The sequence below is a fragment of the Streptomyces lunaelactis genome, assembly GCF_003054555.1.
Classification (GTDB): domain Bacteria; phylum Actinomycetota; class Actinomycetes; order Streptomycetales; family Streptomycetaceae; genus Streptomyces; species Streptomyces lunaelactis.
Genome location: NZ_CP026304.1, coordinates 3,478,630 through 3,936,283, shown reverse-complemented (window position 1 = coordinate 3,936,283; position 457,654 = coordinate 3,478,630). Strand labels below are relative to the sequence as shown.

Here is a 457,654-nt window from a genome sequence, read left to right as displayed (position 1 = left end):
CCCGGGCTCCTTGGTCAGCACGAGCGGACCGCAGCCGCGGCCGAGCGCGCCGCCGCAGGGGAGCAGGGTGTACTCGTCCATGACCCACGGCAGTACGGCGTACGAGACCTTCAGCACGTCGAACTCGCCGCGCTCCGCCATGCCGTTGGTGATGTCGATGTCCGCGAAGGTCACATCGAGCGCGGGCGCGCCGGGCACCCTGCCGTGTGCCCAGGCGTCGAAGACGAACGTGTCGTTCGGGCACGGCGAGTACGCGATCTGCACGGTCACGGCGACTCCTCGAGGACTGGGGTGAGCAGCTGGAACGCGTACCGAAGCGAGTCCAGAGCCAGGCCGATGCGCCAGGCGGCACGGTCGCGCGGGCCGACGGCGTTGGAGATCGCGCGGATCTCGAGGACGGGGAGCGCGTGGGCGGCGGCTGCCTCGGCGACCCCGAAGCCCTCCATGGCCTCGGCGGCGGCGCGGGGGTGACGGGCGCTCAGCTCGGCGGCGCGGGCGGCGGTGCCGGTCACCGTCGAGACGGTGAGGACCGGCGCGTACAGAGAGTTGAGCGTCTTGGCGATGCGGGCGGCGAGCTCGCCCGGCGGCCGGTGGGTGGAGCGCCCGAAGCCCAGCTCGTCGACGGGGAGATAGCCGTCGGGGGTCTCGGCGCCGAGGTCGGCGGCGACGATCGCGTCGGCGACGACGACGGAGCCGATGGGGGCGTGGGGCCGGAAGCCGCCGCCGATCCCGGCGGAGACGACGAGGTCGTACGTGTCCAGGGCGAGCGCGGTGGCGGTGCCGGCCGCGGCGGCCGCGGGTCCGACTCCGGCCGCGAGCACGTCCACGACGGGGGTGTGCGCGGACGGGGGCCGGGGCGTCGCGCCGGGCGGCGGGATGGTGCGGGCGTGGCGGGCGAGCGTGTACCCGCCGGGCAGCGGGCGTGTGTCGCTGACGAGACCGGTGAGTCCGGCGGCGACGGCTTCCGCCTCCGCCGCCACCGCGGTCACCACCAGTACGCGCACGTCACAGCCTTCCGGCTCAGGAGGCCTTCTCGAACTGGAAGTGCCAGATGCCGATGACCTTCTTGCCCTTGGTCTCCATGATGCTCACGGCGGTCTTGCTGGTCGGCTCACCGGTCTGTGAGGAGAAGAAGGCGTTGCCGGGGATGGTCCGGTAGGAGTTCTTGTACGGCTCCTGCTCGACGGGCTGGCCGCCGAAGAGAAGCGTCCACCCGTTGTCCGCGATCTCCGGGTCGACGCCCATGCGGACCTTGTCGTCGAAGGCGACCTTGATGGTCTTGGCGGGCTTCTCGGTGAGGCAGCCCTGCAGCAGCGATTCCTTGATCGCCTTGCCGTCGTTGTAGCAGGCCGCCTCGGTGTGGACCGAGTCCGTCCCGACCGTCACGGTCGCGAGCGGTGTCGGCTTGTCGCAGGCGGAGAGTACGAGGAGCCCGGCGGAGACGGCACCGAGAGCGGCAGCGGCCCGGCGGCGCTTGCCCGAGAAGAACGCAACGGTCATGGCCCGAAGGCTATCGGGCGCGGGTGGCTCCGCCACGCGGGGGTCCTCCGCGCGTCGCGCCCCGGGGGGCTCCGCCGCCCCGGCCCACCGCGCCTCAATCGCCGGCGGGGCCGACAACGTCAGCGCCGCCGGCGATTGAGGACACGGCCGAAGGCCGTATCTCACGCCACCTTCGGCCGCGGCTTGCTGCCGTGGCGGGCCGCGCCCAGCAAGCCGCGGACCGACACCAGCGCGCCGAGGCCGACGATGCCCGCCGCCACCGACATACCCAGCGCACCGTTCAGCGGCAGTGCGATGCCGATCGCGCCGCCCGCCACCCACGCCATCTGGAGCAGCGTCTCCGAGCGCGCGAACGCCGACGTACGCACCTGCTCCGGCACGTCCCGCTGGATCAGCGCGTCCAGGGACAGCTTCGCCAGCGCCTGCGAGAAGCCCGCCACCGCACCCAGTACCGCCACCATGCCCGCGCCGAAGAACACCGCCGCGGTGATCGTCGCGGCCAGCACCAGACCCAGCACAGTCGCGATGATCAGTTCGGGGCCGCGGGCCCTGAGCCAGGAGCCGACCGCCGTGCCCAGCGCGTTGCCCACGCCCGCCGCGACGCCCACTATGCCGAGCGACACCGCCGGGCTCTGCCCGGCCAGCGGATGCTCGCGCAGCAGGAACGCCAGGAAGAAGATCAGGAAGCCGGAGAGCGCGCGGAAGGAGGCATTCGCCTGGAGCCCGTGCAGTACGGAGGGGCCGACCGTGCGTAGGCTCGGCTTCGTCTCGCCGTGCGTGAGCATGTGCGCCTTGCGCTCGCCCTTCGCCGAGTCGACCTTGGCCGGCATCGTGAACGCCCAGTACGCCCCCAGCAGGAACAGCGCGCACGCCCCGTACAGCGGCCACTCGGGCCCGACCCGCTGCAGCCCCACCCCGATCGGCGCCGCCACGCCCGTCGCCACCAGTCCCGCCAGGGTCACCCGGGAATTCGCCTTCACCAGGGAGAAGCCCGGTGGCAGCAGCCGCGGCACGACCGCGCTGCGCACCACCCCGTACGCCTTCGACGCGACGAGCACGCCCAGCGCCGCCGGGTACAGCTCGAGACCGCCCGTCGCCACCACGCCCGACATCGTCACCGCGAGCAGCGCACGCGCGAACATCGCGCCCGCCATCGCCGCGCGCCTGCCGTGCGGGATGCGGTCGAGCAGCGGGCCGATGACCGGGGCCAGCAGGGTGAAGGGCAGCATCGTGACGGCCAGATAGAGCGCGACCCGGCCGCGTGCCTCGTCCGTCGGTACGGAGAAGAAGACCGTGGACGCCAGCGCGACGGTGATCATGACATCGCCCGCGCCGTTCACTGCATGCAGCTCGATCAGCTTGCCCAGGCCCGACTCGCCCGCGCCGTGCGCGTGCGTCGCCTTGCGGATGCCGCGCGCCGTCCCGGTGAAGGGAAGATGCAGGGCGCGACCGATCGCCCGGCCTGCTCTTCCGAGCGGCCCGGCTCCCTCGGACGACCTCGCGGCTGCCACCCCGTCATAGTGCCCCAACCCCTGCCGAGGCGAACCGTGATGCGGGGTTGTTCGCCCCTTGTTGGGGCGGGCAGGTGGGCGAGGAGCGGCAGAGGGGGTAGCGTGCGTAGCGCGCCACCGGCGGTTGTTCTCGGCCGCGCGCCTGTTCGGCATCCCGCAGAATGGATGACGGTAGGTGTGCCCGAGACAGGTTGGTCCGGGCGCGGACGTCGATGCGGCCCTCCGGTCCGCTCCGCCTGCGCCTCGTCCCTCGGAATCGGCCGGCGCACCCGTGAGACGGCGTAGGAGAGAAGCGAGACCTGTGAGTGCTGCGACGACGCGAAGCCGAACCCCTGACCGCCTGTGCGCCGAGGCGGTAGACCTTGCCCGGGAGGCGGCCGAAGAGGCCGCTGCCCCTGGAGTGGTCGGCGAGCACGTGTCCCTTGTCTCGGAGGGTGACCGTGTAGTCACGCACTTCTTCGAGTGCAAGGAACCGGGCTACCGGGGCTGGCGCTGGGCGGTGACCGTGACGCGGGCCTCCCGCGCCAAGAACGTCACGCTCGACGAGACTGTCCTGTTGCCGGGAGCCGACGCCCTGCTGGCGCCCGAGTGGGTGCCCTGGAGCGAGCGGCTGCGGCCCGGCGACATGGGCCCCGGCGATCTGCTGCCCACCGAGGCCGAGGATCTGCGGCTGGAGCCCGGCTTCACCGGCGAGGATGTTCCCCCGCCGAATTCCGTGATCGCCGACGCCGCGCCGTCCCACGATCTCGCCGAGCGCGTGGAGGCCGAGGACGCGGAGCTCACCGACCGCAGGCCCGGCACGGATGCCACCATCGACAACGGCCGCGGGGCCATCGCGGCGCTCGCGGAGGAGCTCGGCATGCGCCGGGCCCGCGTGCTGTCCCGGTACGGGCTGCACATCGCCGCGGACCGCTGGGACGAGGCCTTCGGCGCCAAGACGCCGATGGCCCAGGCAGCTCCTGCCGCCTGTGTGACCTGCGGTTTCCTGGTTCCGATGGCGGGCTCCCTGCGGCAGGCCTTCGGCGTCTGCGCGAACGAGTTCTCGCCGGCTGACGGGCACGTGGTGTCCCTCACGTACGGCTGCGGCGGTCACTCCGAGGCGGCCGTGATGCCGAAGCCGCCGACGCCGGCGCCGCATGTATTCGACTCGATGGGCACGGACGAGTTCCCGCTGCGCCCCGCCCGCGACAGCGGTTCGGTCTCCTCCGAGCCGGACGGCGCCTCGGAGGATCTCGGCCACTCCTGACTCTTCCTCCCGCAGCTCCGGAGTTCCCGTGGCGTGCTGAGCGAGCCGTACGCGGTACCTTCGGCCGCACAGCAGTACGCGGGTCGACCGGAGAGAGCGGAGTCACAGCGTGGGCGTCAGGACGACCGAGTGGGCCGACCCGTTCGGGACGGCACGGCTGCGGCGCGGCGTGCTCGACGCGTGGGGGGCCAGTCCCGCCCGCTTCCGTGAGGACGCCAACGCCGAGGAGGATCTCGCCCTCGGCGGGTACCGCGACCGCCTCGTCGTCGAGCTCGCGCAGAACGCCGCGGACGCCGCGGCCCGCGCCGGGGTGCCCGGCCGGCTACGGCTGACCCTGCGGCCGGGCACGGGCGACGCCGCATCCAACAGCGGCTTCGCCGCGGGTCCCGTACTCGCCGCCGCGAACACCGGAGCGCCGCTGGACGCGACCGGCGTCGAATCCCTGAGCACCCTGCGCGCCTCGGCCAAACGCGAGGGCCACGAGGCCGCCGTCGGCCGCTTCGGCGTCGGCTTCGCCGCCGTACTCGCGGTGAGCGACGAGCCCGCCGTCATCGGGCGGCACGGAGGCGTGCGCTGGTCCCTCGCCGAGGCCAGGGGACTGGCCGGGGAGGCGGCCCAGGCGAGTCCCGGCCTCGGCGACGAGCTGCGCCGCCGCGACGGGCACGTACCGCTGCTGCGGCTGCCGCTGCCCGCCGAGGGAACGGCTCCCGAGGGGTACGACACCGTGGTCGTGCTGCCCCTGCGGGACGGGGCCGCGGTCGACCTGGTGGAGCGGCTGCTCGCCGGGATCGACGACGCGCTGCTCCTCGCACTGGCCGGACTGACCGAGATCGTCGTCGAAACCCCGGCCGGCGTACGGGTGTTGAGGCGCTCCACGCACGGTGCGTACGTCCACATCGAGGACAGCGAGCAGGGCGACCGGCGCTGGAGGGTCGTCAGCCACGGCGGCGGCATCGAGCCGGCGCTGCTCGCGGACCGTCCCGTCGAGGAGCGGCTGCGGCCGTACTGGACGGTCACCTGGGCGGTGCCCGTGGACGACGGGGGGGCGCCGGCCCGGCCGCGTACGGCCCCCGTGGTGCACGCGCCCACGCCCACCGACGAACCGCTCGGCGTGCCCGCGCTGCTGATCGCCTCGCTGCCCCTGGACACGACCCGCCGCCACCCGGCGCCGGGGCCGCTCACGGACTTCCTGGTGCGCAAGGCGGCGGACGCGTACGCGGAACTCCTCGGCAGCTGGCAGCCGGTGACCGTCGGCACCATCGACCTCGTGCCGGGTCCGCTGGGCAAGGGCGAGCTGGACGGGGTGCTGCGGGCGGCGATCCTGGAGCGGCTGCCGCGTGTCGCGTTCCTGGAGGCGGCGGCGCCGCGCGATGTGTCCGGCGAGGACACGGGTCTGCCGGACCGCGAGATCTCCGCGGGACTGCGGCCGATCGAGGCGGAGGTCCTGGAGGACGCGGGCGCCGAGACCGTCCGCGTACTGGCCGAGGTGCTGCCGAGCCTGCTGCCCGCGGGGCTCGAGCGCCGCGTGGAGCTGCGGACGCTCGGGGTCGCGCGGGTGCCGCTGACCGAGGCGATCGACCGGCTCGCCGGCCTTGAGCGCGAGCCCGGCTGGTGGCAGCGGCTGTACGACAGCCTCGCCGGGGTCGACCCGGACCGGCTGTCCGGACTTCCGGTGCCGCTCGCCGACGGGCGTACGACGATCGGGCCCCGCCAGACGCTGCTGCCGCTGGCCGAGACGCCGCCGCAGCTGGCCCGGCTCGGGCTGAAGGTGGTCCACCCCGACGCGGCTCATCCGCTGCTGGAGAAGCTGGGCGCGCTGCCGGCGACGCCGCGCGCCGTGCTGACGACGCCGCAGGTGCGGATGGCGGTGGCCGGTTCGCTGGACGCGGGCGAGGTCTGGGACGAGGACGCGGACACGCTGGACGCGGACGAGCTCGCCGAGACGGTGCTGGCGCTGGTACGGGACGCGGGCATCGAGCCCGGCGACGAACCGTGGCTGGGCGCGCTGGCGCTGCCGGACGACGAGGGCGAACTGGCGCCCGCCGGTGAGCTGGTGCTGCCGGGCAGCCCGTTCGCGTCCGTGATGCGCGAGGACGAACTGGCGCTCTGCGACGGCGACCTGGCCGAACGGTGGGGCGAGCAGCCGCTGGCCGCGTGCGGTGTGCTGGCGAACTTCGCGCTCGTACGGGCCACGGATGTGGTCCTCGACCCCGATGAACTGGAGCCCCGCGAGGGGGACTTCGCCGAGCCCGACGACGCTGGTCTGCTGGACGCGGTCGACGTGTGGTGCGAGGACGTGCTCGACCGGCTGCCACAGACGCCGGTGCCGCCGGTCGCGACGGAGATCGTCGCGGTACGGGATCTGGACCTGGTGGACGACGACTGCTGGCCGAAGGCGCTGGCCCTGCTGGCGCAGCCGCCGCTGCGGGATGCGCTGATCCAGCCCGTACGGATCCTGCTTCCGGACGGGACGACGGAGTCGGTGCGCCCGTACACGGCGTGGTGGCTGCGGGACCATCCGGTGCTGGACGGCCGGCGCCCGGCGGGCCTGCGGGCGGCGGGCGCGGACCCGCTGCTGGAGGGCCTGTACGAGTCGGTCGACACCACGGGCTTCGACGACGTCGAGGTCCTGCGTGCGCTCGGAGTCCGCACCTCGGTCCCGGCGCTGCTCGACGAGCCGGGCGGCGGGGCGGAGCTTCTCGGCCGCCTCTCCGATCCCGCCCGCTCCGTGTCCGGGACCCAACTCCACGCCCTGTACACGGCGTTGGCGTACCTCGACCCGCAGGAGGTCACACTGCCGGACGAGCTGCGGGCGGTGGTGGACGGTGAGGTCCAGGTGGTCGACGCGTCCGAAGCGGTCGTGGCCGATGCCCCCGACCTCCTCCCGCTGACCTCCGGCCTCCCGCTGCTGCCGGTGGCCCCGTCCCGGGCGGCGGAGCTGGCGGAGCTGTTCCAGGTACGCCGCCTGAGCGAGACGGTCCCGGCGGAGGTGACGACGTCGGGCGAGGAACACGAGGTCCCGGACTCGGTCCGCGTCCTGCTCGGCCCGGGCACGCCCGCGACGTACGTCGAGCACGAGGAGCTGGTGGCGGGAGGCGTCGAACTGGACTGGCGCCGCACCCCGGACGGCGTGCTCCACGCCTCGACCCTGGAGGGCGTGGCGGCGGGCCTGGCCTGGGCGGCGGGCCAGTGGCCGCGCCGCTTCGAGGTGGCGGCACTGCTGGAGGACCCGTCCCGCACGGAGGAACTGGCCCGGGACCGCTGGTTCGACGCGACGCCGTAGCCCCCGGGAGTCCGGCTGTCGGAGGGCGCCGCTACGATCGCGGCTCGACGACGGACAACCCGGGGAGTGGGCGTGCAGGCAACGAGCGCAGTGGAGTTGGCCTACCTGCCGACGACCGCGGACGCGGCGGGGGCGATCCGCGCGCGGATGCGGGCCACCCCGGCTGGGCGGCTGCAGAACGGGGTGCTCCTGGCCGGCGCGGTCGTTCTGCTGGGCGCGCTTGCGCTGAACTTCGCGGCGCCGGGGGAGCCCAGTCCCAGGTCGACGGTGGTCTGCCTCGCGGCGCTGGCCCTGATCGGCGGTATGTACGTGCTGGTTCCCACGCTTCAGGCGCGGCAGGTGCACCAGATGGTCGCCCCGCAGGGGGAGTTCCAGGCCGTCGTGGACGACGGCGGGGTGCGGGTCACCTCGCGTGACAGCGAGACGACGTACCGGTGGCCCATGCTCACCCGGTACACGGAGACGGACGCGCTGTTCGTCCTGATGACGCCCGACAAGTACGGCGTCGGCTTGGTCGTCCTCCCCAAGCGAGGCGCCGCGGAACCGGCCGACGTCGAGCGGTTGCGGGCCGTACTCGACCGGAACGCCACCCGGATCTGACCCAAGCGGCAGCCTGCCGTCATGGCCAGGTGCGCTCAAGTCGGTCATGCCGTAGCCGGAGCGCTCGTCCTGGTCATGCGCTCAGGTCGCGGTGCTGTCGCTGGTTTGGGGTTCGGGAACGGCGGCGTGGGTGCCGGAGGTCAGTGGTGAGATGGCCGCTTGTGTAGTGGCGGCGAATCCGCTGCGGGTCATCTCACCCCATACCGGTACCCCGCCGCGCAGGGCGGCCCACCAGCCTTGGAGGCGCCATAGGGCGGTCAGTTGGCGGTAGCCGAGGTTCTCGGCGACGGCGGCTGCGGTGACGCTCGCGAGGTCGGAGAGGTTTTTGTAGCGGTGCAGGCCGAGCTCGTCCAGGAGCAGGGCGAGGAGGGAGATGGCGATGGCGTAGCCGAAGGCGGCGAGCATGAAGAGGATGGCGAATTCGGGGGAGATGACACCGAAGGCGAAGCCGGCGATGACGATGAGCAGTCCGATGGTTTCCACGAGGGGTGCGATGAGTTCGAACAGGATGAAGTAGGGGATCGCGACGGTGCCGATGATGCCGTAGCGGGGCCGCATCATGCCGCGGTGTTGCCGCAGGGTTTCGTAGAGGCCGCGGTGCCAGCGGCGGCGCTGGCGGGCAAGAACCTTGCGAGTGTCGGGTACTTCGGTCCAGCACACCGGTTCGGGAATGAACACCACGCGGTAGGGCCGGCGAGTGTCGCGCATGAGGCGGTGAATACGCACGACGAGTTCGAAGTCTTCGCCGATCGAGTCGGGGTTCAGGCCTCCTGTTTCGACGAGGATGTCGCGCCGGTACAGTCCGAAGGCTCCGGAGATGATGAGCAGCCCGCCCATGCGGGCCCAGCCGGTGCGTCCCATGAGGAAGGCACGCAGGTACTCGACGACCTGGATCCGGGGCAGCCACTTCTTGGGGATGCGGGGTTCGAGGACGCGCCCGTGGCGGACGATGGAGTCGTTGACGGGCCGGATGACGCCGCCTGCGGCGACCACACGCAACGGGTCGTCGGCGAAGGGCTGGCAGATGACAAGCAGCGCGTCGGAGTCCAGCAGGGAATCGGCGTCGACCATGCAGATCAGCGGGTAGCGCGCCAGGTCGATGCCGACGTTCAGGGAGTCGGCTCGCCCGGAGTTCTCCTTGCGGACCACGACCAGCGATTCACCGCGGGTGCTGACATGGACAGAGGTGGGCGCGTTGCGTACGGGGATCTCTCTCGGCTGGACCCGAGTGGCTTGCACCAGGCCGAACGCCTCGCGGAGCCGGTCGAAGGTGCCGTCCTTGGAGCCGTCATCGACCACCACCACTTCATGGACCGGGTAGCGCAGGTCCAGCATTGCCCGGACGCTGTCGACAATGGTGGCTTCCTCGTTGTAGGCGGCAGCCACAATTGAAACCGGCCGGGTGAACGGGCTGACCGCCGAGTCCTCCGTCCCGGCGACGTCCCGACGGCGTGCGTAGTAGGGAATGGCCTTCGCGGCGAGCCCGATCAGTAGCAGGTAGGTGGAGTTCAGGACGAGGAAATAGCCGATGACCAGGTACTGGCTCCACTCCACGACAGCCAGCACGACCGTCCTCATGAGGTGGTCCTGCCGGCTGAACGGCGGAGGCTGAGCTGGGCGAGTGCCTCAGACGCATGCGCTTCTGCCGTCGGCTCATCGCGTACGAGCTGACGCAGTGTCTCTTCTCCCTGCGGGCCCAGGCGCAGCAGTGACTGGGCTGCGGCATGCGCGCTGCGGAAGTGCGGGCGGCCGACCGCACTGGCCAGCGAGACGATGGCACGCCGGTCACCGATGGCTCCCAGGGCCTCGGCTGCTGCGGCGGCCACCCGTGGTGAGGTGTCCGTGCTCAGCATGGTCAACAGCGGACCGACCGCCGAGTGCTCACCCATCTGGCCCAAAGCCTGCGCGGCGCTTGCTCGCACCACACCCTGGTCGTCCCTCAGCGCTTCCAGGAGCTGCGGCACTGCCGCCCGGTCTCCGATCAGGCTGAGCAGTTCCAGTGCCAGCGCGCGGATCTGTAGGTCATCACTGCGCGCCGCCTCCAGCAGTCCGGGCACTGCCGGGAAGGCGATCCGCAGCAGCGCATGGCTCACCAGCCCGGACGCCACCTGGCGGCGCCCGCTCAGATGCCCCAGCAGCGCCCTGGCGCCGGCTTCGTCGCCGAAGCGGCCCAGCGCTCGGACCGCCGCCGCACGCACGGTCGGGTCGGCATCATCCAGCAGGATCTCCAGCGCCTGGCGCGCTCGCGGGCCGACCACCGGATCCTCACGCAACGTCGGCCCGGTCAGGGCCAGCACCCCGGCCGCCCGAGCCCGCCGAACCCGGCCGCGCCGGCCCAGGTCCTCCAGCGCGCGGTCGACGAGCCCCCGCCGCACGAGAACCGCCGTCAGCGCCTCATGTGCCTCCCCTTGCATCTGGGACAGCAGGGACAGCACAGACGGCTCCACCATCCGCCAGGACCGCCGATCCAGCTGAACCAACTGCTCCAGCGCCTCGTCGTCCTCACCGACCGCCGAGGCCAGCACCAGCGGACGCAACTCCTTGACACGCTGGGACTGGAGACGATCCAGCCGGTTCCGCACCATGCGGCAGACGAGCAGAATCAGCACGCAGAACAGGATCAGCACCAAAGACGCGTACAAGGCCACCGTCACCGCGAACGCCATCGCCGGCCGCCCTACCCGACCAGCCGCGGCCCGAGACCTTGGAGGCCTTGGGCCGAGCCGTGGAAGGACACCATGAACCGCCGACCATGCCGCTCGGCTGCCGCTTGTTCGGCCAAGCCCCGCAGGGGCTGCGCGCACAGCGTGGTGGGGCCTTCCCTGGCCTTGACGTGCCACGCAAGAACCGACCCAGCGGCATCCGGCCCCGCACACATCTCGTACATGACCGGCTCCCGTATCGGCAATCGGCGTGCCCTCGTGATCCATGTAACCCCGCATGTGCCTGGACCGAGCTGCTGACCGGAGCCATTCGCATGACAGAACGGCGCCCGCGGCACCGGCTACGAGGCCACCGTCTCTCGAGGTAGGTCTCTGCTCGGGGCCGTCGTGCGGCACACCGGCCCACCGGCCCACCGGCCGCCGGGCAGGCAGAGACCTCGATCCTCAGGGCCAAGTCCGTTCGATGCGGTCCCGCCGTACGGCATACGCGGCGGGACCGCCCTTGTCGACGGCCCGGTACATCGCGCTGCGGTGTGCGTCGAGGCGTTCGACCATCTCGATGCTGCGGAGCTGCTGGGCCGTGCTCAGCATGCCGCGGGCCAGGCATCCGCGAGAGGCGCGGCAGCGTCGGCCTCGGGTGGGCAGTCTCGGCAGCGGCCAGGTTCGGCGGCGCGGAAGGCGCGTTCGCAGCCGCCGTCGCAGGTCTGCCAGGGCAGTACGGCGGGGGCCGTGGCCTGAGCGGGGAGGGGCGGGGGCAGTTCGCGGAGCCGATAGGCCAGGATGCGGTCCGGGCGCGCCCGCAGCGGGTTCGGGAGGCGGGCGGTGAGGTGGCTGGTGATCTCCTCGGGGCTGACGCCTTGCGCGAGCCACTGCGTGACGGCCGGGGCGAGTTGGTCGACCTCTCGGCGGGAGAGGAGCAGCCGGCGGTCGACGATGCGCAGCGAGGCCAGGATCACGAAGGCACGGGGATCCGGTTCCGTGGTGGCGGGAGGCGGCGAGGACTCCGCGTCTGCTGTGGTGTCCGGCGCACGACCCTCCTCGGGCTGTGGCTCGCGTTCGGGCTCCCGCGGAGACGGCTCGGACCGGCGAGGACGCGGTGGCGATGGCGGTAGCGGAGGCTCGGGCTGATCGCCAACCGGCACGTCGTAGAAGAACGTCCGGGTACGGAGCACGCCGCCCAGGCCGCGCTCGCGCCGTCGCTCCAGATAGCCGTCCGCCTCCAACTCCCTGAGCGCCCGGGAGATGAGGATCTCGCCCTCGGTGAAGTGCTCGCACAGCGCGTCGATGCGCACGGGAGCACCGTCCGGCAGCGACAGGATGTACGCCGCGACGCCGACCGTGACCGCGCTTCCGCGGCGCTGCGCAAGGGCGTTGGCGATCACGGTGAAGTCGGCGGTGAGCCGGGTGCGGACGTGGATCACGCCGGAGGTCGGTGCTCCGGCGGGGGCGCGCAGGGGCGCGTTAGACTGCGGTTCAGCCATCGGGAAGTGGATCTCTTCCTGATCGGTGAGGCCCTCGATCGGGATTGCAGTCCCGGCCGGGGGCCGTCATATGTCTGTGGTTGTTGCGGCGAACGTAACCGCCAACTTCCCGCCCCCGCAAGCCAGTCACCCTTCCGGGTGACGAGCGGGAGAGGAGGGAGGGCAGGTGGTTCTTTACCCCAGGTTCTTTGGGGGAGTTCGTGGCCCGCCGGACCCCCGCACACCAGGTTCCGGAGGCTCCGGGAGGCCCACGCCCGCACCGAATCCTGGTCGACTCAGGCTCGGTCGGCGGCCTTCAACTGGTCTATGAACGAGGCCCAGCAGGCTGCCGAGAGGAGCAGCGCGGAACGGTTCGGGGCCTTGCTGTCACGGACGGGCACGACGCCGGGGAATCCGTCCGCCACCTCCACGCAGTCGCCCCCCTCCTGATTGCTGTAGCTGCTGCTGCGCCACACGGCGCCGTTCAGATCGGGACGGGACATTCGCTGCACGGTAGTTGCCCTCCATCACGGACCGGATCATGTCGAGCGACATGAGCGGGGGCAGCGCAGCCGCCCGCAGCCGATCGTAGGTCAGGGCGAGGTCATTGACCTCGGGCGGATCCTCGACAAGCTGGCCGTAATGTGCGCCCTCCGTGTAGGCCACCCTTGTGTCGTCGGGCAGGGACAGCACGGTCAGGGAGCCGCCGAGCGCGTCATGCGCGCCCTGGTCGAAGGGCAGTACCTGCACGGTGATGTGACGCTCCTCCGCCGCCTCCAGCAGCCGCGCCAACTGCGTGCGCATCACGTCCGGTCCGCCGACCGGACGGTGGATCACCGACTCGTCGAGCACCACCCAGAGCTCCGGGCGGTCGGCAGCGTGCAGCCGTTTCTGCCGGGCGAGCCGCGCGGTCACGCGTTCCTCCAACTGCTCCTCGCCCGTCAGCGAGCGGCCGACGCTGAGGAGATCGCGTGCGTACGCCTCGGTCTGCAGAAGACCCGGCACGACATGCGCCGCGTACTGCCCGATGGACACGGCTCGCGCCGAGTGCGCCATGAACGCCCGCGACCAGTCCGGGAATGCCTCCCGGTAGACGTAGGGCCAGAGGTCGACCAGCAGGTTGTCCGCCCCGAGGGCCGCGTCGAGCGCCCGAGCCAGCTCCAGCGTCGGTTTCGCGCCCGACGAGCGCTCGATCTGCGTGATCCGGGTACTCACCACGTGCGTCCGGGCGCCCAGTTCCGCCTGGGTCAGCCCGGCGGCCGTACGGAGTCTGCGGACACGTGAGCCGAAGAGCGCGGCCATTGACTCCTCGGGCTGAATTCCTTTGGCCATGGGCTCACTTCTGTTCCTTACCGCTTGCGATGTAAGGCTTCGTCACCTTCCGAGCGTAGGCGCGCCGGACGATCCTTGAGTACGGAACGTCACGATCCGTACACGCTGCGGGTTGTGCGAAGGATCGACGGACTGGGATGGACGGCACGTGCTGAAGACCATGGCCATGTCGGGCGACGGCCCGGAGCGCGAGACGGAATCGGCCGTAAGGGTGCTGGGAGAGGAAGCGCACGACTCCGTGGCCGAAGGGCCCAAGTTCGCCGCGCAGTTCACCGCCTCGCCCCGAGGGGCGCGGTTCGCTCGGCGGCTCGCCGTGCGGCGCCTGGCCGAATGGGGGTATCCGCCCGCATCGGACGTCTCCTGCACCGTCGCCCTGCTGGTGGCGGAGCTCGCCGCCAACGCCGTGCGCCACGGCCGGGTCCGGGGGCGTGACTTCCACCTCCGTCTGACCTTCGAGGCGTCGGCGCGCCTGATCCGTATCGAGGTCGCGGACGCTTCTCCCGACCAGCCTCCAACCGGGCCCTCGGCGCCTTCCCCCGACGACGAATTGGGCCGCGGTCTGCTCCTTGTGGACGTGCTGGCCGCTCGCTGGGGTGCGACGCCCCGCGTCCCCATCGGCAAAACCGTATGGGCGGAGGTGGCGGTGGGGCTGCCGCTCGGAGCCTCTGCCGACCGTTGGCCGGGCCGGTCCGCGGAGTAGGGTGCCCGACCGTGATCGGGTTGGTCGTGCGCGCCCGGTGCACGTCGCGGGCGCATGATCAGAGAGCCGGATCCGGCGGCCCCACGATCGCCCGCAGCGCCGCAAGGTGCCCCTGGTAGGCATCCCGGCCTCGCCGGGTCAGGCGGAGCCACACGCGCTGCCGGGTGTCGCGGACGGCCTTGCGCTGCTCGACATAGCCGGCGTCCATCAGCACGGTGACGTGCTTGCTCAGCACGGAGGCGGAGACGTCGAGTTGCTTTTGGACCAGGCCGAACTCCGCTTCGCCCGCGGTGTCCAGCAGGGCGCAGATACGCAGCCGGTTCGGGGCGTGGATGGTGGCGTCGAAACCCTCCGGCAGGTCGTGGGTGTCGGCGCTCACGCGGTCTTCCGGTGCAGGCGGACGAAGGCGAGGTGGAAGCCGACGGACACAGCGGCACTGATCAGAGAGGCCACGATCAGCCACACCGGCCATCCCGTGACGCGGAACGCGACCGCTGCCCCCACCAGCAGCACGGGCAGGCCGGCCATGAGCGGCACGGTTGCCCGCTTCGGCAGCACGTCGAACCGCAGCGCCACCCCGGTCTTGTTGCGCCAGGCCTTGGCCGCGACGGCGAAGAGCGTCCCGTACGCCGCGGTGATCGCCAGCATGATGCCCGTCCATGCCAGGCGCGGCAGCAGCCAGTCCGAGTCGGCCATGACACCTCCGTAGGCGATCGGGAGCGCGGCAGCGTAGAGCGTGAGCGTGATGAAGAACCAGTTCGGCCACGGCGTGGCCGACAGTGCTGCGGCGGAGGCCCGGACGTGCTCGGTGTCGGCCAGGGCGGAGCGGGCCTGCTCTGGCGTCAGTCGTACCCCGTTAGTTTCCATATCGGAAAGAGTAGCCGCTAGTTTCCGATACGGAAAGAGACGAGTTTCCGATACGGCAAGCCATTGCGGATGGACACGGCTCGCGCCGAGTGCGCCGGCGGCTTCAGCCTTCGGCCCAGGCTGCTTCCTCCTCCCTCGTGGCGTCGTAGGCGCGACGGGCGGCGATGACCTGCGACAGGTGTGCGTCGGACCAGCCTGTGAGGGAACGGAAGACCGATGTCAGGGTGCGGCCCAGGTCACTGGTCTCGTATTCGACCCGCGGGGGGATCTCGGCGTGGTAGGTGCGGATGACCAGGCCGTCCCGTTCCAGCCGGCGCAGGCGCTGGGTGAGGACCTTGGGGGTGATGGTCGGCACCAGTCGTTGCAGCTCGTTGAAGCGCAGCCGCCCGTGGTGTTCGAGCACCCACAGGATCGGAGTGGTCCAGCGGCTGAACACCAGGTCGATCACCGGGTTGATCGGGCATGCCTGCTCTGCCGGCTCGGTCACGGCATCCTCCATTTACTCCCCCGGCCTGCTCCCCGGCCTCCACGGCACAGGCGCCAGGGCACTTTCCTCAAGGAAACCACTATACCCAGGAAAGTAGCCTGGTGGTGTGTTGAGAACAGCGCACCGGCATCCGCCGGACCGCTGGTGGACCGGACCGTTCCCCTGGCTCGAAGGTGAGCGGCCCCGACACACGAAGGAGGCCCACGATGACGTTCCCGACACTCCCCGCGCGTGAGGGCGACCGGCCCCGGACCGGGCCCGAGGTCCCGCACCTGCAGTTCACCCAGACCAGCCCGCCGCAGCTCAAGGAAGAGCTCCGGCAGTGGATGGCCACCGCGCTGCCCGGCATCGTCCCGGGCCGCAGCGAGATATCCGTCCCCAGCACCTGGGCGGTGTTCCTGAGCGACGTCGCCCCGGCCGAAGGCGCTCGCCTGTTCCTGCCCCGGGGGAACGCGGAGTTCGCGCACCTGCACGCCGACGGCAGCCTCCACCTGGCGCTGGACCCGGCCGACCACGCCGCGTTCCTGGCCTCCGGCTGGGGCGAGAAGCACCCGTACTACGACCGCGGCGTCAACGTCGTCATGTTCTACGCCCCCCGCGACCAGGCCGAACTTGAGGTGGCCAAGAAGGTCATCGCCGCCTCCTACCACTACGCGACCGGCCGCGCTCCGACCGTCACGACCGCTGCGGCCTGACCGTGGCACCTGCCCGGTAGGCAGCCTGCCGGCCGGCCTGCCGCATCCCTGCGGAGGAGTCCCATGCCCAAGATCAGTACAGGGCGAGCCCTGCTGACCCTGACCTCGCTCGCCACGATGAGCCTCGCGTACGTGGATCCAGCGTTGCGAGCTCACTGCGCCTGCCCACTAACGACAGAGTTACTAACACAGATGTTAGTAACGAGAGTGTTCACCAGAACGGGTGAATGATGCACCCTCTCGACCAGGGGGATCAGGCGCTGGTAGGTGTCGTGGTTCGGCATACGGTCTTTGCTTTCGTGGTGGCGGCGCGGTGGGCGCGTTCGATGGCCTGGCCCCAGTAGGTCCCGGCGACCATCAGCACTGCGCCAAGGGCGGCGAGGACGGTGAGCCGTTCGCCGCCGAGGCCGATGCCGATCACGACGGCCCAGACGGGTTCGGTGCCGAGGAGAAGGCTGGCCCGACTGGCAGAGGTGCGTTGTACTGCCCAGGTCTGGGCGAGGAAGGCGAACACGCTGCAGAACAGGGCGAGGTAGACGAGCTGGGCCCACGTCATGGCATCGGTGTGTATGAGGACCGGGAGATGGGCGACGGCCGGCACCAGGAACAGCGCCGAACCGACGACGGTCTGCACGGTTGTCAGGTGGAGCGGACGTAGGTCCCGGCCTGCGGTGAGCCGCCCGACGAGCACGACGTGCACCGCCCGCACCGCAGCTGCGGCGAGCATCAACAGCTCGCCGGCTCCCGGAGTGTGGAGGCCGCTGCCGGACATGAGCAGTCCGACAGCCAGTACGCACACACCCGCGGCGGCGAAGAACCGTGGCGGCAGCCCGCCTCGGCGGCCCGTACGGTCCAGCAGCGGGGTGAGCACAATGGTCAGGCTGATGATCAGGCCGGCGTTGGCCGCACTGGTGTGCGCAACACCGTATGTCTCCAACACCAGGACGGCCGCCTGCGTGACCCCCAGCAGCGACCCGAACCTGATCTCGTCACGGGTGTAGCGGCGGGGCTCCCGACGGGCGGCGACGAAGGCGACACAGGCGAGGGCGGAGATCAGGTACCGCGCGAACAGAATCGCCAGGACCGGCAAGGCCACGGTGGCTGTCTTCGCAGACAGATAGCTGGAACCCCAGACGATGGCGACGAGCAGCAGTACCAGGTCCGTACGGCGGGAATCGGGCATGGCCCCTACGCTGCGCCCCGCAGACACTGAAGCCAAGAACGAGTTTCTCAAGTGAATCTTTAGAATCCCTACACTGAAGACATGGATGAGCGACAGTTGCGGGTCCTGCGTGAACTCGGCGAGCTGGGAAGTGTCACCGCGGTCGCCCAGGCGCTTTTGGTGACGCCTTCGGCGATCTCGCAGCAGCTGCGGCTGTTGCAGCGTTCCATGCCCGTCCCGTTGACCGAACGCGATGGACGGCGCCTGGTACTCACTCCTGCAGGGCAGGCCCTGGCCGGCGCGGCGATCGAGGTGGAGGCCGCCCTGGCCCGAGCGCGACGCACCGTTGACGCGTTCGTCGACGAACCGGAGGGCAGTGTGTCGGTGGCGGCATTCCACAGTGCGGCCGCGGCGTTCCTGCCGCTCCTGCTACGCGGCCTCGCCGGGCCGGGGCGCCCGAAGCTCACTCTCGCCGACGAGGACGTCGCACAGGAAGACTTCCCGCGGCTGACCCGGGACTACGACCTGGTCCTGGCTCACCGCCTCGACCACGCTCCGCCATGGCCCCACACCGTGGCCGTCACCGCGTTGCTGCACGAACCGCTCGACGTCGCCATGCCGGAAGATCACCCACTGGCCGGCAAGCGGCGCCTCACCCCTCACGACGTCGCCGACCAGCCCTGGATCACCGTCCATGACGGCTTCCCGCTGATGGCCACCATCGAGGCCATCGCCGCTGCCGCGAACCGCAGGCTCGACATCCGTCACCGCATCAACGAATTCACGGTGGTCGCCGAGGTGGTCGCCGCCGGCGGGGGACTCGCACTGATGCCACGCTGGACCGCGCGCCCCCACCCCGCGGTGGTCCTCAGGCCGCTCAGCGGCGTCCACGCTCGACGTCATATCGACGCGCTCCATCGCCCGGAGCGCACCGCACGAAGAGCTGTCCGTACTGTCCTCACCCAGCTGCAGCGCGATGCCGCAACGATTCGGAGTGGCGGGCGGCGTCCCCAGGCCGGGGCGCCGACGTGAACCGTGAGACCGGCTGACGACACCTGAATCCGAAGACAGCGAGCAGCACGGTCTCACGTGCGCAAAGACGTCGGTGACGTCCCCGCAGCCCGAGCCCGAGGCGGCCGGCTACGCCGCGAACCTCCGGTCCACCCACCGCCATGCCACCTCCAGCAGTGCCGCCCCCGCCGCCGCGATGGCCACCGCTGCCCAGGGCATCGTCGTGCCCACCAGCTTCAGGGCGAAGAAGTCCTGGAGCCACGGCACGATCAGCACGATCAGGAACGCCCCGCCCATCGTCGCCACCAGGCAGACCCGCCACCACGTGTACGGGCGGGCGATGATCGCCAGGACCCACATCGAGACCAGGAACAGCGTCAGCGTCGCCGCGCTCGTTTCCGCGTCCAGCGCGCCCGGGCCGCTGTAGTGCGAGCGCGCCAGCAGGTACGTGGCGAACGTCGCCGCCGCCGCGATCACGCCCGCCGGGATCGCGTACCGCATCACCCGCCGGACGAAGTGCGGCCTCGCCCGCTCCTTGTTCGGCGCCAGCGCCAGGAAGAACGCCGGGACGCCGATGGTCAGCGTCGACAGCAGCGTCAAGTGGCGCGGCAGGAACGGGTACTCCACCTGACTGCACACCACCAGCACCGCCAGCAGCACCGAGTACACCGTCTTCGTCAGGAACAGCGTCGCCACCCGCGTGATGTTGCCGATGACCCGCCGGCCCTCCGCCACCACCGACGGCAGCGTCGCGAAGCTGTTGTTCAGCAGCACGATCTGCGCCACCGCCCGCGTCGCCTCCGAGCCCGAACCCATCGAGACGCCGATGTCCGCGTCCTTCAGGGCCAGGACATCGTTCACACCGTCCCCGGTCATCGCGACCGTATGACCCCGGGACTGCAGCGCCCCCACCATGTCCCGCTTCTGCTGCGGCGTCACCCGGCCGAAGACCGAGTTGGAGTCCAGCGCCTGCGCCATCTCCTCCTGCTCCGTGGGGAGTTGGCGCGCGTCCACCGTGTTCTGTGCGCCCGGCAGGCCGAGCTTGCCCGCCACCGCGCTCACCGAGACCGCGTTGTCGCCGGAGATGACCTTCGCGGCGACGTTCTGGTCGGCGAAGTACGCGAGCGTGTCCGAGGCGTCGGGCCGCAGCCGCTGCTCCAGTACGACCAGTGCCGTCGGCCGCGCTCCCGCGGCCACGTCCGTCGCGTCCAGGTCCCCCGCCGCCCGCGCCAGCAGCAGCACCCGCAGCCCCTGTTCATTGAGCTGCTCGATCTCGCCCAGCGTCGCGTCCCCCGCCCGGAGCAGCACATCGGGCGCGCCCAGCAGCCACGCGGAGCGGTTGCCGTCGCCCTCGCTGAAGGCCGCCCCGCTGTACTTGCGTGCCGACGAGAACGGCAGCGACTCCGTGCAGCGCCACTCCTCGCTGTCCGGATACGCGTCGATGATCGCCTGCAGCGACGCGTTCGGCCGCCGGTCGGACTCCCCGAGCGCGCCGAGCACCTTCCGTACGTACGTCTCGTCCGCGCCGTCCAGCGCCCGCAGCTCCGTGACGTCCATCCCGCCCTCGGTCAGCGTGCCCGTCTTGTCCAGGCAGACCACGTCCACGCGCGCGAGGCCCTCGATCGCGGGCAACTCCTGCACCAGGCACTGCTTGCGGCCGAGCCGGATGACGCCGATCGCGAAGGCGACCGACGTCAGCAGCACAAGCCCCTCGGGGATCATCGGGACGATGCCGCCGACGGTCCTGGCGACGGAGTCGTTGAAGTTGTTGTCCTTGACGACGAGCTGGCTGATGATGAGCCCGGTCGCGGTCGGGATCATCATCCAGGTCACGTACTTGAGGATCGTGCTGATACCGCTGCGCAGTTCGGAGTGGACGAGCGTGAAGCGGGAGGCCTCTTCGGCGAGCTGCGCCGCGTATGCCTCGCGCCCCACCTTCGTCGCCGTGAACGCCCCGCCGCCGGCGACCACGAACGACCCGGACATCACCGGGTCCCCGGGGTGCTTGACGACCGGGTCGGCCTCGCCCGTGAGCAGTGACTCGTCGATCTCCAGGCTGTCGGCCTCCGCGACCTCGCCGTCCACGACGACCTTGTCGCCCGGGCCGAGTTCGACGAGATCGCCCAGCACGATCTCGGAGGTGGAGATCTCCGCGGCCACGCCGTCCCGCCGTACCGTCGGTCTGGCCTCGCCGATGACCGCGAGGCCGTCGAGGGTCCTCTTGGCGCGCAGCTCCTGGATGATGCCGATGCCGGTGTTGGCGATGATCACAAAGCCGAACAGGCTGTCCTGGATCGGCGCGACGAGGAGCATGATCGCCCACAGCACGCCGATGATCGCGTTGAAGCGGGTGAAGACGTTCGCGCGGATGATCTCGGTCGTGGCGCGGGAGCTGCGTACGGGAACGTCGTTGACCTCGCCGCGGGCGACCCGTTCGGCGACCTCGGCCGTCGTCAGACCGCCCGTCCGGACGGCGACAGCGGACCGTGGTGGCTTCATCGGATGTACGGGGTCGAGCTCGGCGCCCGCGTCGATGCCGGGGCCGTCCGGCTCGGGGCCGTCCGTGTCGATCCTCGCCCGCTGAGTCATGGTTTCGACGGTACGGCCGGACCGGCCGGTTCACCCGGCGAGTGCACCGAAGATCAGACCCCGGGAGGAGGGGGATGGTACCTGGGCACTACGAGCGCGGTACGGGCTTACGTCCGGGCTCCTCCAGCGGCTCCCGCCCGGGTCACTCGCTGTCGTCGCTCGAAGGCGCGACGGCCTCTTGCGCCTCCGCCGCCTCTCGCGTCTCCGCCGCCTCCTGCTCCGCCGCCGTCGCCGCGCGCTTGAGCGCCCTGTCCCGTCCCCGCACGTACCAGATGCCGATCAGTCCGAGCCCGCCACCGGCCAGGCACGTCCATACCCACCACATCAGGTCGCGGTCGTCGAACCAGCTGTAGAAGGGGATCTGGACGAGGAAGAGGACGAACCAGAGGATCGTGCCGCCGGTGATGGTGGCGACAACGGGCCCCTCCAGGGGCTCGGGTGCCTCGTGCTTGGGGGTCCACTTCGCCATGCGCACAGTGTAGGGCGGCCCCCCGACCAGCCGTTCGGGGGCCGGTCGGCCCAAGGGTCTACGCGCGGAGATGGTGATCTCTCCCTTATGTGTTCATACTGAAACGGTTTGCCGATGGCCTGAATTATTCGTGCAAACATCCAAGCCCACCCCCCTGCGTACGACTGAGGTTCCGCATGTCCCCCACGGCCACCGTCTCGGTCGACGCGCAGCCGCCCTCTCCCGGGCAGCCGCACAACCGCCTGGACCGCTACTTCAAGATCTCCGAGCGCCGCTCCACGGTCGCCCGTGAGATCCGCGGCGGATTCGCCACCTTCTTCGCGATGGCGTACATCATCGTGCTCAACCCGATCATCCTCGGCAGTGCGAAGGACATGTACGGGCACCAGCTCGACGGCGGCCAGCTGGTCACCGCCACCGTGCTGACCGCGGCGTTCTCCACCCTCCTCATGGGGGTCATCGGCAATGTCCCGATCGCGCTCGCGGCCGGCCTCGGTGTGAACACCGTCGTCGCCCTCCAGCTCGCACCGCGGATGTCCTGGCCGGACGCGATGGGCATGGTGGTCCTGGCCGGCTTCGTCGTGATGCTGCTGGTCGCCACCGGTCTGCGCGAGCGCGTGCCGCGCAGCCTGCGCAAGGGCATCGCGATCGGAATCGGCCTCTTCATCATGCTGATCGGGCTGGTCGACGCCGGCTTCGTCTCCCGTATCCCGGACGTCGCCCAGACCACCGTCCCGATCCAGCTCGGCACCGGCGGTCACCTCGACGGCTGGCCGGTCCTGGTCTTCGCGCTCGGCGTGCTGCTCACGCTCGCGCTGATCATCCGCAAGGTGCCGGGCGCGATTCTGATCTCGATCGTCGCGATGACGGGCGTCGCGATGATCATCGACGCGGTGGCGACGGTCCCGTCCTGGGGTCTGACGACGCCCGAGTGGCCCGGCAACCCGGTCGCGTCCCCCGACTTCGGCCTGGTCGGCGAGGTCAGCCTGTTCGGCGGCTTCGGGAAGGTCGGCTACCTCACCGGCACCCTGTTCGTCTTCACCGTGCTGCTGTCCTGCTTCTTCGATGCGATGGGCACGATCCTCGGCGTCGGCGACGAGGCCAAGCTGATGGACAGGAACGGCAACTTCCCCGGCATCAACAAGGTCCTGTTCGTCGACGGTATCGCCGTGGCGTCCGGCGGTGCGACCTCGTCCTCCGCGACGACCTGCTTCGTGGAGTCCACCGCGGGCGTCGGCGAGGGCGCCCGTACCGGGCTCGCGTCCGTCGTGACGGGTGCGCTGTTCTCGGTGGCGCTGTTTCTCACGCCGCTCGCCACGATGGTCCCGTCCCAGGCGGCTACGCCCGCCCTGCTGGCGGTCGGCTTCCTGATCCTGGCCGGTTCGGTACGGGACATCGACTGGGACGACTTCACCGTCGCCGTGCCGGCGTTCCTGGCGATGGTGATGATGCCGTTCACCTACTCGATCACCAACGGCATCGGCATCGGCTTCATCGCCTTCAGCGTGCTGCGGCTGGCGGCCGGTCGGGGCCGCGAGGTGCCCATCGCCATGTATGTGGTGTCGGCGGTGTTCGTCTTCTACTACGCGATGCCCGCGCTGGGCCTCACGTAAGGCCGTAGAACTTCTCCGTCTCGTCGACGGCCGCGTTGAAGCGTTCGTCGAAGTCATCGCGGATGAGCGTCCGGACCACATAGTCCTGGACGCTCATTCCGCGTCTGGCGGCATGGTGCCTGAGCCGGTCGAGGAGCTCACCGTCTATGCGGAGGCTGAGCACAGTCGATCCCATGTCGGCCAGGGTCGCCGGACCGTCGCCGTGGGTGCGTCACTTTCCGGATCAGTCTCACTCATATGAGTGATGGATCTATCTGGGCAGTAACGCCCTGGTCTTTAGGCAGGGTAATGAGTTATGCTAACGAACATGCCTGACCTGTCCCATGGCGCGGACATCGACGTCGCCGCCGTGAACTCCCTGCGCTCGGCCGTCATGCGGCTGGGCCGACGCCTGAAGCATCAGCGCGTCGACGAATCGCTGAGCCCCACCGAGATGTCGGTACTCGGCACCCTCGCCCGTTGCGGCCACGCCACCCCCGGTGAGCTGGCCCGCAAGGAGCATGTCCAGCCGCCGTCCATGACCCGGATCGTCGCGCTGCTCGAGGCCAAGGGACTCGTCCGGCTCGAGCCGCACCCCGACGACCGCCGGCAGAAGGTGGTCAGCCAGACCGAGCAGGCCGAGTCCATGCTCGAGGAGAGCCGCCGCAAGCGGAACGCCTGGCTGGCCTCGCTCGCCGAGGGCCTGGACGATGACGACTGGGCCAAGCTGCGCGCAGCCGCCCCCGTCCTGGAGAAGCTCGCGCACCTGTAACCGGAGCACCGCTGAGGAGGCGAACCCCCATTGAGTACGGGATCCGGAGCACACTCCGCCCCCGCACCGACCGCCGACGACGACACCGCACACACGACAACCGGCAAGACGACAATGTTCAGCTCGCTGAAGATCCGTAACTACCGGCTCTTCGCGACGGGACAAGTGGTCTCCAACACCGGTACCTGGATGCAGCGCATCGCCCAGGACTGGCTCGTACTGACCCTGACCGGATCCGCGTCGGCCGTCGGTATCACCATCGCGCTGCAGTTCCTCCCCATGCTTCTCTTCGGCCTGTACGGCGGAGTGCTCGCCGACCGGCTGCCCAAGCGGCAGCTGCTTCTGGCCACCCAGATCGCGATGGGCCTCACCGGCCTGGCGCTCGCCGTGCTCACGCTCACCGGCCATGTCCAGGTGTGGCACGTCTACCTCACCGCCTTCGTCCTCGGCCTCGTCACGGTCGTCGACAACCCGGCACGCCAGTCCTTCGTCGCCGAGATGGTCGGCCCGGACCAGCTGGGCAACGCGGTCAGCCTCAACTCCGCCAACTTCCAGTCCGCGCGCCTCGTCGGCCCCGCCGTCGCCGGTGTGCTGATCACGGCCGTCGGCAGCGGCTTCGCCTTCCTGCTCAACGGTCTGTCCTTCATCGCGCCCATCGCGGGGCTGCTGCTGATGCGCAACAGCGAGCTGTACAAGATCGAGCGCGCGCCGCGCGGAAAGGGTCAGCTGCGGGAAGGGCTGAAGTACGTCGCGGGCCGGCCCGAGCTGATCTGGCCGATCGTCCTCGTCGGCTTCATCGGCACCTTCGGCTTCAACTTCCCGATCTGGCTCTCGGCCTTCGTCGACGACGTCTACCACTCGGGCGCGAGTACCTACGGCCTGCTCAACACCCTGATGGCGGCCGGTTCCCTGGCGGGCGCCCTGCTCGCCGCCCGGCGCGGCACCTCGCGGCTGCGGGTGCTGGTGGGCGCGGCCGTGCTCTTCGGCCTGCTGGAGATCGTGACCGCCTTCGCTCCACAGTTCTGGATCTTCGCGGTGCTGATGGTGCCGATCGGGGTGTTCGGCCTCACGGTCAACGTCACGGCCAACTCCATCCTGCAGATGGCGACCGAACCGGCCATGCGGGGCCGGGTGATGAGCCTGTTCATGATGGTGTTCGTCGGTGGTACGCCGCTGGGCGCGCCGCTCGTGGGCTGGATCACCGACACCTACGGACCGCGGATCGGCTTCGCGGCGGGCGGCGCGGTGGCGCTGGCCGCGGCGATCGGGGTCGGTGTGATGCTCGTCCGGGTGGGCGGGCTGCGGCTCAAGATCGACCTGCGGCCGGGGCGGCGGCATGTCGAGTTCGTACCGAGGGAGCAGCTGGCGACCGCGGCGTAGCCAGGGGTCCGGGTCGGAGCCCCGGGAACAAGCCCGCCGCAGGCGCCCCGCTATGCGCGAGACTCGGATCATGAGACTCTTCGCCGCCGTACTGCCACCCCCCACCGCCGTTGACGAACTCGGCCTCGCCGTCGAACGGTTGACGTCTCTCCCCGGCACGGACCGCCTGCGCTGGACCGGCCGGGACGGCTGGCACTTCACCCTCGCCTTCATGGGCGAGGTCGATGACGGCCTGCTGCCCGAGCTGCACGAGCGGCTCGGGCGGGCCGCCCGCAGGACCGTGCCCTTCGCGCTGCGCATCCACCGCGGCGGGCGGTTCGGACACCGGGCGCTGTGGGCCGGGGCCGCCGGCGGTCTGGAAGAGCTGCGCCTGCTCGCGGAACGCGCGGACGCGGCGGCGCGGCGGGCCGGGGTCACCATGGAGGAGCACCGCCGCTACCAGGCCCACCTGACGCTCGCCCGCAGTCGCGACGACGCCGACATGCGCCCGTTCGTCGAGGCGCTGGACGCCTTCGAGGGCACCCCTTGGGAGGTGGCCGAGCTCGCACTCGTACGCAGCAATCTGCCGGTCAGCGGGGTGGAGGGGGAGCAGCCGCGGTACGAGATCGTCGGCAGCTGGCCGCTGGGGCGCGGGACGGGGTGAACGGGAGGCGTGAATGGGAGGCGTGAACGGGACGGGGTGAAGGCGACTCGAACGCGCGCGTTAACCTCGTTGCGTGAACCCCAAGACCAGAAACCAGATCATGGCCGGCGTGCTTGTGCTGATGTTCGCCATCATCGCCGTGGCGTCGCTCGTCAGGTGATGGCCGGTATCCGGCCGGGCGACGGCGAAGACGGCCGCCGTCGCCCCGGCAGCGGCGACGATGAGTGATCCGCTGCTCGTACTACCAGGCGAAGGCCTCGGGGGACGGCCCCGGCCCCGGGAAGATCTCGTCCAGCGCGGACAGCACCTCGCCGCTCAGCTCCAGCTCGACGGCGCGCAGCGCGGACGCCAGCTGGTCGGCCGTACGCGGCCCGACGATGGGTCCGGTGACTCCGGGCCGGGTGAGCAGCCAGGCCAGCCCGGCCTCGCCGGGCTCCAGGCCGTGCTTGTCGAGCAGATCCTCGTACGCCTGGATCTGCGCGCGGGTCTCTGCGCCGGCGAGGGCTTCCGCAGCCCGCCCTGAAGCACGCCGTCCGCCTTCGGTCTCCTTCTTGATGACTCCGCCGAGCAGTCCGCCCTGCAGCGGCGACCAGGGGATGACTCCGAGGCCGTACTCCTGCGCGGCCGGGATGACCTCCATCTCGGCGCGCCGCTCGGCGAGGTTGTACAGGCACTGCTCGCTGACCAGGCCGTACGAGCCGAGACGGCGGGCGGCCTCATTGGCCTGCGCGATCTTCCAGCCGGCGAAGTTGCTGGACCCCGCGTAAAGGATCTTGCCCTGCTGGATCAGAACGTCGATCGCCTGCCAGATCTCCTCGACGGGTGTGTCCCGGTCGATGTGGTGGAACTGGTAGAGATCGATGTGGTCGGTCCCCAGGCGCTTGAGGCTCGCGTCGACGGCGCGGCGGATGTTGAGCGCGGAGAGCTTGTCGTGGTTGGGCCAGGCTTCGCCCTCGGCGCCCATGTTGGCGTAGAGCTTGGTGGCGAGGACGACCTTGTCACGCCGGTCGCCGCCCTTGGCGAACCAGTTGCCGATGATCTCCTCGGTGCGGCCCTTGTTCTCGCCCCAGCCGTAGACATTGGCGGTGTCGAAAAAGTTAATCCCCGCGCCGAGCGCGGTGTCCATGATGGTGTGGCTGTCGGCCTCGTCGGTAAGAGGCCCGAAGTTCATCGTCCCGAGGACGAGTCGGCTGACCTTGAGTCCGGTGCGTCCGAGCTGTGTGTACTTCATGGACACCAAGCCAAGCTGTTGGAGCGCGCTCGAAGCAAGGGCGGGATGGGGTCAGTCGCGGGGGAACTCGTCGGTGGTGAGGGTGAGGCCGACGGGGGTGGCGGTGAGGTCGATGTCGTCCCCGAAGTAGAGGGTGACTTCACCGTGGTACTTGTCGTCCTTCGGCAGGGTGTGGAGGTGCCACTCGCCGGTGTACGGATCAACGATCAGGTAGGCGGGGACGTCGGCGGTGGCGAAGGTGGCCTTCTTGGGGCCGTAGTCGTTGAGCGCGGTGCCCTTGGAGATCACCTCGGCGACGAATTCGATGTCCTCATAGCGCCAGCGTCCCTTGGCGTCCCTGACGGCACTGTCCGACATGGCCACGACGTCGCAAGCGAAGCCGTTCAGGTGTCCGGGAAAGTCGATCCGCACGTCGGATGCGGTCCGAGTCCTCGGGTACTTGGTGCGCAGCTGCTCGATGATGCCCAACGTGATCTCCCAGTGGGTCTGCCGTTGCGGCGACATGATGATGTTCCCCCCGACGATCTCGGTTTTGTATCCCTCGGGGATGGGCATCTTCTCGATCCACTCGAACATCATGTCCAGAGTGAGTTCGTTGCTCATGTCGGCCATGTCGATCCTGCCGCTCTCTACGACGGTCATCGTGGCGCTCCTCCCCACTGCCGCGTGGTTGCATGGAGTCGCCTCGTACAACGATACGCACGGTGACAACGGCACGCCGTGGCGAGAACTCGTCACGTCCCGCCGAACCACCCCGCCGCGTCGAGTCGCAAGCCATCGGCGGGGACGACCGTACGCAGGGACTCCTCGATCTCCCGCACGCGCCCCGCGCCGAGCGCACCCGCCCACTCCGCCCGCAGCTCGTCGAAGATCGCCGCCGAGCGGGCCAGGGCATCGATGCCGTGCGGTGTGAGGCGTACGAGCTTGCGGCGGGCGTCGGCGGGGTCGTCCGTGCGTTCCGCGTAGCCCAGGGCGACGAGCCGGTCGACCGTCTTGCCGGCCGCCTGCTTGGAGACCCCGAGCCGGCGCCCGACCTCGCTCGCGGTCGCGCCGCCCGCGCCGATCGCCTGCATCGCGAAGCCGTACGCGGGCCGGACATCCGGATGTCCCTGCTCCGCCAGCTCGGCATGGAGCCGGTCGATGAGGGAGCGGAACCCGGCGAAGAGGAGCAGGGGCAGCTCGTAACCAGGCGTGCCATCAAGTGCGTTGCGCTCTTCGACAACCTGGTTTACCTTTTTATCGTCAACCATGTTGTCGATTGTAGGAGACTCTCGCATGTTCACCGAACACACCCTGGAATCGGCCCCGGCCGCGTCGCGTCGCGCCATGGAGTCGACAGTCAGGCATGTGGGCCATCTGCCGCCGGCCGTCGCGAGGCTCGCCTCCTCGCCCCATCTGCTGAACGGCTTTCTCAAGCTCAGCGCGATGTTCGAGCAGGCGACTCTGGATCCGGTCGCCCGCGAGGTGGTCGTGATGACGGTCGCGACGCGCAATGAGTGCCATGTGTGCGTGGCGATGCACGCCGGCAAGCTGCGGGCCCTGGGTGCGCGGGAAGAGCTGATCGCCGCGCTGAGCGAGCGGAAGTCCCTGGATGACGTACGGCTCGAAGCGATACGGCAGTTCACGCTGGAGGTGTTGCGTACCGCCGGGGGCGTGGGCGACGAGGAGCTGCGCGGGTTCCTGGCACACGGTTACACCGAGCAGAACGCGCTGGAGGTGGTCATGGGCATCGGCACGTACACGATGTCGACGCTCGCGAACCGGCTCACCCGCGCGTAAGCCCCCTGACGGCACGTTGCAACCCGGCTGGATTTGGCCGTCGCGCGTCAGAATTCATGGAGGCGTCCCTTGTCTTCTTGAGGTGGACATGACGCAATGACTCTGTTGCTGACTGCCCATCAGTCCTCGGGGCACCCCACACCCGCCCCGGATACCGCGAGCCGCGGTCCGCGTGTGGTAGTTGGTGACCCCAACCCGTAACCCCCACATGAAGGCGGGACCCCCTCATGAAGCATGGCAAACTCTCCGTCGGCGCTGTCCTGTTGGGCGCGCTGGCCACAGGGACACTGGCCATGGCGCCCGTGGCGACCGCGGTCGAGCCGACGACGGCAACGTTGTCGTTCGACTGCGGATCGTTCGGCTCCGGCGAGGCGAGCCTCACGGCCACGCAGGACGGCACGGCGGCGACGATCACCCTTTCGACCTCGGCGATCACCGCCCCCATCCCCATCTCCGCGAACTCGGTCAACTCCACCCTCACCCTGACGAAGAACGGCACCGGCACGGCGACGTTCACCGGCAACTCCAACCCGGCGATCCCGGCGGGCAGCGCGGTCTCCACCGGCCTCCTCAACGGGACGGTCGCCGCGGGCGACAGCCTGGAGGCGAAGTCACTGACGGTCGTGGTCTTCGGCATCACCGCGACCTGCAACGCCACGTCCGCGCAGACTCCCGGCCCGTTCGTGTTCTGACGTACCGAGGGGGCGGCGGCAGGCCGGCTGCGGGAGGCCGCCGCTCCTGCCTCAACACCCCGCGATCGGGCACGTGTGTGGCTCACCGAGGTGATCCGGATGGCCGAGGCCACCGGAAGGGCGGGCGACGACCGATGAGTTTCTCCGTGATCCGCAGTCAGAGATCATGGTTGGGTGCACCGCAGCCACGAGCGTGGTCGAAGCGTGCACCGGCCGAACCCGCTGAGAACCAGACACGAGACACCGAGGAACCTGAGATGCGTACCCTGATCAGCACCGCTTTCATATCGCTCGACGGCGTCGTGGAGTCCCCGGGCGGCGAGCCCGGTTACCGGAACTCGGGGTGGACCTTCAAGGACGTCGAGTTCCTCCCCGAGGCATTCGACATCAAGGGCCAGGAGCAGAAGGAAGCCACCGCGATGCTGATGGGCCGGACCAGCTACGAGGCGTTCAGCCCGGTGTGGCCCGACATGGAGGACTTCGCCGACTACAAAGTGATGCCGAAGTACGTCGTTTCCACCACCCTCGGCGAGGACGACCTGGTGTCGAACTGGGGCGAGACGACGATCCTGCGCTCACTCGACGAGGTCGCCGCGCTGAAGGAGACCGAGGGCGGCCCGATCATCGTCCACGGCAGCGCCTCCCTGAACCAGGCCCTCTCGGACGCCGGCCTGATCGACCGCTACCACCTGCTCGTCTTCCCGCTGCTGCTCGGTGCGGGCAAGCGGCTCTTCAGCGCCACGGACAAGGATGCGCAGAAGCTGAAGCTCGTCGAGCACGAGGTCTACGCCAACGGCCTGCAGAAGAACGTATTCGACATCGTCCGCTGACAAGGCTCCCGCACTCGCCCCGGCGGCAGCCATGGTGCTGCCGCACCACGTCGTCCCGTCAGGCGTCCGCGTACACCCGGGTCGCGAACTCCGCGATCTGCGCGTCCGTGAGGTTCCTCGCGAGGTTGGCCTCCGTGATCATGCCGACGAGTTGGTGGCCGCCCTTCACGTCGATCACCGGCAGCCGCTTGATCTGGTGCTCCTCCATCGTCGCCAGGGCCTCGTCGGCACCCGCGTTCGCGTCGATCCAGTGGAGCCCGCCGGCGAGCGAGCCCGCCTGGACCGTCGCCGGGTCGACGCCCTCGGCGCAGCACAGGACGACGATGTCGCGGTCGGTGATCAGGCCGGTGAGCCGGTTGTTGTCGCCGCAGATGGGCATGCAGCCGACGTTCATGTCGCGCATCATCACCGCCGCATCGCGCAACGACTGGTGTGCGCCGACGCACTGTACGCCCGCGGTCATGATGTCGCCTGCTGTGAGTTGCTCGGTCTTGGCCATGGCTTACTCCCGCGTCCTGGGGACGGCCTCTTCACAGTCATCCTCCTCCGCGCGGTGCGCATCCGCACGAGGGGCCGCAGGGAATTGTGCGTCCGGTGCCGTGCGGTGCGGTGCGGTCGGTCCGGTCAGCGCCCCGGCTGGTACCGCCCGCCCAGCCCCCACGCCTGGTGCATCGCCCCCGCGAACGCCGCCGCCAGCTTGTGCTCCCCGGACGGGCCGGGGTGGGTGCCGTCGTACGTGTCCGCGCCGATGTCGTACGACTCCGGGCGGGACGCCAGCAGCACGGGCGACGATGCCTCGTCCAGGTCGGCGACCGACTTCGCCAGGAGTTCGTTGAAGCGGTCGCACTCCGCCGCGAAGGGCGCGTCCGACCGGGCCCGGATGTTCGGTATGACGGGCAGCAGGACCATCCGGACGCGCGGGTTGGCGGCGCGGGCCTCGGTCATGAACCGGCGGGCGTTCAGGGCGGTTTGGGTGCTGTCCGTGTAGAAGCCGAGGTCTATCAGGCCGAGCGAGACCAGCAGGATGTCGGCCCTCTCCGCGGCGACCGTCTCCCGGATGACCGGGGCCATGTGCAGCCAGCCCTCGCCCCAGCCGGCCAGGTGCCGTCGGGCGCTCGCGGGGAAGGCGGGGTCCGCGTACGCCGACGAGACCGGGGTGTTGGCCACCGTGTCGTACAGCTCGGTCCGCGGGCCGACGATCGTGTACGGGGCGCCGAAGGATGTGCCCAGGTGCTGCCACATCCGGTAGCGCCAGGTGTAGTCGCCGGCACGTCCGATGGTCATGGAGTCGCCGACGAACATAAAACGCATGGGCGCCATCATGGCCGATCAAGCCCCACACCTGCGATGTGAGGCTGGACACGGGCCGTGGCACGGGCCGTGGCACGCTGGGGGGCATGCGTTCGCTTCCGTACGTCACCGGGGCCGCTGCCGCCGTCGCGGCCGTGGTGCTCACCGCCGTCCCCGCCGCCGCCGAGGACTCCGACTCCGGGTTCACGATCAAGGACCCGCGCATCACGGAGTCCAGCGGGCTCGCCGCCAGCCGGGCGCACCCCGGGGTCTACTGGACGCACAACGACCAGGACGAGCCGCGTGTCTTCGCCGTCGATTCCAGGACCGGCGAGACTGTCGCCACGGTCACCCTGAGCGGGGTCGGCAAGCCCCGTGACATGGAGGCCATCTCCGTCGGGCCGGACGGGAACGTGTACGTCGGGGACATCGGCGACAACCTCAACGGCAGCTGGGACCACGTCTGGATCTACCGGTTCCCTGAGCCGAAGGCCCTGGGGAACATCACCGTCCGGGCGACGCAGTTCACGGTGAAGTACGCGGACGGGGCGCGCAACGCCGAGGCGTTGATGGTCGACCCCACGACCGGCCGGGTCTACATCGCGTCGAAGAACGAGGACGGCGGCGGGCTCTACGAGGGCCCCGCCACGCTCTCCGCCGCCAGGACCAATGTCTTCCGGCGGATAGGCGAGGTGCCGTGGGTGACCGACGGGGCCTTCTCGCCGGACGGGAAGGAGCTGGTGCTGCGCTCGTACTTCAGCGCGCGCGGGTATGAGTGGAAGGGCGGCAAGCTCGGGGCCGACCACCGGGTGAGCGCGCCGATTCAGGGGCAGGCCGAGTCGGTGACGTACACGCGGGACGGGAAAGCGCTGATGTTCGGCACGGAGGGGGAGCAGAGCGAGGTCGAGCGGGTCGCGCTCGGCAAGGACTCCGTGTCCGGTGGTGGAGAGCGCAAGTCGCCTTCCGGGACGGGGAGTTCGGCCGCCGGCGGAGGGAGCGACAAGAACACCTTCACCTACGGGCTGATCGGCCTCGCCTTCGCTACGGCACTCGTTCTCGGGGTGAAGCGCCTGCTGCGGCGCGACTGACCGCCCGGCCGGACGCCCTCGGCGGGGCGTGGCGCGTCACCCGGCCGTGCGCTGCTGTACGAGCACATCGAGGCCGTCGATCAGCCGGCGCAGCCCGAACCCGAAGTGGTCGAAGCCGGCGCCGAACGTGTCCTCGGACAGTGCGGCCATCAGCGGATACTCCCCGCTCTCCATGGCCTTCTCCAGGAACGGCTGCTGGCCTCCCCAGAACTCCTCGTCGCTCAGTCCGGTCTCCTGGACCGCCTCGACGGCCTGGATCTCCATCCGGGCGATGCCGGACACGAAGCTCTGCACGCTGATGATCACCGAGATCAGCTCGGGGTCGCTGAGTCCCATGCCCTGCAGACCGGAGAGTGCCAGTTCGAGGCCGCGCAGGGCGCTGGGGCCGAGCACCGTGCGGGCCTGGTTGACCTTGAGCAGCCAGGGGTGGGCGCGGTAGAGGTCGAGATGCCCGCGGGCCAGGGACTCCACGGCCGCTCGCCAGTCCCCGCCGGGCGCCGGCTTCTCGGCGTCGAGCGGCGCGCCCTGGACACGGTCCAGCATCAGGTCGAGGAGTTCGGCCTTGCCGGGGACGTACCGGTACAGGGACATCGTGCCGGTGCCGAGGTCGGTGGAGATGCGGCGCATCGAGACGGCGGCCAGGCCCTCGGCGTCCGCGACCTCGACGGCGGCCGTCACGATCCGGTCGAGGGTGAGGCCCGGCTTGGGCCCGCGGGACGGGCGGTCGCCCGTGCCCCAGAGAAGTTCCAGACTGCGGGAGACGTCGCCGCTGCCGCTCGTTTCGGTCGTCGTCATGGCGTCAGCCTAAGCTGCTGGACAGAAACTGGGTACGGTGTACTCTCCAATGAGTACACCGTACCCAGATAGCGTCGTACGCGGATACCTGGAGGGGCAGTGAGTGATCACGCGGTACTGGCTGAGGCGATCCAGAAGAGGTACGGGGAGAAGCGCGCCCTCGACCGCTTCGACCTCGCCGTGCGCAAGGGCACCGTCCACGGCCTGCTCGGGCCGAACGGTGCGGGGAAGACCACCGCGGTGCGGGTGCTCGCGACGCTGCTGCGGTTCGACGGCGGGCGGGCGGAGGTGGCCGGCATCGATGTGGCGCGCGACCCGCGTCGCGTACGCGGCAGGATCGGGCTCACCGGCCAGTACGCCGCGGTGGACGAGATCTTGACGGGACGTCAGAACCTCGAGATGTTCGGCCGGCTCTTCCATCTCGGCGGGAAGCGAGCAGCGCTGCGGGCCGGTGAACTGCTGGAGCAGTTCGACCTGGTGGACGCGGGGAACAAGGGCGTGGCCGAGTACAGCGGCGGCATGCGACGGCGCCTGGACCTCGCGGCGTCGATGATCCTCGCGCCGGACGTGCTGTTCCTGGACGAACCGACGACCGGTCTCGACCCGCGCGGGCGTGGCGAAGTGTGGGACGCCGTACGGGCGTTGGTGGCGGGCGGCACGACCGTACTGCTGACGACGCAGTACCTGGACGAGGCGGACAAGCTCGCCTCGCACATCACCGTCATCGACCGGGGGCGCGCCATCGCCGACGACACCCCGGACGGGCTGAAGAACAGAGTGGGCGGCGACCGGATCGAGGTCGTGGTCGGCGAGACGTCGGACCTGGCGGTGGCGGTCAAGACGGTCGCGCGGGTCGCGAAGGGCGAACCGGAGACGGTGGAGTCGGAACGCCGGGTGCACGCGGTGGTGACGGACCGGGTCGCCGCACTGACGGAGGTGGCGCGGACTCTGCAGGACGAGGGGATCGGGGTCGAGGACATCGGGCTGCGCAGGCCGAGCCTGGACGACGTGTTCCTGCGCCTGACCGGCCACCGTACGGAGACGACCGAGGAGAAGGCGGCATGAGCGCGGTCGAACTGAAGCCGGCGGGCGCTCCGGAGCGCCGGATCTACTGGACGGTGGTGGACTGCTGGAACGTGGTCCGCCGTGGCCTCACCCACTACCAGCGCCAACCGGTTTACATCGCCTGGCAGTTGGGCTTCCCGATCCTGTCGGTGCTGCTGTACGGCTATGTCTTCGGCGGCGCGATGAAGCAGCCGGGCGACGGCGACTACCGCGACTTCCTGATGCCGGGCATGTTCGTGATGACGATGGCCTTCGGCTTCATGAACACCGCGACCACCGTGGTCAACGACGCCACGAAGGGCGTCATCGACCGCTTCCGCTCCATGCCGATGGCGCCGTCCGCGGTGGTCGCCGGACGCGGGGTCAATGATCTGATCGTGGCCTGCGCGGAGCTGTCCATCCTGGCGGCCACGGCCTTCGCGATGGGCTGGCGCTCGGACGGCGGCGTACTGGGGACGCTCGCCGGCTTCGGGCTGCTGCTGCTCCTGCGGTTCTGCCTGATCTGGGTCGGCGTCTGGCTCGGCCTGCTGGTCCCGAGCCCGGAGGCGGCGGGCGGTCTGTACGCCGTGGTGTTCCCGTTCACCATGATCTCCAGCATCTTCGTGCCGCCGTCGTCGATGCCGGACTGGCTTGGCACGGTGGCCGCCTGGAACCCGATCTCATCGACGGCCGCGGCCACCCGCGAGCTCTTCGGCAACCCGGTGGCGGGCGACGGCAGCTGGATCCAGGAGCACGCGCTGCTGATGGCGGTGGTGTGGCCGCTGGTGATGACGGCGGTGTTCCTGCCGCTGGCGGTACGGCGCTTCCAGCGGCTGAGCCGCTAGGAGGGCGCGCGCCGGCACCCGGCGCATCACACTGGCGATGCTTCGCGGTTGCCTGCCTCTGGACGGGATGAGGCAGGCACGGCCTCTGATGATCACGACGTGTCGATTCCCTGATCACCACGACGGAAGACCGCGCCTGCCCGCTCATCACCGCTTATCCCCACCGGGCTGGGCCAACTAGCCGGTGCCGCATCGCCCTCGCCTGTCGACCCCATGGACTCCTGGCCCACCGGGCCGCCCTACCCGATCCACGCCGGGCCCTGGGCCGACGCCACCCGCTGGTTCGGCGGTCAGCCGTCGAAGTCGACGTACCACATGGAGGCGCACTGCAGGACACCGGAGACCCGCAGGCACGGCCGCACCGCGTGATAACGCCCCTGTACGACAGGCGTGGAGGTCCAGCCTGTGGCGCCGGAATGGTACGCCTGGCAGTAGTCGTAGCCCCCGTTCCCCGTCACCTGCGCGTTGGTACGCCAGCCGTGCCCATTGGTGTTCTCCGCAGCGGTCGGGGAGAACGCGTTGATCGAACGGTCGATTGAGACGTATGAACCGTTCGGAACATATGCCCTTGCGTAGGCGCCTGCCGATTGCTTCCCCGTGTAGAGATGCGTCTTGATATCCCGCAGAGTTACCGGGTAGTACGGCGCTCCGACCGCGGCGTACCAAGCCCATTCGGTTGGTGCAGCCACGCACTTCTCGGCTGCATGTGCTGACGTCGCTGTGGTCAGCATGGTCAACGGCAGTGTCATCAGCATCGCAAATGTCGCCGACAGGACACGCCCGCGTTTCAGTCGCATCTTCCCCCCAGTCGCTCGTGCGTTCGGACCTCTTGCCTGGTTTCCATGCGCTCTCCTTGTTCCTGTGCCGGCAGACGAAGAGCCAGTGGTGTCCTGGCCCCTTTCAGCGCGTTGGCCATGAATCGGCCAGGACGACGGTGTGAGCAGCGCAGGCGACTGGTCGAACCTCGCCCTCGAGCCGGCAGGGCTACCAGCATGTCTTGGAGCTTCTCCCCGTCACCGGTTCGCCCGGCGAGTAGATCTTCAACCACCGGGTGCCGAAGGACCAGAACGGCACGGGAAGTTGGCACGCCTGGAACGCCGTCCGCGCTCTGAGCTGGGAGAACCCGGGACGCTGGAACGCCTTGGCCAAGCGAAGGGGCTCGATGTGCGGCTCTGGGCCGCTGAAGGACGGGGGTTCCGTTGTGACTACTGGCGTTTGCCGACGGTGGGTACTATGCGCGAGGCCGCCCGGGGGACAACGCTGATCGGACCTGGTCGGAGTGGCAGGAGACCCGGGGGAGCGCATGGCTGAGGCATCGCATCAAAAGCAGCTCGGGGCCCTCCTCGAAGACCTCAAGCAGCGCAGCGGGCACAGCTACCAGCGGATCGGCCAGCGCGTCTGCGCGAGCAAGTCCACCGTGTATCGGTATTGCACCGGGCAGATCGTCCCGCCGGATTTCGCCACGATCGAGCGCATCGCGAAAGCGTGCAATGCCGACAGGGCCGATATGGCGGCGCTGCACCGGCTGTGGATGGCCGCATCCGACGTGCCGGATGAAATCCGTGAGGAACCCGAGCGGTCCGGCATCCGCACCGCTGTCGGCGCCGGCTCCCCGGCTGCCGACCCACCCCAGGACCTGTCGCCATCCGCCCCGGCCGGACCCGACGGCGGTCCGCGAAGACGCTCGCTTTCGTTCATTGTCGTTGCCTCGGTGGTGACCCTCCTGGTGGCCGTGACCGCGGCGAGCAGCGGCCCAGGCCTCCGCCGGACTTCGGCACGGCAGCCGGACCAGTGGATATCCGGCCCCGCCTGGGTCAGTTCCCCGGCCCGGATACCGTCCACCCTCTTCGGCGTCACCATCAACAGCACCACAGGCACGATGCCGTCGTTCCGGACCGGTGCTGTGCGCTTCTGGGACAGCGGCACCCGCTGGGCGGACATCGAGCCCCAGCGCGACGAGTTCGACTGGTCGGTGCTCGACCGGCTGGTCGGCGGGGCTGAACGGGCCGGCCTGCCCGCGTTGTTCGTCATGGGCGGCACACCGCAGTGGGCCAGTCCGAACGGCCCGGTCGGCCCGTATGCCGACGGCTCCCGTGCCGCTCCGCCCGACCGCCTCGCCGACTGGGACACCTTCGTGCGTGCCCTCGTCCACCGCTATCGGGGTCGTATCGAGGCGTACGAGTTGTGGGTGCTGGCAAACGATCCCCGGTTCTACAACGGCAGCGTGGAGACGCTGGTCGAGATGACCCGCAGAGCCAGCCGGACCATCCGGGCCGCCGACCCGAAGGCCACCGTCGTGTGTCCCGGCATGGGTCGCCTGTGGGAGCCGGACGCTCTCCACGTCCTTCAGCGCTTCGCGGAACTCGGCGGATACCGCTACTGCGATGTCGCAGGCATCAAGCTCTACCAGCGCACTGCCTCCGATCCTCCGGAGACCATGCTCGCGCTCACGCGCACCGTCGACCGCGTACTGCACCACGCCGGGGTCCATCCGCCGTTGTGGAGCACCGGAACCATGTACGAGATCCCCCTCCAGGCCCCTCTGGACCGCCGCCGCGCCGCCGACTACGCGGTGCGCTTCTACCTCGTGGGGCTGTACGCACGGAAGGTCAATCTCGAACGCATGTACTTCTACAACTGGGGCGGCACCAAGATCCCCATCGTGCTGCAAGCCGAAGGCGGCGCCCCGACACAGGCGGCGCTGGCGGTCGAGCAGCTGGAACGATGGCTCGCCCACGCCCGCATCCGCTCCTGCGGCCACGGCCTGGCCGTCAACCTCTCTGGCAACGTATGGGAATGCAAGTTCACCGTCACGGAGCCCCAACGCAGTTACGAGGCCACCATCCGCTGGACCGATTCCGGCACCGCCGTGACCACGGCTGAACCGGGCCTTGAGTTCGTGCACCGGCTCGACGGCACGATGACACCCGTGCAGCCCGGTGACATCGTCCAGATCACCGAGCAGCCGATCCTTCTCAAACAGCGCCCGCAGAGCAGTACCTCGTGACCCCGCCCCCACACGCCGCCTCTGCGCAGGGTTCCAGGCCCGGGGCGGGAGGTGTCCCGGATCCGGTGGGCCGGGCGCTGGCGACGGCCCAGCCGGCGGGCCTCTCAGCCGCGGCTGCTTGACCGGTTCCACCTCGAGGTCGTGCCCAGCCCGAGCGGCGTGACGCACCACCTGTTCTCCAACCCGGCGAACCTGACCGGTCAGAGCACTAGCGCCGCAGCAGCCCGCAGACGAAGTCCTCCTGGATGTTCCTGAGCTCGGCGACCAGCTCCGGCTTGTTGGACTTGTTCACCTGGGTGGTGATCGAGAAGGTCAGGGAGCGCTCCCCGTCCGGGGTCGCCGCCACCAGTTGCGTGTAGCCGGGGAAGTTGCCCGTGTGGCCGTACACCACACCGCATCGGGTCGTGTAGCGGAAGATCGCCAGACCGGCGGCGTTGACTCCGGGGCCGGCCGGCTCGGAGGCGCCGTCCACCCACTTCAGCTGCTGCTTCCTCGTCCGTCTGGAGATCAGCTCGCCGCTCGCGTAGCCGCGGATGAACGAGGTCATGTCCGCCGGGGTCGAGATGATGCCGCCGGACGCCCAGACCCCCGACGCGCTGAGCACCGTGCTGATGTCCTCCGGCGGGTTCGGCGGCGTGACGTCGTAGCCGTGCAGATAGGGCTCGGGGATGTCGAAGCCCTGCGGAAGGCTGGTGTTCCGCAGGCCCAGCGGACGGTAGACGATCTTCTTCAGCAGCTCCTCGTAGGGGCGGCCCGTCACCGCCTCGGCCATCAGGGCCACGGCGATGTTGTCGGAGTTCGAGTACTGGTACCGCGAGCCTGGGCTGAACAGCAGCGGGTCACCGGCGACGAAGTCGAGGAGGCGTCGGGAGTCGAAGAGGTGGTGCGGGTCCTGGCCCAGGATCTCGAGGAATTCCGGGGACGCGGTGAAGTCCGGCAGACCGCTGGTGTGCTGCAGCAGCTGCCGGAGCGTCACGGCGTGCCAGGCCGCGGGAAGTGCCGGTAGCAGCTCGCCGATGGTGTCGTCGAGGCCGAGCCGGCCGCGGTCGACCAGCCCCAGCGCGACGGCCCCGCTGTACGCCTTGGCCGTGCTCGCGATCCGCATATGGTCGGCCGGCCGCGGCGCGCGGTCGGTGCCGACCTCGGCGACCCCGGCCCGGTAGACCTCCGTGTGGTGCCCGCGCCGCAGCAGGGCGATGACTCCGGGTGGGCCGCCCGGTGTACGGACCAGTTCCTGCAGGAGCCTGTGCAGCTCACGGTCGTGGCCGCCGGGGGGCGGAGCCGCGGCCTGGGCGGGGGCGGAGATCAGCCCGGCGAGGGAGGCGACGGCCACCAGGGCGGCGGCGGGCAGCCGTAGCGGTCGTGAACGGGGAAGCAGGCGGGGAAGCAGGCGTGGCAGCACGGCGGGTGTCTCCTGACGGTGGGGGCGATTGCACACGACCCAGCATCAGGAGAGGGGGACAAGCCCGCCCGCGCGTTGGTCCATCCGGCAGACAGCGGCCTTCGGTACGAGACTGGAAGAGGGCCGGGAAGCAGGGGGACAGGGATCCAGGGACGGATCGGCGGACCAGCGCTGGAGGAACCATGACGGCAACCACGCGTGACGAGACTCCCGTCGCCCTCGAGGGCGACGGCGTGGAGCTGCGGGTGAAGGAAGTCGGGGGTGACATGACCGTCGCGTTCGCGCGACTCCCCAAGGGCACGGACATGTCACCGGCGGTGAAGGGCCTGCCCGGCGACATGTGCCAGTGCCCGCACTGGGGATACCTCTTCAGCGGGCGGCTGAAGATGCGGACAGCGTCGGGTGACGAGATCTATGAGGCGGGGCAGGCCTTCTACTGGCCGGCCGGTCACGTTCCGGAGGCGCTCGAGGACTGTGAGTACGTGGATTTCTCGCCGACCAAGGAGTTCAGCGAAGTGATCGACCACGTCAAGGCGCAGATGGGGTGATCGGTGCCAGAAAAACGGGCCCCGCAGCATCATGCTGCCGAGCCCGTCTCCGTGCCGCTGGGTACTACAGCTTCTCGATCACGTAGTCGACGCACGCCGTCAGCGCCTCGACGTCCGCCGGGTCGATCGCCGGGAACATCGCCACCCGCAGCTGGTTGCGGCCCAGCTTGCGGTACGGCTCGGTGTCCACGATGCCGTTCGCGCGCAGCGCCTTGGCGACCGCCGCCGCGTCGATCTCGTCCGCGAAGTCGATCGTGCCGATGACCTGCGAGCGCTTCGCCGGGTCGGTCACGAAGGGGGTCGCGTACTTTGACGCCTCGGCCCAGCCGTACAGGTTCCGCGACGACGTCGCCGTACGCCGGACCGACCAGTCCAGGCCGCCCTGGGTGTTCAGCCAGGTGAGCTGCTCGTTCAGGAGGAAGAGCGTGGCCAGCGCCGGGGTGTTGTACGTCTGGTTCTTCAGGGAGTTGTCGATCGCCGTCGGCAGGCTGAAGAACTCCGGGACGTGGCGGCCCGAGCCGTGGACACGGGCGGCGCGCTCGAGCGCGGCCGGGGAGAAGACAGCGATCCACAGGCCGCCGTCGGCGGCGAAGGACTTCTGCGGGGCGAAGTAGTAGACGTCCGTCTCGGCGATGTCGACCGGCAGGCCGCCCGCGCCGGAGGTGGCGTCGACCAGGACCAGCGAGCCCTCGTCCGCGCCCGCGACGCGCTTGACCGGGGTCGCGACACCGGTCGAGGTCTCGTTGTGCGTGAAGGCGTAGGCGTCGACGCCCGCCTCGGCCTCCGGGTCCGGGTGGGTGCCCGGGTCGGAGGTGATGACGGTCGGCTCGGCCAGCCACGGCGCGAGCTTCGCCGCCTTCGCGAACTTGGAGGAGAACTCGCCGAAGGACAGGTGCTGGGACTTGTTCTCGATCAGGCCGTGCGTCGCGATGTCCCAGAAGGCGGTGGAGCCGCCGTTGCCCAGGATCACCTCGTAGCCCTCGGGGAGCTGGAAGAGGTCGCGTACGCCGTCGCGCACCGCACCGACCAGGTTCTTCACCGGGGCCTGGCGGTGGGACGTACCCAGGAGTGAGGAGCCTGTCGCGGCCAGGGCGTCGAGCGCCTCCGTACGCACCTTGGAGGGGCCCGCGCCGAAACGGCCGTCGGCGGGCTTGATGTCAGCGGGAATCTGGATCTCAGCCACGTTCGCGAGCGTATCCGGTCCCGGGGCGGGGCGGATACGCGGTCCGGCGTCTGAGACAGGCGTCTCGGCCGGTGGAGCGGCCGGCCTGCGCCTCGGCCGGCCTGCGCCTCAGCCGTCGTGGCAGGGCTTGCCGTCCTTGTCGCATGCCTCCTCGCGTAAGGACAGGGCGTGCAGATGCTCGACCAGCGCGATGAGTACGAACTTGCTCGACGAGTGGTCCCGGGCGTCGAACTCCACCAGCGGCACCTCCGGCCCCAGCGCGAGCGCCTCGCGGATCCGGTCGTCGCTGTGGAACGGACCGCCGAAGTCGTTGACGGCGACGATGAAGGGCGTGCCGTGGTGTTCCAGCCGGTCGATCGCGTACCAGGCGTCGGCGAGCGAGCGGGTGTCGACGAGGACGACCGCGCCGAGCGTGCCGACGAGCAGGCGGTCCCACAGGAACCAGAAGCGGTCCTGGCCGGGGGCGCCGAAGACGTACAGGACGCTGCGTTCGTCGATCGTGATCCGGCCGAAGTCGAAGGCGACGGTCGTGGAGGCCTTGTGCTGGACGCGCGTGGTGCCGTCGAGGGTGTGGCCGGCGCGGCTCGTCACCTCCTCCGTGTGCAGCGGACGGATCTCGCTGACGGAGCGGACCATGGTCGTCTTGCCGGCTCCGAAGCCGCCCACGACAACGATCTTCAGGGTGTTGACGGTCGTGCCGGCGAGCGGGGGGTGGGGCTGCGCCGGGTGGACCGACCGCGTGACGCGGGTCATCGGTTTTCGTCGGTGCCGGTCATCGAGTGGTGCCTTCCGGGGGTGGCGGTGGCAGTAACTGGAGCCGCTTGTTCCTGATCAAGTGACCGTCACTATAGGAGGAGTTGCCGATCACATTGCGAAATTCTTGTGGGCTTTACCCAAGGGTGGTGTCGCGCAACGGCCGCACGTGGCACGTTCCCCACCGGTGTGACGAGAGTGACAGGGCCACCCACAGGGGCATCCTGAGACACATGGCTGAACAGCGACAGGTACGGCGGGGTGGCCGGGACCGGCGGGAGACGGGCGGACTGGCGCGCGCGCTGACCCGGGCGGTGCGCGGCGACGTCGACTTCACCGCGGCCGCGCGGGCGCTGATGACGATGGACGCGTCCAACTACCGGCGCGTGCCGGTCGGTGTGGTCGCACCGCGCGACGCCGAGGACGTGGCCGCGGCCCTGGAGGTGTGCCGGCGGTACGGGGTGCCCGTGGTGCCGCGCGGCGCCGGTACCTCCATCGCAGGTCAGGCGACGGGTATCGGGGTGGTGCTGGACTTCACCCGCCATCTGGACGCCGTGGTGGAGGTGGACGCGGAGGCGCGTACGGCGGTGGTGCAGCCGGGAGTCGTCCTCGACACGCTGCGGGACGCCGTACGGCCCCACGGGCTGACCTTCGGCCCCGACCCGTCCACACACAGCCGCTGCACGCTCGGCGGGATGATCGGCAACAACTCCTGCGGCGCGCACTCGGTGGCGTGGGGCACGACCGCCGACAACATCCATGGTCTGTCGGTGGTGACGTACGGGGGTACGGAACTGCGCCTCGGGCAGGGCTGGGAGGGCGCACCCGCCGGGCTGCGGGAGCTCGTCGACCGGAACCTGGCCCTGCTGCGGACCGGCTACCCAAAGGGGCTCCCGAGGCGGATCTCCGGCTACGCGCTGGACGCCCTGCTGCCCGAGAAGGGCGTCGATCTCGCCCGGGCGTTCTGCGGCAGCGAGGGCACGCTGGGCGTGCTGACCGAGGCGTCCGTACGGCTGGTGGAGGCGCCACGCGCGCGGGCGCTCGCCGTGCTCGGCTACGCGGACGAGAGCGCGGCGGCGGAAGCGGCCCCGGGCCTGCTGGCCTACCGGCCGCTGACCGTCGAGGGCATGGCCGAGGACCTGGTGCGCGATGTGCGGGGGCTGCCGCGCGGCGGAGCCTGGCTCTTCGTGGAGACGGGCGGCGACACGGCGGCCGAGGCACGGTCGCGGGCCGCCGAACTGGTGCGGGGCGCCGACGCGTTGGACGGCACGGTCGTCGACGACCCGGCGGGCATGCGCGCGCTGTGGCGGGTGCGCGAGGACGCGGCGGGGACGGCGACGCGAACGGCCGACGGCGGCGAGGCCTGGCCGGGCTGGGAGGACTGCGCGGTGCCGCCGGCCCGGCTGGGGGCGTATCTGCGGGACTTCCGCGCGCTGCTCGCCCAGCACGGTCTGCGCGGCACGCCGTACGGGCACTTCGGGGACGGCTGCATTCATGTCCGTATCGACTTCGACCTGATGAGCACGGAGGGGGTACGGGGCTTCCGGCGGTTCTCCGAGGAGGTGGCGGAGCTCGTCGTCTCGCACGGCGGCTCGCTGTCGGGGGAGCACGGTGACGGGCAGGCGCGGGCCGAGCTGCTGCCGAGGATGTACGGGGACGAACTGGTCGGCCTCTTCGGCCGGTTCAAGGACGTGTGGGACCCGGAGGGCGGCATGAACCCGGGGATGCTGGCCCGCCCGGACCGGCTCGACGCGAACCTCCGCTTCTCGGTCCTGCCGAAGGAGCCGGTGGAGGTCGCTTTCGGCTATCCGCACGACGGCGGCGACTTCGGGGTGGCGGTGCGCAGGTGTGTGGGGGTCGCCAAGTGCCGGGTGGCCGGGCCGAGTTCGGGACCGGACGTCATGTGTCCGTCGTTCCGGGCGACGGGCGAGGAGGCCCACTCCACCCGCGGACGGGCCCGGCTGCTGCACGAGATGCTCGCGGGCGAGGTCGTGACGGACGGCTGGCGCTCGGAGGAGGTGCGGGACGCGCTGGATCTGTGCCTGTCCTGCAAGGGGTGCCGGAGCGACTGCCCGGTGGGCGTCGACATGGCCACGTACAAGGCGGAGTTCCTGCACCACCACTACGCGGGCCGGCTGCGGCCGGCCTCGCACTATGTGATGGGCCGCCTGCCGGTGTGGCTGCGGGCCGCGGCGCCGTACGCACGCGTGGTCAACGCGCTGGCCCGGGTCCGCCCGCTGGCGGCGCTCGCGAAGCGGCTGGGCGGGATCGCCCCGGAGCGCGCTCTGCCCCTACTGGCACCGGTGACGTTCCGCCGCTGGCTGCAGGACCACATGCGCGACCGGACGGGCGTCCTCGCCGACAGCCGCACGGCGGTGCTGTGGCCGGACACCTTCACCGACCACCTGTCGCCGTCCGTGGGCCGCGCGGCCGTGCGGGTCATGGAGGCGGCGGGCATGGGCATCGTGCTGCCGCCGGGCCAGGTCTGCTGCGGCCTGACCTATGTCTCGACGGGCCAGCTGGACCGGGCGCGCGCGGTGCTGCGCCACACCCTGGACACGGTGGAGCCGCTGCTGGAACTGGGCGTCCCGGTCGTGGTCCTGGAGCCGAGCTGCGCGGCGGCGCTGAGGACGGACCTGCCGGAGCTGCTGACCGACGACCCGCGCGCGGCCCGGCTCGCGGCCTCGGTCCGCACCTTCGCCCAGGCGCTGGAGGAGTGCGCGCCGGACTGGGCCCCGCCGCGTCTGGACCGCCCCGTCGCGGGCCAGACGCACTGCCACCAGCACGCGGTCCTGGGCGACGAGGCGGACCGGCGCCTGCGCGAACGGGCGGGCCTGATCGGCGAGTTGAGCGGCGGCTGCTGCGGCCTGGCGGGGAATTTCGGCTTCGAGAAGGGCCACTACGGGGTGTCGGTCGCCTGCGCGGAGGACCAACTCCTGCCGGCGGTCCGGGCGGCGGGGGAGGGGGCGGAGGTGCTGGCGGACGGGTTCTCGTGCCGTACGCAACTGGAGCAGCTGGAGGGTCGCAGGGCGAGGCATCTGGCGGAGGCGCTGGCGGAGGGGCTGGACGGCTGACCGGATATGGGCCCGGACGAGGTTTGCCCGGGGGCCAGGTGATGGTGAAGAAATCATGTGAGGTGCGGAAGAACACCAGTGAGTTTAAGGCTCAGTTGCTAGGTTGCCGTGGAACTTTGCCGTCCACCAGACGGGCGTACCGGGACAGGCGGGCAACGGGGAAGGGATCCACCCATGGCGTGGGACGAATGGGAGCAGCTGAAGGCACAGGCGGCCGAGAAGGGCTCCACGGGAATGCGGCTCAATCAATTACCGGCGGACCCCGGGGGCGGCGGACAGGGTGTTTTCGTCGCCTACCAGGACGACTTGGGGGCCGTCGGCCACGAAGCTTTTATTCTGCATGACCACCTCAACAAGCAGGCGGACATCGCCGGCGCGGGCATGGACAAGCACGGCGCTGGATCCACCATGCAGGCCGCCGCGAGTCTCAAGAATCACAACTTCACCTTCGGCTCCGCTCTGGAGACAACCGTGACGGTGTGGGACAACCAGGTGAAGACGCTCCTGCAAGCCTGCGCGCACATCTCCAACCACCTGGATTACTCCAAGAAGATGCACGCCAACGACGACGCCCAGGTCGGAATATCGCTCCACCACCGCGATGGCTCAGCTGTGCCCGTGTCCGAGATCGACAAGTACTTCAAGTAGGGGGAAAGCGGTGGCCAGCCTCACCTTCATGGACGTGGCCCAGGTCGACCTCGGCAAGCTCAGCACGGCCGTCTCGGACTGGAAGAAGACCGTCGACAACCTGCAGAAACTTGCGAAGAGCGCAACTTCCGGGATGGTGGCGAAGTCGGAATCCGCCCGCTGGGCCGGGGAAAACGCGACCGTCACGCGAGAGTTCGTCAAGAAGACGGCAAAGCAGTTCGCCGACGCCCACGCGGAGGCCAAGAGTATCTGGACACTCCTTGACGACGCCCATGCGGAACTCGTCGCGATCCAGAAGAGCATGAAGACGGCAGTCGATGTGGATGCCCCGAACCTGGGTGTCCGGATCGAGGACATCGGCGGCGGAGCGGTCCGGTGGTACTTCCCACACATACGGGGGGACAGTGACGAACGCACACAAAAGCAGCTCGATGCCGCACAGGCGCTGGCCGACCGCATCACGGGCCTGATAGCTCATGCCGCGGAGATCGACGCCAACATGGCCCGGGCACTCGGCAGAACCAACAAGAACAACCCCAACGACTTCAGCAGCAACAACTACACATCGTTGGACGACGCCGAGAAGGACCGGGCGCTCGAACTGGCCAAGCTCGGCCCGAAGATGAATGACAAGCAGTTCGCCGAGTTCAACAGCATCATGAAGTACAACACGAAGGACCCCGAGTTCGCAGACGCGTTCTACAGGGGGCTGGGCGGACCCAAGCAAGCGCTGGAATTCTTCGGCCAGATGTCCATCGACAGCGCCCACGGGGACAACAAGGCGCGTCTGGAGTTGACGAAGGAACTCCAGCGCAACATGGGCCTCACGCTGGCGACCGCCACCGACCCGGATCACAACCCCGGGTACCTCAAGGACTGGGGTGGACAGTTCCGCAAGCTCGGAACCCAGCAGATTCCGCTCGAGAAGTACGGAATGGACTCACCTCCGTTCGGGTACCAGCTGCTCGGCGGAATCATGCGCTATGGAGACTATGACCCGAAGTTCCTGAACCCCATTGCTGAACATGTGATTCAACTTCAGCAGAAGGATCCGATCCTCTTCGCCCACTCGAAGAGCGAGTTCGGTACGAATCTGTACAACCCGTCGGGTAAGGACGGTGCCGGTTTCGACCCGGTTCCCGGCATGCTTGAGGCTCTTGGGCACAGTCCGGAAGCCGCAAAACAGTTCTTCACGGCGGAGCCCACGGCCTACAACGAGGACGGAACCGTCAAGGGCGGAGCCGCGGACCTCGGCAAGGTCAAGGACGAGGCCATCACCAACTACCTGGACTACTTCACCAACGATGACTACAAGGGATTCCCGGGCGACATCAACGGTCACTACAACCAGGACGCAATAGAAAAGGCCACGAACCACATGCCCGACGCGCTCGGGCACGCCCTGGAGGCGGCCACCCTCGGACACGCCTACGACGACCCGACGCCCAAGCTGGTCAGAGACGAAGACTCCGCCGCCATCATGAAGTCCGTTGTCGAGAAGTACGGTGACGCAGACCTGCTCAACCGCCAGGAAGCGCTGTCTGACAGCCTTGGCCGGATGGGAGCGGGCTATGTCGACGACATCAACTGGGCGTTGAACGACAACGATCCGACGAGCATGTTCGCGCCACAGCGCGACCCAGCAGACCACGCGGAATTCGGCCGGGACGGGGCGCGAAACTTCCTCAACGCGCTGGGCCAGCATCCAGATGCCTATGCGGAGCTCTCGAACGCCGAGAAGGTCTACACGACCAGCGTGCTCGAAGCCCAGGTCGGCGACAATGGAACGATCAACGAGGCCCATGCCCGAGAGGCCGTACGCGCCGGCGGCGAGGTGCAGGGCATGCTCGACGAGTCACGTGCCGACCGGGTCAAGGCCGACGGCCTGGCGAAGGATGAGGCTTACAACAAGGCACTGGAGAAGCGGGCGGGCTGGATCGGGTTCGGCGCGGGAGTCGGGGTCGCCGCCGGCGCCGCCTTCCTTCCGCCCGTCGCCGCTGCTGGCGTTGCCGCTACCTTGATTCCGATCGTCACGGATGCAGGAACAGGCGCTCTGGAGCAGCAACTCGGAAATGTGATTGGCGATTGGACCGAATCCAAACAGCAAAATAGTGGTGACGACGTCCTGAAGCAGCGGCTCGCCATTTATGACGCCGGTGAAGCCACGTCGGAAGCTCCGATGAGAGAGTTCATGAAACTCCATGGGATCGAGCGGGACGGTCGATTCGGCGGCGACTTGGAGGAAGCACTGAACAGCGGTTATGGCAAGGGGAGCAATCGCGCGGCCCACATGGCCCAATCCTGAATAGCAGACTCGGTTACGGGCTGAAAGTAGTTCACATGATATTCCCAGTGAGACAAGCTGGCGTGGTATTGCTTGCTCTGCTTGTTCCTCTTGTCCTTGTGGCGTGCGACGACGGCAAAGATGAGTCCGATCGCAGCAAGGATTCAGTGAGCTCCAAGCAGCTCTGCGATGGAGCCCTTTCGGGCGATGCCGGTCAAGCGATGGAAGCCGTCTCCGGAGCGAACGAGTTCTCGCAACTCTCTTCGGAGGATGGGGTGCAAGGCGTGGCCGAGAGCATCGCCGAGGAATATTCGAACCAGGGCGCAGCCACGGCGAAAGACCATAGTCTGTGCCAGGTCTACAGCTCCCAGTCCGGCGCAGGTTTCGACCTGGAGATAACCTATTCCCTGGCCGACGAGACGAGCGCGGCAGTTGGTGGCGAAGATCCGGATTTCGCGAAGTATGAAATTGGTCGAAAGGCCTTGGCCAAGGTCGACGAAGCCGTTTTGTACTACGAGTGCGCAAGTAATAAACTGCCGGGCAGTGATAGTTCCCCGGCGATCATTCGCGGTGAGCTCAAGCATCGTCATGAGCCGGAGGGAAATCCTCAGAAACTTCGTGAGAATAATTTGACGATTCTGCATTCGGCTTCCCTTTCACTCGCGAAGAATCTGGGTTGCGAGAAGAATGGGCAGCTCCTGGCCAAGCCTGCTTTCACGCCAGTGCCCTGAGCGCGCGGGAGTCTGACCGGCTGCTAGAGGGTGAGCTCCTCGATGTGCGGCGGGTCCTGGGTGAAGTCGCTGTACCGGATCCAGGCCGGCCGCACCCGTACGTGGGTGATGCCGGGCCATGCGAGCCGGTCCCGGCCGTCCGGGTACGCGGTGAAGTAGCACGCCCGGATGTGCTCTAGCTCGGAGCCGGTGGGGAAGTCGGCGACGCCCTCGATCTGCGCGGTGATCGCGTCGTCCCAGCCGACGACGAGCGCGACACGGGGGTCGGCGCGCAGGTTGCCGTACTTGCGGGTCGACTCGACGGTGTCGAACACGATCTCGAGCTCGTCACTGACGGCGAATCCGACAACGGCGGCCTGGGGCGCGCCGTCGGGGGTCACGGACGCCTGGACGGCGAGCCTGTACCGGCGGAGGAACTGGAGCAGCTCGTCGTGCTTCATGCGCTTTTCTCTACCACGACCCCCGCGACGGAACAGCCGGGCCACCCCGTGAGATGGCGAGCGGCTCGGAGCCGGCGCTGACCGGGCGGGCGAGGCGGGCGATAGCGTGAGCCGTATGGATGAGCTCGACGGGGTGGAGATCATCGCCTTCCCGGACGCCGAGGCGTTCGAGAGCTGGCTGGCCGTGCACTACACGCGCCACGAGGGTGTGTGGATCAAGATGGCCAAGAAGAAGTCCGGCATTCCGACGGTCACCGACGACCAGGTCGTCGACATCGGGCTGTGCTACGGCTGGATCTCCGGGCAACGGCGGTCTTTCGACGAGCAGTACTACCTGCAGAAGTACGTTCCGCGTCGGCCCAAGAGCCTGTGGTCGCAGGTGAATGTGGACAAGGTCGCGATGCTGACGGCGACGGGGCGGATGCGTGAACCGGGGCTGGCCGAGGTGCGCAGGGCACAGGCGGACGGGCGATGGGCGCGGGCCTACGAGTCGCAGAGGACGGCGACGCTGCCGCCCGACCTCGCGGCAACGCTCGATGCGAACCCTGAGGCCAAGAAGGCCTTCGAGGCGCTCGACAGGACCGGGCGCTACCTGATGATCCTGCCGTTGCTTCAGGCGCCCACGCCGGAGACCAGGAAGCTCCGGCTCGAGAAGGCCGTGCACATGCTGGTGAATGGTGAATGGTGAACGCCCGGGATAGGCGCGGTCACCGCGAGCCCCGGCGTTGACGGAGCACTCGGTCGCACCGGCTTCGGGGACGCCGCTGCCCCGCGTGGCTGACCGTCGGAGCACTTGTCGTCGACACCAATACGCGCCGCAACCCGAGCCCTGACGCACGGTGGGTCCTACTGGACGGCTCAGCTCTCGTAGCTGTCGAGGTAAGTCTCCAGCCAGCCACGGACGAAGAAAACACCCCGCTCGTCGTCCGGGACCGGTCTGCCGTTGACGTCCATGGACGGGGTGCCCCGGTTGCCCGCCGAGGCGTGGTACGACTTCTGGGCGGCGGTCACGAACGCCGCGTACTTCATCTCCTTGACCGACGAGTCGAAGGCCGGCCCACGCAGGCCCGGCACCTGCGAGGCCATCCGCAGCAGGAACTCGTCGTTGTACCCGTCCACAACCTCCTCCGGCTGGTTCGCGAAGAGTACGGCGTGGTACTGCGCGAATTTGCCCTGCGCCAAGGCTGCCCGCAGGGCGTTGGCGGCCTTCTTCGAACCGTTGCCGCCCACCCGGTCGTCGAGGAAGGAGGCGAGGACGTACTCGGTCCGCACCTCCCGCTTCAGCGTGAGGCCGCGCAGGTCCGTTGAGGAGCCCTGGAGCTCGAACTCCTCGCAGACGGGGCAGCGCATGTCCTCGTACAGCCGGACCACCATCGGGGCCTGGGGATCGCCGACGACGATCGTGGTCCCGTCCTCCGACAGCTTCTCCGGCAGCTCGTCGGCCGAAGTGTAGGCGGAGCGCGCCATGGTGGACCGCTGCGAGATCGGCTCCTTCGCCCGCGGGTTGGTGCACGCGCTCACCGACAGCCCCAGCATCGCGAGCGCGACCGGCACCAGCCAGGCACCTCGTCTCACCTGCATGAACATTTCGAACATCCCCTCCCCAGTGGATACGCGGCAGGACTCTACGCGGCGGCACCCTCTTGGACCGGGCCGGGGAGTGATTGGCTGTGTTCCGTTCATTCTCCGTAGCGGTCACCTCTGGGGGCAGCCCAGTTCGGGGGCGGTGCGATTCGGTGAGCACGTCACCAAGGCCATGGACAGGAACACGGGGTGTTCGAGGTAGAAGCCGAAGGACACGTCTCCACCCCAACCGAGCCGCTCAGACGTGGAGTTGACCAGGAGAGTCAGACGGTTGCCGTCACAGTCGGTTTGGGACGTGAAACGGTGTTCGTACTCGGCGAGGCGATCACCGAGCCAGGCCGCCGCCTCCTTCGGTTCCTGCCAGGTGCCCTGGACCGAGGACGCGGACTTCATCAGCCAGTGCGCCGTCTCCATCGGCGGCAGGTCGGAGGTGCGCGGGGTGCGGCGCAGGCCTTCCTTGTCGAATCGCTGCTTCGGGCCCGTCCACAGGTAGCCGTGATGGTGCAACTGGTACCCCGTTCAGGGTGGTTGGGCCCCGGCTCCTTGAGGGAAGGGGCCGGGGCCGGCTGTGGTGGCCGGCTAGGCCGACAGCCCGAACCGCTTCGGGGTGATCCCGGCGGCGTCCAGCTCGGCCGTGGTGAACCGCAGTGGCTCCGCGCCCGGTTGCTTGCTGTCACCCAGCGCCCAGGCGTCCTCGCCGATGCGGGCGAGGGTCACGCAGGATTCGCCGTCGGGGTGGGTGTTGCCGCCGCAGGCCTTGGCGAACGCGGCGCCGTCGATGGCGAGCGCGTAGAGGTCGGTTCTGTTCTGCATGGCTGTGCCTTCCAGGTCGTTCGGCGACCACAGGGCGTGGCCGTCCCTCCGCCCGTGCCGGGCGGAAGTCATGGGGGTGTGAAGGGTCCGTCTCAGGCGGAGTGGGGGAGCTTGGACACGACGGTGACGCCGGGGCCTTGGGCAATGACCGGGGCGTGGAGCAGCGACTGCAGGGTCGACCTAGGGTCGCCGATGGCGTCGGTCAGCCGCTCGCTCAGCAATTCGGCTTCCGAGGGAAGAAGGACCATTTCCGTGTCCGCCGTGTGCCGACCGTTCTTCGTCAGCCAGATGGGAATGCGGACGTTTCCATCGTCGTCTTTGTAGGCGGGGCGACTTGGAATGGGGTCCATTCGCCAGCCCTTGGCGTTGGGCTGCTCACGGGGAACCTTCTGGTTGGTCGGCATGCGTCCATTGTCCCGATGTATCGGCGACGTATCCAGACCGATTCCCGTTGCGGCATAAAAATCAGGCCCGGTGCAACTCGGCCCATTCAGAAAGCTGTTGGCGGGCCGCGTCCTGGAACAGGGCGTGTGCCTCGAACAGGCTGAAGACTTCCAGATGCTCCGCTATGTCACGGGAGTCTCGAAAGACCATGCGACCGGTGAAATTCTCAACCGTTGCCAGCCGGTCGTCATAGACCGTGAACGTGTTCATCGGGCCGAGAGGTATCCGGGTCCCGAGCGTGATCACGCCAATTCGGACGTTGGAGAGGCGTGACAGTGAAACCAGCCGGTCGATCTGCACGGCCATGGCCGAAGGCGGCACGATCGCCCAGTTCATGGCCTGCTCGGTGAGCAGGAACGTGAAGGACTTCGACGTGTCGTAGAGGACCGACTGCCGTTCCAGCTTGCGCGCCACTGTCGTCGAGACGTCACCAGGGAAGCCGCTCAGGCTCGCCCGTACGTACTCCGGGGTCGCCAGCAGGCCCGTCACCATAGCGGGCAGAAAATACCGGAGGGTCGTCGCCTCGGCCTCCAACGCGGCCAGCTCCGTCTGCCGCTTCTCCAGCCCCCTGCGCCGCGAAGAACGCTTGTCCTGCCACTGGGTGTTGGCGATCCTGGCCAGAGCCGTCACTTCAGTAATCAGCTCAGATGGAGCGCCGATTGCCCGGAGGATGCGCTCCACATCAACGAGGCTCGGGGTCCTCTTCCCCGTCTCGAACTTACTGATCTGCGACTGAGGCATGTTGCATCGCTTGGCGAGCCGGTCTCCGGTGAGACCGGCCGCCTTGCGTAGCTCTCTCAGTCGCTCGGCCAGGTCAGCCCTGGACTGACCCAGCTCATCAGGCTCGAACGTCACCCGTGTTCTTTCACGTACTCCGCAAACGATACCGACCCGGCCAGCGCAATGCGTTTCCATTCCTGGTAGGGCTCTATGTCGCCCTCGAACGTTTCGCGGTTGATCTGTGTCCCGTCCGGGCGAAAGTTCAGGTGGACCACACGAGCGTCGTCGAACATCCACCAGTCGGTGCCGCCGAGCGGCAACCCGTAGTCCTGGTTGGTGACGTCGAGAACGCGGATATCTTCACCCGCTTCAATGTTGCCCGGAATTCCCCACGCGAACTGGTAGCGCTGATAGTCGGTGAGGGGCTGCCGCACGATGCGTACGCGACCGATCCTCCGGCCCGAAGTCACATACGCGCGGACGCGCTCGTGCCAACGCGAATTGTGGTCACGGGGTTTGGCTTCCCCTCGCAAGAAGCGGGCAAGGCTCTTCGCTTCCTGCGGCATGGTGTACGTGGGCTGGGCCTCGAAGCGCCACGCGTCCTGCGTGAAGGAATCGAAAGCCTTGTTCCACTCGTCACCATCCAAGTGCATGGATAGCCTCCCTCAAGATGTGCTCCGGAATCTCCACGAGCCCTTCCCCGTCCGGGACCGCGAAGCCGTCATAGAGATCACCCTGGACAACGATGGATCCCCGTCCTTCGTGCCTGTACAGATTCGGGCAGTCGTCGTCGTCACAGTTCGGTCCGTTTTGCTTGCCGGTGAGCCTGGTCAGTTGCTCTCGTGGCATGGCGCCCCCTCTGCTTCGGCCCCTGGCGGGACCGCCTGAGATCGACGCTACGGAGCGTGTTTCCCCACGTCCATGCCGACTTGGGATTATTCCCGTTCCGGCATAGGTGATCTCGAAGAGGCAGCTGTCGCCACCTCCCGTGCCAGCGCCGCCAGTTGACCGATCGCCGGGTGCGCCGCCCCCGCCCGCCATGCCAACACGACCTGCGCCGCCGGTGCGTCCGACAGTGCGCGGTACGCGACCCCCGGGTGCGGGTGCATCGACTCCGTCGACGCCACCGAGACTCCCGTGCCGCGACCCGCCGCGATCGCCGTCAGCGATCAACGGCCCCGCCGTCAGGTCCGCGAGCGCCAGTGATGTGCGCGCCGCCGGGGGCCGTCCGCCGTGACCGCCGCGACCCGGGGTTCCGTGAAGAGCAGCTCGGTGACCAGGCCCGGCGTGGTCACCGGGCCGCGCAGTACCGCCGCGTCGACCTCGCCGCGGGTCAGGTCCGCCGTGCGGTCGTCGATCCGCAGGAGTTCCAGCGGGGTGTCCGCGTGTTCCTGCTGCCAGCGGCGGAGCAGGGGCGTGGTGTACGGCCCGAAGGCGGACCAGGCGTGGCTCAACCGCAGCGGCCACTGGCGCAGCCGACCCGCGTCGAGGGCCTCGTCGCGGCCCGGGTCACGCTGGCCTCCTCCGCGATGGCCGGGAAGCAGCGGAGATGGCGCAGCTCGATGCTCATGCGCGTGGAGCATAAGGGCAGCCCAATCGGCATTTCACGGATGACCCGGGGATCCGTAGCGTAGAGATGCATCGTGACGGGAAAGGGAGGTTTCCGGTGGACAGCCCGCGCACGCCTGTAGCTGCAGAGCCGGAGGCCGCCGCCGCCCTTGCCGGTGCGGAAAGCTCTGGTGCGGACAGCTCCGGTGCCGCGCCCCAGGGCCGCCGCACCCTCGGGCCGGTGGCCCTGGTCGTCGCCGGCGGTCTCTCCGTCCAGTTCGGTGCGGCCATCGCCGTACTGCTCATGCCGCGCACCGGACCCCTCGGCGTCGTCACCCTGCGGCTCGTCCTCGCCGCGGTCGTCCTGCTGATCGTCTGCCGGCCCAGGCTGCGCGGGCACTCGCGCGCCGACTGGGGCACCGTCGTCGCCTTCGGCACGGCGATGGCCGCCATGAACGTGCTCTTCTACCAGGCCGCGGACCGCATCCCCCTCGGCGCTGCCGTCACCTTCGAGGTCCTCGGCCCGCTCGCGCTGTCCGTGATCGTCTCGCGGCGGCCGGTGAACCTGGTCTGGGCGGGCCTCGCGCTCGGCGGCGTCCTGCTGCTCAGCGGCGGCGGCTTCGACCGGCTCGACCCGGTGGGCGCGGTGTTCGCAGTCTCCGCCGGTGCCATGTGGGCGGCTTACATCGTCTTCAGCGCCCGCACCGGGCGGCGGTTCCCGCAGGCCGACGGGCTCGCGCTGGCCATGGCGGTCGGGGCCGTGCTGAGCCTGCCGCTGGGCATCGCGGAGGCGGGCGGCAAGCTGCTCGTGCCCTCCACGATCGGTCTCGGGCTCGCGGTCGCGCTGATGTCGTCCGTCCTCCCGTACACCCTGGAACTGCTCGCCCTGCGCAGGCTGCCCGCGCCCACTTTCGCGGTGCTGATGAGCCTGGAGCCGGCGATCGCGGCCACGGCGGGCTTCCTCGTACTGCATCAAGCCCTCTCCATGATCGACGCGTTGGCGATCGCGCTGGTCATCGCGGCGAGCATGGGTGCGGTGCGGACCCAGGTGGCCAGAAAGTCGCCGTAAGTAAAGCAAGCATGCTTGCTTGTTTCTTCGGGCGCTGCCATGCTCCGGGACACACAACGTCGTGTCCTCAAGGGAGCGCACCGTGTCCGACCCCGCCGTCGTACTCGACGACCTGCGCAGCGAAAGCGATGAACTCGACCGGCTGGTCGGGGAGTTGGACGAGAAGGGGTGGGCGCGTGCGACCCCCGCGCCCGGCTGGACCGTCGCCCACCAGATCGCCCATCTGACCTGGACCGACGCTGCCGCGCTGCTCGCCGTCACCGACCCCGGGGCGTTCGCCGCCGAGGTCGAGAAAGCCCTCGCCGCACCGGACTCCTTCGTCGACGAGGGCGCGGAGACCGGTGCCGCACTGCCGCCCGCCGCACTGCTGACCCGCTGGCGCGACGGCCGCGAGCGGCTGCAGCGGGCCCTGAGGGAGACCCCGCCCGGCGCGCGTTTCCCCTGGTACGGGCCGCCCATGAGCGCCACCTCGATGGCCACCGCCCGGCTGATGGAGACCTGGGCCCACGGCCAGGACATCGCCGACGCGCTCGGCGCCGTACGCGAACCGACCGCACGGCTGCGGCATGTCGCCTTCATCGGGGTCCGGGCGCGCGACTTCGCCTACCAGGTGCACGGGCTGACACCGCCCGCCGAGCCGTTCCGCGTCGAGCTCACCGGGCCCGCCGGGGAGCTCTGGGCATACGGCCCCGAGGACGCCGGGCAGCGCGTCACCGGGCCCGCCCTCGACTTCTGCCTGCTCGTGACCCAGCGCGCGCACCGCGACGATCTCGCGGTACGGGCGGAGGGCGCCGACGCCGACCGGTGGCTGGAGATCGCGCAGGCCTTCGCCGGACCGGCGGGCGCGGGCCGCACACCCAAGGGGGCCTGATGACGCTCCGTATCGGCAACGCCTCCGGCTTCTACGGCGACCGCTTCGACGCCGTACGGGAGATGCTCACCGGCGGCCCCCTCGATGTCCTGACCGGCGACTATCTCGCCGAGCTGACCATGCTCATCCTCGGCCGGGACCGGCTGAAGGACCCCCGCCTCGGCTACGCCAAGACCTTCCTCAAGCAGCTGGAGGAGAGCCTCGGTCTCGCCCACGAGCGCGGCGTGAAGATCGTCGCCAACGCGGGCGGGCTCAACCCGGCGGGCCTCGCCGACGCCGTACGGGAACTCGCCGGCCGCGTCGGCGTCCCGGTCAAGGTCGCGCACGTCGAGGGCGACGACCTCGCCGCCCGCTTCCCGGGCGCCCTCAGCGCAAACGCCTACCTCGGCGGCGCCGGTATCGCCGAGTGCCTGCGCGCGGGCGCCGATGTCGTCGTCACCGGACGGGTCACCGACGCCGCGCTCGTCACCGGACCCGCGGCCGCGCACTTCGGCTGGGGACCCGAGGACCTCGACGCGCTCGCGGGCGGGGTCGTCGCCGGGCACATCCTCGAATGCGGCACCCAGGCGACCGGCGGCAACTACGCGTTCTTCAGCGGCCATGACGTACGCCGCCCCGGCTTCCCCCTCGCCGAGATCCACGCCGACGGCTCCTCCGTCATCACCAAGCACGACGGCACCGGCGGCCTCGTGGACGTCGGCACGGTCACCGCGCAGCTGCTGTACGAGACCGGGGGCGCGCGCTACGCCGGGCCGGAGGTCACCGCCCGCCTCGACACCGTACGGCTGACGCAGGACGGACCCGACCGGGTGCGGATCTCGGGCGTGCGCGGCGAGGCCCCGCCGCCCACCCTGAAGGTCGGGCTCAACCGGATGGGCGGCTGGCGCAACGAGGTCGTGTTCGTGCTCACCGGGCTCGACATCGAGGCCAAGGCCCGTCTGGTGCGGGACCAGTTGGAGGACGCCTTCGGCACGTCCCGTCCGGCGGAGGTGCGTTGGGAGCTGGCCCGTACCGAACGGCCGGACGGCGACACCGAGGAGCGGGCCAGCGCCTATCTGCGCCTGGTGGTGCGCGACAGCGACCCGGAGAAGGCCGGGCGTGCGGTGAGCGGGGCGGCGATCGAGCTGGCGCTCGGCAGCTACCCGGGCTTCCATGTGACGGCGCCGCCGGGGAAGGGCGCGCCGTACGGGGTCTTCGAGGCCGAGTACGTGGACGCCGTCGGGGTGGAGCATGTGGCCGTACTGCCCGACGGGCAGCGCGTCGTAGTGCCGGCTCCCGTACGTACGAAGGACATCGGGCACCTCGAGCCGGCGGGCGCGCTGCCCGACGAACTGCCCGCAGGGCCCCGCCGCGCCGCCCCGCTCGGCCTGGTCGCGGGCGCCCGCAGCGGCGACAAGGGCGGCGACGCCAACGTCGGGGTGTGGGCCAGGTCCGACGACGCCTGGCGCTGGCTTGCCCACGAACTGACGGTGCACCGCTTCCGGGCGCTGCTCCCGGAGACCGCCGGACTCACCGTCGTACGCCATGTCCTGCCGAATCTGCGCGCCCTGAACTTCGTCGTCGAGGGGATCCTCGGCGAAGGCGTCGCCGCGCAGGCGCGCTTCGACCCGCAGGCGAAGGCGCTGGGCGAGTGGCTGCGCTCGCGGTACGTCGACATCCCGGAGGTACTGCTGTGATTCCGGAGGTAATGCTGTGACCGTGCTCGGCTCCGCCCTCGACCCTGCGGGTCCTGACTACGCCGCCCACCGCGAGGCCATGCTCGGCAGACTCGCCGAGCTGGACACCGAGCACGCCAAGGCGCTCGCGGGCGGCGGCGAGAAGTACGTCGCCCGGCACCGGGGGCGCGGCAAGCTGCTGGCGCGCGAGCGTATCGAGCTGCTCCTCGACCCCGATACGCCGTTCCTGGAGCTGTCCCCGCTCGCCGCCTGGGGCAGTGACTACCCGGTCGGCGCGTCGATGGTCACCGGCATCGGGGTCGTTGAGGGCGTCGAGTGCCTGATCACGGCCAACGACCCCACCGTGCGCGGCGGGGCGTCCAACCCCTGGACGCTGAAGAAGGCCCTGCGCGCCAATGAGATCGCGTACGCCAACCGGCTGCCCTGCATCAGCCTCGTCGAGTCCGGCGGCGCGGATCTGCCGTCCCAGAAGGAGATCTTCATCCCCGGCGGGGCGCTCTTCCGGGACCTCACCCGGCTGTCGGCGGCCGGCATTCCAACGATCGCGGTCGTCTTCGGGAACTCGACGGCGGGCGGGGCGTACGTCCCCGGGATGTCCGACCACACCATCATGATCAAGGAGCGGTCGAAGGTCTTCCTGGGCGGACCGCCGCTGGTGAAGATGGCGACGGGGGAGGAGAGCGACGACGAGTCGCTCGGCGGCGCGGAGATGCACGCCCGTACGTCGGGTCTCGCCGACTACTTCGCGCTCGACGAGGCGGATGCGCTGAGGCAGGCGCGGCGGGTCGTCGCCCGCCTCAACTGGCGCAAGGCGCACGCCGATCCGGGCCCGGCCGTGCCGCCCACGTACGACGCGGAGGAGCTCCTCGGGATCGTGCCGGGGGATCTGCGGACCCCCTTCGATCCGCGCGAGGTCATCGCGCGGATCGTGGACGGCTCGGACTTCGACGAGTTCAAGCCGCTGTACGGGCCGAGCCTGGTGACGGGGTGGGCGTCGCTGCACGGCTATCCGGTGGGTGTGCTGGCCAACGCCCAGGGTGTGCTGTTCAGCGCGGAGTCGCAGAAGGCGGCGCAGTTCATCCAGCTGGCCAACCAGCGCGATGTGCCGCTGCTGTTCCTGCACAACACCACCGGCTACATGGTCGGCAAGGAGTACGAGCAGGGCGGCATCATCAAGCACGGCGCGATGATGATCAACGCCGTGTCGAATTCGAAGGTCCCGCATCTGTCGGTGCTGATGGGGGCGTCGTACGGCGCCGGGCACTACGGGATGAGCGGGCGGGCGTACGACCCGCGGTTCCTCTTCGCCTGGCCGAGCGCCAAGTCGGCGGTGATGGGGCCGCAGCAGCTGGCGGGCGTGCTGTCGATCGTGGCGCGGGCGTCGGCGATGGCGAAGGGGCTGCCGTACGACGACGAGGCGGACGCGGGGCTGCGGGCGATGGTGGAGCAGCAGATCGAGTCCGAGTCGCTGCCGATGTTCCTCTCGGGGCGGCTGTACGACGACGGGGTCATCGACCCGCGCGATACGCGGACGGTGCTGGGGCTCTGTCTGTCCGCGATCCACACGGCACCGGTCGAGGGCGCGCGCGGCGGCTTCGGCGTCTTCCGGATGTGAGGACCTGATGATTCAGTCTCTGCTTGTCGCCAACCGGGGCGAGATCGCCTGCCGGGTTTTCCGTACCTGCCGTGAGCTGGGCATCTCCACGGTCGCCGTCCACTCGGATGCGGACGCTTCGGCGCTTCACGTCCGGGAGGCGGACGCGGCGGTACGGCTGCCCGGGGCGGCGCCCGCGGACACGTATCTGCGGGGCGACCTGATCGTGAAGGCGGCGCTGGCGGCGGGGGCGGATGCGGTGCATCCGGGGTACGGGTTCCTGTCCGAGAACGCGGAGTTCGCACGGGCGGTGCTGGACGCGGGGCTGGTGTGGATCGGGCCCCCGCCGTCCGCCATCGAGGCGATGGCGTCCAAGACGCGCGCGAAGGAGCTGATGGGGCTTGCGCCCCTGGCCGAGGTGACCGAGGCGGATCTGCCGGTCCTGGTCAAGGCGGCGGCGGGGGGCGGCGGCCGGGGCATGCGCATCGTCCGTTCGCTGAGCGCCCTCGCGGGGGAGCTGGAGGCGGCCCGGTCCGAGGCGGCGTCCGCCTTCGGCGACGGCGAGGTGTTCCTGGAGCCGTACATCGAGCGCGGACGCCATGTCGAGGTCCAGGTCCTGGCGGACGCGCACGGCACGGTATGGGCGCTGGGGACGCGCGACTGCTCGCTGCAGCGCCGGCACCAGAAGGTCATCGAGGAGTCCCCGGCGCCGGGCCTTGCGCCGTCGCTGGTCGAGAACCTGCACGAGTCGGCCGTCTCGGCGGCGCGGGCGGTGGGCTACCGGGGAGCGGGGACGGTGGAGTTCCTGGTCTCCCCGGACGGCAGGGCGCACTTCCTGGAGATGAACACCCGCCTCCAGGTGGAACACCCCGTCACGGAAGCGGTGTTCGGCCTGGACCTGGTGGCGCTGCAACTGCGCGTGGCGGAGGGCGCTGCGCTCCCGGAGGCCGCGCCGCGGGCGAGCGGGCACGCCGTGGAGGCACGGCTGTACGCGGAGGACCCGTCGAAGGGGTGGACGCCGCAGACCGGGGTGCTGCACGCGCTGGAGGTCCCGGGAGCCGCGACCGGCCTGCGCGCGGACACCGGCTACGGCGCCCCATCGGTACGCGTGGACACCGCCCCGTATGTGCGCGTGGACACCGGGTACGGCGCCGGGGACTCCATCGGCGTGCACTACGACCCCATGATCGCCAAGGTCATCGCCTGGGCTCCCACCCGCCACGAAGCCGTGCGGCGGCTCGCGCATGCCCTGCGGCGGGCCCGCGTGCACGGGCCCGTCACCAATCGGGAGCTGCTCGTACGGTCCCTGGAGCACCCCGAGTTCACCGGCGCCCAGCTCGACACCGGGTTCTACGAGCGCAACCTCGACGCGCTCACGGTCCCCGGCGACGGCGAGCGGTACGCGGCCGTCGCCGCCGCCCTCGCCGATGCCGCCTCCCGCGGTGGGCGCTTCGGCGGGTGGCGCAATGTGGCATCGCAGCCCCAGCTCAAGGTCTACGGCGAGCACGAGGTCCGGTACCGGGCGGGCCGGGACGGGTACGTCGTCGAGGATGTGGCAGGGCTCCGCGTCGTCGACGTCGCGCCCGATCGCGTACGCCTCGAACTCGACGGCGTCGTACGGAACTTCGGCATCACCGCCCATGGCGATCAGGTGTACGTCGACAGCCCCCTCGGCACCTGCACGCTCACCGCCCGGCCCCGGTTCGCCGATCCCCAGGACAGGGCCCTGCCCGGGTCGCTGCTCGCGCCCATGCCCGGGACCGTCGTACGGGTCGGCGACGGGCTCGGCGAAGGCGTCCGGGTTACCCAGGGGCAGCCGCTCGTCTGGCTGGAGGCCATGAAGATGGAGCACCGCATCGTCTCGCCGGCCTCCGGCATCCTCACCGCGCTCCACGCCGTACCCGGCCGTCAGGTCGAGGTCGGCGCCCTGCTCGCCGTCGTACAGGAGGAGGACTCCGCGTCATGAACATCGAGAGCCACGAGCACACCGCCCTGCGCGCCGCCGTCGCCGCCCTCGGGCACCGGCACGGCCGCGGATACGTACGCGAAGAACTCTGGGCCGAGGCCGCCAAGCTCGGCTACCTCGGTGTCAACCTCCCCGAGGAGCACGGCGGCGGAGGCGGTGGCATGGCGGAACTCTCCATCGTTCTGGAGGAGTTGGGAGCAGCCGGCTGCCCGCTCCTCATGATGGTCGTCTCGCCCGCCATCTGCGGCACCGTCATCGCCCGCTTCGGCACGGACGGCCAGAAAGAGCAATGGCTCCCAGGGCTCGCCGACGGCACCCGCACCATGGCTTTCGGCATCACCGAGCCCGACGCCGGGTCGAACTCCCACCGCATCACCACCACCGCCCGCAGGACCGAGGACGGCTGGATCCTCAACGGGCGCAAGGTCTTCATCTCCGGCGTCGACATCGCCGACGCCACCCTCATCGTCGGGCGCACCGAGGACGCACGAAGCGGCAGGCTCAAGCCCTGCCTGTTCATCGTCCCCCGCGACGCCCCCGGCTTCCAGCGCTCGCAGATCGACATGGAACTCCATGCCCAGGAGAAGCAGTTCGAGCTCGTCCTCGACGACGTACGCCTCCCCGACGACGCCCTCGTCGGCGACGAGGACGCGGGTCTCCTCCAGCTCTTCGCAGGGCTCAACCCCGAGCGCATCATGACCGCCGCCTTCGCCATCGGCATGGGCAGGTACGCGCTCGCGAAGGCGGTCGGCTACGCGAAGACCCGCCAGGTCTGGAAAGACCCCATCGGCGCGCACCAGGCCATCGCCCACCCCCTCGCCCAGGCCCACATCGAGCTCGAACTCGCCCGCCTGATGATGCAGAAAGCAGCCGCCCTCTACGACGCCGGCGACGACACCGGCGCTGGTGAGGCCGCCAACATGGCCAAGTACGCCGCCGGTGAGGCCTGCGTCAGGGCCGTCGACCAGTCCGTCCACACCCTCGGCGGCAACGGCCTCACCCGCGAGTACGGCCTCGCGTCCCTGATCACCGCCGCCCGCGTCGCCCAGATCGCCCCGGTCAGCAGGGAGATGATCCTCAACTACGTATCCCACCAGTCCCTGGGTCTCCCCAAGTCGTACTGACACGGGAGACCCTGGCCGTCCACACACTGCGAGGGGGCCGACCATGCCTGGAACGGTGTTCTACAGCCAGTACGCGGATGTCCCGGCCGACAACCGGCCGATCCACGAGACCGTGCTCGGCCGTGCCGCCGAGTTCGGCGACACGATCGCCCTCGTCGACGGCGTGAACGGCACCACCGTCAGCTACGCCCAGCTCGACGCCTCCCACCGGCGCATCGCCGCCGGCCTCGCCGGCGCGGGCCTGCGCAAGGGCGACGTCCTCGCCCTGCACAGCCCCAACACCGTCGCCTACCCCGCCGTCTTCTACGGGGCGACCCGCGCCGGCGCCTCCGTCACCACCGTCCATCCGCTCTCCACCGCGGAGGAGTTCGCCAAGCAGCTCCGCGACTCCTCCGCCCGCTGGATCGTCACCGTCTCACCGCTCCTCGAGGCCGCCCGCAGGGCCGCCGGGCTCGTCTCCGGCATCGAGGAGATATTCGTCTGCGACCGCGCGGAGGGGCATGTCAGCATCCTCGACCTGCTCGGCTCGACCGCACCCGAGCCGGACATCGCCATCGACCCGTCCGAGGACATCGCCGCCCTGCCGTACTCCTCGGGCACCACCGGAGTACCCAAGGGCGTGATGCTCACCCACCGCTCCATCGCCACCAACCTCGCGCAGCTCGCCCCGGTGATCCCGATGGGCCCCGGCGACCGGATCCTCGCCGTGCTGCCGTTCTTCCACATCTACGGCCTCACCGCCCTGATGAACGCCCCGCTGAGTCACGGCGCCACCGTCGTCGTACTGCCCCGCTTCGAGCTCGACACCTTCCTCGCGGCGATCGAGAAACACCGCATCAACGGCCTCTACGTCGCCCCGCCGATCGTCCTCGCCCTCGCCAAGCACCCGGCCGTCGCCCAGTACGACCTGTCCTCGCTCGAGTACATCGTCAGCGCCGCCGCCCCGCTCGACGCCCGCCTGGGACAGGCATGTTCGGCCCGGCTCGGACTCCCGCCGGTGCGCCAGGCGTACGGCATGACGGAACTCTCGCCCGGCACCCACGTCGTGCCGCTCGCCGCGACGAACCCGCCGCCGGGAGCCGTGGGACAGCTCCTGCCGAACACCGAGATGCGGATCCTCTCCATCGACGACCCCGGCAAGGACGCCGGCATCGGCGAGGAGGGCGAGGTCGCGATCCGCGGCCCGCAGGTGATGAAGGGCTACCTCGGCCGCCCCGAAGCCACCGCCGACATGATCGACGCCGACGGCTGGGTGCACACCGGCGACATCGGGCGCGTCGACGCCGACGGCTGGCTGTTCGTCGTCGACCGGGTCAAGGAACTCATCAAGTACAAGGGCTTCCAGGTCGCCCCCGCCGAGCTGGAGGCGCTGCTGCTCACCCACGAAGGCATCGCGGACGCGGCGGTGATCGGGGTGTACGACGCGGACGGCAACGAGATCCCCAAGGCGTACGTCGTACGGCAGCAGGCCGCCGAGAATCTCACCGAGGACGAGATCCTCGCCTACGTCGCCGAACGCGTCGCGCCGTACAAGAAGGTCCGCCGTGTCGAGTTCATCGGCGGCGTGCCGCGCGCCGCCTCGGGGAAGATCCTCAGGCGTGAACTGAGGGACCGGGAAAAGGAGAACACGTGACGATTCTCGGCACGGCACACGAGCGCGGCATCACCACCCTGACGCTGGACTCGCCGGCGAACCGCAACGCCCTGTCGGCGCGGCTCGTCGGCGAGCTGGCCCAGGCGCTGACCGACTGCGCCAAGGACGACTCCGTACGGGCCGTCGTCCTCACCCACACCGGGTCGACCTTCAGCGCGGGCGCCGATCTGAAAGCCCCGCCCAATCCGTACACCTTCGTCGCACTGCTGCGGCAGATCGTCACGCTGCCCAAGCCCGTCGTGGCCCGCGTCACCGGCCATGTACGGGCCGGGGGCCTCGGGCTCCTCGGCGCCTGCGACATCGCGGCCGCGTCGAGCGCCTCCGACTTCGCCTTCACCGAGGTACGCATCGGGGTCGCGCCCGCCGTGATCTCGCTGCCGCTGCTGGAGCGCATGGACCCGCGAGCGGCCGAGCGCTACTACCTCACCGGGGAGCGCTTCGACGCGGCGGAGGCGGCCCGTATCGGACTGCTCACGCTCGCCGCCGACGATGTGGACGCCGCGCTCGGCCCCGTAATCGAGGGGCTGCGCAAGGCGTCCGCGCAGGGCCTGGCAGCATCGAAGGAGCTGCTCGCGGCCAGAGTGCTCGAGACGTTCGACCGGGACGCCGAAGACCTGGTCCAGCGCTCGGCCTCGCTCTTCGCGTCGCCGGAGGCACGCGAGGGCATGACGGCCTTCCTCGAACGACGGGACCCCGCATGGGTGTTGTGACCCCTCCGAAGCAGGACCGCAGCCGGGTCACCCGGCAGCGGCTCCTCGAGGCCGCGGTGGGCTGCCTCGCCGAACACGGCTGGGCGGGCTCGACCGTCTCGGCGGTCGCCGAGCGGGCCGGAGTCTCGCGGGGAGCGGCGCAGCACCACTTCCCGACCAGGGAGGACCTGTTCACGGCGGCGGTGGAGTACGTCGCGGAGGAGCGCTCACAGGCGCTGCGGGCCCTCCCGACCCAGGACCGTACGGCGGTCGTCGCGGCCCTCGTCGACCTCTACACCGGGCCGCTGTTCCGGGCGGCCCTGCATCTGTGGGTCGCCGCCTCCAACGAGGAGCAGCTCCGGTCCCGTGTCACGGAGCTGGAGGCCCGGGTAGGCCGCGAGACCCACCGCATCGCCGTCCAGCTGCTGAACGCGGACGAGTCACGCCCCGGCGTACGCGAAACGGTCCAGGGCCTGCTCGACATGGCCCGCGGCCTGGGCCTCGCCAACCTCCTCACGGACGACGCCGCGCGGAGGGACCGGGTGGTGGCGCAGTGGGGGGCGCTCGTCGAGGAGGCACTCGTCGAGGAGGCGCTGAAGGACCAGGGGCGGAAGGACCGACGGCCCAAGGACCTGGGGTGACCGTTTCGCCCGTTGTGGCGCGGGCCACTACCCTCCTGGCCGCCCCGCAGTATCCTGGGCCAATGCTTCTGCTTGTACGCCGCCGCCACGTGGACTACGTCCGCGTCACGAGCATGGGCTGTCGGCGCTCCGCCTGACGCCAGCCCCCCATCCCCACCCCACCGGCTCCGCCCCACCCAGGCGGCCCGTCGGCGGTACGCGTACCCGGCCATCGCCGGGAGCGGCGGCCGGGCCACACCCAGCGGACGTACCCATGTCGTACCTGCAGCTCCCCGTCATCGACCTCTCCGCAGCCGACCGCGGCCCCCAGGCCCGCGCGCTGCTCCACGCGCAGCTCCACAGCGCCGCCCACGACGTCGGCTTCTTCCAGCTCACCGGGCACGGCGTCAGCACGGCCGAGACCGCCGCACTCACCGGAGCCATGCAGGCCTTCTTCGCGCTCCCCGAGGCCGACAGGCTCGCCGTCTCCAACCTCAACTCGCCCCACTTCCGGGGCTACACACGCACCGGCGACGAACGCACCGGCGGCAGCCGAGACTGGCGCGACCAGCTCGACATCGGCGCCGAACGCCCCGCCCACGTCCCCGGCCCCGGCGAGCCCGAGTACTGGTGGCTCGAAGGCCCCAACCAGTGGCCGGACGCCCTCCCCGCTCTCAGAACCGCCGCACTCGGCTGGACCGACCGGCTCAGCGCCGTCGCGCACAAGCTGCTGCACGAGCTGCTCGCCGCCATCGGCGCGCCCCCGGACTTCTACGACGAGATCTTCGCCGACCGGCCCCATCTGCACCTCAAGCTGGTCCGCTACCCCGGCAGCGCGGGCGACGGCAGCGACCAGGGCGTCGGCGCCCACAAGGACTACGGCTTCCTCACCCTGCTCCACCAGGACCAGATAGGCGGCCTCCAGGTCCAGCGCGGCGACGGCCTCTTCCACGAGGTGCCGCCGATCCCCGGCGCCTTCGTCGTCAACCTCGGCGAGCTGCTCGAAGTCGCCACCAACGGCTATCTGCTGGCCACCAACCACCGTGTGGTCAGCCCGGCCGGGGCCACCGAGCGCTACTCCGTGCCGTTCTTCTACAACCCGCGCCTGGACGCCCGGATCGCCCCGCTGCCCTTCCCGCACGCGTCGGACGCGCCCGGCGTCACCGCCGACCCGGCCAACCCGCTCTTCGCCGAGTACGGCCGCAACGAGCTCAAGGGCTGGCTGCGGGCCCACCCCCAGGTGGCGGCCCGCCACCACAAGGGGCTGCTCGTCCCGGCGTGAGGGCGCACGGGTCGTCCCGGCGTGAGGGCGCAAGGGCCTGAGCGCAAGGGCCTGAGCGCACGCGAAACGGCGCCGCGCCCGTCGACCGGGAGCGGCGCCGTACCGCAGCCGTGGTTACGGGGCGAGGTCAGTCCGCGATGTCGTCGTAACCGCTGATCTCGCGCGGGTCCCGCGTCCCCGGCCCGACGTACCGCGCCGACGGCCGCACCAGCCGGCCCGTGCGCTTCTGCTCAAGGATGTGCGCCGACCAGCCCGCCGTACGGGCACAGGTGAACATCGACGTGAACATGTGCGCCGGAACCTCCGCGAAGTCCAGCATGATCGCCGCCCAGAACTCCACGTTCGTCGCCAGGACACGGTCCGGGCGGCGGTTGTGCAGCTCCTCCAGAGCCGCCTTCTCCAGCGCCTCCGCCACCTCGAAGCGCGGCGCGTCCAGCTCCTTCGCCGTACGCCGCAGCACGCGCGCCCGCGGGTCCTCGGCCCGGTAGACCCGGTGCCCGAAGCCCATCAGCCGCTCGCCCTTGTCCAGGGCGCGCTTCACATACGCCGTCGCGTCGCCGGTCCGCTCGATCTCCTCGATCATGCCGAGAACACGGGAGGGCGCACCGCCGTGCAGCGGCCCGGACATGGCACCGACCGCACCCGAGAGAGCCGCGGCGACATCCGCGCCCGTGGAGGCGATCACCCGTGCCGTGAACGTCGACGCGTTCATGCCGTGCTCGGCGGCCGACGTCCAGTACGCGTCCACAGCCTTGACGTGCCGCGGGTCCGGCTCCCCGCGCCAGCGGATCATGAAGCGCTCGACGACGGACGTCGCCTTGTCGATCTCCTGCTGCGGAACCATCGGCAGCCCCTGGCCGCGCGCCGACTGGGCCACGTACGACAGCGCCATCACCGCGGCCCGCGCAAGATCGTCACGAGCCCGCGCCTCATCGATGTCGAGCAGCGGCTTCAGACCCCACACCGGCGCGAGCATCGCAAGCGCCGACTGCACATCGACCCGGATGTCACCGGAGTGCACCGGGATCGGGAAAGGCTCGGCGGCCGGCAGACCGGGGTTGAAGGCGCCGTCGACGAGCAGGCCCCACACATTCCCGAAGGAGACATGGCCCACGAGATCCTCGATATCGACGCCCCGGTAGCGGAGCGAGCCGCCCTCCTTGTCCGGTTCGGCGATCTCCGTCTCGAACGCGACGACTCCCTCGAGTCCAGGTACGAAGTCGGACATCATGCGGCTCCTCAAGATGCGTACGACAGTGCGGGTCTCACCCCGGTGATGCCCCGTACGGCAGGTCGTCACCCAACCGCCGGGAAGGCAGGCACGATATCCCCTGCTGTAAGGAGGCCACAGTGGCCCGACCCAATATTTTGGCGGGTCCGGCTGATGCGGGGAAGCGTGACATCCGGCACAGTGCCCCATTTCGGCCGGGGACGGTTAAGGGCACTCAGTGCCGGGCAAACTCAGTCGCTGCGGCAGGATGGCCCCGTGACCGACAACGCCGCACCGAACTCGGATCTCACCGTCCCGACCCCTGAATCCGTTCATTCCGTCGCGTCGGACGATGCCGTGGATTCCGCTTCCCACGATCCCGCCGTGATGCGCGAGCAGTACCGCTCCACCGCGCTCCTGGAGACGGAACTGGCCCCCGCGCCCATGGACCAGTTCGCCCGCTGGTTCAAGGACGCCGCCTCCGGCGGACTGCACGAACCGAACGCCATGATCGTCTCCACGGCCACACCCGACGGCCGCCCCTCCTCGCGCACCGTGCTGCTGAAGCAGTACGACGGACGAGGCTTCGTCTTCTACACCAACTACACCTCCCGCAAGGGCCGGGAACTCGCGGCGAACCCGCACATCTCCCTGCTCTTCCCCTGGCACGGCCTGGCCCGCCAGGTCATCGTCACCGGCACGGCGTCGCGCATCGGCCGCGACGAGACAGCCGCGTACTTCCGCACCCGCCCGCACGGCTCCCAGCTCGGCGCCTGGGCCAGCGAACAGTCCTCGGTGATCGCCTCCCGCGAGGAACTGCTGGGCACGTACGAGAAGTTGGCGACCCGCTACCCCGAGGGCGAACAGGTCCCGGCGCCGCCGGAGTGGGGCGGCTTCCGGGTCGTGCCGGAAGAGATGGAGTTCTGGCAGGGCCACGAGAACCGGCTGCACGACCGGCTGCGGTATGTGCGTACGGAGGAGGGGTGGCGGGTCGAGCGCCTGTCACCCTGACGCGTTCACTGACGCGTTCACTGACGCGTTCACTGACGCGTTCACTGACGCGTTCACCGAAGCGTTCACTGACGCGACGAGCCGACCCTCGCGCAGCGCCGCAGCCACCGCCGCCGGAATATCGCTCACCGGAAACTGCACATGCCGGACCGTACGCTCCCGGTCCAGCACCAGAACCGCCCGCTTCAGCCGCAGCGCCTGCCCCGCCCGGAACGTCGGCAGCCGAAGCGCCGCCGACAGCCGCGCGTCCACGTCGGAGAGCAGCGGGAACGGGATGTCCTCCGCCCCGGCGAAGACCCGCTGCTCGTCGGGGCGCTGCGTACTGATGCCGCGCACCGCGACACCGGCCGCGGTGAAATCCCCGTAGGCGTCCCGGAACAGCCGGTTCTCCAAGGTGCAGCCGACCGTGCCCGGAATATCGGACCAGCCCTCCGGCAGCGGGCTCGGCCGCCCAGTGGCCGGATAGCAGAACAGCACCGTCGCAGAGGCCCGGCCGTCCACCGGATCAAGCTCACCACCGGTGTGCACGGGCAGCGACATCCGGGGCAACCGGCTCCCGGGCAGCCCGTGCACCCGGTGCGCCTCGGCACTGTGCTCGTCGGCGGACGCGGTGAGACTGCCGTCCCCGAGCAGCCAGCGATCGGCCCAGTCCTGCATCGACACCAGCACGGGCAGCAGTGCCCGCCCGGTCCCGGTCAGCCGGTACTCGTACCGCACCGGCCCCTGCTGGTACGGGACCTTCTCCAGGATTCGGCTCTCGACGAGGTGGTTCAGCCGCTCGGTGAGCACCTTCCGGGAGATGTCGAGCTCATGTTGCAGCTCGTCGAAACGGTGCCGGCCGCGGGCCGTCTCCCGCAGGAGAAGCAGACTCCACCAGTCACCGACGACGGCGGCGGCGTGCGCGATGGCACAGGCGGCGTCGCGCTCGGGCACTGCTCTGACCATGACCGGGCTCCTCCGTGAGTTCCCGATGGAAACTCTACGTGCGGTGGCCCCGGGAACGCAGAAACCCGCGGGCTCTGGTCCCTCCTTGCGGAGGGGCCGGCCGGACTTACCGGCGAGCCCGCGGGTCGGTGACTGCTTGGAATTTCGGCCGACGGTCAGTCGGCTGCACACAGAGTGCGACGACGGGCCGTCAGCCCGCAGTCACCTCACGAGTCCGAGAAGAAATCACTTCCGGAACACCTCCTTTCGCGTGTGCCCACACCTTAGGAAGCTGTCCGAGGCGCCACAACCCAATTTCCGGGAGGCAACGATTTTCGGGAACAGAGTGTGCTCTGCGTCACGTTCCAGTTGAATGATGTGACGTGCATCAGCATGCGTGGACACGTCCTGCAGGGGGTCCAGGATGAGTGCTTCCAGGAGCGAGACCACCAGTGCGCTCGGGCCTGACGAGCCGGAGCGGGAGAGCGCGGGCGGGCAGCCCGCGGCGGTGCCGGGGGCGGAGTTGCTTGCCGCGCTGCTCGACGGGATGGATGCCGCGCTCTGTGCCTTCGACGCGGAGGGCACCATCACCCACTGGAACCGCGAGGCCGAGCGGATTCTCGGCTGGTCGTCCGGGGAGGCCGTCGGGCGGCGCGGGTTTGCCGGGTGGGCGGTGCGGACCGCCGATGCCGAGGATGTGCAGGGGCGGCTGATGGCCGCGATGGATGCGCCGGGGCGGACCGTGCACGAGTTCGCGCTGCTGCGGAAGGACGGCGGGCGGGTGCTCGTACGGACCCAGTCGGCGCGGGTGCTGGGCGGTGACGGCAAGCCGGCGGGGGTGTACTGCGCGTTCAGCGAGGTGCATGCCCAGATCGATCTGGAGCGGTCGATCGCGCTGAGCGAGGCGCTGTTCGAGGACGCGTCCTGGGGAGTCGTACTGGTCGATGTGGATCTGCGGCCGACCGTCGTCAACGGCTATGCGGCGCGGGCGCTGGGTGCGGGTCGTACGTCGCCGCTCGGGCGGCCGCTGGGCGAGCTCGTCGTGCAGGGCGTGGAGGAGCTGGAGGGCGCGCTCCACCATGTGCTGGCGGAGGGGGCGCCGCGGGGGCTGGCGGAGTTGTGGGTGACGCTGAGCGCGGCCGAGGGGGAGCGGCGGCGGTGCTGGCGCAGTGGTTTTCTGCGGCTGGCCTCGCCGCTGACGGAGGAGCCGGTTCCGCTCGGGGTCGGGTGGCTGTTCCATGATGTGACGGAGTCGAAGCTGGCCGAGCAGGAGGCGGACCGGCTGCGCTTCCGGTCGAGTCAGCTGCACCGGGCCGGGCGGGCCGCCGCGGAGTGCGAGGACGCGATGGAGGCGGCGACGGCGTATCTGGACTTCGCGCTCGCGGGCTTCGCGGATCATGCGCTGCTCGATCTGGTGGAGCCGGACGGGGAGCGGCTGGTCCGCGCCGCGGCGACGCCTTCGGGCGCGCCGGGCCCGTGCTTGCCGGTGGCGGGCGCGGGTATACCGGTGCGCTATCCGAAGGGGCACCCGGCGCTCCAGGCGGCCGACCGCAATGGTTCGGTCCGCGCGAGTGCGCCTGCGTCGGCTGCCGCGTCGGCGACGGGTGACTGGGCGGCGGACCGCCAGTGGCCGCGGGACGCGGTGCATTCGCTGTGCACGGTGCTGCGGAGCCGGGGCCGGACGCTGGGGGTGGTGACGTTCCTGCGCGGGTCGAGCCGCCCGGCGTTCGAGCGGCCGGACGCGATGTACGCGGAGAGCGTGGCGGTCCTGACGGCGTCGGCGCTGGACCTGGCGGGCCTGACGGAGGGGTAACGACGGGGGCCGTTGCTGAGGCGCGGGCCTTTCCGAGGCGCTGCGAGCGGGGCCCGTGCGAGGGTTCCGCCCCCGGACCCCCGCGCCTCAATCGCCCCGTCAGCCGTCGAAGCGGTGGCGGGAGGTCTCGATGTGGCCGAGGTACCGGTGGGTCCAGTCGCACAGTCCGTCGATCGTCACCCGCAGGGCCTGGCCCGGCTCGGTGAGGACATACTCGACCCGCGGCGGCACGACGGGGTGCACCGTCCGCTCGACCAGGCCGTTGCGCTCCAGCATGCGCAGGTTCTGGGTGAGCATTTTGTGGCTGATGCCCTCGATCTCGTTCCGCAGCTCGCCGAAGCGCAGGGTGCGCTCCCCCAGAGCCTCAATGATCAGGAGCGCCCACTTGTTGGCGACGTCCGAGAAGATCTCCCGCGCCAGAGAGTCCGCGCGCCTCAGGTCCGCTTCGTCGGGCGAGCCCGTGAACTGCTTGGTCACCATCAGGTTCCCCAGTCACTGAAAAGTGCGTTCTTCCATGTCAGCGCTCACTCTCCTACGGTTTCCCAGTAACCACAAGAGACCAAGAGAACGTCTTGGTCCGGTGGCAGCGAGCCCAAAGCGCTCATGACAAGGAGGCAGGCAGCATGGCCATCACTCTGGTGAACCCCAGCGGATTGCCCAAGATCGATGTCTACCGGCAGGTGTCCATCGCGACGGGGACGAAACTGGTCTTCATCGCGGGGCAGGTCGCCTGGCATGCCGATGGGGTCACGGTCGGCGAAGGCGACCTCGCCGCTCAGGTCGAGCAGTGCTACGTCAACATCGCCACCGCCCTGGCCGAGGTCGGCGGCTCCTTCGACGACGTGGCGAAACTGACCGTCTACGTCGTCGACTGGACCCCCGACAAGATGCCCCAGCTCCTCGACGGGATCGCTCGGGCGTCCGCGAAGCTGGGGGTCACCCCGGTCCCGCCGGCCTCGCTGATCGGCGTGGCGACACTGGACGTACCTGACCATCTGGTGGAGATCGAAGCCACCGCAGTCCTCGATTGAGCAGATTCTCTACGGCCTAAGCGGTGTCCCCGGGGCCGCTTAGTGCCGGAAGAAGATCCGGTCCCCGTACTCGTTCATCACGCGCCCATTCCACTCGTGCCCGCCGTCCACGTTCCCCGACCGCAGCAGCGGCGGCTCGATGCCCCGCTCCACGAGCTGCTCCGCCGCCGCGGCCATCGTCGCCTGCATCAGGGCACTGGTGACGACGGTCGACGCGGGCGCGAAGGGCGCCTCGATGCCTTCGTGGGTGAGCTCCGCGTCGCCGATCGCGATCTTGGAGTCGAGGACGATGTCGCAGTGGTCCCTGAGGAAGGTGCCGGAGACGTGCCGGGCCTTGGTGCCCTCCGCGTACGCCACCGAGGTCACGCCGATGACCTTGAGGCCGAGCGCGCGGGCGTTCATCGCCATCTCGACGGGGAGCGCGTTGCGCCCGGAGAGGGAGATGATCACGAGGAGGTCGCCGGCCTTGGCCGGCGAGGAGTCGAGGACCGCGCCCGCGAGCCCGTCCACGCGCTCCAGCGCCGAGCCCAGCGTCGCGGGCATCACGTCGATACCCACCACGCCGGGCACGGCGAGCAGGTTCATCAGGGCGAGGCCGCCGGCCCGGTAGACGACGTCCTGGGCTGCGAGGGAGGAGTGACCGGCGCCGAACGCGAAGAGCCGGCCGTTCGCTGCGACGGTGTCGGCGATGGCGGCGCCGGCGGCGGCGATGTTCGCGGACTCCTCGTCCCGTACGCGCTGCAGCAGACCGATCGCAGCGTCGAAGAACTGACCGGCCAGCTTGCTCTCGCTCATCGCCGAGCCCTTTCCGGGAGGTACGCAGGGAAGGCATGGAACACAGCGGGAATACCCGTGCCGCGGATCACGTTGCGGTCTGGACCATTGCCCTGTCAATACGGCCCCACCGGTGGGCTCCCGTACGGGCCCTCGTACGTGCTTTCGTACGGGTTCGTCGACAGGCTTCCCTACGAGCTTCCCGACCGGCTTTCCCCGGCACGGCACGGTTGTCAGTGGGATGCGTCAGACTTGAGTCGGGGCCGCACCGCACGATTGCATCGAGGGGCACGTATGTCCGGACTGATTGACACGACGGAGATGTATCTCCGCACCATCCTCGAGCTCGAAGAGGAAGGTGTGGTGCCCATGCGCGCCCGAATCGCGGAGCGGCTCGACCAGAGCGGTCCGACGGTCAGCCAGACCGTGGCGCGGATGGAACGCGACGGCCTGGTGACGGTCGCGGGCGACCGCCACCTGGAGCTGACGGACGAGGGCAGGCGGCTGGCGACGCGCGTGATGCGCAAGCACCGGCTGGCCGAGTGCCTGCTCGTCGACGTGATCGGCCTGGAGTGGGAGCAGGTCCACGCGGAGGCGTGTCGCTGGGAGCACGTGATGAGCGAGGCGGTGGAGCGGCGGGTGCTCGAGCTGCTGCGCCACCCGACGGAGTCGCCGTACGGGAACCCGATTCCGGGCCTGGAGGAGCTGGGCGAGAAGGCGGAGGCCGACCCGTTCTTGGACGACAACATGGTCTCGCTGGCGGACCTGGACCCAGGTGTGGACGGCAAGACCGTCGTCGTACGGCGGATCGGCGAGCCGATCCAGACGGACGCCCAGCTGATGTACACGCTGCGGCGGGCGGGCGTGCAGCCCGGCTCGGTGGTGAGCGTGACGGAGTCCGCGGGCGGGGTGCTCGTGGGCAGCAGTGGTGAGGCGGCCGAGCTGGAGGCCGATGTGGCCTCGCATGTGTTCGTCGCCAAGCAGTAGCCGCGGTAGCCGCGGTGGCCATGGGGCTGTGCGGCCTCGCAGCGTTCTGAGCGCGCCTCCCGGGGCCGTTCCGGGCCGTTCCGGGTCCGCCGGATAACGCTTTCCGTCCGGAATGGCAGCGCCCGGGCGAATCGCGTGCCAGGCTGTGGCTGAGGCATATGACCCATGGCCGGGGTGGGGTCCATCCGGCGAAGCCAGGGGGAGGATCAGGGTATGCGCCCGTCGTACGCCCAGCGCGCACAGCACCGCGCCCAGCTGTACTGCCATGCCCCGTACGCCGCGCATGTCCGACCGCATGTCCGGCTGCATGTCCGACCGCATGTCGCGCGGCTCGTGCGCCCGCATGGCGCGCTGCTCGACCGGCCGCATGTCCCGTACTCACAGGAGGGCCCCGGCGCCCATGGGCGCCGGGGCCTGTCCTCCCCTGTGCTGACCCGGAGCCCCGAGCTCCCAGGGTCAATCCCCTCGGACCCTCATCCCCGAGCGGCCCGCCTCCCGCAGAAGATCTCCCCTCGGCCACGAGAGTCAATCCTTGAGCGTGGTCACTCGAACGAGGGGTGTTGCGCGCCAGACCCGCTCTTTCGAATAAAGGTTCGATAGTCTGGCGGGACTCGACAAGTTCGACCACCGGGGGAGAGAAGGGGGTGCCAGGTCAGATGGTGCGGCGCATCGACGTAACCGGAGCCCACGGCGTAAGCCTGGCTGCCTGGGAGTTTGCCGACCCCCCCAAGGGTCGTGGCGAGGCGGAGCACGCCCCGGGGGTCTTACTGCTCCACGGCCTGATGGGCCGTGCCGCGCACTGGGCATCCACGGCCCGCTGGCTGGCCGAGCGACACCGGGCGATCGCGCTCGACCAGCGGGGACACGGCCGCAGCGACAAGCCGGCGGAGGGCCCGTTCACCCGCGAGGCGTATGTCGCGGACGCCGAGGCCGCGATCGAACAGCTGAACCTCGCCCCGGTGACCCTGATCGGCCACTCGATGGGCGCCCTCACCGCCTGGCAGCTCGCGGCCAAGCGCCCCGATCTGGTCCGGGCCCTGATCATCTGCGATATGCGCGCATCGGCCCTGGGCGCGGCCTCCCAGCGCGAGTGGGGCGACTGGTTCCGCTCCTGGCCGCTGCCCTTCGCGACCCTGGCGGACGTCCGCAAGTGGTTCGGCGAGGACGACCCCTGGGTGGAGCGCCCGAGCCCGTCCCGCGGTGAGTTCTACACGGAGGTGATGGCGGAGAGCGCCGACGGCTGGCGCCCCGTCTTCTCCCGCCGCCAGATGCTCACTTCCCGCGAAACGTGGGTCCACGACGCCCACTGGGAGGAGCTGGCCCAAGTCCAGTGCCCAACTCTGGTGCTCCGCGGCCTTGACGGCGAACTGGGCCGCGCGGAGGCCCAGGAGATGGTGCGGGTGCTGCCGCGGGGCGAGTACGCGGAGGTGGCGGATGCCGGTCACTTGGTGCACTACGACCAGCCGGAGGGCTGGCGGACGGCGGTAGAGCCGTTCCTGGACGGTGTGCTGACGCCCTGAGGCGCCTGTGCCGGGGGTGCGTTGGTGCTCGGTGCTCGGTGCTCGGTGCTAGGGGCTGGGGGGATCGCCGTCAGCCGTGGCGGCAACGGCCGGGCGATCAGCGAGGCCGGGGCGACGTCGTGCGCGTCTGCGGCGGGGGTGAGCCACCGGCCTCGCGGAGGCGGGTCAGAAGGCGAAGACCGCGCCCTCGGCCAGGCTGCCCCGCATCTCGCATGCGTTGGGGTACGTGGCCGACCAGGTGACGTGCTTGCCCTGCCATACGCCGGTGGCGGTGATCACGACGGGGTTCCACTCGCGCGTGCACATCTTCTGCGACGTCGACTCGGTGAGCTCGGCGAACTCCCCGTCCACGGACCGCAGTTCCGTACACGCCGCCGCGGGCGTGGGGTGCGTGCCGTTGGCCCGCGGGGTGCAGTTCAGGGTGACGGCGCGCTCGACGGTCGCGGTCGCGGACTCCTCGCCCATGCCGACTGTGAGCACCAGGGCGGAGGGGGCGTACAGGGCGGCCGGCTGGGCGGGCTGCGCCTGTGCCACGCCCATGGCCGCGGTGCCGCTCAGGACGAGGGCAGCTACCGTGGCGGTCGCGGCGATCGTGTTGGGGATGTAACGCATGTGTGAAACTCCTTCGCTCAGGGGGTGATTGCGGTCGGGAGTCTTGCGTATGCGGACAGTGAGTGCACTTCGATCGCCTCTTTCCAGCCGCGTACGTTCGCGCGAGGGTGACCGAATGGTCGTTCGGGCAGCTCGGGGCGGGTGCGGCCTGGCGTCCACCATGTGGACGATCTTCGGTGGTGCAAGGTAAAACTATCGCCTGACCTGTACGGATGCCCGGACGGTTCCTAGCGTGCAAAGCCCGCTTCGACTGGAAAGCGTCGCTCGGTGAGGGGCCGCGGCGGTGGTGGTGCGGTCCGCAAGCGAGGAGGACCGTATACGGGTGCTAATCGCAACCGAGCGAACCGAGCGAACCGAGCGCACTGAGCGCACCGATGAACAGCGCGAACTGAGCGATCAGGGGTGTACGTTGCCCCGCCGTGCGGCACCCGCCCGTCAGCCGATCGGCTGACGGGTCTCCGTACGCACCTTCAGCGTCGCCTCCGCCGCCGCCTTCAGGTCGAAGGACTCCGGGTCCTGTTTCGCCGTCTTGACGCTGGTCATGGCCACCGCCGCGCTGGTGTTCCCGTCGGCCCAGGCGCACATGGGGAAGCTGTTCGTTTCCCCCGCCTGCTCCGACGTCACCACCTGGCAGCTCACGGTGACGTCCGAACCCGCCGGAGTGAAGTCCGCGGGCGGTACGGCGATCGTCGAGCCCTTCGCGTCCCCCGCGCCCTTCAGCATGCCGCTGCGGGCCTTCTCGGGGTCCTTGATACGGCCGTGCATGCCCGAGAGGATCAGCACGCCGCCGTCCGCCTCCGACAGGTACCGGGCCACGGTGCCCTTGGCGTCGCGGACGTTGGCCTTGCTCATCCCGTCCAGGTCGTCCTGCGTGCTGTCGGACAGGTCCTCTTCCAGCTTGTACTTTCCGTCGAGCAGCGTCGCCGGGGCGCTGAGCCGGTACTCGGCCGCCGGGAAACCTGTGCCGCGCTCCCCGGCCGGACGCACGACGTTGGTCACGAACCAGCCGACCGCCAGCAGTCCCGCGATGGACCCCATCACGATGAACACGTTCCGGACGGTGTGGTCCTTCTTCGGCGGCGGCATCGGCGGCCCGCCCCAGCCGTGCCCGGGACCACCCGGACCGGGGTACGGCTGCTGTCCCGGGTACGGCTGCTGTCCGAAACCCTGCTGCGGGTACGGGGGCTGAGCCCCGTACCCCTGCTGGGGATGCTGCGGGAACTGCGGCTGCGTGTAAGGGTTCGGAGGCGGTGTCGACATGGCCGTAACGCTACGTCACACGTGCGAAGCGCCTGACGGCCACGCCGCGTCTCACCCCTTGCTGACCGCCGCCAGGATCTCCGGCAGCCGGTTCGCCGTCTGCGGCGCCGCCATCCGTATCCCCGCCCACCCGATCAGCGTCCCGTACGCAGCTCCCACCGGCAGCAGCAGCCACAGCGCCGACTGGGAGTTGGAGGCATGCAGCCAGATCGTCAGGGCGATCACCGGCGCGCACAGCACCGCCGCCGAGATCATGCCGCCGAAGATCGAGATCCAGGCGAGCCCGACCTGCCCCGGGGCGACGTTCTTGTACGCGCTGTCCTGTGGGATCGAGTAGGGGAAGCGGGCCGAGGCCACCGCCCCCGTCGCCAGCATCGCGCCGAGCAGCGCGAAGGACAGGCCCAGCACCTCCGGGAGCGCCTGCCAGTCGCCCAGCAGGGCCGCGGTGAGGGCCACCACCACGGCCGTGTACGGGAGGGTGATCACCAGCAACGCCAGGGCGCGGGCGCGCAGTTCGATGTACGCGTCCCTCGTCGACGAGATCGTCAGCGCCACCATCCAGAAGGCCGAGGTGTCCTGGCCGAACTGGTTGTACATCTGGATGCCGAGCATCCCCGCCGCAAAGCACGCGAAGTAGATCGAGCCCGTCCCCTGAAGGGCGTTGAACAACGGCACGATCAGGCCGATCGCCAGCGCCGTCACCCACGCCGCCTTGGTCTTCGGGTCCCGCCACACGTAGCGCAGGCTGCGCTGCATGACCGTGCTCGTACGGCCCTCGGGCAGCAGCCGGTGCAGACCGGTCGCGGACTCCTTGCGCGTCGGCTCGGACGCCGCCGCCAGCGTCGAGCCGTCGGGGGACGTCATCAGTTTCGTCAGACTGCGCTGCCAGGAGCGGAGCAGGAGGATCAGCGCGAGTGCGGCCAGGGCGAGTTGGGTGAGCGCCGTCGCGTACGCGCCCTCGCTCGCCGAGTCCATCGCGCCGATCGCCGACGCCGGCGGCAGCCACCGTGCGATCCGCGCCGCCGGGTCGAGCGCCGAGAGGCCGCCCGCGTCGCCCAGGCGCTGGGCGCCGAAGTTGACGACCTGGATGCCGATCGCGATCACCAGACCGCTGAGGACCGCCAGGTCGCGGCCCTTGCGGGAGGTCAGCAGGCGGATGTTGGCCGCCGCGACCGCCCGCGCCAGCGCCACGCACACCAGCAGGGTGAGCGTGGCGCCGACGACGGAGACGACAACGGCGAAGGCCCCGTGGGCGAGCGCGAACGCCGAACCCACCGCCAGGCAGAGCGTGAACAGCGGTCCGATGCCCACCAGCGAGGACACCAGCAGCGCCGAGACCAGCGGCCTCGGGTGCAGCGGCAGCATCACCAGACGCGTCGGATCCAGCGTCTCGTCGCCGCTGGGGAAGAACAGCGGCATGAACGCCCAGCCGAGCGCCAGCACCGCCGTCAGCAGCACCACGACCGAGTCCGCGTGATCGTTGCCGCGCAGTGCGATCAGGCCGATGAGCTGGCCCGCCGCGAAGAGCAGCGTGACGACGATCGAGGCGATGTACGCGGCCCGGCGGCCGGACGACTGCCGCAGCCCGTTGCGCAGCAGCGACAGCTTGAGCCGGACGAAAATGGGGGTCAGGGTCCCCGTGTTCAGGGTGCTCGCGGTGCTCACCGGCTGCCGCCGCCGAGCCAGTCCAGCGACTCCCCGGTGTCCCGGCCGTTCGCGCCCACCAGCTCCAGGAACGCGTTCTGCAGCGACGGTGCGTCGCCCCGTACCTCCGCCAGCGGCCCCTGCGCGCGGATCCGGCCCGCCGCCATCACGGCCACCCAGTCGCACAGCGACTCCACCAGCTCCATCACATGGCTGGAGAAGACGACAGTCGCGCCCGATTCGGTGTACCGCTCGAGCACCCCGCGGATCGTCTGCGCGGACACCGGGTCGACACCCTCGAACGGCTCGTCCAGGAACAGCACTTCGGGGTTGTGCAGGAGCGCCGCCGCCAGCCCGATCTTCTTCCGCATGCCCGTCGAGTAGTCGACGACCAGCTTGTGCTGCGCACCCGCCAGGTCCAGCACGTCCAGGAGCTGCATGGCCCGCTTGTCGACCTCGTCGCCGGGCAGGCCCCGCAGCCGCCCGCTGTACGCGAGGAGCTCGCGGCCCGAGAGACGCTCGAAGAGGCGCAGCCCCTCGGGCAGTACGCCGATACGGGACTTGACCCCGACCGGGTCGCGCCACACGTCGTGGCCCGCCACCTCCACCCGGCCCTGGTCCGGGCGCAGCAGGCCGGTCGCCATCGACAGGGTTGTCGTCTTGCCGGCGCCGTTCGGGCCGACCAGGCCGATGAACTTGCCCGCGGGCAGCGTGAGATCGATGCCCGCGACCGCGATCTGCTCGCCGAACCGCTTCCACAAGCCCTCAACACGAACGGCGGGCGGCGCCGTTCGCGCTCCGCCCGCCTCGTCGGCTCCAAGTGCCCGGTCCGGCATGGTGCCCTGCCCTTCGGTGTCCCCGTAAACCCGCCTGTACGGGACCACCTTATGCAGGCCGCTCAGCCACGCCGGGTGCGCTCTGCGGCCGCTTCCCGACCGCATGCGTAGGCCAGCGGGCTGATCAGCTCGTCGGCGTCCGGCAGCCACCGGTTCGCGGGGGTCGGGCGGCGGGCCCACTGCACCGCGCCATGGCCGCCGATCCGGGTCGGCGGCGCCGCCACACAGTGGCCCTCGCCCCGCGCGATCAGATCGATCGCACTCGGCGTCCAGCCCAGTGTGCGGACCAGATCGGGGACCTTGAGCGCAGCTCCGGGCAGTACGAAGAACAGCATCCGGCGGTCGGGGGTGCAGGTCACCGGGCCGAGCGGGAGGTCCATCCGCTCCAGGCGCGCCAGCGCCAGGAAGCCGGCCGACTCCGGGACGTCGAGAGCGTCGAAGGTACGTCCCGTCGGCAACAGGATCGACGCCTTGGGCTGCTTGGACCACAGCCGGCGCGCGGCCACCCCGCTGCCGGTCGCCTGGTTCGCCCAGTCCGGCCTGGCCGGGTGGGCGCCGGGCGAGGCGCAGGCGGCGTCGCCGCACGAGCACCGTTCCTCGCCGTGCACCGCCTCCAGCCAGGTGCCGGGGAACACGTCCCAGTGCCGCTCTTCCGCGTACCGCACGGCATTGTCCAGCAGCTGCGCGCCTCGCTGCTGGGGGATGTGTACGGCTTCCGTGACTGCGATGGTCTCTTCCACGACACACTCAACTCCCGCCGTCACCTTGGGTTACGGGCCTCCTGCGGCGGGGCCTGGAGCATCGATCCTGCACACGGGGCGCATGGGTGCACGGGCGGGGGCGCGCATGAGGCCGCGCCGCGATGGGCGGGTAGCCACACGCAGGGGGCGTCACGCACGGGGGACGCGTCGCGATTCGGGAAGACGTCGATGCCGCTCGGAAATGCGCGTCAATGCTGCTGCGCCAATGCCACTACGTACGGCAAAAACCGACCAACACCGTCCAAGTCTGCATTCTCCGCATATCAGCCGGGCAGTGATCACTCCATGGATCACCACGGCCTCAGGGGGTTTTCATGGCAGCCAGGCCTCTCGTCGCCCGTCAGCCGAACGAACGGCTGCAGGCGCTCATCCAGGAAGCCGGGTGTTCCAACGCCGGACTCGCCCGTCGCGTCAACATGGTCGGTACGGAGCGCGGGTTGGACCTGCGCTACGACAAGACGTCGGTGGCGCGCTGGCTGCGCGGGCAGCAGCCGCGCGGGCGGGCCCCGGGAATCATCGCCGAGGCGCTGGGCCGCAAGCTCGGCCGTACGGTCACGATCGACGAGATCGGCATGGCGAACGGCAAGAATCTCGCCTCCGGGGTCGGCCTGCAGTTCTCGCCGACCGTGCTCGGCGCGATCGAGCAGGTCTGCGAGCTGTGGCGCAGCGACGTCGGCCGCCGCGACTTCCTGTCCGGCTCCACGGTCGCGGCCTCCGCGCTCGTCGAGCCGAGCCGCGACTGGCTGATCACGGGTGCGGACACCCAGGTCGCGCGTACGGCGGGGGCGCGGGTCGGCACCTCGGACGTCGAAGCGGTACGGGCGATGACGAGCGCGCTCACCGAGCTGGACCACCGCTTCGGCAGCGGCCACGTCCGGCCGGTCGTCGTGCACTACCTGAACAGCGTGGTCTCGGGGCTGCTCTCGGGCTCGTACCGCGAATCCGTCGGCCGCGAACTGTTCTCAGCGGTCGCGCGGCTGACCGAGCTCGCCGGGTACATGGCCATCGACACCGGCCAGCCGGGGCTCGCCCAGCGCTACTACATCCAGGCACTGCGCCTCGCCCAGGCGGCGGGGGACCGTGGGTACGGCGGGTATGTGCTGGCCGCCTCCATGAGTCATCTGGCCGCGCAGCTGGGGAACCCGCGGGAGATCGCGCAGCTGGCCCGGGCCGCGCAGGAAGGCGCCCGGGGGCGGGTCACACCGCGAGCCGAGGCGATGTTCTACGCCGCCGAGGCGCGCGGACACGCCCTGCTCGGGGACGCCCACACCTGCCACGAGGTGGCAGGCAAGGCGCTGGCCGCGCTCGAGCGGGCCGAGCCCTCGGCGGGGGACGACCCGGCCTGGATCGCCCACTTCGACCACGCGTATCTGGCGGACGAGCTGGCGCACTGCTACCGCGACCTGGGGCAGGCGGAGGCGGCGGCGCACCACGCGACGGACGCGCTGGACGGCCACCCGGAGTCGCGGGCCAGGCGGCGGGCGATCGGCCTTGTGCTGTTGGCCACGGCACAGGTCCAGCAGCGGGAGGTGGAGCAGGCCTGTCACACGGGCGCGCGCGCGGCGGAGCTGCTGGGGCGGCTGCGCTCGAGCCGGGGCGCGGAGTACCTTGACGACCTGCAGCAACGACTGGAGCCGTACGCCGAGGAGCCGGCGGTCCGTGAGTTCGGGGCGCGGCTGGAGATCCAGGCGGCGTGAGCGCGTGAGCGTGTGAACGCGTGGGGGCGTGGGGCTTTTGCGGGCTTTGGGCGGCCCCTCAACAGCGTCTTAGGTCCGCATCTTGTTACGGCCCCCACGCGTGTGTGCGGAGCGGCAGAGCCACCCGGTAGCGTGAACCGACGGTTCCGTAGGTCCACACGTAGGAGTCCCGGTGACGCAAAGCGGTCAGGGCGACGAGCAGCAGTTTCCTGCTGTGCGCCCCGCGCACGAAGGCGTCGTGCTGCCCGCCGACGGCAGTGAGCCCTGGATACCGGGCGCCACCGACGAACAGGTGGCTCCGGCGGGCGGACAGCCCTGGGGTGAGCCGTGGGGACCGCAGCAGGCGCCGGGGCCGTACGGACAGCAGCCAGGGCAGCCCGTACAGCAGCCAGGGCAGCACGGACAGCATGCTCAGGGCTACGGCGAGGTGCCGCAGGCCGGGCAGGGTGGCTACGGCGAGTTCTCGCAGGGCGGGCAGGCGGGCTACGGCCAGGCCCCGCAGGGTGGCTACGGAGACGTGTCGCAGGGCGGGTACGGAGAGGCCTCACAAGCCGGGCAGGGAGGCTACGGCGATGCCCCGCAGGCCGGGCAGGCGGGCTACGGCCAGGCCCCGCAGGCCGGGTACGGCGCGCATGCGCAGCCTATGCCTCCGCAGGGACCGGCTTCGCATGCCCTGCCCCCGCACGCACAGCCGCCCCAGGCTCTGCCCCCGCAGGGACAGCCTCCGCACGCCCTGCCCCCTCAGCCCATGCCGCACGCCCTGCCCCCGGCGGTACCCGGCTTCGGTGACTCCGACGCCACCCAGTTCATCCCGCCCGTCGCGGCCGGCGGGCCCGGGGTGCTGCCGCCCGAGACTCCCGCCGAGTCCACCCAGTTCCTCGGGACCGGTGCCGGGCAGGGACCGCTGCCCGGTGCCATGCCCGGCCCCGTCTCGGGGCCCGACGTCGAGGCCACGCAGTACATCGCGCCCGTACCGGCCGCACCCAGTGCCGCGCCCTTCGGGGTCCGGCCCGGGGCGCCCGGTGAACGGCAGCCGCCCGCCGAGTTCGACAGCCTCTTCCGTACGGACGGGCCCGCGGCCCAACCCGTGGACGCCACGGCGCAGTTGCCCCGCTTCGAGGCCCCGGTCGGTGAACGGCAGCCGCGTCGGCAGCCCCCGTACCAGCAACAGCAGCCTCAGTATCAGCAGCAACAGCAGTACCAGCAGCCGCAGTACGAGCCCCAGGCCCCCGAGCCCGAGCACGGTCGGCGCAAGTCCTCGCGCGTGCCGGTCATCGCCGCCGTCGTCGTCGGCTGCGCCGTCCTCGGCATAGGCATCAGCGCCGTGATGTTCACCAGCGGGGACAAGAAGGACGACCCCGGCACCGGCAAGAACGTCGCCGCGAGCTCCGAGGCCCCCAGCAACTCCCCCCAGGCCGCGGCCGACCCCGGCAAGGTGCAGGCCGAGGCGCTCGACAAGCTCCTCGCCGACAGCAACAACAGCCGCGCCAGCGTCATCAGCTCGGTGGAGAACATCAAGCAGTGCGAGAACCTGGACCAGGCGACCACCGATCTGCAGGCCGCCGCCGTGCAGCGGCGCGGTCTGGTGACCCGGCTCGAGGGCCTGACCGTCGACAAGCTGCCCGACCACGCCGCGCTGACCGCCTCCCTCACCAGGGCGTGGCAGGCGTCCGCCTCGGCCGACGACCACTACGCGGCCTGGGCGCAGCAGGTCAAGGGCAGGAAGGGCTGCAAGGACGGCAAGGCGCGCAACACCGGGCAGACCGGGTTGGCCAACCGGGCCAGCGGTGAGGCCACCAAGGCCAAGAAGGAAGCCTCCGGGCTGTGGAACACCATCGCCGGCACGTACGGGCTCACGGAGCGCCGCAGCGAGCAGCTGTAGTCGCGGGGTTCAGCGGGCGGGGCCGCGACGGCGGCCCCGCTGACCGGATCTGAGAGCTGACGCGAGTCGAGGGGGCGCTTCCGTCAGCCTTCGGACGCGGACTTCGACAGCGTCTTGCTGACGTCCACGAAGCCCGGCTTCTGGGCCACCAGCCGTCCGTCGCGAACCACTTGGAACGTCACGCCCCGGTTGACGATCCGCGGGAAGCCGGGCGCGCCGAGCATGTCGTCGTAGTCCCAGCGCAGCGTCGGCGTGAGGCCGCCGGTCGGCACCCGCACCCCGTCGTCGAGGGCCCGCGCGATCTTCGACGGCGTGATCTCATCCGTGTTGAGCGACTTGATGGCCGTCTTCAGCACGGTGTACCCGATCCAGGTGGTCTGTACGCCCGCGTCGGCCGAGTCGATCAGGTTGTCGCCGAAGGCGTGCGCACGGATCACCTTCTGCATCTCTCCCCAGCGCGGATCGGCCGCGTCCGGGTACCAGCCGGTGATGTACGCGCCCTCCAGCGGACCGTTGCGGCCGCCCGTGCGGTCGATGAGCGGCTGGCCGACGCTGCCCACGACGGAGGAGATCCGGATCTTCCGGTTGTCCTCGGGCAGTCGCCGGAAGGAGTCGACGAAGGTCTCGGTGCGGTCGCCGAGCGCGGCCGTGACACAGCCGGGACGGTCGTCCGACTCCGACTCCGAACCCGACGCTGTACCGGAGCCGGTCAGTCCGTCGGCCTTCTTGCGCGCCTGCTTGGCCTGCGCCGTGAAGTCGGTCGCGTCCTCCGCTGCCAGGATGTCCGTGGACTCGCGCCCGTTGCCCTGCGCCAGACCGGCGTTGAGGAGGCCGGGGAGTTCGTCGCCCGCCAGGGAGTTGGGCCGTACCAGCGAGACCTTGCCGCAGACGTCCGCGAGCTGCTGGCCGTTGCCGGCCAGGAGCGCCGCCTGCCCGCCGTTGACGGGGTAGGAGAGGTAGCTGCTGAACTCTTCCTCGGAAATGCCGTATCCGCCGATGAAGGGGATGCCCGCGGCCTCCAGCGGGGCCATGAAGGCGTCGCCGTGCTGGCTGTACGAGCCGACGACGGCGACCGCGCCCTCCTTGACCGCCCGCCGGGCGCAGGTGGCCGCTCCGCTGGGGGTGTTCTCCTCGTTGCAGGTGATGACCCGGAGCTCATGGCCGTCGAGGCCGCCGTTCGCCTTGGCCCAGCGGGCATAGGCCTTCGCCATGGCGGGCATACCGGGCATGTTCGTCGTACGGGTGTCAATCGGGGCGAACGTCATGACGGTGACGGGCTCCCTGGAGCCCCCCGTGCCCCCAGGGAACACGCCGCAGCCGGTGACCAGCGACGTTCCGGCCGCCGCGACAGCCGTGGACATACATACGGCGCGAACCCAACTGGTCCTTGAGGGGCGGGGGGAGGAGGAACGTCGCCAACCGGTCATGGTTATGCAGATTTCCGCCTCCCGGGTAACGGAGCAGTGTCCGTTGTTCAACGGGAAGTGACGGAGAAGTGAATTACGGGGGGCGGCGAAGCTGCCGGGGCGGGGAACGTACGATCGACGTCGTGCAGCAAGGTCAGGTCAACCCTTCCCGTCGCGGCAGTCGCTCCTCCACCATGGGCGGCATGCCGCTCAATGACATGCCTTGGTGGCGCTGGCGCAGCAATGTGCGCTCGGCGCTGCACATGCTTTCCGATCCCGTCTTCCACGAGGAGTGCTGGCTGGCCGGCCGCGAGGGGTACGGCGACGTCACCGACGCCGTGTACCGCCTGGTCGAGGACACCTGGCTGGACAACTGGTCCGCGGAGAAATACGTCGGGACGATCTTCCGCGACTCGGGCGAGGCCGCCCTCGTCGATGTCGCCGTCCTGCGCGTGCTGCGGATCATGCACCAGGTGGGCGCCGACGCTCCCGTCTCCGCCTATCTGGAACACCATGGCTGGCCGGAGGCCGTACGGGCCGCCCGCGAGGCACACGTACGGCTGGCGGACAGCGACGGCGAGGACCCGGACACCCCGCCGCGCTCGCTGGATGTTCTGCGCATCATGACCCGGACCGCCTGAGCCCGCCCAGGTCCCTCTGGGTCCCTCTGGGTCCGTCCGGGTCCGCCTGACGGACGAGGTCCGGCCGGGACCGGCGGATATGGCAGGCTACGAGGATGACCGACCAGTACGTCCTGACGCTCTCCTGCCCGGACAGACAGGGCATCGTGCACGCCGTGTCGAGTTATCTCTTCATCACCGGCTGCAACATCGAGGACAGTCAGCAGTTCGGGGACCGGGGCACGGGTCTGTTCTTCATGCGGGTCCACTTCTCGGCGGAGGCGCCGGTGACCGTGGAGAAGCTCCAGGCCGGCTTCGCCGCCGTCGGGGACGCCTTCCGGATGGACTGGCAGATCCACCTCGCCGACGAGCCGATGCGGATCATCCTGATGGTCAGCAAGTTCGGGCACTGCCTGAACGACCTGCTCTTCCGCTCCAGGACCGGCGCGCTGCCGGTCGAGATCGCGGCGGTCGTCTCCAACCACACGGACTTCGCCGAGCTCGTCGCCTCGTACGACATCCCCTTCCATCACATTCCGGTCACCAAGGACACGAAGGCCGCCGCCGAGGCGCAGGTGCTCGAGCTGGTGCGCACCGAGAATGTCGAGCTGGTGGTGCTCGCCCGCTATATGCAGGTGATCTCGGACGATCTGTGCAAGCAGCTGAGCGGCCGGATCATCAATATCCACCACTCCTTCCTGCCGAGCTTCAAGGGCGCGAAGCCGTACCACCAGGCGCACGACCGGGGCGTGAAGCTGATCGGCGCGACGGCGCACTATGTGACGGCCGACCTCGACGAGGGCCCGATCATCGAGCAGGAGGTCGAACGGGTCGGCCACGAGGTCACCCCCGAGCAGCTGGTCGCGGTCGGCCGCGATGTGGAGTGCCGGGCGCTGGCGCGCGCGGTGAAGTGGCATGCCGAGCACCGGATCCTGCTGAACGGCCGCCGCACCGTCGTCTTCGGCTAGACAGGGGCGCAGAGGTCCCGGGCTACAGCCTGCTCAGCGACGCCGCCGCGAACAGCACGTCCCGGATCGCCTCCCGGTCCCCGTCCTGGCCCGCCGCTGCCTCCTCCGGTGAGACATGGCCCGCCACCAGACGGCAGAACTCCACGCCGTCCAGCGCCACTTGAGCCACCGACCGGTCCGCCGAGCCGACCGCGGCCGGTGAGTCCAGGGCGATGTACCAGTTCCCGCCGCCCGAGCCCTCGACCTCCAGATGCAGTGACCGTCCAGGCGCGCCCGCCTGGACGAGATGTCTGGCGGGTCCGGCGAGGCCCGCGCGCCTGCGGTCCGCGAGCGCGGCGGGCAGCAGTCTGGCCGCCAGGTCGATCATCCGGTGCAGATGCGATCCGCTCGGCGGCTCGTACGGATAGTCCACCGCATTCGCGATGTCGCCCGCGTGCATCCAGCACTCGAAGGCGCGGTCCAGCATGGAGTCCCGCAGCGGAAGGGCGAAGTCGCCGTACGAAACGGACAGTTCGGCGACTCCGCGGCCCGCGAAGGAGACCGTACGGATCAGTGTGTGGCTCTGGTCGCGCCACGGCTCGCGGATCGTGCGGGTCGGCGGCAGGTCCGCCGTCCGCCAGAACGCCTCCGTGCGTTCCGTGGGCGCGCTCGGCGCGTCCGGCCCGAGGGGATCGTCCAGCCCGAGCGCGCTTGCGACCAGCCCGTCGACGCTCATCAGATGCCCCATGACGCCGGCGACGGTCGTTCTGCGGCTCACCTGCCGTTCGCCCTCGAACCACTTGAGACGTACCGGCGCATGCCACTCCGCGTCGCCGATGTCCCGCAGCAGTGCGTCGAGCCGCGCTGACTCGGCGTCGTACGGATTCGCCCAGGTGGGCACCGGGATACGGGCGGGCCTGCGGCCCAGGCAGTTCTCCAGCACCCGGAAGCGCAGCAGCGGGTCGAGGTCCAGATCACGGTCGGTGTGCAGCAGGGCGACGGCGTCGCGCAGCCGCAGGGCCTCTTCCGCACAGGGCGCGCAGTCGCCGAGGTGTGCCTCGACGGCCGCGGTCTCCTCGGTGGAGCAGGCGGACAGCGCCCAGGCGCCGAGCAGCGACTTCAGCACACTGTGGGACGGCGTCTCCCGATAGACCTCGGCACTGGCCGCGGGTTCGTCGGCCTTCGCGGGCGGCGGCGGAATCGGGACCGAGCCCGGGGCCGGGCCCCGGTGCGCGGCCGGATTCAGATCGTCCGCCGCCGAGCGCGGTCCAGGTATGCGCGGCACGCCCCGTACCTCGTCGTGGCCGTCGTGGCCGTCGTCGCCCCGGCCGCCGTCCAGCGGCCCGCTCACAGGGAACGTCCGTATCCGGGCGGGGAGGAGCCCTCCAGCGGGCGCGTATTGGCGGTGGACAGCAGCTGGAGCCCCAGCCGCAGCCGGCGCCTGGCCTCGTCCTCGGTGACGCCGAGGTCGGCGGCGGTCTGGCGGTAGTCCCTGCGCTGGAAGTACGCGAGCTCCAGCGCGGCCCGCAGGGGCGCGGGCATCGAGGTCACGATGTAGTCGGCGCGGGCGGCGACCGCCGCCCTGCGCACTTTCTGCTCCAGCTCCTCCGTGGTGCCCTCGCCGCCCAGGGCGAGCGCGGCGGCCTCGGTCTGGCGCAGCCGGTACACGGCCTGGCTGTTGGTGAGCCTGGCCACCCAGGAGCGCATGGAGCCCTGCTTGGGGTCGTACGCGTCGGGGTTCTCCCAGATGTAGCCGAAGACCTCGCGGGTGACCTGGTCGGCCGCCGCGTCGTCGTCGAGCACCCGGTGGGCGAGGCTGTGCACGAGCGCGGCGAACCTGTCGTACAGCTCCCCGAGCGCAGCGGCCTCTCCCCGCGCGAGCCGCTGCTGCATCTTGCGGTCCCGGCGCGGTGGTGTGTCCTTTGCCATACGGCCCCCAAGCTTGCCCCTGTGCCTGCCGCCTCTTCGAATGTAGTGCGCGCGGCCCCGGACGCACGCCCCTTTGCGGCAAGTGCGCCCCTCGGAGTGGCCGGGATGATAGGAGGCGGACCGCCCGGAGACGGCTGTGAGCATCGTGTTTCATGGGAGGGCGGCGGGGCAGTCGCGAAGGAACCACAGCTTCCGGATCTTCGCGGCCGCTTGTCGGCAGCCGCGTCCCCGGATCGGCAGGAGGAGAGGTCCGGTCGTGATGCTCAAGGTGGACGAGACCCGGCAGGGCGTGTGGACCGTGCTGCACGTCCGCGGCGAGCTGGACCTCGTGTCCTCGCCCGTGGTCCGCCAGCACGTCCATGGCGCGGTCGCCGCCGGCCGCCGCGATCTCGTGCTCGACCTCTCCGAAGTGCTCTTCTGCGACTCCAGCGGCGTCGGCGTGCTGATCGCCGCCCGCCGGCTGCTGCGCTCCTGCCGGGGCAGGCTGCGGCTGATACTCCCTGCCCGGGGCGCGGGGGACGGCTCGCACGTCAACCGGGTCCTGGCCGCGCTCGGGGTGCGCCGGCTCTTCGAGGTGTACGCGGACGCGGGCGCGGCCGTCGACGACGAGGCGGAGCCCCTCTCCGCGTAATTGCGGAGACTTGGCGCAGTACTTGCACGCGTCAGCGCCCGGAGTCGTACCCTCGGCCGCATGGACAGCGCAGAGTACGAGCGCAAGATCGCTTCCCGCTTCGCCGCCTTCGACCAGGACGGCAATGGCTATATCGACCGTGAGGACTTCAGCGGGGCCGCGGCCGCACTGTTGGCCGAGTTCTCCACAGCCGCACGCTGCGACAAGGGCCAGGCCCTGTACAGCGGCGCGGAGGCGTTCTGGCAGGGCATGGCCGGAATCGCCGATGTGGACGGGGACCAGCGGGTCACCCGCCAGGAGTTCATCACGGGTGCGGTGAAGAGACTGCGCGACAATCCCCAGCGATTCGCCGAGATCGCCCGCCCCTTTCTCCATGCCGTGATCGCCATCGCCGACGAGGACGGCGGGGGCGTGACCCCGTCCGCGGCCGAGCGGGTGCTGCGGGTCCTGGGGGTGGATCCCGGTCTCGCGGTCAAGGTGGGGAAGGCGCTGGACGCGGACGGTGACGGCAGGATCACGGAGGAGGAGATCCTCGCGGCGTTCGCCTCGTACTACGTGACGCCCGAGCCGTAGGCCTTACCCGGGGGCTCTGCCCCCGGACCCCCGCGCCTCAAACGCAGGCGGGGCCCTTGTTGGGGCTCCGCCCCAAGCCCCGCTCCTCAAACGCCGGAGGGGCTGAGTTTCGCCGGCGAGGCCGGATTTCACGCCGGCGGGCAAATGATTGCGCGCGGCGGGCAATGGCCGCTTGTGCCCCGCAGGCCAACTCGGGTGCGTCCACTGTGCTTTGAATATTCGAATCAGCCAGGTGGGCAGGCAAGTCTCGGTCACTGCTTCCCCCGTACCCGGCACCGCTCGCAGGGGAATGGGCACGGGGGGAGGTCGGCCGTGGGAGGCAGGTAGACGACCCCGGAGGCCACATCCAGCGCGCCGCTGTACGCCGACCACCATCCCGAAGGGGAGTCGGTGTACGGGCCGTCCTGCTCTGGCGGCGGGGCGGGCGGGGTCACGTGCGCCGCCGGTGCTCCGGACCACTGTGCCGCCGGATCTCGATGTTCGCGTCCGAGACGGCCGACATATCGCCCGTGCGGCGGTTTTCCTCACGCTGACGGGCCAGCGCCGCGCACACGTCGCAGCCGCCCACTGGCGCCGGCTCCAGCAGAGGCGTGTTGAGGTGCACGGGCCCGCTCATGGTCGTCATGGCCCGAAACGCTAAGGATCACCAACCTGGCCAGGGATGCAGTTTTCGCAAATATTCTCGTCAACTCACTTAGTTTTCCTGGGTATTCTCCTGAAGTCGGTGTCCAGGGCAGTGGGACGCGGCAATGCTGAATGGACACCACTCAGCGCGAGGGAGACGACAATGACGCGCAGGCTGCGGTTCAACGGAACCGGGTCCGGCAACGGCGGATGTCCGTCCGTGCACGAAGACCTGGACACGGGGGAGGTCATCGTGCACGGCCCCCCGCTCACGAACCCCGAGGACATTGCCCAGCTTCAGCACCTCTCGGAGGGAGAGCAGGTCATCGTGGTCCCGCGCGCAGTGCTTGAGGACTGGGCTCCCAAGAGTGCCACCCAGCGACAGGCGACGATCATCAGCGTGGACGAATTCGGCAGGCTCTTCGAGACGTTCAAGCACACGGCATGGAGGCTGGAAACGCGACGGGCATACGGGTCCGACGCGGAGACCGAGACGTACGCGCAGTTCGTGAGGGGCGAGCCGGTCGAATGGGACCTGGACGACGAGTGGTGCAGCAACATGCGCCGTCAGACCGGAGCGGGTAAGACCGTTGGCCGGGTGCGCATCCTGGACAACCCACCCACCACGGGGCAGCTGTACCTGATGGACAACGCTCAGCGGAACGCGGCCACCGGCGAGGACATGCGCAACCTGTGGCGGGCGGACGCGGAGCGGCTGCGGCTGCCGAACGAGGACTTCTGGATCTTCGACTCCCGGCTGGTGGCCCTGCTCATTTTCGACAGCGACGACAACCTGCTGCACGTCGAGCTGATCACCGAGCCGGCTGAGGTCGTCCGGTACTCACAGGTGCGGGACGCGGCGATGCACCACGCCGTGCCCTCTGATCGGTTCGCAGAGCAGTTGCGCACAGCGAAGTAGGAGAGCGTGGACCGGTGAGTACCGACTACCAGCAGGCGAGAGTGGCGCTCGGAGCGCGGCTTCGTGAGCTCCGCCTGTCCTCTCCCGGTGGCCGGCTCACCGGAACGCAGCTGGCTTCGCGGCTGGGCTGGGCGCAGTCCAAGGTCTCCAAGCTGGAACTCGGCCAGCAGACCGCCGCGCCCGAAGATCTGGCGCAATGGGCAGTGGCCACCGGACAGCCCGACATCGAGGGTGAGTTGCTGGCGCGGCTGCGAGGCTTTGAGTCGCACATCCGCTCCTGGCGTCGGCAGCTGGCGTCCGGACACCGGCCGGTACAGGACACGTGGTACGCGGAGTCGGCCCGCACCACGGTGACCCGGGTGTGGGAGAGCGCGATGATCCCCGGCGTCTTGCAGACCGCGGACTACGCGCGCGCGGTCTTCACACGGTATGCCCAGTTGATGCAGTCGGAACGCGATACCGAAGAGGCCGTGCGCGGCCGACTGCGGCGGCAGGAATTCCTTTACGACCCGGGCAAGCGGTTCGAGGTGCTCGTCTCGGAGGCGGCGCTGCGTTCCGTGATCTGTCCGCCTTCCGTGCTTGCGGCACAGCTCGACAGGCTGGCCGGGCTGATCGGTCTGGACACGGTGAAGTTGATGATCGTCCCCCTGTCCGCACCGCTGAAGATTCCCCCTGCCAACGGCTTCTGGATACTGGACGACAGATTGGCCATCACCGAGGACTGGCACGCGGAGCTGTGGTTGGACGATGCGGAGAGCATCGCCCTCTACCAGCGGGTGTGGGACACACTCCGGGAGTCTGCCGTCCACGGGCCCGAGGCGCATCGTGTGATCAGCCGGGCGCGGCGCTCCCTGGACCCGCCGCAGAGCCTTGCCGGCTCGGATTAGTCAAATATCGCGCGAGCCCTCTCCCGGCCGCACAACCGCACGCGCAGGTAGCGGCTGCGGAGGGCTGCCACTCCGGCACGAGACGGCGGGCTCACGAATACCGTTCCCGCAGCTTGTACTTGAGCACCTTCCGCAGCGTCTCGTTCCGCGGCAGTCCCTCCACCACCTCCAGCTGCTCCGGCAGTTTGTGCACCGACAGGCCCAGGCCGCGCAGATACGCTGTGACCACGCCGAGGCTCAACTCCTGTGCGCCCTCGGGCTGTTCCACCACCGCGCACACCCGCTCGCCGCGCTCCGCGTCCGGCAGGCCGATCACCGCCACGTCCGCGACGGCGGGATGCGCGTGCAGGAGGTCCTCGATCTCCTTCGCGGAGATGTTCTCGCCCTTGCGGATGATGACGTCCTTGATGCGGCCGGTGAGGACGAGGTGACCGGACTCGGTGACATGCCCCAGATCCCCGGTGACGAAGAAGCCCTCGCCGTCGAAGGCGGCCGCGGTCTGGGCGGGATCCAGGTAGCCCTGGCAGACGGCTTCCCCGCGCAGCCGCACCTCGCCGTCCACGATGCGTATCTCCATGCCCTCGGGCGGCCGCCCCTCGGTCGTGGCGAGGTTCCGCACGGTGTCGTCGGGCGCGCCCATGGTGATCATCGGGACCTCGGTCATGCCGTAGCCGTGGGTGAGCTGGCAGCCCATCTCGCGTACCACGGCGTGATAGATCTCCGGCGGCTTGGGCGCCCCGCCCCCGGCCAGCAGCCGCAGGCTGGGTATCAGCGGCCGCTCCGGCGCTTTGCGCTGCTCGGTGAGGAACATCGAGTAGAAGGCGGTGGAGCCGCCCGCGACCGTCACACCGTGCCTGCGGTAGCCCTCCAGCGCGTCGGGCAGCGCGAACTGCTCGAACATCACCGCCGGGAATCCGTACAGCAGCAGCATCACCGTGTAGTCGGGCCCGGCGATGTGGGCGAAGGGGAACGCCATCGAGCCGACGTCGTCGGACGACAGACGCAGCGCGTGCGCGAGGCAGGAGCCGCCCGCGATCAGCGAACGGTCGGTGTGCAGCACGCCCTTGGGGTCCGATGTGGTGCCCGAGGTCCAGTAGATCCACCGCACGTCCCTCCCGGTCAGGGGCGGCGGAGGCAGTACGGCCGGGTCGCCGTCGGGCAGGGTGTCGTACGCCTCGAAGACCAGCGGCGGCTCCGGGAGCTCCAGTGCGAGCCGGTGCGCCATGCCCGCGTGGTCGAAGCCGCGCCAGGTCCCCGGTACGGCGAAGAACGCGGCCTTGGACTCCCGTAGCGCGAAGCCCACCTCGCGGTCCCGGTAGAAGGGGATGATCGGCGTCTGTACGGCTCCGATGCGGGCGAGGGCGAAGGAGAGCAGCGCTGTCTCGATCCGGGTGGGCAGCTGCCAGGCGACCACCGTGCCGGGCCGCACCCCGAGTTCGTACAGTCCTGCCGCCACCCGCTCGGAGCGGTCCCGCAGCGCGCCGAAGGTGAGGCTGCGGTCGTCCTGGAGCAGTACGGGACGGTCCGGGGTGAGCCCGGCGCGGAGTTCGACGAGCTCCCAGAGGGTGCGGGAGGCGCCCAGTGCGTGTGCGGTCTCGTTCATGCCCGAGCTCCCTCGTGGCTGCCATAGCTGACGGGTAGTCAGATCGTGTCGAGAGCGTAGGGCTCACCGCCTTGTCGGTCCAGGGGTGCGGGGCTAGCCTGATTTCTGACGGACCATCAGAAACGGTCGACGGAAACAGCGGCTCAACGGAAACAGCGGCTCAACGGAAACAGGTCGGCAGTATCAGCGGCAGCACTCGGAGGGGACACCCATGAAAGAGCTTCCTCGGATCGTCAGCGTCGACGACCACGTGATCGAACCGGCGCACCTCTTCGAGACCTGGCTGCCCGCGAAGTACCGCGAGCGCGGCCCCCAGCCGCTCACCGCCGGCATCGGCGAACTCGCCTACACCGGCGGCAAGTACGTCATCACCATGGACCCGGACGGGCCGCCGACCGACTGGTGGATCTACGAGGACCTCAAGTTCCCGTACAAGCGCAACATCGCCGCCGTCGGCTTCGACCGCGACGACATGACCCTCGAGGGCATCACCCGCGCGGAGATGCGGCGCGGCTGCTGGGACCCCGGGGCGCGCCTCGCCGACATGGACCTCAACCACGTGGAGGCGAGCCTCTGCTTCCCCACCTTCCCGCGCTTTTGCGGGCAGACCTTCGCCGAGGCGCACGACAAGGAGGTCGCCCTTGCCTGCGTACGCGCCTACAACGACTGGATGGTGGAGGAGTGGTGCGGGGACAGCGGCGGCCGGCTGATCCCGCTGTGCGTCATCCCGCTCTGGGACATCGACCTGGCGGTCGCCGAGATCAAGCGGAACGCGGCGCGCGGGGTGAGGGCGGTGACCTTCTCCGAGATCCCCACCCATCTCGGGCTGCCGTCGATCCACACCGGGTACTGGGACCCGTTCTTCGCGATCTGCCAGGAGACCGGCACGGTCGTGAACATGCACATCGGCTCGTCCTCCCAGATGCCCGCCGCATCGCCGGACGCGCCGCCCGCCGTCCAGGCCTCGCTGTCCTTCAACAACGCGATGGCCTCGATGATGGACTTCCTCTTCTCCGGCGTGCTGGTGAAGTTCCCGACGCTGAAGCTGGCGTACAGCGAGGGCCAGATGGGCTGGATCCCGTACGCCCTGGAGCGCGCCGACGATGTGTGGGAGGAGCACCGGGCCTGGGGCGGGGTGCGCGATCTGATCCCCGAGCCGCCCTCGACGTACTACTACCGGCAGATGTTCTGCTGCTTCTTCCGCGACAAGCACGGCGTGGCCTCGCTGGATGTCGTCGGACGCGACAACGCCACCTTCGAGACCGACTATCCGCACGTCGACTCGACCTTCCCGCACACCAAGGAAGTCGCCCTCGACCACGTCAAGGGCCTCGACGACGAGACGGTCTACAAGCTGATGCGCGGCAACGCAATCCGGATGCTCGGCCTGGATCTGGACCGGGACCTGGGCCGGGAACCGGGCCGGGACCTGGACCGGTAGTGGACCTCACGTACACGGAGGAGGAAGAGGCCTTCCGGGCGCGGCTGCGCGCGTGGCTCGCCGTGTCGCTGCCCGAACTGCCGCCGAAGCCCGACCCGCTGGACTGGCCGGGCCGCCGGGCGTACGACACGGCCTGGCAGCGGATGCTGTACGACGCCGGGTACGCGGGCCTGCACTGGCCCGTCGACGCGGGCGGGCAGGGAGCGACCCCGACCCAGCATCTGATCTACCTGGAGGAGACGGAGCGGGCCGGGGCGCCGTACGTGGGCGCGAACTTCGTGGGTCTGCTGCACGCCGGTCCCACCATCGCCGCGGAGGGCACGGCCGAACAGCGCGCCCGCTGGCTGCCGCCCGTGCTGCGCGGCGACGAGGTCTGGTGCCAGGGCTTCAGCGAGCCGGACGCCGGCTCGGACCTGGCGTCGCTGCGTACGAAGGCCGTCCGGGACGGGGACTCGTACGTGATCAGCGGCGCCAAGATCTGGACCTCGCACGCCGAGGTCGCCGACTGGTGCGAGCTGCTCGTACGGACGGACCCCGGGGCGCCCAAGCACCGCGGGATCTCCTGGCTGGCGATGCCCATGGACGCGCCCGGGGTCACCGTGCGCCCGCTGCGCACGCTCGCCGGGTCGGCGGAGTTCGCCGAGATGTTCCTCGACGAGGTCCGCGTCCCGGTCGCGAACCGCGTCGGCGAGGAGAACGACGGCTGGCGCGTCACCATGGTCACCCTCTCCTTCGAGCGCGGCACGGCATTCGTCGGCGAGGTCGTCGCCTGCCGCCGCACGCTGGGCGAACTGGCCCGTACGGCCCGGCGGAACGGCCGCTGGGACGATCCGGTGCTGCGGCGGAGACTGGGGCGGCTGAACGCGGAGTTCAGTGCCCTGTGGCGGCTCACCCAGTGGAACGTCAGCGAGTCGCAGAGCACCGGCGGCGTACCCGGCATCGGCGGCTCGGTCTTCAAGCTCCGCTACTCGCACGCGCGCCAGGAGCTGTACGAGGCCGCCGCCGAGGTGCTCGGACCCGACGCCGTGGACCTCGACCACGAGTGGACGGCGGACCGGCTCTCCTCGCTCTCGTACACCATCGCCGCGGGCACCTCGCAGATCCAGCAGAACATCGTCGCCGAGCGGATCCTCGGCCTCCCGAAAGGGCGCTGATGGACTTCCGGCTGACCGGCGACCAGCGTGCTCTGCGAAGCGGCGTACGGGAGCTGCTGGCGGGCCGCTTCGGCCGCGACGCGCTCCGGGCGGCCGTGGACCGGGAGGGCACGGTCGACCGGGAGCTGTGGCGGCAGCTCGGCGAGGCCGGCTTCTTCGCGCTGCGGCTCCCGGAAGCGGAGGGCGGCGTCGGGCTCGGACTGCCCGAGGCGGTCCTCGCCTTCGAGGAGGCGGGCCGGGCGCTGCTGAACGGGCCGCTGGTGGCGACGCATCTGGCGGCGGGGATCGTGCCGGGCGCGGCGGAGGGCGGCACGGTGGTCACCTGCGCCACTCAACTGCGCGGCCACATCCCGCACTTCGCCGACGCCGATGTGGCGCTGGTGCTGTACGACAGGTCGTGGCGGGTCAGGTACCCCAAGGACCTCCCCTCGGCCAGGGCGGTCCGGTCCATGGACCCGCTCACCCCGGTGCACCGGTCGTCGCCGGACATTCCCACGGCGCCACCGCACCCGGACGGCACGCTGCTGACCGCTGCCGAACAGCTCGGCAGCGCCGCGCGCACCACCGAGGCGGCCGTCCAATACGCCAAGGAGCGGCAGCAGTTCGGACAGCCCGTCGGCGGCTTCCAGGCAGTCAAGCATCTGTGTGCCCAGATGCTCGTACGCACGGAGGTCGCCCGCAGCGCCGTCTACGCGGCCGCGGTCACCGGGGACCTCACCGAGATCGCCGGCGCCAAGCTGCTCGCCGACGAGGCGGCCGTACGCAATGCGCGCGACTGCCTCCAGGTGTACGGCGGTATGGGCTTCACCTGGGAGGCGGATGTCCATCTGCATCTCAAGCGGGCCTGGCTGCGGGCGCAGATGTGGCTCACCGCGGCCGAGTCGGAGGAGATCCAGGCCGATGCCTTGGCCTCAGCACTCTGAAGCGTCACCGATTGTCGATACCGGGTTGTGTCCTTCGGACGACTCGTCACGGCCCGGAGTCGGGGTGACGCTCCGGTACGCTCCGTGGGATGCGAGTGGTTCCGAGACCGGGCTTCACCGGTGTCGCCCGTGCGGCGGCTCCGGGCCCCGGAATGTGCGCCGTTCGCCGCCTGTGCACGCGTGCTGCGTGCCTCTGTTCGACTCCCCACAACGTGCGTCGCACAGTATGCACCACGGGTACTCCTTCGCGCTGGAATATGCCCGAAGCGCTTGTTGCGGTGACTGTACGTCAACCATGCTGTCTCGCAAGGGAGTCACGTTCAGTGACCCTGTTGGGGACCTTGTCGAGGCGCGAGGCGATGTGTCCGCCGGTTCGGATGGTGTGAACGGTGCAGGTGCTTCTGGTTCAGTTGGAGGTCGGGCCCGATCCCGCGGAGGTGGGACGAGCTCGGAGGTGGGCCCGGTCCAGGCTCGAAGGGTCCGGGATAGGGGACGACGAGCCGCTGGCCGAGACACTGATCCTGCTGATCTCGGAGCTCGTGACCAACGCCGTCGTCCACACCGGCTGTCCGGCGGTGCTGCGGATGCTCTTCGGCGCGGGAGCGGCTGAGGCCGGGACGGTACGGGTGGAGGTCGTCGATATCAGCGCCTGCCCGCCGCAGCCGCGCCACGCCGAGGGCGGGGACACCAACGGCCGCGGGCTCGAACTGGTCGACGGGCTCGCCGACCGGTGGGGCTGGCAGCCGGAGGGTGCGGGCAAGTCCATCTGGTGCGAGGTGGACAGGGGCGCGCCGACCGTTGCGTACGAGCCGGGGGTGCGGGGCTTCGTCGCCGCGCCGTAGCCTCAGAGGATCGCGACGGGGGCGACGGGGGTTCCCGTACCGCCGACGAACGGTTCGGGCATCGCCGACAGCAGAAACGCGTACCGCTTCACTTCTGCACAGGCTGTGGACAACTTTTCCAGATTCCAGTTCTGGCCCTGCAGCATGCCCATCTCGACGAGGTCGAGGGCGTGCACGGGCAGCCAGAGGTTCTCGATCTCCGGCGGGAAGATCTCGAAGGTGAGGGTGTCGTTCGCGACGGCGGCGACGTCGTGGGCGTGGAACCACTCGGGCGTACGGACCGAGAGGCCCGGGGACGGGTACGCGTAGCCGTGCTTGTCCCCGCCGAGGCAGACCTGGATCTGCCCGGTCCGTACGAGAACGATGTCGCCGGGCTGCACGCTCACCCCGCCGAACTCCGCGGCCTGGTCAAGGTCCTCGGGGGTGACGGCGTGATCGCCGGGCAGGCGGTCGAGCCCCTTCGCGCGCGCCACGTCGAGCAGGACGCCGCGAGAGACGATGTGCCCGGCCTTGTCGATACCGCTGAACCGGGCGCGGGCGTGCGGGGTGATGGTGTCGGCGGGGCGGCCGTTGTAGATCTTCCCCGAGTGGGAGACATGGGTCAGGGCGTCCCAGTGGGTGGCGGCCTGCAGACCCATGGTCACGGCGTCGTCGCTGGTGGCGACGGTGCCGGGGCCGAAGAGCTCCTGATTGATCTGGACCATGGTGTGCAGGGGGTTCACCCGGCCCGGAATCATGCCGGTCTGGATGCCGTCCTGCTGGAGCGGAAGCGCGAGGGGGACGCGGCGGCCGGTGCGGACGGTGGCCGCGGCGGCCCTGACCACCTCGTCCGTGATCAGGTTGAGAGTCCCCCGCTCGTCGTCGGTTCCCCAACGGCCCCAGTTGTTGACGCGTTTGGCGATGTCGTGGAACTCGGCCGGCAGTGACATCGGGCCTCCTGGGGCTTGTGCTCGAGTATCTGACTGACCGTAGAATCTAACGGTCCGTCAGAAACCGCGGGAAGGGGCCGGGCGTGGGGAACTTCTTGGCAGGCAAGGTCGTCGCCGTGACGGGAGCGGGGCGTGGCATCGGACGCGCGGTGGCGCTGGCCGCGGCGGCGGAGGGTGCGCGGGTCGTCGTCAACGACTACGGCGTCTCGATCGAGGGCGGCGAGCCGACGTCCGAGATTGCGTCGGCGGTCGTCAAGGAGATCGTCGTGGCCGGCGGCGAAGCGGTCGCCGTGGCCGACGACATCTCGACGATGGCCGGCGGCCGGCGGATCGTGGACGTCGCGCTCGCGGAGTACGGCCGGATCGACGGGGTCGTGTGCGTGGCCGGGATCCTGCGCGAGCGGATGCTCTTCAACATGTCCGAGGAGGAGTGGGACCCGGTCGTCGCAACGCACCTGAAGGGCACGTTCACGGTCTTCCGGGCGGCGTCCGCAGTGATGCGCAAACAGGGCGGCGGCACCCTGATCGGCTTCACCAGCGGGAACCACCAGGGGAGCGTGGCGCAGGCGAACTACTCGGCCGCGAAGGGCGGGATCATCTCGCTGGTGCGGAGCGCGGCGCTGGGCCTGCACAAGTACGGGGTGACGGCGAACGCGGTGGCGCCGGTGGCGCGTACGCGGATGTCGGCGAACGTCCCGATGGAGCTGAAGGAGATCGGGGAGCCGGAGGATGTGGCGGCGCTGGTCGTCTACCTGCTCTCCGACCGCGCCCGCAAGGAGCGGATCACGGGTCAGGTCTACACGATCGCGGGCCCGAAGATCGCGGTGTGGGCGCAGCCGAGGGAGCTGCGAGCGGGTTACGCGGAGGGCGGGTGGACGCCGGAGAGGATCGCGGACTTTCTGCCGGGGACGGTGGGGGTGGACCCGATGCCGATGCTGGCGCAGCTGGAGGAGATGGCGCGAGCGGCGTCGTCGGGCGCCCGCCCGAACGGGTAGCTGGAGTATCCAGCCCGTCCGGCGATCGAGGACACGGCCGAAGCCGTACGGGGTCTGGGGGCGCAGCCCCCCACGCGGCGGAGCCGCACATCGATACAGCGGGAAGGGGCGGGCAGGGGAACCCTCAACTCCTTGGAGAAGACGTGGACTTCGAGTTCGGCCCGGCCGACGACGCGTTCCGCACGGACGCCCGCGCCTGGCTCGGGCAGCACATGACCCGGGACCCCGCCGGCTCCGCCGGCCTCCGCGCCTGGGAGCGCGAGCTCGGCCGCGCCGGATGGATCGGCCTCGGCTGGGACACCGGCGCGTACGGGAACCGCCGGGCCACCCTGACCCAGCAGGTCGTCTGGGCCGAGGAGTACGCCCGCGCCGGCGCCCCCGGCCGCCTCGGGCACATCGGCGAGAACCTCCTCGCGCCCACCCTCATCGCCTACGGCAGCCAGGCGCAGCAGGACCGTTTCCTGCCCGCCGTCGCCCGCGGCGAGGAGCTCTGGTGCCAGGGCTACAGCGAGCCCGGCGCCGGCTCGGACCTCGCCGCGGTGCGGACCGCCGCCGTCCGGGACGGCGACGTCCACCGGATCAGCGGCCAGAAGATCTGGACCTCGCTCGCCCACGAAGCCGACTGGTGTTTCGTGCTGGCGCGGACCGAGGCCGGGTCCCGGCGCCACCACGGGCTCTCGTTCCTGCTCGTGCCGATGGACCAGCCGGGCCGTATCGACGTACGCCCCATCCGCCAGATGTCGGGCACGGCAGAGTTCAACGAGGTCTTCTTCGACGGCGCACTCGCCTCGGCCGGTCACGTCGTCGGCGGCGAGGGCAACGGCTGGCGCGTGGCCATGGGCCTGCTCGCCCTCGAGCGCGGCGTGTCCACGCTCGTCCAGCAGATCGGCTTCGCCGAGGAGCTGGCGCGGGTGGTGCGGCTGGCCGCCGAGAGCGGGGCCGTCGACGACCCGGTGCTCAAGGACCGGCTCGTACGCCAGTGGGCCGAGCTGCGCATCATGCGGTTCAACGCCCTGCGGACCCTGGCCGGTCCGGGCGGCGACCCGGGCGCCCCGAGCGTCGCCAAGCTGCTGTGGGGCGGCTGGCACCAGCGGCTCGGCGAACTCGCCATGGCCGTACGCGGCGCGGGCGCGGCGGCAGGTCCGTACGACTGGAGCGCTGAGCGTCCCTACGAACTCGACGCCCTCCAGCGGCTGTTCCTCTTCACCCGCGCCGACACCATCTACGGCGGCTCGGACGAGATCCAGCGCAACATCATCGCCGAGCGGGTGCTCGGCCTACCGAGGGAGCCCCGATGAGAGGCGTCGTCTTCGACGGCAAGCAGCCCCAGGTGGTTGACGATCTGGAGATACGGGACCCGGGCCCCGGCGAGGTGCTGGTCGCCGTCGCCGCCGCCGGGCTGTGCCACAGCGATCTGTCGGTGATCGACGGCACGATCCCCTTCCCCGTACCGGTGGTTCTCGGGCACGAGGGCGCGGGTGTCGTCGAGGCGGTCGGCGCGGGCGTCGGCCATGTCGCACCCGGCGACCATGTCTCGCTGTCCACCCTCGCCAACTGCGGCGCGTGCGCGGACTGCGACCGCGGCAGGCCCACGATGTGCCGCAAGGCGATCGGGCGGCCCGGCCGCCCCTTCTCGCGCGGTGGTGAACCGCTCTTCCAGTTCGCCTCCAACTCCGCCTTCGCGGAACGCACCATCGTGAAGGCCGTCCAGGCGGTGAGGATCCCCTCCGATCTGCCGCTGACCTCGGCCGCGCTGATCGGCTGCGGGGTGCTCACGGGAGTCGGAGCCGTACTGAACCGCGCGAAGGTCGACCGCGGTGACACCGTCGTCGTCATCGGGACGGGCGGCATCGGGCTCAATGTCCTCCAGGGCGCGCGGATCGCGGGCGCGTCCGCGATCGTCGCCGTCGACTCGAACCCGGCGAAGGAGGCGGTGGCCAGGCAGTTCGGGGCGACCGACTTCCTCGAATCGGCGGCCGGCGTACGGGAGATCCTGCCGACCGGCGCCGATCACGTCTTCGAGTGCGTCGGGCACGTGGGCCTGATCCGGCAGGCGATCGAGCTGCTCGACCGGCACGGCCAGGCGATCATCCTGGGCATGCCGGCGGCGACGGCGGAGGCGTCCTTCGTGCCTGCGGCGATGTTCCTGGACAAGTCGATCCTGGGCTGCCGCTACGGTTCCTCGCGCCCGCAGCACGACATCGCGCTGTACGCCGAGCTGTACCGCCAGGGCAGGCTGCTGCTGGACGAGCTGGTCACCGAGACCTACCGGATCGAGGACTTCGCGAAGGCGGCGGACGATGCGCACCATGGGCGGGTGGCGCGCGGCGTGCTTACGTTCTGAGCTCGCCCGTTCTGAGCTCGCCGCCCGCGCGGAAGGTGCGCCGGTACACGGTGGGCGGAACCCCCAGCACCGACTGCAGATGCTGCCGCATCGACTGCGCCGTACCGAAGCCCGCGTCCCGCGCCACCTGGTCGACCGACAGATCCGTGGACTCCAGCAGGTGCCGGGCCCGCTCCACGCGCTGCCGCGTCAGCCACTGGCCCGGGCTGACGCCGACCTCCTCGCGGAAGCGGCGCGTGAAGGTCCGTACGCTCATGGACTCCTGCTCCGCCATGTCGCGCAGCTGGATCGGCTCGTGCAGCCGCCCGAGCGCCCAGCCCCGGGCGGCGGTCGTGGTGGCCAACTGCGGTTCGGGGACGGGGCGTTGGATGTACTGGGCCTGCCCGCCGTCCCGGTGCGGCGGTACGACGGTGCTGCGCGCGACCTCGTTGGCGACGGCCGTGCCGTGGTCGCGCCGCACGATGTGCAGGCACAGGTCGATGCCCGCCGCGACGCCCGCCGATGTGAGCACGTCGCCGTCGTCGATGAAGAGGACGTCCGCGTCGACCTTGACGGACGGGAAGAGCCGCTGGAAGTGCTCGGCATGCGACCAGTGGGTGGTGGCAGGCCGGCCGTCGAGCAGCCCGGCGGCGGCGAGGACGTAGCCGCCGGTGCAGATGGAGACCAGGCGGGTGCCGGGCCGGATGTGCGCGAGGGCGTCGGCCAGCTCGTCGGTGAGCCGGCCCTCGTCGAAGACCGGGCCCAGCTCGTACGAGGCGGGGATGACGACGGTGTCCGCGGTGGCGAGCGCCGCGGGGCCGTGATCGACGTGGACGTCGAAGTCGGCGTCGGTGCGGACGGAGCCCGGCAGGAGCGCGCAGGTGACGATCTCGTACAGGGGACGGCCGTCCGCGTCCTTGGCCCGGCCGAAGATCCGGTGAGGGATGCCGAGCTCGAAGGGGAGCAGCCCGGTCAGCGCCAGTACGACGACCCGATGCGTTGTGATGCTCTTTACGTCACCCATGGCCCGATCCTATCGAATGCTGTCCTACGGGCCACTCGTTACGGTTGACCGGCCCCCGGATGCTGAGTGACGTGCCCCAGACAACTGAGCCGCAGCACGACAGCCCTCCTTCTCTTCGCCCTCCGCGGATCCGTATCCACCGCGCGTGGTTCGTCGCCGTCGTCACGTTCGTGACGATCATCGGCGCCGCCGCCTTCGCCTCGCTGCCGGGTCTGCTGATCGAGCCGCTGCACGAGGAGTTCGACTGGTCGCGCGGCACGATCGGCTTCGCGGTCTCGGTGAATCTCGCGCTGTACGGGCTCACCGCGCCGTTCGCCGCGGCGCTGATGGACCGCTTCGGCATCCGCCGGGTGGTCGCGGTCGCCCTGACGGTCATCGCGGTCGGCTCCGGGCTGACCGTCTTCATGACGACGTCCTGGCAACTGGTCATGTACTGGGGCGTCCTGGTCGGCCTGGGCAGCGGCTCGATGGCGCTGGCCTTCGCCGCGACGGTCACCAACCGCTGGTTCGTCCAGCGACGCGGACTGGTCACCGGCATCCTCACTGCGGCCGGCGCCTCCGGCCAGCTGGTCTTCCTCCCTCTCCTGTCCTGGCTGGTCGAGAACCACCGCTGGCGCCCGGCCTCGATCACGGTCGCGCTGTCGGCGCTCGCCGTCGTCCCCTTCGTCTGGCTGCTGCTGCGGGACCACCCGGCGGACGTGGGGATCGCGGCGTACGGCGCGGAGGGCTTCACCCCCAAGCCGGACCCGGTCCGGGGCGCGGCCCGCCGCGCGATCACGGTCCTGGTCCGGGCGGCCCGCACAGGCCCGTTCTGGCTGCTGGCCGGCACCTTCGCGATCTGCGGCGCCTCAACGAACGGCCTGGTCAAGACCCACTTCGTGCCCGCGGCCCACGACCACGGCATGCCGATCACGGCGGCCGCTTCGCTGCTCGCGGTGATCGGCGTCTTCGATGTCGTCGGCACGATCGCATCGGGCTGGTTCACCGACCGCTTCGAGGCGCGCCGGCTGCTGTCGGTGTACTACGCGCTGCGGGGCATCAGCCTGCTCTTCCTGCCGATGCTGCTCGCCCCGTCCGTCCACCCGCCGATGCTGTTCTTCATCGTCTTCTACGGCCTGGACTGGGTGGCGACGGTCCCGCCGACGATCGCCCTGTGCCGCGAGCACTACGGCGACGACAGCGCGATCGTCTTCGGCTGGGTCCTGGCGTCGCACCAGGTGGGCGCGGCGATCGTGGCCTTCGGGGGCGGTGTGGCGCGGGATGTGTTCGGCTCGTACGACGTGGTCTGGTACGCGTCGGGGGCGCTGTGCGCGGCGGCGGCGCTGATGGCTCTCGTGATCCGCCGCAAGCCACTGGCGAAGCTGCCGCCGGTGTCGCCCGTCTCGCTGGTGAAGGCGGCCGACCCGGTCGGGTAGGCCCGTCCCGACCGATACCGGCGTACGGCACACCTGCCGGGCCGGACGGCCCCCTCAGCTCGCTCGGTCGAGCGGCTCGAAACCGACGCTGAGCCGCATACCGAGCGCGGAGGCGAAGCGCTCCAGGAGGGGCAGGGTGGGCATCGTCCCGCCCGCCTCGAACCGCGCCACAGCGGGCTGCTGAAGGCCGGCGGCTTCAGCGAGCTGGGCCTGGGTCATCCCGAGCGCCTCCCGGCGCTCACGCACAGCGCGGCCGAGTTCAAAGCGGATCCGGGTCGCTTCGTACGCTTCCTGGGCCTCAGGGTGAGCGAGGGCTTCCTCCCTCAACTCGGCCCACTTCTTCCGGCCGCTCATCCCGTCACTCCTCATCCACTGTGTGCTCCTCGGCGAAGCAATTGCGCATCGCCCGGACGGCTCGCTCGACCTCGGCACTCTCTCGCATCCGTTGCTTGCGGAAGACTGTGAGCAGGATGATGCGACGCCCGCTCGCTATCCAGTAGGTGATGCGCATTGCCTCACCATCGAGGTGGAAGCGCAGCTCTCTGAGTTTGCCGTCCAACTGTTTGCTGTACGGCTCGCCGAGGAGGACGCCGTAGGTCGCCAGCAGTTCCACGTAGAACGCAGTCGTACCGCGATGCTGCTGACTCAGCCCGAGGAACCACTTCTCCACCTCCGGCTCGACTTCGACCTCGCCCCATGTCATAACAGGGACGTTATGAACAGGCTATCGCGCCGTGCTGCGGAACGCCTCTCGTTCACTCGATCGTGAATTGGGCAGGCAACAGGTGCGGCGGCACGCGCCTCGGCGGGTTCAGTCCCGCAAGCGCCCGAACTTCCCCCGGTGGAACAGCAGCGGCGCGCCCTCGTCCGCCGCGCCCAGTGCCTCCACCCGGCCCACCACGATCAGGTGGTCGCCGCCGGTGTGCACCGTCTGGATCGTGCAGTCGATCCAGGCCGGCACGCCCTCCAGCAGCGGCGACCCGGTCACGGGCGCGGCGGTGTGCGCGACGCCGGCGAACTTGTCCGCGCCGCTCACCGCGAACCCCCGGCACAGCTCGCCCTGGTGCGCACCGAGGACGTTGACGCAGAAGGACCCGGCGCGGGCTATGCGCGGCCAGGTCGTCGACGTGCGGGCGACCATGAAGGCGACCAGCGGCGGATCGAGTGACAGGGAGGCGAAGGACTGGCAGGCGAACCCGGCCGGTCCGTCCTCGTCGTACGCCGTGACGACGGTGACACCGGTCGCGAAGTGCCCCAGCACACGCCGGAATTCGGCCGCCTCGACGGGCAGCCGTTCGTCGTCGCCGACGGCCCGCAGGTCCGGGCGCGGCAAGGCGTCGAAGGGCTCGGTGGCCGTGGGGGCCCCGACCGACCTGAGGTATCGGACGGCGGTGGCCGCCATCCCTGCGTGTCCCATCACATCTCTCATTGAAGCTGACGGTGCGTCAGATTGGAAGCCTCAGCGACCCTCGTACCAGGGAGTCCGGCGTTCCACGAAGCTCGCCACCCCCTCGTTCGCGTCCCGCGTCGTCATGTTGATCTCCTGCGCGGCCGCCTCGGCGGCGAAAGCCGTGGCCCGGTCGGACTCCAGTGAGGCGTTCACCAGCTGCTTGGTGAGGGCCAGCGCCCGCGTGGGGCCCGCCGCCAGGCGCTCCGCCCACTCGCGCGCCGTCTTCTCCAACTCCTCCGCCGCGACCACCCGGTTGACGAGTCCGATGCGCTCGGCGTCGGCAGCCGACAGGGAGTTCCCGAAGAACATCAGCTCCTTCGCGCGCTGCGGGCCGATCAGCCGGGGCAGCAGATACGCCCCGCCGCCGTCCGGGACGAGCCCCCTCCGTACGAACACCTCGATGAACTTCGCCGGTTCCGCCGCCAGTACGAGATCGCAGGCGAACGCGAGATGCGCGCCGATGCCGGCGGCGGTGCCGTTGACCGCGGCGATCACCGGCTTCTCGCAGTCGAGTACGGCCCCGATCAGGCGCTGCGCGCCGAGCCGGATCGTCCGTGCCACATCGCCGGGGATCCGCTCCCGGCCGGTCGACGGCGTCCCGCGCAGATCCGCCCCCGCGCAGAACCCCTTGCCGGTCGCGGTGATGACGACGGCCCGCACCTCGGGGCCGGCGGACGCCTCCGCGAGCAGCGCGATGATCCTCTCCCGCTGGTCCCAGGTGAGCGCGTTCATCGCCTCGGGGCGGTTGAGGGTGATCCACGAGACCCCGTTGTCCGCGCTGTGCAGTACCAGCGACTCGTCGGTCATGCGGTTCCTCCGTTCCGTACGGTCGAAGCGGCGGCTCGGCGCACCCGGATCACCGGCACACCGCCAGCGCGTCCAGCGCCACCGCGCCCTGCCCCCGCGGCAGCACCATCAGCGGGTTGATGTCCAGCTCGGACAGCTCGTCGCCCAGCTCCAGCGCCATCCGCTGGACCCGCAGCACGACCTCCACCAGCGCGTCCACGTCCACCGGCGGGCCACCCCGTACGCCCGCCAGCAGGGCCCGGCCGCGCAGTTCGCCGAGCATCGAGCGGGCCTGGTCCTCGCCGAAGGGCGGGACGCGTACCGCCGCGTCGTGCAGGATCTCCACCAGTACCCCGCCCAGGCCCACCGTCACCGTCGGGCCGAAGAGCGCGTCCTGGGTGACCCCGACGACCATCTCCACGCCCCGCTCGACCATCTGGCAGACCAGGATCCCGTCCAGGTCCACGCCCTCGTAACGGGCGATGTCCGTCAGCTCGCGGTAGGCGTCGCGGATCTGGCTGGCCGAGGTCAGCCCGACCTTGACCAGGCCCAGTTCGGTCTTGTGGGCGAGCTGCGTCCCCGACGCCTTCATGACGACCGGGTAGCCGACCAGGCCCGCCGCCCGCACCGCCGCCGCCGCGCTCGTCACCAGCTGCTCGCGCGGAACCCGGATGCCGTACGCCCGCAGCAGCTGCTTCGCCGCGTGCTCGCTCAGCTGCTTGCCCGGCCGCATCAGCGCCTGCGCCTTGCGGAAGGAGGGCGAAGGGGTGCGCGGCGCCTCGTCGAAGGGCGAGCGGTAGCCGGCCCTGAAGCGATGGTGGTCCAGATAGGCGCGGACGGCCGTGATGCAGTTCCCGAAGGTACGGAAGGTGGCGACCCGTGAGGACCCGAGCAGCGTCTCGCGGTACGCCGCCTCCGTCCCCACCGGCGACCCCCACACCACGCACACCAGCTTGTCCGTGGTCTCCGCCGCGTCCACCAGGTCCTGCGCCAGCTTGTCGCTCATCGGCGGGAAGGGACCGGTGATCGGACAGATCAGCACACCGACGGACGGGTCGTCGAGAATCGCGTCGATGATCTTGCGGCCGCGCCAGTCGCCCACGGGGTGCCCGCCGTTGTCGACGGGGTTGGCCACACTCAGATACTCCGGTATCCACTCGTGCAGCTCGGCCTGCTTGGCCCCGGACAGCTGGGGCATCGGCAGCCCGGCCGCCGTCGCGAGGTCCGAGAAGTGCGCGCCCGTGCCGCCCGAGATCGAGTAGACGACGACCCCGTCGGCCACCGGCGGCCGTGCCCGCGCCAACAGGGCCGAGGTGTCCTGGAGTTCGTCGAGCCCGTCCACCCGGATCACGCCGAACTGCCGCATCGCCGCGTCCACCACCTGGTCCGCGCCCGTCAGTTTGCCGGTGTGCGAGGCGGCCATCCGCGCCCCGGTCTCGGTGCGCCCGACCTTCACCGCGACGACCGGCACTCCGCGCCGCGCCGCCCGGTCGGCGGCGAGCAGGAAGGAGCGCCCGTCCTTGAACCCCTCCACGTAGCAGGCGATGGCCCCGACCTCGGGGCGCTCGGCGAAGTACGAGATGAAGTCGGCGGTCTCCAGATCGGCCTCGTTGCCCGTCGGCGCCCAGTGGGAGAGCCGTACGCCCAGCTCCTGCATGGTGAACACGGGCCGCCCCTGGTGCCCGGACTGGGTGATCAGCGCGATCGCCGGCCCGTCCAGGTCGTCCCGGAACCTCTCGAAGGCGTTGAGGTTGGTGTTGGGGCCGAGGAGCCGCACCCCCGAGCGTTCCACCGCGGCCGCCAGCCGTATCTGGGCCGCCGAGCCCTCCGCCCCGGTCTCGGCGTACCCGGAGGCGAAGGCCACGGCGAACTTCACCTTGGCCTCGGCGAGTTCCTCGATCACCGGCAGCGGGTCGCCGACCAGCAGCACGGCGAGATCGACCGGCTCGGGCAGCTCGCGGACCGAGGCGTGGCAGCCGAGCCCGAAGACGGTCTCCCGGGTGGGATGCACCGGATACAGCCGGGCCCCGACGCGCCCGGCCCAGTCGATGAGCTGCCGGGTGATGCCGGTATTGGGCCGCCCCTCGGCATCGGAAGCCCCGACGACGGCGACGGAGGCGGGCCGGAAGAACCGGTCCAGATCGGGCACGGAGGCGTACAGGGCCCGCCCGCTGACGTCCAGATCACCGGCGGACGCGGTGGCCGCGGCCGTTTCGTGGACGGCATCGCGGGGGTGCTCTCCGCAGGCCACCACGCGCGCGCGGAGGTCGGAGGTGAGGGTGCCGTGAGTGGATCCAAGCATCGCTGAGCCCCGCTCCTGCTCGTCGGACAGCAACTGACGCATAGTCAGATTACAGACCTGACGACCAGTCAGGAACAGTCCTGCGCGTAAAGCCTGGCGGGAGGGGGGATCGTACGTCACCTTCCCCTCGGCTCCTCGTGCATGAACTACCCGCCTGCGGGGGGTGGCGAAGACGGCTGGGCCGAGCTGGACCTCCTGTCGAAGGAAGCGGGCCCGACCGACCGCCGGGCGCTCTCACCCCTGCGGGTGAACGTCGCCAACTGGGCCGTATTTGGGCGGTGTTACATGCCTATGCTCGCCACGAGACACGCCGCAGGCATGTGCCAACGGCACATCTCCCGCACCGGCCCGCACAACCACCGCTCTGCGGGACACACCGGAAACCATCGCCGACCCCATCGTCGAACTCACCGCACAAGGCCTGGGCAACCGCCCGGTCGCACAACAGTGGAGGAACCTGGTGGCTGTGGACCTTTCTTTCTACAAGTCCCCCCTCTCGGAAGAGATCCGGGACGAGGGCCGCGTCGAAAGCCGCGCCGAGGACATCCTGCTCGTCCTGGAGCAGCGGGGCATCGACGTCCCCGACAAGGCACGCGAGCGCATCACCGGCTGCGAGGACCCCGCGATCCTGCGCCGCTGGCTCGCCCGTGCCGTCACCTCCCCGGCCGCCGGGGAGATCTTCGCGGACGAATAGCCCGGCTCCGCCTTGCCGTCCCCAGGTCCTCACACGCGGCCGACCCTGGGGAACGGCGCTCAGCCCTTGGCCAGCGACTTGGCGATTCTGCGGGCGTCGATCGATATCTCGCGCAGCATCCCGCTGATCGGGTTGGTGAACCCGGTGAAGAAGAGCCCCGGCGCCTGCGCCGCCGCCCGGCCCCGGTGCGTCACCGGCCTTCCCCGCTCGTCCAGTACGCCGAGATGGCCCACCAGGCCTTCCAGCGCCCGGCGGTAGCCCGTCGCCGCGATCACCGTGTCCGGGGAGATGCGCGTGCCGTCCGCCAGTACCGCCTTGCTGTCCTCGAAGGCCTCCAGCGCCGCGACCGGCTCGACCTTCCCCGTACGGACCGCGTCGATCAGGCCCACGTCCTGGATCGGGATCGCACCCTGCCGCACGCGGGAGTACAGGCCCGTGTCCGGTCGCGGCAGGCCGTGTTCCGTGAGGTCGGGCACGGCGACCCTGCTCATGATCCCGCCCGCCCGGTCCACCAGGCGTACCGGCAGCCGGCGGACCAGGATGCCCGTTCGCTGGGCCGGCCAGCCCGCTGTCGATCGGCGCACGATGTGCGGGATCGTGCGGACGGCCAGCCGGACGCGCGCGGCGCCGCCCTCCACCAGGTCGACCGCGATCTCCGCGCCCGTGTTGCCGACGCCGACGACCAGTACGTCCTTGCCCGCGTACGGGGCGGCGTTGCGGTACTCGCCCGCGTGCAGCAGCTCGCCGTTGTACGAGTCCCGGCCCGGCCAGTCCGGCAGCGACGGGGTGTGGTTGTAGCCGGTGGCCACCACGACAGCCCGGCCGGTCAGCTCCCGGCCGCCCGTCGCGTGCAGCACCCAGTCGGGTCCCGAGGGTTCGATCCGGGAGACCTCGACCCCCGTCACGATCTCCAGCTCGTGGAACTCCGCGTACTTCTCCAGATACCGGATCACGTCGTCCCGCGACACCCACCGCCCGAACGACCGTGGCATCGCGAGTCCCGGCAGTGCGGACAGCCGCCGGGTCGTGTGCAGATGCAGCCGGTCGTAGTGGCGGCGCCACGAGGCGCCGACGGACTCGGACTTCTCCAGCACCACGGCCCGTACGCCCTCCTGCCGCAGCGCGGCGGCAGCCGCGAGACCGCCCGGGCCGCCGCCGATGACATAGACGGGCCGGTCGTTCGTGAGGTCGATGTCCTTTTCGTCGGGCATGAACCGTGAGCGTAATCGCACGATTACTTGATGGGTCTCAGTCAAGATGGCATTCAGTTGCGAATTGATCACGCCCGCACACCTCTTGCGCACAAGCTGCCCCATCCGCTGAACTGACGTACCGTCAGAAACGAAGAGAGGGGGTCCCGATGCAGACCATCTGGCTCACCGGTGCCGAATGGCTCGCCGTCCTCCGCATCGGTCTCGGCCTGTGGTGGCTGGAGAGCTGGCGCCACAAGGACAAGAAGGGCTGGTTCGAGCGCGGCACCGGCATCACCTGGGCGGCGGACGTCGCGGGCAAGCACAAGTGGCCGCTGGTGAGAACCGGCTTCGAGCGGGTGGTGCGGCCCCGCCCCAAGGTGATGGCGTACGTCGTCGTCTACGCCGAACTCGCCCTCGGTCTCGGCCTGATCGTCGGCTTCCTGACCCCGGTCGCCCTCGTCGGCGGACTGCTCCTCAATCTGCTCTATCTCGTCCTGATGATCCACGACTGGGCGGAACAGGGACAGAACGCCATGATGGCGCTCATATCCTTCGTCGCCCTCTTCGCCATGTCCTGGCAGGCCTGGTCCCTCGACAGTGCGATCGGCCTCTTCTGATGACCGCGACGCCCGAAGTCGACGATTTCACGCGCCCCTTCTGGGACGCCGCCGCCGAGGGCGGGCTGCTGATCCGCCGCTGCGGCGCCTGCGGGAGGGCGCACCACTATCCGCGCGAGTTCTGCCCGCGCTGCTGGAGCGAGGACGTGACCTGGGAGCGGGCGAGCGGCCGCGCCACGCTCTATACCTGGTCCGTCGTGCACCGCAACGACCTGCCGCCTTTCGGTGCACGCGTGCCGTACGCCGCCGCGGTCGTCGATCTCGCCGAGGGTCCGCGGATGATGACCGAGATCGTGGAGTACGCGGAGGAGGGGGAGCTGCGGATCGGCATGGAACTGGAGGCCACCTTCCGGGTCGAGGGTGACGGTGGGACGGCGGTGCCCGTCTTCCGTCCGGTGCGGAAGCCGTGACCGCGCGGTCGTGACCGGGCGGTCGTGATCGCGCGGTCCTGATCAGGGCCAGAGCAGTTCCGTCACCCAGCCGCTCTCCCCACGGCGGTAGCGCAGCCGTACGTGCCGCCTGCGCTCGTCCCCCTGGAAGAACTCGACCTCGTACGGCTCCAGCACATACGCCGTCCAGGTCGGCACAGGCGCATCCGGCTCGGCCTGCGCCCGCTCCCACGCGGCGTGCGAGGCGAGCGCCAACTCCTCCTGGGAGCCGAGCGCCTCACTCTGGTGACCGGTCAGCGCCGCGGCCAGCGCCCCCGTCGAGCGGGCATGCAGATCGGCCTGGCTCTCCGCCGACGCCCCCGCGCTCACCCGGCCGCGGACCCGGATCTGGCGGCCCTGTGCCGCCCAGTAGAAGCCCAGCGCGGCCTCGGGGCGCGCGGCCAGCTGCCGGCCCTTCGTGCTGGTGGCGTGCGACGCGAAGTGCCAGCCGCGCTCGTCCGCGTCGTGCAGCATCAGCGTCCGTACGTCGGGCCGTCCCTGGTCGTCCACGGTGGCCAGGGTCATGGTGTGCGGCTCGGGCTGACCGGCCGCCACGGCCTCTGCGAACCACCGGTGGAAGAGCGGCAGGGGTTCACGGGGTGCGGCCGCCGGGTCGAAGGCGGGAAGCGTGGTGTCCCAGACGCGCTGGGTGCGCAGCAGCGCCCGGAACGTCTCCTGCTGATCGTTGTCCATCCGGTCAGTCAACACGGTCCCGCCCTTAGTACTACGCTTGGAGTGGTATCAAGCGGGCGAGAGGACTCGAGGGACTACGGATGAGGCAGAACCTGGCCCGGCGCGCGGCGCTCGTCGACGCGGCCATCGAAGTGCTCGCCCGCGAGGGTGCGCGCGGTCTGACCTTCCGGGCCGTCGACGCCGAGGCGGCGGTCCCCACGGGCACCGCGTCCAACTACTTCGCCAACCGCGACGACCTGCTCACCCAGGCCGGGGGCCGGATCTACGAGCGGATGCGCCCGGACGACGCCACGATGGAGGCCATGCTCAGCGGCCCCGCCACCCGTGCGCGGACCGCGGAGCTGGTGCGCGACGTGGTGGAGCGCGTCTCGGCGTTCGGCACGGGCTACCTCGCTCTCCTCGAACTGCGTCTCGAGGCCACCCGCCGCCCTGCCCTGCGCGCCGTGCTCACCGCGCGCGTCAGCGAGGACGTCGAGGCCAATGTCGCGGGCCATCTGGAGGCCGGGCTGCCCGGTGACGCCGACGCGGTCAGGATGATCTATCTGGCGACCAACTGGCTGGTGGTGGAGCGCCTCACGCTGCCCGACGTCTTCCCCGGGAAGCAGGCGGGCGACCTGATCACGGCTCTGGTCGAGCGGCTGCTCCCGCCGGACGTTCCTCAGGAGGCGCAGGGGACGTACGGGACGTAGGAGGCGGTGCACGGATTCCGGTGTGGATCTTCAGCCGCGGCCCAGCACCACCGTCCCGGAGGAGCAGAACCAGCCTCCCGTCCCCGACGCCACCGCCAGCTCCGGAAGCCTGCCGCTGGCCTTGCGCACCTGGTGCCCGCCCGCCTCGCCGCGCAGCTGCCGTACCGCCTCGACCAGCAGGAACAGTCCGCGCATCCCCGGATGGCAGGCGGAGAGTCCGCCACCGTCGGTGTTCACCGGCAGCTCGCCGTCGCGCGTCAGCCGCCCCTTCCCGACGAAGGCGCCGCCCTCGCCCTTGGCGCAGAAGCCCAGGTCCTCGAGGGTCACCAGGGTCATATAGGTGAAGGCGTCATAGATCTCGGCGATATCCATCTCAGCCGGGGTGACACCCGCGCGCTCGAAGGCAAGCCGGCCGCTCACCGCCGCCGGGGAGACGGTGAAGTCCTCCCACTCCGACATCGTGGTGTGGGAGACGTACTCACCGGTGCCGAGGATCCACACCGGGTCCTTCGCGGTGTCCGGTACGTACTCCTCGGCCGCCAGCAGCACCGCGCAGCCGCCGTCGCTGCGGATGCAGCAGTGCAGCTTGGTGAAGGGGTCCGCGATCACCGGCCCGTCCAGCACCTCGTCGACGGTGATCGGATCGCGGAACATCGCGTCCGGGTTGGCGGCGGCGTTCGCCCGCGCCTGGACCGCCACCGATGCGAGCTGCTCCAGCGTCGTGCCGTACTCGTGCATATGGCGGCGGGCGGCCATCGCGTACTTGGAGATGAGCGTGTGCCCGTACGGGACCTCGAACTGGAGCGGTCCGCGGCCGCCGAAGGAGAGGTTGGAGGTGCGCCGCTTCGCCTTGATGTCGGCGCGGGCGGTCGATCCGTAGACGAGGAGTACTGCATTGGCGTGACCGGCCGCGATCGCGTCGGCCGCATGGGCCGCCATGACCTCCCAGGCCGCCCCGCCGACGGCGGTCGAATCCACCCACCTCGGCTTCAGGCCCAGATACTCGGCTACCTCGACCGGCGCGAGGGTGCCGAGGCCCGCCGAGCCGAAGCCGTCGATGACGGAGCGTTCGAGGCCCGAGTCGGCGAGTGCGCGGCGGGCGGCCTGGGCGTGCAGGGCGTAGGGCGTGGGGCCGTCGACGCGCCCGCAGTCCGAGAGGGATATGCCGACGATGGCGACTTTGCGCGGAGCTCGCGGAGTGGAAGGCATGAATCTGACGGTACATCAGATTGCTAGTATGGGGTCATGCCCAGAAGCACTGCCGAAGACGTCGACGGCTACCTCGCCGAGGTGGTGGATCAGGACCGGCTCACGGCCCTGATCCGGATCCGGGAGCTGTGCCGTACGGAGCTCGCGGAGTACGAGGAGGTGATGGCGTGGGGGCTGCCCTGCTACCGCCGCAAGGGCGGTGAGCCGGAGATCTCCTTCGCCAATCAGAAGCAGTACCTCTCCTTCTATCTGATGCGCCCCGACGTCCGGGACGACTTCGAGGAGCGGCTGGCGGACCAGGACATGGGTAAGGGGTGCCTGCGGTTCCGGCGCACGGAGAAGGTCGACTACGGACTCCTGCGGGATCTGCTGCGGGCGACCGCGGCGGCGCCGGGCGAGATCTGCTGAGTACTCCTGCGGCCACTCCTGCGGCCACTCCTGCGGCCACTCCTGCGGCCACACCTGCGGGCACGGCCGCGTGCATGCTTGCGTGCGCGCCTCTGGGCATCTCCCCTGTCCGCCCTTAATATGACGGCCCGTCAGATGGGGAGGAGCCCGCCGATGGACGCCGCCTTCACCGCCGAGCAGGACGAGATACGCCGGACCCTGCGCGAACTGCTGACCAAACGGTCGGGTCCGGACGAGGTCAAGGCCGCCGTCCGCACGGCCGCCGGGTACGACCGGGAGCTGTGGGCGCGGCTGTCCGAGCAGCTGGGGCTGCCGGGACTCGCCCTGCCCGATGTGTACGGGGGCGTGGGCTGCGGCCTCGCCGAGCTGGCCGTCGCCTGCGAGGAGACCGGGCGGGCGCTGCTGCCGTCACCGCTGCTCGCCACTGCGGGGCTCGCGGCACCGCTGATCACCGCGCTGGGCACGCCCGCACAGCGCGACGAGCTGCTGCCGCGCATCGCGAACGGCGCGCTGACCTGCGCGCTCGCCGTGCCGGGCGGCAGTCTCGCGCCGGCGCTCGCTCTGAGCGGCGACAACGCGTCGGGGGAGTGGGCGGGGGGCGGCCGGGCCGGCGGCGTACAGGCGAAGCCCGGAGATGCCGGGACCTGGCTGCTGTACGGGGAGGCCGGCCAGGTCCTCGACGGCCACAGCGCGGGGCTGCTGCTGGTGGCGGCCCATACGGGTGGCTTCGCCCGCAGCCGTACGCTCCTGTTCCTGGTCCGGGCGGATGCGGCGGGCCTGTCGCGTACGCGGCAGACCGCACTGGACGAGACACGGCCGCAGGCCCGGATCGAGCTGCGGGACTGCGCGGCCGAGCTGCTCGGCGCGGACGAGGCGGCGGATGTGCCGGGGGTGCTGGCCGCGGCAGGGGCGGGGGTCGCGACGCTGCTCGCGGCGGAGGCGGTGGGCGCGGCGTCCTGTGCGCTGGACCGGACGGTGGAGTACGTCAGGGGGCGAGAGCAGTTCGGCCGGGCGATCGGCTCCTTCCAGGCGGTGAAGCACCGGCTGGCCGATCTGTACGTACGCGTCCAGGCGGCCCGCTCGGCGGCGTACTACGCGGCGTGGGACCCGGCGGAGGGCGGGCTCGCCCTGGCGCAGGGCCTGGAGGCGCTGCGGGTGGTGGCGGGCGAGGCGGTTCAGCTGCACGGCGGAATCGGCTTCACCTGGGAACACGAGGCGCACCTCTACTTCAAACGGGCGGCCGCGGACGAGCTGCTCTTCGGCCCGGTGCATGCGCTGCGCGCCCATGCGGCCGAACGGGCGGGACTCTTCGCCGTGGGCGCGACCTCGCCTTCCGGCGACGGCGTGGTGGCGGTCTGATGGCTTCCGGCGTACGAGTGGCCCCGGCGTGCGACTGCCTCCGGTGCGGTGCCTTGTGCCTCGGCGTACGGGTGCGGGTTCTTGTCCGGTGCGGGTTCCGGGGCCCCTCCGGGCTCGACTCCTCGGGGTCGGCGGCATACAGGTCACTTGTCGCGTCACCCCGAACCTGCCGCCATCCCCTGCGGGGCCGACCCTGCACGGCCCCTCCCCACCAGGACGAGACAAGCCCGGCAGGCCAGGGTGTGCCCTGTCTTGCGCGGTGCGGGCTCCCGGTTCGCCGGTGGAAACCACCCACCGGACAGCAACCACCAACGCCCCCGGCCCACGGCAACCACATGACCGGGTGAGTCCGGAGACGGGAGCGCCGACGGGGCCACCATTGGTGGCCCCGTCGGCGTGACAGGACTTGGGGGTGCTCCGTCGCAGCCGCCCCTACTTCGTCGGCTTCTTGCCCGTGATGCCCAAATGCACCAACAGCGCCAGATTCGGCTTCAGTTCCGCCTGCTTCACACCCCAGGTCGTGAACCCCTTCTGGTGCGAGGCAACCGCCGCCAGCATGGCGACCAGTGAGCCCGCCATCGCCGCCGGGCTGATGTCCTTGTCGACCTTGCCCTTGGACTGGAGGTCCTTCACCGCGTCCGTAAGGGAGTTGGTGACGGAGTTCAGGATCTTCATGCGGATCTTGTAGAACCGCTTGTCGCCCTCCGCCGCGCCGAGGTCCACCACCCGCAGAATCGCGTCGTGGTGGCGCCAGAAGTCGAGGAAGCCCTCGACCAGCTCCTCCGAGGTCTGCCACCCGGCCTTGCCGACCCAGGAGCGCCCGGAGACCAGTTCGGTCAACCCCGCGCCCTCCTTGGCCATTTCCTCGGCGATCTCGAGGACCGCGCCCTCGACGTCCGGGAAGTACTGGTAGAAGGTCGCGGGTGAAGTGCCCGCCTTCCGGGCCACGTCGATGACTTTGACGTCCCGGTACGGCGAGGAGCTGAGCATCTCGCTGAGGCAGTCGAGCAGCTTCTGCCGCGTCGCCTGTCCGCGTCGTCCGGCCACTCGGCCGTCGACGGTACGTACTTGTCCTGTCATGCCGTCAGCTTACCGAGGGGTGATCGGCGCGCTATTCGGCCGACTGCAAATGGGGTGCGCCAATAGTCTTATCAACAGCCTGTGGAAAACTTCTGTGCACAACTCAACGAATCCTGGCCCTGCCCGTGGCTCCGGATCCTGATAATTGCCCAAATGTTCGATTTGGTTCCTGTGGCCTACCTGCGCCGCGCGCGATGCGCCGTTAGCTTGAGTGTGACGGGCGCCACATCCCGCTACAAGGGAAGGGACCAGGTCCATGGCCGGATTCGCAGAAGGCACGCCGTGCTGGGTGGACGCGGCGCTCCCTGATGTCGAGGCGGGCAAGCGCTTCTACGGCGAGCTGTTCGGCTGGACTTTCGAAGAAGGTGCGGGGGGCGACCCGTACGTCTACGCCTCCAGCGACGGCAGGCTCGTCGCCGCCCTCGTGCCCAAGAAGGACGGCCGGATGCCCACCGTCTGGGGCGTCTACTTCGCCACCCCGGACGCCGTCGCGCTCAGCAGGAGGATCGGGGAAGCCGGCGGCCAGGTGATCACCGAACCGCAGCCGGTCGGCACCGCCGGCCGCATCGTGGTCGCCGCGGACCCCGGCGGCGCGGTGTTCGGGCTCTGGCAGGCCGGCGACGAGGTCGGCTTCGAGAAGCAGGGCGAGCCGGGCTCCTTCTGCTGGACCGAGGTGTACACGCGCGACAAGGAAGCCGTCGATCCCTTCTACGAGTCGGTCTTCGGCTTTCTGGGGACGGACCTGCCCGACGCCTCCGTCGACTTCCGGATGTGGTCGCCCGCCGGTACGGGGCCGGGCGAGGACACCGCGATCGGCGGCCGCAGCGTGATCACCGACGCCTTCCCGGCCGAGATGCCCGGCCACTTCCTCATCTACTTCTGCGTCGAGGACTGCGACGCGACCGCCGAGACGGTCACCCGCCTCGGCGGCAGGGTCCAGGCGCCGCCCTTCGACATTCCGTACGGGCGTATCGCCGTGCTCGCCGACAATCAGGGCGCTTCCTTCGCCGTACTGGCGGAGCCGAAGTCGGAGTCCGGGCCGGATCCCGCGGCGGAGCCCGTATCGAAGCCCGAGCAGGAGCCCGAGCCCTCGGAGCCCGAGTCGGAGTCCGAGGGCGAGGGCGGGGACGAGCCGAAAGCGGCCTGAAACAACGGGAGTTGAGGCGGGCAATGGTCTAGACCTGAGAGTGGTGTCTGATCCATAGTGGTGGTCCTTCCCCCATCGTGAACACCGCGAAAGGACCCCCGTGCTCCGTACCAAGGCCGCCCTCGGCCTCGCCGCCTGCGCCGCCACAGCCGCCGGACTGCTCACCGCGACGCCCGCCACCGCCGCCCGTCTGCCCTGCCACCTCGCGGGCAGCGGTGACACCGCCTCCGCCCATTGCTACAGCGGCTCCTCCTACACCTGGCGGCTGGTCGTCGACTGCGACGACGTGAGCAACCCGAAGTGGCCTGTCCGCGTCAAGACCCTGTACGGGGCCTGGCACACCGGGGACGGCAGCGACTCGATCTCGTGCGGCAGCCCTCTGCGGGCCACCGGACGCCTGGAGGCGCGGCTCTGAACCAATCCGCCCCCCGGACCGTGCCCGAAACCGGGTGAGACACCCCGATCCGCCCCCGGGTTCGCAACTGTCGCCTCCGACAGGAAGAATCAGGGTGCGCACCGCTGAGGGTCTCGGCGGTGAGAAGCTTCCGGGGGCTGTGTGTGACGGGCTCCATTTCTTCTGGGGCCCGTACGGGGAGGTGGCAGGCAAGTGATGGAGCAGCTGACGCAGCATGACCCGAGACGGATCGGTCCGTTCGAGGTGCTGGGCCGGCTCGGTGCCGGCGGCATGGGACTGGTCTATCTCGCGCGCTCGGCGTCCGGTCGTCGCGTGGCGATCAAGACGGTGCGTACCGAGCTCGCCGAGGACCAGCTGTTCCGCGTCCGCTTCACCCGCGAGGTGGAGGCCGCCAGGGCCGTCAGCGGTTTCTACACGGCGGCCGTGGTGGACGCCGACCCGCGGGCGGCCGTGCCCTGGCTCGCCACCGCGTACGTGCCTGCCCCCTCCCTCGAAGAAATAGTGAATGAGTGCGGGCCGATGCCGGCCCAGGCGGTGCGCTGGCTGGCGGCCGGCATCGCCGAGGCGCTGCAGTCCATCCACGGCGCGGGTCTGGTCCACCGTGACCTCAAGCCGTCGAACGTCCTGGTCGTGGAGGACGGGCCGCGGGTCATCGACTTCGGCATCGCGTCCGGCGTCTCCAACACCCGGCTGACCATGACCAATGTCGCCGTGGGCACACCTGCGTACATGTCGCCGGAGCAGGCGCGCGACTCACGCAGCGTCACCGGCGCGAGCGATGTCTTCTCGCTCGGCTCCACCCTGGTCTTCGCGGCCACCGGGCACGCCCCCTTCCACGGCGCGAATCCGGTCGAGACCGTCTTCATGCTGCTGCGCGAGGGCCCGGACCTGGCGGGGCTGCCCGACGAGCTCCGGCCCCTGATCGAGTCCTGTATGCAGATGGAGGCCGTGCGGCGGCCCACGCCCGAGGATCTGCAGGCGCAGCTCGCCCCGCATCTCTTCTCCTCCGGCAGTGACGACAGCGGCACCGCGTCCGCATGGCTGCCGACGCGGGCCACCGCGATGATCGAGCAGCGCCGCGGCGGGCGGCCCCCGGCCCCGGCCCCGGCACCGGCGCCGCGCCCGGTGGAGCCCACCCCTCCGCCTCTTCGGCCGCCGCCGCATCCGCCCCGGCCGGACTGGGACTCGGCCTGGCGGGGCGGCAGCGACCCGCGTACGGGTCAGGCCGCACCGTCACCCGCGGCCGTATCGGCGCCCGCCGCGGCCGGACCGGTCCGGCTGTCCGGCTCCAAGGTGCCGATCGGTCCCGGCCCCCGTGTCGCCGACGCGGGCCGCGGCGCGGTCGTCGAGGCCGGTCCCGCGACCGGCTGGGTCCGCCCGCCCGGCGGGCTGAACGGCGCGGAGGCCCCGACCAGCGCCGTGCCGCCGCCCGTGGCCGCGCCCGTGCCGCCGCCCGCCTCGCCCCCGGACGGGGGCGGCGGGCACTGGCGGCCGTGGCGCTTCCGGATGTCGAACGACGTCTGGGGCACCCCGGTGGTGGCCGGGGAGCTGCTGTACGTGACCTCCTTCGAGGTACACGCCCTGGACGTGGGCAGCGGCCGGCGCCAGTTCAAGACCAGGGACGTGGCGTGGGCGATGGCCGTCGCCGGGGGCCGTATCCACGCCTCGGACGGCCCGTCGCTGTACGCACTCGACGCGACGAGCGGCCAGGAGCGCTGGCGGCTCCAGACCGACGCCTGGGTGTACTCCCTCAAGGTCGACCGCGGCACGGTCCTCACCGGGACACGCGGCGGCGGCGTACAGGCCTGGGAGGCGTCCAACGGCGAGAAGCTGTGGGAGACGACCGGGGCCCAGACGGACTTCGAGACGCCCGAGGCGGGGCCCGCGATCGTCGACGGCACGGTGTACGTGTGGAAGGACGCGCGGCTGCGCGCGCTGGATGCCCGCACGGGTCTCGAGCGGTGGTCGTACCCGATCGGCGACGCGGCGTCCTGCGGCAATGTGCCGGTACGGGTGCATCCCGCGTCCGACGGCTGTGTCTATGTCGCGGCCGGCACCCGCGTACTCGCCATCGACATCGCAAACGGCCTGGTGCGCTGGCACTTCGAGTCGCCGGCGGTCTTCCTCTCGCCGCCGGTCTTCGCACCGGGTCCGGCGGTGACGGGCGGCGGTGTCTATCTCGCCGACTATCTCGGCACGGTGTACGCCCTGGACGCCACGACAGGCAAGGACCGTTGGCGCATCGCCACGGAGTCGCGCCAGTCCATCGAGCCCGTTCTGGTCGCGAACGGCAACGTCCATGTCGGCAGCGGCAGCGCGCTCTACACCCTGGACGCGGTGACGGGCACGCCGATGTGGCGGTTCGCGGCGGGCGGCGAGGTCATCGGTGCCCCGGTGGTCGCGGACGGCCGGGTCCACTTCGGCTCCGCGGACCATGTGCTCTACACGCTGGACGCGAGCGGCGGCCAGCTCCGCTGGAAGCTCGCGACGGGCGGTGAGATCACGGGTTCGCCGGTGGCGCAGGGCGGGGTGGTGTACGCGTGCAGCAAGGACCGCTGTGTGTACGCACTGGACGCGGTCAAGGGCACGGCCACGGGCCGGGGCGCTCCGGGCGGCGGGCGCTAGGCCGACCGGGGCCCTCTCGCCCCGATGGCGGCCCGTGGGCAGCGGGCGTAGCGTCGTGATCGAGACGGCCGCCGTTACAGCCCCTTCCGTGACTGGTACGACGGCCGTCACGCATGCCCCCTGTTCGCGACTGCTACCGTGAGCGGCGCGATTGTCAGGTGCATTTAAACAGCCGAGGCGCTGCTCGACGACTGAGCGGAGATCAATCGCTGTTAGGGTGACGTGCGCTCGTCAACCGAGCGCTCTGCGCTTGCCCTATGGGCTGAACACTCAAACTTTCAACGGGGGTTGAAACGTGAAGATCCGTCATGTCCGCGCCATCGCCGTATTCGGCATCGCCATCGTCGCCCTGACCGGAGCCCGTGGCTCGCACGGTGGGAGCTGTGGCGGCGGGAGCAGCAGCAGTAGCCACGGCAGTGGCGACAACAACACCACCACGTCGGGCGGTACCACCGGCTCCGTGACCGGCGGCTCCAGCGCCAACAAGGCCGAGCGCGACGTCAGGATCGACGAGTGCGGTCTCGACGCCACGGGCAAGAACCTCACCGCGAAGATCACGGTCACCAACAGTGACTCGCTGGCGTACAAGTACGACGTGAGCCTGCAGTTCAAGGGCGACCTCGGCGACACGAACGTCAGTGTCGCGACCGCCAAGGTGGATGCCCTTCAGGTCGCGGCGGGGGCGTCGGCGACGGGCAGCGCGAGCACGGCGTACACGGGCTCGGGCGACGGCTCCGAGTACAAGAAGTGCGAGGTTGTCAGCGCGACCCGGACGGCGAGCTAGGGCCCCCCGGACCCCGCGCCTCAATCGCCGGCAGGGCTGGATTGTGCCCGGCACATCAAGCCCGTCCGGCGATTGAGGACACGGCCGGAGGCCGTACGCCCCGGCTACCGCAGCCGGAAACCGCTCCGGCCCCGTCCGCGCCCGAAAAGCTCCGCCTGCCGCGCAGGCGGCAGATTCCCGAGCGCGATCAAGTGCGGGGCGTGCGTCCGCGCCCGCGCCCTCGCGCCCTCCCCCGCCGCCCACACCGCCCGCACTGTCCCCTGGACCGCCTCCGCCGGGTACGACGCCACCACCGCCGCCGCCCGCAGCGCCGCGGGCACGGCCTCGCCCGGGTCCGTCAGCTCCGAGACCAGGCCCGTCTCGTACGCCCGCCGCGCCGAGATCCGTTCCGCCGTTCCCATCAGCGCCATCCGCGCCACCTCGCCGGACGGCATCCGCTGGGCCATGTAGACCGACTCGTACGCGCTGACCATGCCGTACGTCGTGTGCGGATCGAAGAACGTCGCATCCCGCGAGGCAATGAGGAACTCGCTCTCCCCGAGCAGATAGAACGCCCCGCCGCACGCCATCCCCTCGACCGCCGCGATCACCGGCTTCCACAGGTCGTTCGCCTTGGGCCCGATCGTGAGCAGCGGATCGTCGATCGAGTACGGGGACGAGGGCTGCGGCACCTCCACCGAGCGGTCGATCCCGGTGCAGAACGCCCTGCCGCCCGCGCCCGTCACCACCACCGCCCGTACGGTGTCGTCGAAGCGGAACTCCCGCCACACCGTGGCCAGTTCGGCCGCCATCTCCAGGTCGATCGCGTTGTGCTTCTCGGGCCGGTCCAGCGTCACGAGTGCGACGCCCGTCTCCTTGACCGCGTCGACGCGGATGTTCATGACCGCTCCAGCAGCCAGCGCGGCACGGTGATGTCACCGAGCCGCGTGAACGCCGCCTTCACCCCGGCCCCGATCCGCAGCCGCGCCGGGTCGACGGAGTTCAGCGGCGCGTCCGGCGTCGTGACCACATTGCCCACCAGACGGATGCGGGGTGCGTCGAGCAGCTCGACGACGACCGCGTTGTAGGGGGCCTGGGCCGCGTACTCGGGCAGCAGCGGCGGGTGGGGGAGTACGTACGACCAGATTCGGCCGCGGCCGCTCATCCTGCGCCACTCGCTGTCGAAGGACCGGCAGTGCGGGCAGCAGGGCCGCGGCGGAAAGCGCAGCTCGCCGCAGGCCGCGCACGCCTGAACGCGCAGCTCGCCCTCGGCGGCGTACTCCCAGAAGGGCGCGCCGTCGTCGTCGACAACCGGTGTGAGCATCTCAACTCCTCAGCAGAACGGCCGAAGTGGGCACTCCCTCGCCCGCCGTGACCAGGCAGGTCGCGGCGTCCGGGACCTGGGCGGTGGAGCTGCCGCGCAGTTGCTTCACGCCCTCGTTGATGAGGTTGAAGCCGTGGACGTACGCCTCGGAGAGCCCGCCACCGCCGGTGTTGACCGGCAGCCGGCCGCCGATCTCCAGGGCGCCGCCCTCCGTGAAGGCCGCGCCCTCGCCGCGGCCGCAGAAGCCGTAGCCCTCCAGGGACAGCGGGATCAGCGGGGTGAACGCGTCGTAGATCTGTGCCACATCGACGTCCTGCGGACCGAAGTCGGCGGTCTTCCACAGCTGCCTGGCCGCCGTCCAGGAGGGTCCGGTCAGCGGGTCGTCGTTCCAGTAGTTGACCATCCCGTGGTGCTGGGCGGGCAGGCCCTGAGCGGCGGAGTGGACGTACACCGGCTTCTGCCGGCAGTCGCGGGCCCGCTCGGCGCTCACGATCACGCACGCCAGCGCGCCGTCCGTCTCCAGGCAGTTGTCGAAGAGACAGAGCGGCTCGCTGATCCAGCGGGCGGTCATGTACATCTCGCGGGTCAGCGGCCGTTCGTACATGACCGCGGCGGGGTTCTGGTTGGCGCGGTTGCGGCAGGCGAGGGCGACATTGAATAGGTGGTCGCGGGTGGCGCCGTACTCGTGCATGTACCGGCGGGCCAGCATGCCGATCTCGTCGGCGGGCCGCAGCAGTCCGAAGGGGCGGGTCCACTGGGCGGGGGTGGCCAGCTGGACCGCCGTGTTCTTCCAGGGCCTTGGGCCCGAGCCGCGTTTGCGTGAGCGCCAGGCGATGCCGACGCTCGCCTGGCCGGTGGCGATCGCGCCCGCGAGATGCGCGATCGTGGCGCAGGAACCGCCGCCGCCGTAACCGGCCTTGGAGAAGAAGGTCACGTCCCCGGCGCCGATGGCCTTGGCGACCTCGACCTCGTCGGTCTCCTCCATCGTGTACGAGGCGAAGCCGTTGACCTCGGAGGGATCGATCCCGGCGTCGTCGAGCGCGGCGAGGATGGCCCGGCACGCCAGGGTCTTCTCGGAGTCGGGGAGGTGTCTGGCGAAGGCCGTCTGTCCTATCCCGGCTATCGCTGCTGCGTCCTTGAGGCTCGCCATGTGGGGGAGGGTACAGCTAATCTGACGGGTAGTCAGCTACTTGTGGTGGGAGGGCTTGCGATGCGCGGCGACCTGGAGTGGGGCAGCATCCCGAAGCTGGTACGGAGCGCTGCCGAACTGTACGGAGAGCGGGAGGCCGTCGTCGAGGGCCGGACCCGGGTCTCGTACGCCGAACTGGGCGAACGCGTGGAGCGCGCGGCCGCCGCCTGCATGGCCTCGGGCGTCGAACCGGGCGACCGGGTCGCGGTCTGGGCGCCCAACACCCTCGACTGGATCGTCTCGGCGCTCGGCGCGGTGACGGCCGGGGCGGTACTGGTACCGCTGAACACCCGCTTCAAGGGCGGCGAGGCGGCGTACGTCCTGCAGCGCAGCCGCGCCAAGCTCCTCTTCGTCACGGGCACCTTCCTGGGCACCTCGTACGTGGCGTCCCTGCGCCGGGCGGAGGTGGACCTTCCGCACCTGGAGCAGGTGGTGGTGCTGGCGGACAGCGCCCCCGAGGACTTCCGTACCTGGAAGGACTTCCTGGCGGGCGGCGACGGCATCTCATCGGCGCAGGTTCGCACCCGCGCCGACGCGATCGACTCCTCCGCGCCCTCCGACATCGTCTTCACCTCGGGCACGACGGGCCGGCCCAAGGGCGCCGTCATCACCCATGCGCAGACGCTGCGCTGCTACGACGTGTGGAGCGAACTCGCCGGACTGCGCGAGGGCGACCGCTATCTGATCGTGAACCCCTTCTTCCACACCTTCGGCTACAAGGCGGGCATCATCGCCTGCCTGACGCGGGGCGCGACGATGGTCCCGCAGCCGGTCTTCAACGTGGACACGGTCCTGGCCAATATCGCCTCCGAACGCATCTCGGTGCTGCCGGGCCCGCCCACCCTCCACCAGTCGCTGCTCGACCATCCGGCCCGCGACGCCCACGACCTCTCGGCACTCCGCCTGGTGGTCACGGGCGCGGCGGTCGTCCCGCTCCGGCTGGTGGAGCGGCTGCGCAACGAGCTCCATATCGCCACGGTCCTCACGGCGTACGGCCTCTCCGAGGCGAGCGGCATCGTCACCATGTGCCGCCGCGGCGACGCCCCCGAGACGATCGCGTCCACCTCGGGCCGCGCGATACCCGGCACAGAGGTGCGCGTACTGGCCGGCACGGGCGAGCCGGGCGAGGTCCTGGTGCGCGGACACAACGTGATGCAGGGGTACTTCGAGGACCCGGACGAGACGGCGGAGGCCGTCGACGCGGACGGCTGGCTGCACACCGGTGACGTCGGCGTGCTCGACCCGCAGGGCAATCTCCGTATCACCGACCGGATCAAGGACATGTTCATCGTCGGCGGCTTCAACGCCTACCCGGCGGAGATCGAGCAACTGCTGGGCCTGCACCCCGATGTGGCGGACGTGGCGGTCATCGGCGTCCCCGATCCGCGGCTGGGCGAGGTGGGCAGGGCGTACGCGGTACGGCGCCGGGCCTCGACGCTCACGGCGGACGACCTGATCGCGTGGGCGCGGCGGGAGATGGCGAACTACAAGGTCCCGAGGGAGGTCGAGTTCGTGACCGAGCTGCCGAGGAACGCGAGCGGGAAGGTGCTCAAGACGGAGCTGCGGTCGCGGGCGGGAGGCTGACCGGCAGGGGCCTTGCCGGCGCGCGCCCGACCGGCGTGCCTGATCGGTGCGCGGGGCCGGCGCGCGCCTGACCGGGCGCGGACATGCCGCGGCCGCGACGGCTCCCCCTCCGCGCCGCCGCGGCCGCCCCCCGTTCATAAGGAGTCCGGATCAGCCCTTGGGCGGGACCGGCGCGTGGTGGTCGCCCTGAGTGGTGGCCCCGCCGTCGGCCAGGAGCTTCGGCGGCACGGGCGCGTGGTGGTCACCCATCGTGGTGATGGTGCCGTCGATGCCGTCGACCGGCGGCACCGGCGCGTGGTGGTCGCCCTGGGTGGTGATCGTGCCGTCGGCGGGCGGCGCGGGCGCGTGGTGGTCGCCCATCGTGGTGATCTCTTCCGGCTTCTTCTCGTTGCTGCTCATGGTGTCCCCCATCGGATTGCACTACCTGACCGAAGGTGGCCTTCTGCCCGGAGACTCCCCCGAGGGTCGCCGGACAGAAGGCCAGTGGAACTGTCGCCCCCGCTTGGGTGACGGTCCCGGTGATCCGCCTGCCCCCCGACGCGACGGATCGAATGCTTGGAGCATGTCGGACGAGCATAAACATTCGATGAACGCCCTGGCTCGGCGCACTCAGGCCGCGCCGCTGAGCGGGGTGAGCAACGCCCGTACTGTCTCGGCCTCCGGAGCGCCCGACTGCTCGTGCAGGAACAGGGCCTCGCGCCAGCAGGCACGCGCGCGGTCCGCCTGGCCGAGGCTGTCCAGGGCCTTGCCCAGCGTGATCAGCACATTGCCGCGCGTCCGGTCGCCGCCCATGCAGCCGATGGCGAGTGCCTGTTCGGCATGCTGAGCCGCGCGCGCCGGGCGGCGGGCCGAGAGATGCGCCTGGGCGATACGGAAGTGCGCGGTCCCTTCCCACAGGCGCTGCCGGTTCGCCTCGAACTGCTCCAGCGCCTCGGCCAGTTGCTCCAGCGCCTCGGTGTGACGCTCGGCCTGGGTGAGCGCGACCCCCAGGGCGTAGCGCGCATTGGCCAGCCGGAAGGCCTGCCCGATCTGTTCGTAGAGCGTGATGCCCTGCTCGGCCAGAGCGATGCCCTCCGAGGTACGGCCCATGGCGACATGGATACGCGAGAGGTTGCACAGGGCACTGGCCTCTCCGGGCAGGTTCCCGTCGGCGCGTGATCCTTCCCTCGCCCGGCGCAGGTGGGCCTCGGCCTCCTCGTTGCGCCCCTGGATGAAGGCGATGATGCCGCGGTCGTTGTCGGACCAGTACACGGGCGCCGGGTCGTGCGCGGCCCGCGCGAGCACGGCCGCCTGCTTGGCCTCCTCGTCCGCCTGCTCATAACGGCCCGCGACCAGATGGACGTTGGTCAGCGACGTCCGGGCCCGCCCCTCGGTGCGGGTGTCGCCGACGGCGCGTGCCGCGTCGAGCGCCGCGAAGGCGACAGTCTCGTACACCTTGGAGTTCGCGCCGGACTCGGCCAGGTCCTGTGCCACCCACATCAGGTCGACGGCGGGGCGGAGCCGCGCCCCACCGGCGGACTGTCGCGCGCAGGCCAGCAGGCAGTGCGCTTCCGCGTAGAACCAGTCCTGTGCGTCCTGCCGGTCGGTGAATTCGACTCCCGCGTGGCAGGTCGCTTCCAGGTGGTCGACCAGCCGGTCGCCCGGCCGCTCGATCGCGAACACCCGTGACGCCGTCACGAGATAGAAGTCAAGGAGCCGCGACAGCGCCAGCTCCCGCTCCACCGGCGGCTGTTCGTCTCTCTCCGCACATGCACGCGCGTAGAGCCGTACGAGGTCGTGGTACCGGTACCTGCCCGGCGCCGCCGACTCCAGCAGCGAGGTGTCGACCAGCGCCTCCAGCAGGTCCTCGGTCTCCTGGGCCGGGAGGCCCACCACCGCCGCGGCCGCGGCGAGGGAGATGTCCGGGCCGTCCGCGAGGCCGAGGAGGCGGAAGGCGCGGGCCTGGGCCGGCTCGAGCTGGCCGTAGCCGAGTTCGAAGGTGGCCTTCACCGCGAGGTCGCCGGCCTGCAGTTCGTCCAGGCGGCGGCGCTCGTCGGCGAGCTTGGCGGCCAGCACCGAGACCGTCCAGGTGCGGCGGGCCGCCAGCCGGGAGGCGGCGATACGGATCGCGAGCGGCAGGAAGCCACAGGCCGCGACCACATCGAGGGCCGCCTTGCGCTCCGAGGTGACCCGCTCCTCGCCGACGATGCGTGTGAAGAGCTGCAGCGCCTCCTCCGGTGACATCACATCCAGGTCGACGAGGTGCGCGCCGGCCAGGTCGACCATCCGGACGCGGCTGGTGACCAGGGCCGCGCAGCCCGCCGTGCCGGGCAGCAGCGGGCGGATCTGGGCCGCGTCGCGGGCGTTGTCGAGGAGGACCAGGATGCGGCGGCCGTCCAGCGTCGAGCGGTACAGCGCGGCCCGCTCGTCCAGGGTGTCCGGAATGGCGGAGTCCGCCGTGCCGAGGGCACGCAGGAACGCGCCCAGGACGGTCTCCGGTTCGGCGGCGCGGTTGCCCGCGCCCTGGAGGTCGACGTACAGCTGGCCGTCCGGGAAGTGCGGGCGGGCCTCGTGCGCGACATGGACCGCGAGGGTCGTCTTGCCGACGCCGCCTATGCCCGCGAGCGCCGAGACCGCCATCACCGAACCCTCGGCGGTGGCGAGCTGGTCGCCCAGTTCGCGTACGAAGGAGGCCCGGCCGGTGAAGTCGGGGACCGTGGCGGGGAGTTGGGCGGGCCGGGTGACCTGGGGGGCCGGGGCGGGTGCCTCGCTGGGCCGGGCCAGTTCCGCGTCGGCCTGCAGGATGCGCTGCTGGAGCCGGGAGAGCTCGGGGCGCGGGTCGACGCCCAGTTCCTCGGCGAGCAGCCGGCGGGTGTCGGCGTACACGGCCAGCGCCTCGGCCTGCCGTCCGCTGCGGTACAGGGCCAGCATCAGCAGCTCCCGCAGCCGCTCCCGCAGCGGGTGCGCGGCGGTGAGGGCGGTCAGCTCGGAGACCGCCTCCGCGTGCTGGCCGACCTCCAGATCGAGGTCGAGGCGGGTCTCCAGGAGCTGGAGGCGCCACTCCTCGAGACGGGCCCGCTGGTTCTCGGCGTACGGCCCGGGCACATTGGCCAGCGGTTCGCCGTCCCACAGCCCCAGCGACTTGTTGATCAGCGCGCGGGCCTGGCCGCGCTCCCCGGCGGCGCGCGCCTTCTCCGCTTCCGTGGCCAACTCCTGTGCCACCGCGAGGTCGAGGGCGTCGCGCCTGATCCGCAGCGCATAGCCGCCCGACTCGCTGACCAGGGCGTTGGCGGTGAGGATCTTGCGCAGCCGCGAGGCGTACGTCCGGATGGCGGCGAGCGCCTGCGAGGGAGGTTCCTCGCCCCAGATCGCATCGATGAGCTCGGAGGCGGTCGCCGTTCGGCCGTCGCGCATCAACAGGGCGGCGAACAGGGCGCGTTGCTGCGGTGAACCGGACGGCAGCGCCTCCCCGCCGCGCCAGGCACGCACCGGGCCGAGCACGCTGAAGCGCAGGTCAACGACGCTGCTCTGCTCCGGAGTCCACTGCTCCGGTACGCGTGGCCCGCTGTCACGGTCCATAGCTGCTCCCTGCCCCCGTACTGCCGGAATCGCCCTCGACAGTCTGCCCTGTGCATGGCGGCCCCGTCAGCAGCGGGGCGTCTCCATATCGCCCCTGCCCGCGTCGGGTTGTGAGCTAACCCCTGCCGGCGATCTTCGGGTGTGATCTTCGTCGGCAGCGGCTGCTGCGCGCTACCGGTCGCCTCGGCGGTGGCGGTCGGGGTTACGGTCGGGACGCAGTAGCTGACGACTCGTCAGATTGGCGCTACCGTGGAGCGCATGGAGACCTTCCCGAAGATCATCTCGGTGGACGACCACACGGTTGAGCCCCCCAACGTCTGGCGGGACCGGCTCCCGTCGAAGTACCAGGACACCGGCCCGCGGATCGTCCGGGCGCCCCTGAAGGAAATGACCTTCCTGGGCGGCAGGTTCGCCCCGGTGATGGGCGCGAAGGGCGACGACGGGCCGACAGGCGACTGGTGGGTGTACGAGGATCTGCACCGGCCACTGACCCGCCTGGACACGGCGGTCGGCTACGACCGCGACGAGATCAAGCTCGAGGTCATCACGTACGAACAGATGCGACCGGGCTCCTTCAGCGTCCCGGAGCGGCTGGCGGACATGGACGTCAACCACGTCCAGTCGGCGCTCTGCTTCCCGACCTTCCCGCGCTTCTGCGGCCAGACCTTCACCGAGGCGAAGGACCGCGAACTGGGGCTGCTGGGGGTGCGGGCGTACAACGACTGGATGGTGGAGGAGTGGTGCGGCCCGCAGGCGCACGGCCGTCTCATCCCGCTCACGCTCATCCCCCTCTGGGACGCGGAGCTGGCGGCGGCGGAGGTCCGGCGGAACGCGGCGCGGGGGGTGCGGGCGGTCGCCTTCTCGGAGATACCGCCGCACCTCGGGCTGCCGTCGGTGCACACGGACGAGTGGGACCCGTTCCTGCGGGCGTGCGACGAGACGGGGACGGTGATCGCGATGCACATCGGCTCGTCGTCGAGGATGCCGTCGACGTCCGCCGACGCGCCGCCGGCCGTCGGTTCGACGATCACCTTCGCCAACTGCTGCTTCTCGATGGTCGACTGGCTGATGAGCGGCAAGCTGGAACGCTTCCCCGGCCTGAAGATCATGTACGCGGAGGGCCAGATCGGGTGGATCCCGTACATCCTCGAGCGCGCGGACGTGGTGTGGGAGGAGAACCGGGGCTGGGGCGGGGTGGCGGACAAGGTGCTGCGGCCGCCGTCGGAGGTGTTCGCCGAGCATGTGTACGGGTGCTTCTTCGACGACGCGTTCGGGCTGAAGAACCTGGACGCGATCGGGGTGGGGAACGTCCTGTACGAGACGGACTACCCGCACTCGGACTCCACCTGGCCCAAGTCCAAGGAGGTCGGCGAGTCCCAGATGGGCCACCTGGCGCCGGACGTGGTGGACCGGATCGTACGGGGGAACGCGATCGAGCTGCTCGGCCTCACACCGGATGGGCTGTGGCCCGGACCGGGGGCGTGACGGCCGTACGAACGTGCGGCCGTCGTCGCGTCCGTGGGGCCCGTCCGGTCAGGTGGCCGGGCGGGCCCGCCGCGTCACTTGGCCGGCGTCTCCGCACTGAAGGGCGGAGTGTCCTGTTCGCACGTGGCACCGGCCGGGGGGAGAACACCGCTGAGGAAGTAGCGGACCGCGTGCTCGTTGACGCAGCTGCTCGGATTGTCCAGTGCGGTGTGTCCGTACCCGTTGAGGGTGAGCAGGCGGGCGTCGGCGAGTTCCCGGGCCACGGCCTGGCCCCCCTGGTACGGGGTGGCCGGGTCGTAGGTCGGATTGACGACCAGAACGGGGTGAGCGGTGGGCCGGTCCCAGGGACCGGCGTAGCTCGCCGCGGCTTTCGCCCGCCATGACGCACACGGCTCGTTGGCCCAGACCCACCAGTGCCCGAGATCCCCTGCCCGCGCCGTGCTCAGCCGGTCGAGTGCGACATACCGTTGCGGGTCACGGGGGTTGGGGCTCTCCGCGCACAGCACGGCGAGGGGCTGTTCGAAGCCGGGATACCGCGGGGGACCCGGAGACGCCGGGGGTTCCTGGGGGGCGTGGCCCTCCCACAGTGTCTGCAGCGTTTCCGCCGTGCCGTTCCAGCCCGGGTGGACCGTGTACAGGCCACCCCGGACCTCGCTCACGGTTCTCGCGTAGGTCCAGGACCCCACGGGCTGCGCTTCGAGGCGGCGCATCAACTCGTTGAACTTGGCCCGGGTCGCCCCCGGGTTTCCTGCGGAGAACGCACAATGACTGACCGGTGCACCCCCGCACAGCTCGAGAAACTGCCCAAGGGTGTCGGCCGAGCCCAGATCCGACTCCAGGCGCAGGAAGGTGTTCAGCCTGGGCTCTTTCCTCGAACCGCCGTTCACCCAGGCTTCCGGATCGACGTTCCCGTCCAGCACCAGGCGGCCGACTCTGGACGGGAACAGGTTCGCGTAGGTCGCCCCCAGGAGAGTGCCGTACGAAATGCCCCAGTAGCGGAGGCGCTCCTCACCCACGGCCCGGCGCAACCGGTCGAGGTCCCGGGCGACGTCGGCGGTCGAGATGTGGCGCAGCAACTCCGGTTCGCGCTGCTCGCAGCGCCGGGCGAGATCGGCGTACGCCGCGATGTAGGCCCTGCGCTCCTCCCTGCCCACGGGAAACGGAGGAACAGGCTCGTGCCATGCGATGGCCTCTTCCGCGGTGTCGAAACACCGCACCGGGGTGCTCTCTCCGACGCCGCGCGGGTCCCAGCTGACGATGTCGTACCGTTCCCGCAGCTGTTCGGGGAACTTCTCGTACAGCTCCGGCAGCCCTACGGTCCCCGCGCCGCCGGGCCCTCCGGGGTTGAAGAACAACGACGCTGTCCGTCGTCCGGGAGCAGTGGCCCTGTGCCTGATCACCGCCAGGTCGATGGTCCGCGACCGGGGGCGGGTGTAATCCAGCGGGACCTTTGCCACGGCGCACTCGAATCCCTGCTGTGCTTCGCCTTCGCAGGGCTTCCAGCGCAGCACTGTGGCCCCGTCGCTCACGGGGGCCACGGGGGCCACGGGGGCCACGGGGGCTCCTCCGCGGGGCAGCTCGACCGCGCTCGAACCGCTCACCACGGCGGAGGAGAGCAGAAGGGCCCCGGCGGCGCACGCGGCACCACGGCCTCGCCAACCGGTCCTGACTCGTGGCATCGGCAGACCCTTCGTGTGCACGGCGGCTCGCGTCCGGGCGCCGTCCGTCGGCAGGCCCACTGTCATCCCACGGGCCGTGTCGGTGCCGTGCAACAGGCGGGCATCCGAACGGGTGGCGCTGTGAGCGGGGCACGACGAAGAGGCCGCGCCCCCCGTGCGGGCGCGGCCTCCTCGGTACTCGGTCAGCAGGGCTTCGCTCAGCCGAAGAAGACCGACGAGACGGTGTTGTCGAACCCGATGGCGGACAGGTCGGCGACATTGCCGTTGACGACCTTGGACGTGCCCTTGCAGTCCTTCTCGGACCAGATCTTCAGGGAGCCGGAGGCCTGGAGGGACGAGGTGGCGTTGTCGCGGCCGACGTTCTGGCAGCCGGCGCCGGCGAGACCCTCGGAGGGGTCGCCGAAGTTCTTCTCGTCGGAGAGGGTGACGCTGCTTGCGGTCTTGCCGCCCGCGGGGGCCCCGCCCTCGGGGGCGCCGGCCTTCTGCCCGTCCGGGGTCACGCCGAACCACGTCCCGCCGACGCCCTGCCCGTTGGTGTCACCGGGCTTCAGGTCCTTGCTGAACCGGTAGACGGGCCAGCCGCCGACCGTCACCTGCAGCGACCCGTCGTCCCGCTTGACCACGCCGACGTCGGACTTCTTGACCCCGTCGATGAAGATCTTGCCGCCGGGAGCGACGACGACGGGCGGCCAGGTGACGGCGCAGGCACCGTTGCAGTTCGACTTCGAGGGCTTGGCGTCGTCCGGGTCGAACCGGTAGAGCGTGAAGCCCGCACCGTTGACCACCACGGGGTCGAGGTTCCCGGCCTTGGAGGCGCTCAGCTGAACCCACTTCTTCGCCACGGGCTTCTCGGCGGGCTTGCCCGGGCTGTTCGCCCAGTCCCCGGTCTTGGGCTGCGCCTTGTTCTGCTGAGCGGTCCCGCTCAGGAAGTTCAGCTGCTGCGCCCCGCCCTGCCCGGCCTCCTGCCCGGCAGTCGCGGACGTGGCGGGTGCGGCGGCACCCGTCTCGGCGTCGGTCCCATTGCACGCGGTAAGCAGCAGGGCACCGGCGGCGGCGGCACTGGCGATCATCCCGAAGCGCTTGCTGATCATTGTTCTCTCCCCGTCTCATTCGCTCCGGACCTCCCGGAGCCTTCGCCACGGAGTACGGGCGGGCTTTCCGGGGCCCCTCACCCGGTTACGTGCCTGAGACACGTACGGGACGGACCGGGGTCAACGGAGCCGGGACCTGGACGTTCCGGGCCCCGGCGGTGCTCGGGCCTGCGGCTGCCCTGGTCCGACCGGCTCGCCCGCGCATGGCCTTCGCCGGCGTCAGCCTCACCGCCGAGGGGTCGGACGAGCCCGCCGCCCGAGCCGGCACGGTCTACGCCCTGCTCGGCCGAGACCGGCCATCGCCACCCCGCTCGGTCCGGCGTGAGCCGACCCGGTCGGCCTCGCCTCCCGCGCACCCCCTTGTCTGATGGACCGTCAGGTACGACGATGGCCCCGTCCAGCCAGTTGACGTAGCGTCAGATCAGGCGAGGAGGCGGCACGGTGCAGGTACTGCCCGATGGGCGGCTGTCGTACGGGATGCAGCTCCCGGTCCAGTCGCAGAGCACCATCTACGCGGAGCCGTGGGAGGCCGAAGCCGGAGCCGAGGACCTCGCCGAGATCGCGCGGACCGCCGACCGTGCCGGGTTCGCGTATCTCGCGACCTGTGACCATGTCGCGATCCCGCGCCGCCTCGCCGATGCGATGTCGACCGTCTGGTACGACCCCGTCGCCACCCTCTCCTTCCTCGCCGGGATCACCGAACGCGTGCTGCTGCTCAGTCATGTCGCCGTCGTCGGGCTGCGGCACCCCCTCGTGAGCGCCAAGCAGTACGCGACCCTCGACCATCTCTCCGGCGGGCGCCTGGTCCTCGGGGTCGGGGCCGGGCATGTGCAGGAGGAGTTCGAGGCGCTCGGCGTCGACTTCGCCGCGCGTGGGCCCGTGCTCGACGAGACCATCGACGCGCTCAGGGCGGCGCTCGGCGAGGAGGAGTACCCCGAGTTCGCCGGGGAGCGGTTCTCCTTCAGCGGGCTCGGGCAGCGGCCCAGGCCGGCCCAGCAGCGGGTACCCCTCTGGGTGGGCGGCTCCTCGCCCGCCGCCGTGCGCCGCGCCGCCGTACGGGGTGACGGCTGGCTGCCCCAGGGCGACCCGCGCGGCAAACTCCCTGCCCAGATCGCCAGGTTGAAGGCCCTGCGCGCCGAGGCAGGTGTCACCGAGCCCATCGAGATCGGGGCCATCGCCGAGCCGCTGTATGTGGGGGAGCCCTCCTGGGAGACCGGCCGCAGGACCCTCACCGGCAAGCCGGACGCGCTCGCCGAGTCGCTGCGCGCCTACGCCGCGATGGGCGTGCACCAGATCCAGGTGCGGTTCCGCAGCCGGAGCCGTACCGAACTCACCGACCAGATGGCGGCGTTCGCCGCCGACGTGGCCCCGCATCTGAACTGAGGAGACTGGCATGGGAAAGCTGGACGGGCGCGTCGTCCTCATCACCGGCGCGGCGCGCGGGCAGGGCGAGCAGGAGGCGCGGCTCTTCGCGGCCGAGGGCGCCAAGGTGGTGATCGCGGATGTGCTGGACGACCAGGGTGAGGCGCTCGCGAAGGAGCTGGGCCACGACGAGGCCCGCTACGTCCACCTCGACGTCAGTCAGGAGGCCGACTGGACCGCCGCCGTCGCCGCCGCGAAGGAGGCGTTCGGGAAGGTCGACGGCCTGGTCAACAACGCGGGGATTCTGCGGTTCAACGAGCTGGTCTCCACCCCGCTGGAGGAGTTCCAGCTGGTCACGCAGGTCAACCAGGTCGGCGCCTTCCTCGGCATCCGCAGTGTCGCGCCCGAGATCGAGGCGGCCGGCGGCGGCACGATCGTCAACACCGCCTCGTACACGGCCCTGACCGGCATGGCGGGCGTGGGCGCGTACGCCGCGACCAAGCACGCCATCCTCGGCCTGACCCGGGTGGCGGCCGTGGAGCTGGCCGCCAAGAGGATCCGGGTCAACGCGGTCTGCCCGGGTGCGGTGGACACCCCGATGAGCAACCCGGACGGGGTGGACCCGGCGGCGGTGGGTGAGCTGTACCGGAAGCTCGTGCCGCTCGGCCGGATCGGCCGGCCGGAGGAGGTGGCGAAGCTGGCGCTCTTCCTGACCAGCGAGGACTCCTCGTACATCACCGGCCAGCCCTTCGTCATCGACGGCGGCTGGCTGGCCGGCGTGAGCATCTTCTGACTGAGCGTCAGGTATTGGCGGCGTCAGGTATTGACGCCTCTCGCGCGCGGTGGAACAGTCGAGCACATCCAGATCTGACGGTTCGTCAGAAACATCGGACGGTGGTGAACCCCCTTGGAATTCGGGCTCTTTGTACAGGGATACGTCGGCAAGCGCGCCGAGACCGACCCGCTCGCGGAGCACAAGGCGCTGATGGAGGAGACCGAGTACGTCATCCAGGCCGACAAGTCCGGCTTCAAGTACGCCTGGGCCTCCGAGCACCACTTCCTGGAGGAGTACTCGCATCTGTCCGCGAACGATGTGTACCTCGGGTACCTCGCGCACGCGACGGACCGGATCCACCTGGGCTCGGGCATCTTCAACCCGCTGGCGCCCGTGAACCACCCCGTGAAGGTCGCCGAGAAGGTCGCGATGCTCGACCATCTCTCCGAAGGACGCTTCGAGTTCGGGACGGGCCGCGGGGCCGGCAGCCACGAGATCCTCGGCTTCATGCCCGGCATCACCGACATGAACCACACCAAGGAACTCTGGGAAGAGACCATCGGCGAGTTCCCCAAGATGTGGCTCCAGGACGAGTACGTCGGCTTCCAGGGCAAGCACTGGTCGCTGCCGCCGCGCAAGATCCTGCCGAAGCCGTACGGGAAGTCCCACCCGGCCATGTGGTACGCGGCCGGCTCCCCGTCCTCGTACGCCATGGCGGGCAAGAAGGGCCTCGGTGTCCTGGGCTTCAGCGTGCAGAAGGTCTCCGACATGGAGTGGGTCGTCGAGTCGTACAAGACGGCCGTCAAGGAGGCGAAGGCGATCGGCGACTTCGTCAACGACAACGTGATGGTGACATCGACGGCGATCTGCGCGGAGACGCACGAGAAGGCCGTCGAGATAGCCGTCGGCGGAGGGCTCAACTACCTCCAGTCGCTGCTCTTCCGCTACCACGACACCTTCCCGCGGCCCGAGGGCATCCCCGAGTGGCCGGAGCTGCTGCCGGAGTACAGCGCGGAGATCATCGAGCTGCTGATCGCGGAGGAGCTGATGATCTGCGGCGACCCGGGGGAGGTGCTGCAGCAGTGCAAGCGGTGGGAGCAGGCGGGGGCGGACCAGCTGAGCTTCGGCCTCCCGATCGGGATCTCGCGGGAGGACACGCTGCGGTCGATCCGGCTGATCGGTGAGCACGTGATCCCGCAGATCGACACGGATCCGGTCCACCGGACGACCCGTTTCCGCCAGGCGGCGGGAGCGTAGGGCGACCCGTACCTGGGGCTCCGCCCCAGACCCCGCGCCTCAATCTCCCCCTACGCCCTGCGGGCGTGGGGGGACCCCCAGCGGGGCTTGAGGTTGCCGGTCCGGCAACTCAAGCCCGTCCGGCGATTGAGGACACGGCCGGAGGCCGTACGGGGTCCGGGGCTTGCCCCGGTTGCGTGAAGGGGCGGGTAGGGGAACAAGCCACCCCGCCCACAGAAACGGCGGCGGCCTCCCGGACCGCCGTCCCCAGGTTCCGGCCGGGTGCCCGTGGCAGCGGCCTGCCACCCGCCCCGGCCGGAACCACGAACCACCCACACGCAGACCCACACGCCGAAGGGACCCGTCATGCTCGACCACCTCATTCGCTCGGCGACCGTCGTGGACGGGACGGGCGCGCCCGCGTACGTCGCCGACGTCGGGATACGCGACGGGCGCATCGCCCTCATCGCCGCACCCGGAACCGTCGACGAGGAGGCCACGACGAGCGAGGACGCGTCCGGGCTCATCCTCACCCCCGGGTTCGTCGACCCGCACACGCACTACGACGCCCAGCTGTTCTGGGACCCGTACGCCACCCCCTCCATGAACCACGGAGTGACCACTGTCGCCGGCGGCAACTGCGGCTTCACCCTCGCCCCGCTCAACCCCGACCGGCCCGAGGACGCCGACTACACGCGCCGCATGATGTCCAAGGTCGAGGGCATGTCACTGGTCGCCCTGGAAGAGGGCGCGCCCTGGAACTGGCACACCTTCGGCGAGTACCTGGACGCGCTGGAGGGCCGGATCGCCGTCAACGCGGGCTTCATGGTGGGCCATTGCGCCCTGCGCAGGCATGTCATGGGCCCCGACGCGGTCGGCGGCCTGCCCACGCCCGAGCAACTCGACCAGATGCTCGGGCTCTTCCACGACGCGATGGCCGCGGGCGCCTGGGGGCTCTCCACCACCCAGTCCTCCACCCACTCCGACGGCGACGGCAAGCCGGTCGCCTCCCGCCATGCACAGCCGGAAGAGCTGCTCGCGCTGGCGAGGGCCGTCGCCGAGCACGAGGGCACCCAGCTCGAGGCGATCGTCGCCGGCTGCCTGGACCAGTTCGCCGACGAGGAGATCGACCTGTTCGTCGAGATGAGTGCCGCGGCGGGACGGCCCCTGAACTGGAATGTGCTGACCATCGACGCGTCCGTGCCCGAGCGCGTCCCGCGCCAGCTCGAGGCGAGCGAACGGGCGAGGAGGTCCGGCGGCCGCATCGTCGCCCTGACCATGCCGATCCTCACCCCGATGAACATGTCGCTGGGCACCTTCTGCGCGCTGAATCTGATCCCCGGCTGGGGCGAGATCCTCTCCCTCCCCGTCCCCGAGCGGATCGCGAAGCTCCGCGACGCCGACGTACGGGCCGAGATGCTGCGCCGCGCGGACAGCAAGGAAGCCGGGGTCTTCCGGCGGCTGGCCTCCTTCGGGCGGTACGTCATCGGTGACACGTACTCCAAGGAGAACGACGGCCTGTCCGGCCGCGTCGTGAAGGACATCGCCGCCGAGCGCGGCCAGGACGCCTTCCACTGCCTCGTCGAGATCTGCGCCAACGACCAGCTGCGTACGGTCCTGTGGCCCATGCCCACCGACAACGACCCCGCCTCCTGGGAGCTGCGTCAGCAGACCTGGCAGCACGAGGACGTCATGCTCGGCGGCTCCGACGCCGGCGCGCATCTGGACCGGATGTGCGGGGCTCCGTACACCACCCGCTTCATCGGCGACTGTCTGCGCGGCCGCAAGCTCGTCGGCCTCGAGGAGGCGGTGAAGATGCTGACCGACGATCCGGCGCAGCTCTTCGGCCTGCGCGAGCGCGGGCGCGTGCGGGAGGGCTGGCACGCGGACCTCGTCCTCTTCGACCCCGAGCGGATCGAGGCCGGCCCGGCGACCCTCGTACACGATCTGCCCGGCGACAGCCCGCGCCTGGACGCGAAGGCGATCGGCATCGTGTCGGTGCGCGTCAACGGCGTCGAGACGATACGGGACGACCGGGTCACCGGGGCCGTACCGGGCACGGTGCTGCGTTCGGGCCGGGACACGAAGACGGTGAGCACCAAGTGAGCGATCCGCAGCGGCTGTTCATCGGCGGGGAGTGGGTCGAACCGGACCGCGGCCACTACGAGGTCGTCGACCCGGCGAGCGAGGAGACCGTCGGCCTGGCGCCCGAGGCGAGCCGCGACCAGGTGTATCAGGCCGCCGCCGCCGCTCGGGACGCCTTCGAGACCTGGTCCCGTACGAAGCCGGAGGAGCGCGCCGCGATCCTCGACGCGGCCGCGGACGTGATCCAGCGGGAGGCCGAGCCGTATGCCCGGCTCGCCCGCGCCGAGAGCGGGGCGACGACCGCGACAGCGCGCGGTATGCAGGTCGCGGTGGGCGCGGCCCGCTTCCGGCGGTACGCGAAAGGTGCGCTGGAGCCGGTCGAGCAGGGGCTGCCCCCGCAGATCAACGCCGCGGGCCCGATGGGCAGGGCGGGCGTGTTCGGGGCGCTCGCGGTACGCCGTCCGGTCGGCGTCGTCACCTGCATCACCTCGTACAACAACCCCTGGGCCAACCCGGCGGGAAAGGTCGCGCCCGCGCTCGCGATGGGCAACACGGTCGTCGTGAAGCCCGCCCCGCAGGACCCGCTCTCCGTCTACCGGATGGCCGAGGCGCTGGCGGAGGCGGGTGTGCCGCCGGGCGTCGTGAATGTGGTGACCGGCTCCGCACCGGCCGTCGGCGAGGCCGCCGTCGACTCCCCGGACGTCGACATGGTCAGCTTCACCGGTTCCACGGCGGTCGGGCAGCGCATCGCGGAGGCCTGCGGCCGCGGGATGAAGCGGCAGCTGATGGAGCTGGGCGGCAAGGGCGCGGCACTTGTCTTCGACGACGCGGACGTGGATTCCGCGGTGACGGGCATCGGCACGACGTTCTCCTTCTACAGCGGCCAGATCTGTACGGCGCCGACGCGGGTGATCGCCCAGCGCGGCATCTACGACCTGCTGGTCGAGAAGCTGACCGGTTATCTGGGGTATCTGAAGGTCGGCGACCCGGCGGAGGCGGGCACGGTGGTCGGCCCGGTGATCTCGGCGGCCCACCGTGACCGCGTCGAGTCGTACATCGAACTGGGGAGGAAGGAGGGCGCGCGCCTGGTCGCGGGCGGGGAGCGTCCTGCGCGGGAGAAGGGCTTCTATGTCGCGCCCACCCTCTTCGCCGACTGTACGAACGACATGCGCGTCGTCCGGGAGGAGATCTTCGGCCCGGTGGTCGTGGTCGTCCCCTTCGACGACGAGGACGAGGGCATCGCGCTGGCCAACGACAGCGACTACGGCCTGATCGACTACGTCTGGTCGGGCGACGTGGCGCGGGCGTTCCGGGTGGCGGGGGAGCTGCGGGCGGGCGGGGTCGGGGTGAACACCATCGGCCGCAATATGGAAGCGCCGTTCGGCGGGTTCAAGAAGAGCGGGGTGGGGCGGGACGTGGGCTCGTACGCGCTGCATGCGTACAGCGAGCTGCAGTCGATCGTCTGGCCCGGCTGACGCCTCCCTGGCACCCGTACGGGAAAATTTGAAAGTGGACATAAAGGGCAGTGCTGCGGTTTCCGCATTCCGGAAGGATTGGGCCTGGACCTCGCGATGGTCGAGCGGAGTCCATCATCGAGCTTCTATTCATCGATCATTAGTCCATCTCGACCTTGAAATTCAAGGATCAAGTGGCCGGACCTTCGGCCTCCGGATGTGGAAACCGCAGCATTTAACGTCCTGTTCATGACTCAGACGGAAGCGCGGCCCCAGGCCGGAGACACGGTAAGGGGCGCCCCCTCGGGCGAGAGCGGCGTACGCGAGAAGGGCCTCGGCGGCAATTCCGTCGGCCTCATGGGCAGCGCCGTCATCGGCATCTCCACGGTTGCCCCCGTCTACTGTCTGACCTCCACCCTCGGCTCCACCGCCGGCGAGGTCGGTCCGCAGATGCCCGCGGTGTTCCTGGCCGGCTTCCTGCCGATGCTGCTGGTCGCCTTCGCCTACCGCGAGCTGAACCGCGTGATGCCGGACTGCGGCACCTCCTTCACCTGGACGGTCAAGGCCTTCGGCCCCCGCCTCGGCTGGATGTGCGGCTGGGGCCTGGTGATCGCGACGATCATCGTGCTCTCCAACCTCGCAGGCGTCGCCACCTCCTACTTCTGGCTACTGGCCGGCGAGATCACGGGCAACGCGTCGATCGCGGCCCTGGACGACAACAAGGCCGTCCACATCGTCACCTGCCTCGCCCTCATCGCCGCCGCGACCGCCGTCAGCTACCGCGGCATGACCGCCACCAAGGGCGTGCAGTACGCGCTGGTCGGCCTCCAGCTCGTCGTCCTCGCCCTCTTCGTGGTGATGGCCTTCCAGAAGGCGGGCAGCGGCTCCTTCGACACGGGCGTCGACTTCTCCTGGTCCTGGATGAACCCGTTCGCCGTGGAGTCCTTCTCGGCCTTCACCGCCGGCCTCTCCCTGGCGATCTTCATTTACTGGGGCTGGGACGCCTGCCTCACCGCGAACGAGGAGACCACCGGCAGCGCCAAGACCCCCGGCCGCGCGGCCCTCATCGCGATGGTCGTCCTGGTCGGCTCGTACCTCGCCACCGGCATCGCCGCCCAGATGGCGGTCGGCTCCGGCGACAAGGGCCTGGGCCTCGCCAACCCGGACACCTCCGACAACGTCTTCGCGGCCCTCGCCGGCCCGGTGATGGGCCCGGCGCTGGGCATCCTGCTCTTCATCGCCGTCGTCGCCTCGGCCACGGCCAGCCTGCAGACCACGTTCATCCCGGTCGCCCGCACGGTCCTGGCGATGTCGGCGTACGAGGCCCTGCCGCCGTCGTACGCCAAGGTCCACCCGCGCTTCAAGACCCCGGGCCGCGCGACCGTCATGGCGGGCATCGCCACGGGCGTCTTCTACACGGTCATGACCCTGGTCAGCGAGCACGTCCTGGTCGACACGATCTACGCGCTCGGCCTCATGATCTGCTTCTACTACTCGATCACGGCGTTCGCCTGCGCCTGGTACTTCCGCCGCGACCTCTTCCGCTCCGCCCGCGACTTCCTCTTCAAGGGCTTCTGCCCGGTCCTCGGCGGCGTCCTGCTGACCGCGGTCTTCGGCAAGACCCTGTACGACATGTGGGACCCGGCGTACGGCAGCGGCTCGGCGGTCTTCGGAGTCGGCTCGGTCTTCGTGATCGGCGTCGGCCTGCTGGCCCTCGGCCTGGTGATCATGTTCATCACGGAGCGCCGCAGCCCGGCGTTCTTCCGGGGCGAGGTGCTGACGAAGGAGACCCCGGCGCTGGTGGTGGCGGATACTGTGTAGTTACGGCCGTCCGCCTGTCGGGAGCAGATCATGAGTGCACAGTCCGAGCACTACCAGGGTGCGATGCCTCTGCCGGAGATCCGGACCGTCGATGATCTGCGGACCGCACTGAGCCGCTACGGATTCCCTGGCGACCGGGAGAAGTTCGAGGCGGAGCTGTCCGTCGCCATAGGAGCATCCCCCACGAACGACCTCGAAGCCGTCGCGATGGTTGTACGGGCATACCGCCATCGGGTCCAGATCCGTAACTCGCCTGCGGTCATGGCCGCCCTCGAAGAGGCGCGGCCGGAAAGCAGTGGCGTGTGAGCGAGGTCCCCGTCGAGGAAGCCGATTCGGCCAAGCAGTCGTTCGAAGGACTCACGGAGGGCGAGAAGGAAGTCGCTCTCGTGGCGCTCACCGTGATCGGCCGAGACCCTGCTGCAGGGACCGAGATCCCTGGTTGGCGTCCGCCAACCAGGGAGTACACCTACACGACGCCCCTTGCCCGGGACTCCGCCGAAGCGGTCACGGTGGTCTATCAGCACACCCCCGGCATGGGCGCGACGGTTGTCTACTACTTCCGGGACCCGCAGAAGTTGCCGGGCTAGCCCCCCAGGAACACCGGGTTGGTGAACGCCGCCAGGGCGCCCGGCAGCACCGGGACCGCCGGGGGACGGCGGACCTCCGCGCGGACGTACGCCGCGTACTGCGCCGTCGTGCCCCACTCCACCGTTCCCGCCCCCGACGCCGGCAGCGCGGCCGTGTGCAGCACGCCCTGGTCGGTGACGAAACGGACCGAGCAGCCCGGGGCGCCGGCCACCTCCAGGCGGACCGTGACCGGGTCGTCGGGGTCGACGTGGAGCCGTTCCCCGATGCCCGCGTGGCGGCCGCGGCCGCCCGCCGCCGAGAAGGAGAGCGACACAGCCTTGGACTCGGCGACGTACGAGCGTCCCGCGCGAATGCCCTCCAGGATCGCCTCGCGCGTCAGATCGTCGGCCAGCACGACCGTCTGCGGGGTGCCGATCGGGTCCGGGTCGCGGTGGGCATCGCTGTTGCCCATCGCGGGGGTCCAGCGCTTTCCGGAGCGTACGGACGCGACCAGCGTGTTGTCCCAGGACTGGAGGGAGACCTCGTCGTCGGGCGTGAACGGACCGTTCCACACCTCCACCGCGTCCGCCTCGCCGAAGCCGAACTTCCAGTTGCAGCCGATGCAGGTGGCGTGCGGATGGGCCGGGACGACCAGGCCGCCGGCCCGCCTGATCTCGCGGGCGTAGTGGCCGAAGCGGTTGTCCCTGGCCCGGTAGCGCCAGTCGACGAAGGTGCCGGGGTCGGTGCCGAGCGCGACCACATGGCCGTTGCGGGTGGTGACCTCCTCGCCGGTGAGGATCAGCAGGTCGTCGCCCGCCTGGTCGGCCCAATGGGCGTGCGCGGAGTGGGTGTTGTGCTCGGATGTGTTGATGAAGTCGAGTCCGGCGGCGCGCGCGAGGGCGGCGATCTCGGCGGGAGTGCGCTTGCCGTCCGAGTACCAGGAGTGCAGATGGCAGTCCCCGCGGTACCAGGCGCGGCCGCGGCCCTTGGCCCGCTCGGGCGGGTAGACCGGCTCGGGGGTCTTGCCGGGCGCGCCGTACCGCAGCGTGATGGTTACCTCGTATGCCAGGCCCTGCGGCGAGACGGTGTACGGCCCCAGCGCGATGTACCAGGTGCCGGCGCGCACCGGGCCCGGGATGTAGCCCGGTGTCGCCTCGTCGGCGCGGATGAAGAACTCCGTGCGCGCCCCGCCCGACCAGCCGCGGAATCCCTTCCCGCCCAGTGCGGTGCCCCGCTCGTCGAAGATGCCGATGTCCAGTGCGTTGCCCTGGGTGCCGGGCGGCACGACGGGCCGCTCGTAGGAGTACGCGACGTGAATCTCGCGTACTCCCTTCGGGATCTCGACCGGCAGATAGACGAAGTCGGGGGAGCCGGGCGGCAGCGTGCCGCGCACGACCTCGCTGGGTTCGCTGTTGGCGGGGGCGCCCTCATTCGGCGCGGCGTACGCGAAGCTCACAGTGCCCAACGTAAGCGCCGCGGCTGCTCCCGTCACGAGCAGTCCGCGTCTGTCCATCGCGTGTTGTGCGTGTTCGTCGTTGCACATGCCGTCGGCTCCCCAGGGGTGGTGAGAGGGACAGAAGTGATGCACTCAAACCCTGGTATTGAGCCGTGAACGGCCGTGCAAGGGAAGGGGGTTGCCGGGTTGCTCCTGGCTTTCGGGTGGGATTTCCGGCCACCGTGACGACTCAGTCGTCACTCCGGCCAGTCGTGACTCGGGCAGTCGTGACTCCGGTCAGCCGTGGCTCCGGTTGCGCCGCATCAGCAGCAGCACGATGATCACAAGCAGCGCGATGCCGAGGATCAGACCGATGACGAGGCCCGACGAGAGCCCGCTCTTCTTCTTTTTCTTCTTCTTGTTCTTCTTGCGGTCCTTGCCGACGGTGCTGACCGTCGTCGGCGCCTTGGCGACGGACGGCCCGGCTCCGGGCGCGGCGACGATGCTGTGGGTGGCGATGCTGTGGGTGGCGACGGCCGCGGTGGGCGCGTAGGCCGCCGACGCGGCGGGCGCGCCCGCGAGCAGTGCGCCGGACAGCACAAGCGCGGTGGTGGCGATGCGGATACGCATCATGAGGTGGATCCTCCCGTTGTCGCCGAGCTCTCGGCATCTGGCACCGTACGGCATACGTTTGGCCCGCCACCAGCAATGAATCCATGGAGGAGCCACATGCGGATCGCGACCACGATCTTCCTCACCGACGAGACGATCACGCCCGTACGGCTGGCGCGCGAGCTGGAGGAGCGCGGATTCGCCGGGCTCTATCTGCCGGAGCACACGCACATCCCGGTGGAGCGGTCGACTCCCTACCCCGCGGGCGGCGAACTGCCCCCCGAGTACGGCCGTACGCTCGACCCCTTTATCGCCCTCGGCCAGGCCGCGGCGGTCACTTCGCGGCTCGGCCTCGGCACGGGCATCACGCTCGTGGCCCAGCACGACCCGATCGACCTGGCCAAGCAGATCGCGACCCTCGACCATCTGTCGGGCGGGCGTTTCACGCTGGGCCTCGGATTCGGCTGGAACAAGGAGGAGGCCGCGGACCACGGCGTGGAGTGGACGACGCGACGCGAACTGGGCCGGGACCGGATGGCGCTGATGCGGGCGCTGTGGGCGGGCGAACCGACGGCTTACAAGGGCGAGTTCGGGTCAGTACGGGCGTCGTACGCCTACCCGAAGCCGGTGAGCGGCCCCCGCACCCTGATTGGGGGAGCGGCCGGCCCGAAGCTCTTCTCGCACATCGCGGAGTACGCGGACGGCTGGCTTCCGATCGGCGGCCGGGGACTTACGGAGTCGGTCCCGGTGCTGAGGGAGGCCTGGGAGTCGGCGGGCCGTGACCCGGGTGCGCTGCAGATCGTCCCGTACGCGGTCCTGCCGACGCCCGGCAAGCTCGCGCACTACGCGGAACTGGGCGTGGAGGAGGTCGTGCTGCAGCTCCCTCCGGCGGGGGAGGGCGATGTGCTGCGGGTGCTGGACGAGTACGGGCAGTACGTGTAGTCCGCATAGCCGGTGCTCGTCCCCGGGGCCTGGATCGTTGGGGCCCCGGGCTTGGGTTGCCCGTACGTGGGGATGAGGGCGGCGACGGACAGGGCGGCGAGGACGATCAGTCGTGACGACTTCATGTACCCCGACCCTGCCGAGCGGCCGGCCTCGACGTCAGTCAGACACGCACGGACCTGACGAACGTCGCCCAGGTGGTGGGGGTGACGGCGAGGTTGGGGCCTTCGGTGACTTTGGAGTCCCGGATGTGGATGGTGCTGGGGGAGGTGGCGACCTCGACGCAGTCGCCGCCCTCACCGTCGCTGTAGCTGCTCTTGAACCACTGGACGTGCTCGGTGTTCATCGCTCTCCCAGCGTCTTCTCGATCAGGGACAGAGACTCCCGGGGCGTGAGAGCCTGCGCCCGGATAATCCCATAGCGTTCGGTGAAGATTCGAACCTCTTCCGGGTCGGTGATCAGCCGCGGGTATCCCTGGATCTCAATGTACGCAACCTGCTGCCGCCCCCTGGGTGTCAGCAGGTTGAACGGGCCACCCAGGCTCGGGTGTTCCTCGCGCTCGGTAGGCATCACCTGGAACTCAACGTTCCGCAGTCGGCCGATCCGCAGCAGTTGGCGCAACTGGCGCTCGTGGGCGGCCTGTCCGCCGATCGGCCGCTGGAGCAGCGCCTCCTCCAGCACATAGCTGAAGGTTGGCAGAGGCCAGCGCTCGAAAATCTGCTGACGGGCCAACCGGTCGGCTACCCGCTTCTCAACGGTCTCCTCGTCGAGCAGCGGACGCCGCTGAGTGAAGACGGCGCGCGCGTACTCCTCGGTCTGCAGAAGGCCATGCACAGCCTGAGCGCTGTAGACGTGCAGGGCAACGGCCTCTGCCTCTGCCTTGGCGTAATCTCGGAACCAGTCCGGATGCCGTGTCCGGGACTTCGCCTGGGCCTCCCGCACATCCTCCACGGCGGCCTTCAGCACACCACCCGCAGCCAGCAACTCATCGGCGCGTTCCAGAAGATCGGGCTGCGGTGTCCGAACGCCGCGCTCGATCGAGGAAATCAGAGCCTCCCCGCAGTGGACGGCCACCCCCAACTCCCGCTGGCTCAGCCCGGCGTTCTCCCGCAGCACCTTGAGCTGCTTACCGAGCGCCCTGAAGAGGTGCGCTGTCCCGTCCACTTCAGCCGGCCGCTCCGGCCGCTCTTCCGTCATGGCGTACCGCCTTCTCGGTCACGGCCGTCGCCCGTACAGCCCGCCGTCCGTACTCGTACAGTTACCCAGCGTCGCGATCTCACTCCTGGTCAGGGTACGGCGAACCGGACACGCTGAGTGACATGAAAGCCGAAACCGCCACCCCCATCGCCGAGTTCACCCAGCGCCTGAGCGCCACGCGGCGGGGCGCCCGCCTGGCCCGCCACCTCGCGGTCCATCAACTCGACGGCTGGGGGCTCCCGTACGGCAGCGACTCCTCCGACGCGGCCGCCCTGATCGTGGCTGAACTCGCGGCGAACGCGGTCACACACGCCCGCGTCCCGGGCCGGGACTTCGAACTGCGCCTCACGCTCTGCCCGAAGACTCTCCGTATCGAGGTCTCGGACGCCCGCGCCGACCGCGAACCAGCCCCGAGGCCACCGAACCCCGACTCGGAGACGGGCCGCGGCCTGCTGCTGGTCGACGCACTCGCCTCGGCGTGGGGCACGGCCGACCGCGTCATCGGCAAGACGATCTGGGCCGAACTGGCACTGCGGTGAGCCGACTTACTGAGCCGGCGCGGGGACGAAACCGCCGTACGTGGCGCGTCGCCGCCTGGCGAAGGGCCTGCCCGTCCACCGCGGGCGACAAAAGCAAAGGCAAGGGAGAGTACCCACCCCTTGCCACTTTCAACTTATAGCGCACCGGGGGGCTTGCGGCAAGACCCGGGTCGTGCCGCAGAATCGCTGGCCTAGGCCAGAACCTGCGGGAACGGGAGATTCACGAAGTGCATGTGTTGTTGCCAGTTCATGGGTCGGGCGGTGACGTCGAGCCGGTGGTGGGAACTCGCGCTGCGGTTGCGGGCACTCGGCGCCGAGGTGCGGGTGTGGCGGGTGTGCGCGCCGCCGGAGTTCGCGGGCGCGACCTCAGATCGGAGCTGGTGACATGCACCCCCTGACTACCAGCGCGTTTGACCTTCCCGACCACCTCTCCCCCAAGGCCGACCCGATGCTGATCGCCGGCGACGAGCAGCACTTCGCGGCCATCGCGGAGAGCCTCGAGCAGGCGATCGCCGAACTGTCCGACCGCCTCGATGCCGAGCGCAGGGCGCCCGGCGGCATTGGCCGGGAGGCGATGGAGCGGGACCTGGAGATCCACCGGCTGACCGGTCGTCTGCGCGCCTTGCGTCGCTTCGGCTTGGACCTGTGCCTCGGACACGTGGTCAGCGCGGACAACCCCGAGCCCGTGTACGTCGGACGGCTTGGCCTTACGGACAGCGCGGGCCGTCGGCTGCTGATCGACTGGCGCTCCCCCGCGGCTGAGCCGTTCTTCGGAGCCACCCACGCCGACCCGATGGGTCTGGCAAGCCGCCGCAGGTATCGCTGGACGCGCGGCCGGATAAGCGACTACTGGGACGAGGTGTTCACCTCGGACGGGTTTGTCGGGCACGCCGCGCTCGACGACCAGTCCGCCTTCGTCGCCAGCCTGGGCAGCAACCGGTCGGCCAGGATGCGAGACGTGCTCGGCACCATCCAGGCCGACCAGGACGCCATCATCCGGGCGGGATCCCGGGGCGCTCTTGTCGTCGACGGCGGTCCGGGTACGGGGAAGACCGTCGTCGCTCTGCACCGCTCCGCCTACCTCCTCTACTCCGACCCTCGCCTCGGTCACCGTCGGGGCGGCGTGCTGTTCGTCGGTCCGCACCAGCCCTACCTGGCCTACGTCGCCGACGTCCTCCCCAGCCTCGGAGAGGAGGGTGTGCAGACGTGCACCGTGCGGGACCTCGTCCCCCAGGGAGCCGGAGCGGCGACCGAGACCGATCCGGACGTGGCCCTCCTGAAGTCGTCCGCGAACATGGTCAAGGCGATCGAGACGGCCGTCAGGTTCTACGAGGAGCCGCCCACCAAGGGGATGACGGTCACGACCCACTGGTCCGACATCTGGCTGAGCGCCGACGACTGGGCCGAGGCCTTCGAAGCACCGGGACCAGGTACTCCGCACAACGAAGCACGGGACCAGATCTGGGAGGAGCTGGTCACGATCCTGCTGGACAAGCACGACGGCGACGTCTCGCCCGACCTGTTCCGGAAGTCGCTGCTGCACGACAAGGAACTGATCAGCACCCTCGACGGCGCATGGCCGTTGCTCGAAGCGGCTGACCTCGTCGCAGACCTGTGGTCGGTACCCGCCTATCTGCGGATGTGCGCTCCCTGGCTCGGTCGCGATGACGTGTCGAAGCTGCAGCGCGAGGACGCCCAGGCCTGGACGGTGTCCGACCTGCCGCTCCTGGACGCGGCACGGCAGCGGCTCGGCGACCCGGAGGCCTCACTGCGCAAGCGTCGGCACAAGGCCTCTGTCGCCGCCGAACGCGAGCGCATGGCCGGCGTCATCGACAACGTGCTCGCGGCCGATGACGACGGTGAAGGTGCGGTGACGATGCTGCGCGGACGGGACCTGCAGGACAGCCTGATCGACGAGACCGCGCTGCCCAGCGCCGAACCGGACCTGCTCGCCGGCCCGTTCGCGCATATCGTCGTGGACGAGGCACAGGAACTGACCGACGCGGAGTGGCAGATGCTGCTGCTCCGCTGCCCGTCTCGGAGCTTCACCATTGTCGGGGACCGTGCCCAGGCCAGGCACGGGTTCACAGAGTCGTGGCAGGAACGGCTCGAGCGGATCGGGCTCGACCGGATCAACGTGGCCCCCCTGAGCATCAACTACCGGACGCCGGAAGAGGTCATGGCGGAAGCCGAGCCGGTTATCCGAGCCGTGCTCCCGGACGCCAACGTACCGACCTCCATCCGCAGCAGCGACGTCCCCGTCGTACACGGATCTGTTTCGGATCTGGACTCGATCCTCGACACCTGGCTCGGTGCGCATGCCGACGGGATCGCCTGCGTCATCGGCGATCCCACATTCCGGGCGACGTCCCGCGTCCGGTCGCTGACCCCGGAGCTGTCGAAGGGGCTCGAGTTCGACCTGGTTGTTCTCATCGACCCAGAGGCGTTCGGCAAGGGCATCGAAGGAGCGGTCGACCGCTATGTCGCGATGACCCGAGCGACCCGGCAACTCGTCATCCTCACGAGCTCCTGAGTCGTGCCGGGCCAGGAGACCTGGGTGGCGACCGTCGAGGACGCCGTCGTCGCGATGATGGTGCTCGACGGCGAGGAACTGGACCAGCTCTACGTCGATCCGTCCTGGCAGAGCCGCGGCATCGGCAACCGTCTCGTTGACCTGGCGAAGACGCAGTCCCCGACCGGACTTGCCCTGTGGACGTTCCAGGTCAACGCCCCGGCGCAACGGTTCTACGAACGCCACGGCTTCGTCGCGGTGGAGCACACGGACGGCAGCCGGAACGAAGAACGGGAGCCCGACATCCGGTACGAGTGGCGGCGTGGGCCGGTCAGACCGTAACGACGATGGTGACCGCCGCGCCGCCGGCCGACCAGATCTTCGACGTGGACAAGGTCAAGGCAGCCGGTTCCTGAGCCGTGGCTCTGTGAGCAGGGGGGCCACTGGCGCTTGGCACCGTCAGTGGGCCCCGTCAGCCTCTCTGAGGTGTCCGCAAGCGTCACCGACCCCGAGCCGGCTCAAGCGGACGGCGTCTGCCCAAGCACGGGCCGGAGTTTCGTTTCGCCAAGCCAGAGACCTGGCCCGAACCGGACGTCGTCACAGTCTTCGACACCACCAACTACGGAAAGGCCCAAGCCCAGGCGTGAACGGCGCGTGCGTGGTGTGCGCGTTGCCTTGGGGGGTGAGCTCCGAGCTCCGGGCTTCGAGTCCCGAGCTCCCTTTGCAAGGAATGGTTGGTGGATTGAACCCACCCACCCTCCCCAACTAGCCCGATCCTCGTAAGAGTTGACTATCGGTGTTCAACTTGCAACGCGCTGTCATATGCCTCTAGCGTTCGCAGCAATAAGCAACCCCGACCGGTGTTATCAGCACCGGACGGGGTCTGACCTCCAAGATCGACAAGGACCGATCTCGTGGCTTACACCAACTCTAGCTGTGCCCTGCCAACGCCCGCACACCCCATGGCCAGCCCCGGCTACGGCAAGCGCCCCGCACCCGATCAATCCCCCCGCCACAGCAGCGACTTCGCACATCTGCCCAAGCGGGAAGCGGCCGTCGCCGCCTTCATCGACCGGCTCCCCGAGGGCGCGGCGATGGACCACAAGACCCTGGCCAAACACATCGCCGGCTACGGGCAGGCGGCGATCCGCAGCGCACTCAAGGCACTGACGAACGCGGGCCATCTGCGCCGTATCAAGGAACAGGTGGCCCGTGACGACGGGGTGCGCTGGGTGACGCGTACCTACTGGTCGCGTACCGCCCGCAGTGCCGCCTGGTGGCAGGAGTTCTGCCGGAGCGTACGAGGCGTGATGCTCGACGCCCCCGACGACGCCCCCGACGACGCTCCGGACGACCCGCCGGCCACCACGACCCCCGAGGCCGAGCCCGCACCGGAGCGCACCACCGCGTACCGGACCCTCGCCGCCCTCGGCCGTACCGACCCCCCGCATGACTCTCTCCGCCGCCGACTGTGAGCGGCTGGAACCCTTCGCCACGACCTGGCTGGAGTACGGCGCAAGCGTCAAGCACCTGATCCGCGCGCTGACTGACGGACTGCCCGACGTGATCCACAACCCGGCCGGGATCGCGAAACGACGACTGGAGGACAAGATGCCACCCAAGCCCGGCCGCGAGCCGGAGACCGTGCTGCGCAGCGTCATGGTCTGCATGTTCTGCGACACGACGGAGGAGGACGAGCCGCTGATCAATGGCATGTGCGAGGCCTGCCGCAGCGAGGACGAGGACGACATCCCGGCCACGTTCCGCCCCGGACCACGTCCGGCGGACGTGGCCGCGCACGCGGACGCCGCACGCATCGCTGCTGGTCTGCCCCCGAGGGGTCGCGGATGAGCGTGCAGGGTGCGCCGGCCAGGGCACCATGGAGGGGAGGAGGCCACGCCATGACCCCTAGGACCACCCCCCGGCCGTCCCGGCCCCAGATGTCGGTCGAGGAGTTCGAGGAACTCGCCCGCCGTTCGCCAGAGATGGTGCGGCTGGAGTTCATCCAGGGAAAGGTCCAGGTCAAGCCCGTGCCGGACGGTGTCCACGGAGCCATCATGATGTGGCTCCTTGAACAGTGCATGCAGCATCTCCCCGATCATCGTCTCTACCCTGAGCAAGTCCTGAGGGTCGAGACGTATCGCAGGGGGCGAGCCCGTCCGGACGGGGCTCTCGCACCCATCGACCACTTCGTCCCGCAGGGCGAGTGGGCGGCGCCCAGCGGCGTCCTGATGACCGTCGAGGTCACCTCGCGCGATGCGGACACCGACCAGCCCGACCGCGTCGAGAAGCCCGACGGCTACGCGCCCTCCGGTATCCCGGTCTACCTCCTCATCGACCGTGACGCCTGCTCGGTCACCGTCCATGCCGAACCCGAGGGCGGCTCGTACCGCAGCATCACCACGCGCCCCTTCGGCGCCGTTGTCGAACTCCCCGATCCGGTCGGCATCACGCTCGAGACGCAGAAGCTCAAGGACTACGCCGACTGAACGCCGTTCGGTGCTGCGATGCCGTGCTGCGGGTTGAGTACGCGGATGAGTAGCCGGACGGATCCCGGACGGGACCGTCTGTGGCGAACTGGAGAGTATGAACGACGCTCCCGCCCTCCACGGCCAGGTAACTGATCCGGCACTCCCCGTCCCAGCGCGCCGCGACCGGCAATGGCACCGGCCGGCCTATATCGGGCTGACGACGCTGCTCCCGACCGCCCTTGTCGCGTGGCTGCCTGTCCTGATGTCCGAGCGGTTCGGCCGCTGCCTCACTTACGGCGAACAGTGCGCCCGCGGCGCCGACATGCTGGGCACCGTGGCGTGGTACGCGTTCTGGGGGAGCGCCGCAGCGGGTGTCGCGGCGGTGATCGTGACCTCAACGGCTGATTGGGCAAGGCGCTTGCGGAAATCGCTCGTGCTCATCCAGCTCACGCTGCAGACGACCACCGCGACAGCGATCCTCGCCCTGGCGTGATCTGTCGCCGGCTGTTCCAGGGCTCCGGCGGCTCCAGGCCCCGGCCGAGACGGAGCTCCGGTCGGGACTTCGAACTGCGCCTCGCCCTCGCGGACACCCTGCGCATCGAAGTCTCCGACGCGCGCGGGGAACGCGAACCGGAGCCGAGACCACCGGCGCCCGAGTCGGAGGCCGGCCGTGGGCTGTTGCTGGTCGAGGCGCTGGCCACGACCTGGGGTACGAAGGACCGCATCGTCGGCAAGACGGCCTGAGCCGAACTTCTGCTGCCGTGAGCCGACTTACCGCACCCGCGCGGCAGCCCACAGGCTGACGCTCCAGATATCGCCGTGCCCCAGCGACCGTCCGCGCGCTTCGTGATCGTCGCTCACGATGACGGACACGTCCGTAGCGGCTGCGCGGTACTCGAGGAACCCGCCTTGGTCCGTGATCTTCAGGGACGGAGTCCCCGGAGCCCGGGAGAGTTCGGCCCGCAGTTCATCCCACGCGAGGTACTGCGGGAAGTCGACCTGCATGCTCCTGCGCCATTTCTTGGCCGTGGAACGGCCCGACGCGAGCCTGTGCAACTCGATGGAACAGGTGGCCATGACCCATTCCGGGCCAGGGTTGAACGAGAACTCGAGGAATCCGTAGTCCCGGCGCAGCGAGAGGCCTTCGTCGTCGACCACATCGACGAAGCCGGCGTGGATCGCCTGATCAACCTCGCTGAGGGTGGAGCCGATCCCCAGCCCGTGCAGCCGCCCCGACGTTATGAACGAGACGAGGAACGGAAGAGCGTTCACGGTCAGCCCTCCAGAGATTCGATGGGCCCACCGGCCGGTGCGGAAGTGATGATGTCCCCGCGGGCAAGGGCCGATGTCGAGTGCCTGAGAAGTGGACCCTTGCGGCATGGGGTGGGTCGAAGAAGTCCACGTACTGTCCGACGTACCGCTCGATCCTGTCCAGCGTCAGCCTCAGGTCCGTGACCGAAGCCCCCGAGGGGCACTCGTGCGTGAAAACCTGCCCGACCCGGACGACACCTCCGACGCACCTCGCGATGCAGGTCCCTCCGGACTCGGCTGCCGCTTCCACGGCATAGATCTGCAACTTACTCGGCTCGTCCACGCCCTCCGCCTTGCAATTCCGGAGCTGGTTGTTTCATTCCTCCCACCGGACGGTCCAGCGGGACTCCTCGAAGTACTGACGCGGGGAGGGCCCTGACGTATCTGCCCTGCTCTTCTCCTGAAGAGATTCGCTCGATGACCCGTCACCGGCGGAGCCGGTCACATCGCATAGGGATACAGCAAGAGGCTTGACGTCGTGAATTCAACCGAATCGCCGATGGATGCCTCCGTGATGTCAGCCCCGACTTCAACAAGCACGATGTCCCGGTCGATGCGAAGTGCGACAACGTCGTCTTCACCAACGGATTGAACGGAGCCGCGAAGTGTCACCTCGCGGCGCGAGTACTCTCCTGTAATTAGATCTGGTCCCGTAGTTAGGGTCCATGAGGAGACTACGTCTGGGACTTCGAGCTCGACGTCGTATGCACCTGCTTGAGGTTCCGTTGAGCCGTGCCAGTACGCCCACCCCGATCCAGCAGGCCCGTCGAAGGCAACGATTTTGGATTGGGTGTCCAGGATCTCGGCAATTTGAACTCTCACGTGTTCACTTCAATCCTAGCGGGACTCGTACCATCGTATTGTCAACGATCCATGTATTCGAGGGGGAAATGTACGTCCATGTCTCTTGGTGGAAGTGGAATCTTGTAGGCTTGCTGTTCATTTCGTGATCACCCATGCGGATACTTCGCGTGCCGTCGGCGGAAACCAGTCTATTGGGATCCACTTGACCTGTTCGAGGGTGAATGTTGGTGTAAGGCCCGTCGCCGAGGAATTTCTCCCATTCATCCAACACCTGGTGTGGCTTTAGAGGCCTCGGAGAAATAACCTCTGGTGTGTTGATCCGTGTTTCCGGCGGAAAGCAGGGTGCCAGACCGAGTGGGTCAGCCCAGATGTGAGGGTTGTGGACGTACGTCGCTGGGTTGGGGGCAGGTGCCAGACCCAGTGGGTCCGCCGTCAGGTAGCGAGCCGTTCCAGGGTCGTAGTGGCGGTGGAAGTTGTAGTGGAGTCCGGTCTCCGGGTCGAAGTATTGGCCCGGGAATCGGAGTGGGGTGTACGCCGTACTCGTCGTTGCCCAGGTCGTCGTTCCCCACAGTGTGGTGCGGGTGTGCCATGCGAGTGCGCCCGACTCGTCGATGAGTTCGCTCGGGGATCCGACCAGGTCGGTGACGATCGCGAAGAAGCGCTCGTCGATGGCATCCTGCGGGGCGTTGGCTGCCAGGATGCGTTCCGTCTGGGCAAGCGGACGCAGACCGTCGTGGTCCCAGGTCAGCGTGACCGGGTTGGGTAGTGCCCCGCTCTCGGTGATCTGCTCGCAGAGGGTTGTGCCGTCCCAGGTGAAGAGGATCTGCTCAAGGATGGTCTGGCTGCTGCTGTCGAGCTGTTGTTTGGCGATGCGGCGGCCCAGCGCGTCGTAGCGATAGCGCCACACCGCTGCGTCCGGAGTGGTCACTGAAGCCAGGCGGTCTTCCGCGTCCCATTCGTAGCGCCAGGTGTCTGGCTTGTGCGAGAGACGCGTCTTCTGGCGCAGGACGATTCGGCCCTGCGCGTCGTGCTCGTAGCGAACGTTTCCGGCTCGCTTGATTTGGGTGCCCGTATAGGCACGAGCCCCCGTGGCCTCCTGGCCCGGGTGCGAAGCAGGCCACGACGCTTCCGTCTGGTTGCCCGCCGCGTCGTACGCGTACCGCTCCGTCCAGTTTGTCGCATGGACCGCCGTGACGCGGCCGGCCGCGTCCAGGTCGAAGCTCCTGCCGCCCGGTCGGGGTTGGCGGCCGTGGAGGCGATGCCCGCGAGCGTCATGCTGACGCCCTTGTAGTACTCCGCCGGGTGGGTCAGGTTGTACGGGTCCATCGGGTTGAGCGAGCGGACGAAGTTGAGCAGGCCCGCCGTGCCCTTGAGGACGCCGGCGCTGAAGTGGGTCAGCTCGATGCCCTGGGCCAGGCCGTAGTCCATCAGCTCGAGGCTGAGTTTGTCGCGGCCGGTGGGTTCCTTCGGTGCGTGGGCCAGCGCCGCCGTGACAGCTGTCTTCGCCGTCTCGCCGGCCTCGTTGCGGTGGCGGCGCGCCTCTTTGAGGATCTCGTGCGCCCGCTCCTGCTTGGCTATGCCCGGGTCGACGAAGTCAGCGGGCCTGGGCAGCGGGTTGTCGCCGTTGCGGGCGGCGTTGTAGGCGTCGACCTTCTTGTTGTGCTCGTCGGTGGCCGTCTTGGAGGTCGCCTGGCCCTCCTTGTACAGGGCGATCGCTTCCTTCGCCTTGCCCTGCGCGGTCGTGATCGCCTTGGAGTACGTCTCCAGTGCCTTGGCGGCGTCGTCAAAGGCGTCGGCGGCGTGCAGCCAGTCGGTGGGCAGCGTCTGGAACTTCTCCCGGAAGGTGTTGGCCGCCTCGCCCTTCCAGTTGCTGGAGTCGAGTCTCTTCATCCCGGCGCCGACCAGGTCGAACGCCAGCTTGAAGTCCCGCAGGTTCTTCACCGTCCCGGCGATCTTCGACGGGTTGCCGTGGATCAGCTCGTTCGCTTCCTCGGTCTGGCCGAGCTGCTGCTCACCGACCTCCGCGCCCAGCGAGGACGCGGTCTCGTCGCCCCAGTCCTCGACGGAATCCGCCCAGTCGTGCGCGCCGACCTTGTCCAGGCCGTCGCCGGCCTTGTCCGTCGCCCAGTCGACACCTTCGCCGACCTTCTCCTTGGCCTTGTCGATGCCGCCGTCGATGGCATCGATGCTCTTGTCGGCCCATGCTCCCCAGTCGGGCATCAGCGCCGCTCTCCCCACCGCGGCTCTTCAGCCTGCGCGATCGTCTCCTCCGACGGATCGAACGTCTCGCGCATCTCCCCGTCCACCGCGTCACGGATCTTCGGGTCGATCATTCCCGAGCGCTCCATCGAGTCCAGCTGCGCGTCCATCACGTCATAACTGGTGTTCTTCCAGGTCTGCTTGCTCTCTTCATGGGCTTCGGAGAACGACTCGGCACTCCAGTCCGGGTTGTCCCACTGGTTCTGCGTGCTGATCGTGTCCCAGCTCGTGGCCTTGACCTCGTCCTCGGACAGATGCGGGTTCCCGTTGAGGGAGTTCACGCCGATCTTGATCGAGTCCTTGACGTACTGCTCCTGCTCAGCGAACGAGCCCGCCGACAGGCCCACCCCCTGTGCAAAACCGTTTCCCCGCAGCGTCAGCGCCCGGACTCCCCACTCCCAGCGGTCGCAGAACGTCTGGAACTGGTCCGTGAGCCCGCCATGGCCCAGTTCGAGATCCGACAGGGCCAGGTCCGAGAACCCGCGTCCGGTCGAGGCCTCGCCGATCATGCCGAGTTCCTTCAACTCGGCATGCGCCAGGTTGATGCCTTGCGCAATGGCGGCCAACGCCACTGCCGGTGCTTCGAGATCAGGGCTTTCCCCGCTCATTCCGTCCCCCCGAGATCAACCGCCGCCGAGTCGGGCACGATGCCCTCCACCGGTGGGAACAACATGCCCTCGTCACTGCCCGCGTCCAGCGCAACGCCGGCCGGCATCGGCAGCATCGGCACCATCACATCCAGCAGCCGCGCGCCCAGAATCGTCCGGTACGTCCACTCGCGGTGAGAATCCCCCTGAGCTTGGGCGAACCGGGCCAGCGCCTCCTCGTTCGAGAACGCGCAGATCCACCGCACCCCGTTCTGGTCCGCGGTCCACAGGCTTCCGTACGCGTCGAACGGCACGAGCACCGCGGTGCGCCGGAATTCCCCCAGCAGCACTGCGAACTCCCGGCGAGCCGCCGCGAGTTGCTCTTCCGCCGAGGACGTCCGCGTTGCCTCGGCAGGCTTCGCGGCAGCCGCCGCCGGAGCCGCCGTCGAGTCGGTCAGATCAGCGAGATCCGCCAGCTTCGAACGCCGCTCCGGCCCAGATATGTCGCCCCCGTTATTGGTCACACGCGCCATGCTGACATGATCCGATTCTCACAAGCAACGCCGTTAAGTGATCAATTGTGCAGATATGGCGGAAGCTTGCTCCAGCGGAGGACGAGCCTCGCGTCTCCGCCGTTCCCTGCCTGCTTCCTTCAGCCCCCGGACCGCCCTGTCAGTCCGCGCTCGTATGCTCGATTCATGACGGATCACCAGCACGGACGGCAGGGACGGCCCGGACTCCCCACCGAGAACGCCATGCGCCGCGCCCTCAAGCGAGCCAGGGACGGCGTCGCCCTCGACACCGCCGAGGCCGCCGTGCTGTTGCAGGCGCGGGGGAGTGATCTGGAGGATCTCGCCGCGTCCGCCGCGCGGGTGCGCGATGCCGGGCTGGAGGCCGCCGGGCGGTCTGGGGTCATCACGTACTCGAAGAGCGTCTTCATCCCGCTCACCCGGCTGTGCCGCGACAAGTGCCACTACTGCACCTTCGCGACCGTCCCCGGCAAGCTGCGCCGCGAGGGCCACGGGATGTTCATGTCGCCCGACGAGGTCCTCGACATCGCACGGCGCGGTGCCGAGCTGGGCTGCAAGGAAGCGCTGATCACCCTTGGCGACAAGCCCGAGGACCGCTGGCCCGAGGCGCGGGAGTGGCTGGAGGCCGAGGGGTACGACGACACCATCGCGTACGTACGGGCCATGGCGATCCGCATCCTGGAGGAGACCGGGCTGCTGCCGCATCTCAACCCCGGCGTCATGTCCTGGACGGACTTCCAGCGGCTCAAGCCGGTCGCTCCGTCGATGGGGATGATGCTGGAGACCACGGCGACTCGGCTGTGGAGCGAGCCGGGCGGGCCGCACTACGGGTCGCCGGACAAGGAGCCCGCCGTCCGGCTTCGGGTCCTGGAGGATGCCGGGCGCAGCTCCGTGCCCTTCACCAGCGGGCTGCTGATCGGCATCGGGGAGAACCATGAGGAGCGCGCGGACTCGCTGTTCGCGCTGCGCCGCGTCTCCCGTGCGTACCACGGCATCCAGGAGCTCATCATCCAGAACTTCCGCGCCAAGCCGGACACGGCGATGCGCGGCATGCCGGACGCTGAGCTCGACGAGCTGGTCGCCACCGTCGCCGTCGCCCGGCACATCATGGGTCCTTCCGCCTGCCTGCAGGCTCCGCCCAACCTGGTGGCGGGCGAGTACGCACGGCTCATCGGAGCCGGTATCGACGACTGGGGCGGCGTTTCGCCGCTGACGCCCGACCACGTGAACCCCGAGCGGCCCTGGCCGAAGATCGACGAGCTGGCCGAGCAGTCGGCGGCGGCCGGCTTCCGGCTCGAGGAACGCCTCTGCGTCTACCCGGAGTTCGTCCGGCGCGGCGAGCCCTGGCTGGACCCCCGTCTGCTGCCGCACGTGCGGGCGCTGGTCGACGAGGAGACCGGGCTGGCCCGCGAGGACGTCACGCCCGTCGGCCTGCCCTGGCAGGAGCCGGACGAGGGGTTCACCGCCTCCGGCCGTACCGATCTGCACCGCACCATCGACACCACCGGGCGGACCTCCGACCGGCGCGACGACTTCGACGAGGTGTACGGGGACTGGGAGGCGCTCCGCGAGGCCGCCGTGCCCGGCATGGTGCCTTCCCGGATCGACACCGACGTACGGCAGGCCCTGGGGCAGGCCGCGGACGATCCGACGAAGCTCACCGACGACGAAGCCCTCGCACTGCTGCACGCGGACGGCCCCGCTCTGGACGCGCTCACCCGGATCGCGGACGAGCTGCGCCGCGACGTGGTCGGCGACGACGTCACGTACATCGTCACGCGCAACATCAACTTCACCAACGTCTGTTACACCGGCTGCCGTTTCTGCGCCTTCGCCCAGCGGCGCACGGACGCGGACGCCTACACCCTGTCGCTGGACCAGGTCGCGGACCGCGCCGAGCAGGCGTGGCAGGTGGGCGCGGTCGAGGTGTGCATGCAGGGCGGCATCCACCCCGACCTCCCCGGCACCGCGTACTTCGACATCGCGCGCGCCGTGAAGGAGCGCGTCCCCGGCATGCACGTGCACGCCTTCTCGCCGATGGAGGTCGTCAACGGGGCTACGAGGACGGGCCTTTCGATCCGCGAGTGGCTGACGTCGGCGAAGGAAGCGGGGCTGGACTCGATCCCCGGGACCGCCGCCGAGATCCTCGACGACGAGGTCCGCTGGATCCTCACCAAGGGCAAGCTGCCGACCGCCACCTGGATCGAGGTCGTCAGGACCGCGCACGAGCTGGGCATCCGCTCCAGCTCGACCATGATGTACGGACATGTGGACCAGCCCCGCCACTGGCTCGGCCACCTCCGCACGCTGGCGCGGATCCAGCAGGAGACCGGTGGCTTCACCGAGTTCGTGACGCTGCCCTTCATCCACACGAATGCGCCGGTCTACCTCGCCGGTATCGCCCGGCCGGGGCCCACCACGCGGGACAACCGCGCCGTCACCGCCATGGCCCGGCTCCTCCTCCATCCCCACATCACCAACATCCAGACCAGCTGGGTGAAGCTGGGCACGGAGGGCGCGGCCGAGATGCTCCGCTCCGGAGCCAATGATCTGGGCGGCACGCTGATGGAGGAGACCATCTCCCGGATGGCGGGCTCCAGTTACGGCTCGTACCGCTCGATCCAGGGCCTGATCGCCATCGCGGAGGAGGCGGGCCGGCCGGCGAAGCCGCGTACGACGCTGTACGGGGAGGTGCCGCAGGAGCGTGTCGAGACGGCGCGGGCGTCGGACGGACACCTGCCCGAGCTGCTGCCGCTGCTGTCGGAGTGACACGTCCTTCCGGGCTCCCGCCGTGGCTCACCCTTACGGAGTGGACGCCCCTGTCCGACGTCGGCCGCTCAACCCCGCCTGTACGGTACGAAGACCGAAGCACCCGCACCGGAGGTCACCGTGAGTGCCCAGCCCGACGGCCCGTACGGACCGCTGATCCCCATGCCCGAGCTCACACCCGACGCATTGCGGGCTGCGGTCGCCCGGATCGCGCCCAGTCGGATTCCGGTGCTCACCCAGCACCTGTTCGAGGCGACGACAAACGCGCAGCAGACGCAGAGCCTCGCCCCGCTGCGGGCCTTCGTCCATTCATGGGGTGTGTTCGTCGCGATTGAGCGGCACCCGCAGCGCGCCGCCCGGCTGCGCGAGCTGGAGCAGATCGTGGACGCAGGTGAGCAGGACCCGTCGGAAGCCATCGTCGAGATCCGCCGGATCCGGGATGAGGCCGAGGCAGAGGCCGGCCTGTGACGGACTGGTCATGGGACTACAACCCAAGCGCGGAGTACATCACCGACGGGCTGCCGCCGGGTGTCGTGGCAGAGGTGGAACGGCTCGCCACCGAGCTTGCCGCGCTCGGTCGTGACGCAGTGAAGGTCGGCAGGCCCCTCGACAGGGAGGGCGGACTACGGGAGTTCGATCTCCTGGGCGGCCGTGGATTCATCAGCTTCCTCGCCGTCCCACGCCACGAATGCGTCTACGTCTGCAATGTCACCTGGTACGGCTGACGCCCAGCCTTCAGACTGGAGCGTGACCTTGGAGGGGGACCCATGGGTTCGGCACGTCCGTCGATGCAGGAGCTGATCCGCCGCCACAGGCAGGCGCGGTTCGTCGGACGCCGCGATGAGCTCGCCGTCTTCCGGGAGAACTTCGCACCTCAGGACGCGCGGCACCGCTTCATCTTCCACATCCACGGCGACGCGGGAGTCGGCAAGACCTCCCTCGTACGGGAACTGGTGAGTGCCGCCCGCGGTCAGCGCGCGCTGACCGCCACCCTCGACGAGTCCGTGAACAGCGTGCCCGAGGCGATGGCGGCGATCAGCGCCCAGTTCGCCCAGCAGGGGCAGGTGCTGAAGACCCTGGACCGGCAGCTCGCGACCTACCGCCAGCGGCGGTACGAGGCCGAGGCGCTGTCCACCGCCTTACTGGACGGGCAGCCGCAGCAGCCCTCGGCGGGCAGTACGGTCGCCGCCCAGGCGGGTCTCGTCGCGCTGGGCATGGTGCCAGGCGTCGGCCCGCTCGTCGGCGGCGTCGATCCGGCGCAACTGGCGCAGAGCGCCGAGCGGTTGAAGGCCGCGCTGAGTACGCGCTTCGGCAAGCAGGAGGACGTACAACTGGTCCTCGACCCCCTCAAGGCGCTCACCCCCGTACTGGTGGCGGAGCTGAACCGGGTCGCGGCCGACGTCCCGTGGATCACGCTCTTCTTCGACACGTACGAACGCACCGGGCCCTTCCTCGACACCTGGCTGCGCGATCTGATCACCACCGATCAGTACGGCCTCCTGCCCGACCAGGTCGTCTTCACGATGGCGGGGCAGCAGCCGCTCGACCTCAACTGCTGGGCCGACTGGATCGACTTCGTGACGGACCTCCCGCTCGCCCCCTTCACCGAGTCCGAGGCCCGCCAGCTCCTCGCCGCCAAGGGCGTGGTGGAGGAGGACGTCGTACGGGATGTGCTCAGGCTCTCCGGGCGGCTTCCGGTCCTCGTCTCCACCCTTGCCGCGTCCCTGGCCGGTAGCGCAGGCAGCGCAGGCGGCGCAGGTAACGCCGGGAACCCCGAGAACCGGGAGAACCGGGGCGGTGTCGACGACCCCAGCGCCACCGCGGTGGAGCGCTTCCTGAAGTGGGAGGCGGACCCGGTGCGCAGGTCCGCCGCCCTCGTGGGCGCGCTGCCGCGACGGCTGAACGAGGACGTGTTCCGGGCGGCCGTCGAAGGGGACGCGGCGGGGCTGTTCGGCTGGCTGCGCTCGCTGCCGTTCGTGAGCGACCGCGGCGGCCGGGCCCAGTACCACGACGTCGTACGGGAGCCGATGCTGCGGCTGCAGCGCAACAGCTCACCGCAGCGCTGGCGCGCCGCGCACACCCGGCTCGCGGAGGCGTTCGCCGGCTGGCGGGAGGCCGCGGAGGACGGGCTGGCGGCGGACGAGCGCTGGGCGCAGGATGCCTGGCGCGAGCTGAGGCTCGAGGAGACGTACCACCTGCTGTGCGCGCGGCCGCGGACGGCGCTGCCCGCCGTGCTGCGCGACGGGATCGACGCGTGCGACGCGGGCACGGTGCCCGCGCGGCGCTGGGCGCAGGCCGTCGCGGACGCGGGCGGCGACGGCGACAGCGACGTACTGCGCGGCTGGGGCCGGGATCTGCTGGCCGCCCTGGAGGACGAACAGGACCGGAGCGTAAGGGTGTTGGGGCTGATCCTGGCCCGTGGCGAACCGGACGACGAGGGGCGGGTGGCCGCCCTGGTGATCCGTGGCCGGGACCACCGCAACACCGGCCGCCACGAGGAGGCGCTGCGCGACTACGGGCAGGCGGTCACCCTGGACGGGCAGTGCCGGCGCGCGTACTACGGGCGCGGCGAGACCTACCGGCTCATGGGGCGGCGCGAGGAGGCCGTCGCGGAGTTCGACCGGGCGCTCGGCCTCGACCCCGCCGACACCTGGTCGCTCTCCAGCCGCGCGCTGACGCACCACGCGGCGGGGCGGGACGGGGAGGCGCTGGCCGACCTGGACCGGGCGCTGGAGATCAAGCCCGGCCATGTGTGGTCGCTGGTGCGCAGGTCCCAGGTGCGGCGCGCGCTCGCCGACACCGAGGGAGCCCTGGCGGACATCGCCACGGCCGAGGTGCTCGACCCGGGCAACGCGTGGATCGTCGGCGAGCGCGGGGAGATCCTGCGGTACGAAGGGCGCTTCGAGGAGGCGATCGCGGAGTTCGACCGGGCGTTCGTGCTCGACCCGGCCTATGCCTGGGCGCTGGGCAGCCGTGCGATGGCCAAGCAGGCGCTGGGCAGGACCGAGGAAGCGCTGGCGGACCTGGAACGGGCGGTGGAGCTGACCCCGGACTATGTGTGGGCGCTGATCAGACGGGCCGAGATCCACCGTGAACGCGGCGACAGCGTACGGGAGTTCGCCGACCTGGACCGGGCGGTGGAGAGCGAGCGGTTCACGGAGTGGGCGCTGGCGCAGCGGGGGTACGCGCACCAGCTGGCCGAGCGGTACGAAGCGGCGATCGCGGACTACGACCGGGCGCTGGCGCTCGACCCGGACTACGGCTACGCGTACGTCTCCCGCGGCCGGGCGCGGCAGCTGCTGCGCCAGTACGAACAAGCGCTGGCGGACCTGGACCGCGGGCTGGAGCTGGGTGCCGACACCGTCTTCGCGCTGTCGATACGGGCCGGGGTGCGGCGGGCGCTCGGCGATCTCGACGGCGAACTCGCCGATCTCGACAGGGCGGTGGACCTCGCGCCGGACAACGCGGTCCATCTGATGCTGCGCGGGGAGGCCCACCGGCGGTCCGGGCGCTACGAGGAGGCGATCGCGGACTACGACCGCGCGGCCGTGCTGACCCCCGACGACGGCTGGGTCTTCGGCAGCCGCGGCCAGGCGCAGCGCGGGCGCGGCCGGCTGGCGGAGGCGCTGCCCGACCTGGCGCACGCGGCGGAACTCCAGCCGGAGAAGGCGTGGATCGCCGCGGAGCGCGGGGCGACGTACCAGGACCTGGGGCGGTTCGAGGAGGCGCGGGCGGAGCTGGACCGGGCGATCGCGCTCGATGCCCGGTACGGCTGGGCGTACGGGCGGCGGGCCTCGCTGCAGCTGGCCGTCGGCCGGCCGCTGCGGGCGCTCGCCGATCTCGACCGGCTGCGGGAACTCGGCGCGGAGGGCGCGGCCACCCACCATGTGCGTGCCGCCGCGTGTCTGTCTCTCGGCCGTCCCGAGGGCGCGCTGAGCGCGCTGGGGGAGGTGCCGCTGGGGGAGGTGCGGCCCGGCGATGAGGCGCAGGGAGCCGGGCACTTCGTGCTGCTGGCCCGGGCGCATCGCGGTACGGGCGACTTCGCCGCGGCGAGGGAGGCGGCGGAGCGGCTGCGGGCGGTCGATGCGGGGCTGGGCGAGTTCCAGCTGGCGCTGACGGTGAGCCGTACGGAGGGTCTGGCCGGGGCGGCGGAGCTGTGGCGGGCGTGGGGATGTGCTCGGCGGCGTGCGCGGGGAGTGGGGGCGGGCGGATGCGCTGCTGGGGGAGTTTCTGGACGCCTCGTACACCTGGGAGAGGGCGGTGGAGGTGATGGAGGTGCTGGGCGAGCTCCGCGAGTGCGGGGGGATGGACGGGGCGGAGCTGGAGCCTCTGCTGCGACGGCTGGCCGATGCGCGGGACGCGGTGGCCGCCGCCTGACCCCGCGCCTCACGTGGCGGCGAGGCTCCTGTCGGGGCTCCGCCCCTGACCGCGCGCCTCAATCTCCCCCCAGACTTCGTCCGGGGGGACCCCCACGGGGCTTGAAGTCGCGCCGCCCTTGCTGGGGCTCCGCCCCAGACCCCGCTCCTCAAACGCCGGAGGGGCTGAATTTGCCGGAGGCCGTACGGGGACGGGGGCTTGCCCCCGGTTCGGGAAGGGGCGGGCAGGGGAACACGCCCGCGTACCCCCCACGCCGCGTCGATTACAGTGCTGCGCCAGGCATACGTTCGATCGTTCGATGCCCGGGAGTCCAGGGAGGGACGCGCGGTGAGCGCAGTAGCCACAGCCGTCTGGGGCCGTGCCGAGCAGCAGGACTTCCGCGCACGCGTGCGCGGCGCCCTGCTCGGTGGCGGCATCGGCGACGCGCTCGGCGCGGGAGTCTCCTCGCTCACCCTCGAAGGGATACGCGAGGTCCACGGACCGGACGGCCTCGCCGACTTCGTGCCCGCGCACGGCCGCCGCGGCGCCGTCACCGCCGCCACCCAGCTGACCCTGTTCACCGTCGACGGGCTGATACGCGCCCAGGTGCGCCGCGACACCGGCGCCTGGCACCCGCCCACCGATGTGCACCGCGCGCATCTGAGATGGGCGGCCACCCAGCGCGACTGGGGCCCCGACGAGCGCCGCAAGGACAACGGCTGGCTCGCCCGCGAGGAGTGGCTCTACACCCGCCGGGACCCCTCCGTGGCCTGCCTCACCGGGCTCGGCGACGAGAACATGGGCACCCTCGAAGCACCCAAGAACCCCGCCGCGCGTGACGCCGGCGCCCTCGTGCGCTCCGCGCCGTTCGGGCTGCTCGTCGGCTGGGAGCCGCAGCTGGTCTGCCAGCTCGCCGTGGAGTGCGCGGCCCAGACCCACGGCCACCCCACCGCGTATCTCTCCGCCGGTGCGCTCGCCGTCATCGTGCACGGCCTGGCCCGTGGCGAGAGCCTCGACGGCTCCGTGCAGCGCGCCCTCGCCCAGCTGGCTCCGCGCCCCGGCCACGAGCCCGTCACCGACGCCCTCAAGCACGCGCTCGGCGCCGTACGCCAGGGCATTCCTAGCCCCGCCAGGATCGCCGCGCTCGGCGCGGGCCACAACGCCGAGGACGCCCTCGGTATCGCCGTCTACTGCGCCCTCGTGGGCGAGGACATCCGGCACGGCCTGCGCCTCGCCGTGAACCACGACGGCCCGTCGGAGACCACCGGCGCGCTGACCGGATCGCTGCTCGGCGTACTGCACGGCGAGACCGCCCTGCCGCCCGCCTGGCTCTCCGAACTGGAGGGCCGCGCGACCGTCCTGGAGCTCGCGGACGACTTCGCGATGGAGATGACGCAGGGCCCGGCGCTGCACGGCCCCACGGTGACCGCGCCCGGCTGGCTGGCCCGCTACCCGCGCAGCTGAGACTCGCGCACCTGAGCCCGCAGCTGAGACCCGCGAAGCTGAGACCCACACCTGAGACCCGCGCCGCTGACACCGCCCACATGCGCGAGGGCCCGGCTCCCCCCAAGGAGCCGGGCCCTCCCGCACACCACAAGCGTCAGCCGTCCGCGCCCTCGCGGCCCAGCACCTTCACGTCGGCCGGCTGCGCGGGTGCCGGCACCGTCGCGGCGGCGAGCCCCTCGTCCGGACCGTCGTTGTTGATGAAGTCCAGCACCGCGTCCCGCTCCGGAGTGTCCTCCGGCTTGATGAAGCCGATCGCGATGTAGAGGACGAGTGAGACCACCAGCGGGATTGAGACCTGGTACTGCAGCGGGACGCCGCCCTCGACGTTCCAGCTGATCGGGTAGTTGACCAGCCAGAAGGTCACCAGGCCGACGCCCCAGCTGATCAGGGCGGCGGTCGGTCCGCTCTTGCGGAACCAGGGCAGCAGGCCCAGCATCAGCGGGATCGCGATCGGGCCCATCAGCCCGGCGACCCACTTGATGACGACGGTGATGATGTCACCGAAGAAGTCCGAGTTGACCTGGGTCGCGATCGCCATGGAGAGACCGAGGAAGAGCAGGGTGGTCCAGCGGGCGGCGATGAGTCCGGCGCGGTTGTCCCACTCGCGGACCTTGCGGGACACCGCGGGCATGATGTCGCGGGTGACGACGGCCGCGATGGCGTTGGCGTCGGAGGAGCACATGGCCATGGTGTGCGAGAAGAAGCCCACGATGACCAGGCCCAGCAGACCGTGCGGCAGCAGCTGCTCGGCCATCAGCGCGTACGAGTCGGACGGCACGTCCGTCTTGATGAGCAGCGGCGCGACCCACATCGGGAAGAAGAGGACCAGCGGCCAGATCAGCCACAGAATGGCGGACAGCCGGCCGGAGCGCTCCGCGGACCTGGCGGAGTGGGTGGCCATGTAACGCTGGGCCTGGTTCCACATGCCGCCGTTGTACTCGAACGTCTTGATGAAGAGATAGGCGATCAGGAACACCATCATGTACGGGCCTGCCAGCGGCTCGGTGTGCCCCTTGAGCGCCGGCTCGTCCCAGACGTTCCACAGACTGCTGAAGCCGCCCAGTTCGGCCAGGACCGCGACGAGCATCGCGATCCCGGCGACGAACTGGATGACGAACTGGCCGAGTTCGGTGAGGGCGTCGGCCCACAGTCCGCCGACCGTGCAGTAGACGGCGGTGACCGCACCTGTGATCAGGATGCCCATATTGAGCGAGACGCCGGTGAAGACGGAGAGCAGGGTGGCGATGGCCGCCCACTTGGCGCCGACGTCGACGATCTTCAGCAGTACGCCGGACCAGGCAAGTGCCTGCTGGGTCGGCAGGTTGTAGCGGTTCTTGAGGTATTCGAGCGGCGAGGAGACATGCAGCCGCGAGCGCACCCGGTTGAGCCTGGGCGCGAAGAGCCGGGACCCGATCGCGATGCCGATGGCGATGGGGAAGGACCAGGTGACGTACGAGGTGACACCGTAGGTGTAGGCGATGGCCGCGTAACCGGTGAACATCACCGCGCTGTAGCCCGACATGTGGTGCGAGATGCCGGACAGCCACCAGGGCATCTTTCCGCCGGCGGTGAAGTAGTCGCTCACGCTGTCGACGCGCTTGTGGGACCAGACGCCGATCGCGACCATCACACCGAAATAGCCGATGAGCACGGCCCAGTCGAGACTGTTCATGTGCCCCCTCCAGGGGTCCGCCTTATGAACGAGGAGCGCGCTTCGTCAGTACGCCGGTTCACGGCGCCCCCGTGCGGGAGCGGGGACTTCGGGGATTGAACCGCCTGGTTGGGCAGTGGGTCAAGGGCTTACACGGTCAGAGATGTGAACGCAGGTCAGAAAGCCGAACGGTTTTGCCTGTTCTTGACCTTCCCGGACGTTGTCGTGAACGTGACGGGGGACACACGATGAGCGGGCACTTCGTCAGGCTCCGGACAACAGAGAAGACCGCACGGGATGCGGGTCCCGTGCGGCCGCGAAAGGGTGACGTCAACTGCCGTTACGTACAAGCCCGTTGCTTCTGTCGGCCCTACCGCATCAGCTCGCCGGCGTTGACCAGCAGCGACTGACCCGTGATCGCCCGTGCCCGGTCGGAGGCGAGGAAGACCGCGGCCTCCGCGACGTCTCCGTCCGTGGCCAGCTCGGGCAGCGCCATCCGCCCGGTGAGCCGCCCGAGCACCTCGGGCTCGGGCACACCCTCGGTGTGCGCGGTGAACTGGACATACGCCTGGACCGGCGGCCCCCACATCCAGCCCGGCAGCACCGTGTTCACCCGTATCCGGTCCGGGCCCAGCTCGCGCGCCATCGAGTACATCGCCGAGGTGAGCGCACCCTTGGACGCCGCGTACGCCGCCTGCCACACCTGTGAGGGCGCGGCGACCGCCGACTGCGTACCGATGATGACAACCGAGCCGCCCCGCTCCTTGAGCGCCGGCAGGCAGGCCCGGGTCATCCGCAGCGTGCCCAGGAGATTCACGTCGATGACCCCCTGCCAGCTCGCGAAGTCGGCATCCGCCAGACCCCCGAAGTAGCTGTCCCAGGCGGCGACATGGACGACCGCGTCGATCTGCCCGAAGCGCTCGACGGCGAGCGCTGCCAGTGCGTCGCACTGCGTCTCGTCGGTGATGTCCGTGGCCCGGTAAGCGGTGTGCGCGCCGCCCGGGTCGATCTCGCCGGCCGACTTCGCGAGGTTCGATTCGGTACGCGCGCCGAGGACCGCGTTGCCCCCGTCCCGTACGACGGTCGCGGCGATCTGATGGCCGAGTCCGGCCCCGACGCCGGAGACGATGACGGTCTTCCCCTCGAGCAACATCTCGTCCTCCGGGCTATGGCAGTTCTTCTGACGGGGCGTCAGAGTAGGTCCCCGCGCCGTCGGAGGGAAGGGGAGCGGACGTCATGAGCGAAGGCATGGGCGACGACACGCGCAGCGAGGTGTACGCGGAGCTGGCGGGCGTCGGTCCGTACGGGGTGCGCCCCGGGCACGCCCTGATCACCATGGTCGAACCGCATCCGGGCCATGAGTACGCGTACAACCGCTGGTACGAGGACGACCACTACTACGCGGGCGCGATGGCGATGCCCTGGATGTACGCGGGGCGGCGCTGGGTCGCCACCAGGGACCTCCAGGAGCTGCGCTACCCGGAGAAGTCGGCGGTCGCCCAGCCGGTGACCGCGGGCTGCTACATCTCCACGTACTGGATCACCGACGGCCGGTACGCGGACCATATGAAGTGGACCGTGGGGATCAACAAACGGCTGAATCGCGACGGGCGGGTCTACCAGGACCGTACGCATGTGTTCACCGCCTTCCAGGACCACGAGGCGACCGTGTACCGGGACGGGGCGGCGGGGCCACGCGACTACCACGCGCTCGACCATCCGTACGCGGGACTGGTGGTGGAGGTGATCGACGCGGACGGGCCCGAGCAGCGGGCCGAGCTGCTGGAGTGGCTGCGTACGAAGCATCTGCCGAAGCGGCTCGCGGGCTCGGCGGCCGCGATGGTGACCGTCTTCCGGCCGACGCCGCTGCCGGGCGACCGGATGACCTACGTCAAGCAGGTGGAGGGCGTGGACACCCGGCTGACGCTGCTGTGGTTCCTCGAGGAGGACCCGAGGGAGCGCTGGGAGTCTGCCTTCGCCGGTCTCGACGCAGCGGTCGTCGAATCGGGGCTGGGGAGGGTGGAGCTGGTGGCTCCCTTCATCCCGACCGTCCCGGGTACCGACCGCTACGTCGATCAACTGCGGTGAGTCGAGGGGGCATGGCCGAGCCCCCTCGGCCGGGACGGCGGACCAGTCGAGAGGGCTCATGTCGTTGCTGCTCTGTGCTGTGTTGCTGTGTGCGGTGTTGCTCTGTGCGGTACTGGTGCTGGTTCGCTGTACCGCTCGGCGTGGTGCTCAGCCGAGACCGAACGAGCCCTGTCCCACTTCGTTCACGAACGCGTTCCACGATTCGGGGACGAAGGTGATCGACGGTCCGGCGAGGACCTTGGAGTCCCGCACCGCGATCGTCTGCACAACCGGGGACTTGACCTCTACGCATGCGCCGTTTCCCGTGGAGTACGAGGACTTCGTCCAGGTATCCGTGGCGCCCTGAGTGATTGCCATGTTCGCTCCGCTTCAGCAAGTGGTTTGATTCGCGCCAACGTTCTTGCTGGCGTGATCGACGCTACTCGCCGCGATGGGTGCGCGAGGCGGGCGTTCACTCGACCGGATGGCATCTGCCATGTGAGTCTTCCGCTGCGAGGTGGCCGGGGTGTACCGTGCGGTCCCCCTCGCGGCAGGAGCGTTTCAGCGGGCCTGTTCTCAGCGCGCGTAGTCCTTCGCGATGTCCGCGATGAACTGCCGGGTGTGATCCACGTTCAGGGCCTGGGCGCGCAGGTGCTCGTACATGACGCTGTACTTCTGTACGTCGTTGGCCTTCTCCAGGTACAGATCGCTGGTGACGCCCTCGATATAGACGACGCTGGAGTCGGATGCGTCGGGGAACTCCAGGATCGCGTACTGGCCGTTGATGCCCGGGTGGGCGCCCATCTCGAAGGGCAGCACCTGCACGGTGACATGCGGCTCCTGGGACAGCTCCACCAGATGCTCGAGCTGCTCGAGCATCAGCTGCTTGTCGCCGACGAGACGGCGCAGCGCGGCCTCGTCGACCACCACCCACAGGCGCAGCGGATGGTCGGCGTCCTTGATCCGCTCCTGGCGGCGCAGCCGGACGCTGACCCGCTTCTCGATGTCGGTGATCCCGCTCTCGGGCAGCGCGCCGGCGATCAGCGCCTCGGCGTACTGCCGGGTCTGCAACAGGCCGGGGACGACCTGGGGTTCGTACACCCGCAGGCTCGCCGCGTCGGTCTCCAGGCCGATGTAGACGCTGTACGGGATGTCGCCGAAGGCGTGCCACCAGCCCTGCTGGCGGGAGTCCTTGGCCATCTGCATCAGCGAGTCGACGATCCGGTGGTCCTCGACCTCGTACACCCCGCACAGATCGCGGACGTCGCGCTGGCTGATGGAGCGGCGGCCGTTCTCGAGGCGGCTGATCTTCGACTGGGAGACGAGCAGGCGCTCCGCCACCTCTTCGGCCGTCATGCCCTTGAGTTCCCGGAGCCGGCGGAGCTCCTGGCCCAATCGGCGTCGCCTGACGGTGGGGTTGACGTTGGACGCCACGGAAACTGCACCTCCGGCTGCGTAGCTGTGCGTATCTACCGCTCAGCAGATTGCCACCAATGGTCGTGGCTGCGCTGCCAAATGGCCACACAGGCTCCACAAGTGAACGCGCGGGGCAGCCGGATGGCTGCCCCGCGCGTCTTGTGCGGCTCCCGGACCGGGTCTTGGGGACGTCGGCGCGGCGGTTCTGCGGTGTGGTGCGTGGTGCTGCGTGTCTCTTGGCGGGATACGGCGCTTGGTGCCGTGCCTGGTGCGGTGCCTAGTGCGCGGCGACGCGGGCCATGCTTCCGTGGCGAGTTTGCATCGCTACGGCTGCCGGCTGGCGACTGGCGCCCGGGGCGGTCGGGTTACGGCGGGGCTGAGCGGCCGCACCGTTCTGGACGTCCATCACGGCGTGCGCCACGAGTCCGCCCATGGGGTCGTGCCTGATGAGATCCCGCAGACGGGATCTCGAGGAACGCCCTTCGTTCCCGGGGTACAGGTGCTTGCCGAGTCCGACCGCGTGGGCCAGCGCGGCGAGCGCCGCGGTCCGCGGGTCCGGCGGTACGCCGGTGCGGATCGCACTGTCCAGCCGGGCTCTGATGTCCCGGCTGATCGCCGTTTCCGTCGCTTGGTAGCGAGTTGTCGGCAGTACTCCGCACATCTGCCCCGCCACGGCATGCACCATGCCGCACCGCTCCAGATGCGAGAGGTAAATCTGGCGCAACCCCAGTCGGGGCCCGCCGATCCAGTGGACCGCCCGAACCGGACTGCCGCGTCTGCGCAGCAGTTCCAGTGCGGAGTCCAGGGTCGGATCTCCGGTCGGCCGTGGCATCACCACGGCGATACGATCCCCGTCCGGGGCTATCCGTCCTGCCAGAGCCAGCTCTACTAGCTGGGCTCCGGCCAGGCCGAGGTCGAGCGACTGCGGCTGCGCTGTGGTACCCGTGGTCGGGTCCAGAGCGAGCAGCAGAAGCTCTTCCGGAAGTGTTCTGCGGCTCCTGCCCATCCATGCCTCCCCGCGTGGATGAATGACAGGGTGACCCCTCTCACATTGGTCTGTCGAGAGCGCCTGGGTGCTTTGTATGGGAACCGTTAGGTATGTCGTTCTCGTCTATGCGCAGAGGCCGGGGTCTCACACAGGACACTGGTAGATGGTTCGGACAACACGGGCTGTCGGGTAACGGCGCCCGCCAGGACATACGCATGGCGCGTGACGCGTGACGCATGACTCATGGAGGAGGCACGGTGGCGGGCGAGTCCCCCGACAAGTCGGAGCAGCGGAAGTCGTCGGGGAAGACGACTCCGGGAGAACGTGACCCGCGGCTCGCCGTGTTCCGCCAGGCGCCTGCGTCAGCCGGGGCCGTGCCTGGGGTCGCCCCCGGGGTGGACCAGCCGACCGCGGTCTTCAAGATGCCGCCCGAGGCGTCCGCGAAGCAGAGTACGCCGTCGGCTGTCGAGCCGGGCACGGAGACGGGCTCGGTGGAGAACGACACGAGGCTGCGGGCGGCGGTAGCGGCGTGGGTGGCGAGCGCGGACGACGACGCACCGGCGCCGGAGGGCGAGGACGAGGCGGCGCCGGCGGAGGCCGTGCCCGCGCCGGCGGACTCGGGCGAGCAGGTGGAGCCGGAGGCCGAGGCGGCGCGCGACGAGCCCGGTTCGGCGACACCCGCGGAGCCGGACGAGGACGCGCCCGCGCCTGCCGACGAGGCCGCCGAGGCGGCTGAGGCGGCTGAGGACTCGGCCCCGGAGGCCGAGGTCGGCGGTGACGCCGCCGACGCGGGTTCGGCCGCGTCCGCGAAGTCCACGTCCTCGGACGCCGAGGGCGTCTCTGCCGGTGCGGAGCCGCACGGCGAGGACACGTCCCCTGAGGCTGCCGCCTCGGGTCCCGCGAAGATCTCGGGCGACCGTACGCCCGCGGCTGCCGACGAGGCCGCTGAGGCGGCTGCGGACTCTGCCCCGGAGGCCGAGGCTGAGGCTGAGGCCGAGGTCGACGCGGCGCCGGAGGGTGACAGGGCCGGTTCGGCCACGTCCGCCGACGCGACTGCCGCCTCGGGCGACGAGCCCGGTTCGGGCACGCCCGCGAAGCCCGCGTCCCCCGACGCCGAACGCGACGAGTCCGCGTCCGCGTCCGCCGCTGAGGCCGACGCCGACGCCGACGCCCACGCCGACGACGCCCCGGGCGACGGGCACACCGCCCCGGCCCCCGACAAGTCCGCGGAATCTGCGGAAGCAAAGGCCGTCGATCAGGCCGAGGCTCCCGACGCTCCCAAGGGCAAGCCCGTCGATCGGCCCACCGCCGTCTTCAAGGCACCCCCGCGCCCCGTCGTCGATCAGGCCACCACCGCGCTCAAGGCGCCCCCGGCGCCCCGCTCCCAGCCCGCGGGCGAAGCTGCCCGCAGCAGCACGTTCGTACCCCTGCGGGCCGACGACGCACCGGCGCCGACCGCGAGCAAGCCCCAGGCAGTAGCCCCGGCCGCCCCGGCAGCGCCCCCCGCCCTCACGCCCGCCTCGCTCACCGAGGCCGAGCGGACCAAGCAGCAGCCCATGCCCCCGCTGCCGCCGCTCGATCTGCTCGCCGAGCTCACGAACACCCCGCCGCCGGCCCAGACTCCGGTCCGTACGGTCGTACGGCGGATCAAGATCTGGACGCCGCTCGTCGTGCTGCTCCTGATCGTCTTTGCGGTCGTACAGGCAGTGCGCCCGCTCCCGGCGCCCTCGCTCGAGCTCTCCGCCGAGCCCACTTTCACCTTCAAGGGCGGACAGCTCAGCCTGCCCTGGCCCGACGAGGGCCAGGGCGCCGTCGAGGTCGAGGGTGTCGGCAGCATCGGTACGTACGGTGCCCAGAAGCCAGCCCCGCTCGCGAGCGTCGCGAAGACGATGACGGCGTACGTGATCCTCAGGGATCACCCGATCAAGGGCAAGGAGACCGGCCCGAAGATCACTGTCGATCAGCAGGCCGAGGACGAGTCGAAGATCGAGGACGAGTCGACCGCGCAGATCTCGAAGGGGCAGCAGTTCACCGAGGAGCAGATGCTTCAGCTGCTGATGATCCCGTCCGGGAACAACGCGGCGCGTCTGCTGGCCCGCTGGGACGCGAAGACCGAGGCCGAGTTCGTCAAGAAGATGAACGACGCGGCCAAGGACCTCGGCATGACCGACACCACCTACACGGACCCGAGCGGCCTGAAGTCCACCACGGTGTCCACCCCGAAGGACCAGCTCAGGCTGGCCAAGGCGGTCATGCAGAACGACGTGTTCCGGGACATCGTCAACACGACGATCACCACGGTCCCCGGCATCGACAGGCAGATCAGGAACAACAACGACCGTGCCCTGCTGCTGGAGGGCGTGGGCGGCATCAAGACCGGTTCGTCCACCCCGGCCGGCGGCAACCTCCTCTGGTCCGCCAACGCCTTGGTCGACGGCCAGATCCGCCGGATCGTCGGCATCACGATGGGCGCCCAGAAGGCCGCCATCCTCAACGACAAACTGGAACTGGCGATCGACTACAGCATCAAGGTGATCCAGGCGGCCCAGGCGGGCGTCACGTCCACCACCGTCGTCAAGAAGGGCGACGTCGTCGGCCATGTCGACGACGGCCTCGGCGGCCGGACGGCCGTCGTCGCCACCAAGGACCTCAAGGCGGTCGGCTGGGCCGGTCTCAAGGTCGAGATCGCGATCAACGACGGCGGCAAGGTCCTCCCGCACACCGCAAGCGCGGGTGACATCGTCGGCCAGGTCTCCATCGGCTCCGGCACGGGCAAGGTCAGCGCCCCGGTCGCGCTCCAGCAGGACCTGGCGGAACCTGGATTCGGCGCCAAGATCACCCGCCTCGGGTAGGCCCTGTCGAGGGCGCGGGCGTCCCGGGTTTTCCCGGGATGCCCGCGTGCTAGCGTCCCGGGGCAACTTATTGACGCCTGGACAGCGTCCTTGAGTACGGCAGGTGAAGAACGAACGTCAGCATTGAGCACGTCGGAGGTTGGCAGGCCGGGGGAAAACGGCACAGCCGGGGAAGACGGGGAGAGCCGCAGTGACCACCGCTGAGCCGACACAGGCGGACGGCAGCAGCCCCGACCGCGGGCTGCGAATACGTGTGTCCCCGCCGGGCCGCACCGACCCCGGCCGCCCCGAGTCCGACGGCCGGTCGGGCCCCGAAACAGGTGGCCCCGAAACAGGCGGCCCCCACCCAGGTGGCCCCGATCCAGGACCCGATCCGGACCCCGGACCCCGTCCCGGCCCCGTCGCCGGCCTCCGTGACCGCCTGACGCGCCGCCCCGTGCTCCTCGCGACGGCACTCGCCGCGCTCACCCATCTGTTCTGGTTTTTCTTCCTCGCGAACAGCGGCGGCGACATCGCGGCCCAGGACGCCTGGGCCGAGTTCGTCGGCCGCCACCCGGACTCCGCGTACAACCTCGCCTGGTACGGCGGGATGCACCCGGTCTCGTACAGCGTCGTCTCGCCGTATCTGATGTCGCTGATCGGCGTCCGCTCCACGATGATGGTCGCCGGGACGGTCTCGGCCGCCCTGACCGCGCTGATCCTGGTCCGCGTCCGCGCCGTACGCAATCCCGTGGCCTGTGCGCTCGCCGGAGTCTTCGCCTTCCTCTGCAATGCGCTGTCGGGCCGGGTGACGTTCGGCCTCGGCATGATGTTCGCGCTCGGCGCGGTCGCGGCGGTCTTCTGCTGGCCGCATCGCTGGCGGGACAAGCGCTGGGCCAAGGCGGCGGTGGCCGCCCCGCTCGCCGGCCTCGCCACCGCGTCGAGCCCGGTCGCCGGGCTCTTCCTCGGCGTCGTCGCGGCGGCGCTCTTCCTGAACGGGCGCCGCCCCGGTGCGTACGCCCTCGGCCTCGCCCCGGTCGCGGTCGTGGCGCTCTCCGCGTGGCTGTTCCCCTTCTCCGGTACGCAGCCGATGTCGTTCTGGTCGACGTCGTTGCCGTTCGCCTTCGGGTTCCTGGTCCTGGTCCTGGTGCCGAAGGAGTGGCGCACGGTCCGCGTGGCGGCGGCCGTCTACACCCTCGGCACGCTGCTGACCTGGGTGATCGAATCCCAGATCGGCTCGAACGTGTCCCGGCTCCCGATGCTGTTCGCGGGCGTGGTGCTGCTGGCCGCGCTGCCGTACACCGCGCCGCGCTCCCGCAAGTGGTACGCGCTCGGGATCGCCTTCCTGGGCCTCAATTTCTGGATCGGTTTCAAGGCTGTCGACGACATGGTGCGTACGGCCCCGGCCGCGTCCTGGAGCCGTGAGCTCGCGCCCCTGGTCAACCGGCTCCAGGGGCTCGGCGCCGAGCGGGGCCGGGTCGAGGTGGTCCCGGCCAGCAGTCATCGCGAGGCGTCGGCCCTCGCTCCGTACGTCAATCTGGCCCGCGGCTGGAACCGGCAGGCGGACATGAAGCGCAACCCGCTCTTCTATGACGACAAGACCCTGACCGCCGCCGGCTACCGCGCCTGGCTGGACCGGTGGGCGGTCCACTACGTGGTGCTGCCCAAGGGCTCGCCGGACTCCAGCGGGGCCGCGCAGGAGGCGGAGCTGGTCCGCGAGGGGCAGCCGTATCTGAAGCGGATCTGGGGCGACGCGAACTGGCAGCTGTTCGCGGTGAAGAACCCGATGCCGCTGGCCGACCCGCCGGCCACCGTGAAGCACGCGGGCGCGGGCGAGCTCACGATCGAGGTGAGGACGGCCGGCCGGGTGCTGATCCGGATCCCGTACTCGCCGTGGCTCAGCATCGTCGACGAGCAGGGCAAGAAGGTGAAGGGCCCGCAGGAGACGGACGAGTCCAAGGCGCGCGAGGACGGGCCCAAGAGCTTCGTCAACCTCAACGGCTGCCTGCTGAAGGCCCAGGAGGACGCGGAGGGCGACGAATGGACGGAACTGCTCGCGCCGGAGCCGGGCGTCTACCGCCTGGCGGCGCCCTACCAGCTGCCGCGCGGGACGCCCTGTCCCGACGAACTCCGCTGAGCCCTTACCGCCGTTAACACCTATCTCGACCCGGCCCACTGATGCATAGTGGACTCCCTTGGCATACCGGGCAGTTGGTCTAGTGGTTCAGGTGCGACATGGCATGCGAACGATGCGGCGAGGACGGCAGGGGCTCGCTGCCCGGTCTGAGATGCCCGGAGTGCGGCAGAGGCGGCAGGAATGGTGGCCGTGGCGGCGGTGGTGGCCGTGGCGGCGGCCGGTCCCCGGGTGGGGCGTGGATCGCGCGGGAGACACTGGCAGGGCGTGTCTCACTCCTCTCCCGCACCGGGAAAATCCTGCTGGCAGGGGGAGTTGTGCTGACGGCGCTCGCCCTGGTCGTCTCGGCGGTCAGCCTGTACGGGGGCGATTCGGCACGGGCAGGCGCGGACGCGTCCGGCGGTGACTCCGACTTCGGCCGGGGCGACGGCCTCGGCGGCGCCCCGCAGCGGATCGAGCCCTCGGCCCTGCCGGGCACCTCCCCGTCGGCGTCGCCGACGGGCTCCTCCTCGCCGTCCCCGCGCCCCACCGGCTCCCGGGGCGGGAAGAAGCCGAAGCCCCCGCAGAACGCCAGCAGCCCCTCGTACTCCGCCTGGGCGGGGCCCGGTTGCAGCGGCGGCGGCCTCTACAAGGAGCGCGGCCGCTACAGCGACGGCGACGACGGCTGGTACGAGGTGGACGAGGGCGGCCACCGGGGCGACGGCTGCGACGGCAGCTTCACCGCGATCCCCATGTCGGGCAGCACGACGAAGGACAGCGACGGGACGGCGACCTGGTCCTGGTACGTGGGCAGCGGATACACGACCTGCTCGGTGTCGGTCGTCATCCCCGAGAGCCGCCGCGACCGCGATGTGGCGGGCGAGCCGACGACGTACAACGTGCTGGCGGACCCCGACGACCAGGACAGCGCGATCAAGTCCTTCAGGATCGACCAGACGAAGCTGCGAGGCAGCGGCCTGATCGTCGAGAAGATCCCGGTCCGCAACCAGCAACTGGCGGTGCAGCTCGTCGACCGCGGCCAGGACTGGGGCAGCGACCGGGACGGCGCGCACCACGCGGCGGCCCAGATGCGAGCGGACTGCCGCGCCTGACGGCGGAGTCCGGGGCCTCAGCCGCCGGCCGCCGCCCGCACGGCCTCGTCGCAGCCGGCGCACTTCAGCCGATCCCATCGGGGCGCATGCCACGCGGTGAGATCGGGAGCCGTGTGCACGGCCTTCTCCATCCCGGCGGTCGAACGCCCGCACATGGTCCGCGCCTCTGCCCAGCGCGCGTCACCGGGATCGGGCCAGTGAACGGCGTGCACCCGGACGGGTTGCCGGATGTCGTGCCCGCTCGGGCCGAAGTGGTTCTGTTCCTGTGATGTGTCCTGAATCGCTGTGGCGTACTGGCTCATGCGCAGACCTTAGGGCTGACCGGGGCGCCGGGATGCGGAAATGCACGCCATTTCTGCCGGGCGAGTCCGATCAGGTTTCCGTGTCGAGCAGCAGGTACAGCAGGCCGACCAGGCTGCCGCTGCTGACGATCTCCCGGCGGTCGATCAGGCCGCGGATCTCCCGCAGCGGGATCCACTCGATCCGGTCCGACTCGTTCATCTCGGTGGGCGGGCCCGCGTACGTGGCTCCGTCGGCCCGGAAGATATGGTGCTCGGAGTCGGTGATGCCGTTCGCGGGCTGGGCGTACACCAGCGGTTTCATGGCGTCCACGCGCCAGCCGGTCTCCTCCTCGACCTCCCGTGCGGCGGCCTGCCCGGGCGTCTCGTCCGCCTCGATGAGGCCCATGGGCAGTTCCCATCCCCAGGTATCGGTGATGAAGCGGTGCCGCCACATCATCAGTACGCGGCTGTGGTCGTCGACCACGGCGGCGACCGCCAGGTGCCGCATGCGGACCACGTGGTGCTCGAAGCGGTGGCCGTCGGGCTGCTGGACGTCTGTGAGCCAGAGGTTGACCCACGGGTTGCTGTAGATCTGGCGTTCGCCATGCACGGTCCACTGCATGAACCCAACTCCCATTCACCGGTGCGGCTTCCTGACTGTCGCTTCGACGAGTGAACGCGCGGGAGGCGGGTGAGGGGATGGGTGCGAAGGGCTGGTTCTGGCCACTCTTCGCAAGACGGGGTACGAACTGACGCGTCCAGGTCCGCCAGGGTGGGCCCGTACTCCGAACGGCTCTGCGAGATCGGCCCCTGGGGGTTCGATCTCTCGCCCCGGTGGCGACCGGGAGCCGGGACGTCCCACCGTTTGGGCGTGGATGCATCCCCAACCGTGTGTGACACATCGGAAGCGGAGGGTAGTGGCCGGAGCTAGCGTGGCGGCAAGCGTTGTTGTGATCGTCGGCCCGCTCCGCGCTGTTCCTCGCTACGGAGCGGGCTGCCATGGCCGAAAAGGGTATGCCCATGCACTTCGTTTCCCGCCGTACTCGCCTCAGCAGGGCCGTCGTAGCGACGTGCGGGGTAGCGGCGCTGCTCGCCGCGTCCGCGATGGCCGACGCCGGTTCCGCCGCCGCCGAGCCGCGTTCCCCCGGGAGCACCCCCGCCCGTGAGGGCGCGGTCATTACAGTGACGACCGCCAAGGTGGGCGCGCCCGGTAATCCTTCGGTGGGCGTTGTCCCGTTCACGGACGCCATCTACAGGTCGTGCGCCGACGCCCCCTCGACGTCGAGTGACTGTCTGATGGTCGGCGGCGTCAGGTATCCCTACGAGATCGGGCAGCTCGAAGTCACCGTCGAGCAGTGGGTGGCGTTCCTGAACACGGTCGATCCCGAGGGGCGCAATCGCCTTGGTCTCTATGACGAGACCGAGAGCTCATCGGCGTGGCCGAAGTACGGCCAGATCAATCTCTCCGCCGGTGCCCGTAACGGCAGCCACTACTCGGTGGCTTATCCGCAGTGGGCGGACAAGCCGTACGGTTTCGCGAACTTCCATAGGGCGGCGCGCTTCGTCAACTCGCTCTACAACGGTCGACTGATCTCCAAGCGGGCCGGCAGCAGCGGCGGATTCAACTACGTCACCTACCAGGTCAGGCTGTCGGCGCGGACCGAGCGCGGAATGTACGACCTGGCCCGGCCGAATACGACCCGAGCCCACGATTCCGGCTTCGTCGTGCCGAGCCAGGACGAGTGGATCAAGGCGGCCTACTACGACCCGCGCGGTGGCGGCACCTACTCCTACTGGAAGTACCCGACCAACCCGGGAGTCTTCGGCGACGGCGACGCGACCGCCCCCAGCCCCACCGTCCTCAACCCCACCACCGGCGATGTGACCAACGCGGCGACCCAGCCCCTCGCCTCGTACCACGCCGGCGGCCTGCCGGCACCGAGCTGGTGCCCGGGGCAGGTCCAGCCCGACGCCTGCTCCACCGTCAACCCGATCGGACTGGACCCCATCGCCTACGCCGCCCTCTACCAGGGCAGCCTCAGCACGGTCGGCCAGGCGAGGACCGTCTCGCCGTGGGGCACCCTCGACCAGGGCGGCAACGCGGTCGAGTGGACCGACACGATCACGGCGCCCCCATTCGGACTGAACTCGGCGCGGGTCTGGCGGCGCTTGCACGGCGGAATCTCCAACGCACCGGCTTACCAGATGTGGCCGACCGCGGTCGGCCTCCAACCGCAGGACAACGTGTTCTACAACCACACCTATCCGTGGCTGGGCATCCGGATCGGGGTCATCGGCGACCTGAAGCCCGGCAAGTCCTGAGCCAGGCGGCTATGGAGTGAGCCGCGGCCGCAAGCCGGAAGCCCTCTCGCCCTGCTGGGCGGGAGGGCTTCTGACCTGCTGTATCCGGCACTGTGGTGTGCCATACGGCTCCGTGCGTGCGATCAGTTCGATCCGTACTTCTGCAGACCGGCCTGGACATCGTCGAAGGTCATCACTGGCGTCACGGTCAACTTGGCACCGAGCTCCTGGAAGAACGGTTCGGCGACGGTGGGGATGTCGGACGCCTCCTTCAGGTCGAAGACGATGAACGCGGTACGCATCCCGTCCTTCGCCCCGAAGTACGTGGCCTCCGGCTTGACTCGGTCCAGCACCGACTTCATGGTCTGGGGCAACGTCTTGCCCGTGATCGCCTTGTTCGCCTTCTCGGTGTCCATCTGAACGGTCAGCAACACCCTCATGGTCTTCCACCTCTCGTTGGCGTGTCAGCACACCCGTGCCCACCTGCCGATCGTCGTCGCGATCCCGGGCTCTCGCATCCGGAGCGGGCCAGTGGGGCGGGCCGCGCTGATCCGTGGCGTCAGTCGTGTACGAAGCGCAAGTCCTCCCGCAACGCCTCGTACCACAGGTCCTTGCCGTCGGGTCCGGTCAGGAAATGCGCGGCCTCAAGACTTCGCCACGAGAAGTCATCGGTCTCGTCGCGCCACGCGCGAGCTGACGACGACGGGATCGCGGCGTCCTCGTTGCCGTGGTAGAGAAAGATCGGACACCGCAATCGGTCGTAGGCGTCGGGCCTGAGATAGGTCTCGCTCGCATGGAGCTCTGCTCGGATGACGGGCAGGAACAGTTCGAGGAACTCCTCCTCAGCCCCCAGGTCCGGGCTCAACCCGCCGATCTCGGTCAGCTCGGCGAGCAGCCGCTCGTCGTCCATCGAGCGCCAGTTGATCGGCGGCAGACGCGTCGTCGGCGCTCGCTGACTGGCGGCGAACACGGCCTGGATCTTCTTCCCGGACGCTTCCAGACGCGCAGCCATGTCGAATGCCACGAGAGCTCCGTAGCTGATCCCGGCAATCGCCAGTCTGTCGCTGCTCGCGATCTCCGCCGCCAACTGGTGGATCGCGTACTGACTCACCGATGCGACATCCGGGAGGGGCTCGTCGAAGAGCCGGCCCTCCCGGCCGGGCAGGTCGGGCAACACCAGCTCGACACCGTCCGGCAGGTCGTCCCGCCATCCTCGATAACGCCCCAACCCACCGCCGGCGTGGGGAAAACACACCAGGGTCAAGGTCTGCAAGCTCGACATGTGACACCTCTGTTGATCGACTCAGAACCACCGATGCCGGGCGCGCCGTCAGCGCGCGCCGCCAGCGACGGGACCCATCCAGCACTTGAAGGGGATGCGCCGATCGACACTGCCGTCGAGGTCGACCCAGTCGACCATGCCCCCACCGACCGTCAAGGGGCGCAGCGCCGCGAGAAGCTCGCTTCGGCCGAAGAGACACCCGACCCCGGTGGGGCCCAGCATCTTGTGCATCGAGAACGCCATGAAGTCGACGTCCAGCTCTCGCACGCTGATGCGCTGGTGAGGCAGGGACTGCGCGGCATCGAGAACGATCGTCGCGTCGCAGGCGGCGCGGATCTCGGCTATCAGTTCCTCCACCGGGTGGACGACGCCGGTGACGTTGGAGCAGTGCGTGAGCGCGACCACCTTCGGCCGGTCGAGCAGGAGCTTCACCCCGACTGGGGAATGGATGACATCGAACGGAATCTCGGCCTGCCGGGGGAAGCGATCCGTGCGGCGCTCGACCGACTCGCCGAGTTGTCCCTGCTGCGTCCCTCCTCCGGCCCCGAACGCTTCATCGCGGGGAATCCCGAGGTGGAGCTCACGCCCTTGCTCCAACGCTTAGAGGCCGAGCTGGACGAGCGACGCGCCAGACTCTCCCGCGACCGGGCCTTGGTGGCTGCGCTGACCGCCGAGTACACGACCCTTCGGATCCAAGCGGGCTCCCAGGGCGTGGAACACCTCGACAGCCTGGAGAGCGTACGGCTTCGCCTGCATGAACTCTCCCGGGAGGCCACCTCCGAGGTTCGCGTGTTCATGCCCGGAGGCGCTCTCAGCGCAGCGGCCCAGGCGGCCGCTCGCCCCCTGGACGAGCAGCCCCTGGCCCGTGGCGTACGAATGCAGACGGTCTACCTGGACAGTGTGCGCAACGACCACGCCACGGTGGAGTACGCCACCTGGTTCACGAAACAGGGCGGTCAGACCCGTACGGTTCCCTCACTGCCCATGCGCCTGATCCTCTGCGACCGCTCCGTCGCCGTCATCCCCGTGAACCAGGAGGCCAGCGGGGGGCGCGTTCGTCCTCCACCTCTCCAGCGTGGTCGCGGCCCTCAACCAACTCTTCGAGCTCGTCTGGGAACGCGCAGCTCCCCTCGGAGAGACCCTGGCACCCGACTGTGACGGCCCCAACGAGCGGGACCTGACCCTGCTGAAGATGCTGAGGGAGGGTCTGACCGACGAGGGCATAGCCCGCAGGCTTGGGGGTGTCCATCCGCACCGTCCGGCGACTCATGGCGGAGCTCCTCAAAAAACTGAAAGCTCAGAGTCGCTTCCAGGCCGGGATGGAAGCAGTGCGCCTGGGATGGCTCTGACGAATCGATTCTTGGCAGGCCGACCGTTGCAGCATCAGGGCCTGCTCGTATGCCCACGCCCGGCCGATCAGCCACCCGGTGTGTTTATCAAACGGGTCGACCCGTAAGGTAAATGCCATGAGTTCCTCTCCCCCCTCCAAGGGGCGTCCCAGGGATCCCCGTTCGCACGAGGCGATCATCAGCGCGACCGCAGCGCTGGTGGCCGAGATGGGCTATGCCGCGACGTCGATCGGGGGCGTGGCTGCGCGGGCCGGTGTCGGCAAGGACACGATCTACCGGCGCTGGCCGGGCAAACCGGAGCTGGTCTTCGAGGCCGTGTTCACAACTACCGACCAAGCCCCGATACCTGACACCGGGACGCTGACCGGGGATCTGACCGTACTGCTGCAGGGCCTGGTCGAGGAGTTCCACTCGCCTGCCGCTGCAGCGGCGCTCCCTGGGCTGCTGGCCGACTTCGCCGCCGACCCGTCCCTGAAGGCCCGCATCCGCAGCGACTTCCTGGCTCCGTCGAAGGAACGGCTGCTGATCGTCTTCGAACGCGCCGTGCTGCGCGGGGAGATCGCGGCCGGTACACCCGTGGACCTGGTCCTGGACACGCTGGCAGGAGCCGTGTTCTTCCACATCGGACTGGTCGGAGAGCACCCCACCCCGCAGCTGGCCGGCCGGCTGGCTACCGTCATAGCCAAAGGAATTGAAATCCGATGAACGGCTGGCTTCTCGCAGCGGGCATCACCGCATTCGGCGTGGCCGCAGTACACATCGTCGCCGGGCACCGGGACGTAGTGCGCCCACTGCTGTCCTGCGGGCTCGCAGACGAACCCAAGCGCGTCATGCATGCCGTCTGGCACATGGTCACCGTGGACCTGGTGCTCTCCGCAGCCGGCTTGGTCTACCTTGCGCAGGCGGACGGTACGGCAGGAGCCGACCTGGTCGCGTGGTTCGTGGCCGCGCACTTCTTCGCCTACGCAGCGGCCTTCCTGGCCGTCTCGCTGTCGGTCGACTGGCCGAAGCCACTGCTCCGGCTGCCGCAGTGGATTCTGCTCCTGCCGGTCGCGCTACTGACTGCGGTGGGCGCCGCGTAGCAACACCGGGGGAGATTCCGGCGATTGCCGCCGCGGAGGCAGCGGAGGCGCCCTGCCCGTGGGACTGAACTGAGCAGACAGCAGCGCTTCGGAGGTTTCTTAGGTGTAGGTGGTCCAGGGACCGCTTATTGCCGAGTGTCACAGCGTCGGCCAGAGTGGCCGGGCCCCTGATGAGGCATCGGTCCGCACAGCTGCATCGTAGGTTCACGGCCCGGACTCACCGCCTGCTGGTTCCCAGATGCGGACCTTGCTGCCGGCGCCGGATCGTCCCGTGCTGACCCCGCCATGTGGCGCTGCCGGTCTGTCGCTGCGACCCGCTCTGCCACCCCTCGACCCACGCACCGATGGAGATCACCATGCTCGCCACCCCCGTGGACATCAGCCGGCTCACCGGCGTCTGGCAGATCGACCCCGCCCACTCTGAGGTCGGCTTCACCGTGCGCCATCTCATGGTCCGTGTGCGAGGTGGCTTCGCACGGTTCTCCGGAACCATCACCGTTGCGGACGAGCCCGCGCAGTCCAGCGTGTGGGCAGAGATCGACACCACGTCAGTCGACACCCGCAACGCCGAGCGGGACGCGCGTCTGCGTACTGCCGACTACCTCGACACCGACAACCACCCGACGGCGTCCTTCGAGTCCTCCCGAGTCGGCAGGAAGGACGGCCGATACATCGTCGAGGGACAGCTGACCATCCGGGGCGAGATGCGCCCGGTCGCCTTCGACCTGTTCCTGCTCGGTGTGGACACGGACGCCTTGGGCTGGACTCGGGCAGGATTCCGGGCCTACTCCCGGATCAGCCGCTCCCAGTTCGGGGTGGCGGGCAATGTGCCTCTGCCTGGAGGACGTGCGCTGATCGGCGACACCGTCATGCTGGAACTGGAGATTGAGGCGGTCAAGGACCGCTGACACTGCGACGGTGGAGCGGGCGCAGCAGCCACTCCCCTTCGGAGTCATGTGACGGTCCGGACGCAGGCCGCGCATGCGGTTGCTGCCCGCGTTGTTCCTCACAGGCGGTCAGCAGGAGCATGCCCACGCCAACGCCGGCCAGGAAGCCCCCGATCGCGACGGCGGCTCCGGAGCGGCGCGGGCGCTTCTCCCTTCTATGGCGCCCCGGCGCCGTGGCCGCCGTGGCGGGGGATGCATCCGAAGGCTCCGAAGGGACATCTGCCCGGATTCGCTCCAGTAGCCTCGCCAGGAACGGTGGTTCGCTCAGTGGTAAGGGGATGGCAGCCTTCGCCCGCAGGTACTGCTCACTGGTCCACCATCCCAACAGCCGTACCGGCAATTGCGCTTCGAGCTGCCTGTCGAGCCGGGTCACGTCCTTGTAGACGCTCACGCAGGCGGCACAGGCACGGAGATGGTCTGCGAGTTCCTCGTACGGAGGAGCCTCGGGCCGCAGGGCCAGGCGCCTGATCGCATCCCTGCAGTCCTGACGCTCCAGCCGCTCGAGATACAAGTCCGTGCGGGCCTGGCACAGCGCGCTTCTGGCCTGGTCGCATGCAGACGGAACCGCATGGGGGGCCAGCCCCGTGATGCGGGCCGTCAACGCGGGAGTGTCCCGTTCCACCACCGAGTGCCACAGCAGACGCTGGGTGTTCGCCGGGAGTCGCTCGAACGCGAGAGCCAGCTGTCCGTCCTCACCCCAGGGCCACCGGGATCCCGCCGCGACCCAGTCCCGGAAGTCCGGTGACAGGGCTTCGGGTTCCTGGTGCCAGCTTGTGATAGCGGTCGTACGGACGTTCCCCAGTAAGTGGGGTCGCAGGCAGCCGGGATGGCGGCGCTCAGCCAGGGACTCACCGGCCAGCATCTGTTGCAGCAGGCCGGCAAAGACACGCGCTGTCACCTCCTGCGCGTGCAGTGGCCCTGCCATGCACTGGGAGGCGTACGCCTGCACAGCGGCGTAATGGCGGCGATAGAGATGCCGAAAGGTTTCGATCTCTCCTTTGCGTATGGCAAGCATCAAAGCCGCGTCGGAGAGAGGCTGCTGTGGCGGCCGCAATCCCAGGAGCAGTTGCATCGAGGAGCCTTCCATTCAAGTCCAGTGGCAGCCAAGGGCACACTCGGCTCAGCTGGGGGTGTGCGGAGACCGCTGAGGCACCGGGCTTCGGTGACGTCTACGGAGTCGATCCGGATGTCGCCGAGTTGGCAGGAACGAATGGGGGATGGTCCGACCTGTCCGTGACGCCTTCGGCGAAGTAGCGAAGCCGTGAGCTGTAGAAGTAGTCGTATGTGAGCGCGACGGGGGCGTCTGTCGCGGGTGGGCCGTTCCATTCCGACTGGTCCAGCATGCCGAGTTGCAGCTCTCCCCATGGGTTTGCGTTGTCGAGCCCGGCGCGCACGGCGTAGCTGCCGTCGCTCGCGCCTCCGTAGGGATCCGAGTACGGGGCAAACTGGAAAAGCTGTCCTTCGCCATCCGCGCGGCAGGGGCGCATTCCGACGTCGAATACGTCGTGATATTCCGTGCTGCGGGTTGCCGCACGGTAGTTGACGCACTCGCCGGTGGCGGCGTTGCGCAGCCGGCTGTGGTCCGGTTCCGGCTCGAACGACACGGTTTCCCAGAGCTGACCCGCGCTGCCGTCGCACGAGTTCTGGACGACCGCCCTGCCGGCGGTCTCGACGCACTGTGCGCTGAGTCCCGCGTTGCGGAGGGTGCCCGACCATGTGACGGTTCCCAGTCGAGCCCCATGGGGGGCGGACGGTCCGGCGGATGCCGTACGTGATGGAGCTGCGGCGGACGGCTCGGCCGGGCGCGACGACGTGGGCGGGGAGGGCCTGGCCGTGACGGTGACGGGCGGCGGATCGGCGTGAACCGTACGGGTTCGCACGGCCTCCGCCTGCGCGGACGAGGGCCCCGTACCCGGACCGTCCGACCGCATCGGCAGGGCGAGAACGGCGAGCCCGACGGCGGCGACGATGCCACCGGCGACCGCGCCCGAGCGGAGCGGGGAGCCGGTGGCCCATGAACGCCGCCCCGTATCCCCGTCCGCGGAGATGCCACCTCGTGGTGTCCCGGATGCGCTCGCCGCACCAGCGGCCCTCACGCCGGCTTCGGTCATCCTGGCCGCCACATACGCCCGGCTGCCCCACAGCAGTACCGCGGCCGACAGCACCGAGCTCAGCTCCTCGTTGAGGTCGGTGAGCTCGATCAGCGCACTGCGGCAGCGTCGGCACTCCGAAAGATGCCGGTCGAAGTCCTCGGTGCTGCGGCGCCCCGTGCGGCGTACGACAGCGCCGAGCATGGGGCTGTAGCGGCGGCACTCATCAGTACCGGCGTGGTCGGCGAGAGCGGCCAGACAGGTCTCCCGCAGACCATCCCGGGCTCGGGAAGCAATCGAGTTGACGCCGCTCTCGCCCACGCCGAGCAGGTGACCGACGGACCGGGCCGGTTCCCCTTCCACCCCGGTGTGCCACAGGACGGTCTGCCAGCGCTCGGGCAGCGACCGAAACGCCCGAAGGACAAGGCTGCTGTCCTCCAGGAGGAGCATGCGCGCCTCGCGGCTTTCGGACTCCGGCCTCTCGGGCAGGTTGGCGAGCCACCGCTCGAATTCGGGTGACAGTTCGGTGCGGCGTGCCGTACCTGCCCAGTCGGCGGCAGTCCGGCGGACGATGGTGAGCAGGTATGGGCGCCAGGCCGCCTTGGGGCCGCTGCCGGACCGTACGGCTTGCAGGGCCCGGGCGAACACGTCCGAGGTGAGGTCCTCGGCTGTGAGCGGATCGCGGCAACAGGCGTATGCGTAGGAGAGAACCGCTGAACGATGCCGCCGGTACAGCTCCTCAACCGAAGCGCCGGAGCCCGGGTTCCTCAAGAAGTCGGTGAGCCCGGCGTCGGAGGGCGGTTCGTCGTGGTCGTTGGCCATGGGGCAGCCAAACCTTCCAAGTGCTGTGTGCGAGGGTCGGTGTGCGGACGATGTGCGAAGGCCGGTTGGCGGCGCCCGAGCCTGTTTGCCTGCCTCTCAGCGATCGGCTCCGGACTCCGCGACGGGGAGACGGGCCACGACCCGGGTGCCCGCCGCAGACGGCTGGACCATGCACCAGCTGGTGCAGGCCCTGACCAGGTCCAGCCCTCGTCCGAAGTCGGCGTCCTCGTCCTCCGCCACACAGCGGTTGGCGCCACGTGCCAGCCACCGGCCGGAGTCGGTGACCTCGACGGTCACGGCGACGCCGTCGAAGACGATCAGTGCCGTGACGTCTGCGCTGCCGCTGTGGAGCACGGCGTTCGTCACCAGTTCACTGACGACGAGTGACAGCGCGTCGCTCGATTCCTCAGGAATGGCCCACTGCTGCGCAGTACGGCGCGCGAAGTGCCGTAACTCCGGCACGGCGGCGGCCACCGCCCTGGTGGCGCACAGCGCCCGATGCCGCGTCGGCCCGGGCTGTGCTGCCAGGCTCGGCCGCGGGCGGTCGGCGTTGATGGAGCGAAGGCCGTCCATGATGGCCATGCCAATGTCTCCTGGAGTGGTTGCTGATGAGCGGTGCGAGGCATCGGTCCGACGGTGGCCGCCGTCGTACCGCTGCGACAAGCAGGAGAACCGGCTTACGGATACGCAATAACGCTGAGTACGCGCACCGTCACCTGGTCCTCTGCTTCCATGGGACTCGGATATTGCGTGATTGCGCTGGTGATGTACCAGACGGGGTCGGGCAGTGTCCTGGCAAGCGTGCAAGAACACAGGGGGACCGTGATGCGTGAGCGCGAGTGGGAGACGGCGGTACGCGAGCCATTGGCGTCGGCCGCACCGGATGCGACGGTGCTGGTGCTCGCCGACGGAGCGGCGGGGACGGGCAAGACCCGGTTCGTGAAGTGGCTCCTCGCGCTTCCGGAGTTCGGCGGGGTGCCTTGCCTGAAGGTGACGTTCACGGCTTCGGGCACCGTTGTCCTCCAGGAGTCCGCGCGCCCGAAAGGGATCGCATCAGCGGTGCCGAGGACCGGGTACTTACGTCCCGCTGGGACCCGGCCCGTGGCCCTGGTGCCGCCGGGGCCGACTCCGCTCGGGGCCTCCTCGCTGGGAGGACTGGCGGCCTCGCTCGACACCGGCGCTCCGGTGCTGCTGGTGGCCGAGGACGTGCACCGTGCGCACGAGCGGGACGCACACGCGCTGCGTACCCTGCTGGCTGATCCTCCGGCAGCATTGCGCGCTGTGCTGACCTACCGCCCCGAGGAGCTGGCAAGTCCCGGGCTGGTGCTGGGCGCCCCGGTGGGTTACCCCGCCGAGATGAGCCTCGTCCGGCTGCGGCTCGGGCCGCTCGACGAGGCCGAAGTCCGCCGGATGGCGGTGGAGGCACTGGGCGAAGACCGCTGCTCGGCGCAGTTCATCAGCAGGCTCTACGAACGCTCGGGCGGCATCGCGCAGGCGGTGGCCGATCTCGTGACAGGGCTGAAGACGGCCGGCCCGTTTCCGGGCGGGAGGCCCACAGTGGCCGGCCGGGACCGGCTGACGGCCAGGCACGTGGACGAGGCCGCGGTGCCGGTCCGGCTCACCGAACTGGTGATCGGCCGCATGGCGGCGCTGGACGAGGAGACACGGCGCTTGACATGGGCGGCAGCCGTACTCGACGAGGCCGCGACAGAGGACGAGTTGTCCTCAATGGCGGCCCTGTCGGCGGACAGCGGCCGCGCGGCGCTGACGGCCGCGCTGTCCGAAGCGGTGCTGCACGAGCTCGGGCTCGGTCAGTACGGGTTCCGGATTCCCATGGAGGCCGCGGCCGTGTATCAGCTGCTGCCCGGCCCGGTGCGGCGGGAGTTGCACGGTCGCGCGGTCGAGGAACTGGCGGCCCGGCGCCCGGTGCCGTGGGCGCGGCTGGCCCGCCACCAGTTCGTGTCCGGCCGGACGGCGGACTGGCTGCAGAGCGTGGAGAACGCCGCGCGGGAGGCCGTCGAGGCCGGGGACCACCAGCTGGCGATCGCGCTGCTCGAGGACGCGCTGGCGCATCCCCGGGTCGGGCAGTCGAATCGGGCCCGGCTGGCCCTGATGCTGGCGCGCAGCGCGTACAGCGGGCTGCGCTCCGACCAGACGGTCGAGGTGCTGCGCCGACTGGCCGACGACCCCGAGCTGCCCGACGCCGCACGCGGCGAGATCCGGCTCGACCTCGGGCTGCTCATCGGCAACCAGGTCGGACAGGGAAGCGAAGGACGCATCGAACTCATCAAAGCTGTCGAAGAGTTGAGCGGCCAGCCGACGCTCGCGGCGCGGGCCATGGCGGCCCTGGCGTTGCCCTATTGGCCCAGTGGTCCGCTGGCGGACAACCTCGCCTGGCTGAGGCGGGCCGAGGCGACCGCGGCCGAGAGCGGGGAGGCGACGGTCCAGGCGGCGGTCGCGGCGAACCGGGTGACCGTGCTGCTCAGTGTGGGCGATGGGGACGGGTGGCGGCAGCTGGAGCAACTCCCCCGGGAAAGCGATGATCTGCGGATTCTCCAGCACTCGGCACGTGGTGTGTGCAACGCCATCGATGCCGCGGTCTGGCTGGGCGAGTATGCGCGAGCGCGCGAGCTGCTGGGCGAGTTCCCGAATCTGGCCGCCCGCAGCGGGAACCTGTACCAGGAACTGGGGATAGAGGGTACGGCGCTGCTCCTGGACATGGTGACCGGCCGCTGGGCGGGCCTGGCCCCCCGGGCCCGCGCGTACGTGGCGGAGGCGGGCGAGATGCCGTACCGGGCGGGCGACGCCATGCTGGTGCTGGGCGTGCTCGCCCTGGCAAAGGGCGAATGGGGGCAGGCGGGCTCCTGGCTCTCCGGTGCCGTCGGCCCGTCCGAGGAAGAGGCCGCGGTACCTCTGGTAGCGGCGGCTTCGGGTGGTCGCATCAGGCTTGCGCTGGCTCGCCAGGACCTGGCGGCCGCAGCCCGGGAGGCGGCTGACGCATGGGCCAGACTGCAGGCCAAGGCCGTCTGGGTATGGGCCGCCGAATTGTCCCCGTGGGCTGTGGAAGCAACCATCCGGGCCGGGGAGTTGGACACCGCGCGGAAGATGGTGGACGAGTTCGCGGCAGGCATCGAGAGCAGACAGACACCCGCCGCCACCGCGGCACTGATGTGGTGCCAGGCGCTGCTGGCAGAGGCGGACGGCGCGTTCTCGGAGGCAGTCGAGAACTTTCGGCGCGCCCGTGCTTGCTACCAGGCGCTTCCCCGGCCCTACGAGGCGGCTCTTGCCGCGGAGGCCGGCGGACGGTGCGCCCTGGCAGGCAGCCCGGAGACCACTGCGGACATCTCCGAACTGACCGCCGCCGCACAAGAGCTGGAAGCTCTCGGCGCTACATGGGATGTGGCTCGAGTACGGGCGGAACTGCGAGCCCATCCCAGCGCCGAGCGGCGCCCGCAGGGCCGGCCCCGATACGGTGAGCGGCTGTCGCCGCGCGAGCAGGAGGTCGCAGAGCTCGCCGGTGCCGGCCTGAGTAACCGCGAGATCGCGGCCACCCTGCATCTGTCCCCGCGGACTGTGGAGCAGCATGTCGCCCGCGCCCTCAAGAAGTTGGGTGCGGTCTCTCGGCACGACCTGGCGCTGACGGATGGCGACGGCAAGCCAGGAAGGTGAGCACGCGGCGGTTCCAGGGGTTCCAACATGCGGCTGTTCCAGGGGTTGCCTCTTCCCCCCGAGGCGACCCCAGGGGTGCGCAAAGGCACGGCAGCGGTGGGGTGCGCCGGTATCCGCAGCACCCGGTGCCGCGAGCAACACCCTCACGAAGGCCCCTGGTCGAGCGGCAGGCCGACGTCCCGCTGGGGCGCACGAGGCCCAGACCCGGAGAGCGCTCCACCCGTAGTCCGCGCAGTTAAGTAGGTACCCGCGATTTGCCGCCACGGATAGGTAACTCCCGTGCGCCGGGCCTAGGTTCGTAGCACCGCCGGACGCACTGCATCCCGGGGCCGCGCGGTGCCAGAAGCTGAAGCCGGCACCGTGTGTCCGCGGCATGCAGGACGCGGCGCGTGTGTTCAGCGCCCCTGGTGGAGCAGGGCGGGACACATCCACCCGGTGCGGTCACGGTCATCCCCCTGTCCGCCGGTAACGGCGGAGGCCCGACCGCACCGGGCGGCCGGCAGCCGGCCCAGGCCGGACATCACCCTCACACGACCCGGCTTTCGGCATGCCCGAATCCGGTCCACTCGAAAGGCACGCAGTGAACGTCACACACCGAAAATCCCGGCGCGGGCGCATACTCGTCGCCACCGCACTGGGTACCACACTCCTCGGCGTCGGCGCCGTAGCCACCGCCATGGCCGGGGAGACTTCCCCCGCGTCCAGGGCTCCCGCCGCCCCCGCCTCGCCGAAGTCCGCGACGACGGCGGCCGAGCCGACCGGGGGCTTGATCGTCGGATACAAGTCGAAGGCGCAGGAGGCGCGTTCGGCCAAGGCGGTACGCAAGGACATCGGAGCCAAGGCCGCACAGACCGGCGAGAAGCTGTCGTACGAGCGCCGTCTGGGCAACGGCGCGGCGCTGGTGAGCCTGGGCGGAGTACGGCCTGCCAAGGACGTCACCAAGCTCATGGACCGATTCCGGGCCGATCCGGACGTGGCCTACGCCGTCCCGGACCGCCAGGTGCCGACCCCGGCCCTCGAGTCGCCCCGTGACCCTGCCCGCTCCAGCGAGCCATCCGGCGACACCGACCGCTTCTCCGAGCAGTGGAACCTGTTCGAGCCCACGGGCGGCATGAACGTGCCTGACGCGTGGCGTACTTCCACCGGACAAGGGGTGACGGTCGCCGTCCTTGACACGGGTATCACCAAGCACTCCGACCTGGCCGTCAACACCGTCGCCGGGAACGACTTCCTTACCGACACCTTCCAGGCGAAGGACGGCGACGGCCGCGACAGCGACCCCTCCGACCCGGGTGACGCCACCAAGCCGGGCGAGTGCGGAGGCAAGGGGAGCCGGTCCTCCTGGCACGGCACCCACGTCGCGGGCATCGTGGCCGCCGCCGACGACGGCAAGGGGATCGTGGGCGTCGCGCCCGGCGCGAAGGCGCAGCCGGTACGCGTGCTGGGCCGCTGCGCCACCCCGGACTCCGACATCATCGACGCCATCACCTGGGCCTCCGGCGGAACCGTCGCCGACGTACCCGACAACCCCACCCCAGCCAGGGTCATCAACATGAGCCTGGGCCAAGAGGGCGTCTGTACTCCGCCCATGCAGCTGGCTGTGGACCAAGCCGTCCAGCGCGGCACAACGGTCGTCGTCGCCGCCGGAAATCGCGGCAACCTGCCCGAGCCGCAGGATGCCGGGAACTTCGATTACGCCAGCTGCGACAACGTCATCACCGTCGCCGCCACCGACCGTGAGGGCAACAGGGCCGAGTACTCCAACTTCGGTAATGCAGTGGACATCTCGGCCCCCGGTGGTGAGCTGCTCACGTCGAAGAACCCCAAGAACGGCATCCTCTCCACCGTGAACTCCGGCGAGGACGGACCCGTCTCCGAAAGCTTCGAATTCGAAGAGGGCACCAGCCAGGCAGCCCCGCAGATCGCCGGTCTCGCCGCCCTGATGATCGCTGCCAACCCAGCGCTGACGCCCGCGCAGGTCGAGTCGGCCATCAAGGAAAACGCGCGCCCCCTGCCCGGTACCTGCGAGGGCGGTTGCGGCGCTGGGCTCGCCGACGCCGCGAAGACCGTCGCGAGCGTCTCGAAGGGCGCCGCACCCCCGGCGGCCGGCTCGCCCTCGTCGCCGCCTTCGGACTCCTCGTCGGCCTCGCCCTCTTCGCCTTCCTCGCCTCCCTCTTCGCCCTCGCCGTCGGCCGGGACCGGACAGGCGGCGGACGGCAAGGACCTCAGCGCGTGCTTGAAAAACACCTGCGAGGTCGAGGTGACCAGTGGAGACACGATCAAGTTGGACGGCACGGCAGGCGTCGACGAGTTCACGGTCGTCAGCGTCGCCGACAACGCGCTGACGTTCACGGCATCGTCCGGCAACGGCGCGCAGCAGTCCAGCGGCAGCCAGACCAGCCCCGGCCGGTCGACGATCAACGACCTCGTCGTGGACCTCATCAGCATCGATGGCGACCGGGCGATCATCCGTCTTTCCTGATTCGGCTCGCTGCGGGGAGACAACATCCGTGGAGTACGGAAATCCGCCCTTGTTCTTGGCTCTCGAGGGAATCATCCAGAGACTCGATCCCGCCAAGACGTACACCGTGGGTCGTGATCCGCAGTCGGACGCGGTATTCCAGGAGGCCATCGTTTCCTGGCGGCACGCCCGAATCTACTGGGGCGGAAGGAGCTGGGTCCTCCAGGACCTGGACAGCACCAACGGCACCTATGGCCTCGGCCGGCGCGTCTCGCTGGCCGAGGTCGGCCACGGTGCCGAGTTCCGCCTCGGCGACGCGGACGAAGGGCCGCAGCTTCGCTTCACCGGTCCACCGACGCACCCGGGCATCGTCAGCGCCGCCTCAGTCACCCGTATCGGCCGGTCATCCGACAACGATCTGGTCGTCCGCGAGCCCGAAGTCCAGCCGCACCACGCCGAATTCCGGTTCACACCAGCCAGTTGCGAGATCGTCGACCTGGGCACGCCTTACGGAACCCATGTCAACGGCCATCGCGTCGAGCGGACCCAGCTGCGCCCCAACGACACCGTCACCGTAGGTCGCCGAACGTTCCGACTGATCGGCGATCGGCTCAGGGACTGCAGCGACGCCGAGGAGCCATCGTCGTTGATCGCCCGTCGGCTGACCGTCAAGGTCAAGTGCGACAAGGGCCAGAGGACACTGCTGAACAAGGTGAGCTTCGCGGTGCCTCCGAAGGCTCTGATCGCGGTGATCGGACCGTCCGGCTCCGGAAAGTCCACCCTGCTGCGCGCCCTGACGGGTCACCAACGGATCGCCAAGGGAGAGGTGCTCTACGACAACCAGAGCCTCCACGAGCGATACGCCGAGCTGCGTCAGCACATCGGCATCGTCCCTCAGCACGACGTTCTCCACCTGCAGCTCACGGTGCGGACCGCGCTCCGTTACGCCGCCAGACTGCGCTTCCCTCGCGGCACCGACCCCGTGGAGCGCGACCGCCGGGTCGAGGAGGTGATGAGTGAGCTCAAACTCGACCTCCACGCCGACAAACGGATAGCCGCGCTCTCCGGTGGACAGCGGAAGCGTGTCTCGGTCGCCCTGGAGCTTCTGACCAAGCCCGCGCTCATGTTCCTGGACGAGCCGACCTCCGGCCTGGACGCGGGCATGGACCGCGATGTCATGCAACTGCTGCGAGGACTCGCCGACGACGGCAGGACCGTCCTCGTGGTCACACACTCCGTCCGGGAGCTGGAGTTGTGCGACAAGGTACTGGTCCTGAGTCCTGGCGGGTCCCTGGCGTACTTCGGTCCCCCCGACGAGGCACTGGAATTCTTCGGGCACGACACGTGGGCCGACGTCTTCTCCGCTTTCGAGGAGCACCGTGAACACGACTGGTCCCGCCGGTGGCGCGAGTCGCAGCAACACCTCACCCCCGCGGTCGCCCTCCGGCCGGCGGACGGGCCGGCGGCGCCCGCGGCCCCTGAGGCCGTTCAGCCGCCGAAGCCGCCGAAGCCGCCGCGCTGGACGGCGCAACTGTCCACACTGGTTGGCCGACACCTGGCGGTCATAGCCTCCGACAGAGGTTTCGTCGGCCTGCTGGTGCTCCTGCCCGTCCTCCTGGGCCTCGCCAACACCGTCGTACCCGCTGACTTCGGCCTTCGAAGGGCACCCGACGGCAAGGTGAACATCGAGGCCGGCACGATCCTTGTGTCCCTCGCCATCAGCATGTGCTTCGTGGGGGCCGCGAACTCCGTCCGTGAGCTGGTCAAGGAACGGGCGATCTATGAGAGGGAACGGGCCGCGGGCCTCTCCAGATCCGCCTATCTGATGTCGAAGATCACCGTGCTGGGGCTGATCACCGGCGTGCAGGGGATCATCCTGTGCGCGCTCGGTCTCGCACCGCGTGAGCTACCGCCGGAAGGCATAGTCGTGAATGGCACCCCGGTCGTCGAGATGACCTTCGTCATCACACTGCTCGGGTTCACCTCGATGATGTGTGGGCTGCTGATCTCGTCACTGGTGAAGACTGCCGAGAAGACCATGCCTCTGCTGGTCCTTTTCTCAGTTGTCCAGTACTTGTTCTCGGGCATCACCTTCAGACTCTTCGACAATCCCGGCGCCGAACAGGTGGCCTGGCTGGTGCCGTCACGCTGGGCCATCGCAGCGGAAGGAGCGACACTCGACCTCGGACAACTGCTCGGTCCGCAGGACAGGACGGCCCCCTCGGCCACCGACCCTCTGTGGCATCACACGCTCACTCAATGGCTGACCGACACAGGCGTACTGCTCGGCACCGCAATGGCCTGCTACCTGCTCACGATCCGGTTCCTGCGCCGCCACGAACCGGAAGTCGTACGAAAGTGACGAGGAACGAGGCGTCGAGGCCGCCAACCGGACCGCGGTCAACGTGGACGTGCACACGCCCGTCGTCCAGGACACGCAGCGCGAGGCCATGAGCCACATGGACCGGCTGCTCAGGAGGCGTCCCGGTCGTCAGTGATCGCCGCCGTTGAGGTCAGACCTGGATGTCAAAGACCCCGGACCGTGATCGGTCCGGGGCCTTTCGGCTGGTCGGGCGCGGTCCAGGCCACCCCTTCCTCAGCCGAGGCATCCAGCACGCGCCCAACGCCTCATTCACCGTGGGTCCCGGTAAGTTGCCTGACCAGGAGGCAGAACCGTGTCCTTCAGTGCCGCATCCGCCAGGCGCCGAACAGCCCGGTAACCGCGCCGAGATAGGTCGGTGGACCGGCTGCCGGTATGACTGCCCGCCCAGGTGTCCCCTTCAGCGCCCGGCTACCGGGTCAGGGTGAGCAGGACCCTCTCCAGCATCTGTCGCAGGGCCGCCCGGTCGGTGGTGTCCGGGCCGGGTCGCGTCACCCCGTCGTACGTGAGTCCTTCGGCGAAGGCGACCACGAGCCGCCCGCCCTCTTTCGGATCCGGGCTGCCGAGCGCCGTTGCCAGCAGCTGCGCCTGGCCGACGAAGCTCTCCCGGGCGCGGAGCAGTTCGGTGCCCAGCTCCCCTTCTGAGTGGCGCGCCGTCAGGAGGATAATCTCCAGGCGGGCGCGGGTGCGGTCGCGTTGGGGGCCGAGCCAGTGGGCCAGTACGCCCGCGAAGCGGTCGGCCACCTGACGTACCGGCGGCGCCCCGGCCAGCTCTTCGGAGACGGTCGCCGCTTCGATGTCCGCCACTTCCTGTTCGGCGATGAACGCGACCACGCCGGCGAGCAGTGCCTGCCGGGTACGAAAGTAATAGCTGGTCGACCCGGCCGGCACCTTCGCCTGCCCGTCGACCGCCCGGTGGGTGAGCCCTCGCAGACCCTCATCGGCAATAACCGCCACCGCCGCGGTGAGCAGCGCCTGTACGCGGGGGCTTCTGGCGCTGCTCATGCGACGGCCCGCTTCCTGAGCCTGCTGAGCATCATCCGGCGGACGAGGCTGCTGAACGGCTCGATGAGCCGCCAGTACCGCCGCATGGCACGACGAGCCGCCTCGTCGAGGCACAGGACCCGGGTCTCGGTGACGACCCGCGTACCGCCGGTGGCGGCGTCCGCGGTGAATCTCATGCTGAAGGTCGCCTTCGCGTAGCCGGGTTCGTCGAATGCCAGGAACTCACGCGGGCCTGTGACGTCCGGCCGTCCGTCGGCTGCTCCCATGGTCCACCACTGCCCCACGATTCCCCGGACCATCTCTCTTGGTGGGTCTTCGGCCAGCAGCAGAAAGCTGTCCCTCAGATCCTCCTCCGGTACCTCGCCTCTCCCGCTCTTGAGGCGGCCGAGCTGCCGCCGCACGGTGAACAGCGCCCGGACGATCGGCCCCCACCCCTCGCCGCCGGCCTGCTCCATCTCCTGCCACGCTGCCCACACCGCCTCCACCGGAGCTGGGATGACCGTCTGGTGCCGGGAGCCGAAGTCCGGGCGGGGAACGAAGGTGCCTGCAAGCCCACTCATACCCGGGACTCTACATTTGTAGAGTGCGTGGGGCCAGACGTTCGGCATGATCAGCGCGGATCCGCCTGGATCAGGGAATGGTGTGGTGACGAAATGGCCGTCCAGCGTGACGAAAGTGACTCCCGTGGTAGGGGTTATGCCTGTCCCTGTGCCCGGTGCCGCTTTGCGTACGACCAGGTCACCGCGGTCATCAGGGCCGGGATGGCGAAGAGCGGGGCGAAAGCGAAGCCCCAGACGGTCTGTGCCGTAGCGCTCGACATGTACGTCTGGCTCTCGACGGTGAAAGCGACCACGAGTTGCCACAATGCCACCAGGACCAGGACGCCCGCGGCGGTCCAGGCCAGCGGGGCGAGGACCCTGGGGTGCAGCGGCCGCCACCGGTCGCTGACGAGCAGCAGCGGAAACAGAGCGGCCAGCTCGGCAAGGACGGAGAGGCCGACGACGTATGCGATGCCCCAGCCTGGGATGTCGAAGACGTCGCGCAGCACCTGGTCGCTGTAGCCCACATAGACACCGGATGCCATGGCGATGCGCCACAGGCCTGACGGGACGGCGCACAGAGCGATGGCGTGGGCGGCGCGGCGAGCCCAGACAGGTGCAGGTGCGGAGGCGGGGAGAGGGGCGGTCGCTGTCGTCATGACGTACATGCTGGCCCTGGACATGGCGGCCGCACTTCGTCCGCTACGGCGGACCGTATCCGCCCTGCGGATGAGGGCGCACCCGCTGAGGGAGGACCTGAGGAGGGCTCAATCGCCGGACAAGCTGGGTTATCCAACCGTCCGGCGATCGAGGACATCGCGACCAACTCGGTGAACGTTCGCGGTCGCGCCTTCGCGGGGGAGGAGCACGACAACGCCGACGCGGCCCCCTTTGGCCGTGGCGGCGGCGAGGTCGCCAAGCTGGGGGTAGAAGGGGGCCGCCGTGCCTAACCCGGCCCCCTGTGACGGCAGATGGGGAGTTGGTCGTCCTGTCATGCCCCGAAGCTAGAGACGGGGCAGCGGGCGAATATGGCCTTGGCGGGAGTTGGGCAGCGCGCCTACCAGTTCCGGTTTATCTCCAGGGCCTTGCTCTGCTGGCCCATCTCCAGGGCCACGCTGATCGCGTGGATCTGCACGTTCCCGGCCGAGAAGGTCAGCGAGTGCCGGTCGTAGACCGGCGCAGGACCCCGTGCACCGTCGTGCCTTCATCGCCGCTGCCACCGGGACCGCTGTTGCCGCAACGGCCGGCGCCTCGCGATCCCGTCTCGGCCAGAGTCACGTGGGCCGTTTCCACGAACGTTCGGGATCATCCGCCGGCCCCAGAGGGAACTCGGGGTCGGCCTGACGGCGGCTATCCCCCAAGATACTCTCCCGGCGGGTGGGAGGACGGTTGCCGCCAACGGTTCGCCTGCGTGCGGCCTGTGCTCGCCCGTTGGGCTGGGTGGTAATGCGCCAGTTGGGCGGCACCGGGCGACGTCCGCGTCCGAGGCGCCGTCGCGTACCCGCGAGACCGCATCGCCCGGCTACCAGCTCGCGTTCGCCGCGCACCAGGCCAGCAGGCGCAGGTGGCCGATACCCGGCAATCCAGGCCGCCATCGAGCGGCAGGCCCGGGAGCAAGCGGGGGAGCCGGAGAAGTTGTTCGGCGACAGCCAAGCCGCGCGATCGCCGAACTGCGTGAGCACGCGGGGCGTACCGAGATGGTGTCGTGGGTGGTGACCGCCACCGCCGGACCGCCCAGCGCCCTTCGGCGCGAGCTTGGAGTTGCGATCCTCGGCCACCCTCCGGCATGCGCAGCACGCGCCGCCCCGAGCACCTCGCGGTGCTGGAGCGGCGCGTGCTGCCGGCGGCCGAGGACCGGATCAGCCGGTGAGGATCAGTTGGTGAGGATGCCCGGGTCGGACAGGCCCGAGGCACCGGTCTCGACCTTGCCCGCGAGGCGGCGGAGGAAGTTGGACGAGGTGGTGGAAGTGACCGTCACGTCGTACCAGTTGCGGCAGGCGTTCAGGTCGACGGAGTGCGTGACGGTCGCGCCCTTGCGGACCGTGAAGGTCTGGGGCGTGCCGGCGTAGGCGTTGGTGACGGTGAGGTAGGCGTCGGCGGTGCCGGCGTTGGTGAAGGTCAGGTCGAGGTTGCCGGTGGCCGCGTTGTGGCGGGCGGCGACCTCGGGGCCGGCGGTCTTGCCCGGGTTGCGGAAGCGGCGCAGGAAGCCGTTCGGCCCGTGGACGGTCAGGTCCGTGACGCCCTTCGAGTACCGCGAGTTCCAGTTGTCCGCGATCGACTTGCCCGCCTCGGTCGTGTACGTCCAGGGCGCGTCGGTACGGTTCGCCGAGGTGACGTAGAACTGGGCGCCCGCGGACGGGCCGCCGCTGAAGCTGAGCTGGTAGGTGCCGGTGCTCGGGTCCGCGGAACCGTCCACGTGCGGCGCGTACGCGAGCGGGCGGGTGGGCTTGGCGCCCGGCTCCTGCCGGGGCATCATGCCGACGGCCGGGGCGGGGGCCAGGAAGTCGGGGTGACGGTCGCGGTCCGGCGGGAAGTACCCGTCGGTCGGCGGTAGCCCGACCGGCGTCGCCTCCGTACGCGCGAAGTCGAAGGCGGAGGTCAGGTCGCCGCAGACGGCGCGCCGCCAGGGCGAGATGTTGGGCTCCTCCACGCCGAAGCGGCGCTCCATGAAGCGGACGATCGAGGTGTGGTCGAAGGTCTCGGAGCAGGTGTACCCGCCGGTGCTCCAGGGGGAGACGACGAGCATGGGCACGCGGGGGCCGAGGCCGTAGGGTCCGGCCACGTAGCCCGTCTTGCCCGGGAAGTGGTCGAGCGCCGTCGGGGTCGTGGACAGGCCCTGCTCGGGCCCGGACGGCACGTACGGCGGCACGATGTGGTCGAAGAAGCCGTCGTTCTCGTCGTAGGTGATGAAGAGGGCGGTACGGGCCCACACGTCGGGGTTCGACGTCAGGGCGTCCAGTACCTGCGAGATGTACCAGGCGCCGTAGTTGGACGGCCAGTTGGAGTGCTCGGAGAAGGCCTCGGGGGCGGCGATCCAGGAGATCTTCGGGAGCCGGCCCGCCTGGACGTCGGCGCGGAGTATGTCGAAGAAGCCGTCGCCGTTCTTGGCGTCGGTGCCGGTACGGGCCTTGTCGTACAGCGGGTTGCCGGGCTGGGCGCCCCGGTACTTGTTGAAGTACAGCAGGGAGTTGTCGCCGTAGTTGCCGCGGTAGGCATCGTTGATCCAGCCCCAGGAGCCGGCGGCGTCGAGGCCGTCGCCGATGTCCTGGTAGACCTTCCAGGAGACGCTGGCCGCTTCGAGGCGCTCGGGGTAGGTGGTCCAGTCGTACCCGGCCTCGGCGTTGTTGAGGACCGGGCCGCCGCCCGTGCCGTCGTTGCCGGTGTGGCCCGTCAGCATGTAATAGCGGTTGGGGTCGGTGGAGCCGATGAAGGAGCAGTGGTACGCGTCGCAGATGGTGAAGGAGTCCGCGAGCGCGTAGTGGAACGGGATGTCATCGCGGTTCAGGTACGCCATGGTGGTGGCGGTCTTCGCGGGCACCCACTGGTCGTACTTGCCCTCGTTGAAGGCCTTCTGGCCGCCCGCCCAGTCGTGGTTGAGGCCCTGGAGGAACTCCATGCCGAGGTCGTCGCCCGGGGGCCGGAACGGCAGGGTGACCTTCTTGCCTGCCGCCTGGTTCCAGACGGACTTGCCGCTGGGCAGGGTGACCGGGCGGGGGTCGCCGAAGCCTCGTACGCCCTTCATCGCGCCGAAGTAGTGGTCGAAGGAACGGTTCTCCTGCATCAGGACGACGATGTGCTCGACGTCCTGGATGCTGCCGGTGGTGCCCTGGGCGGGGATGGCGGCCGCCCGGGCGATGCTGTCGGACAGCATGGTGAGTGCGGTGGCGCCACCTGCCAACTGCAGGAAGCGGCGGCGGTTGAGTTCTGCCATGGTGAGTCGACCTCTGCGGGTGAGGGGGCTGGCGGGGGGCGCCCCAAGGAGAGCGCGCACGGGGTACCGCCCGGCGGACGCCCCATGACTGCCCGCGGTACGGCGGGCAAACGCCTTGCGTCGACACTTCCGCGGGATCTGCTTCCCACCGGTCCTTATCCAGCCCGCGGGCGTGGCCGGAAGCAGCTGACGGGCCGAGTCCGCGTAACGCATCGCGGTCTTCTCATCGAGTCCGACCACCTCGGCGAGGTGAAGTGGGTCGGGGCCATACGCTTCGCATCGTCACTCCCGAGCCCGTCAACGACGTGAGCAGGTCCGAGGCACTCAACGCCGCCCAGTGCACGTTCCGCGAGGCCGGCGCGCCCAACCTCCTGATCGACCGGCTCGGCGTGCCGGCGAGCGGTGAGCAGAGCAGTTCGTGGACGGACTTCACCGGCGCCTGGAGTCCGACGACGAACTCGGGTAGGAAGACTCCGAGGTTGGGGCGGGAACTGTAGCGGCCCGCGATGATGTCGAAGAGGTCACCTTCCGGGGAGAGCACGCCGATACGGCCATGGGCGGCCAGGAGCTTGGTGCCCGACCTGCTCCGACAGCGTCCACCCATTCTTCTTCTCAAGCGGCGCAAGCAACCCGTTCAGGTAGTCCGACGCCCGCTCACGGGGTTCGGACCTGCCAAAACGGTGGGCGAACCGGGCATGGAACCGGCTATCCCCCCGGCCCACGACTCGACGTGCTCAACCGTCAACGATTCATCGCACAGTCACAACAACGAGCGAATCCAGCACCCGTCACGGTAGATGCGGTGGCTGTATTAGGCGGCATAGACCACCCTGGCCGCCGTGCCGAGTTCTTGTCATCACCCACGACGGCCAGGGCTTGGCTCTCTGCGGTCTGCACGCCTGAGAGGGCGCGAGCGAGTCAGGAGAGCCAGTCGGCGTAGTGGGTGGGGGCGAGGTGAGCGTCCTTGTCGGTGAGGACGTCACCCCTGACGACGGCGAACATGCCGGCGGTGGGGTCGGTAACGACGGTACGGTTGTCGCCCTTGCGGGACAGGGTGATCCGGCGCGCCGCTACGGTCATCACCGACCTCGGCGATCCCTGGGCGCACCCCGAACGCGAGCGTGCCCTCCGACGGTTCGGCGAACGGCTCGTAGAAGGTCTCAACTCCAGCGACTTCTCCCACACCGCCGCTCTACTCTTCGACGCCCTGCGCAGAGCCCGCTACTCGAGCCGCGACGCATAGTTGGCCTGGGTCGTCGCTGCGGCCCCTGTACTCAACTCGGCAGGCCAAGACATGTTGCCCGAAACGTGGAAACGCTGGCGCGAAGTCGAGGACTGGGCGCTCACACGACCGCTTCCGAGCCGGTCAGGGAGCACTCCCCGGGTTTGAGACCTGCGCGACGCTGCCCGGGTTGCTCGGAATGCTTCTTGGGGCCACGCTGATTGGCGCCGGTACGGGTGTGATCACACCGCTTGGCTTCGCCGCACTGGCCGCCTCCACACCCCAGTCGCGGCGGGGCCAGACCACGGGGTCCGCCGAACTCGACCGCGAACTCGGCGACGCGGAAGGTCCGCTGCTGGTCGCCGCGGTCGCCACCCTGACCACGCTCACGTATGGCTACGCCGCTCTCGCCGTGTTCCTGGCCGTCATCGTCCCGCCCATCATGCTCGCCAGGGCGCCGCCCGGCACCCGCATACGGGCCCGAACCAGAGTGTGCAAGCGGGGATCTCCGGCTGCGACAAGCTGTCGCTGCTGGAGAAACCGGCCTGCTATCGCGACTTCGCGCAAAGGCCCTCAAGGTCGGTGCCGGCGTCGGCATGTTCGCGTACGGCGTCCACTACCTCCACAAGGACACCGTCGAACACTTCGGCACGGTGAAGAAGGAAGCCGCCGGCCTCCAGAAGCTGAGGGAGGCTTCAAGGAGGACCCGACCAAGATCGCGGACCCTGAGTACCGCAAGCAGGTCGAGGACCGGATCCGCGCGACGGCCGCCGGCGCGTGACGAGGTCCTCGCGACCGACCCGGGCGGCGAGTTCGCCGAGCTGACCCGGCCGCGCCCGGTGATGTCGACGCCGTATACCTCCGAGTACACCGACAAGACGTTTGTCCGACTGTCGGTCGCCGGCGCGGACGGCGACGTCTCCGACCTCACGTCGACCGAGCAGCACCGCTACTGGCTGCCGGACCGGCAGGCGTGGGTCCCGGCGGGCGAGCTGCGCGCGGGCGACCGCCTGCACACCGCCGAGGGCACCGAGGCCACCGTCACCGCGACCGAACGGTCCGCCGGCCGGCAGGCCACCTACGACCTCGACGTCAGCGGCATCGACAGCTACTACGTGCGAGTCGGCGCCCAGGACGTCCTGGTCCACAACTGCACCGACCTGGCGCGCGCCGAGCGGATGTTCCCGGGCATCGCCCACACCCTGGACGAGCACGTCAACGTCGACCGGCAGAAGATGGAGGCCCTGGCGAAGGCCAAGACCCGGCGGATGGGCAGGCCCACGTCCAACTCCCGTTGGAAGAGCGCGGACCTCGCCCAGAAGGCGCTCAACCAGCTGGTCGACCAGAACAAGGACCGCATCACGAAGTTCGTGCAGGACGCGGGCAAGCCGGGCAAGCCGCAGCAGCTCACGCTCCAGGGCACGTACGGGACCGGATCGCTCGGCGACAGCATGGACCACCTCGGCAACTACAGTCCGACCACGAGCAACAGCTTCAAGGTGATCCTCGCCGCGACAAAGGGCCACAAGCCCGGCGGCTTCTACGTCCTGACCGCCTACCCGCTGTAAAGGGGAGCAGAACCATGCACGACCCCGCAGCACAGCACGAGGACATGACCTTCGACTTCGGCGTGACCGAGCTCGGCACGTCCTTCCACGGCGACTGGATCCTCTACGCCGACACGGCACTGGATCATGCCCTGGCCTACCTGGGTGGCCGGAACCCGGGTCTCGAACCCGGCCGCGTCCTGCTCCTCATCGAGGACGTACTGCGGCTGCGGGATTCGGACCTCACCGGCGAGGAGCTGAGCGTTCTCTGGCGGGCCACGGGCACACCGATGGATGGCCAGCCTGAGATCGGCGGCAAGGAGCGCGCGTCCGTGGACCGCCTGCTGTCGCTGATCGTGCCGATCGCGAGAGCACGCGGCGCTTCGGAGGACGCCTGCACGACGTATCCCGTGTGCGTGCCCGACGGGGCCTCGCCGGCGACGGTCGAGCATCGCCGGCGGACGGCGGAGGTGGTCGCCATGGTCGGGCTGCTCGACCAGGGCGGAGACCAGGACACCCGGTCAGCGGCCACCCGTCACGCGCTGATGCGGTGCGCAGAAGTTGTCTGCGCCGAACTGGCCTTCCGGTTCCTGCTCTGTGCTGTCAACAGTTTCGGCACACCACTGACCCCGGCGGCGTACGAGCGACTCGAGCATCTGGCCGCGGCCTTCGGCTACGGCCCACACGTGGTCGACGCGGTCAAGTACCTCGTCAGCTGAGCGCCCGCCCGGCAGGCGCCCGGACGGCACCCCTCCCCGAGAAGACCGGGGACGGGTGCCGTCCGACAAGAGCCCGCATCCCTGCTCGAGTTGTGAAGCCCTGAGGCGATGCCCACCCCAGGCTGCGACAGTGCTGACTCCATGACCACTGCAGTGCATTTGAGAGGACGCTCTCTTGGAAGGCTTGGTCGAGGGGCTCTGTACTCAGCCGACGGCTGGGCCTGCTGCGGGTGCTGTGTCCCCGCAGGACCGGCCTGGATCAGGCGATATCAGTGGCGTTGGCGCCGTGGCGCAAGGCGCGGGCGGTGCACGATCCGGGCAAGATCCGGCTGGATGTGGCGCTCGCGTTCGCGCTGGGCGGGGACTGCCTGGCTGATGTGGGCCTGCGTCGGGCCGGTGGCGTCTGATCCGACGGTCTCCTGCCTGATCGACACCCTCGCCTCGATGTCGCCCTGAACATCGTCAAATATGACAGCGGGCACGCTACTCCCTCACCAGGGCGGTCCTGCTGGGCCCCAATTGATCACCGACGAGATCTTGTCGTTCCAGCCCATTCCTGCCAGGTAGGAGAGGGAGCACGGGGCGTTGAGCATGTACTCATTTCCCCGGTAATCAACGTGCTCGAAGATGGAGTAGGCGAAACGGCAGGCCGAAATCGAGGAGAAGAAATCGTTGGCCCCGTAATCGCCGAGTCGGGAAACCTTTTCGCCCGCGGGGATCCGGAATCCGTCTCCCTGCCAGTCCATATGCTCCCACAGGTCCAGGTAGGAGGGGACCTGGGACGGCTCGTAGCAGTAGCCGTACGCCCTGCACAGCTCAGTGCCGACCCGCAGTCTCGCCGCCTCCCGCACCATGGGCACTCGCTCTGTGTAGGCGGCGATCGCGGGACGTTCTTCGAATACTGTCGGGGTCATGTAGAGCGAGCCCGACAGATCCTCGTTCATGCGTTCCAGGTCGTCGACCCGGGTGCCATTCAGTAGAAGAGGAAGGCAAGGCATAAAAGGTTGCTTCGATGCAACATACGCCCGGTTCTCCCACAGCTGGGAGAAATCCTCTGCAGATACACCGTGCACAGGCGTTATTCCGGGAGCGTTATCCGGCATGATGCCTCCTCACATGAGCAAGAAGTGCCGGTCGTTATGGAATCACTTCAATCAGAATAACGCCCGTCCAGAACAGCTGCCTCCTGGCGCAGCAGCGCGTCGAGGTCGTCCAGGAGAAGGCCGGCGGTTTCGCAGGCTTCAGCCACGTCACCTTGTTCGGAAGCCTCGGAGACGTCGCTGCGAAGGATGGAGAGTGAGTCGCCCCGGATCAGCACACCAGGGAACCGTTGACCGGGCAGGCGCACCACCGCGTTGTTCCCGCCGTCCGTGAACAGCCTCAACACGTTCCATGAGGGCCATCCAACCTGACATCACCATCTGACATCAACGACAGCAGACAGGGATGGCGTTGGGCGGTCAGGAGTGGCCGGGCCTTACGCGGCCAAATGCGCTGTCAGGCACGCCCGATCGAACTCCTAAAGCGAGTGTCGATCCACCCGGCTTGCCTCTCGGCCACAGAGGGCTGTGGGCCGTGTATGGGCCCTCGCGTTTCAGGGCGGCCAGCGATGGCCCCGACCGGGAGCAGGCTCTTTGGTCGCGAAGGCCCGGCCCCCAGTCTCACCGGCCGCGGAGGGTGTGTAGGGTCTGCCGCTGTTACTCAACGAGAGGGGGCTGTGATGTTTTTGAGCAAGTGGAGCAAGGCCGCGGCGGTCGGGGCCTGCGTGGCGGGAGCGCTCGCCCTTGGGGTGAACCCCGCGTCGGCACAACCGAACTGGGCGGCCTGGGTCCCGGGGGTGGACTACAAGTGTGGGACAACCGTCACTCATCCCGCGTCGGTCAACATTGCCATGCAGACGTGCATCTTCCGCAACCCGAGCAACGACACCTTCCAGCCCGTCACCGTGGTGGTCAATAACGCCCCGACCACGGTGTATCTGGAAGCCTATCCTTGGAATCTCAGCAACTCGTATAGCAGCCACTGCATCAAGACGCCGGTCGCGGCCGGCAAGCGGGTCGCCTGCTACGGAGCCACCGGGCCCGTCGCTCCTGAGGACCGGCCTATCCGCATGAACAGTCAGGTCTTGTTGAACGAAAACCACGGCGGCTGGACCACGACGGTCACCTGGTAACGAGCACTAGTACGGCAGACAGGAGGGGCGTCCGAGACCGGGTGCCCCTCCTGTCTGCCGCTCTGGCCGGAGCGCCAACAACCACGAGAGCCCGTTCCGGGGGGTCGCCCAATGGCGTTGGAACTCCTCAAGCGGGTGTCGACCCGCCCGGCTGGCCTCGTTCGGCCCCGCCCCCCCCGCAGAGGGCTGTGGGCCATGTATGGGCCAGCACGGGAAGTTGAGCCGCCTAGCCGCATATCGGCCCCTGACCAGGAGATAGGTCAGGGGCCGTTGCGCTGGGCGGCACCCTTTCGCGACCGTGGTTCCCCTGGCTTCCCGCACGATCGGGCACGGATGGGGCACGTGCTTGGAAGGCTACGACGGGGCCGCGGCAGGTTCGTCGGTTTCTGCGTTGTGCTGGGAAGGGATGCGTGCCCTGGTGTACCGGCGGCTCTGGACTAGGCTCCTCAGGTCCTTCGGGGTCGGCCAGGGAGCACGACGGTGGATCATACGGTGGCAGTTTGCGCAGATGAGAGCGAGATCGCTGAGCTTGGTCCGGCCTTCGCCGGCCTCGTGCAGGGGAACGACGTGGTGGCACTCGATGTAGCCGCTTCCGCGGTCGCCGTAGACCTGCTCGAAGTCGAAGCCGCATGCCTCACAGGCGAGCTGACGGCCCTGGCGCAACACCGCATCGATCTTCCTCTTGCGCAACCCCTTGTCCCGCTCGCGGCTCCTGTGGCGGCCTATCAGCAACCTGCCCTCGGGCGCGCTGTAGTCGTCTTCCTCCTCGGCCTCCGAAGGCAGGTCCTGGAATTCGCCTGCGGTAAGGCCATGCCGGATGCGCTGGGCTACCTCCGCCATCTCAGCCGGCCGGGCGAGGAAGTCGTTCATGACTTCGACATCAAGCGCATTGCCGTTCGTGGGCTTTCCCCGGTAGCCCGGGTGCCGGGACGTGATGTCAACCGTTTTGCGAGCTACGCCGTTGGGATTCCGGAACAGCTCGTTGCGTAGTTCTTCAGGATGGATCGGCATGGTCTGTAGCTGTGCAGACAGCTCGATCACGCGTGGGTCGTCGAACTCCAGTCGCTTCCAACCGTTGGCCATCGCCAGGTCGCAGGCGAGGATGATCTCGTCACGCGTCCAATCGGGGCTCCGAGACGAACGGATTACGAAGCCGAGTCGGGCGAGCCACCTGGCGGCGTGCGACCTTCCCCCGATCAACTCGTCCGGCCTCAGCACTCGACCTTGATCGAACTTGTGGGCCACACCAGCGATGGCCTTCGAGTCGTATGTCCGGTCCTCGTGTAAGAGGAGATACCCGGTTGCTGGCTTGTACCCGTACTCGGACAGGAACCTGTCACGACCCAATTCGTCATACTCCGCCATGGCCTTGAGGACACCGTCTCGGCTGATCGCACCTTTGCGCATGGCGGAAGCGTATGGGCCGCCACTGACAGCCTGTTAGACGTCCACCACCTCAACCCACCACTCACCCCAGCTCCTATCCCGTCCGCCTTCGACCCACACACCGTGGTGCGGTCGTGGTTCAGGGCGTCAAGGTGGAGCGCGCCACTGTACGAACGACCTTGACGCCCTGGGCCGCGACTGCTCGGCTCTGCCTGGGTCGAAGGTGGTCGGGATGGGAGCCCACAACGCTCGCCACGAATCCGCCGGCACTCGCAAACGGCGCCCCATCCATCCCGGAGTCTGAGCGCCCCCGCCGGAGGCATGTCTTTAGCCCGCGGCTCGGTTCTCGACTCATGTCCTCGGGCCTATCCACTGCGGGCGCGCGTCGGCGGCGGCAGCGCCGAGCGGGCCGGAGGCAGGAGCGCGGGCGCAGCCAGAGCCGGGAAGCGCGCCCGGCGGAGCGGAGCGCAGCCGGGGCTTGATCCAGTAGAGAAAGTTCTACCGCGCTGGGATCAGGCGCTTGCCGTCGTGGCTGCGTACGTGAGGGCCGTCCTCGTCCAAGGCGTCCAGGAATCGGACCGCGTAGACCTCGGACATCCGCTCGGCGATTTCCTCGGGCGTGAGCCAGGCGACTGCCGTCGACTCGTCGGAGGTGCGCTCGATGCCGCCGGACGGCTTGCAGCGGAAGACCAGGGCGACGATGCCGCGCGTCGTGTTCTTGTAGACGCCGGAGAGTTCGTCCACCTCAACGTGGATGCCCGTCTCCTCCAGGACCTCACGGGTGACGCCTGCTTCGGGTGACTCGGTGAGTTCGAGAATTCCGCCCGGCAGTTCCCAAGTCCCGTTGTCCGCTCAGCGGATCGCCAGGAGTCGGCCGTCCTCGCGCACGACGGCCCCGGCCGCAGACACGGAGTGCAGTGGCGTTGACTGGCCTGCGCTGGCGCTTGCCGCCGCCCGTGATGACCACCTCTTCGCGGCCTGGGTCCTGTGCCTGGGGCTGCGCCGGGGTGAGGTCCTGGGCCCGACGTGGGAGTCCGTCGACTTCGAGACCAGTGAGTTGTACGTGGATCACCAGATCCAGCGGGCCGGGCGTCAGATCCTCTACCGCGAGACCAAGACAGAGGACTCGGACGACTTCCTGCCTCTGCCGGCGCTGCCTCAAGGCTCTGCGAATGCGTCGCGCGCAGCAGCTCGGCGACCGGAAAGCCGTCGGGGAGCTCTGGCAAGGCAGCCATGACCTGATCTTCACCACGAAGCACGGCACCCCGATCGAGCCTGGCAACCTCACCCGCATGTTCGCCCTGCGGGCTCGCCGTGCCGGGCTCCGGGTCATCCCGCTCCGGAACACCCGGCACACGTGCAGCTCACTCCTGGTGGCCCTCAAGGTCCACCCGAAGGTGGCCCAGCGCATCCTCAGGCACTCACAGATCGCCATGACGATGGAGGTCTACGCCGAAGCGAGCGAGGAAGCTGTACGCGACGCGATCGGCAAGCTGTCCGACGCAATGGGCCGCACCGGCTGAGCGGTGCGCATCGAAGAACTGAAAGGCCAGGCGACCCGCTCGGGATCTCCTGGCCGTTGGGGCTACTCGAAGCGGCCTCGACGTTAAGCGAATAGTCCACCCCGACCGAGAAATCGTCAGACTCACCGCGAATCGTCAACGCGTGCTGCCCAGGTTCCAGTGGCGGCAGCTGCACCCATACGCCACATCCAGTAGCCGTGAAGCGTCCGTCTGTCCCGGTGACAGGGTTGTTGGCGACCCCAGCACGGAGATCGCCTCCTCGGAGTGCCTCCGAGGCGACCTTCTTGCCATCCAGCACCGCGGACCCCTTGGCGGCACTCATGAAGCCTGCGCAGGCCGACGGATTTCCTATGAGGTTCACAAGGGGGAAAGCGAGAGGCACTCCGTTAGGGACGCTGCACGTTCGCTTGACCTGACCGCCGAAAGAGCCCGCCAGAAACCATACGTCTCGTGACTGGTTGCGCCCGCATGAGCTTCCGTCCTGGTCAGCAACGGGGTTCGTCTGCTCAGGTTCCGACGCCGCCCACGTCCACCACCGGCTTTGCAGATCCCCAGAGGAGAGACGGCCCTCTGTCGAGGGCGGTACTGGGGGAGAGGGGACAACCGTTGCACGCACCCCTGTCTCTGAACCTGCGGTCTGAGCCCCACATCCCACCAATGCGGATAGCACCGCCGCAGCAAGTCCTGCTCTTCGAGCCTTGACCCTCATGAACGCCCCTCCCGGTGTCGCACTGATCTCTCGACTCCCTGGTCGACGTGCGACATGCGCGACACCCTAGCCGCGAGCTGGGTCGGCACTCGGACCTCAGTCCGTTTGCTGTACACCCAACGCCAGAGGCCCCCGGATTATCTCCGGGGGCCTCTGGTCTGCTGTGCACTCGGCAGGATTCGAACCTGCAACCTTCTGATCCGTAGTTCTGTGTGGATCGGTCGCTGGCGGTCATACCGGTCGCGCTATGGGCGTAGGAGGACGCTACCGGACGTGATCGGTTTCTGGGGTTGCTGTACTTCACTGCTGTACAGCAGCCGGGCTCCGTCGCGCCCACTGTGCACCCCTTGGGCCCGCACGGGACGGCCGGCCGCGGGCACCACCCGGGCCCGCGGCCGGCGTTCCTGCTACCTGCTCAGCCAGTCGGTGGGGGTCACAGCCTGGTCCGTTAGGACCTGGAGGTTCTTTCCGTCGGCGGCGTCGACGACGTAGGTGCTGTGGGTGTAGTCGAAGTCGTCCATGGCGGAGAAGGCGATTTGGGTGCCATCGGGCGAGAAGACGGGGCCCTGGACGCTGCTGAGGGGGGTCGTCCAGCTGCTCTGCAGCTCGGTGACGGCGCCGGTCGCCACGTGGACGGCGTTCAGGCCGTTCTCGGTGACGTAGACGATGCGCTGCCCGTCGGGGGACCAGTCGACGGGCGTGGACCGCGCGTTGCGAGCGGTGCTGATCTGGTGCACCTGCCGGGTGGCGATGTCCATGACCCAGACGTCCCTGCCGTACTCCCAGCCGTCGGCCGTCTCGTACGTGGTGGTCCTCACGAAGGCGATGCTCTGGCCGTCGGGCGAGAAGGTGCCTGCGCCGCCGGTTGTCGTGAGCACCTCCTGTCCCGTGCCGTCGCTCTTGATCCACTCCATACCGCGCGGGCTGTCGTAGACGATCCGCTTGCCGTCCGGGGACCAGTCGGGGTGCCCGACGTACGGGGCCTCATTGGTTTCGGGCGCGATACCCCGGACCAGAACGTGCTGGTCACTGCCATCGCCGTCGGCGACCACCAGGTTCCGGGCGTACATACAGCCTTCGGTCTGGGGAATGCAGGTGTCGTCGCGCTGGATGTATGCCACGGTGGAGCCCTTCGGAGAGAGGACGCCGTCCTCGGCGTTCTGCGCGAAGGTCCGGATGACGTCGCCGCTCACGGGGTCGAGCGAGACCAGAGCGGGAGAGCCGGAGGAATAGCCAGTGGCGGTGATCAGGCCGGCCGCCGTCCCCTGCTCCGCCGCGGCGGTCCCTGCTGTCGGCAGACCAGCAGCGACGACGATCCCTACGGCCAGCACGACGCGTTTGAAAAGCACTTGAGCCCTCCTAGGGCAACCGGAGTTTCCGGCCCCCAGTACAAGAGCGCAACCGGATCAAGAAACGTCACAGGGGCGGCGTCAGGCACGTCAGCCCCTGGACTACCACCTCCGCTTGGGAAGCTGCAGTAATCAAGGGCCGGTGCTACGGCTGAGCTGGGCGAACGGCCGGTTCGCGGCCTCGGAGCGTGCCGCCGACGGTACCGTAATTCCAGGCTGTTCCCCGCTCGTTCTGGCGCGGAAGTGGTGCACGGACCTCTTCGTCCCGAAGCAACTTGGACGGGCGCTCGACCATGGGCCGGTGTGCCACTCACCTGCTGCGATGGTCCGCAGGCGTGCGCGCTTGTCCGCCGCTGCACGTCGGCGTTGTCACGCAGTTAGACACGCAGCCCAGCCCAACTGCCAGGCCGCTGGCTACTCGTACATGGCCGCCGCGCACGGCCCTGACCGCTGCCTGCCGCGAAGAACTCGTGGCTCGGAATGTGGCGAGTCTCGTGGAGCCGCCGCGGGCGAAGTCCCGGGAGCTGAACCCGTGGACGCTGGATGAGACGCTGGACTTCCTCGCGGCTGCTCGGAATGACCCGCTGTACGCGGCCTTCGTCCTCGCCATCGCGATGGGCCTCCGGCGGGGTGAGATCGTCGGTCTTCGCTGGGTCGATGTCGACCTGGACAAGCGCGTGCTCTACGTCCGGCAGCAGACTCAGCGACGGCGCGGTGTCCTCTACAACGACGATCCCAAAGGCCGTCGTCGTCGGGCCGTGCCGCTCCCGGCGATGTGCATCGCCCCGCTTCGCTGGCACCGTATGCGGGCCAGATCAGCATCACCATGGACGTCTACACGCACGTCGTCCAGGACACGCAGCGCGAGGCGATCAGCCACATGGACCGGCTGCTCAAGAGGCGGCCCGGCCGTGAGTGACTGCCCCCGTTGATGTCAGATGCTGATGTCAAAGGCCCCGGACCATGATCGGTCCGGGGCCTTTTGCCTGGTGCCCCCGGCAGGATTCGAACCTGCGACACCCGCTTTAGGAGTTTTCCCTGATCAAGGCTGTGACCTGGGCAAACGTTGTCCGCGGTATGTCTGGCCTGGGGAAACGCCCCTCCGTGGTTTTCGCGAGTTCGCAGCGTTTCCCAGCCTCATGTGTGCTGAATCCGTTCCGCCTGTGCGGCAATTTGACGGCTCATCACCTCATGGTGGCCGCGGACACTGCCAGGGCCTCGACGAGCTCCTCCCGCGCGATCACTCGTCGGTCCAGCTCGATCTCGGCCACCTCCAGCGCCGCAGCCGCCCGGGCCGCCGCCTCCCGCAGATCCTCGACCCGCTCACGGGCATCCGCTTCCCGCGCCTCCAGCAATCCCAGCACCGACGCCACCGCGCACTCCTCGACGACCAAGCAGAAAGAGGACGCCGAAACCCTCCCTCACCCCAATCGGAACCATGCCTGACCAGCAACAATCAAACGACCACGTTCAGTTGAGCAACGGCTTCTAGGGATCGGCGACGAATTTGGCGCGGTCATCTGAGGGCGGACGACAAAGACCGGAGCCTCCTGATCGTTGCAGGCTTCTCCCGGCCGCTCACCACCACGGTGGGCGCAGGAAGCGCTTGATGCAACAGCAAGCGCACCCCCCACAGAGGAGAGTCTGCTCATGATCAGAAAACTCCCGCGGCGTGCCCTGGCCGCCGCGGCAGCCGCGGCCGTAGTGCTGGGCGGCCTGGCCGCCGCGCCGCCCGCCTCGGCGGATCAATCAGCACTCGAACACTGCGTACTGGACCTCGATACGGGCGCTCAGACCTGCTACGACGGGTTCACGGCCGCGTTCGCCGCGGCATCGGACGGCCGGATCACCGACGCGCCGGACAACCTGGAGGGAGCCTCCGGAGGCTCGCTGCAGGAGCTCCGTGCGGAGACGTCGCGACTCATGGAAGACGCCGCCGCCGGCGGCGCGAACGGCGACGTCATCATAGGCACGTTCTTCGAGCACAAGGAGTACGGCGGCAGGACCCTGACCATCGAGGCCGACAGGCCGTGCAGGAACAACGATGCCCAGGATCACTGGGGGCCCACCATGCCGCCGGGCTGGAACGACATCATCACCTCGCTGCAGCCATGGGCGAACTGCTGGATCGAGCTCTATTCCGACGACAACTTCGGCGGTGACCGCGACGGCGCGTACCAGACCAACACGCCGAACATCGGCGCGTACATGAACGACCGCACCAGCTCCATCGCCTACCGGTGATCCGGTCCGAACCAGACCCGAGCGCAACCAGACCCGGGCGCCCGGATCGGCCCTGGTCAACCCGAGAGAGGAGAACAGGCTTCATGCGTACGTCAATGCGCAACGCGATCCTCGCGGCGGCTCTCGTCCCCGTGTGCGGCATCCTGCTCGCGCCCTCCGCACAGGCCGAAGACGTCCCGTCACCGCGTGAGCTGCTGGAGGAGTGCGTCACCGGCGCCGAGTGCGTCTTCCACCCTGACGGCCCGCCGAAGGAAGTCAAGGGCGAGAGCCACCAGGTCGGCACGAGTGTCTTCAACTGCACGGACGGTCCGCAGACGATGAACGTCAGCTGGTCGGACACCGACACCGAGACCAACACCATCGGTGTCTCCATGACCGTCGAGGCCAGCTGGTACCAGGTCTACAAGGTTTCTGTCCAGACATCGTTCTCGCACAGCTGGGCACACGCGCACACGGAGTCGCAGACCACCGCCATCAACGTGCCCGCGGGCAAGGTCGGCTGGATCAACCGCCAGCCGACCCTGCTGGAGGTCGCGGGCCGGTACGAACTCCTCTTCAGGGACCGGTACTACGACCACTTCGTCTGGTACCTGCCCTTCACGGCAACCTCGCCCAAGGGGGACGCCGGCAGCGTGAGCCAGCACACCCGGCCGATGACCCCTGACGAGGCCAAGGCCCACTGCGGAGACACGCCGCCCACCACGCCCCCGACGACCCGCCTCCGACGACTCCGCCGCCCCGACAACCCCGCCGGCCGGCTGCTCGGCCGCCGCGTGGGACCGGGCCGCCACGTACACCGCCGACAAGCAGGTCTCCCGCAACGGCCACACCTGGAAGGCCAAGTGGTGGACCCGGGGCGAAGAGCCCGGCACCACCGGCGAATGGGGCGTCTGGCAGGACCTCGGCGCCTGCTAGAGCCTGGCCCCACCCCTTGAGCACTGTCCCCGTCCGGGACGTCACGGCCCGGCCGGGGACAGTCCCATGTCCGTGGGTGAACCGGAGCGGCTGACGGCCGGCGTCACACCGCCAGCGGGCTGATGCCGATCATTCCGTCGATCCGTTCCGGCGTCGCCGCCCGTGAGTACAACCAGCCCTGGCCCGTGTCGCAGGCGATGCGGCGCAGACGTTCCGCCTGGCCCGCCGTCTCGACGCACTCGGCGGTGGCCGTGATGCCCAGCCGGTGGGCGAGTTGGACCATCGCCTCGACGATCGTCTCGTCGGCCGGGTTGGGGTGGGCGTCGTCGTCGTAGCGGAAGCCGCGAACAAACGATCCGTCGAGTTTCAGTACGGATAACGGCACGGTGATCACGTACAGCCTCCAACAACGAACAGCGCTGGCACACGGGAAAGTTCAAACAGACGCGCCCTGCGTGACGGATGCGCCTGACGCGAGACTGTGAGCCGGGATTGAACACCGGCCCCCGCCGATCACACCAACGTTTGACAGCCGACCGATCCCCGCCAGTTCGGTGGACACACGTGCTAAAAAGCTCGAGGGCTGCCGCCGGAGCCTGAACCAGCCAGGAGCCCCGCGACATCAACACTGGCGCCAACCCACCCCGCAACGCACCCCGACATCAACCGCCCGAAAGAGGCCAGGAGAGATACTGTCCGTGTTCCCGGACTGAGAGTGCAGGTCGTTGCGGTCCCCTCGTGGGGATGGCTTCGTCCGGGCCCCCGCCTCGGCAAGCCGGTTCATTGGCTCCCTCTCCGAACATCGCGGCTTTCGTGCGTACTTGGACAAGGAGCATCGTGATCCCGACCGCTGCCGACGACGACCCCCTGGTCCTGAGCGCCTTCCGTGCATTGTCCCCGGCATCGCAACAGGCCCTGTGCCCCGAACTGGCCGAAGTCTCCGGACCATCCGGGCCCCTCCACACGGAGCAACCTGGCCGGGACGCCGCCTTCGTCCGGTCGGCCCGAACCCAGCTGTGCGAGGCCTACCTGCGCGCCTATTCCGCACAGGCTCCGAGCCGGACCTGCCGGCATCTGACGGCCGTCATGGATGACACGGTCCAGGGCAGTGTCTCCGACCAGTCGAGCGTCCTCGACCGCCACACCGCAGCCTGCCGGAGCTGCTCAGGCATCCAGGCTGACCTCGCCATCCTTCGCAGCGGAAGCCACGCAGCCCTCACCGACCTTCTCCTGGACGCGGCAGAGAACCAAGTCACTCCCCGTACCGGCACCGCCGACGCCGGCTCAAAGGGACCGAGGCCGGCGGCGCCCGATATGGCCGCCGCTGCTGGCCCAGGCTCCCCATCTCCTGGGCTGCACCCCCGCAGCCGGGGCGTGAGGGTCCTGCAGTCCCGTGCCGCGGTCGTCGTCGCGGCGTCCGTCATCGTGCTGGCGGCTGTCGTCGCCGCCAGCACGATGACGGACGGCCCGTCCAGCACCACCCGTCCGCCCCAGGACCGCGTCACCCTCACGCCCCCCATATCCGCACCCGCTGCCACCACGGAGCCCCCTGCTCCCGTTGTCATAACCTCCGCCCCGGCGAAACGTTCCCTGGCCCCGTCCCGCTCACCGGACGACCCTCCCGTCGGCTTCCAACTCGTCAACAGAAGGACCGGACTGTGCGTCGGCGCGCAGAGCCCCGCCGCAGGGACCTGGCTGCGCCTCGAGGAGTGCCGGACCACGGCGTTGCAGCGTTGGGAGACGGTCAAGGACGCATCCGGCGCGTACCGGCTTCGCAACTCGGGCAGCAGCAAGTGCCTCGACGGTACGGACGGCGGCGGAAACGTTGTGCGGGCCGTCCTGAGCGATTGCGATGATCACTCTTCAGCCCACTCCACCGTACAGCTGTGGACGATCAGCCCCGTGGCAGACTCAAGCGCGTTCCGCCTGCAGTTCGTACCTCCCGTGGCATCGAGTGACTACTCCTTGCACCTGCTGGGCCCGGAGGACTGGCCGAACGAGAGTCCGCCCCGCAAAGGCTCTTACCTCGCGCACCTGCCCGATTACTACAACTCGGAAAGCTTCGTCTTCACCATGAACCATGATGACCGACACCTCGGCTGAAACGGTGTGAGGCGGCCTCACTCGATGCGCCGCACGGCCGCCCTCGCGGTGCTGTCCGGCCGGGCCACCGCCACCCAGGACCAGCGCCGGACGACGGGGCTGCTCATGCGTGTGCAATAGGCAGCCCCCTCGTCGGTCGGTGAGTCGGCGAGCTCTATGAGCTCATGGTCCGGGTCGGTCCGACACTGACGCAGGCCGGTTGGCATTCCCAACGCCCGGTGTCGGGGTTGAGCCTGTCCGGAGTGACACCGCGTTCGGTGACCGTGCTGAACCGGCCAGTAGGGCAGTGGCTGTCCAACCTCCGCCGCCACGGAGGCTGCCGATTGTCCGGACGCGCCGGCGTTCCCCTTCTCCGCCACCGAGTATTCCGCCGGGTGAGACGGGCTGGTGAACCGCTTCCAGTTCGTCGCTGACCACCAGCGCCGCTTCGGCGTCAAGCGGTTGTGCCAGGTCCTGGGCATCGCCCGCTCCAGCTTTTGCTACTGGGGCAAGACCGCTCCGGCCCGGGCTACCCGGCAGGCCGCCGGCGCCAAGCTCACCGCGAAGATACGCAAGGTGCACCAGGAATCCGACAGGACGTCCGGAGTCCCCAGGGCCACGGCCGAGCTCCGCGAGGACGGCGAACGCGTGAAACTATCCCGGGCCCGGCCGCGGCGAAGGCTCCCGACCTGATCGGACGCGACTTCACTGCCGAGGCGGTGAACACGAAGCACGTCGGCGACATCACGTGTCTTCCGCTCGCGAACGGGACGTTCCTCTACCTGGCTACGGCCATCGACATCACTTCGCGGCGTCTGGCCGGCTGGGCGCTCGCCGACCAATTGCGGGCCGAGCTGGTCGTCGATGCCCTGGCGGCGGCCGAGCGGACCCGGGGCAGCTCACCGGCGCGATCATCCACACCGACCACTGCGCCCAGCACACCTCCGCTGCGTTCGCCACAGCCTGTGTGAAAGCCAGCGTCCGCCAGTCCATGAGCACGGTGGGTAGTTCGGCGGACAACGCGCTGGCCGAGTCGTTCAACGCGACCTTCAAACGGGAAACGCTCTAGGGCCGAAAGAGCCGGTCCAGCGAGCGCGAGGCTCGTCTCTACGCCTTCCGCTGGCTGCACCGCTACAACACCGGGCGCCGTCACTCCCGGCTCGGGCAGCGCAGCCCGATCGCCTTCGAAACGGCGCTCGAGGAACCATCAACTATCTGGCCCGAGCCGCATAGCCCGTGTCCAGGATTCGGGCCAAGGGCCCGACTTGGCAGAGACGTTCGATCGGCAGACGCTGGGTGCTTGGGATCGGCCACGAATGTGCGGTGGTCATCTGATGGCGGACGACAAAGACTTGAACCCCCTGATCATTGCAGGCTTCTCACTAGCATCGCGGACCACACGGAAAGCGCTTGATCAGACCGCAAGCGAACCCACGGAAAGAGAGTCTGCAATGATCAGAAATCTCCCGCGGCGTCCCCTGGCCGCGGCGGCGGTCGTGGCCGGGGGCCTGGGCGCCATGGCCGCGGCGCCGCCCGCCCCGGCGGATCAACCCGCCCTCGAACACTGCGTACTGGACCTCGATACAGGCTGCCAGACCTGCTACGGCGAGTTCTCGGCCGCGTTCGCCGCGGCATCGGACGGACAGATCACAGACGCGCCGGACAACCCGAAGGCGGCCTCCCAGGACTCGGGGCTCCAAGGGCTCCGGGAGGAGACACTACGGCTCATGTCGGACTCCGGCGCGAGCAGCCGCGTCGTCGTGGGCACGTTCTTCAAGGACAAGAACTACGGCGGCGGCTCCCTGACCCTCTTCGGCCCCGAACCGGGCAAGGACGACCAGGACTGGGTGGCTTCGTAGGTGAGAACGGAGAGCGGATGTTGGTGGGTCCTGGCATCGTTTCTTGATCGAGATGCTCAGAAATGTTGATGAGAACTGGCAGCACCCAGAGGGCTAGTGGTCCGGCATGTCGGAGCCGGTGGACATAGTGCGGGCTGTGGACCTGAGACCGGAGCTGCTGCCCCCGCCTGTGAGCAGGCAACGGCTGGATGAGTTGAGTTGCGAGATCGATCGGATCGCTGCCCTGGTGGCCGACCGTTCTGAGGACGCCGACGACGCGATCCGGGCGTTCAATGCTATGACCGGCCACGATTACGAAGCCTTCGACTTCATCGAGTACTACGGAAGCAGCAGCGTTGAGGAGTTTGCCAGGGAGGCGGCCCGGCCGGCTTGCCTCCCGGTTGCAGGCATCACGCGGGACGAACTCGTCGAGATTGTCCGCAGAGTCCTCGTTGCCTCCCCGGAGAGCGACTACTACCTGCGGCTCCTCGAAGCGAACGTGCTGCACCCTGGGGTCAGCGGTCTGATCTTTCATCCCCCGGAAGACCTCCAGGATGCATCTGCGGAGGAGATCGTTGATGAGGCCCTGAAGTACCGGCCGATCGCGCTTGAGCACGAGGCCAAGTCAGCCAGCCGCTTGCTGTTGTTCGGCGCGGGCGCGAGTGGTGGCGAGGCGGTAGGAGTCGGTGCCGGTTTCGATGATGTTGCCGCCGAAGGTGAGGCGGTCGACGATGGCGGCGCAAAGGCGCGGGTCGGTGAAGGTCCTGGTCCAGCCGCTGGATGATTAATTCGAGGCGATGGCGACGCTGTTCTTCTGGCGTTCGGTCAGGACCCAATGCCCCGGTTCGACTGCGCGCCCCTGCCCCGCATCGCGGTGGCAGTGCGAGCCGGAGCAGACCTGCTCGGCTCAATCTGGGCGGTTGGATCCTCCGATGAGACGCTCGGTCCCGAAGCGGAACGAGCCCTTACAGAGGCCGCCACGAGTGCCGCCGCGCTTCACCTGCTCAGGGTCCGCCGTGCCGCAGACCTGGAACGCCGCGCCCGCAGCGAACTGTTGCACTCCCTGCTGGCCGGTGAGCCCGTTTCCCCGGCAGCCGGGCTGGGCATCGAGCGTGGCAGGATGACCGTGCTCGCCTTCGAACTGCCTTCCTTGCCCGGGACCTCTGCGGACGTCGACATCATCGGGCCTCAAGTCGCCGATCTGGCGGCTGCCTGCGCCACGTTCAGCCCGGCCAGTCCCGCGGTCAGCTTCTGCCAGACCAGCCGGTAGCCGACCTCCGGGAACAGGCACATCGCAAGTAGGAAGTAGACCCCGACCCGTGAGGTCAGGTCGCGCAGTCGGCGCTGTACGTCAAGGTCTCTTCCAGCACCGCGTCGACGAGATCGAACAGCACGACCCGGGTCAGCTCCCCCAGATGGTCGGGAGCGAACCGGCCCCCGGCCACCGTGAACTCGTGGAAGACAGTCGTCAGGGCACAATGACGTGCAGGCAACGGAGCTCCATAACAGCAGACGGTCTTGGCGGACTACCTGCTCCAACGGGGCTCCCTTGCTCATGTTCGCCCCGGCGCCGAACTCCCATCAACTCGCTTGCCACCAGCACGAATGCCTTAACTACCCGGGCCTTGGGTCAAGGCCCTACTGCGACAAGAAGATCGCCCAGGGAAAGCACCACACCCAACCCCTCCTCTGCCTCGCGAGCCGACGAGCCGACGTGTTCTTCGCGATGCTCCGCGACGGCACCTTTTACGGCCCCCAACCCGCCCCCTATGGGTTGACGAAACCCATAGAGGCACCCCCTAGGGGCCGGTGTGGCACGCGTCACGTCGCCGGCGACGGGACCGGTACGGGGCCGTACTTGGGGAACGTTCAGAGATGGTCCCAACTGCCCGTTCAGAGCCTCTCAGGTGAGCGGCGTCCTGCTCTCCGACAACGACAGACCAAGGCAACCTTTGGGCTAGGCTTGGCGCACTGTTGCACGAGGGGAACAGGTCCATGACTGAGCCGTTCTTGACAGTGACTTACACAGGTGAACCCGACATCGTATTCGAGTTCGCCAAGGAGGGCGATTCCCGTTTGTTCGGCAGGGACGACACCTCGTGCGACATAGTGATCTGGTCAGCGCTCAACGGCCGCGAGCTCTCCCGGGTCGCCGGAAGAATCTGGCGGATGGAGGGCGAGTTGTGGTTGCGGAACCTGTCCACGACTCACGAGCTCCATCTGCGGATACCTCATATGCCGCCGGAACAGCCACTGCGACGCCGCCGTGACGAGCTGGCACGCGGAGACGCCCGCAGCATTCCCAGGCCCGTGTGCACCGTGCTGGGTCCGGACGGTTGCGAACTTCAGGTACGCCAGGTGAACCAGCCGGAACCGGAGATGTTCACCTACGGCCTGGACCACCCCACCCTCTCCAGGATCCCCGAAGTCCCAAGCCATCTGCGGCACATAGCCGCGGCTCTGTGCGAGCCGCTCCTTGCCGGGGGGTATTTGCCGGCTTCGTACCGCGAAGTGATGTCACGCATCGGTGAACCGAGCCTCAAGAAGGTCCGCATGCTGGTCGGCGAGCTGTGCACGCACTACACCGATGCCTCTCCCGAGCTGAAGGACCGTTTGCTGGTGCGACTGGTCCGGGAGCAGGAACAACTCGGCATACCCTCGGATCCGCAGTTGCGCCGCGGGCTGTGGACGTTCGGACAGGCCCGGGCGGGAACCACCGAAGACCGGGGCGCGGAGGAGGGCAACCGGCGGCGGGCACTTGCTCTGCCTGACTACTACGAGGTCGCGCAGATACTCGTCTCGCACTTCCGGATCACGGCCGCCGATGTGGAACGGCTCCCGGCGGAGGAGTTCAGGGATGACTGAGCGTGCCATACCAGGGCAGGATCGTCATGTGCCCCTGTGGCCCGCCAATTTCGTGAGTCTGGGCGTTTTGGGCAGGGGCTCTTCCTCGGTCGTCCACCGGGCAAAAAGCACAACATTCGACGATGTCGTCGCGCTCAAGGTCTGGCAGCGGTCGCTCACCGAGGACGAACGCATCAGATTTCGGCAAGAATGCTCCCTGCACCGTAGGCTGTCAGGCCATCCGAACATCGTTCGCTTTCTGTGGGCTGATGCACCGGCCGATGGGTCGGCGTGGATCGCAACAGAATTGTGCGACGAGTCGCTCGACGATCGACTGCACCGCAGCCCTCCCCTGTCGGGCGAGGACGCATTCGAACTCGCCGAGGACGTGCTGTCGGGCCTGGCCGAGATCCACCGGCAGGGTCACATTCACCGCGACATCAAGCCCGGCAACATTCTCCTGCGGCAAGGAAGGGCCGTCCTGTGCGACATGGGAATTGCCAAACCTGTCGACCGGCACACGCTCAACGCGCCGGCGGGGTCACCGGGCTACCTCGCCCCGGAATTGGGCCGGGGTCGGCAACCCGACCGCCGAAGTGACGTCTACTCAGCGGCGGTCACCCTCTACGGAATCTTCGGCGAGAACCCACCAGATGGCGTCGAACGTCTGCTGACGCGTGCCACCTCCAGCGAACCCGCGGACCGGCCCCCGGACGCCGGTGTCTTCCTGGATCGCCTCCAGGCGGCGCGCGCCAAGTGCGCCGCCCCCTCCGCGGAGGACACCGCCCCCCGGCCCGGAGAGCACGGCGACCGCGGGGCGAAACCGACCGAGGTCGACACATCCACCACCGAGCCACTCACCAGGCCGTGGGAGCACCGCCCAGGCGACAGCTCTCCCCCGCGTTCGGTCCGTCGCGCACTCATGATGCTCGCGGTGATCGCGGCCGCGGCCGGATCCATGGCCTTTCTGGAATCCAGGCTGGACAACCAGAACGCCAGCGCGGGAGTCGGCACGAAGTCCCCGACGATTCAGGCGAGTTCGCCCGCAAACTCCAGCTCCCCCGTTCCGTCGACGACACGAACAGCCACCACACCGGCTTCATCCGCGACCGCCACGATCACATCTCAACTACAAAGTCTCTATGCGAGCAAGTGCATGACCGTCCACGGTCCGTCGTTCGACAACGGGACGGGGTTCCAGCTGTGGGATTGCATCAACGTCCTCGAAGAACGATGGGTGTTGACCGGTGACGGGCACATCAAGGGATTGGCCGGCAAGTGTCTCGAGGTGCGACGCGGCCCGCGAACGGAGGAAGCTGGTACCCCGGTGCAGCTCTGGTCCTGCGCGGACACTCCGGCCCAGCAATGGAGTCTCACGTCCGACAGCAGACTCGTCGGGTACCAGGGCATGTGCCTGGACGTGAGAGGTCCTGAGACCGCGAACGGAACACCGATCGAGATGCGGACGTGCAGCGGAGTTCCTCAGCAGGCATGGCGCTTCTTCTGATGCCGGGCCCGGCACAGGTGCCGCAGTTGCAGCCAGAGCACGAGGCGTTCGTCGGCGTCAGAGAGATTCAGGCCGAACAGTTCGGTGATCCGGCGCAGGCGATACCGGAGGGTGTTCTGGTGCACATGGAGCCGGTCCGCGGCGACGGCGATGTCACCGAACGCCTCGAGGTACGTCAGCAGGGACTTGGCGTACTCTGCCTGCTTCTCCGTGTCGTGGCGCAGAATCGCGGCCACCGAGCCCAGCCGCAACCGCGGGTCGTGGACGGCGTTGTCGCCGAGCTCCAGCAGGATCGCCTGGCAGCGTACGTCCTCGATGGACGCGATCCGGCAGCCGTGATGCCCTGTCGCGAGCACGGACAGCACCCGGTCGGCATCCTGACGTGAGCGCGGTACCTCCGTGAGGTGGGCCACGGCCGAGCCGATGCCCGCGCGCAACCGGATACGCAAGGACGCCTCTGCCCGGCCCAGGACGGTCCTGGCCAGCGCAACCGCCCCGTGCGCTTCGGGCAGCTCGTCCGGCAGCGGAAGCAGGGCGTAGACGACGTCGCCCTCCACCACACAGGAGGAGCGGGGTGCCATCGTCTCGGCACAGGCGGCAACCAGGTCGGCCGCCTGAAGGCCGACGACATCGGCGGGGGTCTCCGGCGAGGACGGCAGCCAGAAGGCGAGTACGGTCATGCGGCCGCGCTCGATGCCGAGCCTGGCCGGCGGCGAGGAGTCGAGCTCACCGGCCATCAGGGCGCGCAGCAGTTCACCGCGTGCCTGGCGTTCCCGGTGCGTGGCACGGCGGAGCCTGAGCAGCTGCAGTGCCGCACTCTGGGCGGCCCCGCACAGAACTCGCTCCGTCTCGGGACTGAACCGTGTACCCGGGGACTGGAGCGCCCAGATGGAACCGAGCAGATCCGTTCCCGCCCGCACGGCCACCGCGAGGCGGGGCAAAGGGGAGAGGTCGTCGATCCGGATCACGCCCTGGGTGACCTGGACTCGTCGCCACGCCTGCAGAAAGTCATCGGAAGCCTGCCGCCTGAGGATGGCTTCGCGGCGCAGGTCGTCGATCGGCTGGCCGGGGAGATTGGAGTAGGCGAGCACCCGCCTCTGCGGGTCCTCGATCGTGACGGCACCGCCCACCCTCGCCGCCACGGCATCGGCCAGCGCCGCGAGGTCACCGACCGCGTCAGCCGGGGAGGAGCTGGGTGTGCCATGCCGGACCTCGCCCATGGCGGCGCCCAGCAGGGCGTCGACATGCCGCCAGGGGATCTCCTCGGCGATGTCCACCACGGCGACTCCCGCCGCGGTGGCGGTCTCGACCAGCGGCTCGGCCCGTGAACCACGTGTTTTCAGCGCGATCGCCGCAACACCCGCGTCGGCGAGAGCGGGCAGTGCGTCGAGCAGTGCGGTGTCGGCGGGAGAGATTCCGACCGCGATCAGAAGAGCGCCCCGGTGCAGGGGCCCGGCTTGCTCCGTTAGATCCAGGACCGCGTGTGCGGTGACCTGGACGTCGGCCTGCGGCTCAGGGGTGAGGAGTCTGGCTTCGTAGGGTTCGAACAGAGCGAGAATGCCCTTCAGGGACAACTGAGCGTACTCCTCTGTCATCTGACCCCTCTTCTCTTCCGACGCACCGCACGTGAGCGGAGTCCCGCCCCCGCCGGGATTCCGGATCGAAGAGGATTCGGCTGCGTCCGGCAGAGGCGGGAGTTCACATGTGGCAGGTAGCTGCCAGAATGATGAACACGGCGGATCCGGCCGCAACCGTGAAGACGAACGCGCCCCAGGCTCAGGCGCCGAGAATGCGTCCCACCGCTGCACTGTCCCATTCAGCGGCCCAGGCACTGCGACCGTCGGCCTTCGGCACTGTTCTCGTCCGGGGTTCCTCGAACGGGCTGTGCTGCTCCCAGGCGTATTTCGATCGATCGTCATGGAAACCGTCCCAGGTCTGAAGGATCTTGTCCTTCGGTCGCCATCCCCTCAATCGCCATCATTGAGCGGTTTCCGTCATCGAGCCACGGCAGGGCTGTCCTGGCCGCCGCCGCGGACATTGTGAGTTGGGGGTGTGGTGGCTGGCGTTGGTGGGTTGTCGGCCTGGTACGACGCGGCTCCTACTGCTCCTGAAGCTCGATCGTCCCCCTAAGCGATCCCAAAATCACGTGCGCCCTTCACTCACAGTGTGGAGCCCCTACCCATGAATCTCAGTCAGCCCACCCGCCGCACGATCCGCACCGTCGTGCAGACGGTGCTCGCCCTCGCCGCCGGACTTCCGCTCATCATCGACGCCGTCGGCATTCCGCAGACCGCGGCCCGCGTCGGACTCGCCCTCGTCGCTTTCGCCGTCGCCGGCCTCGCCCTCACCCTGTGGCAGCTCGCCAACCCATAACGCAACGCGCCCCCGTCGCCGGCTTCGTGCCGGTGGCGGGGGCGCATTTGGGCGTTACGCAGCGGCGACCAGATCGCGCGCCCGCTCGCTGAAATCAGCGACGAGTCGGTGATTCCCGAACGGCTGCATCCGCCGTTGCAGGTCCTGCACGGCCTCGACGCACCGAGAACTCTTCACCTGTCGCGACAGGGAGAGCGTACGGAGCCCGGCGGCGTGTGCCGCCTCCAAGTCCCTGCGCTGCAAGTGCGAGACGGCGAGCGCCGCCTGCGACATCGCGCCGCGCCGCGCGCGGCGCTGCTTGCGCGCGTGGCCGATCGACTGGCGTGCGTGCTCCTCCGCCGCGTCGGCCTGCCCCAGGTCTCGGAAGGTGTTGGCGTGCTCACCATGCAGATAGGCAGGGTCGATGAAGGCTGCCCACTCCTGCTCATCTTCCAGCCGAACACGACCGTACGCCGTCTCGGATTGCCCAACGGCGCGTGCCGCTTCGGACTTCTCGCCGAGCTTGGCCAAGGCGCGAGCTTCAAGCGCCCAGAGGTCCGCGAGACAGGCCGGCGACGTGTTCGAGCCGAGCCCGGCGCGGCCGGCCTGCGCGAGCCTGCGCCCCTCGGTGGGGTTTCCAAGCAGGGTCGCTTGGTCAGCCATGCCCGCGAGCACATGCGCCCCGAGCGCCCGGTTCTTGGACTCCTCGGCCAGGCGTAGCGACTGGATCAAGTACCGCTGCGCGGCTCCGTGCTCGCCATTGTCGTAGGCCATCCATCCGAGCAAGTACGTCTGCTCCGCGGCAGCCTCGCACAGTGCCTGTCGCACGTCCTCGGTGTGCGTCCGTCGCAGCAGCGGAAAAACGTGCTGATTCATGTACTCGGCGAGGATGAGCCGACCCGAGCCGCCACCCTGTAGTACGTCCATCTTCTGGAATTCGCCGAACATGTTCCGCACTGCGGTCACGTCTTCAAGACGGACGCGAGGGCCCGCTTCGGGCTGCTGGTCAAGGGTGTTGAGAAGCCAGTCACGCGACGGACCCACTGCTGCCACCGCAGCAAAGGGTGCCGCTGCCAAGAATGCTCGACGGTCCACGTCCGCTCTCCCCAAGTCGGCGACAGCTTCCACGGTAACGGCGAAAGACGCGTTGTAGACGAGCGAGCGTTCGGCGGAACCGCTCTCACCGAGCCCAAGGTCGTAGGTCGTGACCCGATAGCCGACTGCCGCCGAGATCACGTCGGCGAGAATCTCAGGCAGTGGTGAGCGAGGCATGTCGCCCTCCAACCACCGCCGCACGGTTGACGCGTTCGGGGAAATGTGAGGCTGCCCCCACGTCTGAGCTGCGGCTTTGACGCGACGGGCCAACTCCGTCCGGCTCAGGCCCGACCGCGCAAGCCACGTTGCGAGATCACTGTTCGGCGTCTTCATGTTGAGCCCTTACCCCTCAGCCACGGGCGGTAGTGGAAGTAACACCCTTTGACACCCTCTCCGACGGTACCCGTGCTGCTGGCTCCGCGGTTGCCTAGTTGCTCGAACCAACGGCGCAGGCAAGGGGGTTGCACTCATGCCGAGATCGGTGGCGCAGCGGTTCCCGCGAGCAGGTGGCGCGGTGCCCGAGGCGCGTTCCTTCTTAGGCAGCGTATTGGAGGAGTGGGAGGTTACCGACAGCTCCGAAGATGCGGTGCTCTTCCTCTCCGAGCTTGCGACCAATGCGGTACGCCATGGCGCGCACGGTGACTTCCTTGTCGAGGTCTCCCTCGACGAGGGGTGCCTGCGCGTCGAGGTGCACGACACGGGGACGGGTGCCCCCCGTGTCGGGAAGCCGAGTGAAGACGACACCGATGGGCGGGGGCTGCTCATCGTGACGTCGCTGGCGGACGGATGGGGGGTGACGCCGCACGACTCGTGCGGCAAGACCGTATGGACGGAGTTCAAAACGACCGAGGGCGGGATGCAAGTCGGGGTGATCCCATGCTGATGGAGACCACGCCCCCGCCGACCGCCGGATTGCTGGCATCCCTCGGTGTCTGGTTCTGGATCGACCTCACCGAGGCTGGTCACGTTGCCTTCCTGCTGCTCGCCCATCCACCTGCCCGCCGAGAAAGCGAGTCGCCCGAATCCATTGAGGGCGACATGCGGGGTCTCGCTGCGGCTCTGAATCTCGCCGATCCATCGGCCCGACTTCCCGACATCGGTCCCCGACTCGTCGTTCACGGGCGTTCCGCGCTCCTGAGCCTCGACGGTTGCCAGGCTGCACTCCACGTGCCCGTCAGCGCCGAGTGGTCAGGGTTCGTCTCCGCCGGCGCACCAGTGGCGGTCGCGGTCGGCCTCGATCCCCTGAAACCGAGGACGCCGTTCGCCGACGTCAGGCCGTACGTAGCGGAAGGGGCGCAGCGCGGGCGGCTGTTCCTCGGCACGACCCGCGCTGAGCCTGCCCGAAGGTTCATCGGAGTAGGCGGCCCGCCCGTCTGACGGTGCCGGACCGGCTCTCACACTTCTACGCCCAAAGACCCGACGGCCGCGGACACGGCCGCCGGGCAGCGACGCCAACAGCTGACACATTGCTAGGAGCTGATGACGACATGCGCGACCTTATCGCCTGCCTCTGGATCTGGTTAGGGCCAGGCATCGCCCGGACGCTACGCGCCACGCACCGGCGGTTATCGAAGCGCCGCAGGCGGCCCGCACCCTCGATTCGGCCTACATCGGCCATTCCCTCGGCCCCGCCCTACGCCCGCCGACCGCTTCCCGCGCACGTACGAGCCCGACTTCTGCCGATCAACGGTCACGCCTTCCACGTACGGCCGTACGTGCCGCCCTACGCCCCGGCGGTGCATCGTGGGTAGCGCCGCCGTACTCGTGCGCTGCGGGATCTGTGAGTCGCTCGTACCACTCGACAGCGTGGAAACCGGATCGTTCATCTGGCGCGATGGTGACGGTCGAGAGCGAACCGCCAAACGGCGATCTTGCAGTGACGGCGCCGCATGCTGCCTCCGGACTGACAACCCTCGCACCTGGCAGCGCCTCGGGGCCACGCTCCCCGTAGGCGTCGAGCCTCCCCTCGGCGCCCCTGTGGCCAAGTGCACCGTCTGCGACATCGCGGCGCGAGTGGACGATCTCGACATCGCCCGCGTCCTCGATGACATCGATGATGTCTGGTACTCCTCCGTGGTCTGCGCGGATGAGGACGCCTGTTACGACCGACAGATGCTCTACCCGTACCGGCCGGAGCTCCCCGAGTGAACCGCCTCCCGGACAGCCGTCGGTCAAGCGAACACCCGCCGTCCGGGCAACGCTCCATCCTTCGCCGCGTTCGCGGCGCCCATGGCGACCATCCGGGTCAGGGTCGCACCAACACTCCCGCGTCGGGCAGAGGCGACTCGTTCACCTCGCCGCCCCGATGCGGGCACCGCCTCGGGGCGGCCTTGTCGCTGATCCGAGGCAAAGCGCACCGTATGCAACTCAAGGCACGTGACTGTCAACCACAGAAGGAGATCGGATGGCCACCGCAGTACAGCCCTGGGGCACGAGCCGTTTAGCCCTCTACCCGAACACCGTTGAACTGCCGTACACCCGGACCGAGCTCGACGCCGCGAGCCAGACGACGCGGTACTTCGACAGGAGCGGCCAGCCCGTCGAGATGGGCGGGCACGGCACCAGCCAGTCGACCGCGTCCCCGACCGCGACCGGCGCCGACGGCGGGGGCGCGCAGCCGCCCGCGCCGGCCGACGCGGACTCGCTCGAAGACAACGTGCCCGACTGACATGGATAACTCACCGGTTCTCGTCGTCACCGCGCTCGGTGACGCGACGGCGGATCTGGTGCTCGACGAGCTGTACGGCCGGGGTGTCCCGGCCGTACGGCTCGATCCGGGCATCGACTTCCCACACCCCACCCGCATGAGCGCTCGGATCGAGCACGGCGCGTTCACCGGCGACCTCGACACGGCAACCCGCCACGTCGACTTGTGTGCCGTTCGTTCGGTCTACTGGCGGCGCCCCACCCCGTGGGGCGATCCTCGGACGACCGAGACTCCCGGGCAGCGATTCGGTATCGAGCAGTCCCGGGCCGGCTACACCGGGATGCTGACCGCACTTCCCAGGGCACTGCACGTCAACCACCCCATGCGGAATCGTGCCGCCGACTACAAGCCCGGACAGCTCGCCACGGCCGCACGCCTCGGTCTGCCCGTTCCCGCTACCTTGTTCACGAACGTTCCGGAGGACGCCCGCAAGTTCGCGGCCGACCATGGACCCGTGATCTACAAGCCAGTTCACGGCGTGCAGCTGGCAGGCGAGGACGGACGCAACCGAACCATCTGGGTTCGCGCCGTCGAGGCCGACGAGCTCGACGATTCAATCGCGCTGTGCCCTCACCTGTTCCAAGCCTGTGTGCCGAAGATTGCCGACATACGCCTCGCCGCGGTAGGCGACGAGTTGTTCGCAACCCGCATCGACACCGACGGCGATCACCTCGACTGGCGCCAGAACCAAAGGTTGATCACCTGCTCTCCGGTGACGGTCCCGGGCCCCGTCCGCGAGGCTGTGCTCTCCTACCTTCGTACGTTCGGGCTGACCTTCGGCGCTTTCGACTTTGCTCTCGACGCCGCCGATCAATGGTGGTTCCTCGAATGCAACCCGAATGGGCAGTGGGCGTTCGTCGACGAGTCCACCACTCGCGCAATCGCATGTGCTCTGGCCAACACCCTTGAGAAGGGCGTACCCGCATGACCACCGAAACCGCCGCCGCCCTGCGCCGGCACCTCGTTGAGCAACTCGTCGAGGAAGACCTGCTGCACGATCCAGAGTTGCGCCGCGCCGCCGAAACCGTTCCGCGCGAGACGTTCCTCGGCAGCGCGATCTACAAGCCGAGCGACCCCCCGGGTGTCACGGTGTGGACTCCCACTCGCCGCGACGACGTCCCCGCCGACGAATGGCTACGTCTCACCTACCAGAACACGACGTGGGTAACTCAGATCGACGGGGTGCTCGCCGAGGACGCTACCGACTCGGTCACCGGTGGCACCCCGACGTCATCCTCGACCCTCCCCGGGGTGATCCTGTGGATGATCGAGCGGGCCGGAACCGTCCGAGGTAAACGCGCCCTGATCATCGGCGCCGGCACCGGTCTGTCAACCGCGTACGTCTGCGAGGTGCTCGGCGAGGACAACACGACCGCGATCGAGACCGACCCCGCCGCAGCCGAACGCGCCCGCAAGGCCCTGGCCGAAGCCGGGTACGCCCCCACCCTCATCACAGGCGACGGGCTGCGCGGTCACCCCGAAGGGGCTCCGTACGACATCGTGATCGCGTTCTGCTCCATGCGGCACATCCCTTACGGCCTGCTCCGGCAGGTCAAGGAAGGCGGCACCGTCGTTGTCACGCTCGCCGGCTGGGGATTCGGGCACGGCCTCGTGCGCCTCACCGTCGACGACGAGGGTGGAGCGTCCGGCCGCTTCCTGCCCGGATACACCTCGTTCATGATGGCCCGCACGCACGACCTACCACCGCACGGCCCCTTCGAGCTTCTGCCCGGCGAGCAGCGGCCGAGCCGGATCGACCCCGCAACTCTGGACGACTGGTCCGGCCGATTCGTCGCTCAGCTCGCCGCCCCCTCGGCCGAACGGCTCGGCCTGGGCGCCGAGCAGATCCTGCTCGACGTCGCGACCGGCTCCCAGGCGCGAACGCGTCCGGCGGAGAACGGCGACGGGTGGACCGTTGTGCAGCGCGGTCCGCTCAAGCTGTGGGACGCGGTCGAGGACGCCGTCGAGACGTGGCAGAACGCCGGCTCGCCGCACCTGTCGGAATTCGGTCTGACCATCACTCCCGACGCCCAGCGCGTCTGGCTCGGCACCCCGGACGGCCCTAGCTGGGTCCTGCCCGTGTGAGCCACTTCAGTCGTCCTTCCCGCCTGCCGACGATCCAGCTGCGTGCAAGGTCGAAGGTGGGACAGACGAGAGCGAGGGCCGGTCACCGCTGCGGGATGCTGTTGGCGAATTGCCTATCCGCCGGTCGACCGCGTCTCACCTCAGGGGAGAGCCGTGACGCGGCGAGGTTCATCCCCATGAGTGAGGTGCAGGGAGGATGGAGGATTTCGCCGCGGCGGGAGGAAATGATCAAGTGCCGGAGTCTACTCGATCGGGCTGCGGCCGGGGCGTCAAGGCGCACCGTGGCACCGAACGAAGGACCGGACCGATGGCAACAGGCACTGTGAAGTGGTTCAACTCCGACAAGGGGTACGGCTACATCAGCCAGGACGATGGCGGCGCAGACGTGTTCGTGCACTTCTCAGCCATCCAAACCAACGGATACAGAAACTTGGAAGAGAACCAGAAGGTGGAGTTCGAGGTCACCCAGGGGCAGAAGGGCCCGCAAGCGGAAATGGTCCGCCCCTAGTAGCCCCTTCCTCGTTCCGCCTGCGCTCTCCACCCGATGGCCAGTGGAACAGAGCGCAGTCCCGGATTCGCCAACAGCGTCCCGCCGCGGTGACCGGCCCTTGTTGTTGCCCGGCGCCTATCGGCGTGGCCTGTGCTGCTGGTTGACGGGTGTGGTGGCCCGGTGCGGGCTGGGTGCTTGACGGCTGTTGCGCGGGGACCGAGGACGTCGTGGTCGAGCGTCGCCAGGAGGCTGCGGCGCGGCGGTTGGGTGCGGGGTTGCGGCTGGTGTGTGGGATGCGGGTGATCAGGACGTGGGGGGCGTGCGGTGGCGAGTTCGAGGAAACGGCTCCCGAAGCGGAGGCTGGGCCCGACGAGGCGGAGGAGCCCAGCCCGGAGCCCGTGCCGAATGGTGCTGATCAATCGGGAGAAGTATCGGGGCCTGGCGGCCCGTCCGCTCACGCACCGCTCATGCAAACGGCCCCGGACCAGGAGTCCGAGGCCGAATAGACCGCCTCTCTAGGGGAGAAACCCCAGGTCAGCGGCTTAGCGCGTTGTGCCCCCGGCAGGATTCGAACCTGCGACACCCGCTTTAGGAGAGCGGTGCTCTATCCCCTGAGCTACGGAGGCCTGAGCTGCTGTTGAAAGCAGCCCTGGACAGGGTAGCGGATGGGGACACGGCGGTGCGGCGGACGGGTCGGCGGTGATCGTTCCGGGGGGTGGCGAGGCGGCTCGGCGGGGTCCGCTCGGGCACGGCAGCCGGGGCGGCTCCCTTGATCGCGGGCACCGGCCACCCGTATCAGAGGGGTGTCAAGGGCAGCTTGAAATCCTTGAGCCGGTGTCCGCGAGCCACTTGGATGGGCAGCGTGAACAGCGAGTGGCTCCTTCTCGACCGGCCGCCTCATCCGGCGCCCTGTCGTGTGCCTCGCTGCCCGGACCCGCTCGCCTTCGGCTGACGCGCAGTCCGTAGTCCCCGGGGCGCCGTGACCCAGTCCGGCGCCCCTTCGTCGCGTCCGTTTCCTCGTATCCGTACGCCCACATCCTTGGATGCATCATGTCCGGCTCAGACTTTTCCTCCCTTAACGGCCGCACTGTCCTCGTCACCGGAGCTACCACCGGCATCGGCTATGAGACGGCGCGGCTGCTCGCCGAGCGCGGGGCCACTGTCCTCGTGCACGGTCGTACGGCCCAAGAGGCGCGGGCGGCGACCGACCGGCTCGTCAGCACCGGGGGCCTCCCCGCCGAGCGGCTCTGCCCCTTCGGCGCGGACTTCTCCCGCCTCGAAGAGGTCGAGCTGCTGGCCGGCCGTGTCGTCGTCGAGCACCCGCACCTGGACGTCCTCGTCAACAACGCCGCCCTCGCCGCGCCCGAGCGTCACACCATCACGGTGGACGGAAACGAAATCGCGTTCCAGGTCAACTTCCTCGCGCACTACCTGCTCACCAACCTCCTGGAGCAGGCGCTCACCAGTGATCCGGGCGGCCGGGTCGTGAACGTCTCCTCCTCGCTGCACCGCACCGCCTCGATCCAGTGGAGCGACCCCAACCGCGCCCGCCGCTACTCGCGGCTCGCCGCGTACGCCCAGTCGCAGCTGGCGCTGACGGCATTCGCGGCCGACCCGAGGGTGACGGCCGTCTCCGTCCACCCGGGCATCTGCGAGACCGCCCTGCTGCCGCTCTACGGCCACAGCGGAGCCACGGCCACCGACGGCGCCGTCCATGTCGTACGGCTCTGCGACCCGGCCGTGGAGATCGTCAACGGCGCGTACTACGACCGCGACGAGCGCGTCGCGCCCGCGCCCGCCGCCACCGAGGAGCGCACGGTCAAGCGCCTCAACAAGCTCGCCGACGTCCTCGTCGGCCACACCGCCTGAAGGGACGGCCAGGACACATGTCGAAGCGCGCACGCAAGAAGAAAGCCCGCCGCAAGAAGAAGGCGAACCACGGCCGCAGGGCCGGACAGCGCTGAACCCCGTGGGGCGGCCCGCCGAACCCCGGGCCCGGCGCGCCGCCTGACGGGACACGCTCCTGCGGATCAAGCCGCCAGGCGGTCGGCGACGACCTTGGCCGGGGTGCCCATGAGGATCGTGTAGTGGTTGCAGTCCGGGACCGGCTCGGCGGTCAGCAACGGCACCCGGGACGTCCACAGGGTCACCATGGGCTCCGGGTTCATCCCCGGTTCGGTGTCCATCAGGCCGCGGGGCGCGTACAGCAGGTGGGCAGGCGGGGTGAGGTCCGCCAGGTCCTGCTCGAACGCGGCCGCCGAGGTGAGCAGCTCCCGGCCGTCGTGCATGACAGCCGCCTCCTGGGCGCGGGAGCGCCGGGCGCCCGCCGGGCCGGTGAGGTCGTAGCGTACGTAGGCCTCGATGTCGTCGCTCCAGTACGGGCCGAGGCCGGGGTGGGCGCGGAAGTAGTCCACGTACGCCTCGTCGGTCTCGTACGTCATCGACAGCCGGGCGATCGCCGGGCCGAGCGTGGCGTCGAGCATGTCGTCCGGGTCGATGTCGGCCGGCGGGTGGAAGGGCAGACCGCCGTCGATGAGCAGCAGACGGCCGAAGAGCTCGGGTCTGCGGGCCGCGGCGCGCAGGGCGATGTACGCACCCATCGAATGGCCGGTGAGGGCGACGGGTGCGCCGGCTCCCCAGCGTTCGGCCGCCGCGCAGATGTCGGCGGCGTGGGTGTCCATGCCGCAGCGGCCAGGGGTCGCATCGCTGCCGCCCCTTCCCCGTAGATCGAGGGCGAACAGGCTCCAGTCGCCGGGCAGTTGGCGGGCAACGGCGCGGAAGGACATCGCGGAAGCGCTGAGTCCGTGGGCCGCTACGGCGGTCCGTGGGCCGGTGCCGAAGCGCAGGACGCGCAGCGTCCCGCCGTCGACCGGGAGGTCGAGCTCAACTGGGTCGGTCATCTCTCTCCAGGGGTGTCGGCGGTCTGCTCAGAGCGTATGTGACAGGTGGCGTTCGGTCACGGCCAGCGCCGCCGCCATGATGCTCAGTTGGGGGTTGACCTCGGGACAGCCGGGCAGCACCGATCCGTCGGCGATCAGCACGCCCCGCACACCGCGCAGCCGTCCCTCGCCGTCGGCGGGGAAACGCTGTGCGTCGCCGCCCGCGGCCACCGTGCCGGTGGGGTGGAAGGCGGAGAGGTGCAGCTGACGGGCGTTCACTTCACCGAGCAGTAGGTCGAGTTCGGTGAGGCTGCGGGCGCGTGGCGCGGTCGGCACACCGGTGAGTACCTCCTCGGCCCCGGCGGCGAAGAGCAGCTGCCCCATCGCCCGTACGGCCGTCATGAGGCGGCCCGCGTCGCGCGGATCCAGGGCGTACTGGATCAGTGTGCGGTCGCGGCCCCGGACCCGGCCCGAGGGGCGGTCGGCGATCATCGCGCCGAGCGTGGCGAGGCGCCCGGCGTCGTCGAACTCGCGGCGCAACTCGCGTCCCAGGCCGGGCAGTACGAAGCTGCCCATGCCGGGCGGGGTCGCGGTCGCCTCGATGAGGACCCCTTCGCTGTGCAGCTCCTCGATCCCGGCGCTCTGCAACACCCCTTCCCAGGCGGTGACCTGCTGCGGGAACCGGCCCGCCACACTCGTCGCCGGATGCACGCTGAGGTTGCGGCCGACCCCGGGATGGGAGCCGAGTCCGGAGCGCCGCAGCAGCGGCGGCGACTGGAGGGCGCCCGCCGCGACGACGACCAGCGGGGCGAGGATCTCCAGCTCGCCGCCGTCCGCCGACCGGACGCGTACGCCGGCGACCGCGGGGCCGCCGGGCCGGTCGCTGTCCACCAGGATGGCGCGCACCCGGGCTCCGGTGACGATCCGGGCTCCGGCGGCGCAGGCATCGGGCAGCACCGACAGCTGGACACTCTGTTTGGCACCGGTCGGGCAGCCGACGACGCACTGGCAGGACCCTTTGCAGCCGGGGGCGTTACGGCGCAGGGGCGCGGCCCGCCAGCCCAGCCGCTCGGCGCCTGCCAGCGCGAGGAGACCGTTGTTGCCCAGCACGTCGAGGGGCTGGGTGGCCACGCGCAGGGTGCGTTCGGCCTCGTCGAGGAGGTCCGGGAAGCCCTCCGCGAGTCCGAAGCCGAAGGTGGCGCGCCAGCGGTCCAGGACATGGTCCGGAGTGCGGTAGCAGGTACCGGAGTTGACCACGGTGGTGCCGCCGACCGCGCGGCCGGTGGGCAGCAGCAGCGGTGGCCGGCCGACGGCGACGGTCGCGCCGCCGTCGCGGTACAGCTCGGCGAACCGGTCCAGCGGGGCGCGGCGCCCGAAGGACGCGGTGGTGTGGTGGTGCCCCTCCTCCAGGACGAGGGTGCGCAGCCCGGCCCGGGCGAGGGTGCGTGCCGCCGTCGCGCCGCCCGCGCCGGAGCCGATGACCACGGCGTCGGCGGTCGTACGGGCGGGCCAGTCCTCGGCCGGTACGCAGTCGAGCGGCGGATCGTCGGGCGGTGCGAACGACAGCGCGAGCGGCGTCGCGGACCGCCCTTCGAGCGGCCCCCCGACCGGCGGCTCGCGTACGCCGGGTTCGAGCATCCGCTCCGTTCCCGCGGCGAGCAGCACCGGCACCTTCAGCAGATCGAGCAGCGGCGCCAGGGCGGTGCGTGCGCCGAGCGCCGCCATGACGTCCTCGCGTTCGCCCGGACTGAGGGCCGCGAGCCGCCGTCCGGTCCGGGCCAGGGCGTACGCGTCCACGGCCGCCGCGGCGCTCCGAATCCCGGCGCGTGCGGGCGCGGGCATCGAGGCGAGGACGGCGTCCAGCCGCCGTGGCACCTTCGCGGTCCAGGGGTGGCTGCCGTCGTCGGCGAGCAGCGCGGCGACGAGTCCGGGGGCGGTCATCGGCTGCCCACCTCCGCGTGCGCGGTGCCGTCCAGCGTCCACTCGGCCTCGGGGCGCCACCGCCCCCACCACCGTTCCAGGCGTACGACGGCGTCCGCCCTCTCGCTGTTGCGGCACACGGCGGGGCTGCCGTCCGGATCCGCGTAGTCCAGGGTCAGGGTGCGCGCTTCGGGCTGGGTGACCTCGACCCGGATGCGCCGCAGCCCGGCGCGTCCCTCCACCGTCCACGTGGGGAGTCCGACGGCGGCGCGGAACCGGCCGATACCCGCCCAGCCCACGGCGGCACGCTCCGCCCGCCGGGGCCAGGTGCGGCCGTTGCGGCGCAGCCGCAGGAAGACAAGCGGCGGAAGGCCGCGCAGCACCGGCCGGGTGGACACGGCCGCGACGATTTCCAGCACGTCCCCGCCCCCGAGGTCCGCGTGCAGCCAGGCCCAGCGGCGGGCGTTGCCGTGTCCGTAGATGCGGGCGGACGCCCCGGGCGCGCCCTTCAGGGTCAGGGTCCGCCCGCCGTGGCTGACGGTGCCGTCGTACGAGGCGCGGGCGGCCGGCAGGATCTGTGCGGCCGGCAGCAGCGGTCGGCGCCAGGACCAGCGGGGGAAGGTGAACAGCGGTGTGTCCTCGGCCCGTTCGGTCACATCCCAGCCGAAGTCGCCTGCGACGCCCGTGAGATGTCCGGGCCTGGCCGTGATCCCCTTCGCGGTGAAGCCGTCCTGGCAGCCGCTCCATGGCTCGGGGCCGAAGCGGGCGTGCTCGACGGGTCCGTCCTTCGGGAAGACCGCCACCCAGCCGTGCGCGAAGGCCGGTGCACCGTCGGAGGGTGCGGTCACCTCGTGGTGCAGCCACAGGCCGGCGCCGGTGACCGGGTCGGTCGCGGTGGTGTACCAGACCTCGGTACGGCCGGGTTCACCGTTCCAGCGTGGCGCGGCCAGTGCGCCGGTGTCCTGCCGGCGCGGAAAGCGGAAGCTTGTCAGGAAGGGTGCGAGGCCGGTTGCCAGGGGGAAGCGCAGGGTGCCCCGGCCGACCCGCACCCCGTCCTCGTACAGCGTGCAGGGCAGCACGGTCATCGACCGCACCGGCCGGAACGGGGTGATCGACTTCCAGCCGTCCAGGGTCAGCCGTCGGCCGTCGGCGGTGAAGCTCAGCCGGTAGCGGATGCGCCGCCGTGCGAGCGGGGATATTTCCAACTCGCCTGTGGCGTACGGGTCGTCGGCCCAGTCGGCGATCCGTATCCGCCCGGTGACCCGGGCCTCGGTGGTCCCCGCCGGCCGCAGCACGGTGTCCGCGGACACCTTCAGGTCGAGCCGGGCCGGGCGGGTGCGGCCTTCCCCGTCGAGCCGCACCGTACCGAGCATGGTCTCCCGGAACTCCGTACCCCGCCCCGTCCTCTGCCCGCTCATGCGAGGTCCTCCAGCATGATCCGCTCGGTGGCGGTCAGATACGCGTCCGCGGCCGCGTGTGCCGCAGCCCTGTCGCCCGCCGCCACCGCCTCGACCACCGGCGCGAGCCGGGCGTGGGCGGCCGCCGGGTCGGTGAACGGTCCCACCAGCGCGGCCCTGACCGGGAGATACGCGTTGAACAGGGTGTTGGTGAGCAGCACATAGACGCGGTTGCCGGTGGCCCGCGCCAGCGCCCGGTGCACCTCGGCGTCGGCGAGCTGCACGGCGTCGCCGCCCTCCGCTTCCCGTACGGCACCGAGCAGTTCGCGCAGCTCGGCCCTGTGCTCCTCGTTCGCCGCGGCCGCGGCCCGCTCGGCGATCAACGCGCCGATGCCGCGCCGGACTTCGAAGATCTCGCCGATCCAGTCCGGGCTGTGCCGCACCAGCATGGGCAGCAGATCGGCACCGCCGAACCGTGCGTAGTCGCGGACCCGCGTGCCCACGCCGTGCCGTGTCTCCAGCAGACCGGACTGTACGAGCCGTCCGAAGGCGTGCTTGAGCGTGGTGCGGGTGACGCCGTAGCCGTCGGCGAGCCGGCGCTCGGGCGGCAGATAGCTCCCGGCCGGGTGACGGCCGGTGAGGATGTCCTCGCGGAGCCGGTTCTCCAGGACGTCGACGATGGTCTCGCGGGGCAGCGTCTCCACGAAGTCCCTCCCCAGGGCGATGGATTGCGTCAAGTGGCTCAGTGGCTGAGCCACTCAACCAGCGGGCGAGTTCGGGCGTCAAGGTTTCGGGGGTGGATCGGGTGCTCGTTGTGAGATACACGGATCTTGACGGGGTCCGGACGCGGGCATAGCGTCGCAAGCGCTGGTGAGCACGTGCTGAGAGAGGGTCGATCGTGCCGCACAACGATCCGTCCACCCGGTCCGAGGCGGTGCTGACGGCACTGACCGCCCCGGGCGCTCCCTTCGCCGTCGTACGCGGCGAGGACGGCGGGCTGCTGTACGCGGACGGGCCGCGGACCCTGCGCGAGTTCGTCGAGGCCACCTGGGCGTTCGGGGACCGGCCGTTCCTCGTGGCCGCGAGCGGCACGTACACCTACCGGGAGTTCTTCGCCGCCTCCTCCGCGCTCGCGCGGCGGTTCGTCGAGGAGTACGGGCTGCGGCCCGGCGACCGGGCCGTCATCGGCATGCGCAATCACCCCGAGTGGCAGATCGCCTTCTGGGCGGCTCAGTTGGCGGGTCTGGTGGCCGTGCCGCTGAATGCCTGGTGGACCGAGGACGAGTTCGAGTACGCCCTCGACGACTGCTCGCCGCGGGTGCTGCTCGTCGACGGGGAGCGGCTGCCGCGGGTCGAGGCCTGGCGCAAGCGGGCCGGCGTACGGGCGGTCGTCTTTCACCACGAGCTCCACCGCGAGCTCCATCACGATGGCGGGACCGGGGAAGGCGGGACCGCGGAGGGCGTCGAGCGGTACGAGGACCTGCCGGCGGCCGATCCTCTCGCCGCGCCGCCCGCCGTCGAGGTCCGGGCCGAGGACGACGCCACCATCATCTACACCTCAGGGACCACCGGGCGGCCCAAGGGCGCTGTCGCCACGCAGCTCGCGCAGGCCGGGGCCGCGGTCCACCCGCGCTTCCACGCGGCCGCTTCCGCGCTCGCGCGCGGGGTGATGCCGGGGCAGGGGCCCGCGCCCGTGGCCCTGATGACGTTCCCGTTCTTCCATGTGGCCGCGTTCACCACGCTGTACTCGACGATGGCGGCCGGCGGGACCCTCGTACTGATGCGGAAGTGGGACGCCGAGCAGGCCCTCGCGCTCATCGAACGGCACCGCGTCACGCACTTCTCCGGTGTCCCGGCCACCGCGCTGCAGCTCCTCGACGCCGCCGAGCGGGCCGGGGACGGCCTGGAGACGCTCACCCATCTCAGTACGGGCGGTGCCGCCGCCCCGCCCGATCTCGTGGGGCGGCTGACGGCCCGCTACGGACAGCGGATCGAGCCGCGCAACGGCTATGGACTGACCGAGACCAGCGGGGGAGTGCTCGCCAACTTCGGGGCCGATTACCGCGAACACCCGGGGAGCGTGGGGCGGGCAGCCCCCGCCACCGAGGTGCGGATCGCCGGACCGCACGGCCGGGAACTGCCCGAAGGGCAGGTCGGTGAGCTGTTGCTGCGCGGGCAGTCCCTCGTGCGCGGGTACTGGAACGACCCCGCCGCCACCGCCGCCGCGTTCCACGAGGGCTGGTTCAGGACCGGCGATCTCGCGACCGTGCACGAGGGGCGGGTCAGCATCGTGGACCGGCTGCGGGACATGGTCGTCCGCGGCGGCGAGAACGTGTACTGCGTCGAGGTGGAGGCCGTCCTTCACGACCACCCGGACGTCGCCGACGCCGCCGTGCTGGGCGTCCCGCACCCCGTGCTGGGGGAGGAAGTGGCGGCCGTGGTGCAGCTGCGGCCCGGGGCGAGCGTCACCGTGGACGAGCTGCGGGCGCATGCCGGCAGGACCCTCGCCGCCTTCAAGGTGCCGGCCCATGTCCTCGTGCAGGACGAGCCCGTGCCCCGTAATCCGACCGGGAAGATCCTCAAGCGGGAGCTCCGCGGCCCCGTCCGGGAGTGGCTGCTCAAGAACGCGTGACGCGCACCCGGTAGGTGCCGCCCGGGTCCTCGCGGACCACCGCGATGCTGATGCTGTTCCGGCGGTCAGTGAAGGACTCGCCGGGCCGGTACGGGGCGTCCGAGAGCTCCGCGTGCACATTCGGCCGCCGGGTGCAGCCGCCGCTGTCGCGGTCGCTGTCCGAGATGGTCACCGGGCCCTGCCCGGTGTCCACACCGGACTTCACGCGGTAGATCAGCACGCCCGGCTCGCACACGGCTTCGTCGTTGCCGGCCCGGGTGCGTACCTCCACGGCGTACCCGGAGTCCTGACTCAGCGGCACGATGGTCATCTTGGCCCCGCCGGATGTGGCCAGTGGGGTCAGCGCGTACTCGGTGGAGCCCGGCGCGGACGCGCAGCGGATCTGGTCGGCGTCCAGCCAGCCCAGCTTCCACTTGTGCCAGCCCAGCAGATCGTTGTTGGCCCCCCAGTCCTCGGACATGATGTCCCAGTGGCCGACCGCGCCGCCGCCTTCGGCCGTGTAGAGGTCGGGCAGGCCGAAGACATGGCCGTTCTCGTGGGGCAGGACGCGGTAGCCCGTCTCGGTGTACGAGCCCGAGCCGTCGTCCTGGCGGCTGTAGACGAAGGACGTGTTGGCCAGCGGCACACCGTCCGCGATCGGGGCCTCGTCGTTGCCGGAGAAGGTCACGGACAGCACGGTGTCCAGCGCCGAGGGCCCCGCATTGGGCGTGACCAGTATGTTGACCAGGTCGTACGTGCTGAAGTCGACCTTCGGATCGGCGGTGGCCACGATGTCCTCGACGAGCTTGCGGTAGCCCGGCTCGTAGGGCGAGCCGCGCTCTATCCCGTACGCCGCGAACGGCATCGGCATCCGCAGCCAGTTGGTGACCGGCGCGAGCGGGCGATAGGTGAGCCGGCCGTACGAACTGGTCCTGAACCAGTCCGAGGTCTGCGGGAAGAACTCCGCGAGCCGGTCGAGCGCCCGCCCCGTCCCCGGCGCGTCCGGGAAGTCGATCATCAGGTTGAGGGCGCGGACCTCGCCGGTGGAGCGCGCGTAGCCGGGCGGGGTCGGCAGGCCCTCCGACATCTGCACCCCGAGGGTGGAGCCGATGCGGCACGGGCCGAGCCCCGAGTCCTCGGCGGTGGCCACGGGTCCCGCCGCCGACCGTGTGGCGGCGGGGAGGGTGGCGCTCGCCGTTGTGAGGGCGGCGAGCGCGAGAGCCGCGAAGGCGGCGAGCCCGGTGATGCGGCGGTGCCTGCCGGCTCTGCGTATCCGGTGGCGTGTCTGCTGCATGCAATCGCCTTCAGGGGCCGCGGCAGCAGGCCGGACCCTGGCTGCGCTCTGTGCGATCAGCCTGTGACGGGCTGTGGCGGGGCGCGCGCCGGGTGGTCCGATCGTGGGGTTTCGAGCGACGTGCGGATAACTGTCCGTGTTTGATCCATGTCCCCTTGATGTGTGACTCAGGTCACATCGCGTACGGGAAATAACCGGGGATCGTTTCCCCGTTTGCACCCACGTACCTGCGAAACGGGGAACTGATCCCCGCTTGCACAACGGGCCGGATACCGGGCCTGATGCCGGGCCGGACTGCCGGACACCGAGACGAGGGGAAGTGGAGCTGTGAGCCCCGCCGCCGACACCGAAGCGCGCCGCCTCCCACGGCCGCGGGCAGACGCCCTGCGGAACCGGGAGCGGATCGTGACGGCCGCGCGCGAGATGTTCGTCGAGTTCGGACCCGAGGTCCCGCTGGATGAGATCGCCCGCCGGGCGGGCGTCGGCAATGCCACGCTCTACCGCCACTTCGCCGACCGCAACGTCCTCATCCAGGAGGTCGTCCTCTGCGTTCTGTCCCGCACGACGGAACAGGCATACGAGGCGGCCGCCACCGAGGCCGATCCCTTCGAGGCGCTGCGGCGCTTCACCCACGCGGCCGCCGACGAACGCATCGGGGCGCTGTGCCCGCTGCTGTCCGGCACCTTCGACCAGCACTATCCCGAACTGACCAATGAGCGTGAACGCCTCGAAGACGCGGTCCAAGGCCTCTTCGACCGCGCGCACGAGGCCGGCCGACTCCGCGCCGATGTCGCCGTAGGAGATCTGGTCGTCGCTCTCTCCCAGCTCACCCGGCCGCTTCCGGGCACCGGGTGCCTGGACATGGACCGGTTCGTACACCGCCATCTGCAGCTGCTCCTGGACGGTCTGGAAGCGCCCGCGCGCTCCGAACTGCCGGGCACGGCCGCGACGCTGGAGGACCTGCGGAGCACCCCATGACGCCGTAGCCGACGCCCTGGCTCCGATCACCGGAGATCGCCGCCGATTACTTCAGGCGGCCCCGCCAGTCCTCACCACGACTTCTTGACCACGTCCTGTTGACCACGTCCTGTTGTGACCTCTCCGCATCCTTAGGTGGACAGACCCATGCCAAAATCGGCCGACATTTCACTCCCTGACCCGAGTCGCTGGAAAGCTCTGGTCTTCATAGCCGTGGCCCAGCTGATGGTGGTGCTCGACGCGACGATCGTGAACATCGCGCTCCCCACCGCCCAGCAGGACCTGGGGATTTCCGACGCCAACCGGCAGTGGGTCATCACCGCCTACGCCCTGGCCTTCGGTGGACTCCTGCTCTTCGGCGGCCGTATCGCCGACCTGTGGGGCCGTAAGCGCACCTTCGTCGTCGGTCTGCTCGGATTCGCCGCTGCCTCCGCGCTCGGTGGCGCGGCCACCAGCGAGGCGATGCTGCTCGGCTCCCGCGCACTGCAGGGTGCCTTCGGCGCACTGCTCGCGCCCGCCGCGCTCTCCCTGCTCGCGGTGATGTTCACCGATGCCAAGGAGCGCGCCAAGGCCTTCGGCATCTACGGTGCGATCGCCGGTGGCGGTGGCGCGGTCGGCCTGATCCTGGGCGGCTTCCTCACCGAGTACCTGAACTGGCGCTGGACCTTCTTCGTCAACATCCCCTTCGCGATCGTCGCCGCCGTCGGCGCGTACTTCGTGATCCGTGAGCCGGCCGGCTCGCGCAACCGCTCCTCGCTCGACATCCCCGGTGTCGTCCTGTCGACCCTGGGTCTGGTGGCCCTGGTGTACGGCTTCACCCGCGCCGAGTCCGCGGGCTGGTCCGACAGCCTGACCGTGGGCATGTTCATCGGCTCCGCGGTGCTGCTGGCCGCATTCGTCCTCACCGAGGCGAAGGTCAAGTCCCCGCTGCTGCCCCTGCGCGTCCTGACCGAGCGCAACCGCGGCGGTGTCTACCTCTCGCTGGGCCTCGCCATCATCGCGATGTTCGGGCTCTTCCTCTTCCTGACGTTCTACCTCCAGGTCGTGAAGGGGTACTCGCCGGTCACGACCGGCTTCGCCTTCCTGCCGATGATCGTGGGCATGATCGTGGGCTCGACCCAGATCGGCGCCCGGCTGATGACCCGCGTCGCGCCACGGCTGCTGATGGGCCCGGGCTTCGTCGTCGCCGCGATCGGCATGCTGCTGCTGACGCAGCTGGAGATCGGCACCTCGTACGCCGGTCTGATCCTGCCGGCGCAGCTGCTGCTGGGTCTGGGCATGGGTACGGCGTTCATGCCGGCGATGTCGCTGGCCACGCACGGAGTGAACCCGGAAGACGCCGGTGTCGCCTCGGCGATGGTCAACACCTCGCAGCAGGTGGGCGGTGCGATCGGTACGGCGCTGCTGAACACGATCGCGGCCTCCGCCACGACCTCGTACGTCGCCTCGCACGCGGCGGGAGCCGGCAACCCCAAGCTGCTGGAGATGCAGGCCATGGTGCACGGCTTCTCGTCCGCGATCTGGTGGGCGGTCGGCATCCTGGCGGTCGCGGCCGCAATCGCGTTCACGCTCATCAACACCGGGCGTCCGGGGGCCGGTTCGGCCGTCTCCGGCTCCGGCTCGGGTGAGGGTGTCGAGGACGAGGTCAAGATCCCCGTCGTCGCGCACTGACACGCGCCGACATGGGCTGAGAGGTCATGCGGAAGGGGCCCCGCCCGGGTGGTGAACCCGGGCGGGGCCCCTTCGCGTGCTCCGTGTGGTGCTCGTGCTCCGCGTGGTGCTTCGGATCACCTCAGCCAGGGCAGGTCCGCGCCGGAGTCCTGCGGCTGGAGTCCCTCGGCCATGGTCTTCATGATCTCGCCCAGCTGCCCGACCTGTTCGGGGCTGAGCCGGTCGAACATCGCCTGGCGCACCGCCTCGACATGGCCGGGCGCGGTCCGCTCCAGGACTGCGAGACCCTCCTCCGTCAGTACGGCGTTCTGCCCGCGCTTGTCGGAGGGGCAGTCCTCCCGGTGCACCCAGCCGCTCTTCTCCAGCCGGGCGACGGCGTGCGAGAGGCGGGAGCGGGTGATCTTGGCGTCGATGGCCAGCTCGGTCATCCGCTTGCGGCGGCGCGGGGCCTGGGAGAGCTGGACGAGCAGACCGTAGTAGATGTGCGGCATTCCGGCGTCACGCTGCAGCTGGCGGTCGAGATGGTCCTCGAAGAGAGTGGTGGCGTGCAGATAGGCGCGCCAGACGCGCTGTTCTTCCTCGGTGAGCCAGCGCGGTCCGGGGAGGCCGCCCCCGCCAGTGGATGCCGTGTTCATGTATCCCACTCTACGACCCCCATTCTTGAACATTGAACTAAATGAAGTGAGAGTCGATGGTAGCTTGAAAGTTCAAGTAGGATGAGCTGGAGCCTGGAGCTGTCATGAATGCCACCCCTGTCGCGGAGCGCATGCCCGCCCTCTATCTCTCCCACGGCGCCCCGCCGCTCGCCGACGACCCCCTCTGGCCCGGCCAGCTCGCCGCCTGGTCCGCGGATCTGCCGCGCCCCACGGCGATCCTGATGGTCTCCGCGCACTGGGAGGAGGCCCCGCTCGCGCTCGGCGCCACCGAGGCGGCGCCGCTGGTGTACGACTTCTGGGGCTTCCCCGAGCACTACTACCAGGTGACGTACGCGGCTCCCGGGGCTCCGCAACTCGCCGACTCCGTACGGAAATTGCTGCGCCGAGCCGGCACGCCCGTCCAGGACATCCCGGACCGCGGCCTCGATCACGGCGCGTACGTACCACTGGTGGAGATGTTCCCCGCCGCCGACGTTCCCGTACTCCAGATCTCCATGCCCACGCTCGACCCGCAGCGGCTGCTGGAGATCGGCCGCAGGCTCGCGCCGCTGCGGGACGAGGGCGTGCTGATCGTCGGCAGCGGCTTCTTCACCCACAACCTGGCGGCGCTGCGGCACGAGGGGACTCCCGGCTGGTCGGCGGAGTTCGACGACTGGGGGCGGCGGGCGCTCGCGGCGGCGGACGTGGACGCGCTGCTGGACTTCGAGAACAAGGCCCCGGCCGGCCGGCTGGCTCATCCGCGGACCGAGCACTTCGCTCCGCTCTTCGTCACGCTGGGAGCGTCTCAGGGCGAGCTCGAGAGCGGTCGGAGCGTGATCGACGGCTTCTGGATGGGCCTGGCGAAGCGGTCCGTGCAGTTCGGCTGATCCGCCGGACACGCCCTTAGGGGCCCAGCGTCTTCTCGTGCCGGGCCACGTCCCGGCGCTCGCCGGACTTCCGTCGGAAGGGGCTGCTCGTCGCGTACCCGAGAATGAGGGCAGAACGGACATCACGAGCAACCAAAAGGCGGTGCGGACCGTCTTCAGGGTGAGAGTGCGGTCAGGGGCGGCGCTGCTCGGGTGTGAAGGCAGTCGTGTCACATGTGACGGCCGTCTCGCGCGCGTAGTGGTTGTAGCGCTCCGTGAGGGCCTCGAGATCGGCCTCGGTGCCGACGCTGACCTGCACCTCTGTGCCTTCCCCTGGCATTCGTCCTCCCTGGTGGCGCGACAGGGTACTGCATGATCACGAAAATCGATGGGTGCCAGGGGAATTCTGTCCGGATTCCAGTCGTTGTTTCCATCGGATGCAGGGCACCCGGAAGGGTGTCGCGACCTACTCAGTAAGGGAGCTCGCATGGCAACCCGTGCCGTCGCCCGTCGTACGTCCTCCTCCAGTGGGACCGGCCGGGCAAGCAGCGTTCGCGCCGTGGGCGGGGAGATCGCCGACCGCGACCTGGTCGGCATGTACCTCGATGAGATCGCGCGTACGCCGCTGCTCGACGCCGCCAAGGAGGTCGAGCTGTCCCAGACCATCGAAGCCGGTGTCTTTGCCGGACAGATCCTCGCCGGACAGGTGGAGAGCGATGCCGGCGGTGCCACGCGCGAGGAGCTCGAGGCGCTGGTCGCCGCGGGTGAGCGCGCGAAGGACGTCTTCATCCGCTCGAACCTCCGGCTTGTCGTGGCCGTCGCGCGGCGCTATCCGCGCAGCGGACTGCCGCTGCTCGACCTGATCCAGGAAGGCAATGCCGGACTGGTCCGCGCGGTCGAGAAGTTCGACTACGCGAAGGGCTTCAAGTTCTCGACGTACGCGACATGGTGGATCCGCCAGGCGATCACCCGCTCGATAGCCGACCAGTCCCGCACCATCCGGCTCCCTGTCCACCTGGTGGAGGAGCTCGGGCGCATCCGCCGGGTGCAGCGCGAGTTCAACCGGGAGAACGGCCGGGACCCGGAGGCCGCGGAGGTCGCGAAGGAGCTGGGCTCGACGCCGGAGCGGGTCATTGACGTCCTGGACTGGGCCCGCGACCCGGTCAGCCTGAACATGGCGGTGGACGACGCGGGAGAGACGCAGTTCGGTGACCTGCTGGAGGACACCTCGGCGGTGTCGCCGGAGCAGTCGGTGATGACGCTGCTGCGGAGCGAGGAGCTCGAAGACCTGATCGGGAAGCTCGACAACCGTACGGCGTCGATCATCAAGATGCGGTACGGCATCGAGGACGGCCGGGAGCGGACGCTGACGGAGGTCGGCAAGGAGCACGGCCTGACGCGTGAGCGGATCCGCCAGATCGAGAAGCACGCGCTGCTGGAGCTGAAGCGGATGGCGCGCGACACGGGCTTCGACGCGGCGGCGTAACCCGCGCCCGTACTCGCCCCACCCCCAAAAGCGGACCTCGGCACCTCCCCCCCGGTGTCGGGGTCCTTTCCTGCGCGGGTGCGAGCGGGGCTCCTGGACGTCAGTGAACCGCCGTCGCCCGGGACAGCCTCGCTCCCAGGTCGGTGACGTGGTCCACCAGCCGGCTCGGGCCGTGGACCGTGAACTCGCAGTCCACCAGGGCGAGTCGGAGCGCCAGCCACTCCAGTGAGTCCGCCGACCGCGCCCGCAGCCGGCATCGCTCCACGCCGGAGCCGGAGCCCGAGCCGGAGGCCAACGGCACCGGCGCGCCCAGCGACTCCGGCAGCCTCGCCGTCACAAAGGCCACCGGGGCCTCGAACGTCACGTCGACGTCATGCTCCGACTGGAGCCGCGACAGCGAGTGGCCCAGCAGCTCCGCCGCCCCCGCACCCTCCGGCAGCTCCCGCGGTGCGAACCGCGCACCCGTCGCGAACGGCTCCGTCACCCGGTCCACGCGGAACGTGCGCCAGTCCTCCCTCCCGATGTCGTACGCCACGAGGTACCACCGCCGCCCCGTCGACACCAGCCGGTACGGCTCGACCTGCCGCTTCGTCTCCGTCCCGTCCCCGGAGCGGTAGCCGAAGCGGAGGCGCTCCCGCCCCGTCACCGCCCCCGCGATCACCGTCAGCGTCTGCGGGTCGATCGTCGCGCCGTCGCCCCGCGTCAGCGGGATCGTCGCCGCCTGGAGCGTGGTCACCCGGTGCCGCAGCCGCGACGGCAGCACCTGTTCCAGCTTGGCCAGCGCCCGTACCGACGCTTCCTCGATGCCTTCGATGGCGTGGCCCGCCCCCGCCCGCAGGCCCACCGCGATCGCCACAGCCTCCTCGTCGTCGAGGAGCAGCGGCGGCATCGCGGCGCCCGCGACCAGGCGGTATCCGCCGACCGCGCCCTTCGTCGCCTCGACCGGGTAGCCGAGATCCCGCAGCCGGTCGATGTCCCGCCGGATCGTGCGCGGGCTCACCTCGAGGCGCTCGGCGAGCTCACTGCCCGGCCACTCGCGCGGAGTCTGGAGGAGGGAGAGCAGATTCAGGAGTCGTGCCGGGGTGTCCGTCATGTTCATCAGGATGCCCGCCATCTAGGACATGACCTGACCTATATCCACCCTAGATTCCTCGCATGAGTTCACAGCCCGCCGTACCGGGTACGGCATCAGACCGTCGTCGCTGGATCGCACTCGCCATCGTGATGACCGCGGCCTTCATGGATCTGGTCGACGTCACCATCGTCAATATCGCGATCCCGAGCATGGAACGGGACCTCGGCGCCTCGTTCGGCGCGATCCAGTGGATAACCGCCGGATACGCGCTCGCCTTCGCCGCCGGTCTGATCACGGGCGGCCGGCTCGGTGACATCTACGGCCGCAAGCGGCTCTTCCTGCTCGGCATGACCGGCTTCACGCTCGCCTCCGCGCTCTGCGGATTCGCCGCGAACGAGGAGATGCTGGTCGCCTCCCGACTGCTGCAGGGCGCGACCGCCGCCATGATGGTGCCGCAGGTGCTGTCGATCATCCATGTCACCTTCCCCGCGCACGAACGCGGCAAGGTCTTCGGCATGTTCGGCGCGATCATCGGGCTCGGCGCGGTCTCCGGACCGCTGCTCGGCGCACTGCTCACCCAGTGGAACCTCTTCGGTCTGGAATGGCGGCCGATCTTCCTGATCAACCTGCCGGTGGGCATCGCCGGGCTGATCCTGGGCCGGAAGTACATCACCGAGTCCCGCGCCCCCAAGGCGCTCAAGCTCGACCTGGTCGGCGTCGCGCTCGTCACGCTCGGACTGCTGATGCTGATCTATCCGCTGACCCGCGGTCGTGAGCTGGGCTGGCCGCTCTGGGGCCACCTGTGCATGGCCGGCAGCCTGCTCGTCTTCGCCGCGTTCGTGGCGTACGAGAAGAGGAAGACCCGCAAGGACGGCTCCCCGCTGGTTGAACTGTCCCTGTTCAAGGTGAAGAGCTTCGCCGCCGGTATCGCCGTGCAACTCACCTTCGGTATAGCGTGCGGCATCTTCTTCCTGGTCTGGACGCTGTACATGCAGATCGGCCTCGGCTGGAGCCCGCTGCGGGCGGGTCTGACAGGTGTCCCGTTCTCGATAGCGGTGTCCGCGGCGGCCGGTCTTTCCGTACAGAAGCTGGTGCCGCGCTTCGGGCGGAAGGTGCTGCAGGCGGGCGCGGTGACCATGGCCGCGGGGCTGCTGCTCTACATCTGGGAGGCCGGGCGGTACGGCTCGGCGATCCACTCCTGGCAGATGGCGCTGCCGCTGGTGGTGATGGGCGTCGGGATGGGCCTGATCGTGGCGCCGCTGACGGACGCGGTCCTGTCGGACGTGCCGCGCGAGCACTCCGGCTCGGCGTCCGGGCTGATCAACACCACCATGCAGATGGGCAATGCGCTGGGGCTCGGGCTGGTCTCGGTGGTCTTCTTCGGGTCGATCGACGACCGGATCGCGCCGAGCGCGGTGGGGAAGGCGTTCGGGGAGGCGTTCCAGAACTCGCTGTGGTGGGTGGTGGCGGTGCTGGCCGTGATCTTCCTGGTGATGTTCGCGCTGCCGACGCGGCCGAAGCAGCATGTGGAGGGGGCGGAGGTTCTGGAGGAGCCGGAGCCGGCGCTCGCGCACTGAGGCGGTCGAAGGACTCGGATACGGGGCCCGGCCCGGGATGTCTCCCCGGGCCGGGCCCCGGCGCTTGAGCGACATGATCACCGCGGGCATCAGGCGGGTGCGACTCCCGCACCGAAGGTACGGCGGTCCCGGTCACAGATGGTCTGGAGTGGCAGGCATTGCACAGCGCTCCTAAGGTGAACTCAGTGTAACCGTCGCGAACCTGACCCCTTCCGACATCTGGCGGATCCGGCTGAGAGATGACCATGGATGCTCCCCATGTCCTCGTAGTTGAAGACGAACAGGACGTCAGTAATCTGCTCAGTCAGCATCTGCGCGGCCTCGGCTGCCGGGTGGACGTGGCCGCGACTGGCGAGGGCGGCATGGAACGCGCATTCGCAGACCCGCCGGATTTGGCGATTGTCGACATCCTGCTCCCAGGCATCGACGGTCGCGAGGTTATTCGCCGGCTGCGCGCGGACGACCGCACCAGCGGCTGCCGTATCGCCGTCTTCTCGGTGCTGGATCCGCAGGATCTGACCGACCTGGCGGCCGACGCGATGCTGGCCAAACCGTTTCGGCGGGCCGCCGTGGCGCAACTCGTCGACTCCTTCGCCCGACGCCCCGAGGAGGACTGATGGCGACTGTCCTGGTGGCCGACGACGATGTCGACATCCGCGACCTGGTGACCTTCAAGCTGACCCAGGCGGGGCATGAAGTGATCGCGGTCGAGGACGGTCCGTCCGCGCTCGCGGCGGCGCGCGAGAACCATGTGGACATCGCTCTGCTCGACATCCGCATGCCTGGGATGTCAGGCCTGGATGTGTGCCGCGAACTGCGCGCATCGCCCGCGACGGAGTTGCTGCCGGTCATCCTGCTGACCGCCCGCTCCCAGGAGGGTGACGTGGAGACCGGCTTCGCTGCCGGCGCCGACGACTACATCATCAAGCCGTTCAGCCCGCGCGAGCTGACCAGTCGTCTGCAGGCGATACTGGTCCGGGCCAAGCGATGAACGGCACGGCCCTGGTCACCGACGCGCTGCTGTGTGGTTCCCCGTGAAGATTCTCCGGGGCCGACGGCCCACGGAGACCCTGCGGGCAGGTGAGACCGGGAGGCCCGAGGCGACCGGAAAAGCGCAGCGCACCGTCTCCGTGGCGCAGCGGCTCCGGATGGCCTTCGGACTGCTGGTCGGGCTCATCGCCCTGGTCGGGGCAGGCGCGATGACCGCCCGTCTGTACGGGGACGCGACGGTGGACGAGCTCACCGAGCACGTGCAGCCGACACGGACCGCCAATCTGCTTCTCCTTACCGACATCAACCAGGTACGACGTTCCCTGCGCGGCTATCTGCTGAGCGGCGATCACACTCAGCTCGCGGAATACCTGAAGGCGCGCCGCGCTTACCCCGCGCTGCTTGCCGACGCGCGCGGGCACAGCACGCCGGGCACCCTCCCGTATCTGGCGACCGAGCAGCGCCAGATCGACGCCTACCTGCGTACCGCCTCCCAGCAGGAGAAGGCTGTGCCGGGCAGCGCGCAGGCCCACCAGTTCGCCCGGACCACCAGCTCCTCGTTCCTGAGGTTCGAGGCCACCAACAAAGCCCTGGACGCACACCTGGCAGGCCAGGCCAATGACTTGCAGGAACGTGCCGACCTCAACATCCGGTTCACCATCCTCGCCACGGGCATCGTGACCGTCGTATTGGTGACCGCTGCACTGATCGTGGCGGTGCGGACCACTCGCGCCCTCACCCGGCCGTTGGGGCACGTGCAGGCAACGCTGGCCGAGCTGGCCGCCGGCGAGCACTCGGCGCGCGTCGGGGAGAGCGGCCCCTCCGAGATCCGCGTGGTCGCGCACTCGGTCAACGCCCTCGCCGACGAGAGCGACCGGCTGCGCACCATCGAAGCCGAGCACGACCGGCTGTCCGCGGTCTCGCGGAAGGTGGGCAGGAAGATCCGCGAACGCCTCCAGGTCGGTGCCGTGCTCGACGAGGTGGTCTCCGGTGTGGGCGAGGGGCTGCGGGCGGACTATGCGATCGTCCTGCTCGTCGAGGGCGACAAACCGTTGGTCCCCGCGGTCCGCGCGTGGAACGCGGAACGCGGCATCCTCACCGAGGAGGAGGCGCGCGGGCTCCCGCCCGTCCCCGCCGAGGTGGTCCGCGGGTACTACGACCGCGGAGGCAGCTGGCACATCGACGACATCCGCGACTATCTCGTCGATGCCCGGCCGCTGCCCGACGCCCCTGCCCAGTTCGGCACGGAGGGCATGCCGTCCGAGAACCGCTCCGCCGCCGCGGAGCTGAACGCGGTCGCGGTCATGGTGTCCCCGTTCGGGGTCGGCTCCGAGGCCATGGGTGCCCTCGCCCTCATCCGCTGCCGGCCTGGGGACGTCTGGCGCCCGGTCGAGATCGACGCCGCCCAGTCGGTCGCATCCGGCCTCGGCCGGGCATTTCAGCACTCGAGGCTCTACGAAAAGGAAGCCCGGGTGGTCGAGGATCTGCGAGCCCTGGACCGGGCCAAGAGCGACTTCCTGTCCACCGTCTCCCATGAACTGCGCACCCCGCTCACCAGCATCGCCGGCTATGTCGAGCTGCTGATGGACGAGGACGCCGGACCGCTCACCCCGGAGCAGCACCACATGCTCAGCGTGGTGGACCGCAACAGCACCCGGCTGCGGAGCCTGATCGAGGACCTGCTGACCCTCTCCAGGATCGAGTCCGGCGCCTTCACCTCCGGCAGGCAGCCGGTGGACCTGTGCCGACTCATGGGATCCACGACGGACGCGATCCGTCCCGCTGCCTCCGCTGCGGAGGTCGATCTGGAGACGGACTGCCCCGCACAGCCTCTTCTCGTGCAGGGCGACACCGAGCAGCTCGACCGCGTGCTCATGAACCTGCTGTCCAATGCGGTGAAGTTCACCCCGAAGGGCGGCCGGGTCAGCGTACGCGCCGCCGCCGAGGACGGCGAGGCTGTGCTCAGCGTGAGCGACACCGGTATCGGCATCCCCGAGGAGGAGCAGAAGGATCTGTTCACGCGCTTCTTCCGGGCCTCCAATGCGACCGCCCTCGCCGTCCCCGGCACGGGGCTCGGGCTCACCATCGTGCGGAAGATCGTGGCGAACCACGGTGGCGACCTGGGAATCCGCTCACAGGAGGGGAAGGGCACCACGGTCACCGCCCGCATGCCACTCCACCAGGGCGATACGCCTGAGTAGGGTGCGTCGGAAAGATCGTGTACGCAGCAGCCCGAGCAGGGCCCGCCGCGGCCGAGACCACTGAGCAGAAGGTGCCTGTCGCCGCCTGTGACGGAAGGCGCGGACGGTCAGCGAACCTGGGCGCGCAGCTCCATCGCCTCGCGCGCGATGTGCTCCGCCGCGTACACCTCGCACATATGGCGGCCGTCGGGTGTCGCAGTGTGCTCGACCTCCCACAGACTCGTTTCGGTCCCATCGAGCAGCAGGAACGCGTGCTCGTACAGCGTGAAGCCCGCGCCCTTCCCCTCCACCTGGCACTGGCGGCCGAAGACCTGCGTGATGTGGTGCGCGAACGCGGCCCGCAGCAGGCGCGCGGTCTCCTCGCCCGGCCCGTCGGCATTCTCCGCGCGGCGCAGCACACGGCGGGCGTGGTCCGCGGAGTCGTCCGGGACGTACATCCGGGGGAGCGGGGCCGGGGGCGCGGCCAGCAGCGAGGTGAGCAGCTCCAGATCGGCGTCGAACTCGTCGGCCGGGGCGGCGTCGGGGTTGGTGCCGGAGGAACCGGCGAAGCCCGGGAAACCGGCGGGCAGCCGGGAGGCGGCGAGGCGGACCTCCGACTCCTCGGTGTAGAGCTCGTGCTGCTCGGCGCCGTCGCGCGCGGTGTTGTGCACCAGCTCCCACAGGACGAGCGAGCTGCCGTCGCTCAGCAGATAGGCATGCTGGTACGTGGTGCGGTGGAGCGCCGCGCTGTGGTGCGAGGAGTGCAGCGAACTGGCGTGGGCCAGCGCGGAATCGAGCCGCTCGATCGTCGCGTCGGGCAGATCGAAGGAGTTGAGTGCCCGACCCAGGAGTCGCTCGAGCTGCGTCGCGGTTGTCTCGTACGGATCGTTCAAGGTGGGTCTCCAGGCCGTCGCCGCAAGTCACTTGGTGATTGCTAAACGTAGCCCCTGGGTCTGACAACGTGTCCTGTGTTCGGCAAAACGAAGGGGGGTACGCGGGAAGTTCCCGCGCACCCGGCCAACTCGGCTGTCCTGTACGTCAGTCGATGTCGTACAGGTCCCGGTACGAAGGGAAGACCCCGCCCGGCCCCTCGATGCTCCGGGCCGTGAGGACGGCCCGCATGATCGCCCGGGTAACCGTGTCCGCGCCGGCCGAGAGCACCTCGTTGAGGGCGAGGGGGTTGGCGGCGTCGAGCGGTACGACGCCGGTGGCGAGCGTGAAGACGGTGTCGCCGTCGTTGAGGAGGTGGACCGGGCGTACGGCCCGCGCGATGCCGTCGTGCGCCGTGCCCGCGAGCTTCTGCGCCTGGGCGCGGGTGAGGCCGGCGTCGGTCGCGACGACGGCGAGGGTGGTGTTCAGCGGGGGCGGGCCGTTCTTCTCGTGGGCCTCGGCGAGGCGGAGCTGGGCGGCGGCGTGGACCGCGGGGGAGGGGTGTTGCGTACGGCCCGCGATGTACTGCCCGTACAGCGCACCCGTCAGTGGATCGACCGCCGAGCCCGCGGCGTTGGCCACGACCAGCGCGGCCACCGTGATGCCGGAGTCCAGGACGGTACTCGCCGTGCCGATACCGCCCTTGATCTGCCCGACGACAGCGCCGGTCCCCGCACCCACGCCGCCCTCGTCGACCGGTGCGCCCTCTTCCGTACGGGCTGCGGCTTCGACCGCCGCGCGTCCGGTCGCCGCGTCCGGCCGGGCCCGCCAGTCGCCGCCGCGTCCCAGATCGAAGATGCAGGCCGCCGGGACCACGGGCACCACGTGCGTGGGTTCGGGGCCGACCCGGACGCCGCGGCCCTGCTCCTCCAGCCAGGCCATCACGCCGGCGGCGGAGTCGAGGCCGTACGCGCTGCCGCCGGTCAGCACGACCGCCTCGATGCGCTGGACGAGATTGCGGGGGTCGAGGGCGTCGGTCTCCCTGGTGCCGGGGCCCCCGCCCCTTACATCGACGGCGGCGATCGCCCCGCCCTCGGGTGCGAGGACGACGGTGGTCCCGCTGAGCGCGCGCTCTCCCGGCACGCGCGCGTGGCCCACCCGGAGGCCGGTCACGTCCGTCAACGCGTCATTCACTCCGACTGCTGCCATGACCCTTGCGTATCACGCGTCGGGCCACTGCCCGACGATCGGCCTCACGCCGGTGCTGTCGGCCTGTTCGCGAGCGTGACGCCGACCGCGACCGTCGCCGCGGCGACCAGACCGGCGGCCAGGACCGCCCAGCCGCCTGCGAACGTGCACGCGAGGATCGCCAGCGCCGAGACGGGCAGGGTGAGTTGCTGAGCCCTGCCGCGTTTGAAGTGGCGCGCGTGCAGCAGCCAGACGGTCAGCAGGAAGAGCGCGGCCGGGACGGTGACGGACGCATTCGCCGCGAACGCGGAGATGTGCGCCTCGCCCACCGCGTGCTCGACCGCCACCTCGATGCCCGCGCCGATGGCCGCGGCCGATCCGAAGATCAGGATGTGACCGTAACCCCAGGGAATGGCCTGCCGGTTGGAGATGAGCCGTTCGTGCGCGGGCACGGCGAAGTAGATCCACCACGCGGCGAAGACGATCAGCAGCCCGCCGGCCGCGATGGGCAGCAGTTCACCCAGGGCCTCGTTCTCGTCGAGCGCGGACTGTACGGCGACGGTACTGGCCGCCATCGTCTCGCCCAGCACGATCAGAGTGAACAGGCCGTAGCGCTCGACGATGTGGTGCGCGTGCCAGGGGGTCTGCTGATTCCGCTCGGCGACGAGCGGGATCAGCAACTCGGCGGCGGCCAGGACCAGGAACAGCCACCGTTTGGCACCGTCGGGCACGAACAGCAGACCCACCCAGCCCGCCTGGCAGATGACCAGGCCCGCGGCGTACTCCAGCGCGGTCCTCCGGCCCGGTCCCGTCTCCGCGAAAGCCGCCCGCAGCCACTGGGTCGTCAGGGCGACCCGCATGATCAGATAGCCGATGACAGCGATGGTCCAGTCGTTGTCGTTGAAGGCGCGCGGCACTCCGGCCGCGTAGACGAGCACTCCGGAGATCTGGACGAAGGTCGCGATCCGGTACGGCACGTCGTCGCAGTCGTACGCCGAGGCGAACCACGTGAAGTTCATCCAGGCCCACCACGCGCCGAAGAAGACGTACAAGTATCCGACGACACCAGTGCCCGGGTGGCCCTCGGCGAGCGCGTGCACGAGCTGAAGTCCGGCCTGGGCGACCGCGACGACGAAGCACAGGTCGAAGAAGAGCTCCAGCGGCGTCGCGGCGCGGTTCGCCTCGTCGCGACTGCGGGGGGTCATATGGCGCAGCGGCCGCGTGTGGCCTGCGGCGGGTGTGGACGTCATGAGCCCAGGACAGCAGAGCGGGCGCGGCCACACGGCAGGACGCGCGCTGCCGCCCGCCGGCCCGCACCCCGCGGGCCGGGGCCCTGCTCGACGCGCCTGGTCCGGCACTTCGCCGACGAGGCGCCGGACCGGGCGGCAGGGACCGGATGGCGGCTCACCCCGAAGGGCCGCCGACCGGGCCAGGTCCCGGTGCCGCAGCACGCAGGGCTCCCGCCGCCGTACCCTGGAGGTATGAGCACCGCCCCCGCCCCCGGACCGCGTGATGCGGAGCAGCCGCAGCAGCAGTCTCCGAAGCCAAAGCTGAACTTCGACGATCCGCTGGACCAGCAGTCCTCGGACGATACGGACCGTGGGTGGGGTGAGCGGCCTCTCGCGAGCGGCGACAGCGCCGCCGATCTTGCGCGCTTCCTCGACGAGAAGCCGCCGCACCACATCTGAGCCCTGGCTGTCTGAGCCCTCGCTACTGGTCGTGCCCGGAGCCGCGCTGCGCCACGACCGCGTCGCGGATCTCCTTCAGCACCTCGAGCTCGGTCAGCTCGACCACCTCCTTCGCGCCTTCCTTCGCCGCCTCCCGGTCCGCACGCCTGGCCAGGTACTTGGCCATGGGCAGCACCATCAGGAAGTAGACGACCGTCGCGGTGATGAGGAAGGTCAGGGTGGCGCTGAGGACCGTGCCCCACATGATCTGGATGCCGTCCACCTCGCCGTCCACCACCTTGCAGTCGCCCTTGATGCAGGAACTGTAGGAGTCGAGTTCCCTGGTCCCGAACGCGCCGACCACCGGGTTGATCACGCCCTTCACCACGGCGTTCACGATCTGGGTGAACGCCGCGCCGATGACCACCGCGACGGCCAGGTCGATCACATTGCCGCGCATCAGGAAAGCCTTGAAGCCCTCCAGGACGCTGACCTTCTTCTCGCTCACCACTGAGCCTCTCGTCGCATGTGCAGGACACGGAGTCAAACGCTCCGAAACCTACGTCAGCGCGTAACCGCACTGTCCAGTCCGCACATGCGAAGTGGTGACGTGACGACACGTGAGTACGGTCAGCGACAGCCCGCGTCAGCACACCGTCACCGCCAGTCGCGATGTCGCCCCCGCGCCCGCCAGCGCCGCCGCGGTGGCGCGCGGGACCGTCAGGACGACCAGCGCGCCGCTGTCCGAAGCGCTATCGCCCATTCCGGGGACCTCGGCCACCCGAGCGCCCGATGCCACCACCCGGGCCGCAGACCCTTCCCCCGCAGGGGAGTTGGCCGCTGCGATCACATCCACCCGGTCTCCGGGGCGCAGCAGCCGGACCGTAGCGGCATCCGCGATACGCACCGGGGCCGACACCATCTCGGCCACGGGCCGCCGCTCGCGCTGCGGCGGAGCCCCCGGCGCCTCGGCACCGTCCGCCCCACGCGCACCCGAAGCGGCAAGCGCCGCCGCCGTCATGGCGAGGCCCGCCGCCATCGCACGCCGTCGACGCAGCATCGCCCGGCGCAGCCGGTGCGCCCCACCGCGCACCCGCAAGGGAGCGAAGGGCGGCACACCCAGAGGTTCCGGTGCGGGCGAAGAAGGGCGAGGAGGGAGAGGAGGGAGAAGCGACATGACATACACCGCCTGCCGTGAGGAGTGGAGCTGGACCGACCGCTCCTCACGATCCACTCCGCGCACGCATCCCGCTGACGCCTGTGGACGGCCCCCGGCTTGTGGACAACTCCCTCACCCTCAGGAGGTGTTACGGCCTGCCCGACCGCTTGGCCCGTGGCATGCCTTACTGCTTGGCCTACGGCAGCTGAAGCCCGGAGTCGACGCCGTCCAGCGCATGCGAGCAGAGGCACTCCCGCGCCCCGTTCGCCGGCAGCCCCGCCACCGCGTCGAAGAGCACCGCCCGCAGCCGGTCGACATTTGCGGCGAAGACCTTGAACACCTCGTCGTGGGACACGCCCTCACCGGTCCCGGCCCCCGCGTCCAGGTCCGTCACCAGCGTCATCGACGTGTAGCAGAGCGCCAGTTCACGCGCGAGCACCGCCTCCGGGTGCCCGGTCATGCCGACCACCGACCAGCCCATCGCCCGGTACCACAGCGACTCCGCCCGGGTGGAGAAGCGCGGTCCCTCGACCACCACCAGCGCCCCGCCGTCCACCGGCTCCCAGTCCCGCCCGCGCGCCGCCGCCAGCGCGGCCTTGCGCCCGTCGGGGCAGTACGGGTCGGCCGTCGACACATGCACGACCTTCGGCACGGTCCCGTCCGGCAGCGGGTACCCGTCGTAGAAGGTCTGCACGCGCGCCTGCGTACGGTCCACGAACTGATCCGGTACGAGCAGCGTCCCAGGCCCGTACTCCGGCCGCAGCCCGCCCACCGCGCACGGCCCCAGCACCTGTCGTACGCCCACCGAGCGCAGCGCCCACAGATTGGCGCGGTAGTTGATGCGGTTCGGGGGAAGATGGTGGCCACGTCCGTGCCGGGGCAGGAAGGCCACCTTCCGTCCCGCGATCTCGCCGAGGAACAAGGAGTCGCTCGGGCTGCCGTACGGAGTGTCCACCTGGACCTCCGTCACGGCCTCCAGGAACGAGTAGAACCCCGAGCCGCCGATGACACCGATCTCTGCGGTGGCACCGGTCCCTGCGTTCGCGTTGGTCGCCATGGCGATCACAGTATCCGTACGGGAAAACGCCAAGAACCCCGCCGTACGCAACGGCAGGGTCCCGGAAAGCGGGCGTCAGGCGGCGGAACTGCCGCTGGAGCTGGAGCTGGAGCCAGAGCTGGACGAGCTCGAGGACGAGCTGCTGCTGGAACCGGAGCCGCCGCTGCTCGACGACGTGGAAGCCGCGGGCTTGGACTCCGACGACTTCGTGCCCGTGGACGAGCCCGCCGAGCCCGCCGAAGCGGGCGAGCTGCTCGACGACGAGCCACGGCTGTCGTTCCGGTAGAAGCCGGATCCCTTGAAGACAATGCCGACCGCTGAGAACACCTTCTTCAGGCGTCCATCACAGCTGGGGCACACGGTCAGAGCGTCATCGGTGAACTTCTGCACCGCCTCGAGGCCCTCGCCGCATTCGGTGCACTGGTACTGGTAGGTCGGCACTTGTCTTCCTCCTGGCACTCTCACTCAATGAGTGCTAACGACGGTCCATAGTGACGTATTCCGCTGGATCAGTCCACCGCCACAGGCACGCGGTGACCCATCCCACGTGCCGCGATCCGTCCGCCGGCCCTCGGCGACAGCCGAGAGCGCAGCGAAATCAGGGTGACAAGCGCCAGCACGGTGCCCACCAGGGGCACCACGAATCCGGCGCTCGCACCGGATTCGTCGGCCAGCCGTCCGGCCACCGTCACGGCCGCCGCCTGGCCCAGCGCCACGGCGCCCGTCAGCCAGGTGAAGGCCTCGGTACGGGCCGAAGCCGGCACCAGCGACTCGACCAGTGTGTAGCCGCCGATCAGCGCAGGCGCGATGCAGAGGCCGACCAGCAGTCCGAGCCCCGCGAGCAACGCCACGGAGTGCACGGCCCACAGCGCGGAGGCCGCCAGCGTCAGCCCGGCGTAGCCGAGCACCAGCCGCCGGCGCGGCCCGCTCTTCCAGGCGATGGCACCGCAGGCGATGCCGGCCAGCATGTTGCCGGCCGCGAAGATGCCGTACAGCAGTCCGTTGGCGCCCGGGTTGCCGATCTCCTCGGCGAAGGCGGTCAGCGAGACCTGCATTCCACCGAAGACCGAGCCGATGCCGAGGAAGGCCACGGCCAGCACCCGTACACCGGGGATGGACAGCGCGGAGACGTGCGGCCGGTCGGCGCTCGCAGCGGGGCGGACCGCCGGCTGCGTACGGCTCTGGGCCGCGAAGAACAGACCGCCGGCGAGCGTCAGCGTCGCCTCCGCGATCAGTCCGGCCGCCGGGTGCACGCCGGTGCAGAGCGCGGTGGCGAGCACCGGTCCGACGACGAAGGTGAACTCGTCCGTCACCGACTCGAAGGCGGCCGCCGTGGACATCAGTTGTGAGCCCTCGAGCTTGGCGGCCCAGCGGGCGCGCACCATCGGACCGATCTGCGGTACGGAAGCACCCGTGGGCACGGCGGCGACGAAGAGCGCCCACAGGGGCGCGTTCGCCAGCGCGAGCGCGGTCAGCGCGGATACGGAAGCGACGTGCACCAGCACGCCGGGGAGCAGTACGGCCCGCTGCCCGAAACGGTCGGCGAGCTTGCCGCTCTGCGGAGCGAAGAGCGCCATGGAGACGCCGGTGAACGCGGCGACGGCGCCGGCGCTGCCGTACGAACCGGTGGTGCTCTGCACGAGCAGCACGATGCCGATGGTCAGCATCGCGAAGGGCTGCCGTGCCAGGAAGCCGGGGAGCAGGAATGTCCAGGCGCCGGGGGTGCGCAGCAGCTGCCCGTATCCAGGACGGTTCTTGACCGTGGATGCCACGGTCCGTGCCTTTCTGCCGCCTGGTAGCACTTCCCTGGTACGCGTCGTACTTGTGGTACGAGACGCACGGAAGCTGCCGAGAGCTGTCCTCTTGCGCGGATCTGCGGTAGATACCGGGGCCCACTGCGAGGGCTCCGCGGCCGCCATACGGTCGCGCCAGCTCTGCGTCAGGCAGAGTTGGTCGATCAGTGTGCCTTCATGGTACAGGGAATTTCCCACGTTGTGCCTGGGAAATAGCCCACACTCTCCGAGATCCGCCTGTGATTAACCGGATCTTCTTTCGGTGTTTCCGCCCGGCCCGCCTGTCCCGTTCCCGCCCGTCCCCAGCCAGTCCGCCAGCTTTCCGCCCTGTCCGACCGCCCGCAGCCGCCGCTCCGCAGCGTCCCGCACCGGATCCGTCGCCACCACCAGGAGCTCGTCGCCCCGCCGCAGCACGGTCGTCGGCAGTGGTACGAAGCTCGTCCCGTCCCGTACGACAAGGGTGACCGCGGCCCCCGCCGGCAGCCGCAGCTCCGCGACCTCCACGCCGTGCATCCTCGACCCGTCGGGGATCGCCACCGACAGCAGATGCCCGCGCAGCCGCTCCAGCGGCGCCGACTCGATCCCCAGGTCGGAGGCCTCGGGGGAACCGCCCAGGCGCAGTGCTTTCGCCAGCCACGGCAGCGTCGGCCCCTGGACCAGGGTGTAGACGACGACGAGTACGAAGACGATGTTGAAGACCCGGTCGCTGCCCTCGATCTCGGAGACCAAGGGGATGGTGGCGAGAATAATCGGCACGGCGCCGCGCAGCCCCGCCCACGACATCAGCACCTGTTCCTGCCAGGGGATACGGAAGGGCAGCAGGCTGACGAAGACCTCCAGCGGCCGCGCCACCATGGTCAGCACCAGACCCACGATCACCGCCGGCCAGAAGTCGTCGACCAGCTCGTGCGGGGTCACCAGCAGACCGAGCAGGACGAACATGCCGATCTGGGCGATCCAGCCGAGGCCCTCCGCGAAGCCGCGGTTCGCCGGTGCGTGCGGCAGCCTTGAGTTGCCCAGGACCATCGAGGCGAGATAGACGGCGAGGAAGCCACTGCCGTGCGCCATGGCGCCGGCCGCGTACGCCACCACCGCGATCGCCATCACCGCGATCGGGTACAGACCGGACGCGGGCAGCGCCACACGCCGCAGGCCGAAGGCGCCCAGCCAGCCCGCCGCGAGTCCGATGCTCGCGCCGATCAGCAGCTCCAGCGCGATCTTCCCGATCAGTACGTACCAGTCGTCGACCGGACCCGCCGCCGAGAAGGCCACCACCAGGATCACCACCGGGGCGTCGTTGAAGCCGGACTCGGCCTCCAGCACACCGGTCACCCGGGACGGCAGCGGCACCTTGCGCAGTACCGAGAAGACCGCCGCGGCGTCCGTCGACGACACCACCGCGCCGATGATGAGCGCCTGCCGCCACTCGAGCCCGACGAGATAGTGCGCTCCCGCGGCCGTGATGCCCACGCTCACCGCGATACCGACGGTCGACAGCACGACCGCCGCGGGCAACGCGGGTTTGATCTCCTTCCACTTGGTGCCCAGGCCGCCCTCGGCCAGGATCACCACAAGTGCGGCATAGCCGATCACCTGCGTCAATTCGGCGTCATCGAAGGTGACGCCGAGGATGCCGTCCTGCCCGATGGCGATCCCGATCCCGAGATACAGCAGCAGGCTTGGGAGCCCACTGCGGGACGAGATGCGTACCGCCGCGACGGCGATGAGCAGAACGAGCGAGCAGATGAGCAGGAGTTCGTTGAGCTGGTGGACAGTCAGTGGCCGATCCTTCCCCTCGCGCCTCAGCGCCGGATCGTCGCTCCGGCGGGGCAACACTTCGTTACCTTACCTAATCTTTAACGTTTCCTTGATGTGGTCGATCACCTGTGCGAGCCGGGGGTCCGGCTGCTGCCTTACGGATACCGCGTCCGGACGGGTGGAGTGCTGCGCCTATGGTTGCTCCAGCACTCCAGGACCAGCCTGCGCCTCGAAGGACAGCGATGCCCGCCAACACAACCGCCTCTTCCCCCAAGAAGAAGAAGGGGCGACGCGCCCGCCTGCTCGTGATCGTCCTGGTGCTGGCGCTTGTCGCGGGTGTCGGATATGCGACGTACTGGAGCATCAGTACCGTGCGCGCCTCGTTCCCGCAGACCACCGGAACAATCAAAGTCGACGGCCTCTCCGGCACGGTCGAGGTCAGACGCGACAGCTATGGCATCCCGCAGATCTACGCGGACAGCGACGAAGACCTGTTCCGCGCCCAGGGGTTCGTCCAGGCCCAGGACCGCTTCTGGGAGATGGACGTCCGCCGCCATATGACGGCCGGCCGGCTCTCCGAGATGTTCGGCTCCGGACAGGTCGAGACGGACGCCTTCCTGCGTACCCTCGGCTGGCGCCAGGTGGCGCAGCAGGAGTACGACACCCTCCTCACGCCCGAGACGAAGAAGTACCTCCAGGCGTACGCGGCCGGTGTCAACGCCTACCTCAAGGGCCGCGAGGGCAAGGAACTTTCCGTCGAGTACGCGGCCCTCTCCTTCACCAACGACTACAAGCCCGAGCCGTGGACGCCGGTCGACTCGGTGGCCTGGCTCAAGGCGATGGCCTGGGACCTGCGCGGCAACATGCAGGACGAGATCGACCGCTCGCTGCTGACCAGCAGGCTCACCGAGAAGCAGATCAAGGAGCTGTACCCCTCGTATCCGTACGACCGGAACAAGCCGATCGTCGACGCGGGCGGTATCGACCCCGTGACCGGCAAGTTCGACCCGGACGCTAAGCCGTCCGACCTGTCCGACGGCAGCGGCAGCAGCAGCGGCAGTGGCGGGAACAGCCCGGCGGGCGCCGCGCAGGGACTCAACTCCCAGCTCGCCGCGCTCTCCAGGACCCTCGACACCATCCCGGCGCTGCTGGGTCCCAGCGGCAGCGGCATCGGCTCCAACTCCTGGGTCGTCTCCGGCACGTACACGACGACCGGCAAGCCGATGCTGGCCAACGACCCCCATCTCGCGCCGTCGCTGCCCTCCCTCTGGTACCAGATGGGTCTGCACTGCCGGAAGGTCACGGCCTCCTGCCAGTACGACACCGCCGGCTACACCTTCTCCGGCATGCCCGGCGTGATCATCGGTCACAACCAGGACATCGCCTGGGGCTTCACCAACCTCGGTGCGGATGTCACCGACCTCTACCTGGAGAAGCTCAGCGGCAACAGCTACCAGGTGGGTGGCGAGGAGAAGGAGCTGAAGATCCGCACGGAGGTCATCAAGGTCGCGGGCGGACAAGACAAGACGATCAAGGTCCGCTCCACCGGCCACGGCCCGCTGGTCTCCGACCGCAGCACCGAGCTGGAGAAGGTCGGCGAGAAGGCCCCCGTCTCGACCGCGCCGGACCGCGGCGCCGGATACGCCGTCGCACTTCAGTGGACGGCCCTGCGGCCCGGCAAGTCGATGGACGCGGTCTTCGGGCTCGACCGCGCCAAGGACTTCAAGACCTTCCGCGCGGCCGCCAAGAACTTCGAGGTTCCCTCGCAGAACCTCATCTACGCCGACTCCAAGGGCCACATCGGCTACCAGGCCCCCGGCACGATTCCGGTCCGCGCCGAGGGCGACGGCACGACGCCCGCGCCCGGCTGGGACCCGAGGTACAAGTGGAAGGGCACCATCCCCTTCGATGAGCTGCCCTACGAGTACGACCCCGGCCGCGGCTACATCGTCACCGCCAACCAGTCGGTCATCGATGCGAAGAAGTACCCGTATCTGCTCACCAAGGACTACGGCTACGGCGCCCGCAGCCAGCGGATCAACGACCTCATCGAGTTGAAGATCCAGGGCGGCGGCAAGATCTCCACCGAAGACATGCGCACCATGCAGATGGACAACACCAGCGAGATCGCCAAGCTGCTGACTCCCTATCTGCTGAAGATCGACATCTCGGACCCCTATGTCCGCGAGGCTCAGAAGCTGTTGGAGGGCTGGGACTACTCGCAGGAGCCGGACTCCGGTGCCGCCGCGTACTTCAACGCGGTCTGGCGCAATGTCCTCAAGCTCTCCTTCGGCAACAAGCTGCCCAAGGAGCTGCGGGTCGAGGGCGAGTGCCTCAACGTCCGCCCGGCCGACAGCTCGGCCCCGGACGACGAGCTCAGCGAGCGGGTGCGGGAGTGCGGCGAGCGGGACACCGAGTCCGCGCAGCCGGACGGCGGCGACCGCTGGTACGAGGTGGTCCGCAACATCATCAAGGACGAGGACAACGCGTGGTGGCGGTCCCCGGCCAGCCGTACGGAGCCCGCGACCGCCACGCGCGACCAGCTGCTCGCCCGGGCCATGGACGACGCCCGCTGGGAGCTGACCGCCAAGCTCGGCAAGGACGCCTCCAGCTGGAGCTGGGGCCGGCTGCACCGGCTGACACTGAAGAACCAGACGCTCGGCACCGAGGGTCCCGGCTTCCTGCAGTTCGTACTGAACCGCGGCCCGTGGAACCTGGGCGGCGGCGAGGCGGCCGTCAATGCCACCGGCTGGAACGCGGCAGGCGGCTACGGCGTCATCTGGGTGCCGTCGATGCGGATGGTCGTCAATGTCGGCGACTGGGACAAGTCCCGCTGGATCAGCCTGACGGGTGCGTCGGGGCACGCGTACAGCGCGCACTACGTCGATCAGACCGACAAGTGGGCCAACGGCGAGCTGCTCGACTGGGCCTACAGCGATCAGGCCGTGAAGGCGAAGGCCACCGACACTCTCAAGCTCACGCCGTAGGGCCTGTCTTCCGGATCAGCCGGTGAAGCGCCTGACGGCCGTGGGTGTGATCACCGCGTGTACGGGGTGGTCGTGCGGTTCCTCCGGGACCCGTGCGACCACCTCGTTCGCGTACAGCAGGACCACCAGCGCGGGGTCGGCGCCGGCCGCCGCGAGCCGGGCGAGGACCCGGTCGTACGAGCCGCCGCCGCGGCCGAGCCGCATACCGCGACCGTCCACGGCGAGCCCGGGAAGGAGTACGGCATCGGCCTCCACCACGGCGTCCACGCCGAGCCGCTCGCCGTCCGGCTCCAGCAGCCCGCGGCCGGCGCGCACCAGATGCTCCGGGCCCCGGTACACACCCCAGTCCAGATCGTTGTCCGCCCTCAGGACCGGCAACAGGACGCGTACGCCCCGCGTGTGCAGCGCGTCGAGCAGCGTGCGCGTCCCGGGCTCGCGCCCCACGGAGACATATGCGGCGACTATGTGCGCTTCGGTCAATTCCGGGAGATCCAGGGCCTGTCGCGCAAGAACTGCGGCTGCCTGCTGGACGTCCTCGGGGGACAGTAGGCTCCGGGCGTCGAGGAGTTCACGCCGTACCGCATTCTTTGCGGACAAGTCATCGCTCATTGCGCTTTCGTAAACCTCTCGTATGCGTCTTTATGAGACGGAAGTTAACCGGAGGCTCATCTTCAGCCCATAGTCACCGGCTAGTCTGCGGCGCATGACTCAGTCGCACCCCAGGATCAGCAAGGCTGTCATCCCCGCCGCAGGTCTGGGCACCCGGTTCCTGCCTGCCACAAAGGCCACTCCCAAAGAGATGCTGCCTGTCGTCGACAAGCCCGCGATCCAGTACGTCGTCGAGGAGGCGGTCTCGGCCGGTCTCTCCGACGTGCTCATGATCACCGGCCGCAACAAGCGTCCCCTCGAGGACCACTTCGACCGCAATTACGAGCTGGAGAGCGCGCTCACCCGCAAGGGCGACGCCCAGCGTCTCGCGAAGGTCCAGGAGTCGAGCGACCTCGCCACCATGCACTATGTGCGCCAGGGCGATCCGCGCGGGCTCGGCCACGCCGTGCTGTGCGCCGCCCCGCACGTCGGTGACCAGCCCTTCGCGGTCCTCCTCGGCGACGACCTGATCGACCCGCGCGACCCGCTGCTCGCCCGCATGGTCGAGATCCAGGAGCGGGAGGGCGGCAGCGTGATCGCCCTGATGGAGGTCGACCCCTCGCAGATCCATCTGTACGGCTGCGCGGCCGTCGAGGCCACCGGCGAGTCGGACGTGGTCCGGGTGACCAACCTGGTCGAGAAGCCCGACCCGTCCGAGGCGCCGAGCAATCTCGCCATCATCGGCCGCTATGTCCTCGACCCCGCGGTCTTCGAGATACTGCGGAAGACCGAGCCGGGCCGCGGCAACGAGATCCAGCTCACCGACGCTCTCCAGAAGCTCGCCGAGGACGAGAAGGCGGGCGGCCCGGTGCACGGCGTGATCTTCAAGGGCCGCCGCTATGACACCGGCGACCGAGGTGACTACCTGCGGGCGATTGTCAGACTCGCATGCGAACGTGAAGACCTGGGCCCGGAGTTCCGGACCTGGCTTCGCAGTTATGTGAACGAGGAGATGTAGCACGTGAGCAGCACGATCTGGTCGGTGGACGACCATCTGGAGGACATCCTCGGGGCGATCCGCCCGCTGGACCCGATCGAGCTGCAACTGCCGGACGCCCAGGGCTGTGTTCTCGTCGAGGACGTCACGGTGTCCGTCGCCCTGCCGCCCTTCGACAACAGTTCCATGGACGGTTACGCGGTCCGTACGGCCGATGTCGCCGGAGCCACCGAGGAGTTCCCCGCGGTCCTCACGGTCATCGGCGATGTGGCGGCCGGCAGCGGGGGACAGCCCACCGTCGGGCCGGGCCAGGCCGCGCGCATCATGACCGGCGCCCCGCTGCCGCCCGGCGCCGAGGCCGTCGTCCCGGTCGAGTGGACCGACGGCGGCACGGGCGGGGGAGCGGCGACGGCCATGCGCCCGGCCGGCGAGGCCCCCGAGGGCGCGAGTGGCGAGGTCCGCGTCCACCGCCCCGCCGAGGCCAGGGCCCATGTCCGCGCGCGTGGCAGCGATGTCCAGGCGGGCGATCTGGCTCTGGAGGCGGGCACGGTCCTCGGCCCGCCACAGATCGGCCTGCTCGCCGCGATCGGCCGCGCCACCGTGCGCGTACGGCCCCGTCCGCGCGTCGTCGTGCTCTCCACCGGCAACGAACTGGTCCAGCCCGGCGAGGAGTTGGGCGAAGGCCAGATCTACGACTCCAACAGCTTCGCGCTGTGCGCCGCCGCGCGCGACGCGGGCGCCCTCTCCTACCGGGTGGGCGCGGTCACCGACGACGCGGAGACGCTGCGCGCGACCATCGAGGACCAGCTGATCCGCGCCGATCTGCTGGTCACGACGGGCGGGGTGAGCGTCGGTGCGTACGACGTGGTCAAGGAAGCCCTCTCGTCGGTGGGCGACGCGGACGTGCCCGGCAGCGGGATCGACTTCCGCAAGCTCGCGATGCAGCCCGGCAAGCCGCAGGGCTTCGGCTCGATCGGCCCCGAGCACACCCCGCTGCTGGCGCTCCCGGGCAATCCCGTCTCGTCGTACGTCTCCTTCGAGCTGTTCGTACATCCCGCGATCCGGGCCCTGATGGGCCTGAAGGACGTCCACAGGCCGAAGGTCCGCGCCGTCCTGAAGGCCGACAGGACCCTGTCGTCGCCCTCCGGCAAGCGGCAGTACCTGCGGGGTGCGTACGACCGCGCGTCGGGCACCGTCTCCCCGGTCGGCGGCTCCGGCTCCCATCTGATCGCGGCCCTCGCACATGCCGACTGCCTGATCGTCGTCCCGGAGACGGACACCTCGGTGGAGCCGGGCGCGGAGGTGGAAGTGGTCCTCATCGGCTGACCTGCTTACGGTGGCGGTACCGTGTCTGCCCACACAGGCCCCGCCGGGCCCTGACCGGGAGCGCAGCACCAGATGAGTACGCAAGGCAGGCTGACGCACATCGACGAGGCGGGGGCGGCCCGTATGGTCGACGTCTCCGGAAAGGACGTCACCGCACGCACCGCCAGCGCCAGTGGCCGGGTGCTGGTCTCACCGCGGGTGGTGGAGCTGCTGCGGGGCGAGGGCGTTCCCAAGGGCGACGCCCTGGCCACGGCCCGCATCGCGGGGATCATGGGCGCCAAGCGCACCCCCGATCTCATCCCGCTCTGTCACCCGCTGGCGGTCTCCGGCGTGACGCTGGATCTGTCGGTCGCCGATGACGCGGTGGAGATCACCGCCACGGTGAGGACCACCGACCGTACGGGTGTCGAGATGGAGGCCCTGACCGCGGTCTCGGTCGCCGCGCTGACCATCATCGACATGGTCAAGGCCGTCGACAAGGGCGCGGTGATCACCGACGTGCGGGTCGAGGAGAAGACGGGCGGCAAGTCCGGCGACTGGAGCCGCTCATGAGCCCGCGTGGCGGAGAGGTCTACAGCCACAGCCACCGGCCCGGCGCCGACGTATCGGATGCCGCGACGGGCGGGGCGTTGCTCGCGCCGTACAGCGCGCTGGTCGTCACCGCCTCCAACCGCGCCGCGGCCGGTGTGTACGAGGACAAGGGCGGCCCGCTCCTCGCCGAGGGGCTGACGAAGTTGGGCTTCGCCATCGACGGCCCCCAGGTCGTCCCCGACGGTGACCCGGTCGAGCGGGCCCTGCGGGACGGGGTGGCCGCCGGCTACGACGTCATCCTCACCACCGGCGGCACCGGCATCTCGCCCACCGACCGCACTCCCGAGGCCACCCGCCGGGTCCTCGACCACGAGATCCCCGGCATCCCCGAGGCGATCCGCGCGTACGGTCGAGAGAAGGTGCCCACCGCGGCGCTGTCCCGCGGCCTCGCCGGTGTCGCGGGAGGGACCCTGATCGTCAACCTCCCCGGCTCCACCGGCGGAGTGCGCGACGGACTGGCCGTACTGGAGCCGCTCCTCATCCATGCCGTGGACCAGATCCGCGGCGGCGACCACCCCAGAACCGCCGGGAGCCCAAGCTGAACGCCCCGTCCTGGCCGGTGATCCTGGTGGACGGCGATATCGCCCTCCGCCCGATAAAGCTGCGCGACCAGCGGTCCTGGCGCGAGGTCAACCGGCGCAACCGCGACTGGCTGCGGCCGTGGGAAGCGACGATTCCGCCGCCCGCCCCCGGCGGGCCCCACGCCCAGCGCCCCACCTACCGCCAGATGGTCCGCCATCTGCGCGCCGAGGCCGGCGCGGGGCGGATGCTGCCCTTCGTCATTGAGTACCAGGGGCAGCTCGTCGGCCAGCTGACGGTCGCCGGGATCACCTGGGGCTCGATGTGCTCGGGCCATGTCGGCTACTGGGTGGACCGGCAGGTCGCGGGCCGCGGCGTCATGCCGACGGCCGTCGCCCTCGCCGTCGACCACTGCTTCCGTACGGTCGGACTGCACCGCATCGAGGTCTGCATTCGCCCGGAGAACGGCCCCAGCCTCCGGGTCGTGGAGAAACTCGGATTCCGCGAAGAGGGACTGCGCCCCGGTTATCTCCACATCGACGGTGGGTGGCGGGACCATCTGGTCTTCGCGCTCACGGCCGAAGAGGTCCCGGAAGGACTGCTCCACCGCTGGCACCAGGCACGACCCGGAACGTCACGGGAAATAAAATAAGTGTTCGAAACTGATCGCTGCTGGCCACGATTGATCTGAACAATCACAAAAAAAGTCCGTGATATCAGCCAGATCGTGCGACACACCGGGCCAATTGGCGGATGCCCTCAGGCGAACCCCTCTACGGTGTGAAGCGTGAGCAGCAGCGGCCTCATCTACGCAGTCATCGTCGGGGCCTGGGCCGCCTACTTGGTGCCGATGTGGCTCCGCAGGCAGGACGAGCTCAATGAAGCCCGTCCGACGGAACGCTTCTCCACCGCCATCCGGCTACTGTCCGGACGCGGGGCGATGGAGCGCCGGTACGCCAGGGAGCTGCGGGAGCGCACCGCCGAGGAGGCGGGGCCCGACGGGGACCCGGACGCGGCCACGGACCGTTTGAGTTCCGTGGACGTCCGGGCCTTCGCCGCGCCCCCGGCACGTACGGAAGCCCGGATGGATGTCCCGGCCCGGCAGGCGCCCGCAGCCCCGGCCGTACCGTCACAGGTGCGGCCCCCGGCCCCGCGCCCGCGGCCGAACGGTGCCGCGGCCGAGCGCGCGCGGCGCACCAAGGTCCTGGCCCGCCGCAGACGTACGACCGTTGTCCTCTTCTTCGCCTTCACGCTGGGCGCGATCGTCGCCGCGGTCGGCGGGCTCGGTTTCCTGTGGGCCCCGGCCGGCCCGGCGGTGCTGCTCAGCGTGTACATCGTGCATCTGCGCAGCCAGGAGCGACGGCGCTTCGAGTTCACCATGGACCGGCGCCGGGCCGAGGCCGCGGCGCAGCGGCTGCGCGAGAACCGTCCCCGCCGGCACCAGGCCCCCGCGGCGTCCGCCGCCGAGCCGGACGAGGAGCCCGAGGCGCGCCCCGAGCCCGAACCCGCCGCCGCGCTCTCGCCCCAGGAGGCGGGCCGCCGCGCGCTGGTCGAGCAGACGGACCATGCGGAGTGGGTCGACCAGCAGCGCGAACGCGGCCCGGCGCGCGGCGACAGCTGGGACCCCGTCCCGGTCCCGCTGCCGACGTACGTGACCGCGCCCGTCGCCCCGCGCGCGACGAGCGGCGTGGACTTCAGCGACCCGGAGACCTGGAGCTCGGCCCGATCGTCGACCGCGGAGCCGACCCCGGAACCGACGCCGGCCGCGGACTCGCCGCCGCGTCAGCGGACCGGGCCGCCCCGCCGCATGCGTGACCGCGGCCGCACTCCGCTCTTCGACCAATATGAGGACGAGGACCGGCCGCGCGCCGCCAACGAGTGAGCCCGCGCACGTCCGGCCGGGCTCCGCTCGGCTTCCGTGACCAGCGAGGGAACGGATTTCCAAGCACCCCGATGGGGGTGCTAAGGTTTCACTCGTTGCAAGGGCCTGTGGCGCAGTCTGGTAGCGCACCTCGTTCGCATCGAGGGGGTCTGGGGTTCAAATCCCCACAGGTCCACAACAGCTCAGAGCCCCTACCGGGGGAATCCGGTAGGGGCTCTTTGGCGTCGTCCAGCAGCGAAGTACAGCAACTACGTCTGATCTTGCCCGTCCAGGTGCTTGCCCAGCTTCCGCAGAGCTTTGCGTGTGGCCTCGGACGGGATGTGCGTGTAGATCTCCATCGTCACGGCGATCTTGCTGTGTCGGAGGATCTGCATCGCGACGCGAGGGTGCACGTCGAGAGCGGCAAGCAGTGATCCGCACGTATGGCGGGTGTCGTGCAAGCGGATCTTGGGACAGTTGCGCCGGAGCCTTGGCGAGGAGCGTTGGAAACAGGTGGTCGCCTGGTGCCGCCTGACGGTCGCCGACCCCGGGGTGGTGCTGGCGCACGGCGCGGCCGGTCTCGGGGCGTTCGTCGTCGAACCCGGCTCCGGACGCTCCGACCTGCTCGTCGGCGAGGACGCGTGCGCGGCGCCGTGGTACTTCGATCTCGGCTGGGTCGTCGGCGAGCTGGTCGAGTTGCAGTGGCAGTTGGGCGGCGACAAGGAATCGTGGCAGGCCCTCACCAGCGCGCTGTTCGAGGGGTACGGCCGCGAGCTGGGACAGGAGTGGAAATCGATGGCGGCGCTGCGCATCCTGCTCCACGTCCATGACATCGCCGCCTACGTCGACGACTTCGACCGCGGCTTCGACCACTACTGCGACTTCCTGAGGTTTCTCGTCGACCTCCCGCAGAACGAGGATTCCGAGGACTCCAAGGATGAAGCACAAGGTCAGTAGGGCAACCCTCGGCAACGGTCTGCGGGTCGTCGTCGAGCGGCAGCCAGGCGCGTCGCGCACAGCGGTCTGCGTCCACTACGGGGTGGGCTACCGGTCGGAGCGGCCCGATCGGGAAGGGTTCGCCCATCTCTTCGAGCACTTGATGTTCCGGGGCAGCGCGAGCCTTCCCGAGGGTCGTTTCTACGACCACATCCACTCGCTGGGCGGCCAGGCGAACGGCACCACCCACCAGGACTACACCGACTACCACCAGGTGGTCCCGGCCGCGGCCCTGGAACAGGCGCTGTTCAGCGAGGCCGATCGGATGCGGGCGCCCCGGTTCACCGAGCAGTCGCTGGCCGGTCAGCTGGACGGCATCGAGGTGGAGATCCACGAGGCGGTGGAAGCCCGGCCGTACGGAGGGTTCCCCTGGCCGCTGCTGCCCGGTGTGGTCTTCGAGAACTTCGCCAACGCCCATGACGGATACGGCCGTCTGGAGCAGCTCCGCACGGCGACGGTCGCTGAGTGCGAGGAGTTCTTCGAGGCCCATTACGCTCCGGGCAACGCGGTGCTGACCGTGGTCGGTGACCACGACCCCGAGGAGCTGCTGGCCCTGGCCGAGCGGTATTTCGGCGGCATACCGGCGCGCTCGTTCGCCCCGTCACCCGATCTGCGCGAGCGGGACCTCACCGAGGACCGGTGGGCGACCTGCACGGAACCCGAGGTTCCCGCGACGGCCGTGGCCGTCGGCTACCGGCTGCCCGATTCCCGCGCGGACATGGCGGGTTATCTGGCGCATGCCGTACTGGCCGAGATCATCAGCCAGCAGGGACTGGAGGGCGTCCAGGCGGCGTCGGCCGGCTGCGGCGTTTTCGGTCCGCTGGACGCCAGGGACCCCGACCTCCTGGTCATCACCGCTCTGGTGCCCCCGGCGGTCTCGCCGCGGCAGGCGGTGGAGGCGATGACCGGGCGGTGGTCCTCCTGGGCCGACGACCCCCGACTCGAACGGATTCAGGCCCAGGCGGTCCGACGCATGATCACCGAACACCACCGGCAGCACGTCGAGGTGTACGTCCGCGGCCGCGCCCTGGGCCGGCTGGAACTTCTGTTCGGGCGGGCCGAGCTGCTCGACGAGCTCCCCGCCCGGCTCGGCGAGATCGGCCCCGGTGACGTCGCCGCCGCCGCTCGCGGCCTGCACGCGGCGGCCAAGGGCGTTCTGGTGATGGCCCCTGGCGCTGCCAGGACCCGCCCGGCCCCGGCCCGCGATACGGGTCCCGCGCCCGCCGCGTTGGAGCCCCCCGGCACGCCCGGCCCGGTGGCGGGGCCGCCGACTGTCCCGGCGCCGGCCCGGCCGGTCCCGCCGCTCGGCGCGCAGCCCACGCCGTACTACGGCCCCCGGCGTGATGTCACTCTCGTCGGCGGTACGCGCGTCGTGGCGGTCAGGGACGGACGCATCCCGTTGGTGGAGCTGCGGCTGCGGCTGCCGCTGGGCGCGTCAGGGTGGCGGCGCCCGGAGGATGTCGACGCGCTGGTCCATGTGCTGGCCGGGCGTACCGGAGTGACAGGCCGTGCGGAGGAGCGGGGTGGCTCGTTCCACCTGTCCACCGACGGCCAGTGGCTCGACATCACCGGTTTCACGCCCCCGGACGGGGTCACGGACTGGCTGGGACTACTGGGCGAGCTCGCGGCCCCGGTGGGCGCTGTGGTGCCGCTGCGTACACCGTCGCGCCGCCGTGACCCCGGGGCGGTGGCCGATACCGCGTTGCGCGGGCATTGGCTCGCCCACACCGCCCCGTCGCGCGAACGGACCGGGGAACGCCCCGGCCTCGACATGGTGCACCACGACATCCTGCGCCGGGGCGGGGGCTGGCTGGTGGCCGTCGGCGACATCGACCCCGACCGGTTCGCCGCCGACGCCGAACGGGCCCTGTCCGGCTGGAAGGCGGCCGCGCCTGGGGAGGCGGGCGCGTACGCGGAAACGGGCGCGTACGGGGAGGCGGGCGCGTCGCTGGGCACCAGCACACTGGCGCTCCATCACGACGCCATGGCGGACGTGCACCTGACGCTGAGCGCGCCGGAGCCGACGGGGGACACCGCTTCGGCGGCCCGGTACCTGGCCACCGCGGTGGCCGGTGCCCACTACCAGTCCCGGATGGCCGCCCACAGCCTTCGCGCGGGTCTTGACCATACGGTGTACTCCGCGCGCGACATCTGCCTCGGCACCTCCCGGGCCTACGTCAGGGCGACGTTGCCCGAGCGGCACGCGGCAGGCGGCGTGGCGGGCATCGCGGAGGTGTTGGGCGAGCTCCGGACCGTCCCCGTCACCGCGGCCGAACTTGAGCCGATCCGCACCTTCTGCGCCGCCCAACTGCTGGGGGTTTTCGACTCCCCGGCGGCCAAGGCCGACCTGCTTCGCGACACGGTCTCCGCGGGCAGGCGGCCCGAATGGGCGGAGCGGTTGCCGGAACTTCTGCGGCAGTCGACCCCGGCCGAGGTCGGGACGGCGTGCGCCGACCTCTTCGCCGCGGACCGTATGACCATGGTCGTGCTGGGCAGGCCAGGACTGGCCTCGGAGACGGCCGATCGGTGGACCGCGCTGCTGGAAGGCAGCGGCACACCGCCGGCTCCGGTCCCTCGCCCGCACGCCGGCCCCCTGGCGTGACCTTCCGCTGTCACCCGCCTGTCCGCCCGGCCTTCGAGCCGGGCGGGCAGGCGGCGCTTTGGCTGGTCACCCCGGGCGGGACCGGAGTCACTCACCGGGCGATACCGGATCCCGTCGGACCAGGTCCCCCAGTTCGACGATGCGGCGGAGTTCGGCGATATGCCCGGAGAAAGCCTGTCGGCCGTCCGGAGTCAGCGCGATCCAGGTGCGGGGGTAGGACGCGCCCCGGGCCTTCGTGACGTCCAGATAGCCGGCCGTCTGGAGGATCTTGACGTGCTTGCTCAGTACCGAGTCGCTGACGTCGAGGGCATCGCGGAGCGTGGAGAAGGCCATCGTCTCAACAGCGGCGAGCATGGTGCAGATCTGGAGGCGGTTGGGTGCGTGGATCACTTCGTTGAAGCGGGACCCGGTCACAGCCCCGCCCGCAGGTCTCGCCGCGCGGCCGCGTCGATGCGGTAGCCCATGCCCGTGGTGAGGGCGCCGATCAGGACCCCGGCGCCCGCGATGGCCCACCGTACGTCCGCGCCCCACTCCAGGTACATGCCGGTGGCGGCCAGGCCGAGCAACGCCACCACGTAGGCCATGGACAGCTGACTGGCGCCAGGGGTGCTCATGTAACGGTCCATGGAAACGCCCGTTGAGCGCTGAAGTGTCCAGCCGAGCCCGAGCACCACGAGTATGAAGGGCCCGACGGCCCAGTTGGCCATGCGCAGGCTCATGGAGACGAACACGAGCGCGAACGCGACTCCCAGCCCCACGTGGTACCACCACGGACTGGTAATGCGGTCCGCCACCCGGGCGCGGGACTCGGCGGCGGCGTTCAGAGCGGCGAGGGCGTGGGCGGCGTCGGGCGTGCTGGGAGTGGAGAAATTGTTTTCCATGTTGGAAAGTATATGTGGATTGCTGTCCATTGCCATCCGATCGCAAGATCGGGCGGGATCTCGTCGTTTTGCGCATGCCGCGCGGGCGAATCCGGCTTTTAATGCTGAATGTCCACTGTGTCTCTCTCTGGATCACTGCCAGACCGATGCCGGTCGATGCCGGGTTGATGTCACAGAGAGCACGTCCAGACTCGGCAGCCGTAGGCGTGCCGGTTCTCGTCGGGAGAAACGCATGTCGTTGGCTTCGCCGCTGCCGGACTCCCGTCCCCCCGGGCCCGCGGCCCGCAAAAGTCTGCTGCGCAGGCTCGGTGAATGGTGCGCCCGCCGCTGTGTGATCGTCCTCGTCCTCTGGCTGGTCGCCCTCGCCGGTCTTCAAGTGCTGCATCGCACATATGGCGGCGAGTACTCCGACGACTTCTCGCTGTCCGACGTGCAGTCGACGGAGGGGCTTGACGTACTGAAGGAGCACGAGCCCTCCGCGGGCGGCTACAGCAGCCAGATCGTGCTGCACGACACCGCCAAGCCGCTCACCGACCTCGGCTCGCAGATGTCCACGGTGGTCGGGAATCTGCAGAAGCTGCCAGATGTGATCTCGGTGCAGAATCCGCTGCCTCCCCCCGGATCCACGCCACCGGCCCAGCCGTCCGGACAGAACGTCGGTCCGCTGTCCACGGACGGCTCGACCGCGTACATCACCATCAGTTTCAGCAAGCAGCCCTCCACCCTGGAGGAGTCGTACCTCGACGGGGTGGACCAGGCCGTCCAGCCTCTGCGGTCCGCCGGAGTGGATGTGGAGTACGGCGGTGCGCTGGGTGAGCTGGACCGTCCAGCGGCCGACGACCGGATCAGTGAACTGATCGGTTTCGCCGTGGCGATCGTGGTGCTGCTGATCGGCTTCGGCAGTGTGATCGCCGCCGGTCTGCCGCTGCTGACCGCGCTGATCGCCGTGATCTGCGGGCTCGCCGTCCTCGGGCTGGTCGCGGCCGCGTTCACCTTCGCCACGGTCTCGCCGACGCTGGCCACCATGATCGGCCTCGGCGTGGGCATCGACTACGCGCTGTTCCTGATCACCCGGCACCGGCAGAACCTCATCGACGGCGCCGACCCGGTGAGCGCGGCCGGCCGGGCGGTGGCCACCAGCGGCAGGGCGGTGCTCGTATCCGGATGCACGGTCATCGTCGCCCTGTGCGGCCTCTGGGTCTCCGGGGTCAGCTTCATCGGCAAACTCGGAGTGGCCGCCGCCATCACCGTGGTCACGGCGGTCATCGGCGCGCTCACGCTGGTGCCCGCGATGCTGGGGCTGGTCGGCAGGCGGATCGACAAATACCACGTGCGCAAGACGGTCGCCGAGACGGACGCGGAGCCCGGTGCCGAGGCGCACGGAACCTGGCACCGGTACGCGCAGCGCGTCGAGCGCCGCCCCTGGTGGTTCCTGACCGGCGGGGTGGTCGTCATCGCCGTGCTCGCCATCCCGCTGTTCTCGATCCAGCTCGGCCATATCGGGGACGGCGCGGATCCGAAGTCCTTTACGGACAGGCGTGCGTTCGACCTGATGTCCGACGCCTTCGGGCCCGGATCCAACGGTCCGCTGACCCTCGTCATCGACCAGACCTCGGTGCCGTCGGGCGACCGGTCGGCGCTCTCCTCGCAGGCCCAGAAGGCGCTCACCAATGTGCCGGGGGCCGCCACGATCACGCCGCTCAAGCCGACTCAGGACGGTGACGTCCTGGTCGCGACCGCGTACTCGAAGCAGGCGCCGCAGGACGAGGACACCACCCAGCTGGTCAACCGGCTGGTGGACGACACCCTGCCCGAGGCCGTCTCCGGCACCGCCGCGAAGGGCTATGTCACGGGCACGACGGCCGCGCAGGTCGACTTCCTGGACATCGTCTCCGAGCGGCTGCCGCTGATCATCCTGGTCGTGATCGGCCTCGCCTTCATCATCATCCTGATCGTCTTCCGCGGGCTGCTGGTCGCGGTCAAGGCGGCCGTGCTGAACGTCCTTTCCATCGCGGCCTCGTACGGAGTCGTGGTCGCCGTCTTCCAGTGGGGCTGGGGCGGTCCGGCGCTGGGGGTGTCGGGCGACGTGCCCATCGAGAGCTATGTGCCGATGATGATGTTCGCGATCGTCTTCGGCCTGAGCATGGACTACGAGATCTTCCTGCTCTCCCGTGTCCGGGAGGCGTGGCTGCGCACCGGCGACTCCAAGGCGAGCGTCGCGCACGCGTTGGAGATCACCGCGCGGGTCATCACCTGCGCCGCGCTGATCATGGTCAGCGTCTTCGCCGCCTTCATCATCAGCGACAACATCGTCGTGAAGATGCTGGGTCTGGGCCTCGCCGTGAGCGTGCTGATCGACGCGACGGTGGTGCGGCTGCTCCTGGTCCCGGCGGTGATGACGCTGCTCGGGTCGGCGGCGTGGTGGCTCCCGCGGTGGCTGGACCGGATCCTGCCGCATGTGGACGCGGAGGGCGAGAACGAGGAGGCTGCTGCGGCGGGCGGCGGGACCGGCGGGAGCTGAGTGCCCCCGCCGGCCCGGCAGGCTCAGGACACCTGGGCCTTGTCGTACACCGACTTGGCGTCATTGCCGAAGTACGGACCGAACATCCTGTTCGGCAGGAAGGTGTAGCCGAAGCTGTTCACCGAGGCCTGCAGCCCGGTGCCCGTGGCCTCGCTGAACGAGGTGAACCAGGGGCCGCCGCTGGAGCCGCCCGTCATGTTGCAGCCCAGGCTGTGGTCCTGGGAGAACAGCCAGTCCTTCGAGGAGTTCCCGCTGCAGTAGATGAGCTTCGTGCCGTCGTACGGGGCGGCCGCGGGGAAGCCGAAGGCGTACATGGCCTTGTTGTAGCCGCCGTTGAAGCTCAGGCCCTGCGCGCCGACCGTCGCGGTGAGTGTCCTGCCGTCCAGCGGGGCGACGACCGCCGCGCCGACGTCGTAGTTGATGTCCTCGCTCGCCACCCACTGGGTGGTCGAGAAGGTCTTGGTGGCCGACCACTGGCCGTACGGGGCCTGGCCGTTGTTGTAGCCGGGCACGAAGACCCAGTTGGTGTGCCAGGCGCCCTGGTACTTCACGCAGTGGCCCGCGGTGATCACCGTGCTGCCGTTCTGGCTGGTGACCGAGTCGCCGGAGCAGGAAGCCGTACGTCCCTGGAAGCTGAAGAACACCCGGCCGGAGGTTTTGACCACGGCGCCGCTGCCCGTCCAGGGGCCGCCGGCCTGCGGAAAGGCCATCGGTGACAGGGCAGTTGACGCGGCGGTCGGGGATATGACCGTCTCCTTGCCGCCCGGCCTCGGGGCCTTGACGGAGCCGGGGGCGACCCGGATCACGTCGAGCGGGGTGGCGTCGCGCATCCGCTCGGCGGTCCAGAAGCCCTGCGTCTGGCGCTGCTTGAAGACGGTGGGCGAGGTGTCCGGTAAGGGGGCGGCGCCGGCGGTGGCGGCGGAGAGTGCTCCGGCGAGCAGGGTGCCGACGGCCAACAGGATCCCGGCGGCGGTGCGATGGCGTCTCACGCATGTCTCCTTCTGCCGTGCCCGCGCGTGGAGTCGCGCGGGCAGGGTGGGGGATGAGGCGGTGCGGATCGGCGTGCGGATCGGTGCGGATCGGCGTGCGTGAGGCAGAGTGCCACGGGGATCTTGGTTATGTCAGGGGCGCGACAAAGGCTTGGCGAAGCAGCGGCTGTTCTCGTACTCGCGGTAGTGGCCGAATTTGTTCGCGCAGAGTGTGTAGCCGCTGGAGGTGTAGAGGGCGATCGCCTCCGGCTGCTTGGTGCCGGTCTCCAGCACCATGCGGGTACGGCCGGCCGCGCGGGCGTCGTCCTCGAGGGCGGCCAGGATCCGGCGGGCAAGCCCCAGGCCGCGCGCCTCGTGGATCACGTACATGCGCTTGAGCTCGGCGTCTCCGTCGGAGTAGCCCTCGTCGTTCGCGTCCTGGGAACGCCAGCCGCCGGTGGCGACGGGCCGGCCCTCGTCGTCGTACGCGAGGAGATAGAGACCGCGCGGCGGCACGAACATCGAGGCGTCGAGGGGTGTGATGTCACCCTCACCCTCGGTCTCGCCCTCGTCCCGGTACCGCTCGCCGTATTCGAGTTGCACCTGGTCGTTGAGTTTGACGGCATCGGGGTGGTCGAAGGCGACGGTTCGGAACTCCATGGGCGGAAGCGTACGTGGATGCGAATACCTGTCGGGGGTGAGGTGCTCGGTGCGGTGCTCCGCAGGGGGCTCGGTAGGGTGCCGGGATGCTCACCGTGACGACCGTGAATGTGAATGGCCTCCGTGCCGCCGCCAAGAAGGGCTTCGTGGAGTGGCTGGCCGGCACCGCCGCCGACGCGATCTGCCTCCAGGAGGTACGGGCCGAGGCGCACCAGCTCCCGGACGAGGTGCGCGAGCCGGAGGGCTGGCACACGGTGCACGCCCCGGCCACCGCGAAGGGCCGTGCGGGCGTCTCGCTCTACACACGGCGCGAGCCGGACCGGGTCCGGATCGGCTTCGGCTCGGCCGAGTTCGACGCGAGCGGGCGGTACGTCGAGGCGGACCTGCCGGGCGTCACGGTCGCGAGCCTGTACCTGCCCTCGGGTGAGGTGGGGACGGAGAAGCAGGACGAGAAGATGCGGTTCATGGCCGAGTTCCTGCCGTACCTCGCCGAACTGAAGGCGCGCTCGGCGGCGGACGGGCGCGAGGTGGTGGTCTGCGGCGACTGGAACATCGCGCATCAGGAGGCCGACCTCAAGAACTGGAAGGGCAACAAGAAGAACTCCGGCTTCCTGCCCGAGGAGCGGGAGTGGCTGACCCGGGTCCTCTCCGAGGCGGAGTACGTGGATGTGGTGCGGGCGCTGCATCCGGACGAGGAGGGGCCGTACTCCTGGTGGTCGTACCGGGGGCGGGCTTTTGACACCGACACGGGCTGGCGCATCGACTACCAAGTGGCGACGCCGGGTCTCGCGCGGCGCGCGGTGAAGGCATGGGTGGAGCGTGCGGCGACGCACGGCGAGCGCTGGAGCGACCACGCGCCGGTGACGGCGGTCTACGAGCTTTAGCGGACGCCGGGAAGCCCCGCCCGAATGGCCTTGCTCGCCGGAAGGGTGAACGGCATGGCACGGACCGGGTAGAGAAGTCGCCTGCTGCTACCAGCAAGCCGTGACGCTGCCGGCTAGGACCGGAGTTCGTCCGGGGCCGGGGCCGGGGCGACGGCCGGGCTCGGGCCCGCGGCCGCGGACCTCGGCGGCGAGGTGTCGCGCAGGCGGCGGTCCAGGGCCATCGAGAGTTCCGCGTCCACCACGCTCTTCGCCAGCGGGCGCAGTCGTTCCGACTCGCCCTCCGGGGTGTGGGCGCGCAGTACCTCGACGAAGAGTTCGGCCAGTGCCTCCGCGTGGGTGCGGACCCGGCGGCCCGCGTCCAGGACCACCGAGAGTGGTACACCCTCCCGTACCAGCGCCGACGAGACCTCCAGCAGGCGGCGGCTGATGTGGACGATCTCCTCGCCGTCCGTCGCCAGGTAGCCGAGGTCCAGGGCCGCGGCCAGGTTCTCGGCGGTGACATCGCCTTCGAAGTAGTCCGCGAGCTCCTCGGGGCTGAGGCGGACCGGGGTCTCCTCGGTGGGTTCGCCGAGGCCGAGTACCTCGCCGACGTCGCGTCCGCTGTCGAACGCGGTGGCGAGGTCCGCGATGCCGTTGAGTGTGTGGCCGCGTTCCAGCAGGGCGGCGATCGTACGGAGCCGGGCCAGGTGGTGCTCGTCGTACCAGGCGATTCGGCCTTCGCGGCGGGGCGGCGGGATCAGTCCCCGCTCGCGGTAGAAGCGCACGGTGCGCACCGTGATGCCGGCCTCCTTGGCCAGCTCCTCCATGCGGTACTCGCGTCCGTCTGCCACAGGGGAAGCCTATGTTGTACCGCGGGTAACTTGTCGGGTCCGACCCCTACCGCTGGGTATGCGGCTGCTCTACCCTCCCAATCATGCCAGTGATTGCTGGCAGCGTTGGGGCGTTCAGTGGGAGGCTGCGGCATGAGCCAGCACGAGCATGTACGAGTGGCGGTGATCGGATCCGGATTCGGCGGCCTGGGTGCCGCCGTCCGGCTGCGCCGCGAAGGGGTCACCGACTTCGTCGTCCTGGAGCGGGCCGACTCGGTCGGCGGGACCTGGCGCGACAACAGCTATCCGGGGTGCGCCTGCGACGTACCCTCGCACCTCTACTCGTTCTCCTTCGCGCCCAACCCCGACTGGCCCCGCACCTTCTCCGGGCAGCAGCACATCCGCGCGTATCTGGAGCATGTCGCGGACACCTTCCGGCTCCGCTCCCACATCCGCCTCAACCATGAAGTACTGATGATGCGTTGGGACAGAGACGAGCTGCGCTGGGAGATCGAGACCTCGCGGGGCACGCTGACCGCCGATGTCGTCGTGTCCGCGACCGGCCCGCTGTCGGACCCGAAGATTCCCGAGATTCCGGGGCTGGCCGACTTCCCCGGCAAGGTCTTCCACTCCGCCCGCTGGGACCACGACTACGACCTGCGCGGCAAGCGCGTGGCGATGATCGGCACCGGTGCCTCGGCGATCCAGATCGTGCCGGCGATCCAGCCGGAGGCCGCGCATGTGACGCTGTTCCAGCGGACGCCGCCGTGGGTGTTGCCGCGGATGGACCGGGCGATCAGCGGGCCGGAGCGCTGGCTGCACCGGCAGCTGCCGTTCACCGGCGCCGCGCGCCGGGGGCTGCTGTGGGGGATCAGGGAGCTGCAGGTCAGCGCCTTCACCAAGCGGCCCAACGAGCTCGGGCTCATCGAGTCGATCGCCAAGCGGAATATGAGCCGCTCGATCAAGGACCCGGCGCTGCGGGCCAAGTTGACGCCCTCGTACCGCATCGGCTGCAAGCGGATCCTGCTGTCGAGCGAGTACTACCCGGCGCTCGCCCGGCCCAATGTGGATGTGGTGGCCTCGGGTCTGGCGGAGGTGCGCGGGTCGACGGTCGTCGCGGCCGACGGCACTGAGACCGAGGCCGACGCGATCATCTTCGGTACGGGCTTCCATGTGACGGACCTGCCGATCGCCGAGCGGGTGGTCGGTGCCGACGGGATCACGCTCGCCGAGGCGTGGAAGGACGGGATGGAGTCGCTGCGCGGCGCCACCGCGGCCGGCTTCCCCAACTGGATGACGATCATCGGCCCGAACACAGGGCTCGGAAACTCCTCCATGATCCTGATGATCGAGTCGCAGCTGAACTATCTGGCCGGCTACATGCGGCAGTTGAACGTCCTCGGCGAGCGGGCGGCGCTCGCGGTCCGGCCGTCCGCGGTGGGGGCGTGGAACCGGCGGGTTCAGGAGCGGATGGAGCGGACGGTGTGGAAGTCCGGCGGCTGCAACAGCTGGTACCTGGATGCGAACGGGCGTAACACCACGCTGTGGCCGGGGACGACGGGTGAGTTCCGGAAGGCGACGCGAGAGGTGGATCTCGCGGAGTACGAGGTCGTGCGGATGCCGGTCGGGACGGCCAAGTCCGCTGAGGCTGCGGAGACCGCGGAGGTCGTGCGATGAGCCGTACGCTGACGGCCGTCTCGGCCGACGGGTCGCCGGTCCATGTCGAGGTGCACGGGCCCGAGGGCGCGCCCGCGGTGGTCCTGGCCCACGGCTGGACCTGCTCGACGGAGTTCTGGGCCGCGCAGGTACGGGAGCTGGCCGCCGATCACCGGGTCGTCGTCTACGACCAGCGGGGCCACGGCCGTACGGCGGCCGCGGCCGTCGGTACGGATGTGCTCGCCGACGACCTGGAGGCGGTGCTCGCATCCGTACTGGCTCCGGGCGAGAAGGCCGTGCTCGCCGGGCACTCCATGGGCGGGATGACGCTGATGGCCGCGTCCGGGCGGGCCGCATTCGCCGAGCACGCGGCCGCCGTCCTGCTGTGCAGTACGGGCAGTTCGCGGCTGATCGCCGAGTCGCTGGTGCTGCCGATGCGGGCCGGGCGGCTGCGGACCAGGATCACCCGGCTGATTCTCGGGGCGCGTGCCCCGCTGGGCCCGGTGACGCCGCTCTCGAAGCGCATCCTCAAGTACGCGACGATGGGCCCCGGTTCGGCGCCGGAGCGGGTCGCGGAGTGCGCTCGTATCGTGCACGCCTGCCCGCGGAAGTCCCGGGTGGCCTGGGCGCATGTGCTCGGCGAGCTCGATCTCGACGCGGGTGTACGGGAGTTGAGGGTGCCGGCTGTGGTGGTCGCGGGCACGGCGGACCGGCTCACGCCGATCGTGCTCGCGCGGCGGCTGGCCGCGGAGCTGCCCCTGTGCGTGGAGCTGGTGGAGCTCGCCGGGATGGGTCACATGACGCCGGTGGAGGCGCCGGAGGTGGTCACCGCGAAGATCCGCGAGCTGGTGGGTGCGTACGTGAAAGCGAAGTCGGGCGTGGAGTCGGGCGTGGAGTCGGTCGCGAAGTCTGGCGCGAAGGAGGAGGCCGCATGAGCAGGACGAGCCTGGAGGGACAGGTCGCGGTCGTCACCGGCGCGGCGCGGGGCGTGGGCGAGCTGTTGGCCCGCAAGCTCTCGGCGCGCGGCGCGAAGGTGGCCCTGGTGGGTCTCGAGCCGGACGAGCTGAAGAAGGTCTCGGACCGGCTGCACACCGAGAGCGACCACTGGTACGCGGATGTCACCGACCACGAGGCGATGGCCCAGGTCGCACAGGAGGTCAAGGCGCGCTTCGGCAAGGTCGACATCGTCGTCGCGAACGCGGGTGTGGCGTCGGGCGGGCCTTTCGTGGACTCGGATCCGGTCGCGTGGCGGCGGGTGATCGAGGTCAATCTGATCGGGGCCGCGGTCACGGGCAGGGCGTTCCTGCCGGTGCTGATGGAGAGCCGGGGGTACTTCCTGCAGATCGCGTCGCTGGCGGCGATCACGCCGGCGCCGATGATGACGGCGTACTGCGCGTCGAAGTCGGGCGTCGAGGCGTTCGCGCACAGCCTGCGCGCGGAGGTCGGCCACCGGGGCGTGCGGGTCGGGGTCGGCTATCTGTCCTGGACGGATACGGACATGGTGCGGGGCGCGGACCAGGACGCTGTGATGCGGGAGTTGCGGCAGCGGCTGCCGTGGCCGTCGAACAAGACGTACCCGCTGGGCCCGGCGGTGGACCGGATCGTGGCCGGGATCGAACGGCGGTCCTCACATGTGTACGCGCAGTGGTGGCTGCGGGGGATGCAGTCGGTACGGGGGTATCTGCCGTCGCTGATCGGGGCGGTGGGCCAGCGGGAGATGCGGCGCTTCGAGCCACGGCTCGAGGGGGTCTCGAAGGGGCTCGTGGGGGCGGGCGGGGCGGCGGACGAGGCGGCGCGTACGGAGCAGGCACCGCGCGATTGATCGACATGCGAGGTATGTCCCTGAGTGGCAAGCTGGTCGGGGGCCGGGGGGTCTAGAGGCTGCCCCCGGCCGCTCACACCCTGAGGAGTGAACTTCCATGGGCACGAAAGACCAGTCTCAGGACATGGCGAAGCAGCGCAGGGAACAGCCGAAGCCGACGCCGCCGGGCAGTAAGCACGACAAGGCGTGGGAGCGGACTATGCAGGGGGATGAGCTGGACCGGCCCACGGAGGAAATGATGCGCGAGGCGGAGGACAAGCTCCACCAGGACTACCGGGACTGAACGCAGCGGTTCAAGAGGGGCGCACCTGTGACGACGGGTGCGCCTCTCTTGTGTGTGTGGGGGTACGGAGCACCCTGCCCCGGGGCTCCGCTCCGGACCCCCGGTCTCAGCGATCCTCAATCGCCGGACGGGCTTGATTTCCGCGGCGGCAGCTTCGGGCGGCGGAGGTCAGGGGCGCCCGAGTAGTCCGGGGGCATCGCCGGGGGCTGGGTTTTCAGCAGGTCCAGGGCCAGTTGGATCGCGTCGTCCATCTGGGCGTGGCGGCCCTCCGCCCAGTCCAGGGGGGTGCGCAGGGCGTCCAGGTCCGGCTCGACTCCGTGGTTCTCGATCGACCAGCCGTACGCGTCGAACCACGCCGCGTTCATCGGGACCGTGATCACCGTGCCGTCGCCCAGGCGGTGCCGGCCCGTCATGCCCACCACACCGCCCCAGGTCCGGCTGCCCACCACCGGGCCCAGGCCCAGCAGTTTGAACGCCGCTGTGATCATGTCGCCGTCCGAGGACGTCGCCTCGTCCGCCAGTGCCACCACCGGACCGCGCGGCGCGTTCGACGCGTACGAGACCGGCTGCGCGTTCCTCGTCAGGTCCCAGCCCAGGATCTTCCGCGTCAGCTTCTCCACCACCAGCTCGCTGATGTGGCCGCCCGCATTGCCCCGTACATCCACGATCAGCGCCGGCCGCGACACCTCGAGGCGCAGATCGCGGTTGAACTGCGCCCACCCCGACCCGCCCATGTCCGGGATGTGCAGGTAGCCGCACTTGTCGCCGCTCAACTCCCGTACGACCTCCCGGCGTTTGGCCACCCAGTCCTGGTACCGCAGTGGCCGTTCGTCCACCAGCGGGACCACCGCGACCCGGCGCGGGCGGCCTTCGCCCTCCGCCGGCCGGAAGGTCAGCTCGACCGTCGTGCCGCCCGCCGCCGCGAGCATCGGGTACGGGCCGGCCACCGGGTCCACCGGTCGGCCGTCCACGTGGGTGAGGATCGCGCCCTCGCGGATACCCGTACCGGCCAGCGGCGAGCGCGCCTTGGAGTCCGACGACTCGCCCGGCAGGATCCGGGCGACCGTCCAACCCCCGTCCCGGCACACCAGATTCGCGCCCAGCAGCCCCATCGGCCGCTGGTAGTGCGACGGTCCCTCGTTCCGGCGAGCCGGGGTGACGTACGCATGGGACGTGCCCAGCTCGCCCAGCACCTCGCGCAGCAGATCCGCGAACTCGTCCGGCGACGCCACCCGTTCGACCAGCGGACGGTACTGCCGCAACACCGCGTCCCAGTCGATCCCGCACATCCCCGGCTCCCAGAAGTACGCGCGGATGAGTCGGCCCGCCTCCTCGTACGCCTGGCGCCATTCGGACGGCGGGTCGACCTCGTGCAGGATCCGGCGCAGGTCCAGATAGACCGTCGAGTCGCTGTCGCCCGACTCGGTCGCCGGGACGGCGCGCAGCTCCCCCTCGTCCACGACCACCAGCCTGCTGCCGTCGCCGCTGACCGCGAACCAGTCGAGATGGCCTACCAGTTCGGTCCTGCGCGCCTTGGTGATGTCGAAGTGCTCCAGCGTGGGGCGGCCCGAGGTGTCCGCCGGATTCACGAACGTCTCACCCAGCGCGCCGGAGATCGGCCAGCGCAGCCAGACCAGGCCTCCGCCGCTGACCGGACGGAGCGCCGAGTACTTGGAGGCCGTCACGGGGAACGGCGTCACCCGGCTCTCCAGCCCCTCGATCTCGACCGTCGTGCCGCCTCCGGCGTCGCCGGAGTCGTCCAGCGGGTCGAGCCCGCCCGCCGCCGGCCGGCCGTCCGGCGACAGCGCGAAGGGCGACGGCGTCGCGGAGGACAGCGGTACGAGATAGGGACGGCAGCCCAGCGGGAACGACAGGTCCCCGGTGTGCACGTCGTACACCGGGTCGAAGCCCCGCCAGGAGAGGAAGGCGAGGTAGCGGCCGTCGCTGGTGAAGACCGGATTCTCGTCCTCGAAGCGGCCGTTGGTGACGTCGACGATCGTGCGGTCGCTGATCCGGGCCATCTTGATCTGCCGCAGCGAGCGGCCGATACCGGGCTGCGACCAGGTCAGCCACGTCCCGTCCGGCGAGAACGACAGGTCGCCGACCGGCCCGTTGATGGAGCGGATCAGCTCCGTCACCTCGCCTCCCCCAGAGCCTTCGGCCTCGGAGGTGCCCCCGGACTCCTCAGTCCCCGCAGCGGCAGCCGCCTCTTCGGACACAGTGATCACCAGCAGGCGCCCGTCGTGCGCGGCGATCGCGATCCGCTCGCCGTCGGGGTCCGACACCAGTTCCTGGACGCGGCCCAGCTCCCCGGAGGCCAGCCGCCGGGGCTCCGGCTCCCCGCTCGCCCGCGGCAGATACGCGATCTCGACGGCGTCCTCGCCGTCCGCGTCCGTGACATAGGCGACCTGGCCCCCGATGCCGAGCATCTCCGGCATCCGTACCCGTACGCCCGGGGTGTCCGCGATCGTGCGGGCCGGACCGTCGCGGTGCGTGAGCCAGTACAGGCTGCCGCGTACCGTGACGGCGCTGGCCCGCCCCGTCGGGTCGACCGAGATCCCGTCGACGTGGCTGGCGGCCGGCACCTGGTAGCCGCGGCGTCCGGCGCGCGGGCCGCCGAGGCGTACCTCCAGCTTGCGCGGCTTCGCGTCCGGCGCCGTCAGGTCGTCGACGATCCACAGGTCGCCCGCGCACTGGTACACGACCCTGCGACCGTCGCTCGAGGCGTGCCGGGCATAGAAGGCGTCATGGTCGGTGTGGCGCAGGAGACCGGTTCCGTCGGGCCGGCAGGAGTAGAGATTGCCGATGCCCTCGTGGTCGGAGAGGAACGCGATGCGTCCGGAGACGAACATGGCGCAGTCCAGATGGCCGTCGAGGTCGGCGAGCAGTCGCTCGCCGTGCAGCCACAGCCGGCCCGTCGCCCCGCCCCGGTACCGCTTCCACGCGGCCGGTTCGTGCGGCGGCTTGCCGGTGAGCAGCAGCGTGCGCCGTTCCCCGTCGATGTCGGCGACGGCGATGTCGGCGACCGGGCCCCACGGCAGTTTTCCGCCGGGGGAGCCGTCGGTGGGCACGCTGTAGGCCCAGGAGAAGTACGAGAAGGGCTGGCCGTGCGAGGAGACGGCGAGGATGTGGCCGTCCGGCGCCCAGCCGCAGACCCGGGTGTCCGTGGAGCCCCAGTAGCTGAGCCGGCGCGCGGGCCCGCCGGCGACGGGGGCGAGATGGATCTCGGGGTCGAGGCTGCGCCAGGTCGTGTAGGCGATCTGGTCGCCGTCGGGGGAGAAGCGCGGGTGGCCGACCCTGGTCCGGTCGACGGTGATCCGCCAGGCCCGTCCCGGCCGGTGTCCCTCCGGCACCAGGGGCGCGACCCAGAGGTCGTCCTCGGCGGCGAAGCACAGCAAGTCGTCGTGCAGATGCGGGAAACGGAGATACGCGACGTCGTCACTCACCCCCCAATGCTTTCCGTGTCAGGGGGGTGCGGCAACTTGTGACGCAGAACACGACCGAAACGATTTCGTTTCGCCGGCGATCCGGGTTACCTTCGTACGGTACGAAACCGTTTCGTTCAGGAAGGAGGTCGACCATGGCACGCAGCCGGATCACGCCCGAGCGCGAGGCCGAGCTGTACGAAGCCGTGCTCGACCTGCTGCGCACGGCCGGCTACGAGGGTCTCACCATGGACGCCGTCGCCGCCCGCACCCGGTCCAGCAAGGCCACCCTCTACCGCCAGTGGGGGAGCAAGCCGGAGCTGGTCGCCCGCGCACTGCGCCACAACAAGCCGGTGAGCATCGCGGAGATCGACACCGGCTCCCTGCGTGGCGACTTCCACGCGATGGTCGATCGCATGGACGACTGCCAGATGGAGAAGGACTCCGCGCTCATGCGGGGTCTGGCCCATGCCATCCACGAGAATCCCGATCTCCACCAGGCGCTGCGGGACCTGCTGATCGACCCGGAGATGACCGGGCTCGACACGCTGGTGCAGCGCGCCGTGGACCGGGGTGAACTCCCCGCGGACAACCCTGCGCTGAAATACGTCCCGCACATGCTGGTCGGCGCTTTCATCGCACGTCCGCTGATCGAGGACCGGTCGGTCGACCGGGACTTCATCTCCTCCTACCTCGATGCCGTGGTCCTCCCCGCCCTCGGCATCTGATCTCCCCGCACCACCCAGCACCTCCTGACGCGCGCCGCTCTCGTCGTCGGGCCGGCTCCCCATGCCCTGTTCACCTCACTCACGGGAGTACGCCCTCGTGGCCACGTTTCTCTATAAACTCGGACGGTTCGCCTTCCGGCGCCGCCGTCTCGTCGCCCTGCTGTGGGTGGCGTTGCTGGCACTCGCCGGAGTCGGCGCGGCCTCCGCGTCCACCGCCACCTCCTCGTCCTTCTCGGTCCCGGGCACGGAGGCCCAGAAGGCCTTCGACCTGCTGGAAGAGCGCTTCCCCGGGGCCAGCCCCGACGGTGCGACCGCCAATGTCGTCTTCCAGGCCCCCGACGGCCGGAAGATGACCGAACCGGCCAGCAAGGCCGAGGTGAACAAGGCGGTCGCCGAGCTGAAGGCCGGCTCCGACCAGATCGCCTCCGTCACCGACCCGTACACCGCCAACGCGGTCTCCAAGAACGGCGGGACGGCGTACATATCCGTCTCGTACAAGGTCAGCTCGATGGAGCTGACCGACGAGACCCGTGAGGCGCTGGAGAAGACCGGCACGGCCGCGCGTGACGCCGGGCTGACCGTCGAGATCGGCGGCGACGCGCTGCAGGCCGTCCCGGAGACCGGGGCGGGCGAGATCATCGGTGTCGGCATCGCCGCGGTGGTCCTGGTCATCACCTTCGGCTCGCTGGTCGCGGCCGGACTTCCGCTGCTGACCGCGATCATCGGCGTCGGCATCGGGATCTCCACGATCACCGCGCTGGCGAACGTTCTCGACCTCGGCTCCACCACATCGACGCTGGCGATGATGATCGGCCTGGCGGTCGGCATCGACTACGCGCTCTTCATCGTCTCCCGCTACCGCGCCGAGCTCGCCGAGGGCCGGAGTCGCGAGGAAGCGGCGGGACGGGCCGTCGGCACCGCGGGCTCCGCGGTCGTCTTCGCGGGCCTGACCGTGGTCATCGCGCTCGTCGGCCTCGCCGTCGTCAACATCCCGATGCTCACCAAGATGGGCTTCGCGGCCGCCGGCACGGTCGTGATCGCGGTCCTCATCGCGCTCACCCTCATCCCCGCCCTGCTCGGCTTCGCGGGCAAGCGGGTGCTCGGCCGCAAGGCGCGCAAGGGTCAGCCGGCGGGCGACAAGCCGAACATGGGCACCCGCTGGGCGCGCTTCGTGCTGCGCCGCCCGGTGATGGTGCTGCTCGTCGGTGTCATCGGCCTCGGCGCCATCGCCCTGCCGGCCGCGTCGCTGGAGTTGGGTCTGCCCGACGACGGCTCGCAGCCGGTCAGCACCACCCAGCGCAAGGCCTACGACACGCTGTCCGACGGCTTCGGCCCCGGCTTCAACGGTCCGCTGCTGGTGGTCGTCGACGGCGACAAGGGTGCGGCCGACCGTACCGTCACGGAGATCAAGGGCCTCGACGGTGTCGCGGCCGTCACCCCGCCGACCCTCAACAAGGCCGGCGACACCGCGATGATCACGGTCATACCGAAGGACCGTCCGTCCTCGGCCGAGACCGAGAGCCTCGTCCATTCCATCCGGGCGGACAGTGGTGACGACGTACTCATCACCGGTGCGACCGCGATGAACATCGACTTCTCGCAGAAGATGAACGACGCGCTGCTGCCCTATCTCGCGCTCGTCGTCGGTCTCGCCTTCCTGCTGCTGATGGTGGTCTTCCGCTCGGTGCTGGTACCGCTCAAGGCGGCCCTCGGCTTCCTGCTCTCCGTCGTCGCGGCGCTGGGCGCGGTCGTCGCCGTCTTCCAGTGGGGCTGGCTCGGCTCGCTGCTCGGCGTCGAACAGACCGGCCCGATCATGTCGATGATGCCGATCTTCATGGTGGGCGTCGTCTTCGGTCTCGCCATGGACTACGAGGTCTTCCTGGTCACGCGGATGAGGGAGGCGTACGTCCACGGGGAGCGGCCCGGCGAGGCGATCGTCACCGGCTTCAAGCACGGGGCCCGGGTCGTCACCGCGGCCGCGGTGATCATGATGGCGGTCTTCTCCGGCTTCATCGGCTCCAGTGAGCAGATGATCAAGATGATCGGCTTCGGCCTCGCGATCGCGGTCCTCTTCGACGCCTTCGTGGTCCGGATGGCGATCGTGCCCGCGGTGCTGGCGCTGCTCGGCCACAAGGCGTGGTGGCTGCCGCGCTGGCTGGACCGGCTGCTGCCCAATGTGGACGTGGAGGGCGAGCAGCTCCGCAAGGAACTCGCCGTCGGTCCCGAGGATCCGGACGCGGAGCGAGAGTTGGTACGCGTCTGAGCCCAGGCACGTACTCCGGGGGCGTCGCTTCGAGCGGTGCGCGCCCCCGGCAGCGCGACGGCACCGTGGGGACGGGGGCCGCCGCGGAATCCGGTGGCCGTATTCGTCAGCTTGCGCCGGCGGGTGCGGCCACCGCGTATGTGTGGCTCAGGAAGCGGATGAGCACCTTGGAGTCGAACTGGACCACCGCTACGCCGTCCGGGGTATGGAACTCCACCACTGCCTGGACCCGGCCGCACGGCCATACCTCTATGTCACCGCGGCGGACGGGCCCGCGAAGTCCGGTCTCCAGCAGCTCGCGGGGGAAGGTCCAGTCCCGGCCGCTGGGGAAGGCGAAGCTCACCGCATCCGGGTCCCCGTCGGGGTCGTAGCGGAGGGCGACGTGGACGGAGCGGTACTGCGGTGCGTCCGTGACGATCCGGCCCAATGCATGATCTTCGACGACTGCGGTCATTGGCCGACTCCTTACGATCGTCGTATATGCCCTCTAATGTCCCATATTTTTGGGCAATGGGGCGCGTTCATTTGTGACAGACCCGCTCTTGCAACTGGTTTGCAACAAGGCACTATCCTTGAGCAGTTATTCGTCTGTCCGAAGCGGAGTCCTCCATGCATGTCCCAGACGGATTCATCAACGCGCCGGTGTCGGTGGCCGCAGGAGTCGTCGCCGCCGGCGCCGTCGCGGTGAGTCTGCGTGGCGCCCGCCGTGAGCTGGGCGGTTCGGCAGTGGCGCTCGCCGGCGCCGAGCGCACCGCGCCGCTGGCGGGCCTCGTCGCCGCCTTCATCTTCGCCGTGCAGATGCTGAACTTTCCCGTCGCGGCAGGCACCAGTGGCCATCTGCTGGGCGGCGCGCTCGCCGCGATCCTCGTCGGTCCGTTCACCGGAGTGCTCTGCATAGCCGTCGTCCTGCTGATGCAGGGCCTCCTGTTCGCGGACGGCGGCCTCACCGCGCTCGGCGTGAACATCACCGTCATGGGCGTGGTCACGGTCGTCGTCGCGTACGCGCTCTTCCGCGGACTGGTCACGGTGCTGCCGCGCGGACGCCGCTCGATCACCGTCGCCTCCTTCGTCGCCGCGGTCGTGTCCGTACCGGCCGCGGCCGGCGCCTTCACCCTGATCTACGCGATCGGCGGGACCACCGACGTCCCCGTGGGCAAGGTGCTGACCGCGATGGTCGGCGTCCATGGCCTGATCGGCATCGGCGAGGCCGTGATCACGATGCTGACGGTGGGCGCCGTCGTCGCCGTACGGCCCGACCTGGTCCACGGCGCCCGCGGGCTCTCCACCCCACTCAAGCTGCGCATCGGCGGCGAGCTGGTCGACGCCGAGCCCGCTGCCGCCCCCGCCCCGGTCGCCGCCCGCTCGCCCCGCAAGCTCTGGCTGACCGGCCTGGTGACCGCGCTCGTCCTCGCCGGCTTCGTCTCCTTCTACGCCTCCGCCAGCCCCGACGGCCTCGAGAAGGTCGCCGCCGACCAGGGCATCGACAAGAACACGGAGGAGCACGCGGCGGCCGGCTCGCCACTCGCCGACTACGGAGTCGAGGACGTCTCCGACCCCCGGATCTCCGGCGGACTCGCGGGCGTCATCGGCGTCGGCGCCACGGTCGTCGTGGGCAGCGGGATCTTCTGGGCCGTACGCCGCCGCCGTACGACCGACGCCGGGCCGACCCGCGTGCCGGAGTCGGTCTGACATGGGCGCGGGCCACTCGCACAAGCTCTACCGGCACGGGCACTCGCCGGTCCACGACCTGCCGCCGCACTGCAAGCTCGTCGCCGTCTTCTGCTTCGTGCTGGTCGTGGTCTCCACGCCGCGCGAGGCGGTCTGGGCCTTTGCCCTGTACGCGGTGCTGCTCGCCGCGGTCGCGGCCGCGGCCGCAATCCCCGCCCGGTTCCTGCTGCGCCGGCTCCTCATCGAGATCCCGTTCGTGGCCTTCGCGCTGCTGATGCCCTTCGTGGTGCCCGGCGAGCAGGTCTCCGTACTCGGCATCCCGATGAGCGTCCCCGGCCTCTGGGGCGCCTGGAACATCCTCGCCAAGGGGACGCTGGGCGTCGCCGCGTCCGTCATCCTCGCCTCGACGACCGAGCTGCGCTCCCTGCTGCTCGGCCTCCAGCGGCTCAGACTGCCGCCGCTGCTGGTCCAGATCGCGTCCTTCATGATCCGGTACGGCGATGTCATCACCGACGAGATGCGCCGGATGTCCATCGCGCGCAGGTCACGCGGGTTCGAGGCGAGCGGCGTGCGGCACTGGGGCGTCCTCGCCAAGTCCGCGGGCGCCCTCTTCATCCGCTCCTACGAGCGCGGCGAGCGGGTGCATCTTGCGATGGTGAGCCGGGGGTACACCGGGACCATGCCGGTCATCGACGAGGTGACCGCGAGCCGCGCGCAGTGGACGTACGCCGCCGCACTCCCGCTGACCGCCCTCGCGGTCTGTCTGCTTGGCTGGACGCTATGACCGACCCTCTGGCCGACTCCTCGGCCGCCCCTTCGACCGCCGCGTCGCTGGAAGTCTCCGGCCTCGCCTACGCCTACCCCGACGGCCACCAGGCCCTCTTCGGCGTCGACCTGACCGTCGGGCGCGGTGAGCGGATCGCCCTGCTCGGCCCCAACGGAGCGGGCAAGACCACGCTCGTCCTGCACCTCAACGGCATCCTGGCCGGCGGCGCCGGCTCGGTGTCGGTCGCGGGCCTGCCGGTCGCCAGGGCGAACCTCGCGGAGATCCGCCGCCGGGTCGGCATCGTCTTCCAGGACCCGGACGACCAGCTGTTCATGCCGACGGTCCGGGAGGACGTGGCCTTCGGGCCCGCGGCCTCGGGCATGCGCGGCGCGGAGCTGGAGGCGCGGGTCCGTAGGGCGCTGGAGCAGGTCGGCATGGCGGAGTTCGCGGACCGGCCGCCGCACCATCTCTCCTTCGGTCAGCGGCGCCGGGTCGCGGTCGCCACCGTGCTCGCGATGGAGCCGGAGATCCTCGTACTCGACGAGCCCTCGTCCAACCTCGACCCGGCGTCGCGGCGTGAACTGGCCGACATTCTGCGGTCGTTGGACGTCACGGTGCTGATGGTGACGCACGATCTGCCGTACGCGCTGGAGCTGTGCCCGCGGGCGGTGATCCTCAGCCAGGGCGTGATCGCGGCGGACGGACGTACACAGGATCTGCTGAGCGACGAGGAGCTGATGCGGGCGCACCGCCTGGAGCTGCCGTTCGGTTTCAGTCCGAAGTCCGTCATGCTGAGCTGACCCGTGCTGAGCTGACCCGTGCTGCGCTGAAACCGTGCTGAGCTGACCCCTGAGTCAAATCCGGCGGGCCACCCTGCACCATGGGTGGATGAGCGGCAGCGGGAGAGCAGGCACGGTGGACGTCCGGGGCACGGTGGCGGAAGGCTTCGAGCCGGTCCGGGACGCCTTCGCAGGCAACTTCGAGCGGCGTGGCGAGCGCGGGGCGGCCGTCGCCGTCTACCGGGACGGGCGCAAGGTCGTCGATCTGTGGGCCGGCACCAGGGACGCGGACGGCCATGAACCCTGGGCCGTGGACACCGCGCAGGTCGTACGCTCCGCGACCAAGGGCCTCGCCGCGGCCGTCGTTCTGCTGCTCCACCAGCGCGGCCAGATCGACCTGGACGCCCCGGTCGGCACGTACTGGCCGGAGTTCAAGGCCGCCGGCAAGGAGCGGGTGGTCGTACGCCAACTGCTCTCGCACCGCGCCGGGCTGCCCGTCCTGGACCGCCCGCTCACCCTGGCCGAGGCCGCCGACGGCGTCAGCGGCCCGGCCGCACTGGCCGCGCAGCGCCCCGCCTGGGAGCCCGGCACCGACCACGGCTACCACGCGCACACCTACAGCTGGCTGATCGGCGAACTGGTGCGCCGGGTCACCGGCAGGACCATCGGCCGCTGGGTCGCAGAGGAGATCGCCCGCCCGCTCGGCCTGGACTTCTGGATCGGGCTGCCGCAGGAGGAGGCCCGCCGGATGGGCCGGACCGGCCCCGTCGAGGAGTCGGCCGCGGCGGACGGCGGCGGCCTCAAGCTGCGCCCCAAGCGCGCGGTCTCCGAGGCCTATCACGACCCTGAGTCCCTCACCCGCCGCGCCTTCGGGGCGATCGACCCCGCCCCGGACCAGAACGATCCGCAGTTCTGCGCCGCCGAACTCGCGGGCGCGAACGGCATATCCACCGCCCGCGCGCTGGCCCGCTTCTACGCCGCGACGATCGGCGAGGTCGACGGCGGACCGCGGCTGTTCGCCCCGGCCACCGTCACTCTCGCCCGCACCGAGGAGTCGTCGGGCCCGGACCGGGTCCTGATCGTGCCCACCCGCTTCGGCCTCGGCTTCATGCTGCACAGCGCCTCCTCGCCGCTGCTCGGCCCCGGCTCCTTCGGCCACCCGGGCCGCGGCGGCCCGCTCGGCTTCGCCGACCCCGAGTCGGGCATCGCGCTGGGCTACACAACCAACGGCATGCGCAAGGGAGTTACGGCCGATCCCCGCGCCCAGGCGCTGATCAGGGCGGTACGTTCGGTCATATGACACGTTTCGAGGGGTACGCCGTACTGATCACGGGCGCGGGGCGCGGTATCGGCGAGGCGAGCGCGCGCAGGCTCGCCTCCGAAGGAGCCCGCGTCCTGGTCACCGATGTGGACGAGGAACGCGCCGCGAAGGTGGCCGGAAGCATCGAGGGGGCCGCGTCCTTCCGCTGCGACGTGAGCGACCGTGCGTCGGTCGAGGCGGCCGTCGCGTACGCCGTCGAGCGCTTCGGCGCCCTGGACGTCCTGGTCAACAACGCGTACTCCTGCGGCCCCGACACCCCGCTCGTCGAGGATCAGCCGGACGACTCCTGGCAGCGGGACCTGGACGTCACCCTGACCGGCGCCTTCCGCTGCGCCCGCGCGGCCCTTCCGCACCTGGCGGCGAGCGGCCGCGGTGCGATCGTCAACATCGGCTCGGTCAACGGCGAACAGGACTTCGGCAACCACGCCTACAGCGCCGCCAAGGCCGGCCTTGCCTCGCTGACCCGCACGCTGGCGGGCGACGCGGCCCCCCGCGGCGTCCGGGTCAACCAGGTCACCCCGGGCACGATTCGTACGCCCGCCTGGTCGGGCCGCGAGGCGAGCCTCGACGCCCTGAGCCGCGTCTACCCGCTGGGCCGGGTCGGCGAGCCGGAGGACATCGCAGGGGCGGTGGCCTTCCTGGCCTCGAGCGACGCGGCCTGGATCACCGGCACGACGCTGCGGGTGGACGGCGGACTGCTCGCGGTGAACGCGGCGTTCGGCCAGGTCATGGCGGCGGAGTGAGCCGCGTTCCGTAACGCGGGGCCCGCCCGTTTACGCGGGGCCCGCGGTCTGCGCCGGGCCCGGGGTCTGCGCCGGGCCTGCGGCCACGCAGAACTCATTGCCCTCCGGGTCCGCCATCACGACGTGATGGCCGTCGACTTCCTCCAGGACGCTCCCGCCCGCCTTCACCAGCCGCTCGGAATTCGCCCGGATCCGCTCCCACCGCTCCTCGGGGCTGCCGTGACCGGGCACCCGGACATCCATATGGAGCCGGTTCTTCGCGGTCTTCGGCTCCGGCACCTTGAGGATCGAGAGCCGGGGTCCCACGCCGTCCGGATCGCAGAGCCACGCCCCGTCGTCCTCGGAGTCGTCCTCCGGCAGGTCGAACTGCGCGAGCCACTCCTCGCGGGTCTTGAACGGCGGGGGCGGTGGCTCGTCGATGTACCCAAGCGCCGACTTCCAGAACTCCGCTAGCAGCTGGGCGTCCGTGCAGTCGAGCGTCAAATCGATTCTGGCTGCCATGAAACGACCGTACGCCCCGCCTATGACAGCCGGGGTGCCGCGCGGCGCTGCCCGGCCGCCAGCACGAAGGTCACGGAGATCAGCAGCGCCCATGCCCCGAACTTCGCCACCGAGACCGGCTGCCAGCCGGTCAGTTGGTCCGGATAGCTCCAGGCGCCCGCGTAGGTCGCTGCGTTCTCCGCGACCCAGAGGAAGAACCCGATGAGGACGAACGACAGGGCGAGCGGCATGCGGTAGTGCCGCGCCCCAACCTGGTAGCGCACCCACGTCCCGGCGGTCGCGCACAGCAGCAGCGCGGCCAGCGCCCAGCGGAGGTCGGGCAGCCAGTGGTGGCTGAAGAAGTTCAGATAGACCGCGCCGGCGAGCGCCGCCATCATCCGGGGCCGGTAGCCGTCCAGGCGCAGCTCGAACAGGTGCCAGGCGCGGCAGACGTAGCTGCCCACGGCCGCGTACAGGAAGCCGCCGTACAGGGGCACCCCCGCGACCTTCGTCAGCGCCTCCTCCGGGTAGCTCCAGGACCCCATCCGCACCTTCACCAACTCGAAGAGCAGCCCGATGAGATGGCAGCCGGCGATCACCGCGGTGTCGCGTGCGCTGTCCCAGCCGAGTTTCCTGGCCAGTACCGCGAGCAGGATTCCGTAGATCAGCACCAGGTCGTAGCGGGCGACCGGCAGTTCGGGCAGCAGGCCCGAGACCGCGATTCCGCCGATGAGCGCGACGGCGAAGGCGCAGCAGCGTGCCTGCAGCCAGCCGAAGCGGAGCAGCTGATGTGTCCAGTGCCTGATCATCCCCATGCCGGGAAAGACGCTCGACATGGCCGCACGGTTCGATCGGCGGTTCTGGTGGGCTGGGCTCAGCGGGCGCGCAGCACCTGGGCGACCACGGGGCCCGCCGCGTCGCCGCCGTGCCCGCCGGACTGCACGACCGCGGCGGCGGCCAGGTCGTCGGCGTATCCGGTGAACCAGCTGTTGGACTTGCCCTGTCCGTCGACCTCGGCGGAGCCGGTCTTGGCGCCCTTGTCGCCGCCGACCCCCGCCATCGCGGCCTGGCCCGTGCCGTACTGGGCGGTGGCGCGCATCATCTCGCGCAGGGCCTGGGCGATGGAGCCCGGCAGCCGCTGCGCCGTGGCCAGTTCACGGTCGTCGAGGGACTTGGGGACGATGACGGGCTGGTGGAAGCCGCCGTTCTTCGCGGTGGCGGTGATGGATGCCATGTTGAGCGCGTTCATCGTGATCTTGCCCTGTCCGATGTACGAGGCGGCGGTCTCCGCTCCCGCCGACTCCGGCACGCTGCCGTCGACGGTGGCGATACCGGCCTGCCAGTCGAGCCCGATGCCGAAGTACTTCCGGGCCGTGTCACCCAGCGCCGTACCGGCGTTGCCGCGCTCGGTGAGGGGCTTGACGGCCTTGATGAACGCGGTGTTGCAGGAGCGGCGGAAGCTTTCCTTGAAGGTGTCGTTCTTGATCTCGAAGCGCTCGAGATTCTGGAACGGCACGCCCTCCCACGCGACGGTCGAAGGACACTCCACCTTCGCTCCCGGTCCCTTGACGACACCGTTGTCCATCATCATCGCCGCGGTCACGATCTTCATCGTGGAGCCGGGTGCCTGGGCCCCCTGCAACGCCGTGTTGTAGCCGCCCGCCGGGCTGTTGGCGACCGCGCGGATCTCGCCCGTACTGGGCTTGATCGCGACCACCGACGCGTGCCCGTACTTCTGCACCGCCTTCTCGGCGGCCGCCTGCACATCCACGTCCAGGGTGGTCGTCAGCGTCCCCTCCTTGCCCTTGGTGAGGGTCAGCAGGGTCTGGTCGGGCGTGGCCTCGTTCGCCGACGCGACGACCAGTTCGATGCCGGCCGTACCGCCCGCGTCGTCGCCGTATTTCTTGCGCAGCGAGTCCAGGACGGCGCCGAGCGAGGGGTACTTCTCCTTCGTCAGCTCCCGGCCCTCGCGGTCGACGGCCTTGATCGGCGGGGCCGAGGCCTTGTCCGTCTTGAGGGTGGTGTCCTTCGTCAGCTTGGGGTGGACCACCGTGGGCGCCCAGTCGACCAGCGCCCTGCCGGTGGTCAGCCCGCGCACCACGCTGAGCTCGGAGGCGTACGACCAGGGCTTGCTCTGCCCCTCGAACGTCACAGTCGCCCTGACGGTGAACGGCACCGTCGCGCCGACCGCCTCGCCCGGCGTGATCACGGCCGCGGAGACATGGGCCCGGTCGCGGTAACCGGCCAGCAGCGGCTCGGCATCGGCGGCGTTGTTGGTGAGCTGCGCGGCTTCCGCGGCGTTGCCGCCGGCCCACGCCGCCAGGAAGTCCTTCGCGGCCCTGTCGACCTCGTCGGCACTGGGCGGCCCGGTCTCCTTCGGCGCCGAGGCCGACTTGGTGTCGCTGCCTCCGCCGTCGCCGCCGGTCAGCCCGCTGTACAGGTTGTAGCCGCCGTAGCCCACGCCACCGGCGACCACCAGGAATACGCCGCCGACGACGGCGACCTTCGCTCCACTGCGCATCGCTGCAGTCCCCTCCCCAGGAGTGTCCTCGTCCGCGCTTGTTGAAAAGCGTGTTCAAGGACGTGCATCGCGTGCACTCTACGGGACAGGGGTGACGAGGGGTTCGGCCGTTATCGGACCGCGACGATGAGGCCCGGCCCAGGCCCGGCCCAGGCCCCGGTTCAGGTCGGCCCAGGCCCGGTTCAGACCCAGGTGTCCAGCCACATCCTGTTCCGCCAGTCGTCCAGCGGGATCGTCGTGCCCGTGTACAGCGGCCAGAAGTAGATGAAGTTCCAGATGATCAGCAGCACCAGCACCCCGGCGCCGATCGCCCCGATCGCCCGCCGCCGTTCGTCCGAGCCCGGTGGTCCGAGGATCGCGCCGATCATCATCGCCACCGCAAGACACAGGAACGGCACGAACACGACCGCGTAGAACAGGAAGATCGTGCGCTCCTGGTAGAAGAACCAGGGCACCCAGCCCGCCGCGATCCCGCACGCGATGGCGCCCGCCCGCCAGTCCCGGCGGAACAGCCAGCGCCACAGGATGTAGCAGATCGCGAAGCAGGCCGCCCACCACAGCAGCGGTGTGCCGAGGGCCAGCACCTCGCTCGCGCACTTGTCGGCCGCGTCCGCCGGGCAGCCGCCGGTGCCCGCCTTCGGGTCCTCGTAGTAGTACGAGACCGGGCGGCCCAGCACGATCCAGCTCCACGGATTCGACTGGTAGGTGTGCCCGGAGGTCAGATTGACGTGGAACTGGTAGACCTCCGTCTCGTAGTGCCACAGGCTGCGCAGCCAGTCCGGCAGCCAGGTCCAGTTGCCGCCCCTGCCGTCCTTCTGGGCCCAGTCCCTGAAGTAGCCCTTGTCGGTGACGATCCAGCCGGTCCAGGTCGCGATGTACGTGACGATGGCGACCGGCACCGTCGAGACGAAGGCCGGCAGGACGTCCTTCTTCAGCACCGCCTTGTACGGCTGCACCGCGCCCGCCGTCCGGCGCGCGCCCACGTCCCACAGGACGGTCAGCAGACCGAACGCGACCATCACATAGAGGCCGTTCCACTTGGTGCCCGCGGCCAGGCCCAGCATCAGGCCCGCCGCCAGCCGCCACGGGCGCCAGCCGAGGCGCAGTGTCTCCGCGACCGTCGCGTCCGGCCGCAGCACCCCGTCCTCGTCCGTGGGCAGCGCCGCCGCGAGCCGTCTGCGCGCCCAGTCCCGGTCGATGAGCAGACAGCCGAAGGCGGCCAGCACGAAGAACATCAGCACCTGGTCGAGCAGCGCTGTGCGGCTCATCACGAAGTGCAGGCCGTCGAAAGTGAGCAGTGTGCCCGCCAGACAGCCCAGGAACGTCGAGCGGAACAGCCGCCGGCCGATCCGGCACAGCATCAGCACCGACAGCGTGCCGAGCACGGCGACCATGAAGCGCCAGCCGAAGGGCGTGAACCCGAAGAGCTGCTCGCCGAGGCCGATGACCCATTTGCCGACCGGCGGATGCACCACATAGCCGGGGTCGGTGGGGATCGGGACGCTGGAGGGATCGCGGAGGATCGACTTGTCGATGTCCTTCGGCCAGCTGCCCTCGTACCCCTGGTTGATCAGGGCCCAGGCGTCCTTGGCGTAGTACGTCTCGTCGAATATCACCGCCTTGGGCTTGCCCAGGTTCCAGAACCGCAGCAGGCCCGCGACGAACGCGACCAGCAGCGGCCCGGCCCAGGCGGCCACCCGCAGCAGCCCGTCCGCGGCCGCGGGGCCGATGCCGAACACCGGCCACAGCCGCGCGGACGGGCGCGTGTAGGGCGGCACCAGGCGTTCGCGCAGCCCGGTCACGGGCCGGGGCGCGTAGCCGAATCTGCGCAGCCTGTGCTGCCGGCCGGGCGGCTGCTCATCGGCGTCCTTGCCCTGCAGGGTCTGTGGCGCGGTACTGGTCACCGCGCCATCGTAGGGAACGCGACTGTGCGAGTCGTGCGTCCGGGTCCTGCGAGGATGGCCTGTGTGACAGGAACACTGGTACTCGCAGGGACTCCCATCGGTGATGTCGCGGACGCGCCGCCCCGGCTCGCCGCCGAGCTGGAGCGTGCCGACATCGTGGCCGCGGAGGACACCCGGCGGCTGCGCCGGCTCACTCAGGCGCTGGGTGTGCACACCCAGGGGCGTGTCGTGTCGTACTTCGAGGGCAATGAGTCGGCCCGTACGCCGGAGCTGGTCGAGGCGCTGGCCGGCGGCGCCCGGGTGCTGCTGGTCACGGACGCGGGGATGCCGTCCGTCTCCGACCCCGGCTACCGGCTGGTCGCCGCCGCCGTCGAGAAGGACATCAAGGTCACCGCGGTGCCGGGCCCGTCCGCCGTACTCACCGCACTGGCCCTGTCCGGGCTGCCCGTGGACCGCTTCTGCTTCGAGGGCTTCCTGCCGCGCAAGGCGGGCGAGCGGCTCGGCCGGCTGCGCGAGGTCGAGGGCGAGCGGCGCACACTCGTCTACTTCGAGGCGCCGCACCGGCTCGACGACACGCTCGCCGCGATGGCCGAGGTGTTCGGCGCCGAGCGCCGCGCCGCCGTGTGCCGCGAGCTGACGAAGACGTACGAGGAGGTCAAGCGCGGCGGCCTCGGTGAGCTGGCCGCCTGGGCGGCCGAAGGCGTACGGGGCGAGATCACCGTCGTCGTCGAGGGCGCGCCGGAAGCGGATCCCGGCGATCTCGACGCCGCTGAGCTGGTGCGCAGGGTGCGGGTGCGCGAGGAGGCGGGGGAGCGGCGCAAGGAGGCCATCGTGGCGGTCGCCGCCGAGGCGGGGCTGCCCAAGCGCGAGGTGTTCGATGCGGTCGTGGCGGCAAAGAATGCGGATCGGCCGGTCCCAGCTGACGGTAAAGGACTATCGTAAAAAGCAAAGCGCAGACCGTGTCCTGCGGCCTTTCTGCATCGGAAGACCAAAGACCAGACCATTAATCGACAGGCGCTGATGCGCTCCCGCCTGAACGGGCGTCCACTGGATCGGTGGAGAGGAGTCGGCATGAGTGAGATCACAGGTGCCGCCAAGGCCCACGAGGCGTATGCGTTCGCCTGCATGCGCTGTGGGCACGGCTGGGAGCAGGCCTACGACATAGAGCACCACATCGACGGGTCGGGCCGGGAATTCGTTGTCTACAAGGCCGGCGGTCTGCGGGTGCCGTCTCCGCTCTCGAGCCCGACCTGCACGAACTGCGGCGGGCATGTCGTGCGGATCATGAAGGCGGGACAGGTCACATCGGTGCACAACCTGATCGGGCAGTCCGTGTCGATCACAGGTCCGTTGCCGAGCGAGCCGTACCTGCATTCCGAGCCGGCGAGGAAGCCCAAAAAGGCGCACAAGCCCGAGCAGGCCGAACCCGGACAGTCCGCGGAAGCCGGACAGGCCGCAGAACCCGGACAGTCCGAGGTACAGAACGAACCGGGCGAGCCTCACCACTGGCACCTCTCCGATCTCATGCATCCCTTCCACCGCAAGTGAGGCTCTTCCACCGCACGTGAGGCCATGGGTGCGAGCCTCGTAGGATCGCGCCCATGAGCTCGAAGTCCGCCCCACCGCCGCTGCCCGACCCGCTCGGAGTACCGGTCGCCGATTCGCACACCCACCTGGACATGCAGGAGGGCACCGTCGAGGAGGCGCTGGCGAGGGCCGCCGCGGTCGGGGTGACGACCGTCGTCCAGGTGGGCTGCGACATCAAGGGCTCCCGTTGGGCGGCGGAGACGGCCGCCGCCCACGAGGGCGTGCACGCCGCGGTCGCCCTGCATCCCAACGAGGCCCCGCGGATCGTTCTCGGGGACCCGGACGGGTGGTCACGGCAGGGTGCCCGCGAGGGGGGCGGCGACAGCGCGCTCGACGACGCGCTGACCGAGATCGACCGGCTGGCCGCGCTGGACCAGGTGAAAGCCGTCGGCGAGACGGGCCTGGACTACTTCCGTACGGGCCCCGACGGCATCGCCGCCCAGGAGCGCTCCTTCCGGGCCCATATCGAGATCGCCAAACGGCACGACAAGGCCCTGGTCATCCACGACCGTGATGCGCACGCCGATGTCCTGCGGATTCTCGCCGAGGAGGGCGCACCCGAGCGCACCGTCTTCCACTGCTATTCCGGCGACGCGGACATGGCCGAAGTGTGCACGGCCAAGGGCTACTTCATGTCCTTCGCCGGCAATGTGACCTTCAAGAACGCCCAGCCGCTGCGCGACGCGCTCACCGTCGCCCCGGCGGAACTCGTACTCGTGGAAACGGACGCGCCCTTTCTCACGCCGGCGCCGTACCGCGGACGGCCTAACGCGCCGTACCTCATTCCGGTCACGCTGCGCGCGATGGCCGCGGTGAAGGGCCTCGACGAGGACACGCTGGCCGCGGCGATTTCGGCCAATACGGCGCTCGCGTTCGGTTACTGAGGGATAACGCCGCGCAGGGTACCGTCGCGACGCTGTGCAGTCGAATCGCTTTGGAGAGTGACCGGGGCTCCGCTAGTCTCCCCGGCGCCGCGGTCGTGGTCACCCTGGGCCGCAGGCGTTGGTGGTGCTGCTCGTGGTGGGTTCGTCCCGGGTACTCCGGGGGGCCCGCAACGCCATAGGGCGGACCGGACCTTACGGAGCGTCGTGAGCAATTCGCAGGGCAGTCACCGTGCCGCGCGCGGCGGGCGCCGCGCCGCCGCGCGGACAGCAGAGCCGTACGAGACCTACGCGCCCGGGTACGAGGCCCGGACGCCGTCGTACGAGCCCCCTGCCCCGGCGCCCGAGGCGTCCGTGGGCTACACGCCGACCTACGTCCCCGGCGCGCCGTCGCTGCCGCGCCAGGGCCGGGCTCCCAAGGCGTCCGCAGGGGCAGGGGCAGAGGCGGGACCCGGGGCCGGGGCCGGCGGCCGCGCCGAGGCCCGCCGGGCCGCACGCCGCCGCCGGACCGGCGACAAGCCCGACACCCTGCGTCGCCTCGTCCCGCAGGCCCTCGTCGTCGCCTTCCTGGCCGGCGGCACCTCCGCCTTCGTCGCCAGCGACAAGGCGGTACGGCTCAGCGTCGACGGTGTACCGCGCACCATGCACACCTTCGCCGACGACGTGGAGGAGCTCCTCGAGGAGGAGGGGCTCGCGGTCAGCGCCCACGACATCGTCGCCCCGGCCCCCGGCTCGGCCCTCGCCAGCGGTGACGAGATCGTCGTCCGCTACGGCCGGCCCGTGATGCTCACCCTGGACGGGCAGCGCCGCCGGGTGTGGACCACCGCCCGTACCGTCGACGGCGCGCTGCGCCAGCTCGGGGTCCGGGCCGAGGGCGCGTATCTGTCCGCATCCCGCTCGTCGGGGATCTCCCGCAAGGGCCTCGCTCTCGACGTATGGACCGAGCGGAACGTCACCTTCATGGCCGACGGGCGCGAGCACACCATCCGTACGAACGCGGCGACCGTGCGCGAGGCGCTGTACGAGGCGGGCATCGCGCTGCGCGGGCAGGACACCACATCCGTGCCTCCCGCGAGCTTTCCGCGGGACGGCCAGACCATCACCGTCATGCGCATCACCGGCAGCAGGGAAGTCCGCGAGGAGCCGATCCGCTACGCGATCGAGAAGACCAGGGACTCGTCTCTGTTCGCGGGCACCGAGGTCGTCGTACGGCAGGGCGGGCCGGGCGCGCGCCGGGTCACGTACGCCCTGCGGACGGTCAACGGCGTCAAGCAGAAGCCGAGGAAGCTCGCCGAGGAGGTGGTGCGGGAGCCCGTCACCCAGCGGGTGATGGTGGGCACCAAGCCGCTGCCGGACTCCGTAAAGGGCGCGGACGGGCTGAACTGGGACGCCCTCGCGCAGTGCGAGTCCGGCGGGCGGCCGGGGGCGGTCGACCCGTCGGGGAACTACGGCGGGCTGTACCAGTTCGACCGCGGGACCTGGCATGCGCTGGGCGGCAGCGGGCGGCCGCAGGACGCGTCCGCGGCAGAGCAGACGTACCGGGCGAAGAAGCTCTTCGTGCAAAGGGGGGCGAGTCCGTGGCCGCACTGCGGCCGTAGGCTGTATCAGTGAGCACCACTGAGCCCGACGCACTCCTCGGCCCCGCCGACATCCGTGAACTGGCCGCAGCGCTGGGCGTACGCCCCACCAAGCAGCGCGGCCAGAACTTCGTCATCGACGCCAATACGGTCCGCCGGATCGTACGGACGGCCGAGGTGCGGGAGGACGACGTCGTCGTCGAGGTCGGCCCCGGGCTCGGGTCGCTGACCCTGGCGCTGCTCGAAGCCGCCGACCGGGTCGTCGCCGTCGAGATCGACGATGTGCTCGCGGGTGCGCTGCCGTCGACGATCGCGGCCCGGATGCCGGGGCGTGCCGACCGCTTCTCGCTGGTCCACTCCGACGCGATGCTCGTCGAGGAGCTGCCGGGACCGCCGCCGACCGCGCTGGTCGCCAACCTCCCGTACAACGTCGCCGTGCCGGTCCTCCTCACCATGCTGGACCGCTTCCCGACGATCGAGCGGACGCTGGTCATGGTCCAGGCAGAGGTCGCGGACCGGCTCGCTGCCAAGCCGGGCAACAAGGTGTACGGAGTGCCTTCGGTGAAGGCGAACTGGTACGCGGACGTGAAGCGGGCGGGCTCGATCGGCCGGAACGTCTTCTGGCCGGCACCGAACGTCGACTCCGGTCTGGTGTCCCTGGTCCGCCGCACCGAGCCGGTGAAGACCACGGCATCGAAGGCGGAGGTCTTCAGGGTGGTGGACGCGGCGTTCGCGCAGCGCCGCAAGACGCTCCGGGCGGCGCTCGCGGGCTGGGCCGGATCGCCGGCCGCGGCGGAGGCGGCGCTGGTCGAGGCCGGGATCTCGCCGCAGGCGCGCGGGGAAGCGCTGACGGTCGAGGAGTTCGCGCGGATCGCGGAGGCCAAGGCGTGAGCGTGACGGTACGGGTCCCGGCGAAGGTCAACGTTCAGTTGGCGGTGGGCGGTGCGCGCCCCGACGGCTTCCACGACCTCGCGAATGTGTTTCTGGCGGTCGGCCTGTACGACGAGGTCACCGTGACGGCGGCTCAGGCGCTGACGATCACCTGCTCGGGTCCGGACGCGGACCAGGTCCCGCTGGACCGTACGAACCTGGCGGCCCGCGCGGCCGAGGCCCTGGCCGCGCGCCACGGCCTCTCCCCGGACGTCCACATCCACATCGCCAAGGACATCCCGGTCGCGGGCGGCATGGCGGGCGGCAGCGCGGACGGCGCGGGGGCGCTGCTGGCGTGCGACGCGCTGTGGGGCCTTGGCTCATCGCGCTCCGAACTCCTCGACATCTGCGCGGAGTTGGGCAGCGATGTGCCGTTCAGCCTGGTGGGCGGGGCGGCGCTGGGCACGGGCCGGGGCGAGCGGCTGACGGAGCTGGAGGCCGGCGGGGAGTTCCACTGGGTGTTCGCGGTGGCGGACGGCGGTCTGTCGACGCCGGCGGTGTACGCGGAGTTCGACCGCCTGCACGCGGGCGCGGCGGTCCCGGCGCCGGTCGCCTCGCCCGCGCTGCTCGCGGCCCTGCGCACCGGCGACGCGACGGCGCTCGCGGGCGCGCTCACGAACGACCTCCAGCCCGCGGCGCTCTCGTTGCGCCCCGTGCTGTCGGCGACGCTCGAGTCGGGGATGGCGGCGGGGGCACTGGCGTCGCTGGTGTCGGGCTCGGGACCGACGACGGCGTTCCTGACGAAGTCCCCGGAGGGGGCGCGGCAGGTGGCCGACGCGTTGCTCCGCTCCGGGACGTGCCGGGCGGCGAGGGTGGCGGCGTCGCCGGCGCGGGGTGCGGTGCGCGTGTAGCCGGACCCGTACGGCCTTCGGCCGTGTCCTCAATCGCCGGACGGGCTCGAGTTTCGTACTCACGCCCAAGTTGAGTACGAACCCCCTCACCCGCCCCCACACACCTGCGGCACCGTACCCGCATGGGATCAAGTGTTCGTGAGCTCGCCGCCGCCACCCCGGGGACGCGGGACCGGTACATCGACCTGTTGCGGGTCGCCTCGCTCGGGACCGTCGTGGGCGGGCACTGGCTGATGGCCGTCGTCACCGGCGACGGGGTGGGGAATCTCCTCGCCGTCGTGCCGGAACTGCAGCTCCTCACCTGGGCGCTGCAGATCATGCCGGTCTTCTTCTTCGTCGGCGGCTTCTCGCACGCCCTCTCCTACCGCTCCCTCTCCCGCAGGACCGACGGCTCCGTCTACGCCGCCTTCCTGCGGGCCCGGCTGCAGCGGCTGCTCCGGCCCACCATGGTCTTCATCCTGGTGTGGGGCACCGGCGCGCTGATCGTTCAGCTCATGGGTGGCGATGGCGGGCTGACCGGTGTCGCTCTGCGGCTCGTCGCCCAGCCGCTCTGGTTCATCGGGATATACCTGGCGATGGTCGCCTTCACCCCGTCGCTGCTGAAGCTGCATGAGCGCTACGGCTGGGGCGCCTTCGGTGCGCTCCTCGCCGGCGCCGCCGCAGTCGACGGGCTCCGCTTCATCGGCGGCGTGCCGTTCGTCGAGTTCCTCAACTTCGCCTTCGTCTGGCTCGCCGTCCACCAGCTCGGCTTCCTCCGCGCCGACGGCATGATCAAGATGCCCTCGGCGCTCGCCGCGGCCGGACTCGTCGGCGCCGCCGGGCTGGTCGCCCTCGGCCCGTACCCCCTGAGCATGGTCGGGATGCCGGGCGAGAAGGTCTCCAACATGGCCCCGCCCACTCTCGCGCTCCTCTTCCACGGCCTGTGGCTGGTCGGCGCGGTGGAGCTGCTCCGTGCGCCCGGTACGCGCTTCGTGCAGCGGGCCGCGGTCTGGCGGGCCGTCGTCGCCGCCAACGGCATCGCGATGACCGCGTTCCTGTGGCATCTGACCGCGATGCTCGGCGTGTACGGAGCGATGCTCGCGCTCGGCGTACCGCTGCCCGCCCCCGCCTCCGCCGCCTGGTGGGCGCAGGTCCCGGTCCGTATCGCGGTCGCCGCCGCGCTGACCGCGCTGCTCGTCGCCGCCTTCCGTACGTTCGAGCGGCCGGTCCGGGCGGCCCCGGCCACCGGCTCCGGGCCCGCCGCCGCCCTCGGGATCACGCTCTGCCTCTTCGGCGTGCTCGGCCTGTCCATGGTCGGCTTCGGCGGAATGCTGGAGGGCAGGTCCGCGATGCTGGTCGCGGTACGCGTCACCGCGCCCGCCGCCGTCACCATGGCTCTGGCCGGCTGGCTGCTCGTCGAGACCGCGGGCAGGGGCCGGCGCTCCTGACAAGTAGGCTGGGGGGTCGATCGTTCCCCCTGTCAGGAGAGTAATGGCCGTCAACCTGGTCAATGTCGAGGCAGTCAGCAAGGTGTACGGAACACGTGCCCTGCTCGACGGGGTCTCCCTCGGCGTCTCCGAGGGGGACCGCATCGGCGTCGTCGGCCGCAACGGCGACGGCAAGACGACCCTCATCCGCATGCTCGCCAAGCTCGAGGAGCCCGACACGGGCCGGGTGACCCAGAGCGGCGGACTGCGGCTCGGGGTGCTCACCCAGCACGACTCGCTCGACCCCGGGGCCACCGTCCGGCACGAGGTCATCGGCGACATGGCCGACCACGAGTGGGCGGGCAACGCCAAGATCCGTGACGTGCTCACCGGACTCTTCGGCGATCTGCACCTGCCGGGGTTCGAGCAGGGCCTGGACACCGTCATCGGACCGCTCTCCGGCGGTGAGCGCCGCCGTATCGCGCTCGCCAAGCTGCTCATCGCCGAGCAGGACCTGATCGTCCTCGACGAGCCCACCAACCACCTCGACGTGGAGGGCATCGCCTGGCTGGCGAAGCATCTGCGGACGCGCCGCTCGGCGCTCGTCTGCGTCACACACGACCGCTGGTTCCTCGACCAGGTCTGCACGCGGATGTGGGACGTCCAGCGCGGCGCGGTGCACGAGTACGAGGGCGGCTACAGCGACTACGTCTTCGCGCGCGCCGAGCGCGAGCGCATCGCGGCGACCGAGGAGTCCAAGCGGCAGAACCTGATGCGCAAGGAGCTGGCCTGGCTGCGGCGCGGCGCCCCCGCCCGTACCTCCAAGCCGCGCTACCGCATCGAGGCCGCGAACGAGCTGATCGCCGATGTGCCGCCGCCGCGCGACACCTCCGCGCTGATGAAGTTCGCCAACGCCCGCCTGGGAAGGACCGTCTTCGACCTGGAGGACGTGACCGTCCAGGCCGGACCGAAGGTGCTGCTGAAGCACCTCACCTGGCAGCTCGGCCCCGGCGACCGCGTCGGTCTGGTCGGCGTCAACGGCGCGGGCAAGACCTCGCTGCTGCGCGCGCTCGCCGAGGCGGCCCGCACCGGCGGCGACGTACAGCCCGCGGCCGGCCGGGTCATCGTCGGCAAGACGGTGAAGCTGGCCTACCTCTCGCAGGAGGTCGGCGAACTCAACCCCGCCCTGCGGGTGTTGGAGGCCGTCCAGCAGGTACGGGACCGGGTCGACCTCGGCACGGGCCGTGAGATGACCGCGGGCCAGCTGTGCGAGCAGTTCGGCTTCACCAAGGAGAAGCAGTGGACGCCGGTCGGTGACCTGTCCGGTGGTGAGCGGCGCAGGCTCCAGATCCTGCGGCTGCTGATGGACGAGCCGAACGTCCTGTTCCTCGACGAGCCCACCAACGACCTCGACATCGAGACGCTGACCCAGCTCGAGGACCTGCTCGACGGCTGGCCGGGCTCGATGGTCGTCATCTCCCACGACCGTTTCTTCATCGAGCGGACGACGGACAAGACGTACGCGCTGCTGGGCGATGCCGCCCTGCGGATGCTGCCGCGCGGCATCGACGAGTACCTGGAGCGCAGGCAGCGGATGATCGAGGCGGCCGTTCCGGCGCCGGCGCCCGCGCCCGCCGCCAAGGAGAAGCCGGCGGGCGACGCTCGCGCGGCGAAGAAGGAACTGCAGCGGATCGAGCGGCAGCTGAACAAGAGCTCCGACCGGGAGACCAGCCTGCACGCCCAAATCGCCGACAACGCCACAGACTTCGAGAAGGTGGCGAAACTGGATGCGGAACTGCGTGAACTCATCCGTGAGCGCGACGAGTTGGAGATGCGCTGGCTCGAGCTGGCCGAGGATGCGTAGAGGCGGCGTGCAGGTCTCGTAACAACGGCATCACGGGCCGGTCCTCCCTTGGGAACAGGGGCGGACCGGCCCCTTGTTCGACACATCCCGAGTGATAGAAAGAAGCTCCGCTCGACCAATGTGAGACAGCGGAACCCGTGTCCGAAAAGCTCCCTTACGGAGCAGACGCCCGCCGCAGCCGCGAGGGAGACCGGCTCGGGCAGCGGGACCGCACAAGGGGGAAGCACCAGATGACTCAGCCGCCCGGCCAGCAACAGCCGCAGGGGGGCTTCGGCGTTTCTCCGGGCACGCGGCAGGGGATTCCGCAGCCACCGGCCCAGCCGCCGCAGATACCGCCCACGCAGCCGCCGTACTCCCGGCCCGGACCGTACGGTCAGCAGCCGGGGCCCTACGGTCAACAGCCGGGCCCCTACGGGCAGCAGTCCGGACCGTACGGCGGCTACCAGCCCCAGCCCCCGACGCAGTACACCGGCGTGCCCACCCCGCCCGGCGGCGGTGGCGGCCTCTTCAAAGGCAAGCCGGGCGTCGTCATCGGCGCGGCGGTCGCAGGCCTGTTGGTGATCGGCGGCGGTACCTGGTTCGTGCTCAGCGGTGACGGCAAGGACGACAAGGCCGGCGTCAGCAGGAGCAGTGACAGCCCCAAGCCCTCCGGCCCGGCTTCCGCGGACGAGGGCAGCGGCACCGCCGGCGGCGAGGGCGACCTCAACGCCGGGCGCAGGCCGGGCGAGGCGAACATCCTTTTCCTGAAGCAGAACGACATCGACGTACCGGGCAACGGCGCCGAGATCTTCGGTCCCTGGGTCGAGGGCGACACGATCGTCAAGGCCATGTCCCGGGAGGTCGCCGGCTTCTCGGTGACCGACGGCAGGAAGAAGTGGAGCGTGAAGCTCGGCGCCGATGCGTGCCTGGCCGCTCCTCAGGTTTCCGCCGAGGGAAAGATCGTCATCGGGGTCAAGAGCGGCCTCACGGCGAAGGCCGACTGCAGCGAACTCCAGATGATCGATGCGAAGACCGGCAAGGCGGGCTGGAAGACGTCCATACCCAAGCCGAAGGACCTGACCGGTTTCTCCGACTTCATCCTCGCCATCGGCGGGAACACGGTCACCGCGGCAGGCCTGGACACCTCCTACGGCTTCAGCCTGAACGACGGCAAGCAGCTCTTCGGCAAGCCGTCGTCCGGCTGCCTGCCCTACGGCTTCGCCGGCGGTACCCGACTGATCGCCGCCGCGAACTGCCCCACCAGCGCCGCCGAGAACGTCAAGCAGGAGATCCAGAACGTCGACCCGGCCACCGGCAGGGCCACCTGGACGTACGCGCTCCCCGCCGACTGGGAAGTCGACAAGGTCTACTCGGTCAGCCCGCCCGTCGTCTCCATCAAGCTGCAGGCCGACGACTCCGACGAGAACACCCAACGGCGCGTCATCGCCCTTACGGACAGCGGAAAGCTGCGCTCGCAGCTCCAGCTCGGCAAGGACAAGTTCAAGCCGCGCTGCTCCAGTTCACTCCTCGCCTTCCGCGGGGACATCCAGGGGTGGTGCACCGGTGTCGCCGCCGACGCGTCCACGCTCTACCTGTCCACGGAGCCGACCGGCACCAACGACGTCGTGGCGTTCAGCCTGGACACCGGCAAACCCAAGTGGCGCTCACCGGCGGGAGGGGACCGCACGATGACGCCGCTGACCGTTCAGGACGGCAGCGTCGTGGTCTACATCGCCCCGACGTACAGCGTGGCCGGCGCGGTCGCGACCATCGCGCCGGCGGGCGGTGCGCCGAAGGTCGTGCTGAAACACCAACTGGCGGCCGTCGAGGCTGAGTCCGGCTTCATGGAGTCGCGGACGGTATACGCGGACGGCCGGTTCTTCCTCACCGCCACCCGTATCAACGGCCTCAACGACGCGGAAGAGAGGGAGACGAAAACGATGATGGCCTTTGGCAAGTGACCGCGCTCTGAGTCATCCGAGTCATTCGGACATCCCAACTCCTTCTCCCATCTCTCCACTTCCAGAGGTAAACACCCCATGACACAGCCGCCGAACCAGCCGCCCCAGCCCCCGAACCAGCCCCCGCAGGGAGGCTTCGGAGCTCCGCAGGACCCGCAGTACGGAGCCCCTCAACCGCCCGCGCAGCCGCCGCAGATGCCGCCCGCCCCGCAGGGGCCGCCGCCCGCGGCTCCCCCCGGCGCACCCGGCTACGGCTACCCGCAGCAGCAGCAGCAGCCCGCCCAGCCCGGCTACGGCTACCCGCAGCAGGCTCCGGGCCAGCCGGGTCCGTACAGCCAGCAGCCCGGCCCGTACAGCCAGCAGCCAGGTCCCTACGGCGGCTACCCGACTCAGCCGCAGTACCCCGGCGCACCCATCCCGCCCGGCAGCGGCGGCGGCAGCTTCTTCAAGGGCAAGCCCGGCGTCATCATCGGCGCGGCCGTGGCCGGACTGCTGGTGATCGGCGGCGGAACCTATCTCGCCGTCAGCGGTGGCGACGACACGAAGGACAAGAAGAACGTCAGCAAGAGCAGTGACGACCCCAAGCCGTCCGGCTCGGAGTCCGTCGACCAGGGCGACGGCAGCGGCGACGGCCGCGAGGCCAACGACGACCTCAACGCCGGACGACAGTCCGGCGAGGCGAAGGTCCTGTTCCTGGCGAAGAACGACGTCGACCTGCCGCGCAACGGCGCCGAGGTGTTCGGCCCGTGGGTCGTCGGCGACACCGTCGTCAAGGGCATGTACAAGGAGGTCGTCGGCTACTCGGTGACCGACGGCAAGAAGAAGTGGAGCCTGCCGCTCGGCACCGAGATCTGCTCGGCTCCCGCGCAGACCTCCACCGACGGCAAGATCGTCGTGGGGGTCAAGGACGGCCTCACCGAGAAGGCCGACTGCACCGATCTGCAGATGATCGACCTCAAGACCGGCAAGGCGGGCTGGAAGAAGCCGATTCCGAAGGCCACCGGCGCCTTCGGCTCGCTCTCCGACTTCACCCTGTCGATCAGCGGCAGCACTCTCGCCGCGGGTGGTTCCGGCAACTCCTACGGCTTCTCGATGGCCGACGGCCGACAGCTCTTCAAGGGCCCCACCGAGGGCTGCAAGCCGTTCGCCTTCGCGGGCGGCCCCAAGCTGCTCGCCGCCGCGAGCTGCCCCACGTCCGACTACAACAAGCCCAAGCAGCAGCTGTCGGAGGTCGACCCGACCACCGGCAAGGCCAAGTGGACGTACAACGCTCCGGTCGGCTGGGAGATCGACAAGGTCTACTCGGCCAGCCCGCTGGTCATCTCGCTGACGCAGCGTGAGCCGAAGAAGCGGTCGATCGTCGCGCTGAAGGACAACGGCACGCCGCGCGCGCAGATCGACGGCGGCAAGGACAAGTTCCAGCCGCGCTGCGGCGGCAAGTTCGTCGTCTTCGGCCAGAACCTCGAGGGCTGCACCGGCGTCGCCGCCGACGCGAGCAACTTCTACATGTCGACCGAGACGGCGTACGGAACGCCGAACGAGGTCATCGCGTTCAGCCTCGACACCGGCAAGGCGAGGTGGCGTTCCAAGGCCGGCGGCAAGGGTCAGATGACGCCGCTGCGCATGGAGGGCGGGAAGGTCCTCGTCTACACGGAGGCGTCGTACGACAAGGGCGGTTCGCTCGGCACCATCGCGCCGACGGGTGGCGCGCCCAAGGTGCTGCTGCAGCACCCGGCCTCGACGGCGCAGATCGAGAGCTCCTTCTACTCGTCGAAGACGGTGTACGCGGACGGGCGGTTCTTCATCGCCAGCAGCCGGGTCAGCGCCAGCAACGACGCGGAGGAGAAGGAGACGAAGACCATGATGGCCTTCGGCAAGTGACGCGTCCTGAGCCCCTCAGACCACACTCCGTTTCTCCTTCTCCAGAGGTAAGTACGCCATGACGCAACCACCCCAGCCGCCGAACCAGCCCCCGAACCAGCCCCCGCAGGGCGGGTTCGGCGCTCCCAGGATCCCCGCCCGGCGGCTGGAGCCCGACGCCGCCCCGCCCGCGCAGGATCCCTCGTACGGCTACCCGCAGACACACCCGCAGGCGCAGCCGCCACAGGCCCCGGGCCAGCAGCCCACCTACGGCTATCCGCAGGCCCCGGGCCAGCAGCCCGCCTACGGCTACCCGCAGACCCCTCCGCCGGGACAGCCGCCTGCCCAGCCGGGCTACGGCTATCCGGGCCAGCCCGTGCCGGGCCAGTACCCGCAGGGTCAGTACCCGCAGGGGCAGTACATGCCGCCCCAGCCCGGTGGCGGCGGTGGTGGCGGTGGCAAGAAGCTGAGCACGCAGATGCAGATCATCATCGCGGCGTCGCTCGCCGTCGTGCTGATCGTGGGCGGCGGCATCTGGTTCGCCTCCAAGGACGACGGCGGCGGCAAGAAGGACGAGAGCAAGAACAGCTCGGCCGGCACCTCCGGGGGCTCCACGGGCGGTGCCACCGGGGGCACGGCTGCCGACGGCCCGGGCAAGGAGAAGGCGCCCGCGAACATCAACTCCAAGGTGGCCTTCCAGCTGCCGGAGCCCGCGCGCGCCGACATCACCAGCGTCAAGGGCTCCTGGATTACCGACAAGGCGTACGTCAAGCCCGGCATCAACTCGCTCGTCGGATACGACGCGGCCAAGGGCACGCCGCTGTGGACCCTCCCGCTGCCGGGCCAGATCTGCGCGTCCTCGCGCCATGTCTCCGAGGACAACAAGGCCGCGATCGTCTTCGAGGCCACCAAGCGGGTCGCGCCGAAGTACTACCAGCCGTGCACCGAGGTCGGCGTCGTCGACCTGAGCACCGGCAAGCTGCTCTGGAGCAAGTCGGTCAAGGGCACGACCGGGGGCGACGAAAAGATCAGGTTCACCGAGGTCACCCAGAGCGGCACCACGGTGGCCGCGGGCGGCACCGACGGCGGCGCGGCGTTCGACCTCACCAGCGGCGCCGTCCGCTGGAAGCCCACCGTCAACGCCGAGCGCTGCTACGACATGGGGTACGGCGGCGGCCCGGCGCTGGTCGCGGTCCGCAAGTGCGGTTCGTACGACAACCCACAGGTCATCATCCAGGGCTTGAACCCGGCCAACGGTGCCCCGGCGTTCTCGTACAAGATGCCGGCCGGTGTCGAGTACGCGGCCATCGTCTCCACCAAGCCGCTGGTCGTCGCCGCCGATGTCGGCGACACGGGCTCGCGCGGTATCTCGGACTTCTTCTCGCTCGACGAGAAGGGCACGCTGAAGGCCAAGATCCCGGCAGCCGGCGACAAGTTCCAGGCCCGCTGCGGCTCCACCGAGGTCGAGACGTGCCAGAAGGTCGTCGTCGGCAACGGCCGGATCTACCTGCCGACCGCGGACCACGAGGGCGGCGGCGACTACGGCGACACCAATGAGATCGTCTCCTTCGACCTCGCCACCGGAAAGCCGGCCAGCGGCCGGGCCGACGCGGGCGACCGGTACACGATGTTCCCGCTGCGCATGGACGGCGGCAATGTCATCGCCTACAAGTGGCCCCCCTACGACAAGGGCAGCCAGGTCGTCAGCATCGACGGCAGCACCTTGAAGCAGACGGTGCTGATGGCGAGCCCGGCCGACAAGCCGGTGCACGAGGCGGAGACCAGCTTCTCCTCTGACTACGCCGAGTACCGCTACGCGAACGGCCGGCTGTACATCGGGGCGACCCTGATGAGCAAGCCCTCGTCGTCCTCTTCGTCGTTCGGGAAGAAGTACCTGGCTGTCGCCTTCAGCACGGCCGACTGATTCCGCAATTCCGGCCTGTGGCCCGGCACATCGGTACTCCGATGGGCCGGGCCACAGTCATGAGCAGTCCTGTTGTAGCCCTGTTTGGCGAAGAATTCGGCATTCTGGGGGACTTCTGCCGGGTTAAGGGCGCGCGATCTCGAACAAGCGTGTAGCTTGCCGGGTCAGGAGGGCCGGGGGGCCAGCTCCGACGGGGAGGGTTGCTCGATGGGCGTGCGGCTCATGGTGGTCGACGACCACAGACTGCTCGCCGAGGCACTCGCCTCGGCCTTGAAGCTGCGCGGGCACCGGGTGCTCGCGGCGGCCGCTCCCGCGGCCGGCGCGGCCGAGCTGGTGGTGGCCAGGGCGCCCGAGGTGTGCCTGCTGGGCACGGCGACACCGGCGGAGCCGGGCGCCTTCGACCCGATCGTGAGGATCAAGCGGGAGCGCCCGCAGGTGGCAGTGGTGGTGCTCGGCCCGGTGCCGAGTCCGCGCGGGATAGCCGCGGCCTTCGCGGCCGGCGCCTCTGGTTACGTACGCCACGACGAGCGCATCGAGGGCGTCGAGCGCGCGATGGTCAAGGCGCGGGCGGGCGAGGCGGTGGTGGCTCCGCAGCTGCTGCAGGGCGCGTTCGCCGAGTTGCTCAACCCGGCCGCCCAGCCGGACGACGAAGGGCAGCGGCTGCTGCAGCTGCTCACCCCGCGTGAGGTCGAGGTGCTGGTCAGGGTCGCGGAGGGCGAGGACACCCGGCTGATCGCGGCCGGGATGGGGATCGCGCCGAGCACGGCCCGTACGCATGTGCAGCGGGTGCTGATGAAGCTGGGGGTTGGCTCCCGGCTCGAGGCGGCGGCGCTGGCGGCGCGTACCGGACTCCTGGACCGGGCGACGATCGTGTCGGCGATCGTGTCGGCGTCGCCCGGACCGGCGGCGGAGTAGGACCGGACCAGCACCGGACGCCGCGCACCCCGCCCTGCGGGCGGACGGCGCCATTTGTCAGACACGGCCTAGCTGCTTCCCTGCGGGGGTACAGCCGATACCGGCGCCCCATGTCTGCCTTCATGCCACGCAACGCAGCCCTGGCCCCTCTGTGTGCAAGCGCTCTCCGTACGCGCCTGCCCATTGACGCGTACTGTTGGCTGGTGATTTGTTATGTGCGGTTCTGTTGGGAGGCTGAGGGAGCCCCGGAGTGAAGAAGACATCGACCCGGCTCGCCGACGGTCGCGAGTTGCTCTACTACGACTCCCGCGACGACGCCGTGCGTGACGCCGTCGACCGGCGGCCGCTCGATCCCGTCTCCACCACCTCCGACATCCGCCACGACCTGCTGCTCGGCGACTCCGTCGCCATCGCCTCGCACCGCCAGGGGCGCATCTACCATCCGCCGGCCGACGCATGCCCGCTCTGCCCCTCCAGGGACGGGCGCCTCAGCGAGATCCCGGCCGCCGACTACGACGTCGCCGTCTTCGAGAACCGCTTCCCCTCCCTCGCGGGTGACTCCGGCCGCTGCGAGGTGGTCTGCTTCACCTCCGACCACGACGCCTCGTTCGCCGACCTGAGCGAGGAACAGGCCGCGCTGGTACTGGACGCCTGGACCGACCGGACGGCCGAGCTCGCCGAACTCCCGCAGGTGGAACAGGTCTTCTGCTTCGAGAACCGCGGCGCCGAGATCGGCGTGACGCTGGGGCATCCGCACGGCCAGATCTACGCGTACCCCTTCGTCACCCCGCGCACCGCGCTGATGCTGCGCTCGGCCGCCGAACACCTGGCCAGGACCGGCCGCAACCTCTTCGACGACCTGGTCGCGCGGGAGCGTGCGGAGGGCGCACGGGTGGTGCTGGAGGGCGAGCACTGGGTCGCGTTCGTGCCGTACGCGGCGCACTGGCCGTACGAGGTGCATCTGTATCCCCTGCGGCGCGTGCCGGACCTGCGGGCGCTGGACGACGCGGCGCGCACAGAGTTCCCACAGATCTATCTGGAACTGTTGAGGCGCTTCGACCGGATCTTCGGGGACGCCGAGCCGCCGACGCCGTACATCGCGGCCTGGCACCAGGCGCCCTTCGGGGAGAACAGCCGTGATGACTTCGGGCTCCATCTCGAGCTTTTCACCATTCGCCGGACTTCCGGCAAGCTGAAGTTCCTCGCGGGTTCCGAGTCCGGTATGAGCGTGTTCATCAACGATGTGCCGCCGGAGACCGCGGCCGAGCGACTGCGAGAGGTAGCGAGCGAGTGAGCAAGAAGTACCTGGTCACGGGCGGCGCGGGATACGTCGGCAGTGTCGTTGCCCAGCATCTGCTGGAGGCCGGCCACGAGGTGAGCGTCCTCGACAACCTCTCCACCGGCTTCCGCGAGGGCGTGCCCGCGGGCGCGGCCTTCATCGAGGGCGACATCCGCGACGCCGCCAAGTGGCTGGACTCCTCGTACGACGCGGTGCTGCACTTCGCGGCCTTCTCGCAGGTCGGCGAGTCCGTCGTCAAGCCCGAGAAGTACTGGGCGAACAACGTCGGCGGGACGATGCAGCTGCTGGCGGCGATGCGCGCCGCCCACGTCCGTAAGCTCGTCTTCTCCTCGACCGCGGCGACGTACGGCGAGCCCGTCTCGACGCCGATCACCGAGTCCGACCCGACCGCGCCGACCAGTCCCTACGGCGCGTCCAAGCTGGCCGTCGACCACATGATCACCGGCGAGGCGGCCGCGCACGGTCTCGCGGCGGTGTCCCTCCGGTACTTCAACGTGGCGGGGGCGTACGGACGTTGCGGCGAGCGCCACGATCCCGAGTCGCATCTCATCCCGCTGGTGCTGCAGGTCGCCCTCGGCGAGCGTGAGGCGATCTCGGTGTTCGGGGACGACTACCCGACCCCGGACGGCACCTGCGTACGCGACTACATCCATGTCGCGGACCTCGCCGAGGCGCATCTGCGCGCGCTGGACGCGGCGACGGCCGGTGAGCATCTGATCTGCAATCTCGGCAACGGCAACGGCTTCTCGGTCCGCGAGGTCATCGAAACCGCGCGCGAGGTCACCGGGCACCCGATCCCGGAGGTCGTGGCCGCGCGCCGGGGCGGCGACCCGGCGGTGCTGGTCGCCTCGGCGGTGACCGCGAGGGAGCGGCTGGGGTGGACCCCGAGCCGTGCGGATCTGTCCGGAATCGTGTCGGACGCCTGGGACTTTGTCCGCGGGCTCCGTGGGCTCCACGGGCTGCATGGGCTCGATGGGCTCGATGGGCTCCACGGGAGGGAGAACGCGTCGTGAGCGAAGGTGTGTGGGCGGCCCCGGGCCGGGTGAACCTGATCGGTGAACACACCGATTACAACGACGGTTTCGTGATGCCCTTCGCGCTGCCGCACACCACGGTCGCGACGGCGTCGCGGCGCGACGACGGCGTACTGCGGCTGCACTCGGCGGACGTCCCGGGCGGCGCGGTGGAGCTGCGCGTCGACGACCTCGCGCCGGCGCGGGGGCCGGGCGGCTGGACCGACTACCCGGCGGGCGTGGTCTGGTCGCTGCGCGAGGCGGGCCACGCGGTGGGCGGCGCGGACCTCCACTACGAGTCCACGGTGCCGACGGGGGCGGGCCTCTCCTCGTCCGCGGCGCTGGAGGTTGTCACCGCGCTGGCGCTGAGCGACCTGTACGAACTGGGCCTGGAGCGGCGGTGGATGGCGCGGCTGTGCCGGCGCGCCGAGAACGTGTACGTCGGCGCGCCCACCGGGATCATGGACCAGACGGCCTCGGCGTGCTGCACGGCGGGCCATGTGCTGTACCTGGACACCCGTGACCTCTCCCAGCGCCAGATCCCCTTCGACCTGGCCGCGCTGGGCCTGGAACTTCTGGTGGTCGACACCCGCGTCGAGCACGCCCACAGCGAGGGCGAGTACGGCAAACGCCGCGCGGGCTGCGAGGCGGGGGCGGCGGCGCTGGGCGTCCCGGCCCTCCGGGACGTCCCGTACGCGGCCTTGGGGGAGGCCCTGTCCCGGCTGGACGACCCGGAGGTCCGCGCCCTGGTCCGCCACATCGTGACGGAGAACCACCGGGTGGAGCGGGTGATCGCGCTCCTGGAGGCGGCCGAGGTCCGCGCCATCGGCCCGGTCCTGACCGAGGGCCACGCGTCGCTGCGGGACGACTTCCGGATCTCCTGCCCGGAACTGGACCTGGTGGTCGACACCGCGCTGTCGGCGGGCGCGCTGGGAGCGAGGATGACGGGCGGCGGCTTCGGCGGTTCGGCGATCGTCCTGACGGAGCGGTCGACGACGCCGACGGTGACGAAGTCGATCGTGTCGTCGTTCGCGTCGGCGGGCCACAAGGAGCCGAGGATCTTCTCGGCGATCCCGTCCGAGGGCGCGAGCCGCGTGTCCTGAGGGCAGGTCCTGTCCTGTCCGGTCGGTCAGGCCGGATCCGGCAGCGGGGCGAGCCCAGCAGGATGGGCCGGACAGGCCCTGGTCGCGGTCAACTCCCCAGCCGCTTCGTCAGGATGAATTCCGTCGCCCCCGGCGGATACTCCTCCACCGTCCCCACCACCTCGTACCCTCGCCCCCGGTAGAACTCCGGCGCCTGGAAGTCCCACGTCTCCAGCCGCGCCCATCCGCACCCCCGTTCCTCCCGGGCCACGCGTTCCGCCTCCGCCAGCAGGCGGGTGCCCAGGCCCGAGCCGCGGTGGGTGTCCGCGACCCAGAGCAGGTCCACGTGGAGCCAGCGGCCCCATGTCAGCGCCGTCAGGCCGCCCGCCAGATCCGGCGAGCCGTCGGCGAACGCCCAGATCTCCAGCGGCACTTCGTCCCCGTGCGGCGTACCCCGCAACTTCCCTTTCGCCGGCGACCGTTCCATGTTGCTGTTCTCCAGCCGCTCACCGAGCAGCATCCGCCGATCTTTGTCGACTTCTGTCTCCATACGAAACATGTGGCACACCCTAAACACCCTGGCCAATCAGTTCTGCAAATAGCCTTCCGCTCCGGCCCCCCGCCCGTACGCTGATGCACAACACCGGTGGGGGCCGGTGCTGATCAGGGGGCGAGACAGTCGGGTACGACGCCCGGGGCGGGGTATCAGTGACAGCACGGCGGCGGCCGAGCGACCGCTGCAGTACCCCATTTCTCCGGGCGCCGTACCCGCGCCGGTCCGTCCTCCGACACTGGGGGTGTCTGTGGTTCGTATCCGGGTCCTGGTGGTGGACGACCACCGCATCTTCGCCGAGTCGCTCGCTGCCGCACTGGCGGCCGAGCCCGATGTCGACGTCGCCGCGGCCGGCAGCGGTCCTGCCGCGCTGCGGTGTCTGGAGCGGGCCGCCGCCGAGGGGCGCAGATTCGATGTGATGCTCGTCGACGCCGACCTCGGCACCCTCGCGGTGCCCGGCGGCCGCGCCGTGACCTTCGCCCGTGCGGTCTGCGACAACGGTGACGAGGGCCTCGTCGACGGCATCTCCCTGGTCGCCGGCGTCCGTTCCGGCCAGCCCGCCGTGCGTACCGTCGTGCTCGCCGAGAAGGACGACCCGCGCCGCGCCGCGCTCGCCCTCCAGGCCGGCGCCTCCGGCTGGGTCGCCAAGGACTGCTCGCTGCAGCGGCTGCTGTCGGTGATACGGGGAGTGCTGCGGGACGAGACGCATCTGCCGCCAGCCCTGCTCACCGGCGTACTGCGGGAGCTGACCGCCGCCCGCAAGCACCGCACCGAGAGCGAGCGGCTCGTCGAGTCGCTGACCCCGCGCGAACGGGAAGTACTGCGCTGCATGGTCGCGGGCCTGGGGCGCAAAGCCGTGGCCGAGCGCCTCTTCCTGTCCCCGCACACCGTCCGTACGCACATGCAGAACGTCCTGGGGAAGCTCGGCGTGCACTCCACGCTCGCCGCGGTCGCCCTCGCACGCCGCGCCGGAGTCGGCCCTGTCGACCTAGCCGGGGACGTTGTCGAACGGGGCGGTCAACTGGCGTAGCAGCGCGGCCAGTTCCGCCCGCTGCGCCCGTGACAGCTCGGCGAGGATCGCGCGCTCCTGCGCGAGCAGCCCGGCCAGCGCCTGGTCGGCGCGGTCCCGGCCCTCGGGGGTCAGGCGTACCAGCACCCCGCGCCGGTCGCTGGGGTCCGGCAGCCGCTCGACCAGGTCCTTTTTGGCCAGCCGGTCGATGCGATTGGTCATCGTGCCAGAGGTGACCAGCGTCTGGGTCAGCAGCTGTCCGGGCGAGAGCTGATACGGAGCCCCCGCGCGCCGCAGCGAGGTCAGCACGTCGAACTCCCACGGCTCCAGATTGTGCTCGGAGAACGCGAGCCGCCGGGCCCGGTCGAGATGGCGGGCCAGCCTGGAGACGCGGCTGAGCACCTCGAGTGGTTCCACGTCGAGGTCGGGGCGCTCACGGCGCCATGCTGCGACCAGTCGATCGACCTCGTCCTCCATGTCGATCAGTGTAGAGGGTCCCTCGATGTGAAGTCTCTTGACATCAAGATATATTCGGACGCAGGCTTGGGCATGGTCGGGCTGGAACTTCGTTCCGCTTCGGCGCACCGTTCCTGAAAGGGGGCTCGAGCATGCATTCCGCACCAACGTGGGATCCACACCAGTACTTGCGCCACGCCGGGCATCGCACCCGGCCGTTCCTTGATCTCCTCACCCGGATACCTCAGCTGCCCCATAGCGACCGACCCGCCCGCATAGCCGACATCGGCTGCGGACCCGGCAATGTCACGGCACTCCTCGCCGACCGCTGGCCACAAGCCCGCATCACCGGCTTCGACCTCTCGCCCGAGATGCTCGCGATCGCAGAGAAAGAGCATGCCGGCACGACACCCGGCGGCGGCCGGCTGGACTTCAGGGCCGCCGACGCCGCGCACTGGACGCCCGACGAACCGTACGACCTGATCGTCTCCAACGCGGCACTGCAGTGGGTGCCGGACCACCCCGAATCCTTTGCCCTGTGGATCGAGGGCCTCGCCCCGGGCGGCACCCTCGCCTTCCAGGTCCCCGGTAATTTCACGTCACCCAGCCATGCCCTGCTCGACGAGCTCTGCGACACCGCGCAGTGGCGCGGCCGGCTCGGCGATCACGGGCGGCGCTACGTCCACATCCTGGATCCTGCCGACTATCTCGGCCGCCTGATGAACCTCGGCTGCGAGACGGACACCTGGGAGACCACCTACCTCCAGCTCCTCGCCGGGGACGACCCGGTGCTGGACTGGGTCAAGGGCACCGCCCTGCGCCCGGTCCTCACCGAACTCGCGGACGACCCGGATGCCGCGACCGAATTCCTGGGCCAGTACCGGGACCTGCTCCGCAAGGCCTACCCGCCGGGCCCGCACGGCACGGTGTTCCCGTTCCGCCGGATCTTCGCCGTCGCACGAAAGGCTTCCTGATGCTCGCCGCAGTCGACCAAAAGGACGGGGGCGGGCTGAGCACGCGGGAGCGCCCCGTCCCACCGGATGCCCGGTGAGGCGGGGCGCTCCGTGTCCGGGAACGGGCCTGTGGAAAGCGAGCGGGAAGAGGACGGGAAACGGACGGGAAACGCGGGGGAACTGAACGGCCCTTCAGTGCCGGATCAACTCTTGCGGTGCCCTATCAACCGCGGCTTCGCCTCCAGGCTGCCCAGCCCGTGCCACGCCAGATTCACCAGATGGGCGGCGACCTCCGCCTTCTTGGGGCGGCGGGCGTCCACCCACCACTGCCCCGTCAGCGCGACCATACCGACCAGCGCCTGTGCGTACAGCGGGGCGAGCTTGGGATCAAAGCCACGGGCCTTGAACTCCAGGCCCAGAATGTCCTCGACCTGGGTCGCGATATCGCTGATCAGCGAAGCGAACGTACCGGTCGACTGGGCGACCGGGGAGTCGCGGACCAGGATGCGGAATCCGTCCGTATACATCTCGATGTAGTCGAGCAGCGCGAATGCGGCCTGTTCCAGCAGCTCGCGCGGATGGCCCGCGGTCAGCGCGCCCGTCACCATGTCGAGCAGCTGGCGCATCTCGCGGTCCACCACGACGGCGTACAGGCCCTCCTTGCCGCCGAAGTGCTCGTACACCACCGGCTTGGAGACGCCCGCCTTGGCCGCGATCTCCTCGACGGAAGTGCCCTCGAAGCCCTTCTCCGCGAAGAGGGTGCGGCCGATGTCCAGCAGCTGCTCCCGGCGTTCCGCCCCCGTCATACGGACGCGGCGGGCGCGCCGGCTCCCGGAGGGCCGGCTCTTGTCCGTGCTGCTGGTACCGCCGTCGATCGCCACAACGTCAATCATGCCGCCTCGGCGGACGCACTCTTGCGCCGGGCGGCGATACGTGACGCATCCGGCCACCGCACGTCGTACGCCCAGCCCAGCTTTTCGGCCCAGCGGATCAGCCGGGCACTGGAGTCGATCTGGCCCCGCAGCACGCCGTGCCGCGCGCTCGTCGGTTCGGCGTGGTGGAGGTTGTGCCAGGACTCGCCGCAGGACAGCACCGCGAGCCACCACACGTTGCCGGAGCGGTCGCGGGACTTGAAGGGGCGCTTGCCGACCGCGTGGCAGATGGAATTGATGGACCAGGTGACGTGGTGCAGCAGGGACACCCGGACCAGCGAACCCCAGAAGAAGGCCGTGAACGCGCCCCACCAGGACATCGTGACCAGGCCGCCGACCAGCGGCGGGATCGCGAGGGAGAGGATCGTCCAGTAGATGAAGTCACGGGAGATCCGGCGGAGCGCAGGGTCCTTGACCAGATCCGGGGCGTACTTCTGCTGCGAGGTCCGCTCCTCGTCGAACATCCAGCCGATGTGCGCCCACCACAGGCCCTTCATCAGCGCGGGCACGGTCTCGCCGAACCGCCACGGCGAGTGCGGGTCGCCCTCCGCGTCGGAGAACTTGTGGTGCTTGCGGTGGTCGGCGACCCAGCGCACCAGCGGACCCTCGACCGCGAGCGATCCCATGATCGCGAGTCCGATGCGGAGCGGGCGCTTCGCCTTGAAGGAGCCGTGCGTGAAGTAGCGGTGGTAGCCGATCGTGACGCCGTGGCAGCCGATGTAGTACATCACCACCAGCAGGCCGAGATCGAGCCAGCTCACGCCCCAGCCCCAGGCCAGCGGCACGGCCGCGAGCAGTGCGACGAAGGGCACCATGATGAAGAGCAGCAGGGCGAGCTGCTCGAGCGACCCCTTCTTCTCCCCGCCCAGCGTGGCGAAGGGGCTGTCGTCGGCCGCCGACGGCTTGGGGACGTCGTCCAGCACATCCGGGCTTGTGGTCATGAGGGTCCCCTGTGGGGTGAGAGAGGGCAGAAACAAGGCTACGGACGCGTAACCTACGCCGACGTAAGTATGGCAGTGCGCGGGCCGGCGGCAAGTGACCTGTGGATAACGTCAGGGAAATGGACACCTATCCTGGGTGTCGTCGGACAGCGCGGTCCGCAAGCCTCCAGTACCCCTCCAGACGTGCTCAAACACTGCAAGGAGCCGCACCTGTGAGCAGTGCCGACCAGACCCCCACCGCCAGTGCCGAACTGCGCGCCGACATCCGCCGCCTGGGCGATCTGCTGGGCGAGACCCTCGTCCGCCAGGAGGGGCCCGAGCTCCTCGAGCTCGTCGAGCGGGTCCGCGCGCTGACGCGCAGTGACGGTGAGGCCGCAGCCGAGCTGCTCGGCGACACCGACCTGGAGACCGCGGCCAAGCTGGTGCGCGCCTTCTCCACGTACTTCCACCTGGCCAACGTCACCGAGCAGGTGCACCGCGGACACGAGATGCGCGAGCGGCGCGCCGCCGAGGGCGGGCTGCTGGCCCGTACCGCGGACCGGCTCAAGGACGCCGACCCCGAGCATCTGCGCGAGACCGTCAGGAATCTGAACGTACGGCCCGTGTTCACCGCGCACCCCACCGAGGCCGCGCGGCGCTCCGTACTGAACAAGCTGCGCCGTATCGCCGAGCTGCTGGAGAGCCCGGTCATCGCCGCCGACCGGCGCCGGCACGATCTGCGGCTGGCCGAGCACATCGACCTGATCTGGCAGACGGACGAGCTGCGTGTGGTCCGGCCGGAGCCGGCCGACGAGGCACGCAACGCGATCTACTACCTCGACGAGCTGCACGCGGGCGCTGTCGGCGACGTCCTGGAGGACCTCGCCGCCGAGCTGGAGCGGGTCGGCGTCGAACTGCCCGCGGGCACCCGGCCGTTGACCTTCGGCACCTGGATCGGCGGCGACCGCGACGGCAACCCCAATGTCACCCCCGCCGTGACCTGGGAAGTGCTGATCCTCCAGCACGAGCACGGCATCACCGACGCCATCGAGGTCATCGACTACCTGCGCGGACTGCTCTCCAACTCCATCCGTTACGCGGGTGCCACGGAAGAGCTGCTGACCTCCCTGGGGACGGATCTGGAGCGGCTGCCCGAGATCAGCCCCCGCTACAAGCGGCTCAACGCCGAGGAGCCCTACCGGCTGAAGGCGACCTGCATCCGGCAGAAGCTCGTCAACACCCGCGAGCGCCTGGCCAAGGGCACCCCGCACGAGGCCGGCCGCGACTATCTCGGCACCGCCGAGCTGGTGGAGGATCTGACCCTGATCCAGACCTCGCTGCGCGCCAACCGCGGCGGGCTCTTCGCCGACGGCCGCATGGACCGGGTGATCCGTACGCTCTCGGCCTTCGGGCTGCAGCTCGCGACGATGGACGTACGCGAGCACGCCGACGCCCACCACCACGCCCTCGGGCAGCTCTTCGACCGGCTCGGCGAGGAGTCCTGGCGGTACGCGGACATGCCGCGCGACTACCGGCGGAAGCTGCTCGCCAAGGAGCTGCGCTCGCGGCGGCCACTGGCGCCGACGCCCGCGCCGCTGGACGCGGCGGGGGAGAAGACCCTCGGGGTCTTCCATACCGTCAAGGAAGCCTTCGAGCGCTTCGGGCCCGAGGTCATCGAGTCGTACATCATCTCGATGTGCCAGGGCGCGGACGACGTCTTCGCGGCGGCGGTGCTGGCGCGCGAGGCCGGTCTGATCGATCTGCACGCGGGCTGGGCGAAGATCGGCATCGTGCCGCTGCTCGAGACGACCGACGAGCTGAAGGCCGCGGACGTCATCCTCGACGGGATGCTCGCCGACCCCTCGTACCGGCGACTCGTCTCGCTCCGTGGCGATGTGCAGGAGGTCATGCTCGGGTACTCCGACTCGTCGAAGTTCGGCGGCATCACCACCTCGCAATGGGAGATCCACCGCGCGCAGCGGCGGCTGCGCGATGTCGCGCACCGGCACGGCGTACGGCTGCGGCTCTTCCACGGCCGCGGCGGCACGGTCGGGCGTGGCGGCGGCCCCTCGCACGACGCGATCCTCGCGCAGCCGTGGGGCACGCTGGAGGGCGAGATCAAGGTGACCGAGCAGGGCGAGGTCATCTCCGACAAGTATCTGATCCCGTCGCTGGCCAGGGAGAACCTGGAGCTGACGGTCGCGGCCACGCTGCAGGCATCGGCGCTGCACACCGCGCCGCGCCAGTCGGACGAGGCGCTGGCGCGCTGGGACGCGGCGATGGACACGGTGTCGGAGGCCGCGCATGACGCCTACCGGCGGCTGGTCGAGGACCCGGACCTGCCGGCGTACTTCTTCGCGGCCACCCCGGTGGACCAGCTCGCCGACCTCCACCTGGGCTCCCGCCCGTCCCGGCGGCCCGACTCGGGTGCGGGGCTCGACGGGCTCCGGGCCATTCCGTGGGTCTTCGGCTGGACTCAGTCGCGGCAGATCGTGCCGGGGTGGTTCGGCGTCGGGTCGGGTCTGAAGGCGCTGCGCGAGGCGGGTCTGGACACGGTTCTGGACGAGATGCACGAGCAGTGGCACTTCTTCCAGAACTTCATCGCGAACGTCGAGATGACGCTCGCCAAGACCGATCTGCGGATCGCCCGCCACTACGTGGACACGCTGGTGCCCAAGGACCTGAAGCATGTCTTCGCCACGATCGAGGCGGAGCACGCGCTGACGGTCAGCGAGGTCCTGAGGGTCACGGGCGGCGAGCGGCTGCTGGGCTCGAACCCGGCGCTGCAGCAGACGTTCGGCATCCGGGACGCGTATCTGGACCCGATCTCCTACCTGCAGGTCGCGCTCCTCAAGCGGCAGCGTGACGCCGCCGAGCGCGGCGAGGAAGCGGACCCGCTGCTGGCGAGGGCGCTGCTGCTGACGGTGAACGGTGTGGCGGCGGGCCTGCGCAACACGGGCTGACGCCGTACGGGGCGCCATACGAAGCGGCCTCTTCCCCGCGCGGGGAAGAGGCCGCTTCTTGGTGCTCAACAGCGCTCAAGCGCGCTCGTCAGCGCCCGTCAGTGCTGAGCCTTGCGGCGGCGCGCGGCCAGGTAGCCGCCCGCTCCGAACAGGGCCGCAGCGACCACCGTGATGGTCCCGAGCGGGGCGCTCGAACCGGTCTCCGCGAGATCACCGTCGCCGTTGGCGGACGGGGACGGCGCGGCCGTCGGGGCCGTGGAGGGGGACGTGGAGGGGGACGTGGAGGAGGTGGGTTCCTCCGTCGGCGCCTCGGAGGGCTTTCCGGACGGCTCCTGCGACGGCGTGCCGGTCGGCTGCCCGCTCGGCTCTCCGTCGTCCTCGCACTCGGTCCAGAAGACCTTGTGCTTGGCCTTGCCGTGCTCTCCGTCGAAGTTCCAGATGAGCTTGTAGTGCCCGTCGGGCAGGGTCCTGTCGTCCGTACGGCCGTGGCCCTCGCCGTCCAGGGTCAGCGAGCCGTTGTCGGCGACCTTGCCCTTGGTGCCGGTGGGCGGCATCTCGACGATCTTCCAGTCGACTTCCTGGCCGCCGTCGAAGCCGAAGGCGTCGAGGTAGAAGGAGCAGACGTGCGGCTCGTTCTTGCGGAGTTCCTCGCCGGTGGTGGCGTCGTGGATTTTCACGGTGCCGTTGTCGCCGGGAGGCGTTGCGTGTGCGGCGGGAGCGGTCAGGAGCGAGAACGCCGCTGCTGTCATCACTGCGCCGGTGGAGATGAGGGTGCGCATGGGCAATCCAACGTTAGAGAGGGACGGGTGCCATGGGGGGCTGCTCAGCGTCCTGTGAACTCGCGCGCCGGTCAAGATATGTGATGCCGCATCCGCACCAAGAGTTGTCAATTGCCCCAATAGTCGTGGATAACGATCAGGTGAATACGTCGTTCCGGTAAGCCGGTTGGGGACTCGGAGCGGGCTCAGGGGCGCGCTCAGAGCGCGAGGAACGCTCCCACCAGCAGCGCGCCGCCCGCCGCCGCCGTCCCCCACGCGAGGCGCGTCAGGCGCAGGCCGCCGCCGATCACCAGGCCGGCCAGGACGAGGGCACCGCCCATCGGGACCCAGGCGTGCAGGACGCCCGCCGTGCCCGTGCGTACCACCTCGTCCGTGCCGGGCTTCACGACGACCGGGAGCCTCGCTGCCTTCTTCACCGCGACGGACTTCTCGATCGTCATCCCGCTCCGGGGCGGGGGAGACCCCTCGGGGTCGTAGGGGCCGGTGCACGTGTCGTCGCCGCAGCCGGCGACGGTGAGCGTGCCGTGTTCGCGGCCCTTGGCGAGCAGGACGTGCTGGGCCGTGTCCCAGGACGACCAGAATCCGGCCAGGAGCAGCAGAAGGGCGACACAGCCCATCGCGGCACGGTGGGCGTAGAGGAGCAGGTCGGTCCGCTTCATAGGGCGCGATCCTTGGCCATAGGGCCGCGCTCGGTCAACTACGGCCCCCGCCTTATCAGGAGTTGTACGTACTTTGGGCCCGCTCGAGCCCCTCGGTCACCAGACACTCCACCGCGTCCGCCGCCCGGTCCACCACGTACGCGAGCTCCTTGCGCTCCGTGGACGAGAAGTCCTTCAGCACGAAGTCCGCCACCTGCATCCGGCCCGGCGGCCGGCCGATCCCGAACCGCACCCGGTGATAGTCCGGGCCCATCGACTTGGTCAGCGACTTCAGACCGTTGTGCCCGTTGTCGCCGCCGCCCAGCTTCAGCCGCAGCGTGCCGTAGTCGATGTCCAGCTCGTCGTGGATCGCGACGATGTTCGCCGTCGGCACCTTGTAGAAGTCGCGCAGCGAGGTGACCGGACCGCCGGAGAGGTTCATGTACGACATGGGCTTGGCCAGCACGATCCGGCGGTTCTCCGGACCCGGCGCCCCGATCCGGCCCTCCACGACCTGGGCCTGCGCCTTCTGCGCGCGCTTGAACTTGCCGCCGATGCGCTCGGCGAGCAGGTCGGCCACCATGAACCCGACGTTGTGCCGGTTCGCGGCGTACTCCGGCCCGGGATTGCCGAGGCCCACGACCAGCCAGGGGGCGTTCGCGTCGGACATCTGCGCGTCTCCATGTCAACGGGCAGCCGCCGCCCGCGCCTTGACGGCGCGGGCGGCGGCTGAAGAAGGTTCTCCGGGGCTGCGCCCCGACCCACGGTACCCGCGGGGCCGGTCACCGCATGCGCGGCAAGCTCCCCGGAGGGGATCAGGCCTCGGCGCCCTCTGCGGCCTCGGCCTCGGCCTCGGCCGACGGCTCCTCGGCCTGCGCGGCCAGGATCTGCAGGACGACGGTGTCGTCCTCGACGGCCAGGGTCGTGCCGGACGGCAGCGGGATGTCCTTCGCGAGGATGGAGTCACCGGCCGTCAGGCCCTTGATGGAGACCGTGACGGACTCGGGGATGTGCGTGGCCTCGGCCTCGACGGGCAGGGCCTTCAGCACGTGCTCGAGCAGGAACGCACCCGGGGCCAGTTCGCCCTCGGTGTTGACGGGGATCTCGACGTTGACCTTCTCGCCGCGCTTCACGATGAGCAGGTCGACGTGCTCGATGGAGCCACGCAGCGGGTCACGCTGGACCGACTTCGGGATGGCCAGCTCGTTCTTGCCCTCGATGTCCAGGGCGAGCAGAACGTTGGAGGTACGCAGGGCGAGCGTCAGCTCGTGGCCCGGCAGCGTGATGTGGATCGGGTCGGAACCGTGACCGTAGAGAACACCGGGAACCTTGTTCTCGCGGCGGACGCGACGAGCCGCACCCTTGCCGAACTCGGAACGGATCGCGGCGGCGAGCTTCACCTCGGACATGTGCACTCCTCGTATTGCAGAAAGATCTGGTGGCGGTCACCCGGCCACGACAGGCCTGCTACGAAGAGCGCGTCGATAACGGACCGCCGCACCAGAAGTGCGGTCTCCCTCGCCGAGCAACTTCGACAGTCTACCCAGCGCCGGCCCAACCCCCAAAGTGGATCATGCGGGGCCCTGGGAGTGGGCTTGAGCGCGGGCATGAGAAAGGGCCGCTCCGTACAGACAGAACGGCCCTTACTCGTACGTCCTAGCCCTGCTCCTCGAAGAGGCTCGTCACCGAACCGTCCTCGAACACCTCACGCACCGCGCGCGCGATCGTCGGCGCGATGGACAGCACCGTGATCTTGTCGAGCTCCAGGTCGCCCGGGTCGGGCAGCGTGTTCGTGAAGACGAACTCGCTCACCTTGGAGTTCTTCAGACGGTCCGCCGCCGGCCCGGACAGGATGCCGTGCGTCGCCGTCACGATCACATCCTCCGCGCCGTGCGCGAAGAGTGCGTCCGCCGCGGCGCAGATCGTGCCACCGGTGTCGATCATGTCGTCGACGAGGATGCAGACGCGGCCCTCGACCTCACCCACGACCTCGTGGACGGTCACCTGGTTGGCGACGTCCTTGTCGCGCCGCTTGTGGACGATCGCCAGCGGGGCGTCGAGGCGGTCGCACCAGCGGTCGGCGACGCGTACCCGGCCGGCGTCGGGGGAGACGACGGTGAGCTTGTTGCGGTCGACCTTCGCGCCCACGTAGTCCGCGAGGACAGGCAGCGCCGACAGATGATCGACCGGGCCGTCGAAGAAGCCCTGGATCTGGTCGGTGTGCAGATCGACCGTGAGGATGCGGTGCGCACCCGCGGTCTTCAGCAGGTCGGCGACCAGTCGGGCCGAGATCGGCTCGCGGCCGCGGTGCTTCTTGTCCTGCCGGGCGTAGCCGTAGGACGGGACGATCACGGTGATGCTCCGGGCGGAGGCCCGCTTCAGAGCGTCGATCATGATCAGCTGTTCCATGATCCACTTGTTGATGGGGGCCGTGTGGCTCTGCATCAGGAAGCAGTCGGCACCACGGGCCGACTCCTGGAAGCGGACGTAGATCTCGCCGTTCGCGAAGTCGAAAGCCTTCGTCGGCACCAGGCCGACACCCAGCTGGTGTGCGACCTCCTCGGCCAGCTCGGGGTGGGCGCGGCCGGAGAAGAGCATCAGCTTCTTCTCGCCGGTCGTCTTGATCCCGGTCACAGCACTGTCTCCTCAGACGTGTTCTCTGGCCACGGGCGTACTGAGCGTGAGCCAGCCGAATTTGTGTGCACGTATCACGGTACGCCGAGTTGGACGCACCTGTTTCCGGTCAGTTCCCCTCGGCGACCTGTTCCGTTGACTCTTGGGCCGCCTGGGCGGCGGCGCTTCCGGGGCGCTTCCGGGCCACCCAGCCCTCGATATTCCGCTGCTGGCCGCGGGCGACGGCGAGCGAACCGGCCGGCACGTCCTTCGTGATGACCGAACCCGCCGCGGTGTACGCGCCGTCCCCGACCGTGACCGGAGCCACAAACATGTTGTCCGAGCCGGTCCTGCAGTGCGAGCCGATCGTGGTGTGGTGCTTGGCCTCGCCGTCGTAGTTCACGAACACGCTCGCGGCGCCGATGTTCGTGTAATCGCCGATCGTCGCGTCACCGACGTAGGAGAGGTGCGGGACCTTGGTGCCCTCACCGATGGCCGCGTTCTTCGTCTCGACATACGCCCCGATCTTGGACTTCACGCCGAGCTTCGTGCCGGGCCGCAGATACGCGAACGGGCCGACCGCGGCCCCCTCGCCGACCACCGCGGTGTCCGCGACCGTGTTGTCGACGCGGGCACCCTCGCCCACGACGGTGTCCTTCAGGCGGGAGTTGGGGCCGACCTCGGCGCCCTCGGCGAGGTGCGTCGCGCCCAGCAGCTGCGTACCCGGGTGCACGATCGCGTCCCGCTCGAACGTGACCGTCACATCCACGAGCACCGACGCCGGGTCGACGACCGTGACACCGGCCATCATCGCCCGGTCGAGGAGCCGCTCATTGAGCAGCTTGCGCGCCTCGGCCAGCTGTACGCGGTTGTTGATGCCGAGGATCTCCCGGTGGTCGCCCGCGACGGACGCCCCCACCCGGTGACCGGCCTCGCGCAGGATCCCCAGCACATCGGTGAGGTACTCCTCGCCCTGGCTGTTGTCCGTACGCACCTTGCCGAGCGCGTCCGCGAGCAGCTGCCCGTCGAAGGCGAACACCCCGGAGTTGATCTCCCGGATCGCGCGCTGCTCGTCGGTGGCGTCCTTGTGCTCGACGATCGCGGTGACAGTGCCGGTGGCGCTGTCGCGCACGATGCGGCCGTAGCCGGTGGAGTCCGGGACCTCGGCGGTGAGCACGGTGACGGCGTTGCCGTCGGCGGCGTGCGTGGCCGCGAGCGCGGTCAGTGTCTCGCCGGAGAGAAGGGGAGTGTCGCCGCACACGACGACGACGGTGCCGTCGGGCGTACGGCCGAGCTCCTCGAGCGCCATCCGGACGGCGTGCCCGGTGCCGTTCTGCTCGGCCTGGTAGGCGGTGCGGGTACCGGCGTACTGCTCGGTGAGGTGCCCCTTGACCTGCTCACTCGCATGGCCGACAACCACGACGAGGTGCTCGGGGTCCAGCTCACGAGCGGCGGAGACGACATGTCCGACGAGCGAGCGCCCGCAGATTTCGTGCAGGACCTTGGGGGTCTTCGACTTCATGCGGGTGCCCTCACCCGCTGCGAGGACGACGACGGCTGCCGGGCGGTTGGCGCTCACGGGAATGCCCTTCGGCTTCGGGTGGTGGACATCCGAAGGATACCGGGGGGTTTCGGGAGCGAAATTCGGGAGCGAAACAAGGGCGGGTCCCGACCGTGAAAGCCGGAACCCAGGTGAGAAGCTCCCCCGCCAGGACTCGAACCCGGACTAATGGCACCAAAAGCCACTGTGCTGCCGATTACACCACGGGGGATAGCTGGGTCGACTATTACCGACATTCCGGCAGGCCGTCGACCGGGCTCCCCACACTATGCCGTACCACCCGCCTTCGACGCGACGGGACTTAGACAGCACCTGGGCGACGGGACTTAGCCAGGACCTGGGCGACGGGACCTGGACAGGACCTGAACGGGACTCGAGCGCGGGCTGTCCGCACTCCCCGGAAAATGAGTCGCACCCGCCCGTAGGCTGGAAGACATGACCACAACGGGGGCACAGCAGGACGGCACGGGTACGACCACCCGTAGCCTCCTGTGGTGGGGACGGCGGCGAAGTGTCGCATTGGATGTGGGGCTGGGGCTCGTCTCCGCCTTCGAGTGCGCTCTGGAGGGTGTGGGGTTCGCGGAGAAGGCCGCGATTCCCGTGCCCATCGGGGTGCTGTTCGGGCTGGTCGTCGGGTCCGTGCTGGTGCTGCGCAGGCGGTGGCCGATCGCCGTGGTGCTGGTGTCGATCGCCACGACGCCCGCCGAGATGGGCTATCTGATGGGCGTCGTCGGGCTCTATACGCTCGCCGCGTCGGATGTGCCGCGCCGGATCACCGCGACGCTCGCCGGGATGTCGCTGGCCGCGACGCTCATCGTGACCTTCGTACGGGTACGCCAGGACGTTGCGTCCGCGGACTTCGACCCGGAGCCCGGGGCCTGGTACGTACCGACGATGGCGGGCTTCATGTCGCTCGGGCTGACCGCGCCGCCCGTGCTGTTCGGCCTCTATATAGGGGCCAGGCGCCGCCTCATGGAAAGCCTGCGGGAGCGCGCGGACAGCCTGGAGCAGGAGCTGTCGCTGCTGGCCGACCGGGCCGAGCAGCGGGCCCAGTGGGCGCGCACCGAGGAGCGGACCCGGATCGCGCGGGAGATGCACGACGTCGTGGCGCACCGGGTGAGCCTGATGGTGGTGCACGCGGCGGCCCTGCAGGCGGTGGCGCTGAAGGATCCGCAGAAGGCCGTGCGCAACGCCGCGCTGGTGGGGGACATGGGGCGCCAGGCGCTGACCGAGCTGCGGGAGATGCTCGGGGTGCTGCGCGCCGGGGAGAACGACGCCCGTGCGGCGAAGCCGGTGCCGCTCGCCGCGGTGGGGGTCGCCGCTGCCGCGGCGGCCGCGGCCGCCGCCGACGACGGGCCGTGCCTCGCGGACCTGGAGGGTCTGGTCGGCCAGTCCCGGCAGGCGGGGATGGTCGTGGAGCTCGCGGTGCAGGGCGAGGCGCGGGAGTACGCGCCGGAGGTTGAGCAGACCGCGTACCGGGTGGTCCAGGAGGCGCTGACCAACGTGCACAAGCACGCGGCCGGCGCGAAGGTGCTGGTGCGGCTCGCGCACCGCGCTGCCGAGGTCGCGATGCAGGTGGAGAACGGCGCTCCGGACGCGAGCGGCGGGGGCCCCGCCGCGGAGCTGCCGAGCGGCGGCAACGGTCTGGTGGGCATGCGGGAGCGGGTGCTGGCGCTGGGCGGGGTGTTCGTGTCCGGGCCGACGGACGCGGGCGGCTTCCGGGTGTCCGCGGTGCTGCCGGACCGGGACGGATGGGGCGAGCAGCAGCTCTGAGCGGACCACCATGGCCGCTCGGTTCACCGGCCCGGTTCAGGGTCTTGGTCCAGAGGCTCGGCGCGGGGGCTCAGTTCAGGGTCAGACGCGCCGGCTGTACGCCTGTGACCAGCGTGCCCAGCGCCTGGTCGATGTCCTGCCCCAGGTACCAGTCGCCGGTGTGGTCGAGGCTGTAGACCCGGCCCTCGCCGTCGATGGCGAGTACGGCCTGGCTGTCCCCCTCTTCCCCCAGCGGGGACATCTCGGTGTCCAGCGCGCGCCCCAGATCCGCCAGGGTGCGTGCGAGGTGGAGCCCGGCGAGCGGGTGGAAGAGCACGGGCGTGGGTGCGGTCTGCCGGCCCGGACCCGGAGCCGTGAGGCGCAGCCCGCCGAACTCCGCCCACGCCTCGACGGCCGCGGGGAAGACCGCGTGCCGGTGGCCGGCGGGCGAGGCGTACGCGCGCAGGGTGTCGGCCCAGTGCTCGGCCTGTTTGATGTCCCAACGGCCGGGCTGCCAGCCCGCGTCGCGCAGGGCGGCGTCGACGGCGACCGGGAACCGGGTCGTGCTGAGGTGGTCGGGCATCGGTGCGGGTTCAGCCGTTCTGGGTCGCGGTGGGGTCGACGGGGCGTACGCCGAAGTGGTCGAGCATCGCCGTGCAGGAACGGCAGGGCGGCGCATAACTGCCGTGCAGCGGATCGCCGTCCTCACGGATACGGCGTGCGGTCAGTTTCGCCCCCTTGAGCGTGCGCCGTGCCTCGCTGTGCGTCAGCGGCTTGCGCTGGGCCCGCTTGGAGCGCTGGGTCTCCGCGGCGCCGAGTTGGCGCGAGAGCAGGATCGCCTCGGGGCAGCGGCCGGTGAAGCGTTCGCGCTGACCGCTTGTGAGGGTGTCGAGGAAATCCTGTACGAGCGGATGGAGTGTGGGCGGCTGGTCGGCCTTCCCCGCGGTGCAGGCAAGGGTCTCGCCACGTACCGAGAGTGCCGCCGCCACGGTGGGCAGAATCCCGTCGCGACGGTGGCTGAGCGCGGGCGGCCGACCGGCCTGTGTACTGCTCCAGCCGAGGCGTGGATCACCTGAAGTACTTGGTTGCGCTGTGTGCATGGTGTGCTCGTCCCCTCCCTGCACTCCCCCGAGTTGCGGGGACAGCCTGCCAAATGCGGCGGGGGGTGCGGAAGCTGGGGCACTGAAACGTGTCGACCCGTCGGCAAACGGTCACTCAGTTGTGACTGTTGGTGATGGAAGCGGAGCGTCGGTCCTCCCTATTGCCCCACCGCTTAGGCTGTCCTGAACCAGCCAGAAGCAGCAGGGGGCATCCGTCATGACGACAGGTCGGCTCGGGCACGCCGCGCCACCGAACGCGGCCTACGCCGGGCAGGTCGTGAACTTCCCGGACCCGGTCCGGGCCTCCCGCCACCCAAGGGGTGTGCGTGTGGACGACAACGGCTTTCCGGACTTTTCGCCGTACGCGCGTGCCGCCGCGGAGATCGCCGAGCCCCCTGAGGGCTTCGGCGTCGACGAGCTGCGGCTCACCGACTACGTATCGGCGAACGCCGCGCTGCACGCCGACGGCCACGCGTTGTGGGACACGATTGCTTCGGTCGCCACTCCGCACGGCTGGACCTGGCACCACGTGCCGGGCACGCGCCGGCTCGAGCTGGTTCCGGTCGAGGTGAAGGCGCTGCTGCGGCATCACGGCGGGCTCGCGACGGCTCCGGTGGACCAGAGCAAGCGGGGTACGCGTCCGCTGCAGGAGACCCGGCCCGCGCACTTCGGTCTGCCGAAGGGTGTCGTGTCGGTCAGCGAGCAGCAGTTGCTGGGCGTCGAGGAGGATCTGGGCTACCGGCTTCCCGGCGCGTACCGCTCCTTCTTGAAGGCCGCGGGCGGCTGCGCCCCGAAGGGTGCCGCCCTCGACGCGGAGCTGGGGCTGCTGATCGACCAGCCGTTCTTCACGGTGCGGGACGAGGCCGCGGTCAATGACCTGGTGTACGTCAACAAGTGCCTGCGGGACCATCTCACCAAGGACTACTTGGGTGTTGCGTTCGTCCAGGGCGGGATTCTGACGGTGAAGGTCAGGGGCTCGGGCATCGGCTCGGTCTGGTTCTGTGCGTACGACGACGCGCGGGACCAGGACGGGTGGAACGTGCAGGAGCGCGTGGAGCGGCTGCTGCTGCCCTGTGGCGAGGACTTCGACGGTTTTCTGCAGCGGCTGGCGGGCAATCCGCCGGAGCTGGAGACCGTGGCGAACCTGATGGTGGACGGCGGCTTCGCGCGCGCCGTCCCGATCTCGGACGAGGGGTGACGGTCCGATGGTGACCTTCGCGCAGGCGCAGGAGCGCGCGGAAGAGTGGGTCAACGGCGACGTACCCGCGTATCAGCACCGTGAGGTGCGGGTGCGGGAGTTCGAGCTGGGCTTCGTGGTGTGGGCGGAGGACCGCGAGGGCGGTGCGCGTTCGGACGGCGGGCAGCAGCGGCTGGTGATCGCCCGGGACAGCGGTGAGGCAACGCTGTGGCCGGGGCTGCCGGTGGGTGAGGTGATCCGCCGGTACGAGGAGGAGTACGGGATACAGGACGAGGCGGCGGCCGCGGCCGCGGCGGAGCCGCCGCAGCGTATCGACCTGAATCAGACGTCGTTCCTGTTGAGCCCGCCGGAGTGGCTCCAGGAGGCGGCGGACAGGATCGGGATCCCGGACAGGTCGGGGGCTGCTGCCGGCCGGCCGTCGGGGGCGCCCGGTCCGACGGATGCTGGCGCGGGTGCCGCTGGTCCTGGTGTTGGTGCTGGCTCTGGTGGTGCCGGTGTGCCGTCGTCGGGGGCCGGCTGGTCCGCCCCCGCCATGAGTGCCCAGGACTCCAACGCCTCGCAGGCGGGCGGGAGTTCGTCCGCGCCCGGCTCGGCGTGGCCCGAGCCCGGTGCGTCCCGCGACAGCGCCTCGCAGGGCGGGTCCGTATGGCCCGACGCGGGTGCGGGCGACTACGAGCCGACGGCTTCCGAGGGTGTGCGCGCCACATCGGCCGGGGCCACTGGGTGGACGGACACCAGCGCGGGGTCCGGCGACGACGCGTCAGTGCCGCTGCCGGCCACGGTGTTCGCGCCGCCGATCTCCGGTTCCGACGACGATGACACTCCGCCGCCCGTCGTGGGCGCGGAGGCGCCGACCGCGCTGATGTCGGGCGGCAGCCAGCTGCCGCGGACCGCTGTCGCTCCGGCACTCAATACGCCGCCGGGCGGGCCTCAGGCTCCCCAGGCGCCGCAGCCACTGCCGCAGTCGCCTGCGCCCGGTGCGCCCGCTCGACCGGGCCCCGGCGCCGGTGACATCGCGGACGCGGCGACGAGCAAGGCATCCGTACCGCCGCGTCGCTCGCGCGGCGGCGGCTCCACGACTCCGCCGCCGCCCGGCGCTCCCGGAACTCCGGGTGCGCGGCCGGGTGCGACGCCGCCGCCGTCGGGTCCGGGTACTCCCGGTGCCCCCGCGGGCGGGTATCTGCCGACGCAACTCGTCTCCCAGCTCGGCCCGGAGGGCTCGCAGCCGCCCGGCCCGCCCGGTCCGCCTGCGCCTCCCGGTCCGCCGGGTGGTGGGGTGCACCATGCCGCGACGATGCTGGCGGATCCGAGCCAGATGGGTGGCCCGGGTGCGCCTGGTGCGCCGCAGCCCCCTGGCCCGCCCGGTGCGCCTGGTGCGCCGGGGGCTCCGCAGCCTCCTGGCCCGCCCGGAGCCCCACGCCCCGGCCCGCCCGGCGGTGGCGTGCACCATGCCGCGACCATGCTGGCCGGACCCGCCCAGATGGGTCCCGGCGCGCCCCAGCCTCCCGGCCCGCCCGGTGCGCCTCCCGGCCCCGTGCCGCATGCGCCGCAGTCGCACGGTGGTCAGCCGCCCGCGTACGGCTATCCGCCGCAGCCGCCGTCAGGCGTGCCGACTGTCGGCCCCGGCTACCAGGCCGTCCTGCGCTACCGCGCGCCCGACGGCTCCGAGGCCCAGCTGATCCGCCGCTCGGCGCCCGGCACTCCGCACCCGGAGTGGCAGATCCTGCATGAGCTGCGCGCCATGAACGTGCCGCCGCAGCAGGTGCTCGAGCTGCACACCGAGCTGGAGTCGTGCGAGCTGCCCGGCGGCTACTGCTCCCGGATGATCCGGGAGACCTGGCCGCAGGTGCGGATCACGTCCGTCGCGCCGTACGGCAGGGATCACGCCAGCCGGCAGCAGGGCATGCAGCATCTGCTCACGCACCAGGGCGAGTTGCACCAGGTCGCGGACGGTCCGGCGCGCCCCGCGCCGGTGCGGGCTCAGCTGCCGCAGGTGCCGCCGGCCCCGCCGATCCCTCCGGAGGCGGTCGCTCAGGAGCTGGTGGGCGCGTTCGGGCCGCAGGGCATCTGCCGGTTCGACCAGCGGGCCGTCTCGCGTCAGGGTGTGCCGGAGATCGTGGCCGCCACGCTGGTGTGGGCGGGTCTGCCGGGCGACTTCAACCCGTTCTTCTGGGCGCAGCCGGCCCAGCCGGTCGTCCCGACGCTGGCGGAACTCGCGGCGCAGCGGCAGGTGCAGGCGGCGGCGGACGCCGGCTCGTACCTGGTGGTGGGCAGCGACTTCGGCCGGGCGATCTGTGTCCAGTACGGCACGGCGCATATCGTGGCGGTGCCTGTGGAGGGGGGCCCGGGCGGTCAGCCGGTGGCGCCGCAGTTCGTCAACAGCGGGCTGCCGGAGTTCGTACGCTGCCTGGCGCTGCTCGGCCGGATGTGGCGGCTGCGTTTCAACCTCAACCCGGAGCAGGCCGGCCGCTGGACGGTCGACTTCCAGGCGCAGCTCGCCGCGCTGGACCCGGCGGCACTGGCCTCGCCGGAGAGCTGGTGGTCGGTGCTGCTGGAGCAGATGTGGGACGGACTGCTCTGACACGCTGATGTCCTGACATACGGATGACCGGGGCGCCCGACCTGCAACGACAGGCCGGGCGCCCCGCCGTTTACCCCAATTCCGACCTCTTTTCGCCATGGGCGCGTCCTTGACCGCTGCGGTTGGGTGGAGTGTCGCGTTATGGGCACTTCACTGCGATCCAGCAGGATATGCGCCATGTCGCGTTGTGTGTCGGAGAGGGGCTTGAAGCATGAGTGCTGCATCGGTGTCACCCCACGGCTTCGCCGCCGTACGTGGCCGGGGCTACCGCGTGGAGGAGACCGACGCCTATGTCGCCGCCCTGTCCCAGGACCGCGACGACGCCTGGGAACGCGCCGCGCGCCTCACCGTCCTCGCCAGGGAGATGGAGGCGGAGGCGGATGAGCTGCGCGGGGTCGTCTCGGCGCTCGCCCCGCAGACGTACGAGAGCCTCGGCCGCCGCGCCCAGACCGTGCTGGCGCTGACCGAGGAGGAGTCCGAGGAGCTGCGGACCGCCGCGCGGGACGAGGCGCAGGGTCTGCGCGACGCGGCCGAGGCGGCGGCCCGGCAGGTGCGCGAGGAGGCCCGTGAGTACGCGGACGGGGTCAGGGCGGACGCCGAGGCGCGCGCCCAGCACGTCTCGCTCACCGCGCAGACCACGGCCGACGAGACGCGTATCGACGCCCGTCGCGAGGTGAAGGAGCAGCGCGGTGAGGCCGTGGCCGCCTGGAAGGAGATGCGCCGCCGTGCCGAGGTCATGCTGGCCGGCCTGGAGGATGGCCAGGCCGAGCGCTGGGACGCGGTGGAGCGTGAAATCGCGTACCAGGAAGCCGAGTTGGACACCCGTCTCGCCGAGCTCGGCGTGTCCGCCGAGGGCGCGCTGTCCGACGCCAAGCGCACCTTCGCCGCCGCGGAGGAGCACGCCCGGCACGGCCAGGAGGACGCGGAGGCGCGGGCGGCGGAGCTGATCGCCGAAGCCCGGGTGCGCGAGGAGCGGATCGAGCGCGACACGGAGCAGGTGCTGAGGGAGCACGACGAGGCCCGCGACGAGATGGACGCGCACATGGCGCACATCCGCAGCAGCCTCACGACACTCACGGGCCGCGCGGCGGCGGAGGGCTGAGACACTGGCTGCTGACGGGGCAATCGCCATCACTCGAACGCCGGAACGGACCGCCGTCCTCGGGCCCTACGCTCCAGGGAACCGTCACCATGGCCTGAACCCTCTATCAGGGGGGTGCCGGTTATGGTGTCGGCTCCAGACAGGTAGGCGGTAGAGGGGCGCGTGGTGTCGGCGGAGCAAGGGCGGCAGGTTGCCGGGAGGTACCGGCTGCTGGAGCGCATCGGCCATGGCGGCATGGGCACCGTATGGCGGGCCGAGGACGAGCTCCTCGGTCGGCAGGTTGCGGTGAAGAGACTGCACGCCTCGCCGCATCTGGCCGACGACGAGCTCGCCACGCTGTACGAACGCACCCGCCGCGAGGCGCGCAGCGCCGCTCGTATCAGCCATCCCAATGTGGTCGTGGTGCATGACGTCGTGGACGACGAGGGGCTCCCTTGCGTCGTCATGGAGTACGTGCCCTCGCTGACGCTTGGCGATGTGCTCAAGAAGAGCGGACCGGTGTCGCCGGTCGAGGCGGCGCGGATCGGGCGGGGCATGGTCGGGGCGCTGCGGGCCGCGCACGCGGCCGGTGTGCTGCACCGGGACGTCAAGCCCGGGAACGTGCTGCTCGGCACCGACGGCCGCGTGGTGCTGACGGATTTCGGTATAGCCGTCGCCACCGGCACCTCCACCCTGACCAAGACGGGCGAGATGGTCGGGTCCATCGACTACGTGGCGCCGGAGCGGGTCAGGGGTGGGACGCCGGGGCCCGCGTCCGATCTCTGGTCGCTGGGCGCGACGCTCTACCAGGCAGTGGAGGGCAGGCCGCCGTTCCGCAGGGCCACCGCGCTCGAGACCGCGTATGCGATCGCCGTCGACGAGCTGGAACCGCCGCGGCGGGCCGCGTCGCTCGCTCCGTTGATCGAGGCGCTGCTGGTGAAGGACCCGGAGCGGCGGCCGTCGGCGGAGGCGGCGGAGCGGGCGCTCCGGGAGCCGGCGGCGGAGGCGGGGACCGCGCCGGTGGACCGCGCGAAGCTGCTGTCCCCGGACGATGGGGCTGGGTCCCCGAGCCCCGCACCGGGGCGCGGCTCCACAGCGGTGCTGCCCGCCTCGGCCGCTTCTCCGAGGCGCCGTCGCCGCGTGCGGGTGTGGGTGGCCGCCGCGGTCGTCGTCGCGGTCGCCGCAGGTGCGACAGCGGCGGCCCTGAACTTGAGCGGCGGGAACACCAAGGGGTCGCACCAGGCGGCGACCGGAAAGCCGACGCCTTCGCCTTCGCCTTCGACTTCGGCGAGTTCAACACCCTCGCCGGTCCCCGAGGGCTACCACCTCGTCAAGGAGAACGAGCTCGGCGTCTCCTTCCCCGTACCGGACGGCTGGACCCGTCGGCTCCCGGCCGGTGCGGACGAGAGGAACGAAATCGCCTACGTCTCCCCGAACGGATTGGTCGGAGTACGGGTCTCCGTGCTCGACTTCGCGAGCTCCGATCCTCTCCAGCACTGGAAGGACGACGAGACCACCTCCGTGAAGGAGGGGAAGCTGCCCGGCTACCGGCGGCTGCGGATGCAGAGCACGAGCTTCCGGGACCTGCCGGCCGCGATCTGGGAATTCACCTGGCAGGGCTCGGCGCGGGAGTGGCGCGGGTGCGACCTCGCGTTCGGCCGCCCTGGCGGGAACGAGTACGCGATCTACCTGTCGGCCCCCAAGGCCGAGTGGCAGCAGCACAAGCACATCTTCGACGACGTCAACGAAGGCTTCCGGCTGCCGGAGGATGACCGGTAGCCGCCCGTTTGAAGCCCCGACGGGCTGAGGCGGGCCGGATGCCTTCCGGTCCCACGACCCGGACGAGGGCTGCCGCGACTGCCGACCCGGGGAGCGGGCTGCGGCTTAGGGTGAGGGCATGCCGTACAAGATCTCTGAGGTGTCGGTCGAGGGCTTCACCTCGATCCGGGCCGCCACGCTGACGCTCGGCGATGTGACCGTGCTGGTGGGCGCGAACGGCGCCGGCAAGAGCAACGTCGTTGGGGTACTGGAGCTGCTCGGTCGTATGGCGGACTCGGAGCTCGGCCTCGCGGTCGGGCTGCGCGGTGGTGCGCAGGCGCTGCAGTATGTCGGGCCTCGTGCGGAGGAGGGGATTCGGCTCCGGGTGACGGCTGATCCGCATAGCTACGAGGCTCATCTTGTGCCGGCCGCCAACGACTCGCTGATCTTCGCGGAAGAGAAGTGGGGACGGCCTCCGGAAGGGCTCGCTCGCGGGCACAAGGAGTCGCAGCTACCGGGGCCGATGCGCTCTGTTCTCGGTGGCTGCCGGGTCTTCCATTTCCACGACACCAGCGTCAACGCACCGGTCAAGACGCTCGGTTTCACCGCCGACAACGAGGCGCTGCGTCCGGACGCGAGGAACCTGGCCGCGTTCCTGCTGCGGCTGCGTGAGGGTGAGCCCAAGACGTACCGGCGGATTGTTCGGGCGGTTCAGACCGTGGCGCCGTTCTTCCGGGACTTCCTCCTGGCCGAGGAGCCGGGCGGGAAGATCCGCCTGCGGTGGATGCAACAGGGCGTGGACGCGATTTTTCCTGCGGAGGCGCTGTCCGACGGGACGCTGCGGTACATCTGCCTCTGTGCGCTCCTGCTGCAGCCGGATCCGCCTGCGCTCCTCACCCTGGATGAGCCGGAGTTGGGGCTGCATCCCCATGCGGTGGTGCAGCTCGCGGACCTGTTGCGCTCGGCCGCAGTGCGCAGCCAGGTCGTCATCGCCACCCAGTCGGTGACCTTGCTCAACCAGTTCTCGCTGGACGACCTTGTGGTCGCGGAGCGGGAGGACGGCGGGACGGCACTTCGCCGGCCGGACCCTCGCCCCTGAGCTGTTCGAGGCCGGGATCATTCTCGTCCCCACCATCCTGCTGACCGGGACACGAGCGGGTGGCCCGTCCGGCAGGGGCGGGGTCAGCAAGTGGGCGAAGATCGAGAAGGATGTGAGGCTCCGCCTCGGCACAACCCCGCATTGGGCGGCGGTCACCACGCTCCTCGACTACTACGGACTTCCGCAGGACAGCCCAGGGATGGCCGAACGTCCGGCGGGTTCGGCACGGCGGCGTGTGGAGTACGTCGAGCAGCAGATCGCGGCGAGGATCGACCACCCCAGGTTCCTGCCGTATCTGGTGCTGCACGAGACCGAAACCTGGGTCTTCGCGGCGGCCGGGCAGTTGGGGGAGTGGGTCGAGGACGGCGCGTTGGCGGCGGAATTGAAGCGGCAGGCCGATGCGGCGGGCGGGCCGGAGTGCGTCAACGACGGTGCGGACACCGCGCCGTCGAAGCGACTGCTTGGGCTGTATCCGGCGTACAACAAGACCCAGGACGGTCCTGTGTCAGTCGCCGATCTCGGCTTGGCCGAACTACGGGCCGCGTGCCCGCACTTCGACTCCTGGATCGGCCGGCTGCTGGCTCTTGCCTAGCCCTCCGGCTTGTCGGCGATGACCGGGAAGCGCCGCGGCGCCACGAACACCAGGACCAGCAGGGCGACCACGGCCGCCGCTGCCGCGCCCACGTACACATGGTCCACCGCCGCGTCCACTGCGCGGCGCAGGTGGTCCGCCGACTCCGCCGTCAGCGAGGCCGGGTCGGCCAGTGCGTGCGAGACCGAGTCCAGGTCGCCCGTGCCGCCCAGGCGCGAGGCCAGCACCGTGTTGGCGACGGCGCCGAAGAGCGCGGCGCCCATGCTTTGGCCCACCTGGCGGCAGAACAGTACGGAGGCCGTCGTCGTACCCCGCTCCGACCAGCCCACCGTCGACTGGACGCCGACGATCAGCGGGAGTTGGAAGAGGCCGAGTGCGCCGCCGAGCAGCAGCATGATGAGGGCCGGCTGCCACGGTTCGCCCGGGTAGGGGAGGAGCGGGAAGGCCGCCAGGATCAGGGCGGCGAGTGCGATGCCGATGATCGCGGTCCGGCGGAAGCCGATGCGGTTGTAGACGTGGTTGGACAGGGCGGCGCTGACCGGCCAGCTCAGTGTCATCACGGAGAGCACGAAGCCCGCGGCGATCGGGCCGAGGCCGAGGACCGACTGGGCGTAGGTGGGGAGGAAGACCGTGGGCGCGACCATGAGCAGGCCCAGCGCTCCCAGCGCCAGATTCACCGCCGCGATGGTGCGCCGGCGCCAGACCCAGCCCGGGATGATCGGCTCGGCGGCCCGCCGCTCGATGAGGACGGTGACGGCAATGAGCACCGCGCTTCCGCCGAGCAGGGCGAGTGAGGGCGCGGAGAGCCAGGGCCAGGCGATGCCGCCCTGGACGAGCGCGGTCAGCAGGAGCGTGCCGGCCGCGAAGACGGCGAGCGCGCCCGCCCAGTCGATACGAGGACGGCGCACCGGCTTCGTACGCTGCGGCTCGACCAGGTGGCGGGCGACCAGCCACAGGGCGACCGCGCCGACCGGCAGGTTGATCAGGAAGATCCAGCGCCAGTCGGCGTACGCGGCGAGCAGCCCGCCGATCGCGGGCCCGGCCACCGCCGCGCTCGCCCACACCGTCGACAACTTGGCCTGGATCTTGGGGCGTTCCTTCAGCGGGTAGAGGTCGGCGGCGATGGTCTGCACCGTGCCCTGGAGGGCTCCGCCACCCAGTCCCTGCACCACCCGGAAGGCGATCAGCGACGCCATGTTCCAGGCGCCCGCGCACAGCAGTGAGCCGACGAGGAACACGACGATGCCGGTGATCAGGACCGGCTTGCGGCCGAAGGTGTCGGAGAGCTTCCCGTACACCGGCAGGCTCACCGTCACGGCGAGCAGATAGCCGGAGAAGAGCCAGGAGAAGACCGTGAAGCCGCCGAGGTCGCCGACGATCTGGGGTACGGCGGTGGAGACGATGGTGCCGTCGAGCGCGGCGAGCGCCATCCCGAGCATGAGAGCGGCGACGACGGGCCCGCGCCCCCGCCCCGGAGGGCCGGCGTCCGAGGAGCCGGACCTGGCGCCGGCTCCCGCGCCTGCCCCCGCGGCGTCCGCCGGGGACCCCGTGCCCGCTCCCGCGGTTGCCTCCGCCCCGGGCAGCGCCCGCGCGTGCCCCTCCCCAGGTATCTCGCCCGCACCGCCCCCGCTCGCGCCCACCGCTGGATCCTTTCCCCCTGCATCTATTTCCCGGGACACCCTCTCACTTGAGCCTCACGCAGGGGGAGGGTGCAGGCTCATCGGGTGCCCGTCCACCCGGAGGTGGAGAGCCCCTAGGGGCTTCTCCTTACTCATGACCGGGGGACGTTCGTCCCGGGGGACGACGAGGAGGGGAGGTCCGATTCCTTAGCTTGGTCTTACGGCCGCAGCTGAGGCCCGCACCACCGGGGGTGGGGAAAACCCCCGGCTCAAGACTGCACTGGGCACCAGCGCGCCGGACCGCTTCCGCCGACAGACTCGGACGTACGCGGCGACCACTTGGCGACAGCCCGAAGTTCGACGGCCAGAAGCTCGAACCCCCGCTCGACACCCGCACCTCGGTAACCCATATCTGAACATCACCGACTTAGGAGATATACCGTGACAACGGCTGTGACCATTCCCCGGCACGGGGACACCGGAGGGCGTACGGCCGTCGCCGCGCGAGGGCGGCAGGTCGTCAAGGCGTACGGCTCCGGGGACACCCGCGTCGTAGCGCTCGACCAGGTCGACGTCGACATCGCCCGCGGGCAGTACACCGCGATCATGGGCCCGTCCGGCTCCGGCAAGTCCACGCTGATGCACTGCCTGGCCGGCCTCGACACCGTCACCTCGGGCGAGATCTACCTCGACGACACCGAGATCACCAAGCTCAAGGACAAGCGGCTCACGCAGCTGCGCCGGGACCGGATCGGCTTCATCTTCCAGGCCTTCAACCTGCTGCCGACCCTCAACGCCCTGGAGAACATCACGCTCCCGATGGACATCGCCGGCCGTAAGCCGGACGCCGCGTGGCTGAACCGCGTCGTGGAGACCGTCGGCCTGATCGACCGCCTCAAGCACCGGCCCACCCAGCTCTCCGGCGGCCAGCAGCAGCGCGTCGCCGTGGCCAGGGCGCTCGCCGCCCGACCCGAGATCATCTTCGGTGACGAGCCGACCGGAAACCTCGACTCCCGCGCGGGCGCCGAGGTCCTCGGCTTCCTGCGCCGCTCGGTCGACGAGCTCGGCCAGACCATCGTGATGGTCACGCACGACCCGGTGGCCGCCTCGTACGCGGACCGTGTCCTGTACCTCGCCGACGGCCGCATCGTCGACGAGATGTTCAAGCCGACCGCCGACGCCGTACTGGACCGGATGAAGGACTTCGACGCACGGGGGCGGACGTCGTGACTGTATGGAAGACCTCGATGCGCAACTTCTTCGCGCACAAGGGGCGAATGGCGCTCTCGGCCGTGGCGGTGCTGCTGTCGGTGGCCTTCGTGTCGGGGACGCTCGTCTTCACCGACACGATGAACACGACGTTCGACAAGCTCTTCGCCGCGACCGCGTCCGATGTCACCGTCAGCCCCAAGAGCGCCGGCGGCGCGGGTGACGACGAGAACCCGGAGACCGGCAAGCCCGAGTCGCTGCCCGCCTCACTCGTCGGCAAGGTGGCGAAGGCGCCGGGCGCCGAGTCCGCCGAGGGCGCGGTCACGAGTATGAGCGTGACCGTCGTCAACTCCGCGAACAAGGACATGGGTTCCAGCAGCGGCGCCCCGACGATCGCCGGCAACTGGACCCAGAACGACCTCAAGGCCATGGAGATCACCTCCGGTCACGCACCGCGGGGCCCCACCGACGTGATGGTCGACGCCGACACCGCCGAGAAGCACCACCTGAAGATCGGTGACGAGCTGCGTACCATCGCCGTCACCGGCGACTTCACCGCCAAGGTCTCCGGCATCGCCTCCTTCAAGGTCACCAACCCCGGTGCGACCGTCGTCTACTTCGACACCGCCACCGCGCAGCGTGAACTGCTCGGCAAGGAAGGCCTGTTCACCGGCATCTCCGTCACTGCGGCGGCGGGCGTGAGCGACGAGCAGCTCAAGCAGAACGTCGCCACGACGCTGAGCGACGCGGGCGGCACGGGCACAGGCGGCACGTACAAGCTGCAGACGGCGAAGGAAGCCGCGGACTCAAGCCGCGAGGACGTCGGCTCCTTCCTCGACGTGATGAAGTACGCGATGCTCGGCTTCGCCGGGATCGCCCTCCTCGTCGGCATCTTCCTGATCGTCAACACCTTCTCGATGCTGGTCGCCCAGCGCACCCGAGAGATCGGCCTGATGCGGGCCATCGGCTCCAGCCGCAAGCAGGTCAACCGTTCCGTACTGCTCGAGGCGCTGCTGCTCGGCATCGTCGGATCCATCGCGGGCGTCGCCGCCGGTGTGGGTCTGGCCGTCGGACTGATGAAGCTGATGGGCTCCATGGGCATGGAGCTGTCCACCAGCGATCTGACGGTGAAGGTGACGACCCCGGTGGTCGGACTCGTCCTCGGCATCGTCGTCACCGTCGTCGCCGCGTACGTCCCGGCCCGGCGGGCCGGCAAGATCTCCCCGATGGCCGCCCTGCGCGACGCCGGTACGCCGGCCGACGGCAAGGCGGGCCGGATCCGGGCCGGGATCGGTCTGCTCCTCACCGGCGGCGGCGCGGCGGCGCTCCTGGTCGCGACGCAGGCCGACAAGGCGAGCGAGGGATCGATGTTCCTCGGCCTGGGCGTGGTCCTCTCGCTCATCGGCTTCGTCGTCATCGGCCCGCTGCTCGCGGGTGTCGTGGTGCGGGCGCTCAGCGCGGTCGTGCTGCGGATGTTCGGCCCGGTCGGGCGGCTCGCGGAGCGCAACGCGCTGCGCAACCCGCGGCGTACCGGAGCGACGGGTGCGGCCCTGATGATCGGGCTCGCGCTGGTGGCGTGCCTGTCGGTGGTCGGCTCCTCGATGGTGGCCTCGGCCACGGACGAGCTCGACAAGTCGGTCGGCGCGGACTTCATCATCCAGTCCGGCAAGGGCCAGCCGTTCGTGCCGCAGGTCGAGAAGGCCCTGAAGAAGGCCCCGCACATCGAGCACGTCACCGACTACAAGGGCGTGGTGACGAAGCTGACCTCGCCCGACGGCAGGACGGAGGACGAGGAGCTCGTCGCCGCCGACCCGACGTACGCACAGGATCTGCGCCGCGAGACCGTCGCGGGCGAGCTGTCGGCCGCGTACGGCAAGAACGCGATGTCGGTCGGTGACACCTACGCCAAGAGGCACGGCGTCAAGGTCGGCGACACGATCAAGGTCGCGTTCAAGAATGGCGGGACCGCCGAGCTGAAGATCGCGGCGATCACCTCCGACGACGGCAACGTCGACAAGGGCGCGATGTACACCAGCATCACGACCGCCGCGCAGTACATCCCCGCCGACAGGATGCCGCAGAACCAGATGATGTTCGCGAAGGCCGAGGACGGCAAGGCGAAGGAGGCGTACGCGGCCCTGAAGGCGTCGATCGCCGACTACCCGCAGTACAAGGTGCAGAACCAGACCGACTTCAAGCAGCAGCTGAAGGACCAGATCGGCCAGCTGCTGAACATCGTCTACGGTCTGCTGGCGCTCGCGATCATCGTCGCGGTGCTGGGTGTGGTGAACACCCTGGCGCTCTCGGTGGTCGAGCGCACCCGCGAGATCGGCCTGATGCGCGCCATCGGCCTCTCGCGCCGCCAGCTGCGCCGCATGATCCGCCTCGAATCGGTGGTCATAGCCCTCTTCGGCGCCCTGCTGGGCCTCGGCCTGGGCATGGGCTGGGGCACGGCGGCCCAGAAGCTGCTGGCGCTGGAGGGCCTGAAGGTGCTGGAGATCCCGTGGTCGACGATCATCACGGTCTTTGTGGCGTCGGCGTTCGTGGGGCTGTTCGCGGCACTGGTACCCGCGTTCAGGGCGGGCAGGATGAACGTCCTGAACGCGATCGCCACGGAGTAGGGGTGGCGATACGGTAGGGGGCCCGGCCCCGGGGAGTTCCTCCAAACTCCCCGGGGCCGGGGTTTTTCGTGGGCGCGGTGTGCGCGGTCGCCGCCCCGCCCGACACCGTGCCGCGACGATTCCGGACGCGGCTGTCACAGGAGCGTCGTACGCTGGAGACCCCCGGCCCGTTCGACGTGTCGGGCGGTTCGCGTTGCCCACTCCTCGGATGGAAACCCTTCATGAGCCTGCACGGTCTGCTCGATGCCGTCGTACGTGACCCGGCGCTCGCCGAAGCGGTGAAGGCTGCCGCGGACGGTCACCGTATGCATGTCGACCTGGTCGGCCCGCCCGCCGCGCGCCCCTTCGCGGTGGCCGCGCTGGCCCGCGAGGCCTCCCGCCCGGTGCTGGCAGTCACGGCGACCGGGCGGGAGGCCGAGGACCTGGCGGCCGCGCTGCGCTCGCTGCTGCCCGAGGAGGGCATCGCCGAGTACCCCTCCTGGGAGACCCTGCCGCACGAGCGGCTCTCGCCCCGCTCCGACACCGTGGGCCGCAGGCTCGCGGTGCTGCGCAGGCTGGCCCACCCGACGGACGACGACCCGGCGACCGGACCGGTCTCGGTCGTCGTCGCGCCCATCCGCTCCGTACTCCAGCCGCAGGTCAAGGGGCTCGGCGACCTGGAGCCCGTGGCGCTGCGCACCGGGCAGCGGGCCGATCTGAACGAGATCGTGGACAGCCTCGCGGCAGCGGCGTACTCCCGGGTCGAACTGGTCGAGAAGCGCGGCGAGTTCGCGGTCCGCGGCGGGATTCTCGATGTCTTTCCGCCGACCGAGGAGCACCCCCTGCGGGTGGAGTTCTGGGGCGACGACGTCGAGGAGATCCGGTACTTCAAGGTCGCCGACCAGCGCTCGCTGGAGGTCGCCGAGCACGGGCTGTGGGCGGCGCCCTGCCGCGAGCTGCTGCTGACCGAGGACGTACGGCAGCGGGCCGCCGCGCTCGCCGAGCTCCACCCCGAGCTGGGTGAGCTGCTCGGCAAGATCGCCGAGGGGATCGCGGTCGAGGGCATGGAGTCCCTCGCGCCGGTCCTCGTCGACGACATGGAGCTGCTGCTCGACGTCCTGCCGAAGGGCTCGATGGCCGTGGTCTGCGACCCGGAGCGGGTGCGGAGGCGGGCGGCGGACCTGGTGGCGACCTCGCAGGAGTTCCTGCAGGCGTCCTGGGCGGCGACGGCCGGCGGCGGCGAGGCCCCGATCGACGTCGGCGCGGCCTCGCTGCGGGGGATCGCGGACGTACGGGACCGGGCGCGCGAGCTCGGCATGATGTGGTGGTCCGTCTCGCCGTTCGCGGCCGACGAGGAACTGTCCGACGACACCCTCAAGCTCGGGATGCACGCCCCCGAGACGTACCGCGGCGACACCGCGCGGGCGCTCGCCGACACCAAGGGCTGGCTGGCCGACGGCTGGCGGACGGTGTACGTGACGGAGGCGCACGGGCCTGCCGCCCGTACCGTCGAGGTGCTGGGCGGCGAAGGCATCGCGGCCCGTCTCGACAGGGACCTCGACGAGATCTCGCCGTCCGTCGTCCATGTCACGTGCAGCTCGATCGACTACGGCTTCGTCGACCCGGGCCTCAAGCTCGCGGTGCTGACCGAGACCGATCTGTCGGGCCAGAAGGCGGCCGGCAAGGACGGCCAGCGGATGCCGACCCGGCGCCGCAAGACGATCGACCCTCTCACCCTGGAGGCGGGCGACTACATCGTCCACGAGCAGCACGGTGTGGGCCGCTACATCGAGATGGTGCAGCGGACGGTGCAGAACGCCACCCGCGAGTATCTGCTCGTCGAGTACGCCCCGGCCAAGCGCGGCCAGCCCGGCGACCGGCTGTACATCCCGACCGACCAGCTGGAGCAGGTCACCAAGTACGTCGGCGGCGAGGCCCCGACCCTGCACCGCCTCGGCGGCGCGGACTGGACGAAGACCAAGGCGCGCGCGAAGAAGGCGGTCAAGGAGATCGCCGCCGACCTGATCAAGCTCTACTCCGCGCGGATGGCGGCCCCCGGTCATGCCTTCGGCCCGGACTCGCCCTGGCAGCGGGAGCTGGAGGACGCGTTCCCGTATGTCGAGACGCCCGACCAGCTCTCCACGATCGCCGAGGTCAAGGAGGACATGGAGAAGACGGTCCCGATGGACCGGCTGGTCTGCGGCGACGTCGGCTACGGAAAGACGGAGATCGCGGTACGGGCGGCGTTCAAGGCGGTCCAGGACGGCAAGCAGGTCGCGGTGCTGGTCCCGACGACGCTGCTGGTGCAGCAGCACTTCGGCACCTTCTCCGAGCGGTACTCCCAATTCCCGGTGAACGTGCGGGCGTTGAGCCGTTTCCAGTCCGACACGGAGGCGAAGGCGACGCTGGAGGGGCTGCGGGACGGCACGGTCGACATCGTCATCGGCACGCACCGGCTGTTCTCCGCGGAGACCAAGTTCAAGGACCTGGGACTGGTCGTCGTCGACGAGGAGCAGCGCTTCGGTGTGGAGCACAAGGAGCAGCTGAAGAAACTCCGCGCCAACGTGGACGTCCTCACCATGTCCGCGACGCCGATTCCCCGCACTTTGGAGATGGCGGTCACCGGCATCCGCGAGATGTCGACAATCACGACCCCGCCGGAGGAGCGCCACCCGGTGTTGACCTTCGTCGGCCCGTACGAGGAGAAGCAGCTCGGCGCGGCCATCCGCCGTGAACTGCTGCGCGAGGGCCAGGTCTTCTACATCCACAACCGGGTGGAGTCGATCGACCGGGCCGCGGCGCGGCTGCGCGAGATCGTGCCCGAGGCGCGCATCGCGACCGCCCACGGCCAGATGCCCGAGTCGGCGCTGGAGCAGGTGGTGGTGGACTTCTGGGAGAAGAAGTTCGACGTGCTCGTCTCGACGACGATCGTCGAGTCCGGCATCGACATCTCCAACGCCAACACCCTGATCGTCGAGCGCGGCGACAACTTCGGCCTCTCGCAGCTGCATCAGCTGCGCGGCCGCGTGGGCCGTGGCCGCGACCGGGGTTACGCGTACTTCCTCTACCCGCCGGAGAAGCCGCTCACCGAGACCGCGCACGAGCGCCTCGCGACGATCGCCCAGCACACCGAGATGGGCGCGGGTATGTACGTGGCGATGAAGGACCTGGAGATCCGCGGCGCGGGCAATCTGCTCGGCGGCGAGCAGTCCGGCCATATCGCGGGCGTCGGCTTCGACCTGTACATCCGCATGGTGGGCGAGGCGGTCGCCGACTACCGCGCGGCGGTCGACGGCGGTGTGGAGGAGGAGCCCCCGCTCGAGGTCAAGATCGAGCTCCCGGTCGACGCGCATGTCCCGCACGACTACGCGCCGGGCGAGCGGCTGCGGCTGCAGGCGTACCGATCGATCGCGTCGGCGAACACCGAGGCGGACATCAAGGCGGTCCGCGAGGAACTGACCGACCGCTACGGCAAGCTCCCGGAACCGGTCGAGAACCTGCTCCTGGTGGCGGGCCTGCGGATGCTGGCGCGGGCGTGCGGGGTGGGCGAGATCGTGCTCCAGGGCCCGAACATCCGCTTCGCGCCGGTGGAGTTGAGGGAGTCGCAGGAGCTGCGGCTGAAGCGCCTCTACCCGCGCACGGTCATCAAGCCGACGATCCACCAGATCCTGGTACCGCGCCCGACGGCGGGCAAGATCGGCGGAAAGCCGGTGGTGGGGCGCGAACTGCTCGGATGGACGGGCGAGTTCCTCACGACGATTCTCGGCTCCTAGTCCGGCCGCGCGCATGTTCATACGCCGTGTTACCTTCGAGGTATGGCGAAGACTCGCGTGACGTTCACCATCGACCCGGCGGATGCCGAACGGCTCCGCCGGGCCGCAGAGCGGGCCGGCGTCACGGTGTCCGCGTACATCGAGGCCCGTGTGCTCGCTTCGGTCGAACAGGACGAAGCCATAAGGAAGACATTCCGTGATGCCGATGCGGCGACCAATGCCGCCTATGCGGCCGCCGACGCCGCGATCTGGCCCGAGCCCGAGCCGATGACGGCGGAGGAGAAGGCAGAGGCGGACGCGGTGCTTGAGCGCTTCTTCGGCAAGATGCAGCGCTCCGCATGACGGCATACGTCGTCTACGACAGCGGTGCACTGATCGCCGTGGAGCGGGGCAGCGCGAAATTCCGGTACCTGCACCGGGCGTGGCGGGCCGCCGGAGTTACGCCCGTGGTTCCCGGCCCGGTGGTGGCGCAGGTTTGGCGAGGCGGCGCGCGACAGTACGCGCTGGCCGAGTTCCTCAAGCAGTGCCGGGTGTTCGTGAACTACACCGAGAACGACTACCGGCGTGCGGGATGGATGCTGGGGCAGGCGGATCTTCCGCCGAAGAAGCGGCCGGACGCGGTGGACGCGCTGGTCGTCGTGACGGCCGTTCTGCACTACACGGATACGGTCGTCACCTCCAACCCCGCGGACCTCGTCGCATACGCGGCGACGCTGGACAGAAAGCTCGACGCCGTAGCCGTCTGAGGCCCGGCCGGCGCCACACCGCCCGCGGGGGCCGGCTCGGCTCCGTGGGCGGTGCGTGTGTGTTTGTGTGTGCCTTCCGGAGGGGGTGGGACAGCCTCCGTACCTGGTAAAGGACTTGGCTCAGTAAAGTACGAAGGTGAACAGACTCGGGGTTCGAATATCGCGCGCGCTCGCCGGCGGGCTGACAGCGGTCGTCGCAGGCGCACTCCTCACCGGCTGCGAGGGCGGTCTCCCGGGGGATGCCAAAGCCTCCGACTCGGCCGCCGCGCCCACCGCCCCGGGCTCGGGCGGCGGCACCAGCCCGCTGGCCAACCCCGAGGGTACGAAGCCCGGCCTCGCCGCGATCACCTCCGAGCAGGACCGGGCCGCCGCCCGCCGGCTCATCGAGAAGGTGTCCACCAAGGGGCGCGGCCCGAGGACGGGCTACGCCCGCGACAGGTTCGGCTACGCCTGGATGGACTCGGCCGACGGCGTGCCGCTTGCGAGGAATGGGTGTGACACTCGAAACGATCTTATTCGCCGCGACGGCCTGAACCTCCGCTTCCGGGCAGGCTCCGACTGCGTCGTCATCGCCATGACGCTGCATGACCCGTACACCGGGACGACCATCGAGTGGCGCAAGGAGAATGCCTCCGAGGTGCAGGTAGACCATGTGGTGCCGTTGTCGTACAGCTGGCAAATGGGCTCCTCGCGCTGGCCGCTGAACAAGCGCAAGCAGTTCGCGAACGACGTGCTCAATTTGATCCCGGTCGAGGGCCGCGCCAACTCCGCCAAGCGCGACTCGGGTCCCGCGTCCTGGCTCCCGCCGAACAAGCGGATCCGCTGCTCGTACGCGGTACGTGTCTCCCAGGTGGCGGTCAAGTACGGACTGCCGGTGACCGCGGCGGACAAGCGGACGATGCTCACGCAGTGCGGCGGCTGAGGCCCATCGGGTGTGACGCACGGCTGAGACGCGAAGGAGGCCGCCCTGGGCACCCGGGGGCGGTGGCGTTCGGCGCGGGATGTACCGTACGGCCGTCCTGCCCGTATCCGTACGTACGTTCCCGAGAGGTAATCGATTGTGAACCCCGCCGCTGCCGCCGTGAGTGCAGCTCACGTGATGAAAAGGGCCGTCCCCGGGTTGCTCCCCAGGATGCTGCTGGCGGCCGTGCCGATGGTGAGCCTCGGGATGCTGGGCGCGGTGCCCTCGCTCGTCATCGCCTTCCGCCAGCGCACGCGCGCCGACTGGCTGGGTGCTGCCTTCTTCACCGCCGTCACCGTCGGCTGGGTACTGCAGGCCGTGCTCACGCCGGAGGACACGCACGGCTGGCAGTTCGCGAGTGACGTGCTGCTGCTGTCCCTCTCCACGTTCGGGGCGGCGCTGCACTGTCTGTACGTCCTGTCCGTCCGCAGACCGTCGGCTGGTGAGTCCCGGTGAAGACGGTGAAGACGCGGCGTACGTGGCGTCAGGCGGGGGAGCGTCCCGAGTCCGGGCGCGCGGCACGGCTCGGCAGGTCGCTGGCCGTGGCGGCCGGTTCGCTGCGCGGCCGCGCGGGCTGGGCCGCCGGCAGTGCAGCCGTGCTGGTGCTCGGGCTGGTGGCCGTCTGGCTGTTCCTTGGCGGCGAGAAGTCCGGGCCGCCCGACCCGAGGGCGCGCCAGTACAAGGAGTTCGACGCCTGTCTGCTGACGGATGACAAGGGGATCCTGGCGGGCACGCCCGCAGCGCCGGTGTGGGAGGGGATGCAGCAGGCGTCCCAGGACACCCGGGCCCGGGTCAACTACGTGCCTGTCATGGGGGAGCAGTCGGCTGAGAACGCCCGCCCGTTCTTCAACAGCCTGATGCAGCGTCAGTGCGATGTCGTCCTGGCGGTCGGCACTCCTCAGGTGGAGGTCACCGAGGCCGGGGCGAAGCAACACCCCAAGGTCCGCTTCGTGGTGGTCGACGGCGCGGAGAAGGCCGGAAACGTCACCGTCGCGAAGTCCGGTGACGGGCTCAAGGAGACGGTGGCCGAGGCGATCAGACAGGCCGTCAAGGCGTCGGAAGGGTAACGCGCAAGCGTCAGGTTCCGCGCGTCAGGTAAAGGTCAAACAAAATGATCAATCTGCAGTGGAACTTATGTGCGCCGGTCGGGCAAGCTCGCGAAGCTTCTGTAGGTTTTGTGTAAGTAAAGGCTTCGCTCATGCGCGCTCAATGGGTCCGTAGCCCCCGCCTGTTCCCGCCGGGTCGTACCGGCAGACGCAGAGCGAGGGCTACGGCTCTTTCCGTCCTCGTTTTCTTCTCCTGCATGCTCACGACTGAGACAGCGATGGCCACCGGGGCCACACTGCCGCCGCTGAGCATGCCCGAACTCTCCATGTCCGGCCTGTGGGAATGGGCCGGCAAATCCCCGCTGGACACCCCTGACCAGCAGGGCGGCACCGCCCGTGGCAAGAGCCACCGCGCCTCGGCCGGGGCCACCAGCGCCGAGAACGGCGTCGGCCGCAAGCCCGGCAAGGGCAAGGGTGAACTCGACCCGTACAAGCGGTACGTCGACCAGCCCGAAACGGCCACGACCGGACCGGCCCGCGGTACGGCGAAGAGCTTCAACGCCGAGACCAGCGAGCGGGACGCCAAGAAGTCCACGGCGACGTCGGACTACTACGTCAACGCCGACCGTTCCACCACGGTCCGGCACTTCCCCGGCCGCACCAACTTCAAGGGCGGCGACGGCACCTGGAAGCCGATCGACACCCGGCTGGTCGAGGACAAGGACGGCAGGCTCCAGGAGCGGTCGAACTCGCTCGACGTCGAGTTCGCCCCGAACGCCGCCGACCAGCAGCTCGCGTCCGTCGACTTCGGCTCGGGCCGCAGTCTCGCGTACGCGCTGCGCGGCTCCGCGAAGGCCGAGCCGTCCGTGGCGGCCAACGGCACAGCGACCTACGCCGGCGTGCTGCCCCATACCGATGTGCAGCTCGTGCCGCTCGCCGAGGGCTTCAAGGAGAACCTCGTCCTGCACTCCGCGGACGCGGCGAACTCCTGGACGTTCCCCCTGGACGTCAAGGGCCTCACGCCACGCATCGCGGACGACGGCGACGTGGAGTTCACCGACGCGGACGGCAAGGTGACCGCCACCATCCCGCACGCGTTCATGGAGGACTCCAAGGTCGACCCGCGCTCCGGCGATGCCGCACAGTCCCGGGCCGTCAGCTATGAGCTGACCACCGTGGACGGCGAGTCGTCGCTGCGGATGACCGCCGACCGGGCGTGGCTGGACGATCCCGAGCGCGACTACCCCGTCACCGTCGACCCGACCGTCACCGCGAGCAACTCCACGTACACGCAGAACACGATCTCCGGTGACCACTCGACCGAGAACCAGATCAAGGTCGGCTCGTACGACTCCGGCACCAACAAGACGAACTCGTTCCTGCAGTTCTCCTCGCTGGGCACCACGCTGAACGGCCAGAAGGTCTCCGCGGCCACCCTCAACGTGTACGCGCTGTGGTCCGCGACCTGCGTCGCGCAGGACTTCTCGGTCCACCCGGTCACGCAGTCGTGGACCCCGTCGGGTGTCACCGCCTACCCGGGCCCGGCCTACGGTGCGGCCATCGGTTCGGCGACCCCGGCGCCCGGAGCCTCCTGCTCCAACTCCGACGGCGGCACGGACGTCGGCGTGAAGATGCCGGTGTCCCTCAGCACGAGCTGGTTCACCCAGGTCGCCACCGGCGGCGCCAACTACGGCCTCGCGCTGACCGCGCCGACCACCGACGGCCTGCACTGGAAGAAGTTCCACTCGGACAACTCGGCGACCGCCGCCTGGCGTCCCGCCCTGGACCTGACCTACACGGCCAACACCAAGCCGCAGGTCAACGCCCAGTACCCGCCGGAGAACTTCCAGGCCAACACACTCCAGCCGGAGCTGCTCGTCTACGCCGGCGACGCCGACAAGTGGCCGCAGGCGTTGAAGTACACCTTCGAGGTGTACGACGCGGACAGCGAGAGCACCACCCCGGTCGTCACCTCCGGTGCCACCCCGCTCACCAAGGGCTCCTGGAAGATCCCCGCGGGCAAGCTGAAGTGGAGCAAGAACTACGTCTGGTACGTGGGCGTCAGCGACGGCTACGAGGAAGTGACGCACTCGAGCCGCTTCGCCACCGCGGTCCCGCAGCCGCCGGTCACCTCGGGCCTGGCCCAGAACACAGACGGCCATGAATTCGACCCCAGCGACGGCAACTACACCACCGAGGACACCGACGCGGACGTCCCCGTCGTCGGCCCCTCGCTGGAGATCGACCGCTCGTACAACAGTCTCGATCCGCGCATCGACAGTGCCTTCGGTGCCGGCTGGTCCACCGTCGTCGACATGAAGGCCGCCGAGACCAAGGACGCCGCCGGCACGGTCACCAGCGTGGTGATCACCTACCCCGGTGGTGAGCAGGTCGCCTTCGGCCGCAACAGCGACGGCACCTTCGTGCCCCCGCCGGGCCGTTACGCCCGTCTCCAGTCCGTCACCGGCGGCTACACGCTGACCGACAAGGACTTCACGGCCTACAAGATCGCCACGGCGACCGCGAAGGCGGGAACCTACGCGATCACCAGCATCACGGACTACGCCGGCCGTGCCGAGACGTTCACCTACACTTCCGGCAAGCTCACGAAGATCACGAACACCACGTCCAACCGGTCGCTGACCCTGGACTGGCAGATCCCGTCCGGCACCACCCTGCCGCACGTCTTCAAGGTCACCACCGACCCGTCGACGGCGGGCGACTCCAACACCGCCCAGGAGTGGCAGTACACCTACACCGGTGACCAGCTCACCAAGGTCTGCCCGCCGGCCGACCCGACCAAGTGCACGGTCTACGGCTACGCGACCGGCAACCACTACCGCACCACCGTCCTGGACGCGGACCCGTTCGCGTACTGGCGCCTCGGTGAGGCGGCCGGTGCGACTGTCGCCAACGACGCGATCGATCTCAACCAGGGCAAGTTCAACGGTCTGTTCCGCAATGTGACCCTGGGCGGCACCGGTCCGCTGGCCGGCTCGACGCAGAAGGCCGCGAGCTTCAACGGCACCACCTCGTACGTCGAGATGCCGAGCGCTCCCGGCGCGACGCCGTCGTACATGTCGGTGTCGCTGTGGTTCAAGACCAGCCAGTCCGGAGGTGTCCTCTTCTACTACGGCGACAAGCCGCTGAGCGGCACCGACCCCGTCGGCACGACCACGAAGAACACCCCGGCCGTGTACGTGGGCACGGACGGCAAGCTCCGCGGCTGCCTCGCCATGTCGCCGGGCTGCATGACGACGATCACCTCCACCGCCTCCGTCAACGACAACCAGTGGCACAACGCCGTCCTGACCGGTGTGGCCAACAGCCAGACCCTCTACCTCGACGGCGTTTCGCAGGGCTCGCTCTCCGGCACCATCAACGACTGGGAGCAGCCCTACATCTCGCTGGGCGCCGGTGTGAACACCGACGGCTGGCCGGCGATGAACGCCAACGACAAGCTCGGGCACTTCGCGGGCCAGCTGGCAGAGGTCGCCATCTACTCCGAGCCGCTCGACCCGTCGGTGATCACCGCCCAGCACCGGGCGGCCAAGGGGTCCGCCGGGCTGCTCAACCGGATCACCACGCCGGGCGGCAAGACCCAGTCCTCCGTCGTCTACGGCACCACCGACGACCTGGTCCTCCAGGCCACGGACGGTGACGGCGGCACCTGGAAGCTCACCCCGGCCACCGTCACCGGCTCCTCGCAGGTCTACCGCTCGGCCGTGATGGGCTCCGCCCCGTCCGGCTACTGGCGTCTCGACGACACGCAAGGTGCGCCACAGGCGGCCAACGAGCTGCACACCGGCTTCGGCACGTACAACACGGTCACGCAGGGTGTGACGGGTCCGTTCGGCACCGGCGATGTGACGGCGGCGTCCTTCAACGGCACCTCGTCGTACGCGGAGATCCCGTACGCGACGCTGCACGCCAAGCCCAACCGGTCGGTTGAACTCTGGTTCAGGACCACCGAGGCCGGCGTGATCATGAGCGACCAGGCCCGCGCCCCCAATGACCCGCTGGGCGCCGGCGGCGCCTACTCGCCGCTGCTGTACGTGGCCGCGGACGGGAAGCTGCGCGGTCACTGGTGGAGCGCGTCGGGCAGCGGCACTACCGACTTCGGTTCCAAGACCACGGTCATGGACAACGTCTGGCACCACGCCGTTCTCTCGGCGTCCGGCACCAAGCAGACGATGTACCTGGACGGCGTGAAGCAGGCCGACTACACGGGTGCCGCGGGCGACCAGACGACCGCGCGCACCTTTGTCGGAGCGGGCTTCACCAAGGGCTGGATCAGCTCGCCCTCCGATGTCAGCTACTTCACCGGCTCCATCGCCGAGGTCGCGGTCTACCAGGCCGGGCTCACCGCGGACCAGGTCGAGCAGCACTGGTCCGCGTACAAGGCGTCCTCCGGCATCGCCCCGGTGCGCACGGTCAAGCTCACCGACCCGACCGACAAGACGCTGACGTACGTGTACGACGCGGAGATGGGCAACCGTCTGCTGGCCGCGATCGACACCAACGGCAAGCGGACCACCTACGGCTACGACACGGCGGGCTTCATGCACACCGTGACCGACGCCAACGGCAACCGCAGCATCAGCGGCCACGACATCCGCGGCAACACGGTCTCCCAGACCGACTGCCAGGACACCGCGGCCGACAAGTGCGCGACCGAGTACTACACGTACTACCCGGACGCGACCACGGCGTTCCCGCCGATGGACCCGCGCAACGACCTGCCACTCACGGAGCGGGACGCCCGTTCCTCCGGTCCGACCGACAACACGTACCTCACCAACTACACCTATGACACGGCCGGCAACGTCACCTCGGTGACCACCCCGCCCGTAGCGGGTCACCCGGGCGGCCGCACCGCCACCACGGCCTACACCACCACCGCCACCGCGGCGGCGGAGGGCGGCACCGCCAAGGCGCCGGCCGGTCTGGTCGACACGGTGACGACACCGGGCGGCAAGAAGACGAAGTACACCTACTTCACCAACGGTGATGTCGCCGCGGTGACCGACGCCAACGGCGCCACGGCGAAGTACACGTACGACAACCTCGGCCGGCAGATCAACGAGAACGAGATATCGGACGCCCAGCCGGGCGGACTGGCCACCTCGTTCACCTACGACAAGAACGACCAGGTCGCCACCGAGACGAACCCCTCGGTGACCAACCGCGTCACGGGCGCGGTGCACCAGGCCAGGACGGCCACGTCGTTCGACGCCGACGGCAACGTCCTTAACCAGACCGTCACGGACCTCACCGGCGGCGACGCGGCCCGTACGACGACGATGACGTACGACGCGTACAACCGCATGGCGACCAGGACGGACCCGGGCGGCGACACCACGTCGTTCGAGTACGACGTCTACGGCAACAAGGTGAAGGAGACGGACCCCGCGGGGACCGTCAACACCTACGCCTTCGACGCCGAGGGGCGTCCGCTCACCACCAGCCTGTTGAACTACACCGGCGACCCGGGCAACCCGTCGGCGCCGACCACGCTGGTGCAGGAGTCCCGTGCGTACGACCCGGCCGGCCGGCTCGCGTCGATCACCGACGCGATGGGCTGGGTGACCGCGTACACGTACACCGACGACGGTCTGGCGGCGAGCGTCGTACGCAAGGACCCGGCGAACGGCAAGTCGTTCACCGAGCAGGCCAACACCTACGACATGGCCGGGAACCTGATCAAGCAGGTGACCAACGACGGCGAGACCACGACCACCTTCGCGGTGGACGCGGCAGACCGCACCACGTCGTCGGTGCTCGACCCGAGCGGAGTCAACCGCTCCTCCACGGTCTCCTACGACCCGGACGACAATGTCGTGTCGGAGACGGAGAACGACCAGGCGACGGGTGACGTCAGCACGTCGGACACGACGTACGACAACCTTGGAAACGTCACCGGTACCACGGTGCACGACGGCACCACCGCTCCCGTGGCCCGCTACAAACTGGACGAGACGACGGGGTACTCCGTCGGCGACTCCTCGGGAGCGAACCACACCGGTACCCACGGCACCGGTATGCACTGGAATACCGACCGGGGTGGCAGCGCGGCCCTCGACGGCAACGCCAACTCGTGGGCGCAGACGGACGGATCGGTCGTCAACACCGGCGGCAGCTTCACCGTCTCCGCGTGGGTCAAGCTGAACTCGACGGCGTCGAACTACACGGCGGTCGGCCAGGACGGTGACCACCATTCGGGGTTCTACCTGGGCTATGTCCAGTCGGCGAACAAGTGGGCCATCCGCTTCCCGAACCGCGACGACGCCTCGGGCACCCTCGGTGACCAACTGGTGTACTCCACCGCTGCTCCGGTCACGGGACAGTGGACACACCTGACGTCCGTCTACGACGCCACGACCGCCAAGATCTCGCTGTACGTCAACGGCACCCTCCAGGGCACCGACGACCGCACAGCGCCCTGGTCGGCCAACGGCAATCTGCAGATCGGCCGGGTCAAGTACGCGGGCGCGTACGACGGTTTCTGGCCGGGCGGCATCGACGACGTCCAGGTCTACGGCCAGGCGCTGTCGGCCTCGCAGGTTTCGGGCGTCCACGGCGGCACGCTGCCGGCGGCGGGCAGTTCGGTCCGGTCCATGACGTGGAAGCTGGACGAGCGCGGCCTGCCGGTGTCGTCGACCGACACCAACGGCAACACGACCGACTACGGATACGACGAGGCTGCGCAGCAGACCACCGTCACCGAACCGGCGGTCAACGCGGAGCAGAACGGCGGGACCCCGGTCTCCGTCCGCCCCGTGTCGATGACCGGTTACAACACGTTCGGCGAGGCCACCGAGACATCCGACCCGCTCGGCAATGTCTCGGTCACGGCCTACGACGCCGAGGGCCAGGAGTCCTCGACGACCTCACCGGGCTACACCGCGCCGGGGACCAGCACACCGATCACGGCCACGGCCTGGAACGAGTACAACCGGCTCGGCCAGGTCACGGCGGAGGTCGACCCGCTGGGCAGCCGCACCACCTACGCGTACACGCAGCTCGGCGATCTGGCCTCGGTCACGGAGCCGGGTGGCGGTACGACGACGTACACCTACGACACCAACGGCGACCAGCTGTCGGCGACCCGGCCGAACGGTGCCCGCGAGGAGACCACCTGGGACTACCTGGGGCGCCCGGTCACCAGCACGGACGTCGTCCGCCAGCCGACGCAACGGGCGTTCACGGCGATCAACGAGTACAACGCTCCGGGCGGCGAGCTGTCCCGGACGGTGAGCCCGACCGGTGTGGCGGAGTCGTACAAGTACAACGCGATCGGCGAGACCACCGAGGTCACCGACGCTGCCGGCAACACGTCCACGTTCACCTATGACATGGACGACCAGGTCCTCACCACGAGGGGCCCGGACGGCACCAGCAGCAAGAACACGTACGACGGCTTCGGCCAGCTGATCGCCACCAGCGACCTGGACGCGACCGGCGCGGTGCTGCGCAGCAGCGGCGGCACGTACGACCGCGGGGGCAACCCGCTGACGGTGACCGACTTCCGCGGACACACCACCACGATGACCACCGACGCCACAGGTCTGGTCACCAAGGCGGTGCAGCCGGTCTCCGCGACCGAGTCGATCACCACGACCTTCGGGTACGACGCCGCGGGCAACCGGACGCGCTTCACCGACGGTCGCGGCAACCCGTTCCTGACCACCTACAACAACTGGGGGCTTCCCGAGTCCGTGATCGAGCCGTCCACCCCGGCTCACCCCGATGCGGCGGACCGCACCTTCACCACGGTGTACGACGCCAACGGGCGATCCAAGGAGCAGCGCTCTCCGGGCGGTGTGGTCATCACCAACGAGTACGACGTGAAGGACCGGCTGACGACGCAGACGGGTACGGGTGCGGAGGCCGAGACGGTCGCCCACACCTACGCGTACGACTCCGACGACCGGGTCACGGCTGTGGCGGGTGTCGGTGAGGAGAAGAACACCTTCACCTACGACGACCGCGGTCTGGTGCTGTCGGCCTCCGGCCCCTCGGGCGACTCGTCCTTCGCCTACAACGGCGACGGAGCGATCACCTCGCGGACCGACGCCTCCGGTACGTCGACCTTCGGCTATGACAGCGCAGGTCGGCTGGAGACGGCCAACGACGGCGCCACCGGCTCCGCGATGGCCTACGGCTATGACGTCAACAGCCAGGTCACGTCGGTCGACTACGGCGCGGGGAAGTCCAAGCGGGCGTTCAGCTATGACGCTCTGGGGCGGCTGTCCAACGACAAGCTGACCTCGCCGACCGGCAATGTACTGACATCGATCACCTACGGCTACGACGCGAACGACAACGAGACGTCGAAGACCACGTCCGGATTCGCCGGTGCGGGAACCAACACCTACACCTACGACTGGGCGAACCGTCTGAGCTCCTGGAACAACGGGACCACGACGGAGCAGTACGGCTACGACGCATCCGGCAACCGGACCCGCGTCGGCGGTGACACCTACACGTACGACGCCCGCAACCGGCTCACGTCGGACGGGCACAGCACGTACGCGTACACCAAGCGCGGCACGATGAGCTCGATGACGGCCGAGGACGGCACCCAGACGGCCATCAAGGCCGACGCCTTCAACCGTGTGATCAACGAAGGCGACCGGACGTACACGTACGACGGTCTGGACCGCGTCCTGAACGCCGCCGACGAGACCGGAACCCCGCTGCACTCGTTCAAGTACAGCGGTGCCGGCAACGATGTGGCCTCGGACGGTGTGACGTCCTACAGCCGCAACGCCGACGGTTCCCTGCTCGGTATCAAGACCGCCGTGTCAGCGGCGCTGGTCATGACGGACATGCACGACGACGTGGTGGGGCAGTTCACCGACTCGGGCGAGGCGCTGGCCGGATCGACGACCTACTCGCCATTCGGCAAGGTCGTCCAGTCGGCGGGCATGCTCGGTCAGCTGGGCTACCAGTCCGGCTGGACCGACCCGGACACGGCCAAGGTCAACATGGCCGCGCGCTGGTACTCGCCGGAGACCGGCCAGTTCAACAGCCGGGACACGGTGGGCCTCAATCCGCTCCCGGCCTCGATCACCGCGAACCGTTACGCGTACGCGGACGCCAACCCGATGACGGCGACCGACCCGACCGGTCACTGGAGCTTCAGCGGCGCCTGGAAGGCGGTCAAGAAGAAGGTCAAGAAGACCGCCAAGTCGGCGTGGAAGAAGACCAAGAAGGCCGTCAAGAAGGTCGCCAAGGTCGTCAGGAAGGCCGCCAAGAAGATCAAGCGGGCGGTCAGGAAGACGGTGCGGAAGGCCTATCGGGCGGTCCGCAAGACCGTGCGGTACGTGTCCGACAGCGTCAAGAGGGTCAAGAGATACGTCAAACGCACGTACAAGCGGGTCAAGCGCTACGCCCACAAGGTCGTCAAGCACGTCAAGAAGACGGTCCGGAAGGTGGCCAAGGCCGTCAAACACGTGGCGAAGAAGGTGGTCAAGGCAGCCAAGAAGGTCGGCAGAGCCGTCAAGAAGGCAGCCAAGGCCACAGCCAACTTCGTCAAACAACACGCGGCGACCATCGCCTCGGTCGCGGTCGGCGTCGTCGTCTTCGCGGGCTGCACCGCCGCCACAGGCGGTGTCGGTGTGATCGCCTGCGGCATGGCAGCCGGTGCGGCGGCCAACGCGGTGGGCTACGCGATGAGTGACGGCCCGAAGTCCGTCGGCGGCTTCCTCGGCGCGGTCGCCATCGGCGCCGCGACCGGAGCTCTCGGTGGCGCGGCCGGCGGCATGGCAGCCGGTGCGGTGGGCCGCCTGCTCGCCGGCGTCGGCGGCAAGGCCCTGAACGGCGCCGCGATGGGCGCCGCGGGCGGTGCCGCGGAAGGCGCGGTCGGCTACGGCATCTCCTGCGCGGCCAGCGAGGAGGGATGCAGCGTCAGCGGCGCGGCGAAGGCCACGGCGGTGGGCGCGGCGACGGGTGGCGTCTTTGGCGCGGCGGCGAGCAGGTTCGGCCCGAAGTCGAAGTCCCAGCCGGAGCCGGACGCGCAGCCGTCTGCTCCCAGGCCGGCGTCGTGCCCCATCCGCCGCCACAGCTTTACCGGTCTGACCGGCGTGCTGATGGCCAACGGCATCACGAAGCCCATATCCGAGGTCAAGGTCGGCGACTATGTCCTGACCGCCGAGCCGGGCAAGAAAGAGAAGGAGAAGCACCGCGTCAAGGCGGTGATCGTCACCAAGAACGACAAGGAATACGTCGACGTCGTCGTCGCCACCAAGTCGGGTCGGAAGACGATCCAGACCACCAAGCACCACCAGTTCTACGAGGCCACCCGCAATTCCTGGGCCCAGGCGGGCGACCTCAAGGTCGGCCAGAAGGTCCAGAATGCCTCGGGTACGCTGACCGCGATCGTTGAGCTCAAGTCGTACACGGCGCAGCGCGTCACGTATGACCTGAGCGTCGATGGCCTGCACACATACCATGTGCTGGCGGGCAGTACTCCGATCCTCGTTCACAACACCGACTGCCCTCGCGTCATCGCGGTCGATTCCGGGGGCGTAGCGACACCGCTTCCCGTGCACGAGATCGACTCGGCTGTGCACGGCCCGATGGCGCAGAACCATCTGAAGGCGGTGGATGACGGGGCGCCTGCCATCCTTACCCGGATGCAGGGCGAACCGAACCACAGGAGAAACAGGCGACATGCTCAGGCGCACGCGCCGCGGCCGAGGCAGTTCGGGTCGAACGCGACCTGGGAGGAGTACCCCTTCGCGTCGACGTATGAGGGAGGTCAGGGAGCAACACTCACCCTGGCGCCAGGTCCGGTCAACTCCAGCCACGGAAATACTCTGAAGCAGTTCTACGCGGACAACAACCTCAAGGACGGCGACCCGTTCGCCGTACGAGTGAAATAGGATCGAGTACAGGAAAGGGTGAGTGTTCTCGATGCTTGCGGAATCCATCGAAAACCTCTGGCTGGAGGTAGAGCGACTGAGTCGTCCGGTGGCCTCGCTGCGCGTGCCGGGTGTCGGTGCCGAACAGGTGGAAAACGCCTTTGGCGCGCCGATTCCTAGTGACGTCGTGGAATGGTTCGGCTGGTGCAACGGTGTGAGCTACCGGCCGGGCCAGGTCCAGGACGACGCTGCTCTGATTCCGGGGTACGAACCGCTCTCAGTGCGCGATGCCGCCGGTGTGAAGGCGTCGTACGGCGACGGGGACCCCGTTCTCGGAGATCGATGGATTCCGTTGCTCGGAACCGGCGGTGGCGATTTCTACGCGGCTGTGTACGAGCCGTCATCGCCATCGTCGCGCGTAGCCAGCGTCATGATTGGCGGTGAGTCGAGAATGGCGTACGAGAGCGTCGAACAGATGGTGAATGCTTTCCGGAACTTCTTCAGGACCGGAGTCTTCTTCATCGCCGACGACGGGACCCTGGACGCGGACGACGATCTCTGGATCTCTTCCGAGACCGGGTCCGGGCCAGAGATCGCCTGATTGCGTCGACTCGGTCGATGACCGTGGGGAAGCCCCAGCCGATATGTGGCTGGGGCTTCTCCGTGTGTGGACGACATTCAGGGTTGTCCGGCAGCCGCCCGGGCGGCGGCGTGCGCTCGACCGGCAGCGGCAGTTCCACGGCGGGTAACGGCGGCCGTCGCCGAGCGGTCAGCTCGCGCGCAGATAGGCCGACGTGGCGACCCGCCCCAGCAGGGTCAGCCGCGAGGTCCCGCTTGCCAGGTGCTTGTCCAGGGCGTCCTGTACCCCGGGCCAGGCCTTGTCGCCGTAGTCGTCGAGCACCACGATCCCGCCCGGGGCGACGATCTGCTCGACCCACTCCAGGTCGTCCCGCACCCCGTCCATGGAGTGATCGCCGTCCACCACGATCACCCCGTACTCCCGGTCGGAGACGGCGGCCCGCACTTCCGGATCACCGGAGAGGCCCTGCTCGATGCGCGCATCGAGCACCGAACCGACGCCGCCGAGTGCGAGGTTGGCGCGTACGACGTCCTCGCGCACCGGCGTGCCGGTGGGATCCGCTCCTTGCGGGGCGGCGCCGGGCTGCAACTGCGCACCCGCCAGCGGATCGACGATCGTCAGATGCGGTTCGATCCCGGACCGGTGCAGCATCCGCAGCAGTCCGGCGGCGAACATCCCGTACAGCGTGCCGATTTCGAGGACATTGCCGTTGGGCGGGGCGAGCAGCGGCACCGTCGCGAGCTTTCCGCACACGTTGGAGGTGGAGCCGGCCAGCCTGCCCACGCCGAGTGACTCCAGGGCGATCACCGTGCGATAGGCGACGGTCACATTGCGGAGAGCGTGTTCACTGCCGTCCGCCACGCCCTGGATCTGACGCGTGAGGGTGTCGATCTGGGCGGCGGTGGGCGTCCGGTGGCCGCTTCGACCCGTCCCGTCGACGAGCAGGCCGAGGCCGTACTGCGGGGCCTGCAGCGCGGCCACTTTTCGTTGGAGGGCGTCGAGATCGGCCTGCAAGTCCTGCGTGGCACGTTTCACGTGCTGCTCGATGCGCCGTTCGATCATGGTGAGGGCTGGGCTCAGGACCCGCTTCGCCAGCCGGTTCCGAAGGAGAGGGGGCATGCGGGGACGCTACGCCCGAGCGCCGGGCCGCGGGCCAAGGCCGGATGCTGCGTAGATGAAGTCCTGACGGCCTTGCGGCGACGGAACTGTGAAGTCACTACGACGGAATGCCGCGTGCCCCTTGCGGCAGGCGGCAGGCGGCAGCCGGGCGATGCGGACGGGGCCCGCGCAGCCTCTGTCGCGTGCGCGGGCCCCGGACCTACCTCAGGACTGAGGTGTCAGTGCGTTTGACCTGCCGGTTCGCCGGCCTTCTCAGCGCTCAGCGTGGCATTGGCACCGGTCCTGGTCCCGCTCGCGGTCCCTCGCCCCATACGGGCGCGGAGCCTTGGCAGCAGTGCGATCAGCGCGAGCGCCAGCGCTCCGGCCGTTCCCATCGCCGCGCCCGCCTTCAGGCCGGGCGGGCGGAAGGAACAGTCGACCGACGTCGTCCTCCCGTCCAGCGGTACGGAGACAAGCCCCTGGTAGGAGTCGGCCGGCTTGCCGTTGCAGCTCCAGCCGGCGATCCGGGGCGCGGCGATGACCGCTCGGCCGGTGGCTCCCGGCGGCAGCTCGGCCCGTACACCGCTGTCGGTGACGTCGACCGACACCGCGCCGGTCCGCTTCAGCCGGTCCACGGCGGCGGTGAGTTCGGCGTGGTCCAGGCAGCCGAGGGTCGTGCGCCGGGGGTCCTTGCTGTAGCCGGCCTTCTCGCCGGGCGAGTTCACCGTGCCGAGCGAGGTGAGCGCGGCACGCCGCTTGGGCTGGCCGCCGCGCAGCGTCACCCACGGCCCGTCGCCGAGCCTGGCCTTGCCGGTGTAGTTCGGCGCCCAGAGGAACACCTCGGTGCCGACCGGGCAGGTGCCGTCCACCGGATCGCCGTAGACGTCCGAGCCGAGCAGCAGCTCCTGGTTGCGGAACGGGTTCCAGTTGTATGTGGCCTCCGGTCCCGCCGGCCGTACGGTCACCAGCGGGGGCGTGGCAGCGGCCCGCGTCACCTCCGGGTCCTCGCCGGGCGCGGTGCGGACGCGCGCGCCGACCGAGAAGATCGCGTCGGTGACCGGATTGTCCAGGGACTGCACACTGCGCCCGTTGGACGTCCAGCCGGCGCCGAGCGCGGCCATGGTGCGCGTGAGGACATCCGGTGTGTGGCTGCTGTAGTAGCCGCCGCCCTGTCCGCCGAGCAGGATCGGATCGTTGCCTGTGATCTGGTCGCGGCCCACATCGGTGCGGTAGCGCGGCCAGCCGTCCGCCTTCGCCACGGCCGCCGCCCGCTCGTCGTGCGCCTCGCCCCAGGGCGGATAGTCGTCCAGCCTGCCGAGCTTCTGCCGGTCGGCGTACGCGATGGTCGCCGCGGCCTGCCCGATCAGCGCGCCGCTGAGCAGCACCGCGGCGAGCACGGCGAACCTGCCGCGCCGGGCCAGCAGCAGACCGCCGGCCACCGCGGCGAGCCCGGCCGCGAACAGCGGGAACGTCCACGTGGTGACCAGTTCACTGGTGGAGGCGGTGAGGGCGATCAGGGCCACCACGGCGCCGCCGCCGAGCAGAGCGCGCCACCCGGGCCACTCGTAGGAGATGCCGGTCCAGGCGGCGATCACCACAATTCCGGCGAAGACGAAGGTCTGCCGGTACGGGCTGCCGTTGGGGGTGGCGAAGACATGCCACACCAGATGCGTCGGAGCCCACTGGAGCGACAGCAGGGTCGCCACCGCGAGGCCCGTCCACACGAAGCGCTCACGCCTCGGTACCGCTCCGTTGAAGGCGAGCGCGGCGGCCAGCAGCAGCGCGCCGCCGCCGATGAAGACCGCGGGAGTGAAGAAGCTGTACGTCGCCGGCAGCGTGCGCGCGAACACATCGGCCCAGCCGGCCGGGGCGAACTCCTTCGTCCAGCCCGGGTAGGCGTGCTTGGAACCGAGGAAGACCGGGATCAGTACGGGCCCGGCCAGCGCGATGCCGAGCAGCACGGTCCTGGCGGCCCGCAGCAGCACCCGGATCCGGTCGCGTGCACTCTGCTCCGCCAGCAGCAGCTGGACCACGAGCACCAGCGCCGCCCCGATGGTCGCCATGTACGCGGTGTAGAAGTTCGCGATCCACGCCACGGCGACCAGCAGCGGCCCGAGCACCGGCCGCCTCGCCGTGCGCGCCCACTCGCCGGCCAGGCACAGCACCGGGAAGGCGACCAGGCCGTCCATCCACATCGGGTTGTACGAGGCCTCGACCACGGACCAGCCGCACAGCGCGTACGAGCCGCCGAGCACCGCGGCCATCCACCAGCGGCCCTCCTTGTCCTTGCGCAGCGTGAGCAGCAGCCAGGCCATGGCGGCCGCCGCCGTCGCCATCTTCAGGAGGGTGACCACATAGACCGCGAGATCGATCCGATCCCTCGGGAAGAGTGCGACCAGCATCGAGTACGGACTGGTCAGATACGTTCCGAGGTCGGGCAGAAAGCTGGTTCCGTACCCGGACTGCCAGTTGAGCAGCACTCCGCCGTCCGCGCGCCCATGCAGCAGATCCCACAGGTGTGCGTGAAACGGCACAAACTGATTGCCGAGGTCGTTCACGCTGCGGGTGTGCGGTCCGAAGGGGAAGCTGCGGGCGACGGCGTCACCGGCGCACACGGCACCCACGGTGATCAGCGCGGCGAGGGCGGCCGCACGGCCGCGCACGGATTGCAGAGTCGACATGATTCCTCGAATATGCCAGCGCCGATCGTGAAAACGTCCCGCAGGAAGCCCAGTTCACGGAATAGTCGCCTACGCGTCATGCAGGGAATCCGTACCTGACATTCGCGTGGGATGTTGTTCTTCCGTGCTGATCTCGATAGTTGTTCCGTGCTTCAACGAAGAGGAGATCATCGGCCGCTTCCATGAACACGTGACCGCAGAACTCTCCCTGCTCGGGCAGGAATTCGAGCTGGTCTATGTGGACGACGGAAGCCAGGACCGGACGCTCCCTCTCCTCGAGGAGATCGCCGAGGCCGACCCTCGTACCCGCTATGTTTCCTTCAGCCGCAATTTCGGCAAGGAAGCGGCGATGCTCGCGGGCCTCCAGCATGCGGGCGGTGACGCCGTCGTCATCATGGACGCCGACCTCCAGCACCCGCCGGAGCTGGTGCGGCGCATGCTTCAGCTGCACGACGAGGGCTTCGACCAGGTCATCGCCCGGCGCACCCGCAAGGGCGACCGGGTCACCCGCACGGTCATGGCCCGCGCCTACTACTGGCTGATCAACCGCCTCGTCGACGTGCAACTCGTCGACGGTGTGGGCGACTTCCGGCTGCTGTCGCGCCGCACCGTGAACGCGATCCTCGAGCTCACCGAGTACAACCGCTTCTCCAAGGGCCTCTTCGCCTGGGTCGGATTCCGCACCACGACCTTCGAGTACGAGAATGCGCTGCGTGAGCAGGGCCGCTCCAAATGGAGTTTCGGCAAACTGCTCAACTACGGCCTGGACGGGCTGCTCTCCTTCAACAACAAGCCGCTGCGCGCGGCCGTATATCTCGGACTTCTGCTGGTCACCCTCGCCATGGCGTATGCCGCCTGGATTGTCGGTGTCGCCCTGGTGAACGGCGTGGACACCCCCGGGTATGTCACTCTGCTCGTGGTGGTCACCGCACTCGCCGGTGTGCAGATGCTGATGCTGGGGGTGGTCGGCGAGTACGTCGGCCGTATCTACTACGAGGTGAAGCGGCGACCGCACTTCCTGGTGAAGGCCACCAACGCCGGCCTTCCGCACCAGCAGGAAGGAGAGCGGCAGACACGCGACGGGGAGCTCGTAAGACGATGACGGTCCAGGTCCAGATGGTCAGATTCGCCCTGGTGGGGGTGGTGAACACCGGGACGTACTACGGCCTGTACCTGGCCCTGCTGACCTGGTTGCCCTACGTGGCGGCGCATGTCGTCGCCTTCGCGCTGAGCATGGTCGGGTCCTTCTTCCTGACCTCGTACTTCACCTACCGGACCCGCCCGACCTGGCGGAAGTTCCTGCTGTTCCCGCTCACCAACGCCGCGAACTTCATCGTCACCACCAGCGGCGTCTATCTGCTGGTGGACGTGGCGCACTTCGGCAGCCGCTACGCCCCGCTGATCGCGGCGGCCGCTGCCATCCCGGTCACCTTTGTCGTCTCCCGGACGATCATGCTGCGTCCGGAGCCGGTCCCGGCGCTCGAGAAGGCGGAGCGGGTCCCTCAGGTGTGACACCTGGACGCTCTGGACGAATCGTTGGCCGAATCAGTGGCCCACACCACTGAGACTGCCTACCATCGATCACCGCAGGGTCTTGTGCGCCCGCCCGTCGCCCGACCACCACCCCTTGACGAGGCACTGCGCGCCACACCTTTCGTTGGCACAATCACGCCGGGAGGCTCCTTTGCACCGCCGTCGTCGCACCGCGCTCACCGTCTCCGCCGCGCTTCTCGTCGCCGCGCCCCTCCTCGCCGCCTGCGGCAATGAGGCCCACCCAGGCGCGGCCGCCGTCGTCGGTGGGGAGCGGATCGAGGTGTCCACCGTCCAGGCGAAGGTGAAGGACGTGCGCACCGCCCAGGCGAGCTCCCCCCAGTCCGCCCAGCTCATCAAGGACAGTGGGCAGCTCAGCCGCGCCAAGCTGTACGACCTCATCGTCGGCCAGGTCGTCCAGCGGGCCGCCGACGACGCCGACGTCAAGGTCAGCCGCAAGGAGATCCAGGACGGTCTGGCCGTCCTCGAGCAGCAGTCCGGTGGTCAAGAGCAGCTCGCCGCCATGTATCTGCAGCAGCGCGGTGTCGCTCCCGCCCAGCTCAACGATGCCGTACGCCGCGACATCCTGGTCAACAAGCTCGCCGCATCCCTCGGTGCCACCAACACCCCCGAGGGCCAGGCCACGCTGAACAAGGCTTTCACCGCCGCAGCCAAGTCGCTCAACATCGACGTCAACCCCCGCTACGGCACCTGGGACGACCAGAAGCTCGAGCTCGGCAGCTACAAGGCACCCTGGATCACCCAGGTCACCAAGGAGCCGGAGCCCGTCGAGCCGGGTGCGTAACAGCGCGGGGTAGGTTCGACGGGTGACCACCGAAGCACCCGCACCCGGCCGAATCGTCCTGCTCACCGCCAGCCACCGCGTTGCGCCGGGTCTGCTGTCCTGGCCCGCGTGGCAGACGCTGCACGCCGCCGACCAGGTGCTGTGCGCCGACGACGCCCACCCGCAGCTGCCGTATCTGCGCGAGGCCGGGATCGGCGTGGAGATCGTGGACATCACGGCCGGTACCGCCCGGGAGCTGGTCGACGCCTGCGCCGGAGGCCGCACCGTCGTCGTCCTCCCCTCCGGCGAGGGCGACCAGGCGCTGACCGACGGGCTCGCCCGGCTGGCCGGGTCGGGGCGGGTGCAGATGCCGGATCTGGAGCTGCTGCCCGGCTCGTACGATCTGCCCGGCGCGCGCCTCCTCGACCTCGTCCAGGTCATGGACCGGATCCGCGCCGAGTGCCCCTGGTCCTCGCAGCAGACGCACAAGGGCCTCGCCAAGTACGGCATCGAGGAGGCGTACGAACTCGTCGAGGCGATCGAGGACGGCGACCGCGACGAGCTCCGCGAGGAGCTCGGGGACGTACTCCTCCAGGTCGTCTTCCACGCGCGCATCGCCGAGGAGGACGAGGACGCCCCCTTCTCCGTCGACGATGTCGCCGCCACGATCGTCGAGAAGCTGATCCACCGCCACCCGCATGTCTTCGGCGACGAGAGCGCCGAGACGCCGGAGGACGTGAAGGCGCACTGGCTCCGTACGAAGGCGATCGAGAAGCAGCGGGACTCGGTGACGGACGGCGTCCCGCTGGGCCAGCCCGGCCTCGCACTCGCCGCCAAGCTCGCGAGCCGGGTCCGTAGCGCCGGCCTCGACGTCCCGCTCCCCGCCGGTGAGGGCATCGGCTACGAACTGCTCGCCCTCGCTGCCCGCGCCGAGGCGGCCGGCACCGACCCGGAGGCCGCCCTGCGCGCCGCCGCCCGTGCCTACCGGGACGCGATCCGCGCCACCGAGGGGCAGGCGTGAGCGCTCAGCCCGAGCTGTTCACCTGGGAGTTCGCCACCGACCCCTACCCGGCGTACGCCTGGCTGCGTGAGCACGCCCCCGTACACAGGACGCGGCTGCCCAGCGGGGTCGAGGCCTGGCTGGTGACGCGGTACGGCGATGCCAAGCAGGCGCTCGCCGACCAGCGGCTGTCCAAGAACCCGGTGCATCATGCCGAGCCCGCGCACGCCAAGGGGAAGACGGGGATCCCCGGCGAGCGCAAGGCCGAGCTGATGACGCATCTGCTGAACATCGATCCGCCGGACCACACCCGGCTGCGGCGGCTGGTGTCGAAGGCGTTCACCCCGCGCGTCGTCGCCGAATTCGCGCCGCGCGTGCAGGAGTTGACGGACCGCCTCATCGACGGCTTCGCAGAGAAAGGGGAGGCGGACCTGATTCATGAGTTCGCGTTCCCGCTCCCCATCTACGCCATCTGCGACATGCTCGGCGTCCCGCGCGAGGACCAGGACGACTTCCGCGACTGGGCCGGGATGATGATCCGGCACGGTGGCGGGCCGCGTGGCGGTGTCGCGCGTTCCGTGAAGAAGATGCGCGGCTATCTCGCCGAGCTGATCCACCGTAAGCGGGAGGATCCGGGCGACGACCTCATCTCGGGACTCATCCGTGCCAGCGACCACGGCGAGCATCTGACGGAGAACGAGGCCGCGGCGATGGCCTTCATCCTTCTCTTCGCGGGCTTCGAGACGACGGTCAATCTCATCGGCAACGGGGTGTACGCGCTGCTGCGAAACCCCGGTCAGCGGGAGCGGCTCCAGGCCTCCCTCGCCGCGGGGGAGAGTGAGCTGCTGGCCACCGGTGTCGAGGAGTTGCTGCGGTACGACGGACCGGTGGAGCTCGCGACCTGGCGGTTCGCCACCGAGCCGCTCAGCCTCGGCGGGCAGGACATCGCGGCGGGCGATCCCGTACTCGTCGTACTCGCGGCGGCGGACCGCGACCCCGAGCGGTTCGCGGACCCGGACACCCTGGACCTCACCCGGCGCGACAACCAGCACCTCGGGTACGGGCACGGCATCCACTACTGCCTCGGGGCGCCGCTCGCCCGGCTGGAGGGCCAGACGGCCCTCGCGACCCTGCTCCGCAGGATGCCCGACCTGCGGCTTGCGGGAGATCCGGCCGATTTGCGGTGGCGTGGGGGGCTCATCATGCGTGGATTGCGTACTCTGCCCGTTGCTTGGGGGTCTGGGGGTCCCCCCGGGAGGTCGACTGCGGCACACCCGGACGGATCTGACGAGCTTTCAGGACTGTGACTTTCACGTTATCTCCGCTGTATCGACTTGTGACTTGCGTGTGAATACGGCTACGTTCACCGTCGTCCCACCAGTCACGTCGGTTACGTGAGTCAGGTCCGTAATCACGTCTGCAGTCACGTCTGTAGTCACGCGAAAGGCAACCGCATGCGCTCCGGGAACGGACGGCACCGCCGACCCCGCCAGGCTCCGGCCATCGTCGTCGCGGCAGGGGTGACGGGATCGGCCATCGCCATTCCACTGCTCGGCGCGGGGTCGGCCTCCGCCGCCGACGCCGCCACTTGGGACCGCGTCGCGGAGTGCGAGAGCGGCGGCATGTGGAGCGCCGACCTCGGCAACGGATACTACGGCGGCCTGCAGTTCTCGCCGGAGACCTGGCAGGACTTCGGCGGCACGGCGTACGCGCCCAGCGCCGACCTCGCCAGCCGCTCCCAGCAGATAGCCGTCGCGCAGAAGGCCCTCGACGCACAGGGTCCCGGGGCGTGGGCCGGTTGCGCGGCCCTCGCCGGGCTGACGAACGACGGCGCCGCGACCGGCGTCGACCCGGGCGCCATGCCGACACCGGGGCAGGGCGCCCCCACCGAGCCGGCCGCGCCCACGACGCCGCCCTCCGCCGAGCCGTCCAGGACGGCGAAGGCCTCGAAGCCCGCCACGGCCACTCCGGACTCCACCGAGGCCGGTGCCGACGCGAATGCCGACAGCGGCAACGGCAAGCACCGCGGCACCCCCGTCGAGACGGCCGAACCCGGCAATACGACTGAACCCGGCAATACGGACAACGAGCGCGAAGCCGGCCGCCACGCCTCGCGAGGTGACGGTGCGGCGCGCGACGGAGCGGGCAGTACGGACGAGACAGGCGAAGCCGGTCAGGCCGGCAACGCGGACGCGGCGCCCGGCGACTACACGGTCCGCGCCGGTGACAGCCTGTGGTCCATCGTCGACGAGCAGAAGCTGCCCGGCGGCTGGTCTGCGCTCTACAAGGCGAACGAGAAGACCATCGGCGGCGATCCCGACCTCGTCCTCCCTGGCCAGAGCCTCGATCTCGGCCGGAAGTAGCCGCAGTCCGGGCGCAGTTCGGGCGCGGCGCGGGCGGCGGTTCGCGGGCTTATGTCCGAGTCTGTCCAAGTGAGACAAGGGTCTCTTTGTCCCAACTGCCGCATCTCGCCCGGCGGAACCGTACATTCCGCCCCTCACCTGCGGAAACGGATGTTCCGCAAGGGGCAGGATGGGCGTTTTCTCCCCGATGTTCGCCTTTGAACATCGGGGAGCGCTGTGTCTACGGTCTGAACCGCTCGCCATCGCGGGCACCACTGACCGTCACGCCGAATCCTGCCGTCGGTCGGGGGGAGCAGTCGTCGCGAAAGCGCCGAAGGCAGGAGCGGGGGACCCAAGGTAAGCGCCGGGCCCGGCTGTTGAGAGACGTACGCAACGGCCAAGGACCGGCTTGGGGTGAAGCCGCGCGCTAGGACGCGCGGCCGGGCAACTCACTTGGCCCGAACCCGACAGCTCACCTCGTAGGCGTCGGTGAGGAGAGAGTTCCATGCTGTTTTCCAGCAAGGCAAAGCACCGCCGCCCGTCCAAGGTCACCCGTATCGCCGCCCTCGCCGGTATCACCGGTGCGGCCGTCGCCGTCCCGCTGATGGGCGCCACCTCGGCCTCCGCCGCGACGACCGCCGAGTGGGACCAGGTCGCGCAGTGCGAGTCCGGCGGCAACTGGTCGATCAACACCGGCAACGGCTACTACGGCGGCCTGCAGTTCTCGGCCTCCACCTGGGCCGCGTACGGCGGCACCGCATACGCCTCCAGCGCCGACCAGGCCTCCAAGTCCCAGCAGATAGCGGTCGCCGAGAAGGTCCTGGCCGGCCAGGGCAAGGGTGCCTGGCCGAGCTGCGGCGTCGGCCTGTCCAACGCCGCGAACGACGCCGGCTCCGCCGCCGCGCAGCCGAAGGCGCAGCCCGCCCCGAAGCGCGCCGAGGCTCCCACCACCCGTTCCGAGCGCCCCGCCGCCCCGGCGAAGTCCGCGAAGCCCGCCAAGGCCAAGGACGTCAAGAAGGGCGACGGCGAGTACAAGGTCAAGGCCGGCGACACCCTCGGCAAGATCGCCGAGGCCGAGAAGGTCAAGGGCGGCTGGCAGAAGCTGTTCGACCTGAACAAGGACATCGTCGACGACGCCGACGTGATCTTCCCGGGCCAGCAGCTCCACCTGAGCTGACCCGAGGACCCGAGGACCCGGAGCCCCAGGACTCCGGTGGACCCGGCGGCCCACCGAACCCTGCGGACCCTGCGGACCCCCGTCCCCCACAGCCACCCCGGTCCGGCGCGCATTCCCCCGTACGCGCCGGGCCGGGGTTCTGCCTGTCACGGCCACGCTCGCGCCTGCCGGTCACCCCTCCTCGGCGTTACCGACAGGTAGTTCACCTGCCGTTTGTCCGGCGTCGCGAGTCTTCGGGCCCTTTTTCGTCCCAGCGGGCGGGCATCGGCCGGCCGATGCCCGCCCGCCGGATAGGCTCATGGCGCAAGGCCAAAGAGACCCTGCACTTCAAGCGTCACATCCCAGAAGGAGATGCTCGTGCCGTCCATCGACGTCGTCGTAGCCCGGGAAATCCTGGACTCCCGAGGCAACCCCACGGTCGAGGTCGAGGTTGGCCTCGACGACGGCAGCACGGGCCGTGCTGCTGTTCCGTCCGGCGCCTCCACCGGTGCGTTCGAGGCTCTTGAGCTCCGTGACGGTGACCAGAACCGCTATCAGGGCAAGGGCGTCGAGAAGGCCGTTCTCGCCGTGATCGAGCAGATCGGCCCGGAGCTCGTCGGTTACGACGCCACCGAGCAGCGTCTGATCGACCAGGCGATGTTCGACCTGGACGCCACCCCGGACAAGTCCTCCCTCGGCGCCAACGCCATCCTCGGCGTCTCCCTCGCCGTCGCGCACGCCGCCTCCGAGGCCTCCGACCTGCCGCTCTTCCGCTACCTCGGCGGCCCGAACGCGCACCTGCTGCCCGTTCCGATGATGAACATCCTGAACGGCGGCTCGCACGCCGACTCCAACGTGGACATCCAGGAGTTCATGATCGCGCCGATCGGCGCCGAGTCCTTCTCCGAGGCCCTGCGCTGGGGCGCCGAGGTCTACCACACCCTGAAGAAGGTCCTGAAGGAGAAGGGGCTCTCCACCGGCCTCGGCGACGAGGGCGGCTTCGCGCCGAACCTCGACTCGAACCGTGCCGCGCTGGACCTCATCCTCGAGGCCATCAAGCAGGCCGGTTACGCCCCCGGCCAGGACATCGCGCTCGCGCTCGACGTCGCCGCGTCCGAGTTCTACAAGGACGGCACGTACCAGTTCGAGGGCAAGTCCCGCTCGGCCGCCGAGATGACCGAGTACTACGAGGACCTCGTCGCCTCGTACCCGCTGGTCTCCATCGAGGACCCGCTGTTCGAGGACGACTGGGCCGGCTGGAAGGTGCTCACCGACAAGCTGGGCGCCAAGGTCCAGATCGTCGGCGACGACCTGTTCGTCACCAACCCCGAGCGTCTGGCCCGCGGCATCGAGGAGGGCTCCGCGAACGCCCTGCTCGTCAAGGTCAACCAGATCGGTTCGCTGACCGAGACCCTCGACGCCGTCGAGCTCGCCCAGCGCAGCGGCTTCAAGTGCATGATGTCCCACCGCTCCGGTGAGACCGAGGACGTCACCATCGCCGACCTGGCCGTCGCCACCAACTGCGGCCAGATCAAGACCGGCGCCCCGGCCCGCTCCGAGCGCGTCGCCAAGTACAACCAGCTGCTGCGTATCGAGGAGATCCTCGACGACGCGGCGGTGTACGCGGGCCGCTCGGCGTTCCCGCGGTTTCGCTCGAACTGAATAAGCTCGAACTGAAACAAGAGGAGGCAGGGGCCGTTCGCGCTCCTGACGCCCTGTCGTCCGTACGTCCCCGGCCACGGTCCCGTACCGTGTCCGGGGACGTACGCGCGTAAAGGGGAGGCGAGACCATGGCACGCAAAGGGGACCAGGACCGGTTCTCCACCTCGACCAGGCTGCGGCTGCTCGGTGAGCAGACCGCCGCTCGCGTCTACCGTTCGCAGAACCGCAGGCAGGCCCGCCGCTCCCGGCTCACCGGCCGGGCGGCGTTTCTGGCCCTGGTGGTCTGCTCGCTGGTCGTCGCGCTCGCCTACCCGATGCGTCAGTACGTCTCCCAGCGCTCCGACATCTCCGACCAGGAGCGCCGGATGGACGAGGCCAAGCAGCAGGTCGAGCGGCTGAGGGACGAGAAGGCGCGGCTCCAGGACAACCTGTACATCCAGCGCCTGGCCCGTGAGCACCTGCACATGGTGCTGCCGGGCGAGACCGGATACACCGTGATCGACCCGGAGGCCGCCGAGCAGCGCAGTACCGACGAGGGGACGGCGGACCGCCCCTGGTACTCGAACGTCTGGGACGGCGTCGACCACGCCGACCGCAACAAGCAGTAGCAGCCCGTAGAAGCAGTAGCGGCAGTAGAAGCACCGCTGGAACAAGGCAGGCATGGAAACCCCTCCTCCCACCACCGCACCGACCGAGCCGACCGACGCGGACATCGCCGCGTTCAAGCAGCAGCTCGGCCGCCCGCCGCGCGGACTGCGCGCGATCGCGCACCGCTGCCCGTGCGGACAGCCGGACGTCGTCGAGACCGCGCCGCGGCTCCCCGACGGCACCCCCTTCCCGACGCTGTACTACCTGACCTGCCCGCGCGCCGCGTCGGCGATCGGCACGCTCGAGGCGAACGGCGTCATGAAGGAGATGACCGAGCGCCTGGCGACCGATCCGGAGCTGGCCGCCGCGTACCGCGCCGCCCACGAGGACTACATCACGCGCCGCGACGCCATCGAGGTGCTGCAGGGCTTCCCCAGCGCGGGCGGTATGCCCGACCGGGTGAAGTGCCTGCACGTACTGGTCGGCCACTCGCTCGCGGCCGGCCCCGGGGTCAATCCGCTGGGCGACGAGGCGATCGCGATGCTGCCCGAGTGGTGGAGCAAGGGCCCGTGCGTGGCACCTTGTGAAGAAGGGGACAAGAAGTGACCCGGGTCGCCGCAGTCGACTGCGGTACGAACTCCATCCGGCTGCTCGTCGCCGACGCGGACCCGGAGACGGGCGAGCTGATCGAACTCGACCGGCGGATGATCATCGTCCGCCTCGGCCAGGGTGTGGACCGGACCGGGCGGCTCGCGCCCGAGGCGCTGGAGCGCACCTTCGCCGCCTGCCGCGAGTACGCCGACGCGATCAAGGAGTACGGCGCGGAGAAGATCCGCTTCGTGGCCACCTCCGCCTCGCGCGACGCGTCCAACCGGGACGAGTTCGTACGAGGGGTGCTCGACATCCTGGGCGTCGAGCCCGAGGTGATCACCGGGGAGCAGGAGGCGGAGTTCTCCTTCACCGGCGCCACCAAGGAGCTCACCGGGCGCACCGACCTGGAGAAGCCGTACCTGGTCGTGGACATCGGCGGCGGCTCGACGGAGTTCGTCGTCGGCGACGGCCATGTCCGCGCCGCGCGCTCCGTCGACATCGGCTGCGTACGGCTGACGGAGCGGCACGCCCCGAGCAGCCCGGCGACCCCGGGGCAGATCACCGCGATCCGCGCCGACATCGACGCGGCTCTCGACGTGGTGGAGGAGAGCGTCCCGATCACCGGGGCGCACACCCTGGTCGGGCTCGCGGGTTCGGTGACCACGGTGGCCGGCATCGCACTGGACCTGGAGACGTACGACTCGGCGGCGATCCATCACGCGCGGATCTCCCTGGAGCAGGTCCAGGAGATCACCGGCGCGCTGCTCAACTCCACGCACGACGAGCGCGCGGCGATCCCCGTGATGCACCCGGGCCGGGTCGACGTGATCACCGCCGGGGCGCTCGTCCTGCTCACGATCATGCAGCGGACCGGGGCGCGGGAAGTGGTCGTCAGCGAGCACGACATCCTCGACGGGATCGCCTGGTCCATCGCCTGACGGGCCCCTCGGGGACCGCCTGACGGCCCTCGGGCGACCCTACGGCGACCGCCTCGCGACGAACTTCGTGAAGTTCTTCACAAGGAAAAGGGCCCTGATGGGTGCTGCGGGGGGCCGAAAGCCCCCCGCCGCCCGTCCCTTGGGCTCCGGAGCGCACATTCCGGGCGGTTCCACGGGTGTTACGGCGGCGTGAACCGGGCCCGTGGTCCACTCGGGGCGACCCCTTAGGGCCAGCTCACGAGGGGTGAACAACGTGTGCCACCCCACCGTGGTTCCCCTCGGGCGCCATGACCTCGATCACGGCGGCCGCGCAGTGTAGCAGAGGTGGGTCCATAGCTTGTGAAGGGGCTCACGAGCACCCCCTCCTAGGGGGGTGGATACTCGATGGCATGAGCACCACGGAGCGTCCCAGGATCCTCGTTGTAGGCGGTGGGTACGTAGGCCTGTACGCAGCTCGACGCATTCTGAAGAAGATGCGTTACGCGGAAGCGACCGTCACGGTCGTGGACCCGCGCTCGTACATGACGTACCAGCCCTTCCTCCCCGAAGCTGCCGCCGGCAGCATCTCGCCGAGGCACGTCGTCGTACCGCTGCGACGCGTACTGCCCAAGGCCGAGGTGCTCACCGGTCGCGTCACCACCATCGATCAGGACCGCAAGGTCGCCACGATCGCCCCGCTGGTCGGCGAGGCGTACGAGCTGCCCTTCGACTACCTGGTCATCGCGCTCGGCGCGGTCTCCCGTACCTTCCCGATCCCCGGCCTCGCCGAGCAGGGCATCGGTATGAAGGGCATCGAGGAGGCCATCGGCCTGCGCAACCACGTACTCGAGCAGCTGGACAAGGCCGACTCGACGACCGATGAAGAGGTCCGCCGCAAGGCGCTGACCTTCGTCTTCGTGGGCGGCGGCTTCGCCGGCGCGGAGACCATCGGCGAGGTGGAGGACCTGGCGCGGGACGCCGCCAAGTACTACACGAGCGTCAAGCGCGAGGACATGCGCTTCATCCTGGTCGACGCGGCCGACAAGATCCTTCCCGAGGTCGGCCCGAAGCTGGGCCAGTACGGCAAGGAGCACCTCGAGGGCCGCGGCATCGAGATCTACCTCTCCACGTCGATGGACTCGTGCGTGGACGGTCACGTCGTGCTGAAGAACGGCCTCGAGGTCGACTCCAACACCATCGTGTGGACGGCCGGCGTGAAGCCGAACCCGGCGCTGGTGCGTTACGGCCTGCCGCTGGGCCCGCGCGGCCACGTCGACACCACGACGACGCTGCAGGTCCAGGGCACGGACTACATCTGGGCCGCGGGCGACAACGCCCAGGTCCCGGACGTGGCGGCCCGCAAGGCCGGCGTCGAGAACGCCTGGTGCCCGCCGAACGCCCAGCACGCGCTGCGCCAGGCGCGGGTCCTCGGCGACAACGTGATCTCCGGTATGCGCGGCTTCCCGCAGAAGAAGTACGAGCACGCCAACAAGGGCGCGGTGGCCGGCCTCGGCCTGCACAAGGGCGTCGCGATGATCGTCATGGGCAAGGTGAAGATCAAGCTCAAGGGCCGGCTGGCCTGGTACATGCACCGTAGCTACCACGGCTTCGCGATGCCGACGTGGAACCGCAAGATCCGGGTCTTCGCGGACTGGACGCTGGCGATGTTCCTCAAGCGCGAGGTGGTCTCCCTCGGTGCGATGGAGTCGCCGCGCGAGGAGTTCTACGAGGCGGCGAAGCCGGCCCCGGCGGCGTCGGCCGCGAAGCACGAGGCGGAGAAGGCGAAGGCCTAGGCCCTGTCCGCCTGAGTACGTGTCACCCCCGAAGGGGCCGTCCGCCATCCGTGGTGCGGGCGGCCCCTTCGGCATGCGCGGGACTTTCGCCCGCGCCCGGTACGGGGCTCCGGCACGTGCATGCGGGCATGTATTTTTCCCGGATCTTGCCTGACGCGGGGAAGCGGGCACGGCGGTCGCATTGTTCACTGAATTGCACCATGCGGCCCATTGCGGGCGTGGCGTGGAGCAGTTCTGGGGAAACACCGTCACGGAGGTGTGCGCCATGGCCGACGCCGCGCTGCGGCTGACCACTCTTGCCGAGGAGTTGCTGGGAGCCAGTCTCCCGGTCCGTATCCGGGCCTGGGACGGCAGTGAATCCGGCCCCCCGGGAGCTCCTGTCCTTGTCGTCCGGCACCGGCGCGCGCTGCGCCGGCTTCTGTGGCGGCCGGGGGAGCTCGGGCTCGCCCGGGCCTGGGTCGCCGGGGAGATCGACGTCGACGGCGATCTGTACGAGCTGCTCGACCTGCTCGCCGGGATCGTCTGGGAGCGCGGCGAGCAGGGGAAGAAGACCGTCCACCCCGTCCGCGACCCCCGGCTCCGGGCCGCCGTGCGCGGGCTGCTGAGGATCGGTGGCGTACTGCCCCCGCCGCCCCCGCCCGCCGAAGAGGTCCGGCGGCGCGCCGGGCCGCTGCACACCAAGCGCCGCGACAAGAAGGCCATCAGCCACCACTACGACGTCGGCAACGACTTCTACGCGCTCGTGCTCGGGCCGTCCATGGTGTACTCCTGCGCCTACTGGGAGGACGGCGGGAGCCTCGAGGACGCCCAGCGCGACAAGCTCGACCTCATCTGCCGCAAGCTCGCCCTCAAGGAGGGCGACCGGCTCCTCGACGTCGGCTGCGGCTGGGGCTCGATGGCCGTACACGCCGCCCGTGAGTACGGCGCCCAGGTCACCGGCGTCACCCTCTCCCGGGAGCAGGCCGCCTATGCCCGCAAGCGCATCGCCGAGGAGGGCCTCACCGACCGGATCGAGATCCGCGTTCAGGACTACCGGGATGTCAGGGACGGTCCGTACGACGCCGTTTCCTCCATCGGCATGGCCGAACATGTCGGCATCGTCCACTACCACGAGTACGCCGACCAGCTCTTCTTCCTCCTCAGGCCCGGTGGCCGGCTCCTCAATCACCAGATCGCCCGCCGCCCCGAGCGTGACGAATCCGCCTACCACGTCGACGAGTTCATCGACCGGTACGTCTTCCCGGACGGCGAGCTCGCCCCCGTAGGACGCACCATCACCACCCTCGAGGAAGCGGGCTTCGAGGTGCGCGACGTCGAGTCGATCCGCGAGCACTACGCCCTCACCCTGCGCCGCTGGGTCGAGAAACTGGAGGCCGACCGGCGCCGGGCGACGCGGCTCAGCACCCCCGGCCGTGCCCGCGTCTGGCGGCTCTACATGGCCGCGTCCGCGGTCTCCTTCGAGCGCAACCGGATCGGCGTCAACCAGATCCTGGCCGTGAAGACCCCGGAGAGCGGTGCTTCCGGGCTGCCTCTGCGAGCCCGTACCTGGAACTGAGCCCCTGGATCCGAGTCCCGCCGTACGAGGGCGCACGCAAGGGGCCCCGCGACCGACTCCCGGTCGCGGGGCCCCGATGCGTACAGCGGGGACCTATTCGGTCTTGATCGCCGTCAGCATGTTCAGCCGCGCCGCACTGCGGGCCGGCCACAGCGCGGCCAGCACGCCGACCACCCCGGCCAGCAGCAGGAAGATCCCGATCCGCTCCCACGGCACGACCAGCGCGTACCCGGGGATCTCCGACCTGATCGTCTCGCCGATCGCCCAGGCCAGGAAGGAGCCGAGTCCGACACCGATCACCGCGCCGAAGAGCGAGATCACCACCGCCTCCAGGCGGATCATGCGCTTGACCTTCCGGCGGTCCAGGCCGATCGCCCGCAGCATGCCGATCTCCTGCTGGCGCTCGAAGACCGACATCGCGAGGGTGTTGATGACACCGAGCACCGCGATGATCAGGGCCATCCCCAGCAGCCCGTACATGATGTTCAGCATGGTGTTGATCATGCCGCCGAACATGTTCCGGATGTCCTGCTGGTCCATGATGCTCATCGCCGGGTTGTCACCCAGCGCGTTCACCAGCGCCTGCTCGTTCGCCGCGCTCGCGCCGCCGTCCATCTTCACCCAGATCTCGGGGATGTACGGCTTCGGCTCGAAGGGAGCGACCAGGGACGTCGACACCACGACCGGCGAGAGGAACTCGTTGTCCTGGTAGACCGCGCCGACCGTCAGGTTCTTCGTCTCCGCCTTGCCGCCGTCGGTGTCGTCGCCGAACTTCACCGGCAGCGTGTCGCCGGTCTTCCAGCCGTTCGACTTCGCGGTCTTCTCGGCGACCGCGATCTGGCCCTGGCCGAGCGTGGCCATGGAGCCGGAGACCGTCTTCAGGTCGAAGACCTTCTCCACATCCCCGGGGGTGACCGCCGAGGCGGAGTGGAACTCGTCCTTGATCTCCAGCGAGGTGGACTGCTGCGGGGAGACCGCGCTGACACCCTTCGCCTTCTCCAGCGCGGTGAGCGCCGACTTGTCGAGGGCGTCAGTGCCGGCCATGGCCACCATGTAGTCGGCGCGGATGTTGTCCGTGGTCATCTTGTCGATGGCCTGGCCCAGCGTGACACCGAGGGTCGTGAGGCCGGTGACCAGGGTGAGGCCGATCGCCAGCGCCGAGGCGGTGGCTCCGGTACGGCGCGGATTGCGGACCGCGTTCTGGCCGGCCAGCTTGCCGGCAACCCCGAACACCCGGTTCAGCAGGGGCCGCGCCAGCGCGATGACCGGACGGGACAGCAGCGGGATCAGCACGATGATGCCGATCAGCGACAGGAACGCGCCCGCGCCGATGAGCATGCGGCCATCGCTGCCGGCCGCCGCCGCACCGCCGAGGATGCCGGCCATGCCGAGCAGCGTGATCACGCCGCCGATGGAGTTCCGTACGACCAGTGACCTGGTGGTCGCCACCGCGTGCACGCTGCTCATCGCCGCCACCGGCGGGATCTTCGCGGCCCGGCGGGCGGGCAGCCACGCGGCGAGCACGGTGACCAGTACGCCGACGGCGAGCGCGGCGAGGACCGCGGTGGGTGAGACGACCAGCGGCCCCGCGGGCACCTTCGCGCCGAAGGAGCCCATCGCGGAACGCAGTCCGGTCGCCAGACCGATTCCGAGGACGAAGCCGATCACGGAGGCGAGCGCGCCGACCACGAGCGCCTCGAGCATCACCGAGCGCTTGACCTGCCGGCGCGAGGCGCCGACGGCGCGCATCAGCGCCAGCTCCCTGGTGCGCTGGGCGACCAGCATGGTGAAGGTGTTGGCGATCAGGAAGACACCGACGAAGAGGGCGATGGCCGCGAAGGAGAGCAGCATCGTGTTGAGGTTGGACAGGCCCTGCTCGATCTCCCTGGCCTGGTCGTCGGCGAGCTGCTTGCCGGTCTGCGCCTCGGCGTCCTTGGGCAGCAGCGGCCCGACCGCGTCCAGGATCTTCTGGTCGGAGGCGCCGGCCGCGGCGGTGATCGTGACGTCCTTGAAGAAGCCGGGCTGCAGATAGAGCTTCTGGGCGACCGGGGTGTCGAAGAGGACCAGGCTGCCGCCCGCGTTGACGGCGCCGTCCTCGGTGGTGAAGACACCGGAGAGGGTGTACTCCTTCACCGGACCGTTGGTGGCGACCCGCACGGTGTCCCCGACCCGGTACTTGCCCTTGTCCGCCGAGTCCCGGTCGAGGGCGATCTGACTGTCCTTCACCGGGCCCGAGCCGTCGGTGAAGCTGTACTGGGCGTCCTTGCCGTCCTTGCCGGGGGCGAAGTTCGCGCCGGTGTTGGACCAGCCGTTGCCGATCAGCTTGCCGTCCTGGTCGGCGACCCCGGCGAAACCGGAGACCCGCCCGGTGGCGCCGGCGACCCCGTCCAGACCCCGGATCTTCTCCAGGGTCTTCGTGTCGACGCCGGCGTTCTTGCCGTCGCTCTGGCTGGTGTGGGTGGTGACGGCGACCGCGACGTTGTCGTAGCTCTTGGCCGACTGCTTGCGGTAGGCGTTGCCGAGGGTGTCGGTGAAGACCAGGGTGCCGGAGACGAAGGCCACGCCGAGCATCACGGCGAGTACGGTCATCAGCAGCCTGGCCTTGTGCGAGAGCACATTGCGCAGGGCGGTACGGAACATGTCTGTGTCAGTCCTGGTGTGAGAGCCGGGGATCCGGCGCCGGAGGTTTACGGGTCAGCGGTCGGTCAGCTGGTCCGGCCCTTGGCGTCGAACTCCTTCATCCGGTCGAGAACGCCGTCCGCGGTGGGGTGCAGCATCTCGTCGACGATCCGCCCGTCCGCGAGGAAGATCACCCGGTCGGCGTAGGAGGCGGCCACCGGGTCGTGCGTGACCATGACGACGGTCTGGCCCAGCTCCCGTACGGAGTTGCGCAGGAAGCCCAGCACCTCGGCGCCGGAGCGCGAGTCCAGGTTTCCGGTCGGCTCGTCACCGAAGATGATCTCCGGCTGCGAGGCCAGGGCACGGGCGACTGCGACGCGCTGCTGCTGGCCGCCGGAGAGCTCGGTGGGGCGGTGGCTCAGCCGGTCCTGCAGGCCCACCATCTCGATGACCTGCTGCAGCCACTGCTTGTCGGGCTTGCGGCCGGCGATGTCCATCGGCAGCGTGATGTTCTCCAGACCGGTCAGCGTCGGCAGCAGGTTGAACGCCTGGAAGATGAAGCCGATCTTGTCCCGGCGCAGCTGGGTCAGCTGCTTGTCCTTGAGCGACCCGAGCTCGGTCTCACCGATCCGTACGGACCCGGAGCTGAAGCTGTCCAGGCCGGCCACGCAGTGCATCAGCGTGGACTTGCCGGAGCCCGACGGGCCCATGATCGCGGTGAACTCCGCCTGCCGGAAGTCCACGGTGACCTGGTCCAGCGCGACCACCTGGGTCTCGCCCTGTCCGTACACCTTGGACAGATCCGTGGCGCGGGCGGCCACTGCGGTGGCGCGGTGAGCGATGGGGGTGGTGGTCACGAGGAGGGCTCCTGTCGCGGGGTTCTGCGGGGGACAACACCATCCTGTCGGCCGCTCGGCCGCGGATCGTCAGCCGCGGTGCCCGTTCCCGGGGCCCTCTTGGGTCGGACCGTACGGCCCGTTCCTCCTCCTTTGGTATGACGGCGTCCCTGAGAAGGGCCGAGGGTGACGGGCGGCGAGTTTCCGTCAATCCGGGGTACGTGGGGCGGTGGCCGTGAGCCGTGCAGGGTGGCTGTGAATACCCGGTTACCTGCACTGACGCACCCTCAGGCGCCAATAGAATAAGACAACATCGGGCCATGGCCCGGCTGATCGGGTGATCCGCACGGATAGGCTCATGTGCCAACGCGGAGCCGCGCGCCATGCCCGGATGGTGGAACGCAGACACGGCGAGCTTAAACCTCGCTGGCCTTCGGGTCGTGCCGGTTCGAGTCCGGCTCCGGGCACCATTTCGCCCGCCGAGCCTGCCTTCCCGGCCCCGGCGGGACGCGATCCGCACTGCGGCGACGGTCACGATCTCGGAAAGATCCTCCCCGAGCACTAGGGTGTTCCTTTTGCCCTCGCATTACTCTTGCCTCAAGGCTGCGCAGGGTGGCCATGGAGGAGTGAGATGAGGAGTAGCAACCCGGTCTTCTCGCGACGGGGGTTCAGCCGCGACAACGGCTACGCGGGGTTCAACGCGCAGCAGCCGCAGGCCGGGGGCCCCGCCGTAGGAACCAGCCCCTACACGCAGGGCGCGGGCAACCCGTACGCGACCAACCCGTACGCGCCCGCGGACACGCAGGCGCCCGCGCGCGGCAATGTGATGACCATCGACGACGTGGTGGCGCGTACCGCCATGACGCTCGGTACGGTGTTCGTCACCGCCGCCCTCGCCTGGTTCCTGCTGCCGGTCGACGAAGCCAATATCGGCAAGTCGTACGGCATCGCGATCGGCGCGGCCCTGGTGGCCTTCGTCTTCGCGATGATCCAGGCCTTCAAGCGCAAGGCGTCGCCCGCGCTGATTCTGCTGTACGCGGCCTTCGAGGGTGTCTTCCTCGGAGTGATCTCCAGCGCGGTCTCGACCTATGTCTCGGCCGGTGCGGTCCCGCAGGCGGTGCTCGGCACCATGTCGGTCTTCGCCGGCGTGCTGATCGCGTACAAGCGGCGCTGGATCCGCGTCAACCGCCGCTTCTACGGCTTCGTGATGGCAGCGGCCGTCGGCTTCCTGCTGCTCATGGTCGTCAACCTGCTGTTCTCCGCCATCGGTGGCGGTGACGGTCTCGGCTTCCGCAGCGGCGGCCTCGGCATCCTCTTCGGTGTCATCGGCGTCATCCTCGGTGCCTGCTTCCTCGCCCTCGACTTCAAGCAGGTCGAGGACGGCATCACCTACGGCGCTCCGCGCGAGGAGTCCTGGCTGGCGGCCTTCGGCCTCACCATGACGCTGGTGTGGATCTACCTCGAGTTCCTGCGGCTGATCTCGATCCTGCAGGGCGACTAGGCCGTGTCTGACGAATAGCGCCGTCCGCCCGCAGGGCGGGGTGCGCGGCGTCCGGCGTCGCGAAGGGCCCGTAGGCAGCAGCCTGCGGGCCCTTCGGCGTTCTCGCGGACCTCGTTCTCGCGGGCCTAGAGCAACTTGCGCGCGGCGCGCCTCAGGTCGTACTCATGAATGATCGCTTTGGCATGTCCGTAAGCGAGGTCGTGTTCGCTGCGGAGCCAGCTGACCTTCTCCTCGAAGCGGAAAAGGGATGGTCCTTCATCGACTGTGCGGAGCCAGTCGGTGATCTCACGACCGGTGCAGTGAGGGATTCGGGAGAGCAGATTTCGATGGGTCTCATCGGAGAAGACTTGGGACATCGGCGCCTCCGGACGCGTTGCGCGTGTGCTCCTTCACGCCACCGTGCCTCAGCGTTCGCGTATTGGCAACAGTGTCGTGGCAGCGCGTAGGGTCGCGGCGTGCTTGATACGACTGAGCTGACAGCCGCCGTGGACCGCTTCGCCGACCGGCTGCGGGCCGCTCCGCAGACCCGGCTGCAGCGCGGCGCCGCCGCCGAAGCACTGGCGCTGGCCCGGGAGTTGGCGCTGCGGGCGCAGCGGATCGAGGCGCCGGACAGCCCGCCGCTGATCATGCCCGACGCGGGCATCTTCGCCGTGGGGGATCAAGTCGCGGTCGCCGGGAATGATTTGGCCGAGGCATTGAGAAAGGCCTCGCCGGAAGATCTGGACGAGGCCCTGGCCCTGGTGCGGGAAGCCGCGCGGCGGGCCCTGGGGTGACGTCGGCGCGCGACGGTCAGTGCGAGGCGATCACGCGGTCCGCGAGAACGTAGACGCTCTCCTCGCCGCAGGCGAAGGTCAGGGCGTACGCGCCGGAGACGCCGGAGCCGCCCAGCAGCACCGGGGTGTCACCCCCGCGCAGGGCGTCGGCGAGCCGCTCGGCCGTCTCGCGGTGGCCGGGGGTCATGCAGAGCGTCGTGCCGTCGGCGAAGACGTACACATCGAGCGTGCCGAGCGGGCCGGGGCGTACGTCGGAGAGCTCGGTACGCGTCTCGGCGAGCTCCTCGAGGCGAGCCACCGTGCGCTCGTGGTCGGTGACCACCGGGGTCTGGACCGGAACGAAGTCGGGGTGCGAGGGGTGCCGGCGGCGGGCGGCGGCCAGTTCGGGGGAGTCCTCGGCGAACTCCGTCACCTCGGGCAGGTCCGCCAGGTCCTCCAGCGCCTCGGCCGCCTCGAAGTCCATTGCCTCAAGGCCCACGAAGTCGGCCTGGCGCGGGACGTAGAAGGGCAGCTCGTCGCCGGGGGCGCTCAGGCCGCCGAGCAGGGAGGCAGAGGCCTCACCGGCGAAGCGGGAGGAAGTGTCCGCGGCGTCGCGGGACTCCTGCGCGGCCCAGAAGGCGCGCGCCTCGGCGAGCTCGCGCTCCCGTTCCTCGGCGAGTGCCTCGGCGACGGCGGCGCGTATCTCGGCGGCGGGGGTGCTTCGGGCCTGCGGTACGACGGCCGTACGGCGGGTGCCGTGCGTGGTCGCGAGCTCGCTGCGCAGGGTGGTGACCTGCTTGCGCAGTCCGTGTGCGGCGTGCAGGGCAGCGGCGCCCACGGCCGTGGCAGCGGCCGTGGTCAGCAGCAGGGCAATAGACATGGCGCTCACTGACGTACTCCCGGTTTCAATCGATCCCCCCGACTTCCTACATCAGCTTGCAGTGAGTCCGCGCCCCCTGTCAGTGCATTACGTCACGAAATGGACAGGACTTTGGGTCTGGTGTTTAACCCGAATGTGGCCCTGACCTGCGTAAATGCCTCTCCCCCAGGAGATAGGTCACATCCTGGGGGAGATTCAGTCACGAACAGGGCTCCACGGAGCCCGAAAGCTGCCTCAGTCTAGGCGCTCGCCCGTCTCTTCCCGGCGCTTCCCGGCCCGGTTCAGCCCGGCGCAGCCCGGTTCAGCCTGGTTCGGCTCAGGCGCAGTCCGGTTCAGCTCAGGCGCTCGATGACCATCGCCATGCCCTGGCCGCCGCCGACGCACATGGTCTCCAGACCGAACTGCTTGTCGTGGAACTGCAGGCTGTTGATCAGCGTGCCGGTGATCCGCGCGCCGGTCATGCCGAAGGGGTGGCCGACGGCGATCGCGCCACCGTTGACGTTGACCTTGTCCAGGTCCAGGCCGAGGTCCCGGTAGGAGGGGATGACCTGGGCGGCGAAGGCCTCGTTGATCTCGGCCAGGTCGATGTCGTCGATCGTCAGGCCGGCGCGCTTCAGCGCCTGCTTGGACGCCTCGACCGGGCCGTAGCCCATGATCTCGGGCGAGAGGCCGGAGACACCGGTGGAGACGATCCGCGCCAGCGGGGTCAGGCCCAGCTCGCGCGCCTTGGTGTCGGACATGATCACGAGGGCGGCGGCGCCGTCGTTGAGCGGGCAGCAGTTGGCGGCGGTGACGAAGCCGTCGGGGCGGAAGACCGGCTTCAGGCCCTGCACGCCCTCCAGGGTGACGCCCGCACGCGGGCCGTCGTCCTTGGAGACGACCGTGCCGTCCGGGGTCGTCACCGGGGTGATCTCGCGCTCCCAGAAGCCGTTCTTGAGGGCTTCCTCGGCGAGGTTCTGGGACCGTACGCCGAACTCGTCCATGTCCTGGCGGGTGACGCCCTTGAGGCGGGCCAGGTTCTCGGCGGTCTGCCCCATGGCGATGTACGCGTCGGGGACGAGGCCGTCCTGGCGGGGGTCGTGCCAGTCGGCGGCGCCGTTCTCGGCCACGGAGGCGGTGCGGGCCTCGGCCTCGGCGAAGAGGGGGTTGTGCGTGTCCGGGAGGCTGTCGGAGTTGCCCTTCACGAAGCGGGACACCATCTCGACACCGGCCGAGATGAACACGTCGCCCTCGCCGGCCTTGATGGCGTGCAGCGCCATGCGGGAGGTCTGGAGGGAGGACGAGCAGTAGCGGGTGACCGTACATCCGGGGAGGTGGTCCATCCCCATCTGCACGGCGATGATCCGCCCGAGGTTGTGGCCCTGCTCGCCGCCGGGGAGGCCGCAGCCGAGCATCAGGTCGTCGATGTCCTTGGGGTCGAGCTCGGGGACCTTGGCGAGCGCGGTCTGGATGATTGTGGCGGTCAGGTCATCGGCGCGCAGGTCCTTCAGGGAGCCCTTGAAGGCCCGGCCGATGGGTGAGCGGGCAGCTGAGACGATCACGGCTTCGGGCATCACGGCTCCATGAGGGGGAGTGGGCAGGACTGTCTGGGAAGTTACCCGTACGTAGGGGCTGGGTCACGGGTCGTGCTGTGTGATGCGGGCCTCTTTTCTAAGCGCCCGCTCAGTTCCCGTACCCCGTTACCCGGGCAGGGGAACCCGCACCGGGCAGGAGTCCGCGCCCCCGTGCCCGGGTCAGGTGCCCCCGGCATCCGATGCTGCCGGTTCCGTCGTGGGGGTCGGGGTGGGCAGGCGCCTCCTTCGACGGTGCTTCAGCAGGGCCCACGGCCCCCTCGCCGCCGTTACCTCCGTGCCCGCCTCCGCCGCCGCCGTCGCCGCAGCCTTCGCCACCGGCAGCATGCCCTCGTGCCGGTCCGCGTCCAAGTGGTCCGATTCCGGCCACAGGCCCAGCACCGCGCACAGCGTCGGCAGCATCGCCATCGCCGCCGTCGCGTACCCCTCCGCCGACGGGTGGTAGTTGTCCGCGCCGAACATCTCGCGCGGGTTCGCCGCGAACTCCGGGCCCAGCATGTCGCCCAGCGAGACGGTACGGCCGCCCTGTTCGACGGCGACGATCGTCTGGGCGGCCGCGAGCTGGCGCGAGACCCGGCGGGCCAGCCACCGCAGCGGCTGGTACACCGGCTCGATCGTGCCAAGATCCGGGCACGTGCCCACCACCACCTCCGCACCCGCCGTACGCAGCCTGCGCACCGCGGAGGACAGATGGCGGACGGACTGCGTGGGCGGCATCCGGCGCGTGACGTCATTCGCGCCGATCATGATCACGCAGACGTCCGGCGTACGGGTCCGGTCCTCGAGCAGCTGCGTAACCTGGCGTTCCAGGTCGTCCGACATCGCGCCCGGCAGCGCGACATTGCGCAGCTGCACCGGCCGCTCCGCCACCGCCGCCAGTCCCGACGCGAGCAGCGCCCCCGGCGTCTGGCCCGCCCGCCGGACCCCCTGCCCGGCCGCCGTCGAGTCCCCGAGCAGGCCGAGACGCAGCGGACCGGTGTGCCCGAAGGCCAGCCCGTACGTCCCGTCACCGCGCGGCGGGACCGGCGCCCTGCCCCCGCCCACCGAGCGTTTCGCCAGCTGGACCTCGGCCAGCACCACCCCTACGGCCGCCGCTCCGAGCAGCCCGATCCCGCCACCGCCGTAGGCAGCGCCCGCGGCGATGCGTCGTGCCACCCTCGCCCTCGACCACCACACAGTCCGAGCCACCTCCTCGTAGCCACCGCGTCGCCGTATTCGGTCATCAGCTAACTGCCCCGTAGCCACAGTCGCCCAATCCCGCGCTCGTCCGCTTACGCTGGCCGCATCACTACGGAGACCCCGGAGAACATTGTGCGCATCCACGACTCGATGATCAGTCTTGTCGGCAACACACCGCTGCTGAAGCTGAACAACGTGACCGCAGGCATCCAGGCGACGGTCCTGGCCAAAGTCGAGTACTTCAACCCAGGCGGGTCGGTGAAAGACCGCATCGCCCTGCGCATGATCGAGGCGGCCGAGCAGAGCGGCGCGCTCCGGCCCGGCGGCACGATCGTCGAGCCGACCAGCGGAAACACGGGCGTCGGACTTGCCATCGTGGCCCAGCAGAAGGGCTACAAGTGCATCTTCGTCTGCCCGGACAAGGTGTCCACGGACAAGATCAACGTGCTCCGTGCCTACGGCGCCGAGGTCGTCGTCTGCCCGACGGCCGTCGACCCCGAACACCCCGACTCGTACTACAACGTCTCCGACCGGCTGGTGACCGAGACCCCCGGCGCCTGGAAGCCCGACCAGTACTCCAACCCCAACAACCCGCGCTCGCACTACGAGACCACCGGTCCTGAGCTGTGGGACCAGACGGACGGGCGGATCACCCACTTCGTCGCGGGCGTCGGCACCGGCGGCACGATCTCCGGTACCGGCCGCTATCTCAAGGAGATCAGCGACGGCAATGTCAAGGTCATCGGCGCTGACCCGGAGGGCTCCGTGTACTCGGGCGGCTCCGGCCGGCCCTACCTCGTCGAGGGCGTGGGCGAGGACTTCTGGCCGACGGCGTACGACCGGACCGTGACCGACGAGATCGTCGCCGTGTCCGACAAGGACTCCTTCCAGATGACGCGCCGCCTCGCCAAGGAGGAGGGGCTGCTCGTCGGCGGCTCCTGCGGCATGGCCGTGGTCGCCGCGCTGAAGGTGGCCGAGGGGCTCGGCCCCGACGACATCGTCGTCGTCCTGCTGCCGGACAGCGGCCGCGGCTACCTCAGCAAGATCTTCAACGACGAGTGGATGGCGGACTACGGCTTCCTCGAGGGCGAGGGCGTGTCCGCGAGCGTCAGTGATGTCCTGCGCGACAAAGAGGGCGGCAAGATCCCGAGCCTGGTGCACATGCACCCGGAGGAGACGGTCGGCGAGGCGATCGAGGTGCTGCGCGAGTACGGCGTCTCGCAGATGCCGATCGTGAAGCCCGGCGCGGGACACCCGGACGTGATGGCCGCGGAGGTCATCGGCTCGGTCGTCGAACGGGAGCTGCTGGACGCGCTGTTCACGCAGCGCGCCGCGCTGACGGACCCGCTGGAGAAGCACATGTCCTCGCCGCTGCCGCAGGTCGGCTCGGGCGAGCCGGTCGCCGACCTGATGAAGGTGCTCGGCGAGGCGGACGCGGCGATTGTGCTGGTTGAGGGCAAGCCGACGGGTGTGGTGAGCCGTCAGGACCTGCTGGCGTTCCTCGCCAAGGGCGGCAAGTAGCCGCGGGAAGACGCCCTTTCTCGAAAACGGTACGAGCGCGACACGTACGCGCAGCACCCGCTTAACACGCGTCCGGCACATTGGTGGATGTCGGCAGGGGGACCGGGCAGGTAACCCGGCCGGCACCCACAGCGGCGTCTAGGACAACCGGAGCGGCTCCCGGAACTCCCAAGACGCCCTGGACGCGGCGACCGGCCCTGACCCGGGACCGTGTCCCACGCGGGGACCGCCGTCGTCCCGCCCCCCGGTTCGCCGGGGGTGCGGCGGTTCCCGCGCACAGCCTTTTGCCGGGGCTCCGCCCCGGACCCCGCTCCTCAAACGCCGGAGGGGCTGAACAAGAGGGCTAGTCCTCCCAGTCGGACTTCTCCGACCGGTGGCGGCGCATCCAGGGCCAGCCCTTCGCCGCGTGGACCGCGTTCACGCCGACGATGCCGATCCAGGCCACGATCAGGCCCTCGAGGTCGGCGTTCACCACGGCGATCGCCGACAGCGGGATGGCAAGGATCATCGAGATGATGCCGAAGCCGAAGCGCTCCCCGAAGTTCGCCTCCCCGGACTGCGGCGAGCGGGCGCCGCGGGCGACCACCATCTGCTGTTCGGCGAGTTGGCGCCGCACGCGGCGGTCCACCGAGCCGTCCAGGCGCTGTTCGACCTTCTCCAGGAAGGACTCGACGAGCGCTGAGTCGTAGTCTTCGCCCAGCTCACGGCGGGCATGCAGGGTGGCGGCGAGCTCTTTCTCGAGCTCAGGGTCGCGGGCTTCCATAACCGTTCACGCTACGGGCGCGGGGGCAGCGCGTCAGTGGGGCTAGCCCCACTGTTCTCCCCCCTGGGTGCACCCCCCGGCCACCCGTCAGCTTCCCTTGTTGGCGGTCCTGACGATGCCGTGCTGCTTCGCCCGGTCGTTCGCCACGTCCTCCGGGTCCTTCTCGCTTGTTCACTGCGTCGAATTTGATCATCGGTCGTCCCTTGCCCGGCCTGCATATCGTCATGCAGAGTTCTCGGTGACTGAATAAGTTGTCAATGCCCCGGGGTAAACACTGGTTACAGATGCTCGGAAGGCAAGACAAACCGTCCGAAAGGAGGGGTTTGCGCGTGATGCCGTCCGAGAAGCTTGCTGACCGGCCGCTGACCGATGATGTGACGGGGGCGGCGGCGCTGCTCGACCGGTTCACGGACCTGATGAGGGGGATGGCATGAGCGACAGCCCTGCCGCACGGCTGCAACAGCTCTTCGAGAGTCACCGGCTCACGCCCACCCAGCGGCGCATCGCGCACAGCATGGTGCGCAGGGCCGCCGACGCGCCGTTCCTGTCCAGCGTGGAGCTCGCCGAACTGGCCGGGGTCAGCCAGCCCTCCGTCACCCGCTTCGCCGTCGCGCTCGGCTTCGACGGCTATCCCGCGCTGCGCCGCCATCTTCGGGAGGTCGCGCCGGCGGAGAGCGAGGCCGGGAAGGACGCGTACAACGAGTACCAGCAGGCGGTGCAGGCCGAGATCGAGAACCTGCGCCACCTGTCCGAACTGCTCGCCGACCCCGCCGCGGTCGAGCGCGCGGGCCGGCTTCTGGCCGCCTCCCGCCCGCTGCCGGTGCTCGGTCTGCGCGCCGCGTCCTCGCAGGCCCGCGGCTTCGCGTACTTCGCGGCAAAGGTCCACCCGGACGTACGGCTGCTCGACGAGGGCGGCACGATGCTCGCCGACCGCATCGACGCGGCCCGCCGGGCGGGCGCGAGCGCGCTGCTGTGCTTTGCCCTGCCGCGGCACCCCAAGGAGGTCGTGGAGGCGCTGGCGTACGCGCGGTCGGCGGGGCTGACGGTGGTGACGGTCGCGGACTCGGCGTTCGCGCCGGTGGCCGGCCACAGCGACCTGCTGATCCCGGCGGCGGTCGGCACGGGCCTGGCCTTCGACACGGCGTGCGCGCCGATGCTGCTGGGGCGGGTGCTGCTCGAGGCGATGTGCGACGACCTGCCGGACGCGCAGGCGCGACTGGAGGAGTTCGACGCGAGGGCCGCGGCGCGGGGCCTGTTCGTGGAGTAGCCGGAGGGGCTCCGACGGAGCCCCTCCGGCTGTCCGGCCGCGGGCGGTCAGATCTCCAGCTCGGCCTCGATCTTCTTCAGCTGATGCCGGGCCATGGCGAGGTTCGCCCGCTCCTTGTCGAGCGCCAGGTAGAGGAACAGGCCGTTGGCTCCCCGGCCCTTGAGCAGCCGGATCAGGTGGTACTGCCCGCCGAGGGTGATGAGGATGTCCTCGATGCCGTCCTTGAGCCCGAGCTGCTCCATGGTGCGCACCTTGGCGCGCACCACATCGGTGTTGCCCGCCGCGGCGACCGTCAGGTCCAGGTCCTTTCCGCCTCCGACAGTGCCGAGGGCCATTCCGCTGGTGTAGTCGACGAGTGCGGCGCCGATGGCGCCCTCGATGACAGTGGTGGCTTCCTTGAGGGCGCGTTCGGTGTTGGCCATGAGATGCGCACTTCCTTTCCGTCTGGGTGTCCGTGATGGTGTGTCGGTCATGGGTCAGGTGTTCTCCGGTCGTTCGAGGGCGCCGTCGACCAGCTCGCCGATGCGGGTGCCGGAGCGGCGTGCCTCGAGATGGAGCCGTCCCACGTTGATGCGTGGCTCGGCCAGGAGGGTGAGGACGGCCGAGGTCCCCGCCGCGTAGGACGCGACGTAACCCTGGTCGCCCCGGACCAGCAGCTCGAGGAAGCCCCCCTGTCCGGTGGCCTCGGTCAGCCGCACCGCGACGCCGAGGGCGGCGGCGGTCAGCGCCGCCACGCCCTCCGCCTCCCCGGTGTCCGCCGCCAGCACGAGACCGTCCGTGCTGGCGGCGAGCGCTCCGGTCAGCTGGGGCAGTCGTATGCGCAGTCGTTTCAGTTCGGCGAGCACATCGGCCTCGGCCGTCATGAGCTGTCTCCTCTCGGCGCGCTGCCGCAGTGCGCGCCTCATGAACATGAAGGCGGGCACAGGACCTGGTGGATGGAGCGGTGGGTCACAGGGTTGCCTCCAGTGCGTCGCGGAGCCGGCGGAGCATGGCGGAGTCCAGGACGGACGGGGGTTCGCCGGTCCCGGCGTTCTCACGATCGGTGTCGGGCCCTGAGGGCGCGGCCGGCTCGGCGGGCGTCTCGATGAGCCCCTCCGCGGCCAGCCTCCGCACCTCGACCAGGGTGTTGAAGGCCGGACGCCCCAGCGTCCGGGCGATGGCGGCCGGGGTGCGTACGCCGTCGGCGAGATGCAGCAGCCCCTGCCGCCGGGGCCCGAGCGCCCGCCCCGCGGGCTCCGGGCGGCGCTTCACCGGAGCCGTGTCGACCGTCGGATGGGGCCATACCGAGTCCAGCAGCAGGCTGCGCCGCTGGGCCTCGCGTTCGACGACCTGGGTGGGTACCGGTCGCACCCGGCCGATCCAGTGGGCGACCCCGTAGCGGAAGCGGGTCGGACCGCTGGCGGGCGAGAGTGCGAAGAAAGCGGCGTCGAACAGCGCACCGAGATGGCAGATCTCCAGCTCGCCGCCGCCCACCTGGCCGCTGTCGACGAGGAAGCGTGCGACCTCGCGGCGCGAGCCCGCTTGTGCGACCGCGTCGGCCCAGCTGTCGTGCGGCAACCGGCCGCTCGCGGTCAGCAGGACGTCGAGTCCGGGAGCCGCGGGGCTCTCGGCGTGCACGACCTGACCGTCGGCCAGGTACAGGGCGCCGTGGTCGCGTACCAGCACGCCCGTGGCACGTTCTTCCGCGAGTCTGACGAGCATCGGGGAAACGGCGGCTCTCATCCGAGCACCAGCCCTTCGGAGAGATGGCGAAGACGCAGCCGGGCCAGTGCGAGATTGCCCAGGTCCCGGTCGAGCCACAGATGCAGGAGCACGCTGCCGTCGAAGGCGGTGTCCACGAAACGCACCAGGTGATAGCCGGTACGGGTGGTGACGATGAGGTCCTCGACGGGCGTGGGGTCCTCGGGCGCGTACGTCGCGAAGGTTGCGTACTCCGTGGCCACCCTGGCCAGTTCGGCTGTCTCCGCGGCGGCGGCCTCGTGGCCGCTGTGCGCCGACTCACCGACCGTGCCGAGCGCGAGGCCGCTGATCCAGTCCACGATGGCTGCTCCACGCGCGCCCGGCACCAGCATGACCTGAAGCAGACACTCGTCGATTCCGGGCACGCGGACTCCCCTCCCCACCTCGGCGTGCCGCGCACTGAAGTGCGGCAGTGACGGGGAGATTACGCAACGTGGCTTCTGTTGAGGGGAGTTGGGGCATTATCCATTGGTACATGCCCCCGTCCCGGTAGGGTCCGCACACCACCGCCTGCTCCTGACGCGTCGCGACCAGGCGGTCCGGCCTGCCCGCGTTCAGGCGGCCTGCTGTTTCAGCGCGCCCCCCGACATGGACCCCGCGTATCAGGGGGTGAGCAGGGTGTCCGGGTGGGCGCCGCCCGACTCGGCGACGATCTCGGCCAGGCTCTGCGGGCTCCGCACGGTCGCGAACCGCACCGCCGTCCCGTCTGCCGTCTCCGCGCCGGTGACGAAGCCGTAAATGCCGGGCCGGGGCAGGCTGTTGTAGCCGTAGTGGTTCGAGAAGCAGTACGCGCCGGTGTCCAGCGCCGCGATCACATCGCCCTGCTCCAGCAGCGGCAGCGGCCGGTTCTCGGCGAGCAGGTCGCCCGCGAAGCAGGCGGGTCCGGCGATGTCCTGCGGCACGGCGGGCCCGGCCTTGGGGCTGCCCTTGGGGTCGTACGCGGCGATGCGCAGCGGCCAGGAGGCCGGGTCGTAGACGGTACGGGTGGCGACCTGGACGCCGGCGTGGGTGACCGCGATGGGGCGGGATCCGGCGGTCTTGGCGTACTCGACGCGGGCGAGGACCGTGCCGTGCTTGGCGAGCAGGGAGCGGCCGAACTCGGTGACCAGGCCGTAGCGCCCGTCGAGCACTCCGGGGACCCGCTCCTTGAGCAGCCGGGCGTAGTCGGCGAAGGCCGGTGACTGCTCGTCGGAGGTGAAGTTGACCGGGAGGCCGCCGCCAATGTCGAGGGTGTCGATCTGCTGCCGGCCGGCCGCGGTGTTGATCTCCTCGGCCAGTTCGTACAGGACCTGGATGCCCTGCGCCATCAGGGACAGTGGCAGGCCCTGGGAGCCGGAGTGGGTGTGCAGCCGGGTCAGCCAGGGGCGGTCGAGATACGCGCGTACGACCCAGTCGCGGGCGCCTTCGTCGCGCAGCGCGACACCGAATTTGGAGGTCGCGGTGGCGGTGGACAGGGCCCCGATGGCGCCCCCGCCGACCTGCGGATTCACGCGCAGACCGAGCGGCGAGCGGGAGGACGCGGACGCGATGAGGGCGTCGATGCGCGCGAGCTCCTGCGGGTTGTCGGCGTTGACGGCGATCCCGAGGGCGAGAGCCTCGCGCAGCTCGGCGGGCGTCTTGGCGGGGGAGTCGAGCACGGTGCGCCCGGGCTCTACGCCGGCGGCCCGGGCCAGGGCCAGCTCGCCCGGACTCGCGACCTCCGCGCCGATGCCCTCGGCGTGCAGCAGAGCGAGTACGGGGACGAGGGGCGCGGCCTTCACGGCGAAGGCGTGCAGCACGGGGGCGTCGGTGACGGCGGCGAAGGCGGCCCGCAGGGCGGCCGCGCAGGAGCGGATGCCGGCCACGTCCAGGAGGGCGGCGACGGGCTGCGCCTCGCCCAGCAGACCCTGCTCCACCGCCGCTCGTACGGCCTGATCCCGACGGTCTGCAGCACGCTCTGAAGCCATGTACGCCAGCCAATCATCCGGTGGGACGCACCGCAGCTGTTGACTAAGACTATTCAGGCAGCCAGGATGTGAATAGATAAGCCAACAGTCATGGTCGCAGTCGCGAGGAGGCATTGCCATGTCAGGACCCCGCCCCGTACGGGCACCGCGCGGTACGGAACTGAGCGCCCTGGGATGGCAGCAGGAAGCCGCCCTCCGCATGCTCCAGAACAACCTCGACCCCGAGGTCGCCGAGCACCCCGACAAGCTCGTCGTCTACGGCGGCACGGGCAAGGCGGCCCGCGACTGGCGCTCCTTCGACGCGATGGTGCGCACGCTGCGGACGCTGAAGCAGGACGAGACGATGCTCGTCCAGTCCGGCCGCCCGGTCGGCGTGATGCAGACGCACGAGTGGGCACCTCGCGTGCTCATCGCCAACTCCAACCTGGTCGGCGACTGGGCGAACTGGGAGGAGTTCCGGCGCTTGGAGGCCCTCGGCCTGACCATGTACGGCCAGATGACGGCCGGCTCGTGGATCTACATCGGCACGCAGGGCATCCTGCAGGGCACCTACGAGACGTTCGCCGCGGTGGCGGCGAAGAAGTTCAACGGCACGCTCGCGGGGACGATCACGCTGACCGCCGGTCTGGGCGGCATGGGCGGCGCGCAGCCGCTCGCCGTGACGATGAACGACGGCGTCGCGATCTGTATCGACGTCGACCCGCGCGCGATCGAGCGCCGTATCGAGCACCGCTACCTGGATGTGCGCGCGGACTCGCTGGAGCACGCGCTGTCCCTGGCCGTCGAGGCGCGGGACGCGCGCAAGCCCCTGTCCATCGGCCTGCTCGGCAACGCGGCGGAGCTGCTGCCGCGGATGCTCGCCGAGGGCGCCCCGATCGACATCGTGACCGACCAGACGAGCGCCCACGACCCGCTCGCGTATCTGCCGCTGGGCGTCGAGTTCGACGAGATGGCCTCGTACGCGGCCGAGAAGCCCGCGGACTTCACGCAGCGCGCGCGCGAGTCGATGGCGAAGCACGTCGAAGCCATGGTCGGCTTCATGGACGCGGGCGCCGAGGTCTTCGACTACGGCAACTCGATCCGCGGCGAGGCCCAACTGGCGGGATACGAGCGGGCGTTCGACTTCCCCGGCTTCGTACCCGCGTACATCCGGCCGCTCTTCTGCGAGGGCAAGGGCCCGTTCCGCTGGGCGGCGCTCTCGGGTGAGGCGTCGGACATCCACAAGACCGACAAGGCGATGCTCGAGCTCTTCCCGGAGAACGAGTCCCTGCACCGCTGGCTCAAGATGGCCGGCGAGCGGGTCCACTTCCAGGGCCTTCCGGCGCGTATCTGCTGGCTCGGCTACGGCGAGCGGGACCGCGCGGGCGAGCGCTTCAACGACATGGTGGCGAGCGGTGAGCTGGCGGCCCCGCTGGTTATCGGCCGCGACCACCTGGACTGCGGCTCGGTGGCGTCCCCGTACCGCGAGACCGAGGCCATGCTGGACGGCTCGGACGCGATCGCCGACTGGCCGCTGCTGAACGCGATGGTCAACGTCGCGTCGGGCGCGTCCTGGGTCTCGATCCACCACGGCGGCGGCGTCGGCATGGGCCGCTCCATCCACGCGGGCCAGGTCTCGGTGGCGGACGGCACGAAGCTGGCGGGCGAGAAGATCCGCCGGGTGCTGACGAATGACCCGGGCATGGGCGTCATCCGGCATGTCGATGCCGGGTACGACATCGCGGAGTCGGTGGCGGACGAGAAGGGCGTGCGGGTTCCGATGAGGGAGGGCGACGCGTGAGCGAGGAGGCGTTTCCCCACCGGGGCTCCGCCCCGGACCCCGCGCCTCGAACGCCGGCGGGGCTGGATTCGCCGGCCCGTCCGGCGGACTCCTTCCACCAGATGTGGCAGGACCTCGCGCCCATCGGGCGCAACGCCGAAAGCGGCGGCTACAGGCGCTACGCCTGGACCGCCGCCGACGCCGACTGCCGCGCCTGGTTCCAGGCCCAGGCCGAAACCCGCGGCCTCACCTGCGAGGTCGACCGCAACGGCAACCAGTGGGCCTGGCTCGGCGACCCCACCGCCCCCGGCGCCGTCGTCACCGGCTCGCACCTCGACTCCGTCCCGGACGGCGGCGCCTTCGACGGGCCCCTCGGCGTCGTCTCCTCCTTCGCCGCACTCGACGAACTCCGCCGCAGGGGAGCGGAGTTCAACAAGCCCCTCGCCATCACCAACTTCGGTGACGAGGAGGGAGCCCGCTTCGGTCTCGCCTGCGTCGGCTCACGCCTGGCCGCCGGGCAGCTGACGCCCGAGAAGGCGGCCGAACTCCGGGACGCCGACGGCATCACCCTGCCCCAGGCCATGGAGCGCGCCGGGTACGACCCGTCGCTCATCGGCCCCGACCCCGAACGCCTCGCCCGTATCGGCGCGTTCGTCGAGCTCCATGTCGAGCAGGGCCGGGCGCTCGACCTGTCGGGCAACCCCGTCGGCATCGCATCCGCGATCTGGCCGCACGGCCGCTGGCGGTTCGACTTCCACGGCGAGGCCAACCACGCCGGCACGACGCGGCTCGTCGACCGCCGCGACCCGATGCTGACGTACGCCGAGACCGTCCTCGCGGCCCGCCGCGAGGCCGAACTCGCGGGCGCGGTCGCCACGTTCGGCAAGATCTCCGTCGAGCCGAACGCCGTCAACGCCATCCCCTCGCTCGTGCGCGGCTGGCTGGACTCGCGCGCCGCCGACCAGAGCACCCTCGACACCGTCGTCGCCGCGGTGACGCGGGCGGCGAAGGACCGGGCCGAACGGGACGGCGTCGATCTGCGCGTCGTACGGGAGTCCTTCACGCCCGTGATCGAGTTCGAGCACGCCCTGCGCGACGAACTCAACAAGATCCTCGGCGGCGCGCTCCCGGTGCTCGGCACGGGCGCCGGACACGACGCGGGTATTTTGTCCGGATCGATCCCGACCGCCATGCTGTTCGTACGGAACCCCACCGGCGTCTCGCACTCCCCGGCGGAGTTCGCCGCCGAGGACGACTGCGTGGCCGGGGTGATCGCACTCGCCGACGTACTGGAGGGGCTGGCGTGCAGCTGACGTACTGGGCGGAACACGCCTGGCTGGACACGAATGTCGAGCCGGGCGTGGCCCTCGATGTGACGGACGGCCGGATCACGGCGGTACGCAAAGGGATCGTCGCCCCGCCCCAGGGCGCGACGGTCCTGCGCGGCCTGACGATCCCGGGCCTCGCGAACGCCCACTCGCACGCCTTCCACCGTGCCCTGCGCGGAATCGTCCAGGTGGGCTCCGGGACCTTCTGGACCTGGCGCGAGTTCATGTACCAGGTCGCGTCCCGGCTCACCCCGGAGACGTACTTCGAGCTCGCGCGGGCCGTGTACGCGGAGATGGCGCTGGCCGGGATCACCTCGGTGGGCGAGTTCCACTATGTGCACCACGCGCCGGGCGGCACCCCGTACGCCGACCCGAACGCGATGGGCGAGGCGCTGATCGCGGCGGCGGCGGACGCGGGCATCCGGATCACGCTGCTCGACACGGCGTACCTTTCCTCCGCCATCAGGGACAAGCACAGCGGGGAGGCCCCGAACAAGCACCAGCTGCGCTTCTCCGACGGCACGGCGGACGCGTGGGCGGAGCGGGCCGCGCTGCTGAAGGACAGTGACCACGCCCGTATCGGCGCGGCGATCCACTCCGTACGAGCCGTCCCGGCCGCGCAGCTGAGGACGGTCGCTGAGTGGGCCGCCGCCCGTCAGGCCCCCCTCCACGTCCACCTCTCCGAGCAGACCGCGGAGAACGACGCGTGCCTGGCCGCGCACGGGTGCACCCCCACCCGGCTGCTCGCCGACCACGGCGTGCTCGGCCCGCGCACGACGGGCGTCCACAACACGCACCTGACCGACGAGGACATCGCGCTGCTGGGCGGCGCGAGCACGGGCACGTGCATGTGCCCGACGACGGAACGCGACCTGGCGGACGGCATCGGCCCCGCCGCCGCGCTGCAGCGGGCGGGCTCGCCGCTCTCGCTGGGCAGCGACAGCCACGCGGTCATCGACCTCCTCGAAGAGGCCCGCGCGATGGAACTCAACGAGCGCCTGCGCACCCGGGCCCGCGGCCACTGGACGGCGGCGGCGCTGCTGCGGGCGGCCACGGCGGACGGCCACGCGGCGCTGGGTTGGCCCGACGCGGGCCGCCTCGAGCCGGGCGCGCTCGCGGACTTCACGACGGTGGCCCTCGACTCGGTCCGCACGGCGGGCCCGGTCCCGCGGCTGGCGGCGGAGACGGCGGTGTTCGCGGCGACGGCGGCGGATGTGCGGGACACGGTGGTGGGGGGCCGCCATGTGGTCCGCTCCGGGGTGCACGCGTTGATCCCGGACGTGGCGGGCTCGTTGGCCGCGTCGATCGCGGCGGTACGCGGGGGGTGACCGGGGCTCCGCCCCGGACCCCGCGCCTCAATCGCCCCCCGCACCCGGACCCCGCGCCGCGCTCACATGCCAGTGAAGAGGACCCATGACCACCACCGCCATCACCAACATCGGCAGCCTCGTCACCAACGACCCCGCCCTCGGCGACGAGTCCCCCCTCGGCCTCCTCCGCGACGCCGCCATCGTCATCGACGGCGACCGCATCGCCTGGGTCGGCCCCACCGCAAACGCCCCCGCCGCCGACGACACCGTCGACGCGGGCGGTCGCGCCGGCATCCCCGGGTTCGTCGACTCCCACTCCCACCTCGTCTTCGCGGGCGACCGCACCCAGGAGTTCAACGCCCGCATGTCCGGCCGCGCCTACTCCGCCGGCGGCATCCGTACCACCGTCGCCGCCACCCGCGCCGCCACCGAGGAGGCGCTCGAAGCGAACCTCACGCACTACCTCCGCGAGGCCCTCCGCCAGGGCACCACCACCTTCGAGACCAAGTCCGGCTACGGGCTGACCGTCGAGGACGAGGCCCGTGCCCTGCGTATCGCCGCACAGCACACCGACGAGGTCACCTACCTCGGCGCGCACATCGTCCCGCCGGACTACGCCGACGACCCCGCCGGCTACGTCGCCCTCGTCACCGGCGAGATGCTCGACGCCTGCGCCCCGTACGCCCGTTGGGTCGACGTCTTCTGCGAGAAGGGTGCCTTCGACGGTGACCAGGCCCGCGCGATCCTGACCGCCGGCAAGGCGAAGGGTCTGCACCCGCGCGTGCACGCCAACCAGCTGAGCTACGGCCCCGGCGTGCAGCTCGCCGTCGAGCTCGACGCGGCCAGCGCCGACCACTGCACCCATCTCACGCAGCAGGACGTCGACGCCCTCGCGAGCGGCGCGACCGTCGCCACGCTCCTGCCCGGCGCGGAGTTCTCGACCCGCGCCGAGTGGCCCGACGCCCGTCGCCTCCTCGACGCGGGCGTGACCGTCGCGCTCTCCACGGACTGCAACCCGGGCTCGTCCTTCACGTCCTCCGTGCCGTTCTGTATCGCCCTCGCCGTACGCGACATGAAGATGACCCCGGACGAGGCGATCTGGTCCGCGACGGCCGGCGGCGCGGCGGCCCTGCGCCGCACCGACATCGGCCGCATCACGCCCGGCGCCCGCGCGGACCTCGCCCTGCTGGACGCCCCGAGCCATGTCCACCTGGCCTACCGCCCGGGCGTACCGCTCGTCTCGGACGTGTGGCGTCAGGGCAAGAGGTGCCGGTAACCGCCCGGGTGCTCCCTCAGGAAGCCGGCGAAGGACCTCGCCGGGTGACCCGCCAGCCTCGGCAGCCGGGCAGCCTCATTGATCCTTAACGTCTGGCTTGGTCTCGTTCGTAGAGGGTGCTGGCTCGTTTCACGGTTTTGCCCACGTCGTGGCGGGTGGCGGGATGTCGGTTCCTGGAGCCGGGCGGGCGTCCGGGGCCGGGGCGGCTGGGTTTGGGCACGCGGGCCGGGCAGGCCAGGTGTGGGCGGATGTGTCTGAACCCGCGCCGGACCCGGGTCGGAGTGAGAGCGACGCCGGGGCGGGTGGCCTTCTCCCAGGGTTTGCGCAGGTCGGAGGCGAGCGGGGCGGCGAGGCGGAGTTGGGTGTGGGCGGTGATGACGAGCCAGGTCCAGCGGTCCGCTGCCAGCGGTTCGCGCAGGCGTGGTCGGGTCCAGCCGAGGGTCTGTTTGAACAGGCGGAATGTGTGCTCAAGATCGAATCTGCGGAGGAACGCCCGCCAGCGCAGGTCGACGTCATTCCGCGGCCCATGCCGCTCGGTAGAATTCGGCGGGGTGGCCTGGCCGTCGAACCGTGCGACTTCCGTCGCGGCATCGAGCTGAACTGGGGTCGCATCCAAGAGACCGGGAAGGCCCGCATGACGACGTTCCGAACTTTCGACCCGGTCGCGCCGATATCCGAGGAGACGATCACGCAATTCGCGGGGCAGGTGCCCGACGGCGTCGTGGAGCTGTGGCGCGCGCAGGGCGCCGGCTTCGTCGGCGACGACGGCTACTTCCGTGTGGTCGACCCCGCCCGCGCCGCGTCGATGTTCAAGGGTGTGCTCAGCCTGCCCGAGGGGTCGACGGTGCTGTTCACCACCGCCCTCGCCGATGCCGTCGTCTCGGTCAACGGGCTCTACCTCGTGGTGAAGTCGCGATTCGGGGCGATCGACATCGTCGAGAGACGCTCGTTCGACGAGATCGTCGGCCTCATCGAGGACCCGGCTCAGCGCGACGTCGGATGGGAGTGGCAGCCCTACCCGGCCGCCCGCGATCGCGATGGCGTACCCGGCTTGGAGCAGTGCTTCGGCTACGTGCCGCTCCTCGCCCTCGGTGGGTCGAGCAATCTCGACCACCTGCAGCTCGGCGGTCTCTACGAGCATCTCGCGGTCATCGCGCAGCTCGCCGGGCAGCCCCAGGTGCGCCGGCTCCTGCCGGTCGCGGCGGCCGCCGATGGCGCGACCGCGGTCACCGGCGGCACCGATCGGCTCGTCGAGGTGGGGCGCAACCTGTTCGCGATGTTCACGACCGATCCGGTCGTGAACATCGTGGAACTGCCGGGCGGACTCGGGGTCTGCCTCGTCCACGCCGTGCGCGGCGGCGGCAAGATCTACGTCGCACCCGACGAGTCGGCGTTGTTCGTCGGCCCTGCGGTCGACTTCGATGCCGGGCTCGGTGCGTTCCGCGACGGCGTGCGTACCCCCATCGAGAAGTTCGACCCCTCGGGTGGGGGTGCGGGCGCGTGAGGTGACCCCTGCGGTGTGGACACTCTGATGGCGGATCTGCACTTCTGCTTCGCGGGCTGATGGGAGTGGACCTTCGGTGAACGGCGGCAGGAGCCGAAGCTGCTGGTCGACTTCAGCCCCTCTGTCGCCTCGGCCCTCGAGCAGTTCTGGACGCTGATCGACCGCTGGCGCGACAGAGTCGCCGCCGTCACCGACGAGCAGCTCGACACGGTCGGCTTCTCGCCGTACCCGTACGGCTCCGACCCCGACGACCCGTTTATCAGCGTGCTGTGGGGGCCAACCTCGAATTCATCCACCACATGGCCGAGATCGTGTTGCTCCGCGACCTGTGGCGGGCCCGCTTCACCACTCCCCGGTAGGCCCGGGCGTGCCATGGCGTTTCCGATCCCCGCACCGGTGACCGTTCGCAACCTGTCGCGTGAGCCTGCCAGTTGAGCTGACAGTGCAGCGAAGCCCCTGGTAGATGGGTTCTCGAACAAGTCGCCGTGTCGATGAGGGGCTCCGTGTGCTTATCTACCCGTCCTCCATCGATCTGTCCAGCCGCACCTTGCGCTACCTGACCAGGCAACTCATCGTGCGGCGCCGTAAGATCGGCACTCGCTGGCGGCGTCTGCCGGCCGGCTGTCAGGCCCCGCTCGCCCTGGCCCACCTGCGCCGCAGTGAGACCTACGCGCAGTTCGCCGCGGGCTTCGGCATCGGCGTCGCCACGGTCTACCGGTACGTAGGTGAGGCCGTGAGTGCTCTCCGCCCTCGCTCCCCCTCTGGAACAGGCGATGGACACCGACCGGCGGTAGGCATTCGTGATCCCGCCACCGCCCATCCCGCCGAGGTGTCCGGTCCGGCAGCAACGACTCGATCCTCGCCCACTGCGCGTCAGTCAATGACACGACCGGACCGGCGATCGGATGATCGGAAAAGAGACGGCTTAGTTGTCCCGGTCGGGCACGGGGACGCTGGCGGCGGTGAACGGGTCGAGGAGCGCGCGGTACTGATCCTTGGTCAGTTTCACGCGCTTGTGCACGGCCCGTGCGGCGATGGCGTCAGGCGGACGCGCCGACCGTGTGAAGACCCTTGCGGACCTGCTCCAGTTCATCGGCACGCGGGAGCAGCGCCGATCTGACAGCGTGGTCGATCGCGGAGTTCTCCGAGGCGGACACCCGTGCCGCCACCGCTCCAGGAACTCCTCGTACAGCACCGCGAGTGCTTCGGCCGGCAGGGCCGTGGCGGACGTGATGAAGCGGGCGGTCGTGGGATTCACGGGGCGTACCTCCTGTGTGGTGCGGACGACGGTCAGGGTACGGTCCGGGTCGGACACTGCTCCGGCGGGCGGAGCGAGTGGGAGGGCAGTCGGGTGGCGGAGCGGTACCGCGTGGAGTGGACCTACGAGGGCAGCCCGTTGGCGTCGTACGACACCTACGACCTGGCCGGCGCCGAGCGCTATCGGGCCAGGGTGGCGGAGGACCCGATCGCCGAGGACGTCCGGATCGTGGAGGTCGGGCCGGAGTAGTCGGCCGCGCCGGCGCTCACTGCGCGGTGCCGGCCGGCAGCCAGCACCGGGCGCACCGGGATGACCGCCGCGGACGTCGACCTGCGCTGGCGGGCGTTCCTCCGCTCCTTAACATCGTGCCTGGCCGCGTGGTCACTCTTTGGAGTGATCGCAGGATCGTCCGCAAATTCAGAAGCATCGCTATGTCCCAGGAGGGGCTTCACGAGGGTCACCCACACCAGCAGCGGGTGGCACCGCAGCAGCAAGTCGCCTTCACCTACGGCGTCAACGGATCCCCGCACCCACGGCACAACCGCGGCCCGACCTCGCGGCGCCTGACCACGACCAGCCTCAGTCGGACACCACCGACCGGGGACACCGTCCGCCGATGCCTCCTGACCTGCGCGGAGAGACCACTCAACTTGTCATGTCAGGACCCGAAACAGCTTCTCAGCTTGTTCTTTAACCTCAATGCCGTTGACTTTGGGCTGAGTTAGCAGTTCAACGGATACCAGGGGTGGTGTTCCGTGGCTGCTCGGCTGGTCGATCGTGTGGCGCTCGGGGATCTGACTCAGGTGTTCCCGCCGGAGCTCGTGGATGCGGTGCTCGCGAAGACTCAAGACCATGAGGTGCGCCAGCGGCTGCTGCCTCCGCGGCTGATGGTGTACTTCATGCTGGCCAGGGCGTTGTTCTGCCCTGAGCCCTATCGCGAGGTGTTACGTCTGCTCGCGGAGCCGGCCCGGCACGAAGGCGGCTGGGGATCGTGGCGGGTGCCGGACAAGGCCGCGGTCTTCCGCGCCCGCCGGAAACTGGGGGCGGAACCGTTCCGGGAACTGCTGGTGCACGCCGGTGCGGCGGTGGCGGACGAGCGGACTCCAGGTGCGTTCTGGCGGGGGCTCCGGGTGATGGCGGTCGACGGCACCACGCTCGCGGTGGCCGACACCGCTGCGAACGAGACGGCGCTGGGGCGGGTTCGGGCCAGGCCGGGCAAGGGGCCGACCGGCTATCCGCTGGTTCGTCTCGCTGTCCTGGCCGAGGCCGGAACTCACGTGATCGTGGACGCGGTCGTCGACTCCTACCGGGTCAAGGAACGGGTCCTGGTCGAGGGCCTGGCTCCTTCCCTCGGGCCGGGGATGCTGGTGTTGGGCGACCGCGGTCTGCCCGGGGCTCATCTGTGGCAGCTGCTGGCAGCCACCGGCGCCGACCTGCTCTGGCGCATCCCCGCCATCTGGAAACTCCCCGTCGAGGAGGCTCTCCCGGACGGCTCCTGGCTGTCCACGGTCCGTGGTGGCCAGGGCCGCAGTGTCCGCGCCCCGCAGGACATCCGTGTGCGCGTCATCGAGTACACCCTGGACGTGCCCGGCCGGAAGCCGGGAGAGACCTACCGGCTCATCACCACCCTCATGAACCCCGACCGGGCACCGGCCGGCGAGCTGGCGGCGCTCTACGGCGAATGTTGGGAGGTGGAGAACACCCTCGCCGAGCTGAAGACCACCCAGATCGGCACCCGCACCGTGCTGCCCAGCAAGAGCCCGGAGCTGGTGTTCCAGGAGGTCTACGCGCACTTGGCCGTCTACACCGGGCTGAGAGTGCTGATGCATGCGGCGGCCGTCAGCCGCAGCGAGCCCCTCGATCCCGACCGGCTCTCCTTCGTCGCAGCCCTGCGGGCAACCCGCCGCAGCGTCACCACGTTCACCGGCTCTTTTCCCCCCTCACCACCTCGCAGCCGAACTAGCCAACCTCGCCCGTGAACTGGCCCAGGAAATCAATCCGCCACGTCGCCTTCGAGTGCTGATCCGCCAAGCGAAGAGGAAGATGTCCCGCTTCCTCGCCTGGCACCCCGACCGGCCACGACCACCCCAGCCACGTCGACGCCCCGCTGAAACACTGCAGGTCATCCCAGCCACAGCGCCCCAACCAGACACCTAAGTCAACGGCATTGTCTTTAACCTCACGTCGCTGCGGAGTGCTTGCCGGTGGGGAAAATGCGGTGCGTGCTGGCACCACGCTGGTCAGACTCGCTGACATGACTGAGAAGATCACCCGCATCAACCCCGAGCAGCTGCATGAGACACCCGGCTACCACCACATCACCGTGGTGGAGGCAGGCCGTACCGCCTATCTGGCGGGGCAGTGCCCGCTTGATCGGAATGGTGACCTCGTCGGTTGCGGTTCCCTCGAGACGCAGGTCGACCAGGTTGTCGCGAACGCGCTCACTGCCCTGGCAGCGGTGAGTGCCCAGCCTGAACATGTGGTGCGGTCAGTGATCTACGTGCGAAGCAATGAGAGGGACATTCTCGGAGCCGCATGGCGTCGGCTCACCGAGTCTGCCCTGGGTCCGGCATTCACCACCGCCAGCACGCTCTTGGGCGTCGCCCAGCTGGGCTTTCCGGGACAGCTCGTCGAGGTGGATCTCACCGTGGCGCTGCCTGACTGACTTCGAACGGCGTATCGAACTAGGTAGCCCAGCTGAGCATTCGCGGGACGCTGGGGCGCCTTCGTCTGATCATGTGCTCCGACCAAGGTGCACCGATCGAGACGAAGGCCGTGAAGGTGAGTCTGCTGCCTGACGCCGGTCCCGGGGAAGCGTTCGCGCAAGCGTCACGCTTCCGGGAGGAACTATTCGACTGCCTGACCGTGCGCGGGGACGAGCTGTTCGAGCTCGTGGACGCGTTGCTGTGCGCGGACGGCCCGGTGACCTCGCCGGTGGAACTGACGCTGGTGGCCGAGCACCGGCGTGGGCACGGCGCGATGTACGAGGCGCTGAACCACGGGAACGTGGACGTACCCCGGTTGCGGCAGGTGCTGGCCGGTCTGCCGATGCCGCGGGCCGCCGACGGGCGCCTGGTCCTGGCCGTCGACGTCAGCAACTGGCTCCGCCCCGACGCGCCGACCAGCGCGGATCGCCTGTTCTGCCACGTCTACGGCCGCAGCGGACGGTCCTCGGACCAGTTCATCCCCGGCTGGCCGTACTCGTTCGTCGCCGCCCTCGAATCAGGCCGGACGTCCTGGTGCCAGCTCCTGGATGCCGTCCGCCTCGGACCCGAGGACGACGTCGTCGAGGCCACCGCCTCCCAGCTCCGCCGGGTGGTCACCGACCTGATCGAGATGGGCCGCTGGCACGTCGGCGACCGCGACATCCTCATCGTCTTCGACGCCGGCTACGACGCCCCACGCATGGCCCACCTCCTCAACGGCCTCCCGGTCGAGGTGCTGGGACGGATGCGCTCCGACCGCGTCATGCGACGGCCGACGCCCTCGCTCAAGGAGTACGCCCTGGCCTACCCCCAGGGCGGGCGACCGCCGACGCACGGCAAGGAGTTCCGCTTCGCCAAGCCGGACACCTGGGGCGAGCCGGACGCGGCCACGACGCAGGTCACCGACCGATACGGCACCACCCGCGCGATGGCCTGGGACCGTATCCACCCGCGCCTGACCACCCGCTCCGCCTGGATCGACCACACCGGCGAACTCCCCATCATCGAGGGCACACTGATCCGCCTCCAGGTCGACCGGCTGCCCGGTGGAGGAGACCCGCTGCCGCTCTGGCTGTGGTCGTCCGCCACCGGCCTGAACTGCGAGGACGTCGACGTGCGCTGGCAGGCATTCCTGAGGCGCTTCGACCTGGAGCACACCTTCCGGCTGATGAAACAGACCCTCGGGTGGACCCGCCCGAAGCTGCGAACCCCCAAGGCCGGCGAGCGCTGGACCTGGCTGATCATCGCCGCCCACACCCAGATCCGCCTTCTGCGCGAGGCCGCCGCCGACTTGCGGCGGCCGTGGGAGAAGCCCGCCGAACCCGGCCGACTCACCCCGGCCCGAGTCCACCGGGGGTTTCGGAATCTCCGCCCGCACCTGCACTGCCCGGCCCGCGCGCCAAAACGCTCAACCCCCGGACCTGGCAGGCCACTTGGCTCGAAAAACCGGCGGCCCGCCACCCGTTACGACGTAGGTAAAACCGTGCAACGACCAGAGAGCATCACCGAACGAAACCGACTCAAACCATAAAGAACCAGCTCAGGCAGACTGAGCGAGGCCGATGACGTTGCCGTCGGCGTCCTTCACCAGAGCGATCAGCTTGCCGCCGCCGACGTCGTGCACCTCCTGCAGGGTTTCCGCACCGTCGTCGATGAGCGCCTTGAGGCTGCTCGCGATGTCCGCGACACGCCAGTAGACGACGGGTCCCGTCGCCCCCTTGTGGCCGTTGGGGTCCAGGCCGACGCCCTGGCCGGCGACGTCGAAGCCGACGTAGTACGACTCGTCCTGCGAGGGCTCGACCCCCAGCAGGGTGCCGTACAGGGCCTTGGCCCGGGCCAGGTCGGATACCGGGTAGATGACCGTCTCGATGCCGTCGGACATGATGCGTTCCCTTTGCTCGGTTTCTGCCGTTTGGCTGACACCGAGAACGCTACGGCCCGGATCCCCGGTCAGGCTTCTCCATTCCTGACCGGTCGGACAGGACCTACGGGGACAGGGCGGTGCCGAGGGAGTCGGCGCCCATCGGCTTCGGTGTGCCCTCCTCATAGAAGACGTCGAGTGCCGTGATCGTGAACCCCGCGGCCGTCAGCATGTCGACGGGCGGCCGGGTGAGGTGACACCCACCAAAGAGCCGCTTGTTCACGGGCTCGAGGCGATGTTGCCAGCGGCGCACGTTCTCGTCCTCCGCCGGGGCCAGCCCGTGCTCGAGGAAGTGCAGGGTCCCACCGGGCTTGAGGACGCGCTGCACCTCGCGCAGGGCGGCACCGGCATCGGGGATGGTGCACAGCGTCCAGGTGGACAGGGCGGCGTCAAAACTGTCGTCCTCGAAGGGCAGCGACTGACCGTCCAGCCCCGCGCGCCGCACCGGGACGCTCGCCGCCCTGACGCGCTCGCCGGCGAGTCTCCATCCCAGGTCGGAGGGCTCAACCGCGGTCACGCCGGTGACGCCCGCCGGGTAGAAGGGCACGTTGTGCCCCGTACCGAATCCGATCTCGACGACGTCGCCGGTCAGGCCCGCGCATACGCGCTGTCGCAGCGGCTGGGCTGCCTTGACGCCGCAGGCGGCGTTGATGATCCGCGGCAGTACTCGCTCGGCGTAGAACCCCATCGCTACCTCCGTGTCCCCTCCCAGCATGGCACCGGAGCAGCGTGACCGGCGCGCCGTGTCACTCCACTTCCGGCACGGAACCGGGCAGCCGCAGGCGCTGTGCCGCGTTCTCGGCTCGTACGGGATCCAGATATCCGTTCGTCTCCCGGATCTCGGCGTCAGCGGCATCGAACGTCCGCCAGTCGATCCCGGCAACCCAGCGCTGCGTGAACCGCAGCACGGCGGTCAGGCTCTCCCCGCGCCCCGCCCCGTTGCTCGCTCCGGCCAGCCCGGCCAGGTAGTTGCTCCGGTACACGGTCGGGACGATGAGCCGGATCTGCCCGGCCGCGCTCAGCTCGGAATTGGCGACGATACGGGCGACGCGTCCGTTGCCGTCGTCGAACGGATGGCACTCCGTGACCAGGAACATGACCGTGACGGCTCGGTGCAGCGGGTCGGTCACGGGCGCGAGCAGGTCGAAGCCGCGGGTCAGCGTCCCGACGAGCAGCTCGGGTTCGACGAACTGATAGCCGCCCGCCCAGTTCCGCTTCTGCTTCAGCAGACCTGGCCGCTTCTCCGGGCGGGCCGCCATCAGCGTCGCGTGGTGTTCGCGCAGGATGTCCAGCAACTCGGCCCCGGAGCGCGCTCTGTGCGCGGCCAGCTGGGGATCGGAGACGATCCGGTAGGTGGCGGCGACATCGTGCGCGTCCTGCGGCCGGGATGCCGGGATCTCGTTGTCGACGGCGATACGGAGTGCCTCCTCGACCGTGAACTCCGTGCCCTCGATGTAGTTCGAGAAGTAGGCCTCGAAGAACGGCAGCCACTCCCATTGGCCGGGTCCGCCGATCGCTGGTGCGGGCTCGGGCGGAATGGTGCCGAGTCCTGCCACGAGCCGCTCGATCAGCGCCAGTCGCGCGGCGTCGAAGGGTTCGCCCTCGAGCCTCGCTCTGAGCCTGGGCGAGAGGGGTGCGGAATCCGTGTGCGTGCCGAGCAGTTCCGCGAGCCGCCGGCGTACTGCCTCGACCGCGGGCCGGCCGAAGGAGCCCTTGATTAGATCCAGTTCGCCCAGCACGTTGCGAATACGCCCCGGTCCGCCGTCTCTGGCAAGCGCGTCCATTTGCTCTTCGGTTGCCTCCGTGCCCGCTGCTCGGGCTGGTCGTCCGGTCGGCGCAGGACCAGGGCTTGTCACGTTCTCCACGAGCCCCCGGGCGACGCCTGAAAGGTGCAGACCGTGGGGCATGGGCATGTCGCCGGGCAGCGCTCCGGGGCCGTCCTCGACCGAGATCGTGATGCCGGGGAGCCGCAGATTGCTCCGTCGGGCCGGATCCGGATGGCGAATGAACAGCCAGCCTTCGGCCGGACGCCCACCGGAGAACGCCGATCGGTCGGAGATGACTGCTCCGGGCCACACGCGGGCGACGACAGCCAGACAGTGATGGCGGGCAACGGCCTCCGGCGGCAGGGACGCATCCATCGCGTAGATACCGGGTGCCAGTCGCAGGGCGCGTCCTGCCTTGACCTGGCGGGTACGGGTCGCGCTGGAGCCGAACTCCAGGACACCAGCAGGTGAGCCCTTGGGAGCAACTTTCATGGGGGGTTCCTCCTCCGGAGTCACCAGATGTGAAAGGTTCCTCAGTGGTTCGGGGCGCGAAAGCAAGGTTCCTGCAGGGTTAGCTCTCTGTAGCCTACGCCGCGCGCTCGGTGGTGCAGTCCCCGCAGCGGCCAGGCTCCGGGGCCCGGAAGGCCCGTTCGCAGCCGTCGCAGGTCTGGAAGGGGTCCGGACCGGCGGCCGGAGCCGATACCGGGGGCAGCACAGGTGGCAGCCACTCCGTGAGCCGGTGGCGCAGCAGCCCCGCCGGGCGGCGGATGATCCCGACGGGGAGGTCCCCAGTGAGCGTGCGGGCGACCTGCGCGGGGGAGACGCCGCGGTCCAGCCAGGTGCGGACGGCGGGGGCGAGACGGTGTACGTCCCGCTCGGAGAGCAGCAGGCGGGGGTCCTGGCGGCGGAGGCCGGTGAGAAGCCCTGCGGCCGGCGGGTCGGCGGACTCCGGTTCCGGCTGGGCCGCCCGTGCGGGGGGCGGAACGGGCACGGACTCCGGCTCGACGGCGGGCTCGGCACCGGGCTCGGTGACCGGTTCGGGCTCCGCGCCCGGTTCGGCGCCCGGCTTCTCGTACCAGGTCGTACGCGTCACCATCCGGCCGCCCGCGACCCGTTCGCGCCGCCGCTCCAGATAGCCCGCGGCCTCCAACTCCCGCAGCGCGTCGGCGATACGGACCTCGCCCTCCTTGAAACGGTCGGCGAGCTGGGTGATCCCGACGCGGGTGCCGTCCGGCAGTGACTGGATGTGGACGCCGATACCGATGGCGGTGGCGGACAACTCATCGTGCTGAGCGAGGTGGTTGCCGACCACGGTGAAGCCGGAGTCGTGGCGGTGCCGGATGTGGATCACTCCGGCATACGGGTCGGTCTCGCTGCGCGCGCACGAGGGCGCGATAGACTTCGTCGAAGTCATCGGGAAGCTCCACTTCCTTGATGAACAGGCCCTCGTCCGGGATGCCAGTCCCGGCGGGGGCCGTCGTCATATGCGGTTGGTATGGCGCGACCGTACCGCCCGTCCCCGGACATCTGCCACTTCGTCACCTGAACGAGTGAGAAGTCCGGTTGGGTTGGGAGAAGTTCTTTCCCAGGTTCTTTAAAGGGGCGTCCCGCAAAGCCAGTTGGCCGTGCACCGGACCCTGGAAACCACGGCTCCGGTACCGAAGCTAACTCTCTTTGTCGGGCGCCGTCTGCCCGGTGTCCGCAGCGGGCGGGCCGGCGGCCGGCTCCGGTTCCGGCTTGGGCTCCGGCTCACCCTCGGCCCGTTCGATACGCGCGTTCATGATCAGCACCACGCCCGCCCCCAGCGCCCACACCCCCAGCAGCAGCGGTGTCAGCCACGCGGTGAACGGCCCCGCCAGCGACACCACCGCCACCGCGAAGCCCGCCCAGCCGAGCCAGGCCGGGATCGCCCCGGTCTCCTGGCCCGCGCGCCAGAGCCCGAACAGCATCACTGCCGCGCCCGCCATGGACGCGATCATCGCTCCGTACGCCACATTCAGCAGCAGGATCGAGATCAGCGCGGTCTCCGGGACGACCGGGAACGACTCGGAGTGGCTCACCGTGATGGCGAAGATGTTCCCGGCGAGCGCCCCGACCATGAGGAATGCCGTGAAGACCGTGCCGCCCACCAGCACCAGGTGGGAGCGGTTGCCGGCCAGCCGGGAGAGGGCGACCAGGAAGAACAGGAAGAGCAGGCCCGACACCAGCAGGATCAGGGCCGTGGCCTCCGCCACGTCCTGATTGCCGTCGTCGACGTAGTAGAAGAAAGCGCGCCTGAGCGCGCCGCTCCCCTCGGTGTCGGGTGTGCCCAGCCACAGCGCGTGCCCGGCGATCAGCAGCGCTCCGGCCAGCAGCCCGGCGATTCCCGGCCACAGGTCCCTGTGCTGGGTGGGTTCCGCGTGCGGGGCGGGATCCGTGCCCGGGGCTCCCGCGCTCTGCGACGCCATCATCCTGGCCTCCCAAGCGAACATCCCCGAGAAGGGTTCGTACAGACCATTTTGTCACTCACCGCCGGGTCGGCACGGCAGGGCGACGGCAGGGCGCCTGCGGGCGACGGCACGGCAGGGCGTCGGACATGGCAGAGAGTGACGGCACCGCAAGGCATGGCACAGTGGGGCGATGAGGACCATCGGGCTGATCGGCGGCATGAGCTGGGAATCCAGCGCGGAGTACTACCGCCTGCTCAACGAGCTCGTACGCGAACGGTTCGGCGGCCTGCACTCTGCCAAGTGCATCCTCCACTCGGTCGACTTCGCCGAGATCGAGGAGCTCCAGGCCGCGGGCGACTGGGAGCGCGCCGGGGAGATTCTCGCCGAGGCCGCCCGAGGGCTCCAGGCCGCGGGCGCCGACCTGTTGCTGATCTGCACCAACACCATGCACAAGGTCGCGGGGCAGGTCGAGGCCGCCGTCTCCGTGCCGCTGCTGCATCTCGCCGACGCGACCGCGGATGCCGTACGGGCCCGGGGGATCCGCCGCGTCGGGCTGCTCGGGACCGCTTTCACCATGGAGCAGGACTTCTACCGGGACCGGCTGGCCGGACACGGGCTCGAGGTGCTCACGCCCGACGCGGAAGGGCGCGCCCTGGTGCACCGGGTGATCTACGAGGAGCTGTGCCTCGGAGTCGTACGGGAGGAGTCCCGCGCCGCCTACCAGGACGTCATCGGCAAGCTCGTGGCCGCCGGGGCGGAAGGCGTCGTACTCGGGTGCACCGAGATCGAGTTGCTCATCGGCGAGAAGGACAGTCCCGTGCCCGTGTTCCCCACGACCCGGCTGCACGCCGAGGCGGCGGTGGACGCCGCTCTGGGTGGGCGCTGACGCCCACCCGGAGCATGCGCGTCAGCCCCGCACGCGTACCGGCAGCTTCTGCACGCTGTTGCCCACAAAGCTCGCGTGCCGCGGCAGTTCCGCCTCCGTGACCGCCAGGTCCAGCTCCGGGAAACGCGTGAACAGCTGCTCCAGCGCGATCGTCGCCTCCATCCGGGCCAGCGGCGAGCCCAGGCAGTAGTGCGGGCCGTGGCCCAGCGAGAGATGCCGGGCGCCACTCCTGGTGATGTCGAAGCGGTCCGCGTCCGGGCCGTGCGCCGAGGTGTCGCGGCCCGCGGCCGAGTAACCGGCAAGCACCGGCGTGCCCTTGGGGATCACCGTCCCGTCGAGCGTCAGATCCCGGGTCGGGTAACGGAACGGGAAGAAGCTCACCGGGCTGTCCCAGCGCAGCGTCTCCTCGACCACGTCCGGCCAGGCGGCCTTGCCGGACTGGACCAGTTCGAGCTGGTCGCGGTGCGCGCACAGGGCGCGTACGGCGTTGGTGATCAGGTTCAGCGTCGTCTCGTGCCCGGCGATGATCATCAGCAGCAGGGTGCCGATCAGCTCGTGCTGGCTGAGCCGGTCGCCGCCCTCCTCGCGGGCCGCGATCAGCGCGCTGGTCAGGTCGTCGCCCGGTTCCCGCGTACGGGAGACGGCGACCGCGGCCAGTACCTCCACCAGCTCGCGGTTGGCCGCCATCGCCTCCGCCGGGCCGATGGAGGTGCTGACCACCTGGTTCGACAGATGGTGCAGCCGGTCCTGGTACTCGGCGTCCACGCCGAGCAGCTCGCAGATGACGCCCATCGGCAGCGGCAGCGCGAAGTGCGTCCGCAGATCGGCGACGCCGTCGCCCGCCCGCGCCGCCTCGTCCAGGCCGTCCAGCAGCTCCGCCGTCACCGTCTCGATCCGCGGCCGGAGCTCCTCCACCCGCCGCGTGGTGAACGCCTTGCTCACCAGCGACCGCAGCCGCCGGTGGTCCGCGTCGTCGGCGGTGGTCATGCCCTGCACGGTCGCGAAGGTCTTCAGCGGCCAGCCGTCGGGTATCTCGCCGTCGCGCAGCGCGTTGAAGTGCTGAGCCCCCTTGGCCACGTCGGGGTGGGCGAGGAACTCCTTGAGCGCGTCATGGCCGAGTACCGCCATGCCCGCCACATCGCCGGGGAGCACGACCGGCGCGACCGCGCCCCGGGCGAGCAGCCGGGCGTTGTCCGCGTGCGGGCAGCCGCCGGCCGGGTCCATCCGGTGCGGCGTATCGCCTGGGGTGTTCAACTGGGCTCTCCTGACTGCGAGATGGACGATGAGGCCGGCGTACGTACGGAGGGCAGCTGCGGATCCGTGAAACGCACCGGGAGCGCCGCGAGCCCCTTGCTCCAGGGTGACTTGATCCACGCCAGTTCGCTCTCCGGTACCGCCAGTTCCAGATCCGGCAGCCGGTGCCGGATCGTGTCCACCGCGGTACGGGTGATCAGCCGCGCCGGGTCCTGCGCCGGGCAGGTGTGCGGGCCCGCGCCGAACGCCAGATGCGAACGGTTGCCGATCACCGGGATGCCGTCCGCCGGCAGGATCTCCGGGTCCTGGTTGGCCCCGGCCAGGCCGAGCAGCAGCATGTCGCCGGCGCGGATGTCCTGGCCGCCGAAGCGCAGATCGCGGGTGGCGTAGCGCGCCGGGAAGTTCTGCGTCGGCGGGAAGCGCCACAGCACCACGTCGAGCGCGTCGTCGACGCTGAGATGCCCGCCGGTCAGCGAGGACCGGAACGCCGGGTCGCAGAGCAGGATGCGCAGCGTGGTGGCGATCCAGTTCACCGTGGTCTGGTTGCCCGCCACGAACATCACCACCAGGTTGTGCAGCACCTCCTCGTCGGTGAGCTCGGCCGGGTGGTGCAGCAGCGCGGAGGTGACGTCGTTGCCGGGCGTGCGCCGCTTCTCCTCGATCAGCGCGAGCAGGATCGCGCCCATCCGCTTGCCGGCGTTGACCGAGTCCGCGTTGGCGGCGACCATGCCCGCGATCGCCTGCACCAGCTGCTGCCCGGTCCGGTCGTCCAGACCGAGCAGCCCGGTGATGACCATCATCGGGAGCTTGCGCGCGTAGTGCGGCACCAGATCGGCCTCGCGCCGGTCGGCGAAGGACGCGATCAGCCGCTCGGCCGTGGCCCGTACGCTGCGCCGCAGCTCGTGCCCATTGATCCTGGCCAGCGCGTCGGACACGGCGGCCCGCATCCGGCGGTGCTGCTGCCCGTCGGCGAACAGCAGCGCGGGCCGCCAGCCGACCATCGGCATGATCGGCGAATCCGGCGGGACCCTGCCCTCGCGCAGCAGGCTCCAGCGGCGCGGGTCGTGCGAGAAGTCCTGCTCCTCGCGGGTCAGCCGGAGCAGCTCGCGGTGGCCCAGCACCAGCCACGCCTCGATGCCGGGCGCGATCGTCACCGGGGCGACCGGCCCGTGCTCGCGGCGCAACTCCTCGTACAGCGCGGGCAGTCCGTCGCCGTCGAGCTGCGGCCCGTACAGCGGGGTCGCGACCGGGCAGCGGCCGCCGGTCCCGGGGGTGGAGTGTGCGGGGTGCGTCATGAGGACTCCGTGGCGGCGTGGATGAGATGACGTACGAGGGCGATCAGCGCCTGGACCGAGGACCTGGGGTCGCGGGCGTCGCAGGCCACCAGCGGGGTGTCCGGGAGCAGATCGAGTGCGGCGCGCAGCTCGTCCTCACGGTGCTGCGGGCTGCCGGGGAAGACATTGACCGCCACGGCGAACGGCAGCCCGAGGTCCTCCAGATTGCCGAGCGCGTCGAACGACGCGGTCAGATCGCGCGTGTCCACCAGAGCCAGCGCTCCGAGCGAGCCCTTGGCCAGATCCCGCCAGGCGGGCAGGAACCGCTGCTGGCCCGGAGTGCCGAACAGATAGAGCACCAGCTCGCCGTCGATCGTCATCCGGCCGAAGTCCAGGGCGACGGTGGTGGTGGTCTTGGCACGGTCGCCGCCGGTGTCGACGCGGGCGCCCGCCTGCGTCATCACCGCTTCGGTGAACAGCGGCTTGATCTCGGAGACCGTACCGATCAGCGTGGTCTTGCCGACTCCCAGCGGGCCGACGACGAGGATCTTGGCCGCGCCCGCGACGCCGGACGAGAGGTACTTGCCCGCAGGAGGAACCCCGGCCGGACCCGCGGCCGGACCCGCGGCCGGACCCGCGGCGTCAGAGGCGGCTTTCGAGGCCATGGAGGACCTTTCTGAGCATGGTCACATCGGCGCGTTCGGCCGGCGGAATGGGCGGGCGGTCCACGATCAGACCCCAGTCGATGAGGTCGGAGAGCAGCACCTGCACCACCGAGGGCGGCTGGCCGAGGTGGGCGGCCACCTCGGCGACCGACAGCAGACCCTGACAGTGCGTCAGGATCATCCGGTGCTCCGGCTGGAGGGTGGCCGGATACCCGGCCTCGTCGACCGCCATCACCAGCGTCTCCCAGGACAGCGGCTCGCCGCCGGTGTCCGAGCGTCCGCCGGTGATGACATACGGACGGACCGCGCGAGTGGTCCGTTCATCGGACCCGTCCGTGGACCCGTCCGTCATGACGTCGGGGTGACCGGATCCCGCGGCCGGCTGGTCAGATGCGCGCCGATCTTGGCCACCAGCAGCTGCATCTGCTGGGCGACCAGACCCACATCCGCCTCCGTGTCCGTGGCCACGCCCAGATGCGCGCCCACTCCGGCATGGGTGAACAGGACGAATCCGTGCTCGGACTCCAGCATCAGCTGGCGCACCCCGGCGCCGCCGCCGAACAGCAGCGCGGCGGTGGACCGTCCGGTCATGGTCATCGCCGCGCACGCCGCGGAGAGCGACTCGGCCTCGCCCACGCTCAGGCTGGCCACCGGACCGGCGAGGTTGTCGGCGGACGCGTGGCCCAGCCGCAGGCCGTCCTCGGAGACGACCACGGCGTGCCGGACGCCCGGGATCTCGGTCAGCGGGCGCAGCATCCAGCCCAGGTCGGGGAGTCTGGTGATGGTTCCGGTCACTGCCGGCCTCCGTCGTGCTCGTGGGGTACGTCGGTGTCCTCGAGGGCCGCGCGGCCGCGCCGCGAACCGGACACCACGCTGGCGATCGAAGCGCGCGCGGCCTCCGGGGTCCACGAGGAGGGAGCGGGGGCGGGAGCGGACGGCGGTCCCTGCAGGGCCTGCTGCGCCGCCGCTTCCAGGGTGCCGCCGCGCCGGCTGCGGCGCCGGGGCAGTCCGCCGGGGCCGGTCGCGGGCGCCTGCGCGGAGGCGTGTTCGGCGGCGGTGCGCGCGGCAGCGGGTGCCTGCTGCGGTACGGAGCCGGGGTGCGGTACGGAGCCGGCGTGCGGTACGTGCCCCGCGTGCGGTACCGCCCCCGCCGTCTGTCGCGCGGTGGTGAAGTTCGACAGCGGCTCGGTCAGCAGCCGGAACGGCACGAACGTCACCGCGCGCGTACCTCCGTACGCCGACGCCGCCGTCAGCTCCACGTTGAAGCCGAGCTCCCGGCTCCAGCGCCCCACACACGCGAGCCCCAGCCGCGGCACCGCGCCCAGCCGTGCCAGATCCAGGTCGTCGCGGAGCTGGCCCGTCGCCTGCTGCAGTACGTCCGGCGGCATACCGAGGCCCGCGTCGTCGATCTCCACCACCGCTCCGGCTCCCACCTCGCGGATGGTGACCACGACCTGGGTGCGGGAGGGCGAGAACACCGTGGCGTTCTCCAGGAGTTCGGCGATGGCGTGCATCAGGCCCTCGACCGCGGGCGGCACCACGTACAGCGTCTGCCCGCCGTGCACCTCGATCCGGCCGAACTCCACGATCCGGGACTGGGCGCCTCGTACGCAGTCGTAGAGCGAGACCGGCTGCGTCTCCCGACGGGCCGGCCAGATCCCGCACATCACCAGCAGGGTCTGTGCCTTACGGGTCATCTGCGAGGCCGCGTGGTCGGCCTTCATCACCTCGGCCATCAGCCGGGAGTCGTCGATGGAACGCTCGACATGGTCGAGCACCTGCTGCTGCACCGTGGCCATCGCGTGCATATTGCGGGCGACGGACTCGAAGGCGGCCTGCACCGAGTCGCGCAGTGCCCGCTCCCGGCGGACCGCCTCGTCCGAGCCGAGCGCCACGACCACCGCGGCCAGCGCCCGGGCGAACTCCTCACCGGTGTCGGCCTCCGGGGCGAGGGGTCCGGGCACGCCGTCCAGCCGCTGTCCCGTACGCACCCGTTCGGCGATGGCGGGCACCCGTACCGCCGCCAGATGCGCCAGCTCCGCGCCCCGGGCTGCCGCCACCCGCTGCTCGCGGGCCCGCGCGGCCCGTTCCGCCGCCAGCTGCCGGGTGAGCACGATCGCCCAGGAGAGCACCAGCACCGCGGCGGCGGCGCAGCCGCCCGCCAGCATCTGCCGCCAGTCGGCGGCCGCGGCCCAGCCCACCAGCGCGGCTCCGCCTGCCGCGATCACCACCGCGACGGACCATAAGTGCCGCCGGGCGCCGGCTCCGTTCCCGGGCAGGCTCACCGCGACGACCTCGGTATGACGATCTTGCAGACCATGAGCAGCACCACCACAACGACCACGACCACGAGGAGAGAGCCCTTCCGGGACACATCCGGGACACGTCAGACTCCCCAGAGTGATCGGGAGCGTACAGATCCTATGAGCATCCGACCGTGTTCGAATGTCACTTGCTCAACACCGCTCACATTGCCCGGCAGTTGACTGCGGAACTCGAACACCTCGCGTATCCCTCCTTTCTGGCTCCTTCACGGATCGGTCACAAGAAGTGCGACGCTCCCTACCCTGTCGGGATATGGACCGGTAGCGTCCTGTCCCGGGGAAAGCTCAGGGGTGGGACCGGGGGGTCGAGTTGAGCGGTGTACGCATTCGTGTCGTAGAACCGGACGAGCTGGGCGAAGGGGAGATCGAGGCCTGGCGGGAGCTGCGTGCCAAGACGGGCGCACCCGCCAATCCCTTCATGGAGCCCGAGTTCACCCTCACCGTCGGCCGTGTGCGGCCCGCGGCGAGAGTGGCGGTGCTGTGGGAGGACGGGGAGCCGGCCGGCTTCTTTCCGTACGAACCGGGACCGCTGGGCCATGGACGCGCGATCGGTCTGGGCGTCTCCGACTGCCAGGGCGCCGTCCTGCGCGCGGGGCTGAGAGTCGCCCCCCGTGAGCTGCTGCGGGCCTGCGGACTGTCCGCGTGGGCGTTCGACAACCTCGAAGCGGGACAGACGGTCTTCCTGCCCGATGCCGCCGAGGAGTTCGCCTCTCCCGTGATCGACATCGGCGCCGGGTACGCGGCGTACGAAGAGGTGTTGCGGGCGCAGTCACCCAAGTTCCTCAGGACGACCCTGGCCAAGGAGCGCAAGCTGGGGCGGCAGGCGGGCGAGGTGCGGTTCGTCTTCGACGAGCGCGATCCGGCTGCCCTGCGCGCACTCATGGAGTGGAAGTCCGCGCAGTACCGCAGGACCGGCCGCCGGGACCGGTTCGCACAGGAGTGGATCAACACCCTGGTGCGCCGGCTGCACGAGACGCGCACAGCGGGCTGCTCCGGGGTGCTGTCCGTGCTGTACGCCGCGGACCGGCCGGTCGCCGCGCACTTCGGGCTGCGTTCGCGCACCGTGCTGTCCTGCTGGTTCCCGGCGTACGACGTCGAGTTCGCCAAGTACTCGCCGGGGCTGATCCTGCATCTGCGGATGGCCGAGTCCGCCGCCGACGAGGGCATCGGGATGCTCGATCTGGGGCGCGGGGGCGCGGAGTACAAGGACGCGCTGAAGACCGGCGAGCTGCGGGTCCACGAGGGCTCCTCGGTACTGCCGGGGGCGCGGGCCGCCCTCTACTGGCTCAGCCGCGAGCCCTCGCGCCGTGCGCACAGCTTCGTACGCAGCAGGCCGCGGCTGGCCGGATACGCGCAGAAGGCGCTGAACCAGTTGGGCACTTTGCGGGGCAACTGACCGCGGGAACATCCGAGCAAGCGGGGGTCATCGCATGCCGAGCACACCGCATCAGCCACATCGACCACAAGGCAGTTCGCGGCCGGCCGAGATCCAGGTCGCCGAGCTGGACCTGGACGGACCCGAGGGCGCCGTCCTGAGCTTCGGCCCCGCGTTCGGCGGCGGGCCGCCCGTCGGGACCGGTGACGTCTACGCCCTCGTACGCCTGCGCGGCCGCCCCGTAGCCACGGTCGTGTGCCGCGTCCCGCCCGGCGGGGACCCCGCGGCCACGGTCGCCGCGACCGCCCGCGCCGAACTCGCCCCACCTCGGCCGCACGAGGACGTGCCCGGCGACCTGCCGCGTACGAGTGTCGTCGTCGCAACCCGCGAACGCGCCGACCAACTGGCCCGCGCCCTCGGCTCGCTGCTCGCCCAGGACCACCCCGACTTCGAGATCGTCGTCGTCGACAACGCGCCCGTCACCAGCGCCACCCACGACCTCGTCGAGAACAAGTACGGCGACCTCGTCCGCTACGTCCGCGAGCCGGTGCCCGGCCTCGCCGTCGCCCACAACCGGGGCATCGCTGCCGCCGACGGCGCGGTCATCGCCTTCACCGACGACGATGTCGTCGCCGACCCGCACTGGCTCTCCGCGCTCACCGCGCCCTTCGCCCGCGACCCGGGCCTGGGCTGTGCGACCGGGCTGATCCTGCCCGCCAGGCTGAGTACTCCAGCGCAGATCCTCCTCGAGAGCCATGGCGGCTTCGCCAAGGGCTTCGAGCCGCGCCAGTACGACCCCGCGCACCCGCCCGCCGGCGAGCCGCTCTTCCCGTTCACCGCGGGCAGCTTCGGCTCCGGCGCCAACATGGCCTTCCGGGCCACCGTCCTGCGGGAGATCGGCGGCTTCGACCCCGCAACCGGCACCGGGACCCCCGCCAAGGGCGGCGACGACCTGTACGCGTTCGTCAGCGTCCTCGCCGCGGGCCACCGGCTGCGCTACACCCCCGACGCGCTGGTCTGGCACCACCACCGGGAGAGCTGGCAGGACCTGAGGAACCAGGCCTACGGCTACGGGGCCGGGCTCACCGCGTATCTCACCGCCATCCTCGTGCGCAGACCCGCCCTGCTGCCCGCGCTGCTGCGGAAACTGCCGCGCGGCCTGGCCCACGCCCGCTCCATCACCGCCCACCGCGAGGCCGGCGGAGCCTCCGTACCCGGGGAGCACGGGGCGCAGGACTACCCCTGGCCGCGCCATCTCTCCCGGCTCGAGCGGCGCGGGATGCTGGCTGGGCCGATCGGGTATGCGAAGGCCCGCAGACGGGTGCGCGGCCTACCGCTGCCCTGGGACCAGCGCCTGATGCGCGGGCAGCGGGAGGAGCGATGAGAGGCGGCCCCGAGACGATGCCCCGGATTCCCGTACTGCTCTATCACGCGGTGATGGACGACCCGCCCGACTGGATCGCCGAATTCGCCGTGACGCCCAAGGAGTTCGGCGCGCAGTTGGACGCGATCGTGGCGAGCGGTCGCACCCCGGTCACGATCAGCGCGCTCGTGGACCACTTCGCGGGCCGCGGCCCGCTGCCGCTGCGGCCCGTCGTCCTCACCTTCGACGACGGCTTCGCCGATCTGCCCGGACCCACCGCCGAGGCGCTCGCCGCCCGCGCACTGCCGGCCACCGCGTATCTCACCACCGGGGCCATCACGCCGGGCCGGCGCAGTCTGCTGCCGCCCGCGCCGATGATGACCCTCGCCCAGGTGCCCCGGCTGGAGCAGTACGGCATGGAGGTGGGGGCCCACACGGTCACCCACCCCCAGCTGGACACCCTGCCCGCCGGTGCGCTGAGACGTGAACTGACCGAGTCCAAGGCGGTGCTGGAGGATGTCGTGGGCCATGAGGTGACGCATCTCGCCTATCCGCACGGTTACAACAGCCGGGGCGTACGCAAGGCGGTCGCCCGCGCGGGCTATGCCTCGGCGGTCGCCGTCCGGCACGCACTGAGTTCGGAGACGGACGAGGCGTACCGCATCGCCCGTCTCATCCTGCGCCGCGGTCACACGGTCGCGGACATCGAGGCGTGGATGGACGGGCGGGGCGCGCCGGTCGCGCCGTTCCCCGACTCGCTGCCGACGATGGGGTGGAGGCTCTGCCGGCGGATCCGGGCGGCGGTGAAGGGCCCGGTCTTCGCGGGATAGAAGCCCTCGCGGGTCAGGGGGTAAACGGGTGGGACGGGTGGGACGGGTGGGACGGGTGGGACGGAGAGGACGGGCAGGACACCCCCTGGCCGTGCACGGGCCTCATGGCCGCGGCTGGTGGAAGTACGGGTCGGAGACGGCCTTGCGCAGGCTCTTCCAGGATTCGTCCCTGGCCAGCGCGAGATCGCAGCCGGGCCCCGGATCCCGGTAGTTCCACTGGAGCACGGCCCGTACACCGTCCAGCTTCTTGACCACACGCGGCACTTCGGCGTACCACTCGGCCTGGGCGTCGGGCCTGGACGGATCGTCCGCTGTGCCGAACTCCGAGAGTATCAGCGGCTTGTCGTCGGAGATGTTCTCGCGGATCCAGTCGTGCGAGGCCGTCTGGGTCTGCTCGAAGCTCTGCCACTTCGCCTTGTGGCAGCGGTAGTAGTTGTACTGGTTGTAGCCGATCCAGTCGACGTACGCGTCGCCCGGATAGAGCTTGGGGAACAGCTCGCTGTGGCCCGTGTAGCCGGTGATGACCCAGCTCCACACCACGTTCCGCACGCCGAGTTCGCGGAACCGGTCATGAATGTGGCGGTAGGCGGCGACGTACTCGGCAGGTGTGCCGTTGGCGGGCGTACGGGTGTCCATCTCCAGGTCGAAGGAGAGGAAGAGCGGCTTGCCGTACTCCTTGATCCGCTTCGCCTGGACATCGATCACGCTCTTGTCGAGTGCCCCCGAGGCGATGCCCTGCCAGCTCGGCTGCTGCGCCGGGGTGCCGTTCCACCATTTGCTTTCCCAGGACAGCAGCAGCATCCGGTCCTTGCCTACGCGCTGTTCCTGCTCGGTCAGCAGCTGTCCCTCCAAGCCGTCCAGGGACATGTCGTGGTAGGCGTAGACGATGTCCAGCCTGCGGCCGATCCGCTTCTCGTAGGCGAGGACCTTCTCTTCGAGGTCGGGCTTGCCGTGCCGTACATAGGCACCGAACCAGGCGCCGCAGTCGGGCACCAGCAGTTCGGCGGGCCGGCACTGCGGACCCGAGAGGGCGGAGTCCTCGGAACCCGAGGACTTCTGCAGGGCGAGTATGCCCACGAGCAGCACGCCGATCAGCGCCGTGGACATGGCCCACAGCCGCCGTCGCTCGTGCGGCCTGCGATGAATGCCTGGCGCCCCGCGAACGGGGCGTCGGGGGAACGTCACAGGGGCGAGCCTTTCTGTGGCGGCGATGACGCACGCGCGGTCCGTGTCCGGCTGCGGAGCCGCGGACAGCAGGCAGCGAGCATCGTCAGCAGAGTGAGCAGCACCAGGACCCGCTGACCGCTGAAGGCATGCGCGGCCATCAGCACGGTGGCGCCGATGAGCGTCGCGCTCACGCTCAGGAAGACCATCAGGACGAGCTGCTCCAGCCGCTCGGAGTCCCGCGCGAAGCCGCTGTCCCAGCTCTCCGCAGGACCGACGGCTTGATGGCGCCGGATCGCGGGGGCGCAGATGCGCAGGACGGCGGCGCCGGGACCGGCGAGCAGGAACACGGCGACCGGCGCTGCCCGCAGCGGCGATGCCGCGGGCAGCAGGGTGGCGCCGATGGCGAACCAGCCTGCGAAGGGCGGCAGCAGCCGGATCGCGAGCGACTGAGGTCTCATGATGTCCTCCCCGTGCCGGCTGTCGGCGCGCTGCCGTCGATGGCTTCCGTGCGCTTCAGTTCATAGATGACGCCCGCGCTGTTATGGCCCACCTGCTCGAAGAGGGGCGACGCGGCGACGGACGTCTCGATGCTCCGCAACTGGTCCGCGGTGAGCATGCCGTTCATCTCGGAGTTGGCGATCTGGCCCTGGGTGAGCAGGAAGTACGCCCGGCCGGGCGGCTCCACCGCTGCCATGTCCCGGGCGAGTGTCCCGGCCGGGTCCTTCAGAATCTCTTCGACGTGGCTCTTGGCGTCGTCGAGGAACCAGTAATGCCGCACATTCCAGTACGAAGCGTACGCGAGTGGGTAGTTGCGATGTGCGGCAACGACAAGAGAGCCCTTGGGCGCCCGGTCGAAGACCTGCTGGACCAGCGCGACCTCCTGCGGAGGGAAGTAACTGAGCCGGTCCTTGCCCGAGTAGCCGGGTACGAACGCCGCCGTGAGCGCGAGCAGCACCACCCCGGGAAGCACGGCGAACCGCAGGCCCACCGCCGGCGGCGGGGCCCCGTGGCCGACGGGATCCGCGGCCAGCGGCCGTACCGGGGGCAGCAGCGCCGCCGCGGCGAAGAAGCAGGCGCCGGGCAGCATGAAGAGCAGCACCCGGAAGATCATTTCGCTGCCGTAGTCATTGGCCACCAGCATCAGCAGCGGTACGGCGGCGAGCAGCAGCAGCGGACGGGCGCGGTGGCGCAGCACCCGTTGGCGCAGCACACCGATCCCGGCGAGCAGCAGCACGGAGCCCGACAGCACCCGCGACACCCAGGAGACGATCACCGGTCCGGTGCCGGTCGGCGTCGACCCGTACCCCGTCTCCAGATTGCCGCTCACATCGCCGAAGGAGCTGATCATCTCGGGGACCGCCGTCCGCAGGAACGGCAGCGAGGCGGTCAGGTTCCACGCCAGGAACACCAGCAGCAGCGTGACCAGCAGGGCCCAGTCGCGGTATCGCCGCATCAGGCACAGCCCGCCGATGGCCGCCACCAGCATCACCGGGGTGAGCTGGTGGGAGATGACGATCGCGGTGATCACCGGGATGAGCAGTACGGTCCACAGCGCCTGCCGCGACCTGATGCCCCGTTGGGTGCGCCCGCCCCGGCGCAGCACGATCGCGATCACGCCGAGATAGAGGGCGAGGGCCAGCGACTGGGGGGAGAAGTAGTCCTGCCCCACCCAGTTGGCCACACAGAAGAGCCAGACAGCGGTCCAGATCAGCCGGCGGTCCTGGGTGAAGGTGCGGTAGATCAGCAGCAGCGGAGCGAGCAGCATCAGACTGGAGACCAGTGGCCACCACGCCATGTACATCGCCGCGTTCTCCACACCGGTGAGCCGCACCAGCGCGGCCTGCGCGGCGAAGAACCCGGGCCACTGGTCGTAGACCGCCATGTCGCCGAGCCGGTCGCCCCGCTGGAGGCCGCCCGCGGTGAGCAGATGCTCGATGACCGCGTCGTGCTTCCATGCCCAGGCGTACAGCGGCGTGGGATAGACGAGCGCCTGGGTGGCGCGCTCCATCACGATCAGACCCACCGTGTACGCCAGCGACCACCAGTTGCTGCGCAGCGGATCCCGTACGCAGACCCAGAAGCCGGCGGTCAGCAGCGCGAGCGCGACCCAGAAGACCACCGGCAGTGCCCCGACCAGGCCGAAGTCGCCGAGCGCGGTGGTGTCGGTGCCCGCCACGGCGTACGCCCACAGGGCGAGCGCCACGACCAGCGGCGCGGCCAGGCGCAGCGGTACCACCCAGCGCGAGCGGTCCGGTACGGGCAGGTCGGCGAGGTCTGTCGCGGGGTCGTCACCGGCCCACTGGTTGGGGGCGGCCACGGCTCTCCCGGCGGCTGAGATGGCTGGCTGTCGCATGCTTGTCCCCCTGATGGATCAGTTCTGTGCCGACGTGGATCGCGCATCGCGCCGCCGTCGTCCACGGACGCGGCTGATGTACCAGAGCCCCAACGCGAGGCAGGAAAGGAGCAGTTGGAGCGGGAGCGCGACGGGCGCGAGAGGTCTCTGCAGGGCCCAGCCGCACACCGCGAGCAGCCACACCGCCCCCCACTGTGCCGCGACGGGCAGCCCGGTAGCCCGGAGAATCGCCAGCACCGCGACCAGACAGAGCAGTTGACAGAATGCGGGCAGCCAGCGGAGCAGCGGCTCGGGGCTGTCGAGACCGGCGGCCGAAGCGAGGAAGCCGGCAGGCGACTCGTACCACGCGCCTCGCACGGGCTCCGGTTCCCAGCCGAGCACCGCGGGCGCGGAGTGCAACGCCGCGAAGGTGACCAGCAGTCCGGCGCTGAGCAGGGCGGGGCGTGGGCGCAGCAGTGAGACGGCGGCGCTGTGGACGACGATCAGCAGGACGCCCGCGGTGAGGGTGACCGGCGGCAGCGCCCGCAGCAACTGGGTGCCGGAGAGCTGGTCCATGGTGATGTCCGAGGCCTGGAACAGCGGCGCCCAGAACAGCACGGCCGCGAGCCCGAGCAGCAGCCACAGCGCGAGGGCAAGGCGGCTCTCGCCCGGGTCGAGTGCCTGCTCCGAGCGCACGGCGGCCCGCCCCGGGTCCGGCTCGCCGGACGCCCCCACCGACTCCTGCGGATCCTGTACGTAGACGGGGAAACCGAACGCCGGTGTCGCCGTGTCGTCGTGCACACTGCGCAGATACGAGGTCTGCCGCGCCCAGTCCGTCCCGTACTCCTGCGCGTACTCCGCCGCCGCCTCCTCGCGACGCTCGGCGGCCCGCCGCGCCCACGTCGTCCCGTACTCCTCCACCTCCGGACCCCTGCGCCGCACCAGCGCGGTGAACCAGGACGGCCGGGGCTCGCGGCCCGACAGCGCGGCACGCAGCCCCGGCACGGACACCGCGGCCATCACGGTCATCGAGACCAGCATCGCCATGCCCGCCCCGGAGATGCCGACGGGGCCGAGCAGCATCGCGGCGCTGCCCAGCACCAGCACGCACATCGTGCCCTGCAGGAGGGCGAGCACGCCCGTACGCCCCTGGACGCGCAGGACCCCGATGTACAGCTCGACGGCGACCCGTGGCAGGGCGGCGGCGGCCAGCAGCCGCAGCACCATGGTGCCGTGCGCGGCGTAGTCCTCGCCGAACGGGGCGAGGATCTGCGGGGCGAACACGATGAGGAACACCACGACCGGCACCAGCAGCACGGTCATCCGGCGCAGCGCGCCGCGCACCCCGCCGGCCAGGCTCTCCGGGCTGTGCGAGGCGTGGGCGGTGAGCGAGGAGGCCATGTTGATGGCCATGAACTCCATCGTGCCGCCGACGGTGTACGCGATGTAGAAGAAGCCGTTGTGCGCGGCGTCGAAGCGGACCGCGACCATCACCGGCAGCAGATTGATCATCGCCAGTGAGAACAGCGAGCCGACCGAGTCACCGGCGAGGAAGCGCCCGATGTCGCGCATCCTGAGCGGCTCGCGGTCGACGTCGGCCGCCGCCTGCCGGGGGATCAGCCTGCGGAAGATCACCCAGCCCAGCGGCAGTACGGACAGGGCGATGGCCGCGGCCCACGAGACGAAGATGCCCAGTACGGGCAGCGCGGTGGCGAAGACGACGAGCAGCAGCAGCTTGCCGATGGAGAAGACGGCGTTGCCGACCGGCACCCAGACGGCCTTGCGCAGGCCGGTCAGCACCCCGTCCTGGAGGGTCAGCAGCGCCCAGCCGACACAGGACGCGGTGAAGAGGATCCCCGCGGTGAGCCCGCCGAGCGGTGCGTACGAAGGTCCCCAGAGGTCGAGCGTGAACAGGAACGCCACGGCGGCGACGCACACCACCAGCGAACTGACCGCGTACGCACGCCACACCAGCGGTCCGGTGGCACGCCCGGCCCGGGGCACGTACCGCACCACCGCGCCGATCATCGTGGTCGCGGTGACGGAGGCCAGCAGCCGCATCGCGGCGATGGCGGCGGAACCCTCGCCGACCGCCTGCTCGGTGTAGTAGCGGGCGGCGACCAGCCAGAAGCCGAGGCCCAGCGCTGCGGAGACGCCGGTGGAGAGCATCAGCGCATAGGCGTTGCGGAACATCGAGTCGCCGCCGCCGGTGGCGGTCACCGCCCCTCCGTCCGCCCCGGCGCCTGCCCCGTTCGCCCCGTTCACCCCGCTCGCTTCGGGAGCGGGTCCAGCGGCATCCGGGCCGGACGGCTTGCGCAGCCGGGTGGTGTCAGACACCGGGCTCGCCCTGCGCGGACGGTTCCGCGGCGTCGGCGGCCGTCGGTGGCCGGGCCGGCTGTGCGCCCAGTTCGGTGAGGACGGATATCACCTGTCCGGCGATGAGCGGGTCGACGGGCAGCGCGTGCCGGGCGAACCAGGCGGCCGGTCCGGGAGCGGGCGACGGGTCGGTGAAGACCTCGCCCGCGTACGCGTCGAGCGGCGGGTCGTAGAGATAGCCGACGGTGATCCGGCGGCGTGCGAGCGCGGCGATGGCGGCGTCGCGGTCGGCGACCAGCAGCGGCACCCGGAACAGCGGCTGTACGGGTCCGGGCCGCGGCAGCGCCCACCGGGTGGCCGACAGCCGCTCGGTGCCGGCGCGGTGCGCGGCGAGCCGTCCCTCCAGGCGGGACAGCAGCCGCTGGGTACGCCGCAGCCGCAGCCCGCCGGGTCTGAGCCGGTAGTCGTGCATGTCCACCCGTACCCAGGACCCGAAGTCGTCCAGGCCCTGTCCTGGCGCGGGCGCGGCCGTCATCGCCTGCTTCAGCTCGTCCGGCCGCAGCTCCATCCGGATGTCCTCGCGCTCCTGGAGACCGAGCAGCCGCTGGGTGGCGCGGGCCGCGGGCACGAGCCGCAGTCCCCGGACCCCGGCCTCGGCGTACGGTCTCAGGCCGTACGCGATCTCCGCCGAGAGCCGGGCCGGCTGAAGAAGCTCGTCCCGTGCCCGCTCCAGGGCCGCCCTCAGCGCCGGGTCGGCGATCGTGAGGAATCCGCCGGTCTTGGCCCCGGTGTGCTTGGAGAGGCTGAAGACGGACGCGTCGCCGAAGCTCCCCACCGGCCGTCCCGCGACCTCGCTGCCGATGGCGTGGGCCGCGTCCTCGAGCAGCGGGATGTCCAACTGGTCGCAGCGGGCGCGCAGTTCGGCGGCCGGATCGGGATTTCCGTACAGATTGGTGGTGAGCACGGCGGACAGCCCGTTCCATACGGACGCGGGGACGGCCGCCATGTCGATGGAGCCGTCCTCGGCCTTGAGCGGCGCCTGTACGGGGCGCAGTCCCGCGGCGAGCACCACGAAGAAGATCACGTCGTCGTTGACCGGCGACATCAGTACGCGTCCGCCGGGCGGGCACCAGTGGCGCAGCGCCACATAGAGCCCGAGACGGCATGACGGCACATACAGGCTTTCCCTGCCCAGGCGGCGTTGCATCAACTCTTCGAGTGGTGCGTACGCCGACGGACAGCCCTCCCCAAGAGCCATGTTCGTCCCCCCACTTACCCCAGGCTCAATGTGGACCAATCCGGACTGCCCCGTCAATAACGGGGAAGGGCCCATTCCTTGGCGGAATGGGCCCTTTCAACGGCCTGTGCGGCGCGTCCCGGTCACGTCCCGGCTACTCCTCGAGCGTCAGGCCCTTCCTGAGCCCGACCAGCGTGCGGGACAGCAGCCGGGAGACATGCATCTGCGATATCCCGAGCTCCTCGCCGATCTCCGACTGCGTCATGTTGGCGACGAATCGCAGGGAGAGGATTTTACGGTCCCGTGGCAGAAGGCTTGCGATCAGCGGCTTCAGCGACTCGACGTACTCGATGCCCTCGAGTCCGTGGTCCTCGTAGCCGATACGGTCCGCGAGCGCGCCCTCGGTCTCGTCCTCCTCGGGCTGGGCGTCCAGCGAGCTCGCGGTGTACGCGTTGCTCGCGGCCATGCCCTCGACGACCTCGTCCTTGCTGAGGTCGAGGCGGTCGGCCAGCTCACCGACGGTGGGTGCGCGGTCGAGCTGCTGGGCGAGTTCGTCGCCGGCCTTCGCGAGGTCGAGCCGCAGTTCCTGGAGGCGGCGCGGTACCCGCACCGACCAGCTCGTGTCGCGGAAGAACCGCTTGATCTCGCCGACGATGGTCGGCATCGCGAAGGTCGGGAACTCCACGCCGCGGCTGAGTTCGAACCGGTCGATCGCCTTGATGAGGCCGATCGTGCCGACCTGGATGATGTCCTCCATCGGTTCGCTGCGGGAGCGGAACCGGGAGGCGGCGAACTTGACCAGCGCCAGGTTGAGTTCGACGAGCGTGTTGCGGACGTACGCGTGCTCGTGCGTGCCTTCCTCGAGCGATTCGAGGCGCCCGAAGAGTGTCTTCGACAGGGCTCGCGCGTCCAGCGGCCCCACCTCACTGAAGGGTGGGATGTCCGGGAGGCCTTCCAGCCCTTCGAGGGCTTCCAGGTTCTCGGACGGTTCGGGAGCACGGATGGACAGTGCCGACGGCGCGGTGGGGGTACGCGAATCGTCGAGCCGGGGTGACATGGAATCCTCCATCGTTCTCGGCATATGGCCGCCGATGCCAATACATGCTGCTGCGGTGAGCGGCGCCTCCAAGCCGGCCGTGTTGGTTGTGTCCTTACTAGGCCTACCCGTTCCGCACGGGCAGTTGCAAGTGTCATATGTCTGATATGCCGGTTTTGATGGGGAGTTCGGCTACCGGTAGACGTACGGAAGGCGTAATGTTCGGCGGACGTCCACGCTGTCTGTCGACGGCATGTGGCGCGAGGTACGAAACTACGGACGACACGGCGACGACGCGGCGAACATCGCAGCGCACGACACGGCGAAGAGGGACGGGCATGGACCGCGCGACGGTCGGCAGCGCGAACCGGGGCCGGCTTCAGGTCGAGGTTCGGACCGAGGGCTCCAGCGAGATTGTGAAACCGGCGGGTGAGTTGGATCACCACACCGCCGAATTGCTGCGCGCGCCCCTGGGTGAGGCACTGGAGCAGGGCCGGGTACGGCTTGTCATCGACTGTTCACAGCTCGAGTTCTGTGACTCCACCGGACTCAATGTGCTGCTCGGTGCCCGGCTGAAGGCCGAGGCGGCCGGGGGAGGGGTCCATTTGGCCGGGATGCTGCCCGTCGTGGCCAGGGTCTTCGAGATCACGGGAGCGGAAGCGGTCTTCACCGTGCACGACTCCGTCGAAGCGGCGCTCTCCGACTGACAGTCCCACCCCCTGTTGTCCGCATCACGCGCACCGCGTGGGCGTCGTGGGTGTTGTCACGATTCGGCAGGGCAGGAGAACCCCCGCAGAACGTTGACAGCCCAGCACTCTGTGTATTGATGTCATGGCATATTGGTGAATCGGTGAGGTGAAGCGCTGATGAGCACCACCCGGCAGCAACCGCCGGGCGACCTCGGCCCCGAGCCGGACGGCGCCGGCCCCGACGCTGCCCCCGGGGTACCCGGCGGTGCGGTGCGCAGCCTTGCCCTGCGGAGCGCCAGCGGCATCGTTCCGCTCGCCCGCGACTTCACCCGCCAGGCGCTGTACGACTGGGGCTGGCTGCCCGCCGCCACCGCGGACCGGCGGGCGGCGGCCGAGGACGTGCTGCTGGTCGTCTCCGAACTGGTCACCAACGCGTGTCTGCACGCCGAGGGCCCGGAAGAGCTGAGAGTGGGCTGCGACGGGAAAATGCTGCGCCTGGAGGTCTCGGACCGGGGCACCGGCCAGCCCGCCCCGCGCACCCCGCACCGCGCCGGGCGGCCCGGCGGACACGGGATGTTCATCGTCCAGCGGCTCTGCCTGGACTGGGGAGTTGTACGAGTCCCCGGCGCGCCGGGCAAGACGGTCTGGGCGGAGCTCGCCGCACCGTTCTAGCCCATCCCGTAGCGGTCGATGGCAGGTTTTGAATCTCTTGTAGAGCATGTCAATACGGCGTGCTCTTTGTCTTCCCTCCCCAAGGTCCCAGGCGTACCTTGAGCGCCCGATCTGATGTGTCGTCAGTAACTTCGGCGACACCCGGCGGTAACTTCCGGCATGAGGGGAAACAAGGTGTCGTACCAGAAGCGGACAGCTCTCGCGCTGGCAGCAGCGGTGGCGGGCTCGGTGGTGCTGATGGCCGCCCCTGCCGCGCATGCCAGTGTCGTGGACGTCGACTACCAGTGTCAGACGCCGATCGGGCCCAAGGGCGCGGTCTCGCCGATCGACATCAAGGCGGTCAAGAGTGGCAGCAACTACCAGCTGACCATGTCCTTCCAGAAGGGAGTCTCCTCCAGCCCGGTGGAGCTCGGCAAGGGCGCGATGAAGCCGAGCGCGCTGATCAAACTGGGCGGCGTGGGCGAGGGCACGGTCGCGGTCTCCGGGCCGGCGAACGCGGAGGCGGTCCCGGCCAACACCCCCATCAAGATCAATGACTTGACGGGGACGTACACCCCCAAGAAGAGCGGGAAGGTCACCTTCACCGCCGGGGTGCTGACGATCAAGGCGCTCGGTACGACGACGACGTGCACGCCCAAGAACAACCCCGGGCCCTCGCTGGAACTGGACGTCACGGCGGCGGGCGGCGGCGGTTCCGACGGCGGTAACTCGCAGCCCACCCCCTCCGGCGGCGAACTCCCCAGGACGGGCCCCCTCGACTCGGCCCTCGCGCTCGGCACGCTCGGCGGGACGGTCCTGCTGGCCGGTGCGGCGGGAGTCCTGTGGCTGACCCGGCGCGGGCAGCGGGCAGCGAGCTGACCTGTGCGATCTGTGCTGCCGCGGCTCGGCCCCGTCCGGGGGCTGACCGCCACCGTCGCCGCCTTCGCCGCGCTGCTCCTTCCTCCTGCCGCGCGGGCGGCGGACGATCCGGCGTGGACGGCGGAGCCGGTGGCCGGCGGCGGCAGACCGTACATCTATATGGAGGGCGTGCCCGGCACGGTCCTGGAGGACAAGCTGTCCGTCACGAACCGGGGCGCTCGGCCGCTCACGGTCCAGCTCCGCGCGGCCGACGCGTACAACACCGAGGGCGGCGCACTCGCGGTGCGCGGCGCTCGCGGGTCCAAGGCGACGGGCACCTGGATCACGCTCGCCACGGCCCGTGTGACGGTCCCGCCCCGCACCCGTGCGGAGGTCCCCTTCTCGGTCACGCTCCCGGCGGGCGCGCCCCCCGGCGACCACCCGGCGGCAGTCATGGCGGCGTCCGGCGGCCGGGAGGCGGGCGTACGGATCCATCTGCGGGTGAGCGGCCCGACGCTGGCGGCGCTCACGGTCGAGGACGTATCGGTCTCGGGCGGGTCCATCCACTACGCCCTGGTGAACCGGGGCAACACGGCCCTGACCCCACGGGTCTCGTTCCGCGCGGACGGCCTCCTCGGCGAGGCACTGCGCCGCGCACCCCGGACGCCGGCCGTGGAGCTGCTCCCCGGCCGGCGCGTGTCGCTGGCGGAGAAGTGGGCGAACCCGCCACTGCTGGACGCGGTGAACGTCCATGTCCGGGCCACGGCCCAGGGCGCCGCGCCGAGCGAGGCCACGACATCGACGACGTTCGTGCCGTGGCCGACGGTGGTGGCTGTGGCTGCGGCGATGGTGGCGGTGGCCGCCACGGCAACGTGGCTCCTCCGTCGCCGCCGCCACTCCCCGAACCACTCCGAGCCCCCCGACACCCCCGAAGAGCCCGACAGGGACCGGCACTTGGCGAGGTCAGGAGCATGACGATGCACCGTGCTAGGCCCCCTGAACAGCCACGACGGGAAGCTGCCGTTTCGCGGAGTGGGCGAGACTCCACCGCCCGCACCCACACGGCCCTCACCCTCCTCGCTCTCCTGCTCCTCCTCCTGGCAGCCGCACCCCCCGCCTCCGCCGCCGACACCAAACCCGGGGTCAAGCTCTCCCGGCCACAGGCCGGCAAGGGCGGCGACATCACCGTCAGCGGATCCGGATGGCGGCCCGACACCCTCCTCATGATGCTCATCTGCGGGCAGGCCGCACCTGACAGAGGCGTGATCGGCGGCACCAACTCCTGCGCCAACGCCGACGGCCGCGCCGTCACCACCGACGCCAAAGGCTCCTTCAGCAAGAAGATGCCGGTCGCCGAGCCTCCCAAGCCCTGCCCCTGCGTCGTGCACGTGGCCACCGTCACCGGAGAAGCCGCCGCCGTGGACGCCCCGTTCACCGTCGCCGGACACCCCACCGCCCCCCTCCCGCAGCCGGCCGCCGGCGGCAAGCTCGCCGTGCTCGCCGCCACCCGGCTCGAAGGGGACTCCGGCATCCTCGTCTTCTTCGGCGCCCCGCCCTCCCGCCGGCTCGAGTTCACCGTCGGCAACCTCGGCTCCGCGCCCGTGAAGGACCCCGTCTTCCACGTCGGCACCTCGCACGGCGTCTTCGCCCCGCAGTGGGAGGAGCAGCAGTGGCGCGGCACCATCGCGCCCGGCCAGAAGATGCAGGTCAAGCTGCCCGTCCAGCTCTCCGCCGGCGCGCACGGCGACTACCGGGTGTCCGTGAAGTACGGCACCAAGGTGCTCGTCGAGCAGCCGTGGGGCGTCGGACGGCCCTGGGGCGTCACCCTCTTCTGGCTCCTGCTGGCCGTCGTCGTACCCGCCGCCGTCTTCCGTATCGGCATGGCGGTCGTCGACCGCGTCCGGCCCCAGGGCAACGGCCGCCATCGCACGGCCCGGCTGCCCCGGCTCCGCCGCGGCGCCCAGCCGTCCGCCGTGCCGAGGGGCACCACGACCACCACGGCGGCTCTGCCGTGGTTCACACCTGACTCCGCACCGTCAGAGAACCGGTCCACGACGAAGGGACATTCGTGAGCACGCAACGGAGGATGAGCGCGGCCGGCATCGCGCTGATGCTCGGCGGCGCGGGGATTCTGCTGGCCGCAAGCCCCGCCCAGGCAGCCGAGGTCTCGTACAAGACGGAGTGCATACCCCCGCCCATCTCCGGCCTGCCACCCGTGCAGGGCACCACCAAGGTGCAGATCACCGCGCCCGCCGAGGCGAAGGTCGGTGACGAGGTCGAGGTGGTGTGGAAGTTCGTCGAGGCGGCCTCGAAGAACCCCGACGTCCTCGACCTGGAGAAGGACACGGTCAAGCCCACCGGCACGCTCAAGGCGGCCGGCGCGCAGACCGCGAACATCGCCATGGACGGGCCGCGGACGAACCCGCCGATCCCCAAGAACAGCCCGATGGTGCTGTCCGACATGAAGGGCAGGATCAAGCTGACCACGGCGGGCGAGATCACGCTGACGCCGGACGCGTACAACATCAACGTCTCCAAGCCGATCTCGACGGACACCAAGTGCACGCCGAAGGAGACGGTCAAGGCCGCGGCGACGATCAAGGTGACGGAGGGCGGAGGCGGCACGACGGGCGGTACGACGACGAGCGGCGGGACCACCAGCGGCGGTACCACCACGTCCGGCGGGACCACGTCCGGAGGCACCACCACGGGCGGGACCACTACTGGCGGCACCACCACCGGCGGCACGACCTCCGGAGGAACGACCGGCGGCGGCGACGGCCAGACCGACTTCCCCGGAAAGGAAGTCACCGTCACCTTCGAGTGCAAGTCGCCGGGACCGGCGAGCATCAACTCCAAGGTGACGATCAACGCCAAGAAGAACGGCGGCAGTTACGACCTCGTGGTCAAGACCGCCAAGGGCGTCATGAACAGCCCGGCCGCACTCCCTGCGGGCGCCCTCAAGCCGTCCATGGCGGTCCTTCTCGGCGGCGCCGACAAGGGCACCGTCCCCGTCACGGGTCCCGCCAACGCCGAACCGCTGGAGCAGGGCAAGCCGGTGGACCTGTCCGACATGACCGGTACGTACAAGCCGGGCGCCGGCGGCAAGTCCACGCTCAGCCCCGGCACTCTGACGATCGACGTCACCCTGGGCGGCCAGAAGATCGGCATCCCGTGCACGGTCAAGGGCACGGCGACGGCATCCCTCGAGCTCGACACCTCGGCCCAGCCGGGCGGGGCTTCGGGCGGTGACAGCAGCGGCGGCGGTGCCGCCGGAGGCAGCGGCGGTACGAGCACGAGCGGCGGCCTCGCCCAGACCGGCGCCGAGGACAACGGCGCTCTGCGCGCCCTGGCGCTGGTCGCAGGCACGGTGATCCTGCTGGGTGGCGCGGTGTTCACGTTCACCCCGTGGCGCCGCCTGCGCGGCACGCGCTGACGTACGACAGAGGGTCGGTACGAAGAGCTCTTCGTACCGACCCTCTGTCCTGCGTCGCCTGCCGACGCGGGGGAGTTACTTCACATTGCCCATGAGCGTGCGGATCTTCTTGCCCGCCGTCATGAAGGCCAAGCCCGCGGCCACGGCGACGATCGCCCACAGCGTGTAGTAGAGGGCGTCGCCCAGCGGCGCGTTGAGCTTGGTGGTCCAGCCGTTCAGGGCGTTGCCCGTCGCGCTGGCGAGGAACCACAGACCCATGATCTGGCCGACGAAGAGCTTCGGGGCCAGCTTGGTCGACAGCGACAGGCCGACCGGCGACAGGCACATCTCGCCGAGGGTCTGCACCAGGTAGACGCTCAGCAGCCAGAAGACGGTGACCTTGCCGGTCTCGCTGTTCGCGGCCGCGGCGCCCGCCAGACCCATGATGCCGAAGGAGCCACCGATGAGGAGCATCGCCAGGGCGAACTTCATCGGGGTGCTGGGCTCGCGGTTGCGCGTGGCCAGCTTGACCCACAGGGCGGCGAAGACCGGAGCCAGGATGATGACCATCATCGGGTTGACCGACTGGTACCAGGAGGCCGGGAACTCCCAGCCGCCGATCATGCGGTCCGTCTTGTTGTCCGCGAAGATCGTCAGCAGCGAGCCGGACTGGTCGTAGATCATCCAGAACAGCACGGCGGTCACGAAGAACCACACGTACGCCTGGATCTTCGGCCGGTCCTCGCTCGTGAGCGCCGGGTTCCGGAAGATCGCGACGAAGTACAGGATCGGCACGACGATGCCGAGGATGGCCAGGACGTTCACGACGTGCTCGATGTCGTACGTGCCCACGACGAGGTCGACGGCCAGCGCGGCGGCAGCGATGCCGGCCCACAGGGCGACCTTGCGCAGGACCGAGCGCTTCTCCTCCGGCGTGGCCGGCTTGGCCGGCTCCTTGCCGATGTCACCGAGGTGACGGCCGCCCAGGACGTACTGGACGACGGCAAGGGCCATACCGACACCGGCAACGGCGAAGCCGAGGTGCCAGTTGACGTTCTCGCCGAGGTAGCCGACGACCAGCGGGGCGGCCATACCGCCGATGTTGATCGCCATGTAGAAGAGGGTGAAACCGGCGTCGCGACGAGCGCTGGACTGGCCCTCGTAGAGGCCGCCGACCATCGCCGAGATGTTCGGCTTCAGCAGACCGGTGCCGACCGCGATCAGCGCGAGACCGCAGAAGAAGGCGATGTCGGACGGGATCGCGAGGGTGAAGTGGCCGAGCGCGATGACGATGCCGCCGACGAGCACGGCCTTGCGCGCGCCCCAGAGGCGGTCCGCGACCCAGCCGCCGGGCATGGCGGCCATGTAGACGACGGCGTTGTAGACACCGTAGACCGAAGCGGCGAGTGCCTCGCGGCCCTCGAGCGGGCCGTCGAGTACGGCAGCCACCAAGTAAAGCGTGAGAATGCCGCGCATTCCGTACCAGGAGAAGCGCTCCCACATCTCCGTCATGAAGAGGGTGGCCATACCGCGGGGGTGGCCGAAGAAGGTCTTCTCGCCAGAAGGGGTCCCGGCGGTGTCCTTCGTCAGGCTGGACGCCATGGTCGATCCTTGCTTGCTCGGGACGCGGCGCCTCGTGAGCGGTACGCGCCCGGTGGGGGGTGGCCGGCACCGGCTGTCGCGCTCGGGGCCCGGCCCACAGGTCATTCACTGTCTTCGAGGCTGGCAGGCCAACCCCGCGCAGAAAGAAGACCCTTGGCTCGTGTCGCAGCCAAAGGTCCCCGTGTAGTGCTACAGGCGTCTCGACACCATACGACACGACACGGCATGACACAGTGGCATATGGGGGGACTTGAGAGATGGATCACAGGCGATCATGGAACCGCGTGCCCTGAATCGAAGGTCGTACTCATGATCGCATCCCAGACCCGCAGGCCTTGACGATCTCGCCCCAAGCGGCGAGTCACGCGGACTACCATCACCCACATGACCCGTGTACTGCTCGCCGAGGACGACGCTTCCATCTCGGAGCCGCTGGCCCGCGCCCTGCGCCGGGAGGGTTACGAGGTCGAGGTGCGCGAGGACGGCCCGACCGCGCTCGACGCCGGACTGGCCGGTGGCATCGACCTCGTCGTGCTCGACCTGGGGCTGCCCGGCATGGACGGCCTGGAGGTCGCCCGCCGGCTCCGTGCGGAGGGCCACACCGTGCCGATCCTGGTGCTGACCGCCCGCGCGGACGAGGTGGACACGGTGGTGGGCCTGGACGCCGGGGCCGACGACTACGTCACCAAGCCGTTCCGTCTGGCCGAACTGCTGGCCCGCGTACGGGCGCTGCTGCGGCGCGGCGCGACCGAGCCGGTGCCGGCGCCCGCGACACACGGCGTACGGATCGACGTCGAGTCGCACCGGGCGTGGATGGGCGAGGAGGAGCTCCAGCTCACGGCGAAGGAGTTCGACCTGCTGCGGGTGCTGGTCCGGGACGCGGGCCGGGTGGTCACGCGCGACCAGCTGATGCGCGAGGTCTGGGACACGACGTGGTGGTCGTCGACGAAGACGCTGGACATGCACATCTCGTGGCTGCGGAAGAAGCTGGGCGACGACGCGGCGAACCCGCGGTACATCGCGACGGTACGGGGAGTGGGCTTCCGCTTCGAGAAGAGCTAGGCCCTACGGGTCGCGGCAAGACCGGCGCGGGGCGCGGCGCGAAGCTGCCGCGAGGTAGGGGTATGGGGTCGCCGGCGCCGCGAAGCCCGGCGCATGGGGGTGTGGGGGCGTCAGCCCCCACGTACCTCCTCCCCCGCCAGGGGGTCTGGGGGCATCCCCCAGTTTCGGGAAGGGGCGGGGTAGGGGAACAACCCCGGCGCCCGCACCCCCGCCGGAGGCGACCCGCGACCCACAGGACACCCCGCCGCTTACGCTCTAGTACGGGCATCCCCCACCCCGCACCCCGCCCGGAGGGCACATTGCGTCGACGTCTCATCAACTCCACGCTCGCCGTCGTGCTCGTCGTCATCGCCGTCTTCGGGGTCTCCCTCGTCCTCGTCGAGACCCGCACCATCAGCAGCAGCGCCCAGGAGAGCGTGGACTCCGAGGCCGTCCGTCTCGTCAGCATCGTCGACAGCCGGCTCATCGGCGGCGAGCCCGTCAACCCCGGCATCCTCTCCGAGCAGAGCGGCGCCAAGCGGTACGCCCTCATCGAGATCCCCGGCCGCCCCTCCATCGAGATCGGCAAGCGCCCCACCGGCAGCGTCATCCGCGGTGTCGCGTACGGCGAGCGCGACGAGACGGTCACCGTCGAGGAGTCCCGCTCCTCCGTCACCCGCGAGGTCGGCCGGACCCTGCTGATCATCGGCGGGGGCGCGCTGCTCGCGGTCATCGCCGCCGTCCTGCTCGCCGTCCGCCAGGCCAACCGCCTCGCCTCGCCCCTCACCGACCTCGCCGAGACCGCCGAGCGCCTGGGCTCCGGCGACCCCCGCCCCCGTCACAAGCGCTACGGCGTCCCCGAGCTCGACCGCGTCGCCGACGTCCTCGACGCCAGTGCCGAGCGCATCGCCAGGATGCTCACCGCCGAGCGCCGGCTCGCCGCGGACGCCTCGCACCAGCTCCGTACGCCGCTGACCGCGCTCTCCATGCGGCTGGAGGAGATCACCGTCACCGACGACCCCGAGACGGTGAAGGAGGAGGCGAGCATCGCGCTCGCCCAGGTGGAGCGGCTCACCGACGTCGTGGAGCGGCTGCTCACCAACTCGCGCGATCCGCGTATCGGTTCCGCCGTCGTCTTCGATCTGGACGAGATCGTCAAGCAGCAGCTGGAGGAGTGGCGGCCGGCCTACCGCAGCGCCGGCCGGGCCATCGTCTGCTCAGGACGGCACGGCATGGGCGCCGTCGGCACCCCGGGCGCGGTCGCCCAGGTGCTCGCCGCACTGATCGAGAACTCGCTCATGCACGGCGGCGGCACCGTCGCGGTACGCACCCGGGTCACCGGCAATCAGGCGGTCGTCGAGGTGACCGACGAGGGCCCCGGCGTACCGGCCGACCTCGGCGCGCGGATCTTCGAGCGGACCATCAGTGGCCGCAACTCCACCGGCATCGGACTGGCCGTGGCCCGCGACCTCGCGGAGGCGGACGGCGGCCGGCTCGAGCTGCTCCAGCAGCATCCGCCGGTCTTCGCGCTCTTCCTGAGCCGTGTACAGCGCAGCCGCAAAGGCAACCACGGACCGACGGTCAGGTAAGGGCACAAGGTAAGGGCACAAGGCGGAGGTGGGGCTCAGGGCAGGCGGAGTCAGCTCCGCAGGACCTTGTCCGGCTCCGCCTGTCGCTGCCCCAGGAAGGACTCCGCCGCGTGCACGGCCTCGCGCGCGGGCAGCGCCCGGAACACCCAGGTGCGGTACGACCAGAAGCGGAACAGCGTCGCGATACCGATGCCGAGGAACTTGAAGATGTTGCTCTGCAGCTGGCTGTCCCAGCCGAAGCCGTACGTCGCCGCGTACAGAATGCCGTTCTCGATCACCAGGCCGACCACGCTGAACAGCAGAAAGAGCGTGAGCTCCTTGGTCCGGCGGCTCTTGTCGCGGTCCCGGTAGGTGAAGTACCGGAAGCCCACATAGTTGAACGCGATCGCGACCACCGTGGCCAGGATCGACGCCCGCACCACCGGGATCTCGGTGGTGTGCCGGAGCAGGTTGAACACCACAAGGTTGACGAGCAGGCCCGCGCCCCCCACCGCGCCGAACTTGGCGACTTCACGCAAGAGCTGTTTCAGCTGCCCGCGCAGCACTCCGCCTCGTTCACTCATAGTGAGAGTCCAGCCCCATCAGTTTGGCTTCGTCAACCCAGTCATGCTAACCAGCCAATCGCACACTTGCCTGTGGACGTCCGTAATGGTGTGGCGAGGCTGTGACAAGGGCGACGGCGGCCGGGGCCCGCAGGCGACAGGCGGCCCCGGGGCGGCGGATACCCTAGGAGGGTGACGTTCCCGGTAGTCGGCATGGTCGGCGGCGGTCAGCTCGCCCGTATGACCCACGAGGCGGGCATCCCCCTCGGCATCAGATTCAAGCTCCTCAGTGACACTCCGCAGGACTCCGCGGCCCAGGTGGTCAGCGATGTCGTCATCGGCGACTATCGCGATCTGGACACGCTGCGTGAGTTCGCGCGGGGCTGCGATGTGATCACTTTCGATCATGAGCATGTCCCGATTGAGCACCTCAGGGCCCTGGAGGCGGACGGCATCCCCGTCCGTCCGGGGCCCGACGCCCTGGTGCACGCCCAGGACAAGGGCGTGATGCGCGCCAAGCTCGACGAGCTCGGCGCGCCCTGCCCGCGCCACCGCATCGTCGCGGACCCCGCCGATGTGACGGCCTTCGCCGAAGAGGGCGACGGCTTCCCGGTCATCCTCAAGACCGTGCGCGGCGGCTACGACGGCAAGGGCGTCTGGTTCGTGCGTACCCAGGACGACGCCGAGGCGCCCTTCAAGGCCGGTGTCCCCGTCCTCGCCGAGGAGAAGGTGGACTTCACCCGCGAGCTCGCCGCGAACATCGTCCGCTCCCCGCACGGCCAGGCCGTCGCCTACCCCGTCGTCGAGTCCCAGCAGGTCGACGGCGTCTGCGACACGGTGATCGCGCCCGCGCCGAATCTGTCCGAGGCGCTCTCGGGTCAGGCCCAGGAGCTCGCCCTGCGGATCGCGAAGGAGCTGGGCGTCGTCGGCCATCTCGCGGTCGAGCTGTTCGAGACGACCGACGGCCGCATCCTCGTCAACGAGCTCGCGATGCGCCCGCACAACTCCGGCCACTGGACCCAGGACGGCGCGATCACCTCGCAGTTCGCCAACCACGTCCGGGCCGTCCTCGACCTCCCCCTCGGCGATCCGCGCCCGCGCGCCACCTGGACGGTCATGGCGAACGTCCTCGGCGGCGACTACCCGGACATGTACCAGGCGTATCTGCACTGCATGGCCCGCGACCCTCAGCTCAAGATCCACATGTACGGCAAGGACGTGAAGCCGGGACGCAAGGTCGGCCACGTCAACACCTACGGCGACGACCTGGACGACGTGCTGGAGCGCGCCCGTCACGCAGCCGGCTACCTCAGAGGAACGATCACCGAATGACCTCCCCCGCAGCCGGCCCCCTCGTCGGCATCGTCATGGGCTCGGACTCCGACTGGCCCGTCATGGAGGCCGCCGCGCAGGCACTGGACGAGTTCGAGATCCGCTACGAGGTCGATGTCGTCTCCGCGCACCGGATGCCGCGCGAAATGATCGCGTACGGCGAGCAGGCCGATGCCCGCGGCCTCAAGGTGATCATCGCGGGCGCCGGGGGAGCGGCCCACCTCCCGGGCATGCTCGCCTCCGTCACCCCGCTGCCGGTGATCGGTGTGCCCGTGCCGCTGAAGTACCTCGACGGCATGGACTCCCTCCTGTCCATCGTGCAGATGCCGGCGGGCGTGCCCGTCGCCACGGTCTCGGTGGCCGGCGCCCGTAACGCCGGTCTGCTCGCGGCCCGCATCCTGGCCACGCAGGACGGTGAACTCCTCGCCCGTATGCGGGAGTTCCAGCAGGAGCTGAACGACCAGGCCACCGAGAAGGGCAAGCGGCTGCGTACCAAGGTCGCAGGTGCGGAGTCCTTCGGCTTCGGGAAGTAAGAGGCAATGGACTCAGTCACGGACGCAGCCACGGACCACCTCGCCCGGGCGCGTGAACTGCTCGCCGCCCACCCCGTCGTCGACGGCCACAACGACCTGCCCTGGGCGCTGCGCGAGCACGTCCGCTACGACCTGGACCGCCTCGACATCGCCGGTGACCAGACCGGCCGGCTGCACACCGACATCCCGCGGCTGCGCGCCGGCGGCGTCGGCGCGCAGTTCTGGTCGGTGTACGTACGCAGTGACCTGGCCGGCGACGACGCGGTCAGCGCGACCCTCGAACAGATCGACGGGGTACGCCAGTTGCTGGAGCGCTACCCGGCCGATCTGGCCGCCGCGCTCACCGCCGACGACATGGAGAAGGCGCGCGGCGAGGGCCGCATCGCCTCCCTCATGGGCGCCGAGGGCGGCCACTCCATCAACAACTCCCTGGCCACGCTCCGCGCCCTGTTCACCCTGGGCGTGCGCTATATGACCCTCACCCACAACGACAACGTCGCGTGGGCGGACTCGGCGACCGACGAGGCCGGGGTCGGCGGTCTCTCCGCCTTCGGCCGTGAGGTCGTACGGGAGATGAACCGCATCGGCATGCTGGCCGACCTCTCGCACGTCGCCCCCTCGACGATGCGCGACGCGCTGGCCATATCGGTCGCGCCGGTCGTCTTCTCGCACTCCTCGTCCCGGGCGGTCTGCGACCACGTGCGCAACATCCCCGACGATGTGCTGGCCCTGCTGCCTGCCAACGGGGGCGTCGCGATGGCCACGTTCGTACCGAAATTCATCCTGCCCGCAGCCGTCGACTGGACCCGGGCCGCGGACGAGAACATGCAGGCACACGGCCTGCACCCGCTGGACACGACGCCCGAGGCGATGAAGGTCCACGAGGCCTTCGAGGCGGCCAACCCGCGCCCGATGGCGACCGCTTCGACGGTCGCCGACCATCTCGACCATATGCGCGAGGTCGCCGGCGTCGACCACATCGGCATCGGCGGCGACTTCGACGGCACGGCCTTCACCCCGTCCGGCCTCGAGGACGTGGCGGGCTACCCGAACCTGATCGCGGAGCTGCTGCGCCGCGGCTGGTCCGACGCCGACCTGGCGAAGCTCACCTGGCAGAACGCGGTGCGCGCACTGCGCGCGGCCGAGGACGTCGCCCGCGAGCTCGGGGCGAGCCGCGGCCCGTCCAACGCGACGATCGAGCAGCTCGACGGCTGAGTGCGGCCGCTCGACGGTCGAGTGACGGCCGAGTGCGGCGTGCGGGGGTGCGGAGATTTCGGGGGGACGGGGCTGAGGCGCCGTACCCCCGAACGCACCACCCTGCCGTGAACCCTCGCCGCTCCCGTGCCACGGTGGCCGTACGGCAACCGCCCACGGCAGCCGCCGTCGAAGCTCGGAGCACCAGATGGCAGATCTGCAGGACGACCCCGATGCGGCCACCGTCGCGGTAGGCGACCTCGGCGATCCGGCGGCGCACGACCCGGCACCGCCCATGCCAAGGCCCAGCACGAAGGAGTCGGCAGAGGCGGCCGATTCGGCCGGGCACGCCCCGGGGAGCCTTGAGCGCGCACGGGAACTCCTCGCCGCGCACCCCATAGCCGACGGCTACAGCGGGCTGGCCCGCGTCCTGCGGGACACCCCGTCGTGCGACCTCGAACAGGGCGACCGCCTGCTGGAGACCGACATTCCGCGGCTGCGGGACGGGGGCGTCGGCGCGCA

406 protein-coding genes, 4 tRNA genes, 23 pseudogenes and 1 riboswitch (2 of these 434 running past the window's edge) are annotated in these 457,654 nt (G+C 70.0%); of the genes and pseudogenes, 244 read left to right on the top strand and 189 right to left on the bottom strand.

Going from position 1 to position 457,654, the window contains the following annotated elements:
• The 4 genes from SLUN_RS17815 to SLUN_RS17800 all read right to left on the bottom strand — a co-directional run.
• A protein-coding gene (locus tag SLUN_RS17815) for a 1,4-dihydroxy-6-naphtoate synthase (protein WP_175257672.1) crosses the window boundary here: on the bottom strand, positions 1-270 show its 5' end (the start). The gene continues 570 nt to the left of window position 1, outside the view; only the first 270 of its 840 coding nucleotides appear in the window; its start codon is at positions 268-270; the stop codon falls past the left edge of the window.
• The gene (locus SLUN_RS17810; RefSeq protein ID WP_108149429.1) at positions 267-1,004 is read right to left on the bottom strand and encodes a futalosine hydrolase; all 738 of its coding nucleotides are present in this window, start codon (positions 1,002-1,004) and stop codon (positions 267-269) included. The genes SLUN_RS17815 and SLUN_RS17810 overlap by 4 nt, the downstream gene beginning before the upstream one ends.
• Positions 1,005-1,020: 16 nt before the next feature.
• Positions 1,021-1,500: a DUF2771 domain-containing protein gene (locus tag SLUN_RS17805; RefSeq protein WP_108149428.1), complete on the bottom strand. Its 480-nt coding sequence runs from the start codon at positions 1,498-1,500 to the stop codon at positions 1,021-1,023.
• A gap of 161 nt (positions 1,501-1,661) precedes the next feature.
• Positions 1,662-3,011, bottom strand: a complete 1,350-nt coding sequence (locus SLUN_RS17800; RefSeq protein ID WP_108149427.1) for an MFS transporter — start codon at positions 3,009-3,011, stop codon at positions 1,662-1,664.
• Positions 3,012-3,312: 301 nt separating this feature from the next.
• On the opposite strand from SLUN_RS17800, the gene SLUN_RS17790 reads away from it, so the two are divergent.
• From SLUN_RS17790 to SLUN_RS17780, 3 genes are all read left to right on the top strand, one after another.
• Positions 3,313-4,257, top strand: coding sequence for a DUF3027 domain-containing protein (locus tag SLUN_RS17790; protein ID WP_108149426.1), 945 nt, complete (start codon positions 3,313-3,315; stop codon positions 4,255-4,257).
• Positions 4,258-4,366: 109 nt separating this feature from the next.
• Positions 4,367-7,540 (top strand): sacsin N-terminal ATP-binding-like domain-containing protein, encoded by a 3,174-nt coding sequence (locus tag SLUN_RS17785; RefSeq protein ID WP_108149425.1) that lies wholly within the window; start codon positions 4,367-4,369, stop codon positions 7,538-7,540.
• 72 nt (positions 7,541-7,612) lie between these two features.
• Complete coding sequence (locus SLUN_RS17780; protein ID WP_159100281.1) at positions 7,613-8,140, top strand: YcxB family protein; 528 nt, start codon at positions 7,613-7,615, stop codon at positions 8,138-8,140.
• A gap of 81 nt (positions 8,141-8,221) precedes the next feature.
• Here SLUN_RS17780 and SLUN_RS17775 read toward each other — a convergent pair whose 3' ends face one another.
• The 6 genes from SLUN_RS17775 to SLUN_RS17750 form a co-directional block, all read right to left on the bottom strand.
• Entirely contained in the window at positions 8,222-9,718 is a 1,497-nt protein-coding gene (locus SLUN_RS17775; protein WP_108149423.1) for a glycosyltransferase family 2 protein, read from the bottom strand.
• Positions 9,715-10,806 (bottom strand): HEAT repeat domain-containing protein, encoded by a 1,092-nt coding sequence (locus SLUN_RS17770; protein ID WP_159100280.1) that lies wholly within the window; start codon positions 10,804-10,806, stop codon positions 9,715-9,717. Before SLUN_RS17770 ends, SLUN_RS17775 begins: the two co-directional genes overlap by 4 nt.
• Before the next feature lie 441 nt (positions 10,807-11,247).
• A complete protein-coding gene (locus SLUN_RS17765; RefSeq protein ID WP_254708662.1) occupies positions 11,248-11,394 on the bottom strand; it encodes a hypothetical protein in 147 nt (48 codons plus the stop codon).
• Positions 11,388-12,284 carry a hypothetical protein gene (locus SLUN_RS17760; RefSeq protein ID WP_108149421.1) on the bottom strand — a complete coding sequence of 299 codons (897 nt, stop codon included), beginning with the start codon at positions 12,282-12,284 and terminating at the stop codon, positions 11,388-11,390. Before SLUN_RS17760 ends, SLUN_RS17765 begins: the two co-directional genes overlap by 7 nt.
• Positions 12,285-12,559: 275 nt before the next feature.
• Positions 12,560-12,688, bottom strand: a complete 129-nt coding sequence (locus tag SLUN_RS41250) for a DUF397 domain-containing protein (RefSeq protein ID WP_257153921.1) — start codon at positions 12,686-12,688, stop codon at positions 12,560-12,562.
• A complete protein-coding gene (locus tag SLUN_RS17750) occupies positions 12,651-13,565 on the bottom strand; it encodes a helix-turn-helix domain-containing protein (RefSeq protein WP_108149419.1) in 915 nt (304 codons plus the stop codon). Before SLUN_RS17750 ends, SLUN_RS41250 begins: the two co-directional genes overlap by 38 nt.
• A gap of 178 nt (positions 13,566-13,743) precedes the next feature.
• Here SLUN_RS17750 and SLUN_RS17745 point away from each other — a divergent pair, with 178 nt between their 5' ends.
• Entirely contained in the window at positions 13,744-14,295 is a 552-nt protein-coding gene (locus SLUN_RS17745) for an ATP-binding protein (RefSeq protein ID WP_257153751.1), read from the top strand.
• Positions 14,296-14,353: 58 nt separating this feature from the next.
• Here SLUN_RS17745 and SLUN_RS17740 read toward each other — a convergent pair whose 3' ends face one another.
• The 3 genes from SLUN_RS17740 to SLUN_RS17730 form a co-directional block, all read right to left on the bottom strand.
• On the bottom strand, positions 14,354-14,674 hold the full coding sequence (locus SLUN_RS17740) for a transcriptional regulator (RefSeq protein ID WP_108149418.1): 321 nt from the start codon (positions 14,672-14,674) through the stop codon (positions 14,354-14,356).
• Complete coding sequence (locus tag SLUN_RS17735; RefSeq protein WP_108149417.1) at positions 14,671-15,162, bottom strand: hypothetical protein; 492 nt, start codon at positions 15,160-15,162, stop codon at positions 14,671-14,673. The genes SLUN_RS17740 and SLUN_RS17735 overlap by 4 nt, the downstream gene beginning before the upstream one ends.
• Positions 15,163-15,265: 103 nt before the next feature.
• The gene (locus SLUN_RS17730; protein ID WP_442759037.1) at positions 15,266-15,649 is read right to left on the bottom strand and encodes a winged helix-turn-helix transcriptional regulator; all 384 of its coding nucleotides are present in this window, start codon (positions 15,647-15,649) and stop codon (positions 15,266-15,268) included.
• A gap of 206 nt (positions 15,650-15,855) precedes the next feature.
• Between SLUN_RS17730 and SLUN_RS17725 the strand changes: the two genes are divergently transcribed.
• Positions 15,856-16,344 (top strand): luciferase domain-containing protein, encoded by a 489-nt coding sequence (locus SLUN_RS17725; protein WP_108149415.1) that lies wholly within the window; start codon positions 15,856-15,858, stop codon positions 16,342-16,344.
• A 253-nt stretch (positions 16,345-16,597) separates the two neighbouring features.
• On the opposite strand, the gene SLUN_RS17720 is transcribed toward SLUN_RS17725, so the two are convergent.
• Positions 16,598-17,527 (bottom strand): DMT family transporter, encoded by a 930-nt coding sequence (locus SLUN_RS17720; protein ID WP_108149414.1) that lies wholly within the window; start codon positions 17,525-17,527, stop codon positions 16,598-16,600.
• 81 nt (positions 17,528-17,608) lie between these two features.
• Between SLUN_RS17720 and SLUN_RS17715 the strand changes: the two genes are divergently transcribed.
• Positions 17,609-18,538, top strand: a complete 930-nt coding sequence (locus SLUN_RS17715) for a LysR family transcriptional regulator (protein WP_108149413.1) — start codon at positions 17,609-17,611, stop codon at positions 18,536-18,538.
• A 108-nt stretch (positions 18,539-18,646) separates the two neighbouring features.
• Here SLUN_RS17715 and SLUN_RS17710 read toward each other — a convergent pair whose 3' ends face one another.
• A complete protein-coding gene (locus SLUN_RS17710) occupies positions 18,647-21,106 on the bottom strand; it encodes an HAD-IC family P-type ATPase (RefSeq protein ID WP_108149412.1) in 2,460 nt (819 codons plus the stop codon).
• Between the two features lie 142 nt (positions 21,107-21,248).
• Positions 21,249-21,575 carry a DUF2530 domain-containing protein gene (locus tag SLUN_RS17705; protein WP_108154806.1) on the bottom strand — a complete coding sequence of 109 codons (327 nt, stop codon included), beginning with the start codon at positions 21,573-21,575 and terminating at the stop codon, positions 21,249-21,251.
• Positions 21,576-21,751: 176 nt separating this feature from the next.
• Here SLUN_RS17705 and SLUN_RS17700 point away from each other — a divergent pair, with 176 nt between their 5' ends.
• Positions 21,752-23,188: an NCS2 family permease gene (locus tag SLUN_RS17700; RefSeq protein ID WP_108149411.1), complete on the top strand. Its 1,437-nt coding sequence runs from the start codon at positions 21,752-21,754 to the stop codon at positions 23,186-23,188.
• On the opposite strand, the gene SLUN_RS17695 is transcribed toward SLUN_RS17700, so the two are convergent.
• Positions 23,181-23,363 carry a ribbon-helix-helix protein, CopG family gene (locus SLUN_RS17695; RefSeq protein ID WP_108149410.1) on the bottom strand — a complete coding sequence of 61 codons (183 nt, stop codon included), beginning with the start codon at positions 23,361-23,363 and terminating at the stop codon, positions 23,181-23,183. The two genes, SLUN_RS17700 and SLUN_RS17695, sit on opposite strands and share 8 nt — an antisense overlap.
• Positions 23,364-23,495: 132 nt before the next feature.
• Between SLUN_RS17695 and SLUN_RS17690 the strand changes: the two genes are divergently transcribed.
• The 3 genes from SLUN_RS17690 to thpR all read left to right on the top strand — a co-directional run bounded on the left by SLUN_RS17690 (position 23,496) and on the right by thpR (position 25,962).
• A complete protein-coding gene (locus tag SLUN_RS17690) occupies positions 23,496-23,939 on the top strand; it encodes a MarR family winged helix-turn-helix transcriptional regulator (RefSeq protein WP_108149409.1) in 444 nt (147 codons plus the stop codon).
• A 30-nt stretch (positions 23,940-23,969) separates the two neighbouring features.
• Positions 23,970-25,319: an MFS transporter gene (locus tag SLUN_RS17685; protein ID WP_108149408.1), complete on the top strand. Its 1,350-nt coding sequence runs from the start codon at positions 23,970-23,972 to the stop codon at positions 25,317-25,319.
• 70 nt (positions 25,320-25,389) lie between these two features.
• A complete protein-coding gene (gene thpR / locus SLUN_RS17680; protein ID WP_108154805.1) occupies positions 25,390-25,962 on the top strand; it encodes an RNA 2',3'-cyclic phosphodiesterase in 573 nt (190 codons plus the stop codon).
• A gap of 241 nt (positions 25,963-26,203) precedes the next feature.
• Here thpR and SLUN_RS17675 read toward each other — a convergent pair whose 3' ends face one another.
• The 3 genes from SLUN_RS17675 to SLUN_RS17665 form a co-directional block, all read right to left on the bottom strand.
• Positions 26,204-27,193 carry an aldo/keto reductase gene (locus SLUN_RS17675; protein WP_108149407.1) on the bottom strand — a complete coding sequence of 330 codons (990 nt, stop codon included), beginning with the start codon at positions 27,191-27,193 and terminating at the stop codon, positions 26,204-26,206.
• 51 nt (positions 27,194-27,244) lie between these two features.
• Entirely contained in the window at positions 27,245-27,835 is a 591-nt protein-coding gene (locus SLUN_RS17670) for a Uma2 family endonuclease (RefSeq protein WP_108149406.1), read from the bottom strand.
• A gap of 92 nt (positions 27,836-27,927) precedes the next feature.
• Positions 27,928-28,443: a MarR family winged helix-turn-helix transcriptional regulator gene (locus tag SLUN_RS17665; protein WP_108149405.1), complete on the bottom strand. Its 516-nt coding sequence runs from the start codon at positions 28,441-28,443 to the stop codon at positions 27,928-27,930.
• A 25-nt stretch (positions 28,444-28,468) separates the two neighbouring features.
• Between SLUN_RS17665 and SLUN_RS17660 the strand changes: the two genes are divergently transcribed.
• From SLUN_RS17660 to SLUN_RS17650, 3 genes are all read left to right on the top strand, one after another.
• On the top strand, positions 28,469-28,972 hold the full coding sequence (locus SLUN_RS17660; RefSeq protein WP_108149404.1) for a carboxymuconolactone decarboxylase family protein: 504 nt from the start codon (positions 28,469-28,471) through the stop codon (positions 28,970-28,972).
• 227 nt (positions 28,973-29,199) lie between these two features.
• On the top strand, positions 29,200-29,664 hold the full coding sequence (locus tag SLUN_RS17655; RefSeq protein ID WP_108149403.1) for a hypothetical protein: 465 nt from the start codon (positions 29,200-29,202) through the stop codon (positions 29,662-29,664).
• Positions 29,665-29,921: 257 nt separating this feature from the next.
• Positions 29,922-30,494, top strand: coding sequence for a dihydrofolate reductase family protein (locus SLUN_RS17650; RefSeq protein WP_108149402.1), 573 nt, complete (start codon positions 29,922-29,924; stop codon positions 30,492-30,494).
• 58 nt (positions 30,495-30,552) lie between these two features.
• Here the strand turns inward: SLUN_RS17650 and SLUN_RS17645 are convergent, their stop codons facing one another.
• Positions 30,553-30,993: a CBS domain-containing protein gene (locus SLUN_RS17645; protein WP_108149401.1), complete on the bottom strand. Its 441-nt coding sequence runs from the start codon at positions 30,991-30,993 to the stop codon at positions 30,553-30,555.
• Between the two features lie 125 nt (positions 30,994-31,118).
• Positions 31,119-31,805, bottom strand: a complete 687-nt coding sequence (locus SLUN_RS17640; protein WP_108149400.1) for a GDSL-type esterase/lipase family protein — start codon at positions 31,803-31,805, stop codon at positions 31,119-31,121.
• Positions 31,806-31,891: 86 nt separating this feature from the next.
• Here SLUN_RS17640 and SLUN_RS17635 point away from each other — a divergent pair, with 86 nt between their 5' ends.
• The gene (locus SLUN_RS17635; protein ID WP_108154804.1) at positions 31,892-32,872 is read left to right on the top strand and encodes a hypothetical protein; all 981 of its coding nucleotides are present in this window, start codon (positions 31,892-31,894) and stop codon (positions 32,870-32,872) included.
• A 36-nt stretch (positions 32,873-32,908) separates the two neighbouring features.
• Here the strand turns inward: SLUN_RS17635 and SLUN_RS17630 are convergent, their stop codons facing one another.
• Complete coding sequence (locus tag SLUN_RS17630; RefSeq protein WP_108149399.1) at positions 32,909-33,667, bottom strand: TetR/AcrR family transcriptional regulator; 759 nt, start codon at positions 33,665-33,667, stop codon at positions 32,909-32,911.
• Positions 33,668-33,766: 99 nt separating this feature from the next.
• Here SLUN_RS17630 and SLUN_RS17625 point away from each other — a divergent pair, with 99 nt between their 5' ends.
• Together SLUN_RS17625 and SLUN_RS17620 are read left to right on the top strand one after the other, a co-directional pair.
• Positions 33,767-34,732: an ATP-binding cassette domain-containing protein gene (locus SLUN_RS17625; RefSeq protein ID WP_108149398.1), complete on the top strand. Its 966-nt coding sequence runs from the start codon at positions 33,767-33,769 to the stop codon at positions 34,730-34,732.
• A complete protein-coding gene (locus tag SLUN_RS17620; protein ID WP_108149397.1) occupies positions 34,729-35,556 on the top strand; it encodes an ABC transporter permease in 828 nt (275 codons plus the stop codon). Before SLUN_RS17625 ends, SLUN_RS17620 begins: the two co-directional genes overlap by 4 nt.
• 290 nt (positions 35,557-35,846) lie before the next feature.
• On the opposite strand, the gene SLUN_RS17615 is transcribed toward SLUN_RS17620, so the two are convergent.
• Complete coding sequence (locus SLUN_RS17615; protein WP_108149396.1) at positions 35,847-36,311, bottom strand: hypothetical protein; 465 nt, start codon at positions 36,309-36,311, stop codon at positions 35,847-35,849.
• A 548-nt stretch (positions 36,312-36,859) separates the two neighbouring features.
• On the opposite strand from SLUN_RS17615, the gene SLUN_RS17610 reads away from it, so the two are divergent.
• Positions 36,860-38,563: a helix-turn-helix domain-containing protein gene (locus tag SLUN_RS17610; RefSeq protein ID WP_108149395.1), complete on the top strand. Its 1,704-nt coding sequence runs from the start codon at positions 36,860-36,862 to the stop codon at positions 38,561-38,563.
• 102 nt (positions 38,564-38,665) lie between these two features.
• A pseudogene (locus SLUN_RS42365) lies at positions 38,666-38,740 on the top strand (dihydrofolate reductase family protein); the annotation flags it as partial.
• 31 nt (positions 38,741-38,771) lie between these two features.
• On the opposite strand, the gene SLUN_RS17600 reads toward SLUN_RS42365, so the two are convergent.
• Complete coding sequence (locus SLUN_RS17600; RefSeq protein WP_371413835.1) at positions 38,772-39,965, bottom strand: serine hydrolase domain-containing protein; 1,194 nt, start codon at positions 39,963-39,965, stop codon at positions 38,772-38,774.
• 182 nt (positions 39,966-40,147) lie between these two features.
• On the opposite strand from SLUN_RS17600, the gene SLUN_RS17595 reads away from it, so the two are divergent.
• Positions 40,148-40,513: a cupin domain-containing protein gene (locus SLUN_RS17595; RefSeq protein WP_108149393.1), complete on the top strand. Its 366-nt coding sequence runs from the start codon at positions 40,148-40,150 to the stop codon at positions 40,511-40,513.
• A gap of 64 nt (positions 40,514-40,577) precedes the next feature.
• Here the strand turns inward: SLUN_RS17595 and serC are convergent, their stop codons facing one another.
• Both serC and SLUN_RS17585 read right to left on the bottom strand, forming a co-directional pair.
• Complete coding sequence (gene serC / locus SLUN_RS17590) at positions 40,578-41,696, bottom strand: phosphoserine transaminase (RefSeq protein WP_108149392.1); 1,119 nt, start codon at positions 41,694-41,696, stop codon at positions 40,578-40,580.
• A gap of 108 nt (positions 41,697-41,804) precedes the next feature.
• On the bottom strand, positions 41,805-42,449 hold the full coding sequence (locus SLUN_RS17585) for a GTP-binding protein (RefSeq protein ID WP_108149391.1): 645 nt from the start codon (positions 42,447-42,449) through the stop codon (positions 41,805-41,807).
• Positions 42,450-42,682: 233 nt separating this feature from the next.
• Between SLUN_RS17585 and SLUN_RS17580 the strand changes: the two genes are divergently transcribed.
• From SLUN_RS17580 to SLUN_RS39475, 4 genes are all read left to right on the top strand, one after another.
• Entirely contained in the window at positions 42,683-45,523 is a 2,841-nt protein-coding gene (locus SLUN_RS17580; protein WP_108149390.1) for an FAD-binding and (Fe-S)-binding domain-containing protein, read from the top strand.
• 174 nt (positions 45,524-45,697) lie between these two features.
• Positions 45,698-46,171, top strand: coding sequence for a hypothetical protein (locus SLUN_RS17575; protein WP_108149389.1), 474 nt, complete (start codon positions 45,698-45,700; stop codon positions 46,169-46,171).
• A gap of 10 nt (positions 46,172-46,181) precedes the next feature.
• Entirely contained in the window at positions 46,182-48,476 is a 2,295-nt protein-coding gene (locus SLUN_RS17570) for a DUF6571 family protein (protein WP_257153750.1), read from the top strand.
• A 35-nt stretch (positions 48,477-48,511) separates the two neighbouring features.
• On the top strand, positions 48,512-49,186 hold the full coding sequence (locus tag SLUN_RS39475) for a hypothetical protein (RefSeq protein ID WP_159100279.1): 675 nt from the start codon (positions 48,512-48,514) through the stop codon (positions 49,184-49,186).
• A gap of 23 nt (positions 49,187-49,209) precedes the next feature.
• Here SLUN_RS39475 and SLUN_RS17565 read toward each other — a convergent pair whose 3' ends face one another.
• Positions 49,210-49,626 (bottom strand): pyridoxamine 5'-phosphate oxidase family protein, encoded by a 417-nt coding sequence (locus tag SLUN_RS17565; RefSeq protein WP_108149388.1) that lies wholly within the window; start codon positions 49,624-49,626, stop codon positions 49,210-49,212.
• Between the two features lie 115 nt (positions 49,627-49,741).
• Here SLUN_RS17565 and SLUN_RS17560 point away from each other — a divergent pair, with 115 nt between their 5' ends.
• Positions 49,742-50,314 (top strand): YdeI/OmpD-associated family protein, encoded by a 573-nt coding sequence (locus SLUN_RS17560; RefSeq protein WP_108149387.1) that lies wholly within the window; start codon positions 49,742-49,744, stop codon positions 50,312-50,314.
• A gap of 170 nt (positions 50,315-50,484) precedes the next feature.
• Here the strand turns inward: SLUN_RS17560 and SLUN_RS17555 are convergent, their stop codons facing one another.
• From SLUN_RS17555 to SLUN_RS17520, 8 genes and pseudogenes are all read right to left on the bottom strand, one after another.
• Positions 50,485-51,213 (bottom strand): DsbA family protein, encoded by a 729-nt coding sequence (locus tag SLUN_RS17555; RefSeq protein WP_254710086.1) that lies wholly within the window; start codon positions 51,211-51,213, stop codon positions 50,485-50,487.
• Positions 51,214-51,321: 108 nt separating this feature from the next.
• The gene (locus SLUN_RS17550) at positions 51,322-51,717 is read right to left on the bottom strand and encodes a hypothetical protein (RefSeq protein ID WP_108149386.1); all 396 of its coding nucleotides are present in this window, start codon (positions 51,715-51,717) and stop codon (positions 51,322-51,324) included.
• 72 nt (positions 51,718-51,789) lie between these two features.
• Positions 51,790-52,023: a DUF397 domain-containing protein gene (locus SLUN_RS17545; protein WP_108154800.1), complete on the bottom strand. Its 234-nt coding sequence runs from the start codon at positions 52,021-52,023 to the stop codon at positions 51,790-51,792.
• A gap of 92 nt (positions 52,024-52,115) precedes the next feature.
• Complete coding sequence (locus SLUN_RS17540) at positions 52,116-52,427, bottom strand: hypothetical protein (protein WP_159100278.1); 312 nt, start codon at positions 52,425-52,427, stop codon at positions 52,116-52,118.
• 61 nt (positions 52,428-52,488) lie between these two features.
• The gene (locus SLUN_RS17535; protein ID WP_108149384.1) at positions 52,489-53,322 is read right to left on the bottom strand and encodes a helix-turn-helix domain-containing protein; all 834 of its coding nucleotides are present in this window, start codon (positions 53,320-53,322) and stop codon (positions 52,489-52,491) included.
• Entirely contained in the window at positions 53,319-53,840 is a 522-nt protein-coding gene (locus tag SLUN_RS17530; RefSeq protein ID WP_108149383.1) for a DUF6879 family protein, read from the bottom strand. Before SLUN_RS17530 ends, SLUN_RS17535 begins: the two co-directional genes overlap by 4 nt.
• Complete coding sequence (locus SLUN_RS41245; RefSeq protein WP_108149382.1) at positions 53,824-54,036, bottom strand: hypothetical protein; 213 nt, start codon at positions 54,034-54,036, stop codon at positions 53,824-53,826. The genes SLUN_RS17530 and SLUN_RS41245 overlap by 17 nt, the downstream gene beginning before the upstream one ends.
• Before the next feature lie 86 nt (positions 54,037-54,122).
• Positions 54,123-54,686, bottom strand: a pseudogene (locus tag SLUN_RS17520) (LysR substrate-binding domain-containing protein); the annotation flags it as partial.
• A gap of 167 nt (positions 54,687-54,853) precedes the next feature.
• On the opposite strand from SLUN_RS17520, the gene SLUN_RS17515 reads away from it, so the two are divergent.
• The 10 genes from SLUN_RS17515 to SLUN_RS17470 all read left to right on the top strand — a co-directional run bounded on the left by SLUN_RS17515 (position 54,854) and on the right by SLUN_RS17470 (position 67,280).
• Positions 54,854-55,804, top strand: coding sequence for an EamA family transporter (locus SLUN_RS17515; protein ID WP_257153749.1), 951 nt, complete (start codon positions 54,854-54,856; stop codon positions 55,802-55,804).
• Between the two features lie 82 nt (positions 55,805-55,886).
• The gene (locus SLUN_RS17510; protein WP_108149380.1) at positions 55,887-56,675 is read left to right on the top strand and encodes a TIGR03084 family metal-binding protein; all 789 of its coding nucleotides are present in this window, start codon (positions 55,887-55,889) and stop codon (positions 56,673-56,675) included.
• Entirely contained in the window at positions 56,675-58,351 is a 1,677-nt protein-coding gene (locus SLUN_RS17505; protein ID WP_108149379.1) for an acyclic terpene utilization AtuA family protein, read from the top strand. Before SLUN_RS17510 ends, SLUN_RS17505 begins: the two co-directional genes overlap by 1 nt.
• A 16-nt stretch (positions 58,352-58,367) precedes the next feature.
• On the top strand, positions 58,368-59,966 hold the full coding sequence (locus tag SLUN_RS17500) for an acyl-CoA carboxylase subunit beta (RefSeq protein ID WP_108149378.1): 1,599 nt from the start codon (positions 58,368-58,370) through the stop codon (positions 59,964-59,966).
• 7 nt (positions 59,967-59,973) lie between these two features.
• Complete coding sequence (locus tag SLUN_RS17495) at positions 59,974-61,911, top strand: acetyl/propionyl/methylcrotonyl-CoA carboxylase subunit alpha (protein WP_108149377.1); 1,938 nt, start codon at positions 59,974-59,976, stop codon at positions 61,909-61,911.
• Complete coding sequence (locus SLUN_RS17490; RefSeq protein ID WP_108149376.1) at positions 61,908-63,035, top strand: acyl-CoA dehydrogenase family protein; 1,128 nt, start codon at positions 61,908-61,910, stop codon at positions 63,033-63,035. The genes SLUN_RS17495 and SLUN_RS17490 overlap by 4 nt, the downstream gene beginning before the upstream one ends.
• A gap of 43 nt (positions 63,036-63,078) precedes the next feature.
• Positions 63,079-64,668, top strand: a complete 1,590-nt coding sequence (locus SLUN_RS17485) for a 4-coumarate--CoA ligase family protein (RefSeq protein WP_108149375.1) — start codon at positions 63,079-63,081, stop codon at positions 64,666-64,668.
• Positions 64,665-65,399 carry an enoyl-CoA hydratase family protein gene (locus SLUN_RS17480; protein ID WP_108149374.1) on the top strand — a complete coding sequence of 245 codons (735 nt, stop codon included), beginning with the start codon at positions 64,665-64,667 and terminating at the stop codon, positions 65,397-65,399. The genes SLUN_RS17485 and SLUN_RS17480 overlap by 4 nt, the downstream gene beginning before the upstream one ends.
• Positions 65,387-66,019: a TetR/AcrR family transcriptional regulator gene (locus tag SLUN_RS17475; RefSeq protein ID WP_108149373.1), complete on the top strand. Its 633-nt coding sequence runs from the start codon at positions 65,387-65,389 to the stop codon at positions 66,017-66,019. The genes SLUN_RS17480 and SLUN_RS17475 overlap by 13 nt, the downstream gene beginning before the upstream one ends.
• Before the next feature lie 253 nt (positions 66,020-66,272).
• Complete coding sequence (locus tag SLUN_RS17470; protein WP_108149372.1) at positions 66,273-67,280, top strand: isopenicillin N synthase family dioxygenase; 1,008 nt, start codon at positions 66,273-66,275, stop codon at positions 67,278-67,280.
• Positions 67,281-67,407: 127 nt separating this feature from the next.
• Here SLUN_RS17470 and SLUN_RS17465 read toward each other — a convergent pair whose 3' ends face one another.
• On the bottom strand, positions 67,408-68,508 hold the full coding sequence (locus SLUN_RS17465) for a citrate synthase 2 (protein WP_108154799.1): 1,101 nt from the start codon (positions 68,506-68,508) through the stop codon (positions 67,408-67,410).
• Positions 68,509-68,877: 369 nt separating this feature from the next.
• Between SLUN_RS17465 and pdxH the strand changes: the two genes are divergently transcribed.
• On the top strand, positions 68,878-69,501 hold the full coding sequence (pdxH, locus tag SLUN_RS17460; RefSeq protein ID WP_254709893.1) for a pyridoxamine 5'-phosphate oxidase: 624 nt from the start codon (positions 68,878-68,880) through the stop codon (positions 69,499-69,501).
• Here the strand turns inward: pdxH and SLUN_RS17455 are convergent.
• Positions 69,493-70,446: a winged helix-turn-helix transcriptional regulator gene (locus tag SLUN_RS17455; RefSeq protein ID WP_108149370.1), complete on the bottom strand. Its 954-nt coding sequence runs from the start codon at positions 70,444-70,446 to the stop codon at positions 69,493-69,495. The two genes, pdxH and SLUN_RS17455, sit on opposite strands and share 9 nt — an antisense overlap.
• A 403-nt stretch (positions 70,447-70,849) precedes the next feature.
• Between SLUN_RS17455 and SLUN_RS17450 the strand changes: the two genes are divergently transcribed.
• A complete protein-coding gene (locus SLUN_RS17450; RefSeq protein WP_108154798.1) occupies positions 70,850-72,238 on the top strand; it encodes a PAS domain-containing protein in 1,389 nt (462 codons plus the stop codon).
• A gap of 99 nt (positions 72,239-72,337) precedes the next feature.
• On the opposite strand, the gene SLUN_RS17445 is transcribed toward SLUN_RS17450, so the two are convergent.
• Positions 72,338-72,718 carry a winged helix-turn-helix transcriptional regulator gene (locus SLUN_RS17445; protein ID WP_108149369.1) on the bottom strand — a complete coding sequence of 127 codons (381 nt, stop codon included), beginning with the start codon at positions 72,716-72,718 and terminating at the stop codon, positions 72,338-72,340.
• A 143-nt stretch (positions 72,719-72,861) separates the two neighbouring features.
• Here SLUN_RS17445 and SLUN_RS17440 point away from each other — a divergent pair, with 143 nt between their 5' ends.
• Positions 72,862-73,269 (top strand): RidA family protein, encoded by a 408-nt coding sequence (locus SLUN_RS17440; protein ID WP_108149368.1) that lies wholly within the window; start codon positions 72,862-72,864, stop codon positions 73,267-73,269.
• Between the two features lie 39 nt (positions 73,270-73,308).
• Here the strand turns inward: SLUN_RS17440 and SLUN_RS17435 are convergent, their stop codons facing one another.
• Positions 73,309-74,064 (bottom strand): SIS domain-containing protein, encoded by a 756-nt coding sequence (locus tag SLUN_RS17435; RefSeq protein WP_108149367.1) that lies wholly within the window; start codon positions 74,062-74,064, stop codon positions 73,309-73,311.
• A 273-nt stretch (positions 74,065-74,337) separates the two neighbouring features.
• Here SLUN_RS17435 and SLUN_RS17430 point away from each other — a divergent pair, with 273 nt between their 5' ends.
• Positions 74,338-75,030 (top strand): iron-dependent transcriptional repressor DtxR, encoded by a 693-nt coding sequence (locus SLUN_RS17430; RefSeq protein ID WP_108149366.1) that lies wholly within the window; start codon positions 74,338-74,340, stop codon positions 75,028-75,030.
• A 656-nt stretch (positions 75,031-75,686) separates the two neighbouring features.
• The gene (locus SLUN_RS17425; protein ID WP_108149365.1) at positions 75,687-76,550 is read left to right on the top strand and encodes an alpha/beta fold hydrolase; all 864 of its coding nucleotides are present in this window, start codon (positions 75,687-75,689) and stop codon (positions 76,548-76,550) included.
• A 165-nt stretch (positions 76,551-76,715) separates the two neighbouring features.
• Here the strand turns inward: SLUN_RS17425 and SLUN_RS17420 are convergent, their stop codons facing one another.
• From SLUN_RS17420 to SLUN_RS17400, 5 genes are all read right to left on the bottom strand, one after another.
• Complete coding sequence (locus SLUN_RS17420; RefSeq protein WP_108149364.1) at positions 76,716-77,162, bottom strand: subtilase-type protease inhibitor; 447 nt, start codon at positions 77,160-77,162, stop codon at positions 76,716-76,718.
• 435 nt (positions 77,163-77,597) lie between these two features.
• Positions 77,598-78,422 (bottom strand): hypothetical protein, encoded by an 825-nt coding sequence (locus tag SLUN_RS17415; protein WP_108149363.1) that lies wholly within the window; start codon positions 78,420-78,422, stop codon positions 77,598-77,600.
• A 51-nt stretch (positions 78,423-78,473) separates the two neighbouring features.
• On the bottom strand, positions 78,474-80,087 hold the full coding sequence (locus tag SLUN_RS17410; RefSeq protein ID WP_170146584.1) for a transporter: 1,614 nt from the start codon (positions 80,085-80,087) through the stop codon (positions 78,474-78,476).
• Positions 80,084-80,902 (bottom strand): ABC transporter ATP-binding protein, encoded by an 819-nt coding sequence (locus tag SLUN_RS17405; protein ID WP_108154796.1) that lies wholly within the window; start codon positions 80,900-80,902, stop codon positions 80,084-80,086. Before SLUN_RS17405 ends, SLUN_RS17410 begins: the two co-directional genes overlap by 4 nt.
• Before the next feature lie 62 nt (positions 80,903-80,964).
• Complete coding sequence (locus tag SLUN_RS17400) at positions 80,965-81,642, bottom strand: bifunctional DNA primase/polymerase (RefSeq protein ID WP_108149362.1); 678 nt, start codon at positions 81,640-81,642, stop codon at positions 80,965-80,967.
• A gap of 335 nt (positions 81,643-81,977) precedes the next feature.
• Here SLUN_RS17400 and SLUN_RS17395 point away from each other — a divergent pair, with 335 nt between their 5' ends.
• The gene (locus tag SLUN_RS17395) at positions 81,978-83,360 is read left to right on the top strand and encodes an NsdA family TPR-like regulatory protein (protein ID WP_108149361.1); all 1,383 of its coding nucleotides are present in this window, start codon (positions 81,978-81,980) and stop codon (positions 83,358-83,360) included.
• A gap of 172 nt (positions 83,361-83,532) precedes the next feature.
• Positions 83,533-85,242 carry a hypothetical protein gene (locus SLUN_RS17380; protein WP_159100277.1) on the top strand — a complete coding sequence of 570 codons (1,710 nt, stop codon included), beginning with the start codon at positions 83,533-83,535 and terminating at the stop codon, positions 85,240-85,242.
• Between the two features lie 83 nt (positions 85,243-85,325).
• Here the strand turns inward: SLUN_RS17380 and SLUN_RS17375 are convergent, their stop codons facing one another.
• Positions 85,326-86,669, bottom strand: coding sequence for an ABC transporter substrate-binding protein (locus SLUN_RS17375; RefSeq protein ID WP_108149358.1), 1,344 nt, complete (start codon positions 86,667-86,669; stop codon positions 85,326-85,328).
• 173 nt (positions 86,670-86,842) lie between these two features.
• Between SLUN_RS17375 and SLUN_RS17370 the strand changes: the two genes are divergently transcribed.
• Positions 86,843-87,289, top strand: a complete 447-nt coding sequence (locus tag SLUN_RS17370) for an SCO4402 family protein (RefSeq protein WP_108149357.1) — start codon at positions 86,843-86,845, stop codon at positions 87,287-87,289.
• Positions 87,290-87,384: 95 nt separating this feature from the next.
• The gene (purU, locus tag SLUN_RS17365) at positions 87,385-88,236 is read left to right on the top strand and encodes a formyltetrahydrofolate deformylase (protein WP_108149356.1); all 852 of its coding nucleotides are present in this window, start codon (positions 87,385-87,387) and stop codon (positions 88,234-88,236) included.
• Positions 88,237-88,258: 22 nt separating this feature from the next.
• Here purU and SLUN_RS17360 read toward each other — a convergent pair whose 3' ends face one another.
• Both SLUN_RS17360 and SLUN_RS17355 read right to left on the bottom strand, forming a co-directional pair.
• The gene (locus SLUN_RS17360; RefSeq protein ID WP_108149355.1) at positions 88,259-89,566 is read right to left on the bottom strand and encodes a maleylpyruvate isomerase N-terminal domain-containing protein; all 1,308 of its coding nucleotides are present in this window, start codon (positions 89,564-89,566) and stop codon (positions 88,259-88,261) included.
• A complete protein-coding gene (locus tag SLUN_RS17355; protein ID WP_108149354.1) occupies positions 89,563-90,144 on the bottom strand; it encodes a sigma-70 family RNA polymerase sigma factor in 582 nt (193 codons plus the stop codon). The genes SLUN_RS17360 and SLUN_RS17355 overlap by 4 nt, the downstream gene beginning before the upstream one ends.
• Positions 90,145-90,400: 256 nt before the next feature.
• On the opposite strand from SLUN_RS17355, the gene SLUN_RS17350 reads away from it, so the two are divergent.
• The gene (locus SLUN_RS17350; protein WP_108149353.1) at positions 90,401-90,775 is read left to right on the top strand and encodes an STAS domain-containing protein; all 375 of its coding nucleotides are present in this window, start codon (positions 90,401-90,403) and stop codon (positions 90,773-90,775) included.
• A gap of 60 nt (positions 90,776-90,835) precedes the next feature.
• Positions 90,836-91,348: an EF-hand domain-containing protein gene (locus SLUN_RS17345; RefSeq protein ID WP_108149352.1), complete on the top strand. Its 513-nt coding sequence runs from the start codon at positions 90,836-90,838 to the stop codon at positions 91,346-91,348.
• A gap of 430 nt (positions 91,349-91,778) precedes the next feature.
• Here SLUN_RS17345 and SLUN_RS17340 read toward each other — a convergent pair whose 3' ends face one another.
• On the bottom strand, positions 91,779-91,973 hold the full coding sequence (locus SLUN_RS17340) for a hypothetical protein (protein ID WP_108149351.1): 195 nt from the start codon (positions 91,971-91,973) through the stop codon (positions 91,779-91,781).
• 162 nt (positions 91,974-92,135) lie between these two features.
• Between SLUN_RS17340 and SLUN_RS17335 the strand changes: the two genes are divergently transcribed.
• Positions 92,136-92,891: a DUF6879 family protein gene (locus tag SLUN_RS17335; protein WP_108149350.1), complete on the top strand. Its 756-nt coding sequence runs from the start codon at positions 92,136-92,138 to the stop codon at positions 92,889-92,891.
• 14 nt (positions 92,892-92,905) lie between these two features.
• Positions 92,906-93,778 carry a helix-turn-helix domain-containing protein gene (locus SLUN_RS17330; RefSeq protein ID WP_108149349.1) on the top strand — a complete coding sequence of 291 codons (873 nt, stop codon included), beginning with the start codon at positions 92,906-92,908 and terminating at the stop codon, positions 93,776-93,778.
• Positions 93,779-93,869: 91 nt separating this feature from the next.
• On the opposite strand, the gene SLUN_RS17325 is transcribed toward SLUN_RS17330, so the two are convergent.
• Positions 93,870-95,381, bottom strand: coding sequence for a class I adenylate-forming enzyme family protein (locus SLUN_RS17325; RefSeq protein WP_108149348.1), 1,512 nt, complete (start codon positions 95,379-95,381; stop codon positions 93,870-93,872).
• Positions 95,382-95,592: 211 nt separating this feature from the next.
• Here SLUN_RS17325 and SLUN_RS17320 point away from each other — a divergent pair, with 211 nt between their 5' ends.
• The 4 genes from SLUN_RS17320 (at position 95,593) to SLUN_RS17300 (ending at position 99,741) form a co-directional block, all read left to right on the top strand.
• Complete coding sequence (locus tag SLUN_RS17320) at positions 95,593-96,822, top strand: amidohydrolase family protein (RefSeq protein WP_108149347.1); 1,230 nt, start codon at positions 95,593-95,595, stop codon at positions 96,820-96,822.
• A complete protein-coding gene (locus SLUN_RS17315) occupies positions 96,822-97,976 on the top strand; it encodes an acyl-CoA dehydrogenase (RefSeq protein WP_108149346.1) in 1,155 nt (384 codons plus the stop codon). The genes SLUN_RS17320 and SLUN_RS17315 overlap by 1 nt, the downstream gene beginning before the upstream one ends.
• Positions 97,976-98,899, top strand: coding sequence for an acyl-CoA dehydrogenase family protein (locus SLUN_RS17310; RefSeq protein ID WP_108149345.1), 924 nt, complete (start codon positions 97,976-97,978; stop codon positions 98,897-98,899). Before SLUN_RS17315 ends, SLUN_RS17310 begins: the two co-directional genes overlap by 1 nt.
• A 389-nt stretch (positions 98,900-99,288) precedes the next feature.
• Positions 99,289-99,741: an ATP-binding protein gene (locus tag SLUN_RS17300; protein ID WP_108149343.1), complete on the top strand. Its 453-nt coding sequence runs from the start codon at positions 99,289-99,291 to the stop codon at positions 99,739-99,741.
• A gap of 2 nt (positions 99,742-99,743) precedes the next feature.
• Here the strand turns inward: SLUN_RS17300 and SLUN_RS17295 are convergent, their stop codons facing one another.
• Positions 99,744-100,670: a cyclase family protein gene (locus tag SLUN_RS17295; RefSeq protein ID WP_108149342.1), complete on the bottom strand. Its 927-nt coding sequence runs from the start codon at positions 100,668-100,670 to the stop codon at positions 99,744-99,746.
• An 83-nt stretch (positions 100,671-100,753) separates the two neighbouring features.
• Here SLUN_RS17295 and SLUN_RS17290 point away from each other — a divergent pair, with 83 nt between their 5' ends.
• From SLUN_RS17290 to SLUN_RS17280, 3 genes are all read left to right on the top strand, one after another.
• A complete protein-coding gene (locus SLUN_RS17290; RefSeq protein ID WP_108149341.1) occupies positions 100,754-101,665 on the top strand; it encodes an SDR family NAD(P)-dependent oxidoreductase in 912 nt (303 codons plus the stop codon).
• A 143-nt stretch (positions 101,666-101,808) separates the two neighbouring features.
• On the top strand, positions 101,809-102,963 hold the full coding sequence (locus tag SLUN_RS17285; RefSeq protein ID WP_108149340.1) for an acyl-CoA dehydrogenase family protein: 1,155 nt from the start codon (positions 101,809-101,811) through the stop codon (positions 102,961-102,963).
• Positions 102,960-104,009, top strand: a complete 1,050-nt coding sequence (locus SLUN_RS17280) for a Zn-dependent alcohol dehydrogenase (protein ID WP_108149339.1) — start codon at positions 102,960-102,962, stop codon at positions 104,007-104,009. Before SLUN_RS17285 ends, SLUN_RS17280 begins: the two co-directional genes overlap by 4 nt.
• Here the strand turns inward: SLUN_RS17280 and SLUN_RS17275 are convergent.
• Complete coding sequence (locus SLUN_RS17275; RefSeq protein WP_108149338.1) at positions 103,999-105,012, bottom strand: GlxA family transcriptional regulator; 1,014 nt, start codon at positions 105,010-105,012, stop codon at positions 103,999-104,001. The two genes, SLUN_RS17280 and SLUN_RS17275, sit on opposite strands and share 11 nt — an antisense overlap.
• Positions 105,013-105,071: 59 nt before the next feature.
• On the opposite strand from SLUN_RS17275, the gene SLUN_RS17270 reads away from it, so the two are divergent.
• The gene (locus SLUN_RS17270) at positions 105,072-106,427 is read left to right on the top strand and encodes an MFS transporter (RefSeq protein ID WP_108149337.1); all 1,356 of its coding nucleotides are present in this window, start codon (positions 105,072-105,074) and stop codon (positions 106,425-106,427) included.
• 54 nt (positions 106,428-106,481) lie between these two features.
• Here the strand turns inward: SLUN_RS17270 and SLUN_RS17265 are convergent, their stop codons facing one another.
• The 5 genes from SLUN_RS17265 to SLUN_RS17245 form a co-directional block, all read right to left on the bottom strand.
• On the bottom strand, positions 106,482-106,781 hold the full coding sequence (locus SLUN_RS17265) for a helix-turn-helix domain-containing protein (RefSeq protein WP_108149336.1): 300 nt from the start codon (positions 106,779-106,781) through the stop codon (positions 106,482-106,484).
• Positions 106,782-106,785: 4 nt separating this feature from the next.
• Complete coding sequence (locus SLUN_RS17260) at positions 106,786-107,130, bottom strand: type II toxin-antitoxin system RelE/ParE family toxin (protein ID WP_108149335.1); 345 nt, start codon at positions 107,128-107,130, stop codon at positions 106,786-106,788.
• A gap of 108 nt (positions 107,131-107,238) precedes the next feature.
• Positions 107,239-107,829, bottom strand: coding sequence for a flavin reductase family protein (locus SLUN_RS17255; RefSeq protein ID WP_108149334.1), 591 nt, complete (start codon positions 107,827-107,829; stop codon positions 107,239-107,241).
• A 57-nt stretch (positions 107,830-107,886) separates the two neighbouring features.
• On the bottom strand, positions 107,887-108,684 hold the full coding sequence (locus SLUN_RS17250; RefSeq protein ID WP_108149333.1) for an enoyl-CoA hydratase/isomerase family protein: 798 nt from the start codon (positions 108,682-108,684) through the stop codon (positions 107,887-107,889).
• Between the two features lie 49 nt (positions 108,685-108,733).
• Complete coding sequence (locus tag SLUN_RS17245) at positions 108,734-110,965, bottom strand: acetate--CoA ligase family protein (RefSeq protein WP_108149332.1); 2,232 nt, start codon at positions 110,963-110,965, stop codon at positions 108,734-108,736.
• Positions 110,966-111,320: 355 nt separating this feature from the next.
• Here SLUN_RS17245 and SLUN_RS17240 point away from each other — a divergent pair.
• Positions 111,321-111,659 (top strand): annotated as a pseudogene (locus tag SLUN_RS17240) (hypothetical protein); the annotation flags it as partial.
• Between the two features lie 59 nt (positions 111,660-111,718).
• Here the strand turns inward: SLUN_RS17240 and SLUN_RS17235 are convergent.
• Complete coding sequence (locus SLUN_RS17235) at positions 111,719-112,870, bottom strand: flavin-containing monooxygenase (protein WP_108149331.1); 1,152 nt, start codon at positions 112,868-112,870, stop codon at positions 111,719-111,721.
• Positions 112,871-113,019: 149 nt separating this feature from the next.
• Between SLUN_RS17235 and SLUN_RS17230 the strand changes: the two genes are divergently transcribed.
• Together SLUN_RS17230 and SLUN_RS17225 are read left to right on the top strand one after the other, a co-directional pair.
• A complete protein-coding gene (locus tag SLUN_RS17230) occupies positions 113,020-113,469 on the top strand; it encodes a DoxX family membrane protein (RefSeq protein ID WP_108149330.1) in 450 nt (149 codons plus the stop codon).
• Positions 113,469-113,879: a Zn-ribbon domain-containing OB-fold protein gene (locus SLUN_RS17225; protein WP_108149329.1), complete on the top strand. Its 411-nt coding sequence runs from the start codon at positions 113,469-113,471 to the stop codon at positions 113,877-113,879. The genes SLUN_RS17230 and SLUN_RS17225 overlap by 1 nt, the downstream gene beginning before the upstream one ends.
• A gap of 42 nt (positions 113,880-113,921) precedes the next feature.
• Here SLUN_RS17225 and SLUN_RS17220 read toward each other — a convergent pair whose 3' ends face one another.
• Complete coding sequence (locus SLUN_RS17220) at positions 113,922-114,590, bottom strand: pyridoxine/pyridoxamine 5'-phosphate oxidase (protein ID WP_108149328.1); 669 nt, start codon at positions 114,588-114,590, stop codon at positions 113,922-113,924.
• Between the two features lie 80 nt (positions 114,591-114,670).
• On the opposite strand from SLUN_RS17220, the gene SLUN_RS17215 reads away from it, so the two are divergent.
• Complete coding sequence (locus tag SLUN_RS17215) at positions 114,671-115,279, top strand: TetR/AcrR family transcriptional regulator (RefSeq protein WP_108149327.1); 609 nt, start codon at positions 114,671-114,673, stop codon at positions 115,277-115,279.
• 30 nt (positions 115,280-115,309) lie between these two features.
• On the opposite strand, the gene SLUN_RS17210 is transcribed toward SLUN_RS17215, so the two are convergent.
• Positions 115,310-116,488: a thiolase C-terminal domain-containing protein gene (locus SLUN_RS17210; RefSeq protein ID WP_108149326.1), complete on the bottom strand. Its 1,179-nt coding sequence runs from the start codon at positions 116,486-116,488 to the stop codon at positions 115,310-115,312.
• A gap of 36 nt (positions 116,489-116,524) precedes the next feature.
• Here SLUN_RS17210 and SLUN_RS17205 point away from each other — a divergent pair, with 36 nt between their 5' ends.
• Together SLUN_RS17205 and SLUN_RS17195 are read left to right on the top strand one after the other, a co-directional pair.
• Positions 116,525-116,896 (top strand): iron chaperone, encoded by a 372-nt coding sequence (locus tag SLUN_RS17205; protein WP_108149325.1) that lies wholly within the window; start codon positions 116,525-116,527, stop codon positions 116,894-116,896.
• A gap of 153 nt (positions 116,897-117,049) precedes the next feature.
• Positions 117,050-118,255, top strand: coding sequence for an acyl-CoA dehydrogenase family protein (locus SLUN_RS17195; RefSeq protein WP_108149323.1), 1,206 nt, complete (start codon positions 117,050-117,052; stop codon positions 118,253-118,255).
• A 432-nt stretch (positions 118,256-118,687) separates the two neighbouring features.
• Here SLUN_RS17195 and SLUN_RS17190 read toward each other — a convergent pair whose 3' ends face one another.
• Complete coding sequence (locus tag SLUN_RS17190) at positions 118,688-119,335, bottom strand: TetR family transcriptional regulator (RefSeq protein WP_108149322.1); 648 nt, start codon at positions 119,333-119,335, stop codon at positions 118,688-118,690.
• Between the two features lie 256 nt (positions 119,336-119,591).
• Here SLUN_RS17190 and kbpA point away from each other — a divergent pair, with 256 nt between their 5' ends.
• The 4 genes from kbpA (at position 119,592) to SLUN_RS17170 (ending at position 124,306) form a co-directional block, all read left to right on the top strand.
• Positions 119,592-120,482: an AfsK-binding protein KbpA gene (gene kbpA / locus SLUN_RS17185; RefSeq protein ID WP_108149321.1), complete on the top strand. Its 891-nt coding sequence runs from the start codon at positions 119,592-119,594 to the stop codon at positions 120,480-120,482.
• 100 nt (positions 120,483-120,582) lie between these two features.
• Positions 120,583-120,897, top strand: a complete 315-nt coding sequence (locus tag SLUN_RS17180; RefSeq protein ID WP_108149320.1) for a hypothetical protein — start codon at positions 120,583-120,585, stop codon at positions 120,895-120,897.
• 195 nt (positions 120,898-121,092) lie between these two features.
• Positions 121,093-123,522 (top strand): protein serine/threonine kinase AfsK, encoded by a 2,430-nt coding sequence (afsK, locus tag SLUN_RS17175; protein WP_108149319.1) that lies wholly within the window; start codon positions 121,093-121,095, stop codon positions 123,520-123,522.
• Between the two features lie 295 nt (positions 123,523-123,817).
• A complete protein-coding gene (locus SLUN_RS17170) occupies positions 123,818-124,306 on the top strand; it encodes a hypothetical protein (protein WP_108149318.1) in 489 nt (162 codons plus the stop codon).
• A 104-nt stretch (positions 124,307-124,410) separates the two neighbouring features.
• Here SLUN_RS17170 and SLUN_RS17165 read toward each other — a convergent pair whose 3' ends face one another.
• The 3 genes from SLUN_RS17165 to SLUN_RS17155 are packed head-to-tail and all read right to left on the bottom strand — an operon-like array spanning position 124,411 to position 126,759.
• The gene (locus SLUN_RS17165) at positions 124,411-125,187 is read right to left on the bottom strand and encodes an enoyl-CoA hydratase/isomerase family protein (protein WP_108149317.1); all 777 of its coding nucleotides are present in this window, start codon (positions 125,185-125,187) and stop codon (positions 124,411-124,413) included.
• Positions 125,184-125,609 carry a Zn-ribbon domain-containing OB-fold protein gene (locus SLUN_RS17160; protein ID WP_108149316.1) on the bottom strand — a complete coding sequence of 142 codons (426 nt, stop codon included), beginning with the start codon at positions 125,607-125,609 and terminating at the stop codon, positions 125,184-125,186. The genes SLUN_RS17165 and SLUN_RS17160 overlap by 4 nt, the downstream gene beginning before the upstream one ends.
• A 1-nt stretch (position 125,610) precedes the next feature.
• Complete coding sequence (locus tag SLUN_RS17155) at positions 125,611-126,759, bottom strand: lipid-transfer protein (RefSeq protein ID WP_108149315.1); 1,149 nt, start codon at positions 126,757-126,759, stop codon at positions 125,611-125,613.
• A 60-nt stretch (positions 126,760-126,819) separates the two neighbouring features.
• Here SLUN_RS17155 and SLUN_RS17150 point away from each other — a divergent pair, with 60 nt between their 5' ends.
• The gene (locus SLUN_RS17150) at positions 126,820-128,382 is read left to right on the top strand and encodes a FadD3 family acyl-CoA ligase (protein ID WP_108149314.1); all 1,563 of its coding nucleotides are present in this window, start codon (positions 126,820-126,822) and stop codon (positions 128,380-128,382) included.
• 150 nt (positions 128,383-128,532) lie between these two features.
• On the opposite strand, the gene SLUN_RS17145 is transcribed toward SLUN_RS17150, so the two are convergent.
• Entirely contained in the window at positions 128,533-128,781 is a 249-nt protein-coding gene (locus tag SLUN_RS17145) for a hypothetical protein (RefSeq protein ID WP_108154795.1), read from the bottom strand.
• A 210-nt stretch (positions 128,782-128,991) separates the two neighbouring features.
• Complete coding sequence (afsR, locus tag SLUN_RS17140) at positions 128,992-131,940, bottom strand: SARP-family global regulator AfsR (protein ID WP_108149313.1); 2,949 nt, start codon at positions 131,938-131,940, stop codon at positions 128,992-128,994.
• A gap of 258 nt (positions 131,941-132,198) precedes the next feature.
• Between afsR and SLUN_RS17135 the strand changes: the two genes are divergently transcribed.
• Positions 132,199-133,425, top strand: coding sequence for an amidohydrolase family protein (locus SLUN_RS17135; RefSeq protein ID WP_108149312.1), 1,227 nt, complete (start codon positions 132,199-132,201; stop codon positions 133,423-133,425).
• Between the two features lie 74 nt (positions 133,426-133,499).
• Here the strand turns inward: SLUN_RS17135 and SLUN_RS17130 are convergent, their stop codons facing one another.
• Entirely contained in the window at positions 133,500-134,981 is a 1,482-nt protein-coding gene (locus SLUN_RS17130) for an alpha/beta hydrolase (RefSeq protein WP_257153748.1), read from the bottom strand.
• Positions 134,982-135,301: 320 nt separating this feature from the next.
• A complete protein-coding gene (locus SLUN_RS17125; RefSeq protein ID WP_108149311.1) occupies positions 135,302-136,195 on the bottom strand; it encodes a hypothetical protein in 894 nt (297 codons plus the stop codon).
• Positions 136,196-136,672: 477 nt separating this feature from the next.
• On the opposite strand from SLUN_RS17125, the gene SLUN_RS17115 reads away from it, so the two are divergent.
• From SLUN_RS17115 to SLUN_RS17080, 8 genes are all read left to right on the top strand, one after another.
• Positions 136,673-137,578 carry an LLM class F420-dependent oxidoreductase gene (locus tag SLUN_RS17115; RefSeq protein WP_108154793.1) on the top strand — a complete coding sequence of 302 codons (906 nt, stop codon included), beginning with the start codon at positions 136,673-136,675 and terminating at the stop codon, positions 137,576-137,578.
• Positions 137,579-137,588: 10 nt separating this feature from the next.
• A complete protein-coding gene (locus tag SLUN_RS17110; RefSeq protein WP_108149310.1) occupies positions 137,589-138,350 on the top strand; it encodes an SDR family NAD(P)-dependent oxidoreductase in 762 nt (253 codons plus the stop codon).
• A gap of 114 nt (positions 138,351-138,464) precedes the next feature.
• A complete protein-coding gene (locus SLUN_RS17105; RefSeq protein WP_108149309.1) occupies positions 138,465-139,589 on the top strand; it encodes an LLM class flavin-dependent oxidoreductase in 1,125 nt (374 codons plus the stop codon).
• Positions 139,590-139,934: 345 nt separating this feature from the next.
• Positions 139,935-141,674 (top strand): N-acyl-D-amino-acid deacylase family protein, encoded by a 1,740-nt coding sequence (locus SLUN_RS17100; RefSeq protein ID WP_108149308.1) that lies wholly within the window; start codon positions 139,935-139,937, stop codon positions 141,672-141,674.
• Positions 141,671-143,128 carry an aldehyde dehydrogenase family protein gene (locus SLUN_RS17095; protein WP_108149307.1) on the top strand — a complete coding sequence of 486 codons (1,458 nt, stop codon included), beginning with the start codon at positions 141,671-141,673 and terminating at the stop codon, positions 143,126-143,128. The genes SLUN_RS17100 and SLUN_RS17095 overlap by 4 nt, the downstream gene beginning before the upstream one ends.
• A gap of 228 nt (positions 143,129-143,356) precedes the next feature.
• Positions 143,357-144,928 carry an APC family permease gene (locus SLUN_RS17090; RefSeq protein ID WP_108149306.1) on the top strand — a complete coding sequence of 524 codons (1,572 nt, stop codon included), beginning with the start codon at positions 143,357-143,359 and terminating at the stop codon, positions 144,926-144,928.
• Positions 144,929-144,958: 30 nt separating this feature from the next.
• Entirely contained in the window at positions 144,959-145,234 is a 276-nt protein-coding gene (locus SLUN_RS17085) for a hypothetical protein (RefSeq protein ID WP_108149305.1), read from the top strand.
• Positions 145,231-145,515, top strand: a complete 285-nt coding sequence (locus SLUN_RS17080; RefSeq protein WP_108149304.1) for a hypothetical protein — start codon at positions 145,231-145,233, stop codon at positions 145,513-145,515. The genes SLUN_RS17085 and SLUN_RS17080 overlap by 4 nt, the downstream gene beginning before the upstream one ends.
• Here SLUN_RS17080 and SLUN_RS17075 read toward each other — a convergent pair.
• Positions 145,512-147,038: a CehA/McbA family metallohydrolase gene (locus SLUN_RS17075; RefSeq protein ID WP_108149303.1), complete on the bottom strand. Its 1,527-nt coding sequence runs from the start codon at positions 147,036-147,038 to the stop codon at positions 145,512-145,514. The two genes, SLUN_RS17080 and SLUN_RS17075, sit on opposite strands and share 4 nt — an antisense overlap.
• 189 nt (positions 147,039-147,227) lie before the next feature.
• Positions 147,228-147,563, bottom strand: a complete 336-nt coding sequence (locus SLUN_RS17070) for a hypothetical protein (protein WP_108149302.1) — start codon at positions 147,561-147,563, stop codon at positions 147,228-147,230.
• Between the two features lie 96 nt (positions 147,564-147,659).
• On the opposite strand from SLUN_RS17070, the gene SLUN_RS17065 reads away from it, so the two are divergent.
• Entirely contained in the window at positions 147,660-148,484 is an 825-nt protein-coding gene (locus SLUN_RS17065) for an LLM class F420-dependent oxidoreductase (protein ID WP_108149301.1), read from the top strand.
• 163 nt (positions 148,485-148,647) lie between these two features.
• On the opposite strand, the gene SLUN_RS17060 is transcribed toward SLUN_RS17065, so the two are convergent.
• Positions 148,648-148,830, bottom strand: coding sequence for a DUF397 domain-containing protein (locus tag SLUN_RS17060; protein ID WP_108149300.1), 183 nt, complete (start codon positions 148,828-148,830; stop codon positions 148,648-148,650).
• Positions 148,827-149,681: a helix-turn-helix domain-containing protein gene (locus SLUN_RS17055; RefSeq protein WP_108149299.1), complete on the bottom strand. Its 855-nt coding sequence runs from the start codon at positions 149,679-149,681 to the stop codon at positions 148,827-148,829. The genes SLUN_RS17060 and SLUN_RS17055 overlap by 4 nt, the downstream gene beginning before the upstream one ends.
• Positions 149,682-149,803: 122 nt before the next feature.
• On the opposite strand from SLUN_RS17055, the gene SLUN_RS17050 reads away from it, so the two are divergent.
• The 9 genes and pseudogenes from SLUN_RS17050 to SLUN_RS17020 all read left to right on the top strand — a co-directional run bounded on the left by SLUN_RS17050 (position 149,804) and on the right by SLUN_RS17020 (position 155,947).
• A complete protein-coding gene (locus SLUN_RS17050) occupies positions 149,804-150,220 on the top strand; it encodes an ATP-binding protein (protein WP_108149298.1) in 417 nt (138 codons plus the stop codon).
• Between the two features lie 261 nt (positions 150,221-150,481).
• A complete protein-coding gene (locus tag SLUN_RS41240) occupies positions 150,482-150,604 on the top strand; it encodes a hypothetical protein (protein ID WP_257153747.1) in 123 nt (40 codons plus the stop codon).
• Position 150,605: 1 nt separating this feature from the next.
• Complete coding sequence (gene helR / locus SLUN_RS17045; RefSeq protein ID WP_108149297.1) at positions 150,606-152,753, top strand: RNA polymerase recycling motor ATPase HelR; 2,148 nt, start codon at positions 150,606-150,608, stop codon at positions 152,751-152,753.
• Positions 152,754-153,074, top strand: a pseudogene (locus tag SLUN_RS17040) (GNAT family N-acetyltransferase); the annotation flags it as partial.
• A gap of 572 nt (positions 153,075-153,646) precedes the next feature.
• Positions 153,647-154,207: a hypothetical protein gene (locus tag SLUN_RS41235; protein WP_254710257.1), complete on the top strand. Its 561-nt coding sequence runs from the start codon at positions 153,647-153,649 to the stop codon at positions 154,205-154,207.
• Positions 154,182-154,583, top strand: coding sequence for a hypothetical protein (locus tag SLUN_RS41230; RefSeq protein WP_254710258.1), 402 nt, complete (start codon positions 154,182-154,184; stop codon positions 154,581-154,583). Before SLUN_RS41235 ends, SLUN_RS41230 begins: the two co-directional genes overlap by 26 nt.
• Positions 154,584-154,633: 50 nt before the next feature.
• Positions 154,634-155,221: a Uma2 family endonuclease gene (locus tag SLUN_RS17030; RefSeq protein WP_108149296.1), complete on the top strand. Its 588-nt coding sequence runs from the start codon at positions 154,634-154,636 to the stop codon at positions 155,219-155,221.
• A gap of 97 nt (positions 155,222-155,318) precedes the next feature.
• On the top strand, positions 155,319-155,696 hold the full coding sequence (locus SLUN_RS17025; protein WP_108149295.1) for a hypothetical protein: 378 nt from the start codon (positions 155,319-155,321) through the stop codon (positions 155,694-155,696).
• Positions 155,693-155,947: an ATP-binding protein gene (locus SLUN_RS17020; protein WP_108149294.1), complete on the top strand. Its 255-nt coding sequence runs from the start codon at positions 155,693-155,695 to the stop codon at positions 155,945-155,947. The genes SLUN_RS17025 and SLUN_RS17020 overlap by 4 nt, the downstream gene beginning before the upstream one ends.
• A 27-nt stretch (positions 155,948-155,974) precedes the next feature.
• Here SLUN_RS17020 and SLUN_RS17015 read toward each other — a convergent pair whose 3' ends face one another.
• From SLUN_RS17015 to SLUN_RS17000, 6 genes and pseudogenes are all read right to left on the bottom strand, one after another.
• On the bottom strand, positions 155,975-156,475 hold the full coding sequence (locus SLUN_RS17015; RefSeq protein ID WP_108149293.1) for a hypothetical protein: 501 nt from the start codon (positions 156,473-156,475) through the stop codon (positions 155,975-155,977).
• A 480-nt stretch (positions 156,476-156,955) separates the two neighbouring features.
• Positions 156,956-157,336, bottom strand: coding sequence for a hypothetical protein (locus tag SLUN_RS39470; RefSeq protein WP_159100276.1), 381 nt, complete (start codon positions 157,334-157,336; stop codon positions 156,956-156,958).
• Positions 157,337-157,655: 319 nt separating this feature from the next.
• Positions 157,656-158,549 (bottom strand): annotated as a pseudogene (locus SLUN_RS42065) (RHS repeat domain-containing protein); the annotation flags it as partial.
• Positions 158,546-159,538, bottom strand: a pseudogene (locus SLUN_RS42360) (putative T7SS-secreted protein); the annotation flags it as partial. The pseudogenes SLUN_RS42360 and SLUN_RS42065, both read right to left, overlap by 4 nt.
• A complete protein-coding gene (locus SLUN_RS17005; protein WP_108149292.1) occupies positions 159,538-160,185 on the bottom strand; it encodes a hypothetical protein in 648 nt (215 codons plus the stop codon). The gene SLUN_RS17005 and the pseudogene SLUN_RS42360, both read right to left, overlap by 1 nt.
• The gene (locus SLUN_RS17000) at positions 160,182-160,697 is read right to left on the bottom strand and encodes an SseB family protein (protein ID WP_108149291.1); all 516 of its coding nucleotides are present in this window, start codon (positions 160,695-160,697) and stop codon (positions 160,182-160,184) included. The genes SLUN_RS17005 and SLUN_RS17000 overlap by 4 nt, the downstream gene beginning before the upstream one ends.
• Positions 160,698-160,862: 165 nt before the next feature.
• Between SLUN_RS17000 and SLUN_RS16995 the strand changes: the two genes are divergently transcribed.
• The 5 genes and pseudogenes from SLUN_RS16995 to SLUN_RS41215 all read left to right on the top strand — a co-directional run bounded on the left by SLUN_RS16995 (position 160,863) and on the right by SLUN_RS41215 (position 169,283).
• Positions 160,863-163,463 carry a bifunctional FO biosynthesis protein CofGH gene (locus SLUN_RS16995; protein ID WP_108149290.1) on the top strand — a complete coding sequence of 867 codons (2,601 nt, stop codon included), beginning with the start codon at positions 160,863-160,865 and terminating at the stop codon, positions 163,461-163,463.
• 120 nt (positions 163,464-163,583) lie between these two features.
• Positions 163,584-163,931: a DUF6247 family protein gene (locus SLUN_RS16990; RefSeq protein WP_108149289.1), complete on the top strand. Its 348-nt coding sequence runs from the start codon at positions 163,584-163,586 to the stop codon at positions 163,929-163,931.
• Positions 163,928-164,188: a hypothetical protein gene (locus tag SLUN_RS16985; RefSeq protein ID WP_108149288.1), complete on the top strand. Its 261-nt coding sequence runs from the start codon at positions 163,928-163,930 to the stop codon at positions 164,186-164,188. Before SLUN_RS16990 ends, SLUN_RS16985 begins: the two co-directional genes overlap by 4 nt.
• Positions 164,189-164,230: 42 nt before the next feature.
• A pseudogene (locus SLUN_RS41220) lies at positions 164,231-167,017 on the top strand (tetratricopeptide repeat protein); the annotation flags it as partial.
• Between the two features lie 1,150 nt (positions 167,018-168,167).
• Positions 168,168-169,283, top strand: a complete 1,116-nt coding sequence (locus SLUN_RS41215; RefSeq protein ID WP_108149286.1) for an ADP-ribosylglycohydrolase family protein — start codon at positions 168,168-168,170, stop codon at positions 169,281-169,283.
• Between the two features lie 136 nt (positions 169,284-169,419).
• Here the strand turns inward: SLUN_RS41215 and SLUN_RS16970 are convergent, their stop codons facing one another.
• A complete protein-coding gene (locus tag SLUN_RS16970; protein WP_108149285.1) occupies positions 169,420-170,997 on the bottom strand; it encodes a sodium:solute symporter family protein in 1,578 nt (525 codons plus the stop codon).
• A gap of 349 nt (positions 170,998-171,346) precedes the next feature.
• Complete coding sequence (locus SLUN_RS16965) at positions 171,347-172,129, bottom strand: SDR family oxidoreductase (RefSeq protein ID WP_108149284.1); 783 nt, start codon at positions 172,127-172,129, stop codon at positions 171,347-171,349.
• Between the two features lie 83 nt (positions 172,130-172,212).
• Between SLUN_RS16965 and SLUN_RS16960 the strand changes: the two genes are divergently transcribed.
• A complete protein-coding gene (locus SLUN_RS16960; RefSeq protein WP_108149283.1) occupies positions 172,213-173,064 on the top strand; it encodes a hypothetical protein in 852 nt (283 codons plus the stop codon).
• Between the two features lie 147 nt (positions 173,065-173,211).
• Here SLUN_RS16960 and SLUN_RS16955 read toward each other — a convergent pair whose 3' ends face one another.
• The 3 genes from SLUN_RS16955 to SLUN_RS16945 all read right to left on the bottom strand — a co-directional run bounded on the left by SLUN_RS16955 (position 173,212) and on the right by SLUN_RS16945 (position 175,465).
• On the bottom strand, positions 173,212-173,421 hold the full coding sequence (locus SLUN_RS16955) for a DUF397 domain-containing protein (protein WP_108149282.1): 210 nt from the start codon (positions 173,419-173,421) through the stop codon (positions 173,212-173,214).
• A gap of 198 nt (positions 173,422-173,619) precedes the next feature.
• Positions 173,620-174,477, bottom strand: coding sequence for a helix-turn-helix domain-containing protein (locus tag SLUN_RS16950; protein ID WP_108149281.1), 858 nt, complete (start codon positions 174,475-174,477; stop codon positions 173,620-173,622).
• A gap of 259 nt (positions 174,478-174,736) precedes the next feature.
• Positions 174,737-175,465, bottom strand: a complete 729-nt coding sequence (locus SLUN_RS16945; protein WP_108149280.1) for a GOLPH3/VPS74 family protein — start codon at positions 175,463-175,465, stop codon at positions 174,737-174,739.
• 239 nt (positions 175,466-175,704) lie between these two features.
• Between SLUN_RS16945 and SLUN_RS16940 the strand changes: the two genes are divergently transcribed.
• The 3 genes from SLUN_RS16940 to SLUN_RS16930 all read left to right on the top strand — a co-directional run bounded on the left by SLUN_RS16940 (position 175,705) and on the right by SLUN_RS16930 (position 181,503).
• Complete coding sequence (locus SLUN_RS16940) at positions 175,705-178,299, top strand: D-alanyl-D-alanine carboxypeptidase family protein (protein WP_108149279.1); 2,595 nt, start codon at positions 175,705-175,707, stop codon at positions 178,297-178,299.
• Between the two features lie 190 nt (positions 178,300-178,489).
• Positions 178,490-180,415 carry a DUF8823 domain-containing protein gene (locus tag SLUN_RS16935; protein ID WP_108149278.1) on the top strand — a complete coding sequence of 642 codons (1,926 nt, stop codon included), beginning with the start codon at positions 178,490-178,492 and terminating at the stop codon, positions 180,413-180,415.
• Between the two features lie 314 nt (positions 180,416-180,729).
• Positions 180,730-181,503, top strand: coding sequence for an adhesin (locus SLUN_RS16930; protein WP_257153746.1), 774 nt, complete (start codon positions 180,730-180,732; stop codon positions 181,501-181,503).
• A gap of 17 nt (positions 181,504-181,520) precedes the next feature.
• Here the strand turns inward: SLUN_RS16930 and SLUN_RS16925 are convergent, their stop codons facing one another.
• Together SLUN_RS16925 and SLUN_RS16920 are read right to left on the bottom strand one after the other, a co-directional pair.
• Positions 181,521-181,805 carry a hypothetical protein gene (locus SLUN_RS16925; protein ID WP_108149277.1) on the bottom strand — a complete coding sequence of 95 codons (285 nt, stop codon included), beginning with the start codon at positions 181,803-181,805 and terminating at the stop codon, positions 181,521-181,523.
• A gap of 70 nt (positions 181,806-181,875) precedes the next feature.
• The gene (locus SLUN_RS16920; RefSeq protein WP_108149276.1) at positions 181,876-182,406 is read right to left on the bottom strand and encodes an NUDIX hydrolase; all 531 of its coding nucleotides are present in this window, start codon (positions 182,404-182,406) and stop codon (positions 181,876-181,878) included.
• Positions 182,407-182,804: 398 nt separating this feature from the next.
• Here SLUN_RS16920 and SLUN_RS16915 point away from each other — a divergent pair, with 398 nt between their 5' ends.
• On the top strand, positions 182,805-184,106 hold the full coding sequence (locus SLUN_RS16915; protein ID WP_108154790.1) for an SUMF1/EgtB/PvdO family nonheme iron enzyme: 1,302 nt from the start codon (positions 182,805-182,807) through the stop codon (positions 184,104-184,106).
• 122 nt (positions 184,107-184,228) lie between these two features.
• On the opposite strand, the gene SLUN_RS16910 is transcribed toward SLUN_RS16915, so the two are convergent.
• The 3 genes from SLUN_RS16910 to SLUN_RS16900 form a co-directional block, all read right to left on the bottom strand.
• On the bottom strand, positions 184,229-184,525 hold the full coding sequence (locus SLUN_RS16910; RefSeq protein ID WP_108149275.1) for a DUF3303 family protein: 297 nt from the start codon (positions 184,523-184,525) through the stop codon (positions 184,229-184,231).
• 119 nt (positions 184,526-184,644) lie between these two features.
• The gene (locus tag SLUN_RS16905; RefSeq protein WP_108149274.1) at positions 184,645-185,367 is read right to left on the bottom strand and encodes a thioesterase II family protein; all 723 of its coding nucleotides are present in this window, start codon (positions 185,365-185,367) and stop codon (positions 184,645-184,647) included.
• A 48-nt stretch (positions 185,368-185,415) separates the two neighbouring features.
• The gene (locus SLUN_RS16900; protein ID WP_257153745.1) at positions 185,416-185,799 is read right to left on the bottom strand and encodes an aminotransferase class V-fold PLP-dependent enzyme; all 384 of its coding nucleotides are present in this window, start codon (positions 185,797-185,799) and stop codon (positions 185,416-185,418) included.
• Between the two features lie 12 nt (positions 185,800-185,811).
• Between SLUN_RS16900 and SLUN_RS40490 the strand changes: the two genes are divergently transcribed.
• The 4 genes from SLUN_RS40490 to SLUN_RS16875 all read left to right on the top strand — a co-directional run bounded on the left by SLUN_RS40490 (position 185,812) and on the right by SLUN_RS16875 (position 188,706).
• On the top strand, positions 185,812-186,525 hold the full coding sequence (locus tag SLUN_RS40490; RefSeq protein WP_217505332.1) for a hypothetical protein: 714 nt from the start codon (positions 185,812-185,814) through the stop codon (positions 186,523-186,525).
• A 308-nt stretch (positions 186,526-186,833) separates the two neighbouring features.
• Positions 186,834-187,421, top strand: coding sequence for a TetR/AcrR family transcriptional regulator (locus SLUN_RS16885; RefSeq protein WP_108149270.1), 588 nt, complete (start codon positions 186,834-186,836; stop codon positions 187,419-187,421).
• The gene (locus tag SLUN_RS16880) at positions 187,418-187,798 is read left to right on the top strand and encodes a hypothetical protein (RefSeq protein ID WP_108149269.1); all 381 of its coding nucleotides are present in this window, start codon (positions 187,418-187,420) and stop codon (positions 187,796-187,798) included. Before SLUN_RS16885 ends, SLUN_RS16880 begins: the two co-directional genes overlap by 4 nt.
• A gap of 344 nt (positions 187,799-188,142) precedes the next feature.
• The gene (locus tag SLUN_RS16875) at positions 188,143-188,706 is read left to right on the top strand and encodes a YceI family protein (protein ID WP_159100275.1); all 564 of its coding nucleotides are present in this window, start codon (positions 188,143-188,145) and stop codon (positions 188,704-188,706) included.
• On the opposite strand, the gene SLUN_RS16870 is transcribed toward SLUN_RS16875, so the two are convergent.
• From SLUN_RS16870 to SLUN_RS16860, 3 genes are all read right to left on the bottom strand, one after another.
• Positions 188,693-189,817, bottom strand: a complete 1,125-nt coding sequence (locus tag SLUN_RS16870; RefSeq protein ID WP_108149267.1) for an RNA polymerase sigma factor — start codon at positions 189,815-189,817, stop codon at positions 188,693-188,695. The two genes, SLUN_RS16875 and SLUN_RS16870, sit on opposite strands and share 14 nt — an antisense overlap.
• A 97-nt stretch (positions 189,818-189,914) precedes the next feature.
• Positions 189,915-191,657 (bottom strand): sigma-70 family RNA polymerase sigma factor, encoded by a 1,743-nt coding sequence (locus tag SLUN_RS16865; RefSeq protein ID WP_108149266.1) that lies wholly within the window; start codon positions 191,655-191,657, stop codon positions 189,915-189,917.
• A 96-nt stretch (positions 191,658-191,753) separates the two neighbouring features.
• The gene (locus tag SLUN_RS16860) at positions 191,754-192,239 is read right to left on the bottom strand and encodes an ATP-binding protein (protein WP_108149265.1); all 486 of its coding nucleotides are present in this window, start codon (positions 192,237-192,239) and stop codon (positions 191,754-191,756) included.
• A 243-nt stretch (positions 192,240-192,482) separates the two neighbouring features.
• Between SLUN_RS16860 and SLUN_RS16855 the strand changes: the two genes are divergently transcribed.
• From SLUN_RS16855 to SLUN_RS42355, 4 genes and pseudogenes are all read left to right on the top strand, one after another.
• Positions 192,483-195,326: a LuxR C-terminal-related transcriptional regulator gene (locus tag SLUN_RS16855; protein WP_108149264.1), complete on the top strand. Its 2,844-nt coding sequence runs from the start codon at positions 192,483-192,485 to the stop codon at positions 195,324-195,326.
• A gap of 580 nt (positions 195,327-195,906) precedes the next feature.
• On the top strand, positions 195,907-197,808 hold the full coding sequence (locus SLUN_RS16850; RefSeq protein ID WP_257153744.1) for a S8 family peptidase: 1,902 nt from the start codon (positions 195,907-195,909) through the stop codon (positions 197,806-197,808).
• Positions 197,777-200,149, top strand: a complete 2,373-nt coding sequence (locus tag SLUN_RS16845; protein ID WP_108149263.1) for an ATP-binding cassette domain-containing protein — start codon at positions 197,777-197,779, stop codon at positions 200,147-200,149. Before SLUN_RS16850 ends, SLUN_RS16845 begins: the two co-directional genes overlap by 32 nt.
• Positions 200,150-200,195: 46 nt before the next feature.
• Positions 200,196-200,285, top strand: a pseudogene (locus SLUN_RS42355) (integrase); the annotation flags it as partial.
• 293 nt (positions 200,286-200,578) lie between these two features.
• On the opposite strand, the gene SLUN_RS16835 reads toward SLUN_RS42355, so the two are convergent.
• The 5 genes and pseudogenes from SLUN_RS16835 to SLUN_RS16815 all read right to left on the bottom strand — a co-directional run bounded on the left by SLUN_RS16835 (position 200,579) and on the right by SLUN_RS16815 (position 205,642).
• Positions 200,579-201,172, bottom strand: coding sequence for a TetR/AcrR family transcriptional regulator (locus tag SLUN_RS16835; RefSeq protein ID WP_108149261.1), 594 nt, complete (start codon positions 201,170-201,172; stop codon positions 200,579-200,581).
• Positions 201,169-201,732 (bottom strand): hypothetical protein, encoded by a 564-nt coding sequence (locus SLUN_RS16830; RefSeq protein ID WP_108149260.1) that lies wholly within the window; start codon positions 201,730-201,732, stop codon positions 201,169-201,171. Before SLUN_RS16830 ends, SLUN_RS16835 begins: the two co-directional genes overlap by 4 nt.
• 134 nt (positions 201,733-201,866) lie before the next feature.
• Positions 201,867-202,379 (bottom strand): hypothetical protein, encoded by a 513-nt coding sequence (locus SLUN_RS16825; protein ID WP_108154788.1) that lies wholly within the window; start codon positions 202,377-202,379, stop codon positions 201,867-201,869.
• 360 nt (positions 202,380-202,739) lie between these two features.
• Positions 202,740-202,891, bottom strand: a pseudogene (locus tag SLUN_RS41210) (helix-turn-helix domain-containing protein); the annotation flags it as partial.
• Between the two features lie 693 nt (positions 202,892-203,584).
• Positions 203,585-205,642 (bottom strand): phosphocholine-specific phospholipase C, encoded by a 2,058-nt coding sequence (locus SLUN_RS16815; protein WP_108149259.1) that lies wholly within the window; start codon positions 205,640-205,642, stop codon positions 203,585-203,587.
• A 305-nt stretch (positions 205,643-205,947) separates the two neighbouring features.
• Here SLUN_RS16815 and SLUN_RS39465 point away from each other — a divergent pair, with 305 nt between their 5' ends.
• Positions 205,948-206,139 carry a hypothetical protein gene (locus SLUN_RS39465; protein ID WP_159100274.1) on the top strand — a complete coding sequence of 64 codons (192 nt, stop codon included), beginning with the start codon at positions 205,948-205,950 and terminating at the stop codon, positions 206,137-206,139.
• A gap of 60 nt (positions 206,140-206,199) precedes the next feature.
• Here the strand turns inward: SLUN_RS39465 and SLUN_RS41205 are convergent.
• Both SLUN_RS41205 and SLUN_RS16800 read right to left on the bottom strand, forming a co-directional pair.
• Positions 206,200-206,387 (bottom strand): annotated as a pseudogene (locus SLUN_RS41205) (IS701 family transposase); the annotation flags it as partial.
• A 173-nt stretch (positions 206,388-206,560) separates the two neighbouring features.
• Positions 206,561-206,704 (bottom strand): annotated as a pseudogene (locus SLUN_RS16800) (LysR family transcriptional regulator); the annotation flags it as partial.
• A gap of 756 nt (positions 206,705-207,460) precedes the next feature.
• Here SLUN_RS16800 and SLUN_RS16790 point away from each other — a divergent pair.
• From SLUN_RS16790 to SLUN_RS16780, 3 genes and pseudogenes are all read left to right on the top strand, one after another.
• Entirely contained in the window at positions 207,461-208,432 is a 972-nt protein-coding gene (locus SLUN_RS16790; protein WP_159100273.1) for an RNase A-like domain-containing protein, read from the top strand.
• 14 nt (positions 208,433-208,446) lie between these two features.
• A complete protein-coding gene (locus SLUN_RS16785) occupies positions 208,447-209,130 on the top strand; it encodes a hypothetical protein (protein WP_108149256.1) in 684 nt (227 codons plus the stop codon).
• 239 nt (positions 209,131-209,369) lie between these two features.
• Positions 209,370-209,574, top strand: a pseudogene (locus tag SLUN_RS16780) (IS1380 family transposase); the annotation flags it as partial.
• A 47-nt stretch (positions 209,575-209,621) separates the two neighbouring features.
• Here SLUN_RS16780 and SLUN_RS16775 read toward each other — a convergent pair.
• Together SLUN_RS16775 and SLUN_RS16770 are read right to left on the bottom strand one after the other, a co-directional pair.
• Positions 209,622-210,233 (bottom strand): beta/gamma crystallin family protein, encoded by a 612-nt coding sequence (locus SLUN_RS16775; protein ID WP_159100272.1) that lies wholly within the window; start codon positions 210,231-210,233, stop codon positions 209,622-209,624.
• Positions 210,234-210,280: 47 nt separating this feature from the next.
• The gene (locus SLUN_RS16770) at positions 210,281-210,517 is read right to left on the bottom strand and encodes a DUF6959 family protein (RefSeq protein WP_108149254.1); all 237 of its coding nucleotides are present in this window, start codon (positions 210,515-210,517) and stop codon (positions 210,281-210,283) included.
• Positions 210,518-210,850: 333 nt separating this feature from the next.
• Between SLUN_RS16770 and SLUN_RS16765 the strand changes: the two genes are divergently transcribed.
• The gene (locus SLUN_RS16765; protein WP_159100271.1) at positions 210,851-211,303 is read left to right on the top strand and encodes a hypothetical protein; all 453 of its coding nucleotides are present in this window, start codon (positions 210,851-210,853) and stop codon (positions 211,301-211,303) included.
• A 354-nt stretch (positions 211,304-211,657) separates the two neighbouring features.
• Here SLUN_RS16765 and SLUN_RS16760 read toward each other — a convergent pair whose 3' ends face one another.
• Positions 211,658-212,710 carry an HNH endonuclease gene (locus tag SLUN_RS16760; protein WP_108149252.1) on the bottom strand — a complete coding sequence of 351 codons (1,053 nt, stop codon included), beginning with the start codon at positions 212,708-212,710 and terminating at the stop codon, positions 211,658-211,660.
• Between the two features lie 477 nt (positions 212,711-213,187).
• A pseudogene (locus SLUN_RS16750) lies at positions 213,188-213,577 on the bottom strand (NUDIX hydrolase).
• Between the two features lie 49 nt (positions 213,578-213,626).
• On the opposite strand from SLUN_RS16750, the pseudogene SLUN_RS42060 reads away from it, so the two are divergent.
• A pseudogene (locus SLUN_RS42060) lies at positions 213,627-214,212 on the top strand (site-specific integrase); the annotation flags it as partial.
• A 1,116-nt stretch (positions 214,213-215,328) separates the two neighbouring features.
• On the opposite strand, the gene SLUN_RS16735 reads toward SLUN_RS42060, so the two are convergent.
• Entirely contained in the window at positions 215,329-216,270 is a 942-nt protein-coding gene (locus SLUN_RS16735) for a DPP IV N-terminal domain-containing protein (RefSeq protein ID WP_108149251.1), read from the bottom strand.
• Between the two features lie 434 nt (positions 216,271-216,704).
• Between SLUN_RS16735 and SLUN_RS16730 the strand changes: the two are divergent.
• Positions 216,705-217,189: pseudogene (locus SLUN_RS16730) on the top strand (site-specific integrase); the annotation flags it as partial.
• A gap of 265 nt (positions 217,190-217,454) precedes the next feature.
• Here SLUN_RS16730 and SLUN_RS16725 read toward each other — a convergent pair.
• Positions 217,455-217,643, bottom strand: a complete 189-nt coding sequence (locus SLUN_RS16725) for a hypothetical protein (RefSeq protein WP_254710387.1) — start codon at positions 217,641-217,643, stop codon at positions 217,455-217,457.
• 277 nt (positions 217,644-217,920) lie between these two features.
• Here SLUN_RS16725 and SLUN_RS16720 point away from each other — a divergent pair, with 277 nt between their 5' ends.
• Positions 217,921-218,514, top strand: coding sequence for a beta/gamma crystallin family protein (locus SLUN_RS16720; RefSeq protein WP_108149250.1), 594 nt, complete (start codon positions 217,921-217,923; stop codon positions 218,512-218,514).
• A gap of 83 nt (positions 218,515-218,597) precedes the next feature.
• Positions 218,598-219,449 (top strand): hypothetical protein, encoded by an 852-nt coding sequence (locus SLUN_RS42605; protein WP_442759036.1) that lies wholly within the window; start codon positions 218,598-218,600, stop codon positions 219,447-219,449.
• Between the two features lie 83 nt (positions 219,450-219,532).
• Here the strand turns inward: SLUN_RS42605 and SLUN_RS16705 are convergent.
• Positions 219,533-219,811 (bottom strand): annotated as a pseudogene (locus SLUN_RS16705) (EAL domain-containing protein); the annotation flags it as partial.
• 455 nt (positions 219,812-220,266) lie between these two features.
• Between SLUN_RS16705 and SLUN_RS16700 the strand changes: the two are divergent.
• The 5 genes and pseudogenes from SLUN_RS16700 to SLUN_RS42700 form a co-directional block, all read left to right on the top strand.
• A complete protein-coding gene (locus SLUN_RS16700) occupies positions 220,267-221,532 on the top strand; it encodes an RICIN domain-containing protein (RefSeq protein ID WP_108149249.1) in 1,266 nt (421 codons plus the stop codon).
• A 387-nt stretch (positions 221,533-221,919) separates the two neighbouring features.
• Entirely contained in the window at positions 221,920-222,204 is a 285-nt protein-coding gene (locus tag SLUN_RS16695; RefSeq protein WP_108149248.1) for a hypothetical protein, read from the top strand.
• A gap of 26 nt (positions 222,205-222,230) precedes the next feature.
• Positions 222,231-222,482, top strand: a complete 252-nt coding sequence (locus SLUN_RS16690) for a DDE-type integrase/transposase/recombinase (protein ID WP_254709879.1) — start codon at positions 222,231-222,233, stop codon at positions 222,480-222,482.
• A gap of 480 nt (positions 222,483-222,962) precedes the next feature.
• Positions 222,963-223,370 (top strand): hypothetical protein, encoded by a 408-nt coding sequence (locus SLUN_RS16685; RefSeq protein ID WP_108149246.1) that lies wholly within the window; start codon positions 222,963-222,965, stop codon positions 223,368-223,370.
• A gap of 106 nt (positions 223,371-223,476) precedes the next feature.
• Positions 223,477-223,935: pseudogene (locus SLUN_RS42700) on the top strand (bacteriocin immunity protein); the annotation flags it as partial.
• A 39-nt stretch (positions 223,936-223,974) separates the two neighbouring features.
• Here the strand turns inward: SLUN_RS42700 and SLUN_RS40480 are convergent.
• Positions 223,975-224,181: pseudogene (locus SLUN_RS40480) on the bottom strand (ATP-binding protein); the annotation flags it as partial.
• Positions 224,182-224,184: 3 nt separating this feature from the next.
• On the opposite strand from SLUN_RS40480, the gene SLUN_RS39985 reads away from it, so the two are divergent.
• Positions 224,185-224,619 carry a hypothetical protein gene (locus tag SLUN_RS39985; RefSeq protein WP_170146521.1) on the top strand — a complete coding sequence of 145 codons (435 nt, stop codon included), beginning with the start codon at positions 224,185-224,187 and terminating at the stop codon, positions 224,617-224,619.
• Here SLUN_RS39985 and SLUN_RS16670 read toward each other — a convergent pair.
• A complete protein-coding gene (locus SLUN_RS16670; RefSeq protein WP_108149245.1) occupies positions 224,538-224,906 on the bottom strand; it encodes a transposase domain-containing protein in 369 nt (122 codons plus the stop codon). The genes SLUN_RS39985 and SLUN_RS16670 overlap by 82 nt on opposite strands.
• 73 nt (positions 224,907-224,979) lie before the next feature.
• Between SLUN_RS16670 and SLUN_RS41195 the strand changes: the two are divergent.
• From SLUN_RS41195 to SLUN_RS16655, 3 genes and pseudogenes are all read left to right on the top strand, one after another.
• Positions 224,980-225,108 (top strand): annotated as a pseudogene (locus SLUN_RS41195) (IS110 family transposase); the annotation flags it as partial.
• A 236-nt stretch (positions 225,109-225,344) separates the two neighbouring features.
• Complete coding sequence (locus SLUN_RS16660; protein ID WP_108149244.1) at positions 225,345-226,214, top strand: FHA domain-containing protein; 870 nt, start codon at positions 225,345-225,347, stop codon at positions 226,212-226,214.
• A complete protein-coding gene (locus tag SLUN_RS16655; RefSeq protein WP_159100269.1) occupies positions 226,207-227,700 on the top strand; it encodes a serine/threonine protein kinase in 1,494 nt (497 codons plus the stop codon). The genes SLUN_RS16660 and SLUN_RS16655 overlap by 8 nt, the downstream gene beginning before the upstream one ends.
• On the opposite strand, the gene SLUN_RS16650 is transcribed toward SLUN_RS16655, so the two are convergent.
• Positions 227,676-229,295: a PucR family transcriptional regulator gene (locus SLUN_RS16650; protein WP_159100268.1), complete on the bottom strand. Its 1,620-nt coding sequence runs from the start codon at positions 229,293-229,295 to the stop codon at positions 227,676-227,678. The two genes, SLUN_RS16655 and SLUN_RS16650, sit on opposite strands and share 25 nt — an antisense overlap.
• A 586-nt stretch (positions 229,296-229,881) precedes the next feature.
• On the opposite strand from SLUN_RS16650, the gene SLUN_RS16645 reads away from it, so the two are divergent.
• Entirely contained in the window at positions 229,882-230,073 is a 192-nt protein-coding gene (locus tag SLUN_RS16645; RefSeq protein WP_108149241.1) for a hypothetical protein, read from the top strand.
• A gap of 54 nt (positions 230,074-230,127) precedes the next feature.
• Here SLUN_RS16645 and SLUN_RS16640 read toward each other — a convergent pair whose 3' ends face one another.
• Positions 230,128-231,480: an NsdA family TPR-like regulatory protein gene (locus tag SLUN_RS16640; RefSeq protein WP_108149240.1), complete on the bottom strand. Its 1,353-nt coding sequence runs from the start codon at positions 231,478-231,480 to the stop codon at positions 230,128-230,130.
• A 181-nt stretch (positions 231,481-231,661) separates the two neighbouring features.
• Between SLUN_RS16640 and SLUN_RS16635 the strand changes: the two genes are divergently transcribed.
• From SLUN_RS16635 to SLUN_RS16610, 7 genes are all read left to right on the top strand, one after another.
• Entirely contained in the window at positions 231,662-232,030 is a 369-nt protein-coding gene (locus SLUN_RS16635) for an ATP-binding protein (RefSeq protein ID WP_257153742.1), read from the top strand.
• On the top strand, positions 232,024-232,524 hold the full coding sequence (locus SLUN_RS16630; protein WP_108149238.1) for a hypothetical protein: 501 nt from the start codon (positions 232,024-232,026) through the stop codon (positions 232,522-232,524). The genes SLUN_RS16635 and SLUN_RS16630 overlap by 7 nt, the downstream gene beginning before the upstream one ends.
• A gap of 600 nt (positions 232,525-233,124) precedes the next feature.
• Complete coding sequence (locus SLUN_RS39460; protein WP_159100267.1) at positions 233,125-233,295, top strand: hypothetical protein; 171 nt, start codon at positions 233,125-233,127, stop codon at positions 233,293-233,295.
• 256 nt (positions 233,296-233,551) lie between these two features.
• Positions 233,552-233,815: a putative ATP-grasp-modified RiPP gene (tgmA, locus tag SLUN_RS16625; RefSeq protein ID WP_108149237.1), complete on the top strand. Its 264-nt coding sequence runs from the start codon at positions 233,552-233,554 to the stop codon at positions 233,813-233,815.
• A 1-nt stretch (position 233,816) separates the two neighbouring features.
• Positions 233,817-234,782, top strand: a complete 966-nt coding sequence (gene tgmB, locus SLUN_RS16620; RefSeq protein ID WP_108149236.1) for an ATP-grasp ribosomal peptide maturase — start codon at positions 233,817-233,819, stop codon at positions 234,780-234,782.
• Positions 234,779-235,939 carry an ATP-grasp peptide maturase system methyltransferase gene (gene tgmC / locus SLUN_RS16615; RefSeq protein WP_108149235.1) on the top strand — a complete coding sequence of 387 codons (1,161 nt, stop codon included), beginning with the start codon at positions 234,779-234,781 and terminating at the stop codon, positions 235,937-235,939. Before tgmB ends, tgmC begins: the two co-directional genes overlap by 4 nt.
• A 307-nt stretch (positions 235,940-236,246) precedes the next feature.
• The gene (locus tag SLUN_RS16610; protein ID WP_108149234.1) at positions 236,247-236,447 is read left to right on the top strand and encodes a cold-shock protein; all 201 of its coding nucleotides are present in this window, start codon (positions 236,247-236,249) and stop codon (positions 236,445-236,447) included.
• Between the two features lie 535 nt (positions 236,448-236,982).
• Here SLUN_RS16610 and SLUN_RS16600 read toward each other — a convergent pair.
• Positions 236,983-237,055, bottom strand: a tRNA-Arg gene (locus SLUN_RS16600).
• Positions 237,056-237,479: 424 nt separating this feature from the next.
• Between SLUN_RS16600 and SLUN_RS16595 the strand changes: the two genes are divergently transcribed.
• Both SLUN_RS16595 and SLUN_RS42345 read left to right on the top strand, forming a co-directional pair.
• Entirely contained in the window at positions 237,480-238,298 is an 819-nt protein-coding gene (locus tag SLUN_RS16595; protein ID WP_108149232.1) for an SDR family NAD(P)-dependent oxidoreductase, read from the top strand.
• A 17-nt stretch (positions 238,299-238,315) separates the two neighbouring features.
• The gene (locus SLUN_RS42345; protein ID WP_371413915.1) at positions 238,316-238,393 is read left to right on the top strand and encodes a 50S ribosomal protein bL37; all 78 of its coding nucleotides are present in this window, start codon (positions 238,316-238,318) and stop codon (positions 238,391-238,393) included.
• A gap of 66 nt (positions 238,394-238,459) precedes the next feature.
• Here the strand turns inward: SLUN_RS42345 and SLUN_RS16590 are convergent, their stop codons facing one another.
• From SLUN_RS16590 to SLUN_RS16575, 4 genes are read right to left on the bottom strand one after another with little or no spacing between them, the layout of a single operon-like run.
• Positions 238,460-239,329 carry an alpha/beta hydrolase gene (locus tag SLUN_RS16590; protein ID WP_108149231.1) on the bottom strand — a complete coding sequence of 290 codons (870 nt, stop codon included), beginning with the start codon at positions 239,327-239,329 and terminating at the stop codon, positions 238,460-238,462.
• Between the two features lie 27 nt (positions 239,330-239,356).
• On the bottom strand, positions 239,357-241,249 hold the full coding sequence (locus SLUN_RS16585) for a GMC family oxidoreductase N-terminal domain-containing protein (protein ID WP_108149230.1): 1,893 nt from the start codon (positions 241,247-241,249) through the stop codon (positions 239,357-239,359).
• Positions 241,246-242,646, bottom strand: coding sequence for a tocopherol cyclase family protein (locus tag SLUN_RS16580; protein ID WP_108149229.1), 1,401 nt, complete (start codon positions 242,644-242,646; stop codon positions 241,246-241,248). Before SLUN_RS16580 ends, SLUN_RS16585 begins: the two co-directional genes overlap by 4 nt.
• Entirely contained in the window at positions 242,643-243,329 is a 687-nt protein-coding gene (locus SLUN_RS16575; protein ID WP_108149228.1) for a FadR/GntR family transcriptional regulator, read from the bottom strand. Before SLUN_RS16575 ends, SLUN_RS16580 begins: the two co-directional genes overlap by 4 nt.
• Positions 243,330-243,523: 194 nt before the next feature.
• Here SLUN_RS16575 and SLUN_RS16570 point away from each other — a divergent pair, with 194 nt between their 5' ends.
• The gene (locus SLUN_RS16570; protein WP_257153741.1) at positions 243,524-245,257 is read left to right on the top strand and encodes a class I adenylate-forming enzyme family protein; all 1,734 of its coding nucleotides are present in this window, start codon (positions 243,524-243,526) and stop codon (positions 245,255-245,257) included.
• On the opposite strand, the gene SLUN_RS16565 is transcribed toward SLUN_RS16570, so the two are convergent.
• Entirely contained in the window at positions 245,244-246,530 is a 1,287-nt protein-coding gene (locus SLUN_RS16565; RefSeq protein ID WP_108149227.1) for a M6 family metalloprotease domain-containing protein, read from the bottom strand. The genes SLUN_RS16570 and SLUN_RS16565 overlap by 14 nt on opposite strands.
• Positions 246,531-246,857: 327 nt before the next feature.
• Between SLUN_RS16565 and SLUN_RS16560 the strand changes: the two genes are divergently transcribed.
• Together SLUN_RS16560 and SLUN_RS16555 are read left to right on the top strand one after the other, a co-directional pair.
• Positions 246,858-247,508, top strand: coding sequence for a TetR/AcrR family transcriptional regulator (locus SLUN_RS16560; RefSeq protein WP_108149226.1), 651 nt, complete (start codon positions 246,858-246,860; stop codon positions 247,506-247,508).
• A gap of 147 nt (positions 247,509-247,655) precedes the next feature.
• Positions 247,656-249,179 (top strand): MFS transporter, encoded by a 1,524-nt coding sequence (locus SLUN_RS16555; RefSeq protein ID WP_108149225.1) that lies wholly within the window; start codon positions 247,656-247,658, stop codon positions 249,177-249,179.
• 116 nt (positions 249,180-249,295) lie between these two features.
• Here SLUN_RS16555 and SLUN_RS16550 read toward each other — a convergent pair whose 3' ends face one another.
• Positions 249,296-249,823, bottom strand: coding sequence for a MarR family winged helix-turn-helix transcriptional regulator (locus tag SLUN_RS16550; RefSeq protein WP_371413834.1), 528 nt, complete (start codon positions 249,821-249,823; stop codon positions 249,296-249,298).
• A 95-nt stretch (positions 249,824-249,918) separates the two neighbouring features.
• Here SLUN_RS16550 and SLUN_RS16545 point away from each other — a divergent pair, with 95 nt between their 5' ends.
• Positions 249,919-250,701 carry a dioxygenase family protein gene (locus SLUN_RS16545; RefSeq protein WP_108149223.1) on the top strand — a complete coding sequence of 261 codons (783 nt, stop codon included), beginning with the start codon at positions 249,919-249,921 and terminating at the stop codon, positions 250,699-250,701.
• A gap of 67 nt (positions 250,702-250,768) precedes the next feature.
• Here SLUN_RS16545 and SLUN_RS16540 read toward each other — a convergent pair.
• Positions 250,769-251,020 (bottom strand): annotated as a pseudogene (locus SLUN_RS16540) (GNAT family N-acetyltransferase); the annotation flags it as partial.
• Between the two features lie 147 nt (positions 251,021-251,167).
• On the opposite strand from SLUN_RS16540, the gene SLUN_RS16535 reads away from it, so the two are divergent.
• A complete protein-coding gene (locus tag SLUN_RS16535) occupies positions 251,168-252,166 on the top strand; it encodes a sigma-70 family RNA polymerase sigma factor (protein WP_108149222.1) in 999 nt (332 codons plus the stop codon).
• Between the two features lie 100 nt (positions 252,167-252,266).
• Here the strand turns inward: SLUN_RS16535 and SLUN_RS16530 are convergent, their stop codons facing one another.
• Positions 252,267-253,259, bottom strand: a complete 993-nt coding sequence (locus tag SLUN_RS16530) for a helix-turn-helix transcriptional regulator (RefSeq protein ID WP_108154786.1) — start codon at positions 253,257-253,259, stop codon at positions 252,267-252,269.
• Between the two features lie 62 nt (positions 253,260-253,321).
• Between SLUN_RS16530 and SLUN_RS16525 the strand changes: the two genes are divergently transcribed.
• The 4 genes from SLUN_RS16525 (at position 253,322) to SLUN_RS16510 (ending at position 258,009) form a co-directional block, all read left to right on the top strand.
• Positions 253,322-254,818 (top strand): MFS transporter, encoded by a 1,497-nt coding sequence (locus SLUN_RS16525; protein ID WP_108149221.1) that lies wholly within the window; start codon positions 253,322-253,324, stop codon positions 254,816-254,818.
• 239 nt (positions 254,819-255,057) lie between these two features.
• A complete protein-coding gene (locus tag SLUN_RS16520) occupies positions 255,058-255,435 on the top strand; it encodes a response regulator (protein ID WP_108149220.1) in 378 nt (125 codons plus the stop codon).
• On the top strand, positions 255,435-255,809 hold the full coding sequence (locus SLUN_RS16515; RefSeq protein WP_108149219.1) for a response regulator transcription factor: 375 nt from the start codon (positions 255,435-255,437) through the stop codon (positions 255,807-255,809). Before SLUN_RS16520 ends, SLUN_RS16515 begins: the two co-directional genes overlap by 1 nt.
• Positions 255,810-255,852: 43 nt before the next feature.
• Entirely contained in the window at positions 255,853-258,009 is a 2,157-nt protein-coding gene (locus SLUN_RS16510; RefSeq protein WP_159100266.1) for a sensor histidine kinase, read from the top strand.
• Positions 258,010-258,116: 107 nt separating this feature from the next.
• Here SLUN_RS16510 and SLUN_RS16505 read toward each other — a convergent pair whose 3' ends face one another.
• The 3 genes from SLUN_RS16505 to SLUN_RS16495 all read right to left on the bottom strand — a co-directional run bounded on the left by SLUN_RS16505 (position 258,117) and on the right by SLUN_RS16495 (position 261,296).
• Entirely contained in the window at positions 258,117-258,881 is a 765-nt protein-coding gene (locus SLUN_RS16505) for a DUF6227 family protein (protein WP_108149217.1), read from the bottom strand.
• 145 nt (positions 258,882-259,026) lie between these two features.
• Positions 259,027-260,067: a P1 family peptidase gene (locus SLUN_RS16500; protein WP_108149216.1), complete on the bottom strand. Its 1,041-nt coding sequence runs from the start codon at positions 260,065-260,067 to the stop codon at positions 259,027-259,029.
• A gap of 44 nt (positions 260,068-260,111) precedes the next feature.
• Positions 260,112-261,296 carry a low temperature requirement protein A gene (locus SLUN_RS16495; protein WP_108149215.1) on the bottom strand — a complete coding sequence of 395 codons (1,185 nt, stop codon included), beginning with the start codon at positions 261,294-261,296 and terminating at the stop codon, positions 260,112-260,114.
• Positions 261,297-261,527: 231 nt separating this feature from the next.
• Between SLUN_RS16495 and SLUN_RS16490 the strand changes: the two genes are divergently transcribed.
• Entirely contained in the window at positions 261,528-261,734 is a 207-nt protein-coding gene (locus SLUN_RS16490; RefSeq protein ID WP_108149214.1) for a hypothetical protein, read from the top strand.
• Positions 261,735-261,756: 22 nt separating this feature from the next.
• Here SLUN_RS16490 and SLUN_RS16485 read toward each other — a convergent pair whose 3' ends face one another.
• The 6 genes from SLUN_RS16485 to SLUN_RS16460 all read right to left on the bottom strand — a co-directional run bounded on the left by SLUN_RS16485 (position 261,757) and on the right by SLUN_RS16460 (position 267,501).
• Positions 261,757-262,221 (bottom strand): large conductance mechanosensitive channel protein MscL, encoded by a 465-nt coding sequence (locus tag SLUN_RS16485; protein WP_108149213.1) that lies wholly within the window; start codon positions 262,219-262,221, stop codon positions 261,757-261,759.
• Positions 262,222-262,359: 138 nt separating this feature from the next.
• Complete coding sequence (locus tag SLUN_RS16480) at positions 262,360-262,890, bottom strand: hypothetical protein (protein ID WP_108154785.1); 531 nt, start codon at positions 262,888-262,890, stop codon at positions 262,360-262,362.
• A gap of 178 nt (positions 262,891-263,068) precedes the next feature.
• Positions 263,069-263,929: an S-methyl-5'-thioadenosine phosphorylase gene (locus tag SLUN_RS16475; RefSeq protein WP_108149212.1), complete on the bottom strand. Its 861-nt coding sequence runs from the start codon at positions 263,927-263,929 to the stop codon at positions 263,069-263,071.
• Between the two features lie 75 nt (positions 263,930-264,004).
• Positions 264,005-264,370 carry an FmdB family zinc ribbon protein gene (locus SLUN_RS16470; RefSeq protein WP_108149211.1) on the bottom strand — a complete coding sequence of 122 codons (366 nt, stop codon included), beginning with the start codon at positions 264,368-264,370 and terminating at the stop codon, positions 264,005-264,007.
• Positions 264,371-264,438: 68 nt separating this feature from the next.
• A complete protein-coding gene (locus SLUN_RS16465) occupies positions 264,439-265,701 on the bottom strand; it encodes an MFS transporter (protein ID WP_108149210.1) in 1,263 nt (420 codons plus the stop codon).
• A 264-nt stretch (positions 265,702-265,965) separates the two neighbouring features.
• A complete protein-coding gene (locus SLUN_RS16460) occupies positions 265,966-267,501 on the bottom strand; it encodes a potassium/proton antiporter (RefSeq protein WP_371413914.1) in 1,536 nt (511 codons plus the stop codon).
• Between the two features lie 221 nt (positions 267,502-267,722).
• On the opposite strand from SLUN_RS16460, the gene SLUN_RS16455 reads away from it, so the two are divergent.
• Positions 267,723-270,467 (top strand): penicillin acylase family protein, encoded by a 2,745-nt coding sequence (locus SLUN_RS16455; protein WP_108149209.1) that lies wholly within the window; start codon positions 267,723-267,725, stop codon positions 270,465-270,467.
• Positions 270,468-270,482: 15 nt separating this feature from the next.
• Here the strand turns inward: SLUN_RS16455 and SLUN_RS16450 are convergent, their stop codons facing one another.
• Positions 270,483-271,076 (bottom strand): 5-formyltetrahydrofolate cyclo-ligase, encoded by a 594-nt coding sequence (locus SLUN_RS16450; protein ID WP_108149208.1) that lies wholly within the window; start codon positions 271,074-271,076, stop codon positions 270,483-270,485.
• Between the two features lie 94 nt (positions 271,077-271,170).
• On the opposite strand from SLUN_RS16450, the gene galU reads away from it, so the two are divergent.
• The 7 genes from galU to SLUN_RS16415 all read left to right on the top strand — a co-directional run bounded on the left by galU (position 271,171) and on the right by SLUN_RS16415 (position 276,545).
• Positions 271,171-272,073, top strand: a complete 903-nt coding sequence (gene galU, locus SLUN_RS16445) for a UTP--glucose-1-phosphate uridylyltransferase GalU (RefSeq protein WP_108149207.1) — start codon at positions 271,171-271,173, stop codon at positions 272,071-272,073.
• 3 nt (positions 272,074-272,076) lie between these two features.
• Entirely contained in the window at positions 272,077-273,378 is a 1,302-nt protein-coding gene (gene glp / locus SLUN_RS16440; protein ID WP_108149206.1) for a molybdotransferase-like divisome protein Glp, read from the top strand.
• 72 nt (positions 273,379-273,450) lie between these two features.
• On the top strand, positions 273,451-273,930 hold the full coding sequence (moaC, locus tag SLUN_RS16435; RefSeq protein ID WP_108149205.1) for a cyclic pyranopterin monophosphate synthase MoaC: 480 nt from the start codon (positions 273,451-273,453) through the stop codon (positions 273,928-273,930).
• Positions 273,927-274,511 (top strand): MogA/MoaB family molybdenum cofactor biosynthesis protein, encoded by a 585-nt coding sequence (locus SLUN_RS16430; RefSeq protein WP_108149204.1) that lies wholly within the window; start codon positions 273,927-273,929, stop codon positions 274,509-274,511. The genes moaC and SLUN_RS16430 overlap by 4 nt, the downstream gene beginning before the upstream one ends.
• A gap of 17 nt (positions 274,512-274,528) precedes the next feature.
• Positions 274,529-275,140: a GNAT family N-acetyltransferase gene (locus SLUN_RS16425; protein ID WP_108149203.1), complete on the top strand. Its 612-nt coding sequence runs from the start codon at positions 274,529-274,531 to the stop codon at positions 275,138-275,140.
• A 135-nt stretch (positions 275,141-275,275) separates the two neighbouring features.
• Complete coding sequence (sepX, locus tag SLUN_RS16420) at positions 275,276-276,370, top strand: divisome protein SepX/GlpR (protein ID WP_108149202.1); 1,095 nt, start codon at positions 275,276-275,278, stop codon at positions 276,368-276,370.
• A 101-nt stretch (positions 276,371-276,471) separates the two neighbouring features.
• Positions 276,472-276,545, top strand: a tRNA-Ala gene (locus SLUN_RS16415).
• Positions 276,546-276,618: 73 nt separating this feature from the next.
• Here SLUN_RS16415 and SLUN_RS41185 read toward each other — a convergent pair.
• A complete protein-coding gene (locus SLUN_RS41185) occupies positions 276,619-276,810 on the bottom strand; it encodes a hypothetical protein (protein WP_503461799.1) in 192 nt (63 codons plus the stop codon).
• 16 nt (positions 276,811-276,826) lie between these two features.
• On the opposite strand from SLUN_RS41185, the gene SLUN_RS39980 reads away from it, so the two are divergent.
• On the top strand, positions 276,827-277,306 hold the full coding sequence (locus SLUN_RS39980) for a hypothetical protein (protein ID WP_170146520.1): 480 nt from the start codon (positions 276,827-276,829) through the stop codon (positions 277,304-277,306).
• Positions 277,287-279,947, top strand: coding sequence for a M16 family metallopeptidase (locus tag SLUN_RS16400; RefSeq protein WP_108149200.1), 2,661 nt, complete (start codon positions 277,287-277,289; stop codon positions 279,945-279,947). The genes SLUN_RS39980 and SLUN_RS16400 overlap by 20 nt, the downstream gene beginning before the upstream one ends.
• 87 nt (positions 279,948-280,034) lie before the next feature.
• On the opposite strand, the gene SLUN_RS16395 is transcribed toward SLUN_RS16400, so the two are convergent.
• Positions 280,035-280,361, bottom strand: a complete 327-nt coding sequence (locus SLUN_RS16395; protein ID WP_108149199.1) for a transcriptional regulator — start codon at positions 280,359-280,361, stop codon at positions 280,035-280,037.
• The gene (locus tag SLUN_RS16390; protein ID WP_108149198.1) at positions 280,358-280,828 is read right to left on the bottom strand and encodes a hypothetical protein; all 471 of its coding nucleotides are present in this window, start codon (positions 280,826-280,828) and stop codon (positions 280,358-280,360) included. The genes SLUN_RS16395 and SLUN_RS16390 overlap by 4 nt, the downstream gene beginning before the upstream one ends.
• Positions 280,829-281,060: 232 nt before the next feature.
• Here SLUN_RS16390 and SLUN_RS16385 point away from each other — a divergent pair, with 232 nt between their 5' ends.
• Positions 281,061-283,349, top strand: a complete 2,289-nt coding sequence (locus tag SLUN_RS16385) for an MMPL family transporter (protein WP_108149197.1) — start codon at positions 281,061-281,063, stop codon at positions 283,347-283,349.
• A gap of 23 nt (positions 283,350-283,372) precedes the next feature.
• Here SLUN_RS16385 and SLUN_RS16380 read toward each other — a convergent pair whose 3' ends face one another.
• Positions 283,373-284,338, bottom strand: a complete 966-nt coding sequence (locus SLUN_RS16380) for a trypsin-like serine peptidase (protein ID WP_108149196.1) — start codon at positions 284,336-284,338, stop codon at positions 283,373-283,375.
• A gap of 132 nt (positions 284,339-284,470) precedes the next feature.
• Complete coding sequence (locus SLUN_RS16375; RefSeq protein ID WP_108149195.1) at positions 284,471-284,977, bottom strand: GNAT family N-acetyltransferase; 507 nt, start codon at positions 284,975-284,977, stop codon at positions 284,471-284,473.
• A gap of 86 nt (positions 284,978-285,063) precedes the next feature.
• On the opposite strand from SLUN_RS16375, the gene SLUN_RS16370 reads away from it, so the two are divergent.
• Positions 285,064-285,861, top strand: coding sequence for an exodeoxyribonuclease III (locus SLUN_RS16370; protein WP_108149194.1), 798 nt, complete (start codon positions 285,064-285,066; stop codon positions 285,859-285,861).
• 113 nt (positions 285,862-285,974) lie between these two features.
• Here the strand turns inward: SLUN_RS16370 and SLUN_RS16365 are convergent, their stop codons facing one another.
• Positions 285,975-286,667 carry a MerR family transcriptional regulator gene (locus SLUN_RS16365; protein ID WP_108149193.1) on the bottom strand — a complete coding sequence of 231 codons (693 nt, stop codon included), beginning with the start codon at positions 286,665-286,667 and terminating at the stop codon, positions 285,975-285,977.
• Between the two features lie 156 nt (positions 286,668-286,823).
• Here SLUN_RS16365 and SLUN_RS16360 point away from each other — a divergent pair, with 156 nt between their 5' ends.
• The 4 genes from SLUN_RS16360 (at position 286,824) to SLUN_RS16345 (ending at position 290,431) form a co-directional block, all read left to right on the top strand.
• Entirely contained in the window at positions 286,824-288,347 is a 1,524-nt protein-coding gene (locus SLUN_RS16360; RefSeq protein WP_108149192.1) for a flavin-containing monooxygenase, read from the top strand.
• Positions 288,344-289,261 (top strand): alpha/beta fold hydrolase, encoded by a 918-nt coding sequence (locus SLUN_RS16355; protein WP_108149191.1) that lies wholly within the window; start codon positions 288,344-288,346, stop codon positions 289,259-289,261. The genes SLUN_RS16360 and SLUN_RS16355 overlap by 4 nt, the downstream gene beginning before the upstream one ends.
• The gene (locus SLUN_RS16350; protein WP_108149190.1) at positions 289,258-290,148 is read left to right on the top strand and encodes an SDR family oxidoreductase; all 891 of its coding nucleotides are present in this window, start codon (positions 289,258-289,260) and stop codon (positions 290,146-290,148) included. The genes SLUN_RS16355 and SLUN_RS16350 overlap by 4 nt, the downstream gene beginning before the upstream one ends.
• Positions 290,149-290,245: 97 nt before the next feature.
• Entirely contained in the window at positions 290,246-290,431 is a 186-nt protein-coding gene (locus SLUN_RS16345; RefSeq protein WP_108149189.1) for a hypothetical protein, read from the top strand.
• 116 nt (positions 290,432-290,547) lie between these two features.
• On the opposite strand, the gene SLUN_RS16340 is transcribed toward SLUN_RS16345, so the two are convergent.
• On the bottom strand, positions 290,548-293,877 hold the full coding sequence (locus tag SLUN_RS16340) for a S41 family peptidase (protein ID WP_108149188.1): 3,330 nt from the start codon (positions 293,875-293,877) through the stop codon (positions 290,548-290,550).
• A gap of 134 nt (positions 293,878-294,011) precedes the next feature.
• Here SLUN_RS16340 and SLUN_RS16335 point away from each other — a divergent pair, with 134 nt between their 5' ends.
• Both SLUN_RS16335 and SLUN_RS16330 read left to right on the top strand, forming a co-directional pair.
• Positions 294,012-294,584 (top strand): TetR/AcrR family transcriptional regulator, encoded by a 573-nt coding sequence (locus SLUN_RS16335; RefSeq protein ID WP_108149187.1) that lies wholly within the window; start codon positions 294,012-294,014, stop codon positions 294,582-294,584.
• Positions 294,585-294,681: 97 nt separating this feature from the next.
• Complete coding sequence (locus tag SLUN_RS16330) at positions 294,682-296,847, top strand: MMPL family transporter (RefSeq protein ID WP_108149186.1); 2,166 nt, start codon at positions 294,682-294,684, stop codon at positions 296,845-296,847.
• A gap of 106 nt (positions 296,848-296,953) precedes the next feature.
• Here the strand turns inward: SLUN_RS16330 and SLUN_RS16325 are convergent, their stop codons facing one another.
• On the bottom strand, positions 296,954-297,301 hold the full coding sequence (locus SLUN_RS16325; RefSeq protein ID WP_108149185.1) for an SsgA family sporulation/cell division regulator: 348 nt from the start codon (positions 297,299-297,301) through the stop codon (positions 296,954-296,956).
• Positions 297,302-297,456: 155 nt separating this feature from the next.
• Between SLUN_RS16325 and SLUN_RS16320 the strand changes: the two genes are divergently transcribed.
• The 5 genes from SLUN_RS16320 to SLUN_RS16300 all read left to right on the top strand — a co-directional run bounded on the left by SLUN_RS16320 (position 297,457) and on the right by SLUN_RS16300 (position 302,124).
• Entirely contained in the window at positions 297,457-298,536 is a 1,080-nt protein-coding gene (locus SLUN_RS16320) for an energy-coupling factor ABC transporter permease (RefSeq protein WP_108149184.1), read from the top strand.
• 1 nt (position 298,537) lies between these two features.
• On the top strand, positions 298,538-299,299 hold the full coding sequence (cbiQ, locus tag SLUN_RS16315; RefSeq protein WP_108149183.1) for a cobalt ECF transporter T component CbiQ: 762 nt from the start codon (positions 298,538-298,540) through the stop codon (positions 299,297-299,299).
• Positions 299,296-300,081 (top strand): energy-coupling factor ABC transporter ATP-binding protein, encoded by a 786-nt coding sequence (locus tag SLUN_RS16310; RefSeq protein ID WP_175313652.1) that lies wholly within the window; start codon positions 299,296-299,298, stop codon positions 300,079-300,081. The genes cbiQ and SLUN_RS16310 overlap by 4 nt, the downstream gene beginning before the upstream one ends.
• 88 nt (positions 300,082-300,169) lie before the next feature.
• Positions 300,170-301,360 carry a serine hydrolase domain-containing protein gene (locus SLUN_RS16305; RefSeq protein ID WP_108149182.1) on the top strand — a complete coding sequence of 397 codons (1,191 nt, stop codon included), beginning with the start codon at positions 300,170-300,172 and terminating at the stop codon, positions 301,358-301,360.
• Complete coding sequence (locus SLUN_RS16300; RefSeq protein ID WP_108149181.1) at positions 301,357-302,124, top strand: SDR family NAD(P)-dependent oxidoreductase; 768 nt, start codon at positions 301,357-301,359, stop codon at positions 302,122-302,124. The genes SLUN_RS16305 and SLUN_RS16300 overlap by 4 nt, the downstream gene beginning before the upstream one ends.
• Before the next feature lie 30 nt (positions 302,125-302,154).
• On the opposite strand, the gene SLUN_RS16295 is transcribed toward SLUN_RS16300, so the two are convergent.
• The 4 genes from SLUN_RS16295 to SLUN_RS16280 form a co-directional block, all read right to left on the bottom strand.
• Complete coding sequence (locus tag SLUN_RS16295; RefSeq protein WP_108149180.1) at positions 302,155-302,625, bottom strand: VOC family protein; 471 nt, start codon at positions 302,623-302,625, stop codon at positions 302,155-302,157.
• 20 nt (positions 302,626-302,645) lie between these two features.
• The gene (locus SLUN_RS16290; RefSeq protein WP_108149179.1) at positions 302,646-303,440 is read right to left on the bottom strand and encodes a DUF817 domain-containing protein; all 795 of its coding nucleotides are present in this window, start codon (positions 303,438-303,440) and stop codon (positions 302,646-302,648) included.
• A gap of 38 nt (positions 303,441-303,478) precedes the next feature.
• On the bottom strand, positions 303,479-305,125 hold the full coding sequence (locus tag SLUN_RS16285; RefSeq protein ID WP_108149178.1) for a penicillin-binding transpeptidase domain-containing protein: 1,647 nt from the start codon (positions 305,123-305,125) through the stop codon (positions 303,479-303,481).
• A gap of 182 nt (positions 305,126-305,307) precedes the next feature.
• A complete protein-coding gene (locus SLUN_RS16280; protein ID WP_108149177.1) occupies positions 305,308-307,029 on the bottom strand; it encodes a dolichyl-phosphate-mannose--protein mannosyltransferase in 1,722 nt (573 codons plus the stop codon).
• Between the two features lie 54 nt (positions 307,030-307,083).
• Here SLUN_RS16280 and rsmI point away from each other — a divergent pair, with 54 nt between their 5' ends.
• The 15 genes from rsmI to galK all read left to right on the top strand — a co-directional run bounded on the left by rsmI (position 307,084) and on the right by galK (position 326,180).
• Positions 307,084-307,971 carry a 16S rRNA (cytidine(1402)-2'-O)-methyltransferase gene (gene rsmI / locus SLUN_RS16275; RefSeq protein WP_175313656.1) on the top strand — a complete coding sequence of 296 codons (888 nt, stop codon included), beginning with the start codon at positions 307,084-307,086 and terminating at the stop codon, positions 307,969-307,971.
• Between the two features lie 129 nt (positions 307,972-308,100).
• Complete coding sequence (locus SLUN_RS16270) at positions 308,101-308,577, top strand: hypothetical protein (RefSeq protein ID WP_108149175.1); 477 nt, start codon at positions 308,101-308,103, stop codon at positions 308,575-308,577.
• 53 nt (positions 308,578-308,630) lie between these two features.
• The gene (locus SLUN_RS16265; RefSeq protein ID WP_108149174.1) at positions 308,631-309,500 is read left to right on the top strand and encodes a TatD family hydrolase; all 870 of its coding nucleotides are present in this window, start codon (positions 308,631-308,633) and stop codon (positions 309,498-309,500) included.
• A 204-nt stretch (positions 309,501-309,704) separates the two neighbouring features.
• Entirely contained in the window at positions 309,705-311,108 is a 1,404-nt protein-coding gene (locus tag SLUN_RS16260; protein WP_306610701.1) for a resuscitation-promoting factor, read from the top strand.
• Entirely contained in the window at positions 311,105-311,965 is an 861-nt protein-coding gene (gene rsmA / locus SLUN_RS16255) for a 16S rRNA (adenine(1518)-N(6)/adenine(1519)-N(6))-dimethyltransferase RsmA (RefSeq protein WP_108149172.1), read from the top strand. The genes SLUN_RS16260 and rsmA overlap by 4 nt, the downstream gene beginning before the upstream one ends.
• The gene (locus tag SLUN_RS16250; RefSeq protein ID WP_108149171.1) at positions 311,962-312,855 is read left to right on the top strand and encodes a 4-(cytidine 5'-diphospho)-2-C-methyl-D-erythritol kinase; all 894 of its coding nucleotides are present in this window, start codon (positions 311,962-311,964) and stop codon (positions 312,853-312,855) included. The genes rsmA and SLUN_RS16250 overlap by 4 nt, the downstream gene beginning before the upstream one ends.
• 122 nt (positions 312,856-312,977) lie before the next feature.
• Positions 312,978-314,282 (top strand): acyltransferase family protein, encoded by a 1,305-nt coding sequence (locus SLUN_RS16245; RefSeq protein ID WP_108149170.1) that lies wholly within the window; start codon positions 312,978-312,980, stop codon positions 314,280-314,282.
• A 43-nt stretch (positions 314,283-314,325) separates the two neighbouring features.
• Entirely contained in the window at positions 314,326-316,125 is a 1,800-nt protein-coding gene (locus tag SLUN_RS16240; protein ID WP_108149169.1) for an ABC-F family ATP-binding cassette domain-containing protein, read from the top strand.
• 230 nt (positions 316,126-316,355) lie between these two features.
• The gene (locus tag SLUN_RS16235) at positions 316,356-318,065 is read left to right on the top strand and encodes an outer membrane protein assembly factor BamB family protein (protein WP_108149168.1); all 1,710 of its coding nucleotides are present in this window, start codon (positions 316,356-316,358) and stop codon (positions 318,063-318,065) included.
• A gap of 78 nt (positions 318,066-318,143) precedes the next feature.
• A complete protein-coding gene (locus SLUN_RS16230; RefSeq protein ID WP_108149167.1) occupies positions 318,144-319,946 on the top strand; it encodes an outer membrane protein assembly factor BamB family protein in 1,803 nt (600 codons plus the stop codon).
• A 58-nt stretch (positions 319,947-320,004) separates the two neighbouring features.
• Positions 320,005-321,849 (top strand): outer membrane protein assembly factor BamB family protein, encoded by a 1,845-nt coding sequence (locus SLUN_RS16225; protein ID WP_108149166.1) that lies wholly within the window; start codon positions 320,005-320,007, stop codon positions 321,847-321,849.
• Positions 321,850-322,056: 207 nt separating this feature from the next.
• Complete coding sequence (locus tag SLUN_RS16220) at positions 322,057-322,764, top strand: helix-turn-helix transcriptional regulator (RefSeq protein WP_108149165.1); 708 nt, start codon at positions 322,057-322,059, stop codon at positions 322,762-322,764.
• A 250-nt stretch (positions 322,765-323,014) separates the two neighbouring features.
• Positions 323,015-324,058, top strand: a complete 1,044-nt coding sequence (gene galT / locus SLUN_RS16215) for a galactose-1-phosphate uridylyltransferase (protein WP_108149164.1) — start codon at positions 323,015-323,017, stop codon at positions 324,056-324,058.
• Positions 324,055-325,077 (top strand): UDP-glucose 4-epimerase GalE, encoded by a 1,023-nt coding sequence (gene galE / locus SLUN_RS16210; RefSeq protein WP_257153739.1) that lies wholly within the window; start codon positions 324,055-324,057, stop codon positions 325,075-325,077. Before galT ends, galE begins: the two co-directional genes overlap by 4 nt.
• Entirely contained in the window at positions 325,074-326,180 is a 1,107-nt protein-coding gene (galK, locus tag SLUN_RS16205; RefSeq protein ID WP_170146583.1) for a galactokinase, read from the top strand. Before galE ends, galK begins: the two co-directional genes overlap by 4 nt.
• An 88-nt stretch (positions 326,181-326,268) precedes the next feature.
• Here galK and SLUN_RS16200 read toward each other — a convergent pair whose 3' ends face one another.
• Positions 326,269-326,718, bottom strand: a complete 450-nt coding sequence (locus SLUN_RS16200; RefSeq protein ID WP_108149163.1) for a GNAT family N-acetyltransferase — start codon at positions 326,716-326,718, stop codon at positions 326,269-326,271.
• A gap of 244 nt (positions 326,719-326,962) precedes the next feature.
• Between SLUN_RS16200 and SLUN_RS16195 the strand changes: the two genes are divergently transcribed.
• Positions 326,963-327,742 carry a LuxR C-terminal-related transcriptional regulator gene (locus tag SLUN_RS16195; protein ID WP_108149162.1) on the top strand — a complete coding sequence of 260 codons (780 nt, stop codon included), beginning with the start codon at positions 326,963-326,965 and terminating at the stop codon, positions 327,740-327,742.
• On the opposite strand, the gene tamR is transcribed toward SLUN_RS16195, so the two are convergent.
• Entirely contained in the window at positions 327,701-328,198 is a 498-nt protein-coding gene (gene tamR, locus SLUN_RS16190; protein ID WP_108149161.1) for a MarR family transcriptional regulator TamR, read from the bottom strand. The two genes, SLUN_RS16195 and tamR, sit on opposite strands and share 42 nt — an antisense overlap.
• 131 nt (positions 328,199-328,329) lie before the next feature.
• Between tamR and SLUN_RS16185 the strand changes: the two genes are divergently transcribed.
• Positions 328,330-329,151 (top strand): trans-aconitate 2-methyltransferase, encoded by an 822-nt coding sequence (locus SLUN_RS16185; RefSeq protein WP_108149160.1) that lies wholly within the window; start codon positions 328,330-328,332, stop codon positions 329,149-329,151.
• A 182-nt stretch (positions 329,152-329,333) separates the two neighbouring features.
• On the opposite strand, the gene SLUN_RS16180 is transcribed toward SLUN_RS16185, so the two are convergent.
• Positions 329,334-330,023 carry a TetR/AcrR family transcriptional regulator gene (locus tag SLUN_RS16180; RefSeq protein ID WP_108149159.1) on the bottom strand — a complete coding sequence of 230 codons (690 nt, stop codon included), beginning with the start codon at positions 330,021-330,023 and terminating at the stop codon, positions 329,334-329,336.
• The gene (locus SLUN_RS16175; RefSeq protein WP_170146582.1) at positions 330,020-331,003 is read right to left on the bottom strand and encodes an acyl-CoA desaturase; all 984 of its coding nucleotides are present in this window, start codon (positions 331,001-331,003) and stop codon (positions 330,020-330,022) included. Before SLUN_RS16175 ends, SLUN_RS16180 begins: the two co-directional genes overlap by 4 nt.
• Before the next feature lie 212 nt (positions 331,004-331,215).
• Here SLUN_RS16175 and ppc point away from each other — a divergent pair, with 212 nt between their 5' ends.
• Entirely contained in the window at positions 331,216-333,945 is a 2,730-nt protein-coding gene (gene ppc, locus SLUN_RS16170) for a phosphoenolpyruvate carboxylase (RefSeq protein WP_108149158.1), read from the top strand.
• Positions 333,946-334,043: 98 nt separating this feature from the next.
• On the opposite strand, the gene SLUN_RS16165 is transcribed toward ppc, so the two are convergent.
• From SLUN_RS16165 to SLUN_RS16135, 7 genes are all read right to left on the bottom strand, one after another.
• A complete protein-coding gene (locus SLUN_RS16165; protein ID WP_108149157.1) occupies positions 334,044-334,724 on the bottom strand; it encodes an LPXTG cell wall anchor domain-containing protein in 681 nt (226 codons plus the stop codon).
• A gap of 197 nt (positions 334,725-334,921) precedes the next feature.
• The gene (locus SLUN_RS16160) at positions 334,922-335,383 is read right to left on the bottom strand and encodes a hypothetical protein (protein WP_108149156.1); all 462 of its coding nucleotides are present in this window, start codon (positions 335,381-335,383) and stop codon (positions 334,922-334,924) included.
• Between the two features lie 55 nt (positions 335,384-335,438).
• Positions 335,439-336,032, bottom strand: coding sequence for an aminoacyl-tRNA hydrolase (gene pth, locus SLUN_RS16155; RefSeq protein ID WP_108149155.1), 594 nt, complete (start codon positions 336,030-336,032; stop codon positions 335,439-335,441).
• Between the two features lie 145 nt (positions 336,033-336,177).
• Positions 336,178-336,771: a 50S ribosomal protein L25/general stress protein Ctc gene (locus SLUN_RS16150; protein WP_108149154.1), complete on the bottom strand. Its 594-nt coding sequence runs from the start codon at positions 336,769-336,771 to the stop codon at positions 336,178-336,180.
• Positions 336,772-337,018: 247 nt separating this feature from the next.
• Positions 337,019-337,996: a ribose-phosphate diphosphokinase gene (locus SLUN_RS16145; protein WP_108149153.1), complete on the bottom strand. Its 978-nt coding sequence runs from the start codon at positions 337,994-337,996 to the stop codon at positions 337,019-337,021.
• 109 nt (positions 337,997-338,105) lie between these two features.
• Positions 338,106-339,554 carry a bifunctional UDP-N-acetylglucosamine diphosphorylase/glucosamine-1-phosphate N-acetyltransferase GlmU gene (glmU, locus tag SLUN_RS16140; RefSeq protein ID WP_108149152.1) on the bottom strand — a complete coding sequence of 483 codons (1,449 nt, stop codon included), beginning with the start codon at positions 339,552-339,554 and terminating at the stop codon, positions 338,106-338,108.
• Between the two features lie 121 nt (positions 339,555-339,675).
• Positions 339,676-339,747, bottom strand: a tRNA-Gln gene (locus SLUN_RS16135).
• Positions 339,748-339,971: 224 nt separating this feature from the next.
• Here SLUN_RS16135 and SLUN_RS16130 point away from each other — a divergent pair.
• Positions 339,972-341,309 (top strand): sensor histidine kinase, encoded by a 1,338-nt coding sequence (locus SLUN_RS16130; RefSeq protein WP_108149151.1) that lies wholly within the window; start codon positions 339,972-339,974, stop codon positions 341,307-341,309.
• A gap of 70 nt (positions 341,310-341,379) precedes the next feature.
• Here the strand turns inward: SLUN_RS16130 and SLUN_RS16125 are convergent, their stop codons facing one another.
• Together SLUN_RS16125 and SLUN_RS16120 are read right to left on the bottom strand one after the other, a co-directional pair.
• Positions 341,380-341,871, bottom strand: coding sequence for an SUKH-3 domain-containing protein (locus tag SLUN_RS16125; protein WP_108149150.1), 492 nt, complete (start codon positions 341,869-341,871; stop codon positions 341,380-341,382).
• A gap of 10 nt (positions 341,872-341,881) precedes the next feature.
• Positions 341,882-342,388: a YwqJ-related putative deaminase gene (locus SLUN_RS16120; protein WP_108149149.1), complete on the bottom strand. Its 507-nt coding sequence runs from the start codon at positions 342,386-342,388 to the stop codon at positions 341,882-341,884.
• Positions 342,389-342,605: 217 nt separating this feature from the next.
• On the opposite strand from SLUN_RS16120, the gene SLUN_RS16115 reads away from it, so the two are divergent.
• From SLUN_RS16115 to SLUN_RS16090, 6 genes are all read left to right on the top strand, one after another.
• The gene (locus SLUN_RS16115; RefSeq protein ID WP_108149148.1) at positions 342,606-343,586 is read left to right on the top strand and encodes an SMI1/KNR4 family protein; all 981 of its coding nucleotides are present in this window, start codon (positions 342,606-342,608) and stop codon (positions 343,584-343,586) included.
• 7 nt (positions 343,587-343,593) lie between these two features.
• The gene (locus SLUN_RS16110; protein ID WP_108149147.1) at positions 343,594-346,167 is read left to right on the top strand and encodes an SUKH-4 family immunity protein; all 2,574 of its coding nucleotides are present in this window, start codon (positions 343,594-343,596) and stop codon (positions 346,165-346,167) included.
• 211 nt (positions 346,168-346,378) lie between these two features.
• Positions 346,379-347,269, top strand: coding sequence for a coiled-coil domain-containing protein (locus SLUN_RS16105; RefSeq protein WP_108149146.1), 891 nt, complete (start codon positions 346,379-346,381; stop codon positions 347,267-347,269).
• Between the two features lie 165 nt (positions 347,270-347,434).
• On the top strand, positions 347,435-349,027 hold the full coding sequence (locus SLUN_RS16100) for a serine/threonine-protein kinase (protein ID WP_306610700.1): 1,593 nt from the start codon (positions 347,435-347,437) through the stop codon (positions 349,025-349,027).
• A 118-nt stretch (positions 349,028-349,145) separates the two neighbouring features.
• Entirely contained in the window at positions 349,146-350,105 is a 960-nt protein-coding gene (locus SLUN_RS16095; RefSeq protein ID WP_108149144.1) for an AAA family ATPase, read from the top strand.
• Entirely contained in the window at positions 350,044-350,697 is a 654-nt protein-coding gene (locus SLUN_RS16090) for a DUF4276 family protein (RefSeq protein WP_108149143.1), read from the top strand. Before SLUN_RS16095 ends, SLUN_RS16090 begins: the two co-directional genes overlap by 62 nt.
• Here the strand turns inward: SLUN_RS16090 and SLUN_RS16085 are convergent.
• Positions 350,694-352,280, bottom strand: coding sequence for an MFS transporter (locus SLUN_RS16085; protein WP_108154780.1), 1,587 nt, complete (start codon positions 352,278-352,280; stop codon positions 350,694-350,696). The two genes, SLUN_RS16090 and SLUN_RS16085, sit on opposite strands and share 4 nt — an antisense overlap.
• Positions 352,281-352,757: 477 nt before the next feature.
• Here SLUN_RS16085 and SLUN_RS16080 point away from each other — a divergent pair, with 477 nt between their 5' ends.
• The 10 genes from SLUN_RS16080 to SLUN_RS16035 all read left to right on the top strand — a co-directional run bounded on the left by SLUN_RS16080 (position 352,758) and on the right by SLUN_RS16035 (position 374,120).
• Complete coding sequence (locus SLUN_RS16080; RefSeq protein WP_108149142.1) at positions 352,758-353,546, top strand: ABC transporter ATP-binding protein; 789 nt, start codon at positions 352,758-352,760, stop codon at positions 353,544-353,546.
• Positions 353,543-356,146: an ABC transporter permease gene (locus SLUN_RS16075; protein ID WP_108149141.1), complete on the top strand. Its 2,604-nt coding sequence runs from the start codon at positions 353,543-353,545 to the stop codon at positions 356,144-356,146. The genes SLUN_RS16080 and SLUN_RS16075 overlap by 4 nt, the downstream gene beginning before the upstream one ends.
• Positions 356,147-356,367: 221 nt before the next feature.
• Entirely contained in the window at positions 356,368-359,898 is a 3,531-nt protein-coding gene (mfd, locus tag SLUN_RS16070) for a transcription-repair coupling factor (protein WP_108149140.1), read from the top strand.
• 42 nt (positions 359,899-359,940) lie between these two features.
• On the top strand, positions 359,941-360,240 hold the full coding sequence (locus SLUN_RS16065) for a ribbon-helix-helix domain-containing protein (protein WP_108149139.1): 300 nt from the start codon (positions 359,941-359,943) through the stop codon (positions 360,238-360,240).
• Positions 360,237-360,644: a hypothetical protein gene (locus SLUN_RS16060; protein ID WP_108149138.1), complete on the top strand. Its 408-nt coding sequence runs from the start codon at positions 360,237-360,239 to the stop codon at positions 360,642-360,644. Before SLUN_RS16065 ends, SLUN_RS16060 begins: the two co-directional genes overlap by 4 nt.
• A 136-nt stretch (positions 360,645-360,780) precedes the next feature.
• On the top strand, positions 360,781-361,566 hold the full coding sequence (locus SLUN_RS16055; protein WP_257153737.1) for an HNH endonuclease family protein: 786 nt from the start codon (positions 360,781-360,783) through the stop codon (positions 361,564-361,566).
• Between the two features lie 159 nt (positions 361,567-361,725).
• A complete protein-coding gene (locus SLUN_RS16050) occupies positions 361,726-362,061 on the top strand; it encodes a hypothetical protein (RefSeq protein WP_159100264.1) in 336 nt (111 codons plus the stop codon).
• Complete coding sequence (locus tag SLUN_RS16045) at positions 362,058-362,672, top strand: BMP family ABC transporter substrate-binding protein (RefSeq protein WP_257153736.1); 615 nt, start codon at positions 362,058-362,060, stop codon at positions 362,670-362,672. Before SLUN_RS16050 ends, SLUN_RS16045 begins: the two co-directional genes overlap by 4 nt.
• A gap of 236 nt (positions 362,673-362,908) precedes the next feature.
• On the top strand, positions 362,909-373,540 hold the full coding sequence (locus SLUN_RS42055; protein ID WP_302851509.1) for a LamG-like jellyroll fold domain-containing protein: 10,632 nt from the start codon (positions 362,909-362,911) through the stop codon (positions 373,538-373,540).
• 31 nt (positions 373,541-373,571) lie between these two features.
• Entirely contained in the window at positions 373,572-374,120 is a 549-nt protein-coding gene (locus tag SLUN_RS16035; RefSeq protein WP_371413913.1) for an SMI1/KNR4 family protein, read from the top strand.
• A gap of 168 nt (positions 374,121-374,288) precedes the next feature.
• Here the strand turns inward: SLUN_RS16035 and SLUN_RS16030 are convergent, their stop codons facing one another.
• Complete coding sequence (locus tag SLUN_RS16030) at positions 374,289-375,218, bottom strand: class I SAM-dependent methyltransferase (protein WP_108149134.1); 930 nt, start codon at positions 375,216-375,218, stop codon at positions 374,289-374,291.
• A gap of 218 nt (positions 375,219-375,436) precedes the next feature.
• The gene (locus SLUN_RS16025; protein ID WP_108149133.1) at positions 375,437-377,878 is read right to left on the bottom strand and encodes a YfhO family protein; all 2,442 of its coding nucleotides are present in this window, start codon (positions 377,876-377,878) and stop codon (positions 375,437-375,439) included.
• Between the two features lie 124 nt (positions 377,879-378,002).
• Between SLUN_RS16025 and SLUN_RS16020 the strand changes: the two genes are divergently transcribed.
• The 13 genes from SLUN_RS16020 to SLUN_RS15960 all read left to right on the top strand — a co-directional run bounded on the left by SLUN_RS16020 (position 378,003) and on the right by SLUN_RS15960 (position 391,796).
• On the top strand, positions 378,003-378,980 hold the full coding sequence (locus SLUN_RS16020; protein WP_108149132.1) for a glycosyltransferase family 2 protein: 978 nt from the start codon (positions 378,003-378,005) through the stop codon (positions 378,978-378,980).
• Positions 378,977-379,390, top strand: coding sequence for a GtrA family protein (locus SLUN_RS16015; protein WP_108149131.1), 414 nt, complete (start codon positions 378,977-378,979; stop codon positions 379,388-379,390). Before SLUN_RS16020 ends, SLUN_RS16015 begins: the two co-directional genes overlap by 4 nt.
• A 172-nt stretch (positions 379,391-379,562) precedes the next feature.
• Positions 379,563-380,213, top strand: a complete 651-nt coding sequence (locus SLUN_RS16010; RefSeq protein ID WP_108149130.1) for a SurA N-terminal domain-containing protein — start codon at positions 379,563-379,565, stop codon at positions 380,211-380,213.
• A gap of 22 nt (positions 380,214-380,235) precedes the next feature.
• Positions 380,236-381,213 carry a nucleoside triphosphate pyrophosphohydrolase gene (locus SLUN_RS16005; protein ID WP_108149129.1) on the top strand — a complete coding sequence of 326 codons (978 nt, stop codon included), beginning with the start codon at positions 380,236-380,238 and terminating at the stop codon, positions 381,211-381,213.
• Positions 381,210-382,499: a cytochrome P450 family protein gene (locus SLUN_RS16000; RefSeq protein ID WP_108149128.1), complete on the top strand. Its 1,290-nt coding sequence runs from the start codon at positions 381,210-381,212 to the stop codon at positions 382,497-382,499. The genes SLUN_RS16005 and SLUN_RS16000 overlap by 4 nt, the downstream gene beginning before the upstream one ends.
• A gap of 147 nt (positions 382,500-382,646) precedes the next feature.
• Positions 382,647-383,555 carry a LysM peptidoglycan-binding domain-containing protein gene (locus SLUN_RS15995; RefSeq protein ID WP_108149127.1) on the top strand — a complete coding sequence of 303 codons (909 nt, stop codon included), beginning with the start codon at positions 382,647-382,649 and terminating at the stop codon, positions 383,553-383,555.
• A 298-nt stretch (positions 383,556-383,853) separates the two neighbouring features.
• A riboswitch (cyclic di-AMP (ydaO/yuaA leader) is annotated at positions 383,854-384,035 on the top strand.
• Between the two features lie 4 nt (positions 384,036-384,039).
• Positions 384,040-384,711, top strand: a complete 672-nt coding sequence (locus tag SLUN_RS15990; RefSeq protein ID WP_108149126.1) for a LysM peptidoglycan-binding domain-containing protein — start codon at positions 384,040-384,042, stop codon at positions 384,709-384,711.
• A gap of 357 nt (positions 384,712-385,068) precedes the next feature.
• Positions 385,069-386,352, top strand: a complete 1,284-nt coding sequence (gene eno, locus SLUN_RS15985; protein ID WP_108154777.1) for a phosphopyruvate hydratase — start codon at positions 385,069-385,071, stop codon at positions 386,350-386,352.
• Between the two features lie 128 nt (positions 386,353-386,480).
• On the top strand, positions 386,481-386,960 hold the full coding sequence (locus SLUN_RS15980) for an FtsB family cell division protein (RefSeq protein WP_108149125.1): 480 nt from the start codon (positions 386,481-386,483) through the stop codon (positions 386,958-386,960).
• Between the two features lie 52 nt (positions 386,961-387,012).
• On the top strand, positions 387,013-387,546 hold the full coding sequence (locus SLUN_RS15975) for a DUF501 domain-containing protein (RefSeq protein ID WP_108149124.1): 534 nt from the start codon (positions 387,013-387,015) through the stop codon (positions 387,544-387,546).
• A complete protein-coding gene (locus SLUN_RS15970) occupies positions 387,543-388,469 on the top strand; it encodes a Ppx/GppA phosphatase family protein (protein ID WP_108149123.1) in 927 nt (308 codons plus the stop codon). The genes SLUN_RS15975 and SLUN_RS15970 overlap by 4 nt, the downstream gene beginning before the upstream one ends.
• 389 nt (positions 388,470-388,858) lie before the next feature.
• Complete coding sequence (locus tag SLUN_RS15965) at positions 388,859-390,241, top strand: NAD(P)/FAD-dependent oxidoreductase (RefSeq protein ID WP_108149122.1); 1,383 nt, start codon at positions 388,859-388,861, stop codon at positions 390,239-390,241.
• Positions 390,242-390,506: 265 nt separating this feature from the next.
• Positions 390,507-391,796 (top strand): class I SAM-dependent methyltransferase, encoded by a 1,290-nt coding sequence (locus tag SLUN_RS15960; RefSeq protein WP_108154776.1) that lies wholly within the window; start codon positions 390,507-390,509, stop codon positions 391,794-391,796.
• 93 nt (positions 391,797-391,889) lie between these two features.
• Here the strand turns inward: SLUN_RS15960 and SLUN_RS15955 are convergent, their stop codons facing one another.
• Both SLUN_RS15955 and SLUN_RS15950 read right to left on the bottom strand, forming a co-directional pair.
• Positions 391,890-394,436 (bottom strand): ABC transporter permease, encoded by a 2,547-nt coding sequence (locus SLUN_RS15955; RefSeq protein WP_108149121.1) that lies wholly within the window; start codon positions 394,434-394,436, stop codon positions 391,890-391,892.
• Positions 394,437-394,501: 65 nt separating this feature from the next.
• A complete protein-coding gene (locus SLUN_RS15950) occupies positions 394,502-395,272 on the bottom strand; it encodes an ABC transporter ATP-binding protein (RefSeq protein ID WP_108149120.1) in 771 nt (256 codons plus the stop codon).
• Between the two features lie 364 nt (positions 395,273-395,636).
• Between SLUN_RS15950 and SLUN_RS15945 the strand changes: the two genes are divergently transcribed.
• Together SLUN_RS15945 and SLUN_RS15940 are read left to right on the top strand one after the other, a co-directional pair.
• Positions 395,637-395,721, top strand: a tRNA-Leu gene (locus SLUN_RS15945).
• Positions 395,722-395,882: 161 nt separating this feature from the next.
• Positions 395,883-396,752 carry a Bax inhibitor-1/YccA family protein gene (locus SLUN_RS15940; protein ID WP_108149119.1) on the top strand — a complete coding sequence of 290 codons (870 nt, stop codon included), beginning with the start codon at positions 395,883-395,885 and terminating at the stop codon, positions 396,750-396,752.
• Between the two features lie 125 nt (positions 396,753-396,877).
• On the opposite strand, the gene SLUN_RS15935 is transcribed toward SLUN_RS15940, so the two are convergent.
• Positions 396,878-397,108, bottom strand: coding sequence for a DUF4287 domain-containing protein (locus SLUN_RS15935; RefSeq protein ID WP_108149118.1), 231 nt, complete (start codon positions 397,106-397,108; stop codon positions 396,878-396,880).
• Between the two features lie 99 nt (positions 397,109-397,207).
• Between SLUN_RS15935 and SLUN_RS15930 the strand changes: the two genes are divergently transcribed.
• Positions 397,208-397,525, top strand: coding sequence for a hypothetical protein (locus SLUN_RS15930; protein WP_108149117.1), 318 nt, complete (start codon positions 397,208-397,210; stop codon positions 397,523-397,525).
• A 16-nt stretch (positions 397,526-397,541) separates the two neighbouring features.
• On the opposite strand, the gene SLUN_RS15925 is transcribed toward SLUN_RS15930, so the two are convergent.
• The 3 genes from SLUN_RS15925 to SLUN_RS15915 all read right to left on the bottom strand — a co-directional run bounded on the left by SLUN_RS15925 (position 397,542) and on the right by SLUN_RS15915 (position 401,110).
• Entirely contained in the window at positions 397,542-398,384 is an 843-nt protein-coding gene (locus SLUN_RS15925) for a hypothetical protein (protein ID WP_175313344.1), read from the bottom strand.
• A gap of 332 nt (positions 398,385-398,716) precedes the next feature.
• Complete coding sequence (locus tag SLUN_RS15920) at positions 398,717-399,937, bottom strand: acetyl-CoA C-acetyltransferase (protein ID WP_108149115.1); 1,221 nt, start codon at positions 399,935-399,937, stop codon at positions 398,717-398,719.
• A gap of 180 nt (positions 399,938-400,117) precedes the next feature.
• The gene (locus tag SLUN_RS15915; RefSeq protein WP_108149114.1) at positions 400,118-401,110 is read right to left on the bottom strand and encodes an SGNH/GDSL hydrolase family protein; all 993 of its coding nucleotides are present in this window, start codon (positions 401,108-401,110) and stop codon (positions 400,118-400,120) included.
• Positions 401,111-401,266: 156 nt separating this feature from the next.
• Between SLUN_RS15915 and SLUN_RS15910 the strand changes: the two genes are divergently transcribed.
• On the top strand, positions 401,267-402,655 hold the full coding sequence (locus tag SLUN_RS15910) for a cystathionine beta-synthase (RefSeq protein WP_108149113.1): 1,389 nt from the start codon (positions 401,267-401,269) through the stop codon (positions 402,653-402,655).
• 343 nt (positions 402,656-402,998) lie between these two features.
• On the opposite strand, the gene SLUN_RS15905 is transcribed toward SLUN_RS15910, so the two are convergent.
• Entirely contained in the window at positions 402,999-403,418 is a 420-nt protein-coding gene (locus tag SLUN_RS15905; protein ID WP_108149112.1) for a hypothetical protein, read from the bottom strand.
• Positions 403,419-403,848: 430 nt separating this feature from the next.
• On the opposite strand from SLUN_RS15905, the gene SLUN_RS15900 reads away from it, so the two are divergent.
• Positions 403,849-404,685 (top strand): MurR/RpiR family transcriptional regulator, encoded by an 837-nt coding sequence (locus SLUN_RS15900; RefSeq protein ID WP_108149111.1) that lies wholly within the window; start codon positions 403,849-403,851, stop codon positions 404,683-404,685.
• Positions 404,686-404,732: 47 nt separating this feature from the next.
• On the opposite strand, the gene SLUN_RS15895 is transcribed toward SLUN_RS15900, so the two are convergent.
• The 5 genes from SLUN_RS15895 to SLUN_RS15875 form a co-directional block, all read right to left on the bottom strand.
• The gene (locus tag SLUN_RS15895) at positions 404,733-405,107 is read right to left on the bottom strand and encodes a hypothetical protein (RefSeq protein ID WP_108149110.1); all 375 of its coding nucleotides are present in this window, start codon (positions 405,105-405,107) and stop codon (positions 404,733-404,735) included.
• A 54-nt stretch (positions 405,108-405,161) separates the two neighbouring features.
• Positions 405,162-405,590, bottom strand: coding sequence for a roadblock/LC7 domain-containing protein (locus SLUN_RS15890; RefSeq protein ID WP_108154775.1), 429 nt, complete (start codon positions 405,588-405,590; stop codon positions 405,162-405,164).
• Positions 405,591-405,633: 43 nt separating this feature from the next.
• On the bottom strand, positions 405,634-406,407 hold the full coding sequence (locus SLUN_RS15885) for a hypothetical protein (RefSeq protein ID WP_108149109.1): 774 nt from the start codon (positions 406,405-406,407) through the stop codon (positions 405,634-405,636).
• Positions 406,404-406,790: a hypothetical protein gene (locus SLUN_RS15880; protein ID WP_108149108.1), complete on the bottom strand. Its 387-nt coding sequence runs from the start codon at positions 406,788-406,790 to the stop codon at positions 406,404-406,406. Before SLUN_RS15880 ends, SLUN_RS15885 begins: the two co-directional genes overlap by 4 nt.
• A 237-nt stretch (positions 406,791-407,027) precedes the next feature.
• Entirely contained in the window at positions 407,028-408,371 is a 1,344-nt protein-coding gene (locus tag SLUN_RS15875; protein ID WP_108149107.1) for a type III PLP-dependent enzyme domain-containing protein, read from the bottom strand.
• A gap of 118 nt (positions 408,372-408,489) precedes the next feature.
• Here SLUN_RS15875 and hutU point away from each other — a divergent pair, with 118 nt between their 5' ends.
• From hutU to hutI, 4 genes are all read left to right on the top strand, one after another.
• Positions 408,490-410,151 (top strand): urocanate hydratase, encoded by a 1,662-nt coding sequence (gene hutU / locus SLUN_RS15870; protein WP_108149106.1) that lies wholly within the window; start codon positions 408,490-408,492, stop codon positions 410,149-410,151.
• Between the two features lie 101 nt (positions 410,152-410,252).
• The gene (locus SLUN_RS15865; protein WP_108154774.1) at positions 410,253-411,443 is read left to right on the top strand and encodes an allantoate amidohydrolase; all 1,191 of its coding nucleotides are present in this window, start codon (positions 410,253-410,255) and stop codon (positions 411,441-411,443) included.
• On the top strand, positions 411,434-412,786 hold the full coding sequence (locus SLUN_RS15860; protein ID WP_108149105.1) for a formimidoylglutamate deiminase: 1,353 nt from the start codon (positions 411,434-411,436) through the stop codon (positions 412,784-412,786). Before SLUN_RS15865 ends, SLUN_RS15860 begins: the two co-directional genes overlap by 10 nt.
• 85 nt (positions 412,787-412,871) lie before the next feature.
• On the top strand, positions 412,872-414,044 hold the full coding sequence (hutI, locus tag SLUN_RS15855) for an imidazolonepropionase (RefSeq protein WP_108149104.1): 1,173 nt from the start codon (positions 412,872-412,874) through the stop codon (positions 414,042-414,044).
• Between the two features lie 85 nt (positions 414,045-414,129).
• Here hutI and SLUN_RS41160 read toward each other — a convergent pair.
• A pseudogene (locus SLUN_RS41160) lies at positions 414,130-414,558 on the bottom strand (NF041680 family putative transposase); the annotation flags it as partial.
• A 120-nt stretch (positions 414,559-414,678) separates the two neighbouring features.
• On the opposite strand from SLUN_RS41160, the gene SLUN_RS15845 reads away from it, so the two are divergent.
• From SLUN_RS15845 to SLUN_RS15835, 3 genes and pseudogenes are all read left to right on the top strand, one after another.
• Positions 414,679-415,548 (top strand): T6SS immunity protein Tdi1 domain-containing protein, encoded by an 870-nt coding sequence (locus SLUN_RS15845; RefSeq protein ID WP_159100263.1) that lies wholly within the window; start codon positions 414,679-414,681, stop codon positions 415,546-415,548.
• 27 nt (positions 415,549-415,575) lie between these two features.
• Positions 415,576-415,907: pseudogene (locus SLUN_RS15840) on the top strand (DinB family protein); the annotation flags it as partial.
• 146 nt (positions 415,908-416,053) lie between these two features.
• Positions 416,054-416,324, top strand: a pseudogene (locus SLUN_RS15835) (transposase family protein); the annotation flags it as partial.
• A 149-nt stretch (positions 416,325-416,473) separates the two neighbouring features.
• On the opposite strand, the gene SLUN_RS15830 reads toward SLUN_RS15835, so the two are convergent.
• Positions 416,474-416,806, bottom strand: a complete 333-nt coding sequence (locus SLUN_RS15830; protein ID WP_159100262.1) for a hypothetical protein — start codon at positions 416,804-416,806, stop codon at positions 416,474-416,476.
• Positions 416,807-416,899: 93 nt separating this feature from the next.
• Here SLUN_RS15830 and SLUN_RS39455 point away from each other — a divergent pair, with 93 nt between their 5' ends.
• The 4 genes from SLUN_RS39455 to SLUN_RS15815 all read left to right on the top strand — a co-directional run bounded on the left by SLUN_RS39455 (position 416,900) and on the right by SLUN_RS15815 (position 421,042).
• The gene (locus SLUN_RS39455) at positions 416,900-417,055 is read left to right on the top strand and encodes a hypothetical protein (RefSeq protein ID WP_159100261.1); all 156 of its coding nucleotides are present in this window, start codon (positions 416,900-416,902) and stop codon (positions 417,053-417,055) included.
• Positions 417,056-417,561: 506 nt separating this feature from the next.
• Positions 417,562-418,785, top strand: a complete 1,224-nt coding sequence (locus SLUN_RS15825) for an IS4 family transposase (protein WP_108149101.1) — start codon at positions 417,562-417,564, stop codon at positions 418,783-418,785.
• 275 nt (positions 418,786-419,060) lie between these two features.
• Positions 419,061-419,471 (top strand): RidA family protein, encoded by a 411-nt coding sequence (locus SLUN_RS15820; RefSeq protein WP_108154773.1) that lies wholly within the window; start codon positions 419,061-419,063, stop codon positions 419,469-419,471.
• A 116-nt stretch (positions 419,472-419,587) separates the two neighbouring features.
• The gene (locus SLUN_RS15815; RefSeq protein WP_108154772.1) at positions 419,588-421,042 is read left to right on the top strand and encodes an NF041680 family putative transposase; all 1,455 of its coding nucleotides are present in this window, start codon (positions 419,588-419,590) and stop codon (positions 421,040-421,042) included.
• 9 nt (positions 421,043-421,051) lie between these two features.
• On the opposite strand, the gene SLUN_RS15810 is transcribed toward SLUN_RS15815, so the two are convergent.
• From SLUN_RS15810 to SLUN_RS15790, 5 genes are all read right to left on the bottom strand, one after another.
• On the bottom strand, positions 421,052-421,393 hold the full coding sequence (locus SLUN_RS15810; RefSeq protein WP_108149100.1) for a VOC family protein: 342 nt from the start codon (positions 421,391-421,393) through the stop codon (positions 421,052-421,054).
• 103 nt (positions 421,394-421,496) lie between these two features.
• Entirely contained in the window at positions 421,497-422,120 is a 624-nt protein-coding gene (locus SLUN_RS15805; protein WP_108149099.1) for a class I SAM-dependent methyltransferase, read from the bottom strand.
• Between the two features lie 58 nt (positions 422,121-422,178).
• Positions 422,179-423,690 carry a Fic family protein gene (locus tag SLUN_RS15800; RefSeq protein WP_108149098.1) on the bottom strand — a complete coding sequence of 504 codons (1,512 nt, stop codon included), beginning with the start codon at positions 423,688-423,690 and terminating at the stop codon, positions 422,179-422,181.
• A 94-nt stretch (positions 423,691-423,784) separates the two neighbouring features.
• Complete coding sequence (locus SLUN_RS15795; protein WP_108149097.1) at positions 423,785-424,612, bottom strand: DNA-binding protein; 828 nt, start codon at positions 424,610-424,612, stop codon at positions 423,785-423,787.
• Between the two features lie 250 nt (positions 424,613-424,862).
• Positions 424,863-425,669 (bottom strand): hypothetical protein, encoded by an 807-nt coding sequence (locus tag SLUN_RS15790; protein WP_159100260.1) that lies wholly within the window; start codon positions 425,667-425,669, stop codon positions 424,863-424,865.
• A gap of 148 nt (positions 425,670-425,817) precedes the next feature.
• Here SLUN_RS15790 and SLUN_RS15785 point away from each other — a divergent pair, with 148 nt between their 5' ends.
• Positions 425,818-426,513, top strand: coding sequence for an aspartate/glutamate racemase family protein (locus SLUN_RS15785; protein ID WP_108149095.1), 696 nt, complete (start codon positions 425,818-425,820; stop codon positions 426,511-426,513).
• 21 nt (positions 426,514-426,534) lie between these two features.
• Here SLUN_RS15785 and SLUN_RS15780 read toward each other — a convergent pair whose 3' ends face one another.
• Genes SLUN_RS15780 through SLUN_RS15755 form a run of 6 tightly spaced genes read right to left on the bottom strand, consistent with a single transcriptional unit; the run spans position 426,535 to position 431,874 of the window.
• The gene (locus SLUN_RS15780) at positions 426,535-427,737 is read right to left on the bottom strand and encodes a cytochrome P450 family protein (protein ID WP_108149094.1); all 1,203 of its coding nucleotides are present in this window, start codon (positions 427,735-427,737) and stop codon (positions 426,535-426,537) included.
• A gap of 26 nt (positions 427,738-427,763) precedes the next feature.
• Complete coding sequence (locus SLUN_RS15775; protein WP_108149093.1) at positions 427,764-429,062, bottom strand: cytochrome P450; 1,299 nt, start codon at positions 429,060-429,062, stop codon at positions 427,764-427,766.
• The gene (locus SLUN_RS15770; RefSeq protein WP_108149092.1) at positions 429,059-429,706 is read right to left on the bottom strand and encodes a GTP-binding protein; all 648 of its coding nucleotides are present in this window, start codon (positions 429,704-429,706) and stop codon (positions 429,059-429,061) included. Before SLUN_RS15770 ends, SLUN_RS15775 begins: the two co-directional genes overlap by 4 nt.
• A complete protein-coding gene (locus tag SLUN_RS15765; protein ID WP_108149091.1) occupies positions 429,684-430,058 on the bottom strand; it encodes a DUF742 domain-containing protein in 375 nt (124 codons plus the stop codon). The genes SLUN_RS15770 and SLUN_RS15765 overlap by 23 nt, the downstream gene beginning before the upstream one ends.
• Positions 430,055-430,501 (bottom strand): roadblock/LC7 domain-containing protein, encoded by a 447-nt coding sequence (locus tag SLUN_RS15760; RefSeq protein ID WP_108149090.1) that lies wholly within the window; start codon positions 430,499-430,501, stop codon positions 430,055-430,057. Before SLUN_RS15760 ends, SLUN_RS15765 begins: the two co-directional genes overlap by 4 nt.
• Positions 430,498-431,874, bottom strand: a complete 1,377-nt coding sequence (locus tag SLUN_RS15755) for an ATP-binding protein (RefSeq protein ID WP_108154771.1) — start codon at positions 431,872-431,874, stop codon at positions 430,498-430,500. Before SLUN_RS15755 ends, SLUN_RS15760 begins: the two co-directional genes overlap by 4 nt.
• Positions 431,875-432,340: 466 nt before the next feature.
• Between SLUN_RS15755 and SLUN_RS15750 the strand changes: the two genes are divergently transcribed.
• The 3 genes from SLUN_RS15750 to SLUN_RS15740 are packed head-to-tail and all read left to right on the top strand — an operon-like array spanning position 432,341 to position 435,598.
• Complete coding sequence (locus SLUN_RS15750) at positions 432,341-433,426, top strand: GNAT family N-acetyltransferase (RefSeq protein ID WP_108149089.1); 1,086 nt, start codon at positions 432,341-432,343, stop codon at positions 433,424-433,426.
• Positions 433,427-433,460: 34 nt separating this feature from the next.
• Positions 433,461-434,789, top strand: a complete 1,329-nt coding sequence (locus tag SLUN_RS15745; RefSeq protein WP_108149088.1) for a glycosyltransferase family 2 protein — start codon at positions 433,461-433,463, stop codon at positions 434,787-434,789.
• Positions 434,786-435,598 carry a polysaccharide deacetylase family protein gene (locus SLUN_RS15740; protein ID WP_254708453.1) on the top strand — a complete coding sequence of 271 codons (813 nt, stop codon included), beginning with the start codon at positions 434,786-434,788 and terminating at the stop codon, positions 435,596-435,598. The genes SLUN_RS15745 and SLUN_RS15740 overlap by 4 nt, the downstream gene beginning before the upstream one ends.
• Positions 435,599-435,700: 102 nt before the next feature.
• Here the strand turns inward: SLUN_RS15740 and SLUN_RS15735 are convergent, their stop codons facing one another.
• The 6 genes from SLUN_RS15735 to SLUN_RS15710 form a co-directional block, all read right to left on the bottom strand.
• Positions 435,701-436,705, bottom strand: a complete 1,005-nt coding sequence (locus SLUN_RS15735) for a glycoside hydrolase family 26 protein (RefSeq protein WP_108149086.1) — start codon at positions 436,703-436,705, stop codon at positions 435,701-435,703.
• Positions 436,706-436,779: 74 nt separating this feature from the next.
• Positions 436,780-437,223: a hypothetical protein gene (locus SLUN_RS15730; protein WP_108149085.1), complete on the bottom strand. Its 444-nt coding sequence runs from the start codon at positions 437,221-437,223 to the stop codon at positions 436,780-436,782.
• Positions 437,220-439,118 carry a glycosyltransferase gene (locus SLUN_RS15725; protein ID WP_254710289.1) on the bottom strand — a complete coding sequence of 633 codons (1,899 nt, stop codon included), beginning with the start codon at positions 439,116-439,118 and terminating at the stop codon, positions 437,220-437,222. Before SLUN_RS15725 ends, SLUN_RS15730 begins: the two co-directional genes overlap by 4 nt.
• Before the next feature lie 18 nt (positions 439,119-439,136).
• Positions 439,137-441,434, bottom strand: coding sequence for a lipopolysaccharide biosynthesis protein (locus SLUN_RS15720; protein WP_371413833.1), 2,298 nt, complete (start codon positions 441,432-441,434; stop codon positions 439,137-439,139).
• Positions 441,427-442,620 carry a DegT/DnrJ/EryC1/StrS family aminotransferase gene (locus SLUN_RS15715; protein WP_108154768.1) on the bottom strand — a complete coding sequence of 398 codons (1,194 nt, stop codon included), beginning with the start codon at positions 442,618-442,620 and terminating at the stop codon, positions 441,427-441,429. Before SLUN_RS15715 ends, SLUN_RS15720 begins: the two co-directional genes overlap by 8 nt.
• 184 nt (positions 442,621-442,804) lie before the next feature.
• Positions 442,805-443,707: an RNA polymerase sigma factor SigF gene (locus SLUN_RS15710; RefSeq protein ID WP_108149084.1), complete on the bottom strand. Its 903-nt coding sequence runs from the start codon at positions 443,705-443,707 to the stop codon at positions 442,805-442,807.
• A 317-nt stretch (positions 443,708-444,024) separates the two neighbouring features.
• Between SLUN_RS15710 and SLUN_RS15705 the strand changes: the two genes are divergently transcribed.
• The 6 genes from SLUN_RS15705 to SLUN_RS15680 all read left to right on the top strand — a co-directional run bounded on the left by SLUN_RS15705 (position 444,025) and on the right by SLUN_RS15680 (position 449,320).
• Entirely contained in the window at positions 444,025-444,393 is a 369-nt protein-coding gene (locus SLUN_RS15705; protein ID WP_108149083.1) for an STAS domain-containing protein, read from the top strand.
• 159 nt (positions 444,394-444,552) lie between these two features.
• A complete protein-coding gene (locus SLUN_RS15700) occupies positions 444,553-445,047 on the top strand; it encodes an ATP-binding protein (protein ID WP_108149082.1) in 495 nt (164 codons plus the stop codon).
• A gap of 174 nt (positions 445,048-445,221) precedes the next feature.
• Complete coding sequence (locus SLUN_RS15695; RefSeq protein ID WP_108149081.1) at positions 445,222-445,905, top strand: peptidase; 684 nt, start codon at positions 445,222-445,224, stop codon at positions 445,903-445,905.
• A 3-nt stretch (positions 445,906-445,908) separates the two neighbouring features.
• The gene (locus tag SLUN_RS15690) at positions 445,909-446,859 is read left to right on the top strand and encodes a COG1470 family protein (RefSeq protein ID WP_159100259.1); all 951 of its coding nucleotides are present in this window, start codon (positions 445,909-445,911) and stop codon (positions 446,857-446,859) included.
• A 2-nt stretch (positions 446,860-446,861) separates the two neighbouring features.
• Entirely contained in the window at positions 446,862-447,956 is a 1,095-nt protein-coding gene (locus tag SLUN_RS15685) for a hypothetical protein (RefSeq protein WP_257153734.1), read from the top strand.
• A gap of 14 nt (positions 447,957-447,970) precedes the next feature.
• A complete protein-coding gene (locus tag SLUN_RS15680) occupies positions 447,971-449,320 on the top strand; it encodes a hypothetical protein (protein WP_108149079.1) in 1,350 nt (449 codons plus the stop codon).
• Between the two features lie 75 nt (positions 449,321-449,395).
• Here SLUN_RS15680 and SLUN_RS15675 read toward each other — a convergent pair whose 3' ends face one another.
• Positions 449,396-450,901 (bottom strand): peptide MFS transporter, encoded by a 1,506-nt coding sequence (locus SLUN_RS15675; RefSeq protein ID WP_108149078.1) that lies wholly within the window; start codon positions 450,899-450,901, stop codon positions 449,396-449,398.
• 384 nt (positions 450,902-451,285) lie between these two features.
• On the opposite strand from SLUN_RS15675, the gene SLUN_RS15670 reads away from it, so the two are divergent.
• Together SLUN_RS15670 and SLUN_RS15665 are read left to right on the top strand one after the other, a co-directional pair.
• On the top strand, positions 451,286-451,963 hold the full coding sequence (locus tag SLUN_RS15670; RefSeq protein WP_108149077.1) for a response regulator transcription factor: 678 nt from the start codon (positions 451,286-451,288) through the stop codon (positions 451,961-451,963).
• Between the two features lie 299 nt (positions 451,964-452,262).
• The gene (locus SLUN_RS15665) at positions 452,263-453,531 is read left to right on the top strand and encodes a sensor histidine kinase (protein WP_108149076.1); all 1,269 of its coding nucleotides are present in this window, start codon (positions 452,263-452,265) and stop codon (positions 453,529-453,531) included.
• Between the two features lie 50 nt (positions 453,532-453,581).
• Here SLUN_RS15665 and SLUN_RS15660 read toward each other — a convergent pair whose 3' ends face one another.
• Complete coding sequence (locus SLUN_RS15660) at positions 453,582-454,094, bottom strand: GtrA family protein (protein WP_108149075.1); 513 nt, start codon at positions 454,092-454,094, stop codon at positions 453,582-453,584.
• A 192-nt stretch (positions 454,095-454,286) separates the two neighbouring features.
• Between SLUN_RS15660 and SLUN_RS15655 the strand changes: the two genes are divergently transcribed.
• The 4 genes from SLUN_RS15655 to SLUN_RS15640 form a co-directional block, all read left to right on the top strand.
• Positions 454,287-455,405: a 5-(carboxyamino)imidazole ribonucleotide synthase gene (locus SLUN_RS15655; protein ID WP_217502688.1), complete on the top strand. Its 1,119-nt coding sequence runs from the start codon at positions 454,287-454,289 to the stop codon at positions 455,403-455,405.
• Positions 455,402-455,938 (top strand): 5-(carboxyamino)imidazole ribonucleotide mutase, encoded by a 537-nt coding sequence (purE, locus tag SLUN_RS15650; RefSeq protein ID WP_108149073.1) that lies wholly within the window; start codon positions 455,402-455,404, stop codon positions 455,936-455,938. Before SLUN_RS15655 ends, purE begins: the two co-directional genes overlap by 4 nt.
• Positions 455,939-455,944: 6 nt before the next feature.
• Positions 455,945-457,153 carry a dipeptidase gene (locus SLUN_RS15645; protein ID WP_108149072.1) on the top strand — a complete coding sequence of 403 codons (1,209 nt, stop codon included), beginning with the start codon at positions 455,945-455,947 and terminating at the stop codon, positions 457,151-457,153.
• Positions 457,154-457,340: 187 nt separating this feature from the next.
• A protein-coding gene (locus SLUN_RS15640) for a dipeptidase (RefSeq protein ID WP_108149071.1) crosses the window boundary here: on the top strand, positions 457,341-457,654 show its 5' portion. 802 nt of this gene lie beyond the right edge of the window; only the first 314 of its 1,116 coding nucleotides appear in the window; its start codon is at positions 457,341-457,343; its stop codon lies beyond the right edge, outside the window.

Bases quoted from the DNA above. Each gene is read 5' to 3' on its own strand.
- SLUN_RS17805 (WP_108149428.1), bottom strand. From the start codon at position 1,500: ATGACCGTTGCGTTCTTCTCGGGCAAGCGCCGCCGGGCCGCTGCCGCT.
- SLUN_RS17775 (WP_108149423.1), bottom strand. From the start codon at position 9,718: ATGAGGACGGTCGTGCTGGCTGTCGTGGAGTGGAGCCAGTACCTGGTC.
- SLUN_RS17770 (WP_159100280.1), bottom strand. From the start codon at position 10,806: ATGGCGTTCGCGGTGACGGTGGCCTTGTACGCGTCTTTGGTGCTGATC.
- SLUN_RS17765 (WP_254708662.1), bottom strand. From the start codon at position 11,394: ATGCTGAGCACGGCCCAGCAGCTCCGCAGCATCGAGATGGTCGAACGC.
- SLUN_RS17760 (WP_108149421.1), bottom strand. From the start codon at position 12,284: ATGGCTGAACCGCAGTCTAACGCGCCCCTGCGCGCCCCCGCCGGAGCA.
- SLUN_RS17750 (WP_108149419.1), bottom strand. From the start codon at position 13,565: ATGGCCGCGCTCTTCGGCTCACGTGTCCGCAGACTCCGTACGGCCGCC.
- SLUN_RS17735 (WP_108149417.1), bottom strand. From the start codon at position 15,162: ATGGAAACTAACGGGGTACGACTGACGCCAGAGCAGGCCCGCTCCGCC.
- SLUN_RS17725 (WP_108149415.1), top strand. From the start codon at position 15,856: ATGACGTTCCCGACACTCCCCGCGCGTGAGGGCGACCGGCCCCGGACC.
- SLUN_RS17720 (WP_108149414.1), bottom strand. From the start codon at position 17,527: ATGCCCGATTCCCGCCGTACGGACCTGGTACTGCTGCTCGTCGCCATC.
- SLUN_RS17715 (WP_108149413.1), top strand. From the start codon at position 17,609: ATGGATGAGCGACAGTTGCGGGTCCTGCGTGAACTCGGCGAGCTGGGA.
- SLUN_RS17710 (WP_108149412.1), bottom strand. From the start codon at position 21,106: ATGACTCAGCGGGCGAGGATCGACACGGACGGCCCCGAGCCGGACGGC.
- SLUN_RS17705 (WP_108154806.1), bottom strand. From the start codon at position 21,575: ATGGCGAAGTGGACCCCCAAGCACGAGGCACCCGAGCCCCTGGAGGGG.
- SLUN_RS17700 (WP_108149411.1), top strand. From the start codon at position 21,752: ATGTCCCCCACGGCCACCGTCTCGGTCGACGCGCAGCCGCCCTCTCCC.
- SLUN_RS17695 (WP_108149410.1), bottom strand. From the start codon at position 23,363: ATGGGATCGACTGTGCTCAGCCTCCGCATAGACGGTGAGCTCCTCGAC.
- SLUN_RS17690 (WP_108149409.1), top strand. From the start codon at position 23,496: ATGCCTGACCTGTCCCATGGCGCGGACATCGACGTCGCCGCCGTGAAC.
- thpR (WP_108154805.1), top strand. From the start codon at position 25,390: ATGAGACTCTTCGCCGCCGTACTGCCACCCCCCACCGCCGTTGACGAA.
- SLUN_RS17675 (WP_108149407.1), bottom strand. From the start codon at position 27,193: ATGAAGTACACACAGCTCGGACGCACCGGACTCAAGGTCAGCCGACTC.
- SLUN_RS17670 (WP_108149406.1), bottom strand. From the start codon at position 27,835: ATGACCGTCGTAGAGAGCGGCAGGATCGACATGGCCGACATGAGCAAC.
- SLUN_RS17665 (WP_108149405.1), bottom strand. From the start codon at position 28,443: ATGGTTGACGATAAAAAGGTAAACCAGGTTGTCGAAGAGCGCAACGCA.
- SLUN_RS17660 (WP_108149404.1), top strand. From the start codon at position 28,469: ATGTTCACCGAACACACCCTGGAATCGGCCCCGGCCGCGTCGCGTCGC.
- SLUN_RS17655 (WP_108149403.1), top strand. From the start codon at position 29,200: ATGAAGCATGGCAAACTCTCCGTCGGCGCTGTCCTGTTGGGCGCGCTG.
- SLUN_RS17650 (WP_108149402.1), top strand. From the start codon at position 29,922: ATGCGTACCCTGATCAGCACCGCTTTCATATCGCTCGACGGCGTCGTG.
- SLUN_RS17645 (WP_108149401.1), bottom strand. From the start codon at position 30,993: ATGGCCAAGACCGAGCAACTCACAGCAGGCGACATCATGACCGCGGGC.
- SLUN_RS17640 (WP_108149400.1), bottom strand. From the start codon at position 31,805: ATGCGTTTTATGTTCGTCGGCGACTCCATGACCATCGGACGTGCCGGC.
- SLUN_RS17635 (WP_108154804.1), top strand. From the start codon at position 31,892: ATGCGTTCGCTTCCGTACGTCACCGGGGCCGCTGCCGCCGTCGCGGCC.
- SLUN_RS17630 (WP_108149399.1), bottom strand. From the start codon at position 33,667: ATGACGACGACCGAAACGAGCGGCAGCGGCGACGTCTCCCGCAGTCTG.
- SLUN_RS17620 (WP_108149397.1), top strand. From the start codon at position 34,729: ATGAGCGCGGTCGAACTGAAGCCGGCGGGCGCTCCGGAGCGCCGGATC.
- SLUN_RS17615 (WP_108149396.1), bottom strand. From the start codon at position 36,311: ATGCTGATGACACTGCCGTTGACCATGCTGACCACAGCGACGTCAGCA.
- SLUN_RS17610 (WP_108149395.1), top strand. From the start codon at position 36,860: ATGGCTGAGGCATCGCATCAAAAGCAGCTCGGGGCCCTCCTCGAAGAC.
- SLUN_RS17595 (WP_108149393.1), top strand. From the start codon at position 40,148: ATGACGGCAACCACGCGTGACGAGACTCCCGTCGCCCTCGAGGGCGAC.
- SLUN_RS17585 (WP_108149391.1), bottom strand. From the start codon at position 42,449: ATGACCCGCGTCACGCGGTCGGTCCACCCGGCGCAGCCCCACCCCCCG.
- SLUN_RS17580 (WP_108149390.1), top strand. From the start codon at position 42,683: ATGGCTGAACAGCGACAGGTACGGCGGGGTGGCCGGGACCGGCGGGAG.
- SLUN_RS17575 (WP_108149389.1), top strand. From the start codon at position 45,698: ATGGCGTGGGACGAATGGGAGCAGCTGAAGGCACAGGCGGCCGAGAAG.
- SLUN_RS39475 (WP_159100279.1), top strand. From the start codon at position 48,512: ATGATATTCCCAGTGAGACAAGCTGGCGTGGTATTGCTTGCTCTGCTT.
- SLUN_RS17565 (WP_108149388.1), bottom strand. From the start codon at position 49,626: ATGAAGCACGACGAGCTGCTCCAGTTCCTCCGCCGGTACAGGCTCGCC.
- SLUN_RS17560 (WP_108149387.1), top strand. From the start codon at position 49,742: ATGGATGAGCTCGACGGGGTGGAGATCATCGCCTTCCCGGACGCCGAG.
- SLUN_RS17555 (WP_254710086.1), bottom strand. From the start codon at position 51,213: ATGTTCATGCAGGTGAGACGAGGTGCCTGGCTGGTGCCGGTCGCGCTC.
- SLUN_RS17545 (WP_108154800.1), bottom strand. From the start codon at position 52,023: ATGCAGAACAGAACCGACCTCTACGCGCTCGCCATCGACGGCGCCGCG.
- SLUN_RS17540 (WP_159100278.1), bottom strand. From the start codon at position 52,427: ATGCCGACCAACCAGAAGGTTCCCCGTGAGCAGCCCAACGCCAAGGGC.
- SLUN_RS17530 (WP_108149383.1), bottom strand. From the start codon at position 53,840: ATGCACTTGGATGGTGACGAGTGGAACAAGGCTTTCGATTCCTTCACG.
- SLUN_RS41245 (WP_108149382.1), bottom strand. From the start codon at position 54,036: ATGCCACGAGAGCAACTGACCAGGCTCACCGGCAAGCAAAACGGACCG.
- SLUN_RS17505 (WP_108149379.1), top strand. From the start codon at position 56,675: ATGACGCTCCGTATCGGCAACGCCTCCGGCTTCTACGGCGACCGCTTC.
- SLUN_RS17495 (WP_108149377.1), top strand. From the start codon at position 59,974: ATGATTCAGTCTCTGCTTGTCGCCAACCGGGGCGAGATCGCCTGCCGG.
- SLUN_RS17490 (WP_108149376.1), top strand. From the start codon at position 61,908: ATGAACATCGAGAGCCACGAGCACACCGCCCTGCGCGCCGCCGTCGCC.
- SLUN_RS17485 (WP_108149375.1), top strand. From the start codon at position 63,079: ATGCCTGGAACGGTGTTCTACAGCCAGTACGCGGATGTCCCGGCCGAC.
- SLUN_RS17475 (WP_108149373.1), top strand. From the start codon at position 65,387: ATGGGTGTTGTGACCCCTCCGAAGCAGGACCGCAGCCGGGTCACCCGG.
- SLUN_RS17470 (WP_108149372.1), top strand. From the start codon at position 66,273: ATGTCGTACCTGCAGCTCCCCGTCATCGACCTCTCCGCAGCCGACCGC.
- SLUN_RS17465 (WP_108154799.1), bottom strand. From the start codon at position 68,508: ATGTCCGACTTCGTACCTGGACTCGAGGGAGTCGTCGCGTTCGAGACG.
- pdxH (WP_254709893.1), top strand. From the start codon at position 68,878: ATGCGCGAGCAGTACCGCTCCACCGCGCTCCTGGAGACGGAACTGGCC.
- SLUN_RS17455 (WP_108149370.1), bottom strand. From the start codon at position 70,446: ATGGTCAGAGCAGTGCCCGAGCGCGACGCCGCCTGTGCCATCGCGCAC.
- SLUN_RS17450 (WP_108154798.1), top strand. From the start codon at position 70,850: ATGAGTGCTTCCAGGAGCGAGACCACCAGTGCGCTCGGGCCTGACGAG.
- SLUN_RS17445 (WP_108149369.1), bottom strand. From the start codon at position 72,718: ATGGTGACCAAGCAGTTCACGGGCTCGCCCGACGAAGCGGACCTGAGG.
- SLUN_RS17440 (WP_108149368.1), top strand. From the start codon at position 72,862: ATGGCCATCACTCTGGTGAACCCCAGCGGATTGCCCAAGATCGATGTC.
- SLUN_RS17435 (WP_108149367.1), bottom strand. From the start codon at position 74,064: ATGAGCGAGAGCAAGCTGGCCGGTCAGTTCTTCGACGCTGCGATCGGT.
- SLUN_RS17430 (WP_108149366.1), top strand. From the start codon at position 74,338: ATGTCCGGACTGATTGACACGACGGAGATGTATCTCCGCACCATCCTC.
- SLUN_RS17425 (WP_108149365.1), top strand. From the start codon at position 75,687: ATGGTGCGGCGCATCGACGTAACCGGAGCCCACGGCGTAAGCCTGGCT.
- SLUN_RS17420 (WP_108149364.1), bottom strand. From the start codon at position 77,162: ATGCGTTACATCCCCAACACGATCGCCGCGACCGCCACGGTAGCTGCC.
- SLUN_RS17415 (WP_108149363.1), bottom strand. From the start codon at position 78,422: ATGTCGACACCGCCTCCGAACCCTTACACGCAGCCGCAGTTCCCGCAG.
- SLUN_RS17405 (WP_108154796.1), bottom strand. From the start codon at position 80,902: ATGCCGGACCGGGCACTTGGAGCCGACGAGGCGGGCGGAGCGCGAACG.
- SLUN_RS17395 (WP_108149361.1), top strand. From the start codon at position 81,978: ATGGCAGCCAGGCCTCTCGTCGCCCGTCAGCCGAACGAACGGCTGCAG.
- SLUN_RS17375 (WP_108149358.1), bottom strand. From the start codon at position 86,669: ATGACCGGTTGGCGACGTTCCTCCTCCCCCCGCCCCTCAAGGACCAGT.
- SLUN_RS17370 (WP_108149357.1), top strand. From the start codon at position 86,843: ATGGGCGGCATGCCGCTCAATGACATGCCTTGGTGGCGCTGGCGCAGC.
- purU (WP_108149356.1), top strand. From the start codon at position 87,385: ATGACCGACCAGTACGTCCTGACGCTCTCCTGCCCGGACAGACAGGGC.
- SLUN_RS17355 (WP_108149354.1), bottom strand. From the start codon at position 90,144: ATGGCAAAGGACACACCACCGCGCCGGGACCGCAAGATGCAGCAGCGG.
- SLUN_RS17345 (WP_108149352.1), top strand. From the start codon at position 90,836: ATGGACAGCGCAGAGTACGAGCGCAAGATCGCTTCCCGCTTCGCCGCC.
- SLUN_RS17340 (WP_108149351.1), bottom strand. From the start codon at position 91,973: ATGACGACCATGAGCGGGCCCGTGCACCTCAACACGCCTCTGCTGGAG.
- SLUN_RS17335 (WP_108149350.1), top strand. From the start codon at position 92,136: ATGACGCGCAGGCTGCGGTTCAACGGAACCGGGTCCGGCAACGGCGGA.
- SLUN_RS17325 (WP_108149348.1), bottom strand. From the start codon at position 95,381: ATGAACGAGACCGCACACGCACTGGGCGCCTCCCGCACCCTCTGGGAG.
- SLUN_RS17320 (WP_108149347.1), top strand. From the start codon at position 95,593: ATGAAAGAGCTTCCTCGGATCGTCAGCGTCGACGACCACGTGATCGAA.
- SLUN_RS17310 (WP_108149345.1), top strand. From the start codon at position 97,976: ATGGACTTCCGGCTGACCGGCGACCAGCGTGCTCTGCGAAGCGGCGTA.
- SLUN_RS17295 (WP_108149342.1), bottom strand. From the start codon at position 100,670: ATGTCACTGCCGGCCGAGTTCCACGACATCGCCAAACGCGTCAACAAC.
- SLUN_RS17280 (WP_108149339.1), top strand. From the start codon at position 102,960: ATGAGAGGCGTCGTCTTCGACGGCAAGCAGCCCCAGGTGGTTGACGAT.
- SLUN_RS17275 (WP_108149338.1), bottom strand. From the start codon at position 105,012: ATGGGTGACGTAAAGAGCATCACAACGCATCGGGTCGTCGTACTGGCG.
- SLUN_RS17270 (WP_108149337.1), top strand. From the start codon at position 105,072: ATGCTGAGTGACGTGCCCCAGACAACTGAGCCGCAGCACGACAGCCCT.
- SLUN_RS17265 (WP_108149336.1), bottom strand. From the start codon at position 106,781: ATGAGCGGCCGGAAGAAGTGGGCCGAGTTGAGGGAGGAAGCCCTCGCT.
- SLUN_RS17260 (WP_108149335.1), bottom strand. From the start codon at position 107,130: ATGACATGGGGCGAGGTCGAAGTCGAGCCGGAGGTGGAGAAGTGGTTC.
- SLUN_RS17255 (WP_108149334.1), bottom strand. From the start codon at position 107,829: ATGGCGGCCACCGCCGTCCGATACCTCAGGTCGGTCGGGGCCCCCACG.
- SLUN_RS17250 (WP_108149333.1), bottom strand. From the start codon at position 108,684: ATGACCGACGAGTCGCTGGTACTGCACAGCGCGGACAACGGGGTCTCG.
- SLUN_RS17245 (WP_108149332.1), bottom strand. From the start codon at position 110,965: ATGCTTGGATCCACTCACGGCACCCTCACCTCCGACCTCCGCGCGCGC.
- SLUN_RS17235 (WP_108149331.1), bottom strand. From the start codon at position 112,870: ATGCCCGACGAAAAGGACATCGACCTCACGAACGACCGGCCCGTCTAT.
- SLUN_RS17230 (WP_108149330.1), top strand. From the start codon at position 113,020: ATGCAGACCATCTGGCTCACCGGTGCCGAATGGCTCGCCGTCCTCCGC.
- SLUN_RS17225 (WP_108149329.1), top strand. From the start codon at position 113,469: ATGACCGCGACGCCCGAAGTCGACGATTTCACGCGCCCCTTCTGGGAC.
- SLUN_RS17220 (WP_108149328.1), bottom strand. From the start codon at position 114,590: ATGGACAACGATCAGCAGGAGACGTTCCGGGCGCTGCTGCGCACCCAG.
- SLUN_RS17215 (WP_108149327.1), top strand. From the start codon at position 114,671: ATGAGGCAGAACCTGGCCCGGCGCGCGGCGCTCGTCGACGCGGCCATC.
- SLUN_RS17210 (WP_108149326.1), bottom strand. From the start codon at position 116,488: ATGCCTTCCACTCCGCGAGCTCCGCGCAAAGTCGCCATCGTCGGCATA.
- SLUN_RS17205 (WP_108149325.1), top strand. From the start codon at position 116,525: ATGCCCAGAAGCACTGCCGAAGACGTCGACGGCTACCTCGCCGAGGTG.
- SLUN_RS17195 (WP_108149323.1), top strand. From the start codon at position 117,050: ATGGACGCCGCCTTCACCGCCGAGCAGGACGAGATACGCCGGACCCTG.
- SLUN_RS17190 (WP_108149322.1), bottom strand. From the start codon at position 119,335: ATGACAGGACAAGTACGTACCGTCGACGGCCGAGTGGCCGGACGACGC.
- kbpA (WP_108149321.1), top strand. From the start codon at position 119,592: ATGGCCGGATTCGCAGAAGGCACGCCGTGCTGGGTGGACGCGGCGCTC.
- afsK (WP_108149319.1), top strand. From the start codon at position 121,093: ATGGAGCAGCTGACGCAGCATGACCCGAGACGGATCGGTCCGTTCGAG.
- SLUN_RS17165 (WP_108149317.1), bottom strand. From the start codon at position 125,187: ATGAACATCCGCGTCGACGCGGTCAAGGAGACGGGCGTCGCACTCGTG.
- SLUN_RS17160 (WP_108149316.1), bottom strand. From the start codon at position 125,609: ATGCTCACACCGGTTGTCGACGACGACGGCGCGCCCTTCTGGGAGTAC.
- SLUN_RS17155 (WP_108149315.1), bottom strand. From the start codon at position 126,759: ATGGCGAGCCTCAAGGACGCAGCAGCGATAGCCGGGATAGGACAGACG.
- SLUN_RS17150 (WP_108149314.1), top strand. From the start codon at position 126,820: ATGCGCGGCGACCTGGAGTGGGGCAGCATCCCGAAGCTGGTACGGAGC.
- SLUN_RS17145 (WP_108154795.1), bottom strand. From the start codon at position 128,781: ATGAGCAGCAACGAGAAGAAGCCGGAAGAGATCACCACGATGGGCGAC.
- afsR (WP_108149313.1), bottom strand. From the start codon at position 131,940: ATGGACCGTGACAGCGGGCCACGCGTACCGGAGCAGTGGACTCCGGAG.
- SLUN_RS17135 (WP_108149312.1), top strand. From the start codon at position 132,199: ATGGAGACCTTCCCGAAGATCATCTCGGTGGACGACCACACGGTTGAG.
- SLUN_RS17125 (WP_108149311.1), bottom strand. From the start codon at position 136,195: ATGATCAGCAAGCGCTTCGGGATGATCGCCAGTGCCGCCGCCGCCGGT.
- SLUN_RS17115 (WP_108154793.1), top strand. From the start codon at position 136,673: ATGCAGCTCCCGGTCCAGTCGCAGAGCACCATCTACGCGGAGCCGTGG.
- SLUN_RS17110 (WP_108149310.1), top strand. From the start codon at position 137,589: ATGGGAAAGCTGGACGGGCGCGTCGTCCTCATCACCGGCGCGGCGCGC.
- SLUN_RS17100 (WP_108149308.1), top strand. From the start codon at position 139,935: ATGCTCGACCACCTCATTCGCTCGGCGACCGTCGTGGACGGGACGGGC.
- SLUN_RS17090 (WP_108149306.1), top strand. From the start codon at position 143,357: ATGACTCAGACGGAAGCGCGGCCCCAGGCCGGAGACACGGTAAGGGGC.
- SLUN_RS17085 (WP_108149305.1), top strand. From the start codon at position 144,959: ATGAGTGCACAGTCCGAGCACTACCAGGGTGCGATGCCTCTGCCGGAG.
- SLUN_RS17075 (WP_108149303.1), bottom strand. From the start codon at position 147,038: ATGTGCAACGACGAACACGCACAACACGCGATGGACAGACGCGGACTG.
- SLUN_RS17070 (WP_108149302.1), bottom strand. From the start codon at position 147,563: ATGATGCGTATCCGCATCGCCACCACCGCGCTTGTGCTGTCCGGCGCA.
- SLUN_RS17065 (WP_108149301.1), top strand. From the start codon at position 147,660: ATGCGGATCGCGACCACGATCTTCCTCACCGACGAGACGATCACGCCC.
- SLUN_RS17060 (WP_108149300.1), bottom strand. From the start codon at position 148,830: ATGAACACCGAGCACGTCCAGTGGTTCAAGAGCAGCTACAGCGACGGT.
- SLUN_RS17055 (WP_108149299.1), bottom strand. From the start codon at position 149,681: ATGACGGAAGAGCGGCCGGAGCGGCCGGCTGAAGTGGACGGGACAGCG.
- SLUN_RS17050 (WP_108149298.1), top strand. From the start codon at position 149,804: ATGAAAGCCGAAACCGCCACCCCCATCGCCGAGTTCACCCAGCGCCTG.
- helR (WP_108149297.1), top strand. From the start codon at position 150,606: ATGCACCCCCTGACTACCAGCGCGTTTGACCTTCCCGACCACCTCTCC.
- SLUN_RS41230 (WP_254710258.1), top strand. From the start codon at position 154,182: ATGACTCTCTCCGCCGCCGACTGTGAGCGGCTGGAACCCTTCGCCACG.
- SLUN_RS17030 (WP_108149296.1), top strand. From the start codon at position 154,634: ATGACCCCTAGGACCACCCCCCGGCCGTCCCGGCCCCAGATGTCGGTC.
- SLUN_RS17025 (WP_108149295.1), top strand. From the start codon at position 155,319: ATGAACGACGCTCCCGCCCTCCACGGCCAGGTAACTGATCCGGCACTC.
- SLUN_RS17005 (WP_108149292.1), bottom strand. From the start codon at position 160,185: ATGAGCGGGGAAAGCCCTGATCTCGAAGCACCGGCAGTGGCGTTGGCC.
- SLUN_RS17000 (WP_108149291.1), bottom strand. From the start codon at position 160,697: ATGGCGCGTGTGACCAATAACGGGGGCGACATATCTGGGCCGGAGCGG.
- SLUN_RS16995 (WP_108149290.1), top strand. From the start codon at position 160,863: ATGACGGATCACCAGCACGGACGGCAGGGACGGCCCGGACTCCCCACC.
- SLUN_RS16970 (WP_108149285.1), bottom strand. From the start codon at position 170,997: ATGAACAGTCTCGACTGGGCCGTGCTCATCGGCTATTTCGGTGTGATG.
- SLUN_RS16965 (WP_108149284.1), bottom strand. From the start codon at position 172,129: ATGTTGCTCGAGGGGAAGACCGTCATCGTCTCCGGCGTCGGGGCCGGA.
- SLUN_RS16960 (WP_108149283.1), top strand. From the start codon at position 172,213: ATGAGCGAAGGCATGGGCGACGACACGCGCAGCGAGGTGTACGCGGAG.
- SLUN_RS16955 (WP_108149282.1), bottom strand. From the start codon at position 173,421: ATGGCAATCACTCAGGGCGCCACGGATACCTGGACGAAGTCCTCGTAC.
- SLUN_RS16945 (WP_108149280.1), bottom strand. From the start codon at position 175,465: ATGGGCAGGAGCCGCAGAACACTTCCGGAAGAGCTTCTGCTGCTCGCT.
- SLUN_RS16925 (WP_108149277.1), bottom strand. From the start codon at position 181,805: ATGAGCCAGTACGCCACAGCGATTCAGGACACATCACAGGAACAGAAC.
- SLUN_RS16920 (WP_108149276.1), bottom strand. From the start codon at position 182,406: ATGCAGTGGACCGTGCATGGCGAACGCCAGATCTACAGCAACCCGTGG.
- SLUN_RS16915 (WP_108154790.1), top strand. From the start codon at position 182,805: ATGCACTTCGTTTCCCGCCGTACTCGCCTCAGCAGGGCCGTCGTAGCG.
- SLUN_RS16910 (WP_108149275.1), bottom strand. From the start codon at position 184,525: ATGAGGGTGTTGCTGACCGTTCAGATGGACACCGAGAAGGCGAACAAG.
- SLUN_RS16905 (WP_108149274.1), bottom strand. From the start codon at position 185,367: ATGTCGAGCTTGCAGACCTTGACCCTGGTGTGTTTTCCCCACGCCGGC.
- SLUN_RS40490 (WP_217505332.1), top strand. From the start codon at position 185,812: ATGGATGACATCGAACGGAATCTCGGCCTGCCGGGGGAAGCGATCCGT.
- SLUN_RS16885 (WP_108149270.1), top strand. From the start codon at position 186,834: ATGAGTTCCTCTCCCCCCTCCAAGGGGCGTCCCAGGGATCCCCGTTCG.
- SLUN_RS16880 (WP_108149269.1), top strand. From the start codon at position 187,418: ATGAACGGCTGGCTTCTCGCAGCGGGCATCACCGCATTCGGCGTGGCC.
- SLUN_RS16875 (WP_159100275.1), top strand. From the start codon at position 188,143: ATGGAGATCACCATGCTCGCCACCCCCGTGGACATCAGCCGGCTCACC.
- SLUN_RS16870 (WP_108149267.1), bottom strand. From the start codon at position 189,817: ATGCAACTGCTCCTGGGATTGCGGCCGCCACAGCAGCCTCTCTCCGAC.
- SLUN_RS16865 (WP_108149266.1), bottom strand. From the start codon at position 191,657: ATGGCCAACGACCACGACGAACCGCCCTCCGACGCCGGGCTCACCGAC.
- SLUN_RS16860 (WP_108149265.1), bottom strand. From the start codon at position 192,239: ATGGCCATCATGGACGGCCTTCGCTCCATCAACGCCGACCGCCCGCGG.
- SLUN_RS16855 (WP_108149264.1), top strand. From the start codon at position 192,483: ATGCGTGAGCGCGAGTGGGAGACGGCGGTACGCGAGCCATTGGCGTCG.
- SLUN_RS16845 (WP_108149263.1), top strand. From the start codon at position 197,777: ATGGCGACCGGGCGATCATCCGTCTTTCCTGATTCGGCTCGCTGCGGG.
- SLUN_RS16835 (WP_108149261.1), bottom strand. From the start codon at position 201,172: ATGAGCAGCGCCAGAAGCCCCCGCGTACAGGCGCTGCTCACCGCGGCG.
- SLUN_RS16830 (WP_108149260.1), bottom strand. From the start codon at position 201,732: ATGAGTGGGCTTGCAGGCACCTTCGTTCCCCGCCCGGACTTCGGCTCC.
- SLUN_RS16825 (WP_108154788.1), bottom strand. From the start codon at position 202,379: ATGTACGTCATGACGACAGCGACCGCCCCTCTCCCCGCCTCCGCACCT.
- SLUN_RS16815 (WP_108149259.1), bottom strand. From the start codon at position 205,642: ATGGCAGAACTCAACCGCCGCCGCTTCCTGCAGTTGGCAGGTGGCGCC.
- SLUN_RS16790 (WP_159100273.1), top strand. From the start codon at position 207,461: ATGTTCGCGTACGGCGTCCACTACCTCCACAAGGACACCGTCGAACAC.
- SLUN_RS16785 (WP_108149256.1), top strand. From the start codon at position 208,447: ATGCACGACCCCGCAGCACAGCACGAGGACATGACCTTCGACTTCGGC.
- SLUN_RS16775 (WP_159100272.1), bottom strand. From the start codon at position 210,233: ATGCCGGATAACGCTCCCGGAATAACGCCTGTGCACGGTGTATCTGCA.
- SLUN_RS16765 (WP_159100271.1), top strand. From the start codon at position 210,851: ATGTTTTTGAGCAAGTGGAGCAAGGCCGCGGCGGTCGGGGCCTGCGTG.
- SLUN_RS16760 (WP_108149252.1), bottom strand. From the start codon at position 212,710: ATGCGCAAAGGTGCGATCAGCCGAGACGGTGTCCTCAAGGCCATGGCG.
- SLUN_RS16720 (WP_108149250.1), top strand. From the start codon at position 217,921: ATGATCAGAAAACTCCCGCGGCGTGCCCTGGCCGCCGCGGCAGCCGCG.
- SLUN_RS42605 (WP_442759036.1), top strand. From the start codon at position 218,598: ATGCGTACGTCAATGCGCAACGCGATCCTCGCGGCGGCTCTCGTCCCC.
- SLUN_RS16685 (WP_108149246.1), top strand. From the start codon at position 222,963: ATGATCAGAAATCTCCCGCGGCGTCCCCTGGCCGCGGCGGCGGTCGTG.
- SLUN_RS39985 (WP_170146521.1), top strand. From the start codon at position 224,185: ATGCCCCGGTTCGACTGCGCGCCCCTGCCCCGCATCGCGGTGGCAGTG.
- SLUN_RS16670 (WP_108149245.1), bottom strand. From the start codon at position 224,906: ATGAGCAAGGGAGCCCCGTTGGAGCAGGTAGTCCGCCAAGACCGTCTG.
- SLUN_RS16660 (WP_108149244.1), top strand. From the start codon at position 225,345: ATGACTGAGCCGTTCTTGACAGTGACTTACACAGGTGAACCCGACATC.
- SLUN_RS16655 (WP_159100269.1), top strand. From the start codon at position 226,207: ATGACTGAGCGTGCCATACCAGGGCAGGATCGTCATGTGCCCCTGTGG.
- SLUN_RS16650 (WP_159100268.1), bottom strand. From the start codon at position 229,295: ATGACAGAGGAGTACGCTCAGTTGTCCCTGAAGGGCATTCTCGCTCTG.
- SLUN_RS16645 (WP_108149241.1), top strand. From the start codon at position 229,882: ATGAATCTCAGTCAGCCCACCCGCCGCACGATCCGCACCGTCGTGCAG.
- SLUN_RS16640 (WP_108149240.1), bottom strand. From the start codon at position 231,480: ATGAAGACGCCGAACAGTGATCTCGCAACGTGGCTTGCGCGGTCGGGC.
- SLUN_RS16630 (WP_108149238.1), top strand. From the start codon at position 232,024: ATGCTGATGGAGACCACGCCCCCGCCGACCGCCGGATTGCTGGCATCC.
- tgmA (WP_108149237.1), top strand. From the start codon at position 233,552: ATGGCCACCGCAGTACAGCCCTGGGGCACGAGCCGTTTAGCCCTCTAC.
- tgmB (WP_108149236.1), top strand. From the start codon at position 233,817: ATGGATAACTCACCGGTTCTCGTCGTCACCGCGCTCGGTGACGCGACG.
- tgmC (WP_108149235.1), top strand. From the start codon at position 234,779: ATGACCACCGAAACCGCCGCCGCCCTGCGCCGGCACCTCGTTGAGCAA.
- SLUN_RS16610 (WP_108149234.1), top strand. From the start codon at position 236,247: ATGGCAACAGGCACTGTGAAGTGGTTCAACTCCGACAAGGGGTACGGC.
- SLUN_RS16595 (WP_108149232.1), top strand. From the start codon at position 237,480: ATGTCCGGCTCAGACTTTTCCTCCCTTAACGGCCGCACTGTCCTCGTC.
- SLUN_RS42345 (WP_371413915.1), top strand. From the start codon at position 238,316: ATGTCGAAGCGCGCACGCAAGAAGAAAGCCCGCCGCAAGAAGAAGGCG.
- SLUN_RS16590 (WP_108149231.1), bottom strand. From the start codon at position 239,329: ATGACCGACCCAGTTGAGCTCGACCTCCCGGTCGACGGCGGGACGCTG.
- SLUN_RS16585 (WP_108149230.1), bottom strand. From the start codon at position 241,249: ATGACCGCCCCCGGACTCGTCGCCGCGCTGCTCGCCGACGACGGCAGC.
- SLUN_RS16580 (WP_108149229.1), bottom strand. From the start codon at position 242,646: ATGAGCGGGCAGAGGACGGGGCGGGGTACGGAGTTCCGGGAGACCATG.
- SLUN_RS16565 (WP_108149227.1), bottom strand. From the start codon at position 246,530: ATGCAGCAGACACGCCACCGGATACGCAGAGCCGGCAGGCACCGCCGC.
- SLUN_RS16555 (WP_108149225.1), top strand. From the start codon at position 247,656: ATGCCAAAATCGGCCGACATTTCACTCCCTGACCCGAGTCGCTGGAAA.
- SLUN_RS16545 (WP_108149223.1), top strand. From the start codon at position 249,919: ATGAATGCCACCCCTGTCGCGGAGCGCATGCCCGCCCTCTATCTCTCC.
- SLUN_RS16535 (WP_108149222.1), top strand. From the start codon at position 251,168: ATGGCAACCCGTGCCGTCGCCCGTCGTACGTCCTCCTCCAGTGGGACC.
- SLUN_RS16530 (WP_108154786.1), bottom strand. From the start codon at position 253,259: ATGACGGACACCCCGGCACGACTCCTGAATCTGCTCTCCCTCCTCCAG.
- SLUN_RS16525 (WP_108149221.1), top strand. From the start codon at position 253,322: ATGAGTTCACAGCCCGCCGTACCGGGTACGGCATCAGACCGTCGTCGC.
- SLUN_RS16520 (WP_108149220.1), top strand. From the start codon at position 255,058: ATGACCATGGATGCTCCCCATGTCCTCGTAGTTGAAGACGAACAGGAC.
- SLUN_RS16515 (WP_108149219.1), top strand. From the start codon at position 255,435: ATGGCGACTGTCCTGGTGGCCGACGACGATGTCGACATCCGCGACCTG.
- SLUN_RS16500 (WP_108149216.1), bottom strand. From the start codon at position 260,067: ATGGCAGCAGTCGGAGTGAATGACGCGTTGACGGACGTGACCGGCCTC.
- SLUN_RS16495 (WP_108149215.1), bottom strand. From the start codon at position 261,296: ATGACGTCCACACCCGCCGCAGGCCACACGCGGCCGCTGCGCCATATG.
- SLUN_RS16490 (WP_108149214.1), top strand. From the start codon at position 261,528: ATGAGCACCGCCCCCGCCCCCGGACCGCGTGATGCGGAGCAGCCGCAG.
- SLUN_RS16480 (WP_108154785.1), bottom strand. From the start codon at position 262,890: ATGTCGCTTCTCCCTCCTCTCCCTCCTCGCCCTTCTTCGCCCGCACCG.
- SLUN_RS16475 (WP_108149212.1), bottom strand. From the start codon at position 263,929: ATGGCGACCAACGCGAACGCAGGGACCGGTGCCACCGCAGAGATCGGT.
- SLUN_RS16455 (WP_108149209.1), top strand. From the start codon at position 267,723: ATGCCCGCCAACACAACCGCCTCTTCCCCCAAGAAGAAGAAGGGGCGA.
- SLUN_RS16450 (WP_108149208.1), bottom strand. From the start codon at position 271,076: ATGAGCGATGACTTGTCCGCAAAGAATGCGGTACGGCGTGAACTCCTC.
- galU (WP_108149207.1), top strand. From the start codon at position 271,171: ATGACTCAGTCGCACCCCAGGATCAGCAAGGCTGTCATCCCCGCCGCA.
- moaC (WP_108149205.1), top strand. From the start codon at position 273,451: ATGAGTACGCAAGGCAGGCTGACGCACATCGACGAGGCGGGGGCGGCC.
- SLUN_RS16430 (WP_108149204.1), top strand. From the start codon at position 273,927: ATGAGCCCGCGTGGCGGAGAGGTCTACAGCCACAGCCACCGGCCCGGC.
- SLUN_RS16400 (WP_108149200.1), top strand. From the start codon at position 277,287: ATGAAGCACAAGGTCAGTAGGGCAACCCTCGGCAACGGTCTGCGGGTC.
- SLUN_RS16390 (WP_108149198.1), bottom strand. From the start codon at position 280,828: ATGGAAAACAATTTCTCCACTCCCAGCACGCCCGACGCCGCCCACGCC.
- SLUN_RS16385 (WP_108149197.1), top strand. From the start codon at position 281,061: ATGTCGTTGGCTTCGCCGCTGCCGGACTCCCGTCCCCCCGGGCCCGCG.
- SLUN_RS16375 (WP_108149195.1), bottom strand. From the start codon at position 284,977: ATGGAGTTCCGAACCGTCGCCTTCGACCACCCCGATGCCGTCAAACTC.
- SLUN_RS16370 (WP_108149194.1), top strand. From the start codon at position 285,064: ATGCTCACCGTGACGACCGTGAATGTGAATGGCCTCCGTGCCGCCGCC.
- SLUN_RS16365 (WP_108149193.1), bottom strand. From the start codon at position 286,667: ATGGAGGAGCTGGCCAAGGAGGCCGGCATCACGGTGCGCACCGTGCGC.
- SLUN_RS16360 (WP_108149192.1), top strand. From the start codon at position 286,824: ATGAGCCAGCACGAGCATGTACGAGTGGCGGTGATCGGATCCGGATTC.
- SLUN_RS16355 (WP_108149191.1), top strand. From the start codon at position 288,344: ATGAGCCGTACGCTGACGGCCGTCTCGGCCGACGGGTCGCCGGTCCAT.
- SLUN_RS16350 (WP_108149190.1), top strand. From the start codon at position 289,258: ATGAGCAGGACGAGCCTGGAGGGACAGGTCGCGGTCGTCACCGGCGCG.
- SLUN_RS16345 (WP_108149189.1), top strand. From the start codon at position 290,246: ATGGGCACGAAAGACCAGTCTCAGGACATGGCGAAGCAGCGCAGGGAA.
- SLUN_RS16335 (WP_108149187.1), top strand. From the start codon at position 294,012: ATGGCACGCAGCCGGATCACGCCCGAGCGCGAGGCCGAGCTGTACGAA.
- SLUN_RS16325 (WP_108149185.1), bottom strand. From the start codon at position 297,301: ATGACCGCAGTCGTCGAAGATCATGCATTGGGCCGGATCGTCACGGAC.
- SLUN_RS16320 (WP_108149184.1), top strand. From the start codon at position 297,457: ATGCATGTCCCAGACGGATTCATCAACGCGCCGGTGTCGGTGGCCGCA.
- cbiQ (WP_108149183.1), top strand. From the start codon at position 298,538: ATGGGCGCGGGCCACTCGCACAAGCTCTACCGGCACGGGCACTCGCCG.
- SLUN_RS16310 (WP_175313652.1), top strand. From the start codon at position 299,296: ATGACCGACCCTCTGGCCGACTCCTCGGCCGCCCCTTCGACCGCCGCG.
- SLUN_RS16305 (WP_108149182.1), top strand. From the start codon at position 300,170: ATGAGCGGCAGCGGGAGAGCAGGCACGGTGGACGTCCGGGGCACGGTG.
- SLUN_RS16300 (WP_108149181.1), top strand. From the start codon at position 301,357: ATGACACGTTTCGAGGGGTACGCCGTACTGATCACGGGCGCGGGGCGC.
- SLUN_RS16295 (WP_108149180.1), bottom strand. From the start codon at position 302,625: ATGGCAGCCAGAATCGATTTGACGCTCGACTGCACGGACGCCCAGCTG.
- SLUN_RS16290 (WP_108149179.1), bottom strand. From the start codon at position 303,440: ATGTCGAGCGTCTTTCCCGGCATGGGGATGATCAGGCACTGGACACAT.
- SLUN_RS16285 (WP_108149178.1), bottom strand. From the start codon at position 305,125: ATGCGCAGTGGAGCGAAGGTCGCCGTCGTCGGCGGCGTATTCCTGGTG.
- rsmI (WP_175313656.1), top strand. From the start codon at position 307,084: ATGGCCTGTGTGACAGGAACACTGGTACTCGCAGGGACTCCCATCGGT.
- SLUN_RS16270 (WP_108149175.1), top strand. From the start codon at position 308,101: ATGAGTGAGATCACAGGTGCCGCCAAGGCCCACGAGGCGTATGCGTTC.
- SLUN_RS16265 (WP_108149174.1), top strand. From the start codon at position 308,631: ATGAGCTCGAAGTCCGCCCCACCGCCGCTGCCCGACCCGCTCGGAGTA.
- SLUN_RS16245 (WP_108149170.1), top strand. From the start codon at position 312,978: ATGGGATCAAGTGTTCGTGAGCTCGCCGCCGCCACCCCGGGGACGCGG.
- SLUN_RS16240 (WP_108149169.1), top strand. From the start codon at position 314,326: ATGGCCGTCAACCTGGTCAATGTCGAGGCAGTCAGCAAGGTGTACGGA.
- SLUN_RS16235 (WP_108149168.1), top strand. From the start codon at position 316,356: ATGACTCAGCCGCCCGGCCAGCAACAGCCGCAGGGGGGCTTCGGCGTT.
- SLUN_RS16230 (WP_108149167.1), top strand. From the start codon at position 318,144: ATGACACAGCCGCCGAACCAGCCGCCCCAGCCCCCGAACCAGCCCCCG.
- SLUN_RS16225 (WP_108149166.1), top strand. From the start codon at position 320,005: ATGACGCAACCACCCCAGCCGCCGAACCAGCCCCCGAACCAGCCCCCG.
- SLUN_RS16220 (WP_108149165.1), top strand. From the start codon at position 322,057: ATGGGCGTGCGGCTCATGGTGGTCGACGACCACAGACTGCTCGCCGAG.
- SLUN_RS16200 (WP_108149163.1), bottom strand. From the start codon at position 326,718: ATGTTTCGTATGGAGACAGAAGTCGACAAAGATCGGCGGATGCTGCTC.
- tamR (WP_108149161.1), bottom strand. From the start codon at position 328,198: ATGGAGGACGAGGTCGATCGACTGGTCGCAGCATGGCGCCGTGAGCGC.
- SLUN_RS16185 (WP_108149160.1), top strand. From the start codon at position 328,330: ATGCATTCCGCACCAACGTGGGATCCACACCAGTACTTGCGCCACGCC.
- SLUN_RS16180 (WP_108149159.1), bottom strand. From the start codon at position 330,023: ATGATTGACGTTGTGGCGATCGACGGCGGTACCAGCAGCACGGACAAG.
- SLUN_RS16175 (WP_170146582.1), bottom strand. From the start codon at position 331,003: ATGACCACAAGCCCGGATGTGCTGGACGACGTCCCCAAGCCGTCGGCG.
- SLUN_RS16165 (WP_108149157.1), bottom strand. From the start codon at position 334,724: ATGCGCACCCTCATCTCCACCGGCGCAGTGATGACAGCAGCGGCGTTC.
- SLUN_RS16160 (WP_108149156.1), bottom strand. From the start codon at position 335,383: ATGAAGCGGACCGACCTGCTCCTCTACGCCCACCGTGCCGCGATGGGC.
- pth (WP_108149155.1), bottom strand. From the start codon at position 336,032: ATGTCCGACGCGAACGCCCCCTGGCTGGTCGTGGGCCTCGGCAATCCC.
- SLUN_RS16150 (WP_108149154.1), bottom strand. From the start codon at position 336,771: ATGTCCGAGGTGAAGCTCGCCGCCGCGATCCGTTCCGAGTTCGGCAAG.
- SLUN_RS16130 (WP_108149151.1), top strand. From the start codon at position 339,972: ATGACCACAACGGGGGCACAGCAGGACGGCACGGGTACGACCACCCGT.
- SLUN_RS16125 (WP_108149150.1), bottom strand. From the start codon at position 341,871: ATGCCCGACCACCTCAGCACGACCCGGTTCCCGGTCGCCGTCGACGCC.
- SLUN_RS16120 (WP_108149149.1), bottom strand. From the start codon at position 342,388: ATGCACACAGCGCAACCAAGTACTTCAGGTGATCCACGCCTCGGCTGG.
- SLUN_RS16115 (WP_108149148.1), top strand. From the start codon at position 342,606: ATGACGACAGGTCGGCTCGGGCACGCCGCGCCACCGAACGCGGCCTAC.
- SLUN_RS16110 (WP_108149147.1), top strand. From the start codon at position 343,594: ATGGTGACCTTCGCGCAGGCGCAGGAGCGCGCGGAAGAGTGGGTCAAC.
- SLUN_RS16105 (WP_108149146.1), top strand. From the start codon at position 346,379: ATGAGTGCTGCATCGGTGTCACCCCACGGCTTCGCCGCCGTACGTGGC.
- SLUN_RS16095 (WP_108149144.1), top strand. From the start codon at position 349,146: ATGCCGTACAAGATCTCTGAGGTGTCGGTCGAGGGCTTCACCTCGATC.
- mfd (WP_108149140.1), top strand. From the start codon at position 356,368: ATGAGCCTGCACGGTCTGCTCGATGCCGTCGTACGTGACCCGGCGCTC.
- SLUN_RS16065 (WP_108149139.1), top strand. From the start codon at position 359,941: ATGGCGAAGACTCGCGTGACGTTCACCATCGACCCGGCGGATGCCGAA.
- SLUN_RS16060 (WP_108149138.1), top strand. From the start codon at position 360,237: ATGACGGCATACGTCGTCTACGACAGCGGTGCACTGATCGCCGTGGAG.
- SLUN_RS42055 (WP_302851509.1), top strand. From the start codon at position 362,909: ATGCTCACGACTGAGACAGCGATGGCCACCGGGGCCACACTGCCGCCG.
- SLUN_RS16035 (WP_371413913.1), top strand. From the start codon at position 373,572: ATGCTTGCGGAATCCATCGAAAACCTCTGGCTGGAGGTAGAGCGACTG.
- SLUN_RS16030 (WP_108149134.1), bottom strand. From the start codon at position 375,218: ATGCCCCCTCTCCTTCGGAACCGGCTGGCGAAGCGGGTCCTGAGCCCA.
- SLUN_RS16025 (WP_108149133.1), bottom strand. From the start codon at position 377,878: ATGTCGACTCTGCAATCCGTGCGCGGCCGTGCGGCCGCCCTCGCCGCG.
- SLUN_RS16015 (WP_108149131.1), top strand. From the start codon at position 378,977: ATGACGGTCCAGGTCCAGATGGTCAGATTCGCCCTGGTGGGGGTGGTG.
- SLUN_RS15995 (WP_108149127.1), top strand. From the start codon at position 382,647: ATGCGCTCCGGGAACGGACGGCACCGCCGACCCCGCCAGGCTCCGGCC.
- SLUN_RS15990 (WP_108149126.1), top strand. From the start codon at position 384,040: ATGCTGTTTTCCAGCAAGGCAAAGCACCGCCGCCCGTCCAAGGTCACC.
- SLUN_RS15980 (WP_108149125.1), top strand. From the start codon at position 386,481: ATGGCACGCAAAGGGGACCAGGACCGGTTCTCCACCTCGACCAGGCTG.
- SLUN_RS15975 (WP_108149124.1), top strand. From the start codon at position 387,013: ATGGAAACCCCTCCTCCCACCACCGCACCGACCGAGCCGACCGACGCG.
- SLUN_RS15965 (WP_108149122.1), top strand. From the start codon at position 388,859: ATGAGCACCACGGAGCGTCCCAGGATCCTCGTTGTAGGCGGTGGGTAC.
- SLUN_RS15960 (WP_108154776.1), top strand. From the start codon at position 390,507: ATGGCCGACGCCGCGCTGCGGCTGACCACTCTTGCCGAGGAGTTGCTG.
- SLUN_RS15955 (WP_108149121.1), bottom strand. From the start codon at position 394,436: ATGTTCCGTACCGCCCTGCGCAATGTGCTCTCGCACAAGGCCAGGCTG.
- SLUN_RS15940 (WP_108149119.1), top strand. From the start codon at position 395,883: ATGAGGAGTAGCAACCCGGTCTTCTCGCGACGGGGGTTCAGCCGCGAC.
- SLUN_RS15935 (WP_108149118.1), bottom strand. From the start codon at position 397,108: ATGTCCCAAGTCTTCTCCGATGAGACCCATCGAAATCTGCTCTCCCGA.
- SLUN_RS15925 (WP_175313344.1), bottom strand. From the start codon at position 398,384: ATGTCTATTGCCCTGCTGCTGACCACGGCCGCTGCCACGGCCGTGGGC.
- SLUN_RS15920 (WP_108149115.1), bottom strand. From the start codon at position 399,937: ATGCCCGAAGCCGTGATCGTCTCAGCTGCCCGCTCACCCATCGGCCGG.
- SLUN_RS15905 (WP_108149112.1), bottom strand. From the start codon at position 403,418: ATGGAAGCCCGCGACCCTGAGCTCGAGAAAGAGCTCGCCGCCACCCTG.
- SLUN_RS15900 (WP_108149111.1), top strand. From the start codon at position 403,849: ATGAGCGACAGCCCTGCCGCACGGCTGCAACAGCTCTTCGAGAGTCAC.
- SLUN_RS15895 (WP_108149110.1), bottom strand. From the start codon at position 405,107: ATGGCCAACACCGAACGCGCCCTCAAGGAAGCCACCACTGTCATCGAG.
- SLUN_RS15890 (WP_108154775.1), bottom strand. From the start codon at position 405,590: ATGAGGCGCGCACTGCGGCAGCGCGCCGAGAGGAGACAGCTCATGACG.
- SLUN_RS15885 (WP_108149109.1), bottom strand. From the start codon at position 406,407: ATGAGAGCCGCCGTTTCCCCGATGCTCGTCAGACTCGCGGAAGAACGT.
- SLUN_RS15875 (WP_108149107.1), bottom strand. From the start codon at position 408,371: ATGGCTTCAGAGCGTGCTGCAGACCGTCGGGATCAGGCCGTACGAGCG.
- hutU (WP_108149106.1), top strand. From the start codon at position 408,490: ATGTCAGGACCCCGCCCCGTACGGGCACCGCGCGGTACGGAACTGAGC.
- SLUN_RS15865 (WP_108154774.1), top strand. From the start codon at position 410,253: ATGTGGCAGGACCTCGCGCCCATCGGGCGCAACGCCGAAAGCGGCGGC.
- hutI (WP_108149104.1), top strand. From the start codon at position 412,872: ATGACCACCACCGCCATCACCAACATCGGCAGCCTCGTCACCAACGAC.
- SLUN_RS15845 (WP_159100263.1), top strand. From the start codon at position 414,679: ATGACGACGTTCCGAACTTTCGACCCGGTCGCGCCGATATCCGAGGAG.
- SLUN_RS15820 (WP_108154773.1), top strand. From the start codon at position 419,061: ATGACTGAGAAGATCACCCGCATCAACCCCGAGCAGCTGCATGAGACA.
- SLUN_RS15810 (WP_108149100.1), bottom strand. From the start codon at position 421,393: ATGTCCGACGGCATCGAGACGGTCATCTACCCGGTATCCGACCTGGCC.
- SLUN_RS15805 (WP_108149099.1), bottom strand. From the start codon at position 422,120: ATGGGGTTCTACGCCGAGCGAGTACTGCCGCGGATCATCAACGCCGCC.
- SLUN_RS15800 (WP_108149098.1), bottom strand. From the start codon at position 423,690: ATGAAAGTTGCTCCCAAGGGCTCACCTGCTGGTGTCCTGGAGTTCGGC.
- SLUN_RS15795 (WP_108149097.1), bottom strand. From the start codon at position 424,612: ATGACTTCGACGAAGTCTATCGCGCCCTCGTGCGCGCGCAGCGAGACC.
- SLUN_RS15790 (WP_159100260.1), bottom strand. From the start codon at position 425,669: ATGTTCGCTTGGGAGGCCAGGATGATGGCGTCGCAGAGCGCGGGAGCC.
- SLUN_RS15785 (WP_108149095.1), top strand. From the start codon at position 425,818: ATGAGGACCATCGGGCTGATCGGCGGCATGAGCTGGGAATCCAGCGCG.
- SLUN_RS15780 (WP_108149094.1), bottom strand. From the start codon at position 427,737: ATGGACCCGGCCGGCGGCTGCCCGCACGCGGACAACGCCCGGCTGCTC.
- SLUN_RS15775 (WP_108149093.1), bottom strand. From the start codon at position 429,062: ATGACGCACCCCGCACACTCCACCCCCGGGACCGGCGGCCGCTGCCCG.
- SLUN_RS15770 (WP_108149092.1), bottom strand. From the start codon at position 429,706: ATGGCCTCGAAAGCCGCCTCTGACGCCGCGGGTCCGGCCGCGGGTCCG.
- SLUN_RS15765 (WP_108149091.1), bottom strand. From the start codon at position 430,058: ATGACGGACGGGTCCACGGACGGGTCCGATGAACGGACCACTCGCGCG.
- SLUN_RS15755 (WP_108154771.1), bottom strand. From the start codon at position 431,874: ATGCTGGCGGGCGGCTGCGCCGCCGCCGCGGTGCTGGTGCTCTCCTGG.
- SLUN_RS15745 (WP_108149088.1), top strand. From the start codon at position 433,461: ATGCCGAGCACACCGCATCAGCCACATCGACCACAAGGCAGTTCGCGG.
- SLUN_RS15740 (WP_254708453.1), top strand. From the start codon at position 434,786: ATGAGAGGCGGCCCCGAGACGATGCCCCGGATTCCCGTACTGCTCTAT.
- SLUN_RS15735 (WP_108149086.1), bottom strand. From the start codon at position 436,705: ATGTCCACGGCGCTGATCGGCGTGCTGCTCGTGGGCATACTCGCCCTG.
- SLUN_RS15730 (WP_108149085.1), bottom strand. From the start codon at position 437,223: ATGAGACCTCAGTCGCTCGCGATCCGGCTGCTGCCGCCCTTCGCAGGC.
- SLUN_RS15725 (WP_254710289.1), bottom strand. From the start codon at position 439,118: ATGCGACAGCCAGCCATCTCAGCCGCCGGGAGAGCCGTGGCCGCCCCC.
- SLUN_RS15715 (WP_108154768.1), bottom strand. From the start codon at position 442,620: ATGCAACGCCGCCTGGGCAGGGAAAGCCTGTATGTGCCGTCATGCCGT.
- SLUN_RS15710 (WP_108149084.1), bottom strand. From the start codon at position 443,707: ATGTCACCCCGGCTCGACGATTCGCGTACCCCCACCGCGCCGTCGGCA.
- SLUN_RS15705 (WP_108149083.1), top strand. From the start codon at position 444,025: ATGGACCGCGCGACGGTCGGCAGCGCGAACCGGGGCCGGCTTCAGGTC.
- SLUN_RS15700 (WP_108149082.1), top strand. From the start codon at position 444,553: ATGAGCACCACCCGGCAGCAACCGCCGGGCGACCTCGGCCCCGAGCCG.
- SLUN_RS15685 (WP_257153734.1), top strand. From the start codon at position 446,862: ATGCACCGTGCTAGGCCCCCTGAACAGCCACGACGGGAAGCTGCCGTT.
- SLUN_RS15680 (WP_108149079.1), top strand. From the start codon at position 447,971: ATGAGCGCGGCCGGCATCGCGCTGATGCTCGGCGGCGCGGGGATTCTG.
- SLUN_RS15675 (WP_108149078.1), bottom strand. From the start codon at position 450,901: ATGGCGTCCAGCCTGACGAAGGACACCGCCGGGACCCCTTCTGGCGAG.
- SLUN_RS15670 (WP_108149077.1), top strand. From the start codon at position 451,286: ATGACCCGTGTACTGCTCGCCGAGGACGACGCTTCCATCTCGGAGCCG.
- SLUN_RS15660 (WP_108149075.1), bottom strand. From the start codon at position 454,094: ATGAGTGAACGAGGCGGAGTGCTGCGCGGGCAGCTGAAACAGCTCTTG.
- SLUN_RS15655 (WP_217502688.1), top strand. From the start codon at position 454,287: ATGGTCGGCGGCGGTCAGCTCGCCCGTATGACCCACGAGGCGGGCATC.
- purE (WP_108149073.1), top strand. From the start codon at position 455,402: ATGACCTCCCCCGCAGCCGGCCCCCTCGTCGGCATCGTCATGGGCTCG.
- SLUN_RS15645 (WP_108149072.1), top strand. From the start codon at position 455,945: ATGGACTCAGTCACGGACGCAGCCACGGACCACCTCGCCCGGGCGCGT.